Source organism: Haladaptatus salinisoli (assembly GCF_020614375.1).
In the GTDB taxonomy this organism is placed as follows: Archaea; Halobacteriota; Halobacteria; order Halobacteriales; family Haladaptataceae; genus Haladaptatus; species Haladaptatus salinisoli.
On the sequence record NZ_CP085327.1, the window covers coordinates 985,769 to 1,425,034 of the forward strand.

At 66.6% G+C, this 439,266-nt stretch carries 461 protein-coding genes, 7 tRNA genes and 3 pseudogenes (2 of these 471 only partly in view); 211 read left to right on the forward strand and 260 right to left on the reverse strand.

What is annotated here, in order from left to right:
* Window positions 1-1,165, forward strand: partial view of a hypothetical protein gene (locus tag LIX00_RS05455; protein ID WP_227355190.1) — the 3' portion only. The gene continues 626 nt to the left of window position 1, outside the view; only the last 1,165 of its 1,791 coding nucleotides appear in the window; its start codon lies beyond the left edge, outside the window; it ends in the stop codon at window positions 1,163-1,165.
* Between the two features lie 136 nt (window positions 1,166-1,301).
* Here LIX00_RS05455 and LIX00_RS25940 read toward each other — a convergent pair whose 3' ends face one another.
* The gene (locus LIX00_RS25940; RefSeq protein ID WP_255679353.1) at window positions 1,302-1,427 is read right to left on the reverse strand and encodes a hypothetical protein; all 126 of its coding nucleotides are present in this window, start codon (window positions 1,425-1,427) and stop codon (window positions 1,302-1,304) included.
* 45 nt (window positions 1,428-1,472) lie between these two features.
* Here LIX00_RS25940 and LIX00_RS05460 point away from each other — a divergent pair, with 45 nt between their 5' ends.
* Window positions 1,473-2,372, forward strand: a complete 900-nt coding sequence (locus LIX00_RS05460; RefSeq protein ID WP_227355191.1) for a hypothetical protein — start codon at window positions 1,473-1,475, stop codon at window positions 2,370-2,372.
* Window positions 2,373-2,757: 385 nt separating this feature from the next.
* Here LIX00_RS05460 and LIX00_RS05465 read toward each other — a convergent pair whose 3' ends face one another.
* Entirely contained in the window at window positions 2,758-2,919 is a 162-nt protein-coding gene (locus LIX00_RS05465; protein ID WP_227355192.1) for a hypothetical protein, read from the reverse strand.
* 563 nt (window positions 2,920-3,482) lie between these two features.
* On the opposite strand from LIX00_RS05465, the gene LIX00_RS05470 reads away from it, so the two are divergent.
* Window positions 3,483-3,959 carry a DUF7974 family protein gene (locus tag LIX00_RS05470; protein WP_227355193.1) on the forward strand — a complete coding sequence of 159 codons (477 nt, stop codon included), beginning with the start codon at window positions 3,483-3,485 and terminating at the stop codon, window positions 3,957-3,959.
* Here LIX00_RS05470 and LIX00_RS05475 read toward each other — a convergent pair.
* The 7 genes from LIX00_RS05475 to LIX00_RS05505 all read right to left on the reverse strand — a co-directional run bounded on the left by LIX00_RS05475 (window position 3,956) and on the right by LIX00_RS05505 (window position 11,606).
* On the reverse strand, window positions 3,956-5,251 hold the full coding sequence (locus LIX00_RS05475) for an ABC transporter ATP-binding protein (protein ID WP_368410735.1): 1,296 nt from the start codon (window positions 5,249-5,251) through the stop codon (window positions 3,956-3,958). The genes LIX00_RS05470 and LIX00_RS05475 overlap by 4 nt on opposite strands.
* Window positions 5,252-5,264: 13 nt before the next feature.
* A complete protein-coding gene (locus tag LIX00_RS05480; protein WP_227355194.1) occupies window positions 5,265-6,386 on the reverse strand; it encodes an ABC transporter ATP-binding protein in 1,122 nt (373 codons plus the stop codon).
* 1 nt (window position 6,387) lies between these two features.
* A complete protein-coding gene (locus tag LIX00_RS05485; protein ID WP_227355195.1) occupies window positions 6,388-7,377 on the reverse strand; it encodes an ABC transporter permease in 990 nt (329 codons plus the stop codon).
* Window positions 7,378-7,379: 2 nt separating this feature from the next.
* Window positions 7,380-8,378 (reverse strand): ABC transporter permease, encoded by a 999-nt coding sequence (locus tag LIX00_RS05490; RefSeq protein ID WP_227355196.1) that lies wholly within the window; start codon window positions 8,376-8,378, stop codon window positions 7,380-7,382.
* Between the two features lie 39 nt (window positions 8,379-8,417).
* On the reverse strand, window positions 8,418-10,004 hold the full coding sequence (locus LIX00_RS05495) for an ABC transporter substrate-binding protein (RefSeq protein ID WP_227355197.1): 1,587 nt from the start codon (window positions 10,002-10,004) through the stop codon (window positions 8,418-8,420).
* Between the two features lie 308 nt (window positions 10,005-10,312).
* Window positions 10,313-11,077, reverse strand: a complete 765-nt coding sequence (locus LIX00_RS05500; protein ID WP_227355198.1) for a hypothetical protein — start codon at window positions 11,075-11,077, stop codon at window positions 10,313-10,315.
* Window positions 11,078-11,222: 145 nt separating this feature from the next.
* Window positions 11,223-11,606 (reverse strand): DUF7344 domain-containing protein, encoded by a 384-nt coding sequence (locus LIX00_RS05505; RefSeq protein ID WP_227355199.1) that lies wholly within the window; start codon window positions 11,604-11,606, stop codon window positions 11,223-11,225.
* Between the two features lie 262 nt (window positions 11,607-11,868).
* Here LIX00_RS05505 and LIX00_RS05510 point away from each other — a divergent pair, with 262 nt between their 5' ends.
* Complete coding sequence (locus LIX00_RS05510) at window positions 11,869-13,071, forward strand: carboxylate--amine ligase (protein WP_227355200.1); 1,203 nt, start codon at window positions 11,869-11,871, stop codon at window positions 13,069-13,071.
* Between the two features lie 96 nt (window positions 13,072-13,167).
* Here the strand turns inward: LIX00_RS05510 and LIX00_RS05515 are convergent, their stop codons facing one another.
* From LIX00_RS05515 to LIX00_RS05525, 3 genes are all read right to left on the reverse strand, one after another.
* Window positions 13,168-13,782 carry a hypothetical protein gene (locus tag LIX00_RS05515; protein ID WP_227355201.1) on the reverse strand — a complete coding sequence of 205 codons (615 nt, stop codon included), beginning with the start codon at window positions 13,780-13,782 and terminating at the stop codon, window positions 13,168-13,170.
* 153 nt (window positions 13,783-13,935) lie between these two features.
* Window positions 13,936-15,081 (reverse strand): NAD(P)/FAD-dependent oxidoreductase, encoded by a 1,146-nt coding sequence (locus LIX00_RS05520; RefSeq protein WP_227355202.1) that lies wholly within the window; start codon window positions 15,079-15,081, stop codon window positions 13,936-13,938.
* 76 nt (window positions 15,082-15,157) lie between these two features.
* A complete protein-coding gene (locus LIX00_RS05525; RefSeq protein ID WP_227355203.1) occupies window positions 15,158-16,684 on the reverse strand; it encodes a flippase in 1,527 nt (508 codons plus the stop codon).
* Between the two features lie 312 nt (window positions 16,685-16,996).
* Here LIX00_RS05525 and LIX00_RS05530 point away from each other — a divergent pair, with 312 nt between their 5' ends.
* Both LIX00_RS05530 and LIX00_RS05535 read left to right on the forward strand, forming a co-directional pair.
* Window positions 16,997-18,247, forward strand: coding sequence for a hypothetical protein (locus LIX00_RS05530; RefSeq protein WP_227355204.1), 1,251 nt, complete (start codon window positions 16,997-16,999; stop codon window positions 18,245-18,247).
* Window positions 18,248-18,412: 165 nt separating this feature from the next.
* A complete protein-coding gene (locus LIX00_RS05535; RefSeq protein WP_227355205.1) occupies window positions 18,413-19,612 on the forward strand; it encodes a glycosyltransferase family 4 protein in 1,200 nt (399 codons plus the stop codon).
* A 5-nt stretch (window positions 19,613-19,617) separates the two neighbouring features.
* Here LIX00_RS05535 and LIX00_RS05540 read toward each other — a convergent pair whose 3' ends face one another.
* The 7 genes from LIX00_RS05540 to LIX00_RS05570 all read right to left on the reverse strand — a co-directional run bounded on the left by LIX00_RS05540 (window position 19,618) and on the right by LIX00_RS05570 (window position 26,196).
* Window positions 19,618-20,361 (reverse strand): TOBE domain-containing protein, encoded by a 744-nt coding sequence (locus tag LIX00_RS05540; RefSeq protein ID WP_227355206.1) that lies wholly within the window; start codon window positions 20,359-20,361, stop codon window positions 19,618-19,620.
* A gap of 28 nt (window positions 20,362-20,389) precedes the next feature.
* Complete coding sequence (locus LIX00_RS05545) at window positions 20,390-21,154, reverse strand: ABC transporter ATP-binding protein (RefSeq protein ID WP_227355207.1); 765 nt, start codon at window positions 21,152-21,154, stop codon at window positions 20,390-20,392.
* Window positions 21,151-21,867, reverse strand: a complete 717-nt coding sequence (locus LIX00_RS05550) for an ABC transporter permease (protein WP_227355208.1) — start codon at window positions 21,865-21,867, stop codon at window positions 21,151-21,153. The genes LIX00_RS05545 and LIX00_RS05550 overlap by 4 nt, the downstream gene beginning before the upstream one ends.
* 44 nt (window positions 21,868-21,911) lie before the next feature.
* Window positions 21,912-22,922: an ABC transporter substrate-binding protein gene (locus LIX00_RS05555; protein WP_227355209.1), complete on the reverse strand. Its 1,011-nt coding sequence runs from the start codon at window positions 22,920-22,922 to the stop codon at window positions 21,912-21,914.
* A gap of 262 nt (window positions 22,923-23,184) precedes the next feature.
* Window positions 23,185-24,066, reverse strand: coding sequence for an ABC transporter permease (locus LIX00_RS05560; RefSeq protein ID WP_227355210.1), 882 nt, complete (start codon window positions 24,064-24,066; stop codon window positions 23,185-23,187).
* A 1-nt stretch (window position 24,067) separates the two neighbouring features.
* Window positions 24,068-25,024, reverse strand: coding sequence for an ABC transporter permease (locus LIX00_RS05565; RefSeq protein ID WP_227355211.1), 957 nt, complete (start codon window positions 25,022-25,024; stop codon window positions 24,068-24,070).
* Between the two features lie 8 nt (window positions 25,025-25,032).
* Complete coding sequence (locus LIX00_RS05570; RefSeq protein WP_438267062.1) at window positions 25,033-26,196, reverse strand: ABC transporter substrate-binding protein; 1,164 nt, start codon at window positions 26,194-26,196, stop codon at window positions 25,033-25,035.
* A 136-nt stretch (window positions 26,197-26,332) separates the two neighbouring features.
* Here LIX00_RS05570 and LIX00_RS05575 point away from each other — a divergent pair, with 136 nt between their 5' ends.
* The 10 genes from LIX00_RS05575 to LIX00_RS05620 all read left to right on the forward strand — a co-directional run bounded on the left by LIX00_RS05575 (window position 26,333) and on the right by LIX00_RS05620 (window position 37,081).
* On the forward strand, window positions 26,333-27,400 hold the full coding sequence (locus LIX00_RS05575) for an ABC transporter ATP-binding protein (RefSeq protein ID WP_227355213.1): 1,068 nt from the start codon (window positions 26,333-26,335) through the stop codon (window positions 27,398-27,400).
* A 288-nt stretch (window positions 27,401-27,688) separates the two neighbouring features.
* Window positions 27,689-28,318: a twin-arginine translocation signal domain-containing protein gene (locus LIX00_RS05580; protein ID WP_227355214.1), complete on the forward strand. Its 630-nt coding sequence runs from the start codon at window positions 27,689-27,691 to the stop codon at window positions 28,316-28,318.
* Window positions 28,319-28,607: 289 nt separating this feature from the next.
* On the forward strand, window positions 28,608-29,828 hold the full coding sequence (locus tag LIX00_RS05585) for a LeuA family protein (RefSeq protein ID WP_227355215.1): 1,221 nt from the start codon (window positions 28,608-28,610) through the stop codon (window positions 29,826-29,828).
* Window positions 29,829-30,180: 352 nt separating this feature from the next.
* A complete protein-coding gene (ilvB, locus tag LIX00_RS05590; protein WP_227355216.1) occupies window positions 30,181-31,962 on the forward strand; it encodes a biosynthetic-type acetolactate synthase large subunit in 1,782 nt (593 codons plus the stop codon).
* A 107-nt stretch (window positions 31,963-32,069) separates the two neighbouring features.
* Window positions 32,070-32,732 carry an acetolactate synthase small subunit gene (gene ilvN / locus LIX00_RS05595; protein ID WP_368410736.1) on the forward strand — a complete coding sequence of 221 codons (663 nt, stop codon included), beginning with the start codon at window positions 32,070-32,072 and terminating at the stop codon, window positions 32,730-32,732.
* 4 nt (window positions 32,733-32,736) lie between these two features.
* Entirely contained in the window at window positions 32,737-33,783 is a 1,047-nt protein-coding gene (gene ilvC, locus LIX00_RS05600; RefSeq protein ID WP_227355218.1) for a ketol-acid reductoisomerase, read from the forward strand.
* Entirely contained in the window at window positions 33,776-34,078 is a 303-nt protein-coding gene (locus LIX00_RS05605; RefSeq protein ID WP_227355219.1) for a DUF7989 family protein, read from the forward strand. Before ilvC ends, LIX00_RS05605 begins: the two co-directional genes overlap by 8 nt.
* Window positions 34,075-35,496: a 3-isopropylmalate dehydratase large subunit gene (leuC, locus tag LIX00_RS05610; protein WP_227355220.1), complete on the forward strand. Its 1,422-nt coding sequence runs from the start codon at window positions 34,075-34,077 to the stop codon at window positions 35,494-35,496. Before LIX00_RS05605 ends, leuC begins: the two co-directional genes overlap by 4 nt.
* Complete coding sequence (gene leuD / locus LIX00_RS05615; protein ID WP_227355221.1) at window positions 35,493-36,104, forward strand: 3-isopropylmalate dehydratase small subunit; 612 nt, start codon at window positions 35,493-35,495, stop codon at window positions 36,102-36,104. Before leuC ends, leuD begins: the two co-directional genes overlap by 4 nt.
* A complete protein-coding gene (locus LIX00_RS05620) occupies window positions 36,101-37,081 on the forward strand; it encodes an isocitrate/isopropylmalate dehydrogenase family protein (protein ID WP_227355222.1) in 981 nt (326 codons plus the stop codon). The genes leuD and LIX00_RS05620 overlap by 4 nt, the downstream gene beginning before the upstream one ends.
* 32 nt (window positions 37,082-37,113) lie before the next feature.
* Here LIX00_RS05620 and LIX00_RS05625 read toward each other — a convergent pair whose 3' ends face one another.
* The 7 genes from LIX00_RS05625 to ilvD all read right to left on the reverse strand — a co-directional run bounded on the left by LIX00_RS05625 (window position 37,114) and on the right by ilvD (window position 44,342).
* On the reverse strand, window positions 37,114-37,308 hold the full coding sequence (locus LIX00_RS05625; protein WP_227355223.1) for a hypothetical protein: 195 nt from the start codon (window positions 37,306-37,308) through the stop codon (window positions 37,114-37,116).
* Window positions 37,305-37,757 (reverse strand): hypothetical protein, encoded by a 453-nt coding sequence (locus tag LIX00_RS05630; protein WP_227355224.1) that lies wholly within the window; start codon window positions 37,755-37,757, stop codon window positions 37,305-37,307. The genes LIX00_RS05625 and LIX00_RS05630 overlap by 4 nt, the downstream gene beginning before the upstream one ends.
* Before the next feature lie 101 nt (window positions 37,758-37,858).
* A complete protein-coding gene (locus LIX00_RS05635; protein ID WP_227355225.1) occupies window positions 37,859-38,638 on the reverse strand; it encodes an ABC transporter permease in 780 nt (259 codons plus the stop codon).
* A complete protein-coding gene (locus tag LIX00_RS05640; protein ID WP_227355226.1) occupies window positions 38,635-39,603 on the reverse strand; it encodes an ABC transporter ATP-binding protein in 969 nt (322 codons plus the stop codon). The genes LIX00_RS05635 and LIX00_RS05640 overlap by 4 nt, the downstream gene beginning before the upstream one ends.
* Window positions 39,604-39,649: 46 nt before the next feature.
* Window positions 39,650-40,966 (reverse strand): aspartate aminotransferase family protein, encoded by a 1,317-nt coding sequence (locus LIX00_RS05645; RefSeq protein WP_227355227.1) that lies wholly within the window; start codon window positions 40,964-40,966, stop codon window positions 39,650-39,652.
* A 22-nt stretch (window positions 40,967-40,988) separates the two neighbouring features.
* Entirely contained in the window at window positions 40,989-42,314 is a 1,326-nt protein-coding gene (locus LIX00_RS05650) for a dicarboxylate/amino acid:cation symporter (RefSeq protein WP_227355228.1), read from the reverse strand.
* A 318-nt stretch (window positions 42,315-42,632) separates the two neighbouring features.
* Entirely contained in the window at window positions 42,633-44,342 is a 1,710-nt protein-coding gene (gene ilvD / locus LIX00_RS05655) for a dihydroxy-acid dehydratase (RefSeq protein ID WP_227355229.1), read from the reverse strand.
* Window positions 44,343-44,481: 139 nt separating this feature from the next.
* Here ilvD and LIX00_RS05660 point away from each other — a divergent pair, with 139 nt between their 5' ends.
* The gene (locus tag LIX00_RS05660) at window positions 44,482-44,850 is read left to right on the forward strand and encodes a hypothetical protein (protein ID WP_227355230.1); all 369 of its coding nucleotides are present in this window, start codon (window positions 44,482-44,484) and stop codon (window positions 44,848-44,850) included.
* A 20-nt stretch (window positions 44,851-44,870) separates the two neighbouring features.
* Here the strand turns inward: LIX00_RS05660 and LIX00_RS05665 are convergent, their stop codons facing one another.
* Both LIX00_RS05665 and LIX00_RS05670 read right to left on the reverse strand, forming a co-directional pair.
* Window positions 44,871-45,143 (reverse strand): DUF8152 family protein, encoded by a 273-nt coding sequence (locus LIX00_RS05665; protein WP_497007342.1) that lies wholly within the window; start codon window positions 45,141-45,143, stop codon window positions 44,871-44,873.
* 37 nt (window positions 45,144-45,180) lie between these two features.
* Window positions 45,181-46,062, reverse strand: a complete 882-nt coding sequence (locus LIX00_RS05670) for a sulfurtransferase (RefSeq protein ID WP_227355232.1) — start codon at window positions 46,060-46,062, stop codon at window positions 45,181-45,183.
* A gap of 83 nt (window positions 46,063-46,145) precedes the next feature.
* On the opposite strand from LIX00_RS05670, the gene LIX00_RS05675 reads away from it, so the two are divergent.
* Window positions 46,146-46,430: a hypothetical protein gene (locus LIX00_RS05675; protein ID WP_227355233.1), complete on the forward strand. Its 285-nt coding sequence runs from the start codon at window positions 46,146-46,148 to the stop codon at window positions 46,428-46,430.
* Here the strand turns inward: LIX00_RS05675 and LIX00_RS05680 are convergent.
* The 3 genes from LIX00_RS05680 to LIX00_RS05690 all read right to left on the reverse strand — a co-directional run bounded on the left by LIX00_RS05680 (window position 46,414) and on the right by LIX00_RS05690 (window position 48,900).
* Window positions 46,414-47,808, reverse strand: coding sequence for an FAD-binding oxidoreductase (locus LIX00_RS05680; RefSeq protein ID WP_227355234.1), 1,395 nt, complete (start codon window positions 47,806-47,808; stop codon window positions 46,414-46,416). The two genes, LIX00_RS05675 and LIX00_RS05680, sit on opposite strands and share 17 nt — an antisense overlap.
* A gap of 136 nt (window positions 47,809-47,944) precedes the next feature.
* On the reverse strand, window positions 47,945-48,382 hold the full coding sequence (locus tag LIX00_RS05685; protein WP_227355235.1) for a hypothetical protein: 438 nt from the start codon (window positions 48,380-48,382) through the stop codon (window positions 47,945-47,947).
* 86 nt (window positions 48,383-48,468) lie between these two features.
* Window positions 48,469-48,900: a DUF7548 family protein gene (locus tag LIX00_RS05690; protein WP_227355236.1), complete on the reverse strand. Its 432-nt coding sequence runs from the start codon at window positions 48,898-48,900 to the stop codon at window positions 48,469-48,471.
* A gap of 161 nt (window positions 48,901-49,061) precedes the next feature.
* On the opposite strand from LIX00_RS05690, the gene LIX00_RS05695 reads away from it, so the two are divergent.
* Complete coding sequence (locus tag LIX00_RS05695) at window positions 49,062-50,867, forward strand: S9 family peptidase (RefSeq protein WP_227355237.1); 1,806 nt, start codon at window positions 49,062-49,064, stop codon at window positions 50,865-50,867.
* 34 nt (window positions 50,868-50,901) lie between these two features.
* On the opposite strand, the gene LIX00_RS05700 is transcribed toward LIX00_RS05695, so the two are convergent.
* A complete protein-coding gene (locus tag LIX00_RS05700; protein WP_227355238.1) occupies window positions 50,902-51,876 on the reverse strand; it encodes a WD40/YVTN/BNR-like repeat-containing protein in 975 nt (324 codons plus the stop codon).
* Window positions 51,877-51,955: 79 nt separating this feature from the next.
* Window positions 51,956-52,156, reverse strand: coding sequence for a 30S ribosomal protein S17e (locus tag LIX00_RS05705; protein ID WP_227355239.1), 201 nt, complete (start codon window positions 52,154-52,156; stop codon window positions 51,956-51,958).
* 39 nt (window positions 52,157-52,195) lie between these two features.
* On the opposite strand from LIX00_RS05705, the gene LIX00_RS05710 reads away from it, so the two are divergent.
* Window positions 52,196-52,612 carry a hypothetical protein gene (locus LIX00_RS05710; protein WP_227355240.1) on the forward strand — a complete coding sequence of 139 codons (417 nt, stop codon included), beginning with the start codon at window positions 52,196-52,198 and terminating at the stop codon, window positions 52,610-52,612.
* Between the two features lie 19 nt (window positions 52,613-52,631).
* On the opposite strand, the gene msrA is transcribed toward LIX00_RS05710, so the two are convergent.
* Window positions 52,632-53,165 carry a peptide-methionine (S)-S-oxide reductase MsrA gene (gene msrA, locus LIX00_RS05715; protein ID WP_227355241.1) on the reverse strand — a complete coding sequence of 178 codons (534 nt, stop codon included), beginning with the start codon at window positions 53,163-53,165 and terminating at the stop codon, window positions 52,632-52,634.
* Window positions 53,166-53,297: 132 nt separating this feature from the next.
* On the opposite strand from msrA, the gene LIX00_RS05720 reads away from it, so the two are divergent.
* A complete protein-coding gene (locus LIX00_RS05720) occupies window positions 53,298-53,747 on the forward strand; it encodes an ester cyclase (RefSeq protein ID WP_227355242.1) in 450 nt (149 codons plus the stop codon).
* A 24-nt stretch (window positions 53,748-53,771) separates the two neighbouring features.
* On the opposite strand, the gene LIX00_RS05725 is transcribed toward LIX00_RS05720, so the two are convergent.
* On the reverse strand, window positions 53,772-54,569 hold the full coding sequence (locus LIX00_RS05725) for an alpha/beta fold hydrolase (protein ID WP_227355243.1): 798 nt from the start codon (window positions 54,567-54,569) through the stop codon (window positions 53,772-53,774).
* Between the two features lie 90 nt (window positions 54,570-54,659).
* Window positions 54,660-55,877 carry a polysaccharide deacetylase family protein gene (locus tag LIX00_RS05730; protein WP_227355244.1) on the reverse strand — a complete coding sequence of 406 codons (1,218 nt, stop codon included), beginning with the start codon at window positions 55,875-55,877 and terminating at the stop codon, window positions 54,660-54,662.
* A gap of 234 nt (window positions 55,878-56,111) precedes the next feature.
* On the opposite strand from LIX00_RS05730, the gene LIX00_RS05735 reads away from it, so the two are divergent.
* On the forward strand, window positions 56,112-57,122 hold the full coding sequence (locus tag LIX00_RS05735; RefSeq protein ID WP_227355245.1) for a transcription initiation factor IIB: 1,011 nt from the start codon (window positions 56,112-56,114) through the stop codon (window positions 57,120-57,122).
* Here LIX00_RS05735 and LIX00_RS05740 read toward each other — a convergent pair whose 3' ends face one another.
* Window positions 57,123-58,580, reverse strand: a complete 1,458-nt coding sequence (locus LIX00_RS05740; protein ID WP_227355246.1) for an Hvo_1808 family surface protein — start codon at window positions 58,578-58,580, stop codon at window positions 57,123-57,125.
* 194 nt (window positions 58,581-58,774) lie between these two features.
* On the opposite strand from LIX00_RS05740, the gene LIX00_RS05745 reads away from it, so the two are divergent.
* From LIX00_RS05745 to LIX00_RS05770, 6 genes are all read left to right on the forward strand, one after another.
* Window positions 58,775-59,596 (forward strand): GNAT family N-acetyltransferase, encoded by an 822-nt coding sequence (locus tag LIX00_RS05745; RefSeq protein ID WP_227355247.1) that lies wholly within the window; start codon window positions 58,775-58,777, stop codon window positions 59,594-59,596.
* Between the two features lie 105 nt (window positions 59,597-59,701).
* On the forward strand, window positions 59,702-60,640 hold the full coding sequence (locus LIX00_RS05750) for a DUF4129 domain-containing protein (RefSeq protein ID WP_227355248.1): 939 nt from the start codon (window positions 59,702-59,704) through the stop codon (window positions 60,638-60,640).
* Window positions 60,637-61,206 carry a DUF7269 family protein gene (locus LIX00_RS05755; RefSeq protein ID WP_227355249.1) on the forward strand — a complete coding sequence of 190 codons (570 nt, stop codon included), beginning with the start codon at window positions 60,637-60,639 and terminating at the stop codon, window positions 61,204-61,206. Before LIX00_RS05750 ends, LIX00_RS05755 begins: the two co-directional genes overlap by 4 nt.
* On the forward strand, window positions 61,203-62,474 hold the full coding sequence (locus LIX00_RS05760; RefSeq protein WP_227355250.1) for a DUF58 domain-containing protein: 1,272 nt from the start codon (window positions 61,203-61,205) through the stop codon (window positions 62,472-62,474). The genes LIX00_RS05755 and LIX00_RS05760 overlap by 4 nt, the downstream gene beginning before the upstream one ends.
* On the forward strand, window positions 62,471-62,968 hold the full coding sequence (locus LIX00_RS05765) for a DUF7519 family protein (protein ID WP_227355251.1): 498 nt from the start codon (window positions 62,471-62,473) through the stop codon (window positions 62,966-62,968). Before LIX00_RS05760 ends, LIX00_RS05765 begins: the two co-directional genes overlap by 4 nt.
* Window positions 62,969-63,073: 105 nt before the next feature.
* Window positions 63,074-63,640, forward strand: coding sequence for a GNAT family N-acetyltransferase (locus LIX00_RS05770; protein ID WP_227355252.1), 567 nt, complete (start codon window positions 63,074-63,076; stop codon window positions 63,638-63,640).
* Window positions 63,641-63,678: 38 nt separating this feature from the next.
* On the opposite strand, the gene LIX00_RS05775 is transcribed toward LIX00_RS05770, so the two are convergent.
* Window positions 63,679-64,629, reverse strand: a complete 951-nt coding sequence (locus LIX00_RS05775) for an AAA family ATPase (RefSeq protein ID WP_227355253.1) — start codon at window positions 64,627-64,629, stop codon at window positions 63,679-63,681.
* A gap of 102 nt (window positions 64,630-64,731) precedes the next feature.
* Here LIX00_RS05775 and LIX00_RS05780 point away from each other — a divergent pair.
* Window positions 64,732-64,816 (forward strand) — tRNA-Ser (locus LIX00_RS05780).
* 234 nt (window positions 64,817-65,050) lie between these two features.
* Here the strand turns inward: LIX00_RS05780 and LIX00_RS05785 are convergent.
* Window positions 65,051-65,962 carry a glycosyltransferase family 2 protein gene (locus LIX00_RS05785; RefSeq protein ID WP_227355254.1) on the reverse strand — a complete coding sequence of 304 codons (912 nt, stop codon included), beginning with the start codon at window positions 65,960-65,962 and terminating at the stop codon, window positions 65,051-65,053.
* A gap of 60 nt (window positions 65,963-66,022) precedes the next feature.
* Window positions 66,023-66,730, reverse strand: a complete 708-nt coding sequence (locus LIX00_RS05790) for a class I SAM-dependent methyltransferase (protein WP_227355255.1) — start codon at window positions 66,728-66,730, stop codon at window positions 66,023-66,025.
* A 119-nt stretch (window positions 66,731-66,849) separates the two neighbouring features.
* On the opposite strand from LIX00_RS05790, the gene LIX00_RS05795 reads away from it, so the two are divergent.
* From LIX00_RS05795 to LIX00_RS05815, 5 genes are all read left to right on the forward strand, one after another.
* Complete coding sequence (locus LIX00_RS05795; RefSeq protein WP_227355256.1) at window positions 66,850-67,008, forward strand: hypothetical protein; 159 nt, start codon at window positions 66,850-66,852, stop codon at window positions 67,006-67,008.
* 236 nt (window positions 67,009-67,244) lie between these two features.
* Window positions 67,245-67,496 (forward strand): MarR family transcriptional regulator, encoded by a 252-nt coding sequence (locus LIX00_RS05800; RefSeq protein WP_227355257.1) that lies wholly within the window; start codon window positions 67,245-67,247, stop codon window positions 67,494-67,496.
* Window positions 67,497-67,590: 94 nt separating this feature from the next.
* Window positions 67,591-68,334: an MBL fold metallo-hydrolase gene (locus tag LIX00_RS05805; RefSeq protein ID WP_227355258.1), complete on the forward strand. Its 744-nt coding sequence runs from the start codon at window positions 67,591-67,593 to the stop codon at window positions 68,332-68,334.
* Window positions 68,335-68,362: 28 nt separating this feature from the next.
* Window positions 68,363-69,013 (forward strand): YkgJ family cysteine cluster protein, encoded by a 651-nt coding sequence (locus LIX00_RS05810; RefSeq protein ID WP_227355259.1) that lies wholly within the window; start codon window positions 68,363-68,365, stop codon window positions 69,011-69,013.
* A 181-nt stretch (window positions 69,014-69,194) separates the two neighbouring features.
* On the forward strand, window positions 69,195-69,623 hold the full coding sequence (locus tag LIX00_RS05815) for a TRAM domain-containing protein (RefSeq protein ID WP_227355260.1): 429 nt from the start codon (window positions 69,195-69,197) through the stop codon (window positions 69,621-69,623).
* A 322-nt stretch (window positions 69,624-69,945) separates the two neighbouring features.
* Here LIX00_RS05815 and LIX00_RS05820 read toward each other — a convergent pair whose 3' ends face one another.
* Window positions 69,946-71,673, reverse strand: coding sequence for a radical SAM protein (locus LIX00_RS05820; RefSeq protein WP_227355261.1), 1,728 nt, complete (start codon window positions 71,671-71,673; stop codon window positions 69,946-69,948).
* Between the two features lie 155 nt (window positions 71,674-71,828).
* Between LIX00_RS05820 and LIX00_RS05825 the strand changes: the two genes are divergently transcribed.
* Window positions 71,829-71,987 carry a DUF7559 family protein gene (locus LIX00_RS05825; RefSeq protein ID WP_227355262.1) on the forward strand — a complete coding sequence of 53 codons (159 nt, stop codon included), beginning with the start codon at window positions 71,829-71,831 and terminating at the stop codon, window positions 71,985-71,987.
* Window positions 71,984-72,361, forward strand: coding sequence for an Hsp20/alpha crystallin family protein (locus LIX00_RS05830; RefSeq protein WP_227355263.1), 378 nt, complete (start codon window positions 71,984-71,986; stop codon window positions 72,359-72,361). Before LIX00_RS05825 ends, LIX00_RS05830 begins: the two co-directional genes overlap by 4 nt.
* 21 nt (window positions 72,362-72,382) lie before the next feature.
* On the opposite strand, the gene LIX00_RS05835 is transcribed toward LIX00_RS05830, so the two are convergent.
* The 9 genes from LIX00_RS05835 to LIX00_RS05875 form a co-directional block, all read right to left on the reverse strand.
* Window positions 72,383-73,510 (reverse strand): NAD(P)/FAD-dependent oxidoreductase, encoded by a 1,128-nt coding sequence (locus tag LIX00_RS05835; RefSeq protein ID WP_227355264.1) that lies wholly within the window; start codon window positions 73,508-73,510, stop codon window positions 72,383-72,385.
* Complete coding sequence (locus tag LIX00_RS05840; protein ID WP_227355265.1) at window positions 73,507-74,271, reverse strand: creatininase family protein; 765 nt, start codon at window positions 74,269-74,271, stop codon at window positions 73,507-73,509. Before LIX00_RS05840 ends, LIX00_RS05835 begins: the two co-directional genes overlap by 4 nt.
* A gap of 84 nt (window positions 74,272-74,355) precedes the next feature.
* Complete coding sequence (locus LIX00_RS05845) at window positions 74,356-75,138, reverse strand: DUF7388 family protein (RefSeq protein WP_227355266.1); 783 nt, start codon at window positions 75,136-75,138, stop codon at window positions 74,356-74,358.
* 233 nt (window positions 75,139-75,371) lie between these two features.
* Window positions 75,372-75,968 carry an NUDIX hydrolase gene (locus tag LIX00_RS05850; protein ID WP_227355666.1) on the reverse strand — a complete coding sequence of 199 codons (597 nt, stop codon included), beginning with the start codon at window positions 75,966-75,968 and terminating at the stop codon, window positions 75,372-75,374.
* Window positions 75,969-75,992: 24 nt separating this feature from the next.
* Window positions 75,993-76,466, reverse strand: a complete 474-nt coding sequence (locus tag LIX00_RS05855; RefSeq protein WP_227355267.1) for a DUF7109 family protein — start codon at window positions 76,464-76,466, stop codon at window positions 75,993-75,995.
* 26 nt (window positions 76,467-76,492) lie between these two features.
* Window positions 76,493-77,590: a glycosyltransferase family protein gene (locus LIX00_RS05860; RefSeq protein ID WP_227355268.1), complete on the reverse strand. Its 1,098-nt coding sequence runs from the start codon at window positions 77,588-77,590 to the stop codon at window positions 76,493-76,495.
* Window positions 77,591-77,697: 107 nt separating this feature from the next.
* Window positions 77,698-78,264, reverse strand: a complete 567-nt coding sequence (gene gvpH, locus LIX00_RS05865) for a gas vesicle protein GvpH (protein ID WP_227355269.1) — start codon at window positions 78,262-78,264, stop codon at window positions 77,698-77,700.
* A gap of 137 nt (window positions 78,265-78,401) precedes the next feature.
* Complete coding sequence (locus LIX00_RS05870; RefSeq protein WP_227355667.1) at window positions 78,402-79,559, reverse strand: MFS transporter; 1,158 nt, start codon at window positions 79,557-79,559, stop codon at window positions 78,402-78,404.
* A 94-nt stretch (window positions 79,560-79,653) separates the two neighbouring features.
* Complete coding sequence (locus LIX00_RS05875; RefSeq protein ID WP_227355270.1) at window positions 79,654-81,021, reverse strand: polysaccharide deacetylase family protein; 1,368 nt, start codon at window positions 81,019-81,021, stop codon at window positions 79,654-79,656.
* A 150-nt stretch (window positions 81,022-81,171) separates the two neighbouring features.
* Here LIX00_RS05875 and LIX00_RS05880 point away from each other — a divergent pair, with 150 nt between their 5' ends.
* Window positions 81,172-81,339 (forward strand): HVO_0758 family zinc finger protein, encoded by a 168-nt coding sequence (locus LIX00_RS05880; protein WP_227355271.1) that lies wholly within the window; start codon window positions 81,172-81,174, stop codon window positions 81,337-81,339.
* 4 nt (window positions 81,340-81,343) lie between these two features.
* Here LIX00_RS05880 and LIX00_RS05885 read toward each other — a convergent pair whose 3' ends face one another.
* The 3 genes from LIX00_RS05885 to LIX00_RS05895 form a co-directional block, all read right to left on the reverse strand.
* Complete coding sequence (locus LIX00_RS05885; RefSeq protein ID WP_227355272.1) at window positions 81,344-82,432, reverse strand: aldo/keto reductase; 1,089 nt, start codon at window positions 82,430-82,432, stop codon at window positions 81,344-81,346.
* 46 nt (window positions 82,433-82,478) lie between these two features.
* The gene (gene sppA, locus LIX00_RS05890) at window positions 82,479-83,504 is read right to left on the reverse strand and encodes a signal peptide peptidase SppA (protein WP_227355273.1); all 1,026 of its coding nucleotides are present in this window, start codon (window positions 83,502-83,504) and stop codon (window positions 82,479-82,481) included.
* 62 nt (window positions 83,505-83,566) lie between these two features.
* Complete coding sequence (locus tag LIX00_RS05895; protein WP_227355274.1) at window positions 83,567-84,430, reverse strand: coiled-coil protein; 864 nt, start codon at window positions 84,428-84,430, stop codon at window positions 83,567-83,569.
* Between the two features lie 410 nt (window positions 84,431-84,840).
* Between LIX00_RS05895 and LIX00_RS05900 the strand changes: the two genes are divergently transcribed.
* From LIX00_RS05900 to LIX00_RS05915, 4 genes are all read left to right on the forward strand, one after another.
* Complete coding sequence (locus LIX00_RS05900; RefSeq protein ID WP_227355275.1) at window positions 84,841-84,993, forward strand: hypothetical protein; 153 nt, start codon at window positions 84,841-84,843, stop codon at window positions 84,991-84,993.
* Between the two features lie 72 nt (window positions 84,994-85,065).
* The gene (locus LIX00_RS05905; protein ID WP_227355668.1) at window positions 85,066-85,482 is read left to right on the forward strand and encodes a DUF371 domain-containing protein; all 417 of its coding nucleotides are present in this window, start codon (window positions 85,066-85,068) and stop codon (window positions 85,480-85,482) included.
* A 57-nt stretch (window positions 85,483-85,539) separates the two neighbouring features.
* Window positions 85,540-86,352, forward strand: coding sequence for a nucleotidyltransferase domain-containing protein (locus LIX00_RS05910; protein WP_227355276.1), 813 nt, complete (start codon window positions 85,540-85,542; stop codon window positions 86,350-86,352).
* 22 nt (window positions 86,353-86,374) lie between these two features.
* Window positions 86,375-87,178 carry an endonuclease III domain-containing protein gene (locus LIX00_RS05915; RefSeq protein WP_227355277.1) on the forward strand — a complete coding sequence of 268 codons (804 nt, stop codon included), beginning with the start codon at window positions 86,375-86,377 and terminating at the stop codon, window positions 87,176-87,178.
* Here LIX00_RS05915 and LIX00_RS05920 read toward each other — a convergent pair whose 3' ends face one another.
* Complete coding sequence (locus LIX00_RS05920; RefSeq protein ID WP_227355278.1) at window positions 87,179-88,570, reverse strand: NAD-dependent succinate-semialdehyde dehydrogenase; 1,392 nt, start codon at window positions 88,568-88,570, stop codon at window positions 87,179-87,181. It abuts the gene before it with no gap.
* A 216-nt stretch (window positions 88,571-88,786) separates the two neighbouring features.
* Here LIX00_RS05920 and LIX00_RS05925 point away from each other — a divergent pair, with 216 nt between their 5' ends.
* On the forward strand, window positions 88,787-90,001 hold the full coding sequence (locus LIX00_RS05925; protein WP_227355279.1) for a cation:proton antiporter: 1,215 nt from the start codon (window positions 88,787-88,789) through the stop codon (window positions 89,999-90,001).
* Window positions 90,002-90,026: 25 nt separating this feature from the next.
* Here the strand turns inward: LIX00_RS05925 and LIX00_RS05930 are convergent, their stop codons facing one another.
* The gene (locus LIX00_RS05930) at window positions 90,027-90,557 is read right to left on the reverse strand and encodes a DUF7097 family protein (RefSeq protein WP_227355280.1); all 531 of its coding nucleotides are present in this window, start codon (window positions 90,555-90,557) and stop codon (window positions 90,027-90,029) included.
* A gap of 61 nt (window positions 90,558-90,618) precedes the next feature.
* Between LIX00_RS05930 and LIX00_RS05935 the strand changes: the two genes are divergently transcribed.
* Window positions 90,619-90,966 (forward strand): DUF192 domain-containing protein, encoded by a 348-nt coding sequence (locus tag LIX00_RS05935; RefSeq protein ID WP_227355281.1) that lies wholly within the window; start codon window positions 90,619-90,621, stop codon window positions 90,964-90,966.
* Window positions 90,967-90,981: 15 nt separating this feature from the next.
* On the opposite strand, the gene LIX00_RS05940 is transcribed toward LIX00_RS05935, so the two are convergent.
* Complete coding sequence (locus LIX00_RS05940; RefSeq protein WP_227355282.1) at window positions 90,982-91,410, reverse strand: CopG family ribbon-helix-helix protein; 429 nt, start codon at window positions 91,408-91,410, stop codon at window positions 90,982-90,984.
* Window positions 91,411-91,449: 39 nt separating this feature from the next.
* Window positions 91,450-92,502, reverse strand: coding sequence for a S66 family peptidase (locus LIX00_RS05945; RefSeq protein WP_227355283.1), 1,053 nt, complete (start codon window positions 92,500-92,502; stop codon window positions 91,450-91,452).
* Window positions 92,503-92,656: 154 nt separating this feature from the next.
* Here LIX00_RS05945 and LIX00_RS05950 point away from each other — a divergent pair, with 154 nt between their 5' ends.
* Window positions 92,657-93,055 carry a hypothetical protein gene (locus LIX00_RS05950; RefSeq protein WP_227355284.1) on the forward strand — a complete coding sequence of 133 codons (399 nt, stop codon included), beginning with the start codon at window positions 92,657-92,659 and terminating at the stop codon, window positions 93,053-93,055.
* Window positions 93,056-93,080: 25 nt separating this feature from the next.
* Here LIX00_RS05950 and LIX00_RS05955 read toward each other — a convergent pair whose 3' ends face one another.
* Window positions 93,081-93,905 carry an amidohydrolase family protein gene (locus LIX00_RS05955; protein WP_227355285.1) on the reverse strand — a complete coding sequence of 275 codons (825 nt, stop codon included), beginning with the start codon at window positions 93,903-93,905 and terminating at the stop codon, window positions 93,081-93,083.
* Window positions 93,906-94,062: 157 nt separating this feature from the next.
* Between LIX00_RS05955 and thsA the strand changes: the two genes are divergently transcribed.
* The 4 genes from thsA (at window position 94,063) to LIX00_RS05975 (ending at window position 97,688) form a co-directional block, all read left to right on the forward strand.
* Window positions 94,063-95,625 carry a thermosome subunit alpha gene (gene thsA, locus LIX00_RS05960; RefSeq protein WP_227355669.1) on the forward strand — a complete coding sequence of 521 codons (1,563 nt, stop codon included), beginning with the start codon at window positions 94,063-94,065 and terminating at the stop codon, window positions 95,623-95,625.
* Window positions 95,626-95,703: 78 nt separating this feature from the next.
* Window positions 95,704-95,967, forward strand: a complete 264-nt coding sequence (locus LIX00_RS05965; RefSeq protein ID WP_227355286.1) for a DUF7520 family protein — start codon at window positions 95,704-95,706, stop codon at window positions 95,965-95,967.
* Between the two features lie 63 nt (window positions 95,968-96,030).
* Window positions 96,031-96,333, forward strand: coding sequence for a hypothetical protein (locus tag LIX00_RS05970; protein WP_227355287.1), 303 nt, complete (start codon window positions 96,031-96,033; stop codon window positions 96,331-96,333).
* A gap of 26 nt (window positions 96,334-96,359) precedes the next feature.
* The gene (locus LIX00_RS05975; protein WP_227355288.1) at window positions 96,360-97,688 is read left to right on the forward strand and encodes an APC family permease; all 1,329 of its coding nucleotides are present in this window, start codon (window positions 96,360-96,362) and stop codon (window positions 97,686-97,688) included.
* 17 nt (window positions 97,689-97,705) lie between these two features.
* On the opposite strand, the gene LIX00_RS05980 is transcribed toward LIX00_RS05975, so the two are convergent.
* Entirely contained in the window at window positions 97,706-98,455 is a 750-nt protein-coding gene (locus tag LIX00_RS05980) for an SAM hydrolase/SAM-dependent halogenase family protein (RefSeq protein WP_227355289.1), read from the reverse strand.
* A gap of 189 nt (window positions 98,456-98,644) precedes the next feature.
* Here LIX00_RS05980 and LIX00_RS05985 point away from each other — a divergent pair, with 189 nt between their 5' ends.
* Window positions 98,645-99,079, forward strand: a complete 435-nt coding sequence (locus LIX00_RS05985; RefSeq protein ID WP_227355290.1) for an NUDIX hydrolase — start codon at window positions 98,645-98,647, stop codon at window positions 99,077-99,079.
* Between the two features lie 10 nt (window positions 99,080-99,089).
* Here the strand turns inward: LIX00_RS05985 and LIX00_RS05990 are convergent, their stop codons facing one another.
* A complete protein-coding gene (locus LIX00_RS05990) occupies window positions 99,090-99,608 on the reverse strand; it encodes a nicotinamide-nucleotide adenylyltransferase (RefSeq protein ID WP_227355291.1) in 519 nt (172 codons plus the stop codon).
* A 164-nt stretch (window positions 99,609-99,772) separates the two neighbouring features.
* Between LIX00_RS05990 and lonB the strand changes: the two genes are divergently transcribed.
* Window positions 99,773-101,758 (forward strand): ATP-dependent protease LonB, encoded by a 1,986-nt coding sequence (gene lonB / locus LIX00_RS05995; protein WP_227355292.1) that lies wholly within the window; start codon window positions 99,773-99,775, stop codon window positions 101,756-101,758.
* 135 nt (window positions 101,759-101,893) lie between these two features.
* Window positions 101,894-102,736 carry a CPBP family intramembrane glutamic endopeptidase gene (locus LIX00_RS06000; protein WP_227355293.1) on the forward strand — a complete coding sequence of 281 codons (843 nt, stop codon included), beginning with the start codon at window positions 101,894-101,896 and terminating at the stop codon, window positions 102,734-102,736.
* Window positions 102,737-102,838: 102 nt separating this feature from the next.
* On the opposite strand, the gene LIX00_RS06005 is transcribed toward LIX00_RS06000, so the two are convergent.
* The 5 genes from LIX00_RS06005 to LIX00_RS06025 form a co-directional block, all read right to left on the reverse strand.
* Window positions 102,839-103,276: a transcription elongation factor Spt5 gene (locus LIX00_RS06005; RefSeq protein ID WP_227355294.1), complete on the reverse strand. Its 438-nt coding sequence runs from the start codon at window positions 103,274-103,276 to the stop codon at window positions 102,839-102,841.
* A gap of 8 nt (window positions 103,277-103,284) precedes the next feature.
* Complete coding sequence (locus LIX00_RS06010; protein ID WP_227355295.1) at window positions 103,285-103,452, reverse strand: protein translocase SEC61 complex subunit gamma; 168 nt, start codon at window positions 103,450-103,452, stop codon at window positions 103,285-103,287.
* 199 nt (window positions 103,453-103,651) lie between these two features.
* On the reverse strand, window positions 103,652-104,794 hold the full coding sequence (ftsZ, locus tag LIX00_RS06015; protein ID WP_227355296.1) for a cell division protein FtsZ: 1,143 nt from the start codon (window positions 104,792-104,794) through the stop codon (window positions 103,652-103,654).
* Window positions 104,795-104,871: 77 nt separating this feature from the next.
* On the reverse strand, window positions 104,872-106,194 hold the full coding sequence (locus LIX00_RS06020; protein WP_227355297.1) for a D-aminoacyl-tRNA deacylase: 1,323 nt from the start codon (window positions 106,192-106,194) through the stop codon (window positions 104,872-104,874).
* A gap of 43 nt (window positions 106,195-106,237) precedes the next feature.
* A complete protein-coding gene (locus tag LIX00_RS06025; protein WP_227355298.1) occupies window positions 106,238-107,527 on the reverse strand; it encodes a calcium:cation antiporter family protein in 1,290 nt (429 codons plus the stop codon).
* An 89-nt stretch (window positions 107,528-107,616) separates the two neighbouring features.
* On the opposite strand from LIX00_RS06025, the gene LIX00_RS06030 reads away from it, so the two are divergent.
* From LIX00_RS06030 to LIX00_RS06055, 6 genes are all read left to right on the forward strand, one after another.
* Complete coding sequence (locus LIX00_RS06030; RefSeq protein ID WP_227355299.1) at window positions 107,617-108,411, forward strand: shikimate dehydrogenase; 795 nt, start codon at window positions 107,617-107,619, stop codon at window positions 108,409-108,411.
* A 26-nt stretch (window positions 108,412-108,437) separates the two neighbouring features.
* Window positions 108,438-109,067 carry a helix-hairpin-helix domain-containing protein gene (locus tag LIX00_RS06035; RefSeq protein ID WP_227355300.1) on the forward strand — a complete coding sequence of 210 codons (630 nt, stop codon included), beginning with the start codon at window positions 108,438-108,440 and terminating at the stop codon, window positions 109,065-109,067.
* Entirely contained in the window at window positions 109,051-110,547 is a 1,497-nt protein-coding gene (locus LIX00_RS06040; protein ID WP_227355301.1) for an anthranilate synthase component I family protein, read from the forward strand. Before LIX00_RS06035 ends, LIX00_RS06040 begins: the two co-directional genes overlap by 17 nt.
* Window positions 110,548-110,791: 244 nt before the next feature.
* On the forward strand, window positions 110,792-111,367 hold the full coding sequence (locus tag LIX00_RS06045) for an anthranilate synthase component II (RefSeq protein WP_227355302.1): 576 nt from the start codon (window positions 110,792-110,794) through the stop codon (window positions 111,365-111,367).
* Window positions 111,352-112,203 (forward strand): aminotransferase class IV, encoded by an 852-nt coding sequence (locus LIX00_RS06050; protein WP_227355303.1) that lies wholly within the window; start codon window positions 111,352-111,354, stop codon window positions 112,201-112,203. Before LIX00_RS06045 ends, LIX00_RS06050 begins: the two co-directional genes overlap by 16 nt.
* Before the next feature lie 36 nt (window positions 112,204-112,239).
* Window positions 112,240-112,650 carry a Rieske (2Fe-2S) protein gene (locus tag LIX00_RS06055; RefSeq protein ID WP_227355304.1) on the forward strand — a complete coding sequence of 137 codons (411 nt, stop codon included), beginning with the start codon at window positions 112,240-112,242 and terminating at the stop codon, window positions 112,648-112,650.
* Between the two features lie 27 nt (window positions 112,651-112,677).
* On the opposite strand, the gene LIX00_RS06060 is transcribed toward LIX00_RS06055, so the two are convergent.
* Complete coding sequence (locus LIX00_RS06060; RefSeq protein ID WP_227355305.1) at window positions 112,678-112,971, reverse strand: transcriptional regulator; 294 nt, start codon at window positions 112,969-112,971, stop codon at window positions 112,678-112,680.
* 93 nt (window positions 112,972-113,064) lie between these two features.
* Between LIX00_RS06060 and LIX00_RS06065 the strand changes: the two genes are divergently transcribed.
* A complete protein-coding gene (locus LIX00_RS06065; protein ID WP_227355306.1) occupies window positions 113,065-115,086 on the forward strand; it encodes a bacterio-opsin activator domain-containing protein in 2,022 nt (673 codons plus the stop codon).
* A 197-nt stretch (window positions 115,087-115,283) separates the two neighbouring features.
* A complete protein-coding gene (locus LIX00_RS06070; protein WP_227355307.1) occupies window positions 115,284-116,261 on the forward strand; it encodes a nucleotidyltransferase family protein in 978 nt (325 codons plus the stop codon).
* 65 nt (window positions 116,262-116,326) lie between these two features.
* On the opposite strand, the gene LIX00_RS06075 is transcribed toward LIX00_RS06070, so the two are convergent.
* From LIX00_RS06075 to LIX00_RS06135, 13 genes are all read right to left on the reverse strand, one after another.
* The gene (locus LIX00_RS06075; protein ID WP_227355308.1) at window positions 116,327-117,031 is read right to left on the reverse strand and encodes a diphthine--ammonia ligase; all 705 of its coding nucleotides are present in this window, start codon (window positions 117,029-117,031) and stop codon (window positions 116,327-116,329) included.
* A gap of 38 nt (window positions 117,032-117,069) precedes the next feature.
* The gene (locus tag LIX00_RS06080; protein ID WP_227355309.1) at window positions 117,070-118,209 is read right to left on the reverse strand and encodes a DUF373 family protein; all 1,140 of its coding nucleotides are present in this window, start codon (window positions 118,207-118,209) and stop codon (window positions 117,070-117,072) included.
* Between the two features lie 68 nt (window positions 118,210-118,277).
* Window positions 118,278-119,459, reverse strand: coding sequence for a DHH family phosphoesterase (locus tag LIX00_RS06085; protein ID WP_227355310.1), 1,182 nt, complete (start codon window positions 119,457-119,459; stop codon window positions 118,278-118,280).
* A gap of 51 nt (window positions 119,460-119,510) precedes the next feature.
* A complete protein-coding gene (locus LIX00_RS06090; protein WP_227355311.1) occupies window positions 119,511-120,380 on the reverse strand; it encodes an SDR family oxidoreductase in 870 nt (289 codons plus the stop codon).
* A gap of 37 nt (window positions 120,381-120,417) precedes the next feature.
* The gene (locus LIX00_RS06095; protein WP_227355312.1) at window positions 120,418-120,849 is read right to left on the reverse strand and encodes a DUF5791 family protein; all 432 of its coding nucleotides are present in this window, start codon (window positions 120,847-120,849) and stop codon (window positions 120,418-120,420) included.
* Window positions 120,818-123,943 (reverse strand): DUF7286 family protein, encoded by a 3,126-nt coding sequence (locus LIX00_RS06100; protein WP_227355313.1) that lies wholly within the window; start codon window positions 123,941-123,943, stop codon window positions 120,818-120,820. Before LIX00_RS06100 ends, LIX00_RS06095 begins: the two co-directional genes overlap by 32 nt.
* Entirely contained in the window at window positions 123,940-124,773 is an 834-nt protein-coding gene (locus tag LIX00_RS06105) for a DUF7284 family protein (protein ID WP_227355314.1), read from the reverse strand. The genes LIX00_RS06100 and LIX00_RS06105 overlap by 4 nt, the downstream gene beginning before the upstream one ends.
* Complete coding sequence (locus tag LIX00_RS06110; RefSeq protein WP_227355315.1) at window positions 124,770-125,159, reverse strand: DUF7285 family protein; 390 nt, start codon at window positions 125,157-125,159, stop codon at window positions 124,770-124,772. The genes LIX00_RS06105 and LIX00_RS06110 overlap by 4 nt, the downstream gene beginning before the upstream one ends.
* Complete coding sequence (locus LIX00_RS06115) at window positions 125,137-125,607, reverse strand: DUF7283 family protein (protein ID WP_227355316.1); 471 nt, start codon at window positions 125,605-125,607, stop codon at window positions 125,137-125,139. The genes LIX00_RS06110 and LIX00_RS06115 overlap by 23 nt, the downstream gene beginning before the upstream one ends.
* Before the next feature lie 32 nt (window positions 125,608-125,639).
* Complete coding sequence (locus tag LIX00_RS06120; RefSeq protein ID WP_227355317.1) at window positions 125,640-127,349, reverse strand: type II secretion system protein; 1,710 nt, start codon at window positions 127,347-127,349, stop codon at window positions 125,640-125,642.
* Complete coding sequence (locus LIX00_RS06125; protein WP_227355318.1) at window positions 127,346-129,226, reverse strand: ATPase, T2SS/T4P/T4SS family; 1,881 nt, start codon at window positions 129,224-129,226, stop codon at window positions 127,346-127,348. Before LIX00_RS06125 ends, LIX00_RS06120 begins: the two co-directional genes overlap by 4 nt.
* Before the next feature lie 26 nt (window positions 129,227-129,252).
* Window positions 129,253-129,801, reverse strand: coding sequence for a DUF7311 family protein (locus LIX00_RS06130; protein ID WP_227355319.1), 549 nt, complete (start codon window positions 129,799-129,801; stop codon window positions 129,253-129,255).
* Entirely contained in the window at window positions 129,798-130,226 is a 429-nt protein-coding gene (locus LIX00_RS06135) for a DUF7310 family coiled-coil domain-containing protein (protein ID WP_227355320.1), read from the reverse strand. Before LIX00_RS06135 ends, LIX00_RS06130 begins: the two co-directional genes overlap by 4 nt.
* A gap of 86 nt (window positions 130,227-130,312) precedes the next feature.
* Here LIX00_RS06135 and LIX00_RS06140 point away from each other — a divergent pair, with 86 nt between their 5' ends.
* Window positions 130,313-131,389, forward strand: coding sequence for a tubulin/FtsZ family protein (locus LIX00_RS06140; protein WP_227355321.1), 1,077 nt, complete (start codon window positions 130,313-130,315; stop codon window positions 131,387-131,389).
* A gap of 15 nt (window positions 131,390-131,404) precedes the next feature.
* Here LIX00_RS06140 and LIX00_RS06145 read toward each other — a convergent pair whose 3' ends face one another.
* Window positions 131,405-132,571 (reverse strand): pyridoxal phosphate-dependent aminotransferase, encoded by a 1,167-nt coding sequence (locus tag LIX00_RS06145; protein ID WP_368410719.1) that lies wholly within the window; start codon window positions 132,569-132,571, stop codon window positions 131,405-131,407.
* A 125-nt stretch (window positions 132,572-132,696) separates the two neighbouring features.
* Between LIX00_RS06145 and LIX00_RS06150 the strand changes: the two genes are divergently transcribed.
* The 3 genes from LIX00_RS06150 to LIX00_RS06160 all read left to right on the forward strand — a co-directional run bounded on the left by LIX00_RS06150 (window position 132,697) and on the right by LIX00_RS06160 (window position 135,701).
* Complete coding sequence (locus LIX00_RS06150) at window positions 132,697-133,599, forward strand: 1,4-dihydroxy-2-naphthoyl-CoA synthase (protein WP_227355322.1); 903 nt, start codon at window positions 132,697-132,699, stop codon at window positions 133,597-133,599.
* Between the two features lie 352 nt (window positions 133,600-133,951).
* Complete coding sequence (locus LIX00_RS06155; RefSeq protein WP_227355323.1) at window positions 133,952-134,356, forward strand: hypothetical protein; 405 nt, start codon at window positions 133,952-133,954, stop codon at window positions 134,354-134,356.
* A 601-nt stretch (window positions 134,357-134,957) separates the two neighbouring features.
* Entirely contained in the window at window positions 134,958-135,701 is a 744-nt protein-coding gene (locus LIX00_RS06160) for a DNA-directed RNA polymerase subunit epsilon (RefSeq protein WP_227355324.1), read from the forward strand.
* Window positions 135,702-135,870: 169 nt separating this feature from the next.
* Here LIX00_RS06160 and LIX00_RS06165 read toward each other — a convergent pair whose 3' ends face one another.
* Entirely contained in the window at window positions 135,871-136,440 is a 570-nt protein-coding gene (locus tag LIX00_RS06165; RefSeq protein WP_227355325.1) for a DUF8048 family protein, read from the reverse strand.
* 195 nt (window positions 136,441-136,635) lie between these two features.
* Here LIX00_RS06165 and LIX00_RS06170 point away from each other — a divergent pair, with 195 nt between their 5' ends.
* From LIX00_RS06170 to LIX00_RS06190, 5 genes are all read left to right on the forward strand, one after another.
* On the forward strand, window positions 136,636-137,577 hold the full coding sequence (locus LIX00_RS06170) for a 1,4-dihydroxy-2-naphthoate polyprenyltransferase (RefSeq protein ID WP_227355326.1): 942 nt from the start codon (window positions 136,636-136,638) through the stop codon (window positions 137,575-137,577).
* Between the two features lie 10 nt (window positions 137,578-137,587).
* Entirely contained in the window at window positions 137,588-138,610 is a 1,023-nt protein-coding gene (locus tag LIX00_RS06175) for a mandelate racemase/muconate lactonizing enzyme family protein (RefSeq protein WP_227355327.1), read from the forward strand.
* Entirely contained in the window at window positions 138,607-140,112 is a 1,506-nt protein-coding gene (menE, locus tag LIX00_RS06180; protein ID WP_227355328.1) for an o-succinylbenzoate--CoA ligase, read from the forward strand. Before LIX00_RS06175 ends, menE begins: the two co-directional genes overlap by 4 nt.
* Window positions 140,113-140,247: 135 nt before the next feature.
* Window positions 140,248-140,949: an NRDE family protein gene (locus LIX00_RS06185; RefSeq protein ID WP_227355329.1), complete on the forward strand. Its 702-nt coding sequence runs from the start codon at window positions 140,248-140,250 to the stop codon at window positions 140,947-140,949.
* A gap of 26 nt (window positions 140,950-140,975) precedes the next feature.
* Window positions 140,976-141,326 carry a helix-turn-helix transcriptional regulator gene (locus LIX00_RS06190; protein WP_227355330.1) on the forward strand — a complete coding sequence of 117 codons (351 nt, stop codon included), beginning with the start codon at window positions 140,976-140,978 and terminating at the stop codon, window positions 141,324-141,326.
* Window positions 141,327-141,514: 188 nt separating this feature from the next.
* Here the strand turns inward: LIX00_RS06190 and LIX00_RS06195 are convergent, their stop codons facing one another.
* The 4 genes from LIX00_RS06195 to LIX00_RS06210 form a co-directional block, all read right to left on the reverse strand.
* Window positions 141,515-142,963: an arylsulfotransferase family protein gene (locus tag LIX00_RS06195; RefSeq protein WP_227355331.1), complete on the reverse strand. Its 1,449-nt coding sequence runs from the start codon at window positions 142,961-142,963 to the stop codon at window positions 141,515-141,517.
* A gap of 130 nt (window positions 142,964-143,093) precedes the next feature.
* Window positions 143,094-143,540, reverse strand: coding sequence for a hypothetical protein (locus LIX00_RS06200; RefSeq protein ID WP_227355332.1), 447 nt, complete (start codon window positions 143,538-143,540; stop codon window positions 143,094-143,096).
* A gap of 104 nt (window positions 143,541-143,644) precedes the next feature.
* Window positions 143,645-144,193, reverse strand: a complete 549-nt coding sequence (locus LIX00_RS06205) for a DUF8054 family protein (protein ID WP_227355333.1) — start codon at window positions 144,191-144,193, stop codon at window positions 143,645-143,647.
* On the reverse strand, window positions 144,190-144,963 hold the full coding sequence (locus LIX00_RS06210; protein ID WP_227355334.1) for a nucleotide-binding protein: 774 nt from the start codon (window positions 144,961-144,963) through the stop codon (window positions 144,190-144,192). Before LIX00_RS06210 ends, LIX00_RS06205 begins: the two co-directional genes overlap by 4 nt.
* A gap of 803 nt (window positions 144,964-145,766) precedes the next feature.
* On the opposite strand from LIX00_RS06210, the gene LIX00_RS06215 reads away from it, so the two are divergent.
* Window positions 145,767-145,904 (forward strand): DUF7503 family protein, encoded by a 138-nt coding sequence (locus tag LIX00_RS06215; RefSeq protein ID WP_227355335.1) that lies wholly within the window; start codon window positions 145,767-145,769, stop codon window positions 145,902-145,904.
* Here the strand turns inward: LIX00_RS06215 and LIX00_RS06220 are convergent, their stop codons facing one another.
* The 3 genes from LIX00_RS06220 to LIX00_RS06230 all read right to left on the reverse strand — a co-directional run bounded on the left by LIX00_RS06220 (window position 145,905) and on the right by LIX00_RS06230 (window position 149,940).
* Window positions 145,905-147,989 (reverse strand): hypothetical protein, encoded by a 2,085-nt coding sequence (locus LIX00_RS06220; protein ID WP_227355336.1) that lies wholly within the window; start codon window positions 147,987-147,989, stop codon window positions 145,905-145,907. It lies immediately after the preceding gene.
* An 18-nt stretch (window positions 147,990-148,007) separates the two neighbouring features.
* Window positions 148,008-148,691 carry a DUF7504 family protein gene (locus LIX00_RS06225; protein WP_227355337.1) on the reverse strand — a complete coding sequence of 228 codons (684 nt, stop codon included), beginning with the start codon at window positions 148,689-148,691 and terminating at the stop codon, window positions 148,008-148,010.
* Window positions 148,692-148,758: 67 nt separating this feature from the next.
* Window positions 148,759-149,940, reverse strand: coding sequence for a M24 family metallopeptidase (locus tag LIX00_RS06230; protein WP_227355338.1), 1,182 nt, complete (start codon window positions 149,938-149,940; stop codon window positions 148,759-148,761).
* 31 nt (window positions 149,941-149,971) lie between these two features.
* Here LIX00_RS06230 and LIX00_RS06235 point away from each other — a divergent pair, with 31 nt between their 5' ends.
* Together LIX00_RS06235 and LIX00_RS06240 are read left to right on the forward strand one after the other, a co-directional pair.
* Window positions 149,972-150,172 carry a hypothetical protein gene (locus tag LIX00_RS06235; RefSeq protein WP_227355339.1) on the forward strand — a complete coding sequence of 67 codons (201 nt, stop codon included), beginning with the start codon at window positions 149,972-149,974 and terminating at the stop codon, window positions 150,170-150,172.
* Window positions 150,166-152,028 (forward strand): SLC13 family permease, encoded by a 1,863-nt coding sequence (locus LIX00_RS06240; protein WP_368410720.1) that lies wholly within the window; start codon window positions 150,166-150,168, stop codon window positions 152,026-152,028. The genes LIX00_RS06235 and LIX00_RS06240 overlap by 7 nt, the downstream gene beginning before the upstream one ends.
* 371 nt (window positions 152,029-152,399) lie before the next feature.
* Here the strand turns inward: LIX00_RS06240 and LIX00_RS06245 are convergent.
* A tRNA-Tyr gene (locus tag LIX00_RS06245) sits at window positions 152,400-152,473 on the reverse strand.
* A 125-nt stretch (window positions 152,474-152,598) separates the two neighbouring features.
* On the opposite strand from LIX00_RS06245, the gene LIX00_RS06250 reads away from it, so the two are divergent.
* The 3 genes from LIX00_RS06250 (at window position 152,599) to ftsZ (LIX00_RS06260) (ending at window position 154,690) form a co-directional block, all read left to right on the forward strand.
* The gene (locus tag LIX00_RS06250) at window positions 152,599-153,135 is read left to right on the forward strand and encodes a double zinc ribbon domain-containing protein (protein WP_227355340.1); all 537 of its coding nucleotides are present in this window, start codon (window positions 152,599-152,601) and stop codon (window positions 153,133-153,135) included.
* A gap of 184 nt (window positions 153,136-153,319) precedes the next feature.
* The gene (gene cdrS / locus LIX00_RS06255) at window positions 153,320-153,499 is read left to right on the forward strand and encodes a transcriptional regulator CdrS (RefSeq protein WP_227355341.1); all 180 of its coding nucleotides are present in this window, start codon (window positions 153,320-153,322) and stop codon (window positions 153,497-153,499) included.
* Window positions 153,500-153,502: 3 nt separating this feature from the next.
* On the forward strand, window positions 153,503-154,690 hold the full coding sequence (ftsZ, locus tag LIX00_RS06260) for a cell division protein FtsZ (RefSeq protein ID WP_227355342.1): 1,188 nt from the start codon (window positions 153,503-153,505) through the stop codon (window positions 154,688-154,690).
* A 60-nt stretch (window positions 154,691-154,750) separates the two neighbouring features.
* Here ftsZ (LIX00_RS06260) and LIX00_RS06265 read toward each other — a convergent pair whose 3' ends face one another.
* The gene (locus tag LIX00_RS06265; protein WP_227355343.1) at window positions 154,751-155,932 is read right to left on the reverse strand and encodes an outer membrane protein assembly factor BamB family protein; all 1,182 of its coding nucleotides are present in this window, start codon (window positions 155,930-155,932) and stop codon (window positions 154,751-154,753) included.
* 82 nt (window positions 155,933-156,014) lie between these two features.
* Window positions 156,015-156,983 carry a tRNA 2-thiolation protein NcsA gene (ncsA, locus tag LIX00_RS06270; RefSeq protein ID WP_227355344.1) on the reverse strand — a complete coding sequence of 323 codons (969 nt, stop codon included), beginning with the start codon at window positions 156,981-156,983 and terminating at the stop codon, window positions 156,015-156,017.
* Between the two features lie 373 nt (window positions 156,984-157,356).
* Here ncsA and LIX00_RS06275 point away from each other — a divergent pair, with 373 nt between their 5' ends.
* Entirely contained in the window at window positions 157,357-159,453 is a 2,097-nt protein-coding gene (locus LIX00_RS06275) for an outer membrane protein assembly factor BamB family protein (RefSeq protein ID WP_227355345.1), read from the forward strand.
* 21 nt (window positions 159,454-159,474) lie between these two features.
* On the opposite strand, the gene LIX00_RS06280 is transcribed toward LIX00_RS06275, so the two are convergent.
* The gene (locus LIX00_RS06280; protein ID WP_227355346.1) at window positions 159,475-160,617 is read right to left on the reverse strand and encodes an MBL fold metallo-hydrolase; all 1,143 of its coding nucleotides are present in this window, start codon (window positions 160,615-160,617) and stop codon (window positions 159,475-159,477) included.
* A gap of 240 nt (window positions 160,618-160,857) precedes the next feature.
* Here LIX00_RS06280 and LIX00_RS06285 point away from each other — a divergent pair, with 240 nt between their 5' ends.
* The gene (locus LIX00_RS06285) at window positions 160,858-161,505 is read left to right on the forward strand and encodes a DUF7095 family protein (protein ID WP_227355347.1); all 648 of its coding nucleotides are present in this window, start codon (window positions 160,858-160,860) and stop codon (window positions 161,503-161,505) included.
* Window positions 161,506-161,681: 176 nt separating this feature from the next.
* Here LIX00_RS06285 and LIX00_RS06290 read toward each other — a convergent pair whose 3' ends face one another.
* Window positions 161,682-162,473, reverse strand: coding sequence for a class I SAM-dependent methyltransferase (locus LIX00_RS06290; protein ID WP_227355348.1), 792 nt, complete (start codon window positions 162,471-162,473; stop codon window positions 161,682-161,684).
* A gap of 108 nt (window positions 162,474-162,581) precedes the next feature.
* Here LIX00_RS06290 and LIX00_RS06295 point away from each other — a divergent pair, with 108 nt between their 5' ends.
* Window positions 162,582-163,262, forward strand: coding sequence for an AzlC family ABC transporter permease (locus LIX00_RS06295; RefSeq protein ID WP_227355349.1), 681 nt, complete (start codon window positions 162,582-162,584; stop codon window positions 163,260-163,262).
* On the forward strand, window positions 163,263-163,607 hold the full coding sequence (locus LIX00_RS06300; RefSeq protein WP_227355350.1) for an AzlD domain-containing protein: 345 nt from the start codon (window positions 163,263-163,265) through the stop codon (window positions 163,605-163,607).
* 91 nt (window positions 163,608-163,698) lie between these two features.
* On the opposite strand, the gene LIX00_RS06305 is transcribed toward LIX00_RS06300, so the two are convergent.
* On the reverse strand, window positions 163,699-163,875 hold the full coding sequence (locus LIX00_RS06305) for a hypothetical protein (RefSeq protein WP_227355351.1): 177 nt from the start codon (window positions 163,873-163,875) through the stop codon (window positions 163,699-163,701).
* Between the two features lie 52 nt (window positions 163,876-163,927).
* Window positions 163,928-164,767, reverse strand: a complete 840-nt coding sequence (locus LIX00_RS06310) for a deoxyribonuclease IV (protein ID WP_227355352.1) — start codon at window positions 164,765-164,767, stop codon at window positions 163,928-163,930.
* A 123-nt stretch (window positions 164,768-164,890) separates the two neighbouring features.
* Between LIX00_RS06310 and LIX00_RS06315 the strand changes: the two genes are divergently transcribed.
* Entirely contained in the window at window positions 164,891-165,358 is a 468-nt protein-coding gene (locus LIX00_RS06315; RefSeq protein WP_227355353.1) for a cupin domain-containing protein, read from the forward strand.
* On the opposite strand, the gene LIX00_RS06320 is transcribed toward LIX00_RS06315, so the two are convergent.
* The 9 genes from LIX00_RS06320 to LIX00_RS06360 all read right to left on the reverse strand — a co-directional run bounded on the left by LIX00_RS06320 (window position 165,348) and on the right by LIX00_RS06360 (window position 171,789).
* Entirely contained in the window at window positions 165,348-166,157 is an 810-nt protein-coding gene (locus LIX00_RS06320) for a lipoate--protein ligase family protein (protein ID WP_227355354.1), read from the reverse strand. The genes LIX00_RS06315 and LIX00_RS06320 overlap by 11 nt on opposite strands.
* A gap of 129 nt (window positions 166,158-166,286) precedes the next feature.
* The gene (locus LIX00_RS06325) at window positions 166,287-166,760 is read right to left on the reverse strand and encodes a YbhB/YbcL family Raf kinase inhibitor-like protein (protein WP_227355355.1); all 474 of its coding nucleotides are present in this window, start codon (window positions 166,758-166,760) and stop codon (window positions 166,287-166,289) included.
* A 110-nt stretch (window positions 166,761-166,870) separates the two neighbouring features.
* Window positions 166,871-168,154, reverse strand: a complete 1,284-nt coding sequence (locus tag LIX00_RS06330; RefSeq protein WP_227355356.1) for a TIGR00341 family protein — start codon at window positions 168,152-168,154, stop codon at window positions 166,871-166,873.
* A gap of 188 nt (window positions 168,155-168,342) precedes the next feature.
* The gene (locus LIX00_RS06335) at window positions 168,343-168,747 is read right to left on the reverse strand and encodes a hypothetical protein (RefSeq protein WP_227355357.1); all 405 of its coding nucleotides are present in this window, start codon (window positions 168,745-168,747) and stop codon (window positions 168,343-168,345) included.
* Between the two features lie 160 nt (window positions 168,748-168,907).
* Window positions 168,908-169,294, reverse strand: a complete 387-nt coding sequence (locus tag LIX00_RS06340) for a VOC family protein (RefSeq protein ID WP_368410738.1) — start codon at window positions 169,292-169,294, stop codon at window positions 168,908-168,910.
* A gap of 89 nt (window positions 169,295-169,383) precedes the next feature.
* Window positions 169,384-170,523, reverse strand: coding sequence for a pyridoxal phosphate-dependent aminotransferase (locus LIX00_RS06345; RefSeq protein ID WP_227355358.1), 1,140 nt, complete (start codon window positions 170,521-170,523; stop codon window positions 169,384-169,386).
* Complete coding sequence (locus LIX00_RS06350) at window positions 170,520-171,008, reverse strand: Lrp/AsnC family transcriptional regulator (RefSeq protein WP_227355359.1); 489 nt, start codon at window positions 171,006-171,008, stop codon at window positions 170,520-170,522. Before LIX00_RS06350 ends, LIX00_RS06345 begins: the two co-directional genes overlap by 4 nt.
* A gap of 379 nt (window positions 171,009-171,387) precedes the next feature.
* Complete coding sequence (locus LIX00_RS06355; RefSeq protein ID WP_227355360.1) at window positions 171,388-171,531, reverse strand: hypothetical protein; 144 nt, start codon at window positions 171,529-171,531, stop codon at window positions 171,388-171,390.
* Between the two features lie 9 nt (window positions 171,532-171,540).
* The gene (locus LIX00_RS06360) at window positions 171,541-171,789 is read right to left on the reverse strand and encodes a hypothetical protein (protein ID WP_227355361.1); all 249 of its coding nucleotides are present in this window, start codon (window positions 171,787-171,789) and stop codon (window positions 171,541-171,543) included.
* A 47-nt stretch (window positions 171,790-171,836) separates the two neighbouring features.
* On the opposite strand from LIX00_RS06360, the gene LIX00_RS06365 reads away from it, so the two are divergent.
* Complete coding sequence (locus tag LIX00_RS06365) at window positions 171,837-172,754, forward strand: serine/threonine-protein kinase RIO2 (RefSeq protein ID WP_227355362.1); 918 nt, start codon at window positions 171,837-171,839, stop codon at window positions 172,752-172,754.
* Here the strand turns inward: LIX00_RS06365 and LIX00_RS06370 are convergent.
* Window positions 172,737-172,883 carry a DUF1328 family protein gene (locus LIX00_RS06370; protein ID WP_368410739.1) on the reverse strand — a complete coding sequence of 49 codons (147 nt, stop codon included), beginning with the start codon at window positions 172,881-172,883 and terminating at the stop codon, window positions 172,737-172,739. The genes LIX00_RS06365 and LIX00_RS06370 overlap by 18 nt on opposite strands.
* Window positions 172,884-173,229: 346 nt before the next feature.
* On the opposite strand from LIX00_RS06370, the gene LIX00_RS06375 reads away from it, so the two are divergent.
* Window positions 173,230-173,820: a 50S ribosomal protein L15e gene (locus LIX00_RS06375; RefSeq protein WP_227355364.1), complete on the forward strand. Its 591-nt coding sequence runs from the start codon at window positions 173,230-173,232 to the stop codon at window positions 173,818-173,820.
* Window positions 173,821-174,562: 742 nt separating this feature from the next.
* On the opposite strand, the gene LIX00_RS26255 is transcribed toward LIX00_RS06375, so the two are convergent.
* Both LIX00_RS26255 and LIX00_RS26260 read right to left on the reverse strand, forming a co-directional pair.
* Window positions 174,563-175,954: an ATP-binding cassette domain-containing protein gene (locus tag LIX00_RS26255; RefSeq protein WP_438267069.1), complete on the reverse strand. Its 1,392-nt coding sequence runs from the start codon at window positions 175,952-175,954 to the stop codon at window positions 174,563-174,565.
* Between the two features lie 138 nt (window positions 175,955-176,092).
* Window positions 176,093-176,839 (reverse strand): annotated as a pseudogene (locus LIX00_RS26260) (P-loop NTPase family protein); the annotation flags it as partial.
* Between the two features lie 469 nt (window positions 176,840-177,308).
* On the opposite strand from LIX00_RS26260, the gene LIX00_RS06385 reads away from it, so the two are divergent.
* A complete protein-coding gene (locus LIX00_RS06385; RefSeq protein WP_227355366.1) occupies window positions 177,309-178,046 on the forward strand; it encodes a M23 family metallopeptidase in 738 nt (245 codons plus the stop codon).
* A gap of 79 nt (window positions 178,047-178,125) precedes the next feature.
* Here LIX00_RS06385 and LIX00_RS06390 read toward each other — a convergent pair whose 3' ends face one another.
* Window positions 178,126-178,281, reverse strand: a complete 156-nt coding sequence (locus tag LIX00_RS06390; RefSeq protein ID WP_227355367.1) for a hypothetical protein — start codon at window positions 178,279-178,281, stop codon at window positions 178,126-178,128.
* 62 nt (window positions 178,282-178,343) lie between these two features.
* Window positions 178,344-178,538, reverse strand: a pseudogene (locus LIX00_RS26265) (IS6 family transposase); the annotation flags it as partial.
* A gap of 253 nt (window positions 178,539-178,791) precedes the next feature.
* Here LIX00_RS26265 and LIX00_RS06400 point away from each other — a divergent pair.
* Window positions 178,792-179,010, forward strand: a complete 219-nt coding sequence (locus LIX00_RS06400; protein WP_227355368.1) for a DUF4177 domain-containing protein — start codon at window positions 178,792-178,794, stop codon at window positions 179,008-179,010.
* Between the two features lie 574 nt (window positions 179,011-179,584).
* Window positions 179,585-180,199 carry a TMEM175 family protein gene (locus LIX00_RS06405; RefSeq protein ID WP_227355369.1) on the forward strand — a complete coding sequence of 205 codons (615 nt, stop codon included), beginning with the start codon at window positions 179,585-179,587 and terminating at the stop codon, window positions 180,197-180,199.
* 50 nt (window positions 180,200-180,249) lie between these two features.
* On the opposite strand, the gene LIX00_RS06410 is transcribed toward LIX00_RS06405, so the two are convergent.
* Entirely contained in the window at window positions 180,250-181,266 is a 1,017-nt protein-coding gene (locus tag LIX00_RS06410; protein ID WP_227355370.1) for an NADP-dependent oxidoreductase, read from the reverse strand.
* A gap of 172 nt (window positions 181,267-181,438) precedes the next feature.
* On the opposite strand from LIX00_RS06410, the gene ubaA reads away from it, so the two are divergent.
* Both ubaA and LIX00_RS06420 read left to right on the forward strand, forming a co-directional pair.
* On the forward strand, window positions 181,439-182,257 hold the full coding sequence (ubaA, locus tag LIX00_RS06415; protein WP_227355371.1) for an SAMP-activating enzyme E1: 819 nt from the start codon (window positions 181,439-181,441) through the stop codon (window positions 182,255-182,257).
* 82 nt (window positions 182,258-182,339) lie between these two features.
* Window positions 182,340-183,449 (forward strand): hypothetical protein, encoded by a 1,110-nt coding sequence (locus LIX00_RS06420; protein WP_227355372.1) that lies wholly within the window; start codon window positions 182,340-182,342, stop codon window positions 183,447-183,449.
* A gap of 30 nt (window positions 183,450-183,479) precedes the next feature.
* On the opposite strand, the gene LIX00_RS06425 is transcribed toward LIX00_RS06420, so the two are convergent.
* The 4 genes from LIX00_RS06425 to LIX00_RS06440 form a co-directional block, all read right to left on the reverse strand.
* The gene (locus tag LIX00_RS06425) at window positions 183,480-183,992 is read right to left on the reverse strand and encodes a winged helix-turn-helix transcriptional regulator (RefSeq protein ID WP_227355373.1); all 513 of its coding nucleotides are present in this window, start codon (window positions 183,990-183,992) and stop codon (window positions 183,480-183,482) included.
* The gene (locus LIX00_RS06430; protein ID WP_227355374.1) at window positions 183,989-184,312 is read right to left on the reverse strand and encodes a DUF7471 family protein; all 324 of its coding nucleotides are present in this window, start codon (window positions 184,310-184,312) and stop codon (window positions 183,989-183,991) included. The genes LIX00_RS06425 and LIX00_RS06430 overlap by 4 nt, the downstream gene beginning before the upstream one ends.
* A gap of 284 nt (window positions 184,313-184,596) precedes the next feature.
* Entirely contained in the window at window positions 184,597-185,082 is a 486-nt protein-coding gene (locus tag LIX00_RS06435) for a hypothetical protein (RefSeq protein WP_227355375.1), read from the reverse strand.
* A gap of 143 nt (window positions 185,083-185,225) precedes the next feature.
* Window positions 185,226-186,026 carry an alpha/beta fold hydrolase gene (locus tag LIX00_RS06440; protein ID WP_227355376.1) on the reverse strand — a complete coding sequence of 267 codons (801 nt, stop codon included), beginning with the start codon at window positions 186,024-186,026 and terminating at the stop codon, window positions 185,226-185,228.
* 260 nt (window positions 186,027-186,286) lie between these two features.
* Here LIX00_RS06440 and LIX00_RS06445 point away from each other — a divergent pair, with 260 nt between their 5' ends.
* Entirely contained in the window at window positions 186,287-186,919 is a 633-nt protein-coding gene (locus LIX00_RS06445; protein ID WP_227355377.1) for a DsbA family oxidoreductase, read from the forward strand.
* 72 nt (window positions 186,920-186,991) lie between these two features.
* Here LIX00_RS06445 and LIX00_RS06450 read toward each other — a convergent pair whose 3' ends face one another.
* Window positions 186,992-188,062 (reverse strand): guanosine monophosphate reductase, encoded by a 1,071-nt coding sequence (locus LIX00_RS06450; protein ID WP_227355378.1) that lies wholly within the window; start codon window positions 188,060-188,062, stop codon window positions 186,992-186,994.
* 189 nt (window positions 188,063-188,251) lie between these two features.
* On the opposite strand from LIX00_RS06450, the gene mutS (LIX00_RS06455) reads away from it, so the two are divergent.
* The gene (mutS, locus tag LIX00_RS06455) at window positions 188,252-190,828 is read left to right on the forward strand and encodes a DNA mismatch repair protein MutS (protein ID WP_227355379.1); all 2,577 of its coding nucleotides are present in this window, start codon (window positions 188,252-188,254) and stop codon (window positions 190,826-190,828) included.
* Between the two features lie 107 nt (window positions 190,829-190,935).
* Here mutS (LIX00_RS06455) and LIX00_RS06460 read toward each other — a convergent pair whose 3' ends face one another.
* The 4 genes from LIX00_RS06460 to LIX00_RS06475 all read right to left on the reverse strand — a co-directional run bounded on the left by LIX00_RS06460 (window position 190,936) and on the right by LIX00_RS06475 (window position 193,083).
* Complete coding sequence (locus LIX00_RS06460; RefSeq protein WP_227355380.1) at window positions 190,936-191,082, reverse strand: hypothetical protein; 147 nt, start codon at window positions 191,080-191,082, stop codon at window positions 190,936-190,938.
* Window positions 191,083-191,107: 25 nt separating this feature from the next.
* Window positions 191,108-191,644, reverse strand: a complete 537-nt coding sequence (locus LIX00_RS06465; protein WP_227355381.1) for a metallophosphoesterase family protein — start codon at window positions 191,642-191,644, stop codon at window positions 191,108-191,110.
* A 150-nt stretch (window positions 191,645-191,794) separates the two neighbouring features.
* On the reverse strand, window positions 191,795-192,529 hold the full coding sequence (nucS, locus tag LIX00_RS06470) for an endonuclease NucS (RefSeq protein ID WP_438267063.1): 735 nt from the start codon (window positions 192,527-192,529) through the stop codon (window positions 191,795-191,797).
* A 41-nt stretch (window positions 192,530-192,570) separates the two neighbouring features.
* Window positions 192,571-193,083: a DUF6735 family protein gene (locus tag LIX00_RS06475; RefSeq protein WP_227355382.1), complete on the reverse strand. Its 513-nt coding sequence runs from the start codon at window positions 193,081-193,083 to the stop codon at window positions 192,571-192,573.
* Between the two features lie 168 nt (window positions 193,084-193,251).
* Here LIX00_RS06475 and LIX00_RS06480 point away from each other — a divergent pair, with 168 nt between their 5' ends.
* The gene (locus tag LIX00_RS06480) at window positions 193,252-195,060 is read left to right on the forward strand and encodes a glycoside hydrolase family 15 protein (RefSeq protein WP_227355383.1); all 1,809 of its coding nucleotides are present in this window, start codon (window positions 193,252-193,254) and stop codon (window positions 195,058-195,060) included.
* Here LIX00_RS06480 and LIX00_RS06485 read toward each other — a convergent pair.
* Window positions 195,057-195,821, reverse strand: coding sequence for an NAD-dependent epimerase/dehydratase family protein (locus LIX00_RS06485; RefSeq protein ID WP_227355384.1), 765 nt, complete (start codon window positions 195,819-195,821; stop codon window positions 195,057-195,059). The genes LIX00_RS06480 and LIX00_RS06485 overlap by 4 nt on opposite strands.
* A 108-nt stretch (window positions 195,822-195,929) precedes the next feature.
* Between LIX00_RS06485 and LIX00_RS06490 the strand changes: the two genes are divergently transcribed.
* Genes LIX00_RS06490 through LIX00_RS06505 form a run of 4 tightly spaced genes read left to right on the forward strand, consistent with a single transcriptional unit; the run spans window position 195,930 to window position 200,305 of the window.
* A complete protein-coding gene (locus LIX00_RS06490) occupies window positions 195,930-196,940 on the forward strand; it encodes an AIR synthase family protein (protein WP_227355385.1) in 1,011 nt (336 codons plus the stop codon).
* A 38-nt stretch (window positions 196,941-196,978) separates the two neighbouring features.
* Entirely contained in the window at window positions 196,979-197,992 is a 1,014-nt protein-coding gene (locus tag LIX00_RS06495; protein ID WP_227355386.1) for an AIR synthase family protein, read from the forward strand.
* Entirely contained in the window at window positions 197,989-199,365 is a 1,377-nt protein-coding gene (gene thiD / locus LIX00_RS06500) for a bifunctional hydroxymethylpyrimidine kinase/phosphomethylpyrimidine kinase (protein ID WP_227355387.1), read from the forward strand. Before LIX00_RS06495 ends, thiD begins: the two co-directional genes overlap by 4 nt.
* Window positions 199,355-200,305: an LLM class flavin-dependent oxidoreductase gene (locus LIX00_RS06505; RefSeq protein ID WP_227355388.1), complete on the forward strand. Its 951-nt coding sequence runs from the start codon at window positions 199,355-199,357 to the stop codon at window positions 200,303-200,305. Before thiD ends, LIX00_RS06505 begins: the two co-directional genes overlap by 11 nt.
* A 1-nt stretch (window position 200,306) precedes the next feature.
* Here LIX00_RS06505 and LIX00_RS06510 read toward each other — a convergent pair whose 3' ends face one another.
* From LIX00_RS06510 to LIX00_RS06520, 3 genes are all read right to left on the reverse strand, one after another.
* Entirely contained in the window at window positions 200,307-200,813 is a 507-nt protein-coding gene (locus LIX00_RS06510; RefSeq protein WP_227355389.1) for a hypothetical protein, read from the reverse strand.
* 109 nt (window positions 200,814-200,922) lie between these two features.
* Window positions 200,923-201,270, reverse strand: coding sequence for a four-helix bundle copper-binding protein (locus LIX00_RS06515; RefSeq protein WP_227355390.1), 348 nt, complete (start codon window positions 201,268-201,270; stop codon window positions 200,923-200,925).
* Between the two features lie 42 nt (window positions 201,271-201,312).
* Entirely contained in the window at window positions 201,313-202,551 is a 1,239-nt protein-coding gene (locus tag LIX00_RS06520) for an aryl-sulfate sulfotransferase (protein ID WP_227355391.1), read from the reverse strand.
* A gap of 133 nt (window positions 202,552-202,684) precedes the next feature.
* Between LIX00_RS06520 and LIX00_RS06525 the strand changes: the two genes are divergently transcribed.
* Window positions 202,685-202,984, forward strand: a complete 300-nt coding sequence (locus tag LIX00_RS06525) for a hypothetical protein (protein WP_227355392.1) — start codon at window positions 202,685-202,687, stop codon at window positions 202,982-202,984.
* Between the two features lie 115 nt (window positions 202,985-203,099).
* Entirely contained in the window at window positions 203,100-205,790 is a 2,691-nt protein-coding gene (gene mutS / locus LIX00_RS06530; protein WP_227355393.1) for a DNA mismatch repair protein MutS, read from the forward strand.
* Window positions 205,791-205,809: 19 nt separating this feature from the next.
* Here mutS (LIX00_RS06530) and LIX00_RS06535 read toward each other — a convergent pair whose 3' ends face one another.
* Window positions 205,810-206,379: a metal-dependent hydrolase gene (locus LIX00_RS06535; RefSeq protein WP_227355394.1), complete on the reverse strand. Its 570-nt coding sequence runs from the start codon at window positions 206,377-206,379 to the stop codon at window positions 205,810-205,812.
* A gap of 211 nt (window positions 206,380-206,590) precedes the next feature.
* Window positions 206,591-206,821 carry a hypothetical protein gene (locus LIX00_RS06540; protein ID WP_227355395.1) on the reverse strand — a complete coding sequence of 77 codons (231 nt, stop codon included), beginning with the start codon at window positions 206,819-206,821 and terminating at the stop codon, window positions 206,591-206,593.
* Between the two features lie 99 nt (window positions 206,822-206,920).
* On the opposite strand from LIX00_RS06540, the gene LIX00_RS06545 reads away from it, so the two are divergent.
* Both LIX00_RS06545 and LIX00_RS06550 read left to right on the forward strand, forming a co-directional pair.
* A complete protein-coding gene (locus LIX00_RS06545; RefSeq protein ID WP_227355396.1) occupies window positions 206,921-207,370 on the forward strand; it encodes a hypothetical protein in 450 nt (149 codons plus the stop codon).
* 65 nt (window positions 207,371-207,435) lie between these two features.
* Window positions 207,436-208,275, forward strand: a complete 840-nt coding sequence (locus tag LIX00_RS06550; protein WP_227355397.1) for an RNA ligase family protein — start codon at window positions 207,436-207,438, stop codon at window positions 208,273-208,275.
* A gap of 75 nt (window positions 208,276-208,350) precedes the next feature.
* On the opposite strand, the gene LIX00_RS06555 is transcribed toward LIX00_RS06550, so the two are convergent.
* Entirely contained in the window at window positions 208,351-211,767 is a 3,417-nt protein-coding gene (locus LIX00_RS06555) for a phosphodiester glycosidase family protein (RefSeq protein WP_227355398.1), read from the reverse strand.
* Window positions 211,768-211,960: 193 nt separating this feature from the next.
* Window positions 211,961-212,680, reverse strand: coding sequence for a fumarylacetoacetate hydrolase family protein (locus LIX00_RS06560; RefSeq protein WP_227355399.1), 720 nt, complete (start codon window positions 212,678-212,680; stop codon window positions 211,961-211,963).
* Between the two features lie 145 nt (window positions 212,681-212,825).
* On the opposite strand from LIX00_RS06560, the gene LIX00_RS06565 reads away from it, so the two are divergent.
* Window positions 212,826-214,253 (forward strand): carotenoid oxygenase family protein, encoded by a 1,428-nt coding sequence (locus LIX00_RS06565; protein ID WP_227355400.1) that lies wholly within the window; start codon window positions 212,826-212,828, stop codon window positions 214,251-214,253.
* A 29-nt stretch (window positions 214,254-214,282) separates the two neighbouring features.
* Here LIX00_RS06565 and LIX00_RS06570 read toward each other — a convergent pair whose 3' ends face one another.
* The 6 genes from LIX00_RS06570 to LIX00_RS06595 form a co-directional block, all read right to left on the reverse strand.
* A complete protein-coding gene (locus LIX00_RS06570; protein ID WP_227355401.1) occupies window positions 214,283-215,287 on the reverse strand; it encodes a 3-oxoacyl-ACP synthase in 1,005 nt (334 codons plus the stop codon).
* A complete protein-coding gene (locus tag LIX00_RS06575) occupies window positions 215,284-216,429 on the reverse strand; it encodes a branched-chain amino acid ABC transporter permease (protein WP_438267064.1) in 1,146 nt (381 codons plus the stop codon). The genes LIX00_RS06570 and LIX00_RS06575 overlap by 4 nt, the downstream gene beginning before the upstream one ends.
* Before the next feature lie 124 nt (window positions 216,430-216,553).
* Window positions 216,554-217,558, reverse strand: a complete 1,005-nt coding sequence (locus LIX00_RS06580) for a branched-chain amino acid ABC transporter permease (protein ID WP_227355402.1) — start codon at window positions 217,556-217,558, stop codon at window positions 216,554-216,556.
* Entirely contained in the window at window positions 217,555-218,253 is a 699-nt protein-coding gene (locus LIX00_RS06585; RefSeq protein ID WP_227355403.1) for an ABC transporter ATP-binding protein, read from the reverse strand. Before LIX00_RS06585 ends, LIX00_RS06580 begins: the two co-directional genes overlap by 4 nt.
* Window positions 218,250-219,020 (reverse strand): ABC transporter ATP-binding protein, encoded by a 771-nt coding sequence (locus tag LIX00_RS06590; RefSeq protein ID WP_227355404.1) that lies wholly within the window; start codon window positions 219,018-219,020, stop codon window positions 218,250-218,252. The genes LIX00_RS06585 and LIX00_RS06590 overlap by 4 nt, the downstream gene beginning before the upstream one ends.
* A 1-nt stretch (window position 219,021) precedes the next feature.
* Window positions 219,022-220,428: an ABC transporter substrate-binding protein gene (locus tag LIX00_RS06595; protein WP_227355405.1), complete on the reverse strand. Its 1,407-nt coding sequence runs from the start codon at window positions 220,426-220,428 to the stop codon at window positions 219,022-219,024.
* 123 nt (window positions 220,429-220,551) lie between these two features.
* Between LIX00_RS06595 and LIX00_RS06600 the strand changes: the two genes are divergently transcribed.
* A complete protein-coding gene (locus LIX00_RS06600) occupies window positions 220,552-221,403 on the forward strand; it encodes an SDR family NAD(P)-dependent oxidoreductase (protein ID WP_227355406.1) in 852 nt (283 codons plus the stop codon).
* A gap of 1 nt (window position 221,404) precedes the next feature.
* Here LIX00_RS06600 and LIX00_RS06605 read toward each other — a convergent pair whose 3' ends face one another.
* The 3 genes from LIX00_RS06605 to LIX00_RS06615 are packed head-to-tail and all read right to left on the reverse strand — an operon-like array spanning window position 221,405 to window position 224,540.
* Window positions 221,405-222,106 carry a helix-turn-helix domain-containing protein gene (locus LIX00_RS06605; protein ID WP_227355407.1) on the reverse strand — a complete coding sequence of 234 codons (702 nt, stop codon included), beginning with the start codon at window positions 222,104-222,106 and terminating at the stop codon, window positions 221,405-221,407.
* A 57-nt stretch (window positions 222,107-222,163) separates the two neighbouring features.
* A complete protein-coding gene (locus tag LIX00_RS06610) occupies window positions 222,164-223,744 on the reverse strand; it encodes an AMP-binding protein (protein WP_227355408.1) in 1,581 nt (526 codons plus the stop codon).
* The gene (locus LIX00_RS06615) at window positions 223,737-224,540 is read right to left on the reverse strand and encodes an alpha/beta fold hydrolase (RefSeq protein ID WP_227355409.1); all 804 of its coding nucleotides are present in this window, start codon (window positions 224,538-224,540) and stop codon (window positions 223,737-223,739) included. The genes LIX00_RS06610 and LIX00_RS06615 overlap by 8 nt, the downstream gene beginning before the upstream one ends.
* An 87-nt stretch (window positions 224,541-224,627) precedes the next feature.
* Between LIX00_RS06615 and LIX00_RS06620 the strand changes: the two genes are divergently transcribed.
* The 3 genes from LIX00_RS06620 (at window position 224,628) to LIX00_RS06630 (ending at window position 226,641) form a co-directional block, all read left to right on the forward strand.
* Entirely contained in the window at window positions 224,628-225,020 is a 393-nt protein-coding gene (locus LIX00_RS06620; protein WP_227355410.1) for a MaoC family dehydratase, read from the forward strand.
* 75 nt (window positions 225,021-225,095) lie between these two features.
* Window positions 225,096-225,764 (forward strand): helix-turn-helix domain-containing protein, encoded by a 669-nt coding sequence (locus LIX00_RS06625; RefSeq protein WP_227355411.1) that lies wholly within the window; start codon window positions 225,096-225,098, stop codon window positions 225,762-225,764.
* Window positions 225,765-225,948: 184 nt separating this feature from the next.
* Window positions 225,949-226,641: a helix-turn-helix domain-containing protein gene (locus LIX00_RS06630; protein ID WP_227355412.1), complete on the forward strand. Its 693-nt coding sequence runs from the start codon at window positions 225,949-225,951 to the stop codon at window positions 226,639-226,641.
* 38 nt (window positions 226,642-226,679) lie between these two features.
* Here the strand turns inward: LIX00_RS06630 and LIX00_RS06635 are convergent, their stop codons facing one another.
* From LIX00_RS06635 to LIX00_RS06650, 4 genes are all read right to left on the reverse strand, one after another.
* Window positions 226,680-227,024, reverse strand: coding sequence for a hypothetical protein (locus LIX00_RS06635; RefSeq protein ID WP_227355413.1), 345 nt, complete (start codon window positions 227,022-227,024; stop codon window positions 226,680-226,682).
* A gap of 113 nt (window positions 227,025-227,137) precedes the next feature.
* Window positions 227,138-227,425 (reverse strand): hypothetical protein, encoded by a 288-nt coding sequence (locus tag LIX00_RS06640; RefSeq protein ID WP_227355414.1) that lies wholly within the window; start codon window positions 227,423-227,425, stop codon window positions 227,138-227,140.
* Window positions 227,426-227,773: 348 nt separating this feature from the next.
* Entirely contained in the window at window positions 227,774-229,021 is a 1,248-nt protein-coding gene (gene rbcL, locus LIX00_RS06645; RefSeq protein ID WP_227355415.1) for a type III ribulose-bisphosphate carboxylase, read from the reverse strand.
* 90 nt (window positions 229,022-229,111) lie between these two features.
* The gene (locus tag LIX00_RS06650; protein ID WP_227355416.1) at window positions 229,112-229,282 is read right to left on the reverse strand and encodes a hypothetical protein; all 171 of its coding nucleotides are present in this window, start codon (window positions 229,280-229,282) and stop codon (window positions 229,112-229,114) included.
* Window positions 229,283-229,649: 367 nt separating this feature from the next.
* Here LIX00_RS06650 and LIX00_RS06655 point away from each other — a divergent pair, with 367 nt between their 5' ends.
* Entirely contained in the window at window positions 229,650-231,083 is a 1,434-nt protein-coding gene (locus LIX00_RS06655) for an alpha,alpha-trehalose-phosphate synthase (UDP-forming) (protein ID WP_438267065.1), read from the forward strand.
* Between the two features lie 83 nt (window positions 231,084-231,166).
* Here the strand turns inward: LIX00_RS06655 and rpl12p are convergent, their stop codons facing one another.
* Window positions 231,167-231,475 carry a 50S ribosomal protein P1 gene (gene rpl12p / locus LIX00_RS06660; protein WP_227355418.1) on the reverse strand — a complete coding sequence of 103 codons (309 nt, stop codon included), beginning with the start codon at window positions 231,473-231,475 and terminating at the stop codon, window positions 231,167-231,169.
* 90 nt (window positions 231,476-231,565) lie between these two features.
* Between rpl12p and LIX00_RS06665 the strand changes: the two genes are divergently transcribed.
* Window positions 231,566-232,513 carry an AIR synthase family protein gene (locus LIX00_RS06665; RefSeq protein WP_227355419.1) on the forward strand — a complete coding sequence of 316 codons (948 nt, stop codon included), beginning with the start codon at window positions 231,566-231,568 and terminating at the stop codon, window positions 232,511-232,513.
* 14 nt (window positions 232,514-232,527) lie between these two features.
* Here LIX00_RS06665 and LIX00_RS06670 read toward each other — a convergent pair whose 3' ends face one another.
* Complete coding sequence (locus tag LIX00_RS06670) at window positions 232,528-233,568, reverse strand: NAD(P)-dependent alcohol dehydrogenase (RefSeq protein WP_227355420.1); 1,041 nt, start codon at window positions 233,566-233,568, stop codon at window positions 232,528-232,530.
* A gap of 236 nt (window positions 233,569-233,804) precedes the next feature.
* On the opposite strand from LIX00_RS06670, the gene LIX00_RS06675 reads away from it, so the two are divergent.
* From LIX00_RS06675 to LIX00_RS06695, 5 genes are all read left to right on the forward strand, one after another.
* Window positions 233,805-234,869 carry a glucose 1-dehydrogenase gene (locus tag LIX00_RS06675; protein WP_227355421.1) on the forward strand — a complete coding sequence of 355 codons (1,065 nt, stop codon included), beginning with the start codon at window positions 233,805-233,807 and terminating at the stop codon, window positions 234,867-234,869.
* Window positions 234,866-235,492 carry a transcriptional regulator GfcR gene (gene gfcR, locus LIX00_RS06680; protein WP_227355422.1) on the forward strand — a complete coding sequence of 209 codons (627 nt, stop codon included), beginning with the start codon at window positions 234,866-234,868 and terminating at the stop codon, window positions 235,490-235,492. Before LIX00_RS06675 ends, gfcR begins: the two co-directional genes overlap by 4 nt.
* A gap of 41 nt (window positions 235,493-235,533) precedes the next feature.
* A complete protein-coding gene (locus LIX00_RS06685; protein ID WP_227355423.1) occupies window positions 235,534-235,878 on the forward strand; it encodes a glutaredoxin family protein in 345 nt (114 codons plus the stop codon).
* A gap of 104 nt (window positions 235,879-235,982) precedes the next feature.
* Window positions 235,983-236,558, forward strand: coding sequence for a DUF7110 family protein (locus LIX00_RS06690; protein ID WP_227355424.1), 576 nt, complete (start codon window positions 235,983-235,985; stop codon window positions 236,556-236,558).
* 254 nt (window positions 236,559-236,812) lie between these two features.
* Entirely contained in the window at window positions 236,813-237,784 is a 972-nt protein-coding gene (locus tag LIX00_RS06695; RefSeq protein WP_227355425.1) for a phosphoadenosine phosphosulfate reductase family protein, read from the forward strand.
* 480 nt (window positions 237,785-238,264) lie between these two features.
* Here the strand turns inward: LIX00_RS06695 and LIX00_RS06700 are convergent, their stop codons facing one another.
* Both LIX00_RS06700 and LIX00_RS06705 read right to left on the reverse strand, forming a co-directional pair.
* Window positions 238,265-238,450: a DUF7333 family protein gene (locus LIX00_RS06700; protein ID WP_227355426.1), complete on the reverse strand. Its 186-nt coding sequence runs from the start codon at window positions 238,448-238,450 to the stop codon at window positions 238,265-238,267.
* A gap of 31 nt (window positions 238,451-238,481) precedes the next feature.
* Window positions 238,482-239,225, reverse strand: coding sequence for a hypothetical protein (locus LIX00_RS06705; RefSeq protein ID WP_227355427.1), 744 nt, complete (start codon window positions 239,223-239,225; stop codon window positions 238,482-238,484).
* A gap of 450 nt (window positions 239,226-239,675) precedes the next feature.
* Between LIX00_RS06705 and LIX00_RS06710 the strand changes: the two genes are divergently transcribed.
* Complete coding sequence (locus tag LIX00_RS06710) at window positions 239,676-240,419, forward strand: M23 family metallopeptidase (protein ID WP_227355428.1); 744 nt, start codon at window positions 239,676-239,678, stop codon at window positions 240,417-240,419.
* Window positions 240,420-240,473: 54 nt separating this feature from the next.
* On the opposite strand, the gene mutL is transcribed toward LIX00_RS06710, so the two are convergent.
* Complete coding sequence (gene mutL / locus LIX00_RS06715; RefSeq protein ID WP_227355429.1) at window positions 240,474-242,615, reverse strand: DNA mismatch repair endonuclease MutL; 2,142 nt, start codon at window positions 242,613-242,615, stop codon at window positions 240,474-240,476.
* Between the two features lie 120 nt (window positions 242,616-242,735).
* Here mutL and LIX00_RS06720 point away from each other — a divergent pair, with 120 nt between their 5' ends.
* Together LIX00_RS06720 and LIX00_RS06725 are read left to right on the forward strand one after the other, a co-directional pair.
* Window positions 242,736-243,959, forward strand: a complete 1,224-nt coding sequence (locus LIX00_RS06720) for an HAD family hydrolase (RefSeq protein ID WP_227355430.1) — start codon at window positions 242,736-242,738, stop codon at window positions 243,957-243,959.
* Between the two features lie 51 nt (window positions 243,960-244,010).
* The gene (locus LIX00_RS06725; protein ID WP_227355431.1) at window positions 244,011-244,160 is read left to right on the forward strand and encodes a YHS domain-containing protein; all 150 of its coding nucleotides are present in this window, start codon (window positions 244,011-244,013) and stop codon (window positions 244,158-244,160) included.
* On the opposite strand, the gene LIX00_RS06730 is transcribed toward LIX00_RS06725, so the two are convergent.
* From LIX00_RS06730 to LIX00_RS06740, 3 genes are all read right to left on the reverse strand, one after another.
* Window positions 244,157-244,585, reverse strand: coding sequence for a hypothetical protein (locus LIX00_RS06730; RefSeq protein WP_227355432.1), 429 nt, complete (start codon window positions 244,583-244,585; stop codon window positions 244,157-244,159). The two genes, LIX00_RS06725 and LIX00_RS06730, sit on opposite strands and share 4 nt — an antisense overlap.
* Entirely contained in the window at window positions 244,548-244,784 is a 237-nt protein-coding gene (locus tag LIX00_RS06735) for a hypothetical protein (protein WP_227355433.1), read from the reverse strand. Before LIX00_RS06735 ends, LIX00_RS06730 begins: the two co-directional genes overlap by 38 nt.
* A 105-nt stretch (window positions 244,785-244,889) precedes the next feature.
* Entirely contained in the window at window positions 244,890-245,162 is a 273-nt protein-coding gene (locus LIX00_RS06740) for a MoaD/ThiS family protein (protein WP_227355434.1), read from the reverse strand.
* A gap of 98 nt (window positions 245,163-245,260) precedes the next feature.
* Between LIX00_RS06740 and LIX00_RS06745 the strand changes: the two genes are divergently transcribed.
* Window positions 245,261-246,175: a dihydrodipicolinate synthase family protein gene (locus LIX00_RS06745; RefSeq protein WP_227355435.1), complete on the forward strand. Its 915-nt coding sequence runs from the start codon at window positions 245,261-245,263 to the stop codon at window positions 246,173-246,175.
* 66 nt (window positions 246,176-246,241) lie between these two features.
* Complete coding sequence (locus tag LIX00_RS06750) at window positions 246,242-247,054, forward strand: NosD domain-containing protein (protein WP_227355436.1); 813 nt, start codon at window positions 246,242-246,244, stop codon at window positions 247,052-247,054.
* Here LIX00_RS06750 and LIX00_RS06755 read toward each other — a convergent pair.
* Window positions 247,038-248,141, reverse strand: coding sequence for a cellulase family glycosylhydrolase (locus LIX00_RS06755; RefSeq protein ID WP_227355437.1), 1,104 nt, complete (start codon window positions 248,139-248,141; stop codon window positions 247,038-247,040). The genes LIX00_RS06750 and LIX00_RS06755 overlap by 17 nt on opposite strands.
* A 238-nt stretch (window positions 248,142-248,379) precedes the next feature.
* Here LIX00_RS06755 and LIX00_RS06760 point away from each other — a divergent pair, with 238 nt between their 5' ends.
* The 5 genes from LIX00_RS06760 (at window position 248,380) to LIX00_RS06775 (ending at window position 253,640) form a co-directional block, all read left to right on the forward strand.
* Entirely contained in the window at window positions 248,380-249,843 is a 1,464-nt protein-coding gene (locus LIX00_RS06760) for a DsbA family protein (protein WP_227355438.1), read from the forward strand.
* Window positions 249,844-250,049: 206 nt separating this feature from the next.
* Entirely contained in the window at window positions 250,050-250,175 is a 126-nt protein-coding gene (locus LIX00_RS25945) for a hypothetical protein (protein ID WP_255679354.1), read from the forward strand.
* 79 nt (window positions 250,176-250,254) lie between these two features.
* Window positions 250,255-251,493 (forward strand): mandelate racemase/muconate lactonizing enzyme family protein, encoded by a 1,239-nt coding sequence (locus LIX00_RS06765; protein ID WP_227355439.1) that lies wholly within the window; start codon window positions 250,255-250,257, stop codon window positions 251,491-251,493.
* A 243-nt stretch (window positions 251,494-251,736) separates the two neighbouring features.
* Window positions 251,737-253,311 (forward strand): PQQ-like beta-propeller repeat protein, encoded by a 1,575-nt coding sequence (locus LIX00_RS06770; protein WP_227355440.1) that lies wholly within the window; start codon window positions 251,737-251,739, stop codon window positions 253,309-253,311.
* 56 nt (window positions 253,312-253,367) lie between these two features.
* Window positions 253,368-253,640: a hypothetical protein gene (locus tag LIX00_RS06775; RefSeq protein ID WP_227355441.1), complete on the forward strand. Its 273-nt coding sequence runs from the start codon at window positions 253,368-253,370 to the stop codon at window positions 253,638-253,640.
* Between the two features lie 149 nt (window positions 253,641-253,789).
* Here LIX00_RS06775 and LIX00_RS06780 read toward each other — a convergent pair whose 3' ends face one another.
* The gene (locus tag LIX00_RS06780; protein ID WP_227355442.1) at window positions 253,790-254,149 is read right to left on the reverse strand and encodes a hypothetical protein; all 360 of its coding nucleotides are present in this window, start codon (window positions 254,147-254,149) and stop codon (window positions 253,790-253,792) included.
* 68 nt (window positions 254,150-254,217) lie between these two features.
* On the reverse strand, window positions 254,218-254,829 hold the full coding sequence (locus LIX00_RS06785; RefSeq protein WP_227355443.1) for a ferritin family protein: 612 nt from the start codon (window positions 254,827-254,829) through the stop codon (window positions 254,218-254,220).
* 80 nt (window positions 254,830-254,909) lie between these two features.
* On the opposite strand from LIX00_RS06785, the gene LIX00_RS06790 reads away from it, so the two are divergent.
* Entirely contained in the window at window positions 254,910-256,130 is a 1,221-nt protein-coding gene (locus LIX00_RS06790) for an MBL fold metallo-hydrolase (protein ID WP_227355444.1), read from the forward strand.
* Here LIX00_RS06790 and LIX00_RS06795 read toward each other — a convergent pair.
* Together LIX00_RS06795 and LIX00_RS06800 are read right to left on the reverse strand one after the other, a co-directional pair.
* A complete protein-coding gene (locus tag LIX00_RS06795) occupies window positions 256,127-256,339 on the reverse strand; it encodes a hypothetical protein (RefSeq protein ID WP_227355445.1) in 213 nt (70 codons plus the stop codon). The two genes, LIX00_RS06790 and LIX00_RS06795, sit on opposite strands and share 4 nt — an antisense overlap.
* A gap of 39 nt (window positions 256,340-256,378) precedes the next feature.
* Window positions 256,379-257,149, reverse strand: a complete 771-nt coding sequence (locus LIX00_RS06800) for a YihY/virulence factor BrkB family protein (protein ID WP_227355446.1) — start codon at window positions 257,147-257,149, stop codon at window positions 256,379-256,381.
* Between the two features lie 191 nt (window positions 257,150-257,340).
* Here LIX00_RS06800 and LIX00_RS06805 point away from each other — a divergent pair, with 191 nt between their 5' ends.
* Window positions 257,341-257,925: a flavin reductase family protein gene (locus tag LIX00_RS06805; protein WP_227355447.1), complete on the forward strand. Its 585-nt coding sequence runs from the start codon at window positions 257,341-257,343 to the stop codon at window positions 257,923-257,925.
* Window positions 257,922-258,731 carry an AAC(3) family N-acetyltransferase gene (locus LIX00_RS06810; RefSeq protein WP_227355448.1) on the forward strand — a complete coding sequence of 270 codons (810 nt, stop codon included), beginning with the start codon at window positions 257,922-257,924 and terminating at the stop codon, window positions 258,729-258,731. The genes LIX00_RS06805 and LIX00_RS06810 overlap by 4 nt, the downstream gene beginning before the upstream one ends.
* Here LIX00_RS06810 and LIX00_RS06815 read toward each other — a convergent pair.
* Window positions 258,728-259,063, reverse strand: a complete 336-nt coding sequence (locus LIX00_RS06815; RefSeq protein ID WP_227355449.1) for a 2Fe-2S iron-sulfur cluster-binding protein — start codon at window positions 259,061-259,063, stop codon at window positions 258,728-258,730. The two genes, LIX00_RS06810 and LIX00_RS06815, sit on opposite strands and share 4 nt — an antisense overlap.
* 55 nt (window positions 259,064-259,118) lie before the next feature.
* Between LIX00_RS06815 and LIX00_RS06820 the strand changes: the two genes are divergently transcribed.
* Window positions 259,119-260,555, forward strand: a complete 1,437-nt coding sequence (locus LIX00_RS06820; protein ID WP_438267070.1) for a geranylgeranyl reductase family protein — start codon at window positions 259,119-259,121, stop codon at window positions 260,553-260,555.
* A gap of 43 nt (window positions 260,556-260,598) precedes the next feature.
* Here the strand turns inward: LIX00_RS06820 and LIX00_RS06825 are convergent, their stop codons facing one another.
* Together LIX00_RS06825 and LIX00_RS06830 are read right to left on the reverse strand one after the other, a co-directional pair.
* Window positions 260,599-260,916, reverse strand: coding sequence for a HalOD1 output domain-containing protein (locus LIX00_RS06825; protein WP_227355451.1), 318 nt, complete (start codon window positions 260,914-260,916; stop codon window positions 260,599-260,601).
* 414 nt (window positions 260,917-261,330) lie between these two features.
* Window positions 261,331-262,614 carry an amidohydrolase gene (locus LIX00_RS06830; protein ID WP_227355452.1) on the reverse strand — a complete coding sequence of 428 codons (1,284 nt, stop codon included), beginning with the start codon at window positions 262,612-262,614 and terminating at the stop codon, window positions 261,331-261,333.
* A 275-nt stretch (window positions 262,615-262,889) separates the two neighbouring features.
* On the opposite strand from LIX00_RS06830, the gene LIX00_RS06835 reads away from it, so the two are divergent.
* From LIX00_RS06835 to LIX00_RS06845, 3 genes are all read left to right on the forward strand, one after another.
* The gene (locus tag LIX00_RS06835) at window positions 262,890-264,407 is read left to right on the forward strand and encodes a Na+/H+ antiporter NhaC family protein (protein WP_227355675.1); all 1,518 of its coding nucleotides are present in this window, start codon (window positions 262,890-262,892) and stop codon (window positions 264,405-264,407) included.
* Window positions 264,404-264,670 (forward strand): DUF7513 family protein, encoded by a 267-nt coding sequence (locus LIX00_RS06840; protein ID WP_227355453.1) that lies wholly within the window; start codon window positions 264,404-264,406, stop codon window positions 264,668-264,670. Before LIX00_RS06835 ends, LIX00_RS06840 begins: the two co-directional genes overlap by 4 nt.
* Before the next feature lie 145 nt (window positions 264,671-264,815).
* Complete coding sequence (locus LIX00_RS06845; RefSeq protein ID WP_227355454.1) at window positions 264,816-265,277, forward strand: hypothetical protein; 462 nt, start codon at window positions 264,816-264,818, stop codon at window positions 265,275-265,277.
* Between the two features lie 76 nt (window positions 265,278-265,353).
* Here LIX00_RS06845 and LIX00_RS06850 read toward each other — a convergent pair whose 3' ends face one another.
* Window positions 265,354-265,686: an uS10/mL48 family ribosomal protein gene (locus LIX00_RS06850; protein WP_227355455.1), complete on the reverse strand. Its 333-nt coding sequence runs from the start codon at window positions 265,684-265,686 to the stop codon at window positions 265,354-265,356.
* 194 nt (window positions 265,687-265,880) lie between these two features.
* On the opposite strand from LIX00_RS06850, the gene LIX00_RS06855 reads away from it, so the two are divergent.
* A complete protein-coding gene (locus LIX00_RS06855; RefSeq protein WP_227355456.1) occupies window positions 265,881-266,309 on the forward strand; it encodes a bis(5'-nucleosyl)-tetraphosphatase in 429 nt (142 codons plus the stop codon).
* Between the two features lie 18 nt (window positions 266,310-266,327).
* Here LIX00_RS06855 and LIX00_RS06860 read toward each other — a convergent pair whose 3' ends face one another.
* Complete coding sequence (locus tag LIX00_RS06860) at window positions 266,328-266,993, reverse strand: DUF7827 domain-containing protein (protein WP_227355457.1); 666 nt, start codon at window positions 266,991-266,993, stop codon at window positions 266,328-266,330.
* 173 nt (window positions 266,994-267,166) lie between these two features.
* Here LIX00_RS06860 and LIX00_RS06865 point away from each other — a divergent pair, with 173 nt between their 5' ends.
* Window positions 267,167-268,189, forward strand: a complete 1,023-nt coding sequence (locus tag LIX00_RS06865) for a DUF5787 family protein (RefSeq protein WP_227355458.1) — start codon at window positions 267,167-267,169, stop codon at window positions 268,187-268,189.
* Between the two features lie 8 nt (window positions 268,190-268,197).
* On the opposite strand, the gene LIX00_RS06870 is transcribed toward LIX00_RS06865, so the two are convergent.
* Window positions 268,198-268,698: a DUF5797 family protein gene (locus LIX00_RS06870; RefSeq protein ID WP_227355459.1), complete on the reverse strand. Its 501-nt coding sequence runs from the start codon at window positions 268,696-268,698 to the stop codon at window positions 268,198-268,200.
* A 100-nt stretch (window positions 268,699-268,798) separates the two neighbouring features.
* On the opposite strand from LIX00_RS06870, the gene LIX00_RS06875 reads away from it, so the two are divergent.
* Window positions 268,799-269,575 carry an enoyl-CoA hydratase/isomerase family protein gene (locus LIX00_RS06875; protein ID WP_227355460.1) on the forward strand — a complete coding sequence of 259 codons (777 nt, stop codon included), beginning with the start codon at window positions 268,799-268,801 and terminating at the stop codon, window positions 269,573-269,575.
* On the opposite strand, the gene LIX00_RS06880 is transcribed toward LIX00_RS06875, so the two are convergent.
* Window positions 269,576-270,826: an MFS transporter gene (locus LIX00_RS06880; protein WP_227355461.1), complete on the reverse strand. Its 1,251-nt coding sequence runs from the start codon at window positions 270,824-270,826 to the stop codon at window positions 269,576-269,578.
* Window positions 270,827-270,913: 87 nt separating this feature from the next.
* Here LIX00_RS06880 and LIX00_RS06885 point away from each other — a divergent pair, with 87 nt between their 5' ends.
* Both LIX00_RS06885 and LIX00_RS06890 read left to right on the forward strand, forming a co-directional pair.
* Entirely contained in the window at window positions 270,914-271,171 is a 258-nt protein-coding gene (locus tag LIX00_RS06885) for a DUF5789 family protein (RefSeq protein ID WP_227355462.1), read from the forward strand.
* A gap of 45 nt (window positions 271,172-271,216) precedes the next feature.
* Window positions 271,217-271,528, forward strand: coding sequence for a transcription factor S (locus LIX00_RS06890; protein ID WP_227355463.1), 312 nt, complete (start codon window positions 271,217-271,219; stop codon window positions 271,526-271,528).
* 199 nt (window positions 271,529-271,727) lie between these two features.
* Here the strand turns inward: LIX00_RS06890 and LIX00_RS06895 are convergent, their stop codons facing one another.
* Genes LIX00_RS06895 through LIX00_RS06905 form a run of 3 tightly spaced genes read right to left on the reverse strand, consistent with a single transcriptional unit; the run spans window position 271,728 to window position 273,357 of the window.
* A complete protein-coding gene (locus LIX00_RS06895; RefSeq protein WP_227355464.1) occupies window positions 271,728-272,450 on the reverse strand; it encodes a methyltransferase domain-containing protein in 723 nt (240 codons plus the stop codon).
* Window positions 272,447-272,836, reverse strand: coding sequence for a nascent polypeptide-associated complex protein (locus LIX00_RS06900; protein ID WP_227355465.1), 390 nt, complete (start codon window positions 272,834-272,836; stop codon window positions 272,447-272,449). Before LIX00_RS06900 ends, LIX00_RS06895 begins: the two co-directional genes overlap by 4 nt.
* A gap of 50 nt (window positions 272,837-272,886) precedes the next feature.
* Window positions 272,887-273,357, reverse strand: coding sequence for a PUA domain-containing protein (locus LIX00_RS06905; protein ID WP_227355466.1), 471 nt, complete (start codon window positions 273,355-273,357; stop codon window positions 272,887-272,889).
* A gap of 149 nt (window positions 273,358-273,506) precedes the next feature.
* Here LIX00_RS06905 and LIX00_RS06910 point away from each other — a divergent pair, with 149 nt between their 5' ends.
* Window positions 273,507-273,683, forward strand: coding sequence for a hypothetical protein (locus LIX00_RS06910; protein ID WP_227355467.1), 177 nt, complete (start codon window positions 273,507-273,509; stop codon window positions 273,681-273,683).
* Here the strand turns inward: LIX00_RS06910 and LIX00_RS06915 are convergent.
* The 3 genes from LIX00_RS06915 to LIX00_RS06925 are packed head-to-tail and all read right to left on the reverse strand — an operon-like array spanning window position 273,680 to window position 275,247.
* Window positions 273,680-274,177 (reverse strand): LabA-like NYN domain-containing protein, encoded by a 498-nt coding sequence (locus tag LIX00_RS06915; protein WP_227355468.1) that lies wholly within the window; start codon window positions 274,175-274,177, stop codon window positions 273,680-273,682. The two genes, LIX00_RS06910 and LIX00_RS06915, sit on opposite strands and share 4 nt — an antisense overlap.
* A 49-nt stretch (window positions 274,178-274,226) precedes the next feature.
* The gene (locus tag LIX00_RS06920) at window positions 274,227-274,868 is read right to left on the reverse strand and encodes a metallophosphoesterase family protein (RefSeq protein WP_227355469.1); all 642 of its coding nucleotides are present in this window, start codon (window positions 274,866-274,868) and stop codon (window positions 274,227-274,229) included.
* Window positions 274,869-274,914: 46 nt separating this feature from the next.
* Window positions 274,915-275,247 carry a DUF8070 family membrane protein gene (locus LIX00_RS06925; protein ID WP_227355470.1) on the reverse strand — a complete coding sequence of 111 codons (333 nt, stop codon included), beginning with the start codon at window positions 275,245-275,247 and terminating at the stop codon, window positions 274,915-274,917.
* 276 nt (window positions 275,248-275,523) lie between these two features.
* Here LIX00_RS06925 and dapA point away from each other — a divergent pair, with 276 nt between their 5' ends.
* From dapA to LIX00_RS06955, 6 genes are read left to right on the forward strand one after another with little or no spacing between them, the layout of a single operon-like run.
* Complete coding sequence (gene dapA, locus LIX00_RS06930) at window positions 275,524-276,414, forward strand: 4-hydroxy-tetrahydrodipicolinate synthase (RefSeq protein WP_227355471.1); 891 nt, start codon at window positions 275,524-275,526, stop codon at window positions 276,412-276,414.
* The gene (gene dapB, locus LIX00_RS06935) at window positions 276,411-277,172 is read left to right on the forward strand and encodes a 4-hydroxy-tetrahydrodipicolinate reductase (RefSeq protein ID WP_227355472.1); all 762 of its coding nucleotides are present in this window, start codon (window positions 276,411-276,413) and stop codon (window positions 277,170-277,172) included. Before dapA ends, dapB begins: the two co-directional genes overlap by 4 nt.
* On the forward strand, window positions 277,169-277,993 hold the full coding sequence (locus LIX00_RS06940; protein ID WP_227355473.1) for a 2,3,4,5-tetrahydropyridine-2,6-dicarboxylate N-succinyltransferase: 825 nt from the start codon (window positions 277,169-277,171) through the stop codon (window positions 277,991-277,993). Before dapB ends, LIX00_RS06940 begins: the two co-directional genes overlap by 4 nt.
* Complete coding sequence (gene lysA, locus LIX00_RS06945) at window positions 277,990-279,231, forward strand: diaminopimelate decarboxylase (protein ID WP_227355474.1); 1,242 nt, start codon at window positions 277,990-277,992, stop codon at window positions 279,229-279,231. The genes LIX00_RS06940 and lysA overlap by 4 nt, the downstream gene beginning before the upstream one ends.
* Window positions 279,228-280,064 carry a diaminopimelate epimerase gene (dapF, locus tag LIX00_RS06950; protein WP_227355475.1) on the forward strand — a complete coding sequence of 279 codons (837 nt, stop codon included), beginning with the start codon at window positions 279,228-279,230 and terminating at the stop codon, window positions 280,062-280,064. The genes lysA and dapF overlap by 4 nt, the downstream gene beginning before the upstream one ends.
* Window positions 280,061-281,128, forward strand: a complete 1,068-nt coding sequence (locus LIX00_RS06955; RefSeq protein WP_227355476.1) for a M20/M25/M40 family metallo-hydrolase — start codon at window positions 280,061-280,063, stop codon at window positions 281,126-281,128. The genes dapF and LIX00_RS06955 overlap by 4 nt, the downstream gene beginning before the upstream one ends.
* On the opposite strand, the gene LIX00_RS06960 is transcribed toward LIX00_RS06955, so the two are convergent.
* Entirely contained in the window at window positions 281,129-281,470 is a 342-nt protein-coding gene (locus LIX00_RS06960) for a DUF5518 domain-containing protein (RefSeq protein WP_227355477.1), read from the reverse strand. It lies immediately after the preceding gene.
* Between the two features lie 115 nt (window positions 281,471-281,585).
* Window positions 281,586-282,965, reverse strand: a complete 1,380-nt coding sequence (gene purB, locus LIX00_RS06965) for an adenylosuccinate lyase (RefSeq protein ID WP_227355478.1) — start codon at window positions 282,963-282,965, stop codon at window positions 281,586-281,588.
* Window positions 282,966-283,132: 167 nt separating this feature from the next.
* Here purB and purH point away from each other — a divergent pair, with 167 nt between their 5' ends.
* Entirely contained in the window at window positions 283,133-284,749 is a 1,617-nt protein-coding gene (gene purH / locus LIX00_RS06970; RefSeq protein WP_227355479.1) for a bifunctional phosphoribosylaminoimidazolecarboxamide formyltransferase/IMP cyclohydrolase, read from the forward strand.
* A 105-nt stretch (window positions 284,750-284,854) separates the two neighbouring features.
* On the opposite strand, the gene LIX00_RS06975 is transcribed toward purH, so the two are convergent.
* Entirely contained in the window at window positions 284,855-285,754 is a 900-nt protein-coding gene (locus LIX00_RS06975) for an alpha/beta fold hydrolase (RefSeq protein WP_227355480.1), read from the reverse strand.
* A gap of 61 nt (window positions 285,755-285,815) precedes the next feature.
* Here LIX00_RS06975 and LIX00_RS06980 point away from each other — a divergent pair, with 61 nt between their 5' ends.
* From LIX00_RS06980 to LIX00_RS06990, 3 genes are all read left to right on the forward strand, one after another.
* Window positions 285,816-286,340 (forward strand): SHOCT domain-containing protein, encoded by a 525-nt coding sequence (locus LIX00_RS06980; protein WP_227355481.1) that lies wholly within the window; start codon window positions 285,816-285,818, stop codon window positions 286,338-286,340.
* A 68-nt stretch (window positions 286,341-286,408) separates the two neighbouring features.
* The gene (folP, locus tag LIX00_RS06985) at window positions 286,409-288,838 is read left to right on the forward strand and encodes a dihydropteroate synthase (RefSeq protein WP_227355482.1); all 2,430 of its coding nucleotides are present in this window, start codon (window positions 286,409-286,411) and stop codon (window positions 288,836-288,838) included.
* Window positions 288,839-288,868: 30 nt separating this feature from the next.
* Complete coding sequence (locus LIX00_RS06990) at window positions 288,869-290,887, forward strand: S9 family peptidase (protein ID WP_227355483.1); 2,019 nt, start codon at window positions 288,869-288,871, stop codon at window positions 290,885-290,887.
* Window positions 290,888-290,916: 29 nt separating this feature from the next.
* Here the strand turns inward: LIX00_RS06990 and LIX00_RS06995 are convergent, their stop codons facing one another.
* The 4 genes from LIX00_RS06995 to LIX00_RS07010 all read right to left on the reverse strand — a co-directional run bounded on the left by LIX00_RS06995 (window position 290,917) and on the right by LIX00_RS07010 (window position 294,231).
* Window positions 290,917-291,726 (reverse strand): ABC transporter permease, encoded by an 810-nt coding sequence (locus tag LIX00_RS06995; RefSeq protein ID WP_227355484.1) that lies wholly within the window; start codon window positions 291,724-291,726, stop codon window positions 290,917-290,919.
* Window positions 291,723-292,394 carry an ABC transporter ATP-binding protein gene (locus LIX00_RS07000; protein ID WP_227355485.1) on the reverse strand — a complete coding sequence of 224 codons (672 nt, stop codon included), beginning with the start codon at window positions 292,392-292,394 and terminating at the stop codon, window positions 291,723-291,725. The genes LIX00_RS06995 and LIX00_RS07000 overlap by 4 nt, the downstream gene beginning before the upstream one ends.
* A gap of 76 nt (window positions 292,395-292,470) precedes the next feature.
* Window positions 292,471-293,547 carry a glycosyltransferase gene (locus tag LIX00_RS07005; RefSeq protein WP_227355486.1) on the reverse strand — a complete coding sequence of 359 codons (1,077 nt, stop codon included), beginning with the start codon at window positions 293,545-293,547 and terminating at the stop codon, window positions 292,471-292,473.
* Between the two features lie 69 nt (window positions 293,548-293,616).
* Window positions 293,617-294,231, reverse strand: coding sequence for a DUF7344 domain-containing protein (locus LIX00_RS07010; protein WP_227355487.1), 615 nt, complete (start codon window positions 294,229-294,231; stop codon window positions 293,617-293,619).
* Between the two features lie 74 nt (window positions 294,232-294,305).
* Here LIX00_RS07010 and LIX00_RS07015 point away from each other — a divergent pair, with 74 nt between their 5' ends.
* Window positions 294,306-294,470 carry a hypothetical protein gene (locus LIX00_RS07015; protein WP_227355488.1) on the forward strand — a complete coding sequence of 55 codons (165 nt, stop codon included), beginning with the start codon at window positions 294,306-294,308 and terminating at the stop codon, window positions 294,468-294,470.
* A 102-nt stretch (window positions 294,471-294,572) separates the two neighbouring features.
* Here the strand turns inward: LIX00_RS07015 and LIX00_RS07020 are convergent, their stop codons facing one another.
* The gene (locus LIX00_RS07020) at window positions 294,573-294,764 is read right to left on the reverse strand and encodes a hypothetical protein (RefSeq protein WP_227355489.1); all 192 of its coding nucleotides are present in this window, start codon (window positions 294,762-294,764) and stop codon (window positions 294,573-294,575) included.
* A gap of 4 nt (window positions 294,765-294,768) precedes the next feature.
* Window positions 294,769-295,062 carry a HalOD1 output domain-containing protein gene (locus LIX00_RS07025; protein WP_227355490.1) on the reverse strand — a complete coding sequence of 98 codons (294 nt, stop codon included), beginning with the start codon at window positions 295,060-295,062 and terminating at the stop codon, window positions 294,769-294,771.
* Window positions 295,063-295,278: 216 nt separating this feature from the next.
* Between LIX00_RS07025 and LIX00_RS07030 the strand changes: the two genes are divergently transcribed.
* On the forward strand, window positions 295,279-297,081 hold the full coding sequence (locus LIX00_RS07030; protein WP_227355491.1) for a S9 family peptidase: 1,803 nt from the start codon (window positions 295,279-295,281) through the stop codon (window positions 297,079-297,081).
* 302 nt (window positions 297,082-297,383) lie between these two features.
* Here the strand turns inward: LIX00_RS07030 and LIX00_RS07035 are convergent, their stop codons facing one another.
* The gene (locus tag LIX00_RS07035) at window positions 297,384-297,878 is read right to left on the reverse strand and encodes a GNAT family N-acetyltransferase (RefSeq protein ID WP_227355492.1); all 495 of its coding nucleotides are present in this window, start codon (window positions 297,876-297,878) and stop codon (window positions 297,384-297,386) included.
* A gap of 131 nt (window positions 297,879-298,009) precedes the next feature.
* Here LIX00_RS07035 and LIX00_RS07040 point away from each other — a divergent pair, with 131 nt between their 5' ends.
* The 4 genes from LIX00_RS07040 to LIX00_RS07055 are packed head-to-tail and all read left to right on the forward strand — an operon-like array spanning window position 298,010 to window position 301,662.
* Window positions 298,010-298,957, forward strand: coding sequence for an ABC transporter ATP-binding protein (locus LIX00_RS07040; RefSeq protein ID WP_227355493.1), 948 nt, complete (start codon window positions 298,010-298,012; stop codon window positions 298,955-298,957).
* Complete coding sequence (locus LIX00_RS07045; protein ID WP_227355494.1) at window positions 298,954-299,787, forward strand: ABC transporter permease subunit; 834 nt, start codon at window positions 298,954-298,956, stop codon at window positions 299,785-299,787. Before LIX00_RS07040 ends, LIX00_RS07045 begins: the two co-directional genes overlap by 4 nt.
* Window positions 299,788-299,842: 55 nt before the next feature.
* The gene (locus LIX00_RS07050; protein ID WP_227355495.1) at window positions 299,843-300,778 is read left to right on the forward strand and encodes an ABC transporter ATP-binding protein; all 936 of its coding nucleotides are present in this window, start codon (window positions 299,843-299,845) and stop codon (window positions 300,776-300,778) included.
* Window positions 300,775-301,662, forward strand: a complete 888-nt coding sequence (locus LIX00_RS07055) for an ABC transporter permease (RefSeq protein WP_227355496.1) — start codon at window positions 300,775-300,777, stop codon at window positions 301,660-301,662. Before LIX00_RS07050 ends, LIX00_RS07055 begins: the two co-directional genes overlap by 4 nt.
* A 27-nt stretch (window positions 301,663-301,689) precedes the next feature.
* Here LIX00_RS07055 and LIX00_RS07060 read toward each other — a convergent pair whose 3' ends face one another.
* Both LIX00_RS07060 and LIX00_RS07065 read right to left on the reverse strand, forming a co-directional pair.
* Window positions 301,690-302,739: an NAD(P)-dependent glycerol-1-phosphate dehydrogenase gene (locus tag LIX00_RS07060; RefSeq protein ID WP_227355497.1), complete on the reverse strand. Its 1,050-nt coding sequence runs from the start codon at window positions 302,737-302,739 to the stop codon at window positions 301,690-301,692.
* A 289-nt stretch (window positions 302,740-303,028) separates the two neighbouring features.
* Complete coding sequence (locus tag LIX00_RS07065) at window positions 303,029-304,018, reverse strand: NAD-dependent epimerase/dehydratase family protein (protein WP_227355498.1); 990 nt, start codon at window positions 304,016-304,018, stop codon at window positions 303,029-303,031.
* A gap of 158 nt (window positions 304,019-304,176) precedes the next feature.
* On the opposite strand from LIX00_RS07065, the gene LIX00_RS07070 reads away from it, so the two are divergent.
* On the forward strand, window positions 304,177-304,911 hold the full coding sequence (locus LIX00_RS07070) for a GNAT family N-acetyltransferase (protein WP_227355499.1): 735 nt from the start codon (window positions 304,177-304,179) through the stop codon (window positions 304,909-304,911).
* Window positions 304,912-304,944: 33 nt separating this feature from the next.
* Here the strand turns inward: LIX00_RS07070 and gltB are convergent, their stop codons facing one another.
* From gltB to proS, 3 genes are all read right to left on the reverse strand, one after another.
* Complete coding sequence (gene gltB / locus LIX00_RS07075) at window positions 304,945-309,399, reverse strand: glutamate synthase large subunit (RefSeq protein WP_227355500.1); 4,455 nt, start codon at window positions 309,397-309,399, stop codon at window positions 304,945-304,947.
* Window positions 309,400-309,600: 201 nt separating this feature from the next.
* Window positions 309,601-310,101 (reverse strand): Lrp/AsnC family transcriptional regulator, encoded by a 501-nt coding sequence (locus tag LIX00_RS07080; protein ID WP_227355501.1) that lies wholly within the window; start codon window positions 310,099-310,101, stop codon window positions 309,601-309,603.
* A 333-nt stretch (window positions 310,102-310,434) separates the two neighbouring features.
* Window positions 310,435-311,892: a proline--tRNA ligase gene (proS, locus tag LIX00_RS07085; protein WP_227355502.1), complete on the reverse strand. Its 1,458-nt coding sequence runs from the start codon at window positions 311,890-311,892 to the stop codon at window positions 310,435-310,437.
* A gap of 136 nt (window positions 311,893-312,028) precedes the next feature.
* Between proS and LIX00_RS07090 the strand changes: the two genes are divergently transcribed.
* Together LIX00_RS07090 and mce are read left to right on the forward strand one after the other, a co-directional pair.
* Entirely contained in the window at window positions 312,029-313,711 is a 1,683-nt protein-coding gene (locus LIX00_RS07090) for an acyl-CoA mutase large subunit family protein (RefSeq protein WP_227355503.1), read from the forward strand.
* 59 nt (window positions 313,712-313,770) lie between these two features.
* On the forward strand, window positions 313,771-314,154 hold the full coding sequence (mce, locus tag LIX00_RS07095) for a methylmalonyl-CoA epimerase (RefSeq protein ID WP_227355504.1): 384 nt from the start codon (window positions 313,771-313,773) through the stop codon (window positions 314,152-314,154).
* Window positions 314,155-314,178: 24 nt separating this feature from the next.
* On the opposite strand, the gene LIX00_RS07100 is transcribed toward mce, so the two are convergent.
* Window positions 314,179-316,095, reverse strand: a complete 1,917-nt coding sequence (locus LIX00_RS07100) for a beta-CASP ribonuclease aCPSF1 (protein ID WP_227355505.1) — start codon at window positions 316,093-316,095, stop codon at window positions 314,179-314,181.
* A gap of 299 nt (window positions 316,096-316,394) precedes the next feature.
* Between LIX00_RS07100 and LIX00_RS07105 the strand changes: the two genes are divergently transcribed.
* Window positions 316,395-316,871, forward strand: a complete 477-nt coding sequence (locus LIX00_RS07105; RefSeq protein ID WP_227355506.1) for a DUF7984 family protein — start codon at window positions 316,395-316,397, stop codon at window positions 316,869-316,871.
* Between the two features lie 2 nt (window positions 316,872-316,873).
* On the opposite strand, the gene LIX00_RS07110 is transcribed toward LIX00_RS07105, so the two are convergent.
* Window positions 316,874-317,215, reverse strand: a complete 342-nt coding sequence (locus tag LIX00_RS07110; RefSeq protein ID WP_227355507.1) for a DUF7994 family protein — start codon at window positions 317,213-317,215, stop codon at window positions 316,874-316,876.
* A gap of 154 nt (window positions 317,216-317,369) precedes the next feature.
* Window positions 317,370-317,786: a DUF7994 family protein gene (locus LIX00_RS07115; RefSeq protein ID WP_227355508.1), complete on the reverse strand. Its 417-nt coding sequence runs from the start codon at window positions 317,784-317,786 to the stop codon at window positions 317,370-317,372.
* Window positions 317,787-317,896: 110 nt separating this feature from the next.
* Between LIX00_RS07115 and LIX00_RS07120 the strand changes: the two genes are divergently transcribed.
* On the forward strand, window positions 317,897-318,409 hold the full coding sequence (locus LIX00_RS07120) for an 8-oxo-dGTP diphosphatase (protein ID WP_227355509.1): 513 nt from the start codon (window positions 317,897-317,899) through the stop codon (window positions 318,407-318,409).
* Between the two features lie 25 nt (window positions 318,410-318,434).
* Here LIX00_RS07120 and LIX00_RS07125 read toward each other — a convergent pair whose 3' ends face one another.
* Window positions 318,435-319,034, reverse strand: a complete 600-nt coding sequence (locus LIX00_RS07125; protein ID WP_227355510.1) for a GNAT family N-acetyltransferase — start codon at window positions 319,032-319,034, stop codon at window positions 318,435-318,437.
* A 92-nt stretch (window positions 319,035-319,126) separates the two neighbouring features.
* Complete coding sequence (locus tag LIX00_RS07130; protein WP_227355511.1) at window positions 319,127-319,588, reverse strand: MGMT family protein; 462 nt, start codon at window positions 319,586-319,588, stop codon at window positions 319,127-319,129.
* A gap of 85 nt (window positions 319,589-319,673) precedes the next feature.
* Here LIX00_RS07130 and trpC point away from each other — a divergent pair, with 85 nt between their 5' ends.
* The 5 genes from trpC (at window position 319,674) to LIX00_RS07155 (ending at window position 324,567) form a co-directional block, all read left to right on the forward strand.
* Window positions 319,674-320,444 (forward strand): indole-3-glycerol phosphate synthase, encoded by a 771-nt coding sequence (trpC, locus tag LIX00_RS07135; RefSeq protein WP_227355512.1) that lies wholly within the window; start codon window positions 319,674-319,676, stop codon window positions 320,442-320,444.
* Complete coding sequence (trpB, locus tag LIX00_RS07140) at window positions 320,441-321,682, forward strand: tryptophan synthase subunit beta (protein ID WP_227355513.1); 1,242 nt, start codon at window positions 320,441-320,443, stop codon at window positions 321,680-321,682. The genes trpC and trpB overlap by 4 nt, the downstream gene beginning before the upstream one ends.
* Window positions 321,679-322,488: a tryptophan synthase subunit alpha gene (gene trpA / locus LIX00_RS07145; RefSeq protein ID WP_227355514.1), complete on the forward strand. Its 810-nt coding sequence runs from the start codon at window positions 321,679-321,681 to the stop codon at window positions 322,486-322,488. The genes trpB and trpA overlap by 4 nt, the downstream gene beginning before the upstream one ends.
* Before the next feature lie 27 nt (window positions 322,489-322,515).
* Window positions 322,516-323,310: a 2-amino-3,7-dideoxy-D-threo-hept-6-ulosonate synthase gene (locus LIX00_RS07150; RefSeq protein WP_227355515.1), complete on the forward strand. Its 795-nt coding sequence runs from the start codon at window positions 322,516-322,518 to the stop codon at window positions 323,308-323,310.
* An 87-nt stretch (window positions 323,311-323,397) separates the two neighbouring features.
* Window positions 323,398-324,567 carry a 3-dehydroquinate synthase II gene (locus tag LIX00_RS07155; protein ID WP_227355516.1) on the forward strand — a complete coding sequence of 390 codons (1,170 nt, stop codon included), beginning with the start codon at window positions 323,398-323,400 and terminating at the stop codon, window positions 324,565-324,567.
* A 25-nt stretch (window positions 324,568-324,592) separates the two neighbouring features.
* Here LIX00_RS07155 and LIX00_RS07160 read toward each other — a convergent pair whose 3' ends face one another.
* The 4 genes from LIX00_RS07160 to LIX00_RS07175 all read right to left on the reverse strand — a co-directional run bounded on the left by LIX00_RS07160 (window position 324,593) and on the right by LIX00_RS07175 (window position 327,896).
* Window positions 324,593-325,009, reverse strand: a complete 417-nt coding sequence (locus tag LIX00_RS07160) for a zinc ribbon domain-containing protein (protein ID WP_227355517.1) — start codon at window positions 325,007-325,009, stop codon at window positions 324,593-324,595.
* A gap of 112 nt (window positions 325,010-325,121) precedes the next feature.
* Window positions 325,122-325,793: a type I 3-dehydroquinate dehydratase gene (locus tag LIX00_RS07165; protein WP_227355518.1), complete on the reverse strand. Its 672-nt coding sequence runs from the start codon at window positions 325,791-325,793 to the stop codon at window positions 325,122-325,124.
* A gap of 47 nt (window positions 325,794-325,840) precedes the next feature.
* Window positions 325,841-326,869 (reverse strand): DNA-methyltransferase, encoded by a 1,029-nt coding sequence (locus LIX00_RS07170; RefSeq protein ID WP_227355519.1) that lies wholly within the window; start codon window positions 326,867-326,869, stop codon window positions 325,841-325,843.
* A gap of 64 nt (window positions 326,870-326,933) precedes the next feature.
* Window positions 326,934-327,896, reverse strand: coding sequence for a transcription initiation factor IIB (locus LIX00_RS07175; protein WP_227355520.1), 963 nt, complete (start codon window positions 327,894-327,896; stop codon window positions 326,934-326,936).
* 276 nt (window positions 327,897-328,172) lie between these two features.
* On the opposite strand from LIX00_RS07175, the gene LIX00_RS07180 reads away from it, so the two are divergent.
* Window positions 328,173-328,922 carry a cobalamin-binding protein gene (locus LIX00_RS07180; protein ID WP_227355521.1) on the forward strand — a complete coding sequence of 250 codons (750 nt, stop codon included), beginning with the start codon at window positions 328,173-328,175 and terminating at the stop codon, window positions 328,920-328,922.
* A gap of 35 nt (window positions 328,923-328,957) precedes the next feature.
* Window positions 328,958-329,488 (forward strand): inosine/xanthosine triphosphatase, encoded by a 531-nt coding sequence (yjjX, locus tag LIX00_RS07185; RefSeq protein ID WP_227355522.1) that lies wholly within the window; start codon window positions 328,958-328,960, stop codon window positions 329,486-329,488.
* A gap of 206 nt (window positions 329,489-329,694) precedes the next feature.
* Here the strand turns inward: yjjX and LIX00_RS07190 are convergent, their stop codons facing one another.
* A complete protein-coding gene (locus LIX00_RS07190; protein WP_227355523.1) occupies window positions 329,695-331,518 on the reverse strand; it encodes a flippase-like domain-containing protein in 1,824 nt (607 codons plus the stop codon).
* Between the two features lie 196 nt (window positions 331,519-331,714).
* On the opposite strand from LIX00_RS07190, the gene LIX00_RS07195 reads away from it, so the two are divergent.
* A complete protein-coding gene (locus LIX00_RS07195; RefSeq protein WP_227355524.1) occupies window positions 331,715-331,954 on the forward strand; it encodes a DUF7123 family protein in 240 nt (79 codons plus the stop codon).
* On the opposite strand, the gene LIX00_RS07200 is transcribed toward LIX00_RS07195, so the two are convergent.
* The 7 genes from LIX00_RS07200 to pyk form a co-directional block, all read right to left on the reverse strand.
* The gene (locus LIX00_RS07200) at window positions 331,951-332,814 is read right to left on the reverse strand and encodes a ferritin family protein (RefSeq protein WP_227355525.1); all 864 of its coding nucleotides are present in this window, start codon (window positions 332,812-332,814) and stop codon (window positions 331,951-331,953) included. The genes LIX00_RS07195 and LIX00_RS07200 overlap by 4 nt on opposite strands.
* Before the next feature lie 55 nt (window positions 332,815-332,869).
* Complete coding sequence (locus LIX00_RS07205; RefSeq protein ID WP_227355526.1) at window positions 332,870-333,484, reverse strand: winged helix-turn-helix transcriptional regulator; 615 nt, start codon at window positions 333,482-333,484, stop codon at window positions 332,870-332,872.
* 52 nt (window positions 333,485-333,536) lie between these two features.
* The gene (locus LIX00_RS07210; RefSeq protein ID WP_227355527.1) at window positions 333,537-334,034 is read right to left on the reverse strand and encodes a DUF6790 family protein; all 498 of its coding nucleotides are present in this window, start codon (window positions 334,032-334,034) and stop codon (window positions 333,537-333,539) included.
* 76 nt (window positions 334,035-334,110) lie between these two features.
* Window positions 334,111-335,262 (reverse strand): SPFH domain-containing protein, encoded by a 1,152-nt coding sequence (locus LIX00_RS07215; protein WP_227355528.1) that lies wholly within the window; start codon window positions 335,260-335,262, stop codon window positions 334,111-334,113.
* Window positions 335,263-335,342: 80 nt separating this feature from the next.
* Window positions 335,343-335,876: an NfeD family protein gene (locus LIX00_RS07220; protein ID WP_227355529.1), complete on the reverse strand. Its 534-nt coding sequence runs from the start codon at window positions 335,874-335,876 to the stop codon at window positions 335,343-335,345.
* Between the two features lie 38 nt (window positions 335,877-335,914).
* Window positions 335,915-336,094 (reverse strand): DUF7312 domain-containing protein, encoded by a 180-nt coding sequence (locus LIX00_RS07225; RefSeq protein ID WP_227355530.1) that lies wholly within the window; start codon window positions 336,092-336,094, stop codon window positions 335,915-335,917.
* A 32-nt stretch (window positions 336,095-336,126) separates the two neighbouring features.
* Window positions 336,127-337,875, reverse strand: coding sequence for a pyruvate kinase (pyk, locus tag LIX00_RS07230; protein WP_227355531.1), 1,749 nt, complete (start codon window positions 337,873-337,875; stop codon window positions 336,127-336,129).
* Between the two features lie 139 nt (window positions 337,876-338,014).
* Between pyk and LIX00_RS07235 the strand changes: the two genes are divergently transcribed.
* Window positions 338,015-338,299 (forward strand): GYD domain-containing protein, encoded by a 285-nt coding sequence (locus LIX00_RS07235; RefSeq protein WP_227355532.1) that lies wholly within the window; start codon window positions 338,015-338,017, stop codon window positions 338,297-338,299.
* On the opposite strand, the gene metG is transcribed toward LIX00_RS07235, so the two are convergent.
* Window positions 338,300-340,357 carry a methionine--tRNA ligase gene (gene metG / locus LIX00_RS07240; RefSeq protein ID WP_227355533.1) on the reverse strand — a complete coding sequence of 686 codons (2,058 nt, stop codon included), beginning with the start codon at window positions 340,355-340,357 and terminating at the stop codon, window positions 338,300-338,302.
* Window positions 340,358-340,669: 312 nt separating this feature from the next.
* On the reverse strand, window positions 340,670-341,245 hold the full coding sequence (locus LIX00_RS07245) for a YqaA family protein (protein ID WP_368410722.1): 576 nt from the start codon (window positions 341,243-341,245) through the stop codon (window positions 340,670-340,672).
* 108 nt (window positions 341,246-341,353) lie between these two features.
* Between LIX00_RS07245 and LIX00_RS07250 the strand changes: the two genes are divergently transcribed.
* Window positions 341,354-341,884, forward strand: coding sequence for an HVO_2922 family protein (locus LIX00_RS07250; RefSeq protein WP_227355534.1), 531 nt, complete (start codon window positions 341,354-341,356; stop codon window positions 341,882-341,884).
* On the opposite strand, the gene mfnA is transcribed toward LIX00_RS07250, so the two are convergent.
* The 3 genes from mfnA to ppsA form a co-directional block, all read right to left on the reverse strand.
* Window positions 341,879-342,931 (reverse strand): tyrosine decarboxylase MfnA, encoded by a 1,053-nt coding sequence (mfnA, locus tag LIX00_RS07255; RefSeq protein ID WP_227355535.1) that lies wholly within the window; start codon window positions 342,929-342,931, stop codon window positions 341,879-341,881. The two genes, LIX00_RS07250 and mfnA, sit on opposite strands and share 6 nt — an antisense overlap.
* A 38-nt stretch (window positions 342,932-342,969) precedes the next feature.
* On the reverse strand, window positions 342,970-343,242 hold the full coding sequence (locus tag LIX00_RS07260; protein WP_227355536.1) for a hypothetical protein: 273 nt from the start codon (window positions 343,240-343,242) through the stop codon (window positions 342,970-342,972).
* A gap of 74 nt (window positions 343,243-343,316) precedes the next feature.
* The gene (gene ppsA, locus LIX00_RS07265) at window positions 343,317-345,623 is read right to left on the reverse strand and encodes a pyruvate, water dikinase (protein ID WP_227355537.1); all 2,307 of its coding nucleotides are present in this window, start codon (window positions 345,621-345,623) and stop codon (window positions 343,317-343,319) included.
* A gap of 186 nt (window positions 345,624-345,809) precedes the next feature.
* Between ppsA and LIX00_RS07270 the strand changes: the two genes are divergently transcribed.
* On the forward strand, window positions 345,810-346,157 hold the full coding sequence (locus LIX00_RS07270; RefSeq protein ID WP_227355538.1) for a KTSC domain-containing protein: 348 nt from the start codon (window positions 345,810-345,812) through the stop codon (window positions 346,155-346,157).
* On the opposite strand, the gene LIX00_RS07275 is transcribed toward LIX00_RS07270, so the two are convergent.
* Window positions 346,154-347,053, reverse strand: a complete 900-nt coding sequence (locus LIX00_RS07275; protein ID WP_227355539.1) for a PhzF family phenazine biosynthesis protein — start codon at window positions 347,051-347,053, stop codon at window positions 346,154-346,156. The two genes, LIX00_RS07270 and LIX00_RS07275, sit on opposite strands and share 4 nt — an antisense overlap.
* Before the next feature lie 189 nt (window positions 347,054-347,242).
* Window positions 347,243-348,580 (reverse strand): chymotrypsin family serine protease, encoded by a 1,338-nt coding sequence (locus tag LIX00_RS07280; protein WP_227355540.1) that lies wholly within the window; start codon window positions 348,578-348,580, stop codon window positions 347,243-347,245.
* A 189-nt stretch (window positions 348,581-348,769) separates the two neighbouring features.
* Here LIX00_RS07280 and LIX00_RS07285 point away from each other — a divergent pair, with 189 nt between their 5' ends.
* Window positions 348,770-349,492, forward strand: coding sequence for a phosphoribosyltransferase (locus LIX00_RS07285; protein ID WP_227355541.1), 723 nt, complete (start codon window positions 348,770-348,772; stop codon window positions 349,490-349,492).
* An 11-nt stretch (window positions 349,493-349,503) separates the two neighbouring features.
* Window positions 349,504-350,103, forward strand: coding sequence for an HD domain-containing protein (locus LIX00_RS07290; protein WP_227355542.1), 600 nt, complete (start codon window positions 349,504-349,506; stop codon window positions 350,101-350,103).
* Here the strand turns inward: LIX00_RS07290 and LIX00_RS07295 are convergent, their stop codons facing one another.
* Window positions 350,104-351,516: an MATE family efflux transporter gene (locus LIX00_RS07295; protein WP_227355543.1), complete on the reverse strand. Its 1,413-nt coding sequence runs from the start codon at window positions 351,514-351,516 to the stop codon at window positions 350,104-350,106.
* Between the two features lie 107 nt (window positions 351,517-351,623).
* On the opposite strand from LIX00_RS07295, the gene mtnP reads away from it, so the two are divergent.
* Together mtnP and LIX00_RS07305 are read left to right on the forward strand one after the other, a co-directional pair.
* On the forward strand, window positions 351,624-352,472 hold the full coding sequence (gene mtnP, locus LIX00_RS07300) for an S-methyl-5'-thioadenosine phosphorylase (RefSeq protein WP_227355544.1): 849 nt from the start codon (window positions 351,624-351,626) through the stop codon (window positions 352,470-352,472).
* A gap of 113 nt (window positions 352,473-352,585) precedes the next feature.
* A complete protein-coding gene (locus LIX00_RS07305; RefSeq protein WP_227355545.1) occupies window positions 352,586-353,653 on the forward strand; it encodes a pyridoxal-phosphate-dependent aminotransferase family protein in 1,068 nt (355 codons plus the stop codon).
* 5 nt (window positions 353,654-353,658) lie between these two features.
* Here the strand turns inward: LIX00_RS07305 and LIX00_RS07310 are convergent.
* From LIX00_RS07310 to LIX00_RS07320, 3 genes and pseudogenes are all read right to left on the reverse strand, one after another.
* Window positions 353,659-354,459, reverse strand: a pseudogene (locus LIX00_RS07310) (segregation/condensation protein A); the annotation flags it as partial.
* Window positions 354,460-354,484: 25 nt separating this feature from the next.
* Complete coding sequence (gene smc, locus LIX00_RS07315) at window positions 354,485-358,063, reverse strand: chromosome segregation protein SMC (protein ID WP_227355547.1); 3,579 nt, start codon at window positions 358,061-358,063, stop codon at window positions 354,485-354,487.
* Window positions 358,064-358,087: 24 nt separating this feature from the next.
* Window positions 358,088-358,318, reverse strand: coding sequence for a DUF7518 family protein (locus LIX00_RS07320; RefSeq protein ID WP_227355548.1), 231 nt, complete (start codon window positions 358,316-358,318; stop codon window positions 358,088-358,090).
* Between the two features lie 31 nt (window positions 358,319-358,349).
* Here LIX00_RS07320 and LIX00_RS07325 point away from each other — a divergent pair, with 31 nt between their 5' ends.
* The 3 genes from LIX00_RS07325 to LIX00_RS07335 all read left to right on the forward strand — a co-directional run bounded on the left by LIX00_RS07325 (window position 358,350) and on the right by LIX00_RS07335 (window position 361,136).
* Window positions 358,350-358,679 (forward strand): histidine phosphatase family protein, encoded by a 330-nt coding sequence (locus LIX00_RS07325; RefSeq protein ID WP_227355549.1) that lies wholly within the window; start codon window positions 358,350-358,352, stop codon window positions 358,677-358,679.
* Window positions 358,680-358,704: 25 nt separating this feature from the next.
* Complete coding sequence (gatB, locus tag LIX00_RS07330; protein WP_227355550.1) at window positions 358,705-360,216, forward strand: Asp-tRNA(Asn)/Glu-tRNA(Gln) amidotransferase subunit GatB; 1,512 nt, start codon at window positions 358,705-358,707, stop codon at window positions 360,214-360,216.
* 209 nt (window positions 360,217-360,425) lie between these two features.
* Window positions 360,426-361,136 (forward strand): lytic transglycosylase domain-containing protein, encoded by a 711-nt coding sequence (locus LIX00_RS07335; protein ID WP_227355551.1) that lies wholly within the window; start codon window positions 360,426-360,428, stop codon window positions 361,134-361,136.
* Between the two features lie 43 nt (window positions 361,137-361,179).
* On the opposite strand, the gene LIX00_RS07340 is transcribed toward LIX00_RS07335, so the two are convergent.
* From LIX00_RS07340 to LIX00_RS07350, 3 genes are all read right to left on the reverse strand, one after another.
* Window positions 361,180-362,577, reverse strand: coding sequence for an MATE family efflux transporter (locus LIX00_RS07340; RefSeq protein ID WP_368410740.1), 1,398 nt, complete (start codon window positions 362,575-362,577; stop codon window positions 361,180-361,182).
* 140 nt (window positions 362,578-362,717) lie between these two features.
* Complete coding sequence (locus LIX00_RS07345; protein ID WP_227355553.1) at window positions 362,718-363,293, reverse strand: response regulator; 576 nt, start codon at window positions 363,291-363,293, stop codon at window positions 362,718-362,720.
* A gap of 80 nt (window positions 363,294-363,373) precedes the next feature.
* Window positions 363,374-365,590 (reverse strand): sensor histidine kinase, encoded by a 2,217-nt coding sequence (locus LIX00_RS07350; protein WP_227355554.1) that lies wholly within the window; start codon window positions 365,588-365,590, stop codon window positions 363,374-363,376.
* Window positions 365,591-365,787: 197 nt separating this feature from the next.
* Here LIX00_RS07350 and LIX00_RS07355 point away from each other — a divergent pair, with 197 nt between their 5' ends.
* From LIX00_RS07355 to LIX00_RS07400, 10 genes are all read left to right on the forward strand, one after another.
* The gene (locus LIX00_RS07355) at window positions 365,788-368,271 is read left to right on the forward strand and encodes a DNA topoisomerase I (protein WP_227355555.1); all 2,484 of its coding nucleotides are present in this window, start codon (window positions 365,788-365,790) and stop codon (window positions 368,269-368,271) included.
* A 281-nt stretch (window positions 368,272-368,552) separates the two neighbouring features.
* Window positions 368,553-369,275, forward strand: a complete 723-nt coding sequence (locus tag LIX00_RS07360; RefSeq protein WP_227355556.1) for a phosphoglycerol geranylgeranyltransferase — start codon at window positions 368,553-368,555, stop codon at window positions 369,273-369,275.
* 141 nt (window positions 369,276-369,416) lie between these two features.
* The gene (locus LIX00_RS07365; protein WP_227355557.1) at window positions 369,417-370,301 is read left to right on the forward strand and encodes an ABC transporter ATP-binding protein; all 885 of its coding nucleotides are present in this window, start codon (window positions 369,417-369,419) and stop codon (window positions 370,299-370,301) included.
* The gene (locus LIX00_RS07370) at window positions 370,294-371,097 is read left to right on the forward strand and encodes a DUF2705 family protein (protein WP_227355558.1); all 804 of its coding nucleotides are present in this window, start codon (window positions 370,294-370,296) and stop codon (window positions 371,095-371,097) included. Before LIX00_RS07365 ends, LIX00_RS07370 begins: the two co-directional genes overlap by 8 nt.
* Before the next feature lie 39 nt (window positions 371,098-371,136).
* Window positions 371,137-371,748, forward strand: coding sequence for a TetR/AcrR family transcriptional regulator (locus tag LIX00_RS07375; protein WP_227355559.1), 612 nt, complete (start codon window positions 371,137-371,139; stop codon window positions 371,746-371,748).
* A 55-nt stretch (window positions 371,749-371,803) separates the two neighbouring features.
* A complete protein-coding gene (aspS, locus tag LIX00_RS07380) occupies window positions 371,804-373,102 on the forward strand; it encodes an aspartate--tRNA(Asn) ligase (protein WP_227355560.1) in 1,299 nt (432 codons plus the stop codon).
* A gap of 138 nt (window positions 373,103-373,240) precedes the next feature.
* Window positions 373,241-374,071 (forward strand): pantoate kinase, encoded by an 831-nt coding sequence (locus tag LIX00_RS07385; RefSeq protein WP_227355561.1) that lies wholly within the window; start codon window positions 373,241-373,243, stop codon window positions 374,069-374,071.
* 44 nt (window positions 374,072-374,115) lie between these two features.
* A complete protein-coding gene (locus LIX00_RS07390; RefSeq protein WP_227355562.1) occupies window positions 374,116-374,859 on the forward strand; it encodes a 4-phosphopantoate--beta-alanine ligase in 744 nt (247 codons plus the stop codon).
* 82 nt (window positions 374,860-374,941) lie between these two features.
* Window positions 374,942-375,136, forward strand: coding sequence for a cold-shock protein (locus LIX00_RS07395; RefSeq protein ID WP_227355563.1), 195 nt, complete (start codon window positions 374,942-374,944; stop codon window positions 375,134-375,136).
* A 95-nt stretch (window positions 375,137-375,231) separates the two neighbouring features.
* On the forward strand, window positions 375,232-375,852 hold the full coding sequence (locus LIX00_RS07400) for a class I SAM-dependent methyltransferase (protein ID WP_227355564.1): 621 nt from the start codon (window positions 375,232-375,234) through the stop codon (window positions 375,850-375,852).
* Between the two features lie 19 nt (window positions 375,853-375,871).
* Here the strand turns inward: LIX00_RS07400 and LIX00_RS07405 are convergent, their stop codons facing one another.
* The 4 genes from LIX00_RS07405 to LIX00_RS07420 form a co-directional block, all read right to left on the reverse strand.
* The gene (locus tag LIX00_RS07405; RefSeq protein WP_227355565.1) at window positions 375,872-377,248 is read right to left on the reverse strand and encodes a geranylgeranyl reductase family protein; all 1,377 of its coding nucleotides are present in this window, start codon (window positions 377,246-377,248) and stop codon (window positions 375,872-375,874) included.
* Window positions 377,249-377,413: 165 nt separating this feature from the next.
* Window positions 377,414-378,193 carry a PHP domain-containing protein gene (locus LIX00_RS07410; protein ID WP_227355566.1) on the reverse strand — a complete coding sequence of 260 codons (780 nt, stop codon included), beginning with the start codon at window positions 378,191-378,193 and terminating at the stop codon, window positions 377,414-377,416.
* 180 nt (window positions 378,194-378,373) lie between these two features.
* Window positions 378,374-379,237 carry a 2-oxoacid:ferredoxin oxidoreductase subunit beta gene (locus LIX00_RS07415; protein ID WP_227355567.1) on the reverse strand — a complete coding sequence of 288 codons (864 nt, stop codon included), beginning with the start codon at window positions 379,235-379,237 and terminating at the stop codon, window positions 378,374-378,376.
* Window positions 379,234-380,988 (reverse strand): 2-oxoacid:acceptor oxidoreductase subunit alpha, encoded by a 1,755-nt coding sequence (locus LIX00_RS07420; protein ID WP_227355568.1) that lies wholly within the window; start codon window positions 380,986-380,988, stop codon window positions 379,234-379,236. The genes LIX00_RS07415 and LIX00_RS07420 overlap by 4 nt, the downstream gene beginning before the upstream one ends.
* Window positions 380,989-381,094: 106 nt before the next feature.
* Between LIX00_RS07420 and LIX00_RS07425 the strand changes: the two genes are divergently transcribed.
* The 3 genes from LIX00_RS07425 (at window position 381,095) to LIX00_RS07435 (ending at window position 383,173) form a co-directional block, all read left to right on the forward strand.
* A complete protein-coding gene (locus tag LIX00_RS07425; protein WP_227355569.1) occupies window positions 381,095-381,733 on the forward strand; it encodes an FAD-dependent oxidoreductase in 639 nt (212 codons plus the stop codon).
* A 52-nt stretch (window positions 381,734-381,785) separates the two neighbouring features.
* Complete coding sequence (locus LIX00_RS07430) at window positions 381,786-382,586, forward strand: DUF7093 family protein (RefSeq protein ID WP_227355570.1); 801 nt, start codon at window positions 381,786-381,788, stop codon at window positions 382,584-382,586.
* 194 nt (window positions 382,587-382,780) lie between these two features.
* The gene (locus LIX00_RS07435; RefSeq protein WP_227355571.1) at window positions 382,781-383,173 is read left to right on the forward strand and encodes a DUF5611 family protein; all 393 of its coding nucleotides are present in this window, start codon (window positions 382,781-382,783) and stop codon (window positions 383,171-383,173) included.
* Here the strand turns inward: LIX00_RS07435 and LIX00_RS07440 are convergent.
* Complete coding sequence (locus tag LIX00_RS07440) at window positions 383,170-383,529, reverse strand: cell division protein SepF (protein WP_227355572.1); 360 nt, start codon at window positions 383,527-383,529, stop codon at window positions 383,170-383,172. The genes LIX00_RS07435 and LIX00_RS07440 overlap by 4 nt on opposite strands.
* A gap of 111 nt (window positions 383,530-383,640) precedes the next feature.
* On the opposite strand from LIX00_RS07440, the gene LIX00_RS07445 reads away from it, so the two are divergent.
* From LIX00_RS07445 to LIX00_RS07465, 5 genes are read left to right on the forward strand one after another with little or no spacing between them, the layout of a single operon-like run.
* Window positions 383,641-384,345, forward strand: a complete 705-nt coding sequence (locus tag LIX00_RS07445; protein ID WP_227355573.1) for a DUF1028 domain-containing protein — start codon at window positions 383,641-383,643, stop codon at window positions 384,343-384,345.
* A gap of 57 nt (window positions 384,346-384,402) precedes the next feature.
* Window positions 384,403-384,882 (forward strand): RNA-binding protein, encoded by a 480-nt coding sequence (locus tag LIX00_RS07450; RefSeq protein WP_227355574.1) that lies wholly within the window; start codon window positions 384,403-384,405, stop codon window positions 384,880-384,882.
* 60 nt (window positions 384,883-384,942) lie between these two features.
* The gene (locus LIX00_RS07455; RefSeq protein WP_227355575.1) at window positions 384,943-385,245 is read left to right on the forward strand and encodes a DUF7562 family protein; all 303 of its coding nucleotides are present in this window, start codon (window positions 384,943-384,945) and stop codon (window positions 385,243-385,245) included.
* Between the two features lie 42 nt (window positions 385,246-385,287).
* Window positions 385,288-386,568, forward strand: a complete 1,281-nt coding sequence (locus tag LIX00_RS07460; RefSeq protein ID WP_227355576.1) for a ribonuclease catalytic domain-containing protein — start codon at window positions 385,288-385,290, stop codon at window positions 386,566-386,568.
* A gap of 17 nt (window positions 386,569-386,585) precedes the next feature.
* Window positions 386,586-387,206, forward strand: coding sequence for a uracil-DNA glycosylase (locus LIX00_RS07465; RefSeq protein ID WP_227355677.1), 621 nt, complete (start codon window positions 386,586-386,588; stop codon window positions 387,204-387,206).
* Here the strand turns inward: LIX00_RS07465 and LIX00_RS07470 are convergent, their stop codons facing one another.
* The 8 genes from LIX00_RS07470 to LIX00_RS07505 form a co-directional block, all read right to left on the reverse strand.
* A complete protein-coding gene (locus LIX00_RS07470) occupies window positions 387,207-387,512 on the reverse strand; it encodes a HalOD1 output domain-containing protein (RefSeq protein WP_227355577.1) in 306 nt (101 codons plus the stop codon).
* Between the two features lie 113 nt (window positions 387,513-387,625).
* Window positions 387,626-388,102 carry an Lrp/AsnC family transcriptional regulator gene (locus tag LIX00_RS07475; RefSeq protein ID WP_227355578.1) on the reverse strand — a complete coding sequence of 159 codons (477 nt, stop codon included), beginning with the start codon at window positions 388,100-388,102 and terminating at the stop codon, window positions 387,626-387,628.
* 611 nt (window positions 388,103-388,713) lie between these two features.
* Window positions 388,714-388,785, reverse strand: a tRNA-Ala gene (locus LIX00_RS07480).
* 8 nt (window positions 388,786-388,793) lie between these two features.
* Window positions 388,794-389,408 carry a rhomboid family intramembrane serine protease gene (locus tag LIX00_RS07485; protein ID WP_227355579.1) on the reverse strand — a complete coding sequence of 205 codons (615 nt, stop codon included), beginning with the start codon at window positions 389,406-389,408 and terminating at the stop codon, window positions 388,794-388,796.
* Between the two features lie 98 nt (window positions 389,409-389,506).
* Window positions 389,507-389,815, reverse strand: coding sequence for a 30S ribosomal protein S10 (gene rpsJ, locus LIX00_RS07490; RefSeq protein WP_227355580.1), 309 nt, complete (start codon window positions 389,813-389,815; stop codon window positions 389,507-389,509).
* Window positions 389,816-389,818: 3 nt separating this feature from the next.
* Window positions 389,819-391,084 carry a translation elongation factor EF-1 subunit alpha gene (gene tuf / locus LIX00_RS07495; protein WP_227355581.1) on the reverse strand — a complete coding sequence of 422 codons (1,266 nt, stop codon included), beginning with the start codon at window positions 391,082-391,084 and terminating at the stop codon, window positions 389,819-389,821.
* A 143-nt stretch (window positions 391,085-391,227) separates the two neighbouring features.
* On the reverse strand, window positions 391,228-392,178 hold the full coding sequence (locus LIX00_RS07500; RefSeq protein WP_227355582.1) for a homoserine dehydrogenase: 951 nt from the start codon (window positions 392,176-392,178) through the stop codon (window positions 391,228-391,230).
* Window positions 392,175-392,714 (reverse strand): amino acid-binding protein, encoded by a 540-nt coding sequence (locus LIX00_RS07505; protein ID WP_227355583.1) that lies wholly within the window; start codon window positions 392,712-392,714, stop codon window positions 392,175-392,177. The genes LIX00_RS07500 and LIX00_RS07505 overlap by 4 nt, the downstream gene beginning before the upstream one ends.
* Before the next feature lie 188 nt (window positions 392,715-392,902).
* Between LIX00_RS07505 and LIX00_RS07510 the strand changes: the two genes are divergently transcribed.
* Window positions 392,903-393,046: a hypothetical protein gene (locus LIX00_RS07510; protein WP_227355584.1), complete on the forward strand. Its 144-nt coding sequence runs from the start codon at window positions 392,903-392,905 to the stop codon at window positions 393,044-393,046.
* Between the two features lie 96 nt (window positions 393,047-393,142).
* Here LIX00_RS07510 and LIX00_RS07515 read toward each other — a convergent pair whose 3' ends face one another.
* Window positions 393,143-395,332, reverse strand: a complete 2,190-nt coding sequence (locus LIX00_RS07515; RefSeq protein ID WP_227355585.1) for an elongation factor EF-2 — start codon at window positions 395,330-395,332, stop codon at window positions 393,143-393,145.
* Window positions 395,333-395,551: 219 nt separating this feature from the next.
* On the opposite strand from LIX00_RS07515, the gene LIX00_RS07520 reads away from it, so the two are divergent.
* Window positions 395,552-396,313, forward strand: a complete 762-nt coding sequence (locus LIX00_RS07520) for a DUF5781 family protein (RefSeq protein WP_227355586.1) — start codon at window positions 395,552-395,554, stop codon at window positions 396,311-396,313.
* Between the two features lie 220 nt (window positions 396,314-396,533).
* Here LIX00_RS07520 and LIX00_RS07525 read toward each other — a convergent pair whose 3' ends face one another.
* The 9 genes from LIX00_RS07525 to LIX00_RS07565 all read right to left on the reverse strand — a co-directional run bounded on the left by LIX00_RS07525 (window position 396,534) and on the right by LIX00_RS07565 (window position 406,448).
* A complete protein-coding gene (locus tag LIX00_RS07525) occupies window positions 396,534-397,151 on the reverse strand; it encodes a 30S ribosomal protein S7 (protein WP_227355587.1) in 618 nt (205 codons plus the stop codon).
* 2 nt (window positions 397,152-397,153) lie between these two features.
* Window positions 397,154-397,582: a 30S ribosomal protein S12 gene (locus LIX00_RS07530; RefSeq protein WP_227355588.1), complete on the reverse strand. Its 429-nt coding sequence runs from the start codon at window positions 397,580-397,582 to the stop codon at window positions 397,154-397,156.
* 203 nt (window positions 397,583-397,785) lie between these two features.
* Window positions 397,786-397,965: a hypothetical protein gene (locus LIX00_RS07535; RefSeq protein ID WP_227355589.1), complete on the reverse strand. Its 180-nt coding sequence runs from the start codon at window positions 397,963-397,965 to the stop codon at window positions 397,786-397,788.
* A 328-nt stretch (window positions 397,966-398,293) separates the two neighbouring features.
* Window positions 398,294-398,731 carry a NusA-like transcription termination signal-binding factor gene (locus tag LIX00_RS07540; protein WP_227355590.1) on the reverse strand — a complete coding sequence of 146 codons (438 nt, stop codon included), beginning with the start codon at window positions 398,729-398,731 and terminating at the stop codon, window positions 398,294-398,296.
* Complete coding sequence (gene rpoA2, locus LIX00_RS07545) at window positions 398,731-399,912, reverse strand: DNA-directed RNA polymerase subunit A'' (RefSeq protein WP_227355591.1); 1,182 nt, start codon at window positions 399,910-399,912, stop codon at window positions 398,731-398,733. Before rpoA2 ends, LIX00_RS07540 begins: the two co-directional genes overlap by 1 nt.
* Window positions 399,905-402,835, reverse strand: a complete 2,931-nt coding sequence (locus LIX00_RS07550) for a DNA-directed RNA polymerase subunit A' (protein ID WP_227355592.1) — start codon at window positions 402,833-402,835, stop codon at window positions 399,905-399,907. The genes rpoA2 and LIX00_RS07550 overlap by 8 nt, the downstream gene beginning before the upstream one ends.
* A gap of 1 nt (window position 402,836) precedes the next feature.
* Window positions 402,837-404,663: a DNA-directed RNA polymerase subunit B gene (gene rpoB / locus LIX00_RS07555; protein WP_227355593.1), complete on the reverse strand. Its 1,827-nt coding sequence runs from the start codon at window positions 404,661-404,663 to the stop codon at window positions 402,837-402,839.
* 1 nt (window position 404,664) lies between these two features.
* Window positions 404,665-406,221, reverse strand: a complete 1,557-nt coding sequence (locus tag LIX00_RS07560) for a DNA-directed RNA polymerase subunit B'' (protein WP_227355594.1) — start codon at window positions 406,219-406,221, stop codon at window positions 404,665-404,667.
* Window positions 406,221-406,448: a DNA-directed RNA polymerase subunit H gene (locus tag LIX00_RS07565; RefSeq protein WP_227355595.1), complete on the reverse strand. Its 228-nt coding sequence runs from the start codon at window positions 406,446-406,448 to the stop codon at window positions 406,221-406,223. The genes LIX00_RS07560 and LIX00_RS07565 overlap by 1 nt, the downstream gene beginning before the upstream one ends.
* A gap of 271 nt (window positions 406,449-406,719) precedes the next feature.
* Here LIX00_RS07565 and LIX00_RS07570 point away from each other — a divergent pair.
* The 3 genes from LIX00_RS07570 (at window position 406,720) to LIX00_RS07580 (ending at window position 407,498) form a co-directional block, all read left to right on the forward strand.
* A tRNA-Asp gene (locus tag LIX00_RS07570) sits at window positions 406,720-406,792 on the forward strand.
* A 101-nt stretch (window positions 406,793-406,893) separates the two neighbouring features.
* Window positions 406,894-407,337: a group I intron-associated PD-(D/E)XK endonuclease gene (locus tag LIX00_RS26105; protein ID WP_227355596.1), complete on the forward strand. Its 444-nt coding sequence runs from the start codon at window positions 406,894-406,896 to the stop codon at window positions 407,335-407,337.
* A gap of 88 nt (window positions 407,338-407,425) precedes the next feature.
* Window positions 407,426-407,498: transfer RNA gene (locus LIX00_RS07580), tRNA-Asp, on the forward strand.
* A gap of 137 nt (window positions 407,499-407,635) precedes the next feature.
* On the opposite strand, the gene LIX00_RS07585 is transcribed toward LIX00_RS07580, so the two are convergent.
* Window positions 407,636-407,881, reverse strand: coding sequence for a hypothetical protein (locus LIX00_RS07585; protein ID WP_227355597.1), 246 nt, complete (start codon window positions 407,879-407,881; stop codon window positions 407,636-407,638).
* Between LIX00_RS07585 and LIX00_RS07590 the strand changes: the two genes are divergently transcribed.
* From LIX00_RS07590 to LIX00_RS07600, 3 genes are all read left to right on the forward strand, one after another.
* The gene (locus tag LIX00_RS07590; RefSeq protein WP_227355598.1) at window positions 407,882-408,151 is read left to right on the forward strand and encodes a hypothetical protein; all 270 of its coding nucleotides are present in this window, start codon (window positions 407,882-407,884) and stop codon (window positions 408,149-408,151) included.
* A 185-nt stretch (window positions 408,152-408,336) separates the two neighbouring features.
* Window positions 408,337-409,950 carry a COG1361 S-layer family protein gene (locus LIX00_RS07595; RefSeq protein ID WP_227355599.1) on the forward strand — a complete coding sequence of 538 codons (1,614 nt, stop codon included), beginning with the start codon at window positions 408,337-408,339 and terminating at the stop codon, window positions 409,948-409,950.
* Window positions 409,951-412,503 carry an efflux RND transporter permease subunit gene (locus tag LIX00_RS07600; RefSeq protein WP_227355600.1) on the forward strand — a complete coding sequence of 851 codons (2,553 nt, stop codon included), beginning with the start codon at window positions 409,951-409,953 and terminating at the stop codon, window positions 412,501-412,503.
* 4 nt (window positions 412,504-412,507) lie between these two features.
* On the opposite strand, the gene LIX00_RS07605 is transcribed toward LIX00_RS07600, so the two are convergent.
* From LIX00_RS07605 to LIX00_RS07615, 3 genes are all read right to left on the reverse strand, one after another.
* Window positions 412,508-412,861, reverse strand: a complete 354-nt coding sequence (locus tag LIX00_RS07605; RefSeq protein WP_227355601.1) for a fluoride efflux transporter FluC — start codon at window positions 412,859-412,861, stop codon at window positions 412,508-412,510.
* Window positions 412,858-413,244, reverse strand: a complete 387-nt coding sequence (crcB, locus tag LIX00_RS07610) for a fluoride efflux transporter CrcB (protein ID WP_227355602.1) — start codon at window positions 413,242-413,244, stop codon at window positions 412,858-412,860. Before crcB ends, LIX00_RS07605 begins: the two co-directional genes overlap by 4 nt.
* 94 nt (window positions 413,245-413,338) lie before the next feature.
* Complete coding sequence (locus tag LIX00_RS07615) at window positions 413,339-414,367, reverse strand: ATP-binding protein (protein WP_227355603.1); 1,029 nt, start codon at window positions 414,365-414,367, stop codon at window positions 413,339-413,341.
* Between the two features lie 77 nt (window positions 414,368-414,444).
* On the opposite strand from LIX00_RS07615, the gene LIX00_RS07620 reads away from it, so the two are divergent.
* Entirely contained in the window at window positions 414,445-414,894 is a 450-nt protein-coding gene (locus tag LIX00_RS07620) for an Ig-like domain-containing protein (protein WP_227355604.1), read from the forward strand.
* A gap of 27 nt (window positions 414,895-414,921) precedes the next feature.
* On the opposite strand, the gene LIX00_RS07625 is transcribed toward LIX00_RS07620, so the two are convergent.
* The 4 genes from LIX00_RS07625 to LIX00_RS07640 are packed head-to-tail and all read right to left on the reverse strand — an operon-like array spanning window position 414,922 to window position 417,954.
* A complete protein-coding gene (locus LIX00_RS07625) occupies window positions 414,922-415,683 on the reverse strand; it encodes a protein-L-isoaspartate O-methyltransferase family protein (protein ID WP_227355678.1) in 762 nt (253 codons plus the stop codon).
* Between the two features lie 26 nt (window positions 415,684-415,709).
* Window positions 415,710-416,621: a class I SAM-dependent methyltransferase gene (locus LIX00_RS07630; protein WP_227355605.1), complete on the reverse strand. Its 912-nt coding sequence runs from the start codon at window positions 416,619-416,621 to the stop codon at window positions 415,710-415,712.
* A 36-nt stretch (window positions 416,622-416,657) separates the two neighbouring features.
* Window positions 416,658-417,302 carry a protein-L-isoaspartate(D-aspartate) O-methyltransferase gene (locus tag LIX00_RS07635; RefSeq protein WP_227355606.1) on the reverse strand — a complete coding sequence of 215 codons (645 nt, stop codon included), beginning with the start codon at window positions 417,300-417,302 and terminating at the stop codon, window positions 416,658-416,660.
* Between the two features lies 1 nt (window position 417,303).
* Window positions 417,304-417,954, reverse strand: a complete 651-nt coding sequence (locus LIX00_RS07640) for an HVO_0476 family zinc finger protein (RefSeq protein WP_227355607.1) — start codon at window positions 417,952-417,954, stop codon at window positions 417,304-417,306.
* Between the two features lie 98 nt (window positions 417,955-418,052).
* On the opposite strand from LIX00_RS07640, the gene LIX00_RS07645 reads away from it, so the two are divergent.
* Complete coding sequence (locus LIX00_RS07645; protein WP_227355608.1) at window positions 418,053-418,421, forward strand: hypothetical protein; 369 nt, start codon at window positions 418,053-418,055, stop codon at window positions 418,419-418,421.
* Window positions 418,422-418,424: 3 nt separating this feature from the next.
* Here the strand turns inward: LIX00_RS07645 and LIX00_RS07650 are convergent, their stop codons facing one another.
* Together LIX00_RS07650 and LIX00_RS07655 are read right to left on the reverse strand one after the other, a co-directional pair.
* Complete coding sequence (locus LIX00_RS07650; protein ID WP_227355609.1) at window positions 418,425-418,757, reverse strand: CHY zinc finger protein; 333 nt, start codon at window positions 418,755-418,757, stop codon at window positions 418,425-418,427.
* 22 nt (window positions 418,758-418,779) lie between these two features.
* Window positions 418,780-419,724 (reverse strand): aminopeptidase, encoded by a 945-nt coding sequence (locus LIX00_RS07655; protein ID WP_227355610.1) that lies wholly within the window; start codon window positions 419,722-419,724, stop codon window positions 418,780-418,782.
* Window positions 419,725-419,845: 121 nt separating this feature from the next.
* On the opposite strand from LIX00_RS07655, the gene LIX00_RS07660 reads away from it, so the two are divergent.
* Window positions 419,846-420,859, forward strand: coding sequence for a type II glyceraldehyde-3-phosphate dehydrogenase (locus tag LIX00_RS07660; RefSeq protein WP_227355611.1), 1,014 nt, complete (start codon window positions 419,846-419,848; stop codon window positions 420,857-420,859).
* Between the two features lie 337 nt (window positions 420,860-421,196).
* Window positions 421,197-421,586, forward strand: a complete 390-nt coding sequence (locus LIX00_RS07665) for an Hsp20/alpha crystallin family protein (RefSeq protein WP_227355612.1) — start codon at window positions 421,197-421,199, stop codon at window positions 421,584-421,586.
* Here LIX00_RS07665 and LIX00_RS07670 read toward each other — a convergent pair.
* The 3 genes from LIX00_RS07670 to LIX00_RS07680 form a co-directional block, all read right to left on the reverse strand.
* The gene (locus LIX00_RS07670) at window positions 421,573-422,439 is read right to left on the reverse strand and encodes an ATP-grasp domain-containing protein (RefSeq protein WP_227355613.1); all 867 of its coding nucleotides are present in this window, start codon (window positions 422,437-422,439) and stop codon (window positions 421,573-421,575) included. The genes LIX00_RS07665 and LIX00_RS07670 overlap by 14 nt on opposite strands.
* 122 nt (window positions 422,440-422,561) lie before the next feature.
* Complete coding sequence (locus LIX00_RS07675) at window positions 422,562-423,092, reverse strand: 50S ribosomal protein L16 (protein WP_227355614.1); 531 nt, start codon at window positions 423,090-423,092, stop codon at window positions 422,562-422,564.
* A 61-nt stretch (window positions 423,093-423,153) separates the two neighbouring features.
* On the reverse strand, window positions 423,154-423,765 hold the full coding sequence (locus LIX00_RS07680) for a metal-dependent hydrolase (protein ID WP_227355615.1): 612 nt from the start codon (window positions 423,763-423,765) through the stop codon (window positions 423,154-423,156).
* 147 nt (window positions 423,766-423,912) lie between these two features.
* Between LIX00_RS07680 and LIX00_RS07685 the strand changes: the two genes are divergently transcribed.
* Window positions 423,913-424,536 carry a DUF2238 domain-containing protein gene (locus tag LIX00_RS07685; RefSeq protein ID WP_227355616.1) on the forward strand — a complete coding sequence of 208 codons (624 nt, stop codon included), beginning with the start codon at window positions 423,913-423,915 and terminating at the stop codon, window positions 424,534-424,536.
* Between the two features lies 1 nt (window position 424,537).
* On the opposite strand, the gene LIX00_RS07690 is transcribed toward LIX00_RS07685, so the two are convergent.
* From LIX00_RS07690 to LIX00_RS07710, 5 genes are all read right to left on the reverse strand, one after another.
* A complete protein-coding gene (locus tag LIX00_RS07690) occupies window positions 424,538-425,251 on the reverse strand; it encodes a DUF2270 domain-containing protein (RefSeq protein ID WP_227355617.1) in 714 nt (237 codons plus the stop codon).
* A gap of 217 nt (window positions 425,252-425,468) precedes the next feature.
* Complete coding sequence (locus LIX00_RS07695; RefSeq protein WP_227355618.1) at window positions 425,469-425,663, reverse strand: cold-shock protein; 195 nt, start codon at window positions 425,661-425,663, stop codon at window positions 425,469-425,471.
* 124 nt (window positions 425,664-425,787) lie between these two features.
* Window positions 425,788-426,171: a hypothetical protein gene (locus tag LIX00_RS07700; RefSeq protein ID WP_227355619.1), complete on the reverse strand. Its 384-nt coding sequence runs from the start codon at window positions 426,169-426,171 to the stop codon at window positions 425,788-425,790.
* 184 nt (window positions 426,172-426,355) lie between these two features.
* Window positions 426,356-426,529 (reverse strand): hypothetical protein, encoded by a 174-nt coding sequence (locus tag LIX00_RS07705; RefSeq protein ID WP_227355620.1) that lies wholly within the window; start codon window positions 426,527-426,529, stop codon window positions 426,356-426,358.
* 221 nt (window positions 426,530-426,750) lie between these two features.
* On the reverse strand, window positions 426,751-427,044 hold the full coding sequence (locus LIX00_RS07710) for a hypothetical protein (RefSeq protein ID WP_227355621.1): 294 nt from the start codon (window positions 427,042-427,044) through the stop codon (window positions 426,751-426,753).
* 272 nt (window positions 427,045-427,316) lie between these two features.
* Here LIX00_RS07710 and LIX00_RS07715 point away from each other — a divergent pair, with 272 nt between their 5' ends.
* Window positions 427,317-427,655, forward strand: coding sequence for an SH3 domain-containing protein (locus tag LIX00_RS07715; protein WP_227355622.1), 339 nt, complete (start codon window positions 427,317-427,319; stop codon window positions 427,653-427,655).
* A gap of 323 nt (window positions 427,656-427,978) precedes the next feature.
* On the opposite strand, the gene LIX00_RS07720 is transcribed toward LIX00_RS07715, so the two are convergent.
* Window positions 427,979-428,052, reverse strand: a tRNA-Phe gene (locus LIX00_RS07720).
* Between the two features lie 135 nt (window positions 428,053-428,187).
* On the opposite strand from LIX00_RS07720, the gene LIX00_RS26270 reads away from it, so the two are divergent.
* From LIX00_RS26270 to LIX00_RS07735, 4 genes are all read left to right on the forward strand, one after another.
* Window positions 428,188-428,298, forward strand: coding sequence for a zinc-ribbon domain-containing protein (locus tag LIX00_RS26270; protein ID WP_438267066.1), 111 nt, complete (start codon window positions 428,188-428,190; stop codon window positions 428,296-428,298).
* 92 nt (window positions 428,299-428,390) lie between these two features.
* Window positions 428,391-428,819, forward strand: coding sequence for a hypothetical protein (locus LIX00_RS07725; protein WP_227355623.1), 429 nt, complete (start codon window positions 428,391-428,393; stop codon window positions 428,817-428,819).
* A 1-nt stretch (window position 428,820) separates the two neighbouring features.
* The gene (locus LIX00_RS07730; protein ID WP_227355624.1) at window positions 428,821-429,777 is read left to right on the forward strand and encodes an alpha/beta fold hydrolase; all 957 of its coding nucleotides are present in this window, start codon (window positions 428,821-428,823) and stop codon (window positions 429,775-429,777) included.
* Window positions 429,778-429,882: 105 nt separating this feature from the next.
* A complete protein-coding gene (locus LIX00_RS07735; RefSeq protein WP_227355625.1) occupies window positions 429,883-430,020 on the forward strand; it encodes a DUF7331 family protein in 138 nt (45 codons plus the stop codon).
* Window positions 430,021-430,246: 226 nt separating this feature from the next.
* Here LIX00_RS07735 and LIX00_RS07740 read toward each other — a convergent pair whose 3' ends face one another.
* Complete coding sequence (locus tag LIX00_RS07740; RefSeq protein ID WP_227355626.1) at window positions 430,247-430,795, reverse strand: iron transporter; 549 nt, start codon at window positions 430,793-430,795, stop codon at window positions 430,247-430,249.
* Between the two features lie 376 nt (window positions 430,796-431,171).
* On the opposite strand from LIX00_RS07740, the gene LIX00_RS07745 reads away from it, so the two are divergent.
* The gene (locus LIX00_RS07745; protein WP_227355627.1) at window positions 431,172-432,218 is read left to right on the forward strand and encodes a hypothetical protein; all 1,047 of its coding nucleotides are present in this window, start codon (window positions 431,172-431,174) and stop codon (window positions 432,216-432,218) included.
* Window positions 432,219-432,509: 291 nt separating this feature from the next.
* Here the strand turns inward: LIX00_RS07745 and LIX00_RS07750 are convergent.
* Window positions 432,510-432,583, reverse strand: a tRNA-Val gene (locus LIX00_RS07750).
* A gap of 85 nt (window positions 432,584-432,668) precedes the next feature.
* Between LIX00_RS07750 and LIX00_RS07755 the strand changes: the two genes are divergently transcribed.
* The gene (locus tag LIX00_RS07755) at window positions 432,669-432,938 is read left to right on the forward strand and encodes a DUF7538 family protein (protein WP_227355628.1); all 270 of its coding nucleotides are present in this window, start codon (window positions 432,669-432,671) and stop codon (window positions 432,936-432,938) included.
* A gap of 103 nt (window positions 432,939-433,041) precedes the next feature.
* Complete coding sequence (locus LIX00_RS07760; RefSeq protein WP_227355629.1) at window positions 433,042-434,988, forward strand: ABC transporter ATP-binding protein; 1,947 nt, start codon at window positions 433,042-433,044, stop codon at window positions 434,986-434,988.
* A 180-nt stretch (window positions 434,989-435,168) separates the two neighbouring features.
* Here the strand turns inward: LIX00_RS07760 and otsB are convergent, their stop codons facing one another.
* The 3 genes from otsB to LIX00_RS07775 form a co-directional block, all read right to left on the reverse strand.
* Complete coding sequence (otsB, locus tag LIX00_RS07765; protein ID WP_227355630.1) at window positions 435,169-436,014, reverse strand: trehalose-phosphatase; 846 nt, start codon at window positions 436,012-436,014, stop codon at window positions 435,169-435,171.
* The gene (locus tag LIX00_RS07770; protein ID WP_227355631.1) at window positions 436,011-437,522 is read right to left on the reverse strand and encodes an alpha,alpha-trehalose-phosphate synthase (UDP-forming); all 1,512 of its coding nucleotides are present in this window, start codon (window positions 437,520-437,522) and stop codon (window positions 436,011-436,013) included. Before LIX00_RS07770 ends, otsB begins: the two co-directional genes overlap by 4 nt.
* A gap of 188 nt (window positions 437,523-437,710) precedes the next feature.
* A complete protein-coding gene (locus tag LIX00_RS07775; protein ID WP_227355632.1) occupies window positions 437,711-438,025 on the reverse strand; it encodes a DUF5789 family protein in 315 nt (104 codons plus the stop codon).
* Window positions 438,026-438,123: 98 nt separating this feature from the next.
* Between LIX00_RS07775 and LIX00_RS07780 the strand changes: the two genes are divergently transcribed.
* Window positions 438,124-438,861 carry a creatininase family protein gene (locus tag LIX00_RS07780; protein WP_227355633.1) on the forward strand — a complete coding sequence of 246 codons (738 nt, stop codon included), beginning with the start codon at window positions 438,124-438,126 and terminating at the stop codon, window positions 438,859-438,861.
* Window positions 438,862-438,885: 24 nt separating this feature from the next.
* Here LIX00_RS07780 and LIX00_RS07785 read toward each other — a convergent pair whose 3' ends face one another.
* Window positions 438,886-439,266 carry the 3' portion of a DUF5790 family protein gene (locus LIX00_RS07785; RefSeq protein WP_227355634.1) on the reverse strand. 126 nt of this gene lie beyond the right edge of the window, so only the last 381 of its 507 coding nucleotides appear in the window; the start codon falls outside the window, past its right edge — the gene reads right to left on this strand; the stop codon is at window positions 438,886-438,888.

Below are 439,266 nucleotides of genomic sequence, written 5' to 3' on the forward strand. Positions count from 1 at the left end.
CGACCGGAACGCGGAGCGGTTCGTCCTCGCCGCGACGCAGTACGAACCCGGCATCACCGAGAGCGGTGAAATCGTCGACCGGGAGGAACTGGAAGAGCGGGCCGAAGAAGGGGAAGAGGGCGACGCGGAACCCTTCCAACGACCCCCGCAGGGTTGGTGGTGTCTCGCCGTCTCCGACGGCAGCAACCCGAACGGGAAGTGGCACGTCTACCGGATTCCGCCGGTGAACAACGAGGGACTCGTCGATTATCCGACGCTCGGACTCGACCGAGACGCCGTCTACCTCTCGCAGAACTTCTTCGGCGAGCGGTTCGAGGTGACGATGGTGACCCTCGACAAGGCGGCCCTGTACGCCGGCGAGGCCGCGACGGGGTACCACTTCACCGCGATGGACAATCCCGAGGTCGAAAACGACGACTTCACGGTACAGCCCGCGCTCCAACCGTTCTCGGGCGGCAGCGACGGGACGTTCTACCTCCTGAACAGCGTCTTTCCGTCGCCGACCGCCGACGCGCTCACGCTCTGGGAGGTGACCGACCCGCTCGACGACCCGACGCTCGAGTGTTTCACCGTCGACGTGGAGAAGTTCGGCTACCCGCCGGCCGCGCGCCAACCGGACTCCGACGCGCTAATCGACACCCTCGGCACGCGGCTGATGAACCTCGACTACAACGACGGGTCGCTCTGGGCGGCCCACTCCATCCGGTACGACTGGAACGGCGACGGCGAGGCGGTCGCGGCCATCAAGTGGTACGAAATCGACGCGGACGCGCGGAAAGTCGTTCAGAGCGGCGTCTACGGCGAACCGGGCACGTCCTACTTCATCCCGACGGTCGGGTCGGACGGCGACAGCACGATCATCGCGCACAACGTGAGCGGCCCCGACACCTTCCCGCGGATGGAAGTGGCGGGGCGAACCGCGGAACACGCGCCCAACGAACTGGAGGACTCGGTCGTCGTACAGGACGGCGAGTCGCGGTACGACTACGGCGAGGGGTACGACGTGATGCGGTGGGGCGACTACAACGGCGTCTCGGTCGACCCGACCTCGGGGCGCTTCTGGACCGTGAGCCAGTACTCGCCCGACGTCGACGTCGACCCGGACGCCGAGGGGCGAGACCCGTACCACACGCGCATCGCCGAGGTGTCGTTCGACGGAGCCTGATCGGGAAACCGCAGGTTCGCCGGGCGAGCGTCTTCCCCTCGCGAACGTTCGGCGGACGGAGAGCGTCGGTGCTCTCGGGGTTCGGTCTCGGCGGTCTCGGCGAGCGAAAAAAATCGAGAACGACCGGCATCGGTGGTCACGCGTCCGGCGATGTCAGCGTCGAACCGTCGCCGCGGTTCAGGATGCGGTCGACCATGTCGCCGATGTCGGGCGCACCTTCGTCGTCCGATTCGTCCGTCGGGAAGTGTGGAACCGGAGCCATTGGTAACGCCTCCACTCGACGTTCGTACCTCACGAAAGTTAACGATTGCCCCGAATCGGCGTCGCGTCGAACGGGGCTCCGGCCTCGTGGCGTCGTTATCGTTCCCGCGGCGCGGTCACGCGCGAGACCGCGTTCGAACTCGCGACGCGTAATCTCGGTCCAGCCACGAGCGCTCCGCCGAGACAGACGAGCAGGACCGCCACCGAATCCCCGACCGTCCACTCGTTTCTCGGGGCGTCGTCGCGGACCGGCGGGCCGAACTTTCCCCCGCCCGCACTCGCGTGCGAACCGTTCGGCACCCTCGTCTCGGTCGACGACGTCCGTTCGGTTTTCGTCGCCGTGGGGGCCGTTTCCGTCGCGTCCGCACCGCCGCCCGCGCTGGTCCGCCGTGTCGATTCCGTCTCCGGTTCCGCCGACGCCGGCGTTCGGGCGGTGCTCGTCGCGTCCCGCGTCGGTCCGGACGTCGACGTGCTGGTCGTCGCCGTCGCCGGTTCGCCGGCCGTCGCGGAAGTCGCCGCGGACGTCCGCGTCGTCGTTGGCGGCGGCGTCGCGGTCGTCTCGGTGGTAGTCGACGTGGCGGTGGTGGTCGACGGCGGCGAAGTCGTCGTGGCGGTCGTCGCGCCGGTGGTCGTCGTACGAGTGACCGTCGTACTGGTGGCGGCCGAGGTACTGGTGGCGGTGGTCGCCGTCGCCGTCACCGTGGTCGTCGCCGTCGTCGTCACTGTCGTCGTGGTCTGCTCTCGGTCGCATTCGGGATACCGCGGGTTCTCGTACCTCTCGATGGAGACTCCGGTTTCGATGGTGAGGGCCGTAAGCGGTTTCCCCCGGTTCACGCCGGTGCCCCGAACGGTGTGCGTCCCCGGAGGGAGCACGCGCTGTTCCAGACCGTCGGGGAAGTGCAGGATGACGGTCGCACTGGAGTTCGTTTCGACGGTCGCTTGGTAGCACCGGAACGTGACGTTCGGTTCTTGCCCGTCGTCCGTCGTAATCGGCAACGGAGTTCGCGCATCGGCGGTACTGCTCGCGGACGGGGCGAGACTTCCGGCGACGAGGAGTCCTGCGACGAGCAAGCAGACTAGCGTTCGAGTCGGCGAGGGGAGCGCGCGGTGTGGAAACATGAGCCGCCGAGCGTCGATTTTCGGCAACAGTTAAAATCAGTTACGAATATTGAGATTTCATCTAAATGTACGACGGTAAAGACATACTTTTCCGAGAAAGATTGTTAATAATTCCGAGCGTCCCACATTTATTCCCGGCGGTGAGAGACGGTGTCGGCGGTAGGGAGGGCCGGACCCCGGTCGAATCCGGCAGCGGTCGCTGAGTACCGTTCTCACGCCGTCTCGCGGTAGGTTTGCAACCCGAGCGAGAGTAGAATCAATCCGAGGCCGAGCGCGCCGGTCGCTTTCAAGAGGGGTGAATCGTAGAGGTAGGGCAGGACGGGGACGCTCGACAGGACGACGGTAAACGCGACGAAAACGATACCGATGCTCATGAATCCACTCGCTTTAATCATCCTGAATTATGATTCACACGTAGGGGTATTGGTCGTTTCGCCCGCCGAGACGCGATAACGGGGCGAAAACGCCCGACGAGGTGGACCGCGCTCGCGGACTTTCGCGGCCGCGACGACTCCGATTCGGTTACCGGCCGTCGGAGGGGGGAGTTCGCACTCGACGCGACTACCCTCCTCGCTTCGAAGATTCGAACGAAGGCGGTGGGACACCGTTACCGTTCGTCCACCGAATCCTCTTCCGGTTCGTCGGAACTGTCGAACAGCGCGAGGTGGACGTAGGCCCACGCTTCCGCCCGTTTCGTTCTCGGTCCGGTCATTCTCGTACACCCTCCGTTTCGTCCGCGTCGGTTCGCCGGTTCGTTCGCCGAACTGGGCCGCCGAGCACCGATATTAGGCTAACCTAAATCACGCACCGGTAAAAAGATTCGGGCGCGGAACGCCGTCTCGCCGACGCCACCGCACCGATTCGCGTTCGCGTTTCGCCGGCGTCGAACCGCAAGAAACACCACGAATCGCGGCCTACCGGCGAGGAACGGCGAACCATGTCACCCACCGATTCGGACGACCCGATGGGGTTCGACCAGAACGTCGATTACCTCGGACGCGCGGTCAGAGCCGTCGTGCCGCAGTGGGTCGCGCGGCGGGGTATCGCGGTCACCGTGAGCACCGACCGAACGCGGTACGCGGTCGGCGACGAGATACGGATATCGGTCGAGTTCGAGAACCGATTTCCGTTTCCGGTGTCGGTCGAGACGCCGCGACGGCGACTCTGGGGCTGGGAGGTGGACGGCGAACTCGAGGCGAGCGACGAGTCCTACTACGTCCGCGACCGTCCGAACGCGTTCCACTTCCGAGCGCGGGAACGAAAGCGCGTTCGCGCGACGTGGGACGGGCGATTCGAACGAACCGACCGGTCGTCCCGGCGCGTCCCCGCCGAACCTGGCGAACACACGATAGCCGCCTACCTCGCCACCGAGGACGGGCGACCGCGGGACGAAACCACCGTCACGCTCCGCTAACCTTCCTTCTGGAGTCCGCCGACGACGTCGTCGCGGTGGCGGTGACACGCCGCGTCGTGGGGCGACGTGCCGTACTCCGTCGGCACCTCGTACTCGGGAATCAGTCGGGCGCAGACGCTCCGTTCGGCGAACGACTCGTCGAGCAGTTCGGCCGCTCGCTCCCAGTCGTCGCCCACGACGCGGTCTATCGCGTCGTCGACGATGCGACCCGCCTCCCCGCCCGGTTTCGCGTCGGCGAAGAATCGCGCTTCCACGTCGGCTCCGTCGGTCGGTTCGAACGACCGACGCTGGACTTCGCGCATGAACCGACGCGCGTTCGCCCACTCCTCCTGCGTGAACTCGTACTCGGGGGGTGCGATGAGTTTCGGACACCGCGTTCGGAAGCGACAGCCGGACGGCGGGTCGATGGGCGAGGGAACGTCGCCTTCGAGCACGCCGCGGGTTCCCTCCGCGCGCGGGTCGGGCACCGGAATCGACTCGAGGAGGGCCTCCGTGTAGGGGTGCTGCGGATTCTCGAACAGCTCCTCCTTGTCCGCGAGTTCGACCAGTTGGCCGAGGTACATCACCGCCACTCGGTCGCTGATGTGGCGGATGACGGAGAGGTCGTGGGCGATGAACAGGTAGGTCAGCCCGAACTCGTCCTGTAGCTCGCGCATGGTGTTCAACACCTGCGCCTGTATCGACACGTCCAGCGCCGTGACCGGTTCGTCGCAGACGATGAAATCCGGGTTCACGCTCAGGGCGCGGGCGAGGTTGACGCGCTGGCGCTGACCCCCCGAGAAGGCGTGGGGGTGGCGGTTGTAGTGTTGCGGGTCGAGGCCGACCTTCTCCAACAGCTCCCGCGCGCGCTCCTCGCGCTCGTCGGCGTCGTACAGCCCGTGGGCCTTCATCGGCTCCTCGACGATGGGGCCGATCTTCATCCGCGGGTCGAGCGACGACTGCGGGTCCTGAAATATCATCTGCATGTCCTTGCGCTGCGCTCGCAGCTCCTCGTCGCTCAACTCGGTGAGGTTTCTGCCCTTGAAGTAGACGGTGCCCGCGGTCGGTTCGAGGAGTCGGAGTATCGACCGCGCGAGCGTCGATTTCCCGCACCCGGACTCGCCGACCAGTCCGAGCGTCTCGCCCTTGCGTATCGTAAAGGAGACGTCTTCGACGGCGCGAACCCGCTGCTGTTCGCCGAACAACCCCGACAGGAACCCGCCGCCGTCGGCGAAGTGTTTCGTGAGCCCCTCCACTTCGAGGAGCGGTTCCCCGGTTTTCGCGTCGTCCGCCGCGGCCCGGTCGACGGACATCGGTTCGCTCACCTCAGTCACCTCCCCCCGAGCGGTTCACGACGTCGCCGGAGATGCCGGCCTTCGCGCGAACGTCGATGGGTTCGCTGACCCAGTAGCCGACGTCGAACTCGTCGTGTTTCAGGCAGGCGGCGCGGTGCGAGCGTTCGTCCGCGTCCGACACCTCGCGGCAGTCGGGGTGGACTTCCGTGCAGACCTCCCGGGCGTCCGGACAGCGCGTGTGGAACCGGCAGCCCCGCGGCGGGTCGATGGCTTCCGGCATCACGCCCCGAACCGGGGAGAGTTCCTCGACGGTTTGGTCCGGTCGCGGCATCGAGTCCAACAGCGCCTCCGTGTAGGGGTGTTTCGTGTCGTAGAAGAGGTCGTCGACCGCCGCCTGCTCGACGATTTCGCCGAGGTACATCACGTTGACGCGGTCGCAGAGCTCGGCGACGACGCCCATGTCGTGGGTGACCCAGATGAAGCTCGTGTCGTACTTCTCCTGTAGCTCGTCGACGAGCGCGAGTATCTGCCCTTCGACGGTCACGTCGAGCGCGGTCGTCGGCTCGTCCGCGATGATGAGGCTCGGCTCGCACGCGAGCGCCATGGCGATGAGCACGCGCTGGCGCATCCCGCCCGAGAACTGGTGCGGGTAGTTGTCGTAGCGCACTTCCGGTTCGGGAATGCCGACCTCGCGGAGCATGTGAATCGCCTCCGCTTTCGCCTCTCCCTTCGAGAGGTCGCGATTTATCTGGATGAACTCCCGGAGTTGGCTCCCGACGGTGAACACCGGGTTCAGACTCTCCATGGGGTCTTGGAAGATGATGGCGATCTCGTTGCCGCGAATTCGGCGGCGCATCTCCTCGTTCGAGAGCATCTCGTCTCGCTCCCGGAGTTCGCCGTCGGGCCCCTCCTCGAGGCCGAACAGCACGTCGTCCTTGTACCGAACTTCCCCGGCGACTATCTCGCCGGGGTGGTCGACGAGTCGGAGGATGCTCTGGGCCGCGACGCTCTTTCCGGCCCCCGATTCGCCGACGAGGCCGACGATTTCCCCTTCGTTCACGTCGAAGGAGATGCCGTCGACCGCGCGGACGACGCCCTCTTCGGTGAAAAACTGCGTCTTCAGGTCGTTTATCTGGAGTAGTGTGTCGGTCATGTTAGTTCTTGATTCGCGGGTCGAGCGCGTCTCGCAGGCCGTCGCCGAGCAGGTTGAAGCCCATCACCGTGACGAGGATGGCGATTCCCGGCCACAGGCTGAACCACGGGTCGGGGAGCATGTACCCCCGCGACTGGTTCAGCATCTGTCCCCACGACGGCGTCGGCGGTTGCGCGCCGAAGCCGAGGAAGGAGAGTCCGGCCACGATGAGGATGCTGATGCCGACCTGCAGCGTCGCCTGGACGAGGACGGGCGCGAAACTGTTCGGGATGACGTGTCTGAGGATGATGTTCCGGTCGCGGACGCCGGCGGCCCGGGCAGCTTCGATGTACTCCTCCTCGCGGACGCTGACCACGCGCGACCGAATCAGCCGGGCGAACACCGGGATCGTCGTGATGCCGACCCCGATCATCGCGTAGGTGATGTCGCGCCCGAACGCGGCCATGAACGCGATGACCAGCACGAGGAACGGAATCGCGTACAGCGTCTCGACGAGGCGCATCAGCGCGTCGTCCGTCCATCCGCCGTAGTAGCCCGCGACCGCACCGACGAGCGTTCCGCACACCAGTCCGAACCCGGTCGAGACGATGCCGACCTGCATCGCTATCCGCGACCCGTAGACCAGGCGGACGAGGATATCCCGCCCGCGGTGGTCGGTTCCGAGCGGATACTTCCACGTCCCGGTGCCGAACGTGTTCTCCATTCCGACCGGCGGCAGCAGGATTCTGGCGTTGGCCGGGTCGTTCACCGGATTGTACCAGAACCGGGACGCGATGGCGTAGTCGAACACCGTGGCGTCGACGTACGCGAACACCGCCATCGCGGTCATCGCGCTGATGATGTAGAGGCCGATTCGCGCCGTCGTATCGCGGCGGATCTGTTCGACGGCGTACCGCCAGCCGACGTTGGCCTCGACTCGGTCGCCGCCCTCGTATCGGTCGTTCGTCTGCGGTTCGCGGAGTTCGTCCGTCTGCGTTTCTGTCGTTCCCATCGTCAGTCCACCTCGTCGTAGGTCACGCGGGGGTCGATGTACGCGTACGAAAGGTCGGTGAGGATGACCCCGACGACGAACGTCAGGCCGAAGAAGATGGTCGTCCCCATGACCAGCGGATAGTCCTGGTTGTTGATCGCCGTGATGATGAGCCGCCCCATCCCGTTGATGTTGAACACCGTCTCGGTCAACACCGCCCCGCCGAGCGCCGACGTGAGTTGCAGCCCGACGACCGTGATGACGGGGAGCTGCGCGTTCCGAAACGCGTGCTTTCGAACGATTTTGCGCTCCGCGACGCCGTACGCCCGCGCCAGTTTCACGTACTCCTGCTGGAGCACCTCGAGCATCGACGACCGCTCGATGCGCATGATGGCGGCCATCTGGAGCGTTCCGAGCGAGAGCGTCGGCAGGAGGAGGTGTATCACCGTCAACCGCAACACGTCGAGCCGCGACGACGCCCCGTCGACCGAACTCGGAGCGGCCCACGGGAGGACGAGACCCGTCGCCGGGAGCACCTTCAGGTGGTACGCGAAGATGATGATCAGCATCAGCCCGATCCAGAACGACGGCGTGCTGACGCCGACGAGCGCGACGACCCGCGAGACGTGGTCCGTCGGTTGGTTGCGCCGTCTCGCGGAGACGATGCCGAGCGGGATGGCGGCGACGAGCGCGAACGCGAAACTGGAGAGCATGAGGAGGAGCGTCACCGGCAGCCGTTCCATTATCTTCGTCAGCACGGGCGTTCCGTAGTAGATGCTCTCACCGAGGTTCCCTTGCGCGACCGAGACGAGGTAGTTCACGTATCTCACCGGGAGCGGCTTGTTCAGCCCGTACTGAGCGCGTATCTTTTCGACCATCTCCGCGCTCGGCGACGGGCCGAGCATTATCTGAACGGGGTCGCCCGGTATCGCGTTCGTCAGCAGGAACGTTATCGTGACGATCCCGATCAGGACGGGGATGGCCTGCAGTAGTCGCCGTATCGTGTAGCGGAGGATTCCCATGAGTGTGTCTTCGAATCGTTCAGAACCGGGGTGGAGCGCTTACGTCGACCCGATGGACGCGTTGGTGTAGTCCGTCGAGAGGACGAAGCTCGAGACGGGGTGCGCCTTGAACCCGTTCACCTTATTTTTCATGCCGAAGCTGTTCTTCATGTTGTAGGCCGGGATGTGCGCCCGGTCTTGCAGTAGCTTCGTGATGGCGTTCGTGTACAGCTTCTTTCGCTCGGCGCGGTCGGCCGACCGTCGCGCGTTCACGATCTGCTTGTTCACCCCGTTGTAGAAGGTGCCGTCCGTCGTTCCGTGCGCCTCCTTCGTGAAGAAGTAGTAGGTGAACGCGTCCGGGTCGGGCGTCCCCGACCAACCCAGGGTGTACATGTTGTAGTCGCTCGGCTTCCCCGAGACGTACTTTTCGAGGAACGCGCCCCAGTCGAGCCGCTGAACGTTCGCGTTGTATCCCGCCTCCTTCAGTCCGTTAGCGACGGTGACGCCGAGCTGTTCGCGCTTGTCGTCCGGCGGGACGATGATGTTCGCGTTCCAGTTGTCCGGAACCTTGTCCGAGTCGTCGAGCATCGTCTTCGCCTTATCGACGTTCTTGTCGTGCGGGATCTGCTTCCACTTGTTCAGCGGCATCCCCCACTTCTCGGCGATCTGTTTCGGCAGCGGGCTGTACTGGCGGACCCCGCTCGGTTCGACGAAGTTCGAGACCGCCTGGTCCATGTCGAAGCAGTAGTCGATGGCCTCGCGCACCTTCGGGTCGGTCGTCGGGCCGTTTTTGCAGTTGAACGCGAGGTAGAAGTACCCCATCCCGATGACGGACGCGATGCTGGCGTCGCTCATGTTCTGCACCTGCTGCCAGAGCTTCGGCGGAATTTCCTCGATGACGTCGCTCTCGCCGGTCTGTAAGCTCGTCAACCGCGTCGTCGGCTCTTCGATGGGCGTGAACTCGACCTTCGCGAGGTTCGGCATCGGCTTCCCCCAGTAGTCGTCCCAGCGCGAGAGGCGGGCGAACTTCCCTTCCTGCCAGTCGTCGAACTTGAACGGGCCGGAGCCGACCGGTTTTTTCTTGTTGAACCTCTTTTTGTTCTTCTCCCGGACCTTCTTGGGAACGATGGACCACGTCAGAGAGTTCATGAACGGACCGTACGGATACTTCAAGTCGAACTTGACCGTCCGGTCGCCCGTCTTCGTGATCGAATCGATCATGTTCAGCTCCGCGGCGTTCTCCGTCTCCTCCTTCACCGGCGCTTCGAACGAGTACTTCACGTCCTCGGGCGTGACGGGGTCGCCGTTCTGGAACTTCGCGCCCTGCTGTATCTCCACGACGTACGTCTTGCCGTTGTTGCTGACCTTCGGCTTGCCGGTCGCCATGTGCGGAACGACGTTGATTCCGCTGTCGTACGTGTAGAGCCCCTCGAACACGCGGTCCGCCACCTGCGCCGAGGGAACGTCGTTGAGGACGATGGGGTCGAATTCGAGCGGGCTCTTCACCTGTGCGAGCTTCAGATTGCCGCCGGAGTTCGATTGTTGGCTACCCGTACAGCCGGCGAGGGCCGCGACGCCCGTCGCGCCGAGCCCTTGGAGGAGCCGTCGTCGCTTGATCGAGTCCGGGATGGGTTCTTTTTGGGTCATGGTTTCGGTATCGTGGTTAGTTCGTGTCTTCGTCGCCCGTTCGAAAGTTGTCGATTGTGAACAACTGTCGCGTCTTTTGACCGAACCAACCATTGTTATTCGGTGGCTGAAACGTCCCGTTCGAATCGGTAGACTCCCCCTACCGAGTTCGGATCTCGTTGAAAAACGACGAAAGGAACGGGGTTTCGTTTCCGTCGACCGCTCGGTTCGACGACAGCCGAGTTCGCGTTCGTTACGGCCGCTCGCCGCGCGGAGACGGAAGGCGGGCGGCACAACGAGTCGTCCGACTGTGTCCGCCGCGCGACGGCTCAGCGCGACTCCTCGTACGCCGAGCGAAGCGTCCACTCGCCGTCGGCGAAGAACGGCGATCCGGGGTGGCCCGCGGCCCGCCAGACCGCGTCGATGGGGTCGGCCAGTTCGGCTCGGACGTCGGCGTCGAAGTTTTGGAGGCTGACCGGAAACGGCGCGAGCACGTCCTCGCGTATCTCCCGCGGTTCGGCGGCGCCTCCCGAGTCGAGCGGACAGCCCTCGGTTCCGTAGGCGCTCAACGCGACGTGAATCGGTGCCGTCGCCCGGTGGTACGAGAGCACCCGGAGGTAGCGACGCACGCACGCCACCGCGTCGAGTTCGACCGTTCGACCGTCGAGGCGGGGCACCCCGGCGTCTGACGACGAACCGTCGAACGGGAGCGCCGAGACGGATTCGACGACCCCGTTCGAGAAGAGGTGGGCGTAGCCGGCGCACCGCTCGTCTCGGTCGCTCGCCGCGACGCGGGCCCCGAACCCGTCCGCCGTCCACGTTCCGCGCGCGTCGTCGCCGCCGAGCACCGGTAGCTGCGCGGGTCGGCTGGGGTTCGCCTCCGGCAACACCCCGCGTTCGGAGAGGTCGATGGCGTACCCGTCGTCGTAGACGCCCGTCGGGACGACGTGGAGGACGATGCCTCGCGGCTCGTCGAAGCCGAAGTACCCTCCGCCGGCGGCGACGGTTTCGAGTCGACGTTCGTGGAGCGCGGTCGCCTGCTCGTTCGACCCCCCGGCGTACTTCGCCGCCTTGACTGCGTCTCGGTAGCTCATCTACTATCGGTGAAGTGGGCGAACGCGGTTAAGTGAACTGGCGCGGGGTTCGCCCGCTCGCGTAGGGGACTCCGCCCGCGTCCGGCCCGCTGCGGCCGACGGGGTTACCGCTCTCCGGTTCGTCTGCCGTCCGTCGAAAGAGGGCTTAGCACCGCGCGACGAGCGCTTCGTACTGCTCCACCGCCGCGCTTCGCTCTCGGAGGGAGACCGCGTCCCGCTCTCGGTCGTACTCGACCAGGTCGGCGTCCTCCAGGCGAGGAACGTGCGAGTGATAGAGCGACGCGTACACCCGCTTCACGTCCTCGGAGGGGACGTCGGCGAGCGGCGCGTCCCGCTCTCGGGCGGCGATTTCGTCGGCGAGGTTCGCCAAGGATACCGGCGCCGAGGAGCCGCCGAGATGGGAGAGGAGGTGGCGCCGTCGCGAGTACGAGAGGGCGTCCAACAGCGCGTCGCAGACCGTCTCCTCGCTCTCCGTCGGAGCGGTTCCGTCCGCGGTCGGGGTCGGCTCGGTTGGTCTGTCGTTTGCCATGGTCGTACCTTTCAGCGAGGGGGCACGGAAGTCGTGCTTTTGCAGTAAGGCTGTTGAAAAGGGGGCGCATCGTCCGTTCGCGTCGGGGGACGCGGTCGCCGTCCGCCGGTCACCCCCTCGTCGCCCGGAGTCGGGATGGCCCGCCTCGTCGGGTTAAGAGGTTCCAACTCGCCGCGCGGGGGAAGTTACGCCGAGACGGACCGTCCTCCGTTTCGGTCGTAATCGGCCCATATTGATACGCTACCGCAGAGAAAGGCCTCGCATGGACACGGGGGAGGGGAACACGGTTCTCGTACCGGCGGTCGACGCGCCCAGCGCCGCGACCTGTTTGCGTTCGCTCGGCCGCCGCGGCGTCCGGACGGTCGCGTTTTCCGAACGGAAGAACGCCGCGGCGTTCGCGTCGCGTTACTGCGACGAGGCGGTCGCAATACCGTCTCCCGCGGAAGACCTGGAGGGATACAAGGACGCGCTCTTGATGCTCGCTGGAAGGGACGACGTTCGCACGGTCGTCCCGATGCGGGAGGAGAACATCTACGCGCTCTCCAAGTATCGAACGGAGTTCGGAGAGCACGTCGCGACGCCCTGGCCGACGTTCGATACGCTTCGGGACGTCCACGACCGAGTGCGCCTCGTCGCGGCCGCGGAGGAAGCCGGGGTGCCGGTGCCCGAGACGCAACTGCTCGACGAAGTCGACGATTGGAACCGCAAACTCATCGTCAAATCGCGGTACTCGATACTCTCGAACGACTACGTCGATTCGATTCCGTCGGGAGAAACCGCCAGAGGGGGCTCGACGCGGTACCTCCGACCCGGTCGGGAGCCCGACCGGGAAGCGATTCGGGAGGAGATGCGTCACGTGCCGATCGTTCAGGAGTACGTCCCGGGTTCCGAGTACGCGCTGTGGGCGCTCTACGACCGCGGCGAACCGGTTGCGACGTGTCAAAAACACCAGATTCGAGCGTTCAGTTACGCCGGCGGAACGAGCATCTTTCGGGAGACGGTTCGCCTCCCCGAACTCGAACGGGTGGGACGGGCGCTGCTCGACCGCCTCGACTGGCACGGATTCGCGTCGGTGCAGTTCAAGCGGGATTCGAACACGGGCGAGTTCAAACTCATGGAGATCAACCCGCGGGTGTGGGTGTCCGTCGCGTGCGCCGTCCGGGCCGGCGTGGACTTTCCGTACTACTACTGGCGACTCGCGGGGAACGAGCCGGTTCGTGTCGACGCCGAGTACGAGGAAGGCGTCGCGACGCACCGAATCGGGGGCGAGGCGATGTACCTCTACAGCGTCCTGCAGGAGGACGTCCCCTTCGTGGACCCGCCGCCGTTCCCCGCGGCGCTGCGGGACGTCGTCACGTCGTTCTACGCCCACCCGCGGTTCGATTACCTCGAACTGGACGACGCTCGGCCGTTCGCTCGCGACCTCCTCAACTGGGTCGGGAGACAGACCGGCGTTTCCCGGTAGTCGAGAAGCGAACGACGGGGTCCCCAAGAAACCCCTCCCGTACGCGGAGACGAACCGGGGAGCGCGGGAGTGCATTCCGCCCGCTCGTCCCGCCGCTCAGTCCAGTTTCGCGTCCAAAAAGCGGCTCGCCGCGAAGAGCGCGACGCTCCCCGCGAACGCGGTCAGCGCGACGGTCGCCACGCTCAGTCCGGTGCCCGAGGGGTCGAACGGTCCCTGCCCTCCGCCCGCCGAATACTGCTGGACGGTCTCGACGCCCGCATAGCCGAGCAGGAAGAACGCGAGCGTCACGGCGAGGAGGAGGGCACCCCCCACGAAGCCGTAAAAGGACGACATCTCCTCGACGCTGAGGAGCTGTCGCATCCGGCGTTCGCTCAGCGCCGACTCGCCCCGGAGCACCGCGACGGCGACCGAGACGTGTCCGACCGCCGCGCCGAGTTCGAGGACGAGGACGAGCGCGCCCGGCATCAGGACGGTCGGCGAGGCCGCCAAGGGGTCGCCGCCCGGAAAGAGCGCGACGACCGACGACGGATAGGCGAGCGTCAGCGGCGCGACGAGCGCCAGCGCGAGCAGGAGGGCGCTCTGCCACGCCAGTTTCGTCGGAATCGATTGGTCGAAGTGGCTGTGCCGGTGAACGCGGAGTCGCTCGTACGCCGAGCCGTTCAGTATCACGTCCGCGATGTCGTCGTCGATGTAGTCGGTCTGTCCCGTCACGTTGCACACCGTGTCCGTTTTCGCGCCGATATTCACCTCGAGGTTATACCGCTATCGATACGCCGAAGTGGCTTTTTTCGGGGGTATCGAGCGTCGCAAAGCGGGACGATTGAGGAGTCCCCCCGTCGAAGCGGGCGGAACCGGCGTCCGGTTCTAGCTCGAGAATCGTTCGACGCCGAACCGCTCCAGTTCCGTCGGTTCGTCCCCCTGTTCGCCCAGAACGGAGTCCGCGACGATCTTTCCGCTGTACGGCCCGAGTTGCAGTCCGGTCGCGCCGTGCCCGGTCGCCAGGTGGACGCCGTCGACGGTCGGAATCGGCCCCAACACGGGCAACCGGTCGGCGGACCGCGGTCGCAGGCCGACCCGGATATCCCGAATCTCGGCGTCCGCGAGGCCCGGGGCGACGCGGAGCGCCTCGTCCAGCACCTCGCGGACGCCGCCCGCCGTGGTTCGGGGCTCGAACCCGGAACCGGTCTCCCGCGTCGCGCCGACCGCGACGCGGCCGTCCGGCCACGGAACCATGTAGTGGCCGCGGAACCCGCCGACGATGGGCCACGCCTCGGTGTCGGCGTCGCGCAGGTCGAGGTGGAGTATCTGGCCGCGCTGGGGTTCGACCGGAATCGAGACGCCCAGCGACTCCTCGAACGCCCGCGACCACGCCCCGCCGGCGACGACCACGGCGTCGGCGTCGTACCGGTCGCCGGACGCGGTTCTCACGCCGGAAACGGAGCCGTCGTCGCGGTCGATGCGGGTGACGTCCTCCTCGGCGACGGCGAGCCCGCGGTTCCTCCCCGCCCGACGGAGCGCCGCCGTGAAGGTCCTCCCGTCCACCCGCGCGGCGTCGTCGTACGCGAGACAGCGGTCGGTCTCCGCCAGCGGAGGGAACCGCGCTCGCGCCTCGTCGGAGTCGAGTTCGGACACCGACCCCGGAGCGGGGTGCCCGTACGTCTCCCGCCGGTCGGCGATTCGCTCGAACTCGGCCTCGAACGCCGCCCGCTCGTCCTCGTCCACGGCGACCGAGAGCAGGCCGCAGCGCGCGTAGCCGGTTTCGCCGTCCTGTTCCTCGGTCAGTCGGTCGACCAGCGTCGGATAGTAGTTCGCGGCGTCGAGCGCGAACTCGAACCACGCGGTCGAGTCGGTGCGACTGCTCGTCGCCGGCGAGAGTATCCCCGCGCCGGCGTCGGTCGCCCGTCCGGCGTCGTGACGGTCGAGCAGGAGCGTCTCCGCGCCGCCGCGGGCGAGGTGGTACGCGGTCGACGCGCCGACGATGCCGCCCCCGACGACGATGGCGTCGTACATGCGTCGTGCTCCAACCGGCAGCGACTCGGAAGTATCGGTTTCGGCGAATCGTGCGGTTCCCGCGCTCGACCCGCCGTCACTCGCCGCGCGCTCGGAGGTACCGCTGCACGACCGGAATCTCGACGCCGACCGCCCCCTCGACGAACTCGATGAGGGTACCGTCCTCGGGTTGGAGACACCCCGACACCGCGACCACGACGAGCGTGAGCAGACCGGTCAGCACCAGGAAGGCGGGCAGCGTGAAGGCCGTCAGCGACACCCAGTTCGCGGCGGCGACGCAGACGGGAAAGAGGACGACCGGGAGGACGAGGTACGTCGTCTTCGTGTGCTTCGACAGCGGGCTGATGCCGCACTTCGTCCAGAGCATCGCGTTGAGCGCGACGTTGCGGACGACGTACGCCGCCGACGACGCGACCGCCGCGCCGACGAATCCGTACCGCGGTATCAGGACGACGTTCAGGACGAAGTTGAGCGCGAGGGTCAGGACGTCCACCCAGAGGATGACCGTCGTGTGACCGAGCGCGGCGAGCGTCGTCCGGTTGCGCCCCGCGGCGGCGCTGGTGAAAAATCCGATCGAGAGGACGGCGAGCGCCGCCCCGCCGCTCGCGTACTTCGAGCCGAAGAAGATGGAGAGCACGTCGCCGGGGAACACCGTGAACGCCAGAAACGCGGGGAACGTGAAGACGTATATCCACTTGGTCGTTATCTGGTAGATGCTCGTCACTTCCTCGCGCTCGCCCTCGGAGTCCAACCGCGAGGTCAGGGGCAGGTAGAGGTAGCCGAACGACGAGATGACCATCAGCAGGCTGTTCGCGAGGGGATACGCCGCGTTGTAGACGCCGACCTCGTCCGAGGTTCGAAAGTGGGCGAGCATGAGGGTGTCCATCCGCGTGAGGAGAATCGACAGCACCATCGTGACGATGAGCGGCGCCGAGTACGCGAGCAGTTCCCGGGAGTGCGTTCGTATCGGCCCCACGAGGCGGACGAGGCGGTTGGAGAGGAGGTAGACGACGACGAGCGTCCCGAGCGTCGCGACGAAGTAGGCGTAACCCACCGCGAGCAGGTCGAATCCGCCCGCGACGAGCGCCGTCAGGAGCACTATTCGCAGTCCGGGGTGGAGGAGGTCCTTGGAGTACAGTTTGTAGCGCGTGTTCTCCAGTCCCCGAAGCGCGCTGACGCCGACGGTCAGGCAGACGCTGACCGGGATGGTGAGAACGAACAGTCGGAGCAGGTCGCTCGACGCCTTCGTCTCGAAGAGCGCGCCGGTGATGCCGTCGACGTTGACGTACAGGACGAGCGAGACGGCGAGGCTGACGGCGAGGGAGGCGACCAATCCCACGAACCACACGCCGCGAACGTCGCGGTCGTCGTCGTACCGGGAGACGAATCGCGGAATTCCGTCGTTCAGGCCGACGAGCGAGACGGTGGTTCCGATGGTCATGATGGCGAAGCCGATGGTGACCTCGCCGTACATCTCGGTCGAGAACTGCTGTGCGATGATGATTCGCTCCGCCAGTCGGCCGACCGACGCGACGGCGACGCCGACGACGATGAGCACCGAACTGGAGAGGAGTTCCGACAGGTGATTCTTACTCGCGGCCATTCGTAACGGGGCGGGCGGTCTCGGTCGGACGAACCCGATGCTGGCGTCCCGAGCGTGTTCTCGTACTCACGGTGAGACCAGCGAGGCGTCTGAAGGACTTTGTTATACTGCTCGTACGATTGAGTAATCGCACCCATCCGCTTCGATTACCGTCCGAAGCTCCGGAAATCACCGGTTTATCGCATCCGCTCGAACGTCACGAAATAACATTATTGACGGAGGGTCGTCGTATTCACGATACCGCGAGATCGGTTGAGCGAACCGGACGCACATCGTAAGAATATTAATAGAGCAATCTGCATTGAAGACCGCATGGCACGCAATCGCAGTAAGGCACGCGAAAAACGTACGTACGGCGACTCGTTCGACCGTCGTTCGTATCTGAAACTGACGGGTTCGACCGCCCTTTCGCTCATCGGTGCGGGGGCGCTCTCCGGCGCCGCATCGGCGGCGGAGTACGAGACGATCACGATTTCCTCCGGCGAACAGCGGCAGTTCGACGTCGGAAGCGGCGAAACGTTCGAGAACAAACTCATCGACCTCAGCGCGAGCGGGGCGGACGTTCAGATCGTCGCGAGCGGTTCCGACTGGACGATTCGCAACGTCGGATTCAAAGGAACGGCGGACATGAGCGGTCCGCACTCGCCGGGGAAGAACCTCGGCGGGTATCCGAACCTCATCACCGCGTCGGGGACGGGCACCATCGAGCACGTCTACCTCGGCGACGGCGTCGCGGGCGACATGGTTCGAAAGGGCGCCATCGGCGTCTCCAGTTCCCACTCGGGTCACATCGACCTCACGGAGGTCACGATGAACGGTTGGACCGGCAACGCGATTTACGCGGGCGGCGCGGCGAAATCGGGCGGCGGGTCGCTGGCGTTCGACCGCTGTCTCCTGAAGAACAACAACATCAGCCACCTCCGCATCGCGACCGACGGCACGACCGTGAAAAACACGGTCATCTACAACACGAACGACGTTCCGCTCCACCCCATCAACGGCGGCGTCGTGAACTCCCGCGGCGTGTACGACGGCTACGGAACGGAGGACAACGTCATCGAGTTCGAGAACTGTCACATCGACTGCACCGACTCGAACACGAACGGGGGCGCGTCCGCGCTGGCCGCGACGAAGACGACGTTCCGCGTTCGAGATTCGCAGATCAGGGGCCAACTCATCGGCAACGTCGAAACGACGAACGTCGGCGAGAATCCGAAGCACGAACCGCCGAAGGGCGCGCCGACGACCGCCGAGCAAGCGGCGAGCGGAGCGAAATCGACCGGCGGTCGGTCCGGCAACTCGGGTCGTTCCGGTAACGGCGGTTCCTCGGGCGGAACCCGCTCCGAGCGCTCCGCGAAGGGTTCCGGCTCCGACGCCGATTCGAAAGACGCCGGAAACGGTACCGGCGCTTCCTCGCGGAACGCGCCGTCGAGCGACGACGCGGTGAAAGAACAGCGAATTTCCGCGTCCCCCGGGTTCGCCGATAGATACTGCGTCGACTACGGCGGACGCACGTACTGCTTCGACTTCGGGGACCTCTCGACGCTCCTGAAGCGCATCTGAAGGCCGGTCGGTGGCGTTCGGCTCCCACCGCCAACCGTTTTTATCGTCGAACGGGTCCGTTCGCGCCCGTTCAGGGCGTCCGTACCGAATCGAAGCGTTCGCCCTCCCCGTTCATAACAAAGTTATTTCGCACGCTCGTATTCGAGAATGAACGGTGGAACTCGATTGCACCGACACGTCGGGGACCGGCAGGAAACGGGGAGGAAAGACGACGGCGCGACCGAGCGGGGAATCGCCCGAAACGAACGGCTGACCGTCGGGATGTACTTCACGAAAGCCGGAACGCGGGACGCGGGCGGCGTCGTGATGTACGTCCAGCAGCTGTTGGACGCGCTGGCGGACCACCAACCGGCGTACCTCTACACCGAATCCGGCGAGCTGACGCCGAAGATGCGAGACACGAAGGCGGAGGTCGTCCAGATGGATACCGAACTCGAACCCGTGGAAAGACTCTTCGAGGGCCTTCCGGCGATGGACTCCCCGTCGGTGGTGAACGAAAAACTCCTTCCGCTGTTCGGTGCGCTCCGCGACGGCACGATTCGCCACATGAACGAGCACGTCGACGTTCTCGTGACGCACGACTTTCTGGACGACCTCGTCCTCTCGAATCTCCTCGACGTCCCCGTGGTTCGCGTGTTTCACGGCTTCGAACGGGCAGGCGTCGGAATGCGGGTGCGCGAACTGCTCTCGACCGGTCGCTCGGTGGTCAACTCGGAGCAGACCCGGCGGGAGTTCGTCGACCATCTGGGGTACGAACCCGACGGTATCGTCTACCCCGGCGTCGATATCGACCGATTCCATCCCGCGGCGAAACCCGCGTTCGAGCGCGACGAGTGGACGATGCTGTTCGTCGGTCGGTTCGTCGAGGCGAAAGGAATCTTCGACCTCGTCGACGCGGTCGCCGAGCTATCCGACGACGCGCACCTCCGTATCGTCGGTCGCGGCGACACCGACGCGCTCGCGAAGCGAGTCCGAGCCCGCGGCGTCGAGTCGAGGATAACGATCGAAGGGCCGGTTCCGCACGACGAGTTACCGGGCTATTACGCCGCCGCGGACGCGCTGTGTCTGCCGTCTCAGTACGAGAGTTTCGGGATGGTCAACGTGGAGGCGATGGCCTGCGGCACGCCCGTCGTCACCACGAATCTGGAGGGTATCACGGAGTACGCCGTCGACCGCGAGACGGCCCTACTCGTCCCGCCGAACTCGCCGAGCGAACTCGCCGACGCGCTAGAAACGCTGCGTTCGTCGCCCGAGCTCCGCGCGCGACTCGAAGCGAACGGGAGGGACGTGGCGAGACGCTACTCGTGGGAGTCGGCGTCGAGAAGCCTCGTGGAAACGTGTCTCGAAGTCGTCGAAGCGACGTGACGCGGCTACTCGGGTGACGAACGCGGAACCGCCCGCGTCGCGGTCGCCTTGAACGACGCGACGACCTCCGCGCCCGGTTCCAGGCCCAGCCGCTCGACGCTCGTGGTCGTGACCAGCGCGAGAAACGGAGCGCCGGTTCCGACGTCGACCGCGACGCGAGCTATCTTCTCGCCGCGATCGACCCCTCGAATCTCGCCGACGAACTGGTTCCTGGCGCTCGTCTCGTCGCCCCGCGGCGCCGACTCCGGGCTGTGGAGGGTTATCACGTCCGAGCGAAGGCACACCTCGACCGCGTCGGAATCGGGCGGGACGAGCGCCCGAACGACCCCCGCGTCGGTCCGCACGAGGCCGAACTCGCCGTCCCGTTCGACGACCGTTCCGTCGAGCACCGTCTCGTCGACCTCCGCGAGGCCGGACGACTCCGCGGCGAGCCTGCGGAAGCGCTGGAGCAGGCTTCGGGCGTTCTCGGTCAGCGTGCTCCCGCCGCCGCTCGCCCCGCCGCGTTCGCGTTCCACGAGCGCCCCGAAGCCGCCCTCCAGTTCCACGACGCGTCGCTGCGCGTGGGCGTACGACCGTCCGAGCGCTGTCGCCGCCGCGTTGAGCGACCCGGCGTCGTCGATGGTTCGGAGCAAGCGCGCGTCCTGTGCGCCGAAACTCACGCCTCCGGCGACGAGTTGCGCGTCGAACGCCGCCCGCGGCGAGTCGTCCTCCGTTCTCCCGTCCTCCGTCGTCTCGGTGTCGTCGGTCATCGTCGCGTCGTCCTCTCGTTGGTCCCCATCAGTACATCAATTCCCCCGCCACGAACTTTCGCGTTCGGTCGTCCTCCGGCGTCTCGAACACCTGCTCCGGCGGGCCGGTTTCGATTATCGTCCCGTCGAGCAGGACGGCGACGCGGTCGGAGATGCGCTCCGCCTGGTGCATGTCGTGGGTCGCCACGACGACGCCAACCCCCTGCTCGGCGGCGTCGGCGACGGCGTCCTCGATGAGCGCCGTGTTCCGCGGGTCGAGGTTCGACGACGGTTCGTCCAGCAGGAGGACGGCGGGGTCGGTGGCGAGCGCCCGCGCGAACGCGACGCGCTGGGCTTCGCCGCCGGAGAGCGAGAGGGCGTTCTGGTCGTCCTTGCCGACGAGGTCGACGGTTTCGAGCACCTCGGTCGGGGCAGCGGCGTCCCGACGACCGACCAGCCGCGCCGCCGCCGAGCGGAGGCGCTCCGACCACGGTCGCCTGACGCGAAGCCCGTAGGTCACGTTCCGCTCGACCGGCGCGTTGAACAGCGACGGCTCCTGAAACACCATGCTGACGCGGCGGCGGACCGCCAGACGGTCGTCGTCGGGGAGCTCCCACACGTCCTCGCCGCGCCACCGGACGGCGCCGGCCTCGGGCGAGCGAAAGAGCGCGAGGAGGCGTAAGAGGGTCGTCTTCCCGGTTCCCGAGGGGCCGACGACCGTGACGACCTCGCCCGGTCCGACCGAGAGCGACACGTCGGAGAGGACGCGCTCGCCGTCGAACCCGTGCGAGACGCTCGCGGCGGCGAGCGTCATCGGCGCACCTCCCCGCGTCCGCGACTCCTACTGCGGACCCACGACCCGAGGACGTTCACGCAGAGGACGAGCACCAACAGCATCGCGCCGAGCACCAGCCCCGCCTCGTAACGGCCCTGCCGCGCTTCGACCGTGATGGCGGTCGTGAGGGTTCGCGTGTAGGAGGTCTTCGCGCCGGTCGTATCGGTCAGGACGATGTTCCCGCCGACGATGAGGATGGAACCGACCTCGCTGATGGCCCGCCCGTAGCCGGCGAGGACGGCGGTGACGATGCCGTACCGCGCCTCCTTGACGACGAGGAGGCCGACGTCGCCGTCGGTGCCGCCGAGCGTGAACGCCGCGTCGCGCACGTCGCGCCCGACCGATTCGACGGCCGAGAGGCTGATGCTCGTGACGACGGGCGTCGCCAGCACGAACTGCGAGGCGATCATCGCGGTCGGCGTGAAGACCAGCCCCAACTCGCCGAGCGGTCCCTGATTCGACAGGAGGAGGAGGACGAGCAATCCGACCACGACGCTCGGAAACCCCATCCCGGTGTTGATGACCGCCGTCACGCCGCGCTTCCCGGGAAACTCCGTGAAGCCGATGGCGAGCGCGACCGGCACGCTCACCAGCGTGGAGAGCGCCACGGCGGTCGTGCTCACGTACAGCGAGACGAGGGCGACGCTCACGAAGTACTGCCAGTCGGCACCCGAAGCGAATTCCTGTAGCATGGTGGCGATTCGATGGCTGACGACGGCGGTTCGGCGCGCCGAGGTCAGTAGTTCGCGGGCACCTCCCGTTCGACCCAGTAGAGGAACTGCTTATCCTCGCGCGAGAGCGATTTTGCCTGCTTCGCGGAGTAGCCCTGCGGGACGTACTGGCCGAAGTTCGGTTGCTTCGACAGCGCGTTCGGGAAGAACAGTTGCGACCCGTTCGCGGTGTAGTTTTCGATGAGCTTCTGTCCCTTCGGACTGGTCAGGAACCCCGCGTAGGCCATCGCGGCCCGGTAGTTGACGTTGCCGTGTTTCGCGGGGTTGACCGGGATGACGCCGTAGGGGTTCTTGAGGATGACCGGCCCGCCCTTCAGCGGTCCTTGGACGTGGATGACGAGGTCGAGTTCGTCCTTCATCGAGAGGTAGGTGCCGCGGTCGGCGAGGGTGTAGGCGTTCGACTGGTTCGCCTGCGTCAGGGTGTCGCCCATCCCCTTGCCGATTTCGCGGTACCACTTCCCGCTCGGCTGGACGCCCGCTTCCTGCCAGATGCTCCGTTCTTTCTTGTGGGTCCCCGAGTCGTCGCCGCGCGAGAGGAACGTCGCCTCCTTCGTAGCGATGGTGGAGAACGCCTTCGTCGCGCTCTCCGTGCCGTTGATACCGGCGGGGTCGTCCTTCGGTCCGACGATGACGAAGTCGTTGAACATCACGTCACGGCGGTTGACGCCGTGGCCGTCCTGGAGGAACGTATCCTCGGCGCCGCGCGCGTGGACGAGGATGACGTCGGCGTCCCCGTCGCGGGCGGTTCGGATGCTCGCGCCCGTCCCCTTCGAGATGGTCTTGACGGTGACCCCGAACGCCTGCTCGAACTTCGGGTTGAGTTCGCCCAGCAGTCCCGTGTCGTAGGTGCTGGTCGTCGTGGCGAGAACGAGTTCGCCGTCCCCTATCTTCCCGCCGCCGGAGTCGTCCTTCCCTTTCGTTCCGTTCCGCGCGCCGAGCGAACCGGTACAGCCCGCGAGTCCGGCAAGGGCACCGACGCCCGCCGCACGCACGAACCGTCGCCGTTGTATCGACATGGGAACAACGTTGCGCGAGGGGGTGATAAGGATTGTGCAACTGACGTAACCGGAACGCGTTACGACGATTCGCCGACGTATCACCGAGGCGCGAGCGAGCGGACCGGGACGGCCGCAGCGACCGGCGGTTTCGGCGGAGCCGCCGCGCGTCGAACGCGCTCACCGCCGTCGGATTCGAACCGATTCCGATTACCGCGGACGCGTACCGTCCGCGAACGACCGCGGACGGTCGAAAACGAGGGGGAGTCGGAGAGACGCAGACCTACGGCTCTTCTTCCGTTCCCGCGACGTAGCCGGCGACGTTGCCCACGTTCATGGCGACCGCCAGGACCACGGCGATGAGGAAGACGATGAACGACGAGATGGCGTTCATCTTCGGCGCGGTTCCGTACTTTATCATCGAGTACATCGACACCGTCAGCACGTCCAGCGTCCCGCTCACGAAGTGCGCGCGGATGAAGTCCTCGAACGAGCGAATCCACGCGAACAGGAAGCCGGCACCGATGGCGGGCGCGACGATGGGGAGCGTGACGTCCCGAAACGTCGTGAGCGGGTCGGCCCCCAAATCGCGGGCCGCCTCCTCCAACGACCGGTCGAAGGTGTAGAGGCGCGCCGTCACCATCAGCACGACGAACGGGAAGCCGTAGATGCTGTGGGTGAGAATCAGCGTGAGGGGGCCGGTGGTGATGCCGAGAATCGTCTGGAAGTAGATGAGGAGAGCGATGCCCAACACGACGCCGGGAATCACCATCGGGAGGATGCCGAACGTTCGATAGGCTTCCTTCAGCGGGAAGTCGTAGCGAACCAGCGCGAAACTCGCCAGAACGCCGAGCACCGTCGCGATAGTCGCCGAGAACGTCGCCACCTGGATGCTGTTGAAGAGCGACATCATCAGCCCCGCGTCGGCGAACGTCGCGCTGTAATGCGCGAGCGTGAACCCGCGGAAGGGGAAGAACGTGCTGGCGTTGACCGCGAACGAGAGGAACATCATCGCGAACAGCGGAATCCACAGGAACACCAACAGGAGGACAACGACGGCGTACAGCCCGCGCCGCAGCAGTCGCTGTTTGGCGCCGTGGTCGAGCAGCGTCGACCCGGTCGTCTCCTCGGTTCGGTCGGTCGTGGTTCCGGTTTCGGTCGCCATCTCAGACACCCCCCAGTTCCTCGATGCTGACGTACCGGAACGCGAGTGCGAACGCGACGACGATGGAGACCACGATGAACATCGAGGCCGCGCTTCCGTAGTCTATCGCGTACTGCCCGGTGATTCGATTCTCGATGAGCTGGCCGATCATCAACACCTTCCCCTGACCGAGGAATCGCGGCGTGACGAACGCGCCCAGCGCCGGGACGAACACGAACAGTCCGCCGCTGATGATGCCCGGGAGGGTCAGCGGGAGGATGACGTCCCGCAGCGTCTCGGTTCGCGATGCCCCCAAATCGCGGGCCGCTTCGATGAGCGAGAAGTCGATACCCTCCATGCTCGCGTACAGCGACAGCAGCATGTACGGGAAGTAGGCGTGCGTGAGCCCGATGACGATGGCCGGGACGCCGTAGTTGAAGACGGACACCGGTCCGCTCGCGAGGCCGATCTTCATCAGCGTCCGGTTGATGACGCCGCTCGGACCGAACATGAGATACCAGGAGTACGCCCGGACGAGGTACATCGTGAAGAACGGAAGCAACACGAAGAAGATGACTACCTTGAACGTCCGACCGTCTCGCCGGGCGAGGAAGTACGCGAGCGGAAACGCCATCACCAAACAGAGCACCGTCGTCGCCGCCGCGACGACGTACGAGAGGATGAGGGCGTCGAAGAACGGCGTCTCCCAGAACGGTCCGGAGCCGGCGAACAGTTCCGAGTAGTTGTTCGCCGTGGGCTGCCAGACGATTTGGAAGGCGTCGTTGACGCTCATGAAACTGACGACGACCATGAACGTCAGCGGTGCCATCAGCAACAACAACAGCCAGACGAGACTCGGCCCGAGCTCGACGCCGAGTTTTCGCCTGCGCGAGGCGAACGCTCGGATGAGTCCGCGCCGGAAGCGCGAGGCGAACGTTCGGATAAACCCGCGTCGGGAACCGGAAGTATCGGAAGACATTCTGTTCGTTAGGCCGTCTTAACTTCGTCCCACGCGTTCTGCCACGCGGTCTCGTTCTCGACGGCTTTGAACGGGATGAAGCTCTCGAGCCGAGAGGGTTTGATGGAGCCGTACATGTCGTTTTGCTCCTTCGAGAGGTGCTGTTGCGTCTTCGGATTGCAACTCGGGGAGTACCCGACCTTCGCCAGTTGCGCGCCGAGTTTCGGCGCGATGAACTCGTTCACGACCTTCCAGGCGAGTTCCTTGTTCTTCGACTTCTTCGAGACGACGGCGGACTCGAACCACGCGAGCGACCCCTCCTTCGGTGCCGCCATCTTCGGCCAGTCGGTGCCGTTCGCCCACATCTCGACGATTTCGTTCCGGCCGGATTGGCCGACGATGAAGTTCCCCTGTTTGAACGATTTGATGTACGACGGGTCGGCCGCGATGTACCCGTGTACGTTCGGTTTCTGCTTGATGAGCGTGTCTTTCACCTTCTTTATCTGCTTCTCGGAGAGGGTGACCTTGCTCCCCTCGAAGGCCTTTTCGTACCCGAGGTAGAGCGCCGTCGCGCTCATCGCCTTGAAGTGATTGTCGTACATGACGACCTTCTGCTTCAGGTTCGTCCCCTTGTACTCGTCGCTGAACAGCACTTCGTAGCTCTGGTCGTGACTCTCCGGAATCTTCCGGGAGTCGTAGGAGTAGCCGTACCACCCGAATCGGATGGGGACGCCGTACGTCTCGCCGTCCTTCGTGAACTGATTCTTACTGAACTGTCGGAACTTGTCGTAGACGTCCTTCTGGTTCTTCACGACGTCGCTCGGCACCGAGTCCACGAGTCCGGCGTCCATCATCTTCGGCACGTAGTTGTTGTTGGGGACGGCGATGTCGAACTGTTTGTCCTTACCGGAGTTCCAGCCGGTGAACATGTCCGACGAGGACGTCGATTTCGTGAACTTGACCGTCACGTCCAGCCGATTCTCTATCTCCTTTTTCAGGTCGGCGTACTCCTCCCACGTGAGGATGCGAATCGTGTTCCCGCCGCCGCCACCGCTACCGCCGAGCAGACATCCCGAGAGGCCCGTGAGACCGATCGCACCTGCGGTTCCCGCCGCCTTCAGGAACGTCCGACGGTTCCTGAAACCGCGATTCTTCGTCCCAGCACTACGCTTGCCTTTGTCATCCATACCCATAACGGAGCAACCCTCCGCCGTATCATTAAATCTTCGGTAGAAAACAGCAAAATACTCGAAAGGAACTAATTATAAGCGCGTCATTTATTTAATTCCTCCCAGTAGCTTTATACTGTGCGATGGTCAACCACGACCCATGGCAGGCGCTGACGACGCCCTCATCCAGCTTCGGGGCGTTCGCAAGGAATACGACGAGGTAACGGCGGTCGAGGACGTCGATTTCACCATCCGAAGGGGGGAGTTCTTTTCGCTCGTCGGACCGTCCGGTTGCGGAAAGACGACGACGCTGCGCATGATAAGCGGATTCGAGACGCCGACGGCGGGGACCGTCTCCCTCGACGGGGTGAACATGGCCGGCGTCCCGCCGAACGAGCGGGACACGAACCTCGTCTTCCAGCACCTCTCGCTGTTCCCGCACATGACCGTCGGCGAGAACGTGGCGTACGGGCTGAAGAAGGCGGGCGTCGATTCGGCGACCCGAGAGCAAAAGGTAGAGGAGTACCTCGAACTCGTCGATTTGGAGGGGTTCGAGGGCCGCAATCCGAACGAACTCTCGGGCGGCCAGCAACAGCGCGTCGCCCTCGCCCGGGCGCTCGTCAACGAACCGAGCGTCCTCCTGTTCGACGAACCCCTGTCGAGCCTCGACCGAAAACTGCGCAAGCAGATGCAGGTGGAACTCCGGAAGATCCACGAGAAGACCGAGGGGTCGTTCTTCTACGTCACGCACGACCAGGAGGTCGCGATGACCCTCTCCGACCGGATGGCCGTGATGAACGACGGCCGCATCGAGCAGGTCGGGACGCCCGAGGAGATATACCGCGAACCCGCGAGCGCCTTCGTCGCGGACTTCATCGGCGACACCAACCTGTTCGAGGGACGCGCGCGAACCGAGAACGGGACGACGACGGTGGAGATCGGCGACGGAACCGTCTCGTTCCCGCTCGAAAAGCGCGTGAACGACGGGCCGGTGACCGTCTCGGTTCGCCCGGAGGACTTCTCGCTCGCCAGCAACGGCGGCACCCTCCGAGGCGTCGTCACCGAACGCTACTTCCAGGGCGACCAGACGAACTACATCGTCGAGCCGGATTCCGCCGCCGTCTCCGACGTGCGAATCGTTACGCAGGGACGCGACACGCCGATATCGCGGGGCGACCGCGCCTCGTTCGATATCCAGCGGGGAGCGCCGGTCGTCTTCGAGCGATAGGACGCGAAGAGGGCGCGGAATACCCCGCGGCGAGCGGTAGCCGCCCTCGAGACCGCTCCGCGACGAAGTGGAACGCCGTGGTTAACGCGCGAAACGTCCACTACTCCGGTCGACTGCTCGGCTAACCTTCGATTACGGGACGGGTGACTCGGCGCGCCGGTTCCAAAAGTCGATTACGAACGAGGCGGCGAACGCAATCGACCGTTACGCGCGGAGCGGGGCGAAAAACGGTCACCCCGTCTTTTTGGGACGCGACCGGAAGGAACTGACCGTCCTCGGAGGGACACGATGCCTACGGATGAGAACCAGCGAGCAGACGAGCAAGACGCATCGACACGACGAACGTTCCTCAAGACGGGTGCCCTCGCGTCGGTCGGCACCGCGCTCGCCCTCGGAAGCGGTGCCGCGAGCGCCGAGACGGGAACGAACGCGGCGGCGCTCCAGGAGCAAGCGAAGGGACTGATATTCCAGAACTCGTTCCGGCCGGGAGCCCGGTTCGTGTTCACCTCGGGCGTCGTCGAGTGGGTGCCGAACGTGCCGGAGGTACAGGACAACGTCTGGACGAATTACCAGACGCGCATGATCCGGTATCTGAACACGAACGAACAGGTGCCGTTTTTCGTCGCGCGGGACGCGAACATCGGCCAGTTCAACGAGAATCTCGGCTTCGTCACCGACCAGCAGGATGCACAGCAGCCGAACGTCTACGAGATGGACCGGGAGTTCACCGTCTTCGGCGACTCCGGGTTCCTCGTGACGGCCAACTTTAGCACGATCCCCGAGAACGAGGAGACCAGCGTCCTCGAAAACGACGATTGGTGGCAGCAACAACAGGGCGGCGGTGGCGGTACGCAGACGACCGGCGGCGGTAACCAAACCGGCGGCAATCAGACGGGCGGCAACCAGTCCGGCGGCTAAGTCGGCGGACGGTACCCGACCCGTTTTTTCGTGCGACGACCTCGCGCGGACGGCTTCGCAACCGCGGGCGCGGAAAATATCGCCGCGGTTCGGCTTCGAAGGTGTCCCGTAGCGGTCCGCCGACGCGACGACGCCGCCCGCCGTACGGGGTTCCTTAAACAATCTAATGACACACCGCACCGACGATGGCGAGCGATTTCCCGAATTCACGGGGCGAGTCGTCGTTCTCGTCCGCTGAAACGACCTGTCTGAGCGCAACGCTTAAATACGAGTTCGGCGCTGGAAACGAGTGCAATGTCACACCACGACACCTCCTCCGAGAGGGGGGATCGAGTTCTTCGAGGGCACGTTAGCCCACACCGACGAGATTGAGACAGTTCGAATTTTCGACACGACGCTCCGCGACGGCGAGCAGACGCCACGAACATCGTTCTCGTTCGACGAGAAGCGCGAGATAGCGGCGACGCTGGACGAGATGGGAACCCACGTCATCGAGGCCGGGTTCCCCGCCAACGGCGACGCCGAGTTCGAGGCCGTCAGCGACATCGCCGACTCGACGCGGGCGACCACCTGCGCGTTAGCTCGCGTCGTGGACGGGGACGTGGAGACCGCGCTCGACACGGGCGCGGAGATGGTCCACGTCTTCGCCTCGACCAGCGACGTGCAGATAGAGGATTCGATGCACGCCACGCGGGACGAGGTAAAATCGCGGGCGGTGACGGCGGTCGAGCGGGTCGCCGAGGCGGGCGCGATTCCGATGTTCTCGCCGATGGACGCGACCCGAACCGACCCCGAGTACATGGGCGAGGTCGTCGAAGCCGTCACCGACGCGGGCGCGGAGTGGATAAACGTCCCCGACACCTGCGGGGTGGCCACGCCCGGTCGCTTCGCCGACCTGATAGCCCGAATCCGCGAGCACACCGACGCTCGCATCGACGTGCACACGCACGACGACTTCGGGATGGCGACCGCGAACGCGATGGCCGGCCTCGAAGCGGGCGCGGAGCAGGTGCAGGTGAGCGTAAACGGAATCGGCGAGCGCGCCGGGAACGCCGCCTTCGAGGAGGTCGTCATGGCCGCCGAGAGCGTCTACGGCGTCGACACCGGCATCGACACGCCGCGGATAGCCACCGTCTCCGAACTGATCGAGCGCTGCAGCGACGTGAGCGTCCCCGTCAACAAGCCGGTCGTGGGCGCGAACGCGTTCGCCCACGAGAGCGGCATCCACGCCGCGGGCGTCATCGAGAACAGCGACACGTTCGAGACGGGCGTGATGACGCCGGAGATGGTCGGCGCGAACCGGGAGTTCGTCCTCGGCAAGCACACCGGCACCCACGCCGTCCGCAAGCACCTGCGACAGGACGGGTTCGACCCCACCGACTCGGAAGTCCGGCAGATCACCCGCCGCGTCAAAGACCGGGGTGCCGAGAAAGAGCGCGTCACCGTGAGCGACGTTCGACGCTACGCCCGCGAACTGGGCGTCGATTCTCGGGAGGAGGCGACGGCCTGACCATGTCCTCCCGCGTTCGCGCGACACCCCGTGAGCAACTGCCACGGGACGAGCTATCGCGAGGCAAGTATTGCCCGCCGCGTAAGGGCTATTTCCGTCGGGGTGGGAAACGTACAACCAGAGATGCGACGGTCGCGCACGACTCCGAGTCCGCAGGCGTCGAGCGACGTCGCCGCCGAGCGCGTACTCATTATTGTAGGGGCATAGCCGCCCCTCACCATCCCTTCTCCCCGACCCCGACCGAATCGCCACCGAACAGCACAGAGCACGCGCAGAAACCGATGTCAACGACACGAACGACAGCCAGCACGTATCGACCGACGAACGACCGACGAACGGGGGTGGGCGAACCGTGAGCGAACCGGTCGTCGACGCCGTCTCTCGGGAGGCGGACGGGAGCGACGGAACCGACGGAGAGGCGACCGAGGCGGAGGCGACGACGGGCGCGAGCTCGGTCGTCGCCGCGCTCGAAGCGGTCGGCGTCGAAGCGATGTTCGGCGTCCAGGGCGGAGCCATCATGCCCGTCTACGACGCGCTGTTCGACTCGGACATCCGCCACGTCACGATGGCCCACGAGCAGGGCGCGGCCCACGCCGCGGACGCCTACGGCGTCGTCAAGGGCGAACCGGGCGTCTGCCTCGCCACCTCCGGACCGGGGGCGACGAACCTCGTCACCGGCATCGCGGACGCCAACATGGATTCGGACGCGATGGTCGCGCTGACGGGGCAGGTTCCCTCGACCATGGTCGGCTCGGACGCATTCCAGGAGACCGACACGACCGGCGTCACGGCCCCCATCACGAAGCACAACTACTTCGCGAGCGACCCGGACACGGTCGGCGACGTCGTCGGCGAGGCGTTCGCCCTCGCCGACGAGGGGCGGCCGGGTCCGACGCTCGTCGACCTACCGAAGGACACCACGATGGGCGAGACCGACCGCGAACCCGGACCCGCCGAGACGCCGTCGACCTACTCGCCGCGGGAGGAAGCCGACTCCGAGGCGGTCGCGGCCGCGGCCGACGCCATCGGGCGCGCGGAGAAGCCGCTGCTCCTGTTCGGCGGGGGCGTCGTCAAGGGCGACGCCTGCGAGGAGGCGCGGCGCTTCGCCGTCGAGCACGGCGTCCCGGTCGTGACGACGATGCCCGCCATCGGCTCGATGCCCGAGGACCACGACCTCTGCCTGTCGTGGGCGGGCATGCACGGCACCGGCTACGCCAACATGGCCATCACCCACTGCGACGTGCTGGTGGCCGTCGGCTGTCGGTTCGACGACCGGCTGACCGGCGGCGTCGACACCTTCGCGCCCGAAGCGGAGGTCGTCCACGTCGACATCGACCCCGCGGAGATATCGAAGAACGTCCACGCCGACTACCCGCTGGTCGGCGACGCCGGAACGGTCGTCGACCAACTCCACACGGCGATGTCGAGTTCGCCGGAGGGTCCGGGCGACCGCTGGCAGGAGTGGCGCGAGCAGTGCCGGGCGTGGAAGGAGGAGTACCCGCTGGCCTACGCGACGCCCGAGGACGAACCGCTCAAGCCGCAGTTCGTCGTCGAGGCGCTGGACGAGGCGACGCCGGACGACACCATCGTCACGACCGGCGTCGGCCAGCACCAGATGTGGGCCGCGCAGTTCTGGACGTTCCGCAGCCCCCGGAGGTGGGTCTCCTCGCACGGTCTCGGCACGATGGGCTACGGCCTCCCCGCCGCCATCGGCGCGCGCCTCGCCGCGGACGACGACCAACAGGTGGTCTGCGTCGACGGCGACGGCTCGTTCCTGATGACGATGCAGGAGCTGTCGGTGGCGGTTCGGGAGAACATGGACATCACGGTCGCCGTGCTCAACAACGAGTACATCGGGATGGTTCGCCAGTGGCAGGACGCCTTCTTCGAGGGCCGACGGATGGCCGCCGACTACGACTGGTGTCCGCAGTTCGACAAGCTGGCCGAGGCGTTCGGCGCGCGGGGCTACCGGGTCGACACCTACGACGAGGTGCCCGACGCCATCGAGTCGGCGCTGGCCTACGACGGTCCGGCGGTCATCGACTTCCACATCGACCCCGCCGAGAACGTCTACCCGATGGTCGCCAGCGGCGGCGCGAACGGGAAGTTCGCCCTCTCGGAGGAGCAGCTATGAGCGGCGAGGACGCGGTCGAGGGTTCGGACGACTCCCGGTCGGACTTCTCGGTGGAAGACCGGCCGGAGTCGGCCGCGGAAGCCGAGTCGGACGTTCCGTCGTCCGGGATGCCCGGCCCCGCGCCGGAGGAGCGACCCCATCCCGACGGTCGCCGCAACGAGCAGGGCATCCGGGTCGACCCCGAGGCGGAGGCCGAACCGCGGTACCGCACCGCGGTCGTCTCGGCGCTCGTCGAGCACGAACCGGGCGTCCTCTCGCGCGTCTCCGGGCTGTTCTCCCGGCGGCGGTTCAACATCGAGAGCCTGACGGTCGGCCCGACGACGGTCGAGGGCCACGCCCGCATCACGCTCGTGGTCGAGGAGACCGACCCCGGAATCGACCAGGTGAAAAAACAGCTGGCGAAGTTGAAGCCCGTCATCCAGGTGGGCGAACTGGACGACGACGCCGTGCGGGCCGAGTTGGTGCTCCTGAAGGTGCGCGGCGACGAGCCGGACAAGGTTCACGCCATCACGCAGATGTACGAGGGACGGACGCTGGACGCCGGGCCGCGAACCATCACGGTGGAGATCACCGGCGACCAGCAGAAGATAGACGACGCGGTCGACGCCTTCCGACAGTTCGGCATCATCGAAATCGCCCGAACCGGCCAGACCGCGCTCGCACGCGGCGACACGCCGACCACGCCCGGCGAGGAGCCGGGACACTCCACCGAACCGGCGGAGCGAGACGGCGAGGAACAGCGCGAGAAGACCGACGCGAAAGGTGACTGAAACCATGACAGACGAACCAGACACGACGATATACTACGACGACGACGCGGACGAGGAACGACTCGCGAACACGACGGTCGCCGTACTGGGGTACGGCAGCCAGGGCCACGCCCACGCCCAGAACCTCGCGGACAGCGGGGTGGACGTGGTCGTCGGCCTCCGCGAGGATTCGTCCTCGCGCGACGCGGCCGAGGCCGACGGCCTGCGCGTGGCGACGCCGAAGGAGGCGGCGAGCGAGGCGAGCATCGTCTCGGTGCTCGTGCCGGACACCGTCCAGCCCGCGGTGTACGACGACGTCGAACCCGAACTCGAACCGGGCGACACCCTCCAGTTCGCCCACGGCTTCAACATCCACTACGGGCAGATAGAGCCGCCGGAGGACGTGGACGTGACGATGGTCGCGCCCAAGTCGCCCGGCCACCTCGTCCGCCGGAACTACGAGGCCGACGAAGGAACGCCGGGGCTGCTCGCCGTCTACCGGGACGCCAGCGGCGAGGCGAAAGCCGAGGCGCTGGCCTACGCGAAAGCCATCGGCTGCACCCGGGCGGGCGTGGTGGAGACCACCTTCCGCGAGGAGACCGAGACCGACCTGTTCGGCGAGCAGGCCGTGCTCTGCGGCGGCATCACCGAACTCATCAAGGCGGGCTACGAGACGCTCGTGGACGCGGGCTACTCCCCGGAGATGGCTTACTTCGAGTGTCTGAACGAGATGAAGCTCATCGTCGACCTGATGTACGAGGGCGGCCTCGGCGAGATGTGGGACTCGGTCTCCGACACCGCCGAGTACGGCGGTCTCACCCGCGGCGAGGTCGTCGTGGACGACCACGCCCGCGAGAACATGGAGCGGGTGCTCGAAGCGGTGCAGAACGGCGACTTCGCCCGCGAGTGGATTCTGGAGAATCAGGCCGGACGCCCGGGCTACCGCCAGCGCCGTCAGGCCGAGAAGAGCCACGACATCGAGGAAGTGGGCGAGAAGCTCCGAGACCTGTTCGCGTGGGCCGAGGCGTCCGAGTCGTCGGAGGAGAAAGCGGAGGTGCCCGCCGATGACTGAGCAATCGGACGGCGGACGGTCGATGCGGGACATCAGCCACACCCACCCCTACGCCGACGAGGGCGCGATGACGCGCGTGTTCGACCGCGGCCCGGTCGCCGCGGACGGCGGAAAGGTAGCCGAGTCCGGCGACCGACGGGAGACGGCGGACGACGACGCGGACGTCGAGGAAGACGGCGAAACCATGGCCGACGTGGAACACACCCCGCCGGAGGGCGCGGGCGACGCGGACGGCGTGTTCGAACGCGGCTACGAAAAGCGGGCGGAGACGGAGGAACGGGTAGAGCAGCGATGAGCGAGGGAACGCTGTACGACAAGGTGTGGGAGAACCACAAGGTCGCCGACCTGCCGACCGGACAGACCCAGTTGTTCGTCGGTCTGCACCTCGTCCACGAGGTGACGAGCCCGCAGGCGTTCGGCATGCTCCGGGAGCGCGACATGGAGGTCGCCTACCCCGACCGCACCCACGCGACGGTCGACCACATCGTCCCGACCGCCGACCAGTCGCGGCCCTACGACGACGACTCGGCGGAGAAGATGATGGCCGAACTGGAGACGAACGTCCGCGAGTCGGGCATCGAGTTCTCGAAACCCGAGACGGGCGACCAGGGCATCGTCCACGTCATCGGCCCGGAGCAGGGTCTCACGCAACCCGGAACGACCGTCGTCTGCGGCGACAGCCACACCGCCACGCACGGCGCGTTCGGCGCGCTGGCGTTCGGCATCGGCACGAGCCAGATCCGGGACGTGCTGGCGACCGGCACCGTGGCGATGGAGAAACAGGACGTGCGCCAGATTCGCGTGACGGGCGATCTTGGGGAGGGCGTGACCGCGAAGGACGTCGTCCTCGAAATCATCCGCCGACTGGGAACCGACGGCGGCGTCGGCTACGTCTACGAGTACGCGGGCGAGGCCGTCGAAAATCTCGACATGGAGGGGCGGATGAGCATCTGCAACATGTCCATCGAGGGCGGCGCTCGCGCGGGCTACGTCAACCCCGACGAGACGACCTTCGAGTACCTGCGCGACACCGACGCCTTCCGCGACGACCCCGAGGAGTTCGAACGCCTGAAACCCTACTGGGAGTCCGTGCGGTCGGACGAGGACGCCGCCTACGACGACGTGGTGGAGATAGACGGCTCGGCGCTCGAACCGATGGTGACGTGGGGCACGACGCCCGGGCAGGGCGTCGGCGTCACGGAGCCGATTCCGGAGCCGGACGACCTGCCCGAGGAGAAGCGGGAGACGGCCCGCCGAGCGCAGGAGCACATGCGCGTCGAACCCGGCGAGACGATGGAGGGGTACGACGTCGACGTGGCGTTCCTCGGCTCCTGCACGAACGCTCGCCTCCCCGACCTCCGTAAAGCCGCGAACGTCGTCCGGGGGCGCGACGTCCACGACGACGTGCGGGCGATGGTCGTCCCCGGGAGCCAGCGCGTGAAAGCCGCCGCGGAGCGGGAGGGGCTGGACGAGGTCTTCCGCGAGGCGGGCTTCGACTGGCGCGACGCGGGCTGTTCGATGTGCCTCGGCATGAACGCCGACCAGTTGGCGGGCGACGAAGCCTGCGCGTCCTCCTCGAACCGCAACTTCGTCGGGCGACAGGGCAGTCCGGAGGGCCGAACCGTCCTGATGAGTCCCGAGATGGTCGCCGCCGCCGCGGTTCGCGGCGAGGTGACCGACGTGCGCGAACTGTCGGAGGTGGCGACGGCATGAGCGAAGACGGCGTGAAGCGGGTCGAACGCGCGTCCGGAACCGGCATCGCGGTTCGGGGCAACGACATCGACACCGACCAGATAATCCCGGCCCGGTTCATGAAGGTCGTCACCTTCGACGGACTGGGCCAGTTCGCGTTCTTCGACCAGCGATTCGACGAGGACGACGAGCAGAAAGAACACCCCTTCAACGACGACGACCACCGGGGGGCGTCCGTGCTGGTCGTCAACGCCAACTTCGGCTGCGGCTCCTCGCGCGAACACGCGCCGCAGGCGCTCGCGCGCTGGGGCATCGACGCCGTCGTCGGCGAGAGCTTCGCCGAGATATTCGCGGGCAACTGCCTCGCGCTCGGGATTCCGACCGTCACCGCGGAGAGCGAGGAAATCGCCGACCTCCAGAACCACGTCGAATCGAACCCGGACGACGAAATCGAGGTGGACGTGGCGGACGAGGCGGTGCGCTACGGCGACCGCGAGATCGAGGCGAACGTGGACGACGCCCAGCGGAAGGCGCTGGTGGAGGGCATCTGGGACACGACCGCCCTCATGAAATCGAACGAACGGGCCATCGAGGAGACGGCCCGGAGCCTCCCCTACGTCGACACATGACCGAGCGAATCGCGGTCGTCCCCGGCGACGGAATCGGACGAGAGGTGGTCCCCGCCGCCCGCCGCGTCCTCGAGGCCGCGGGGCCGGAGTTCGAGTTCGTCACGGCCGACGCCGGCGACGCGGTGAAAGCCGAGACCGGCGACGCGCTCCCGGACGAGACGCGCGACGTCGTCGCCGGCGCGGACGCCGCCCTGTTCGGCGCGGCGGGCGAGACGGCGGCGGAGGTCATCCTCCCGCTCCGCCGGGCGGTTGACTCGTTCGTCAACGTCCGGCCCGCGCGAGCCTACCCCGGCACCGACGCGCTCCGGCCGGAGACCGACCTCGTCTTCCTCCGCGAGAACACGGAGGGCGTCTACGCGGGCCACGAGTCGCGGCTCAGCGACGACGTTTCGACCTTGACCCGCGTCGTCACCGAATCCGCCACCGAGCGACTCGCCGAGTTCGCCTGCGAGTACGTCGCCGAGCGCGACGAAGACGGGTTCACCGTCGCCCACAAGGCGAACGTGATGCGCGAGACGGACGGGCTGTTCCGCGACACGGTGGCCCGCGTGGCCGACGAGCGCGGCGTGACCCACGACGAGGCCCTGATGGACGCGCTGGCGACCCACCTCTGCCTGCACCCAGAAGAGTACGACGTGGTCGTCTGCCCGAACCTCGCCGGCGACGTGCTCTCCGACCTCGCCGCCGGCCTCGTCGGCGGTCTGGGACTCCTCCCCTCCGCGAACGTCGGCCCGGAGCGCGCCCTGTTCGAACCCGTCCACGGCACCGCCCCGGACATCGCGGGCGAGGGGGTGGCGAACCCCTGTGCGACCCTGTTCTCCGCCGCGATGCTGCTGGAGTACCTCGGCTACGACGACGAGGGGCGGGCGGTTCGCGGGGCGACGGAAGGGGTGCTGGAGGACGGCCCGCGGACGCCCGACCTCGGCGGCGACGCGGGAACCGAAGAGGTCACCGAGGCCGTTCTCGGGCGGTTGTAATTCGGGCGACCGGAGCGGATCACTTTTCTCGATTACGGAGCAAACGCGCCGGAGAGGGCCGTGAACGCGCCGAGCGCGGCCAAAAAGAGGAAGCAGAACTGCGCGAGAACCACCCGCCGGTTCGCCGGTTCGACCTCGTCCACCGGCGTCGTGCTGCCGATGGCGTCCAGTTGTTCGCCGAACCGCGAGAGGTGGTACGCGTCCCGACCGGACGCGAACTCGCTCACGCTACCTCGAACCACTCGCCCCGACGGGCGTCGGTGTATCCGCGCAGATCGTCGGCCCGCCAGAACATCGCGAAATCCTGCGGACTCGGAATCGCGGTCGCGAACCACCCGACGGTCGCCAGTTGCAGCGACGCGCTCCCGAGCGTCGTCGGGTCGGGAACCGCGCCGAGCGCCACGAGCGAGAACGGGGTCAGCATGAGAACCGGACTCAACGCCGCCAGTCGAATCCCCCGTACCGACGTCTTCTCGGGAATCTCCGAGAGCGTCACGCGAGCCACCGCGCCGCCGAGCGGATCGACGCCGGTCGTGCGATTCGGAAGGTACTCCATCCGACACGAAACGCCTATCGCCCGGAGAAATCCGGCGTGTAACGTCTCGTGAACGCAGACGCCGACCGCGATACTGCCGAGCAAGCAACCGAGCGCCGCCGCACCCGTTATCGCGTTCATCGATACGGACGACTCCCGGCGAGCGAACAAGGGAATTCGTCTTCAGTGAGACAGCTATGAAAAGATCGGAGGGGGTTCGCGGTACGCCGAACTCCTATCGGTCAGTCCATCAGTCCGTAGCCGCGTCGGAAGAGGTAGGTGTCGAGGAGCATGAACGCTAGCGTCAGCCCCGACAGCACCGCGAGCGAGACGTTGGGGTTCACCTCGGAGACGCCGAGGAATCCGTACCGGATGCCGTTCACCATGTAGACCATCGGATTGAGCAGGGTGAGATTGCGGAAGATTTCCGAATCCAGGCTGTCCAGCGTGTAGAAGACGCCGCCGAAGAAGACGAGCGGGCGGACGAGGAACTGGTTCATCATCGTCAGGTTGTCCCAGTCGTCGGCCCAGAGACCGCCGACCACGCCGACGCTCGAAAAGAGGAGCGTGATGACCAGCGCGAACGCTACGAGGTAGAACGGTCGGGCGACGCCGACCGGCGTGAAGAACGCGCCGACGACGGCGATGAGGATGCCGACGAGCAGGCCGCGCGTCGCGCCAGCGACGATGTAGGCCACGACCATCCGCGAGTACGACATCGGCGACGTGAGCGCCTCCTCGATGTAGCGGTTCCAGCGCCCGTGGAAGATGGAAAACGAGGAGTTCTCGAAGGCGTTCGAGATGGCCCCGAGGACGACCAGACCGGGGAGGATGAAGACGATGTAATCGACGGTTACGCCGTCGAACTTCATCTTCCCCACGCGGCTACCAAGAACGACTCCGAACACCGAGAAGTACAGCACGTTCGTCACGAGCGGCGGGACGAACGTGTTCCGCGGCCTGCGAAGAAATCGCAGTATCTCGCGGCGGGTGAGCGTGACGAAGCCGGTGAGATCGGTCACGTCCGCCCCCCGTTCGCGACCGCGGACACCCGTTCTTCACCGTCGTCCTCGCGCGTCATCGCCACGAACACCTCTTCGAGCGAGGTGCGCGAGATGTCGAAGTTCACTATCTCGAAGCCCTTCCGGTCGAGTTCGCGCACGAGTTCCGGCGCGAGGAGGCCGCCCTCCCGCGCCGTGATTACGAGGTCGTCGCCCGACAGTTCCACGTCCTCGATTCGGTCGCGGCCGGTCGAGAGGTGCGGGGCGGACTCGGGCGGATTCCGCAGCGTGACCGTGATGTTGTCCGGCCCGCGACCCATCAACTCCTCCGGACTCGCCACCTCGACTATCTCCCCCGAATCGAGGATGGCGACCTCGTCGCAGAGGCGCTCCGCTTCCTCGATGTAGTGGGTCGTGAGCAGGATGGTCGTCCCGCCCTCGTTCAGGTCGGTGATGAGTTCCCAGAGGTCGTGGCGGAGTTGGACGTCCACGCCCGCGGTCGGTTCGTCGAGGATGAGCAGGTCGGGGTCGGTGATGAGCGCCCGCGCCAGCATGAACCGGCGCTTCATCCCGCCGGAGAGCCAGTCGAAGCGCGTGTCGCGCTTGTCGTAGATGCCGACCTGCTTCAACACCTCGTCGGCCCGCTCTCTCGCCTCCTCCTTCGGAATGCCGTGGTAGCCCGCCTTGTGCTCCAGCACCTCCCGAACGGGGAAGAATCGGTCGACGTTGAACTCCTGCGGCGCGAGACCGATGCGGTTTCTCGCCTCGCGGTAGTCGTCCTCCACGTCCGCGCCGAACACCTCCGCCGTCCCGCCGGACTTCCTCACGAGGCCGACGAGGATGTTGATGAACGTCGTCTTCCCCGCGCCGTTCGGACCGAGCAGTCCGAAAAACGACCCTCGCGGAACGTCGAGCGAGACGCCGTCGAGCGCTCGCACCTCCCCGTACTCCTTCTCCAGATTCCGAATCCGTATCGCAGAACTCATTCGAAGTCCCGTAACGGACGGGAGCGGTTAAGCCTGCTGAACCCGGTTAAAGGGACCCCAATACGGCGACCGCGTCGTCCAGATACGATTCCGCGTGTTCCTCGCCGTGCGCGAACGAGAGGTGGTGTCGCTTGTAAGGGTTCGGCGTGAAGAAGTGCCCGCGCTCTCGCATTCCGGCCGCGAACTCGCGGAACTTCGCTTCGTCCAGTCCGAGCACGTCCTCGTAGCTCCGCGGCTGGCCGGTGACGCCGAACTGCACGCTGAAGATGCTCCGGTGGCCGACGACCCGCCCCTCGATACCGCGGTCGGAGAGCAGGTCCCCGAGTCCGGCGCGATACGCCTCGCCGAGGTCGGTAACGCGGTCTTGCACGTTCGCGTCCACGAGGGTGTCGACGGTCTCGCGCGCCGCGGCCAACCCCGGAAGGTTGCCCGAGTACGTCCCGCTGATGACGACGCCGGTTTCGTTGTCCCCGCCCGCCTGCGAGAGCAGGTCTTCCCGACCGCCCACCGCCGCGACCGGGTAGCCGTTGCCGAGCGCTTTCGCCACGCAGGTCAGGTCGGGCGTGACGCCGAACTCCCCCTGCGCGCCGCGGGTCGAGTGACGAAAGCCGGTGATGACCTCGTCGAAGATGAGCGGCACGTCGGCGTCGCGGGTCGCCTCGCGCAGGGTTTCGAGGAACTCCTCCTCCGGGAGGAGACACCCGACCGAGTGCGGGATCGGTTCGAGGATGACGCCCGCGAGGTCGTCGCCGTGTTCTCGAACCGTCTCGGCGACCGCTTCGGGATCGTTGAACGGGGCGACGAGGGTGTTCTCGACGGCCGCCGAGAGCATGCCGTCCGATTCCGGATACCGCTCGCCGAGGCGTTCCTCGGGCGGGTAGACGCTCACGTCGACGTAGTCGTGCCAGCCGTGATAGCAGCCCTCGAATTTCAGTATCTTCTCGTTGCCGGTGTGCGCGCGAGCGAGGCGGATCGCGTGGTAGGTCGCTTCGCTCCCGCTGTTGCAGAAGTTGACCCGCTCGACGCTCGGCAGGAGGTCGACCAGTCGCTCGGCCACCTCGACTTCGAGCGGTGTCGTCCCCGCGCCGTACAGAACGCCGCCGTCGATGGCTCTTCGGACCGCCTCGTCGACGGCGTCGTGGGCGTGGCCGAGGATGATCGGCCCGAATCCGAGGTGGTAATCGGTGTACTCGTCGCCGTCGACGGTCGTGAGGGTCGCCCCGTCGGCGCTCTCGAAGGCGACGTCGCCGGTGTCGTAGGCCTGCGCCCGGAGACCGGTCTGCGCGCCGCCCGGAATCACGGCGCGGGCGCGTTCCACAATTTCGCGGCTCCGCATCGCGTCGCTGGTTGGTTCGGATGTCATGAGTATCGAATCGGAAAGGGGGTCAGTCGTCGGTCGTCGGGGTGCTCGCCACGCCGCCGGCATCTGCCGGGGCGTCGACCCACACGCCGGTGGTGAAGTCGATAGCGTCGTTCCACTTCGCCACGAGCGTCGTCACCGCGAGGTCGCCCGTGACGTTGTTCATGGTGCGTAGCCGGTCGAGCAGGGGGTCGACGCCGGCGACCATGGCGATGGCCGAGAGCGGCAGACCGATCTGCGTGAACACGACGGACATCATGATGAGGCTCGCGCCGGGCACGCCCGCCGTCCCGACGCTGGCGAGCAGGGCCGTGAGGAGGACGCTCAACTGCTCGGCGAGCGTGAGCGACTTACCGACCACGTTGGCGGTGAAGATGGCGGCGATGCCGAGGTACATCGCGGTTCCGTCCATGTTGATCGTCGCGCCGAGCGGGAGCGAGAAGCTGTAGACCCCCTCGTCGACGCCGAGGTTCTCGTCCGCGTTCGACATCGTAACCGGGAGCGTCCCGCTGGACGAACGGATGCTCAGCGCGGTCATCATGGCGTCCTTCCCGCCGCGCAGGAAGTCGACGGGCGATTTCCTCACCAGTCCGACCATGATGATGAGCAGGTAGACGACGGAGATGTGGATGCCGATGGCGATGGCTAGCGACGCACAGAGCTTCAAGAGCGAGACGATGGCCCCGATGCCGGTCTGGCCGAACAGGGCGGCCATCAGGGCGAACACGCCGATGACGCCGTACTCCATCACGCCCCAGACGACCTTGAACATCACTTCCGCGCCCACCTCGACGGCGTCGAAGATGGCCGAGACGCCGTCGGCGAGTTTCGATCCCGGTTCGGCCTCGTCCTGTACGACGGTCAGTCCGATACCGAAGACGAGCGAGAAGAAGATGACGCCGAGCATCTTCCCCTCCGCCATCGCGTGGACGGGATTCTCGGGGACGATTCCGAGGAGAACGTCGCCGAGCGGCGGGGCTTTTTCAGCGTTGACGTTCGCGTTCTTCGCCAGTTCGATGCCGACGCCGGGGTCGATGAGGTTGCTGATTCCGAGTCCGATGGCGATAGCGACCATCGTCGTGAGGAGGTACAACGCGACGACCTCGGCGCCGATCTTCCCCAGGTTCTTCGGCGAGAGGTTCCGGGCGGCCATGATGAGGGTGAAGACGACGATCGGAACGATGACCATCTTGAGGAGCCTGACGAACAGGTCGCCGAGCGGTTGGAGGGACGTTGCCGGTTTTCCGACGACGATTCCGACGAGAGAGCCGAGGACGAACGCGACTGCAATGCGATAGATGATCGGCACCGACCGATATCGCCGCCACAGTCGCTGTGCGCTATACGACATACACTAACACTGTGTTTAAAAACTATTCAAAAACTGTTTCGGTTTTTCGTGAGAAGAACCCATATTCTACAGTATTTTTGCTTCCGTTTCCAATTTTATGTATTTACGTTGTGTCGTATTTTACGGGGGCGGGCGGCCGATTTCGTCCCGTCCGTCCAGTCACGAAGGACGATTCGAGTCGTCGACGGTCGTCGGCCCCGTCGGTCGTCGGTCTCCTCGCACCGGCCGTCGTCCTCGTCCGCATATAAATGGCGAATCGGATTTCGCCGGCGTCGTCTCGGGCGCGCACCCGGCGAGCCCGCCAGCCGACGAAAACGGTCACTCCCGCTTCGCGCCGGGATTCGTCACCGCGCCGTTCGCGGCCGACCCGAACGCGGACCCGTACTTGGCGAGCACGCCCGCGGAGTACTGCGGTTCGTCGGGTTCCCAGTCGTCCAAGCGCGAGGCGAGTTCCTCGTCCGGGAGCGCGACCGAGAGTTCCCGGTTCTCGATGTCCACCGTCACCTCGTCGCCGTCCTCCAGCGTCGCGATGGGGCCGCCGTCGCGCGCCTCGGGCGCGACGTGTCCGACCATCGGCCCGCGGGTCGCGCCCGAGAAGCGCCCGTCGGTGACGAGCGCCACGTCGTCCTCGTGGCCCTGTCCGACCACCGCCGCGGTGACGCCGAGCATCTCGCGCATGCCGGGGCCGCCGCGGGGACCCTCGTTACGGATGACGAGCACGTCCCCCGATTCGATGTCGCCTTCCTGCACGTACTTCATCGCGTCCTCCTCGTTCTCGAAGACGCGCGCCGGGCCGGAGTGGTGGAATTTGTCGTCCTTCGTGACCTTCAACACCGCCCCGTCCGGGGCGAGGTTCCCCGTCAGAATCTTTATCGCGCCCTCGTCGCTGAAGGGGTCGTCCACGGGCCGGATGAAATCGGCGTCCGCCTCGCCGGTGACGCCGAGTTCGTCGAGTTCGTCCGCGAGCGTGCGGCCCGTCACCGTCATCGCGTCGCCGTGGACGAGTCCGGCGTCGAGCAGGCGGCGGAGGACGACCGGCACGCCGCCCTCGTCGTGGAGGTCCTTCATCACCCTCGTCCCGCCGGGTTGGAGGTTGGCTATCTTGGGCGTCCGGCGCGAAATCTCGTCGAAGTCCTCGATGGCGAGGTCGACGTCGGCCTCCGCCGCGAGCGCGAGCAGGTGGAGGACGGCGTTGGTCGACCCGCCCATCGCCACCTGCACCGCGATGGCGTTCTCGAACGACTCCCGGGAGAGGATGTCGGAGGGTTTGCGGTCGTTCTCGATCGCGTCGAGGACGAGTTCGCCCGCCCGCTCCGCGACTTCGTACCGCTCCTCGGACTCGGCGGGTGGACTCGCGGAACCGAGGGGCGCGAGGCCGAGGGCTTCGCTGATGGAGGCCATCGTGTTCGCGGTGAACATCCCGCCGCAGGACCCCGCGCCGGGGCAGGCGTGGCGTTCGAGTTCGTCCAACTCCTCCTCGGTCATGTCGCCGTGGGCCACCGCACCGACGCCCTCGAAGACGTTCTGCACCGTTACCTCCCGTCCGTCGTGCTCGCCCGGCAGAATCGACCCTCCGTACAGGAAGACGGTCGGCAGGTCGGTGCGGATGGCCGCCATCATCATCCCCGGGAGGTTCTTGTCGCACCCCGCGACCGTGACGAGGGCGTCCACGCGCTCGCCGAACGCGACGAGTTCGACGCTGTCGGCGATGACCTCGCGGGAGATGAGGCTGGCTTTCATCCCCTCGGTACCCATCGAGATGGCGTCCGAGATGGTGATGGTGCCGAACTCGACGGGCATCCCGCCCGCGGCGTCGACCCCCTCGACGGCCGATTCGGCCACGTCGTCGAGGTGGACGTTACAGGGCGTGACGTCGGCGGCGGGGTTGGCGACCCCGACCATCGGGGAGGAGAGGTCGTCGTCGTCGAACCCCATCGCCCGGAACATCGCCCGGTGCGGGGCGCGTTCCGGCCCCTCGGTGACTTCGCGGCTTCGCAACCCTTCGGCTTTCTCGCCAGTGTCGCTCATGACTCTGGGTAAGGGTGACGCGGGGGTTAAAGGCTCCCGAAGCGACAGACCTTGCTGTCGAATCGGTCGGGACGGGGTCAGGACGGAGTCGGTTCGCTCGCACGGAAAGCATTTCACACCTGACGAGTGAGAGTCGTCCATGTCCTCCAACCCGACGCGCCGAATCCTGCTCGCGGGCGTCGGCGCGCTCGTCGGAAGTTCCTCCGGTTGTCTCGGTCGGGCGTTCTCGTCCGAACCGGTTCCGGCGGACGAGTACGAACGGACGGTCTCCCTGAGGGAAGTCGATTCCGTGCCGGATTCCTACGGTGCCGAGTTCGAAATCGAGGTCGCGCACGCCGAAATCACCGCCGAGCGCTCGGCGGTTCTGCGAACCCGAGTCACGAGCGCGAGCGACGAAAAACCCCGACTCGCGGAGGCTGTTTTCCGGTCGGCGAATACCGGTTCGAGAGCCGATTCGAACCGTCGTGGATGGACGAGGGGTTCGGTTGGGGATTTTCGCTCGACGTGACCGACTGAGGAACGTCTTCCTCAGTCCAGTTCCGACAGAATCTCGGTCGTCAACTCGCGCGCCCGCTCGACGTGCTCGTCCGCCTCCGAATCGCCGGTTCCATCGACGTGCGAGAGCAGTTCGTCGGCCTGCGAGACGCGCTTTTCCACGACCCGTTCGGATGCTCCCCTCGCGTCCGCGATAACCGCTTGGGCTTCGCCGAGGTACTGGCTCTCCCTCGTGGCCACCGGCAAGGAAGCGGTCGCTTCGAGGTGGGCGTGCAGGTCGGCGACGAGTTCGTGTACGTCTGTGATGGTCGCCCGTTCGCGCCGGCGGGAAAAGTGAGTGTCGCTACTCGCCTCGTTCGATGGGTGCGCGCACGGCGTTCCCCCACTCGGTCCACGAGCCGTCGTAGTTGCGCACGTCCTCGAAGCCGAGCAGTTCGTGGAGCGCGAACCACTCGATGGAGGAGCGTTCGCCGACCCGGCAGTAGGTGATGACCGACTCGTCGCCGTCCACGTCGTACTCGGCGTAGAGGTCGCGCAGTTCGTCGGCCGACTTGAACCGGCCGTCGTCGGCGAGCACCTTCGCGACCGGCACGTTGCTCGCGCCGGGGATGTGGCCGCCGCGCTGTGCGGTCTCTTTCAGCCCTTCGGGCGCGATGATTTCCCCTTTGAACTCCTCGGGCGACCGAACGTCCACCAGCGGGAGCCCCGACTCCATCGCCTTATCCACGTCGTCCTTGTACGCTCGAATCCCCTCGAACGGCCCCTTGGCGCGGTACTCCACCGAGGGGTGGTCGGGCACGTCGTCGGTCAGGGGGTAGTCGTTCTCGACCCAGTAGTCCTTCCCGCCGTTCAGCACGCGGGCGTCCTCGTGGCCGTAGTATTTGAACTCCCAGTAGGCGAACAGCGCGAACCAGTTCGGAATCCAGCCGTCCCCGTAGAAGACGACGGTCGAATCCTCGCCGATGCCGTGGTCGCCGACGACCCGCTCGAAGTCCTCCTTCTTGAGGATGTCGCGCTCCGTCTCGTCCGAGAGGTCTTCGTCCCACTGCAGGCCGATGGCCCCCGGAACGTGCCCTTGGTCGTAGCGCGACGGGAAATCCTCGTCGGGCGATTCGGGACTGTTCACCTCCACGAGACGGTACTCCGGGTCGTCGCTCTCGAACTCCTCGATGTGCTCTTCCACCCAGTCCGCCGAAACCAGAACGTCGTTTTCGTACTCGGGCATCGGAGCGTGGACGACGCCGAGGAGCAAAACGTTCCCGGCCGCGAGCCGGCAACTCTAATCGCGTGGCTCGCGTGGGTCGTCGCATGGCTCTCGACACGATTCGCGAATCCGTTGCGACGCTCCACGAATCGCGGGAGGCGATTCGAGACGGTCGAATCGCCGTCGCCGAGGCCGAGCGGGAACTCCGGTTTCGATACGCGGAGCTCCGGCGGCGAGTCGACGGCGGCAGGCGGGCCGTCGAACTGCTCCGGACCGACGGCCCGGACGCCGACTTAGAGCGCCTCCTGCTGGCGCTCGACGGTCGTCCAGACCGGCCCGGTCGCATCTATCGAGCCGACCGCCCCGACCGAGTCAGTCCGCCGCGCTGACGGGGGACGATCGCCCGAACACGCCGTCGGGGTCGTACAGCCGCTTCACCATCGTCAACCGCTCCTCGTTCGCGGCGAACGAGGAGCGGATCGCTTCATCCTCCTCGAGCATCGAGAAGTTGACGTAGGTCGCGCCCGTCGAGTACCGTTCCGTGGCGTCCCAGAACTCCTGTACCCACTCGACGTTCGCCTCGTCGTCCGCCGGGTCCTCCCACGTCCCGTCGATGCTGAGCAGCACCGACGCGTCCCGGTCGCCGAAGGCGGTTTCGTCGGCCCCGACGCGGGCTATCGCCCCGCCGAGCGACCGAATCGGGACGACCGACCGCGGCGACGGTCGGTCGCGGCAGAAGTCGAGTATCGTCCCGATCTCCTCGTCGCCGAAGTCGCCGAGGTAGTGCGATTTCCAGTAGTAGCGGTCGCCGTCCGGGAACATCGGGTCGAGCATCGACTGCACCTGCAGGTAAGTCGTCGGACCGCTCAGGTCGAGCAGCGGCGTCCCGAACTCGCGGAGCGGTCGCATCGCTTCGGCCCCCTCCTCGACCGACCCGACGTACATCCCGAGCACGCCGACGAAGGGCGTCCCGTGGAGTTCCTCGGGGAACATCGGGTGCTCCGGAACGCTCCAGACGGACACGTCCGCGGTTATCTCGTCGGGCGCGTCGGCCATGAACTCGTCCCACTTTCGGAACACCTCCTCCCCGTCGTCGAGGGGGTAGAGCGCGCCGATGAAGAACACCTCCGGGCCGAGCGGGTGGCACTCGTACTCGAAGGCGGTGACCACGCCGACCCCGCCGCCCCCGCCTCGGAGCGCCCAGAGCAGGTCCTCGTTTTCCTCCTCGCTCGCCCTGACGAACTCCCCCTCGCCGGTCACCACGTCCGCCGCGACGAGGGCGTCGCAGGTGAGCCCCCACTTGCGCCGCGTCCAGCCGTATCCTCCGCCGAGGGTGAGGCCGGCGATGCCCGTCTCGGAGACGACGCCGCCCGGAACGACGAGACCGAAGGCTTGCGTCTCCCAGTCCACGTCGCCCCACGTCGCGCCGCCTTGCGCCCTGACCCGGCGCTCCTCCGGATCGACGAGGACGCTCCGCATCCCCGAGAGGTCGATGACGACGCCCCCGTCGCACGTCGCGGTTCCGGCGACGTTGTGCCCGCCGCCGCGAACCGCGACCGGAACGTCGCGCTCGCGGGCGAAGTTCACGGCGGCTTTCACGTCGGCGACGCCGGAGCAGACGGCGATGACCGCCGGACGCGCGTCCCGCATCCCGTTCCATATCCGGCGCGCCCCCTCGTATCCGGAGTCGCCGGGTCGCAGCAGTTCCCCCCGAAATCCGTCTTCGAGGACCCGCACCTCGTCGGTTAGAAGGTCTTTCGTGCCCATCGTTCTTCCCCGGTTCTGTGTTAGCACGCCACGAGCAAAGCCGTATATCGCGTAGCGTCTGGCACGAGCGTCGAGGGAAATTACGGGGCGGTTCGTCGTCCGCGGTCGCCCGGTTCGGATTTCGCTCGGGCGACCGTTACCGCCGTCCCATCGCGTCCCGGTAGAGGGCGGCGGGGTCGGCCAGGTGATGCTCCGTACAGCGCCTCGCCAACTCGTCCTCGTCGCCCAGAACCGCCGCATCCTCGGGCGTCCACGTCTCGTGGACGTCCGCGAAGTAGTCGGCCTCGTCGGCTTCGTCGGGGTCGTCGGAGGCCGCGTAGAACTTGGTGTGGACGTGGATTTCGTCGGGGCGCTCGACGCGCTCGTCGTTCGAGTCGGGGTCGTCCGGGTAGACCACGTCGTTGTGGTAGGGGAGCGCGTCGTACTGCCGACGGACGGTCAGTCGTCCCTCGGGGCCGTCGACGGTCGCTGTCGCCCGCATGGCGAACTCGTGTTCGCTGCTCTCGACGCGCTCCGCGTCGCTCTCGACCACGTCGATACCGCCGGACGGGTCGCCGTCGGTAGCCGGCACCATCGTCGTCCAAGAGGTTCGCCGGTCGCAAATGGGTGTCGGCCCGAGCGCCGCTCGGGGTCGACCAAGGCACGACCGGGTTCCCTCGTCTACGCCTCGACCGCTCGCGTTCGGGTCGCGCGCCGAACCGACCGCGCGTACCAGAGGCCGGCGAGCGGAACGAGCAGCGTCAGACCGACGAGGAGCCACCGGTGGTACGCGAACTCGTCGGCGGTCGAGAGCTCCATCGCGACGTGCGGCGACAGGGTGACCGCCCACCAGACGGTGATGAGAAACGCGTAGCCGCCGAGGACGACGATGACGGCCGCGAGTACCGTCCGGTCGACGCGTCCGGCGTAGCCGAGGACGAGCGCGAGGAGGACGAGAAGCGTGAGCACGCCCGCGAACCGCACCCCGGCGAGCGGCGCGCGGTAGTAGACGGCGACGCTCTCGGGGTTCGTCACGAGGTACGGTATCGCGAGCGCGCCGAGAACCGCGAGGCAGACCGCGGCGCAGACGGCCGCTGCGTCTCGGTGTCGCATGCGCGCACTCACGGCGTCGGTTTCCATAAACGCGCGGGCGGCCGAGCGAGTGGACGCGGCGGGTCGGCGACGAACCGATCGAGGCCGACGAACGTGATTCCGAGATTACAGAAGCGTCGTTCGGGAAACACTTATTAGTTGATATATTTCACCTTGAGTCGATGACAGAGGAATTCTCCCTCGAAGACCTCGCCAGTCTCCCCGAGTTTCACCACCCCGCCGCCTCGCCCGACGGCGAGCGAGTCGCGGTCTACTACGACGGGACCGGTCGCAACGAACTCCACGTCGTCGACGTGGCGACGGGCGAGATGCGGCGGGTGAGCGACGGGGAGGTGCCCCGAAACGCCCGCTGGCCCTTCATGTGGGCGCCCGACGGCGAGCGCATCTACTTCCACAACGACGACGCGGGCGACGAACAGAACGACGTCTGGGAACTCGACCTCGACGGGAACGCCTCGCCCGTCGTCGAGGATTCGGGTCAGTGCATCCTCTTCGACGTCCACGGCGACCGACTCCTCTACGGCAGCAGCGCGGGCGGGCAGATGAACCTCTACCGCTACGACCGCGAGACGGGGACGAGCGACCGACTCACCGAGTACGAGTTGGGGGTTCACTTCGCGTCGTTCAGCCCCGACGGCGACCGAATCGCGTACGGAACCAACGAGTCGGACGACTTGAAAAACAGCGACGTGTACGTGGCCGACGCCGACGGGTCGAACCCTCGAAACCTCGAAATCGGCGTCGACGGAAGCGAATCGCGCTTCGCCGACTGGTCGGCCGACGGAACCGAACTGCTCGTCTCGGACGACACCGAAGACAAGACGCGCTGCGGCGTCTACGACCTCGAAACCGACGAGATAGAGTGGTTCGGAGCGGGCGAGCGCGTCGAAAATCCCGTCGCCTTCCTTCCGGACGAACGCGGCTTCCTCGCGCTCCTGACGCGCCGCGCCGCTGTCGTCCCCCTCGTCTACGATGTCGAGGGGAACGCGACCGAACTCGACCTCCCCGTCGGCGTCGCGTCGTTCCCCCGGTACGGCGACGCCGCCCTGCTCGGCGACGGACGGGTGCTCGTGGAGCAGACGACGCCGACGCAGCGACCCGCGCTGCTCGTCCACGACGTCGGGTCCGGCGAGACGCGGACGCTCATCGAACCGGAGTACGGCGACGTCGACCCGGACTCGTTCGCGGACGCGGAGTACGTCACCTTCGAATCGCACGACGGGCTCGAAATCGGCGGCCTGCTGTACGACTCGGGCGAGCGACCCTCTCCGGCGGTCGTGAAGGTCCACGGCGGCCCGGCGTCGCACGACCTCCGGCGGTTCGACCAGCGCGCGCAGTTCCTGACGAACCGAGGGTACAGCGTCCTCGAAATCAACTACCGCGGTTCGCTCGGCCGGGGGCGCGAGTTCAAGAACAGCCTCGTCGGCGACTGGGGCGGCGCGGAACAGGACGACATCGCCGAGGGCGTCCGCTGGCTCCGCGAGCGGGAGCGGATAGACGAGGAGCGAATCGTCGTCTACGGCGGTTCCTACGGCGGTTACAGCGCCTACTGGCAGATGGTTCGGTATCCGGAGCTGTACGCGGCGGGCATCGCGTGGGTCGGCGTCACCGACCTCCACGACATGTACGAGAACACGATGCCCCACTTCCGGACCGGACTCATGGAGAAGTACTTGGGCGACCCCGAGGAGAACCACGACCTCTACCGGGAGCGCAGTCCCGTCGAGTACGCCGAGAATTTGGACAAGCCCCTCCTGATGGTGCACGGCGTCAACGACCGCCGGGTGCCCGTCTCGCAGGCTAGGCTGTTCCGCGACGCGCTTGACGACGTCGGGTTCGAGGAAGGCGCTGACTACGAGTACGAGGAGCTCGGCGCGGAGGGCCACGGGAGCACCGACATCGATCAGAAGATTCGCTCGTTCGAACTCCTCGACGACTTCCTCGACCGGCGGGTCGCGGCGCAGTAAATCGCCGGCGTCCCGTTCGACCGACGCACCCGGCCTACGGGAGCACCGCCAACCCGCGCGCCGTCTCTCGTTCGAACTCCGCGGGCCACTCCGCGTCGAGTTCGTCCCACGTCGTTCCCGCGTCCTCGGTGCGGTAGAGTCCGCGGTTGTTGACGGCGTACAGCTCGCCCCCGGCGGTTCCGGATTCGAACACCGTCCGCGTGACGCCCTCGCCGGTCGGCAGTCCGTCGAGTCGTTCCCACGGTTCGCCGTCCCGTTTGCGGTAGACGTACGATTCGGCGGCGCTAGCGTTGTGCGCGGTTCGAGGGCCGCTGGCGCTCGAGAGGAGGACGGTGTCCGGGTCGTCCGGCGCGAGGGCGACGCTCCAGCAGTAGCGGTGGTCGAGGCCGTCCTGCGGGTACTCCCACGTCTCGCCGCCGTCGTCGGACTCGGCGTAGCCGTCGCCCGCGGCGGACCAGACGCGGTCCGCCGCGTCGGGGTGGGTCGTCAGCGAGTGGTTGTCCCGACGGGCGCTCGAAACCCGGTCCTCCCACGTCTCGCCCGCGTCGTGCGTCTGCACGAGCGCGCCGGCCTCGATGCCGACGTAGAGGTGTTCCGGGTCGTGAGGGTCGGGTTCGACCCACCGGACGTGGTGGGTGTGCGGGCGCGGCGGGAACGACCACTGGGGCTCGGAGGGCAGGTCGGTCAGCCCCTCGCGTCGCTCCCACGAATCGCCGCCGTCGGTGCTCCGGTAGACCGCGCTCGGCTCCGTCCCGACCCACGCCGTCTCCGGGTCGTCCGGATCGACGGCGAGCGACATCACCGACTCCCGAATCGTCTCCTCGCCGACCGGGTGGAACGTCTCGCCCCCGTCCTCGCTCCGGAAGAGGCCGGCGTCGAACGTCCCGCAGAAGACGCGGTCCGCCGTCGCGGCGACGCACTCCAGGTCGTGATCGTCCAGTCGTACCCCCTTCGTCCCCGTCTCGTCGGCGACGAGGAGTCCGCTCCGCATCGCGGCGTACAGTTCCATACTCGCGACTACGCGCTCCAGACGCCTGAATCTATCCGGAAGTAACAATAGTTTTATATAACGGGCGCTCGCCGAGCCGTCACAGGTAGCGCTCTTCCTCCCCTTGCCCCCGTTTTCTCGTGATGTATCCGGCGATTCGGTTGCGAACGTCCTTCGACGTGACGTTCGTCAACTTCTCGACGCTCTCTTTATTCTGGTCGAAGTCGTCGGTGAACGCTTCGGGGTAGCGCTCCAGCAGGATGTTCCCCACTTTCTTCACGTACGCGGGACGGACTGGCATCGGTACCGGTACTGAACACGGCGGTCGGTAAAACGATTGATGACGCTCGACCCCGTCGACGTCGATTTAACCGGCGGTCGCCTCTGTGGAGGAATGGAACGATCGAACTCGGCGGCGGGCGCGGCGCTCGCCGACCGCCCTCGACTGACCCTCGTCGCGGGCGCGCTGGTGGTCGGTGCGGGCTACCGCCGCCGCTCGCTCGCGGCGAGCCTCGTCCTCGGAGCGTCGCCCCTCCTCGCCGATATGACGGCCTATCTGGTTCGAGACGCGCTCGCCGGCGCGCCCCTCTCGCCGGGGCGCGTGCTCTTTCTGTACTCGCGGACGCCCTACGCGCTGGTCGGTGCCGGCGCGTTGTACCTACTCGGGTACGGTTCGTCCCGGATTCGGCGCGGTTCCGAAACGGACCGGACCGCGACCGCTTCGACGGAAAAACGGCTGAGGGAAGACGGCTCATAATCGCTCCACCGCCGTCTCGTTATTCTCGAATTTTCTTGGCGAACTTCTCGCGCACCTTCCGAATCTTCGGTTGGGCGTTCACCGTGCAGTAGGCGTCGTTCGGGTTCTTCTCGAAGTAGTTCTGGTGGTACTCCTCGGCCTCGTAGAACGCCTCCAGCGGTTCCACCTCCGTCACGATGGGGCCGTCGAACGCCTCCGCCGCTTCGAGTTCGTCGATGAACCGCTCGGCGGTCTCCTTCTGCTCGTCGTCGTGGTAGAACACGGCGGAGCGGTACTGCGACCCCACGTCCGGCCCCTGTCGGTTCAGCGTCGTCGGGTCGTGGATGGTGAAGAACACCTGTAGCAGTTCGTCGTAGCCGACCCGCTCGGGGTCGTAGGTCACCTGCACGACCTCCGCGTGGCCCGTCCCGCCGGAGCAGACCTCCTCGTAACTCGGGTACTCGACCGACCCGCCCGCGTACCCCGACGTGACCGATTCTACGCCCTCTAACTCCTCGAACGCGGGTTCGAGACACCAGAAACATCCGCCTGCGAGCGTCGCTCGTTTCGTCATAGGAGGTCGTAGGAGGTCGAGGCGTTAAGGTGCACCGATGGCGGCCGACGCTACCGGCGGTCGGCCGGGACGCGACGGAGCGGCCGGGATAGGGGCGCAAAGGTGAATCCGCCGCGCGGCGTAGGTGTCACCATGTCCACGCGGGAAGAGCGGAACAAAGCGGTCGTTCGTCGGTACGCCGACGAGGTGTGGGGGGAGGGGAACGTCGACGCCATGGACGAGTTACTGACGCCCGAGCAGGTGTACCACGACCCGACGTTCTCCGGCGCGGAGCACGTCGACGAGTTCAAGGAGTTCATCCGCGGCTACCGCGCCGCGTTCCCCGACCTCCGGTACGACGTCGAGGGAATCGTCGCCGAGGACGATTACGTCGCCTTCTGGGGTCGGGTGCGCGGAACCCAGGAGGGCGAGTTCCTCGGCGTCCCGCCGACCGGGAACCGCATCGACATCATGGGAATCGGCGTCGTGCGACTCGAAGACGGGAAGATAGCCGAGCGATGGGCGAACTTCGACGTGTACGGGATGATGAAACAGCTCGACGCCGACCCGACCGTGGTCGACCGCAGCGACGAGGCGGAGTAGCGATTCGGGCGAACGCGAGCCGGGCTACACCCGCCGGAGGAACGTTCGTACCTCGGCGTAGGCGTCGTCGTACTCGTCCTCCAGCACGTAGTGGCCGGCGTCGCGGACGTGCACCAACCGTCCGTCGGGCAGCAGGTCGGCGGCGTCCAGGTCTCGAACCCGCCGCTCGACGTCGCCGTCGGAGCGCAGCACGAGCGTCGGACAGGGGATTCCGGGGAAGACGTCGACGATCGGGGAGGGGTAGCCCTCGCGCGCGATTTCGGCCACTCGGGGACTGCACTCCAGGGATGCGGTCGCGAGGCGTCGGGCCTGCTCCGGATCCCGCTCCTCGTAGTGTTCCGCGACCACTTCCTCCACCGATTTTCCGTCCACCCCTTCGAGCCGCTCGCGGACGATGGCCGCCAGTTCGTCGGGCGCGAGGTCGGGCGTCTCGTGCATCCCCGTGGGGTCCTCGAGCACCAGCGCGCGAGGGAGGCCGGGGCGTTCGGCGGCCGTCCAGGCCGCGGTCGCGCCGCCCATCGAGTGCCCGAACAACACCGGATTCTCGAGTTCCAACCCGCGCACCACGCCGGCGAGGTCGGCGACCCGGTTTTCGACGTCGTAGCCCGTCGCCGGGGCGTCCGAGCGACCGTGTCCGCGGGCGTCGTAGGCAACCACGTCGTAGTCGTCGGCGAGGTCCTCGGCGAGCGGCACCCACCGCCGGCCGCCGTCGTAGAATCCGTGGGCCATCACTATCAGCGGCCCGTCGCCGATTCGGTAGTACCGTAGGTCGACCCCGTTCGCGCGGACGGTGTCCGCGCTCCACTCGTCGGAGAGATTCATCGGAGTTTCCACTTCGGAGAACGGTCGTTTAAACTGTTCGTCCGGTCGAGGGTTCGAACCGCACGGAGAGACGCGACGAAGCCGCCCGAATCACAGTTCCAGAAAGTCCGAGGCGGTGACGACCTTCACGTCCCGTTCTTTCACGTACCGCAACAGCTCCTCGAACTCGCCTTCCCCGATATCGCCTCCCGTCCCGACCTCGTGGAACAGGGGAACGACGTACTGGCCGTACTCGGCGGCGTAGTCCACGAACTCCTTCACCACCGCCACGTCCTTGCCGTACACCCGCGAGACGATGGCGTCCTCGCGCACGAACGGCATCCCGTTCGGACAGCCGCCGAAGCTGAAGACGGTGTCGTAGTACCGCCGGGCGAGGTCGAACGTCTCCGAGCCGACGAGGTTCTTTGGGACGAGCAGGTGGCGCGCCCCGTCGTCGAACCCCCGCGATTCGAGGTAGCCCCGTGCCTCCTTGAGGAGGGCTCTCTGTTCGTCCGCGGAGTACTCCGGGAGGAAGCGCGCGCCGACGTTGGGATGGGCCGAGATATCCCACCCGCCCTCCGCCATCGCCGACAGTTGGTCTTCGGTCAGCCGATCGTCGTCCCCGACGCTCCCGGGGATGACGCCCTCGACGCCCGCGAATCCGTACCGCTCCATCAGTTCGAACGCGCGGTAGTGGCTGGCGTAGCTGTCGTCGAAGGTGAACGTCACGTAACCTCCGTCCGCGCCAGCGACCGTCCGGAGGTCGTCAACGAGGAACTCCACGGGCGTCTCGGCGTTCGGGTCGAGCGGCCGCCCGACGACGCGGAGTTTCCGTACGCGCGAGAGGTCCGCCCCGGCCGTCCGGCCGGTGACGCCGAAGTTGACGCGCATCCACCGGTTCCTCGGGCCGAGCACGGTTCGCTTGAGGACCACCTTTCGCTCGTCGTCGGGCGCGAGGAGTTCGACGGCGACCTTCGCCCGTTCGTGGGAGGTGAACTTGACCGCCATCGAGAAGTTCGTCCCGCGGAGGTCGGCGCTCGAGAGCGACTTGACGATGTGCCCCTCCTTCGTCTCCTCGCTTCCGGTCACGCGGGCGCACCGCGACCCCTCGTAGGCGTCGGTCGATTTCGAGAGCGACCCCCGTCGTTCGACCGCCTGCCAGTGGCCGAGGGACTCGAAATCGTCGGCGACCGCCACGCTCGGCGCTCCGGAGCCGCTCACCTTTCCGGCATCGTCGCTCTTCGCCGCCTCCATAGAAAGCGACGAGCACCCCGCGAGTCCGGCCGCGCCGGTCGCGGCGAGGAACGCTCGTCGCGTCTGTCGCATCATCGCTGGCGGGTTGGAAGAACCGGCCGTATATTCTTATGCAGAGTTTAATGTGAGCAGACACGTTCGGGATTCAACCGAGGTTTCCAGTCGTGACGAGGGAGCGTCATTACGCTCCGACGAACGGTGGCACGCCTCCCGCGAAGCATTTAAGTACTTCCGGACCTAACTATAGGTTAGTAAGCCGACTCCCAGCCGACGGTATCTCACTTCTGAGAGCCGGTTTTCATCCTCATCATGACGAGTACGACAGTTCACCAGAGAGACCGAACAGTATCGAACACCGAACGAGAACGAGAGCGAGAGAGCGCCGAACGAGACGTCTGTCCCGAGTGCGGCGGTCGCCTCGTCGCCGACGACGAACACGCCGAGACGACCTGCGCGAAGTGCGGTCTCGTCGTCGAAGCGGACGCCATCGACCGCGGGCCGGAGTGGCGCGCCTTCGACGCGGCCGAACGCGACTCGAAATCGCGGGTCGGCGCGCCGACGACGAAGATGATGCACGACAAGGGGTTGTCGAGCAGCATCGGCTGGCAGGACAGGGACGCCTACGGGAACTCGCTGGGGTCGCGCCAGCGCGAGAAGATGCAGCGACTCCGCACGTGGGACGAACGCTTCCGCACGCGCAACAGCAAGGAGCGCAATCTCAAGCAGGCGCTGGGCGAGATCGAGCGGATGGCCTCGGCCCTCGGCCTCCCCAAGAACGTCCGCGAGACCGCCAGCGTCATCTACCGCCGGGCATTGAAAGAGGACCTGCTGCCGGGACGCTCCATCGAGGGCGTGGCGACCGCCTCGCTCTACGCGGCCGCCCGCCAGACCGGCGTCCCCCGAAGTCTGGACGAGGTGGCGAGCGTCAGCCGCATCGACGAGATGGAGTTCAAGCGCACCTACCGCTACATCGTGCGCGAACTCGGCCTCGAAGTGAAACCCGCCGACCCCGCGCAGTACCTCAACCGGTTCGAGAGCGAAGTCGAACTCGGCGCGGAGACGAAGCGCCGCGCGCACGAACTGCTCGCGACCGCACAGGAGCTGGGCGTCACCAGCGGGAAGTCGCCCATCGGCCTCGCCGCCGCCGCGCTGTACGCCGCCGCGCTGCTCGAAGGCGAGGATTTGACGCAGGACGCGGTGAGCGATATCAGCGGCGTGAGCACGGTCACCATCCGTAACCGCTACCACGACCTGCTGGCCGCCGCCGACGAGACGCAGGCGCTCCCGTCGAACGTCTCCATCGACGGAGTCACGGCGTAATCATCGATTTTCGCGCAACGACGAAGACCGACGAGCGTCGGCCCCGGAACTGGGTCGGATCTCACCCAGATCGGCGATCGTCGGTCCGTTCACTATCGTCACGGTTCGCCCGTCGCGGACGATTCGGAAGGCGTCGGCGAACCCGCCGCCTTCGATGACCCACGTTCCGGGGGCGACGCGCGTCGCGTTCTGACCGCGGAGGAGGTCGCGGTACGCCCGCGCGAACTCGGTCGCGTCCGCCGACGAATCCCACTTCGTCCGCCAGACGTAGCCTCGCTCGTCGCCCTTGTGGTAGGGCCAGAGTCGGTCGTTCGCCCACCCGTCCGAGGGTTCGCTGGTGTAGTTGAAAACGTCGAACTCGCCGGCCTCGGGGTCTTCGAACTCCCGCCACCGGATGACCGGGTTGTCGTAGACCCGGCCCTGATACCAGAACATCGCGTATATTCCGGCTTCCCCGACCGTCTCCGACCCGTTTTCTCCCTTTTCGCCGTAGAGTCGCCACCCGTTTCTCGCTCGTCCGTCGAGCCGGAGCGACGCGGGCGGGGCGTTTCGCGTCTCCGGGTCGATGACCTGCTCGGACGACTTCGGCGGATTCCCGTACTCTCGCTCGACCGCGTCCCAGCCGTCCGATTCGACGATCGAGGCGACGTACGCGGGGCCGTCGGAGTACGGTTGAATCGTCGCCACCTGCATGGCGAGGTTGTAGGGGGGGAGCGGGCCGCCGCCGTAGGGCGTCCGCCGCGGTTCCGGGCCGGGCGTCTCGACGCACTCCCACTCCGCACCGCAGCGCTGCACGTACCGTTTTTCGACGTACGACGCTTCGCCCTCGGTCAGCCCTTGGAGGCCTCGCTGTCCGTCCATCGTCTGGGCTTCGAACTGCGAGGTGTTCAGGTCGCCCCGCTGGTCCTGGAGCGCGTGCGTGAGTTCGTGAATCAGCGTCGCGTTATCCACCACGAGTTCACCGTCGGAGATGACGAATATCTCGTCCTCGCCCGGTAGGTAGAATCCGGCGATGCGCTCCTGCGAGAGCCGCGTCCGTTCGCGGACGGCGTCGGTCGGTTCGTCGGTGACGAACATCGCTTCCCATATCTGGTTCTCCCACGCCCGCTGTGCGGGCGTGGACTGCGCTCGCAACTGGCTCCGAACGATTCGGCTGAATCGTTCGCGCGGGAGCGATTCGACCGTCACGTTCCGGGCGAACTCCTCCTCGCGGATGAACTCCACGCGCGCCATCGCCCGACCCACGTACGCCCGGAGTTCGGCGTCCGTCAGCCCGTCGCTCTGGTCGACGGCGATGCTCTCGTTGTGCCAGTAGCCGTTCTCCCAACCGAGCACGTCCGAGTCCGGGTCGGGCGGCGGACCGACGTTTCCGCGCTCGCCGGCCGCGCTATCGGTCACGCAGACCGCCGGTGCGACGCAAACGAGCAGAACGACGACGACTACCCCCACACCTCGCATACAGGCGACACGGACGCCGGGAGCATAACGGTTCGCCGTTGGTTACCGCGCCGCGTCGCTCGAATTTGCTCGGACCCGGACGGAGGTTTTATCCCGGACGGCGGGCCGAACGACGAGAGCGCGGTACCGCGCCGCGAACCGGACTCCGAACGAAACCGAGTAGTATCGGAGCATCCGTCACCGGATTTATCGACGTGGCGGGCGAAGGCTACGCCATGGAACTCCGCGAACCCACTTCGGACGACACGGAGCGAATGCGCGAAGTCGCACAGAGCGCGATGACGACCTCCTACGCGCTCAGCCCGCAGCAGATCGAGACGATAGCCGAGGAGCAGTTCGGCGAGGAACGGCTGACGCGGACGTTCGACGACTCGGACGCCGTCGTCCTCGTCGCGGAGAGCGACGAGTGGGACACCGTCGTCGGCTTCGTCGTCGGCGAGCGCGACGGGTCGGAGGGCGAGGTGCGGTGGCTGATGGTCGACCCCGAGCACCGCGGCGCGGGGGTCGGCACCCAGTTGTTCGAGGCCGCCGTCGAATCGCTTCGGGAGAACGCGGAGCACGTCTCGGCGACGACCCTCGAAGCGAACACGGAGGGCCACGACTTCTTCGAGCAGTTCGGCTTAGAGCGGACGGACGAGCGGCGGGTCGATATCGGCGACGAGTCGCTCGTGGAGTACGTCTACGTCGAGTCGGAGGCTGCCGACGAAGCGCCGACCGAAGCGGCCGAGGAGGGGGACGACCTTCCGAACGCGGAGACGCGCGACGGGGTGACGACCGCGACGACCGAGGACGGCGAGGAGGTGTACGTCGACCGCGACGAGGTGGAGTCGGGAACCGATGGACCCTTCTACGCCGCCTACACCGACGAGGAACACACCGAGCAGTTCGGCTACTACTGTAGCAACTGCGGCTCGTTGGACACGACGATGGACAACGTGGAGCGCATCGAGTGCGCCGAGTGCGGTAACACCCACGCCTCGCGCTCGAACGAGGAGTACGACGAGTCGTACCTCTAGGGCGAACGACGGCGGGAGAGGGACGCGCCCCTCCGCTCGGCCGAGGCCGACTCCTTCCTGAGAGAAGACAGAAAAACTAAGTTTTCAATCCCGCTACTCGGTAGCGTGGATACAGACACCGCCCGTCCCGTCGTCATCGCGCTCCTCTGCGTCCTCGCCATCTCCCTCGCCGCCGCGACGCTGAACTCGGCCGTGACCGAGGACGGCTCCGGCGGCACCGGGTTCGGCTCCGGTTCCGGCGGCACCGGATTCGGCGAGGAAAACCGGTCGTCCCCGTCCGGGGGACGCGGAGCGGCCCTGTCAGTGCCGATAGAACTCCCCTGTTACCCCGTTCTCGCGAGCGGCCCCGCGATACTCGCTATCGCGGGCGCGTTTCTCCTCCTCGTCGGCGTCGCCTACCGACGGAAAGGGCTCCTCGGCGCTTTCGCCATCGTCGGCCCCGTCGGCGTTCCGATACTGCTGGTTCACGCCCTGTTGACCGCGTGCACCGTCTCGGCTCCCCGCGGGTCGAAGGGCCGCTTACTCCCCTTCAACCGGAGCAACTTCTCGCTCCCGGGGGGCGGTTCCGGCGGCCTCGGCGACGGCGCGTCGACCGTGATGACGCCCTCGCTCGCGCTGTTCGTCGTCCTCGGAATCGCGCTCGTCGGGGCGGTCGTCCTCCTCGTGAAGAGCTCCGGCGGTAGCGAACCCGACACGCCGGCGAGCGAGGAGACGCCCGGCGAGGAGGACGTCGCCGCAGTCGGGCGGGCGGCGGGCGAGGCGGCGGACCGCATCGAGTCCGAGGCGAGCGTCGAGAACGAGGTGTACCGCGCGTGGCGCGAGATGACCCGCCACCTCGACGTGCGCGCCCCCGAATCGAGCACGCCCGGCGAGTTCGCCGCGGCGGCGGTCGACGCCGGAATGGGCCGGGAGGACGTGTCCGAACTGACGGCCGTCTTCGAGGAAGTCCGGTACGGCGGCGAGGACGCGACCGGCGACCGCGAGCGACGGGCCGTGTCCGCGCTCCGCCGAATCGAACGCCGCTACGCGGAGGACGAGCGATGAAGGACCGACCGATCCTCACGGCGGCCGGCATCCTCGCCGTCGGCTGGGGACTCGCGGTCGCGTTCGCGCCGGAGCTCGCGGCGGTGGTGCCGACCGGGGATGTGTTCCTGAATCTCGTCGGGGTGTTGGCGCTCGTCCAAGGGCTCCGCGTCGTCCAGAGCAGACGCCGCCGCGACGTGGAAGGCGCGGCGACGGGCGACCCGGAGACGAACGTGACGCATCCGACGCCGGGCCAGGAGTTCGACGAGCGCCTGCGAACCGTCCACTCCGGGTCGCGGTCGCAGCGCTTCCGGTCGCAGAAACGGCTCAGGCAGCACCTCGAACGGTCGCTCCTCGAGGCCATCGTCCAGCGCGAAGGCTGCTCGGAGGACGACGCGAAGGCGCGGGTAGAGACCGGCGACTGGACGGACGACCCGTACGCCGCCGCGTTCCTCGGCGGCCCGTCCGCGCCTCGCCGCTCGTGGGGCGAGTGGCTTCGGCAGTCGTTCGGCGGCGAGACGACCTTCCAGCGGCGAGCGCGCCGAACCGCCGACGCCGTCACCGGCTACGTGGAGGACGACCGATGACCGTCCGCGAGACGAACCGCTGGCACGGCGTGAGCGCGGTCGCGCTCCTCGCCGCGGCGGTCGGCGTGTTCGTCGGCAGTCCCGTCACGCTCCTCGTGGGCGTGGTCGGCGTCGCGTTCGCGGCCTACGCGAGAACCGCGACGCCCCCGACGACCGACCTCGAACTGACGCGCACCGTGAGCGACGCGACCCCGGAACCGGGGGACGAGATTCGGGTCGAGGTGGCGGTCGAGAACGTCGGAGACGCGACCGTCCCCGACCTCCGCGTCATCGACGGCGTGCCCGAGGCGCTGGAGGTGACCTCCGGGTCGCCCCGACTCGGAACCGCGCTCCGTCCCGGCAAGCGGGCGGCGTTCGCCTACCGCGTCGAGGCGGTTCGCGGCGAACACGCCTTCGAACCGGCGCAGGTGCTCGCCCGCGACTTCAGCGGGGCCGTCGAGCGCGAGTTCGAGCTAGCTGACGAGACGGCGATAACGTGCACGCCCCGGCTCGCGGCGACGGCGGAGTCGGTTCCGCTCAGGGAACAGACGATTCGCCACACCGGGCGGGTGGCGACGCGCGAAGGCGGAACGGGCGTCGAGTTCCACGCCACCCGCGAGTACCGCCCCGGCGACCCACTCTCGCGCATCGACTGGAACCGAAAGGCGCGGACGGGCGAACTGACGACGGTCGAGTTCCGCGAGGAGCAGACCGCCACCGTCGTTCTGCTCGTGGACACGCGAGCGAAGGCGTATCTCGCGACCGACGTCGACGACCCCGGCGCGGTCGAGCACGCGGTCCGCGCCGCCGGCGACGCGTTCAGCGCCCTGCTCGACAACGGCGACCGCGTCGGAATCGCCGCGTTCGGCCCCGAAGAGGCGTGGCTGTCGCCCGGCACGGGAACGTACCACCGGGCGGAAGCGCGGGAACTCCTCTCGCACGCGGACGCCTTCGCGCTCGAACCGCCGACCGGGACGTTCTACTCGACGCTGCGGATGCGGTGGCTCCTTCGGCGGCTTCCGACGGACGCGCAGGTGGTGTTCTTCTCGCCGCTCTGCGACCGCTTCGCGCCGGAAGTGGCTCGGCGGATCGACGCCGGCGGCCACGCCGTGACCGTCATCAGCCCCGACCCGACCGGCGACGCGACCCCCGGACAGCGACTCGCTCGGGCGGAGCGACTCCGCCGACTCCAGTCGCTCCGGGCCGGCGGACTGCGGGTCGTCGACTGGGACGCCGACGAGTCGCTCGGCGTGGCGCTGGCCCGTGCGAACCGGAGGTGGCTCCGATGAGCGAGATAGACCGCTCGCCCGCCCGTGCGAGCCAACTGCTCGCCGTCATCGCGGGCTCCGTCGCGCTCGGCGCGAGCGCGTTCGTCGGCGGAAGCGGCGCGCTCGCCGGGTTGCTCGGGTTGGCGCTCGTCGCCCTCGGCGTCGTCCGAGGGTCGCGCCGCGGGGTGACCGTCGGGAGTTTCGCCCTCCTGTGCGGCGTGCTCGCGGGCGGACTCGTCTCGGCCCCCGCCGAACTCCTGATTCCCGGGGCGATGGCGACGGTGCTCGCGTGGGACTTCGGCGAGCAGGCCATCAACGTCGGCGAGCAACTGGGCCGCGAGGCGGACACCCAGCGCCTCGAACTCACCCACGCCGCCGCGAGCACCGTGGTCGCGGTCTCGGCGGGCGGCGTGGGCTACGGGATGTACCTGCTCGGAAGCGGCGGGCAACCGATGACCGCGCTGGTGTCCCTGCTCATCGCGGCGCTGGCGCTCACGTCGGCGCTCCGGGCGTGAATCGTCTTTTCCGAAGACGCTTTCGACGAGGGGATTTCGACGGAGACGACCCTACTCGTCCGAGGTTGCAGAAGACGTATGACGGGTGTCGCCGACACGGAATTCATGCCCGGAGCATACGCACAGAGCGGCGAGCGCATCACACTCCGGACGGTCGAACGGGAGGATATTTCGTTCGTCCAGCGCGCGCTGACGAACCCCGAACTCCGCTATCCGATCGGCAACCCGGTTATGAATCGGGAGCGACTCGAGGAACACGTCGAGGACGACGATTCCGACCGGTTCCTCGTCTGTCTGGAGGAGGGAGCGGCGAGTCCGGGGCAACCCGACGAGGCCGACGCCGACGTGACGCGCATCGGCGGAGTGACCGTCACGGACGCCGATTGGAAACGCCCGGAACTCGGCTACTGGCTCGTCCCGGAGGTGCACGGCCGAGGCTACGGCAAGGAGGCCGTCTCGCTGGTCATCGAGTACGTCTTTCGAACGTACGACACCCCCGCCGTGGGCGCGGAAGCCTTCGATTTCAACGACGCCTCCCGCGGCCTGCTGGAGTCGCTCGGGTTCGCCGAGGAGGGCCGCCGCCGGAAGTACATGTTCGTCGACGGCGAGCACCGCGACATGGTTCAGTACGGACTCCTCCGTCGGGAGTGGCGCGAGCGGGAACGAGAATAGTCGTTGCGGCGGGCGATTCGAGCGCGTTCGGTTCTATCTCACTCCACCGTCGGCACGGGCACGCCGTCCAGCACGGCCTCGATTATCTCGTCTTTCCGGACGTTGTTCACCTTCGCGTCCGGGGTGAGGACGACGCGGTGGGTGAGCACGGGGTAGGCGACGCGCTTCACGTCGTCGGGGGTGACGAACTCCCGACCCTGCATGGCGGCGCGGGCGCGGGAGGCCTCGAAGAGGCGCTGGGTTCCGCGAGGGGAGACGCCGACCTCGACCCGGCGGTCGTCGCGCGTCTCGCGGGCGACGGCGGCCATGTACTCCAGCAGGTCCTCCTCGACGCGCACCGACTCGGGGACGGACTGGAGGTCGGTGACCGACCGGTTGTCGAGGACGCTCTCGATGCTGGGGCTCTGGCTGTGGCGGTCGGCCCGGCGGCGCAGGAGTTCGATTTCGCCGTCCATGTCGGGGTAGCCGAGGCTCGTCTTGACGGCGAAGCGGTCGACCTGCGCCTCGGGGAGCGGGAACGTCCCCTCCTGCTCGACGGGGTTCTGCGTGGCGATGACGAAGAACGGGTCGGGGAGTTCGCGGGTGTCGCCGTCCACCGTCACCTGCTGTTCTTCCATGGCTTCGAGGAGAGCGGCCTGCGTCTTCGGCGGCGCGCGGTTGATCTCGTCCGCGAGGACGACGTTGGCGAAGATGGGGCCCTCGTTGAACTCGAACTGGCGGTCCTGCTCGTTGAAGACGTGGGTGCCGGTCACGTCCGCCGGGAGCAGGTCGGGCGTGAACTGCACGCGGCTGAACGAGAGGCCGAGCGCGGAGGCGAAACTCCGCGCCGTGAGGGTCTTTCCGGTTCCGGGCACGTCCTCCAGCAGAACGTGGCCCTGGGCCATGACGCCGAGGAGGACCGTTTCGAGGAACTCGCGGTCGGCGATGACGGCGGTACCGACCGCGTCGAGGACGGATTCGCTCTTCGCGTTCGCGTCTGTAACGTCCATGATATCTTTCCCAACGGCCATCAATTTTAATTTGATGGTCGGAGGGATTTCGGTTCCGCGAATCGAAACCCATAAAACGAACAGCGGGGTAGGTTTGGGTGAGCCGAGATAGCCTAGCCCGGCCAAGGCGGCAGATTCGAAATCTGCTGTCCTCACGGACACGGGAGTTCAAATCTCCCTCTCGGCGTTTCTCTCGGAACAATCCGGCGAGCACCGCGTAGCGCGTGCTCGCCCGAGTCGAGTGAGAAAACGCACGAGGAGATTTCGAACGACGGAAGAGGCAGTCTCGCCCTCGGCGAGGAAGCTTCTTCGGGTGGTTCAAATCTCCCTCTCGGCGTCATTCTCCGAGCGTAAAACGACCAGTCGAAACTTCGCGAGCCACGGTGAGCGACCGTCGAGACCCCGCCGTCCCGACGTTCCGTTACGCTTCGTCGCGCCAGTCGTAGCGCTCCACGGCGCGGTCGGCCCGCGACGAGAGCCCGGCGGGGTTTCGAGCGTCGCTCCGGTCGCGGACGCGGGCGAGGGCACCGTCCTTGGTGCCGACGGCGATGCCCTTACAGACGCGCTTTCCGCAACTCGCCCAGAAGGAGGGTTCGGCGTCGCCCGACGCGACCTCCCGACCGGTCTTGCGGGCGTCGGTGGCGGCGTCGCGGAGCGTCCGCCGGAAGACGGTCAGGCGCGGCCCGTAGTTTTTGACCATGCGGTAGGCGAGCGACCGATACTTCACGTCCCACTCGCGCTCGATTCCGTCGTCGGCCGACTCGTCGTGGCGCACGCTCGCCGTCGGTTTCCACGCGACCGTTCGCCCCAGTCCTGCGAGCCGATGGGCGCAGTCGCGCGCGCCGCCGGTTCGGAGGTTCTCGTCGAACCCGTCCACCGCCTCAACGGCGTCGCGGGTGAACGCGACGTTCTGGCCCGCGAAGTAGGTCACGTCCCGCCCTGCGATCGCCCGCGTCTCGACCGTCTGGGTCGTCACGCCCGCCCGCACCGGTCGGTGAATCGGTCCGGTCACCACGTCGCTGTCCGCCGTCACGGCCTCCTCGACGCCGTCGTACCACGACGCCTCGACCGTCACGTCCTGTCCGACGAGCGCGATCACGTCGCCGGTCGCTTCCGCGATACCGGCGTTCCGCGCGACGTTGAGGTTTCGGTCGGATATCTCGACCAGCGTGCTCACGTCGTCGCGGTCGCACACCATCCCGGTCGTCCCGTCCGCGGAGGGTCCGTTGACCACGACCACCTCGGCGTCGGGCGCGTGACGAGCGAGCGCGTCGAGGCAGTCGCTCAGTGGTTCGCGACCGTTCAGCGTCGGAACCACCACGGACAGGTTCATACCCGCTTTTCAGATACCGAGTACGTAAAAGCGGTTCGGCACGCGCCCCCCTCGCCGGAATCACTCGACGCGGGTGTTCCAGTAGGAGACGGACGCGAGCGGGTCGCCGAGGATCGTCTCGCCGATGGCGGTGTCCATGTCTCTGATGGGCTCAGCGACCGCGTCCGGAATCTTGCGATAGAAGCCGTAGGGGAGTATCCAGTCGTGTTCGGCGTCGACCAGCGCGAGACCGGTGTCGGCCAGCAGTTTCTCCACGTCGTCCAGCGAGTAGAGCCGCGAGCCCATGGGGAGGAGCCAGTTGTAGATGCTCCGCGTGCTCGGCCCGGCGAACGTGTCGAAGAAGACCTGCTCGTTGGAGACGCGGCACATCTCGCTCAAGAACGACACCGGCGCGTCGGCGAGGTGGAAAAACCGCATGGCGAACACGGTGTCGAAGTGGTCGTCGGGAAACGGGAGTCGGGCCGCGTCGCCGCGCATGAACTCCAAGTGGTCCGCGACGCCCGCGTTCCGCGCCTTGTGGCGTCCCTGCTGGAGCATGGCCGACGAGATGTCCAGACCGACGATGTCGGCCCCGCGTTCGGCGAGCATGACCGTGAACCGGCCGGTTCCGCAGGCGATTTCGAGGACGCGCTTACCGTCGACCCGCCCGACGGCGTCGAGGACGGCTTGCTTTTCGCGCCGGTCGATAAGCCGTCCGCCGCGGGAAAATCGCTTCTCTTCGTATTCCTCGGCCACCTCGGTCGCTTGGTACCACTCCTGCCCCTTCACACTTCTCTCACAATGGTGTACTTCCCCCGGTGCATAAAACGATACTGAAAGCGGTTAAGCGGCCGGGCGAGGGCGAACGACTTTGGGTATCGCTGGCATACGGAGTGTCGGGGTTTTCGATGCCAACGTGCAATCACTGCGGCGGCGAGTTCAGCGCGGACGACCTCGTCCGCCACGAGTACGAGAGAACGGTCATCGTCCACTGTCCCGACTGCGGCTACGTCCTCGGGACGTACAACCGCCACAGCGAGCCGCCGAAAACCGACCGACGAGTGTAGCCGTTCGCCGCGACGCGGACCGAATTCGGACGGCGCACGGCCGCTCCTCGCCGAGGTTCGGGTACTCCTCTCGACCGCTTCGCCGCGAACCGGAGCGTGACGAGCGACCGAACGGCGGAGCAGTCCGCCCGACGTGTCGAACCGCTCCGGAGCAATATAATCACGATTAAGGTGTTGGTATTGTATAGACACGCATATAGCCAAGTTTTACCATCTCACCGCGGTCGTGTGGTAGTATGAGCACGACCGCAAGCAGACCGGCGGGCGAATTCCGCGAACGACTCAGGGAGCTTCCTCCCAGCGCCAAGCTCGTCGCGAAGGTGTTAGAGACCGGCGAACCGTTGACCCAGGGCCAACTCGCGGAAGAGTCGCTCCTCCCCGACCGAACCGTCCGATACGCCCTGACCCGCCTCGAAGACCAGGACCTCGTCGTCTCGCGCCACAGTTTCCGCGACGCGCGAAAGCAGGTCTACCTCCTCAACGACTGAGCGCCCGTTTTCCGTATCGTCTTTCTCCCGAAGCCCCTCCGCAAGTGACGACGGTGGCGTGAGTCCTTTCCCGGTGGGGTTCCTCACCTCGCGCATGAACCCCATCCCCGTCCCGACCGACACGCTCTCCCCGCACGGAGCGACGAACGCCTACGTCGTCGAAAACGTCCTCGTCGACCCCGCGGGAAGGACGGACGAACTCGACCGCGCGGTCGACGACGTCGACCACGTCGTCGTCACTCACGCCCACCCGGACCACGTCGGCGGGGTCGCACACTACGCCGACGCCTGCGACGCGACCGTCTGGGGGCGGGCGGGGCGCGAAAACCGCCTCGAGGCCCTCACCGGAATCACCCCCGACCGAACCGTCCGCGAGGGAACCGCGGTCGGCCCGCTGACCGTCGTCGAGACGCCCGGGCACGCCCCGGACCACGTGGCACTCGCCGTCGGAGACGAGATGCTCTCCGGCGACCTGGTCGTCGCGGAGGGGAGCGTCGTCGTCGCCGCCGGGGAGGGCGACCTGCGCGCGTACCTGACCTCGCTCCGGCGGCTGTACGCCCGAAATCCGAGCGCCCTCTATCCGGGGCACGGGCCGGTCATCGACGACCCGCGGGCGACGATTCGGCGAGTCATCGACCACCGTCTCGCCCGCGAGGAGCAGGTGCGCGCCGCGGTGCGCGGCGGCGCGCGCACCGTCGCCGAGGTGACGGACGCGGCGTACGACAAGGATATCTCCGCCGTCAGGGAGTTCGCCGAGCGAACCGTCGCCGCCCACCTGGAAAAGCTGGCGGTCGAGGGGGACGTGACGTGGGACGGCGAGCGCGCCGCGCCGCAATGATTTTCCCCGACGACGCGAACTAGCGTCCGTGCAGAGTCTCGAAGCCGAACTGGAGCGCGCGAAAGCACTCGACGCGTCCGCCCTCGCGGACGCCATCGAGGACATCGGATTCGAGTGTACGCGCTGCGGGGCCTGTTGCAAGAGCGAATCGGACGACCCCCACACCGCGACCGTCTTTCCGGGGGAGGTGCGCGAACTGCAGGCCGAGACGGGGTACGACTTCCGCGACGTGGCGCGGCCCATGCCCTACGGTCTGACCGACGGAACGGGCCAAACGTTCGAGTGGGCGCTCCAGACCGACGACTGCGGAGATTGCCGATTCTACGAGGAGGACGACGGAGAGGGCGCGTGTTCGGTGCACCCCGACCGCCCGCTCATCTGCCGGACGTACCCCTTCAGCGTCGCGCTCGGCGGGACGAGCCAACCGATGGGCGAGGCGGTGGACGAGTCCGGCGTCGTCCGCGCCCACGAGTGCGAGGGCCTCGGGCGCGACATCGACCGCGAAGACGCGGAGGACCTCGCGGACGCGCTGAAAACCCGCGCCGTCCGCGAACTGGAGGAGGCCATCGGGGTGCGCGACAACTACGAGTACGCGAACTCCGAGGAGGGCGATATCGTCGTCTACGACTCCGAAGGCGCGAAGAGCCCCGACGGAACCGAGTACGAGAGGGGAGAGTAGCGAGCGAGCGGGCCGACGACCGACCGGAGGGAAGGAAAGTGCTTTTGATCGACCTATTGCCAGGGAGACCGCCAGAAGCAGCGCCAGTCGCGCTGCTTCTGGCACTCGACCGCGGCAAACGGTCGTGTTCGATAATTCTTTAATGGTTGACTACTTGGTATCATTTGGAGGTCTACGACCCTTGGAAATCTCTGACAAGCTCCTGTGTCTGTTCAGCGCTGATGTTACTATGAAAGACGACGAGTACGTCGTCACCGTCCCACGACGCGAAATCGACACGGGGTCGGTCGAATCGGGAGAAACCTACCGCGTCGCGCTCATCTCGCGCGAAACGGAGACCGAATCGGAAGAAAGCCAGACGACCGCCACGAACGAGAGCACGACCAGCACCGGCACGGTTTCGTCGGAACCGCAGCCACCCGTCGAAGCCGGCGAAATCCGCTACGTCGAAGTGGAGGATATCGGAAAGCAGGGCGACGGTATCGCGCGCGTCGAACGGGGCTACGTCATCATCGTCCCCGGCGCGGAGATCGGCGAGCGCGTGAAGGTCGAGATCACGGAAGTGAAATCGAACTTCGCCGTCGGCGAAATCATCGAAGAGGAGTTCTAAAACCACCTTTGCTGCGGTCGCAGGCGGAAGCGACGGTAACCGTCGCTTCCGCTGGCTCCCCGGCAAAATTTGGACCGAAAGCCTGCGTCACCCCCGTTCGGGGTTCCTCGGCCCGGAGAATCGAGATTTTCCGGAGAGGACGCTAGCGACTAGCGGTTGCGTCATCGGCGGATTCGGACGGTTGTGTCGATCGCCGACTTCCGGCGGTTACGCCGCCTGCCGCGTCTGACGGTTGCATCGCTGACCTATCGCTCCCTCACGTCGAAAGCTCGCTTCGCTCCCCTTCGACGCTCGGTCGCTGTGAAAATGAAAACCGCGCTCGTCAGTCCGCGTTTCTGGAGACCGGCGCTCCGGCGAACTCGCTCAGATCCACGTCCACCGTCTCGGCGAGTTCGTCCGGCGTCTCGTAAGGACGGTTCACGATGACGTTCCCGGCGCGTTGTTTTCCCAGACCCGGAATCGCGGTGAGTTCGTCCATCGTCGCGCTGTTCACGTCGAGGGGGTAGGGAACCCCGGTGACGGAGCGATAGCCGTGGTCGACGACCGCCACGTCGATGGTTCGACCGAGTTCGCGCTCCCCCGGAATCCCGACGAGCAGGGGGTAGGTGCCGAGCTGTCGCCCGAACGTTCGTCCGCCCTCGTGGTATTCGAGGTGGACGTTCGGCAGGACGGTTCCCGACGGAGCCACGCGCCTGAGCATCGGGTTGTCTATCTCCTCGCGCACTTCGCGCTTGTACCGCTTGAACAGCTTCTTGTGGTCGTGGGCGATGTCCGCGCCGACCTCGCTCATCTCGGTGCCGGAGAACGCCATCACCTGCCGGATGTTCACCCGGCGGAGCATCAAGCCCTCGTCGTACACGCGTCGGAGGAACGCCCGGTTGTGGTCGAACGTCTCCCGGCGTTCCCCTTTCAATCCGTGGAGGAGGTTGATGCCGGGCAGGAGCTTCGGCAGCCGGTTTTCGGCGTCGGAACCGAAGGTGGGTGCCGACTCGGGGGACTCGCCGGGTCGCCAGCCGGCCTCCTCGTTGACTATCTTCACGGCCTCGAAGCACTCCTCCGCGGTGACGTTCAGGTTGTTCTCCTCCTGCACGACGGGGTCCGCCGATTCGAGGCCGAACGCGGCGGTGTCGCCGGGCGTGTTGTGCTCGGCGATGACGCGAATCCCTTCCCGCGACAACTCGGGCCACTCGACCACGGTGATGGGGTTCATGTTGTCGAGGTGGAGCGTCCCGAGGTCGGGCGCCGCCTCGCGGATGCCCCCGTACAGGTCGCGCAGGGCGTCGGGGTTCGGCTTCTCGCCGTCGCCGCCGTAGGCGAGGATGTCGGCCTGTCGCCCCAGCCGAAAGTGCCGGGCACCCCGGTCGTAGAGCCCCGCGACCTCCGCCACGACCGACTGAGGTTCGCGGAACGACGGATTCCCGTACAGCGGTTCCGTGCAGAACGAACAGCGGTACGGACAGCCCCGCGAGGTCTCCATCTCGCAGATGAGGTAGTCGGGGTGGTTCGGGTGCTGTTCGACCACGAACGCGCCCGTCTCGGCCCAGCGGTCTATCTCCGCGTTGCTGCGCATCCGGTCGCCGAAACCCTCCAGTCCGCTCGCCGCGAGGTCGAAGGCCGCCGCTTCCACGTCGCCTTTCGCCACGAAGTCGAAATCGAGGTCGTCGCGCGCCGTCTCGGTTCCGCCGGCGTTCTCCTCACCGACGCCGAACTTGACGGGGCCGCCCATCAGGCTCGTCCCGTCGGCGGTCCACGCCAACTTCCGCACCTCCTCGGGTTCGGCGGGCGTCCCGCCGACGTACTTGCCGGGGACGGTCATCCCGCCGATGTAGACGAACAGGTCGGCGTCGGCCACGTCGCCCCACTTCGCGTTGTCCTCGCGCAGTTCGTCGATGGTGTGGTACGTGATTCGCTCCTCGGGCACCCCCGCGTCCACGAGCGCCCCGGCGGTGTACCGCGGGTACGTCGAGATGTACGGCGGCACGCCGAAGTGCGCCGGTTCGTCGACGTAGCCGTCCACGAGCGTCACGTCGAGGGTCGCGGGGTCGGTCATGTCCTCTCGTACCCGCTCGACGGGTAAAACGGTGACTACACTCCCTCGGCGACGGGAGCGACGAAAGCGATACCCCACGAACGATACCTCCGCGCGAAAATCGAACTAGAGCCGAAGTCCGCGCGTTTATTTTCGTCCGGAACGTACCGCCGCACATGCCCGCGACGCTCGAAGTGAAATGTACGGACGGCGATTGCGAACTCGACATGTTCGAGATGCACTACACCTACGACATGCCCGACGACGTGGGCGTGAACGACTTCCAGTGTCCGTACTGCGCCGGAACCGACTGTCTCGAAGCCATCGAACTATGACGCTCCGAAACCTCGGCCGCTCGACCGTGACGGCGGTCGCGGAGCGCGTCGGTCGCGCCGCGAGCAAGGTGCAAGAGAAGCGACCCATCCCGTCCGACCTGCTCGAAAGCGAGGACGCCTACCTCGTCGTCTTCGACGCGGCGGGCGCGACCGGGAGCGACGTTCAGGTTCGGTTCGCCGACGGTGCGGTGCTCGTCCGCATCGACCGCTTCCGCGACTTCCACGAGGGCTTCGAGATGGTGTTCCCCGGCCGAGGAATGTCGCTCGACGGGCGCGTCGAACTCCCGGCGGACGCCGAGGTGGACGCGAAGCGCTCGACGGCGACGCTGACCGACTCGGGGACGCTCGAAGTGTACGTGCCGAAATCGAAGTAGCGACGACCGACGCGACGAGGACTACTCCACGGCCATCCCTTCTACGATATCGAACTCCTCGTCGCCGGAGAAGCGCGTCGGGTCGAACGCCGGAATCCCGCCCTCGCCGAGCACGTCCTCCGCTATCGCTTCGCCGAGCGCCGGCGCGCGCATGAACCCGTGGCCCTGCCACCCCGCCGCGACGTAGAGCCCCGACCGGAGTTTGCCGAGGAGCGGGTCGTAGTCGGGCGTGGCGTTGCAGAGCCCGGCCCACGCGCGCTCGACGGTCGGTCCGGAGTCGGCGTCCGGCCCGAAATCGAGGCGGTGCGCGAGGCGCGCTTCCATCGCCTCGCGGAACGCCGCGTCGCCTTCCCGCGTCCACTCGTCCGGGTCGCTCTCGACTTCCTCCGTGCCGTCGCCCGCCAGCAGGCCCTCGGGGTGCGGGCGCAGGTAGTACCCTTCGGTGGCGTCGTACACCATCGGCACGTCGCCCCCGAACTCGCAGGTGAGCGCCTGCACCCGGTAGGGTTTGAGCGCGACGGGGATTCCGGCGTCCGCGAGCACGCGCTTCGTGTGCGCGCCCGCCGCGACGACCACCGCGTCGAACGCCTCCTCGCCGTCCTCGGTGAGCACGCGGGGCGGGTCGGTTCGAACGCGCGCCTCGACGCCGGTTCGAATCTCGACGCCCTCGCGCGCCGCCGCCTCGGCCATCGCCCGGGCGTAGCTTCCGGGGTCGGTTCGTCCAGCGTTCCGGGCCACCGCTGCGACGGCCACGTCGGCCGTGTTCAGCGCCGGATAGCGGTCGGCCAAGTCCGCGGCGTCGACGAGCGACACGTCCCGACCCTGCTCTCGCATCCGCGGCACCTGCTCGCGGATGGCCGCCGCGCGCTTCTCGTCGCCGTCCCGGGCGAACCAGACGTAGGGCGTCTCCTCGAACTCGAAGCCCCCCGTGCCGGAGAACTCGCGGAACCGCTCGATGGCTCGGTCGCCGACGCGCGCGTCCTCGGGCGCGGCGAACGCGTCGTACAGCACGCCCGCGGCCCGACTCGTGCTCGCGTCCGGGTTCGGAATCTCGTCCCTCTCGAACAGCACCGCGTCCGCGCCGCGCGCCGCGAGGTCGCGGGCCGCCGTCAGACCGACCGCGCCGCCCCCGACGACCGCGACGGTCATCGGTGTTCCTGCGGCCAGAGGTCGGCCACGTTCTGTTCGGCGAGCCACTCGACCAGCGCGCCGAGTTGTTCGCCGGACGCCGAGAGCAATCGGTCGCCCGCCTCGCGCGAGCCCTCGGTCGGGCGGCCGACGACGCCGCTGTCGGAGAAATCGATGGTGTCGAAGCCGACGTTCGCGCCGTGAACGTCGTGGCCCCACGCGCCGCCCGCGCCCGCTTCCGCCTCCGCGAGCGCGGCCTCGCGCACGAGGTCGTTCGCGACGGCGAGCATCATGCTCGTCTCTATCTCGTCGGCGTGGGTGATGCCGGTCCCGAACTCGTCTTCGAGCACGTCGTCGATGCCGCTCCACCAGTTCCACGGGACGGCGAAGGCGACCTCCTCGCGTCGGAGGCGGCGCGCGACGCGCTGGAGCGCGCCGCTGTTACCGCCGTGACCGTTCACGACGACGACCCGCTTCACGCCGTGGCTGGCGACGCTGGCGACGACGTCCGCGACGTAGTCCTCGAACGTCGTCGGGTCGGTCCAGAGCGTTCCGTCGAACTGCCGGTGGTGTTCGCTCACTCCGACCGGAATCGTCGGGAGGCGGACGACGCCTCCGCGGTCGTCGACGCTGCGCACGACCGCTTCGGCCGCCATGAAGTCGGTTCCTAACGGCAGGGCCGGTCCGTGCTGTTCGACGCTTCCGGTCGGCAACAGTGCGACCTTCGCGTCGGCGAGAACGTCCGCCGCCGTCGTGGTCGTGTGTTCGTGGAGTAGACTCACGGACGGGGGGTCGCGTTCGCGCTATTTCAAACCGAGTGTCGCGGCGAACGCGAGAACGAGAACGAGAACGAGAACGGCCGACGGTCAGCCGAGGAACGATTCGACGCCCCGTGCGGGGTAGCCGACCACCCAGTCCGCGCCGGCGTCTTTCAACTCCGCGACCCGTTCGCCGACCTCCGCCGCCGTGCCGACGAGCGCGAAGTCGCGGCTCGCCGCCGAGAGCACCTCGCGGGCGCGTCCCGCCGCGCGAGCGTCGGGCTGAGCGGTCTCGGGGAGCGCCCGAGCGACGGGTTTGCGCCGGGCGACGTACGCGCCGACGGCGTCGAGAACGGCGTCCTCGTCGTCGGTCAGGACGGTCGGCGCGTACACCGCGACGGTGGCGTCGAACCCGGCGGCCCGGAGCGCCCGCAGGTCGCGGGCGGTCGAGCGCGTGAGGAGTTCGAACTGCGCCGCGCCGGTCGCGGTGGCGACTCGTTCGACGCCCTCCGTCCCGACCCACGCGTCGGGTTCGCGGTCGAGCGCCGCCCCGAACCGGGGTGCGACGGCCCGCCGCCGCTCGTCCTCGGTGAGGTAGGCGGGGTGGCCGGCGACGAGCACCGTCTTCACCCCCTCGGGCAGTCGGTCGTAGAGCGAGTCGTCGCCGAGGGGGTCGAAGCCGTCGGCCCGGACCGGCACCGTCAGGCGAACGTCCTTCTCGACCGCCAACTCGGCCAGCGTCTCGGTGTCGGGGAGGTGCTCTCGCCCCTCGTAGTCGATGGTGACGGCGTCGAAGGGCAACTCCAGCGCGCGGCGCACGTCGCACTCCGCGGGCTTCAGCGCGGCGGCGTCGAGCCCCGTGCGAGCGACGGCGTGGTTACTGGTCAGCATCTGCGTTCGACCCCCGTACTTAGAACTAGTCGTCTACTGTACTCGCGGAACGCGATCCATCGTCTGTGCGACCATGTGCCTTCCCGTAGTTCGGTTGCGGGCAAAAGGCTGTCGGCGACGGCAACGAGTGCGACGGAGGAGTAGTCGTTCGCGAACACCGGTAGTGAGATTCGAGTACGGCCGCGCCGATACGGTTCTGGACCGAAGTAGAAACGCGAACGCCGAACTCGCTCTCACCCCAAGTCGGGGTCGGTGTCGACGTACCGGTCTATCCGCTCGGGCGCGCGCCAGTCGGTGGTCAACTCCAGCAACTGCACCAGAATGCGTCCGGTCGCGCCCCAGACGGTGTAGCCGTCGACGTGGAAGAAGTGGATGACGATGTCGCCGTAGTGGGGGTGGTCGCGCCGCTCGTTCTCGTAGTTCGCCGGGTCGATGAGTCCGGCCACGGGGAGGACGGCGATCTCGGCCACCTCGCGCTCGTCGGGGTCGTACTCCCGGTCGGGGATCCGGACGACGAATGGCGTGACGGCGTAGTTGGTTATCGTCCGTATGTCGTCGAGCCGACCGACGGATTCGACCTCGTCGGGCCGGAGGCCGATCTCCTCGTAGCCCTCCCGGAGGGCGGTCTCCCAGAGGTCGTCGTCGCTCGGCTCCCGACCCCCGCCGGGGAAGCTCATCTGGCCGGGGTGCTCGCCGAGGTGGTCGGCCCGCTTCGTGAACAGGAGGTGGTGTCCGTCCTCGCGGGCGACGACCGGCACGAGCACGGCGGCGTCGCGCTTCTCGTCCGTGACCGACCGCGGTTCGTGGTCGGCCACCCGACCGAGGTTCATGCCCATGGATTGCTCCGTTCGCCCTTAATTCGCCCGGTCGCCGGTCGCTTCGTCCAGCCGAGAGCGCACGTCGTCCGCCTCGACCGGCGACCACGCTTCGAGGTCGTAGCTCACGTCGATGAGGTAGCTCGCGCGCTCCTCGTCGGTCCCGTCGACCGTTTCGGCCTCCGCCGCGAGACGTTCCTTGACGCGCTCGCCGAGCCCCTCCCGGTCGACGCTCCGCCCGGGCACGTCCATGATGTGCGGCAGGTCCTCGCCGTTCTCGGGCAGCGCGGGGAACGCGACCGGACCGGGGACGAGCACCCGCTCCCCGTCGGCGTCGGCTTCGACGAGGTAGTAGTCCGTCACGGCGTCCTCGATGACGGCCTCGAACGCCGACTCGTCCACCTCCTTGCCCTGCTTGAACGCCAGTTCCGCGAGCGCCTCGGCCAGTTCGTCGCGCGTGAGCGCCCCGAACAGGTCCACCACTCCGGCGAGTTCGTCCTTCGTCTTGCTCATTATCGGGAAGCGTCGGGCAACCGATATCAGTGTTGGCGTTCGCGCAGGGTCGGGGACGCCGCAGCCCGAACCTCCGCGGGGTCGATGGGGGCGTCCGTCCACGCCGGAAGCACCGCGTCGCCGCCCGGCGGTTCGATGGCCTCGGCGTACGTCTCGACCTGTTCGCGCTCCGCGGTCACGTCGTACCGCAGTCCGTTGAACGCGGCGTCGGCGGCGTACCGGCGGACGAACTCCCGCGCGGTCGCCCGGTAGCGTTCGGGGAGCGTCCCGTAGGCCGGTTCGACGCCGTGAGTTTCGCACACCCGGAACAGCGCGCGGCCGACCCCCTCGCTCATCGCCGAGAGGCCGCCCGGCCCGGAGACGGTTCGGTGGTCGTGTTCGTACCGGCCGAGGTCGACCTGCGCGCTCCCGTCGAACCCGACGCGTTCGAACGCGCCGCCGAGCGTTCCGACTTCCAGCCCCCAGTCGCGCTCGACTCGCAGGGACGCGGCGAGGTCGGCGGTCACCGCGAACTCGCCCGCGAGCGCGTACCGGAAGGCGTCGAGGTACTCGAGGACGCGCGCGTCGTGCGCCTCCCGGAGCGCGCGGACGAGCGGCGCGTAAAAGAGCCGGAAGAGGCGACCGTACAGTCGCTCGCCCTCGACGCGGGCGTAGTACCCCTTGGCGAACGAGAATCCGAACCCCAGCGGCGCGAGCAGTCGCGGGACGACCCCCGCGTCGTAGGTCTTCGCGTCGGCGTCGTGGCAGACAACGAACTCCGACTCCGCGGCCGCGACGCCGAGCGCGAGCCACACGTCGCGGCCCTTGCCGGCGTCGCCGTTCAGGTCGTGTTGCTCCAGCAGGCGCACGACGCGGGGGCTGTTGCACCAGAGCACCGTGAGCGGGAGGTCGAACTCCGAGAGCCAGCGGTGGACGTCCCCCACGCGGTCGGTCGGCGCGCGGAGCGGGACGACCACGCGGCCCGGGGCGACCGCTTCGAGTTCCGAGAGGACGCGCCCGGCGGTTCGCGACCGATGCTCGCGCTCGGTCATCGGCACGACGACCGCGGCGCGGTCGGTCGGGGCGTCGGGAACCCGCCCCGTCAGGTCGTGAAGCGTCGTCACCCGCTCCTGCACGTACTCCATTGGTGGGGTTTGGAAGAGGGGGATGAAAAAGGGCGTGAAGTCGGCAGAAGGGGACCATACTCGCTCTCCGTTCTCGACGGAGGCGTTCGGATGCGGAGCGCCGGACGTTACGTTTCGACCGAGCCGCCCGCGTCGCCGGGCGGACGGAGACGAACCTCGAGGACGGCGTTGTTGAACCGCGCCTTGTCCACCGCGGCGCGGTTCCACGGAAGCGACACTCGCCGGACGACCGCTCCGCGCACCGCGATGACGAACTCGTTGGAATCCCTGGCGAGTCCGACCGAGAGGTCGTCCTCGGAGACGCCGGGCAAGTCGGCGACGACGGTCACCTCGTCGTCCGCACGATGGGCGGTGACGTAATACGAATCGACATCGGATTCGTGCCGCGTCTCGTCGGTCTCCGCCCGCGCTCGTTCTCTGTGCGCCCGTATCGGCTTCGACCACCGAGGCGTCGGTTCTCCGTCCGTTCGGCGCTGGCGGTCGCCGTCTCGTCCCTCGTCCGGTTCGGGCGGCGGGTTCGAAGCGCCCGCGTCGACGAGTCCTTTCAACACGTCCGTCACCGGTCGGAGTCCGATTCCGAGCCGAACGCCCGAACCTCGACGCATCGAATCGTCGTCGGCGACCGGGTCCGACGGTTCGTCCTCGTCGCGTTCGTCTGAGTTTGATGGTGGCATCGCGCACTCCTTCGGGGGCTACCCCGCGCGTATGGTAATCGTAGGCACGGGAGGTAATTAAACATGCGTTCACGTGCCAGGAAACTGACCGTTGAAAGATAGAACGGGCGACGAAACGAACCGTCGGCGACGCAGATTCATCCCGTTCTTCCCTCTCGACCCGTGGCCGCCTCGGTCGGAAGGCGGTCCACGTGGTGGAGCGCGAGGAGCACCGAGAGGATGGCGAGCAGACCGAACGCGAACGTCCGGAACACGGCGTCGAAGGCGAATCCGGCGTCCGTCAGCGCGCCGACGACCGAACTCCCCGCCGCCTGAAAGACCATCATGATGCCGCTGTAGAGGGCGTACGCGCTGGCGCGGTTCTCGTCCGGGAGCGAGTCCAGCAGGTACGTGTCGAGCGCGGGGAAGATGCTGTGGACAACGTAGCCGAGCACTATCGACACCGCGACGAACGCGAGAACTCCGCTGGCCGCGGTCACTGCCAGCAGACAGGCGATGAACGCGCCGAGGATGGTGAGCATGAGCGGGACGTGGGGCAGTCTGTCCGCGAGTCGCCCGGTGAGCCAGAACGCCGGGACGCCCGCCGCGAAGGTCACGGTGAGCATGAGGTTCGCCGTTCCGGGGGCGAGACCTTCCGCGCGGAGGTACGTCGGATAGAAGTTGAACAGGCCGTTCCAGACGAACCCCGTCGCGCCGATGATGGCGACGCCGCTCAGGATGATGGGCCACTGGCGGCGAAACGCCGTCCAGAGGTCGCGGTCGGCCGCCCCCGCCTCGGGGAGGTTCGCTCGCCGCGCGACGACGACGAAGACGACCGTCGTGAGCGCGGCGACCACCGCCACCAAGCCGATGACGCCTCGCCACCCGACCGTCGCCAGCACCGCGCCGACGAACAGCGGGGCGGCGACCGCCGCGAGTTGGCTGGCCGTGCCGTGGATGCCGAGCGCCCGCCCGACGCGGTCGGGGTAGAGTTCGCTCACGAGCGGATTCGCGGCGATGAAGTACGCGCCGCTGGCGACGCCCATCAGGAACGCGCCCGCGCCGAGCATCGGGACGGAGTCCGCGAGCGCGGTGAAGGCGGCCGCGCTGGTCAGCACGACGCCCGTACCGAGGACGACGCGGTGGCGCGGAACGCGGGTGAGCAGGTAGCCGGTCGGGATTCGCGGGAGAGCACTCCCCAGCCAGACCATCGTGGCGACGAGACCGACCGTGGCGTCGCCGACGTGAAACGCGTCCTTGAGCGGTTCGAGGAGGGGCGCGAACACCACGCGGGCGAAGTTGACCAGAAAGACCATCGAGCTGAGCGACGCGAAGAGGCGTCCACGGGACACGCCCGAGCGTTTCGAGAGCGAGCAGTCAAAGCTTCCGAAACGGGCAAAGAAGACGGTATTACGTGCGGCTCGTTCGCATCTCCCAGAGGTCGGAGAAGGTGATGACTTCGACGCCCGGCGTATCGTCGATGTACGAGAGGAGTTTCTCGTACTCGGAGACGGACATCGTGTTGTCGTTTTCGAAATCGTGGAAGTTCAGGATGCCGCAGTTGCGGTAGGCGGCCGCGCGGTCGACGACGTTCCGGGCGATGCTGAGGTCGTGACCGATGGTTCGCGGGAGGACGAGGGGGTCGAAGCCGTACACGCCGGTCGTGTTGACGTTGCCCGACTGGTTCATCCCGCCCATGTAGTGGTACTTACCGATAACGTCCAACGCCGTCCTGTCGAAGTTGTTCCCGGGATAGACGATGAAGTCCGCGCCCTCGAACTCGTTGTCGATGAGCCACTGCTTGTTCCGTTTCAGGATGCCGTCGAGCTTCGACGCGGATATCCGGGAGAACGGATTGTCGACGCTCCCGTGAGCGACCACTTCGTCGCCCGCCGCCTGTCGTTCCTGCAACGTCTCGATGGACATGAACAGGTCGTACTGCACGTCGTCGGGGTGCGGCGGCTGGGTCAGGACGGCGGGGAAGTCGTAGCGGTCGTGGACGGGCGCTGCGTGGTCGTAGTAGCTTCGCTTCCCGTCGTCCCAACTGAGCACGACGTACCCCGTCTCCGGTTTGGGGTGGAATCGAACGTCGTCGACCCACGCCTCGACGTCGGCGGCGGTCGCGTTGGTGACCTGCAACAGAATCCGGTCGATGCTGGTGAGGTCGGGCGCTTCGTCGCTGACCTCGAAGACGCCGGGGCAGATTCGGAACCACCCGACGTCCGGCGTTCGATAGGTGATATCCCGAAGCTCCAGCGCGGCGTGGTTGTCGTTCGAATCGACCAGATAGATGTAGAACCCGATCTTCTCCGGCGTGGTGGTTCGAATCGTCGCCGAGACGTCCCGGTCGGTGAAATCCATCGGCTCGGTCAGTTCGCGTTCGAGGATGACGTGGTGGCCGTCTCGCCCGACCAATCGAAGGCTCTGTCGGCCCGTTCGTTTTATCGTCGAGTCCGGCGTCATCGTCCCCTCCAGCGCGCGCCAAAACGAGGGGTTCTCGAAGGCGTCGAAGCTCGTCCCCGGAGAGCCGTACCGCTCCCGGCTGTCGTACTCGGTCAGGAGGGACGGCGTCGTCGTGGTCGTCGTTTCCTCGGTAGAAGTGCGCGACGGCGGCCGAGCGGTCGTGGTCGTCTCGGTCGTCGTGGTCGTCGTGATTGCCGTCTCCGGCGTACCGTCCAGACACCCCGCGAGCAGCCCGGTCGCGCAGAGACCGGCCGACGCGAGGAGTCCGCGGCGGGACGTTCGGGAGAGCGGGCGACCGTCGGAGCGTCGTGTCATAGTATCTGGGATTACCGATTGGATAAATGTCTTGTGTATTAATATATTCAGATGACAATTAGTATCATGCTAGATAGCTCGCGGAGGTCGGCGCGGTATCGAGTCGGTTCGGCGATGACTTTTTGTTACATGCGAGTGTATGACAGGGCGATGAAATCAGTCCGGAGTGGTCTACGAAAGGGAGAGGTCGAGAAGGACACTTACGGGCGGTTGTCGTGCTCGACGTGCGGGGAATCGCTCAAGACGCACAACGACCCCGAGGAAGTGTTCTCGGTGCGGTCGTGCCCGGAGTGCGGCGGCGAGTGGAAGGTGCTGTAGTTCGTCACTCGAAGACCGCGTCGAACGCGTTCGCGCCCATCGGGTCAAAGCGGCCGGCGTCGAGATTCTCTCGGACGTGATTCGGGTCGCTCGCGCCGACCAGCGAGCAGGTCACGCCGGGCGCGCTCCGAGCAAAGTTGATGGCGCGCTGGGCGGTCGTGTCGCCGTCGAGTCGCGCCGCCACGTCCTCGGGGAGTTCCTCGGCGAGGCTCCCCTGCGCGATGCTCGCGCTGGTCATCACGTTCAGGCCCGCCTCCTGCGCGAACCAGAGCGCGCTCTGTTCGCCCTCCGGACCGTCCTGCGATTCGACGGTGAAGGCGTCGGCCATGACGACGTTGAAGGGGAGTTGCACCACGCGGAAGTGGGTCGCCGTGTTCTCCGCCGCCTTGGCGGCCTTCCTGGCGCGCGAGACGACTTCCCGGAGCGAGAGGTAGTCGTCGTGGCCCTTCGGCACCCGGAAGGCCGTCCACGTCGCCACGCCGTAGTGTCGAATGTCGCCGTCGGCGGCGCGTTCCTCGAGTCGGGTGAAGGCGGCTTCGAGTCGGTCGTAAACCTCCTCGCGCGACTTTTCGTGCAGTTGCGTCTCGGGGTTGTGGACGTAGTAGCAGTCGACGGCGTCCAGTCCGAGGTTGTCGAGCGACCGGTCGAGTTGGTCGTCGAGGTACTCCGGCGCGATGCAGTGGCTCCCGCGCACGAGGTCGTCGCGGTCGACGATGCCGGTGTCGACGTACTCCTCCTTGACGAACGCGCCCGGGTCCGCCGGTCGCTCGCCGTCGAAGGGGACGAACCCGCCCTTCGTGGCGACGAAGACGGCGTCGCGGTCGACGTCGGCGTCTTCGATCGCTCGACCGACCGCGCGCTCGCTTCGCTGACAGCGGTAGTTGATGGCCGTGTCCACCACGTTGATACCGCCTTCGAGCGCCGCCTCTACGGCGTCGCGGTACGCCGCGTCGACCTCGTCGGTCGGGTCGCCGAGGTAGGTTCCGAGGCCGATGCTGGAGACCGCGCAGTCGCCGAGTCGGCGGAAGTAGGTGCGCCCGAACTCGTCGCCGTGCGCCGTGCGATACTCGTGGGTGCCCGATTCGGTCGCCATGGTCGTGATACTCCGCGCCGCGGTAAAAGCGCGGGGAGTCCTCCGTCTATCGAACGCGAAACTCGAACCCGCGCACGGCGTCCCCGTCGTCCCCGAACGCGCTCGCCACGCCCGCGCCGAGCGAGTACGCGACGCCCTGCGCGCCCAGACTCAATCGCTCGCGCAGGGCGCGGCGCGGTTCGAACTCCCGTACCGACACCTCGGGCACGCCCAGTCGCTCGGCGATTCGATCCTCCACGTCCTCGCGCGTGCCGAGTTCGTCCACGAGGCCGAGTTCGCGCGCGTCGTCGCCGAGGTAGACGCGGGCTTCCGTCTCGCGCACCGTGGCGGGGTCGATGTCGCGCCCCGCCGCCACGCGCTCGACGAAATCCTCGTAGAAGCCGTCGATGATGCCCTGCAGGTAGTCGCGTTCGTCGTCGCCCATCTCCTTCAGGGAGACGCCCGCGTCCTTGTACTTGCCCGCCGCGAGCCGCTCGTAGGCGAGACCGAGTTTGTCGGCCAAGTCGACGGCGTTCACCCGCGAGCCGATGACGCCGATGCTCCCGACGAGGCTGGCGTCCCGCGCGAACAGTTCGTCGCATCCGCTGGCGATCCAGTAGCCGCCGCTCGCGCACACGTCGGTCGCGTACGCGACGGTCGGTCCGTCGAATCGCTGCGCGGCGAGGCGGATGTCGTCGCTCGGGACGACCTCGCCGCCGGGGGTGTTCAGCCGGAGCAACAGCGCCTTCGCGTTCGAGTCGTCGTCCGCCCGCTCTATCTGTTCGACGATGTCGTCGGCCGGCGTACCGACCGAGGAGGGAACCGGCCCGCGTCCGCTCCTGCTTATCGGCCCTTCCACGGCGACCTCGGCCACGTCGTAGTCCGGATAGCGTCGGGCGGCGATCCGGGCGGCGAGTCGCGCGCCGAACAGGCCGACGACGAGCACGAGCGCGACGCCGAGCAGGTCCTCGAGCGAGTCGGGGACGAGGACGAACAGCCACCACGCGACCGCCACGGTGAGCAGTACGGCGACGAGCACGAACGTTCTGCGCGCGGCGCTGCTACCGCTGTCGGATGCGTCTCCGCTTGCCATACTCACGACTGCGCGGTCGACGCCGTTAAACGTTCGCTAAAAGGGAGACGGTAGAATCGAGCTTACAGCAGCCCCGTCTTCTGGAGCTTCATCAGGTCTTCCGTGTCGAGGGTCTCGCCTTCCTTGAACTGCTGGTAGATCTCCTCGGCTTCCTTCTTGGCCTCTTCGCGTTCCTTGGCCTTCTCGGACTTGCGCTCTTTCTCCTCTTTCTTGTCGAGTTCGCGCAGGCGCTTCTGGACGCGCACGAAGTCCTCGTGGTGCTGGTCGGCGGCTTCCTGCGCCTCCACGAAGCTCTCGTGCATCTCGTCGGCGTCGTCGCGGATGTCGTCGGCCTCGCGGTAGGCCTCGATCATGTTGTTGTGGTGCTGCTGGGCCTTGTCGGCGAGTTCCGTCACCTTCTCGTGGTGCTCGCTCGCCTCGGCGCGAACTTCCTCGGCCTCTTCGACGAGGTTTTCCAGGTCGTCACTCTGGTCCAGTTTCTCCTTGCGCTGTTGGTACTCGTCGCGCTTGGCCTCGATCTTCTCGATGAGTTCGCGCTCGTCCTCGGTGGAGAGCACTTCGGTCTGCTGTTTGAACTCGAGCTCCTCGATCTCCTTTTTGAGCTGCTCTAAGTCCTTTCCCTCGTCCAGTTCGAGGTCCGACTTGCGCTGCTCGACGCGCTCGAACAGTTCGTTCGCCTCGGCGTTGAGCTCGTTGCGCTTTTTCTTGTGCTCCTGAACCTGCTCGTTCAGTTCGTCGCGCTTCTCGCGGTGTTCCTGCGCCTCGTCCACCTTCTCGCGCGTCTTCGCGTTGAGTTCGTCCCGGTTGGACGCGCGCTTGCTCGCTTTCTGATTCAGCTCGTTTCGTCGGTCGCGGAGCTGTCCTGCGAGTTTAATGAGTTCACCTTTCGACTTGTTCTGAAGTTCCTCTTCCGTTACGCTTACCATGCTTAGTTATACCTCGGTTCCTTCCGCTCCGGCGCACGCGAGCGTCGCAACTCTCGTCTTCGAATACCAACCAGCCGGTTACAATATTCCCGTTTCATTGGTTGACGCGCGGTTCTACCGTGACGCCGGAAGCGTTCAGGTATTACCAAATATTCGGCATAGCTATTTAAACCTTGTGCCATCGAAACCTGTGGAAACGCTTAGCACGCGCCCCGAAACCCGTGGAAACGCTTAGCATACCTCGTTCAGGGGGGTATATAAATAGCTTCGTGGCTATCGCAAGCCGTTATCGTCGCCCGTCGGAGGTGACGGAAGTTCGAAGCGCCGCCGCGACCACCTTCCCGCTGCCACTTTCACTTTCACTCCGGGGACGGGTCGGTTTAACGTGGTCGGCGCACCGACGGGAACGTATGATAGAGACCCTGCGATGCGCGTGTGAAGCGGACGGCTGCGAGCACGAACTTCGGGAGTCGAACCTGATGCTCGTCATGGAAACCCCCGGAGGAACGCGGCGCGCGTACGAGTGCGACTGCGGCGCGGTGACCGTCACCGTCACGAAGTAGCCGCCTGAATCGGTACCGGCGAGCGCCGACGCGAGTAGCCGTCCTGAAGTGGGTCGGCGCGAAAGGGAGGACATGGAGGAGACGATTCGCGCACGCGGGCACGAGAACGTCACCGCCCGACACGCGAGCACGTTCGAGGTGACGACGGACGATTACCTCACGCCCGCAGGCGACTGCATCCTCGCCGTCGAGGCCGACCGCGCGCCCGCCGACTTCGCCCCGGAGTTCGCGGACGCCTGCCGCGACCCCGACGCGACGATCTCGGTTACCTTCGAAGCGGGCGGACACGAACAGACCGTCACCGGACGGGGGCACTCCGACCTCACCTTCGAGAGCGACCGAAGCGCGGTCGGCAGGACGAGCGACTACGTGGACGACCGAACCGTCCTGACCGGCGCCGAGTTCGCCGCCGACGGCTTCGACCGGGGACTCGTCGCCGCGCTGAGCGAAGGTGCGGAGGCCGTCGTGACGATTCGAGTCGAGGCGTAGACTCGTCGAACCGGGACGAGACGGGAGCGAGAGGCGAACCGGAACGGGAGAACGTACATGGAACCCGACACCGAGCGAATCGAGCGGGTGGTCGAGACGGCGGTTAGACGCGACGACGAGAGGAATCGCCCCGCGTTCTACGCCGTCGCCGGGAGTCACATCTACGGATTTCCGAGCGCGGGCGGCGACGTCGACGTGCGGGGATTCCACCTCGCGGACGGCGAGCGGTACGCGCTCCTCGACGAACCCGCCGATCAGGTCGTCGTGAACCAAGGAGCGGTCACGCCGGGATTCGAGGAGTACGCGGACGTCGACCTCGTCAGCTACGAACTCAAGAAGTTCGGTTCGCTGCTCTACGACGCGAACTTCAACGCGCTGGAGGTCGTCTTCGACGGCATCGAGGTGGTGAACGAGGTGCCGTCCGAACTCGACGCGCTCAAGCGACTGGTCGAAGGCGAGTTGCCGCTCGACGTGCCGCGAACGTACCACGGGATGGCGAAGACGAACTACCGGAAGCGGTTGGACCCGAACCGGGAGTCGTACGCTCCGACCGCGAAGAACTACCTCTACGCGCTCCGGGGACTGCTCGGTGCGCGGTACGTCCTCGATCGGCGCGCGATAACCGCCGACGTCCGCGAGCTTTCGACGCATGCTCTCGGCGACGCCGAGTTGGTCGACGAACTCGTCGCGGCCAAGCGAAGCGACGAGTCGGCTTTCGTGGACGATTCGCTCGCCGAGCGGGCCGACGAGCACATCGCGCGCCTGTTCGACGATATCGACCCACCGCGTCGCGTCGACAAGGGGGCATACCGGGAGAAGCTGAACGACTGGATGCGCGAGGTGCGCGCCGACCACCGACGGATTCTATAGCCCGACGCCGCAATCGGTTCCCATGAGCGACGACCCGGAACCCGCCGAGAACATCAGCGGCGGCGCGGAGGGCGGCGGCGTCGCCGCCGAGTTCGAACCCGCCGACGCCGAGACGCGCGCCGAGGAGGTCGTCGACCGACTCGGCGAGTTGTACTGGCGGAAGACCTACGGCGGCCAGGACGCCTTCACCTGCCTCGTTCGCACCGTCCTCAGCCAGAACACGAGCGACGTGGCCAGCCAACCGGCCCACGACGCGCTGATGGAGCGGCACGGCGACGGCGACTTGGCGGAGAACCTCGCCCGCGCGGAGCGCGCCGAACTCGCCGATACGATCCGCTCGGCGGGCCTCTACAACCAGAAAGCGAACGTGCTCGTCGAAGCGGGGGAACGCGTCGTCGCCGAGTACGGCGGGGCCGAGGGGTTCGACCGGTTCGTCACCGAGGGCGAACCGAGCGACGTGCGAAGCGCCCTGCTCGAGATGGACGGCGTCGGCCCGAAGACGGCCGACTGCGTCCTCCTCTTCTCCGGCGGACGGGCCGGCGTCTTCCCGGTCGACACCCACGTCCACCGGATTTATCGTCGGCTCGGTGTCGCGCCGCCGGACGCCGACCACGAGGAGGTGCGGGCGGTGCTGGAGCGCGAGGTTCCGGCGGCGAAGTGCGGGTTCGGACACACGGCCTCCATCCAGTTCGGCCGGGAGTTCTGTTCCGCCCGGACGCCCGCCTGTCTCGACGGGCCGGAGGCGTGTCCGCTGTCCGACCTCTGCGAGCGGGTGGGCGTGGACGTGGAATCGGGAGACGTCGTCGATCCGGCGGACGCCGACTAGCTACTCGACCTTCCCCTCTCTCCCCGACACGTCCGTCACCCACACCGTCTTCTGGTTCGTGAACTCCCGAATCCCCTGTCGGGAGAGTTCGCGTCCGTACCCCGAGTCCTTCACGCCGCCGAAGGGGAGTCTGGGGTCGGATTTGACGAGTTCGTTGACGAACACCATCCCGGCGTCTATCTCGGGGACGAGGCGCTTCGCCTCCGCTTCGTCCTTCGTCCAGATGCTCGCGCCGAGACCGAACTTCGTGTCGTTGGCGCGGTCGACGGCCTCCTCGGTGTCGGAGACCCGGAAGACGGACGCGACCGGGCCGAACATCTCGTCGTACCCGGCGGGGCTGTCGTCCGGCACGTCGGTGAGGACGGTGGGCGGGTAGTAGGCCCCCTCGCGGTCGAGGGGTTCGCCGCCGAGTTCGACGGTCGCGCCCGCGTCCACCGTCTCCTCGACCTGCTCGTGGAGGCCCTCCATCAGGTCCTCGCGGGCCTGCGGGCCGACGTCGGTGTCCTCGTCCATCGGGTCGCCGACGGTCATCGACTCCATCTCCTCGGTGAACCGCTCCATGAACTCGTCGTACACGTCGTCGTGGACGACGAACCGCTTCGCCGCGATGCAGGACTGACCGTTGTTGATACACCGGGCCTGCGCGCCGGTCGTCGCCGCGTCCTCGATGTCCGCGCCGGGGAGGACGATGAACGGGTCGCTCCCCCCGAGTTCGAGGACGGTCTTCTTCAAGTTGCTCCCGGCCGTCTCGCCGACCGAGCGGCCCGCTCGGTCGCTCCCCGTCAGCGTCACCGCTTCGATCCGCTCGTCCTCGATCACGTCCGCTATCTCGTCCGACCCGACGAGCAGGGCGGTGAACGCCCCCTCGGGGTAGCCCGCCTCCTCGAACACCTCCTGGATGGCCACGGCGCACTGCGGGACGTTCGAGGCGTGTTTGAGCAGGCCGACGTTGCCCGCCGTGAGGTTCGGCGCGGCGAACCGGAACACCTGCCAGAAGGGGAAGTTCCACGGCATCACCGCCAGCACCGGCCCGAGCGGTTCGTAGGAGACGTAGCTCTCCACGTCGGGTTCGGTGCCGACGCGCTCGTCCTGCAGGAACTCGCCCGCGCGCTCGGCGTAGTAGTCGCAGACCCACGCGCACTTCTCGACCTCGGACTTCGCGCTGTCGATGGGTTTCCCCATCTCCTTCGTCATCAGTTCGGCGTACTCCCGTTCGTTCTCGCGCAGAACTTCGCCCGCCTTCGAGAGGAGTCGCTGACGCTCCTCGATGGGCCGCCTGTGCCACTCCTCGTACGTTTCGCGTGCGCGCTGAAGTTTCTCGTCCACCGTCCCCTCGTCGTCCCCGTCCACCGTCTCCAGCACCTCGCCCGTCGCGGGGTTGAGACTCTCCATGTTCGGTTCGACGCCGCGCTAGGGCATGTACCCTCCGGCGGAACGGTCGGAATAGGTTCAGATGCGTCGACGCCCGCGTCGTTTTCCCCTTCCTCGCGACGCGGACAAGGGCTCGTTGACGAGCATACGCGCCGCATACTTATGGCCGTCTGAAACGACAACGAGCACGGTATGGGGCACGACAAGGGGACGGCTACCGGGGTGTGGTTGTCGTAGATGGCCTCGCTCGAATTGTTCCTCGTCATCGGGGCGAGCCTACTGCTCTCGCTGGTCCTGAGCGAAGTAATCGAACGGCTCGGCGAGCCGGGATTCCTCGGAGAAATCGTCGCCGGTATCTTGCTCGGCCCGTCGGTGTTGATGCTCATCGGCACGAATCAGAACAATCCGTTCCTCCTCATCGCGACCATCGGCGGACTCCTGTTGTTCTTCGACGCGGGATACCAACAGATCAGTTTAGACCAACTGCTCGCCGCGTTTCGACCGGTTCTGATAATCGGACTCTCGGGCGTGATACTCCCCTTCGTGGTCGGCTACGGAATCGGAACGTGGTTCGGCTTCAAGCTCGAAGCGAGCTTGTACCTCGGTCTCATCCTCTCCGTGACGTCCGTCTCCATCGTCGTTCGGACGCTGCTCTCGCTCGACAAACTCGACACGCAGTACGGTCGGTGGATTCTCGGCGCGTCGGCGGTCGACGACGTCATCGGCCTACTCGGCATCTCGATTCTCCCGTTGTTCTTCGTCGGGGGCGGGACGGGGGCCACGCTCTCCGCGCTCGGACTGGCCGCGCTCTTCTTCGTCGTCGTGGCCGTCTTCTATCGGTTCCTCCTCGGTCCGATAGCGAACCTGCTCGCGAAGTCCGACGTCGACGAAGCGGACTTCATCGCGATTTTGGGCCTCCTCTTCGTCTTCGGCTACGCGTCCGACGCGGTGAACCTCTCGTACTTCATCGGGGCGCTCGCCATCGGACTGATCGTCTCGACGAACGAGCGACTCGAGGGGAAAGACCTCCAGTCGAACGTGTACGGTATCGCCTACGGGGTGTTCATCCCGCTCTACTTCGTCGCCATCGGAGCGCGGATGAACTTAGGAGACTTGACGCTCAACTCGTTCATCGTCGTCTTCGCGGTACTCGGTCTCCTCTCCAACTTCGTCGCGGGCTACGTCGGAAACCTCCTCGCCGGGGGACCCCGGGAACACTCGCTGATCTTCGGCTTCGCACTGCTGCCGCGTTCGGAGTCGGGCATCGCCATCGTCGCGCTCGGCGTCTCGCAAAAAATCGTCGGGAATCAAATCTTCGTCGCGTATCTGGTCGTCTTCATCGTTTCGGTGCTGCTGACGCCGTCGCTGTTGAAGCGGGCGGTCGACCGCGCCGAGTCGAAGAAAGTGAGCCAGTCGGAGGCGGGGCAGAAACGGCCCGACACGAGCGGCTGAGCGACCCGCTACAGGCGACGACGGATTACTCCGTCGAGTCGTCGTACCGCTCTGCGGCGGTCTCGAACGCGGTTTCGACCTGCTCCCTGCTCCGACGGCCTTCCGCCTCGGCGATGGCCTCCGGGTCGGGGTTCACGTCGTCGTCGATGCGCGCCCACGACTTGTGGACCTTCGCGTGGCACCACCGACAGAGGTAGACCGTTATCTCGTGGCTCAGCGTCTCCCCCTCGCTCGCGTACGAGAGGTGGTGTTCTTCGAGCAGCGGCCGCTCGTCTGAGTGGGCCATCCGACGCTCTTCGAGGCCGCATCGGATGCACCGGCGGTCGCGGTTGCGACACCGGAAGTGCGGACAGTCGCTCCAGTTCCAGTCGCCGTCGGGGTCGGCGACCGGACACGCGAACTCGTCCTCCCGGCGTTCGCGGGCGAACTCGGGGTCGTGTTGCGGGTGTTCGAAGGCGTACCGACACAATCCCTCGTCGGTCAGGTGGTCGCAGAGTCCGGCGTGGTCGTAGGGGTCGTCCACGCCGACCGCGGTTCCCGACGGGGTCTTCTCCATGCTCTGTTCGTGGGGACGCTATCGCACAAAAGCTTTGTCTCCGCCGCGAGCAGTTGGCGGCGTGCGCGTCGTACACGAATCCGACGGAGCGTCGAGGACGCTGGCGACGAACGTCGAGACGGCCGACTCGTTCCTCTCGCAGGCGCGGGGGCTGATGTTTCGGCGGTCGGTTCCCGACGACTACGCCCTCGCCTTTCGGTTCGACGGCGTCGCCGCGCGCGACGTCCACATGGTGTTCGTCCCGTTTCCGCTCGACGTGGTGTGGACGCGGGGCGGAGAAGTCCGGCGAGTCGAACGCCTGCGTCCGTGGCTCGGGCGAGCGAAAGCGGAAGCTGACGTGATGTTCGAACTCCCCGCCGGAACTGCGAAGGGCGTGTCCAGCGGCGATTCGGTTCGGCTGGCCGACTGACCCCCTCGAAACCGCTCAGTCCGTCTCCGCGACGGGGTTGAACGCGTCGACCGGCGTGACGGAGTAGTCGACGGTGAGCGTGTCCCTCGTGGCGCGAATCTTGCCGACGAAGGTCGATATCTCGTCGAGCGTCCCCTCGATGACGAACAGCTCCATGCAGTAGTGGTCGCCGACGTGGTTGTGGAAGTTCGACTCGACGAGCCCCTCGTGCTCGTGGCGCAGTTGCATCATCCGCTCTTCGACGTTCGTGGTCTCGTAATCGAAGAGGACGGTGACGATACCCATCAGCTTGCGGTCTTCGAGTCGGCGGTCCTCGAACTCGCCGAGGAGGTTTCGACTGGCCTCGCGGACGACCTCGCTTCGACCGGTGTAGCCGTGTTCGTCGGCGAACTGGTCGATTCGGTCGAGCAGTTCGTCCGGCATCGAGACGCTGACGACGGTCATGTATTAACGCAGGCCCCGTTCGCTATTAGAACCTTGTTATCAGTACGAGAACTCGATGCGCTCCCGTCCGGGGTCGACCGTCGCTTCGCCGCCGACCGGGACCGGGGCGACCGGCGCGGTGTGGCCGAAGTCGAGGTCGAAGACGACCGGCGCGTCGGGATTGTACTCGGAGACGAGGTCGGCGATCGCCTCGCGCTGGCGCTCGCGGTAGGCCTCGCGTTCCTCCGGCGGGCGCTCGACCTCGTGTGAGCGCGCCTTCGCTCGCCCGACGAGCACCGCCGAGAAGCGCGAGAGGAGGCCGCGCTCGCCCATCCCCAGCAACGTCCAGCGAACGTCGAACTCGCTCGGCAGTTCCTCGGAGGTTTCGAGCAGGAGCACCGTCCCGTCGAGTTCGTCGGGGTCGGGCAGGTAGCGGTTCACCGACAACTGGAGGTCGACGACTTCCAGACTGCCGCCCCACGTCCGGCCCGTGACTCGCTCGCTCCCGCCGCGCCACCGCCAACCTGGATTGGGTTCCATCTCGCGGTGCCGGTCGAGATTCTCCGGGTCCTCCCAGTCCAGGTCCTCGTCGGTGAACCGCTCGGCGGGGCGCAGTTCGCCGAACGACTCCTCGAACATCGCCCGGCGCAGGTGCTCCGCGGTGTAGTCGTGCATCGACCCCTGCACGGCGAACTCGGTGAAGAGGGTGCCGCCGTAGAAGGAGACGATTCCCTCGTTCCAGAGCACCGTCTGGAGGTTCGTGTTGTCGCTCGTCCCGTAGAACCGCGTCGGGTTCTCGCGGAGTACGTCGGCGTCGAGATGGGGGAGGATTCGCACCTGGTCGGCCCCGCCGATGACGGCGACGACGCCCCCGATTTCGGGGTCCGCGAAGGCGTCCATCACGTCCTCCGCCCGCGCCTCGGGGTGGGCGTACAGCCACTCCGGAGATCTGGTCGCGGTCGGGAACTCGACCGGTTCCAGTCCGAACTCCCGGACGCGTTCGAGTCCCAACTCGTAGACGTGCGGGAACAGCGCGGCGTGGCTCGTTCCCGGCGCGACGACGGCGACCTTGTCTCCCGGTTCGAGCGCCGGCGGAACGACGAACTCGCTCATTCGCTGATAGGTTCGGCGGAGCGTTTCAAGTAGTTTTCCCGTACCGTTCCGTCGGCGGCTGCCGGTCGACCAAGCCGATGCGCCTCCGGCAACGTCACCCTTCTTCGGGCTTAACCGTGCCATAACAAAGTCGGACTCGGTCGTGGACGGATGTATGTCGAACCGCTCCGCCGAGGGGTACGGGGCGGCGGTCGAGTGGCCGTCGTTCGCGCCGGACCGAGCGTGGTTGTTGGCGGCGCTCGTCGCCGGAAAGACGCTCGACGCCGTGAGCACCGTCACCGTCCTCCACCTCCGAGACGACGTGTTCGAGTCCGTGTGGCTCACGCGAAAACTCATGCAGGAGTTCGGGATGGTCGGCGGGTCGCTCATCACGCTCCTCCTCGCCGTGGTCGGCGTCGCGCTCCTCGCCGAAAGCGGTCTCCTCGTCGAGCGTCTGCTCCCCGACTCGTGGGTGCCGGACGGGTACCCGGCGGCGTTCCGGACGACCACGTACCTCGCGGCGGGCGCGTGGTACGGATTCCTGGGCGTGCACAACTTCCTGTTGCTGTTCTGACCGTCCGAAATCCGCCGGTCTTCTCTCAGTCGTCGCTGTCCGACGCGAGCGCCGCCACCACCCGCGACGGGTTCTTCGAGAACACCTTCCGCATGGCGTCCTCCGGCACGTCGAGGGTCAACACCTCCATCACCGCGACGTTCGGGTGGGCGTTCGGAGCGCCGCTGCCGAACAGCACGCGGTCGGGGTGTTCCATGACGGCGCGCTCCAGTTGCTCGCGGTAGCGCACGAAACTCGTATCTAAATAGCAGTCGTCGTAGGAATCGAGCGTGTCGATGGCCTCGTCCATCAGGTCGCGGTTCAACGGGTAGCCGCCGAAGTGCGAGAGGACGACGGGGAACGACCGGTCGAGCAGGGTTTCCGCCGCCGCACCGGGCGGGAATCCCTCGCCCGCGTGGACGATGAGCGGGAGGCCGACGTCCTCCAATTGGTCGAGCACGTCGTCGTCCGGCAGGCCGTCGCAGGTGGGGTCTATCTTGAAGCCGTGGAACCGGTCGTCGTAGGCGTACTGTTCGATGTCGTCCGGCGCGGTGTGCCAGTCCTTTCGGCTCGCGCCGAAGTTCCGCAGTCGCGCCGTCGCGCCCCCCGTCGGGTCGCGCGGCCCGTTGATGCGAGCGAACGCGACGAACGGGCGCTCGACGCTCCGCCGGGCGACGGCGTTGTTCGCCCGCAGGTAGCTCTCGCCCTCGCGCGGGCCGGGGAAGACGACGGCGGCGACGACGCCCGCTTGATGCATCTCGCGCTCCAACTTCTCGGGCGAGATGGCCCGCCCCCGCGCCGTGACGGGTTCTTCCACGGGAAGTTGAGCGTGTACGTCCACGACGCGAAAGCGGTGCTCCAGTTCCAGCATCGCACCATCTTTCGGAGATAATCCGGTTTGAATCTATCGGTCGGGAGGCCGACGAGCGCGGGGTTCCGTCGCGTCCTGCGAACTTAGTAGAAACATTTATATAGAATATCAATCATTCGTTATACTGATGTCAGAATCAGGCTTCGGACAGCGACGCATGGGCGGACGACCGATGTTCATCCTCAGCGAGGGGACGCAGCGAACGCACGGTCGAGACGCTCAGTCCTCCAACATCACGGCAGGGAAGGCGGTGAGCGAGGCCGTACGCACCACGCTCGGCCCGCGAGGAATGGACAAGATGCTCGTCTCCGACTCCGGCGACGTGGTCATCACGAACGACGGGGCGACCATCCTCGACTCGATGGACATCGAGCACCCGGCGGCCCAGATGATCGTCGAGGTCGCCCAGACGCAGGAAGACGAGATCGGCGACGGGACGACCACCGCCTCGGTGCTCGCCGGCGAACTCCTCGCCAAGGCCGAGAACCTCCTCGAACAGGACGTCCACCCGACGACCATCGTGGAGGGCTACGCCCGCGCCCGCGACATCGCGCTGCAGGCGATCAACGAACTCGCGCTCGACGCCGACATCGACGACGAACTCCTGCGACAGGTCGCCGAATCGAGCATGACCGGCAAAGGAACCGGCGACGTGGCGACCGAGCGACTCGCGGAAGTCGTCGTCGGGGCCATCCGCCACGTCGAGGGCGACGACCGCGTCGAACGCGACGACGTGCGCGTCCACACGCAGGTCGGGTCGAGTTCCAGCGCGACGGAACTCATCGAGGGCATCGTCACCGACGCCGAACCCGCGAACAAGAACATGCCGCGCTCGGTCGAGGACGCGACCATCCTCGCCACCGACGGTAACTTCGGCGTCCGCGAGACGGACATCGACGCCGAGTACTCCGTCGACAACGTCGACCAGCTCACCGCCGCGATGGACGCGGAAGACCGTCAGCTCCGCGACCTCGCCGACGCCATCGCCGACGCGGGCGTCGACGTCGTCTTCTCGCACTCCTCCATCGACGACCGAACCGCCTCGTACCTCGCCGACCACGGCATCCTCGCCTTCGAGGACGTGGACGACGACCTGACGACCGCCATCGCGCAAGCGACGGGCGGCAAACGCACGGGCAAGCCGGACGACATCGACGACGACGAACTCGGCCACGCGGACCGCATCCGCGTCGAGAAGTACGGCGACGAGGACCTCGCGTTCGTCGAGGGCGGCGCGGCGGCCAAGTCCGTCACCGTCTTCGTCCGCGGCGGCACGGAACACGTCGTCGACGAACTGGAGCGCGCGCTGACCGACGCCCTCGACGTGGTCGCCTCCGCCGTCGACACCGGCAACGTCGTCCCCGGGGCCGGCGCGACCGAAATCAACATCGCGGGGCGCGTCCGCGACGACGCCGCGGGCATCGAGGGCCGCCAACAACTCGCCGTCGAAGCCTTCGCCGACGCGGTCGAGGTGCTCCCGCGCACCCTCGCGGAGAACACCGGCATGGACCCCATCGACGCGCTGGTCGACCTCCGCGCGGGCAACGACGACGCGCCGGGACGCGCCGGCATCATCTCCTCCGGCGAGACCGGCGAAATCGCGGACCCCGTCGAAGCCGGCGTCATCGATCCCGCCGCCGTCAAGCGCGAGGCCGTCGAGAGCGCCACCGAAGCCGCGACGATGATCGCGCGCATCGACGACGTCATCGCCGCGGAGTAAGCGCCTTCGACTCGACCGTTCTCCGTTTTCGCGCCCCGAGTAGCAAACCCTAACCCTCCGGAACGTCAACTCCGGACGATGAACGACCGTATCGTCTCCGGACGCCCCATCTTCCTCGCCACCGCCGCGGTCGTCGTCCTCGTCGCGGGCGGCATCGGATTCGTCGTCGGTACGACCGGACAGAACCGCGGGACGACGATGGACCTGTTCGGCGTCCCGCTGTTCGAGATGTCCCCGGCGGTGATGGCCGTCTTCGGCATGGCAGTGACGACCGGCGTGTTGGTCCTCCTGTTCGGACTGGTCTCGTACGCGTCGCGGTTCGACAGCGAACGGACGGCGTGAGCGAAGCGGAACGCCGCGCTCGCATCGGAGCGTTGAAGCCGCCGCGTTTTGAACCCGATTTCCATGACGGACCGCCGTAAGGGTGCCCGCACCGCCCTCGGAAGTCGGCGGGGGCGAACTCCCACCCGCGACGCGCTCGCAGTCGCCGCGACCGTCCTGCTGGCGAACACGCCGACGCAGTTTGCATTTTACGTCGTGCTCGACACGTCCGATTCCGCGAGCGCGGGGCTTCTCCGGCACGCCGCGACCACCATGAGCGGTGCGCTCGTTTTCGCCGTGCTCTGGACGGGCATCGTCTTCTTCGCGTTCGGACCCGCGCTGGCGGGTGCGCGGCGGAACCGGCAGCCGGTTCGGCGAGAACAGTAAAACCGACGGGGACGAAAGGGGGGCGTATGGGAGAGGGAACGCTCGGTCTCGGGGAGTCGGTGTCGTTCGCGCTCGGGGGAATCATCGGCGGCGGAATCTTCGCGGTGCTGGGCGTCGTCGCCAAGGTCGCTGGGCCGACCGCGTGGCTCGCGTACTTCGCCGCCGGTATCGTCGCGATGTGCACCGGCTACTCCTACGTCAAACTGAACCAGTTGAGCGACTCGCGGGGCGGGTCGGTGACGTTCATCGAGGAGTTCGTCGGTCGGCCGACGCTGGCCGGGATGGTCGGTTGGGCGCTCGTCGTCGGCTACATCGGCACGATGGCGATGTACGGGTTCGCCTTCGGCGCGTACTTCGGCCGGGTGTTCGGCCTATCCACGATTCCGGTGCTCGGGTTGCCGACTCGCCCCGTCGTGTCCGCGCTCGTCGTCGTCGGGTTCGTCGGCCTCAACGTCCTCGGCGCGCGCGAGTCGGGCGTGGCCGAGGACGTGCTCGTCGCGCTCAAGGTCGGAATCGTGGTGCTGTTCGGCGTCGTCGGCATCTGGTTCGCCTACTCGCACGGCCAGTTGAAACTCGGCGTCTCGGAGGCGGTGCGCCACCCCGTCGGACCGTTCGTCGCCGCCGCCGTCTCGTTCGTCTCCTTCGAGGGGTGGCAACTGCTCATGTACGACCAGGACAGCATCGAAAATCCGGTCGAGAACATCACGAAGGCGGTCTACGTCTCGATTCCCGTCGCGACGCTCATCTACGTGGCCGTCGCGCTCGTGACCATCAGCCTCGTGAGTCAGGGACAGGTCGCCAAACATCCGGACGTCGCGCTCGCCATCGCGGCCCGGCGGTTCGCGGGGCAAATCGGCTACCTCGCCATCGGCGTCGCGGCGCTGTTCTCGACCGCGAGCGCCATCAACGCGACCATGTTCAGCACCGCGCTCTTCTCCAAGGGAATGCTCGCCGACGGCCTCCTGCCGGACGAGATAGGGGACGCCTCCGCCGAGGGGCCGCCGACGCGAACGCTGCTCGTCATCGGCCTGTTCACGGTAGCGTTCACGGTGTACGGCAGCCTCGAAGCGATAACCGAGTTCGCGTCCCTGTCGTTCATCGTGGTGTTCGGCGCGATGAGCTACCTCGCGTTCCGAGAACGCGACAGCGAGGAGATCAGCGCCGCGGTTCCCGCGGTCGGTCTGGTCGGAAGCGCCGCCTTCCTCCCGCTGTTGATCTGGCACCTCTACACCGCCCAGCGCGACATACTCGTGCTGGTCGTCGGTATCGCCGTCGTCGTGCTGTTGCTCGAACTCCTCTACTTCGAGCGGAAGTCGGTGCTGGAAGGCGTCAGCGACGTTAAGAAACGGATGTAGCCGGTCGGCGCTCGCGCCTATCGTTTTTCCAATCGAATCTCGTCGCCGACCGAGACGCCGAACGCCTCGTCGCCCCGACCGCGGTTCACCGCGAGTTCGACGTTTCCGTGGCTGCCGACGGTCACGAGACGCCGGCCGGGTTCGACGTGCGCGTACGACGGGGCGACCGGTGCGGACGCGCCGTTGACCTCGAGTTCCTCCGCGTCGTCCACGAACTCGCCGGGGACGTTCGTGACGGCGTTCCCGAAGTCGTCCACGACGAGGAGTTCGCCCGTCGCCTCGCGCTCGCCGACCGTCGGTTCCGGAAACCGCAGGTCCTCGAACCCGTCCGCCGGCGCGATGTCGGACAGGGTTTCGAGCGAACCGACGCCTTCCTCGTGGATTCGCGCGGCGGCGGGCGCGAACACGTCCCGCCCGTGGAACGTCGAACTGTCCGCGTCCTCGTACTCGATTCGGAAGACCTCCGGGTCGCCGAGTTCGCGGGCGACCGGAAGCAAGACGCCGTTGTCCGGCCCGACGAGGGCGTGGTCGCCCGCTCGAACCGCGAGGGCCGCGCGGTCGGTGCCGACGCCGGGGTCGACCACGACGAGGTGGACGGCGGGCGGGAAGTAGGGGAGCACCTCGCGCAGCCAAAACGCGGTCGTTCGAACGTCCTGCCGGGGGAAATCGTGCGCGACGTCGACGAGCCGGGCGTCGCTGCGCCGGAGGATGACGCCTTTCATCGCCGCCGGGTACGGCGCGCCGAAGTCCGACGAGAGGGTTATCATGGGACGACGTAGGAACGCGGGCGTAAAAACGGCGGCGTCGGCAGCCTTACGTCGTCGTGCCGAAAGGAGCGACCGTGGTACGGACGTTGGAAACGGCGCGTCCCGTCTACTGTCCGGGGTGCGGCGACGAGTTGGGGGCGCGAACGCGGGACGGACGGACGGACGTTCCCGCACTGCGACCGGTGCGAGTTGACGACGTATCGCAACCCGGTTCCGATGGCCGGGACGGCCGTCGTGGACGACGACGGCGTCCCGTTGATTCGACGGGGGCGCGGGGCGGACGTCGGAGCGTGGGCCCTTCCGGGCGGCCACGTCGAGGCCGACGAACCGCCCGCCGTCGCCGCCGCCCGCGAGCTCGAGGAGGAGACCAACGCGACGGTCGCCCCCGACGACCTCTCGCTGCTCGGGACGGGGTTTCTGACGTTCGAGAGCGGGGCGACGATGGTGTCGATAAATTACGCGGTTTCGGCCGCGGCGACGGGCGGAGACGTTCGGGCGGGCGACGACGCCGCGGCCGCGCGCTTCTGGTCCCGGGCGGAGATCGTCTCCGAGCCGTCCGACTCGACGTTCCTTCGGGCGTCCGGGGCGGAGCAGGTACTGGCGGCGATTGACGACTTCGGATGAGTCGGTCGCGTCACCCGCCGTTCGCGTCCGTCTGGCTGACGCGCTGGATGCGCTGGATGCCGCCGATTTCGTCGATGACCTCCGCGACCGACTCCGGGACGAGCCTCCGCCAGTCGCCGCCGTCTATCATCCGGTCGCGAACTTCGGTGCCTTCGAGCACGTCGCGGTTGAACATCGGCGATTGGCGCACCTCGACGCCGGCCTCCGTGAACAGCTGGATGACGAGGGGGTTGTTCGAGTACGCCACGTCGAAGTCCGGACTCATGCTCTGGACGTGGCTCACCCACACGGAGTTCCTGTCCAAGTCCTCGATGGGGACCGCGTAGGTGACGAGGTCGAAGTCGCTCGTCGACTTCGTTATCATCATGATGCGCTCGCCCGCCGTGAAGGGGTCGTGCCGGGTGTGGGAGTCGCCCGCGCTCCCGATTCCGAGGACGAGTTCGTCCACTTCTTCGGCGATGTTTTCGACGACGCTGTGGTGGCCGTTGTGGTAGGGTTGGAAGCGCCCGATGTAGAACCCGCGAGTCATGGTCGAACCGACGGGGAACGTTTTTATAAGGATGACGAGTCCCGGTCGAAGCGCAACGGCGGACTTACGCCGTGACACGCGGACGGGAGAAGGGGCACGCGCAGTCGGAGGGAGAAAGTATATCAGTTCGCCTGCCCTGTTTTCGATTACACTGACCGAATTCTATGAGTAACGACACCGAAGCACCACCACCGGAGCAGGAAACCGAGCGAGAGGTCGATAGCCTCGGTAGCGAAGTGGACGTCGACGGCGACGTCGCCGAAGACGACCTGCTCGGTGGACTAGAGATAGAAAGCACGGAAGAGGTCGAGATACCGGACCGACTGGTCGATCAGGTCATCGGTCAAGACCACGCCCGTGACGTGGTGATGAAGGCGGCGAAGCAGCGCCGCCACGTGATGATGATCGGCACGCCCGGTACCGGGAAGTCGATGCTGGCGAAGGCGATGAGCCAACTCCTCCCGAAGGAGGACCTGCAGGACGTGCTCGTCTACCACAACCCCGACGACGGGAACGAGCCGAAAGTCAGGACGGTTCCCGCCGGGAAGGGCGAGCAGATAATCGAAGCTCACAAGGAGGAAGCGCGCAAGCGCAACCAGATGCGCTCGTTCCTGATGTGGGTCATCATCGCCATCGTGGTGGGGTACGCCCTGCTCATCGCCGGGCGACCGCTACTCGGCATCCTCGCGGCGGGCGTCATCTACCTCGCGTTCCGCTACGGTTCCCGCGGTAGCGATGCGATGATTCCGAACCTGCTGGTCAACAACAGCGACGTGACCAGCGCGCCGTTCGAGGACGCGACGGGCGCCCACGCCGGCGCGCTGCTGGGCGACGTGCGCCACGACCCCTTCCAGTCGGGCGGCATGGAGACGCCCAGCCACGACCGCGTGGAGCCGGGGGCCATCCACAAAGCCAACAAGGGCGTGCTGTTCGTCGACGAGATAAACACGCTCGACATCCGCAGCCAGCAGAAGCTGATGACCGCCATTCAGGAAGGCGAGTTCGGCATCACCGGTCAGTCCGAGCGGTCCTCGGGCGCGATGGTGCAGACCGAACCCGTCCCGACCGACTTCATCATGGTCGCGGCGGGGAACCTGGACGCGATGGAGAACATGCACCCCGCGCTCCGCTCGCGCATCAAGGGGTACGGGTACGAGGTGTACATGGACGACACCATCGAGGACACGCCCGAGATGCGGCGCAAGTACTCGCGGTTCGTCGCGCAGGAAGTCGAGAAGGACGGCCGTCTCCCGCACTTCGACGCGGACGCCGTCGAGGAGGTCATCCTCGAAGCCCAGCGCCGCGCCGGGCGGAAGGACCACCTCACGCTCAAACTGCGCGACCTCGGCGGACTCGTCCGCGTGGCCGGCGACATCGCCCGCGCGGAGGACGCGGACCACACGACCCGCGACCACGTGCTGCAGGCGAAGCGCCGCTCGCGCTCCATCGAGCAGCAGATCGCCGACGACTACATCGAGCGCCGCAAGGACTACGAACTCACCGTCTCCGACGGCGAGGTCATCGGGCGCGTCAACGGTCTCGCGGTCATGGGCGAGGACAGCGGCATCATGCTCCCCGTGATGGCAGAAGTGACGCCGTCGCAGGGGCCGGGTAACGTCATCGCCACCGGCCAACTCAAGGAGATGGCCGAGGAGTCCGTGAAGAACGTCTCGGCCATCATCAAGAAGTTCAGCGACGAGGACATCAGCGAGAAGGACGTGCACATCCAGTTCGTGCAGGCCGGCCAGCAGGGCGTGGACGGCGACTCGGCGTCCATCACGGTCGCCACCGCCGTCATCAGCGCGCTGGAGGACGCGCCCGTGCAACAGGACGTGGCGATGACCGGTTCGCTGTCGGTGCGCGGCGACGTGCTCCCCGTCGGCGGGGTGACCCACAAGATAGAGGCCGCCGCGAAGGCCGGCATCGAGACGGTCATCATCCCGAAGTCCAACGAACAGGACGTGATGATAGAAGAGGAGTACGAGGAGATGGTCGAAATCATCCCCGTCTCGCACATCAGCGAAGTCCTCGAGGTCGCCCTCGCCGGCGAACCCGAGAAGGACAGCCTCATCGACCGACTAAAGAACATCACCGGAAGCGCCCTCGAGCACGAAATCGGCGGCACCTCCGGTCGTCCCAGTCCGCAGTAAGACCCCCAAGACGCCTTCGTTTTCCGTCGTTTTTCGCGCCGAAGAGGGTCGGGCAACGACTGCGCCGAAGAGTCACCCCGACGCCGAAAGCGGAGTAGACAACTTTTCACCGCACGGCGTCGAACTCGCGTTCGAATGCCCGCGCCGAACTGGAACGCCTTCGCCGCCGTCGCGCTCCTCGTCCTCGCCATCCTGATAGCCTTGGCGCGAGCGTCGCAGGCGATGCTGGCCGACCCGCCGGAGGGTGACGGTATCGACCGTCCCGAGGACGCCCCGCGTCCCGACGAATCCGTCGAATCGGCGACCGACGCGGACGCGGCCGAACCGGGGGCGGTGCGCGCGGACGGACCTGAAGTCGCCGGCCGCGCCGCCGAACGGGCGACCCCCGCCGTCGAACCGGCCGAGAAGCTCACGCCGGGGAGGCTCCTCCTCAACGTCGCGCTGAGTCAGGGACTGTTCGGCGCGGTGCTGGTCGGGGCGGCGGTGCTCGCCGCGATTCCGCCCGCCGCGCTCGGCGTCGGGTCGCCGACCCTCCGGGAGTTCGGTCTCGGCGTCGCGCTCGGCGCGGCGCTGTTCGCGGCGAACGAACTCGGCCAGCGGGGGGCGGACGCGCTGGGCATCGACTACGAGGACGGCCTGCGCGAGATGCTCACGCCGGACACGCCCGGCGGGTGGCTCCTCCTACTCGGCGTCGTCCTCCCCGTCATCGCCGGGTTCGAGGAGTTCCTCTTTCGCGCGGCGCTCGTCGGCGCGCTGACCGCGGGGTACGGCGTCTCGCCGTGGCTCCTCGCGCTCGGGTCGACGGTCGCGTTCGCGGTGGGCCACGGCGCGCAAGGGGCGGGCGGTATCCTCGTGACGGGGGCGCTCGGCGGCGTCCTCGCCGTCGCGTTCGTCCTCTCCGGGAGCCTGCTGGTCGTGGTCGTCGCCCACTACCTCGTCAACGCGCTGGAGTTCGTCGTTCACGCCGGGCGGGAGTGAGACCCGCACGAGAATCGGAATAGCGACCGCTCTCCGCCGTCGGCTCACCCTCCGAGAAGCGGTGGTTCCTCGCTACTCGCGATTCCACCGGTCGTTCCGATGCTACCGTTCTTCCGAGTCCAACACGCGGATCTGGTCGCCCCGCACCGTCACCGGAATCGGAACCGTCGCTTCGTACAGTTCGACCGTCACCTGGTCTTTGCCCTCGTCGATGCGCTGCACCTGCGCCTTCTCGCCCTTGAACGGGCCGGCGATGAGTTCCACGATGTCCCCCTCCGCGATGCCCTCCACGTCCGGCGTCGGCGAGAGGAAGTGTTCGACTTCGGAGATGCTGCTCATGCCGGGCACCATGCTTCGAGCGTGCGGAATCTCCTCCAGCACGCGCCTGATGACCGCGTCGTCGTCCGCCTCGACCATCACGTAACTCGTCAACGAGTCGGGGGCGAGGACGGCGTGAATCTCCTCCTCTTCGCGGTTTACGATCATGTCCGCGACGGTGCGTTCCTGACTTGCCGTGGTCTTTACTGCGTAGATTCCCATTGTTTCACCTACGCCGGAAAGACGCTCATGATCGCGTAGATGACGAAGCCGAGCAGCCCGACGAGCAGGATGCCCGCGCCAGCGATCTTCGATATCTTCGAGAATTCGTCCCACGAGGGCGTACTCGCCAGTTTGAGCACGCGCACGTACGACGCGAGGTCGAGTTTGACGTCCATTGTTAGTTGTGCTTAGCCATCGGGCTTTTTCTATCTTTCCAAGGTAACCCAGCGGACGCTCGGAGGAACGTCGATGGTCGGAGCTATCGAAGGTGCGTCCGGTGCGAATCCGCACGTCGGCAGAAACGACGTGAAGGTGAGAGACGGGCGGTGGTCGCCGACGAACCGTCCGAGACGGTCGCGAGGTTCCGGGCCGCGACTATTCGACGTAGTCGATGTCTTCCATCCGGCTCTTGGCTTTCGCCTGTTCGGCCTCGTTGCGGCCGTAAATCTGGGGCGACTGCACGCCCGTGACGACTATCATCGTGCGCATCGTGCCCTCCAAACTCTCGTCGATGGAGGTTCCCCAGATGATGCGGGCGTCGGGGTCGATGCGGTCGTATATCTGCTCGACCACGCCTTCCGCCTCCTCGATGGACATGTCGTTGCCGCCCGTGACGTTGACCAGCGCGGACTTCGCGCCGCTGATGTCCACGTCGAGCAGGGGCGAGCGCAGGGCGCTCTTCACGGAGTCCTGCGCTTTCGAGTCGGAGTCGCTCTCGCCGAGACCGATCATCGCCACGCCGCCTTTCTCCATGACGGTGCGAACGTCGGCGAAGTCGAGGTTGACGAGCCCCGGCTTGGTGATGAGTTCCGTGATACCTTTCACGGAGCGCATGAGCACCTCGTCTGCCACCTTGAACGCCTGCTTGACGGGGAGTTTACCCACGGAGTCGAGCAGTCGGTCGTTCGGGACGACGATGACCGTGTCGCTCACGTCGCGCAGTCGTTCGAGTCCGGCCTCCGCGTTGGTGCGCCGGACTTCGCCCTCCGCCGTGAAGGGCGTCGTGACGATGGCGATGGTGAGCGCGCCGGCCTCGCGGGCGGCCTTGGCGACGACCGGGGCGCTCCCAGTTCCCGTGCCGCCGCCGAGTCCGGCGGTGACGAACACCATGTCCGACCCTTGGATCGCGTCGTAGATTTCCTCCTGGCTTTCGAGGGCGGCCTCCTCGCCGACCTGCGGGAGCGACCCCGCGCCGCGCCCGTTGGTCTTCTGTTCGCCCATCAGTATCTTCGTATCCGCCTCTATCTCCACGAGGTGCTGAACGTCGGTGTTCGCCGCGACGAGCGACGCGCCGTGGATGCCCTCCTCGGCCATCCGGTTCACCGTGTTTCCGCCGCCGCCGCCGCAACCGACGACGGTGATGTTGGTCTGTAGGTCTTTGAGTACGTCCTGAAGCTCCTCGTCGGTCATCGTGCCCGACGGAGATGCCTTCTTGGTGGCACCACCCATCTGGTTCTGCTCGGGGGGCTGTTGCTCCCCTTCCGCCTCCTCAATGGCGTCTTCGACAATTGAATCCATCCTTGAGACTTGAATTACGAACGCAGATTAATTATCTTTCCCCTCTAGATGGCATACGTCTGACGACAGGTCAGAATTCACACTCGATAGCGCCGGACGCGTTCCGTCCGCACCGCGTCCGGCGGAATCGTCTCGTCGTTCACGGTCACCGCGACCCCGGACGAGAGTTTTCCGAACTCGGGCCCCTCGGGAACGCCCAGTTGGCGGGCTTTCTCCGGGTCGAAGGCGCTCTCCCGCACCACGACCTCCTCCGCGGCGCGTTCCACGTCGTCGTACTTCTCACCGAGCAACCCCGCCAGTTCGTCCACGACGGCGTCGTAATCGCTCGGGCCGCGGACCGCCGCGTTCCCGGCCGCCAGCGTGCCGCCTTCCTCCGTCTCGAACGCGAGGGTGCGCTCGGCGACGAGTCCGCGCACCCGTTCGCGGTCGATGCCCGCGGCGGCGGCGAGCAGGTCGTCCGGAAGCTCGACGACCTCGAACTCCTCCGAGGCGCCGGCGAGGTCGCCGAACCGAAGCCCCGACTCGACCGGCGAGAGGTCGGTTTCCAGTCGCTCGACGAGCGGGAGGGGGACGCCGGACGTCTCCCGAACCCACGTCTCGCTCACGGTTCGATAGCCGAGGTCGGCGACGACCGATTCGAGTTCGGGGTAGTCGCCCTCGCGGACGGCGTACTCGGCGTCGCTCCGCTCGAACGCTCGCCGAATCGTCGCTCGATTCTCCGCGGGCGACCCCATCGCCTCCAAGTTCCAGTCCGACGCGACGTGTCCGACCGCCCAGTCCGTCTCGCGGACGATGCGCTCGAATCGCGGGGCGTAGTGGCCGCCGCCGAAGCCGACGAACTGTCGCTCTCGGGTCGGTTCGACCCCCCGGAGGTCGAGGATGGCGCGAGCGACGGCGCGGGCGGCATCGGAATCGCGCCACTGTTCCTCGTCGCTTCCCAGTTCCGCGAACATCGAGGGAACGCCGACGCCGCTCGGGCCGTGGTGGGTGCACTCCGCGCCCACGTCGTACCCGGGGGGCGCGTGCTCGTCGAACGCCCGGAGCAGACGGGCGTGCGCGTTGGGACACGCCCGAGCCAGTTCGCCGTCCTCGCCGCCGAACTGCGCCGGGCCGAAGTTCCCCGTGAAGTGCGCGGTGAGCAACGGCCCGGTGTCTCCGGAGTGCCGGGAGGCGAAAACGAGCATATCGGGGTCGGCGAAGGCGTCCGCCGCGTCCTCGATGTCGAGGTGGAGTGCGTCGAACTCCCGGAGTTCGAACCCGTCGGTGCGGTAGTATCGACCCCCGCCCTCGGCGTCGGGACGGGTTTCGTCTTCGCGTGCTGTCCACTCCGTTTCGGCGAGCAGTTGCTCGCCGATGTGTTCGGAGGCGTGGTCGGCGCGGCTGACGACGACGGCTATCACGACTTCGACTCCGCGCTAATCCGGAAAAAGGGCGTCGATGGCGTTAGACCTGCTCCGCCACGGTTCGCTCGGTCCCCTTGACGCGCTGGTAGACGCGACCGACGAGGAGTTGGAGCTGTTCCCGCCGCATCGCGAGGAGCGCGAGGCCGAGAACGATGTAGATGGCGCTGAACCCGATGAGCGCTTCGTAGTGGTGGAACTCCGGGTACAACTGAACGACGAACAACAGGAGCAAGGCGAGCGCCTCGCGGATGCTGATGTTGAAGTTGACGAGGATGGCGAGCGCGAAGAAGCTCTGCGCGGCGGTGAGCCAGATTTCGCCGACCTGCTTCTGCCCGAGGTGGAGCGTTCCGAGGTGTCCCAGCGAGATGCTGTAGACGATGCCGAGCGTGCCGATGAGCAGCGTCCACTGGTTCAGCTTCGAGGAGATGAGCGCGTTGAACGCCGCCGTCGAGCGCGCCTTGTTGACGAGGTAGGCGACGACGATGAGTTCGGGACTCTCGCTGGCGAGCGGTGCGACCCACTGAATCATCAGGAACGGCGGAACGCCGATATGTTTCCCGTACTCCTCCAAGCCGTGCGCGAACGGCTCGACGGCGGTGAAGATGACCAGTCCGGAGAAGACGAACATGCCGAGGTAGACGGGAACCCGGATGTTTTTCTTGAACGACTGGAAGTAGGCGGGGATGCCGACCTGCTCCTCGTCGGTGTGGGGCGCGTTCAGCGTGAAGATGATGTACGTGAAGTACAGGCCGACGAGGAACACCGTGTCCGCCAGCCCGATACCGCCGCCGAACGGGACGAAGAAGGCGTACAGCGTGGCGATGAAGAGAAACAGGATTTCCGTGGAGATGTCGCGGTCGAGCCGAACCCGGTCGGCGAGGAATCCGCTTCGGTACTCGACCGCGGGGTCGTTCGTGGAGCGCGCTTTGTAGATGGCGAACAGCGCGATGGCGGACCAACCGAGTCCGATGAGGATGCGGTTCGCTCCGGTCATGTTCGCCACGGCGTACCCGGCGGCCTCCTTCGACGCGGCCGAAGCGGGGTTGATGCCCGCCTCCCACGCGTACAGCGCGTCGACCGCGTACTCCGGGGCGACGGCGAGGACGGCGAGGATGGCGAGCGCAAACGCGCGCGGAACGTCCTCCTCCGCCGTTTCGGCGGCCCACGCGAGGAGGAACGACGCGCCGAGGACGGAGATTCCGGTGATCGCTATCGTTCCGAGCGTCGAGGGGGCGTGTTTGTGTCCGGTCGCCCACAGAACCATCCACGGCGCTGTCAGAAGTACCGAAAACAGAACTGCAACGAGGGGGTGTCGTAATCGGTTAGACATGTCTCTTCTCACCTGTAGCGTACTCGTATAAGTAGGTTTTGCGTTATCGGACGGAAGGGATTAATCGTCCGAGGGAATAGCTAGCATCTATGGACGTGTACGGGCTGCTCGGCAACCCGGTCGGCCACTCGCTGTCGCCGCCGATGCACGAGGCGGCCTACGACGAACTCGGACTGGACGCGCGCTACGTCACCTTCGAACCCGAGGCGATCGGCCCGGCGGTCGAGGGGGCGCGGGCGCTCGGCGTTCGGGGACTGAACGTCACGATCCCGTTCAAGGAGGACGTTCTCGCGCACGTCGAACCCGACGCGCTCGCGGAGCGAATCGGCGCGGTGAACACCGTCGACTTCTCGACGCCGACGCCCACCGGCCACAACACCGACGGCGAGGGCGCGCGGCGGGCGTTCGCACGCCACGACGTCCCCCTCAACGGGCGGTCGGCGGTCGTCGTCGGGGCCGGCGGGGCGGCCCGCGCCATCGCCTTCGCGCTGGCCGACGACGGGGCGGCGGTCGAGATAGCGAACCGAACCGTCCCGCGCGCCGAGTCGCTGGCCGCGGACGTGCCGGGCGCGAGCGCGCACGGACTCGACTCCCTGCCCGAACTCCTCCCGGACGCGGACGTGTTGGTCAACGCCACGAGCGTCGGGATGGAAGAGGACGTTTCCCCGGTACCCGCCGACGCGCTCCACGGCGACCTCGCGGTGATGGACGCGGTGTACCGCCCGCTGGAAACGCGACTGCTCCGCGAGGCCGGCGCGCGAGGGGCGACGACCATCGACGGGGCGTGGATGCTCCTTTTTCAAGGGGTCGCGGCGTTCGAACTCTGGACCGGTCGGAACGCTCCCGTGGAACGGATGAACGCCGTCCTGCGAAGACGCCTTTAAGTGAAGGGGCTCTGTACTGTCTCACAATGGGGCTTATCACACGGCTGAAATCGTTGCTCGGTCTCGGCGAGGAACGGTCGCAGACGCGCCGAAGCGACTCGGGCGTGACGATAGAGCGCGAACCGACCGAGGCGAGCGAGCAACCGGACGCGACGAACGAGAAAGCAGTGAAGCAGACCGACGAGTCCCCCGCGGAAGACGCGAGCGTCTCGACGGAGGACGTCGTGGACGAGGGCGAACCGACGGACCACATCGAAGAGGCCGAACCGGACACCGCCGCCGAACCGTCGGAGGCCACCGGGCCGGAACCCGAGGCCGGGCAACCGGCGCAGACGGAGGCGACCGAACCCGAACCGGGGCCGGAAGAAGTCGACGAGGACTCCGACGAGGCGGTCGAAGGGGAAGACGAAACCGAGGCGGCGACCGAGGAAGACGAAGCGCTCGAAGAAGAGACGGAATCCGAGGAGACCGCCGAAGCGGGGCGTCCCCTCGAAGACGTGAAGGGAATCGGCCCGGCGTACGCCGAGCGACTGCGGAACGCGGGCGTCGAAGACTCGGCGGCGCTGGCGACCGCGGACGCCGAGGAACTCGCGGAGGCGACCGACCTATCGCCGAAGCGGGTCGAGGGCTGGATAGAGCGTGCGAAATCGATGTGAGGAACCGGCGGTCGTCACACCGCGGGCGTCGTATCGCGGGACGGCTCACGACGCGCCGCCGGGGGCGCGGGTTCCCGTCGAAGCGCGGGTCGAAGTCGACGACCCCTTCCTCGCGTATCGGCGAGCGCGGGACGGCCCCGGCGGGTTCTACCTCGCCACGACCGGCGGACAGTCCGGTTGGGGGTACTTCGGCGTCGAACCGACGGCGCGACTGCGAGCGTACCCCGGCGCGGAGTCGCTCACGGACGCGCCGGGGCCGAGTCTCGGCGCGCTGGCCGGGGCGTTGGACGACGAGCGACTGGTGCGCGGGGAGTGCGACGTGCCGTACCCCTGCGGCCTGTTCGGCTGGCTCTCGTACGACCTCGCGCGGGAACTCGAAACGCTACCGGGGTCGGCCGACGACGACCGAGGATTGCCGCGACTTCAGTTCGGATTGTACGACCGGGTCGCGGCGTGGCGGGCGCGAACCGATTCGGGGAGCGTCACGCTCCGAGTGACCGCGTGCCCGCGGCTCGATGACGCCGACGTCGACGCGACGTACGACGCCGCGTGCGAGCGAGCGCTGGCTCTCGCGCGGGCGGCCGCGCGCGGGGACGAGGAAGTCGGCGGCGCGCCGACCGACGAACGAGGGTCGTTCGCGAGCGCGTGCGGAGCCGAGGCGTTCGCGGAGCGCGTTCGGGCGGTCAAGCGCCACATCCGGGACGGCGAGACGTTCCAGGCGAACGTCTCCCAGCGACTCGAAGCGCCCGCGAGCGTCCACCCGGTCGAGGCGTTCGACGCCCTGCGGCGGATGAACCCCGCGCCCTATTCCGCGCTGCTGGAGTTTCCGGGCGTCGACCTCGTGAGCGCCAGTCCCGAACTCCTGCTCGACGTCGACGGCGACCGCGTCGTCACCGAACCCATCGCTGGAACCCGACCGCGCGGGGGGACTCCGGAGGAGGACGCGGAACTCGAAGCCGACCTGCTGGCCGACGAGAAGGAGCGCGCCGAGCACGCGATGCTGGTCGACCTCGAACGAAACGACCTCGGAAAGGTAAGCGAGTACGGGAGCGTCGACGTCGCCGAGTACCGCCGCGTCGACCGCTACTCCGAGGTGATGCACCTCGTCTCCGAGGTCGCGGCGCGCCGTCGCCCCGATGCGGGTCTGACGGACGCCGTCGCGGCGGTGTTCCCCGGCGGCACCATCACGGGCGCGCCGAAACCCCGGACGATGGAGATAATCGACGAACTGGAGGCGACCCGCCGGGGACCGTACACCGGGAGCATCGGCGTTTTCGGGTTCGACGACCGGTCGACCCTGAACATCACCATCCGGACGCTGGTTCGCCACCGCGACGAGTACCACCTGCGCGTCGGGGCGGGCGTCGTCCACGATTCGGTGCCCGAGCGCGAGTACGAGGAGACGCTGGCGAAGGGGAAGGCGTTAGTGCGGGCCATCGACGAGGCGCTCGATCGGGAAGCCGGATTCTCTGCGGAGTAGGAGTCCGGCGTCTCTTCGTATCGTCCGCCTCGATTCGTACCGGAGTGTACTCCCACGAGTGCGTTCCGAGACGCCGCCCCCTTATCGTCGGCTTCCGCTCGAAGAGAGCGACCGGGGACGTTCGAAGACGCCGTCGTTGCGGAAACTCGACGAACGTCCCGAAGGACGACCAGCACCTTTTACCTGTGACACTTCCAACGTCGACCAACGATTCGACGCGACCCAGAAAGGCAGTCACGCGAAAATGATACTCGTCATCGACAACTACGACTCGTTCGCCTACAACCTCGTCCAGTACATCGGCGAGTTCGCCGACGAGGTCGTCGTCCGGCGCAACGACGCCGTCGACGTCGCCGGCATCCGCGACCTCGACCCGGACGGAATCGTCGTCTCGCCCGGCCCCGGAACGCCCGCCGACGCGGGGGTCTCGATTCCCGTGTTCGCGGAGACGACCTACCCCGCGCTGGGGGTCTGTCTGGGCCACCAGGCGCTCTGCGCGGCCCACGGCGCGCCGGTCGTCCGCGCGCCCGAGGTCGTCCACGGGAAACCGTCGACGGTGAGCCACGACGGGCGAGGTATCTTCGACGGCCTCCCGGAGGAGTTCGAGGTCGGGCGCTACCACTCGCTGGCGGTGGAGCGACGCGACATCCCCGACGCGCTGGTCGAGACGGCTCGGACCGCCGACGAGCGCCGGACCGTGATGGGGGTCCGGCACGTCGAGCGCCCCCACGTCGGCGTGCAGTTCCACCCCGAGAGCATCCTCACCGGCGAGGGAAAACGCCTCGTTCGGAACTTCTGTGAACGATGCTGTACCACGTAAACGGCGACCTCGTCCCCGCCGACGAAGCGACGGTGAGCGTGCGCGACCGGGGATTCATGTACGGCGACGCCGCGTTCGAGACCCTGCGCGCGTACGGCGGCGACGCGTTCGAATGGGACGCCCACGCCGACCGCCTGCGGGCGACCTGCGACGCGCTCTCGCTCGACCACGGCCTCGGCGACGACGATCTGCGGGGGCGCGTCCGCGAGACCCTCGACGCCAACGACCTGCGGGAGGCCTACGTCAAACTCTCGATTTCGAGGGGCGTGCAACCGGGGAAGCTCACCCCCGGCCCCGTCGAGGAACCGACCGTCGTCGTCGTCGTCGCCGAACTGCCGCGCGGCGGCGTCGACGGCGAACCGGTGTGGGACGCCCCGGCGACCGCCGAAACGGTCGAAACCCGGCGCGCGCCGGACGCCGCGCTCCCCGCGCACGCGAAGACCCACAACTACCTGAACGGTATCCTCGCGCGACTCGAAACCGACGCCGACGAGGCCGTCCTGCTCGATTCGCGGGGGAAACTCGCGGAAGGCGCGACGAGCAACCTGTTTTTCGTCCGCGACGGGGCGCTCCACACCCCGTCGCTCGAGGGACCGGTTCTCCCCGGCGTCACGCGCCGGGTCGTCCTCGAACTCGCTGACGGCGCCGGGATTCCGACCGAGACGGGGCGCTACGACCTCACGGCGGTTCGCCGGGGTGACGAGGCCTTCCTGACGAACACGACGTGGGAGGTTCGACCGCTCGCCCGACTGGACGGCGTCGAGTTCGGGGTCGGCCCCGTCACCCGCGAACTCGCCGACGCGTTCGACGCGCTGGTCGAGTCGCGCCACTATTGAAAAGCCTCAAACGTCCGCGTCGGCTACCCCCGGCCGATGGAGGAAGACAGCCGAATCGCCGCCGTTTCGGAGGTTCCGGACGACTCGACCCTGCTGTTCACGGTTCGGAGCGGGTTCGACGAGGAGGAAGCCATCCTCGTCGAACGGGACGGCGAGATACGGGCGTGGCGGAACTACTGCCAGCACTGGACGGACGTTCGCCTCGACAAGGGCGAGGGTGCGACGGTGCGCGACGGGGAACTCGTCTGCGGAAAACACGGCGCGCTGTTCGAGGCCGACTCGGGGCTCTGCACCTACGGACCCTGCGAGGGTGCCGTGCTCGAAGCGATCGACGTCGCGGTCGAGGACGGGGCGGTGTACCTCACCGACCCCGACTACGAGTTCGTCCAGCGCGGGTCGTCGATCGAGTACGACCTCTCCTCGAACCGGTCGCTCGGTTTCGACTAGCGACGGGGTAGCGAGAGCGCGACACGATCACTCCTCTCGAATCGTAAACGCGGGTTCCTCGACGGCTTCGCTCTTGCACTCCGGACACCGCGAGGGGCGGTTGGCGGGGTCGTCGAAGTCGTCGAACCCGCAGTTCCGACACTCCGGCGGGGCGACGAGCAACCGCTCGCCGCCCGACTCGACCGACCGCGCGATGTGTTTGACGTGGCGAATCGCCGCGCCGGCGGTGACGTCGAACTCCGCCGCGATGGCGCTCGGCGTGGCGGATTCGGACCGGAGAAACGCGGCGATTCGCTCGCGCGTCGTTTCGTCGTCGCGCATGTTACGGGCTTCGGGGCACTCGTTCAAATTTCTACCGCGACGAAAGTGACAACGTAAACCGTTTTCCCGTCGGAGTGCGTGCGCTACGCTACGATGGGGGACCGACCGCTCCAGACGCACGACGCCGCGAACGAAAGCTCCCCGGACGAACCCGCCACGTCGAGCGATCGGACCGTCCTCTTCGTCGAACACGAGACCGACATCGCGGAGCGGTTCGACCGCGAACACGACGACATGACCGTCTGGATCGAATCGTCCGCGGCGGACTGTCTCTCCCGTCTCGAAGCCGAAGCGATAGACTGCATCGTCAGCAACTACGACCTGCCCGACGACGACGGTCTCGACCTGCTCGAATCGGTGCGCGACGAGCACCCGAACCTCCCGTTCGTGCTGTTCACCGGCGCGGGCGACGAGCGAGTCGCCAGCGAGGCCGTCGCGGCGGGCGTGAGCGACTATCTCCCCCGGGACGCCGTCGACGGAGCGGACGACCTCCGCGAGCGAATCGAGAGCGCCGTCGACAGGCACCTCGCCGGTCGCGGCGAGAGCCGCATCAGCGCGCTGATGACCGCGTTTCCGGACGTCGCCTTCCTCCTCGACGACGAGGGGCGCTACCGGGAATTGCTGGTCGGCCCGAACACCGAGAGCCTCGCCGCCGCCGCCCCGCCGGACCTCGTCGGGCGGCGACTCCACGACGTGTTTTCCGAGGAGACGGCGGAGCGGTTCCTCACCCACATTCACCGAACGCTGGAGACGGGCGGCGTTCGGACGATGGAGTACCCGCTGGAGGTCGCGAAGGGGACGCGCTGGTTCGAAGCGCGGACGACGCCGCTGGGAACCTGCATCGACGGACGAGACGCCGTCGTCTGGGTCGCTCGCGACGTGACGGAGCGCCGGGAGCGCGAGCGCACGCTGGCGCGGCAACACGACGAGCTGGAGATGCTGAACAAGATACACCGGCTGATTCAGGAGGTCATCCACGAACTCGTCCGCGCCGCGACCCGCGACGATATCGAGCAGTTGGCGTGCAAGCGGATGGTCGAGTCGGGGCTGTACGAACTCGCGTGGATCGACGAGAGCGAGGTTAGCCGGGACGGCATCGCGCCGCGAACCCGCGCCGGCGGTATCGACGGTTATCTCGACACGCTCGTCTCGCTCGGAGGGGACGTCGGCGACGACCCCGCCACGAGGGCGATGCGGAACGACGAACTGCAGGTCATTCGGGACGTTCGGGAGACCGACCTGCTCCCGCGGGCGGTTCGAGAGGAGGCGGTCGACCGGGGAATCGAATCGGGTATCTCCATCCCGCTCTCGTACGGAAACACGATGTACGGGTCGCTCTCGCTCGTCTCGACGCGGACGGGCGTGCTGAGCGAGCGGGCGCAGGCCGCCCTCGAAATCCTCGGGGACACCATCGGGTTCGCCATCAACGCCGCGAAGAACAAGAAGCTCCTGCTGTCGGACACCTCCGTCGAACTCGAGTTTCGGGTGACCGACTCCCGAGAGGTGTTTCTGTCCGTCTCCCGTCGGCTCGGCTGCACGTGTCACTTACACGGTCTCGTCCCCGCCTCGGAAGGACAGCTGCTGCACTACGTGCGAATCGAGGGCGCGCCGCCGCAACGCGTCGAGGAAATGGTCTCCGATTCGGAACACGTCACCGAGTGCCGACTCATCGACACCGACGATACGGGGTTCGTGCTCGAAACCGTGATGACCGAATCGACGGTCAAGCGACTGGTCGAGGCCGGTGCCGCCGTCCAGTCCGCCACCGCGGATGGAGGCGAGGTGTCCCTCGTCGCGGAAGTGCCGCACGACGCGGACGTTCGGAGGGTCGTGGACACGTTCCAGGCGACCTACCCGAAGTCGGAACTCGTCGGAAAGCGCACGGTAGATCGGCCCACGCAGACCGCCCAGGAGTTCAGACAGACGCTCACCGACCGCCTCACCGATAGACAGGAGACGGCGCTTCGGGCCGCCTACTTCGCCGGGTACTACGACTGGCCGCGGGGAAGCACGGCGGAGGAGATCGCGGGGTCGCTCGACATCGCGTCGCCGACGCTCCACTACCACCTTCGGAAGGCGCAGTACGAACTGCTCGCGGCGTTCTTCGACGAGTAGCGCACCGCGGCGCGAGGGCGAACCCGAGCGCGAAACGCGGCAGACGGATGCGCGAGACGAACGCGAAGCGAGCGTCGGCGGAAAACGGCGTTCGGCTCGGCGCGCGAGTGCCGAAATGTCGGGGAAGGGTACCGGTTCGAGCGGGTCCGCCTGCGGAGATGAAAAAGGACTTACGGGCCGGGCGTGACGATGCGGCTATGAAAGCCGTCGTCCTCGCGGGCGGATACGCGACGCGCCTGTGGCCGATCACGAAACACCGGCCAAAAATGTTCCTGCCGATCGGGAAGACCACGGTCATCGACCGCATCTTCGCCGACCTCGAAGCCGACGACCGCATCGATACCGTCTACGTCAGCACCAACGAACGCTTCGCCGAGGACTTCGAAACCCACCTCGCCGAGAGCCGATTCGAGAAACCGCAGTTGAGCGTGGAGGACACGTCGGAAGAAGACGAGAAGTTCGGCGTCGTCGGGGCGCTCGCCCAACTCGTCGAGCGCGAAGGGGTCGACGACGACCTCGTCGTCATCGCCGGCGACAACCTCATCAGCTTCGACGTCGCCGACTTCGTCGACTTCTTCGAAGCCAAGGACGCACCGACCCTCGCCGCCTACGACGTGGGGAGCCGAGAGTTGGCCAAGTCCTACGGATTGGTGGAACTCGACGGCGACCGCGTCGTCGACTTCCAGGAGAAGCCCGCCGACCCGAAATCCACGCTCGTCTCCATCGCCTGCTACGCCTTCACTCGCGAGAACCTCCCCCTGCTCGAGACGTACCTCGAAGACGGCAACAACCCGGACGAACCGGGCTGGTTCGTCCAGTGGTTACAGGCCCGAGAATCGGTGTACGCCTACACGTTCGAGGAGGCGTGGTTCGACATCGGCACGCCCGAGAGCTACCTCGACGCCGTCGCCTGGTACCTCGACGGCGAATCCTACATCGCCGAGTCGGCCGCGCTGGATGACGTGACCGTCGGCGAGAACGTCCACGTGATGGACGGCGCGGAACTCGCCAACGCCAGCCTCAACAACGCCATCATCTTCTCGGACGCGACGGTGCGGGACTGCGACGTGCGCGACTCCATCATCGACGAGGAGACGCACATCGAGAACATGGACCTGGCCGGCGCGCTCATCGGCGCGCACACGCAGATTACGAACGGACGGGACGAGCAGTAACGGTCGCCGCCCGATTTTCGAACCGACTCGGTCTCCACGAGCGATAACGTTCGCGGCGACGATTCTCACCCCAACCGAGCGTCGGTAATCCGTACCCGGCCGCGCGTTCCGTCCCACTCCGTCTCGTACGTCAATTCGATGGGACGGGCCATGTGCGGCGCGTCCGTCACCAACGTCTCGAATTCGCCGCCCTCTCCCAGGATGTGAACGCCGTACTCCTCGTTGAGTCGCTCCAGGTCGGCCAGCGCGTCGGCGTCCAGCGTCCGACCGAGCCACGATTCGTCCAGTCCGCGGGCCGCCACCTGCACGATTCGAATCTCGAACCCGGCGTCCAGCATCTCGCGGGCGAGTTCGCGGGGGTCGCGCCGCCAGAGAGGGGCGAACAGTTCGACGCCGAGTCGGTCGCAGAGCGCCCGAATCCTGCTCGTCTGGAACTCGCTTTCGACCGCGCCCGCCGTGACGCCCGCGAGGTCGACGTCGAGGTTGCGAAGGGCGGTCTCGAGCGTCTCGACCTCCTTGTCGCCCTGTTCGCCGGCGTCCTCGGCCGACTCGGCGTCGAAGTCGCCCCGAACCTCGACGAGCGGGATGCCGATGCTCTCGGCGGCGAGCGCCGCGAGGTCTGTCGCCGGAACGTGGTACATGTACGAGTCGCCCGCCGGGTGGACGGTGAGCAGTCGCTCGACGTTCAGACCGTCTTCGAGCGCCCGGTAGAGCGCCCACGAGGAGTCCTTCCCGCCGGAGAAGAGGCTGACCCACGCCTGCTGGTTCATGAACTCGGGTTGCGGTTCGGGGGATAAATGCGCCCCGATTACTCCACCAGTTCCTCTTCCAGCGTCGTCCCGCTCACGTAGGATGCCACGCGAACCCCGAGCAGGCTGACGAAGACGCCGAGGAGGACGTACACCGCCAGCCGCGTTCCGGGGTCTACCGTGAACTGGTCGACGGTGGTCTGCCCGACCGAAATCTCCGGCACCGTGACGGGAGGAATTTCCTCGGCCTGCTGGAGGAAGTACGCCGAGAAGCCGCGGACGACGAGCCCCACCGCGAGCACGCCGAACGGGAGGTTCAGGTAGGAGTTGCGGAGGCGATCGTTGCGGATGGCTTCGTCCAGCAGTCGACCGACGCTCGCGGTGAGCGCGGCCACCGCGAGCCACGGGACGCTCTCGAAGGTGAACGCCATCGCGGGGATGAGCACGCCGTCGGAAGCGTCCATCGGCGCGGCTCGGTACGCCCCGGTGAAGACGCCGATGAGCGACAGCCCCGCTCCGACGACGTAGGTGACGATGGACACCCGACCGGAGTACAGCGCGTCGCGGGCCTGGGCGGGAAGGTCGCGGAGGTAATCGCCGATAGCGAGTCCCTTGTAGAGCGTGAAGAGCCCGATGACGGCGGTGATGGCCGCCGCGGCCAGCGCCGGGCCGGACAGCATGAGCAGAACGGGAAAGGCGATGAGCGCGATACCGGTCGGGACGAGCACGGTCTGTCGGAGTTCCTCGTCCGCGAGGAACTGTTTCAGCAGGTAGTAGGTGGATTCGATGTCGCGGGCCTGCCGGACGACCACGCGGTCGACCGCGTCGACGCGGACGCGACTCTCGACGATGGGGACGAGGCGCTCGTCCTCCGCGCTGTCGATGACGACGATGGCCGAGTCGGGGTCGAGCTCCGCCACGAGTTCGTCCGTCTGCGCGGCCACCGCGCGGTCCGCGCCCACCCGCGTCTCGGCGGTGCCGGAGATGACCGCCACCGTCGTCTCCTCGTCCTCGTCCCGCAGGTCGCGGGCGACGCGGAGGGCTTCGAGCAGACAGTTGACGCTCGAGTCCTCCGGGTCTTCGAGCCCCACGTCGGTGGCGAGCGACCGAACCGCCTCCCACCCGGCGACGGGCATCTCCAGTCCCGTCTTACGCCCGATGTCGTTGTTTCGGTCGACGCACACCACCAGCGTACTCATTCGGTATCCCAATCCAGACGGTCGGGGGATAAAAATCTCTCTTTGGTGTAACTATCCGTCGCGTCTCGTCAGACGTTGCCGTTCAGCGCGTCGAAGATTCCGTCGGTGAACTCCCGGTCGGTCCACAGACTGTTCTCCATCCCGCCCGCGACGACCGCCGATTCGACGGGAACCTGGCCGCCGCCCATGCGCGCGTGGCCGCCCGCGTCGGCCCCCGGAATGTCGGCCACCGCGGTCTGGAGCGCTTTGCCCATGTGAACCCGGTCGTCGCGCGATCGTCCCGAGATGTGGAGCGTGTCGTCGCGCCGCCCGTAGACGACGACTGCGGTGACCCCCTCGAGTTGCATGAGTTCGTCCGCCGCCTGCGGGATGGCGTCCGCGTTCGTGAGTTCGCCGACGTTGCAGACCGCGAACGAGCCGCGAACCTCGCGTTCCGTGATGGCCCGCGATTTGACTTCGAGCACTTCGGCGCTCACCTGCGGATTCGCGATTCGGTCGAGACGGTGTTCGTCGACGCCCCGGTAGAGGTACGCGCTCGACGCGAAATCGGCCTCGATACAGCCGTTCGTGAGGTGTTTCGTATCCGATTGGATGCCGTACAGGAGTCCGGTGGCGATGTCGGAAGGGAGGACGAACTCGTCTTCGTCCGCGGCGTCGTCCGGACCGACCGGCGTCGCGCGCAGTTCGGCGAAGTACTCCGCGACGATGGTCGAACACGAACCGTAGTTCGTCCGCTTGTCGGTGAACACTTCGCCCGACCCGTTTCCGGGGTGGTGGTCGATGACCGCGTACGGTTCGATTCGTTCCGCGCCGTCGAATCCGCGGGGCGTGTTGTGGTCGACGAGAACGATGGTAGAAACAGCGAGGTCGGTGACGTGGTCGACGCGTTCGAGTTCGAGGTCGAGGATGGTTCGGAACGCGCGGTTTTCCTGGTGGCGAATCTGCCCGGAATACTGAATCGTCGTCTCCGTATCGACCGTCTCGGCGAGATACGCGACCGCGATCGCGCAGGCCATCGCGTCGGGGTCGGGGTTCGGATGCATCAGGACGACGAGTTCGTCCCGTTTCGCCAGCGCCCGTTTGAGTCTGGCACCCATCGGCCGCCGAATCCAGCGCACGACCAGCCAGAGCGACACCGCGAGCACGACGGCCCCGAGCGCGCCGCCGACGATGAGCAGCGGATTTTCGGAGCCGTAGACCTCGGCCGCCCGGAACAGTCCCCGAACCGACTGGTCGGCCAGAAACTCCATACTCCGTGGTCGATACCCGACGACAAGAACTTTTCCCAACGGTTACAGTTGTCAGACGCTTGTGGGCTCTCCGTACGACGAAACGGCGTCGCGATACCCGTCCCGAAACGTCGGATATCGGAGTTCGTAACCCGTCTTCCGGAGTTTTTCGTTCGAACACCGCTTGCCCGCTCGCGTCCGTTCGGAGGTCGGTTCCGTCTCCGCCTCTCGCTCCGTCGATGGACGTTCGACGCCGCACCGCTCGGCGAGCCAACCGGCGAGCGTCGGCTTCCGGACCGGTTCGTCGTCGGCGACGAGGAGGGTGTCGTTTCGCGCCACCCCCTCGTCCAGCACGTATCGAACCGCACCCGCCGCGTCGTCCCGGTGTATCAGGTTCAGGTACCGCTCGCCCACCGGCCCGTCCAGATATCGCTCCAGCCGGTAGCGGTCGGGGCCGTACAGCCCCGCGAATCGGGTGATCGTCCAGTTCCCGGGGCTCGCATCGCGGGCGATTCGTTCGGCTTCGGCGAGAATCTCCTGTCGCTCGGTCGTCGGCTCCAGCGGCGTGGATTCGTCCACCCACGCCCCGCCGCGGTCGCCGTACACGCCCGTGCTCGACGTGTAGACGGTTCGTTCGGGCGGCGAGTCGCGCCCGGCGAAGTGTTCGAGCGTCGTCCGAAGCCCGTCGACGTAGGCGGCGCGCGCGGCGTCCGAATCGCGGCCGTCCGCGCTCGCGGCGTAGACGACGGCGACCGCGTCGGGAACCGCGGCGAGGGAATCCGCGTCGGTCGCGTCGGCCCGCACGCCGGTGAGTCCCGCGTTCTCGACGGCCCGCACCCCGTCGGCTGACCGCCGGACGCCGACCGCGTCGTGGCCCGCCCGAACCAACTGCCGACCGAGTTCGAGACCGACGTAGCCGCAGCCGATGATGGCGACGTTCATACGCTTCGTTCGGTCGGAGCGCGGAAAACTCCGCCGCCTATCGGTCGTTTCGCTCGGCGATGTAGTGGTGGACGAGCGCGTACTCTTCGAGCGTCATCGGCGCTCGCCCCTCGATCTTCTGCTGGATGGCTTTCGGGCCGAGGTCGCTGTCGATGTCGGACGCGAGCGTGTCCACGTCGAGCACGCCGGTCGTCATCCCCATCAGCAGGTGGTCGCGGACTTCGAGGAGGATCGCGTCCTTCGATGGGGCGTCGTCGTCGGTGGCGAGCACGGCGGCGGCGTCTTCCAGCGTTATCTCGGGGGAGTCGCCGTCCGCGAGCGACGTCACCGTCTCGCGGTCGAGTTCCGTCTCCGCCGCCACCTCGTCGATCCCGACCGACGCGACCGTCTCCGCGAGTTCGTCGACGTACTGCGCGCGCAGTTCCTCCGGCGTCGTCTCACCGGGATCGTCTATCTCGTCGTAGAGCATGTTCGCCACGACGGGCGCGCGAGCCAAATGGGTTGTCACTCCGGTTCGTCCACCCCGGCGAGCGTTCGTCGGCGTCGCCGTTCACGTCGCCAACGCCCGTCTTCCCCGGCGGCACGGCGACGACGACGGTCGTCCACGTGTCGAACGCGACCGGCGTCGTTCGACCGAGCGTCTCCGCCGCTCCGTCGCCGTCGACGTCCATCCGAACGGTCCGGTTCCGCCGGGTGTACGCGACGGACGCGCCGGGAGACGTCGGGGGGCCTTGGCGCGCCCGAACCGTAAACCGGGCGTACGTTCCCGACACGTCCACCCGCCACACGTTGACCGTCGCGTACCAGTAGCCGGGCACCGGAGCAACCGGCATTCCGGCCGCGAGGTTCGACATCGTCTCGTTGACCCACCGTTTCTGCGCGAGTTCGACGCCGTTCTCCACGCCCCGCTTCACGGCCTTTTTCAACTCGTACGCGACGATTTGCTCGACGTTCTTCACCGCGGGCGCGACCACCGATTGTTTCACTCCGCTAGCCTCCCTGCGCGCCGTTTCGACCGCAGCCCGAACGCGGAGCGCCACCCTGTCGCGGCGCATCCGATTCCACCGACCCGATTTTCGGCTCTCGATGACCAGCGCGATGCGTCGCGCCGCGGAGCCGTTCGAGACCGCGAGCGCGCGCGCCGTCGTCGTGTTCCAGTGCGCTAGTCCGCGTCTAACGGCGGCACGTCGCTCGGAACGAGCGAGTCCCGTCGCGCCGAGTTCGCGCAGTAACCCCCGCTCTATCCCGTCGAGCGAACGCGCGAGCGAACGCTGAAGCGCGTCGCGCCGCTTTCGTAGCGATTCGTTCGCGGTGGCGGCGAGCGTTCGGTTTGCGGCTTCGAGCGCTCGTGCGCTGGTTCGAACGCCGACGCGCGTCGCGTCGCGTGCACCCGGAAGCAGTGCGACGATACCGTCCCGCACGTCCGCGGACGGGACGGTGAACACGTTGATGTTTCTCGCCGCCATCGGATGAACGCGCTCCCCTTTCGGCACCGTGGAGACGTGACGATGCTCGACCGCGGTGAGCGTGAGGTACGGCGGTGCGCCATCGACGCTGATGTTCGTTCGCCCCCCGGGACCGCTCGCGGGAAGTCGACTCGTCGTCGACGTCTCGACTCGCTCGCGGGCCGCGAGTATTCGTCGGATTCGTTCGAGCGGAACGCCGGTCGCGTCTCGAACCGCCTTCCCGAGTCCCTTCCGAGTTCGTCGGACGCGCTCCGCCCTGTCGTCGAGCCGTTCGAGAACCGAGTCGACGTACGCCGCTCGAACCGCGTATCGCGCTCGCTCGGCCGCGCCGTCGTAGGCCGCGGGTGCACCGACGAAGTCGCTCCGTCGCACCCGAAGTTTCCGAGCGAGTTCCGTCGCCGGATTCACCCTCCCCGTGGCGACGTCGCCGCGGGAAACCGTCACCGAGAGGTTTCGAATTCGGCTTCGAAGCGCGCGAACGTCCCGGTACGTACGCGAACGCAGTCCGCCGGGAAAGCGACCCCGAATCGTCTGCGGGCGAGTGTCTAGCGTTTCGTCGACGGCGCGCAGTGCGAGTTCGTCCGCCCCGCCGCGCTCGTGAACGAGTCGTTGGACCGCCGCCTTACCGACGTCCGCGAGATTCGGCCCGCTCTCCGGACCGCTCGGCTCGTGTGCCGTGGGGAGCGGGCGGGGCGGAGCGTACTCGGTCGTCACGTGGTCGCCCGCGACGCCGAGCGAAACGACGAACTCGTCCGTCCAGCGGCGAGTCGTGCGCGTCGTTCGATTCCCCAGTTTCCATCGGCGGACGACCGTGTGGGTTCGAACGACTCGCCTAGCGTCGGTCCAGAGGAGATGCCATCCTTCGGGAGTTCCGGGAGGCCTCCCGTCGGCGGAATCGACCGATGACCGCGACTCCGCGTGTCGTTCGACGAGCGTCCAGTTCGCGCCCGGCGGGCGGGGTTCGGGACGCGATTCGTCGCGAACCGTTCGGACGGTCGCCGCCGGTCGGACGGTGACCCGGTACGCGGACGCGACGGCGGCGTCGAACTCGCTCTTCTCGTCGCTCTCGCCGTCGCCGATAAGGTCGAGCAGCGCTCTGTCCGCCGACTCGTTCACGCCGACGACGGTTTCGTTCCCCGGCGCGTGCGTCGAGGACGGTGCGGAGATGTCCGCCGGTTCGTCACGAAGCGGCCCCGCCGTGTTCAGGATGGTGTCCGCCCAGAGTTTCCCGCGTTCGGTCGTCGGCACCAGGAGGTCGGTCAAGCCGACGCGGGCCGTCGCACGCCGGAGTGCTCGCCGGGCGGCGGGATCGCTCCGACCGAACGCGCTTCGCTGTTCGCGGAGGATCGCTCCGTTCGTCATCAGTTCGACGTGCCGGTTCCCGACGACGTTCCCGATCGGTGCGCCGCCGTACTGGGCGTAGCCTCGCGCCCACGCCACGGCGTAGAGGCGAGCGGTGAGCCGGCGTCCGAGACCGGGTTCGAGCGGCCCGCGGGCGAGTCGGCGTTCGAACCGTCGGACTCGCTCGTGAAGCGCGAGCACGGGGGTCGCCACGACGAGCGTCACGTTGCGGGAGGTTCGTGCGACGACCGACCCGTCTCGGGACGCCCGCAAGGAAACGTTCTCGATACGGACTCGGAGTCCCGCATCGGTCGCGTTGCCGACCGGTTCGACGTGCACTCGTCGTTTCGCTCGGCGGAGCGCGCTGGCGTTCGGGGTCGGGGCGAGGCGAGCGCTCGCGCGGACGTCGCCGACGCGAACCGATACGGCCCGTAGGCTGGTACGCGCGGTGAGATAAATTCTGAGCCGAAGATAGTCGCGAAACGGCTCCGAGCCGTCGATGACGCTCCCGGCGGTCGTGTTAGCCGGCCGGACGAGCGGTTGAGCCGCCGCGTCGCGCCCCGCCCGCTGAACGGCGTCCCGAAGCGCGGTCTGCGCGCCCGCGGTGACGTGGCTCATTGCGCGATCGACGCTCCCGTTCGTCCGCGACGGAGGGCGCGACGCCAACGTTCCCGCCAGCGTCGCGCTTCCAACCAGTAACAGGACCCCGACGAGGGCGAACGGAACCCGACCTCGGGTGTCGTCCGCCAGTCTCATCCGGACCACGTCCTGACGACGAGTTCGACTCGGCCGGCCGACACCGACCGTGCGGCGGCACGGGGCGTCTCGTACGTCGCGCGGAGTTCGTCTTCGATAGCTAACGTCGTTGCGCGCACGAGTTCCCCCCTCGTTTGCACGCCATCGTCTCCGAACTGCGTCGAGCCGCCGTCGTACAGCCACAGGAACCGCCGGAATCGAGCGGCGACTATCGTAGCCACCCGATTCCTATCGTCGAGTGCCAACTCCGTCGCGCGCGGCGGCGCGAGCCCGGAGACGGCTCCGGCGGCCACGACGCGGGCGACGCCGCGATACCCCCGCCGTCGCGCGGCATCGACCGCCTCCTCGCGAACCGTCGGCAGCCCGCTCGGAACGGAAACGACGGCCGCGTGCACGGTCGACTTCGGGGGCGGCGACCCTCCGACGACGAACCGGCCGCGAAGGTGCGCGTTCCGATACGGTTCCCAGCGAGCGACCACCTGCACGTTGGTCGAGTCGGAGAGCCGTCCCCGAACGCGGCGGGCGACCGCCCGTTCGAAATCGTCGCTCGTCCGCGCGAGTTCGACGTCGCGCACGGTCGCGTTGGCGACCGCGGCGTCCGCCAGTAGCCCCGCGAGGGTGTCGTGGGTCGTCCGTCGAAGCGACCGCGATTCGGAGGGAATCGTGTAGTTCACCCGTGCGGTGCTGGTGGCGAGTACGTCCGCCGTCGATTCGGCGGTTCTCGCGTCCGGCGCGTCCCTCGACGGTTCCGCGCCCGCGAGGACGAACGCGCTGGCGCTCACCAGCAGGAGACAGAGCGTCGCGTCGAGGACGGTGCTGATGGCTCTCATCGCCACACCTCCACGCGCAAACGGCCCGGACGAACGTCCCCGGGCGCGAAGCGGACGCTCACGACCGTCGCCGCGGAGTCGGCGTCCGGGGGTGCCGGCGGTCCCGCGTGCCACGCCCTCGATTCCGTCGTGAGCGTGAGATTCAGCCGGTATCCGACCGGTTTCGTTTCCAGTCCGTCCGCCAGTCGGGACGGGGAGAGGACGCCGTTCGAACCGACCGCATCGCGGACTTCCGAGAGCGTCGCCGGCGCGATCTCGCGCTCCGATTCCGGCATCGCGTCGGACAGCAAACCGGAGTAGGTCACGAGTCCGACGGCGACGGCGAACACCGCCACGATGGCCGCGAGCGGTTCGGTCTGCGCCCTACCCCGAGACCAGCGTCGCATCGACTCCCTCCCACGAGACGCAGCGAATTCGGAGCGTGTTTTCCGCGCGTTTCCACCTCGATCGAGTCTCGCGCGCGTCCGCCACCGCCGCGCGAAGTTCGGCGGGAGAATCGAACACCGTTTTCGGCGGCGTTCCGTCCAGCACGCGCCGGAGTCGTGCGAAGCCTTCGACCGGTGCGACCGGCCCGTACGCGAAGGTCGCGTGGGCGGCTCCGCCGTCTCCGCGCAGTCCCAATCGATGCGAACCGAGTTTGATCTGCCGCGCCGAGAGCGGGTGTTCGGCGGTCGCGGCGTACTCACAGCCGGCGACCGAGTCTACCGTGTCGGCGACGCTGGCGGCGTCGGGGGGCGGTGCGGTCGGCAACTCGGCGGCGACGCCGAACGCGACGAGGCTCGCCGCCGTCACTCCGAGCCAAACGTACCACGCGTCGACAGGTGCGTCGAACATGCCCCGGATTCGTCCCGTTCTCCCACTTAAACCTACGTCAGCGTCCCGGCGAGGGCGAACGACAGCAGGTAGACGCCGGTCGCGGCGAGCGTCGACCGGCCGACTCGATAGCCGACCAGCGTTCGGTCGAGGCCGCGTTCGAGTCCCACCCCCAGCGTCGTGACGATGGCCGAGAGGAACAGGACGTACGCGCCGACCGCGAGGCCCAGAACGTCCGCCGGGAACTCACCGCCGAACGACGTTCGCCCCGCCATCCCGCCGGCGAGCGCGACGGTCGCCCCCGACACGAGCGGGCCGAACATCGCGGCGGTGTGTCGGAGCGTCCCGGTCACCTGCGAGAGTTCGTGTCGCGCTTCGCGTTCGACCCGCTGGAGGTCGTCGACGTGGTCGGCCATGGCCAGCACCGCGGAACCGGCGGGCCGCCCTTCCCGCGCGGCGAGCGCGAGGAGCGCGACGGCGCTTCGAGTGCGCGGACTGGGAACGTCCGAAAGCGCCCCGTACTCCCCGAGGAACGATTCTCGGACGCTCACCCGAAGCCGTCGCTGGACGCGGGCCGCCCGCTCGAACACCGCTCCCGTCTCCCCGGGGACTTCGTCCGCGGCGGCGGCGACGGCGGCCTCCACCGCCGTCCCCTCGTTCACCCGCCGACCGACGAGGTAGAGGGCGTCCGTCACGTTCGCTTCGACCGCTCGGACGCGGTTTCGAATCCGCACGGTCCCTCGCGTGACCCCGACGAGAACGGTGCCGACTGTACATCCGGCGAACGCGACCCAGCGCGTCCACCGAGGGAAGAGCGCACCCGAAACGAACAGGGCGAGGCAGCCGGCGAGGAGACCGGCGACGACCACCGGCCAGCGCCGGTTCGGCACGTCCGGGTGCGCGGCGGTCACCTCGGGCGGCGGAAACGCGACCGGACGGCGGACGAGCAACCACGCGCTCGCGGCGAGGAGCGCCGCGGGTAGCAAAAAGTCGTAGACGGCGATTATCAGAGCGGGCGACGCCGGCACGCCCGCCGCCCGCGCCGCCGGAAGCACCGCGACCAGCGCGAGCGGGAGCAGGACGCCGAAGGCGTACACGGCGGTCGCCGGTTCTCGAATCCGGACGACGAACTCGGCCATGCGCTCGCGCGTTCCGTCGAGCACCGCGGTCAGCGCGCGGTCAAGCGTCCGGTCGCGCTCGGCGGCCGGCGCTTCGCCCGCCGCCGAGACCAACGACATCGCCCGATGGAGCGCCGGGTTCCACGCCTCCCACTCCGCCGCGAACGTCGTCAGTCCGGAAGACGGCGAACCGACCGCGCGTCGAACGTGGTCGTCGAGACTCGCCGCGAGCGGACCGTCCCCGGTTCGCGCCGCGAAGGTCGCGGCGGCCTCAGGGGTCGGCTCGATTCGCATCCGGAGCGCGGCTCTGGCAACGAGCGCCGGGGCGTCGCCCAGCGCGCGCGTTCGTTCGGCCGCGGCGAGCGCGACCGGCGCACGACGAACCGCCGGCGGGGCGGCGAGTGCGAGCGCGACCAGCGCGCCGACTATCGGGAGCCGTATCGACGCCGGGACGAGCGCCGCGGCGACGACGGAGACGCCGAGGACGATCACCGCCGCGCCGTTTCCCGCGCGAACGACGACCGTACTTTCCTCGTCGACGCCGAGAAAACCGAGCGCGCGGTCGACGTCGTCATCCGGTGGGACCTCCCGCGGATAGAGGGCCGCGAGCCGACGGAGTAGGGCCGTCGGGCGTGAGAGCGTCACGTCGAGTCACCCGTCATCTCCGTCGTCGTGACCGCGAAATCGGGGTTCGCTCGTTCGACGCGCGCTTCGACGTCGTCCGTTCGTTCGGCGAGCGCCGCCCGAACGTCGGCGTAGGTCTCCGCAGCGTCCGCGAGCGACGCCACGAGCGCGCTGTTTCCGCGGTCGATTCGACCGGTCGGCGCGAGGTCGCCGCCGTCGAGCTCGTACAACGGTTCGAATCGAACCGCCTCCCCGTCGCCGACGACCTCCTCGATGCACTTCACCCGTCGCTTGCGGGTCTCGTCCGCCTCGTACGGTTCGAGCGTGACGACGAACTCCGTGGCGGCGAACGACGACGGCGGGACGCCGAGGTCGGTGACGACGCGTTCGTACACCGCCCCGCCCCCGTCGCCGTGGATGGTTCCGAGGACGGTGCTCCCGCTGGCTCCGACCCGCATCGCCTCGTAGAGAACGCTCGCTTCCTCCCCGCGAACCTCGCCGACGACGAGCGCACCTTCGCCCAGTCGGAGCGCCGTCCTGAGCGCGTCGGCCGGTCGGAGGCCGGGTTCGTCGTCGGTCGCGGTCGTCCGGAGGGCTTGTACGTCTCGGCCGTCTTCCTGTAAGGATTCGACCGGCAGTTCGGGCGTGTCTTCGAGAACGACGGTTCGCGTCTTCGCCGGAAGTTCACGGAGCAGCGCGCCGAGGAGGGTCGTCTTCCCCGCGCCGCGAGTTCCCGCGACGAGTCCGGCGGCGGCGCGTTCGACGGCGAGGGAGAGGACGGCGGCTGCGTCCGCCGGAAGCGTTCCGTTTCCGACCAGCGCCGGAATCGTCCACGTCTCCTCCGACCGAGCGCGGAACGCGAACCCGAGACCGTCGCTGACGGGGTCTGTCACGCCCGCGACGCGAACGGCAGTGTCGTTCACGTTCGCGACGGCGTCGAGCGTCGGACTCGCGCGGGAGAACGCGCGACCGCTCGTCAGTCGAAATCGGGAGGCGAGCGACGCCGCGCCCTCGGTCGTGAGACGGACGTTCGTCCGCATCTGCTCGCCGTTCGCTCGCACGCACAGCGGGTTCTCCGTGACGGGAGCGGTCGCGAACGCGTCGGAGACGGCGGGGTCGGCGAAGAGATCGGTGAGAACGCCGTACCCTCGCGTGTGCTTTTCGAGAACCGCCGCGAGCGCTTCGACGGGGTCGTCCTCGCCCGCGACCGTTCTGACCGCCCGTCCGGACGCTCGTTCCCCGCCGGACACGCCGCCGCTCGCGAGGAGTTCGGCGGCCCGGTCGAGGGTTTCCAGGGCGTCCTCGTCGAAGGCGGACTCCCGCGGTTCGAGGTGGTACGTTCGGCGGGCGCGGTCGGTGTCGTAGTGTCGAACCGTCGCCCCGGTCGAAAGCTCGTACCGGTCGTCCAATCGGGCGTTCGGCGGCGGTCGAACCGAGACGCGCGAACGGGCGATGGTCGGGGCGACGAACGGACGGAACGAGGAGTACGACTCGAACCGGCGAATTCCCTCGGCGAGTCCCGTCTCCGCGGCGACGTTCGCGACCGCCCCCGCTCGCCCCGCCGCGTCGATTCCCGCCCGAATCGGATCGCGTCGCGCGCGGGCGGCGAGGCCGTCGTCGTAGAACGCGACTCGGTCGGCGAACCGACCGGCGGCCACGAGGAACGCCGCTTCGTCGCCCTCGTAGGCGCGCTCGACTCCGTTCGCCCGCGTCAACGCGCGGTCGGCCTCGCGGTCCGCGAGCGCGTCGACGACGGTGGCTCGACAGGGCGGACGTTCGGCGAGGTCGCCGCGGCCCGGGCAGTCGCTCGCGTCGACGACCAGCGCGTCGCCGTCGAACGACGCCTCGCACCGACAGTCGCGGTCGCCGGACTCCGTTTTCGACAGTGGGTTCCACATGGGCCGCCGTGGTCGCGTCTTCGGCCTTAAAGTTCAGCCGCCCGGACGACGACGACGATACGCTTTCCGCGGTGTTCGACCGGCACGAGCGCGACTCTCGCCCGCTCGCCGCGGACGACGAGCGGCGTTCCGTCGGGCGCGAGTCGCCAACCGCCGTCAGCGTCGTCCGGTGCGGACGCGGCGACTCGGAGGTCGAACGGGACGTGCCGAACGCGGGTCGAACCGCCTTCGACCCGGTAGGCGAACACGTCGCCGTAGTCGTCCTTCGCTTGGGGGGTGTCGCGGGGGCCGTGGGGCTCGCGGGTTTCGGGAACGCCGCCGATGGCGACGTACTCGATTCCGGCGGTCGTCGCGGACGCACGGGGGAGCGAGAGCGCGACGACGCTACGAGCGCCGGGGTCGCCGAGCGGAACCGCGCTCTCGTCTTCGAGGTCGAACAGCGCGCGCGAGACGCTCGCCAGTTCCCCCTCGGCGCGGTACTCCGCGCGGGTCGTTCGTGCGTCGTCGATCGCGGGATAGGAGACGCTACAGACGGCGACCGCGAGCATCACGGCGAGGACGGTGCGGACGCTCACAGCACCTCCCTGATGCGGGCGGCGAAGGAGTCATTGGAGTCGTCGGAGTCGTCCGGCTCCGGTCGCTCGCGGTCGGACCCCGCCCGTCGGTCCGTTTTCGGTTCCGTTTCCGATTCGATCCTTCGGGGGACGGACTTCGGCGGGCGGACGTCGCGCCGATTCGTCTCCGCTTTCGCGAGCGCGGCGTCCGCGCGCCGCTCGACCTCGGCGTTGACGGCGCGGATGTTACCCACGTAGCCCCGAAGAGCTTGCACGGCGGAATCGAGCTCATCCAGTCGGGTTTCGAGGTCGTCCACGCGCGCGGCGACGTCGGTCGCCGTCCGGCGGAGTTCCGCCTCGTCGCTTCGGTCGGGACGTTCGTCTCGGTCGGTGAGAGCGCGTTCGACGGCGCGGAGGCGTTCGTCGAGTGTTTCGCGGTCGGACATCGCCGGGGTTGGTTCCCCCTTCGTATTTAAAATTGGAGGAATTTCGTGACAGAAAATTCATTACGAGTGGATGGGTGGACTGGTGCATGAAAGTCGTCCTGATTGGTGTCGGTCAAGCCGGCGGTAAACTCACGCAGCGACTCGTCGAGTTCGACGCGCGGATGGAGTTCGGTGCCGTCCGCGGCGCACTGGCGATCAACTCCGCGAAAGCCGACCTGCAATCGCTCGACCTCGATACCGTGCTCGTCGGCCAAGACCGAGTGAAGGGCCACGGCGTCGGCGGGGACAACGAACTCGGCGCGGAAGTGATGCGGAGCGATTCGGGCGAGGTGATGAACGCCTTGGACGGTCGCATCACCGCCGAGGCGGACGCTATCTTCGTCGTCGCGGGCCTCGGCGGCGGCACCGGAAGCGGCGGTGCGCCGGTCATCGTCGACGAACTCCAGCGAATCTACGAGATCCCCGTCTACGCGCTCGGCGTCCTCCCCGGGCGCGGCGAGGGGTCGATGTATCAGGCCAACGCTGGGCGGTCGCTGAAGACCGTCGTCCGCGAGGCGGACGCGACCCTCCTCATCGACAACGACGCGTGGCACGAGACGGGCCAGAGCGTCGGCGAGGCGTTCGAATCCATCAACCGACAGATCGCCCAGCGCGTGGGGCTCCTCCTCGCGTCGGGCGAGGCGGTCGAGGGCGTCGGCGAGAGCGTGGTCGATTCGAGCGAGGTCATCAACACGCTTCGGTCCGGCGGTATCGCCGCGCTCGGATACGCCAGTTCGGAGGCCGGCGAGGAGAGCGGCGAGAACATCAACGCCGTGACGAGCAACACCCGACAGGCCATCCTGAGCAACCTGAGTATGCCGAACGCGACGGACGCGGACTCCGCCCTCGTCGTCGTGGCCGGCGACCCCGACCGGATTCCGCGGAAGGGCGTCGAGCGGGCGCGGAGCTGGGTCGAAAAGGAGACCGGGAGCCTGCAGGTTCGCGGCGGGGACTTCCCGATGGAGAGCGACCGACTCGCGTCGCTGATTCTGCTCGGCGGCGTCGAGCGTTCCCCTCGGATGGCGGAGTTCATGGAGCGCGCGAAGGCGGCGAACGAGCAGGAAGAGCGGAAGGGAGACCCCGCCGAACTCTTCCAGAACGACCGGCTCGAAAACCTGTTCTGACCGCGACGGTCCGTTCTATCGGTCGCGCTCGTCTCGAACCATCCGCTCGATGCGGTCGAGGCCGAGTTCGATGCGCTCCGCGCTGTTGGCGAAGCTCAGCCGCAGGTACCCCTCTCCGGCGTCGCCGAACCCGGCGCCGGGCGCCGCGACGACGCCGTACTCGGAGAGCAGTCGCTCGGCCACGTCGACGCTGGTTCCGTCGAGCGCGCTCACGTCGAGGAACGCGTAGAACGCGCCCTCCGGGCGCGGACAGGAGACGTTCGGGATCGACTCGACGCGCTTCACGAGGCGGTCGCGGCGGTCGCGGAACGCGGCTCGCATCTCCCGAACCGGCTCCTGCGTTCCGGTCAGGGCCGCGAGCGCGGCGTGTTGGCCGACGCTCGACGGGCAGGCGGTCGTACTCTCCCCGAGGTTCGTCGCGGCTTCGACCACGTCGCTCGGGCCGACGAGCCACCCGATTCGCCACCCCGTCATCGCGTACGTCTTGGAACAGGAATCGACCGTCAACAGTCCATCGTAATCCGCGTACGACGCGACGCGCCGGTGGTCGCCGCCGTACGTCAGGCGCGCGTACACCTCGTCGGCGATGACGTAGGCGCCGCGGTCGGCCGCGGCTTCCACGACCGCCCGGACGGCGTCCTCGTCGTAGACCCGTCCGGTCGGGTTCGACGGCGTCGTCAACACCACCGCGGCGGTGTCGCGGGTCAGTTCCTCGACGACGCGGTCGGGCGCGAGGTCGAACCCATCGTCGGCCGGCAGGGGTACCTCGACCGGTTCGGCACCCGCGAGCCTCGCTTGATTCCTGTAGTTGGGCCACGCCGGCGTGGGTATCAGCACCTCGTCGCCCGGTCCCGCGACGGCGGCGAGGGCGAGCGACAGCGCCTCCATCGCGCCGTTCGTGACCGAAACCTCCGTTTTCGGGTTCGGGGAAACGCCGGTCTCGCGCTCGGTTCGGTCGGCGATGGCCCTGCGAAGCTCCGGAATTCCGGCGCCGGAGGTGTAGTGGGTCGCGCCGTCTCGGGCGGCCCGCGCGGCCGCGTCGATGACGTGTTCGGGCGTGTCGAAGTCCGGTTCGCCGACCTCCAGCCTGACGAGGTCGCCGCCGTGGGCCTCCGCGAGTTCGAACATTACGCGAATCCGCGAGCGTTCGAACGCGGCCGCCCGCGCGGAAATCTTGGTCATGGTACCAACCCTCGACCCTTCGGCGCAAGTAGTTTCGCAGTCCCCCCGTAGTTTGCCGGGTCGGACGCGCCCGGTCCGGAAGGCGGACGGGAACCTATTAGGTCGCTCCGTCTTCAGTTCCGAGCATGGTATCCGAACTCTTCGACGGGGAACGCTGGGAGGAAGTTTCGGAGTTCGACTTCCGGGACATCACGTACCATCGGGCGACCGACCAGGGGACGGTTCGAATCGCCTTCGACCGCCCCGAGGTTCGCAACGCCTTCCGACCGGGGACGGTGGACGAACTCTACCGCGCGCTCGACCACGCCAAGCGCCAGACCGACGTTGGCTGCGTCATCCTCACCGGTAACGGCCCGTCGCCGAAAGACGAGGGGTGGGCGTTCTGCTCCGGCGGCGACCAGCGCGTTCGCGGCGAGTCGGGGTACGAGTACCGAGGCGAGGACGAGGAGCGCGAGGCGCAGCGCGCCTCGAAGGCCGGGCGCTTGCACATCCTCGAAGTCCAGCGACTCATCCGCCACATCCCCAAGCCGGTCATCTGCGCGGTGCCGGGGTGGGCCGTGGGCGGCGGGCACAGCCTCCACGTCGTCTGCGACATGACGCTCGCCTCGGAGGAGCACGCGAAGTTCCTGCAGACCGACCCCGACGTGGCGAGTTTCGACGGCGGGTTCGGGTCGGCCTACCTCGCCAAGCAGGTCGGCCAGAAGAAAGCCCGCGAGGTGTTCTTCGTCGGGAAGACCTACTCCGCGGCGGAGGCCGAGGAGATGGGCATGGTCAACGAATCCGTGCCCCACGGGGAGTTGGAGGAGGTCGCGCTGGAGTGGGCCGCGGAGGTCAACTCGAAGAGTCCGACCGCGATTCGAATGTTGAAGTACGCCTTCAACATGGCCGACGACGGACTGGTCGGCCAGCAGGTGTTCGCGGGCGAGGCGACCCGCCTCGCCTACATGACCGACGAAGCGCAGGAGGGTCGGGACGCCTTCGTGGAGAAGCGCGACCCGGACTTCTCGGAGTACCCCTGGCACTACTAACGCACCTTTTTCCGTCGTTCGAAAGAGCGAACCTCTTTCGTGATGACGAAATCTTCGATTTTCGGACCACGGTCGAATGCCGAGGCGAGTGCCACGTGGCACTCGCCTCGGTCGCCCCCTTGGAAAAAGTCGCACCAACACCACTGCGGCCCTCCCGATGGTCGGGCCTTGGCCCGCTCGCTCGTCGCTTCGCTTCTCGCTCGCGGTGAGTCGCTTCACCGCCATCACCGACACCGCTCGTACCGGCCGGTCCTTCGGGAATCGCGGATGCCGAAGGACCGCGACGGATGGGACGGTCGCTCGTTTTAGTTTACGGAACAGTCACGTTCGGGGTTCGCGTCGTGGAAAGTGAATGAGCGAATCGCTGAGTCGAAACGAACACTCAAACCAGCTACGGGCGGGAATCGCGGCGCTGGCGATCACCGTCGGACTCGTCGTCGCGGTCGTCCCGTTCTGGAAGTTGTTCGCGTTCACCGAGTTCCCGTTCGACATCCCCGGATCGTTCTACTTCCTCGGAATCATCCTCGTCTTCCAATTCGTTCGGAGCGTCGGGATGGACGACTGGAAGCGACGCGGAGCCGCCCTCGCGTCGGTCGTCGGTCTCGTCGTGATGATCATCGGACTCGGACCGTCGGGATACTGTGCGACATCGAGCCCGCCACAGTGCGGCACGAACTTCGATATTCGCCCGACTGTCCTCTTCTTGGGTCTGCTCCTGACGACCGCGATGCTCTACTTCGACATTCGACGGCGGTAGTACGACGAATGACTTGCGCGTTCGTCGGTGCGTTTCGGCCGCAGTCGGCGTTCCCTCGACGATTCGAGCACGAATCGTGACCGGCCGATTCGGAGTTGCACTGAAACGTACTGGCTGAAGCGACGGCATCGTCCGTCGACAGTTTCCCCGGCGCGTCCGACCCCGCTTTAAGTGATTCTCGCGATAAGGGAGAGATATGGAGGAAGCGAGGTTCGTTCTGGCGTACTCAATTTCTGGCAAGCAGCGGCTATCTCCGCCCGTCTCTCGTGTCGCTGTTTTCGCGGTTGAACGGTATTTTCGCGGTTGCAACGGTACCGCGCGTAGCGACTGCACTCGAGCGGACGTGGTCGTTCGTGGCGGCCGTACTCCGAGGCTCGCTTTCGCTTTAAGTAGTTCTCGTGACAAGGTAGAGATACGGACGGAGTGAGGCTGGTTCTGACGGTCGTCGACTTTTCGTGAGCACCGCGTGTCGATAGCGCGGGTGCTGGTGTCGATGGAGTGCCGGTGGACTGATAGTGTCGACAACGTGCGATGGCACTCGCCCAGAGTGGACCTGCCTCGAACCTACCTTTCAACTACCTCGACCGAGTAATGGGGAGCGATGCGTCGAGACGGCGACTCGCGAGCGGCCAGTTGGCAGTGGCGGTCCGGAGCGACCGCCGAGCCGGACGACCCGCGAAACCGAGCGCTCAGCCGACTTCCGGGCGACGGTGCGGTACGGCGGGCCGACCTCCAGCGCGACGAGTCGGTCCGTCGCTGGGGGCCGGTGACGCCGAGCGCGACGCTCATCGGACGCGCGGAGTCGCCAGAGTCGGACGTGAGCGAGAGCCTTCGTCGACTCCACGAGGAGCGCCACTCGGCGATGGCGGGTCACAGCAGCCGGATGCACCACCTCGACAAACTGCGGGTCAGCCACGCGCTCTGCAACGACCTCGCGCTGACCCCGTGGCAACGCGACTGCGTTATCGGTATCATGGCGGAACTCGACCTCACCGCCTTCGGAAGCCAGCGGGCCATTCCGAAGGTCGCGCTGGTCGTCATCCGCCACGTCGTCGACCGGGAGCGCGAGCACTACCTCGGACTGCACGACCGCGATTGGATCGGTCGGCTGCCCCCCGAACGATTGGACGACCTCTACGACCAGTTCGACTCGCTCACGGACGACGAGCGGTTCGGCGAACTCGCGGAGAAACACGGGCTCGACGTCACGAGCCTCAACCGACTCCGGCGGGTGCTCAAAGAGCAGCTAGAAGAACGGGAAATCGAGTTCGCCGTCCACGGCCGAAACCCCCACCGCGACCCGAACCTCCCGAGCCTCACGAGTCGGGGGGAGAGGCGGGATTGAGGGTCGCGGCGCGGAGAGGAATCTCGGCGGAGAGAGCGTCCCGACGGCGGAAAGAGAAGAAAGGAACCCGAAGTAACCTTCCTCGTATCTACCCGTTATCGCGAGAACCACTTAAACGAATGCGGGAGGGCCGACGGGCGTCGCTTCGAACTCCATCGAAGCGCTCACCTCACTCGCCGACGAGGCCGAGGAGGCGTCTCGCCTCGTCTATCTTTCGGTCGATTCGATGGCAGTGGGACTTGACCGTCCCGACCTCCATTCCGAGTCTGTCACCGATCTCCTCCTGCGTCTCGCCCCGCATTCGCAACACCTGCACTTCGGACTGGCGAGGGGAGAGACCCGCGCGCGTCAACCCCGACAGGACGTGTGCCGGCATAACGAGCGCATCGCGTTCGGCGAGCGCCCGTTCATCGGCGCCGAGTCTCCTCGCGTAGTCGGCGTGAGCGCTCCTCGCGGCCGCGCCGACGGCGTCCGAGAGACCGAGGCGCTCCGCCATCCGAGTCCACGTCCCGGAATCGACGTCTATGACTTCGACGAGTCCCCCGTTCGCGACGAGCGGGGCCGACCGTTCGCCGTTCCCGCCGACGTAGTGTTCGTGGATGGCGTCGGCACCGTCCACGAGGTCGTCGTGGATCGTCGCCAGCGCTTCGCTCAGCTCGGTCGCGCTGACGGCGTGGCTGTCGGCTGCCTCACCGACGATATCCGTCGAAATCGGTGCGCCTTCGGCGAGTCGCGTCATCGTGCTCGTCCCATCGAGCCCGCCGCGGTTATAGTTTACCTTTTTCGTAAACCCTCCGGATCGCGCTCCGCCGGGGACTTCCGGCGTCGATTCGGTCTTGCCGATGCGGGCGACTTTCATCCTTCATTCCGGACGGTGGTTCCCCCCTGCCGAAACCGCAGACGCTATGCCCCTCACGTCAAAACTACTGCAGTAATGACCGAAACGGCGACGGAGATCTCCCGCACGGAGGCGTGGCTGATGGCGGCCCGACCGCACACCCTGCCCGCCGCCGCCGCGCCCGTCATCGTCGGCGTCGGCCTCGCCGTTCACGAGGGGCTGTTCGCCCCGCTCCCCGCGCTCGCCGCCTTCGTCGGCGCGGCGCTCATCCAGGTCGGCACCAACTTCGCCAACGACTACTACGACGCCGTGAAGGGCGTCGACACCGACGAACGGACGGGGTTCACCCGCGTCACCCAGTCCGGACTCATCCCGCCCGACGAGGTCAAGCGCGCGATGTACTCCACGTTCCTGCTCGCCGTCCTCGTCGGCGTCTACCTCGTCTACGTCGGCGGTCTGCCGATTCTCGTCGTCGGTCTCGTCAGCGTCGCCAGCGGCATCGCCTACGCGGGCGGACCGTACCCCCTCGGCTCGCACGGACTGGGCGACCTGTTCGTGTTCGTCTTCTTCGGCGTCGTCGCGGTGATGGGAACGTTCTACGTGCAGGCCGCGGCGCTGCTCGCCGCGCCCCTCTCGCTCGGCGTCCCCGCCGGAACCGTCACGCAGCAGGCGTTCCTCGCCAGCCTCCCCGTCGCGGCCATCTCGACGAACATCCTCGTCGTGAACAACGTCCGCGACCTGGAGACCGACCGCGAGGCCGGCAAACGGACGCTCGCGGTGCTCGTCGGCTACCGGGCGAGTCGAGCGGAGTACGTCGGTATGCTGGCGCTCTCGTACCTCGTTCCGGCGTACTTCTGGGCGAGCGGCGCGTTCGGTGCGGTCGTCCTCCTCCCGCTGCTCACGGTACCCTACGCCGCGACGGTCGCCGGAACCGTGCTCACGGAGACCTCCGGCGAGGCGCTCAATCCGGCCCTCGAACGGACCGGCAAACTGCTGGCCGTCCACTCGCTCCTGTTCGCCCTCGGGATGGTGCTCTGAGAACCGAACCATGCGAATCGAAACGAGAGAATTTTCGCTTCCGCTCGAATCGCCGCTCGACACGGCGCGCGGGAAGATAGAGCGACGCGAGGGCGTGCTCGTCCGAATCGAAGACGGGGACGGGGTCGGAATCGGCGAGGCGACGCCCCTGCCGGGGTGGACCGAATCGCTCCCCGCCTGTCAGGCGGCGCTCGCCGACGTGGACGACCCGGACGCCGCGCTGACCGACCTCGAATCGACGCCCGCGGCCCGCCACGCGCTCGCGCTCGCGCTGGCCGACCTTCGGGCGAAGCGCGCCGGCGAACCCCTCTACCGACGCCTCGGCGGGCCGGAGAGCGTCGAGGCCGTCCCCGCCAACGCGACCGTCGGCGACCGCCCGGCGTCCGACACGGCGGCGGCGGTGAGCGAAGCGGTCGCGGCGGGGTTCGAGTGCGTGAAGGTCAAGGTCGGCGCGCGCTCGGTCACCGACGACGTGGTTCGACTGCGGGCGGTTCGCGACGAGGTCGGCTCCGACGTGGAACTCCGCGCGGACGCGAACGGCGCGTGGTCGCGCGCGCAGGCGCGCGAAGCGTTCCACAAACTCGACCCCCTCAGGGTAGCCTACGTCGAACAACCCCTCCCGCCGGACGACCTGGACGGACTGGCCGACCTCCGCAATCGGTCGGTCGGCGTCGCGGCCGACGAGTCGATCGCCGAAACCTCCGTCGACGACGTGCTCGGTGCCGGAGCCGCGGACGTGCTCGTCTGCAAACCGATGGTGCTCGGCGGCCCGGACAGGGCGGTCGAAGCGGCGAGACGCGCCCGCGACGCCGGCGCGACCCCGGTCGTGACGACGACCGTCGACGGGGTCGTCGCCCGGACGGCGGCGATACACGTCGCGGCGGCCCTCCCCGACCGCCCGGCCTGCGGCCTCGCCACAGGAGCGTTGCTGGCCCGCGACCTCGGCCCCGACCGCACGCGAATCGTCGACGGGGCGGTGAGCGTCCCGCAGGAACCGGGCAACGGCGTCGCCGATACGTGGGGGAAGCTATGAGAGGGGCGAAGACGGACGGAACGGAGACGAAAGATTGGCTGGCGCACCGGGCGGGAATCTCGCCGGACGCGACCGCCGTCGTCGAAGCCGAAGACGGAACCGAGCGGACGTACGCCGAACTCGATTCGGCGGTCGAGGAGACGGCCGGACGGCTCGCCGGGCTAGGCCTCCGCGCGGGCGACCACCTCGGCGTCCTGATGGAGACCCGGATGGCGGCGGTCCGACTCGTCCACGCCGCGATGCGACTCGGCTGCGTGCTGGTCCCGCTGAACGTTCGACTCGCCGCGCCCGAACTCCGGCGGCAGGTCGCGGCGACCGACCCGTCGGCGCTCGTTTGCGAAACCGACACCGAGTCGGTCGCCCGAGACGTCGCCGGGGACGTACCCGTGGTCTCGGTCGACCCCTCCGACGGGGCGACGCTCGCCGAGTGTAAGCGAGCGACCTTCGACCCGGCGGCGTGGGCGCGCGACGACCCGCAGGTGATGCTGTTCACGTCGGGGACGACCGGGAATCCGAAGGCCGTCGTCCTCACGACGGGGAACCTGCTTTCGAGCGCCGTCGCCTCCGCGTTCCGGTTGGGCGTTCTCCCCGACGACCGCTGGCACCTCTGCCTCTCGACGTACCACATGGGCGGTCTCGCGCCGCTCCTGCGTTCGACGCTGTACGGAACGACGGTCGTCGTACAGGAGGGGTTCGACCCCGAGAAAACGCTGTCGCACCTCCGGGAGCACGGGGCGACCGGCGTCTCGCTCGTGCCGACGATGCTCCGCCGACTGTTGGAGGAGGGCGACCTCCCCGACTCGCTGCGGTTCGTCCTCCTCGGCGGCGCGCCCGCACGGGACGACCTCGTCGAGGAGTGCGAAGCGCGGGGCGTGCCGGTCTGCCCGACCTACGGGATGACCGAGACCGCCTCGCAGATCGCCACCGCCCGCCCCGAGGAGGCGTTCTCCCGCGTCGGCACGGTCGGACGACCGCTGCTGTTCACGGAGGTGACGGTCGTGGACGGGGACGACGACCCCGTTCCGGCGGGCGAACCGGGCGAACTCGTCGTCTCCGGGCCGACCGTGATGGCGGGTTACTACGGCAATCCGAGCGCGACCGAGGAGGCGTTCGGGGAGTACGGTCTGCGCACGGGAGACGTGGGCTACCGCGACGAAGGCGGCCGAATCTGGGTGCTGAATCGGCGTTCCGACCGCATCGTCACGGGCGGCGAGAACGTCGATCCCGGCGAGGTCGTCGAGGTGCTGCTGGAACACCCCGAAATCCGCGAGGCCGCGGTCGCGGGCGTCGCGGACGACGAGTGGGGAGAGCGGGTCGGCGCGCTGGTGGTTCCGGAGGCCGACGGGGAGGTGACGCTCGAATCGATTCGCGCCTTCTGCGACGGGCGACTCGCCGGCTACAAACGACCGCGCCTGCTCGAAACCGCCGAGGAACTGCCCCGAACCGCGTCGGGGACGGTCGACCGCGAGGCGGTCCGCGAGCGACTCCGCCACGACTCCTGAACCCGCGGACCGACGGAGCGGGAGAGGCAGACCCCGTCTTCCGCGTCCACGTCGACTCGCTGTCGGCGGGGGACGCGTAAGCGGCGGCGACGACCGGCGACGAATCTTTTATTCGGTGCCCTCCTACCGTACCACGTGTGTACACTCATCGTCGCGTGGCGGGTGTTCGACGGCGCGCCGGTCGTCGCCGCCGCGAACCGGGACGAAGCCCCCTCGCGCCCGTCGCGTCCGCCCGGAATTCTCGACCGCGACCCGACCGTCGTCGCGCCGCAGGACGAGGAGGCGGGAGGGACGTGGATCGGCTACAACGAGCACGGGTTGTTCGTCGGGGTGACGAACCGCCGGAGCGATATCGAGGGTGAACGCTCGCGCGGGTTGTTGGTTCGTGATACGCTGGCCCGCGAATCCGCGGCGGACGCCCTCCGATTCGTCCACGACGAACTCGCGGAGCGGCGGTTCGCGGGGTTCAACCTGTTCATCGCGGACGCGGAGGAAGCGACCCTGCTGGAGTGGGACGGCATCCTCGAAACGACGCACCTGGATCCGGGAATCCACGTCGTCGTCAACGAGGGGTTGAACGACGCCGCGCCGAAGGCCGAGCGCATCCGGGCCGAGGCCCATCCCGAACCGAGCGAGGACGTGTCGCTCCCCGAGTGGCGCGACCGGGTGAAAGCGGTGCTCCGCGACCACGACGTCGGCGCGTGCGTCCACGGCGACGGGTACGGAACTCGCTCGTCGTCCATCGTCACCGTCGACGCCGACGGCGACGGAAGGTACGAGTTCGCCGACGGACCGCCCTGCGAGACGCCGTACGAGGACGCGGAAAGTCACCTTTAAACGCCCGCCCATCCCAGTATGGGAACATGAGCACGGCAACGTCCGAGGAAGACCTCACCGAGGACGAGTACGCGGGACTCGAACTCGTCCGCGAGACGGGCGGTATCCACCAGAGCGACTTCTGGAAGCAACTCGACGTTTCGTCGCGGAAGGGGAGTCGAATCATCGAGTCGCTGGTGGAAAAGGAACTCGTCCAGCGACAGGAGACCGTCTACGACGGCCACAACACCTACTTCGTCACGCCCGCCGCGAGGGACCTCGACTTCTCGTTGCTGATGGCGGGCGACATGCTCTCGCCGTTCATCGGGGAGGAGGAGATCGACCCCGAGAGCGACGCTTTCTCGCAGTGGATAATGAACCTCGCCTACGAGGAGTAGCGCACGACGCGCCTTTTCGCGCGAACGCCGAGCAGAACGCCGGTCAGTGGCGACGCCGACCGACTCGTTTTCCGTCGTTGCGACGCGAACCAGCGACCCGCCGAATCCGACGCGTCCTCACTCGTCGGGACGCGCCGAGGGGCGCGGCGGAAAACCGATTCCGCGCCCGGCGGGTCGCTAGCGGCGGTTCAGTCCTCCTTCGAGGACTTCTCGCGGAGGCGTTCCGTCGGCGATCCGAAGCGTCGTAGGACGAACCAGCGCATCTCCGCGCCGGCCCACATGAGCGCGACGACGAGTCCGATGACGATGGCGAACAGCTCCGGAACGCCGAGCCAGACCGGCGTGATGTACATCAGGCCGTTCAGGTACTTTCCGGGGATGAACGACTTCACCGTGATCCAGAATCGGTCGCCCAGCGTCCCCGTCCTCGTCGCCAATCCGGCGCTCTTGGCGCTCTCGCCGCCCGTGCTCTCGTCGCCCGTTCCGAGGCGTTCGGCCTCGTACGGGAAGGCGATGTTAACGCTCCAGACGATATCCCCCTTCTCGTTCACCTCGAAGACCCGGTTCCCGTTCGAGTCGGCGATGAGGGTGTGTTCGTTCGGGAGACGGTCCGCGTCGCGGGGCCACTGCATCCGCGCGTCGCGCCACGTCCACGTGCGCGTCCACTCGCCGTTCTCGCGCTGGTACTCGACCACGCGGTTGTTCTCGCTGTCGGCGACGATGGCCGCAGGGCCGCCGTTCGACGAGTTGATGAAGTCGGGGTTGTGCTGCTCGTAGAGGATGTTGTAGTTGTTCTCCTCGCCGAGCGTCCAGTTCCTGACGAGTCCGTCGCGGGTCAGGAACACGACGCGGTCGTGGTTACGCGCGCTGACCATCAACCGCCCGTCTTCGAGCACTTCGACGTCGTTGATGTGGCTCCAGTCCTTGGGATACGGACCGCCGGTCTTCGACGTCGAGAACGCGTCGCTGGCGTTCCACGTCCAGACTATCTCGTCGGTCTTCGTGTTCGCGATGAAGGCGCGGTCGAGGTAGATGTCCGCCACGGCGACGTGCGTTTCGTTGATGCGGTCGACGTCGTGGTAGCGGGACGCCTCCTTGCCCGGCGTTCGCTGCGACCACACCCGCGTCACCTCGCCGGTCGTGAGGTTGACGCGCTCGAATCCGTTTCGCGTGCACGCTCCGATGTCGCCGTGCACCTCGAAGTACTCGTTCCACGTCTCGTTGTCGACGGCGTACGCGCTGTGATTCCACGTCGTGGGACACTCCTCCGGGTCGAGGTGATCCGCGTATGAGTACTCGACGGTCGCCCGAGTGCCGGGGACGGGGTCGACGTCCCAGTAACGCGTGTGCGAGTCGTTGTAGTAGAGGACGCTTCCGTCGGGATTGAACGCGACCAGTTCGGCGCGCGCCCGCGGTCCCTCGCTCTGCTGGCCGCGCCACGAGTTCGAGTCCGTGGCGACGACCGTGATGTTGTCGCGCGGCGGGGCGATCGGTTCGCGCGTCGTCACCCCGTCCGCGCCGAGGTGTTGTTCGAACGTCGTATCGGATTTCGCGGTTGCGTACCCGTATCCGACCGGAAGAACGGAGAGTATCAGTAGCACCGCAAACGCGGCGCGAAGACGAGACCTCGAAACCATACGACACACTTCACTAGCGGGAGGTTAATCTTTCCGGCACGGTATCAGACGGATGCATGACATCGACTATCACGGACGAGCGTCCCTCGGCCGTGCTCGGGGCGTTCCCCGAAGCGTCGCCGACCGAACGTTACTCGCGGCCGACGACACGCTCCAGTCGTTCGAGCAGTTCCTCGTCCGAACGTGGCGAGTCGTCCGACGCGTTACCATCGCCCCCGTCGGCGGAATCGCCCCGGCGAGAACGTTCTCCGCTCGCGACGGCGCGCAGTTCGTCTTCGAGGGCGCGTCCGAGCAGGCGACCGAACTCGCGGCCGAGGAGCGAACCGATTCGCGCTCCGAGGCTCCCGCCCGAACGACGCTCCGCCGACCGCGATTCGGTCTCGCCGCCCCGCGAGCCCGAGCGCGTCGATAGACTCAGTTCCACTTCGTCCAAACCGACGGACAGGTCGTCTACGTCCGCCGTCACGCCGGAGAGGTCGAGGGACAACCCGCCGAGTCCGAGACGGAACCGACGACCGCTTCCGCCGCCTTCGTCGTCCGTCGCCCTCCCTTCGTTCGCGTTCTCTCCCTCACTCATGTCGAGTCACGTCGGACGCTACCGACCGTAATCGCCACGCCGTCGTTACTACTGTAGCTTTCGCCCCCGAACGGTCGGGAGGCGAAAATCGCGGAAGAGGCGGCTCAGCCGCGCAACTGGTCGTCCAGTCCCCACTTCTCGGCCCGGCGTTCCGCCTCCTCCCGCGCCTGTTCCTGTATGGCGGCGATTTTCTCGTCGTCGTCGAGAAACGCCTCCAGCGCGCTGGGCGGAGCGGAGCGGTCGCCGGACGCCGACCGCTCCGCCGGTGCGCGCGAGCGCGTCCGCTCGGCCAGTTCCGGGTCTCCCGCCAATCGCTCGGCGGGCATCCCCGGGGGAACCCGTCGCTCGTCAGCTTCGTGAACCGCGGCGAGTTCGTCCGAGGGCAGTCGCCGGAGGTCGACGCTGTAGGGGCCGGGCACCGCGAGGTCGGCCAGCGCCTCCGGGCCGCCGCGATCGGTTCCGGTGTGGTACGCGAGCACCGGCACGCCCGCCTCGAAGGTCAGCACGCCCCGACCGTCCGCGTCGAGGAGGAGCGCGTCCTGCGGTTCGAACACGGCGTAGCCGGTCAGTTCGCGCTCCGCGGCGGCGACGAGCGCGGCCGCCGGGTCGCTGACGACGCGGGAACGAACGAGTTCGCCACGCGGGAGCCTCATGGCGAGTCGGGGATGACCGCGCTCCGAAAGCGCTCGGCGACGTCCGCCGATTCGCCCGTCCGAACGTCGAGCGCGGCGGCGGCCTCGCGGTAGGCGCGCGCCGCCGCGCTCTCGGGTGCGTACGCGAGGAGGGGTTCGCCCGCCCGTCGCGCGGCGCGCGCCGCGTCGTCGTCGGGAACCGCGGCGAGCGTCGGGCCGCCGAAGTACCGTTCGCTCTTGTCCGCGACCGCCGCCACGTTCTCGTCCTCGTGAACCTTGTTGAACAGCACGCCCGCCGTCTCCGTGCCGTACGACCGCGCGTACTCTTGGACTTTCAAGCCGTCGCTGAGGGAGGGAATCGTCGGCTGTAGCACGACGACGACTCGGTCGGCGAGGACGACGGGGAGGACGGCGCTCTTGCTTCCGAGCGCCGCGGGCGAGTCGAGCAAGAGCACGTCCGTCTCGGCCGCGAGGTCGGCGACCACGTCCTGCAGACGGTCGGGATCGGCGCGCTCGAACGCGGACAGGCTCGTTCCGCAGGGGACGACCCGCATCCCGAAGCGTTCGTAGACGGCGTCCTCGACCTCCGCGCCGCACTCGTCGACGAGGAGGTCGTGAAGCGTGGTTTCCGCGTCGGTCAGTCCGGCGTGGAAGAGCAGATTCGCCATCCCCGTGTCGGCGTCCACGACCGTCACGTCGTACTCCTCGGACAGCGCCATCCCGAGCGAAAGCGTGCTCGTGGTCTTCCCGGTGCCACCTTTGCCGCTCGCAATCGCAAACGCCTCGACCATCGTCTTAGACTCCGGTCGTCATCGGTTAAAAATTCGTGCCCTTCGACCGCGAAAGAGACGGTGACCGTCGACCGGGTGGGACGGACGCGCACGAAAGGGAGACCGCCCTCGGCCATCGAGAGGTGCGACGACGCGGACGGTGCGCCGTAACGCACCGTCCGCACACCGGTCGAGCGGCGGCGACCGGTCCGAGGGTCGAAGGTTCGAATCGACCGTCCGCGCGCTTCCCTCCGATCCGTCTGCGATTCTCGCCGTACGAGAGTTCGATAGTATATAAATCGCGTATTTAATCCGTCAGCGTCGAGACGAAATTCGATATCGTTTTCAAGCGGCAGTACGGTAGCACATCGCATGGGGTCCCCGAAAAGGGACCCGACGGCCCCACCGCTCGCGCGCGTGCCGACCCATCCGGCGCGCGGAGTTAGCCGGCGTTCTCGCGGACAACCTCGGCGAGAACTTTGGCCCGACCGAACTCGTCAACCGCGCCGGAAACGCGGCGAGTACGTGGGCGGCTCGCCGCGACGACCGCCTCGAACCGGCCGAAAAGACCGAGGCGTGGGGTGCGCATCCGGGGCACACGCTCGCTTCGACGGCCTACGCCCTACCGCTTCGGCGATCGTCCGAGGACCGGAACGCGATTCTCCACGAACCGAGCGACCTACTGTCGGACGTCATCGGCGGCGTTCCCCGATGAGAGCACGCGACGCCGGTTAATGATTTTGTTCGACTGTTTGCTATAATTGTTATTAGTTATGTATTATTTAAAAAATTATAATTCGTGAGAGACTCATCTTTCATTCGCGATGGCACAGGAGAACACGCCGGGCGACTACTTGGCAAAGCACCCACGAGTGATCGGCGCGCTGTTCGCGCTCAGCGTCGCGCTGATGCACGCAGGAAACGTCCTCGCAAACGCGGGCGGGTCGGAGGGCGGACCGTAATCAACCGTCGATATCCCACGCGGACAACTCGTCGCTCCAGTACAACCCGTCTTCCACTTCGACGGGCATCGTCTCGGATTCGAGACTCGAATCGAACGCTTGGGCGGAGAGTCGGACGGTGGTCAGCGGTGCCGAAGAGAGGTATCTGGTGTTCGACGAGTCGGCGTGAAACACGTTCATCGTCCCCATCCCGTACAGGTCGTTCGGATAGGCGTTCACTTCGACGTCGAACCGACCGTCGTCCAGCGGTTCGACGCGAAGGTGGAGCGGCACTCCGCTCTCGCTCTGTACGAGCGTCACGCCGCCGTCCCCGAGAACGATGTACTGGTAGCCGTGCACCGCGTGCCGCTGTGCGATAGCCAGTCCCGCTCGGAGGGAAAAGCCGCAGTTCAGGAGGCGGGCCAGAATCTGGCCGAGTTCGGTCGCCATCGGGTTGCCGACCGGCGAGAGCGTGGCGACGCCGCCGTGGCTCCCTTTTTTGACGAGTTCGTGACCCTGTTCGTACGACGCGCAGGCGTTCAGGAGGAACGCCTTCACGCGAACGTCGTCGAGCGACCGCGCGTCGAGCGAGCCGTCGGCGCACAGGAACCCGTCCCCGTCGACGTGACCGATGTAGTGGAGGAAGTCGGCCGTCTCGCCGAGCAGTTCCGCGAACTCGTCGCGCGTGAGGTCGTAGTGGGCGGTGACTTCGAACCGGAGCAGGTCGCGAACGCCGTAGAGGTCCCGCACCACGTCCTCGTCTTGCATCCTTTCGTCGTTGCAGACGACGTGGATGTCGATGGTGTCGGACGAGGGCTGGCGGTCGACGCGCCGTCGAAGCGCGCGCACGTCGAGTTTGTTGACCTCCAGCGGGTAGCCCATTCCGGCCCACGCCTGCTCGATGACGTTCGGAATCGAATCGACTTGAAACACGTCGCGGTCGTCCACGGCGTCCCAGCCATCCGATCCGCGCGCCAACGCGCCCGACGGCGGCGCGCGGAAGAACTCGGTCTGGGCGTCCGACATCGGCGACACCGATTGCGGGTTCGGACGCTCCGGGATTCGAACGAGCGCGAGGTCTCTGGCGAGGTACGGCGCGTACTCGACGTTTTCGACCGTCGGCGTAACGTCGACGCCGAGTCGCCAGTTCGGCACGTACGGTTCGAGCGTCTCGAACGGTACCGAGAGGTAGCGTTCGAGGCGTTCCGGCATCGGCGCGTCGTACAGGTCGGCGAAATCGAGATCGACCAGCGGTTCGACCCGTTGGCGCTCGTGGAGGTCGACCCGATAGTAGCCCTCGGTTCGAACGAGACAGTCGAGGAAGAACGTCTGCCGGAACGCGCGGTTGACCGTCGCCTCGTAGCCGCCGGGGCCGTCGAGCGAGCGTTCGAAGCCGTCGGCGACGAGGCGGGGATCGGTGCCGGGGACGAGTTTCGCTCCGAGATAGTACGCGAGCGACGCCGCCGGATAGACGTGTTCGCGGTCGGGCGGCACGACGAGTTCGACGCCCGTCTCCGGACGCTCGATGCGGGCGGGAGCGGAGAACGACTCTCCCAGTTTCACGAGCGGGGGGTGGCCGCGCAGCGTTGGAAACGACCGCTCGGGGCTGGTGGTCTTCAGCGCCGACCCGAACAGCGATATCGCGCGCATCGCGTCCTCGACGTCGTCGGTGACGGTTATCGTTCCCGCCGGGCGTTCGTGGTAGGAGCGCGCCCCGACGCGAACCGTCGTCTCCTCGCCGAAACGGAACACGATGTCGGCGTCCGTGTGTTCGACCCGAGAGGCGCTCTCGACGGCGAGGTACAGTTTCATCGGGGCGGTACTCAGTTCGACGAGGTACGAATCGGCGTCGAGGGTTCGGTCGCGCCCGTCGGAGGTTTCGGCGACCATCGTCCCGTCCCGCCGCCGTATCGTGAGCGGAGCGAGCTTCGGTATCTCGAGCGCCGTCGTCTCGATGGCGACGGCGGCGTCGACGGGAAAGTAAAACGAGGTGGTTTCGACGGGCGTCGGGCGGACCGGTTCGGGCGTAAACAGCGCGAATCGGACGTTCTCGATGGGGTCGTAGATGTCGAGTCCGGCGCGGTCGGGATGCCGCCGAAGTTCCATAGCAGGTTACCGTTTCGATTACGACAACTCCACCCAGTAAGTCGTTTCGCCGAGCGCGGGAACGTGCCACCGCTGTTCGGCCCGTCCGGGTCGCTTCCGGAGTTCGATTCGCGCGTCGAACAGCGGCGAGAGATCGTCCACGAGCGAGTCGTCGTCCGGCAGGCGAAGGTGGTAGTGGGCCATGCCGGAACTCCCCCGGACGACGGCGGTGAGACCGCGGAGGAACTGTTCGAGCGTGACGAGGTCGTCGCCGCCGGAGAGCGCCTCCACGGAGTCGACGCCGAGACGGAGTTCGGCGGGGTCGAATCCCCCGACTTCGACGTCGTAGCGTCCGATAGCGGAGATAACCTCGGTTCGGAGCGTCTCTCGGTCGAACTCCGACGCGGCGGTAATTCCGGAGGCCGCCGTGGCTCGCCGGTCGACTCGCCGGTCGATGACGCGGGCGTTCGGGTCGTCCGACGGGACCGGGAGATGCGCGTCGGCGTCGAGCGCGGTCGGGTCGGTGAGCGCGAGAACGCGCGTTCGTCGCCCTTCGCCGAACAGCGTTCGACTGAACTCGGCGCTCGTCTCCCTGGGCACGTCGCCGGTGACGAGCAGATTGCTCCCCCGGGATTTCAGCCCGGCGAGCCACTCGGTGAACGTCACGTCCGAATCGTTCGAACCCTCGCCCGACCCGGTCCGAAATTCGAGGCGAGAAGCCATTGATAAGGGGAACGTTTCGGCGTAAAATAAGAGTTAGGGGTCCGCTCGTCGTCCTGTCAGCGGCGAACTACCACGTGATTACGTTCGATTCGAGGTCGCGGGGATAGTAGGTCAGCGTCTCCGTCCCCTCTTCAGTGACGGCGACGGTGTCCGAGTGGCGATACCCGTACGTGTCCGTGTAGAGTCCGGGTTCGATGGTGTAAACGTGGCCGGGCTCCATCTCGGCGTCGCCGTCGTCGACGTGTTCTCCCCAGCCGCGGTCGATGTAGGGCGGTTCGTGCCCGCCCATTCCGATGTTGTGGCCGACGTGGTGCTGCGCGAGGTCGGTGACGCCCTGCTCTTCGAAGTAGTCCCACACCTGTCGGTCGACGTACGACAGGGGAACGCCCGGCCCCAGCGCGTCGATGGCGATGGTCTGAGCTTCGAGCATCAACTCGAAGTAGTGTTCTTGCTCGTCCGTCGGGTCGCCGACGAACATCGTCCGCTCAAGTTCGGAGTGGTACCCGTCGACGTTGGCGGACGCTCCCGTAATGAGCACGTCGCCCTCCTCTATTCGGCGGTTCGCGGTGTGTCCGTGGGGGAGCGCGGTCTGCGGGCCGGTGATGTAACCCGCGCGCACGGGACCGTCCCCGCGCGTGCGAGTGGCGTACCGCTCGCCGAGCGCGTCGAGCATGGCGCGGGAGGCGTCCATCGACGCTCGCTGGCTGACCGTGGCCGGGTGCGCACCGGGTTCCGTGTAGTCCGCGAGGTACCGGTGGGCGATGTTCCCCCACCTCGCGGATTCGCGGATGAGCGCGACTTCGGCGTCCGACTTCGCCCAGCGCATCCGACCCACCCAGTCCTGCGATTGAACCTCCACGAACTCCGAGAGGGGCGGACCGTCGTAGCCCATCGTCCCCGGCGCGCCGTCGGCGTCCGCCGCGACCGTCCGCGCGTCGAGACCGGAGAGCATCTCGGCGGCGACTTCGAGCGGCTTGCCGCCCGGGTAGTCGAAGTAGTGGTGCACCGCGTCGATGCGCGGGTTGGATTGGACGCGCTCGACTTCGAGTCGAGGCACCGTTATCTCGATTCGGTCGTCGGTCACGGCGAGAACGACCGGCCGTTCGGTCTGGATGTGGTCGAAGCCGGTGAGGTACTCGATGCTCGTCGCGCCGAACCAGACGCCCGCGTCGACACCCGCGTCGGCGATCTTCTCGCGCACGTCGGCGAGGCGGCCTTCGAACTCAGAATCAGGAACGCGTGTCGGCATACCCCGAAGTTGACCCGACGTATCAAAAGTATTGACCTGCCAGCAAGACGGCCTCGGCGACGGACTCGACCGGGGAATCTCCGCGGCGAGCGTCGCCGGTTTCGGCACCCGAGGGTCGGTCGCGAACGCGAGGGCGGACGGCGGGGGAGAATCGACGCGGTACGACGCGACTACGACAGTTTCACACCTCATTCTTTACTTCGTGGGCGTCGCGGTTCGTACTGGATGGTGACAGCCGCCCTCCTTCCCGTCCAGACCGGCCCGCCGATTCCGGAGCTGACGCTCGAGATGGTCGTCGTGTTCGCCATCGCAGTGGCGGCGTTCGTCATGTTCGCCGCGGAGATCCTCCCGCCGGACATCACCGCCATCGTCGTGATGGTCGTCCTCATCGTCCTCGGGCCGGTCACCGGCATCTCGCCCGAGGAGGGTATCTCGGGGTTCTCGAACGACGCGACGATCACGGTGTTGGCGATGCTCGTCTTGAGTTCGGGCATCAGTCGAACCGGGGCGGTGCAGGAGCTCGGGGAGCGGATGGCGTCGTTCGCGGGCACCGACGAGCGCAAACAACTCGGTGCGACGCTCGCGTTCGCGGGCATCCCGTCCGGCGTCCTCAACAACACGCCCATCGTCGCCATGCTCATACCCGTCGTCTCCGACGTCGCAAATCGGGGACGAACCTCGCCGTCCAAACTGCTCATCCCGCTGTCCTACGCCTCGATGGTCGGCGGGATGCTCACGCTCATCGGGACCTCGACCAACCTCATCGCGAGCAGCGTCACAGCGCGACTCGCCGAGGAGTACCCCTCGCTCCACCGATTTTCGATGTTCGAGTTCACGCAACTCGGCGTCATCGTCTTCGTCGTCGGCACGGCGTACCTCATGACTATCGGACGCCGACTCATTCCGGAGCGAATCAGCCCCGAGGAGGACATCCTCGAGGATTACGAGATGTCGCCGTACCTGACCGAGGTCGTCGTGGACTCGGATTCGGCGTTCGTCGGTCGAACGGTCGACGAGACGCTGGCGGAGATCGATCTCGACGTGGACATCGTCCAGTTGGTGAGGGAGGAAGGAACGTTCATGGAACCGCTCGCGGGGAAGATCATTCACCCGGGGGACGTGCTCGTCGTTCGCGCCGACTTCAGCACGCTCCGCGAACTGATAATAACCGAGGGGTTGTCTCTGGTCGCCTTCTCGCAGGTGACCGAGGAGGAACTGGCCGCCGACCGAGCGGAACAGGACCTCGTCGAACTCGTCGTCCCGTCGTGGTCGTCGCTCGTCACGGAGACGCTGGAGAGTTCGACCTTCCGCGAACGCTACGACGCGAACGTCCTCGCGATTCGGCGCGGTGCGGAGCTACTCCGCGAGCGAATGCAGCAGACGCAGATTCGCCGCGGTGACACGCTGTTGGTGCAGGCGAAGAAGGACAGCATCAACCGGCTGGCGACGAACCGCGATTTCATCGTCGCGCAGGTGCCGAGCGAACCCGACTACCGGCGGTCGAAGATACCCGTCGCCGTCGCCATCATTCTCGGCGTCGTCGGACTGGCCGCGCTGGGTCTCTTCGACATCCTCACCACCGCGCTGGCGGGCGTCGTCGCCATGATACTGACGGGAATCGTGAAGCCGAACGAACTGTACGACTCGGTCGAGTGGGACGTCATCTTCCTGCTCGCGGGACTCATCCCGCTCGGCATCGCGTTCGAGCGAACGGGCGCGGCGGACCTCGTCGGCGCGCTCGTCGCGACGAGCGCGGAGTACCTCCCCGTAATCGGCGTGCTCTGGTTGTTTTACATCATCACGACGCTCGTGACCGCGGTCGTCAGCAACAGCGCGAGCGTCATCCTCATGCTTCCCGTCGCGGTCGAGACGGCGAGCCGCGTCGGCGGCAATCCGTTTGCGTTCGTCCTCGCGGTGACGTTCGCCTCCAGCGCCGACTTCATGACGCCCATCGGTTACCAGACGAACCTCCTCGTTTACGGGCCGGGCGGGTACAAGTTCACCGACTACTTCCGCGTCGGCGCGCCGCTACAACTGCTCCTGTCGGTGGCGACGGTGCTCGGAATCGCCCTCTTCTGGGGAGTGTGAGGGCCGTATTACATCGTCTCCCATCCGATATTTTACGTTTTAGACGCTCGAGCACGGTCGGGGTAGAGGGCGTTATACGGGCGTTTACGCGGCTTCGTCGATGTCGAAGGTCGCGCGAGGGGAGTTACTATCAGCATCCGTTCAAAAACGGCGGCGGAGCCGGTGCTCTCACGACCTCGTTCGGATCGGGGTCGGTCGGGGGCGCCGACGGCCGCCGAAATCGACCATCGGCGGAATCCTCGGCGCGTTCGTCGGCCGGTTCGGCGTCACCCTCGGCGTAATACGGACGACCGGTCACCTTCCGCGACCGCGGCACCGTGGACGAAATCGCGTCGGAGAGACGCTTCTGCTCGGGTCGTTCGCGGAAAAAGTCCGCCCTCCCCGATTTGAACGGGGGACAAGTCGATCTACAGTCGACTGCTCTACCAGTCTGAGCTAAGGGCGGGCACTCACACCTATCCCGCTGTCGGACTTAAGAATTATTATTCGGGGGCGCGCAGAAGGAGGACAGAAAGGTTCAAGTATGGTAGGATGTGTGTATCGGAACACGTACATAACCGGGTGGCCAATATGAGCAAGATAACGTTTCGGGCGGACGACGACCTCGTCGAGCGGATAGAATCGCTCGACGCCTCGAAGAGCGAGGTGATGCGGGAGGCGCTCCGCGAGTATCTGGACGGCCACGGCGACTCCACAGGCCGCGCCGAGGGAAGTCTCGACGCGGCCCTCGACGAGCGCGTGGACGCGCTCATCGACCGACGACTCGGCGGCGCGCGCGGAGGCGACCGCGCGCAGGACATCAACGTCAACGTCACCGTCGAAGGAGCGGGCGAAGTTCGAGGGCGCGAGTCGGAGTCGAAAGGAACCGCGACGCCGAACGAAGCGGAATCCGCGCGTCGGACGACCGCCGACACCCATCAGGGATCGAACACGTGCGGGCAGTGCGGCGAGACGCTGGACACCGGACACGTCTACTGTCCGAACTGTGGGGAGAAGGCGACCCACCGCGTCTTCTGCGACTGCGGCGACGAGATTCGATCGGACTGGGCGTTCTGCCCGGGCTGCGGACGTAGGACGCCTTCGGCGGACGTTTTGGACTCGTCGTAAAACGATTGTTTTACGCCCGCCGTAAGTTATATATACTGTGGCTTTGTGGATACTTCTACGTAAGACGATTGTCTTACGCCAGCAACTACCCGGTCGAAATATGGCGTCTCGGCCACCACGACGGCGTAAGACGGACGATATCGTTCGCCGCGTGTCGTCTTACCGATACAAGGGGAATCCACCAATGGAGCGCGTGACACTACGAATCCCAAAACAGCAAATCGAAGAAGTCGAACAGATGGTCGAAACCGGCGAGTTCCCGAACCGGAGCGAAGCGATCCGAGCCGCCGTCCGCGATATGCTCAACGAGCACGACGGCGCGGGAACTGAGACCACGAACAAGCGCACGTGGGCGAAGGTGTGAACGATGCAGGATATCGTTCAAGAAGCGCTGGAGAACGCAGAATCCGAGCAGCGCGAGATGGACGCCGCGACGACGGGCGACGAGTTCGGTGACCCCCGAATCGTCATCGTCGGCTGCGGCGGCGCGGGGAACAACACCATCAATCGCCTGTACAACATCGGCGTCGATGGCGCGGACACGGTCGCCATCAACACGGACAAACAACATCTGAAGATGATCGAGGCCGACACGAAGATTCTCGTCGGGAAATCCTTGACGTCCGGTCTCGGCGCGGGCGGCGACCCGCAGATGGGAGAGCGCGCCACGGAGATGGCGCAGGGAACCGTCAAAGAAGTGCTCGGCGACGCCGACCTCGTCTTCGTGACCGCGGGCATGGGCGGCGGAACGGGCACCGGTGCGGCACCGGTCGTCTCGAAGATCGCCAAAGACCAGGGCGCTATCGTCGTGGGCATGGTCTCGACGCCGTTCAACGTCGAGCGCGCACGGACCGTGAAGGCGGAGGAGGGCCTCGAGAACCTCCGCAACGAGGCCGACTCCATCATCGTCCTCGACAACAACCGTCTCCTCGACTACGTCCCGAATCTACCCATCGGCAAGGCGTTCTCGGTGATGGACCAGATCATCGCCGAGACGGTGAAGGGCATCTCGGAGACCATCACCCAGCCCAGTCTCATCAACCTCGACTACGCCGACATGACGTCTATCATGAACCAGGGCGGCGTTGCGGTGATGCTCGTCGGCGAGACGCAGGACAAAAACAAAACCGAGGAAGTGGTGCGCGACGCGATGAATCACCCGCTCCTCGACGTGGATTACCGCGGAGCGTCGGGCGGTCTCGTCCACATCACGGGCGGTCCCGACCTCACGCTGAAAGAGGCGGAGGGCATCGCGGCCAACATCACCGAACGCCTGGAAGCGAGCGCCAACGTCATCTGGGGGGCGCGCATTCAGGAGAACTACAAGAGCAAGGTTCGCGTCATGGCGATCATGACCGGCGTCCAGAGCGCGCAGGTGCTCGGCCCGACGACGCAGAAGCAGGCCGACCGCTCGCGCGAGAAGATGCGCGACGTGAGCGCGCAATCGTACGACGCCAGCGACAACGTCGACAGCGTCAGCGGCACCTTCGGCACGCAGAGCGACGGCGGCCGCGACGAGGTAGAGCAGAACAACGGTCTCGACGTCATCCGGTAGACGGTCGAAACTCGCCGTCTTACACTCTCTCGTTTTCTGCGACCGAACGACCGAACGACATCATTCTAACGCGAGGAGATCCCATCTCCGTCTCCCGGTCTGTGCCACGACGTAGAGAACGCCGTCGTTCAACACCGGACCGGGGCCGACGCGACCGTAAAACGATTTCTCGAACCGTTTCGCCGGTCCGGTTCCCGGCACCCGCACCGAGGGGGTCGGGTCGAACGCGTACAGTTTGTCGCCGCCGACGAACAGGGTGTCGCGACCCAGCGCCGGGGCGGTCCACCGCCAGTCGCCGACGTCGTGTTTCCACACCCGCTCGCCGTCCTCGGGGTCGACGGCGTACAATCCCCGCGCTCCGGCCGCGTAGAGGTGCTTTTCGACCGCCAATCCACCGCTCGCTACTCCCGTCTCTACCTTCCAGTCGACGTTCAGACGCGGTTGGGTTTCGAGCGTGATTCCGTACGTCGTCCCGTCGAGACAGTTGACGTAGACGCCGTCGGTGTCCGCGGTCGGCGGAGTCTGCGGTTTCGAGGGGAGGTTCCATTCACCCGCGCCGGTGCCGTCCGGGGCGAGCAGATAGAGCTTCCCGGCCTCCGTGGCGAGCGCGACGTAATACCCGATGTAAATCGGCGACGAGCCGAGAATATCGCCGAACAGCCGGCGCGACCACTCGACCTCGCCGGTAAGCGAACTAACCCGGTGGACGGTTTCTCCCACGGGAACGTAGAGCCACCGCGAGTCGTACATCGATGGCGTTCGAACGGAGGCGTTCTCGCCGAACGCCCGTTCCCACTTCGTCTCGCCGGTTTTCGAATCGAGGGCGAGCAATCGGTTGCGAACGCCGACGTACACGATATCGTCGCGGACGAGCGGCGTCGCGTACACGTGCGCTTTCGACCACAGCTTCGAGCCGTCCGCCGCGTCGTACACTCGTAGTTCCTCGGGGGTCGGCTGATACACGCGTCCGTCCACGACGAGCGGTTCGTAGTACGCTGTCTGCGGAACCTCGACCCTCCACTTTTCGGTGACGCCGTCCACCGGAGCCTTTCCGTCGCCGACTCCGCGCGTGTTACTGGCGTTACAGCCGAAACTCGACCACTCACCGTCGGCTCCGTAGATGTGCCTGTCGGGGTTCGTCGATTGCGTCGAACCCGGTTTCGGCGGCTCGTCCGCCACCGTCGTACAGCCGGCGAGCGCCGTGGCGGCACCGAGCGCGAGAAACCGTCGTCTGGAGGGCATGCCTACGGAGTCGTAATTGCGGATAATAAGTTTTCTCGACCGCGTGAAAGATACCCGACGGGGCGCGTCGAAACGGCGGAAACTACACCGCGTGTATCGCGTCCACGAGCGCGCACTTCCGACACACGTCGCGGGTCGTGGACGCGCCGCACCGCTCGCACTCGCCGAGTTGGCGCTTCCCCTCGCCGGGGCCGAACTCGTCCGCGGCGAGTTGGGCGAGTTCCTCGTATCCGGCCATGATGGAGTGGCGCGTTCCGGGGTGGTTCTCTTCGAGCGAGAGCATCAACCGCTGTATCTCCCCCCGGTACGCTTCGCTGGAGTGGGGACACTCGGTGATGTGAGCGGGCAGATTTTCGAGGTGAGCGTACAGCGCGACCTCCTTTTCGGGCACGTCCCGAAGGGGTTTCGCGCGCGGGACGAACGCCTCTTGGTCGCTCCGCTCGTCGAAGCTCCCCAGACTCGCGTCGAAGTGTTTGGCTATCTGAGCGACGTCGCCCTCGAGGAAGTTCATCAGCGCGGTTTCCGCTTCGTCGTCGAGGTTGTGGCCGGTGAGCAGTTTGTCCGCGCCGTACTCCTCGGCGTACTTCGAGAGCAGGTCGCGTCGAAACACGCCGCAGTAGGCGCACGCGGCCATGTTTTCGGGGTCTTTCTCGACCACGTCGTCCATCCGCACGTCGAACTCCTCCTCGTAGGTGACGACTTCGTGGCGGATGTCCAGGTCGTCCGTGAGTTCGAGGCACGCGTCCAGACTCTCATCGCGGTAGCCTTCGATTCCCTCGTGGATGGTCAACGCGACTATCTCGACGCGGGGGTCCTCGGCGAACGTGTCGTGGAGAATCTGCGTGAGGACGACGCTGTCCTTCCCCCCGGAGAGACCGACGAGCCACGTCTGGGGGTCGTCGGGCGTGGCGGACGCCGGGAGCAGGTTATCGTCGCGGATGCGCCTCCGGACGCGTTTTTCGACCGACCGACAGAAGTGATCGTCGCAGAGGTGAAGCCCCGAGTACGCAGCGTGCATGACCGCCTCTCGGTCGCACTTGTCGCAGTCCATTACCCGTCGCTTACGTCGCAGGCCGTTTCATCGTTTCGTTCCGCGATAAATCACGTATCGCTATAATAAATCGAAGGACAGTCACGAACGCGTTCGAATCGAGGCCTTGAATCGTGCCCCTCCGCGGTCGTCTTCGTTCGAGCTCGGACGATAGCGGGACGAAGGTGTATCCATATCGACAATTTTAGGCCGGTTCCGAGCCGGAGTTCGTCCCGACGGACTTCGGCTACCGCGGCGGCAATAAGCGGCGGTTAACGACCGGTAGCGGGCCCGAGACGGGGGGTAAGGGGTACCATCGGATCGGCCGGGGGCGGGCGGTACGATCGGCTTAACGAACTAATAATAATCGTACCGGTAGCCGTGAGTTGCGTTCATGGGTAGCCCCTCCAACGAGACGAGACGAACGTTCCTCAAACTGACCGGTATCGCCATCGGAGCGACCGGCGTGACGGGGACTGCGACGTCCGACGCCAGCGACCCTCCGCATCGCAATTGGTCCACGTTCCAGCACGACGCCGGAAACACGGGGTACAGCCCGGTCGGCGGCGATTCGGGTTCCGATACGTGGGTGGACTGGAGCGTACAGTTGAGCGACAGACGGCTGTACGCTCCCGTCGTCGCGGACGGAACCGTCTACGTCTCCGACGCTTCCGGCGTGTTGACGGCGTTCGACGCGGAAACCCGCGAAACCCGGTGGACGGCCGAACTCCGAGGACAGGAGTACGCTCCGACGGTCGTCGGGGACACCGTCTACGTGTCGGGAGCCGACGTGTTCGCCCTCTCGACCGCGGACGGAAGCGAGCGCTGGCGTTTCGAGGTGGACGGTGCCGAGACGTCGCCGATAACGGTCGCGGACGGCACCCTCTTTTTCAAGACGAGCGACGTAAACGGGCAGGGTACCTGCTGGGCGGTAGACGCCGAGACGGGGGACGAGCGCTGGCACGTCGGCGTTCCGTCCGGAAAGGAAGGGTCGACTCCGAGCGCGGAGAACGTCCCCCCGGCGGTCGCGGACGGCGTCGCGTACTTCGCCGACAACGAGACGGTGTACGCGTTGGACGCGAGGAACGGAACCCCGCAGTGGCGGGCGGACGCCGACGGGTTCATCGAACACGGTCCGACGGTCGCCGACGGCACCGTCTACGTCTGCGGGGAGAGCGTGTTCGCCCTCTCCGCGAGCGACGGACGGACGAAGTGGAACGCCGCCGTCGGAGAGTCGCCGAATCTCACCCGGTCGCCGGCGGTCACCGACGAGTCCGTCGTCGTCGCTGACGGGCGTCGAGCGCGCGTCTGGGCGCTCGCCCGCGAGGACGGGACGACCCGGTGGACGTTCGACGGAGGAGCGGGAACCGCCGGAACGCCAACCATCGCCGAAGCCGTTTACGTCCCGATATCGGGCGACGACGACGGAGTGGTCGCGCTCGACCCGGCGACCGGCGACCGGCGCTGGCGGGTACCGATCCGCGACCTCGGCGGTTCGTGGCTCCCGTCCGCCGTCGGCGATGCGCTCTACGTCACCGACCGCGAGGGATTCCTCTACGCGCTGGCCGACCCCGACTGGTTGGACTGGCGGGCGGAAGCGACGGGGTCGTTGGCGGTCGGCGAGAACGTCTACGCGTCGGACGGCACGCTGGTCGCGCTCGAAGCGCGGACGGGGGCGGAACGGTGGACGGTGGACGGTGGAGCGTCGCAGACGGTCGGAAACGGAGCGGTCGTCGGGACGGACGAATCGGCGGTGGTCGCCTACGAACCGGACGGAACCGAACGCTGGCGAGCGGAGTGCGACGAAGACGTTACCACCGACCCGGTGGTCGAAGGCGGGCGCGTGTTCGTCGGCGGCGACGGGTGGGTCAGCGCGTTCAACCTCAATACAGGCGGGCGGTTCTGGACGTACCGCGGCAACTGCGACGGCCTCGGAACGGTCGACGACCTCGCCGCGCACGGCGGTCGGGCGTTCGCGGTCGTCGACAGCCGAGTCGTGGCGCTCGGTTCCCACGGTGCGATGTGGTCGGCCGGGGGTGACGTTCGGACCGTCGCCGTCGACGACGGGGTGTACGTCGGAACCGCTAAAAACGAGGTCGTCGCCTACGATTTCGGCGGAAACGAACGGTGGCGAGCGGCGCTCGACCGCGGGGAGACCGTGTCGAGCCTCGTCGCCGACGGTGGCGTGTACGCGGTGACGACGAGCGCCACGAGCACCGGAACCGGTCGCCGAGAGTGGCTCGTTTCGCTCGACGACGGCGAGGTGACGTGGACGTTCCATCCGAAGTTCCTCCCGTTCGGCACGCTCTGCGCGCCGGTCGTCGCGGACGGAACGGTCTACGTCGGCGCGAGCGACCGTCGAGTGTACGCCCTCTCTGCGGACGACGGGACGGAACGCCGACGATTCGAGACGGGCGGCGAAGTCGAGAGCGTCGCCGTCGGCCGGCGGGTGTACGCCTCGAGCGACGCGGTGTACGCGTTTCGCGAGTGAAACGCCCGAACCGACCCGGAATCAGGCGGAGCAGTTGTTCGGGCCGAGTTCGAGTTCGGTCGCCGCCGCGTCGTCCTCCGGTTCGTCCGCCCCGCGGTTGATGGCGATGACCGTCTCGTAGTTCGGCGGTTTGTCGGGGGTGTTCTCGGAGAGGCGCGAGACGAACTCCTCCTCGTTCAGTTGGAGCACGTCGAGTTCGCGTCGGAGGTCGCCGATCGCGGACTGGACGGGGTCGCCGGGACTGCCGTGAGCGAAGCGCCCGTCCTCGGTGACGGTGACGTGCCCCGGGAGGACGACGACGTCGTCCGGGTCGCTCATGAGCACCTTGTGGAGGGAGTCGTACTGCATTTCGGCCCCCGTCGCCGCGTCCGCTTCGCCGAACTGGAGTTCGGTGCGCCCGATGGAGTCCACGAACAGGGTGTCCCCCGTCAATACCGCCTCGTCGTTCACGAGGTAGCTGACGATTTCGGAGGTGTGGCCCGGCGTGGGAACGGCCTTGATGTCGGCGCCGCCGACCGAAACCACCTCGTTTCGAGCGAGCGCGTCGTACTCGTATTCGACGCCGCGCTCTCCGGCGCGTTCGCTCAGGTGGTAGGGAACGCCGAGTTCGTCGGCGAGTTTTCGCCCGCCGGAGATGTGGTCCGCGTGAACGTGCGTGTCGAAAACGCGCGTAATCTCGTAACCGCTCGCCGCCGCCGCATCGCGCCACTCGTCCGTGTGACGGCTCACGTCGATAGCCGCCGCCTCCCCGTCGCTTCCGACGATGTACCCGAGACAGCCTTTGGCGCGGCGCTGGATTTGGACGATATCCGAATCGCCGTCGGTCTCGATCGGGACGCGTTCGTACACTCGGCTCCACGCTTCCATGCCGCCTTCGACGACTTTCACGTCCTCGAAGCCCCGCTCTCGAAGTTCGTCGGCGAAATGACCCGACGAGATTCCTTTCGCGCAGACCGTTAGAATCTCGTCGACTCCGTCGAGCATCGACCGAATCTCCTCCGCGCCCTCCTCCGAGAGCGATTCGTCCGCCTCGAACGGGAAGTTCCGCGCCCCTTCGATGTGCCACGACTCGAAGCTCTCTTCCGGTCGCGTGTCGAGGAGCGCGAAGTCCTCCCCGGCGTCCTGTTTGTCCGCCAACTCCTCGGGAGTCATCTCCGTGACCATGGACGTCGGTTGGACACCGACGTCCATAATCGCGTTGGATATTGGGATGGCAGTACAATACTACCGGGAGGTGCGTCGTGCCCCGGTGTCGAGCGCCAGAGAGTAAACCGTCCTCCGCGCCGGAGGTACCTCCGCTCCACGGGCGTCGGCCGCTTCGACGCGAGTTCCGATTTTCGCGACGCTGAGTCGGCGTTCCAGCGCACTTATCCGCGCCAAACGCGAACCACGACCAGAACACCGATGGAGCGAAGCGTGGCAATCGAACGAATCGAGGGGATAGTCGAGACGGTGGAGAACGAGACCATGCCCGTCCCCGTCCGCGAAATCTGGGTGTACGGCGACGTGGCGCTCGGACTGGATCCCATCGACCGACTCGACGTGTACGTGACGAAGGACATCCTGCTTCGGGATGACGACGCCGACCGCGAAGCCGAGTTCGTGGACTCCCTCGGCGTCAAAGGCGTCGGGAAGACGGTTCGTGCGGAATGGGCCGACGAAAACCCCGATCTGCTCCGCGCGAACGACAACGGCTACGCCGCCCCGGAGAAGTGTCTCGCGGCGCACCTCCTGCCCGCTGACGAACCCGTCCACCTCGAAGTCTGCAATTCGAGTTTCGAGGACAACGTTACGCAACGACTCGAGGGTGCCATCTCGCGCGACGCCTACGAACAGATCCTCGACCCGCGCGGCGTCTGTCTCTGGGTGGACGGCCAACGGAGCGAAGAAGCGTTCCGGAAGTTGCGCGCCAGCGAGTTCGCCTTCCCGACGCTCCCCGACGCGCTGGAGATGCTCGGCCTGGACGGGGAGAAGACGGTCGAGGCCGCCGAAGCGGTCGAGTCCTATCGCCGGCGGCAGGAAGGAACGACGGTTCGCGGCGACGTGGTGTAGGGGCGAACGGGCGGCACGCTGCACGCGCGGGGGTGTGCCGCACGAACGCCTCGGCCGCCCGCGCGGTGAGTCTCACGTCACGCCGGGTTTGGCCGCGTTTCGGTATTTAAATTCTCGTGAGGGAGGACCCGTCTCGCCCGTACACGCTCGATAGTTTGCGCGGTAGCGATTTTCAGTTACACTCGGCCCGCGGTGACGTAGAACGGAACGACCTCCGCCCGTCGGTACTCACCCTCCTGCATCTGGTTAACGACGGTGCGGCCCATCTCGCGCCAGTCGGCGCGCAGTCGTTCGTACTCGTCCGGCGCGAGCGGGCCGACCAACGTCTCGCGTCTGTCCGTCAGCGCACCCGCGGTCGCTTTTCGCTTCGCGGCTTCGAGGTCGCGCGTCGAGTACGGCGGTTCGACCGTCTTCGCGTGGTGGTGCGTCCGAGTCGACACGTCGTCGAGTCCGGCGGCGCGGAACGCCTCCCGCGTTCCGTCGCCGCCGAGCGCGACGTTCGTGTTCGCGCCCGCGACGTACGCCGCCCTCGCGCGTCGGGAGAGGTCGCTCTCCGCGGAGACCGTCGATTCGACGGCCACCGACGAGTTATCGGGTTCGACGGCCGCAACGAGGTCGGACGAGACTCGGGCGAACTCCCGCACCGCTCGCTCCGGGTCGGGGAGGTTGATGAGGAGGGCCTGACAGACGACGAGGTCGAAGCTGTCGTCGGGGAAGGGGAGTCGGTGGGCGTCGCCCGCGACGACCGGGACGGACTCCCCCGCGACGGTCAACAGGTCGCGGTCGGCGTCGACGCCGACGACTTCGCCCGGCGTCTCATCCGCGAGGACGCGGGCGAGTTCTCCCGTACCACAGCCGACGTCCAGCACGCGCCGGCGGGAGCCGAGTTCGAGGTCGCGGAGCGCCTCGCGGGACTCCCACAGCCCCTCTCGCGTCCGTCGGAGGTAGTCTTCGGAGAACTCGCGCATGGGCAGTTGGCCTCCTTTCGAGCGTCGGCGGGAAAAGCGGGACGGTTTCCGGTGAAGGCTCGCCGCGATACCAAGGTTGATACCCGAAAGCGAACCTACGGGAAGACAGTGTCGTCACCACGCGCAGACTTTCTCTCCGGAGTCCGTGTATCCCTCCCGATAACGCTCGGAATCGTCCCGTTCGGGACCGTCGCGGGCGTCGCGGCGGTCAGCGTCGGCATCCCCGCGGTGCACGCGCTCGCGATGTCGGTCGTCATCTTCGCCGGGGCGTCGCAACTCGCCGCCGTGGAGCTGATCGGTAAGAGCGCGCCCGCCGCGGTGATAGTGCTCACGGTCCTCATCATCAACCTCCGGATGATGATGTACAGCGCGTCCATCGCGCCCCACTTCGAACGCCTGTCGACGAGGTGGAAGGCGGCGCTTTCGTACCTGCTCACCGACCAGGCCTACGCCGTCTCGCTGGTGGAGTTCGAGAGCGACGAGACCACGAATCGGCGGTGGTACTACCTCGGCGTGGCGGCGCCCCTCTGGGTGACGTGGCAGGCCGCGACCGTCGCCGGAATCCTCCTCGGAGCCAACGTTCCCGCGGGTTGGCACCTCGATTTCGCCATCCCGCTGGTCTTCCTCGCGGTGCTGGTTCCGGCCGTCACCGACCGCCCGACCGTCGTCGCGGCGCTCGTCGGCGGAACGACGGCCGTCGCCGCCGACGGACTCCCGTTCGACCTCGGACTCGTCGTCGCCGCGATCGTCGGCATCGCCGCCGGACTGCTGGTCGAGGAGGTGGCCTGAGTGCCCCAGACCGATTTCGGCGGGGGCACGCTGTGGCTCATCATCCTCGCGGCGGGCGTCGGAACGTACCTCATCCGACTGTCGTTCATCGCGCTGTTCGGACTGTTCGACGAGGTGCCGGAGCGCGTCGAGCGGGCGCTTCGATTCGTCCCCGCGGCGGTGCTCTCGGCGCTCGTCGCTCCGCAACTGCTCTACGCGGACGGTGGCGTCTCGCTCTCGCCGGACAACGCCCGCCTGTTCGCGGGCGCGCTGGCGGCGCTGGTCGCGTGGCGAACCGAGGACATCCTGGCGACGCTGGCCGTCGGAATGGGCGCGATGTGGCTGTTGAGTTTCGCGCTGGCGTGAACCGTCGGCGGCGTTAGATTTCGTCGAAGAACTTCCTCGATGCTGTCGATACGGCGATACGTTTTCGGGAAATTCCCCGCAACGAACTCCCTCACCGGGCTCGCAGCACCGTCAGCGCGATCGCGACGAGGGCGCCGGCGATTCCCAGCGCCGTGACGATCGAACTCCCGGAGGAGTCGAACCGCCAGCCGAAGACGACGTAGCCGACGAGACCGACGACGAAGGCCAGCAGACCGACGAGTTGGAGGGGTCGCGATTGAAAACGCATACCGATACTTGCCGCCGAGACGATAAAAATATTAGGAGGATGCCGAAGCCGCTCAGCAGTCGCCGTTCTCGCGGATTTCCTTCACGCGGGCGATGTTCCACTCGAATCCCTTCCCGTCTTCGTGCGGCGTTTCGAGGACGAGGGGGATGTCTTCGAGGTCGGGGTGATTGATGAGCGCGTCCATCCCCTCCTCGCCGATGCGACCCTCGCCGATGTGGGCGTGTTCGTCCTTGTTCGTCCCGCACTCGTGTTTCGAATCGTTCAGGTGGATGCACCGGAGGTGCTCCAGTCCGACCACGTCGTCGAACTCCGCCACGGCCCCCTCGACGCCCTCGCGGGTGGAGAGGTCGTAACCCGCCGCGAACGCGTGGGCCGTGTCGAGGCAGACGTCGAGGTCCTGCTCCGACCGGGAGAGCACCTCCTTCAGGTGCTCGAAGTCGCCGCCGAGTTTCGTCCCGCTTCCGGCGTCGCTCTCGATGAGGACGGTGACGCCGTCGGGAACGTCCAGTTCGTCCAGCGCGCTAGCGGCGTTGTCGAGGCCGCCGTCGACGCCCGCGCCGGTGTGCGCGCCGAGGTGGACGTTCACGTACTCGACGCCGAGTTTGGCCGCCGCGTCCACCTCCTTTTGCATACTGTCGATGGATTTCGCGCGGAGGTCGTCCTTCGGCGTACAGAGGTTGACGAGATACGACGAGTGGATGACCCACGGGCCGTCGAGGTGCGTCGCGGTCCCGTCGCGGAACGACGCCGCTTCCTCGTCGCCGATGTTCGGGTCCTGCCACACCTGCGGGGAGTGCGTGAATATCTGTCCGCAGTTGCCGCCGACGTCCAACTGGCGCTCCACGGCGTTGTCAACGCCGCCCGCAACGGAAACGTGTGCTCCGACTCGCATGTACGCTGACTAATAATCCGGGGGTCAAATGCACTTCGACTAGCGGTCGCCGGGGCGAAACCGGAACCGGTCGAGTCGGGGAAAATCGATGGAACCATCGACGAGCCGACGCGACGCTCTTCGATGCGGAAGGTAGCCGTCGAGGCGGTCGATTCGTTCGTCAGCGCCGCGGACGTGTTTCGACCCCTCTCCGCCGCCCTCGGAACCGAACGCGTCGCCGTCAACTACTACGAACTCGCCCCCGGCGATAGCTTCGGCTTCTGCTATCACCGCCACCACGAGCAAGAGGAGGTGTTCTACGTCCAGTCCGGTACGGCGACGTTCGAGACCGAATCCGGACTCGCGACCGTCGACGCCGGGGAACTCGTGCGGTTCGCGCCGGGCGAGTTTCAGCGCGGAACGAACCGGGGGCCGGAGCGCGTCGTCGCGCTGGCGCTCGGCGCGCCGCGCGTCGAGGACGAGCGGGTCGACCTCCGGCGCGACTGTCCCGAGTGCGGGGAGCGAACCGGGGCGAAACTCGCGCGGGAGGACGAGGTAATCGTCGCCGAGTGCGCCGACTGCGGGGCCGAGACGGGGCGGTTCACGCGGTAGGGTCGGTGCGCCGCCTCGTCCACTCGTCGCTCCCGAACTTCTCGCGCGCGTGCTCTCGCGCGCGGGACAGTTCGTCGTCCGTCCACGCTCCCTCGTCGGCGTCCCCCCAGTCGCGGAGCGCCTCCTCGACCGCGGCGACGGCTTCCTCGCGGTCGATTCCGGCCTCCTCTCGGACGGTCGTCACGCGCTCGCGGAACTCCTCGGGCGTCGTCCGCGGGTCGGCGAACGTGGCGAGGTGGCGCTCCGCGTCGAGCGCGAACTTCAGCGAACCGTGCTGGATGACGGCGTCCTTCCGCCGATACTGGGCGTTTCCGCTGATCTTCCGACCGTTCGCCACCACGTCGTGGGCGGGGTGCAGTTCCCGGAGGTAGCACGCCGGTTGGTGGATGGCGGGGAGCTTTTCGTCGGAGAACGCCGCGTCGATTCCCATGCGCTCGAAGGCGTCGAAGACGGGTTCGCAGAGCAGTTCGTACGTCTCCATCAGATTCCCGGGGAGTTCGGCGGCGGGGGCGACGATGGAGTAGGAGATGTCGCCGACGTTGTCGTGGTAGATGCCGCCGCCGCCGGTCGGTCGTCGGGTGACCGTGATGCCCTCGCGCTCGCAGAACTCCCAGTCCACCGTCTCGGAGTCCTGTCGGTAGCCGAGCGACAGCGTGCTCGGTTCCCAGCGATACACGCGGAGGGTGCGCGGTCCCCCTTCGGCGGCGGTCTCCGCCGCGATCTCGTCCAGCGCCATGTTCGGCGGCCCGTCCCGCGACTCCTCCCGAATCAGCCGCCACTCCTCGTCCGCGAGCGTCATGTGCGGAGAATGGAGGAGGCGGGTAATGTGGGTTGCGGACGGCGCTTCGCCGAGCGGTCGGTCTCCGGCGCGTCCGACGGTCCCTCGGAACGGGGCGGCGTCGGCGATGCAGACGCCCGCTCCCTCGGTTCAGCGCTCGAACGTCCCCGTAAACTGCGCTTCGGCGATTCGGACGTCTTCGAGCGCGTCGTCCAGTTCGCGGCGGGGGAGACCCGGTTCGAGATCCAGCGTCTCCTCGACGGCGACGAGTCGGAACCGGTACTCGTGCGTGCCGTGTCCCTCCGGCGGACAGGGGCCGCGGTAGCCCACCTCGCCGAAGTCGTTCCGCCCTTGGCGCGCGCCGTCGAGCGTGCCGACCGTCTCGGTCTGCGGAACGTCCTCGTGAATTTCGACCGTGTTCGGCGGCAGGTTCCAGACGAGCCAGTGGGCGAACGTCGTGTCCGGCGCGTCCGGATCGTCCACGATGACGGCGAGCGATTCGGCCTCGTCGGGGACGTCGGCGACGGTCAGCTCCGGCGAGACGTCCTCCCCTTCGCAGGTGAACTTCTCGGGTATCGATTCGCCGTGGGTGAACGCCGACGTTCGAATCGAGAGGTCGGTCATGTGCGGCGATTCGACGGCGATATTAATAGACGTGGCGGCGAGTTCGAGGGCAGTCGTTCACCGCGATGGTCGGGCACGGGCGGCGTTCTCCGACGGAATCGCGCGGTGGATCAGCCCGTCGTCTGGCCGGGAACGAAGACGACGTCGACGGCGACGTCTCGTCCGGTCTCTCGCGTCAGTCGATCGTCTACTCGTCGCGCGACGTCGGGCGGTATCCGTTCGTTCGGTCGATGTTCCGCGACGACGACTACCTCGGCGGGCCTATCGAGAAGCACGTCGTCCACGTCGTAGTCGACGCGAACCGACTCGACTTTCATCTCACCGAACAGTCCGTCGTCGAACATCGCTTCGACCTCGGTTTTCGTGCTTTGCTCGACGTTACCGACTTCGAAGGACGCCCACGTGACGGCACCGAGGACGACCGACAACAGGGCGATACCGAGGAGGATGACACCGATGCGGACGCGGACTATCCGGCGAGCTTGCTCCGCGTTTTCGCCTCTTTCGGGGCGGTATCCGGCGACCCAGAACAGGATCAACGCCGAGAGGTTGATGGCGAGCAGGTTCACGAGAACGAGCACGCCAGCAGCGATGGTGACGTCGGGGTACCCCCACGCCAACCCGAGACCCGAAGTCGCGGCGGGCGGGATGAGCGCCACCGCGATGGCGACGCCAACCAGTGCCGACCCTGCCCCCCGCATGATGCTCACGGCACCGGCGATACCCGAACCCAGTGCCAGAAAGAGGGAGAGAAAATTCGGCGTCGTCCGCTCGAGAACCTGCGGAATCGTCCGTATGTCGACGGGCGGGAGGAGGACGGTATCTTTCAAGAGCAGTCCGAAGACGGCGGCCGTGGCGATCGCCGCGAGGAGACCGGTTACCTGAAGTGTTACACCTCTGGACGTCATGTCGGAGTTCGCGAGAACCGCCCCGACGCTGGCGGAGATTGCCGGTCCCATCAGCGGCGCGATGACCATCGCACCGATAATGGTCGCCGCCGAATCGAGTAACAGACCGGTCGTCGCGATGAGCGTGCTCACGGTGAGAAAGATGAAGAACGTCGAGGCCGCGGGCGCGAGGTCTTCCGATCGAGCGACGAGTTCGTCCCGCGAGATTCGATAGCCGCCGTATCGCTCCTTCAAGCCGCCGAGTTTCTCGGAGACGACCGTTTCCGTCGACATGACGATGGTGTAGGAGTCTTCCTTGATGCCCGCCGCGTACAACCGGTCGAGCACGGGTTCGACGCCGGCTTCGGGAACTGGAAAGGAGACCAGCGCTTCGAAGTCGCCACGACCCGTCTCCTCCCAGACCGCGTAATCGATCCCCTCGTCGTCGAGCGCGGAGAGCACGTCCGACCGATCCCCCTCCGGAATAAGCACCTGAACGAGACGCATGCAACGGTTACGCGTCCATCGAGTATAATAGATATGAAATTACAACGGCCCTATAATTTCGAGTTTGGGATTACGGTCGACCGCTACGGTTCGTCGATCTGCGAGCGCGGCCCGAGAGGTTCGAACTCGCCGCGCCCGAGTGATGCGAAGTCGCTCGTTTCGCGGTCGGTCGCTTTCGACGCCGTCCCCTATTCGCGCTCCCAGAGGACGGCCTCCCCCGCGTCGAGGGTCGACGTTTCGAGGTCGAACTCGCCGGTCGGCAGGTCGTGTTCGTCGTACTCCCAGTCGTCGGTGCTCGCGACCCACGTCAGGGTGAACAGTCGATTTTCCCGCGGGTAGTAGACGGTGACGCGCTCTTCGAGGATGGTGACGGCCGCCGCGTCCAGCGAATCGTCGGCCGGGGGGACCTCGGCGTTGGAGATGGGAATCTCGCCGACGAGCGCGTCGCCGTCGACGGCCGAGTCGCGGGTCGTCGACTGCGGGTTGACGACCGGCACAGCGACCTCCAGCACCTCGTGTTCGTCGTCACCGTTCCGCGGCTCCCATCTGCGGCGTCGGAGTTCGACGCCGCGGTCTGGCGTTTCCTCTCTCATGTCCGTGGTTCGGCCTCGACGGCCTCCGAGACGCTGACGGTGTCACCGTGTTCGACTCGTTCCATAGCAACGAGAAACTGCGAGACATCCGCGGAAAAGCGTTGTTGCCGACTCGGCTCGCGCCGACGAGAAACCGCTCCAAGCGGGTCGCCACCGCTCGTCACTCGGGGAGTTCGGCGAGCACGATCCGGTTACCGTACGGGTCTTCGAAGTGGACGTGAACGCCGCTCTGGCTCGATTCCGGTTCGCCGAGGAACTCGACGCCTCGCGTCCGAAGCGTTTCGTACGTTTCCCGACAGTCGTCCGCGTAGAAGACGAACGTCGGTTCACGTCCCGTCTGGTTTCCGACCAACGCCCGTTCCTCGTCGCCGACCGCCTCCATCAACCAGATGCCGACCGACGACGTCTCGGGGAGTCCGACGTGAACCGCGCGGAACCCGTCTTCGAGTTCGTCGTACAGCACGTCGAATCCGAGCGTCCCCGAGTAGAATTCTATCGCATCGTCGTAGTCCTCGACGAGGAGCGTCGTCCGTCCGATTTCCGTTATCCTCGATCTCCGTCACTCCTCGAGCGGGGATAACCGTTCACCGCCGGGTGAACGTGAACGCATCCTCGGTCGCGGAGCGCCTCGCCCGGTCACCGCCGTCGGACGAACGCCTCGATGCGGTCCATCGCCTCGCGGAGGTCGGCCATCCCGGTCGCGTAGGAGACGCGCAGGTGGCCCGCACCGCCCGCGCCGAAAACGCTCCCCGGCACGACCGCGACGCCTTCCTCCCGGAGGAGGTCCTCGGCGAACGCCTCGTCGTCGCCGCCGCAGGAGGGGAAGGCGTAGAACGCGCCGCTCGCCTCGAAGCAGTCGAGTCCCATCTCGTCGAACCGCGAGAGCACGAATCGCCGCCGCCGGTTGTACTCGTCGCGCATCTCCGCGACGCTCTCCCCGCAACCGCGGAGCGCCTCCAGCGCGGCGTACTGGGCGGTCACCGGGGCCGAGAGCATCGAGTACTGGTGAATTCGGTTCATCGCGTCGATGGCTTCCTTCGGGCCGAGCGCGTACCCCAGTCGAAGCCCCGTCATCGCGTACGCCTTCGAGAATCCGTTGAACACGACCGTTCGCTCGCGCATCCCCGGGAGGCTGGCGATGGAGGTGTGGTCGCCGTCGTAGGTGAGCGCGGCGTAAATCTCGTCCGAGAGGACGAACAGGTCGTTGTCGCGGACGAAATCGGCGACCTCCCCGAGTTCGTCGCGGGTCATCGTCGCGCCCGTCGGGTTGTTGGGATAGCAGAGCACCAGCGCCTCGGCGTCCGCCGCGCCCGCGCCTTCGAGCGCCTCGTACGTGAGCGCGAAGTCGTCGGCGGCACGGGTCGGCACGCGAACGGGTTCCCCGCCCGAGAAGACGATGCCGGGGACGTAGGAGATGTACGACGGTTGGTGAACCGCCACGCGGTCGTCGGGGTCGACCAGCGCCCGCATCGAGAGGTCGACGGCCTCGCTCGCGCCCGCCGTCACCAGAATCTCCTCCTCCGGTTCGTAATCGAGGTCGTACCGCCGGACGTGATTCGCTATCGCTTCGCGCAGGTCGCGTCGCCCGCGATTGGCGGTGTACGACGTTCGCCCGCGTTCCAGCGAGTCGATGGCGGCGGTGCGGGCGGCCCACGGCGCGGAGAAGTCCGGTTCGCCGACGCCGAGCGAGATGATGTCGTCTCGCTCCTCCGCGAGTTCGAAGAAGCGCCGTATTCCGGACGGCGGCACTCGGTCGACCCTGTCGGCTGGCTTCATGGCGAGACGGAGAGGCGGTCGTCCTCGTCGCGGTCGTCGAACTCGATGCCGCGCTTCTTGTACGTCTCCATGACGAAGTGGGTCACCGTCTGCGTCACCTCCGGAATCGGCGCGATCTGTTCGGAGACGAAGTTGGAAACGTCGTGCATCGACTCGCCCTCGACGTCGACCGCGAAGTCGTAATCACCGCTGACGAGACGCAGCGACGCTACTTCCGGAAACTTGGCGATTCGTCGCGCGATCTCCTCGTACCCCGTTTCGCGGTCGAGTTCGACGTTGAGTTCGACCTCCGCCTCCACGTGCTCTTCCGGTAGCCGATTCCAGTCGACGACGGCGTGATAGCCGCGGACGACTCCCTCCGATTCGAGTTCCGCGACGAGCGATTCGACCTCCGACTCCGACAGGCCCGTCTGTCGCGCGAGGTCGGGGGTGCTCTCGCGGGCGTTCGACAACAGGACGTTCAGCAGTTCCCGTTTCGCGTCCATGCGTTCCTCTTTCGGGGCCGGGCACAAGAATCTGGCCGCACCTGCCAATCCTGCGCGAAGACGATGTTGGCGGAGCGACGAACGGCGGTCGGATATCGCCGCACCGCCGGATTCCATATCGCGGCATGGAATTTATCGTACGATTCGTCCGCGCTATCTCCGAACAGCGAACGACGAGCCGAAAAGCGCGCCGTTCGCCCGCGAGCCCCCGATTTGCGGTCGAAGTCGTCCGCCGATTTTGGCGTCGATGTCGGCGTTCGCGCATCGCGTCCGGTGAACCGCGGCGACGTCGAAAGCTCGAAGCGGACGTGACGCGTGGAGTTTACGGGCGAAAATCGCTTGTCTCAGCTCGGTCGTGGTGTTGAAAAACGTCCGGGCGCTAAGCCGCCTCGGGTGATACGATGAGTTGGCGAGACTTCGTCTTCCTCGCCGGAAACGTGTTCTCGCTCGTCGTGCTCGTCCCGATCCACCGCGACGAGATGGCGACCATCCCGCTCGGAACCGCCCTCCCGTCGGCCGTCATCGGACCGATTTACGAAACGGCCTTCGCCACCCTGGGGGTGACGCTCTCGGCGTTCGGGGCGATCCTCGCGGGGGTCGTGCGGAGCGCCATCGCGCTCCTCCGGTCGCCGAATCCGCTCGGCGGCTCCCCGGAGAAGACGCCGGGAGTGCACCCCTCGCCTCGGTCGCCCGAGACGCCCGACGGAGTACCGCCGCATCGCGAGACGGGAGACGCCGAGAAGCGGGGGAGAAATCGAAGCAGCGGTATCGCTATCGTCACGGTCCGGGTCGCAAATGCCTTACGCCGCGGACAGCTAGTTGCGCGTGATGGTTCGGAACGTCGCGCCGGAGATGGCCGAGCTCGAGCCGGAGGATTTCTATCTCCTCTCCGGCGTCGAGCAGGGGATGCGCTTCAGCGAGTGGGTGCAAAAGGAGAAGATTCCGAAGTTCTCGCGACTGACGGCCGAGGAGGTGGACTACCGAATCGACCGCTGTATCGACCGGGAGCTGCTGGAGCGCAAGACCATCCAGTACGAGGGGTACACCCTCACCTTCGAGGGGTACGACGCGCTGGCGCTTCGGGCGTTCGCCGAACGCGATACGATTCAGGGCGTCGGCTCGCCGCTCGGGGTCGGAAAGGAGAGCGACGTGTACGAGGTGCAGTCGTTCCGCCCGCTCGCGCTGAAGTACCACCGCGAGGGGTACACCAACTTCCGCGAGGTGATGAAAGAGCGCGACTACACGTCCGAACACGAGCACGTCTCGTGGCTCTACACGGCGCGGAAGGCCGCCGAACGCGAACACGGCGCGCTCGAAGCGCTGTATCCCGACGTGAGCGTCCCCCGACCGATAGACCACAATCGCCACGCCATCGTGATGGAGAAGGTCGACGGCGTGGAACTCGCCCGCGCGAAGTTCGAGGACGAACAGGTCGTGCCGGTGTTAAATCTCGTGCTCCGCGAGGTGAGCGAGGCCTACGAGCGCGGATACGTCCACGCGGACATGAGCGAGTACAACGTGTTCGTCAACAGCGAGGGCGTCACGGTCTTCGACTGGCCGCAGGCCGTCCCCACCGACCACCAGAACGCGGCGGAGTTCCTAGAGCGCGACGTGCGCAACGTGGTGAGCTACTTCCGCCGGAAGTACCCCCGTCTCGTCGGCGACGTGGACGTACCGAGCGTCGCGCGGGCCATCGCGGACGGACGGTTCGAGTCGGTGCGCGACCACTCAGAGGACGAACGATAGCACCGCCAGCACGAGGAAGATGAGAACCAGCCACTTGGCGACGTCCATCGACAGCCCCGCGACGCCGCCCGCGCCCATCGCTCCGGCGATTATCGCGAGGACGAAGAACGCGACCGCGAGTTCGAGGATGGCCATCAGCGAGTCACCCCGTCGGTTTCGTATCGGGTTACGAAGTGCATAGCTGAACTACAGCGTCGAACGACTTTTCACCGTGGCATGTCATAGCAAGGAGGTTATCAGAGTCGCGTCTTCGCGGTGAGCGCTCATCCCGCCGAGAAATCGCCGAGTTCGGCCGGAGCGAAGACGAAGCCCTTAAACCCGTGAACCGGGAAATCCCGGGTAACTCGCTGGACGACGGGCACCAGCGGGCACCTGCGAACGCAGGCCGGAATGTGGCGTGCGCGGTTCGTCGAACCGCGCGAAGGCGGTCTTCCGCCGAACGCGCTGAACCACTCGACGCCCGTGGTGATAGACCATGGCAAAAAGCTTCTACTCACACATCCGAGAAGCGTGGAAAGACCCGGACGACGGCAAACTCGCCGAACTCCAGTGGCGACGAAAACAGGACTGGCGCAAGCAGGGCGCTATCGAGCGAATCGAGCACCCGACCCGACTCGACCGCGCCCGCGAACTCGGCTACAAGGCCAAGCAGGGCGTCGTCGTCGTGCGCGCCAGCGTCCGCAAGGGCGGTGCGCGCAAGCAGCGGTTCAAGGCCGGCCGCCGTTCCAAGCGACAGGGCGTCAACCGCCTCGGGCGGCGCAAGAACATCCAGCGCATCGCCGAGGAGCGCGTCAGCAAGAAGTATCCGAACCTCCGCGTCCTCAACTCCTACTGGGTCGGCGAAGACGGGAGCCAGAAGTGGCACGAGGTCATCCTCGTGGACCCCGAACACCCCGCCATCCAGAACGACGACGATCTGAACTGGATCTGCGACGACGTGCACCGCGGCCGCGCCCAGCGCGGTCTCACGAGCGCGGGTCAGAGCAATCGCGGCCTGCAACAGCGCGGCAAGGGGACAGAACACACCCGCCCCAGCAACTCGAAAGGCAAAGGCCGCGGTAAGTAACGCGCCGTTTTCCTCCTCGACTCGTTTTCGACGACTCGCGCAGAGTTAGCCGCGCTTCGAGTCCTTACGCCTCGTCCCGAGAGCCACCGCTCTCGTCGGAGTCCTCCCGAGCGAGTGAATCGGCGGCGTCGACGGCGAAACCGCGAGCGGGCACCGACCGTTTCGGACGCGATACACTCCGTGCAACTACACGAAATCCCCGACCTGATGTTGGGTGATTTCACGAGGCGAGGGGAAACACTGCTCTTGCCAAGACATTATAACACTAGTTAACTTCCTGAAAATGTGTCTGGTCAGGAGATCCTCGCTGTTACCTTGCGGATCCGGGTGGAGAAATTGAATAATCGCGGTTAGATCGTAGTGTAGCCACTCAAGGAGAAAAGCGAACCCGGAGAAGAAATGGGTTAGTCGGGGGGATCAAGGCCGACGTAATCCTACTCTTGGACTCATGTACGTTCGTGCCTCCTATTTAGTGTGTGTACGCGGGTACGCGCCCACGTACACGACCGAGTAAGCGGTCAAATACCCCGTAGTTTACAATTCCCGCTGCTGGTGGATCGTCAGACGTCACCGTTATAACCACGACCAGTCCGCAGGTAGCAGTCGTTTGGTTCCGACATTGATGGGGTCGGTAGTAGCACAGACTTCCGGTTTTTTCCTCAGTGGGTCTTGGCAGATCCAAAGGCGAAAACTAGGATACGAGCAGGCTGGTCGAACGACGAAACGACCCTACGAGATTGACTTATTTCAATACCTTTCGCAGATACTCCGCTGTGAACGATTGCTCTTCGTCGAGGAGTTGTTCTGGTGTTCCTTCGAAGATGACCTCTCCTCCGCGTTTGCCACCTTCGGGACCGAGGTCTATGACCCAATCGGCGTTCTTCACGACATCTAAGTTGTGTTCAATCACGAGGACAGTGTTTCCTTCATCTACTAGCCGGTTCAGAACCGATAGTAACTGCTCTAAATCAGCCATGTGAAGTCCAGTCGTTGGTTCGTCCAGTACGTAGACGCTTCCCGTTTTATGCAGTTCACCCGCTAGTTTGATACGTTGGCATTCGCCTCCTGACAATGTTGGAAGCGATCTCCCTAGTGAGAGATAGCTCAGTCCGACATCGTCAAGGGCTTCGAGAGTCCCCTGAATCGTCGTGCTCTCAAAGAACTCCAGCGCTTCGCTCACGGTCATTTCGAGAACATCGGCGATGGATTGGCCGCGCACGGTGTATCGAAGCACCTCGTCCTTGTATCGCCGCCCTTCACACGCCTCACAGGTCGATTCGACTGTATCCATGAGGGCTAAGTCAGTCTCGACGACTCCCAGCCCATCACATTCGGGACAAGCTCCGTCCGAATTGAAACTGAAGAGGGACTCGTCTGTCCCAGTCGCCGCCGCGAAACGTTCCCGAATCTCACCCATCATTCCAGTATATGTTGCGACCACTGACCGCGTAGTGGTGCTAACCGCCGTTTGATCCACACTAACGGCGTCCGGATGCTCCTCTAAGAAGAGGTCAAGGAGGGTACTTTTTCCCGCACCAGCTACCCCAGTAACAGCGGTGAGAACACCTTCCGGGACATCGACAGTAATATCACGTAGGTTATGCCGTGACGCGTTTGATATCGTCAGTTGCCCAGTTGGTTCGCGGAACGTCGATTTAACCGGCGTTCTCTGGTTCAGATGCCGTCCTGTGAGTGTATCTGCTTCGTAGAGACCATCCACGTCACCTTGGTAGACGATTTCCCCACCATTCTCACCGGCTTCTGGACCGATGTCGACGATATGATCGGCGATGTCGATGACGTATGGGTCGTGTTCGACGACCAGAACCGTGTTCCCGTCGTCTCGTAGCTCTTTAAGCAACTCGTTGATTCCGTGAACGTCGCGGGGATGGAGCCCAATCGTCGGCTCGTCAAAGATATAGGTCAAATCGGTGAGACTGCTATTGAGGAACTTCACCATCTTGACCCGCTGGGATTCGCCACCAGAAAGTGTCTGAGTTTCCCGGTCAAGCGTGATATATTCAAGACCGACCGTTTGGAGATGCTGGAGCCGCTCCAAGATCTCGGCAACCACCTTTTCGGACCCAGGCTCTTCGATCTTGGAGACGACGTCCATGAGTTTATCAACATCCATCGCGGCGAGTTCAGCGATATTGTGTCCGTTAATCTCGCTGCTGCGAGCCCTTTCATTGAGGCGGGTTCCGTTGCACGCAGGGCAGACACCTTCTGATGTGACTCGCTCGATAGCTTCGTGGGTCTGTTCGCTCAGCGAACTCGTGTCTCGATTGATGTAGCGACGGACGAATGTGTCGATGAGCCCCTCGTAACTGACATCGACGGTCTTTCCGTTTGCAGTCGATTCGAACGTCGTCTCGCCGTGGAGAAGCAGTTCCAATTCCTCGCCGGTGTAGTTTGCTAATGGCTTGTCCCCGTCGAAGAGGCCCGCATCGATGTACCGTTGCCATTGTTGACTCAGCAGAGAGAATCGAATGGCACCTTCATCGAGGGACTTCGATGTGTCGAGAAACTTGTCGAGGTCGGGAGTCACCGTTTTTCCGAGGCCGTCACACTCCGGGCACATGCCGGTGGGAACGTCCCCCGACGGTAGGACGTTAAATGAGAAGGCGTAAGTTGGTCCGATGTCCGGCTCACCGAATCGTGAGTAGAGGACTCTGAGGAGGTCGAAAATATCGGTAAACGTTCCGACTGTAGACCGTGAGTTCGCCTGAATCGGTTTCTGCTCGACGACCACGGCTGTGGAGAGGTTCTCGATTGAATCCACCTCCGGATATCCGTACTTTGCCAAGCCGTACTGAGTGAATGTAGAGAACAGTTCGTTGAGCTGGCGCTGTGACTCCGCCGCGATGGTATCGAACACCAATGAAGACTTGCCAGCTCCAGAGACTCCCGTGAAGACAGTGACCTTCCGTTTCGGTATCTTGAGCGATACGTCTCGAAGATTGTTCTCCCGGACTCCTGTTAACTCGATGTGATTATTCCGAGCTCCGTTTCGCTCCATACCACCCCTTCAACGTCGAACCAGATAATGTTTGTCATTAATCATGTTACAGGCGTACCATGGTGGGTGAATAACACGGTATTCGCTGATTACAGGCTCTGTAGTGTAGGAATACAAATCCTGAAAATAAGGGTAAAAATTCTTATAGTTCGGTGATCTGTAGGTCACGCCCGATAGCGTGAGAGGAGATCTGAGGTCGCCGGTAGATCGACGAACCCGGTGTGTTCGTCCCAACCACGTTCAAATCATCGAGAATCATCAGGAACTGATGAAATGAGCGGTAGCTATTGAGCTCGTCCCCGACCGCCGCGAGCGTCGAGCGTTTCCCGACGCGAGTAACCGCGTTCCTTCGGAGGAGCGTCGAAGTCGCCGAACCGGTTTCGCCGGGGAGCGAACGAGGTGCTAATTTATACCTTTCTAGAATAAAAATTTAAATCCTTGGCATCCCCATTATAATCTGAGATTTACGATGACGAACCAAACGAGCAGGCGGCAGTTGCTAAAGGCATCGGGCGCGGCAATCGTCGGAGGCGTCGGTCTGGCCGCGACGAGCGGGACCGCGTCCGCTCGCTACGTCGGACAGCCGATTTACACGACCGAGAACACGTGGGTTCGGACGGGTCCCGGAACGGAGAACGGCGTCCGAGCGACGGCCGACAAGTACACCGGCGGCCGCATCGTCGACGGACCGGTAGACGAGGACGGGTTCAGGTGGTGGCGGTGCCAGATGAACGGCGACGGCGACAACGGTCGGGTCGCCGGCTGGATACCGAACCGAAACTTCGATCCGGCGGACATCACCTACCCGTCCCTCGGGTACATCTCCTCCGACTACTACGACGACCGCGGCGGGCGCTACCACAGCGCCGTGGACATCGCCAACGACTACGGCACGCCGGTCAAGGCCGCGCTGAACGGCACGGCCTACAGAGCGTACGAGGAGGGCGGTTGCGGGAACTACGTCTACATCGACCACGAGGACGGTTACCGGACGCTCTACTGTCACCTGCAGGGATTCAGCGTCTCCCACGGCGAGTACGTCGAACAAAACCAGCAGGTCGGAACGATGGGCAGTTCGGGCCACTCCTCGGGCCCGCACGTCCACTTCGAAGTCAACCGAAACGGGAGCGAGGTGTACGTCTCCGGCACCGCGGGCGAGGAGGTACACTCGGAGTCGGGCGTCGCGAAGAACTACGCCGACCTGTAGCCGAGACGACCGCGGCGTTTCACCCGCTCGCCGTCCCGCGCCCCGTCCGCCGAAGTCGAACCGCGACCACCGCGCGGGGTCAGTCGTCCGACTTCAGTTCCAGTTCGACCTCCGCGTCTCCCCCGAGTTGGATTTCCAACTCGAACGGCCCCCACTCGAACTCGAACTCGGCCAGTTTCGCGTCTATCTTCCACTCCATTTCGTTCACGACTTCCTCCCCCACCTGTAGTTTCATGCTGACCGACAGGGGTACGACAGCGACACGGAAAATTCTTCGTGCTGTCGGGAGGGTCGTGTTTAGTTCGTCTCATTGAACCAGCGAGCGAACGTTTGGAGCCAGTTTTCAGCGGTTTCAGGGAAAACGTGGCTGAAGCAGTTCGAGAACGAAGACGTTCGGCGTTTCAATTCGCGGAAGATGCGCCCGGTGCCGTTCCGATTTCCGTGTCGTTCAGGATGAAATCGAAGCCCAGTTTGGAGGTGTTGAGCGCCATCGCGAGCAACGAGACGGTATTCGACAGCGAGAGCCCCGCTAGATGGAATTGAACCACCGAGTTTCATCGCTGGTTCGAGGGTCCGTTCTCGCTCCGCAAACTCCACGCCGATCCGGTTACTACACCCGACGAGGCGGCTGATTTCCGCCATAGACCAGCAAGAGATCACACTGCCTCACTTTTCACGCTTAACTAAACACGACCGTCACGGGTCGCCACAACGGTTATGAGTCGCCCCTTCGTCCCTCGGCTCGATGAGCAGTCTCACTGACCGCTTCGGCGGCGAGTCGTCTCGGAGCGGCGAGTACGAGTACAAAGTCGTCCCCGCGCCCTCCAGCCTCCTCTGGTTCCGGATCAAGCACGATGAGACCGAGCAGCTACTGAACGAACTCGCTCACGACGGGTGGGACCTCGACGAGGCCGTCGTCAACTGGTGGGGCGGTGCGGATCTGATCCTCCGCCGGGAACGCTGACCCGGGCGTCGCGCTTAACCCGTCGTGCGACGCCGTGTCGCGCTCCGAAACGACGCGAACCGGTTACCGTTGGATGTCCTTCCCGTAACTGGGACATTCCGCGCTCGCTTCCCCTCCGAGCAACTCAGATGCCGTTCCCGTCCAGTCGCAGTGGGGGCAGAGAACCGTGTCCGAGTGAGACGTTCCCTTGGAACGGGCGGTGGCTCGACGGGAAAGTCCTGTGGCGGAGCGGCGGGCAGTGTTTAGTTAAGCGCTCACCGGACAAAGACTGGCGACAACCGGCCAACCAAGCACTCTCGGGTGGGAATTCGGAAGGGGTCGCGGGGGCTTCCGTAAACCTCCGAATCAGCCCTCCTACCGCCCTCTCTCCTAACGAAACACTACCGCCGGGAGACGACCGCGGACGGGACCGGCGGGCACCGAAGTACGGAAACGGCGGCGGAGGGCACCTCGGAAAGGGGCGCTTCGCCGTCGGGACGACGTCGTTCGCGCCCCGGACGTGGGATACCGCCGCCGAGCGTCGAACCCGGACCCTGCACAATCGATATCAACGGGGAGATAGTTATCTAAACCGATGGGGGACTCGGGGGCGTCGGAGCGGCGGCGACTGGAGGGACTGGCTCGACTGGCGGGATTCAGCGACGGCGTCTTCGCCATCGCCATCACGCTGCTGATTCTGAACATCGAACTGCCCGATTCGACCGCATCGGCGGCGGTCGGCGTGCACCGAGTGCTCCGGGAGTGGCCGGACTTCCTGAGCTACGTCATCAGTTTTCTCGTCATCGGGAACTACTGGATCGTCCACCACAACATCTTCCAGGACGTCAGGCGGTACGACCGGGGACTCCTCTGGTTGAACATCGTCTATCTCATGTTCATCGCGTTCATCCCCTTTTCGACCTCGCTGATCGGCGACTTTCCGGGCGGCTTCCCCGTGATGGTTTACGCGGGAACGCTCACGCTGACGGGCGTCGTCCTCACCATCCTGTGGCGGTACGCGTGGTCGAACGACTTACTCGACGACGCGGTCGACGAGGAACGGATGCGCGACGTCACCTTCGGCATTCTCATCCCGTCCGCCGTTTTCGCCGGGTCCGTTCTGATAGCCGTCGTGAGCGCGCGGTGGGCGATGTACTCGTGGTTTCTCCTGTTTTTCGCCGACTCGATCCAAAAGCGATTGTTCGGATAGGCTGAACGGCGAACCGCCGGCGTCTCGGAGGCGGTCGCCCGAACCGACCGTCACTCCCCGCGCTCGCCGACTTTCACCAACTGCTTGCCGATGTTTTCGCCCTCGAACAGCCCCAAGAAGGCGTCCGGAGCGTTCTCCAAGCCCTCGGTCACGGTCTCCCGATACGCGAGTTCGCCCGACGAGACCCACTCGGCCAACCGCCGCGTCGCCTCCCCGAACCGGGGCGAGAAATCGCCGACGAGGAAGCCCTGCACCCGCGCTCGCTTCTCGATGAGTTTGCCGAGTTTGCGCGGGCCGGTCGGAACCGACTCCTCGTTGTAGAGCGCGATCTGCCCGCACACCGCGACCCGCGCGTCCACGTTCAGCCTCGAGAAGACGGCGTCGGTTATCTCGCCGCCGACGTTGTCGAAGTAAGCGTCCACGCCGTCGGGCGCGGCCTCGTCCAGCGCGGCCCCGTAGTCGTCCGTCGACTGATAGTTGATTCCGACGTCGAAGCCGCACTCGTCTTCGAGGAACGCGACCTTCTCGTCCGACCCGGCGAAGCCGACGGCGCGCGCTCCCGAGAGCTTCGCTATCTGGCCCGCCACCGAGCCGACCGCGCCCGCCGCCCCGGAGACGACGACGGTGTCGCCGGCCTTCGGTTCGACCACCTCGCGCGTCCCGAAGTAGGCGGTCCTGCCGGGCATTCCGAGGACGCCCAGCGCGGTCGAAACCGGTGCGAGGTCGGGGTTCACGGACCGGAGGGAGCCGCCGGGGGCGGTGGTGTACTCCGCCCATCGGAGGTTTCCGGTGACCACGTCGCCCTCCTCGAAGCCCGCGCCGTTGGACTCGACGACTTCGCCGACAACGCCACCCTGAAGCGGTTCGCCGACCTCCCACGGTTCGGCGTAGGACTCCCCGGCGCGCATCCGTCCGCGCATGTACGGGTCGACCGAGAGGTACAGCGTTCGGACGAGCGCCTCGCCCGGTCCCGGCTCCGGGACGTTCTCCTCGACCAGTTCGAACGTGTCGCGGTCGGGCGTTCCCTCGGGCCGCTTCGACAACAGGAACTTTCGATTGGTCGCCATGCGCGGACGTACAGACCCCTCGGACAAGGGTACTTCGGCAGGAGTCGCGTTTGCCGATAGCGCGGCGAGAAGACCGCCGCGGCCGCCACGAGCGGGGACCGTCGCCGACGAACCGCCGGTGAATCGGGACTCGAACCGCGGATTTATAGCCCGATACGCCCAATCCCGAGCTATGAGCGGCCTCTCGCTCGACGCGACACAGCTCGACCGCTACTCACGGCACATCATCATGGACGAAGTGGGCCCGGAGGGCCAGAAGGCGCTCCTCGATTCCGCCGTCCTCGTCGTCGGCGCGGGCGGTCTCGGCGCGCCCGCCATCGAGTACCTCGCGGCGGCGGGCGTCGGAACCCTCGGCGTCGCGGACGACGACGCGGTGGAGCGAAACAACCTCCAGCGACAGGTCATCCACGGCGACGACGACATCGGGCGACCGAAGGTCGAGAGCGCGGCGGAGTTCGTCGCGGAACTGAACCCCGACGTGAGCGTCGAGACGCACGACCAGCGGGTCGAACCGGAGAACGCGGAGGGACTCGTCGCGGACTACGATTTCGTCGTGGACGCGAGCGACAACTTCCGGACGCGCTACCTCGTCAACGACGTGTGTACGCTCACGGGGACGCCATTCTCCCACGGCGCGATATACAAGTTCGAAGGACAGGTGACGACGTTCACGACCGACGGACCGTGCTATCGGTGCCTGTTCCCCGAAGCGCCGCCGGAGGGGATGGTCGCCGACTGCGCGACGACGGGCGTCCTCGGCGTGCTCCCCGGCACGGTCGGCTGCATTCAGGCCACCGAGACGGTGAAGTACCTCGTCGGAATCGGCGAGGTGCTGGACGGCCGGATGCTGTTCTACGACGCGATGGACATGAGCTTCGAGGAAGTCGAATTCCGGCGGAACCCCGACTGTCCGGTGTGCGGCGAGAACCCCATCGACTCCATCGACGCGGTGGAGTACGCGGAAGAGTCCTGTGCGGTGCGGGCGGACTGACGGAGCGACGCGGGCGGTCGGATCGCGTTCGAGACGAACGAATCCAGTGCATACATGGCGCCCCGAACGGCTAGGGTCGGGCATGGAATCGAACGCGGGGGCGTGGAGCAGTCGGCTACTCGTCTCGCTGGCGGCGATCGGGACGCTTCCGGTCGTCTCCGCCCACGGCGGCGGTCACGCACCACCGTATCCGCAGCGGCTCGCGCTGGTCGTTCTGTTCGCGGGCGTCGCGGTCGTCGGGGGAAGCGTCCTCCTCGGACGCACCGCGCTGGAACGCCGACGAACGCTCGCGCTCTGGGGCGTCTTCGCGGGGCTGTTCGTCGCCGCCGCGGGCGCGGTCGGGCTGGTGCAGTTGTCGCCGGTTCAGACGATTCGGGCGTCGCGGGCACCGCTCGGCAGGGAATGGTACCGGCCGCTGACGCTGGCCGCCGGGACGGTAATCGCGGTCGGGAGCTTCGTCGCCGGCCGACTGAAGTGGCCGGAGCGCCCCCGCTACGCCGGACTCGGGATGGCGCTCGGCGCGTGGGTCGCCTACCCCGCCGCGATGGGCGCGTTCGGCGCGCGAACGCATCCGCTGGGCTATCTGCTCGTCCTCGGCCTCCCGCTGGGCGTCGGCTACCTCCTCTGGCGCGACGCTCGCGAACCGCTCTCGTGGGTCGTCCGCGACCGTCCCGCCCGGTGGTTCGGCGTCGGGACGGGCGTGCTCGCCGGACTCTTCTTCGCCTTCTCGATGGGGATGCTCACCTTCGTCCCGGAGCACGGCGTCGGCGTGCCGGACGGCGCGTTCGTCGTGACGGTTCCGGTCGCCAACCCGCTCGTCTACTGGACGGCTGTGGAGTTCAACTTCCCGCAGGTTCCGTTCGCCGGCGTGTTCTCGCTCGGAATGCTGCTCCAAATCGGACTCGTCGCCACGCTCGTCGGCCTGAACGGCGCGGTCATCGCCTACCAGTGGCGGGGCGGGGCGAGACCCGGCACGACGGAGGTCACCTCGGGCACGGCGGCCGTCGCGGCTCCCAACGCCTGCTGTTGCTGCGGCCCCATCATCTCGGAACTCGCCGTGGTGTCGGTCGGGCCGTCCGCGGCGGCGCCGCTCTACTGGCTCTTCGTCGACCTCTCCTCGCCGGTCGGGGCGCTCTTTTTCGTCGCCAGCGTCGCCCTGCTGGCCGGGAATCTGGCGTGGTTCGGCGTGTAAAACGGGTAGTCCATTCCGAGCGACTCCACGCTACTCGGCCAGGAGGTCGTCCACGAGTCGCGTGAACCGATCGACCATGCGCTCCGGGAACGACGGCGTGACGGCGGCCAGCAGCCGAGCGGTCTCCTCGGGGCGGGTCGGGGCGAGCGTCACCCGATTTCTCGCGTCCCGCCGTTTCTCGACGAGGTCCTGTTCCACCAGGTGTCCGACGTGCCACTCGAGCGTGCTCCGGGCGATATCGATGTCGTCCGCGAGCGTCGCCGGTCGGGCGGTTCCGCGTTCCAACAGGGAGACGAGCACGTCGCGGGCGGTTTCGCGTCTGAGCAGGGCGAGCGCCGACCGCTCCCACTCGTCGTACTCCGGCGGGTAGTAGTGCGTCTTTCCGTACAGGTGCTCGCTGGCGAGTCGGTTCTCGGCGAGCAGATCCCGGAGGTGGTACTGCACTTGCCCGGGCGCGAGTTCCGACCGCCGGACGAGGTCGTTGAAGTGAACGCCGGGACGGGATTCGACCTGCCGTGCGATCCGCGTTCGCGTCTCGGTCATCGCGTTTCCACCGTCCTCGTGTAGTACACCGCCCCGACCAGCAGGGCGACGACGACGACGTCCAGCGTGTGCTCCGCGAGGTGGTGCGTGCTCATGGCGAGGTAGTCGGCGGTCGTCAGTCCGCCGACGAGCGCCCGCCCCGCCAGCGCCGCGAACGCCAGCGTCACCAGCAGGTAGGGGAGCGTTCGTCGACGCCGAAACGCGACCAGCGCGAGCGCGAGGACGAGCGCCGACCCCACCGCCGTCAGCGCGATGACGGTCGGAAGGAGCAGGTCGCTGCCGGACGCGACCGCGTGAAGCGGCTGTGACGCGGCGGTCATCTGCTCCGAGGTTGGTGCTCCACGTACCTGAGACGTTCGGTTTCCGACTCTCCGCGGATCAGTTAACTGAATCTCCGAGCGGAACTCCAGCGGTAACAGGAAAGTAGAATCCGAGTCCTCGTTGAACCGCTCAGCGGCTGATAAAAACCGCGTGCTGAATACGGAGGATGCGTTCAGGAGCCGAATATCGTTCCGGCACGTCGACGAAAAGAGCCGTCAGGTCGGTGTGCGTGTACAACAGGTCGCCTATCGGGCTACGCTCACGGTCATCTCGGTGACGTCGTTCAGTCGTCAGCGGGGGCAGCACCGGTCACATCGTTCCCCGTGGCGAGTGCGTTACCGCGTATGCGGGGCAGACCGACCGAGATGGCGTAGAGGAGGACGACGGCGACGCCGGCCCCGACGAATACAAATGCGAGTCCCTCCGCGGGGGAGGTATCCCACCCGGGGATGCCAAGCTCGTCCCAGACCTGTTCGACGAAATAGACGAGATAGGCGGCGAGAAACCAGACGCCTGCTGGGAGCGCCACTCTCACGTTCTCCCGCAGGATTCCCGCAAAGTCGTCGGGCTGAGGAGTTGGCTGGTGCGTCCGTGCCAGCGCGACGCCGCGTACGACGGTGTAGAGGAGTGCCATTATGACGCCGGCGCGGAGCAACCCGGTGGCGATGGTGGGCCGAACGACCGACGAGAGAACAACCCAGAACAGCAAGACGACCGTGACGGGCGCACTCTCTCGGAGCAGACGGCGGGTATCGAGCGGGGAAGCCATAGTTACTGTACCGGTATAACCTGTAAGTATCTTCTGATATCAGGAATTATTCCGTGTATCTTAGCCCGGTCATCGTGTGTTCACTTGCTCGATACGCGACACCGAGATCGTCGCGTGACGGTGTCCGTTGGATAGTCCGCCGGTTATCGGATCGAGCCGAGAAACTCGCCGAGGACTCGATTGAAACGCTCGGGTTCCTCAACGGTTATACAGTGCCCGCTCCGTTCGAAGAGTTCGAATCGAGCGTCTTGAATCAATTCAGCCGCGTATTTGACATTGGCGACGCCCCGCCATTTCTCATCCGCCCCGGCACAGACGAGGGTTGGGACATCGATATCGGGAAGCACGTCCCGGTAATCACACAGCAGATCGAGGAGCATCGCGCCCTGAATCGAAGGTGGAGTTCGGGTTCCCTCGTCGAACATCATGTTCCGTAATTCCCTCGACGGTGGCTCTTTCAGCAGTGCCTCTATCGACTCGTCGGTGAGCTCCAGCGGGTTCGTTTGCATCCTCCCGAGGGTCTCCCGCGTTCCGTCCACGGTGTACGTCCCGAATTCGTAATCCTCCTGCTGGTACGTCGAGGGTTCCATATCGACATCGACCAGAGCGCGTATCCTCTCGGTGCCGAACTGATCGACGTACTCCCACGAGACGAGAGCGCCCATCGACCACCCGACGACCGCGACGTCCGTTAGCTCCAACTGTTCGAGAAAGGCTCGAACGTCGCGGGCGTATTGCGAGAGCGTGTGACCTCGCTCCGTCTTCTCCGATCTCCCGTGCCCTCGAAAATCGAGCGCCACCGTGTGAAACTCCTCGCTGAGGCCGGTCAACTGGGGTTCGAAATACCTGAGGCCGGCGAACGCGCCGTGGAGAAATAGGATCGTCGGTCCGTTACCTCGCTCCTCGTAGTACAGATCGGCTCCGTTGCATTGGACGACCGACATAACCCCTCAGTCACCGCCTACAGGTAAGTAAACTCGGGGTACTGTCGACCCGCGGACGATACAGCATCGGTGACCGATATGCGCCCTATTTTCGGCACGTCCTTTCGAACCTATCGCTGGTCGAGAATTTCAACGGAGTCAATCCGATACTAGAGGACGGTTCCGGTGACACGACGGACGGAATACCCGCGACGCGCTCGATACCGGAATACCTCGCTCCGGGTGACGGACTTTTGCCACTCCGACCGTAAGGGAGGAGTATGAGCGCAACCACGGAAGACACCGTGACGGTCTTCTCGGACTACGTCTGCCCGTTCTGTTACCTCGGGCGTCGCTCGCTGCAGCGGTACCGGGAATCGAGGGACGAGGAACTCGCCATCGATTGGCATCCCTTCGACCTCCGCTCGGGGAAGCGCGGTCCCGACGGCGAGATAAACCACGACGTAGACGACGGGAAGGACGAGGCTTACTACGAACAGGCGCGGGAGAACGTCCGGCGCCTGCAGGAGCGGTACGACGTGGAGATGGAACAGGAGATAGCAACCGACGTCGATTCGCTACCCGCACAGATCGCGTCCTACTACGTGAAACAGCGCTACGACGACGGGACGTGGCTCGCGTTCGACGAAGCCGTCTTCGAGGCGCTGTGGCAGGAGGGCGAGGACATCGGGGACGAAGAGACGTTGGTTGAGATCGCGGAAGCCTCCGGTATCGACGGCGACGAGATTCGGTCCGCCCTCGACGACGAGACGCTCCGCGCGGAGGTCGAAGAGAAGTTCGCGGAGGCGCAGCGACGCGGGGTGACGGGTGTCCCCACCTTCGCCTACGACGGCCACGCGGCGCGCGGTGCGGTTCCGCCGGAACAGTTGAAGCGACTCGTCGAAGGCGTCTGACGGCAGCGTCGTACAGCCCTTCGGCGGGTGGACGAGCGCTCGCCGAAAACGCGGTCTACCGCCCGAAACGGTTCACCGCAGCGGAGCCAACGCCGACTCGTCTTCTTCCTCGACGTTCGCGAAGACCGAGTGGGCACCCTCCCGCTCGCGGGCGCCCGGCGCGACGCGGACGAACTCGGCGTTCTCGCGGGCCGCCTCGATGTCGTGGCCGCCGCAGTAGCTCAGCCCCGACCGGATACCCGCGAGGAAGGTTGCGACCTCGGCGGCGAGCGACCCCGTGTACTCGGTCAGCCCCGCAATACCCTCGTCCGCGTCGGGCGTGAGATCCTTGTCGGTGCGGTTCTCGTTCGCGGCGGTGGAGGCCATCCCCCGCGAGCGTTTAAACCGGCGACCGTCGACGGTGACCGTCTCGCCGGGCGCTTCGTCGGTGCCGGCGAAGAAACTGCCGAGCATCACGGTGTCGGCCCCGGCCATCAGCGCCTTCACCGCGTCGCCGGAGGTCCGGATGCCCCCGTCCGCGACCACGGTGATGCCGAGGTCGCGGGCCTTCTCCGCGCAGTCGTTCACGGCGGTCAACTGCGGGACGCCCGCCCCGGCGACCCGGCGGGTCGTGCAGTGAGAACCGGGGCCGACGCCGACCTTCGCGCAGTCCGCCCCGGCCGAGTGGAGGTCGGAGACGGCCTCGGGCGTGACGACGTTTCCGGCGACGAGTTCGGCGTCGGGGAACTCCCAGTCGATGCGCGAGACGGCGTCCAGACAGCGTTCCATGTGACCGTGCGCGACGTCGACCATCACGCAGTCCGCGCCCGCTTCGAGGACTGCTTCGGTTCGGTCGATGAACTCCTCGTCGATGCCGACCGCGGCGCCGACGCGCCCGTCGGCTTCTTTCACCGCGCGGACTTGCTCGGCCTGTTCGTCGACGCTCATGAAACGGTGAATCGTGCCGAGACCGCCCAACTTCGAGAGTTCGGTTGCGAGATTCGCCTCGGTGACGGTGTCCATCGGCGCGCTCAGAAGCGGCGCATCGAGGTTGAGGTCGGGCGTGAGCTTCGTCGCGAGCGAGACGTCGCTCCGGCTATCGACCGGAGAGCGTTGCGGAACCAGCAGCACGTCGTCGTACGAGAGACCGGTCCTGATATCCATCGGTAACCCTCCCTTCCGAGTGACCGACGCTACTTAACTTCACTGAAAACGTCCGCCTTCTCCGGTCCCGCTATCCCCCGGCTTCCGGTCCGACCGCCTCGGTCACCCGAGCGCGTCGAACGCCCGACCGCCCGCGGTCGCCGACTCGATTCCGGACGCTTATTGCCGCGCGAGCACTGGGTTTCTCGCATGGACGCGGCGCTAGGGGCACCCGAGAAGATGGCCGAACACAGCGAGGAGCTGACGCCGATGATGCGGCAGTACTTCGAGCTGTGTCGGCAGTACGAGGACTCGCTGGTGCTGTTTCAAGTGGGCGATTTCTACGAGACGTTCTGCGAAGCGGCCGAGCGAACCTCCCGTTTACTCGAAATCACGCTCACGAAGCGCGAGGACAGCACCGGAACCTACCCGATGGCGGGCATCCCCGTCGACAACGTCGAATCGTACATCGAGCCGCTCCTCGACGCGGGCTACCGCGTCGCCGTGGCGGACCAGGTCGAAGACCCCGCGGACGCGTCCGGCGTGGTCGAGCGCGCCGTCACGCGAGTCGTCACGCCGGGCACGCTCACCGAGGACGAACTGCTCCACACCGACGACAACAACTTCGTCGCCTGTCTCGCCCGCGGCGACGGCTACGGACTGGCCGTGCTCGACGTCTCGACCGGCGACTTCTACGCGACCACGGTCGGGACGGAGGGGGCGGTCCGCGACGAGGTGGATCGCTTCGCGCCGAGGGAGGCGATCGTCGCGCCCGACGCACCCGAGTCGCCGTTCGACGCCGACTGCATGGTCACCGGGTACGACGAGTCGGCCTTCGACGTCGAGAACGCGGGCGCCCTCGTCGCGGACTACTTCGGTCCGCCGGAGCGCCTCCTCGCCACCGACGCCGAGGTTCGAGCCTGCGGCGCGCTCCTCGCGTACGCCGAGTACGTCCGCGGCGGCGAGGAGGGGCACCTCGACTATCTCAACCACCTCACCCGCTACGATCCCCGGTCGTACATGCTGTTGGACGCCGTCGCTCTCACGAGCCTCGAACTGTTCGAACCGCGGGCCGTCCACGGACAGGAGGACGCCACGCTCGTCGGCGTGTTGGACGAGACCGCCTGCGCGCTCGGCGGGAGAAAGCTGAAGGACTGGCTCCGCAGACCGCTGCTCGAACGCGACCGGATCGAAGCGCGACTCGACGCCGTCGAGGAGTGGACGACGCGCGTCCAGGCGCGCGAGGAGGTACACGACCTCCTGCGGGACGTGTACGACATCGAACGACTCATCTCCCGCGTCTCCCGCGGTCGGGCGAACGCCCGCGACCTGCGCTCGTTGAAGGAGACGCTCGACGTCGTGCCGCACGTCGCGGAAGCGATGGCTGACGTGGAATCGGAGAAGCTGACCTCCCTCCGCGGGAATCTGGACGAGATGGCCGACGTGCGCGACCGAATCGGGCGCGCCGTCTGCGACGAACCGCCCATCGAGGTCACCGAGGGCGGCGTCATCAAGTCGGGCTACGACGACGAGCTCGACGAACTCCGCGAGACCGAGCGGTCGGGGAAAGCGTGGATAGACGACCTCGAAGCGGAGGAGCGCGAGCGAACCGGAATCGGGTCGCTCAAAGTCGGCTACAATCAGGTCCACGGCTACTACATCGAGGTGACCGACCCGAACCTCGATAAGGTGCCCGAGGACTACACCCGCAGACAGACGCTCAAGAACTCCGAGCGATTCTACACGCCGGAACTCAAGGAGCGCGAGGACGAAATCGTTCGGGCCGAACAGCGCGCCGACGACCTCGAGTACGAACTGTTCCGCGAGGTGCGCGAGGCGGTCGCCGAGGAGTCGGAGCGGGTGCAGGCGCTCGCGGACACGCTGGCCGAACTCGACGTGCTCGTCGCGCTGGCGGAGGTCGCCGCGAAACACGGCTACTCGCGGCCCGAAATCGGCGGCGAGGGAATCGACGTTCGGAACGGCCGGCATCCGGTGGTCGAACGAACCGAAACGTCGTTCGTGCCGAACGACACCCGCCTCGACCGCGACGCGCTCGCCGTCATCACCGGCCCGAACATGGCCGGGAAGTCGACGTACATGCGGCAGGTGGCGCTCATCACCCTGCTCGCGCAGGTCGGCAGCTTCGTCCCCGCAGACGAGGCGAGAATCGAGTTGGTCGACCGCATCTTCACCCGCGTCGGCGCGAGCGACGACATCGCGGGCGGGCGGTCGACGTTCATGGTCGAGATGACCGAACTCTCGGATATCCTCCGGAACGCGACGGAGCGGTCGCTCGTCCTGCTGGACGAAGTGGGACGCGGCACGAGCACGACCGACGGGTTCGCCATCGCGCGGGCGGTGACGGAGTACGTCCACGACGAACTCGGCGCGAAGACCCTGTTCGCCACCCACCACCACGAACTCACCGGCGTCGCGGACGAGTTGCCGAACGCCGTCAACCTCCACTTCGGCGCGACGGAACACGACGGCGAGGTCGTCTTCGAGCACAGCGTCGAACCGGGTGCGACGACGGCGTCCTACGGCGTCGAAGTCGCGCAGGTCGCGGGCGTTCCGGAGCCGGTCATCCGACGGTCGAAGGAACTGCTCGAAGCGGAGCGCGACGGAGACGAAGCCGAGCGGGTCGAAGGTAAAGACGAAGCCCGCTCGCCGCCCTCCGACGCGGCGACGGAGGGCGCGCTCGCCGAACTGAAGCGCACGAGCGTCGCCGACACGACGCCGCTGGAGGCGCTCCAACTGCTCGACCGTTTGAAACGCCAGTTGGAGTGACCCGTCAGGCGAATCGTTCCGCCAACCTGAGCGCGATCACCGTCGGGACGAGGGCGGCGAGAACGACCGCGAAATCGACGAGAACCACCGCGCCGTACCCGAGGGATTCAGCGGGTTCGGCGGAATCGCTCCCGTGCGTACGCCGGCGTACATCGGCGCATCGCCGAGATCGAACGGGGAGACGCCGCGGCGACCGGAAGCGCGACGTGGGGAAGGGCGAGGAGTTCGTTCCACGATTCGCTTCGGTTGGCCATGGAATCCAGTTACGGTCGCGCTCTTTCACGCCTCGTGGAGGGTCACGCTCGGGTCGCTATCGACGACCTCCACGGTCATCATCGTCGCACCCTCGGCCCGCCCGACCCCCGTCGCCGACCCCGGATTCAACAACCGAACGCCGTCGTGAACCGTGTCCTCGACTTCGTGGGTGTGGCCGCCGACGCCGACCATCGGTTCGTCGGCCCTCGCCCGGGTCGCGTCGGCGACGGCGTCCAACCAATCGTCGCGGTTCATGACCACCCCTTCCGAACTGGACACCGCCCGCTCGACGACGTTGACGATGCCGTGCACGACGACGAACGTCACGCCGCCGACCTCGACCGACGCCACCGCCGGGAGGTCGATGTCGTTCGGATCCGCGTTTCCGTAGACGGCGGTCAAATCCGAGGCGAGCGCTCGCACGTCGTCGAGCGCGTCTCTCGACCCGAAGTCTCCGGCGTGGATGACGTGATCGGCGTTCCGAATCCGCCGACGGAAATCGTCCGGAATCCGTCGCTCTTGGCCGGGGATGTGCGTGTCGGAGAGGACTGCGACTTCCATGGGACAACATGTTATTCGATTGATTAGTAGCTTTCGAACGCCGACTCCTCCGGACGAGGGAACCGTCTCCCCCGCCGACCAACAGAGCGGAGCCTTCCGTCCGCTCTCAGCGTCGCCACTGGCCGCGCGCTTACGGCGACTCGACGGGTTCTACGGTTCGAGCGAGACGAACTCCAAACCGCTTTCCGCGAGCATGTTCCGGGCGCGTTCGGTCACCGACGGGGCGATCAGCACGCCGCGTATCTTCGCTCCCGCGTGGAGGTCTCGCTGAAGCGCGTCCACGTATCGGCGGAGTTGGCCGACCGCGTCCGGCCCGACGCGCCTGCGCTTGAGTTCGACGACCATCGTGGTCCCGGCGGCGTCCTTTCCGTAGATGTCGACGGCTCCGGCGGCGGTCTCGCGCTCGGTCGCCAGCGGCGTGAACCCCTCCTCCACGAGGTCGGGGTCGTCCAAGATGCGCCGACGGAGGTCCTCTTCGGTCCCGGCGAGCGAGAGTTCCTTCGCGTCGGCCACGTCGAACGCCGACGCCTGTATCACGCGCTCGAAGTGGACCTTCAGCGACTCCTCCGGGTTCGGCCGGCGACTCGTGACGAGCAGTCGCTCGTCGTTCAGTTCGGGGTCGAACGTCCCGCCCGGCGGTTGCCAGTTGACCGGTTTCTGTCCCTCCTCGGTGTGGACGAGCGCGGTTCCGTCGGGTTTGAGCACGAGGAGTCGGTCGCCCGACCCGAGATAGCTCTCGGCCCGTCCGTCGTACTCCACGGTACAGCGACCGAACAGGGTCACGAGGTCGCCCCGTTCGAGCGCAGCTTCGACGTGTACCAGCGCCTCGCGGTGCGTCGGTGTCAGGAGCGTGGCGGGTTCTCCCCTACCGTCCGTCTGCGTCACTACCGTTTGGTAGACGGCGGTCGGATAAAAACCGACCGCCGTCAGACCGTCGAAATCACCTCCCGGTAGTCGCCCGCCCACTCGGCGACGCGGGCGTCGAGGTAGTCGGTCGCTTCGCGTTCGTCGACGGCACCGCGGCGAACCACGTCCCGAACCACCGCCCGCGTGGCGCGGAACCACCGGCGCACGTGCGCCGCGTCTCGGTCGTCGCGGATGGCGACCAGCGCGCCGACGTCGGTATCGATGTCTCCGTCGCCGTCCGCCGTCGAACCGAACCAGAGCGGGAGGTACGCGGCGACGACCCACGCGAGCGAGACGACGTAGAACGCCTCGAACTGCCGGTAATCGAAGGTCACGGCGTCCTCGATCGAGAGCTCGGTCGCCTCCGGGACGGGTTCGACGGCGGGCGTCCATCGGTCGCCGACGTCGTCGGCGAAGGGCGTCTCCGGCGCGATTCGGTGGCGGAGCGCGAAGGACGTGGCTCCCCAGTGCGCGTAGTGCCGGTCGTAGCGTCCGTCCGGTCGCTCGTAGGCGACGAGTGCTCGGTGTCCCACGGGTAGGCCGGAGTGGTTCCGGTTTCGGATATAAACCTTCGCGCCGGTCGCGGATATCGACGCGCGACGCGTTCCACGAGACGAACGCCCGTAACACTGAACCGGGCGATTCCACAATAATTTAATCGTGCGCTTCGACGGAGCGACTCCGACAAGAACATCTCCAGCATGACCCGCTATCTGCCGCTAAAACGATACGGTATCGTCGGAAACCTCGAAACCAGCGCGCTCGTGAGCGACGAGGGGAGCGTCGACTGGCTCCCGTTCCCGCACGTCGAGTCGCCGAGCGTCTTCGCCAAAATTCTCGACGCCGAGGACGGCGGGCGATTTCAACTGTGCCCGTCGAAACCGTTCGACTCCGGGCAGTCGTACCTCGTTCGGACGAACGTCCTCCGAACCTCGTTCGAGACCGATTCCGGCACGGTCAACGTGCTCGATTTCATGCCGGTTTGGGAGGACGGGCGAGAACGGGCGCTCTACCGAAAGGTGGACGGCGTCGAGGGGAGCGTCGACCTCGAACTCGCGTTCAGACCGCGATTCGACTACGCCCGGGCGGAGACGGACGTTCGAGCGACCGACGACGGCGTCCGCGCCGCCGGGGACGGTACGCGACTCCACCTCGCGGGCGACGCCTCGTTCGAGGTGGACGGAGCTACCGCGCACGCGACCTGCACGGTCTCCGAGAACGAGACGCGCTGGTTCGTGCTCCGCCACGGCGAAGCGCCCGACGCGACCGACGAGGAGCGCGAGCGAACGCTGAACGAAACCGTCGACTACTGGCGGGAGTGGTCGCACGACTGTCCGAGCGGGTGCATCTTCGACGGAACGGACCACCACCTGGCCGTGCGCTCCGGGTTGGTGCTCAAACTCCTGACGCACCACGAGACCGGGGCCATCTGCGCCGCCCCGACCGCGTCGCTTCCGGAGGACGTGGGCGGCGTCCGCAACTGGGACTACCGGTACAACTGGATTCGGGACGCCGCGTTCACCATTCAGGCGCTGGGGAACCTCGGTCACCTCGACGAAGCGGAGGCGTACGTCGAGTGGTTCCTCGACCTCTGTCGGGACGTGCCGCCGGAGGAGATGCAACCGCTGTACGGGCTCCACGGGGACCCGAACCTCGAAGAGGAGGTTCTCGAAGGACTCTCGGGCTATCGCGGCTCGGACCCCGTCCGCATCGGCAACGCGGCGAAAGACCAGCGACAACTCGACGTGTTCGGCGAGCTCCTCTTGGCGGTGTACGAGACGAGCGACGGCAGCAGCTTCGACGGGGACGACTGGGGCGCGATTCGTCGAATCGTCGAGTACGTCTGCGACGTTTGGGACGAACCGGATTCGGGAATTTGGGAAGTTCGCGGCGGACCGCGCCACTTCGTCCACTCGAAGGTGATGTGCTGGGTCGCGGTCGACCGAGGTTTGAAGATGGCCGACGAGTGGATGCTCGACGCGCCGCGCGCGCGCTGGCGGGACGTTCGCGCCGAGATACGCGAGTCGGTGCTCGAACACGGGTACGACGACGAACTCGGTAGCTTCACGCAGTCGTACGACGGAACGGCGCTGGACGCGACGGGACTGCTCATCCCACTCGTCGGCTTCCTCCCGTTCGAGGACGAGCGCGTGCAGGGAACCGTCGACGCCGTCCGCGACCGCCTCGAAACCGACGGCCTCGTCCATCGGTACGACGGGAAGGACGGGCTGCCGGGCGACGAGGGCGCGTTCGTCTTCTGTTCGTTCTGGCTGGTGTCCGTGCTGGCGCTGTCGGGGCGCGTCGAGGAAGCGCGCGAGGTGTACGACGCGGTTCGGTCGCACGCGAGCCCGCTCGGACTGCTCGCGGAGGAAATCGACCCGAAGACCGAGCGACAACTCGGGAACTTCCCGCAGGCGTTCAGCCACGTCGGACTCGTCAACGCGTCGGTGTATCTGAAGATGATGGAGGAGGAAGAAGCCGAAGCGGAAGCGGAGCAGGTCGGCGCTTAGTCGAGAACCTCGGAGGCGTTGTCCCGCGGTCGGTAGCCGAGCGCCCGTTCGGTCTCGAGAATCGAGAGGAACCGGTCGTCGTTGCGCGAGACGGCGTGGACGGTGACGACTCGCTCGGGAAGCGACGCGGTCGACGCGGCCCGAATCACGTCCCGGCAGTCGCGGGGGCTGAGCCACATCGCGCGAGCGAATCTGGCGTGTTCAGGCGACTCGTCCTGCTCCTCGCGGAGGGCGTCTTCCGAGAGGAGCCAGCCGATTCGGAGGTTGACGACCTCGATTCCGTGGCGGTCGGCGTAGTAATTGCCGAGCGCCTCACCGGTCACCTTGCTCACGCCGTAGTAGGAGTCCGGGCGCGGCGGGTCGTCCGGGTAGACGGGGTGGGCGTCCCCGGTGACCATCGTCTCGGTCTCCGCCGGGTCGTCGGCGTTGTACATCCCCATCGCGTGGTTCGAGGATGCGAAGACGACGCGGTCGATTCCGCGCTCGCGGGCGGCCTCGTAGACGTTTCGCGTCCCCTCGACGTTCACGTCCACGGTGCTCCGCCAGTCGGCCTCCGGCGACGGGTTCGCCGCGAGGTGGACGACCACGTCGTGCCCCGAGAGCGCGTCGGAGAGGGCGTCGTAGTCGGTCACGTCGCACACTTCGCCGTCGATGTCCTCGTGCTCGCTGTGCGTGACGGGCGTCACGTCGTAGCCTTCGAGGGCGGCGAGCGACTGGCGTCCGACGTTGCCCGCCGCGCCGGTCACGGCGATTCTCGTCATGTCGGGGAAGTGGGCAGCCGGCGACGTATAAGTCCCGGCCGTCCGGGGTGGCCGACTCCCGCTCGGCGGAACCACCACCGATTTGTGCCACCGGGAGATAGCCCGAGTATGACCGACCTCGGGAAGGTAGACCGCGACTTCTTCGACGAGCACATCTATCCCCGCCTCGGGGCGGAGCGCGACGACGTGACGCTCGGACCCCGGCACGGCGTCGATTTCGGCGTTATCGAGGTCGGCGGGCGGGTCGTCGCCGTCGCCACCGATCCGCTCTCGCTCCTCCCCGAACTCGGCTTCGAGCGCGCCGCGTGGTTCGCCTTTCACGTCGTGATGAGCGACGTGGCGGTGAGCGGTTTGCGTCCCACCCACCTCGCGGTGGACTTCAACCTCCCGCCGGAAATCGCGGACGAGGAATTCGCCACCGTCTGGGAGACGTTCGACCGGGAGGCCCGGGAGTTGGGCGTCAGCGTCGTCACCGGTCACACCGCCCGATACTCGGGGTGTCGCTATCCGTGGGTCGGCGGCGCGACGACGCTCGCGGTGGGCGACCGCGAGAACCTCGTGCGGCCCGACGGGGCGCGGCCCGGCGACCGCGTCCTCGTCACCAAAGGGCCGGGGGTCGAGGCCGCGGGCTTTCTCGTCACGCTGTTCGAGGAGCACGTCGAACTCCCGGAAGACACCGTCGAGAGCGCCAAGGACAGATTTTACGACATGAGTCCGGTCCGGGACGCGCTCGTCGCGGCGGAGGCCGGGGCGGTCACCGCGATGCACGACGCCACGGAGTGCGGGATCCACGGCGCGCTGGTCGAGATGGCGCGGGCCGCGGGGGTTCGGTTCGACGTGTCGCACGACGACGCGCCCGTCCTGCCGGGGGTGCTCGAAGCGTGCGAGTTCTTCGACATCGACCCGTGGGAATCGACGACCGAGGGAACCCTCCTGCTGACCGTCGCGCCCGAGGACGCGGACGACGTGCTCGCGGCGCTGACCGACGCCGGGATTCCGGCGGCCGAAATGGGTACGGTGCGCGAGGGCGATGGTGTGTACGTCGATAGGAGCCGAATCGAACATCCCGACGTCGACCCCTCGTGGCAGGTGTTCGCCGAGTACGCAGACCGGGAGTGAACACCACTGGTAAGTACTACCGGGTAATAAACCCGCACATGAGCAACCTCGGCAAAGTAGACAGAGCGTTCTTCGAGGAGTACATCTACCCCCACCTCGGGGCGGAGCGCGACGACGTGACGCTCGGGCCGCAACACGGCGTCGATTTCGGGGTGTTCGAAGTCGGCGAGAAGGCGGTCGTGACGGCGACGGACCCCGTCTTCGTCATGCCTTCGCTCGGCTTCGAGCGCGCCGCGTGGTTCGCCTTCCACATCCTGATGAGCGACGTGGCGGTGAGCGGTTTGCGCCCCACGCACCTCGCGGTGGACTTCAACCTCCCGCCGGAGATCACGGACGAGGAGTTCGAGACCGTCTGGACGACGTTCGACCGGGAGGCCCGGGAGTTGGGCGTCAGCATCGTCACCGGTCACACCGCCCGATACGCCGGTTGCAACTATCCGATGGTCGGCGGCGCGAACGCGATGGCCGTCGGCGACCCCGAGGACGTCGTCCGCCCCGACGGGGCGCTGCCCGGCGACCGCGTCCTCGTCACGAAGGGGCCCGCGGTGGAGGCCATCGGTCTGCTCTCCATCCAGTTCGAGGAACTGCTCGAACTGCCCGACGAGACGGTCGAAGAGGCGAAAGACCGGTTCTACGACATGAGTCCGGTGCAGGACGCGCTCGTCGCGGCGGAGGCCGGGGCGGTCACCGCGATGCACGACGCGACCGAAGGGGGCGTTCACGGCGCGCTGGTCGAGATGGCCCGCGCGGGCGGCGTCCGCCTCGACGTCTCCCGCGACCCGATTCCGATTCTGCCGGGCGTGCTGGAAGCCTGCGAGTTCTTCGACATCGACCCGTGGTCGTCCATCAGCGAGGGGACGCTCCTGCTCTCGGTCGCGCCCGATGACGCCGACGACGTGCTCGCCGCGCTGGCCGACGCCGACGTTCCCGCCGCGGACATCGGGGAGGTGAGCGAGGGCGATGGCGTCACCGTCGACGGGGAGCGAATCGAACATCCCGACGTCGATCCCTTCTGGGGAACGTTCGAGGAGTTCATGGGGCGGTTGGAATGACCCGCGAACCGGGGCCCGTCGAACCGCCCGTCGCGCTGACCATCGCCGGAAGCGACTCCGGCGGCGGGGCGGGGATTCAGGCCGACCTGAAGACGATGGAGGCCCACGGCGCGTTCGGAACGAGCGTCATCACCAGCGTCACGTCCCAGAACACGCGCGGCGTCGAACGGGCGTTCACGCTCCCGGTCGAGGAGATCGAGGCGCAGTGTTCCGCCGTCCTCTCGGACTTCGACGTTCGGGCGGTCAAGACCGGCATGCTCGCGGAGGCACCGGTCGTGCGAAGCGTCGCGGAGCGAGTCGAATCCCTCGACGCGCCGGTCGTCGTCGACCCCGTGATGGTCGCCGCGTCGGGCGACCGACTGCTCGACTCGGCGGGCGAGGAAGCCTACGAGTCGCTGCTCGAGCGCGCGGCACTCGTGACGCCCAACGCCGACGAAGCCGAGGTGTTGACCGGCGTGCTGCCGGAAGACGACGACAGCGCGCGGGAAGCGGCCGACGCGCTGCTCGACCTCGGCGCCGACGCCGCGCTGGTGAAGGGCGGCCACGTCCCCGGCGCGACGGTCCGTGACGTGCTGGTGACCGACGAGGACATCGAAATCTTCGAACACGACCGGGTCGAGACGGACGCGACGCACGGGTCGGGGTGCACCTTGGCGAGCGCGATAGCCGCCCGACTGGCCCACGGCGACGACCTTCGCGACGCGGTCGCCGCCGCCACCGGGTTCATGGAGCGCGCGGTGCGCTACCCGCTCGACGTCGGCGAGGGGCCGGGGTCCGTCCACCACCTCGCCGCGCTCCGGGAGCGGGCGGACCGCCACCCCACCGCGGAGGCGGTCGAGGGAATCGTCCGGTCGTTCGTCGAGCGAGACGTGAGCGACCTCGTACCCGAGGTCGGGATGAACGTCGTCGGCGCGACGCGCTACGCCGAGCGGGTCGGCGAAACCGCCGCGGTCGAGGGCCGAATCACCAGGACCATGTCGGGCGTGAACCCGAACCGCGGCGTTCGCTTCGGCGCGTCGAGCCACGTCGCCCGGTTCCTGCTGGCGGCGCGCGAATTCGACCCCGACCTGCGGTTCGCCGTCAACTGCCGATTCGACGACGACGTGGAGCGCGCGCTCTCGACGCTCAACGGCGAGATAGCGGAGTTCGACCGCGGCGCGGAGCCCGAGGGCGTGAAGGCGCGGGAGGGGAGCACGATGCAGTGGGGCGCGCGAACGGCGTTCGAGTCGGCCGGCGAGACGCCCGTGGCGATAATCGACCGCGGCGAGGTCGGGAAGGAAGCCATCGTGAAACTGCTGGCGGAAGACGACGAGACGCTACAGCGCCGGACGCTCGCGGTGCTCTCGGCGTTGGGGGGTCAGGATGGAAGCTGACGTCGGCGTCATCCTCCCGCAGTACGGTCGCGACTACGACGCCATCCGCGACGCGGCGACCGACGCCGAGCGGTACGGCTACGACGGCGTCTGGCTCGAAGACCACCTCCAGTCGTGGATCGGCGACCCGGAGCGGGACGCCTACGAGTGCTGGACGACGCTGTCGGCGCTCGCGGAGGCGACCGAACGCATTCGAATCGGATCGCTCGTCACCTGTCAGGCGTACCGCCACCCGTCCCTGTTGGCGAAGATGGCCGCGAGCGTCGACCGCGCGAGCGGCGGTCGCCTCGACCTCGGCCTCGGCGCGGGGTGGTACGAGGCGGAGTTCGAGCGGTTCGGCTACGAGTTCCGCGAACCGCCGGCCGAGCGAATCCGGCGGCTGCGGGAGACGGTCGAGGTGCTGCGCGGGCTCTGGACGAACGAGACGTACACCCACCGCGGGGAGCACTTCGACCTCGACGGGGCGTTCTGTCGGCCGGAACCGGTCCAAGAGCCGCACCCGCCCGTCTGGATCGGCGGCGGCGGCGAGCGGTTCACGCTCCGGTACGCGGCCGAACTCGCGGACGGGTGGAACTACGGCACCCTCGACCCGGACGGGTTCGCGGAGAAACTCGCGGTGCTCCGAGACCACTGCGAAACCGAGGAGCGGTACCGGAATATCACGAAGTCCGCGGAGCTGTTCGCGTTCGTCGCCGACGACCGCGAGGCGGCCGAGCGAAAGCGCGAGGGGTTCGCCGACCGGTTCCTTCCCGACGAGCCGAGCGAGCCCCGGGAACTCTTCCTCGCGGGATACCTCGACACGGCGCTGGTCGGGACGCCCGAGGACGTCCGCGCGCAGTTGGAGCGCTACGAGGACGTCGGCATCGAGTCGTTCATGCTGAGCGTCCCCGACGCCCCCGAGGACGATAGTCTGGCCCTGCTGGCGGAGGCGGTGACCTGACTCAGTCGTCCAGCCAGTTGTAACAGCGAAACGTCTCGCGGTCGGTCGTCAGCATCTCGACGGGGACGAACCCCTTTCCGCCGCGCGCGCCGACCTTCGGCTTCTCCGGGTCGTCCGCGACGAACATCGGTTTCGCTCGCAGTTCGAACGTCACCTCGAGGTCGCCGATTCCGTCCTCGCCGGGGTCGAACGACATCCGCACGCCGGACGCGCCGACGCCGAACGTGACGTAGCCCTCCGGCGATTCGACCGCGACGTCGTGGCTCGCCATCCCGCCGGCGAGGTCGGAGAGCCAGTCGGCCATCCCCTCGCGGTCGAGGTCGGCTCCGAGGTCGAACGACCCGTCGGCGGCGATGTCGCCCTCCTCGAAGACGAACTCCGGATACCGGAGGTTTTCGAGCGGGAGGACGTGGTCGTGCGCATCGTGGTCGCCGTCACCTTCGCCGCGTTCCTCGCGGTCGTCTTCCCCGGTTTCGCGGTCGGCGCACGCTTCGCACTCGTCGGTCATAGTTCGGAGACGCGACCGGAACGACATTACTGTTCTGAGAAACGGTCGGGCTTCGAACCGCGCATCGACCGCGAAGCGGAGAATCGGCGATTCGACCGGTGCGACCGGTTTACGACGCGATCATGGTGCGACAGCTCTCGGCGCACTCTTCGAGCACGTCGGCGCAGACCTGACAGTGCTCGGCGTCGTGGCGCGAACACTCCTCCGCGCACTCCTCGCACGCGCCCGCGCAGGCCTCCGCGAGCTCCTCGCTGTAGTTCGAGTTCCGGACCATGAACCGGGCGTGGAGGGTGGCGAGGTCGGCCACGTCCCGACAGAGCCGGAGACACTTGGCCATCTCCTCGCCTTCGCCGGCGCACTCGTCCGCGCACCACTCGCAGGCTTGCGCCGCCTCGAAACAGTTGTCTACGCAGTCGGCCATCTCGTCGGACAGGTGGTCTATCTCTCGGAGTGCCATACTCGAAGGAACGACCCGTTCGTGGGAGGGAACTGTGGTTGCTCACTCAGCCCCTTTTTCCGCTCCGGTGACGAACAGCGCGAGTCCGACGAGGAACGTCAGCGACGCGACGGAGCCGACCGCGAGGTGCCACCCCGCCAGCCAGTAGGGGAGTTCGACGACGTGCCGGGCGCTGGCGAGCAGGTAGCCGAAGACGGGGAGTTTCGTCGGCCGCTCGCCGAAGTCGCCGCCCGAGTCGTAGGGCGCTCCGGCGGGATACTCGCCGGGGACGCGGTCGGCCTCGTACGGAACCGTGGGGACGCGGGCGCTCCAGACCATCGCCCCGGACTCGTTGAGTTCCACGACGCGGTTGTTCCGACTGTCGGTGACGAGCGTGTTTCCGTTCGGCAGGCGGTCGGCGTCGCGGGGCCAGTCGAACGCGATGCCGCCCGCGCCGCGCGCCTGCCACGCGACCCGCCACTCGCCGCCCTCCCGGTGGAGTTCCACCACCCTGTCGTTCTCGGAGTCGGCGACGAGGACGGCGTCCTCGGAGAGCCACTGCGGATTGTGTTGCCTGTTGAGCACCGTGGGGTCGCGGTTCTCGTTTATCACCTCGACCACGCCCTTGCCGCGCTCCACGACGACCAGTTGGTTCGCGTTCCGAACGCTGACGAGGTAGCGCCCGTCGCCGATTCGGTCCACGTCGTTGATGTGGAGCCAGTCGGTCCTCGTCGGGTCGGGCGGCGCGTCGTAGAACTCGCTCGCGTTCCACTGCCACGCGACGCTCCCGTTCCGCGCGACCGTGAACACGCGCTCCCTGTCCATGTCCGCGACCAGCAGTTCACCGTTGGGGAGGAACTCGGCGTCGTGAACCTCGCTGTCCTGGCTCGTTCGAACGGGAAACGACCGCTCGAAGACGACGTGCGGTTCGGGCGTCGGGTCGACGATTCGAACGCCGGTCCGCGCGCAGGGAGCGTCGTACCGGCCGCAGTCGCTGTAGCCGTCCGCGGCGAACGCGGCGAGGACGGAGCCGTTCGGAAGCCGGGACACGTCGTGATAGCTGGTGGCGTTTCCGTAGTCCCAGCGCTCCCGTCCGTCGGCGTCGAGCACGGCGATGCGGCCCTTGGTCGTCGTGGACTGGACGCCGACGACGGTTTCGGCGTCGGCGTCGCGCAGGGAGGTGTTCGAAATCGGCGGGGCGACGGCGGCGCTGACGACGAGAACGAGCGCGAAGCCGACGACGGCGAACCCCATCAACCGAACGCCGAGTTCGCGCCGCGACCGAGGAACCACGGAAACCACGTACCGGCGGGAAACGTCGGCGGGGAGCAAAACGGTGGCGGCCGCGGGGTCGAACGCGCGATTCCGCGCGTCGCTCCGACGCGGATTTCCCGAAAAGTAACATTTTTGACCGACCCGTCGTCATTCGGAGAGAGTGCTCAAAGGACTGCAGCAGGAACTCGCGCTCGTCGCCCGAGCGGTCGAACTCCTCCAACTGGTCGAAGCGGAAGAACCGCTCGGCACCCGACACGCCTCCACGCTCACCGACTACCCCAAGCACCGAGTCAGGCGGTCGTTCCAGCGACTCGAAGCGGCGGGGCTGTTGCGACCGACCGACGACGGCGCGGTTACGACCGACCGGGCCGAGGAATTCCTCGCCCGGTTCGACGACGACATCGACTCGCTGAAGGCGGCCGTCGAGGAACTCGCCGCGGTCGTGGACGACCGACGATAGCGACCGATTTCGTCCGAGCGGGACGCGACCGCCGCCGCGGAATCCACACCGTTTTATCCGCGCTCGAACTTCCTCCGTACATGATTTCGGTTGCCCGTCTCCGGGGGTGTCCGCCGTGAGCGAGGGCGGCATCGTCGGGGAGTTCCTCTCGCTGAAGGCCGAGACGGACGCGGACGTGCTGACGATGCAGGTCGGGGACTTCTACGAGTTCTTCGCCGACGACGCCGAACTCGTCGGCGACGTGCTCGACCTGAACGTCTCGCAGAAGTCGAGCCACGGCAGCAGCTATCCGATGGCCGGCGTCCCGCTCTCCGAGCTGACGCCGTACCTGAAACAACTGGTCGAGCGGGGCTATCGGGTCGCCGTCGCCGACCAGCACGAGACCGAGAACGGCCACGCCCGCGAGATATCGCGTGTCGTGACGCCCGGCACGCTCCTCGAAACCGCGTCCGCCGACGCCCGGTACCTCGCGGGCGTCGTCCGCGTCGATGACGGCTACGGACTGGCCTTCGCGGACGTGACGACGGGGCGATTTCTGGTCACCGCCGTCTTCGGCCCGAACGCCGACGACCGGGCGCTGACGGAGCTGTATCGGTTCGACCCGGCGGAGGTGTTGCCCGGCCCGGAGGTTCGCAACGACGATTCGTTCCTCGAACGGGTGCGCTCGCGCACCGACGCCTCCCTGTCCGTGCACGACGCGAACGCCTTCGCGCCGGGGAGGGCGACCCACCGAACGCGCGAGCAGTTCGGGAAGGAGACGCTGGCGAGCCTCGGGTTGGACTCGGACGAGGGGGCCGAGGTCCGCGCGGCGGGGGCGGTGCTCTCCTACGTCGAGGAGACGGGTGCGGGCGTCCTCGGGTCGATGACGCGCCTCCAATCGTACCGCGCCGACGACCACGTCGAACTCGACGCGACGACCCAGCGGAACCTCGAACTCACCGAGACGATGCACGGCGACCGGAAGGGGTCGCTGTTCGACACCGTGGACCACACGAGGACGAGCGCGGGTCGCCGCCTGCTGAAGGAGTGGCTCCAGCGCCCCCGGCGGTCGCTCGACCTGCTCCGCGAACGCCAGTCGAACGTCGCCGCCTTCGCGGAGTCGGCCTTGGCCCGCGAGGAGATCCGGGACGCGCTGTCCGAGGCGTACGACCTCGAACGACTGGCGAGCAAGGCGGCCTCCGGGAGCGCGGACGCCCACGACCTGCTCCGCGTTCGGGACAGCCTCGCCGTCCTCCCGAGGGTCGCCGACGCCATCGAGAACGCGCCCTCGCTGGCGAGTTCGCCCCTCGCCGACCTCGCGGCGCGACCCGACAGGGAGCGGGCGGCCGCCCTGTGCGGAGAGTTGGCCGACGCGCTGGCGGACGACCCGCCGAACACCGTCACGCAGGGGGGCCTGTTCCAACGGGGCTACGACGAGGAACTGGACGGGATAATCGACGAACACGAGTCGAATCTGGAGTGGTTCGACGCGCTCGCGGGGCGCGAGAAGTCCCGAACCGGCATCGCGCACCTGCAGGTCGACCGCAACAAGACGGACGGCTACTACCTGCAGGTCGGGAAGTCGGAGACGGGCAAGGTCCCCGACGAGTACGAGGCCATCAAGACGCTGAAGAACTCCGAGCGGTACGTCACCGAGGAACTCCGGGAGCGAGAGCGCGAGATACTGCGCCTCGAAGAGCGCCGGGGGGAGGTGGAGTACGACCTGTTCCGGCGACTCCGGGCGCGCGTGGCCGACCGCGCGGAACTCCTGCAGGACGTGGGGCGGACGCTGGCGGAACTCGACGTGCTGGCGAGTCTGGCGGTGCACGCCGTCGAGAACGGGTGGGTGCGCCCGGAACTCGCCGAGTCGGGGCTGGACGTCCGGCAGGGACGACACCCCGTGGTGGAGCAGACGACCGAGTTCGTCCCGAACGACGTGCGGATGGACGACGACCGCGAGTTCCTCATCGTCACCGGGCCGAACATGTCGGGGAAGTCGACGTACATGCGGCAGGTGGCGCTCATCACCCTGCTCGCGCAGGTCGGCAGCTTCGTCCCGGCGCGCGAGGCGCGCGTGGGGCTGGTCGACGGCATCTTCACCCGCGTCGGCGCGCTGGACGAGTTGGCGCAGGGACGCTCGACGTTCATGGTCGAGATGCAGGAGTTGAGCAACATCCTCCACTCCGCGACCGAGGACTCGCTCGTCATCCTGGACGAGGTCGGCCGCGGCACCGCGACCTACGACGGCATCTCCATCGCGTGGGCGGCGACGGAGTACCTGCACAACGAGGTTCGGGCGAAGACGCTCTTCGCCACCCACTACCACGAACTCACGACCCTCGCCGACCACCTCCCCCGAGTCGAGAACGTCCACGTCGCCGTCGACGGCGAACCGCCGTCCGCCGGTCGGAATCGGAGCTCCGACGCCGCCGACGAACGGGGCGGCGACGTGACCTTCCTCCGAACCGTTCGGGAGGGACCGACCGACCGCTCCTACGGCATCCACGTCGCCGACCTCGCGGGCGTTCCCGTCCCCGTGGTCGAACGGTCGCGCGACGTGCTTGACAAGTTGCGGAAGGAGAAGGCCATCGAGGCGAAGGGCGGCGGGTCGAGCGACCCCGTGCAGGCCGTCTTCGACCTCGGGAGCGGCGAACTTCGGCGAACCGACGACGCGGGTGCCGGCGCGTCCGCCGACTCCGCGCCGGCGCTCGACCCGGAGACCGAATCCGTGCTCGACGAACTCGCCGGGACGGAGGTCGCGGACGTCTCGCCGATAGAGCTGATGTCGAAGGTACAGGAGTGGCAAAAGCGCCTCGACGGCGCGTGAGTCGGCGGGAGAGGTGCCGTCACTCGCCGGCGATGGCGCGTCGAAGTTCGCCGACCCCCGGCGCTCCGTCGACGAGCCAGAGGAGGAACGCGAACAGGTACGGGGCGGAGTAGACGCCGAGGAAGACCAACTGCTGTTTCGCCGTCAGCGAGTGCGCGAACGCGCCGAGCACGTCGAAGATCCGGCCGAACAGCGTCGTCTCGTGGTCGTACGGCGGGAGCGTCACGACGGGCCAGAGGACGCGGTCGAGCGGCGCGACGTCCTGTTTCGGAATCGCCAGGAGCATGTCGCCGAGCAGGTGGGACCAGTAACCCACCGCGAACGCGGCGCCGACGGTCGACCGCCCGCGCCGCGCCGCGACGAGCAGGACGAGCAGTCCGACCGGAATCGCCACGAACAGCGAGTGGCCGACGGAGTAGCCCTGCGGGAAGAGGTGCAGCCCCCACGAGAGCGGTTTGTCGACCAAGTCCGGCAGTTGGGTTCCGAACAGCACCGCGACGACCGCGGCGGCCGTCGGTGGCTTCCGCGTCGCGAGGCGGTGTCCGAGCGAGTACAGGACGTAGCCGAACGCGGCGTGACCCCACGGCATCACGGTCGCATCACCGCCCGACGAGCGCCGACGCGAGGGGCGGGAGACGGGAGGAACGCGGGTCGTTCGACGACGCGAAGAGCGCTCATTACCGTACCGTAGCGAACCGACGAACAAAACCCCACTGTTCGCAGACGGTCGCGCCGCTCCGGCGAGGGGACGGTGCGGTCGCACCGTCCCCTCGCGGGGACGACCCTTCGACGGGGTCGCCTCACTCCGACGAGTCTCGCTCCGAGTACCACATTCGTTTTCGCCGGTCGTCGTCCTCGTCGACGGCCTCCTCCAACTCCGCCACCCGTCGCTGGAGGTCGTCGATTTCCGCGCCGAGCGAGCGAATCGTTCCGCCGAGGAGTCCGATGATTTCCCGCGTTTCGGAATCGAGACCGTCGACCGCTTGCATTTCGTTCAGTCGCTGTAACAGGTCTTCTCGGTCGTCGGGCATCGAGTCGTCGTCGGTGGCGCTCCACGCTAATTCTTTTGCCCGGCGTCTGCCTTCCGTCTGACGGACTTTGAAGGCACCCCGCCACCTATCCGCGGACGAATGCTGCGACGCACTCGCCGCCGTCGAGAGTCGCTCGCACGCTGTTACGACTCGACGATAGTATCGCCGCCGCCGCGAGTGGGCGTCGACGATCTGAAGGCGACCGTCACCGCGCGTTCTCCGATCCACTTCGAACGCGGGGATATGCGACGGGACTACGGCCGGACGAGGGCGCTGCTCACCGCCGCCGCGGTCGTCGGTTCGCTCGCGCTGAGCGTCCGGGTGCTGCTGACGGGACTGTTCGTCGTGTTCGTCAGCACCGACCTCCTCCTCGTCGGTCTCTTCAACGCGTGCGTGACGGTTCTCGTCGGCCGATGGGTACTCGTGAGCGGCACCGCCCCGCGGACGCTGCCCCGCCGCGCCCGGCGGTTGGTCCGGAACCGGCGCGTTCCCCCGCGGATTCGCCGTCTTCGGCCGAAACGGTCGTCGGCTAGCGTCGACCGACTGTGACGACGCGGGACGCCGAACCGGAGCGCTCTCCAACCGTTAAGAGGACGGGGCGACGATAGGCGCAGGTGAAGACGTTTCCACCGAGTCCGCGAGTCGAGGATGCGCCGCCCGAACTGTTCGAGAGCGGACACCTCTGGATTCAGGAACTGATCGACGGGGCGAGCGTTCGCTTTCGGTTGCGGGAGTCGGGCGCGATTCGATTCGGCGACCGAAGGCGAACGTACGACGCCGACGAGATACCGCCCGCTTACCGGCACGCCGCCCGACGCGTCCGCGAGAACCTCGACCGGTCGGCGCTGCGAACCGCCGTCGACGGCGTCGAGGCTATCGTCTTCCTCGGGGTGGCGACCCACCGACGCGACATCGACTACGACTGGGAGCGCACGCCCTCGTTTCTGGGCGTCGACGTCTGGTCGGCGGTCGACGAGCGATTCCTCCCGCCGGACGCCGTCGAGGGGATATTCCGCCGACTCGGTCTCGCGCCGGTGAACGCGTTCGAAAAGGAGGTGCGGGCGGTCGACTTCGACCCGGACGCCTACGAGGTTCCGCGGTCGAACTGGTACGACGGGCCGGCGAAGGGCGTCGTCCTCCGGAACAAGACGGGGAGCCGCGCCGAACTGGTGCACCCCGACTTCGAAGCGACCGACGACGCGCCCCTGGTCGACGCGCCCGCGGAGGAGTTGGCCCGGCGATACGCGACCGACAGCCGCTTCGAACGAATCGCGAGCGAACTCGAACGCGAGGGCCGACCGGCGACCGTCGACGCTCTGCGCGACGGGGTCTTCGAGTCCATCGCCCGAGAGGAGCGCGGCCGACCGTTCCGCGACGACCGCGGCGTCGACGTTCGGGCGTTTCGCTCGGAGCTAGCGTCCCTCGCGCAGCGGTTCGCGGCCGACCGCGGCTGACGAGGCTGACGACTCGTCGGCGGGACCGCGAGGGCGGACGGTCGTCGGGAGCGCCCCGACCGAACCGGTCTCCGTTCAGTCGCGCACCGTGACCGTCGTCTCCCCGGACACGCCGTTCGACGCGACGCGGAGGGTCACCGTTCCGGGTCGGAGCCCGGTCAACTCGCCCGTCGCGGGGTCGAACGCCGCGACGTAGTCGTCCGCTCCGCCGGCCTCACCGGCCCCGCCGTTTTCCTCGCGTCCGTCTTCGCGTTCAGGGCCTCCCCCGTCGCGGACGAGCAGGTTCGAACTTCCGCTCCACCGGACGGTCGCGGGGTACTCGAGCGGGAACGAGGGACCGCCGACCTGGAGGCCCGTCGCCGAAACCGTCGCCGCCTCGTCGACGGACACCGAGGACGGCGCGTCTAACTCCACGCCGTCGAGCAGGGGTCGGACCTCCGCGCGGAGCCAGTCGGTTCGCTCGGCCGGTTCGTCGCTCGGCGCCGGGGTCGGGTCGACGCCGAACAGCGTCCACTCGCGGAAGCCGCCCTCATCGGCCGGACCGTAGGGGTCTTTCCCGGTCGTTCCGACGACCGCGTACGGGACGCCCTCGACGCGGCTCACGTCCACGGTTCCGGCGTGTCCGGCGACGTACGCGGCTCCCTTGCCGTCGGAGCGCTCGCGGAAGGCGGTCAGCCACTCCTCCATCAGTTCGGCCTCCATGCGATCGCCGAGTCGGCTGTTGTCGGTCGGGAGGGGGTCGCGCGGGGGGTGGTGGGCCACCACGACGACGTTCTCCACCGCGTCGTCCTCGGCGGCCTCGTCGAGGCCGCGCCGGAGGTCTCGCAACTGCCGGAACTCCGCGGTTCGGAACGAACCGGTGGAGGAGTTCAGCAGGAAAAAGCGCGTCCCCTCGCGGTCGAACGAGTACCGCGTCTCGTCGAACGCGGCCCTGAAGTTCGAGAGGTCGTCCGGGCCGACGCGCTCGTGGTTGCCCGGGATGTAGTAGACGGGCAGCGCGTCGCCGACCTCCTCGCGGAGGATTCGCCGGGCGAACTCGAAGTCCCGAGGGTAGCCCGTGTCCACGAAGTCGCCCGCGATGACGAGGAACTCGGGATCGGCCGCCACGATTTCCCGGAGGGTTCGCCGCGCCAATTTCACGGTGAGACCGTCCGGGTCGTCGGCGACGAACTGGCTGTCGGCCATCACCGCGAACGTCCAGCGGTCGTCGTCGAGCGCGTCGTTCTCGACGACGAGGGGGTCGCGGCGGGTCGGTCGTTCGGGTACCGAAACCGGCGGGGTCACCTTCACCGTCAGGTCGTCGAACGCCAGACTGCCCGCGTACTGCTGGTCGGACGACGCCTCTACCGGGTAGAAGTGCGAGAACCGAAGGGGGTACTCGACGCCCGCCGGAACGGTCGCTTCGAGGTGTTTCCACCCCGTCCAATCGACGCTGTAGGTGAAATCGAGGCGGTGTGCGACCCCGGCCGCGTCGGTGACGACGCCCCGCAACCACGCGCCATTCCCGTCGCCCTTGACCCAGAGTCCGATGCGCTGCGGTTCGCCGGGGAGGTCGATCTTCGACTCGGCCCTGGCGTACACCGCCCGCGTGGCGGTCGTCGTGGTGAAATCGTAGTCGAGTTTCAGTCCCTTCCCGGAGCGTCCCTCGACGAACGACATCGACCCCTCGACTTCGCTCGGATAGCGCATGAACCACCACGCCGACGGGTCCTCGAAGCCGGAGACCCGTTCGGTCGTCAGCCCGACCGCCACGGGGAGGTACGCCTCCTCGCCGAGCACGGAGGCGGTCACGAGCGTCGAACCGCTCTCCCCGGTCGACGCGACGCGGAACGTCCCCTCGTCGGTCGGTTCGACCGTCACGAGCGACTCGTCGTAGTCGAGCGACACGTCCCGCGGCTCCACCGGGGCCGCGTACCCGCGGGCGTCGAACCCGAGCACCGCGAACGTCGCCGAATCCCCGGGCGCGAGTCCGAGTCGCTCGGCGTCGGTCTCGACCCGCCGCAGTTCGTCGAGGACGCGGAGTCGGGTCGTCCCCGCCGCACCCCGCCGACGGACGACGACCTCGCCGGCGCCCGACTTCCGAGCGGCGAACCGCCCGTCGTCGTCGAACCGGCCGAGTTTCGCGGGGACCGCCCGCCAGCGTCGAGGCGTCGCGTCGACCGGGGCGTACGTCTCGTCGTGCCCGTTCGCCTCGAACCGCCTCGAGAGCCCCGGGAAGACGCGGCGGGTGTTCTCGCCGTCGAGCGAGGGGGTCACGCGGAAGCCGTCGAGGGTGCCGCTGCCGGCAGCGGTCGTCAGCCCCAGCCCGTTCGAGACCGGACGTTCCGAACCGTCGGAGGGGTCGTTCCGCACGCGGACGCCCGCCTCGCCCGGTTCGCGCGCGACGACGGTCGAGGAGCCGCCGCCGTCGAGGTTGAGCGCGTCGCTCGCGCCGAACTCCCGCATGGCCTCGCCGAGTTCGCGGAGGGTCGCGCCGCGGCTGTCGCGCTGGCGACCGTCGACGACGAGCAGGTACAGCGTCGTTCCGTCCGCGGAGACGCCCGCGGCGGTTCGCGGTTCGAGTCGGTCGTCGTCGAGGCCGGCGAGGAGTTCGCCGTCGCGGAGCAGCCGCGTTCCGCCGCCCACCGCCGCTCGGAGGGGCGAGTCGGCGTCGGTCCTCGGAGCGTAATTGATCGAGACGGGATCCCCCTTCGAGAGCGCCGACAGCGCGTCCGCACCCGCGCCGCGGCCGACGAGCGCGGACGCTCCCCCCGGAATCGCGCCGTCGCCGACCGGGGACGGTTCCGACGCGACGACGCCGTCGCGGACGAGCACCTCGACCGTCCCCGGGCGGGCGGCGTCGCCCCAGAGCGGCGTGTAGAGGCCGACGCCGTCCGCCGGAATCGACGGCTGGTTCAGCGCCGCCAACCGGAGGGTTCCGTCCGGCAGTCCGACGCGACCGTCGAGCGCGACGCGCGCGATGCGGGCGAGACCGTCGCGGCCGACGGCGACCGCGTTCTCCCGACCGGGCGCGGGCGACGACCGAAGTCGGCCGGCACCGACTTCGGCCCCGACCGGCGCGTCGGTGTTTCCGATGTCGAAGAAGTCGCCGTTGACGCCCGCGACGACGTCCTCCGCTTCGGCGAGGTTCGACACCGTCTCCCTGCTCGTGACGCCCGGCGAGAGGAGCGTCGCGTCGTTCGACCCCTCGTCGAGCGCCGCCGCGAGGAGGTCGCATTCGAGCCACCCGCGTTCGGTGAGGCGGGTGAACGATCGGAGTTCGACGCCGGGGGCGACGGGCGTCGAATCCCGCTCGACGACGATGGCGTCGTCCGCGACCGCCGAGAGCGTCGCGTCCCCTATCTCGCCGAGGTCGCTCGTGAACCGGTCCGCGTCCGACGCGCCCGCGATTCCGGACGTCGCCGCCGCGCTCAGGGAAATCGTGGCGCCGAGGCCCTTGAGGTAGTCCCGTCTCGATTCCGATACCGGCTTTCGATCAGTTTTTCGAGGCATCTCGGTATGGTATACCCTCACACCAACTTAATATTATCTTTCTAACGTGTTCGTTGATCACTTTGGTTCGAGAACTGAACCCTCTGCGACGTTCTCACGCCGGGTAAACCGTACCGCCTCGGAGAAGGAAGTTCCGCGCAGAGGGATCGCAATCCGTCGCCGACTCACTCGACGACACCCGCGACGAGGCGGGTCAGTCCGCGTCGGCTATCGCGTTCCGGAGGGTGCCGACGTCCTCGTACCATATTTCGACCTCCTCGCCGGGTTGGACGAGGCCGGGGTTGGCGGGGCTGCCGAACGAGACGACGTCGCCCGGTCGGAACGTGTACCGCTCCGAGAGGAACGCGACGACCTCGCGCGGGGAGAACAGCATCTCCGAGGTGTTCGCCTCCTGTCTGCGCTCGCCGCCGACGTGGGTCGTCATGTCGAGGTCGTCGGGATCCGCGTCCGTCTCTATCCACGGTCCGAGGGGTCCCGACCCGTCGAACGCCTTTCGGGCGGTTCGTCCGTCCTGGTCGAGCGCGTCGAGGTCGTTCAGTATCGTGTACCCCCGGACGGCGTCGTCCACCTCGTCGACGGCGAGGTTCGAACACCGGTCGTCGATGACCGCGGCGAGTTCGCCGGCGTAGGTCAGTTCGCTCGTCCACGAGGGGTACGGTATCGCCGCCCCGTGGGGGCGCACCGAGACGGGGGGTTTGATGAACCAGTCGGGGCGCTCCGGTCGTTCGTACCCCATCTGGTCGTTCGTGGTCGCGTAGTTCCGCCCGACGCAGTACAGCGCCGACGGTTCGCACGGGGCGAGCAGTTCGGCGTCCTCGCCGACGGCGTAGGACGCCCCGTCGACGGTCACCGCTCCGTCCTCGTACTCGCCGGTCAACACGCCGTCCGCGGTGCGGATTCGTGCCAGACGCATGCGTCGAAGCACTCGGAGGAGCCGTCTATCTCTTTCGATGCCGCCACCGCGACCCCCGCTCCGGTCGGCGTCCGAGACGGCGTCGGGCGAGACGGCGTCCGGCCCGGCAGTTTTTGTACCGTCCGCCCGATTGGGCGTTCGACCGATGCCGGCGTACAGTCCCGGGTTTCGCTCCCTCGACGCCGAACGCGACGGACTCGAACTCGCGGTCGAAGGCGAGATACCGGCGTGGCTCTCGGGGTCGCTCGTCCGCAACGGCCCCGCGATGTTCGAGGTCGGGGGCCGCCGCGTCGAGCACTGGTTCGACGGGCTGGCGATGCTCCACAAGTTCCGCTTCGCCGACGGCGACGTCGTCTACAGCAATCGGTTCCTGCGAACCGACGCCTACCGGAAGGCGGTCGAGGAGGGGACGCTGTCGAACCAGTTCGCGACGTCCGGCGGCTATCTGGAGCGACTCCGCTCGTTCGTCGGGAAGCCGACGGACAACGCGAACGTGAACGTCGCCAGACTCGACGGCGAGTACGTGGCGCTGACCGAGACGCCGCGGCGCGTTCGGTTCGACCCGGAGACGCTGTCCGCCCGGGGCGACCTCGCCTACGAGGACGACCTCGCGGGCCACCACGTCACCGCCCACCTCCAGCACGACCGGGAGGCGGGCGAGACGGTCGGCTACATGACCGAGTTCGGCCGCCGGAACCGGTACCACGTCTACGGCGTTCCCGACGACCGACCCGAGCGCGTCCCCCTCGCGTCCGTCGAGGTGGACCGACCGGCGTACCTCCACAGCTTCGCGCTCACGCCCCGGCACGTCGTGCTCGTCGAACCGCCGTACGTCGTGAATCCGCTTCGATTCCTCCTGCCCGGCGGCGGCGGGTTCGTCGACCACTTCGAGTGGCGACCGGAGCGTGGCACCCGGTTCCTCGTGTTCGACCGGTCGTCGGGCGAGCGAGTCGCCGAACCGAGAACGAACCCGTTTTTCTTCTTCCACACCGTCAACGCGTTCGAATCGGACGACGGGGTCGTCGTCGACCTCGTCGCGTACGACGACGCCGCCATCGTGGACGACCTCTTCATGGCCGCGGTCGAGGGAGGGTCGGGCGCGTCGCGGGACGCCGAACCCTTCCCGAACGCGGCCGAAGGGGTGCTGGCGCGATTTCGGGTTCCGCTCGACGGCGGCGAAGTCGAGCGACGGACGACGTACCGCGGACTCGAACTGCCGCGCGTCGCCCCGGCGGCGCGCACGCGCCCCTATCGGTACGCCTACGGGCAGGCGACGGGGCGTCGAGGGGGGAACGGACTGGCGAAAGTCGACGTCGAGACGGGGGAGTCGCGGGAGTGGTGGGGGGAGGCGAAGTACGCCGGCGAGCCGATCTTCGTGCCCGACCCCGAGACGGAGGGGACGTCCGACGAGGACCGCGGCGTCGTCCTCGCGCCCGTCCTCGACGTCGAGACCGAGCGATCGATGCTGCTGGTCCTCGACGGCGAAACGTTCGCCGAGCGCGGGCGGGCGCACGTTCCGCACCACATCCCGTTCGGATTCCACGGCGAGTTCTTCCCCGAGGTGACGTCGTAGAATCGGCCGGTTCCGGCGACGGGTCGCGGTCAGCCGCGCCAGTCGAGCACCGTCGCCGCCCACGTGTAGCCGGTTCCGGCGGCGAGGAAACAGACCACGTCGCCGGGTTCGACCAGCCCCTCCCGAAGTCCGGCGTCCAGCGCGAGCGCCTGGTCGACGCTCTGGACGTGGCCGAACTCGTCCAGATAGTAACTGCGCGCGCCGAGTTTCGAACGGAGCAGTTCGTGGAACGACCGCTTCGTGTGGGTGAGCGCGACGAAGTCGAGGTCGTCGCGTCCGTAGCCGGACCGTTCGAGGGCGTCGTCCGCGACCGAGAGGAAGTTCGAGAGGCTGGCGTCCGCCAGTCGCTCTTTCATCCCCTCCGGGTCGGGCACGTCGAGCGCGTGAAGCCCCGCGTCGACCGTGGCGCGACTCGGCGGGTTGCGCGACCCGCCCGCGGGCATCACCACGTCCTCCGAGAAACCGCCGTCGGTCACGGCCGCGCTCTCGCGGACGGTCGCCAGCGGGTCGTCCGGGTCGGCCTCCAGCACCATCGCGCACGCTCCGCTGCCGAAGTTGAACATGAACGACGAGTCCTCGTTCGCGTAGTCCACGAGGTCCTCCTCGCGGCTCGCCGAGACGAGCAGGATTCGTTCGGGGCGGTCGGCGACGAGCGTCGCCTTGGCCTGGCGGAGCGCGACGGGCGCGCCGGCGCAGAGCGCGTAGCTCTCGCTGGCGAACGCGCCGTCGGTCCCGAGCCGCTCCGCGACGTTCGCGGCGGCGCTCCAGACGACGTAGTCCTTGTACTCGCTCCCGTGATAGAGCACGGCGTCCAGTTCGGTCGCCTCGATTCCGGCGTCGGCGAGCGCGTCCTCGGCGGCAGCGACGCACATGTCCGTGACGTGGTCCTCCTCCGGGTGACAGACGCGCTTCTCCCGGACGCCCATCTTCTCCACGACGACCGCCTCGGGGACGCCGCTTCGTCGGGCTATCTCCTCGCCCGAGACGGTCTCGTCGGGGAGGTAGAGTCCGTATCCCGCGAGTCCGACCGTCACCGGTACCTCCGGAGACGCGCGGGGAGTTCTTTCGCCACGCGACCGCCGAGTCGGTCCCGGAGCGTGCCGAGCAGCCCGTTCGGGACGAACAGGACGAACAGCACGAACAGGGCCCCGACGTAGAGGCTGGCGTGGCCGTTCAGGAACGTCTCGATGGCCTGCTGGACGGTCATTCCGTTGAATATCTCGGTGCTCATCGTGCCCTCGCCGAGGTGGGTTCGAAGGTAGGGGAGGAGACCCCCTCCCTCGCCCGATTTCGAGAGGAACTCCCGAACCGTCTCGTCGAACAGGTGGCCGAAAAGCGGGCCGGCGAGCGTGCCGAATCCGCCGATGATGGACGCCAGCAGGGCGTCGCCCGCCACGAGGAAGTGGAACGACTCGTCGGGCGAGACGGTTCGTTGGTAGCCCGCCAACAGCCCGCCCGCGATGCCGGCGAAGAAGGCGCTGATGGCGAACGCGCCGAGTTTGTAGCGGAAGGTGTCGTACCCGACCGCGACGGCGCGCTCCTCGTTCTCGCGGATGGCTACCATCACCCGACCGAAGGGCGAGTGGATGATTCGCTGCATGGCGAAGTAGCAGACCAGCACGACGAGGCCGACCATGTAGTAGGACACCTCGGTCCGGCCGAGGTGGACGAAACCCACCGACACCTCGTCGCCGGTCAGCGATCCGATCGCCAGATTCAGCGCGTCCACGCCCGGCACCCCGACGTCGAGTCCCGACGACCCGCCGAGAAAGACGCCGTCGCGGGGGTTCGACCCGACGTAGTCCCAGCCGCGGACGAACACGTACAGCACCTGCGCGAAGCCGAGGGTTATCATGGCGAAGTAGACGCCCGCGAGTCGGAACGAGACGACGCCGATGGCCAGCGCGAGCAGGGCGGCGACGAGCGCACCCAACGGGAGCGACACCATGAAGGGCGTCGTCTCGGGGACGAGCGGGATCTTCCCGTTCGTCACGAGGACGACGAAGTACGCGCCGGTCCCGAAGAACGCGGCGTGGCCGAACGAGAGGTACCCCGTGTAGCCGCTCACGAAGTCGAACGACATGGCGAACAGGCCGAAGTAGAGCACCACGATCATCGTCTCGACCTGCGGGAGAACGGTCACCGCCTCCGTCCCGAACGGCGAGTTCTGCAACACCGTGTAGAGGCCGGGGTAGGCCGCGAGGAAGGCGATGACCGCGAGGTGAACCGCGTGGTCGCGGGCGTACTCCGCGACCCACGAGTCCGCCGTCTCCGCCGCGACCGACGACTCGGTTTCGGTGCTAATGGCCGCCCACCTCCTCGACGCCGAACAGTCCCCGGGGCCGCAGGACGAGCACGACCACGAGAATGAGGAAGACGGTCATCTCCGGCAGGCCCGCGAAGTCGATGGCGTTGACGAACCACCACGACATCGCGGCGTCCACCAGGCCGACGAGGAGCGCGGCGACCACGGTTCCCCGGAAGGTTCCGAGACCGCCGACGATGACGACCACGAACGCGGGAAGCAGCGTCTCCGACGCGACGGGGACGCTCGCGCCCCACTTCGGGTCCCACATCAGCAACACGCCGGCGACGCCCGCCAGTCCGGTGCCGAGCGCGAAGACGACGGTGAACACCCGGCGAACGTCGATGCCGAGCGCCTGCGTCATCTCGGCGTCCTCGCTCCCGGCGCGGATGACGAGACCGTACCGCGTTCGGGTGAGGAACGCCCAGATGCCGGCGACCGTCAGCACGCCGAACGCGATTTCGAACAGCGCGAGACCGCTCGCCGATATCGGCCCGATGCCGACCCGGGTCGTCAGGAACGCCGGTTTCGTGCCGAACGCGGCCTGCCAGTCGCTCTGCGGTTGCAGGCCGTAGAACAGGACGACGATTCGGGCGAGTTCGTCCAGCACGAGCGTCAGCCCGAACGTGAGCAGTATCTGGTATATCGGCGGGCGGTCGTACAGTCGGCGGATGAGGCCGACCTCGACCGCGGTGCCGAGCGCTGCCAACGCGGCGAACGCGACGACCACGGCGACGAAGAACGCCGCGAGTTGGGTGACCGCCCCGGACGCCGCGAGCGCGACGACGAGCAGGCCGCCGAGGTAGGCCCCGAGCATCGTCAGCGAACCGTGGGCGAAGTTCAGCACGCCCATCAGGCCGAAGATGAGCGTCAGCCCGCTCGCTATCATCACGTACAGCGCGGCCTTGGCGAGTCCGTCGACGACCACCGACGCGAGGGTCGAGGGGCGGACGAACTCCCCCAGTGCGGCCCCGAGTCCGGCGAGAACGACGCCCGTCATGCGGACAGATACCTCCGGAGGCGGTCGTCGTCCGCCGAGACGCCGTCCGCGTTCCCCTCGTCGACGACGCGACCGTTGTCGAGGACGTAGAACCGGTCCGCGAGGTCGAACGCCAGCGGGAGGTTCTGCTCGACCAGCAGGAGCGTCGTGTCGGCGGCCGCCTCGGACAGCGCCTCGGCGACCGCCTCGACGGCGAGCGGGGCGAGTCCCTCGCTCGGTTCGTCCACCAGCAGTATCTCGTTCTCGCCGACGAGGCCGCGGGCCAGCGCGAGCATCTGCTGTTGCCCGCCGCTCAGGTTCCCGGCGTCGCGCGAGCGGTGCTCCCGCAGGTCGGGAAACGTCTCGAAGGCGAGTTCGAGGGCGGCGGCCTCGTCGTTTCCGTCGGGCACCGCGACGCGGACGTTCTCCTCGACCGATAGCTGGGTGAAGACGCGGCGCTCCTCGGGAATCCAGCCGACGCCCATCGCCGCGACCTCGTGGGTTCGTTTGCCGACCAGTTCCGTCCCGCGGAACCGAACGCTCCCGGTTCTGGGCGGCGTCAGTTGGAGGACGGTTCGGAGCGTCGTCGTCTTGCCGACGCCGTTCCGCCCGACGAGGGCGACCACCTCGCCCGACTCGATCTCCATCGAGACGCCCTCCAGCACGTGGCTCTCGCCGTAGTACGTGTGGACGTCTTCGACGGCGAGGAGGCTCACGCGACGCCCTCCCGCCCGGACTCGTAGCCGCCGAGGTAGGCGCTCTGAACGTCGGGGTCGTCGCGCACGTCGTCCGGCGACCCGTCGGCGATGACGGACCCCTGATTCAACACGACGATGCGGTCGCTGACGCGCATCACGATGTCCGTGTTGTGCTCGACGAGCAGGACGGCGTGGTCGCTCGCCACGTCCTCGATGAGGTCGATTATCCCGCCGACGCTCTCCGAGGAGACGCCCGCGTTCGGTTCGTCCAGCAGGAGCACGTCGGGGTCGCCCGCGAGCGCGATGGCGACCTCCAACTGGCGCAACTCGCCGTGGCTGAGATTCTGCGCCGTCGTCTCCGCGTACCGCGCGAGTTCGACGCGCTCCAGAATCGCGCGGGCCTCCTCGACGTGCGCCTCGAACGCGCCCGCGTTTCGCCAGAAGTTCGCCGACCCGTCGCCGTGGGCCTGCACCGCGACGCGGACGTTTTCGAGGACGGTGCTCGTCGGAAAGACGTTCGTTATCTGGTAGGAGCGGTGGAGACCGAGACCGGCGGTTTCGTGCGGCGGCGTCGCCGTCACGTCGCGCCACTCGCCGCCGGTTCGAAGCTCGATGGTTCCCTCCGTCGGGGAGAGCACGCCGGTCAGGAGGTTGAAGAACGTCGTCTTTCCCGCGCCGTTCAGACCGATGAGCGAACAGAGTTCGTCCTCGCCGAGCGAAAAATCGACGTCGTCGACGGCGACCAGTCCGCCGAATCGTTTCGTTAGCCCCGTGGTTCGGAGCATGCTAGAGCGAGCACGACATCCCGTCGGTTCCCTTCGGAATCGTCGCCTGTTTGCCCTCGATGGTGGCGAGGGGTTCGCCGGGCATGACGGCGGCGTTCCAGTTGTCCGACCACTCGTCGGTCGTCGGGATGGGGGTGGCGACGGTCATCGACGACCGAGCCTGGTTGTTGTACCGCTGGAAGACGTAGCCGCCCTCGCCCTTCGGGGTGTCCCTGACGGTCATGCCGCGCATCGCTTCGGCGACGTCGGTTCCCTTCGTGGAACCGCTCTCTCGGACGCCCTGGACGATGGCCGACGCCGCCGTGAACGTCCCCGAGGTGAACAGGTCGGGGACGACGCCGTAGGCCTTCGTGTAGTCGTCCACGAACTTCGAGTTGATCTCGTTGTCGTACTGGTTCCAGTGGTATCGGGTCGTGAACGGGCCGAGTTTGGCCGAGCGTATCTTCTCCTTCGTGAGCGGTTTCCCGAGCACCTTCTCCATCGTCTGGCCGACGATCCGGTTCGTTATCTGGGTGGCGAAGCCGCCGAAGACGCGGAAGTCGTAGTCGCCGGAAAGGAACTCGGTGAAGAGGTTCGGGAGCGTGGCGACGGTGAATCCGCCGACGATACCCTGTGCGCCCGCCTGTTGGGCGTTGTCGAGCAGCCCCTTCCACTCGGGGTGACCCTGCGGGACGAACTTCTTCCCGACTATCTCCACGCCCTCGTCTTCGAGGACCTGTTCGTAGTTGTTGACGACGGCCTTGCCGAAACTGTAGTCCGCCCCGAACAGGTACACCTTCTTCACGTCCGTCCGCTTCGCGACGTACTTCCCGCCGCTCCGGGCGTCCATCGCGGTGTTCTCGCTCGCCCTGAAGACGAGTTCGCCGCACGTCTCGCCGTTCGCGGTGATGTCGGCGGACGCCGCCGGCCCCGCGACGTAGGGGACGCCCGCCGTCTTCGCCACCGTGTTGATGACGCGGGTCGCCGCCGAGGACGACGCGCAGCCGAAGAGGACGTCCACGTTCTGATCCTTCACGAGGTTCGTCGCCAGTTGCTGGGCCTTCTGGGCCGAAAAGCCGGTGTCGCGGACGTACAGTTCGAAGTCCACGTCGCCGACCGAGACGGTCGTCTTCCCGCTCTTCACGCCCGTCTTCGGCGTCGCGTTCGCCTTGTACGCGAGGCCGGAGAGGAACCCCCAGAGGCTCTGTTGTCCGTAGTACTTCAGGTCGCCGGAGATGGGCTGTAAGACGCCGACCTTGACCGCGCCGGAGACGTTCTTCGTCGTCGTCCGATTCGTCATACCGCCGGTTCCTCCGTTGGTTGTCGTGTCGTCGCCATCGTTGTTTCCGGTACACCCTGCTAGTCCGGCCACCCCGATAGTACCCGCCGAAACGAGCACGTCCCGCCGCCGGAGTCCATGGTTTGCCATGACGTGTGTAATCGGTACCAGAAACGGCAAATACTGCTGGGTTAACATGTGAACGGACGCCGCGACCCCGCGGTTCACATATCAACCCGCCAATTTTCCACCGTTCCGGCCGCCTACGAGAACGTGACAGACGACCGCGTAACACCGCCCGACTTCGACCCCGAGGAGGTACTGCACCCCGACGACGACCGCTTCGACCCGGAGAACGTCGCCATCGTGACGGGCGCGGCGTCCGGCATCGGGCGGGCGACCGCGCTCGCGCTCGCCGCGAACGACCTCACGGTCCTCGGCTGCGACGTGGACGACGACGGACTCGACGCGACGGTCGCCCGGGCCGACGAACTGGGTCTCGCGGGGCGCGTCGAGACGGTCGCCGCGAATCTCACCGAGTCGGCGCACGTCGACCGAGTCGTCGCCCGCGCGGCGGACGCGGGGGCGGTGACGTTCCTCGCCAACGTCGCCGGACTGCAACACATCGACCCCATCGACGAGTTTCCGACCGAGCGGTTCGACCTGCTCCACGACGTGATGGTGCGCGCGCCGTTTCTGCTGGCGAAAGCCTGCCTCCCGCACATGCGCGCGAGCGACGGCGGGTGCATCGGCAACATGGCCTCGGTGCACGGCCGCTACGTCACCGCCGACAAGGTCGCCTACAACGTCTCGAAGTTCGGGATTCGCGGCCTCACCCAGTCCATCGCGGCCGAGGGGGAGGGCGCGGTTCGCGCGTTCTCGGTCAGCACCGGGTACGTGAAGACGCCGCTCGTGACCGAGCAGATTCCGGACACCGCCGAGCAGCGCGGCATCTCCGTGGACGAAGTCGTCGAAGACGTGATGCTCGGTCAGTCGCGCACGAAGGAGATGATGACGCCGCTGGACGTGGCGAACCTGTTCGTCTTCGGCTTCTCGAAGCACGCCCGGCACCTGAACGGCGGCGACCTGCTGTTCGACGGCGGGATGACGCTGACCTATGGCTGAGTCAGTCGAGCAGTTCCAGCGCCTCCACGACGCGCTCTATCATCTTCCGCTGGCCGCGGCGCAGGTTCTTGGAGACGGCGGGCTTCGAGACGCCGAACTCGTCGGCCAGCGTGCCGAGGGTCGCCGAGCGCGGACTCTGGAAGTAGCCGTCCTTGACGGCGTGTTCCAGCGTTTCGCGCTCCACGTCCGAGAGGTCGCGGCAGCCCTCGATGAGCGCCATCGCGGCGCCCGCGTTCTGCACGAAGTTCCGGAGGTCCGGCAGGTCGGGGTTCTCCCGCGAGACGACGTCGAACTCGTTCTTCCACTCGAGTTGGGAGAGGGCGTCGTCGGCGACGTCCTCGTGGTCGAACCCGACGTGCCAGAGTTCGCGGCCGCCCTCGATGTAGAACGGTCCAGTGATGTAGCCGTCGTGGTCGCGGATGGCTCGCATCGCCTCCGTCTGGCCGATGGTCGTCCGGATGTGCGCGACGTTGTCCCGCTTCGAGAGCAGGGTGCAATCGCGCATGTTGTCGTGGTCGCGGAGCGCCCGCAACCCCTGTTCGAGTTCGTTCCGGTCGTCGCCCTCCACGACGAGACGAGTCTCCAGCGTCTCGGCCGCCCGGTCGAAGTCCCAGTGAACCGCCGAGTACGCCACCTCGTAGTCGTCCGACGTATCGATGAACGGGCAGTCGTACTGCTCCATGTCCATCGTGATATCTATCATGCTCGTTATCCTTGCTAGCGGTGAACATACGTAAGTCAGGATAAAATACTTTCCCTCCTACTCACCGAACGTAGATTTTACCGCCTCGCGGTCGATCTTCGACGGACCGCTCGTCGGCATCTCGTCCACGAACGCGAGGCGTCGAGGGCGCTTGAACCGGGCGAGTCGCCCGTCGAGGAAGGATTCGAGTTCCGGGAGCGTGAGCGACTCGTCGCCTTCCACCACCGCCTTGCCGACGTGCCCCCACTTCTCGTCGGGGACGCCGACGACGACGACCTCCTCGACTTTCGGGTGGTCGGCGACGGCGTCCTCAACCTCGGCGGGGTAGACGTTCTCGCCGCCGCTGACGAACAGGTTCTTCTTGCGCCCCTCGATGTAGAGGTAGCCGTCGTCGTCAACGCGCGCCAAATCGCCCGTCGAAACCCAGTTCCCGAACGTCTCCTCGCTCTCGTCCGGACTCCGCCAGTACCGGTCGGCGGCGTGCGGCGAGGCCAGTTCGAGTTCGCCGACGTCGCCCGGCGGGAGGGGGTCGCCCGAGTCGTCGACGACCCGGGCGTCCACGTGCATCGCGGGAACGCCGACGCTATCGGCTTTCTCCCGGGGCCAGCCGTCCGGCATGGTGAAGTTGTTCGGCCCGCACTCGGTGAGACCGTACCCCTGCGAGAGGTCGACGCCGCGCTCCCACCACGCTTCCATGACCGAGCGGCGGCACGGGCCGCCCCCGCTCTTGGCGAATCGCAAGGTCGAGAGGTCGGCGTCGTCCCAGCGGTCGTGCCGGCACATCATCCGCAGGACGGCGGGCACCGCGACGAGCACGGTGACGCCCTCCGACTCGACGAGGCGGAGCACCGATTCGGGGTCGAACTCGCGGGCGACGATCACCCGCGCGCCGAGGTGGAAGAGCGGAACCGTGAGGACGTTCCAGCCGCCGGTGTGAAACATCGGGAACACCATGGGCGTCGCGTCCTCGGGGCGCAGACCCCACGCGGTGATGGTGTTGAACGAGTTCCACAGTATCGAGCCGTGCGTGACGACCGTCTCCTTCGGCACACCCGTCGAACCCCCGGTGTGGAGAAGGAGGTGCGGGTCGGCCATCGACGCGGCCGCCGTCTCGACGGGCGAGTCGTCGGCCGGGAGCGCGTCGTCCCACGACGGCCACTCGGCGCGGTCTTCCGCCGCGCCGTCCTCCCCCGCGCCGCTCGTCCCGCCGGTCGAGAGCGAGTACACCGAACAGTCGAACTCGCGCGAGTCGTGCGAGAGCGCCGCGGCCGCCAGGTCGGCGAACGGTTCCTCGACGACGAGCGAGGCGGGGTCGACCTCGTTCAGCAACTCGACCAGTTCGGGGGCGGCGAGGCGGTGCGAGAGCGGCGCGAGCACGCCGCCCGTCTTCCCCGCGGCGAAGAACAGGTCGACCAACTCCGGGCGGTTGCGCGAGACCGCGGCGACCCGCCCGCCGTCGCGGACGCCCTCGTCGCGGAGCAGGCGGGCGGCGCGGTTCGCGCGCCGGTCGAGTTCGCGGTAGGTGTATCGCTCGCCCGTCGTCGCGTCGACGAGGCCGACCCGCTCGGGGGAGAGTCGGGCGCGCCTCTCGCTCCACGCGCCGACCCAGTCGTACGGTCGCCCGGGGTGCTCAGGCATCGTTCAGGAACTCCGCGATTCGGTCGTTGACGGCGTCGGCTCGCTCGATGAAAAAGAGGTGCGAGCCTCCGTCGAACAGTTCGAGTTCGGCGTCGGGCAGTCGGTCGCGGAGTACGCGGGCGTTCTCGACGGGCAGGACGCGGTCGTCGGTGCCGTGGGCGACCAGCACCGGAACGTCGATTTCGTCCAGTCGGTCGCTCGCGTCGAAGTTCGCCACGCCCGCCGCCTGCGCTCTCCGGGCGTCGTCCGACGCGTCGCCGGCGAGTCGCCGGTCCACGATGTCGGCGAGCAGGTCGTCGTTCGCCTCGGCGAACTCGTCGGTGAGGGCCGGGGCCATCTTGTACCGAATCGCCTCGCGCTCGTCGTACCCCTCGGGAACGTCGAACATCCGCGCCCGCGTCTCCGGGGGCGTCGGCGCGGCGTCGTCGCCGCCCGGCGACGTGCACAACAGCACGAGCGACTTCGCCCGGTCGTACTCGACGGCGTACCGCTGAGCTATCATCCCGCCCATGCTCGCCCCGACGACGTGCGCCGAGTCGACGCCGAGGTCGGCGAGGACGCTCTCGAGGTCGTTCGCCATCTCCGCGACGGAGTACGGACCGTCCGGCGCGTCGGAGTCCCCCGTCCCGCGGTTGTCCCAGACGACGGCGCGGTACTCCGCTTCGAAGCGCGCTCGCTGCCAGCGCCACATCCACCGGCCGTAGCCGAGCCCTTCGACGAAGACGACCGGGTCGGCGTCCGGCGGCCCGCTCTCCTCGTAGTAGAGCGAGACGCCGCCGTTGTCAGCAAATGGCATGGGTAAAGCGACGCGAGAGCGCGTAATCAACCCCTTGTTTCACATGTTAACCCGGCGATTCATCCGGACGAACGCCGTGGTTCGCGTATGCCAATCGCATCCGTCGGCGATTCGACAGAGAGCGCGCTCGAAGCGACGCAGGAACGCATCGACCGGTTCGCGGCCCTGACCGGCGACGACAACCCGCTGCACGTCGACGCCGACTACGCGGAAGACGGACTCTTCGGCGGGCGCGTGGCGCACGGCGCGCTCACGGCGAGCGTCGTCAGCGCGGCGCTCGTACGCCTCGACGGCGACATCGTCTACCTCTCGCAGAACCTCTCGTTCGAGAACCCGGTTCGACCCGGCGAGACGGTCACCGCGACCGCCACCGTGGTCGAGGATCTCGGCGACGACAGACTCGGAATCGAGGTCGACGCGGAGACGGACAGATCGGTGCTCTCCGGGGAGGCGGTCGTTCTCTCGCTTCCGCACGAGTAGCGACGCGTTCGTCTCGGCTGGGCGCGATGAAGCGGCAAGAACTGATAAAGAGTTCCAGACGGAATCGAGGGGTGTATGGCCGTCATCGGAGATTTCACCGTTCCGGCGGAGTCGTTCGCGCTCGACGCGGCGTTGGCCGACGCGCCGGATATGATAGTCCGGGCCGACCGCCTCGCCTCGCACAGCACCGAGGGCGTGCTCCCGTTTCTCTGGGCGACGAAGGGCGACTTCGAGACCTTCCGAGAAGCGTTGCGGAACGATTCGACGGTTAAGAGCGCGACCGTCGCCGCGGAGCGAAGCGGGAGCGTCCTGTACCAACTCAAGTGGAATCAGAACTTCGTCGACCTCATCAACGAGATGATAGACCAGCACGCGGCCATCGTCGAGGCCGACGCCCGCGCCGGAAGCTGGCGTCTGAAACTGCGGTTCACGGAGGAGGGGGAGGTTTCGTCGTTCCAGCGACACTTCTCTGATACGGGCGTCACGTTCGAGGTTAACCAGTTGTACCGCCCGGACGCGCCGCGACAGCGGGAGTACGACCTCACTCCGGAGCAGCGCGATACGCTGGTGACGGCGCTCGACAAGGGGTACTTCGAGATACCGCGCGACATCTCGATCGAGGAACTGGCCGACGAGTTCGGCATCTCGGCGAACGCCATCTCCCAGCGGATACGTCGGGGCTCCGCCAACCTCGTTCGGAACACGCTGACGATCACCGCGGACCGAGAGCGCGACGAGGAGTGAACCGTCTCGGGACCGACCCGCCTGTCCCTCGTCCCGCCGCCCGCCAGTTCGGTACGGTACCGCCTACTTATAAAAGACGTTAATTGTGCGCCCGCGGCCTCTTGCGCGGACGGTGAGCAAGAACGGACGTGGAAAGCGCCTTACGAGAACCGCACGCGAACGCCGATGTCGTTCACTGCCGATCATGACGGAAACGCGGGATAACGGGACCGTCGTCGAAGCCGAGATTCCCATCGACGAGTTCGCACTCGGCGAGACGCTGTCGGCCCTCGACGGCGTTCGGTGCGAGGTCGAACGCGTCGTCGCCCACGACGACGGTCAGGTGATGCCGTTCGTGTGGATGAGCAGCGCCGACGCCGACCGCGCGAGAATCGAAACGCTCCTCAGCGACGACCCGAGCGTCAGCGAGACGGAGTTGCTGATAGACCTCTCCGACCGCTGGCTCTACCGGATGCAGTGGGTCGGACAGATCGAGACGCTCGTCGGTATCCTCACGAAAGAGAGCGCGATTCTCGCCGTGACGGGCAGCGAGGAGGGGTGGAGCCTCCGAACCCTGTTTCCCGACCGCCAGACGCTATCGAGAACCTACGAGCGGTTCAAGGAGAACGGACTGACGCTGGAGATTCGGAACATCTATCGGCTCGAAGACGGGCAGCAGGGGCGCTTGGAGCTGACGGACGAACAGCAGGAGGCGCTCATACTCGCGTACGAACGCGGCTACTACGATATTCCGCGAGAGACGACCGCCGCCGCTCTCGCCGACGAGTTGGGCATCACCCACCAGGCGCTCTCGGAACGGCTACGGCGGGGCCACGAAAATCTCGTCGGAACCGCGCTCGTCAACGAGAGCGGCGTCGGTGAGTTGGTCAGAAAATAGCGCCCCTCGGACGGCGTCGACCCGTCGACGGAATCGGACTACAGCGCCCAATCGACGAGCCACGCGACGACGCCGACGCTGATGAGGAGTATCCCGAACGCCGAAGTCGCCGGTTCGGGGATGACGAACAGAACGACGCCGGCGATGAGGAGCAGCGATATCAGCCCCTCGTCCCACCAACTACCGCCGTCGTCTTCGGTCGCGTCCGAGGTGCTCGTCTCGCTCGCGGGTGCGGTTCCCTCGTCCACGGTCTCGCCGCCCACGTTCTCGCGGGACAGCGGCGACAGCCCGTACGGGAACGCGGAGCCGGTGAACGGGAAGAACGAATCGGCGCGGTCGTCCGCCTCGTACGTCTCGTCGGTAGTCGAGTCGTTGTCCCTCACGCTCTAATTTTACTTTGCGAGCGGGTTATGGGTTGGGGCCAACGGATCGACCACGCGGGGTCGCCGAACGATTCGCGGGAGCCACCCGCCGGACCGAAAACGAGACGCGCGAACTACCGGACGATGTCGATGCCGTCGGCCTCCCCGACGACCGTCCAGTCGTCGTCGCCGAGGTCGAAGCGGCGAACCTCCGGCGTCGTCCACTCGCCGTCGACGCACTCCGCGCTGACCTCGCACCGCCGAATCTCCTCGTGTTCGGGTTCTATCTCCAGTCGGAATCGGTCGTCCGGCGCGTAATCGATCGGGCTCGCGGGGCCTTCGAACGCCGTCCCGTCCGCGAGTTCGATTCTGACCCGGTTGCCCAAGTCGACGACTTCCAGCGTCTCGGTGAACGATCCCATGGTGATTATTCGCATCGCTCGAACGGGAGTAAACGTTGTGGCTCTCTTTCGCGGGAGTCGACCGAAAAAGTTACCGCCGTGATGGGTTGCGCGGAATTCCCGAGACGACGAGGGTACTCCCGCCTACCGAACGCGGTCGAACACGGTGTTCTGACACCGACCGCACTGCCGTCGGTTCCGCCAGTATTTCTTTCCGCACGCGCTGCACTTCCAGTTCGGCGTGAGAATGTCGGGTTTCAGGGCGTCCAAGTTCATACGTTTCATAGGTTCTCAGAGAATAAACGCCTCACGCTCCCGGTGAAAGCGCGACGGTCGGCGACCTCGCTGCGAGTTCGTCGCCGAACCCCGTTACCGCGGCGTCTCGGTGCCCCACTTCTCCAACGCGGTGGCGAGTTCGGGGTGGTCTTCGGCGTAGGCTTCGAGCGAGGTACCCTCCACCGAGGCGTCCACCGCCTGCCGGAGCGCCGCCGCGCCCGCCCGCGTTCCGTCGGGATGGCCGTGGACGCCGCCGCCGGCTTGGACGCAGATGTTCGTCCCCACGCGGTCGATGAGTTCCGGGACGAGTCCGGGGTGCAGACCGCCCGAGGCGACCGGAAGCACGTCGTTCAGCCCGTGCAGGTCGGAGTACAGCCACTCGTTGATGCCGACGGTGTCCTCGTTTTCGAGTTTGCCGAGGTCCGCGGTGCCGGTGTGGAGTTGGTCGGCGCCGCAGACGCGGGCGATCTGCGCCAGCACGCGCATCGAGACGCCGTGCGTTTCGACGCGGTCGAACGCGGCGTGCATGGCGCGGTGGGCGTGGATGGCGAGGCCGAGTTCCTCGCACCGCTCGCGGACGGTCTGGACCGCGGCCCAACCCGTGGTGATGACGTCGACCATCACGTACTCGCAGCCCTGCTCGGCCACCATGTCGGCGCGTTCGAGCATGGTGTTCGCGTCCGCGGTGATGTTGACGAGGTAGCTCTTCTTCTCGCCCGTCTCGTCCTGCGCGTCGTCGCGCCGGGCTAGACTCTGGGTGAGGCGGTCTTCGAAGCGGTTGAACGACTGGTCGGTCAGGTTCTCGTCGTCCTTCAGGAGGTCGATACCGCCTAGCCACGCCTCGTAGCCGATTTGGGCGTGCTGGTCGGTCGAGAGGCCGACCTTCGGCTTCGGGACGGTCGCGGTGATGGGTCGGTCGCCCGCGTCGAAGATGTCGTTTCGCACCGACGAACCGAACTGCGGGCCGGGGAAGGAGGTCGTGAGCGGTTCGGGCCACTCGCAGTCGACCAGGCGGATGCGGTCGACCGCCTTCATGCCCATGATGTTGCCCGCGATGCAGGAGAGCACCTGCGCCATGTTGCCGTCCTCGAACAGTTCGTCGGGGTAGGCGACTTTCACCTGGTTGCCGTCGATGTCGAAGGTGGTGGCGCTGAGGTCGGTGATTCCCCCTTCGACCTGCAGTTCCGCCCACGTGCCGTTCGAGCTCTCGCTGGCGACGCGCGACGCGGCCTCCTCCATGTTCATGTCCTCCGCGGGTTCGACGTGGAAGGTGCAGACCAACTCCGATGCGGCGGGGTCGTAGTCGAGGTCCAGGAAGTCCTCGTAGGTTATCCCGGGCATAACCCGTTTCTTCGTCGTCATCGGTTAAAAAACCGACCGTCGATTTCGGTTCGTGCGGACGGTTGCCCTGCGACCGAACGTCGTCCCCTGCTACCAGAGGGTTCGTCCGGCGTCGTCGACGCGTCCGACCCACAGCAGGTGCGTGTAGGGGACGAACGCGAGGAACTCGCGGTCCTCGTCGAACAGTTTGACGCCGAACTCGCCGCCCTCGTAGTCGGTGCACGATATCTGCTCGCCGTCGGAGATCTGCGCTTTGTACATGTGAGCGAAGACGGGTTTCAGCGGGTAAAAACTACTCCCGTCAGGGCTTTGGTCTCGCCCGCCGTATCGTTCCGCGATTCGAACCGGGGAGTTCGGAGGGAGCCGGCGACTCGCGCCTCGGTCGGCGGCGACCGGTCGTTCGCTCGACCGGCGACGTTCGAACGACGGTCGTTCAGTCCGGCGATTCTCCCGCGCCGAACATCCTCTCGCCATAAAAGAACTTGCGAGTGCAACCCATGCTGTGAATGGGCTGTCGAACCCACTAACAAAAGAGCGAACTAAACCAATGGACAAATCCATAGGAGCGACTCCAAAATCGAACGGATCCACGTCGACGAAAACGTTCGAGAATCGCGAGCTGGTTCTCGTGTCGAACCGGGAACCCTACGTCCACGAGTACGACGACGGGGAGATTCAGGTCGTCAAACCGGAAGGGGGTCTCACGTCGGCGCTCGACCCGATGATGGCGAGCACCGGCGGTACGTGGGTGGCGTGGGGGAGCGGCGACGCGGACGACGAGGCGAGCGACGGAAACGGTTGCGTTCGCGTGCCGCCCGAATCGCAGTCCTACGAACTGAAACGGGTGTTCCTCACCGACGAACAGGTGACGAACTACTACTACGGCTACAGCAACAAGGTTCTGTGGCCCCTGTGTCACTCGGACACCGCCAAGATGGAAACGAGCGCCCAGTTCTGGCGGCACTACCGTGAGACCAACCGGCAGTTCGCCGAGGCGATTCGAGAGCAGGGAGACCCGTCGAACGCGGTCATCTGGTTTCAGGACTACCACTTCGCGCTCGCGCCGCGGTACGTGCGCGAGGCGTCGCCCGACGCGTTCTGTATGCAGTTCTGGCACATCCCGTGGCCCTCGTGGGACGTGTTCCAGAGCTGTCCGCAGTACGAGGAACTGCTCGACGGGTTGCTGGCCAACGACCTGCTCGGCTTCCACCTCGACCAGTACTGTCAGAACTTCCTCGACTGCGTCTCCCACGCGCTCGACGCCGAGGTGGACCGGGAGAACGGTCGCATCCGCTACGACGGGCGAACGATTCGCGTCGCGGCGTTCCCGCTCAGCATCGACGCGGAAGAACGAACCGCCCTCGCGCGGTCCGCCGAGGCGGACGAGCAGTGGGACTCGCTGCGCGAGTCGTACCCCCTACCCGAGGACGGGCAACTCGTCGTCGGCGTCGACAGGCTCGACTACACGAAGGGAATCGAGCAGCGGTTAGACGCCCTCGAACACCTCTGGGAGTGGTACCCGGAGCACCGCGAGCAACTCACGTACGTGCAGAAAGCCAGCGAGAGCCGGAGTCGGATCGAGGAGTACCAGCAGGTGCAGACGAACGTCAAACAGAAGATAGCGCGGATCAACGACCGGTTCGGAACGGAGGACTGGCAGCCTATCGTCTACGTCGACGACTACCTTCCGCTGTCGGCGCTGGCCGCGCTGTACCGCGAGGCGGACGTCTGTCTCGTGAGTTCGCTCCGCGACGGGATGAACCTCGTGGCGAAGGAGTACGTCGCCTCGCAGGTGGACGAGCCGGGCGTGTTGGTTCTCAGCGAACTCGTCGGCGCGCACGAGGAACTCGGCGAATCGGCGCTGACGGTGCACCCGAACGACACCGAAGCGTTCGCCGCCACCATCCAGCGGGCGCTGGCGATGGAACCGTCCGAGCGCTCCTCCCGGATGGCGACGATGCGGCGACAGGTCGAAGCGAACGACATCGACGCGTGGAAGCGGAACGTGCTCCGGCAGGCGAACGAGATACTGGAACGCGAAGACGAGGCCGCGACGGCGTGAGAGCGGCGCGAATAGCTTTTAGAAGTCTCTTCGCTCGCGTCGAGTAGGAGCCTCCGTTCGGCTCGGAAAAACGGTCCCGGCGCTCAGCCGAACAGTTGGCCGAGTCCCTCGCCGGTCGTGTCCTCTTCGTCCTCGTCCTCTTCTTCCGCTTCGGCTTCTTCCTCCTCCGCCTCGACCGGTGCGGCTTCCGCCTCCGCGGGTGCGCCCGCGGGCGCGGCGACCGGTTGAGCGAGCGTCTCGTCGATGTCGACGTCCTCCAGCGCGGCGACCAGCGCCGTCACGCGAGTCTCCTCGATATCCACGCCCGCAGCGTCGAGGACGGCGGTCAGGTTCTCTTCCGTCACGTCTGCACCCGCCTCGTGCAGGACGAGTGCGGCGTAGATGTACTCCATGCTCCACCCCCGTTCGCCCTTGGCCACCGATCGCCAAATCGGCTTCGGCGCGGCGAAACGCACATTGGGCCGCCCTGAGAACGTCGGGTCATGATCGGAAAACTCGACCCCGAGGACCTCGCGACGGTCGTCTCGCGCACGGGCGCGCGAGACGACGACGTGCTCGTCGGCCCGACGTACGGCGAGGACGCCGCCGCGATTCGGGTGGGCGACCGAACCCTGGTCGTCAGCTCAGACCCGCTCTCGCTGGCCCGCGAGCGACTCGGAACCCTCGCCGTGAGCGTCGCCTGCAACGACGTGGCCGCCTCAGGGGCCGACCCGCGCTGGCTGACGAACGTCGTCTTCCTCCCGGACGACGATTCGGAAACGCTGGACGCGGTGACCGAACAGATAGACGACGCGGCGACCGACCTCGGCGTGGCAATCGTCGGCGGCCACTCCGAGTACGCGCCCGACCTCTCGCGTCCGACGGTCTCGATGACCTGCATGGGGCTGACCGACGAGTTCGTCCCGACGGGCGGCGCGGAGCCGGGCGACCGACTCCTGCTGACGAAGGGGGCCGGAATCGAGGGCACGGCCATCCTCGCCACCGACTTCCGCGACGAGGTCGGCGCGGCGGCGGAACGGGGCGAGTCGTTCTTCGGGGAGATAAGCGTCGTCGAGGACGCTCGAATCCTCAGGGGGTACGCGACCGCCATGCACGACCCGACCGAGGGCGGCGTCGTGACCGGCTTACTGGAGATGGCCGAGGCCGCGGGGGTTCGGCTGGACGTCGCGCGGGACGACGTTCCGGTTCGGGACGCCACGCGGGCGCTCTGCGAGACGATGGGCGTCGACCCCCTCCGAATCTTCGGCTCGGGGGCGCTCCTCGCGGCGGTTCCGGAGGGCTCGGTGGACGAGGCGCTCGGCGAACTTCGCGACGCCGGAATCGCGGGCGCGGAAATCGGGCGGGTCGGCGAGGGCGACGGCGAACTCGTCCTTGACGGCGAGGTCGTCACGGAACCGCCGCGCGACGACCTGTACGACCTCTGGGAGTAGCGACGGCGCTCCGGTTACGGCGTGATGACGGCTCGTCCCTCGATTTCGCCGTGTTCCAACATCTCAGCCACGTCGTTTATCTCGTCCAGTTCGTACCGCGAGGTGCGCAGTTCCACGTCGCCTCTGTCCACCAGCGACACGAGTTCCTGGAGTTCGGGGTAGGTGCCGACGAGCGTCCCCCGGTAGTCGAAATCGCCGTTGACGAGCGCCTGCGCCGGTTCGTGGACGTGGCCGCCGTAGCCGACGACGTGGTGGTCGCCGCCCGCCGCGAGCAGGGTCGGCGCGTAGTCCAACGTCTCGTCCGCGCCCACGAAGTCGAGGATCTGCTTCACGCCCGAACCGTCGGTGAGGGCGTCCACCTCGTCCGCCAGTTCCTCCTCGCGCGAGTTCACGGTGTGGTGCGCGCCGAGGTCGTGGGCGAGTTTCAGGGCCTCGTCTTTCACGTCCACGGCCGTGATCTCGGCCGCGGTCATCGCTCGCAGGGCCTGGAGGCCGATGTGTCCGAGACCGCCGACGCCGACGACGACGGCGTGCTCGCCGGGGTTCAGTTCCCGGGCCGCCTTCTTCGCCGCGTGGTAGGCCGTGATTCCGGCGTCGGCGTGGGGCGCGATTTCGGTCGTGTCGACGCCCTCCGGGAGCGGAACGACGGCGCGCTCGTTCGTCAGGAGGTACTCCGCGAAACCGCCGTCGGTCGAGAGGCCGGGAAAGACGAGGTTATCGCAGTGCATATCTTGCCCGCGGCGACAGCCCCGACAGACGCCGCAGGTCATCGCGGGGTGGCAGAGGACGGGGTCGCCCTCCGAGACGACCGTCACGTCCTCTCCCGTCTCGGCCACGGTGCCGGCGTTCTCGTGGCCCAGCGTCATCGGGAGCGACTGGTTCATCTGCTCTTCCCACATCCCCTCGATGACGTGGTTGTCGGTCTGGCACCAGCCCGCGCCTTCGATTTCGACGACGACGTGGTCGCCTTCGGTCGCTTCGGGTCGGTCCACGTCGTCGACGGCGAGGGCGTCGTCCATCTGATCGGTGTACTCGTGGAGTCGTGCGGCGCGCATGTGGCGAACCACGGGACGGAGGACAACAGGTGTTGTGGCGATAGGGGCGCGCCGGTCGGAGCGGGGGAGCGTCGATATCGAATCGAAACGCGGGTGGGCCGAGCGGCGGTGCGGCGCGCCAGACAGGCGTTCGAGTTCGAACGTGAGTGCAAGACCCGGCCGTCGGCCTCCCGCGATTGAAGGATTTACTCGGGAAAGAATAAATGTTTTGAGCGAGCGTCGACAAAGGGTGGAGCATGGACGCAATCGCGCTGAAGCGCGGGGCCGACGCCCCCGAAATTCTGGAGAAGCCGCGCCCGGAACCCGACTCCGGCGAGGCGCTGGTTCGGACGCTCGCCGTCGGCGTGGACGGCACCGACCACGAGGTCATCGCCGGACGCCACGGGAACTTCCCGCCGGGAGAAGACCACCTCGTCCTCGGGCACGAGGCGGTCGGCGTCGTCGAAGACCCGAACGGAACCGCCTTCGAGGCCGGGGACGTGGTCGTTCCGACCGTGCGCCGACCGCTCGCGGACGGCGCGACCGAGTTCTTCGAGCGCGGCGAACCCGACATGGCCCCGGCGGACGAAGTGGCCGAGCGCGGCATCTCGGGCGCACACGGCTTCATGAGCCAGTACTTCACCAGCCCCGCCGAGTTTCTAGTTCCGATCCCCGACGGCCTCGCCGAGTGGGGCTTTCTGGTCGAACCGATAAGCATCTCCGAGAAGGCCGTCGAGACGGCCCGCGCTTCGCGGTCGGCGTTCGAGTGGCGACCCGAGAGCGCGCTGGTGCTCGGCAACGGAAGCCTCGGTCTGCTCACGCTGGCGACGCTCGGCGATTCGTTCGAGCGAACGTACTGCCTCGGGCGGCGCGACCGGCCCGACGCGACCATCGACATCGTCGAGGAACTGGGCGCGACGTACGTCGACTCGCGCGAGACGCCCGTCCCCGAGATTCCGGACGCCCACGAGCCGATGGACTTCGTCTACGAGGCGACCGGCTACGCCCCGCACGCCTTCGAGACGGTGTCGGCGCTCGCGCCCAACGGCGTCGCCGCGCTGCTCGGTGTTCCGGAGTCGTGGACGTTCGAGGTCGACGGTGGCCGTCTCCACCGCGAACTCGTGATGGGGAACAAGGCGCTCGTCGGCAGCGTCAACTCCAACTACCGGCACTTCGAGGCGGCGGTCGAGACGCTTTCCGGACTCCCCGATTGGCTGAAAGACGACCTCGTCACCGGCGTCCACGACCTGTCAAACTTCGCGGACGCCTTTGCGGACGACGAAACGACAATAAAGACGGCGGTAAAATTCCACAACCAATGAAGAACGTAGACGACCTCATCGAGAGCGCGGCCGAACTCGCGGAGCGCGGCCTCTCGAAGGGCGAAATCGCGGACGAACTGAACGTGTCGCGCGAGACCGCCAGTTGGCTGGTCGAGCGCAGCGGGAGCGCCCCGACCCCCGAACCGAAGGGCGGCCCGCAGGACATCCACGTCGATTGGAGCGCCGTCGGGCGCGACAGCGCCCGACTCTCCTACGTCGGCGCGGCGATGGCCGACATGCTGTCGAAACACGGCGAGGAGGTCGACCTGACCATCGGCATCGAGAAAGCGGGCGCGCCGCTGGCGACGGTGGTGGCGCGCGAACTCGACACCGACCTCGGCACGTACGCCCCGCGAAAGCACCAGTGGGAGGAGGGCGACATCGACGAGTACGGCGGCAGTTTCTCGCGCAACTTCGCCCAGATTCGCGACCGCGAGTGTTACGTCGTGGACGACACCATCACCAGCGGAACGACGATGGGCGAGACCATCGACGCCATCGAGGACCAGGGCGGCGAACCGGTCGCCTGCATCGTCCTCGCCGACAAGCAGGGATTCGAGGAACTGAAGGGCGTCCCCGTCTACTCGCTCGTGCAGGTCATCGGCGTCGGCAGCGAGGAGTGACAGTCGCAACTTCTTTGCGGCGTCGGTTCTTACGCAAGCGTATGACGTTCACACCCGGCGAACAACTCTCCGCCGAGGAAGTAGCGGAACGAGTCGATTCGGCCGTCGAGGACGAGGAAGTCGTCCTGTTCATGAAAGGAACGTCGATGATGCCGCAGTGCGGGTACTCCCGGCGCGCGCTCGAACTCATCGGCAAACACCGCGACGAGTTCGAGACGGTCGACGTGCTCGACAACTTGGACGCCTACCGCGAGGCGCTCTCGCGCCACAGCGGCTGGGAGACGATTCCCCAGACGTTCGTCGGCGGCGAGTTCGTCGGCGGAAGCGACGTTTTAGCCGAGATGGAAGAGCGCGACGAACTGGGAGAGACGCTCCGAACCGAATAGGGTCGTTTCGACGGTTGAATCCGCAACCGAAAGAGTAGACCCTATATGTTCGGGGCGCGTATAGGTAACCGACAGCCGCCGGGAGACGGAACCACCGACCACAAATGAGCCAGGTATACCGACTGCATTCGACGCTCGAACTGCCGCTTGAGACCGTCTACGACTACTTCGAAAGCGACCCTCAGCTGCCGGAGAAGATAGACAGCGTCGACATCACTCGCCGCAACAACACGCTCATCATCAGCGCGGTGTCGACGGACGAAAGCATCAGCAAGTACACGCCGACCGCCCAGTTGAAAGCGAGCGTCTCGGAGACGCGCGTCTTCACGGAAGAGGAGGAGGCGCGGCGCAACGCCCCGCGATGGGGCGAGGAGTACGACGAAGACGAGGAGGAACCCACGGGCGAACTCATCGAGATGGCCGCGTTCAAGGGCGACCGCGAGACCGTCCTCCAGAACAGCGCGGTCCAGTATCCGATGTTCCAAGTGCTCTGCGCGCTCGCCCGCAAAGCGGAGAAGGGGACGCTCACCGCGATCGCCGAGGTCGACGGCGACCTGGAGGCGACCCGCATCGTCGACGGGGACGACCGACCCGCCTCCATCGAGGTCGTGGAGGGACCGCGAAAGGAGAGTTCCTCGTCCAGCGGCGTGAACTGGCGCGACAACAAATTCATCTCTTAACGCGACCCGGGATCGGTCGCAGACTGCGGAGACTCGACCCGCGCTCTTACGTCGCTCGCTAGTTTTCGGCGCGTCACCACTGTTCGACTCGCGGCGCGCCCGCTCTTAGAACGTCGTTCACGGACCGTAACTGCAGGTCACCGCCGACGAGTAACGCTACCGCGGCGACTCGCGCGTCGTCTCGCCTACCGTCACGATTCTCCACGCCGAGCCGAAAAGCACTTTACTCCCCTAATTATATCTAATTACGAGTCATGCCGGACGAATTCCCAGACTATCTCGACGTGGACTACACCGACGGCGAAGGCGAGAATCCCGAGGATTACCCTTCGCTCGAAGATAAGATCGAGAAGGCTATCGACGTGACGCGGCGGGGTCTCGAGCAGTACGAGAACCCCGTCGTCATGTGGACCGGCGGGAAGGACTCCACGCTCACGCTCTACTTCATCAAGGAGGTCGCGGAGCGGCACGACCTCGACGTTCCGCCCGCGGTGTTCATCGACCACTACCAGCACTTCCAGGAGATTCACGACTTCGTGGATCGCTGGGCCGACGAGTGGGACTTGGACGTCATCTACGCCCGTAACGAGGACGTCGGCGGGTACGTGGACGAACACGACCTCGAACCGGGCGACGACATTCCCGTCTCCGAACTGTCGGAGCACAACCAGCACCACGTGCGCGATCTCCTCGAGTACGAGGAGGACACGTTCCCGTTCCTGCTCGACACCTACGTCGGCAACCACCTGCTGAAGACGGTCGCGCTGAACGACGCGCTCGAGGAGTACGACGTGGACGGCGTCATCTCCGGCGTCCGCTGGGACGAACAGGAGGCCCGCGCCGACGAGACGTTCTTCAGCCCGCGCCACGACCCCGACATCTACCCGCCCCACGACCGCATCCAACCCATCCTCCAGTTCGACGAGGCCGCCGTCTGGGACGCCTTCTGGCACTTCGTCGTGCCCGACACCGTCGAGGACTACCCCGACGAGGGCTACGTCCCGCAGGGGTACGACGACCTGCCGAACGGACTCTCGCAGCAGGATACCCCCGTCTCGCCCAAGTACTTCGAAGGGTTCCGCTCGCTCGGCAGCGAGGTCAGCACCGAGAAGAGCGACGAGGACCCCGCGTGGCTGCAGGACATGGAGAACACGACCGAGCGCGCGGGCCGCGCCCAGGACAAAGAGGACCTGATGGAGCGCCTGCGCGACCTCGGGTACATGTGAGCACGAGCTTTTCCCGCGGTCGGGAACCGAAACCGGCGTCACTGTGACGCCGGTTTCGGCCAACTTTCCTGAGAAAAGCTCGACCAAAAGCACCGTCAGAGCAATGCTCTGACGAGTCGTTCGTTGCGTCGCTCGCGAAAACACTCCTCCTTCATTTTACGCGGACGACTCGCACCGTGAGTCCGCCGAACTCCATTTAGTCGTCGGCCCGCTCGCTCGTCGCTACGCTCCTCACCTGCGGAGAGTGAGCCGGCTCTGGCGGCTGTGTCGTCCGCTGGGAGGTGGAGAGTGTGAAATCGCCCAGGTCTGGCGGTTGCGTCACCTGCTGGTTCAGGTTGTCGGTGAAAATTCGCGGAGTTTCTGGCGGTTGGTCGGGCCGCCTATCGCTCCCTCGTTTCGCTCGGTCGCCGTTCGACAGGTAGTGTTATCGGTGACGGATTTAAAACGAATCACATCCTCGCGGTCGGTCGCGGCGAGTGACTACCGCGACGCCCGGTGTTCGCCGTGTTTCACGCCGAGCGCCAGCACGAGGACGCCGAACACGACCAGTCCGCCGCTGACCATCATCGATATCGTCTGTGGCATGCCGCTCGTCAACGTCCCGCCGAGTACTATCGCCAGGAGGACGAGGAACGCGACCGCCGTCGTGACTTCGTCGAACTTCATACGTGAGCGTTAACCGACGCGATAAAAAGGCTTACTCCGATTTCGGGCGCATGAGATTCGCCAGCGTCACTAAGAACCCGAGGAGCCAACCGATCGGAACCGCGATGCCGAACCACATGCCGACGTACGCGAGTCCCTCGAGGTCGAACCGCGCCCGGAGGAACTCGTCGATTCCGCGGTAGGTGAGCACGTTGTCGAGCAACCACACCGCCAGCGTCTCGCTGTTCGGGAAGACGACGTTCGAGAGCGTCGGCGAGTACAGCGCCGCGACCACGGGCGGCAGGAACAGCGCCGTCATGCCGAACGGGTAGGCGAACAGCACCGTCGTTATCCGACCGCCGTGCTTGCTGGTGAGGTACGCCAACGCCGCGGCGACGGTGGCGACGCCCCCCGCCGCGGTGACGGCGAGGAACCCTTCCGTCGAGAAGCGCATCCGCGCCAGCGCCGCGAGACCGCCCCACACGACCACCGAGAGCAGGACGACGCCCAGTATCCCGAGGCTCGCCGCCGTCCGGTCGATGCGACTCGTGTAGTAGCGCGCCGCGAACCCGAACAGGACGAACGGGTAGAGCAGCGCGACGGTCAGCGCGCCGACCGCGCTCCACCCGCGGTAGGCCGCCTTCCCCGTCGCGCTCTGCGGGGTCCACTTTCCGAGCACCGAGTGCGATTGCTGTCGCTGTCGCGGAAAAAACAGCGCCATCCACCCGACGTGCAGTTGCTGTATGTCGTATCGTATCGCGCCGATGAGTCCGCCCCGACTCGTTCCGCGTGCCATACTGCTGATTGATTCGACACGCCGATATGAATGTTCCCCTTGATGAGCGGCAGGTTTGAAAGTTAGCAGCTACGGACGCGCAGGCTTCGAACCGCGACGTGTCAGATTACCGTCTTTACCGTCGACGTCTCCCTTCTGTTACCTTCCGAACCGACTCGCTTCTCGCCGACGGTCGCCGCCCGTCACGCCGGAGACGACCGCCCCGACGGACGCCGATGAATACGGAGACGGGACATTAATTCACTCGCATTTTCATTTATAGTAAGTTATTTAGAGTTTGGTTACATTGTTCATGTCGAGGACGAATACCGAGGAGTCCTCCCGCGGTGGCTCGCCTCGAACGTGTACCGGCTGTCGATACAGTGGGTTTCGGGAACCCTCGCGCGTCGAAGGGACCATCGCGGCGAACGCGACCGACAGAACGCGACGAAACTCGGATGGTCAACAACCATGACGCGCAAATTGAATCGACGAACGTTCGGTAAAGCACTCGGAACGGCGGCGGCGGGGCTGGCCGTTCCAGCAGCACTCAGCGGTTCGGCCAGCGCCTTCAGCGACGGAGAGCGAGTCGAAGCGACGACCAACCTGAACACGCGGGAGCAGCCGGGGACGGAGTCGCCCGTCGTCGCCACGGTCTCGCCGGGCGAGGTCGGCGAGATCATGAACGGGCCGACGACCGAGGACGGCTACACCTGGTGGGGCGTCCACTGGCTCGACCGCAACGTCTGGGGCTGGTCCGTGGAACGATATCTCGCTTCCACCGGGAGCGCGGAGACCGACATCGTCTGGCCGATGAACGGCTACATCACGTCGCCGTACGGGCCGCGCGGCAGCGGCTACCACTACGGCGTGGACATCGGTCACAACGGCGAAATCGGTACGCCCATCTACGCGGCGCGGGCCGGAACCGCCTACACCGCCTACGACTCCGGCGGTTACGGGAACTACGTCTACATCGTCCACGAAAACGGCTACGAGACGGAGTACGGCCACGTCAACAGCTTCGCCGTCTCGGACGGTCAGAGCGTCAGCCGAGGCCAGCACATCGCCGGAATGGGCGACTCCGGAAACTCGACGGGGCCGCACCTCCACTTCGGCATCGAGCAGAACAACGACCCCAAGCCGATTCCCGGCAGCGACGGGCAGACCGTCAGCGCCGGCGGTGCGATTCAGAGGGATTACAGCGGGCTGTAGTTCGGCGAACGTCCGACACGGATTATTTTCCGCGCGGAGTCGACGCCGAGACAGTCACTCCGATCGCCGCCCGGCGTGGCCCGGATAATCGCGCTCGAACCGGTCTTCTATCTCGTCTCCGTCGAACTCGACGACGACGGGTCGCCCGTGCGGGCAGGCGTAGGGATTCTCGCAGTCGTCCAGCGCCGAGAGCAGTCGCACCACGTCGCCCTCCCGAAGCGACGTGTTTCCGGTGACCGAGGGGTAACACGCCAGATCGGAGATGAGCGCGTCGGCCACCGCCTCCGCCGAATTCCCGTCGCGTTCGTCCGGGTCGGCCGAGACGAACTCGCTCAACACGTCCCGGAGGAGGTCGGGCGAGAGCGTCTCGCTCAGCACGGCGGGCACCGTCGTCACCTCGACCGTGCGTTCTCCGGCGCGCGCGGCGTGGAATCCCAACCGCGCCAGCGCCTCCCGATACTCGTCGAACAGCGCCGTCTCCGCCGCCGTCAGTTCGAGTTCGACCGGCGCGGCGAGCACCTGCGTCGTGGTGTCGCCCGCGAACCGCTCGCGGAGTCGTTCGTAGTTCACGCGCTCGTCCGCGGCGTGCTGGTCGACGAGCACCAACCCGTCCGGGGTCTCGGCGACGACGTAGGTGTCGTGTAGCTGTCCGAGGACGCGCATCCGCGGCAGGCTGTCGAACTCCGCGCGCTCCTCGCCGGACGACCCCGCGAGCGTTCCCGCCTCCGTCGGCGCTCGGAACTTGCGATCGGGTTCGGAGCGCGAATCCGCGGTCCCCCGCGCCGGCGGTGAATCGCGCGCGGACGTCTGGCAGGAATTCTCGTCGGGCGCGGTGGACGTTCGGTTCGTCCGGCCCCGTTCGCTCGCGGCGTCGCCGTCGGTCGGCCTCCGGGGGCCGGTCGACGCGGTGTCGGTCGCGTCGGTCGCGCCGTCGGGAGCGGGGCGAGGCGACGCCGAACCGCCCGCGCGTCGTTTCGATTCGGTCGACCGGTTCCGCGCGCTGGGCGTCTCGGCCGGTTCGGTCCGCGGGGCGTGCGACGTCTCCCGCTCGGCGCTCGACTCGTCGGGTGCCGATTCGTCGCTATCCGGCTCGTCGCCGTCCGTTCCCGCGTCGAACCGCGACTGCACCCCCTCGGGAACCACGTCGGCTTCGGCGGGCGCGGAGCGACCGCGGGGTGCCGACGACCTGACGAGGCCTTCCTCCAGCAGGGAGTCTTCCACCGCGTCGCGGACGCTCCGGCGGACGCTTCCCTCGTCGGAAAACCTGACCTCCCACTTTCGCGGGTGGATGTTGACGTCGACCGAATCGCCCGGCACGTCGAGAAAGAGGACGGCGAAGGGGTAGCGGTCGGGCGCGAGCTGATTTCCGTAGGCCGAGAGCACGGCCTCGCGGACGACCGCGGAGCGGACGTACCGGCCGTTGACGTATGTGGCGACGTACTCGCGGGTGCTCCGGGTCGTCTCGGGGTGGCTGACGTACCCCGAGACGTCCACCTCCGCCGACCCGTCGACCGAAATCATCGCGGTGGCGACCTCCCGCCCGTACACCGAGAGGATCGTCGACCGGAGGTCCCCCCGTCCGGTCGTGGAGAACACCTCGCGCCCGTCGTGTTCCAGCGAGAACGCCACGTCGGGGTTCGCCAGCGCGTACTGCGTGACGACGCGATTGACGCGCGAGAACTCGGTCGCGTCGGTCTTCAGGTACTTCCCTCTCGCCGGGGTGTTGAAGAACAGCTCCGCGACCTCGACCGTCGTACCCTCCGGACAGCCCGCCGGCCCGACGCGCTCCACGTCGCCGCCGACGAGTCGGAGTTCGGTGCCGCGCTCCCCACCTCGAGATTTCGTCCGGATGGTCATTCGGGACACCGCGCCGATGGTGTAGAGCGCCTCGCCCCGGAACCCGAGCGTGGCGACGCCCGATTCGAGGTCGTCGATATCCCGAATCTTGCTCGTCGTGTGCTCTTCGACCGCGACCCGCACGTCCGCCTCGCTCATCCCCGCGCCGTCGTCGGTGACGACGATTCGCTCCGTTCCGCCGCCGTCGACGCGCACCGAGATGCGCGATGCGTCCGCGTCGAGGCTGTTTTCCACCAGTTCCTTCACCACGGAGGCCGGTCGCTCGACCACCTCCCCCGCCGCGATTCGCTGGACGGTCGTCTCGGAGAGCGGGCGAATGGTCGTCTCGCCGTCGGTCATCCCTCGAATCGTTTCGGCCCGGCGTCTTCAAGGTTCGCGTGTCCCTCCCGGCCTCGGTCGCGGACGCCGCGGTCGGACTCCCTCCCCGAGCTTTATCCCGGAAAACGACCCACGTCCACTATGGAACGCTACGACGCCCTCTATCGGCTCTACGACGAGTTCGACGCGAAGACCCTCAGAGCGTACCAGGATTTCGTGGACCTGTTCCCGCCGGTCGATTCGCGGGTGGCGCTGGAACACTGGCAGTCAGCCAGCGAGGAACTCGACGCGAAGAAAGACGAGATTCGCGGCGCGTTCGACGCGGGCGAGACCTACGCCGACATCGCGGCGCACGCCACGCGCGACCAGGCGTTCACGGCGCTCGACCTCTACTCGAAGTACGGGCGCGCGGTGAACGCGCTGGTGCTGGACGTGGACGAGACGCTGCGCTCCGCGGGCGGGACGGACAACGAGATACCCCGCGAGACGCTCCACCTGCTCACCGAATTCCACGAGAAGGGCGTCCCCATCGTCGTCTGCACGGGCCAGACCCTGGAGAACGTCAAGGGGTTCGCGATTCAGGGTCTCGGCAACGAAATCGTCCACTCCGGGGACCTGAGCATCGTCTACGAGGCGGGGACGGGCGTGTTCACGCCCGGTCACGGCGCGGACACGAAGCGCCTGCTGTACGAGGAGTTGGACGACGAGATTCGGGCGGTCTTCGACGCGATTCGCTCGCGGGTGCTCTCGGCCTCCCCCGACGAACTCCGGCGGTGCACCCACCTGCAGGGCAACGAGTTCAACGTCACGATGAAGCCGAACTTCGAGACGGGGAGTTCGCGGGCGGTGGAGGTCGTCGACGACGCGCTGGTCTACCTGCTCGACCTGCTCGGGGAGACGGTGGCCGAGGACGGACGCGACTGGGCGCGGGCCTACTACGCCGACAGCGACCCCGAGATTCGCGGCGTGCTCGAAGCGCAGGGCGAGACGTCCGAGCGCGACGCGGCGGCGATTCCGGAGGACGTGCGGGACACCTTCGAACGAATCGACGTGGCCTACTACGAGGGCGACGCCGCGGAAATCGGGAGTCGGGAGTTGAACAAGGTCGTCGGCGTGGAGGCCGCGCTGGAGGTGCTCGGCGTGGACGACCCCTTCACGCTGGTGATGGGCGACAGCAAGAGCGACCTCCGCGTGATGCGGTGGGCGGCGGAGAACGACCGGGGAATCGCCGCCGCGCCCGAACACGCCTCCCGCGACGCGCTGGACCACGTCGTCCGCACCGACGAACTCGTCTTCGACCGCGGGAAGGCGGGCGACGTGCTCAGGGCGGTGTACGCGCTGAACCGGCTGGCCCGCCTCGGGTAGCCTGCCCTCGCAGGCAGAGTACCCTTTCGTCCCGACCCCGAAATCGCATCCATGCAAGAATGTCCAGTCTGCGGCACGAACCTCTACGCGAATCGAGAGACGGAGTTCGTCACCCGCCACATCGGACAGCAGTACCGCTTCTGCTCGGCGGAGCACCGCGAGGAGTTCGAGAACGCGCCGGGCGAGTACGTCGGCGCTTAACCGTACCGGTAGACGAAACCGGCGACCGAGAGCGGGACGGTGGCGAGCCAGAGGAGTACGCGCAGAGCGAGGCGTCCGAGCGACGAGAGCGGGTCCGATATCCACGAGTCCTGCACGACGTAGTATCGTCCGTCGTCGCGGACGATGCGGTGCACCGCGTCGATTTCGCTGGACGATACCGCGCGGCCGCCCTCGACTGCGTTCCGTATCGCTTCGTCGTACCGCGTGACCGAGGGAGTCGGAGAGTACGCGATATCCGAGAGGACCTTCGTTCGAGATACTTTTTGCGACGAGACGAACACCGTCCCGTTCCGGCTCTCGGCGGTCGGCTCGAAGTACCCGTCGGGGGTGGCGGTGTACTGGTAGTCCGCGTACAGTTCCCGGTTTTTAGCGTCGAGTGCGATAGGGTCGTTTCTCGCTCGCATCTCGACTCCGCAGGTGCGAGACGCCTCGAAGAAGCACCGACGGACGGACGGACGGATGCGCAGCGATGTACCGATGCGCGTTCGACTCGTTCAGCTCCACGGCCCGGTACTCGTACCGCGGTTCGTCGGCGCGAGGAAACAGCCAGAGTGCGTTGGCGGCGAACGCGAAACAGAGGAGGCCTTTCAGTCGTCGGTTCACGGAGACGCCTCTCGTCGGAGGGACACACCGCAACACCGCCAGAAAGTGATATATAATTTACGTTCGGGTGAACGGAAAGAACCGAGAGGAGACGACGAGCGCGATTTAAGCGTTCGGTTGGACGCGCACCGTGTCGCCCGCTTCGACGGGGCTGCGGGCCGAGAGGGGTTCGGCCTCGCGCTCCGATTCGCGGAGGATGCGGGTGTCCGAACGGATGCCGAGTCCGTCGGCGATTCCGGCGCTAACCTGCGGTCCGTACTTCTCGCCGAGTTGATTCACCACGTCTTCGACGGTCGCCTCCTCGGGAACCGCGACGCGGGCGTCGCGGGTACCGGTTCGCGCCACAAGCGGGCCGGAGAGTTTAACTGTGACGTTCATACGCGTACGTAGGAGCCCCGGGATTAAAAGTTTACTCACTACCGAAAAAGAACTCTCGGAGCAAAACTCCTTATTGGCTCGGGCGACGATGTTCCGCCATGGCACACGCACCCGAGCCGGGGTCGGACGACCCGCTCTCGCTGCACGGAATCATCCCGCCCACCATCACCGCGTTCCACGAGGACGAGTCGGTCGACTACGAGTCGACGGCGGCGCACGCGGAGTTCGTCGTGGATGGCGGCGCGCGCGGCGTGTTCCCCCTTGGAACCAACGGGGAGTTTCCGCTCCTGACGGGCGAGGAACGTCGCGGCGTCGTCGAGGCGGTCGTCGACGCCGTGGACGAGGTTCCGGTCATCGCGGGCGTCGGCGCGCCGAGCACGCACGAGACCGTGGCCCACGCCGAACACGCCGAATCGGTCGGCGCTGACGGCGTCGTCGTCGTCACGCCGTACTACTACCCGCTGGACCACGACGCCGCACTCTCCCACTATCGGCGCGTCTGCGATGCGGTCGACCTGCCGGTGTACGTCTACCACATCCCGAGCAAGACCGGGAACTCGCTGTCGCTCGACACCCTCGCCGAACTCGCCGCCGTCCCGAACATCGCGGGCGTCAAGGATTCGAGCAAGGACGTGCCGTGGCTCGCGCAGGCTATCGACGCGCACCCCGAACTCACGTTCCTCGCCGGCTCCGACTCGCTGCTGTTCGCCGGACTCGAAGTCGGCTGTACGGGCATGGTCAGCGCGGTCGCGAACGCCTTCCCGGAACTGGTCGTCGACCTCTACGACGCCTACGACGCCGGCGACGAGGACCGCGCACGAGAGCTTCAGAGCGAGGTGTTCGCGGTTCGAGACGCCTTCAAGGGCGGGTCGTACATGGCCGGCGTGAAGACGGCGCTCGACCTGCGGGACGTGGGTTTCTCGCCCGGCCCGCTCCGGAGCCCCCTCCGGAAGATGAACGACGCCGATCGGGCGTCGCTGGAGTCCGACCTCCGCGCGCTCGACCTGCTCTAGTCGGCTCCCCGATACTATCGTTCGTCGGGGATAGCCTATAACAAGAAGGACGGTGTGGATGGAAGCATGAAGCCTTCTGCCGTTCTCGCGGTCGGACTCGCTCTCGTCTGCGTCCTCGGCGGCGTCACCGCCGCCGTCGGCCCGCAATCCGGTGCGCCCACTTCCGCCGTCGACTCCTGTACGACGATATCGAAATCCGGCCACTACGTCCTCGGAAGCGACGTCCACAACGGAAAGACCCGCATCTCGACCGGCTGCGTCGTCATCCGGGCGGACGACGTCGTGCTCGACGGACGCGGGCACACGCTCGACGGGTTCGGCGTCAGCGACACGAGCGGTATACTCGTCGAGAACGCCTCGGACGTGACGGTTCGGAACGTCCGCGTGAAAGACTGGAACCGCGGCGTCGCGGTCAGAAACGCCTCGGACGTGACGATTCGGGGCGTGAAAGCCACGAACAACGCCATCGGCATCGACGTCGAGAACTCGAACGCGCGGCTGGTCGGTAACACCGTCACCGGCGACCTTCACGGGGTCGCGCTCGCCGACCCGTGGGACGACGAACTCCGGAACAACGTCATCCACCGGAATCACGGCGTCGACGTTCACGCGCCGCTCACTGTCGTCGACGTGTTCGGCGTCCGCCTCACGCTCGGCCCGCCGCTCGACCCCGACCGCGACGGGCGCTACGAGGACCTGACAGGGAACGGCGAGACGGGAGTCTGGGACGCGGTGGCGTTCCCGGTCGTCGTGGTGACGGACGCGGTCGGTATCGGCGAAGTGCCGACGGAACAGCGGAACGCGCTCGATTTCGACGGCGACGGGGGCCTCGACCACGGCGACGTGCTGGCCTACGCCGGGCTCAGGAGCGTCGTTTGACCGACTTCGCCCACGCCGGCCACCGCTGACGCTCGGTTCCGTCGAAGTCCGCGTCGCCCGACATCGACTTGATGCCGCTGGCGTCGTCCGCGCTCCAGACCGCGCCGTCCTCGTGGAAGACCCCGTTGATGACGCCGCGTCGGCGCTGCGTGAGCGAGTACGCGGGTTGGAGCATGAGCGACCAGAAGAAGTTCCCGACGCCGGACTCCCGGATGACCGGGGCGAGCGAGGCGTAGTTCGGGGTCGCCTGCTCCCGCGAGATATCCCCATTTCCCCAGCCGAAGCTGGCGACGCGCTGCCACTCCGTCAACCAGACGGGCATGCTGACGCTCCGCTGGAGGTCGGTCGCCTGCCGGAGCAGATTGCGGTAGATGTCCGGCGTGTTCGGGAAGTTGTAGTGGAACTGCACCACGTCGATTCCCCAGTCGAAGTAATCGGCGGCGTTCGCCAAACTCGTCGAGCCGACAGTCAGCGGAACGCTCCCACGGTGCTCGCGGATGACGCCGAACATCTCGCGTGCGAACCGCTTCTTCCACGGTACCCACCCCGGTTCGTTCATCACCTCGACGGCGAGCAGTCGCTCGTCGTCGCCGTAGTGCTCCATCACCCACCGCGAGAACCGCCGCGGCTCGTCCCACCGGTCGGGGTTTTTCATCACCTCCTCGCTCGGCGAGTAGACGCCGGTGGCCGTCCACGGATCGGTGTTGTGGAGGTTCCTCGGCGTCGGCTTCCGCCCGACGCCCTCGAAGATGCCCAACAGGACGCGAATCCCGTGCGAGTCCGCCGTCGAGAGGAAGTGGTCGATGGACTTCCGCAACCCTTCGGGGTCTTCTAGCCACGCCTCGTAACTGAGCCACGTTCGGAGGGCGTTCAGGTTCAGTCGGGAGGCGAAGCCCATGTCGCGCTCCGTGACGCCCGGTTCGTAGGTGTGCCACATCTGGAAGAAGTTGAACGCGCGGGCCGGAATGTACATCGCGCCGCGAACGTCCACCGGCGGATCGGCGGCGAGCGTCGTACACCCGGCGAGCGGAACGGCGGACGCGATACCAGCCGCGAGAAATCCTCGTCTCGTACACCGACGACTCATACGAGACCCGACGACGCCGACCAACCTCAAAGTGATGGTACGTTCGCCGACAAAATGATAAAACATCACATAAGTTTATAGTTGATTTCACTCGTCGTGTGAGAACGGTGAAATCAACAGTTCGCAACGGTATGCAACGCATTAGGCCGCGTCTAGTAACACTAAACGATTCACCCGTTTTATATTAAACACTCTTCTGGCAGGAAACGTGACGCGAAAGACGACACGACGACAGTTCATGCAACTCTCCGGCGGTGCGGCCTTTTTCGGCTTTGCAGGCGCTGCGAGCGCGAACCGCACGACGAGCGACCCCGTCTCCGGTGCGCCGGTACCCGACGATCCCGGCCAGTACACCTACGCGACGATGGGCGAGGGAAGCAACCCGACCGCGACGCTGTACGGGAACTTCAAGTGCCCGTACACCAAGGATTTCGTCCTCAACAACTTGGAAGACGTGATTCGGGAGTTCGTCGAACCCGGACGCCTCGACATCCGCTACCGGGCGTTGGCCTACGAACCCCCGGGTGAGTCCTCGCACGGCTCCTCGTACTACTACATCTCCAGCAGCGACCCGCGCATCTCGGAGTGCGCGATGGGCGCGTGGAACGCCGAGCCGAACGAGTACTGGGCGTTCTTCCGCGACATGTTCGAGAATCGGGTGTCCGGCGACGTAACCTACGACGATATGCGCGCCCGCATGCGACAGTCCGACCTCGAAGAACGCGACACCGCCATCTCGCGGGCGAAAGACGGGCGCTACGAAGACCCCGTCTACCAGACGCGCTACGCCGCCGGCGACCACGGCGTCGAGTTCACGCCGACGTTCGAACTGAACGGGGAGACGACGCCTCCGCACCACGACACGCAGGATATCCTGAACTGGATCGAGAACCGCCTGCCGGGGGCCGGTACGAGCAGCGCCCCCGTCGGCGAGTCCGGTTCCGCGACCGTCGGTCAGGGCGGGGACGACTGGTCGCGCGTCGGCCTCTCGGGGTCGTACGACTCGCCGACCGCCATCGCCACGTCGTTGTCCTACAACGGTAACCACCCGACTCACGTCCGACTTCGAAACGTCGGAAGCGACCGCTTCGACGCGGCGCTCGAAGAGTGGGACTACAAGGACGGCTGGCACACGCAGGAGACGTTCGGATATGCGGTGCTCGAATCGGGGACGCACTCGCTCGACGGCGTGAGCGCCGAAGCGGGGCGAGTGACGACCGACCACACCTTCCGTTCCCTCGAATTCGGCGCGAACTTCTCCGCGACGCCGGTCGTCTTCAGTCAGCCGCAGTCCTACCGCGGTTCCCACGCGGTCGTGACGCGCCACCGCAACGTCTCGACGAGCGGGATGAGCGTTCGGCTCCAAGAGCAGGAGAGTTACGGCGCGCACACGACCGAATCGGTCGGCTACCTCGCGGTCGAGGAAGGACGCGGGACGCTCGGCGGTGCGGCCTTCGAAGCGGGCCGGACGCCGGAGTCGGTCACCCACGGATGGCACCGAATCTCCTTCGACGGGTCGTACTCGAACCCGCGGTTCGTCGCCGACGTCCAGACGTACAAGGGCTGGAACACGTCGGCGGTTCGCTACCGCAACCTCTCCTCGTCGGGCGTCGAAGTGCGCATCGAGGAGGAACGGAGCGACGACGACGAGGTCACCCACCGCGGCGAGTCCGTCGGCTACCTCGTGTTCGACGGGGCGTAGCCGCCGCTCCGACGGCCGATCCGCGGACGTTTCGTCCGGACCGAGACGCTTTAGACACCGCTTAATCGCCGTCAGAAGCGGTGATTCCCCGAGAGCGCGTGATCGGAAACCCGTCGGCGAACGGACGGGAACGGTTCCCCTATCCGACCGTGCGACGAGTTAACTGGTCAATAGTAAGGACGACGGATACCGAAGGGGTAATCGAGATGCCTGACCAGCAGACCGAATTCAGGGTCGTCGGCTACTACCGCCGAGGTCGGTACGAACTCCGGGCTGAAGACTCCGTCCACGCGTGGATCAGCGCGGAGAACCCGGTGGACGTTCTCCAGTAGGGGGAGACTCGACGAGCGCGCTCCAGTAAGAGCAGTCGATACCAGACGAACTTTTACTACGGGCCAAGTACCCGGACGCATGGTACGCGACTACGCGACGTTGCACGACCCCAACGCGGAGTACACGATGCGCGACCTCTCGACCGAGTCGATGGACCTCACGGCCGATCGAAGCGGTGCGCGCGACATCGAGATAACCGACGTGCAGACGACGATGGTCGAGGGTAACTTCCCGTGGACGCTCGTGCGGGTCTACACCGACGCCGGCGTGGTCGGCACGGGCGAAGCCTACTGGGGCGCGGGCGTGCCCGAACTCATCGCTCGGATGAAACCCTTCCTCGTCGGCGAAAATCCGCTGGACATCGACCGCCTGTTCGAGCACCTCGTCCAGAAGATGTCGGGCGAAGGTTCCATCCAGGGCGTCACCGTGACGGCCATCTCGGGCATCGACGTCGCCCTCCACGACCTCGCGGGGAAGGTGCTCGACGTGCCCGCATACCAACTGCTCGGGGGGAAGTACCGCGACGAGGTCCGGGTGTACTGCGACTGCCACACCGCGGAGGAGGCGGACCCGCAAGCCTGCGCCGACGAGGCCGAGCGCGTGGTCTCCGAACTGGGCTACGACGCCCTGAAGTTCGACCTCGACGTTCCCTCGGGCCACGAGAAGGACCGCGCGAACCGCCACCTCCGGAATCCGGAGATAGAGCACAAAGCGAGCATCGTGGAGGCGGTGACCGAGCGCGTCGGCGACCGCGCCGACGTGGCGTTCGACTGCCACTGGACGTTCTCGGCCGGCAGCGCGAGGCGACTGGCGGACCGACTCGAGGAGTACGACATCTGGTGGCTTGAAGACCCGGTTCCGCCGGAGAACCACGACGTTCAGCGCGAGGTGACGATGAACACCTCGACGCCCATCGCGGCGGGCGAGAACGTCTACCGCAAGCACGGCCAGCGCAGACTCATCGAACAGCAGGCCGTGGACATCATCGCGCCCGACATGCCCAAGGTCGGCGGGATGCGCGAGACGCGAAAGATAGCCGACCTCGCGGACACCTACTACATTCCGGTCGCGATGCACAACGTCTCCTCGCCAGTCGCGACGATGGGGAGCGCCCACGTCGGCACCGCCATCCCGAACTCGCTGGCGGTCGAGTACCACTCCTACCAGCTCGGCTGGTGGGAGGACCTCGTGGAGGAGACCGTCATCGAGGACGGCTACATCGAGGTTCCCGAGAGGCCGGGGCTCGGCGTCACGCTCGATATGGACGTCGTCTCTGAGCACATGGTCGCGGGCGAGGAGTTGTTCGACGAGGAGTGAGCCTCGTCGAGGAACCGACTCGGCACTGACAATAGAAAGCCCGAGTACGGGTATTCAGGCGGTAAATTGCCGAACTCCGACAGGCTGCGAAAACGACTACGAACGCCGGTCGTTCGGTGAGAGGCGCGTTTTCATCCCTCGCCGTCAATCGGCGGATACATTGGTAGACGGTTAGGTCCCGAAAGAAATTTTAAGAAAGATTGGGCGCAAAACTTATTCGGTGGCGATTCCTCCAAATCTGCCATGAGCCGGACACATCGGCGGGAGTTCCTCAAAGCCGTCGGAGTCCTCGGCGCGACAGCCACGCTCGGCGCGGAGTTCGCACACAGCGCGACGGGTGCCGACGAGTCAAGCGGTTCGTGGCCGACCGTTCGCGGAAACGCGGGACGAACCGGGGCGACCGCCGATAGCGGTCCGGGGCCGAACGTGACCACCGATTGGTCGTTCGATATGGGCGGCGGGATGTACACCGTCGAACCGGTCGTCGGCGACGGAACGCTGTTTCTGGCCGTGGCGACTTCGCACACCCCCTCGACCAGCGAGGGGTACGTCGCCGCCTACGACCCGGCGACGGGCGACGAGCTGTGGAAACGGGACGACGTTTCCCGCCCGGGGACGCCCACCGTCGACGGTGGAACCGTTTACTTCGACACGTACGGTTCCGAGGACGCCGACGCAACCGGCTTCTTCGCGCTCGATGGCGCGACCGGCGAGACGAAGTGGCACAGAGATGCGTCGTTCGGGGTGGGCAGCCCACTGGTCGCGGCCGGTCGGTTGTACTGTACGGTGTCGGGAGACGCCTGCGAACTCGACCCCGAAACCGGCGACGTCGTCTGGAAGACCGCCGATACCGGCGGTGACGCGTGCTTTGCCGATGGAGCGCTCTTCTACGGCGACGGCGTCGCGCTGAGCGCCGACGACGGATCGCTTCTCTGGGACGTGTCCGGAGACGACGACGAACTACGGACGGTCGCGGAGGGGTTGGTGTACGGCACCGTCAACGGGAGCGACGCGCCGAACGTCGTCCGGGCGCGGTCCGCTGCGGACGGAACGGTTCGGTGGTCGTACTCGCTCGAAACCGAGGACTATTGGCGGGGCGACAGACTCGCGGTCGCCGGCGGACGCGTCTTCCTTCGCTACGAAAACACGATACGGGCGCTCGACGCCGAAACCGGCGAGGAGGCGTGGACGTACGAGGCGGACGCGGAACTCGCCGGTGGCCTGACGGTCGGCGGTGACACCCTCTACGCCGGCGGCCGGACGAACCCCGAGTCCGATGCCGGCGATGCGGTCGTCGTCGCCGTAAATGCGGCGTCCGGCGAACGCGAGTGGCGATACGCCTTCGGTGGCTGGGAGTTCGACGAGTACGGCCCCGCCGCCAACACGCCCGTCGTCGCGGACGGGAGGGTGTTTACCGCGACCTACCCGATGGGCTCGACCCTCGATTGGACGTACACCGAGCACGGCGACTTCCACGTCCTCCGCTCGGCCGACGGACAGGTCGAAGAAACGACTGAGACGAGCGACACGACCACCGAAGAGACGACTACGGAGACGACGAAGACGACCGCAAGGACGACGAGCGGAACGAAGACGAGCGCGGAGGCGACCGAAACCACGACAGGATCGACGACCGCTACGGCGCAACTATCGGGAACGAGCGAAATGACCACGTCCGGTTCGGCGGGCAACGTGGGAACGACCACGACCGCCGCGACCGCCACGGACGGGCAGCCAGGGTTCGGCATCCTCGCGGCGGTCGGCGGACTCGCGGGCGTCAGTGCGTACCTCCGCGGTCGCCTCGGGAAAAACGACTGATTTCCGCTCCCGTCGGAGGGCGTAGATTCATACTCGCGACCGACCTCTCGAACGTCATGATCGACGTCGGCGACCACTACCGGCCGATCGATCACGCGAGTGAACCTTGCGTGTACCGCGTCGTGGGAGCGACCGACGAGGTGACGCTGTTGCGAGTCACCGACGGCAACGGCCGACGCGTCAACACCGGAGAGATACGTCGTATCGCGCCGTCCGCCCTCGACGCGGAGTTCGAACGCGCGGAGAATCCGGACGCCGGTTTTACGCCGGTTGCGAGCGTGCGAAACGCGCTTTCCGGCCTCTACTGGAGCGTCCGGAAGTACCTGTAAGCGAAAGCTCGATCCGTCCCCCGTTCTCGGTCTGCCGAGTCCTCGTCAACCCCGCGAAGCCGCGATCGGATCTAACGTACAGACTCGCGGGAGACGAGAGGAAAACCGGATGCACGACGGGAGAGCGTACGACGGGAGCGGTGAACCGGCTACTCCCTCGCGTCGAGGAGGCGGAGGCGCTCCTCGACGCCGTCCGCAACTTCCACGTCGTATTCGACTTCGCCCGCCCGGTCCATCTGCGCGTTGGCGATGGTCGACTCGGGCGCGACGCGAACGACGGTGCCGACCCGGCTGTCGTCGATAACGCGTTTCACCTTCGCTATCTCCGCTTTTGTCTCCTGGGACACCGGTTCGTACTCGGTCACATCGTTGACGACGGCGAACTCGGGGTCGAGCTTTTCGAGTCCGGAAATCACTTTGCTCGACGCTCGCGTCGCTTCGTCTTCGGAAATCTCCCCGGAGCGGGTGATGTAGATTCTGTTTCGGGTCGTATCGGTTCGAACGTTCAACATCGACCGCGAATACGCAGTTTATGAAATTTTATAGACACGCACGGCTTCGGCGCCCCCTTTCGGCGTCAGCAGATGGGCTTCGGGTCGAGCCCCATCCCGGTCAGCGTACCGGCGTAGTCGTCGTAGGCGATTCGGACGGTTTCCTCGGCCACGTCGTGCGCTCGCTCCCAGTCCGCCTCGCTCTCGCACCGGTCGGCGAGCATCGAAACGCCGTCGGAGACGTTCTCCCGCGTGTCCTCGCGCAGGTCGCGGAACAGGTTCGCCCGGCGTTCGTCCCCCCGATTGACGAAGAAGTTCACGACCTGCAGCAGCGTTCTGTCGGCGACGAGCGAGCGCCCGACGAGACCGCCCGCCCGCGATACGTCGTCGTCCAGTTCGCGGAGGAAGGCGTGCATCGGGTCGGGGTCGGACGGTTCGAACGCGTCCAGTTCGGCGACGACGCGCTCGTGGTGGTCCCGCTCCCGTTCGGCCAGTCGCTCGAACGGCTCTGGGGTTGCCTCCGCCCACGCGGAGAACGTCTCGGCGGCGGTGCGTTCGCTTCGCGCCGCCGCGGTGAGCACCACCTCGGGTTCGAGGTCGGCTCCCGTGAGCGCGACGAGCAGTTGCTGGGAACCGAGGCGGTCGAGTTCGGTCGCTTTCGCGTTCCGCACCGAGTCGGCGAAGTCGTCCGCGTTCATACCGACCGGACGGCGAGGCGAGACAAAACGTTTTAGCGACGGGGGCGACAGCTTTTGCCTTCGAGTCGCGTATTCGACGTATGGCCGACGCCCTCTCCCCCGCGGAACTGTACGACCGACTCCGGCGCGGCGAACCGCTCACGCTGCTCGACGTTCGCAACCGCGACGAGTTCGAGACGTGGCGCATCGACGCGCCGGAGACGGTGCAGACGCCGTACGCGGAGTTCCTGAGCGCGAAGGTGCGCGACGGCGTGCCCCAACTCGCCGAGTCGCTCGACCTGGAAGAACCGGTCGTCGCGGTGTGTCCCCGCGGAGAAGCGAGCGACCGCGTCGCCGACCTACTCCGCGACGCCGGGGTCGACGCGGTGAACCTGGAGGGCGGGATGAACGGTTGGGCGCGGGTGTACGTCGCCCGCGAAATCGAGGGGAGCGACGAGACGGTGGTTCAGTACGAACGCCCCTCCAGCGGCTGTCTGTCGTACCTCGTCGTCTCCGGCGACGAAGCCGCCGTCGTCGACCCGCTGCGGGCGTTCGCCGACCGCTACGTCGAGGACGCTCGGGAGCGCGGCGCGGAACTCCGCTACGCCGTCGATACGCACGTCCACGCCGACCACGTCAGCGGAATCCGCGAGGTCGCCGAGGCGAGCGAGGCGGAACCGGTGCTGCCGAGCGGGGCGCGAGAGCGCGGACTCGCGTTCGACGCGAAACCGGTCGAAGACGGCGACGAACTTCGGGTCGGAGAGACCGCGCTGACCGCCGTGCACGCGCCCGGTCACACCAGCGAGATGACGGTGTACCGACTCGGGAACACGCTGTTCAGCGCCGACACGCTGTTCTTGGACGGGGTGGGGCGACCCGACCTCGAACGCGAGGCGCGGCGCGCCTCGGAACGAGCGGACGAGGGAGACGGGGCTCCGCAGGAGTCGTCGAGCGGCGAACCCGCGAGCGCCGACCCGGCGACCGGTTCCGCGGGCGCGTCCGAACTCGCGGGCGACCTCTACGGGACGCTCCACGAGCGATTGCTCGCGCTTCCGGAGACGACGATCGTCGCGCCGGGACACGTCCACGTCAGGACGCCGCGGGCCGACGACGGCACGTTCACCGCGCGATTGGCGACCGTGCGCGAGTCGGTTCCCCTGCTCGAACTCGACCGCGAGCGGTTCGTGGAGCGCGTCGCGGGCGACCTCCCGCCCCGGCCCGCCAACTACGAGGAGATCGTGGCGGTGAACCTCGGACGGCGGGAGGTCGAAGAAGAGACGGCGTTCGAACTGGAACTCGGACCGAACAACTGCGCGGTTTAGGCGCGGTCGGTGTCCTCTTCGACGTCGACGTGCCGCCCGTCGGCGCGGTCCTCGTCGCCGTCCTCGTCCTCGTCCGGGATGCCCTCCGCGTCGGACTGCTGAAGCTCCGCCGAGTCCATCTCCTCGTCAACCCGTTCGAGTTCCTCTTCGACCTCGCGTTCGTGCTCCGCTGCCATCTCGCTCGCTCGGTCGTGGTCGTCCTCGGCCATGGTCGGCGATACGGCCGTCCCGTACTTTGGTGTGGTGGCTCACCGGCCGGCGACCACGACGTTTATCACGGCACCGACCAGCAGGAGGATTCCGGCGAAGTAGAGCCACGTGAGGAAGACGATTATCGTCCCGACGATGCCGCCGAGACCGTACTTGCTCGAACTGCTCATGAACAACTGGAAGCCGAACTGGAGAACCAACCAACCGACCGCGGCGAAGAGCGTTCCGGGAAGCGCCTCGCGGAGCGTCACGTCGATGGGGGGAAGCACGTAGTACAGCGGGAGGAAGACGAAGACGAGTCCCAACAGGAGGACGAAACTGGCGGCGACGTCGAGGAAAGGAATCCACGCGAGGAGCGGCGTCCCGAGGACGGCACCGATGGCGACCATCAGCGCGACGCCGAAAACCACCGCGACGAGGGTCGCGAGCCCCTTCTTCACCTGTTCGACGATGCCCACGTCCGGGGACGTTTCGTACACCTCCTCGAACGCGATGACGAGACCGCGGAACAGCTTCAGGCTGCTCCACAACAGGACGACGACGCCCACGACCGACGCGCCGGTGCCGGAGGTGTTCTGCAACGTCCGCTCGAGGAGCGTCTGGCCCTCTTGGGAGAGGAATCGTCCCGCTTGGGTGACGAGCGCGTTGGCGAACGCCTGTCCGCCCACGAGCGTCCCGATGGCTATCGCGAGCAGGACGAGCGGGAACAGCGAGACGAAGGCGTAGTACGCGAAACTCGCCGCGAGAAACGTGACGTTTCGCTTCTGGACGACGTCGACCACCGAGCGCGCCGTCGCGGTGACGCTCATGGGAAGTAGTCACTGCCCGCCGTAATGTTTCGTTCGGCCGTCCCGGCGTCGATGTGTAGCGATGGTTGCGCGAACGTAAGGACGAACCGTGGGCTGGATCGGGCGAGTCGGACGAGTCGACGAGCAAGCGCGACTCCGGCGGAACCGACCGCACCCGGAACTTGTTTGCCGGTTCGTGGAAACGCACCGGTATGGAACTCGATCCGACGGAGGTGCCGTCGCTCTACCGGACGCTGGCGGGGGCGGTCGTCCCCCGCCCCATCGCGTGGGTGAGCACCCGGAGTCCCGACGGGGTGGACAACCTCGCGCCGTACAGCTTCTTCAACGTGGTGAGCGTCGCGCCGCCGGTCGTGATGTTCGCGCCGGTCGACGGCGAGAACGGGCTGAAAGACACCCCCGCCAATATTCGGGAGACGGGGGAGTTCGTCGTCAACGTCGTCACCGAACCGCTGGCGGAGGCGATGAACGAGACGAGCGCGACGCTCCCCAGCGGTGAGAGCGAGTTCGACCGCGCCGGACTCGACCGCGCGGAATCGACCGCGGTGGACGCGCCGCGGGTCGCCGACTCGCCGGTCGCGTTCGAGTGTTCGCTGTACGAGATGATCTCCGTCGGCGCGTCGACGATGGTGCTCGGCGAGGTCGAATGGGTGCACGTCGCGGACGAGGTGACGACCGGCGGAAAGCTCGACGTGGGGAAGATAGACGCCGTGGGACGCCTCTCCGGTAGCGGCTACGTCCGGACGACCGACCGGTTCTCGATGGAGCGACCGCCGTGAGCGAAGGCGAGGCCATCGAGGAGTCCGACGAACCCGTCACCGCCGACCGAATCGAAGCCGGCCTCCGCGCCCTCGGCCTCGCGGCGGGCGACGCCGTGCTCGTCCACTCGTCGCTCTCGTCGCTCGGGTGGGTGTGCGGCGGCGCGCCGGCGGTCGTGGACGCCCTCCTGAACGTCGTCACCGACGACGGGACCGTGGTGATGCCGACCCACACGGGGTACTCCGACCCGGCGGACTGGGAGAATCCGCCCGTACCCGACGACTGGCTGGACGAAATCCGGGCGACGATGCCGCCGTACCGCCCCGAGGTGACGCCGACGCGGGGGATGGGCGCGATTCCGGAGTGCTTCCGAAGCTACCCCGGCGTCGCTCGGAGTCGGCACCCGCACTACTCCTTCGCGGCGCGGGGCGCGGACGCGGAGCGGATCGTCGCCGACCACGAGTACGATTTCGGCCTCGGCGAGTCGTCGCCGCTCGCGCGACTGTACGACCTCGGCGGGAGCGTGCTCCTGCTGGGCGCGGGCCACGACAGCAACACGTCGCTCCACCTCGCGGAACACCGCGGCCGGTACGAGACGGAGGTCGTCACCGGCGGCGCGCCGGTGCTCGTGGACGGCGCGCGCGAGTGGGTGACGCTCGAAGCGATAGACTACGACGATAGCGATTTCGGAGCGGCGGGCGAGGCGTTCGAACGCGAACGACCCGAGGCGGTCGCTCGCGGGCGCGTCGGGCGCGCCGATTCGGCCGTCGTGAATCAGCGAGAACTGGTGGACTTCGCCGGCGAGTGGTTCGGTCGAACCCGCTAGTCGTCGTCCGCCGCCGCGGCGTCCGCGTCCATCGCTTCGACGTCGGTCTCGATGCTCGGCGGGTACTTGCCTCGGTCGAGTTTCAGGTCGCTCTGCGGGCGAGCCATGCAGGTGAGCGCGTACTCCTCGGCCTCCGCCTCGGTCAGACCGCGGGCGGCGGGTTGGGTGACCTCGCCCTCGACGATTTCGGCCGAGCAGGCGAGGCACATGCCGACGCGACAGGAGTACTCCTGGGCGATTCCCTCCTCGATGCATCGCCCGAGGATTGTCTGTTTGTCGGAGACCTTGATGGTCTCGCCGGTCCCGACGAATTCGACGGTGTATTCTGTCATGTTCCGTGGCTACGAAAGACCCGGACAAAACTCTTTATGCACGCCCTCGGGCGTTCTGAGTCGTTTTTCATGGGACACAATAGGGGATAAAGAGTTTTCTCGCTTCCCTCTCGTATCGAAACGCATGACGAAACAGTACGACACGGTCGTCGTCGGCGCGGGAACCGCAGGATGTTACGCCGCGGCGACCATCGCCCGCGAGGGGTACGACGTGGTCGTCGTCGAGCGGAAGAACGAGGAAGAGGCGGGACACATCGCCTGCGGAGACGCGCTGAAGGGGGCGGACGCCTTCCCCGAGGCCATCCCGAAGGAGAAGATTCAGCCCGCGTTCACGAACACCGACGTCGACCACGGCCGGTTCGAGATCCCGCAGGAGGACACCGTCCTCGAAATACCCGTCCCGGGCGAACTCGCGGTCATCGACCGCTGGGAGTACGGACGACGCATCATCGACGGCGCGAAGGAGGCCGGGGCCGAGTTCCACTACGACACCGTCGTTCAGGACGTGACGCAGGACGACGACGGCCGCGTCGCGGGCGTTCGGGCGAAACGCGACGGCGAGGTGGAGGAGTACGAGTCCGAACTCCTGATCGACGCCGCCGGGTCCCTCTCGATTCTCCAGGATAAGGCGGACTTCTCGGACTCGACGTTCGACACGAACGTCACCTACTCGCAGTTCTGTTCGGCCTACCGCGAAGTCGTCCACGTCGAAGAACCCGTCGAGTGGGACGACGCGCTCGTCTTCAAGCCGACCTCCCGCGCGGCGGGCTACCTCTGGTACTTCCCGCGGACGAGCACGGAGATAAACGCGGGCCTCGGTTTCCAGATGAACGAGGAGCCGATGACGCTGGTCGAGGACCTGAAACGAGACCTGCGAAACCGTCCCGAGTTCCACGGCGCGACCGTCGAAGACAAACTCGGCGCGGCCCTGCCGACCCGACGACCCTACGACTCCGCCGTCGCGCCCGGATACATGGCGGTGGGCGACGCCGCGGGGCACGTCAACCCGACGACGGGCGGCGGCATCGCGGGCGCGGCCTACGCGGGCAAGTACGCGGGCGAGCAAGTCATCGAAGCGTTGGAGGCGGGCGACGTGAGCGAGCACGCGCTCTGGCGGTACAACCGGCGCGTCATGGACCACTTCGGCTCGCGCTACGCCGGGTTGGACGTCTACAACATCTTCACGACCGCCGTGGACGTGGACGACCTGATGGGGATGCTCGGTGCGCTCCCGACCGAGAAGCTCTCGGAGGCGCTCTACTCGGGAAGCGCGAACATCGGCTGGCGGCTCAAACTCCAGACCGCCATCGACGCCCGCGACCACTGGCGGCTCATCTACGACCTCTACAAGACGAAGAAGGTGGCCGACGAGATAATCGACCACTACGATCACTATCCGACCGACCCGCGAGGGTTGCCGGCGTGGCAGGAGGTTCGGGACGACCTGATGGACGAAGTGTACGCGACGACCGGCGCCGCGCCGAAGTACTGAACGTCGAGGCGACGTCGATATCGAGTCTTCCGCCGATTACCGCTCAGGTACGCTCTCTGACGACGACCTCGCCGTAGCTGTGGACGGTCACCTCGTAGTCGAGGATGGTGAACACGACTTCGCCTCCCATCCGGGGCGAACCGTCGTGTTTGTCGCCGAAGAGGTTGTCCAACGCGTCGGGGTCGATGGCGTCGTAGAGCGGCATCCCGACCTCCGCCGGGTCGTCTCCCGCCACCTCGGCGAGCGCCATGACCACGGCCGTACTGAGGGGTTCTTCGTCCGCGTAAGAGACGTACTGGTTCTGCTGACCGCTGCTCGCGACGACATCACTGGTATCGCTGTCGTTGATGTTCCCGTTCATAAGTATCAAACCTGTTAAGCTCCTCGTTACTGCTTCGGTCTATGCAGAGCGATGGCGTAGGTGCTTATAAAAATTGCCGTTTCCATTTGAAAAGGTTGGGAATCCTGATCCTATGCGACCCGGTCGTCGGTCGAGACCGTAATCACCGCCGTACCCGCGGAAGAAGTACGTCAGCGCCGAGACCGTCGTAACGCCCGGCGTTTTCGCGCCGGCCGGCACCGCCGGTGGCGCACCGCCCCCGCCGCCAGCGGTCGTGGCTCCGCCCGCAGCGACTTCGAGTGACGCGACGATCCCCGCGGTCTCGTGCGGGATGCGGAAGTACCGATACGACCCCTCGACTCGGAAGCGTGCTAGGTCCGTTCGTCGCCGCCGATTTCGCCGAAATCGATCGGCCGTTCTCGAACTCGAGAGCGGTCAGGGACGCCGGCGAGCGATCTCCCGAATCGAATCGGAGAGCAGGTCGACCGCGACGGGGAGGCTGTCTTCGTCCACGTCGAACGTCGCGGTGTGGTGACCGCCGGGGTGGTCGGTGCCGACGCCGACGTAGGCCGCGAGGCCGCCGTTTTGCTGCACCTCCCGCATGAGGTACGTCGCGTCCTCGCTTCCGCCGAGCGTATCGCGGCGAACCGGGTCGTCCACGCCGCGCGTCTCGCCCGCGACGCCGTGGACGATTTCGACCAGTCCCTCGTCGCTCTCGGCGCTCGGGGCCTCGCCCTCCGTGCTCCGTTCGACCGTACAGCCGTGCATCTCCGCCGCGCTTTCGAGGACGCGCTCGGCGCGCGCTTTCATGTAGTCTTTGAGTTCGGTCGTCTCCCCGCGCACCTCGCCCTCGATGAAGGCGTGCTCGGGGACGATGTTCGTGGCCGTGCCGCCGCCGACCAGTCCGGCGTTGACGCGCGTCGCCCCGTCGCTGTTGCGCGGGATGGCGTAGAGGTTCTGGATGGCGGTCGCCATCGCCTGAACCGCGTTCTCGCCCTCCTCGGGCTTACCGCCCGCGTGTGCCGGAACCCCTTCGAACTCCGCGCGGAAGTGGCTCACGGCGAGGAAGCCGTCGATACCCGCGACGACCTCGCCCGTCGGGTGGTCGAGACCGATGTGAACCGCGAGCAGGTAGTCCACGTCGTCCAGGTGGCCGCTCTTCGCCATCGGCTTTCCGCCGGCGACCATCTCCTCGCCGGGCTGGAAGAGCACCTTCAGCGTCCCCTCGAAGTCGCCGTCCTTGATGGCCTCGATGACGCCGAGACCGATGGTCGCGTGCGCGTCGTGCCCGCAGGCGTGCATCGCGTCCGCGTGCTCGGAGCGGAAGCCCTCCGCGGCCGGAGCGTGGTCCTCGTCGGTCGACTCCTCGCGGAGGAGGCCGTCGATGTCGACGCGGAGGGCGACCGTCGGCCCTTCGCCCCGGTTGAGGACCGCGACCGCGCCCGTGTACCCGCCTTCGAGTCGTTCGAGGATGTCCTCGCGCGCGCCGGCCTCGCGCGCCTGCTCGTACCAGCGCGCGAGTTCGTCCTCGTCGGGGACGGCCATGCGCTCGTCGTCGGCGAGCACCTCCGGGCCGACGTAGAGTTCGTCCACGCCGATGGTTTCGAGTTCGTCCACGATGCGACAGGTGGTGTAGAACTCGCGCCACGCCGGTTCCGGGTGGCGGTGGAGTTCGCGACGGAGTTCGACCAGTCGGTCTCGCCGAGTCTGCTGGCTCATATCGAGGGGAACGAAGGGCGCGACCTTAAGTCCTCGAAAGCGGGCACGGGTTGCACGTTTCGGATAGCGGGTCGAGTTCGCATCGCCGAACGACCAGTCTTGGAAATGCAGAATCGAACCGATCGAACGTTCTCGTTTTTCGGACTTATCAGTCGAAACGAGCCATGATTTATAACATAAGAACAGCATGGCACAAACTGATAGAGGTGAGCTAGATGGGTGCCGCAGACGACAGGCGCGACGAACCGGTCGATGAAGAAGTGGAAGAAGAACTAATGCAAGCGGAGCAGGCGCGGAGCGAACCCCAGATACAGTTCTACGGCGGGAAGTGGATGAGTACGCTTCCCATCGGGCTGTTCATCGTCTGGGCGATCTTCCAGAGCGGATTCCTCGGCGTCGGCGATACGACGGGACTCGTCATCGGGATGCTCGTCTCGCTTATCGTCGGGATGCTGTTCGCCAAGGGCGACTGGAAGACCTACGCGAATACGATCTTCGAGGGGATGACCCAGCGCGTCGCGGCCACGGCCATCGTCGCGTGGCTGTGGGCGGGCATGTTCGCGCAGGTGCTCCAGGACGGTGGCTTCGTGCAGGGACTCGTCTGGGCCGCCGAGGCGCTAAGCGTGGGTGCCGCGCTGTTCCCGGCGGCCACGTTCATCCTCGCCGCGCTGCTGGCGACGGGCATCGGCACCGGCTACGGGACGACAATCGCGTTCACGGGACTGTTCTTCCCGGCGGGCGTCGCTATCGGCGCGAGCCCGGTGTTAATGTTCGGTGCGATACTCTCCGGCGCGGTGTTCGGCGACAACCTTGCGCCGGTCAGCGACACGACCATCGTGAGCGCGGTAACGCAGAACTCGGACATCGGCGGCGTCGTCGCCTCCCGGTTCAAGTACGCCATCTTCGCGGCGATACTGGCGCTCGTCGGGTATGTCGTCGCGGGGTCGATGATGCAGGGAACACCCGTCTCGGCCGAGGGCGTTTTGCAGGGGAATCCCGTCGGCCTCGTCCACCTCCTCTCCATGCTCATCGTCATCGTGACGGCGATAGCGGGCCGCCACATCGTCGAGGCCATCTCGTGGGGGCTCATCTTCGCGGTCATCGTCAACGTCGCCCTCGGGCTCGCGTCGATCGGCAAGCTACTGATCTTCTACGCGCCGAGAAACGGTCCGTTCGCCCAGCAGTTGGAGTTCTTGCCGATCGTGCAGGTCGTCGCGCCGGACGCGGAAAACGCCGGCACCGTCGGCGGGAGCCTCTACGCCGGAGCGGAGGGCTTCTTCGCGCTCATCGTGCTGACCCTGCTCATCGTCGCGGGCGCGCAGATAATGATCCGAGGCGGCGGTTTCGCGGCGCTCCAAGATTGGCTGCTGAACAGCGTCGCCACGAGCGTCCGCCGCGCGGAGACGACGATGGTGCTCGGCACGGCGATGGTCAACGCGATGATCACCATCAACACCGCCGCCGAGATCGCCATCGCGCCGTACATCGCCCGTATCGGCCAGCGATTCAACGTCAACGGCTACCGCCGCGCGAACATCCTCGACGCCAACACCTCCGCGATGGGGTACATCTTCCCGTGGGGCGGCGGCGTGTTGGTCGGCTACGCCACGATGATCGGCCTCGTGGAGCGGTTCGACTGGTTCACGCAGTCGATGCTCGTCAATCCCGCCCAAGTCTGGCCGTTCGTCTTCCACGGCTGGTTCCTGTTCGGCGTGTTCTTACTCTCCGCGCTCACCGGGTTCGGTCTGGAGTACGTTTCCGACCGCCGCGCCGAGGAGGTGGCTCGGGTATGAGCATCCTAGAAAAGTACACCAAAGGGTGGACGTTCCGAACGAATAAACCCGAGTTCGACGCGGGCGAGGAGATAGACGCCTTCATCACGGGGTACGAGAACGGGCACGCGGTCGCCCGCGTCGGCGATACGATACTCCGCGTTGACGACGTTCCCGCCGACGCGATCGACACCCGCGTGCTGCTCCGCGTCGAGGAGTTCGACACGAACGACCACACCGGCCGGGCGACGTTCATCGAGTCGATAGACGGCGGAACGTTCTGACGCCGGTCGGAGGCGACTCCTTTCGTGAGACGCCCGCTCCTCGCCGCCGAGAGGGTTACCGACCCGTAACCCGATAACCGGCGGCTCAAGTGGTTTTTTATCGTCCGTCGTGGATTCTTCTCGGACGGGGAGGGGTGAAGAGGGAATGAACACCGAGAACTACAACGGAGAGCCAACGAACGCGCGACCGAACCACTCGCGCCGCGACTTCGTGAAGAGGGGCGCACTCGCGGCGGGGTTCGCGCTGGGAGTAACGGCGACCGAAAACGCCGCGGCACAAGACCGGATCGAGGCGTTGGTGTACACCGACGACTACATCGCACGAACGCCGTTTCGCGTCGTCGCCGAACTGCCTATTTCCATCACGATTCAACTGCTGAGCCTACCGAACGGGAACAACGTCCCGGAGATATCCCAACCGGACGATTACAACGGGTACACCATCAGGTACAGTTTCGGCGACGGAAACGTCGTGGACGCCAGCTACGTGTTCACGACGGGAACGCTCCGAGAGGGCATCTCGTATCGCTTCGCGCCGGAGGCGAACTTCCTCAACGGCCGACTCAATCTGCTGAGTACGACCGTCAGCCGAGTCGATGGGCAGTAACGACCGTGAGAACTTTTTTGGCCGGATGTGCAGCGCCAACCTCGTGACCCGTACGGTAGAAGAGAAGACGAAGCGACTACGCCGTACCCATGCCTTGGATCTGTTCGAGTTCCACTTCGACGCGGATGCCGGGCGGGAACTCCATGTCGGCGATGCGTCGAGTCGCCTCGTTGTGGCCGATTATCTCCATTTTTCGCGTGTACACCGTGTACTCCCAACTTCGGAACTGTCGCCCTTCGTCCCCTGAGAGCGTCTTGTACTGCGGAACTCGGATCCGCTCCGGCGGGTCGGAGTGGGGTCCTCGCAGTTCGGCACCCTTTCGCTCGACCATCGATCGGATATCCGACACTACCCTGTCGAGCACGGGTCGGTTGCCGCTCTGGAGGAGTATTTTCGTGATAAACGTCATGGTTGGCTCTGTAGGTTGTATACCGTCCCCCTACGTAAAACGTCTGCTTCTGATTTCCGCACGGTATGTTTCTCTCGTTTTCAATACTCAATAATAGATTGTATCGAAGAATACAATCCAAAAACCGGAATGCGTCGGATAACGACCGTCTAGGTCCGACATTCCTTTAATGGCGAACCTCATAGATGAACGCAATGGCAGTCGAAGCTACGAGCGCGGGTGCTATCCTCTTCCGGGATACCCGCGGTCGAAGGGAGTACCTCCTCCTCAAGAGCCGCCCGGGGGACTGGGAGTTCCCCAAGGGCGGCGTGGAGGGGAACGAAGAGCTACAGCAAACGGCGATACGGGAGATAAAGGAGGAGGCGGGAATCGACGATTTCCGCCTTCTCGACGGCTTCCGGGACGATTACAGTTACGTCTTCGAGGCCAACGGGAAGACGATTCACAAGACCGTCCACCTGTTCATCGCGAAGTCCTACGAGGCGAGCGCGGAACTCTCGAACGAACACCGCGACCTGCAGTGGCGCGACTACGAACAAGCCATCAACACGATTACGCAGGACGGTCCGCGGGACATCCTCCGCGATGCGCACGAGTTCCTCGACGGCAACGACGACATCTGAAAAATCGTTTTCGAGCCGTTATCGCCGCCGCGCCAGCAGCGCGACGCCCGCGAGGGCGACCAGCGCGACGCCGAGACCGAAGCCGGGTTGTCCGTCGCTCTGGGTCGTCGTGGTCGCGTCCCCGGGCGTCGTGGTCGTCGTCGTTTCGTCGCTCGAACCGTCGTCGGTCGTGGTCGTGCCGTCGGACGTTCCGTCGCCTTGGACGTTGAGACCGCCGTGGGCGATGGCGGAGACGTTCTCGCCGGTTCCGTTGTAGACGGTGATGCCGTACATCCCGCCACCGAGATTACCGTCGAGTTTCGTCTCGTTCTTGACGGTGAGACTGTCGGCGTCGGCTTTCATCGACAGCGCCGCGCCGTCGCCGCTTCCCGCCTTCGAGGTGTCGAAGAACAGGACGATCCGTCCGTCGCCGTTACCGTCGGTGACGGTGGCGTTCAGTTTGCAGGTCGCTTGGCCGCCGCCGATCCGGACGGTGACGCCGTCGAGACCGCTGAGACTGAGGTTTATCGGGGCAGTTCCACCGCGCTTCACGTCGTAGATGGAGTCGTTGAAGGCGACGGTATCGTTGCTATCGCCCGCTTCTTGGAAGAGCAGGGGGGACTGTACGGCGGGATTGGGTGCTGTGTTCGCGGCGCTTCCGGCGGAACCCGCGACCGCAGTTCCGGCGAGGAGCGAAACGACCACCAGCGATACTAGGACACGTCGTCCGTTCGTGGTTATCGGGGTTGCCAAAGCGGTGGGACCGCGTTCGTTCGTCTCAAGACGGAGTAATCTGATATTTCGATTCTGTATATAAATGTTTTCTGTCGGTAAGTTTCAGTCGAATCGCTTACCCGTCCGCGGTGCGACGAACGCGTATGGCCGAACCGGAATTCACCTTCGAACTGCGCGTCTGCCGCTGGGCCGAGCGTCACTGGCCGCCCGAAGGCCGCGAGCGCGCCGCGCTCGTCGCCCGACAACTCGGCACGAAGCGCAGGCGATGGGACACTGTGGTCGTCGAGGTGGACGCGGACGCGCTCGCCAGACGCGCCCGATTCGGTCGCCGTCGGTTGGATAGCGACCTGCTTCACGTGGTGCGCCACGCGCCGGACGAGTGGGCGTGGTACCGAGACGCCCTCCCCGACCCCGGCTATCCGTGGCGCTACGTCCGCGAGACGATTCACGAGGCGGACGACCGCGGTATCCTGGACGTTCGGAGGCGAGGACGACGCCTCGAAATCCGGCGGCGACACGAGTATCCGGAGTGGGTTCGACGCGTCGTCGCCGTCGAAAACAAACCCGACTTGGACGCCAGCGCCGCCCACGACCTGCGACCGCAGTTGGAGCGGGACGTCGCCCTCGTGCTGGCCGACGAGGTGTGGGTCGCCACGCGCGCGACGGGCGACCGAGTCGAACCCGCGCTGCTCGAATCGATACCCGTCGAGGCCGGAATCCTGACCTTCGACGGTGACGACGCCGAAGTGGCGTGGTTCCCTCGAACGCTCGACGCGAACGCCCCGGGAACGCGGATTCTGGAGCGTCCGAAGGGCGGGACGTACGACCAGTCCGCGGCGCGGTTCGAGTACGTCTCGCCCGAGGCGAAGCGCGAGAAGCGACTCGAAATCGCCGAGCGCGCCTACGAGCGCGGTTGGCGGTCGTACGCTCGTACGATGCGCCCGGACTGTCGGTACTACGAACTGCGGCACGAAAACGAGACGATGCTGCCGTACTGCGCGGCGAAGGAGCGTCACCAGACCGCGGCGGAGTGTTCCGGGCGGTGTTCGAAGTTCGAACCCGAACCGCCGGCGTGGCGACAGAAGGGGTGGCCCATCGAGGGCGGGCCGGGAAAGGCGATTCGGCGACTGCTCGAATCGCGCAGGGAGCGAAGCCGACCGGGCTAGCCGGGACGTCAGCCGGACTCTTCGACCGAGATGTCCTCGCGCGGCGCGGCGAGTTTGAACGTCGGGACGGTGCGGTAGACGACCTCCACGACGCCCTTTCGTTTCAAGCTCTGGAGCGCCGAGCGCACGTCCTCGACGTCGGGGTCGACGCCGAACTCCTCGCGGAGTTCGTTGAGAACCGAGACGACGCTCTCGGAGCGGTCGTCCGAATCGGCGAGCACGTCGAACACCTGTCGCTGGAGCGTCGGCACGCGGACGACGCTCGGAACGTCGCCCTCCTCGTCGGCGACCATGCCGGGTTCCACGTCGACGAGGTCGTTCGCCTCCGTCGTCGCGCAGATGTAGCTGTTCTCGTCGCGGTAGTAGTACTCTTTCAGCTCGTTCTCCAGATACTGGTGGACCTCGCTCCCGCTCTCCAGCCCCCAGCGTTCCTGCAGTTCGCTGTTCTTCGTGGGTTGGAGTTCGACTAAGTCGGCGAGCCGTTCCCGGGCCTCCTCGGACAGCGTCATCGTCCGGTGGGTATGGCGGGGTGTTATTTGCCAGTTCCGGAGCGGGACGGCGGTACCTCGCGTCGCAACGATTAACCGACCGCCGAGAGACACCCCACGCATGTCCGAGTGGAACACGGTACGACTCGAACTCGAAGACGACGTAGCGACGCTCACGGTCGACCGGCCCGACCGACTCAACGCGCTGAACGTGGAGACGCTGCACGCGCTCCGCGAGGCCATCGCCGAAGCCGAGGCGGAGGACGCCCGCGCGCTGGTGCTCACGGGCGCAGGCGAGACGGCGTTCATCGCCGGTGCCGACATCGGTCACATGCGAGACCTCTCCACCGCCGAGGCGCAGGAGTACGCGGAGTTGGGCCACGAGGTCGCCGACGCGCTGGAGTCGTTCCCCGCGCCCGTCATCGCGGCCATCAACGGCTACGCCTTCGGCGGCGGCTGTGAGTTCGCGCTGGCCTGCGACCTGCGGGTGGCGAGCGAGAACGCCGTCCTCGGTCAGACCGAAATCGACCTCGGCATCATCCCCGGCTGGGGCGGTACGCAGCGACTCTCGCGCATCGTCGGCGACGAACGCGCGCGCCGACTCGTCTTCTTCGGCGAACGAGTGGACGCGCAGGACGCTCACGAGATGGGACTGGTCGGCGAAGTCGTCGCCCACGACAATCTCGAAGAGCGGGTTTCGCGGATGGCGAGCGACCTCGCCGAGCGTCCGGCGTTCGCCATGCGGGCCGCCAAGGAGGCGCTGAATCAGGTGCACGAGGAGCCCCAATCGGCGGGGCTGACGTACGAGCGCCGACTGTGGAGTTCGCTGTTCGGCACGCACGACCAGCGCGAGGGGATGGCGGCGTTCCTCGAAGAGCGCGACGCGGAGTTCGAGTAATCAGTCCTGCGGCGTCGGGCGCGCGTCGGCGCTCGGCGCGACGGTCTCCTCGACCTGCGTGTAGACGAGCAGCGCCCCGAGCGCCGCCAGCACCGCGCCCACCTCGAACGGAATCGCGAATCCGAACCCGACGAGGAATCCCGACGCGAGCGGCCCGATGGCCGTTCCCAGTCCGAACGACATCGTCAGGATGGAGAGCTGCGTCCCCGACTGGCCCTCGCGCGCGAGGTCGCCGGCGAGCGCGAGCGCGGGCGCGAACACCAGCGCGCCCGAGACGCCCTGTACGAGTCGGGCGACGAGCATCTGGACCGAGGTGTTCACGAACCCTTGGACCAGCGTCGACGGGACGAGGATGGCGAGTCCGGCGACGATGAACGGTCGTCGTCCCCACCGGTCGCTCGCCCTGCCGATCGGGGTCTGGAGGACGACCTGTACGAGGACGAACGCCGCGAACTGGAGGCCGAACCACGTCTTCCCCTGGTCGAGGCGTTCGTTTATCATCGGTTCGATGGTCGCCAGCAGGGCGATGCTGATCGCCAGAAACAGCGTCGCCAACCCGAGCGTGAAGACGGAGTCCAGGCCGCCGTGTCGCCCGCGCACCGCGAGGTCGAAGTCCTCCCCCGCGCTCGCCTTGGTGCGCTCGGGGTCGCTCACCAGCAGGGTGACGAGCAGGTAGCTGACGAGCGCGCCGACCGCCGCGAAGTAGAAGGCGGCGTCGAAGCCGGTCAACTGGACGCCGGCGATGCGGTAGGGGCCGCCGTCCACGACCGACCCCGCCGCGATGGGACCGAGACCGAAACCCAGCAGTCTGAAGGTGTTGAACACGCCCATGTTCCCGCCGCGCGTGTCGGTCGTCGCGAGTTCGTTGACCAGCGCGATGGTGCAGGGAATCGTGAAGGCGACGCCGACCCCTTGGAGCGCGCGGATGACGACGAGGGAGACGTAGCTCCCGGCGAAGGCGTAGGCGACGTTCGTGACAGTCAGGATGGCGAGGCCGAACAGGATGAACACCTTGCGCTTGCCGGTTCGGTCGGAGACGCGCCCCGCGAACGGCTGCGTGAAGCTGTTGAGAAAGCCGAACAGCGAGAGGACGATACCCGTCACCATCGCCTCCGCGAGGCCGAACGTGTCGCCGGAAATCGCGCCGCTCGCGATGTACACCGGGAGGACGACGATGAGAAAGGAGTTTCCGACCGCGTCCGCCATGCGCGCCAACGCTAGCGCGAGCACCCGTCTGTCGATACTGAACATTCGATTCGAAGTACCTTTCCCGCGTTCAAGACGATTGTGATGGCGGCCGAGATAACAGCTAATACCGCGACCGTCGTCCGTGCTATCATGGCACGAGAGGTCAAACTCAATCACGTGGAGTCCGTCCTTCGAGAGCTGTCCTACCCGATTTCGCGCGAGGACGCGGCCGAACGGTTTGACGACGTCACGCTCGTGCTCGCCGAGGGGGAGAAGAACCTCGGCGAGCACGTCTCCCAGATGAGCGACGCCGAGTTCGAGTCGGCGGACGACCTGGAAAACGAGGTGTTCAACAATCTGCCGCGGCGGGCGGTCGGCGAACCGTACCAGTCGGAAGGCGAGGGCTGAGAAGCAGGCCCTTTAAATGGGCGCGTCGGCTAACCGAGGACAACGATGGAGTTCTGTGACGAGTGCGGTTCGATGATGAAAGCCGACGACGGTCTCTGGGTCTGCGGCAGCTGCGGCTACGAGAAACCGAGAGGCGACGCCGCCGAGTACGTCATCACCGAAGACCAAGAGGCCAGCGAGATAATCGAAAGCGGCGGCGAGAGCAGCGGCCTCCCGACGACCAGCGCGCAGTGTCCCAACTGCGACAACGACGAAGCGTACTGGTACATGCAACAGATTCGCTCGGCCGACGAGAGCGAGACTCGGTTTTTCGTCTGCACCGAGTGCGAGCACAAGTGGCGCGAAGACGACCACTAAGACACGATCTTCTTCTGCGGTCGGATGCCGAGTCGCCCAGCGGCGAGCGACTCGGCTCGTCTCCCTGAAAAAGCTCGACCAAAAGCGCCGGAAGACGTTCCCGCTCGCTTCGCTGCGCGGGGTGAACTTCCGAGCCTTCGTTCGCGTTGCTCACGAAGACGCTCCTCGCTATCGGTGAGATTGTCGGAGAAACGAGGCGCTACGCCTTCCGCGCGAACGTCAGATAGCCCGTGTGCCCGACGCCGGTGGTCGTCGGTCGCGTTCCGCGCTCGTCGAAGTCCATCTCGCGCTGGATGGTCTCCATCGTCCGGAGGTCGTCCAAGTTCGCCTCGCGCGCCGCCTCCGCGACCTCGCGGGCGGTCTCCACGAACGGGGAGTAGACGCCGAGCGACCCGCCGTCGACGAGCAGATCGGGTGCGCGCGCGACGACCGCCGCCGCGTCCGGCGTGTCGAGCGTGAGCACGTCGAACCCGCCGAGGTCGTCGAGACGCTCGGTCACGTCGCCGGTTCGAACGTCCACCGCGTCGGCCACGTCGGCCATCGCCACGTTCTCGCGGGCGACTTCGGCGAACTCCGCCTTGCGCTCGAACGTCACGACCTCCGCGCCGATTCGACCGAGGTAGCCCGCCAGCACGCCGGTTCCGGTGCCGGCGTCGAGCACGCGGTCGCCCGCGGCGACGCCCGTCTCGCCGACTATCAACCCCACGTCGCGCGGGAGCATCGGCGCGCCGGTTCGCTCGAAGTGGTGAAAGAGGTCCGGCCCGCGGAGTCGGCGAACCGTGAACTCCTCGTCCAAGTGGGTGGTGAGGACGTCCCCGGGTCGCACGTCCTCCGGCACGGTCAAGACTCCGAGGTCGGTCTGCAGTTCCTCGCCGGGGTCGCGCAGGTACTCTCGGTCGCCGTGGACGAGAAGTATCGTCACTCCAGTCGCTCGACCGCCGCCGCGAGGTCGCCGTCGGTCGCCTCCAGCGCCTCGCGGGCTTCGTCCTCGCTCGCGCCCGTGCGCTGGGCGACGATCTCCACGTCGGCGTCCGGTACCGCGCTCGTAGACGCTTCGCCCCCCTCGTCGGCGGACGCGCCGGCACCGCCGGACGCCTCGCGCGTCTCGGCGTCGCCGACTATCTGGTAGGTCTGCTGTCCGCGGGCGTCCATCCGCGTGACCTCCGGGTCGCTGAAGACGAGTTCCTCGCCGTCGCTCGTGCGGATTATTACTTCCTCGGCATCGACGTCGTCGACGTCGATGCCCATCTGTTTCATCATCTGCTGCATCTTGCGTGGATTGAGTCCACCGCCGCCTCCTCCGAACATACGCGAATCGTCGGAGCGTAGGGGCAAAAACGTGACGCAAACGCGGCGGATTACTCGTCCGCGCCGTCGCGCACCTTCACCGCCATCCCGGTGTCGAAGTCCAGCATCGCGTCGGCGTCGAGTTCGGCGCGGCCGACGGCGAGCAGGTCGCCGTCCTCGTGCGTCACCAGCACTTCGTCGCCGGCGCGAACGTCGGGGTCGACCGCCGCGACGAACTTGGCGAAGACGTTCTTGCCGTCGCGGACGAACGGTTCGCTCTCGTCGCCGACGACGACGCGACCCGCCGGCGCGTCGAGGGCGTCCGCGATGCGACGTCCGCCCGCGAGGCCGAGCGTGAACCGCCCGTCGGTGGCGTAGGTGACGAGCCGCGACCCGCCGGCGTGAACCTGCTGCGGTCGTCCCGACGACGACCGCCGGATTTCGAGGTCGTCGTCCGGCGGGAACAGGGCGGAGCCGACGCCGGCTCCGAACTGGTAGTCGGCGGTCACGCGAAGCGCGGACAGGTCCTCGGCGTCGGTCATCGGTTCGGTTTCGAAGCGGGCGGGTGAAAGCCCTTCGCATCCGCCCTCCCCCACCTTTGGTACGTATTGACATACCTTTGCCATCGAGTAGCATGGGGCCGGCTATCGATTTGAGAGCGATTTATTAGTCGGGAAACCCAAGAGCGCGTATGAACTCGAAAGAGCTGCTCGGAATCGTGCTCCTCATCGTGGGAACCGTCCTCATCATCGGCGTCTCCACGATGACCGGCTCGCTCGTGACGAACGTCCTCGCGGGCCTCTCGACGCTGGCGCTCGCCGGCGGCGCGCTGATGTACGGAACCGCCGAAGACGGTCGGCCGGTCTAGAGGAGGAACGTGTCGGCCCGCTCGCTGAGGTCGATGAAGGCGTCGGCGGCGTCGACGAGTTCTTCGGCGGACGATTCTTCGAACCCCATCACTTCCACGCGCACGCCCTCGTGACGGAGGTGCGTGGCGAGCCGGGCGAAATCGCCGTCGCCCGTGCAGAGCACGACGGTGTCCACCTTCGGCGCGAGCGTGATGGCGTCGAGGCACATCCCCACGTCCCAGTCGGCCTTCTTCGACCCGTCGCCGAACGTCTTCAGGGCCTTTATCTTCGTCTCGAAACCGATCTCGGTGAGCGCGTCGAAAAAGCGGTCCTCGTCGGGGCTGTCGGCCTGGATGACGTAGGCGATGGCGCGCGTCACCCGCCGGTTCTGCGCCGCCTTGGAGAGCAGGGACGAGTAGTCGATGTTTCGGCTGTAGACGCTTTGGGCGGAGTGGTAGAGATTTTGCGCGTCGGCGAGTACCGTGACGCGCTGGTCCGGATGAATCTCGGTCATACGTTGGTGTGATAACTACTGGCATAAAGAGGTTCCTGCTCTGCACTCGTCACCCATCTGGTGTTTCGAACCACGTGAGCGAGAGGGAGTCGGGGTCGAGCGTGTAATATCGCTCCCACGTTGGCGCCAAACTGACGACGCGAGTATTCTCGAGCGTCGCCTCCGCGTGCTGGTGGTGGTGGCCGACGAGGCAGAGTTCGGGGTCGAGCACCGAGAGCAGGTCGTCGACGTGCGAACAGCCCACGTCGTAGTCCTCCGCGACCGGAAGACCGTGGGGCGCTTCGTGGGTCAGCAGCACGTCGACGGACTGCAGCGCCATCGCGCGTTCCACGTCCTCGCGGGTGAAGTGACGGCGGCGCTCCGCGACGAGGTTCGCGCGCGGACGATCGTACTGCGTCGGCGCGTAGTTCCCCGACAGTCCGGCGACGCGAACCCCGTCTACGTCGACCGCCGTGCTCGCCAGCAGATTGGCGTTTCGAACCTCCGAGTTCGATACCAGTCCGTTGCGCAGCGCCGCGATGGTGTCGAAGTCCTCGTTGTTGCCCGCGACGAACCACGTCGGCTTCGGGAGGTCGTAGTACATCAGGTCGCCGAGTTGGAGCGCGACGTCGGCATCCGATGCTCGGTAGGCCGCGAAGAGGGCGCGCCGGTTGTCGGGGTCGTCCGCGTGGGCGTCTCCGAGGACGAGCATCGGTGGGACGTATTTCGGACAACGTGATAAGACCGCCGAATTTCGGTCACCCGCGGAGAACGAGCGCGAGCGCGGAGAACGACAGGAGACCGACGCCGTAGAAGAGAAGTTTGACGTCGTTGTCCATCCGCTTCGGCGTCGAATCCGCCGGGTCGACGATGCCGCTTCGGAACCCCGTCGCCTGGTGGTTCGTCATCGCCGCGCCCATCCGGACGGTGCCGGTGCCGCCGAGCGCGAGCAGTACGGCGACCAGTCCGAGGCCGAACAGGGAGACGAGCGCGAGGCCCGACCGCGTGACGACCGAGACGGCGGCGACGGTCGCCCCGGCGTAGCAGAGCGCGTAGCGCGCGCCGCACCGGGCGACGAGGTTCCAGTTCATCACCGAACGGACGGTTGTCAGGTATTTGAATATAGGGAGGGAGGGGCGTCGCAGCGTCTGCCGTCGGCGCAAGGCATAAGTCCTCGGGGAACAGCCATTGTTCCATATGCCATGTGCTGTGACGCTCGCTGCTCGCTTCTTCGGGCGGGAGAGCGGCAGCACGGTCGGAAAACGCACAAAACGCGCGGCGTAACAGGTTCGCGGCGGGCGTGGCGACCCCGTTTCGAGCCATCCTCGTTCTGTACCGCGCGACGACCGATTTCCGACACGAAACCGATGACAGACACAGATTCACCGTTCCGCGGGGTCTACCCCGCGATGACCACGCCCTTCGCGGGCGAGCGTATCGACTTCGACCAACTTCGCAGCGACGCCCGACGCCTCGAACGCGCCGGGGTTCACGGACTCGTCCCCGTCGGCTCGACCGGCGAGAGCGCGACCCTGACCCACGACGAACACGTCGAGGTGATATCGGCGGTCGCGGACGCGGTGGACGTGCCGGTTATCGCCGGCGCGGGAAGCAACGCGACCCACGAAGCGCTCGAACTCTCGCAGCGCGCCGCGGACGCCGGCGCTGACGGACTCCTCCTCCTCTCGCCGTACTACAACAAGCCCGAACCGGAGGGGATGGAGCGACACTACCGCGCCATCGCCGACGGGGTCGACCTCCCGCAGATCGTCTACAACGTCCCGTCGCGGACGGGCCGCAACGTCGACGTGGAGACGACCGTCTCGCTGGCCGAGCACGACAATATCGTCGGTTACAAGGCCGCGAGCGGCGACCTCGGCCAGATCGGCGAGGTAATCGAGCGGACGCGAGACGAGGAGTTCGCGGTGCTGTCGGGCGACGACGCGCTCACGCTCCCGATGCTCGCCGTCGGCGCGACCGGCACCATCAGCGTCTCGGCGAACGTCGAACCCGAACGCACCTGCGAACTGGTCGAATCGGCGCTCGCCGGCGACTACGAGCGAGCGCGGGAACTGCACCGCGAACTCGGCCCGCTCTTCCGCGCGCTGTTCGCGGAGACGAACCCGATCCCGGTGAAGGCCGCGATGGAGATTCGCGGCTACGGCCCGGGCGAACTCCGGCTTCCGCTCTCGCCGCTCTCCTCGGAACACTACGAGGAACTCGCGGCGGTACTCGACTCGCTGGAGGAGTCCGGATGAGACGGGTCGTCGTCACGGGCGCGACGGGGCGGATGGGTCGCACCGTCATCGAGGCGGCGGCGGAGCGGGACGACGCGGAGGTCGTCGCCGGCGTGAGCCGCGACCCGCCCGCGGAGATCGCCGGGGTTCCGACGAGACCGGCGCAGGAGTTCGGGGCGGTGCTACGGGAGTACGACCCCGACGCGCTCGTGGACTTCTCCGCCCCGTCGAGCAGCCAGAATTACGTCGCGGTCTGCGGGGAGGCGGGCGTCGCCTGCGTCGTCGGGACGACCGGTTTCGACGAGCAGGGCGAGTCGGTTCTCCGAAGCGTGAGCGACCACGTCCCCGTCCTCAAGGCGAGCAACTTCTCGCGGGGCGTCCAGGCGCTCCTCCGGGCGGTCGAGGGCGCGGTCGCCGACCTTCCCGGCTACGACGTGGAACTAACCGAGACGCACCACAACGGGAAGCGGGACGCGCCGAGCGGTACGGCGAAGACGCTCCTCGATCGAATCGCGTCCGCGGGCGGGCCCGGAGAGCGGGTTCACGGGCGCGAGGGGGACGCCGCGCGCGAACCGGGAGAAGTCGGCGTCCACGCGCGCAGGGCGGGCGGAATCAGGGGCGAACACGAGGTGCTGCTGGCGAACGAGAACGAGGAACTGCGCCTCGTCCACCGCGCCCGGAGCAGGGCGGTGTTCGCCGACGGCGCGCTCGACGCGGCGGCGTGGGTGGCCGGAAAGGAGCCGGGATGGTACGATTTCAGCGAGGTGATCGCCGAATGAGAAACGAGATACGAGAGCTGTGGCACCGATACGAGTCGAACGAACTGAACGCGGCGAACGCCGGAGCCGACGAACGCGCGACCCTGAACGCCTTCTTGGACGCGCTGGAGTCGGGCGAGGTACGCGCCGCCGAGAAGCGCGGCGGAAGCTGGGAGACGAACGAGTGGGTGAAGCGGGGAATCCTGCTGAACTTCGGCCTCCGGGACATCGAGGGGCGCGAGTACGGCGACGTGACCTACCACGACGTGCTCTCGCTCAGGCGGACCGACGACCTCCCCGGCAGAGGTACCCGAAACACCCCCGACGGAACCGTCCTCCGCCGGGGGGCGCACGTCGGGTCTAACTGCATCCTGATGAGTCCGAGCTTCGTCAACGTCGGCGCGTACGTCGGCGACGGGACGCTGGTGGACTCCTGCGACACGGTCGGTTCCTGCGCGCAGATCGGCGAAAACGTCAAACTCGGCGCGAACGCCCTCGTCGGCGGCGTCCTCGAACCGGTCGAGAGCACGCCCGTCGTCGTCGAGGACGACGTGTCGCTCGGCGCGGGCTGTCGGGTCACCTCCGGCTTCGTCGTCGGCGAGGGGAGCATCGTCGGGGAGAACACCCTGCTCACGCCGCGGATTCCCGTCTACGACCTCGTGGACGAGGAGATTCTATACGGGCACCTCCCGCCGAACCGACGGGCGTTCACCCGGTTCGTGGAGTCCGGACTCGGCGACCACGACCTGTTCGACGGCGGGGCGTACAAGCCCGCGGTGGTCGCCCTCGACGTGGAGGCCGACACGCTCGCGCAGGTGGAGCGGGAGGAGGCCCTGCGATGAGCGCGACGACCGACGACCCGCCGGTACGCCGCCTCGCCGACTGGTCGTCCGACCGACTCGCCGCGCTCGCCGACGAGCACGGGACGCCCCTGTACGTCACCGACCTCGACCGCGTGCGCGAGAACTACCGGCGGTTCGCGGGCGCGTTCCCGGACGCCGAGGTGCACTACGCAGCAAAGGCGAACACCTCGCGGGCCGTCCTCCGAACGCTCGAAGCCGAGGGGTCGAGCGTCGAGTGCGCGTCCGCGGGCGAGACCGAGCGCGCGTTCGCCGCCGGCTTCGGGGGGGAGCGCGTCCACTACACCGCCGTCAACCCGCCGGCCGAGGACCTCGACGGGGCGGTCGAACTCGCCGATGAACACCCCGAACTGACGATCACGGTCGGGGCGAGGGACACCGTCGACCGACTCGCGGAGCGCGGCTACGACGGGCGGCTCTGCCTCCGCGTCAACCCCGGCGTCGGCGCCGGACACCACGAGAAGGTTCGAACCGGCGCGGACGCCAAGTTCGGCGTCCCCTACGACCGCGCCGCGACCCTGCTCGAAGACGCCGCGGGCGATTTCGACGTGGTCGGCGTCCACGCCCACGCCGGGAGCGGCATCTCGGGCGACGACCTCGGCAACCACCGCGAACTCGTCTCGCGGATGGGCGAACTCGTCCGAAGCCTCGACTTCCCGCTCGAGTTCGTCGACGTGGGCGGCGGCTTCGGCGTTCCCTACGGCCCCGACGAACCGCCGCTCGACCTCGACGCGGTCGCGGCCGCGACCCGCGAGGCGCTCGGCGACGTGGACGCGACGCTCGTCGTGGAACCGGGTCGCTACCTCGTCGCCGACGCCGGCGTCCTCCTGACCCGCGTGAACACGGTCAAGGAGACCCCGGAGACGACCGTCGTCGGCGTCGACGCCGGGATGACGACGCTCGCGCGCCCCGCGCTCTACGACGCCTACCACCGCGTCAGGAACGTCTCCGGCGACGGCCCCGAGGTCGAGGCGACCGTCGCCGGCCCCATCTGCGAGAGTTCGGACACCTTCGGCGAACACGCGATGGCCGAACCCCGGCGCGGCGACCTGCTGGCGGTCGGCAACGCGGGCGCGTACGGCTACGAGATGGCGAGCCAGTACAACTCGCGGCCCCGCCCCGCGGTCGTCGTCGTGGACGGCGACCGCGAGGGCGTCGCCGACCGCCGCGAGACGCTGGCCGACGTGACCGCGACCGAACGGGAGGTGGCGTGGCGATGAACTTCTCGTTCGAGAAGTACCACGGCACCGGGAACGATTTCGTCGTCGTCGACGCGGACATCTGCATCCCGAACCGGGCCGCGTTCGCCCGCGAAGCCTGCGACAGGGCCGAGGGAATCGGCGCGGACGGCGTGCTCTTTCTGGCGCTCGAACCGGACTACCGACCGCCGCGGGTCGTCATGACGCTCGTCCAACCCGACGGAAGCACGGCGGAGATGTGCGGTAACGGGGCGCGGTGCGCCGCGGTCTGGGCCGCCGAGCGAGCCGGCGCGGACGAGGTGATGATAGACACGCTGGCCGGGACGCGCTACGCGAGGGTGCGCGACGGCGGCGCGACCGTCGAGATGGGGCCGCCGCGATTCGCACCCGACGACGTTCCGGTCGCACGGGACGAACCGCTCGTCGGGGAGCGGGTGGGCGACCACGAGGTGACCGCGGTGAACACGGGCGTTCCGCACGCCGTCGCCTTCGTGGACGACGTGGACGCGGTGGACGTCGACCGGGTCGCGCCCGAGATTCGTCGCGCCGACGCGTTCCCCGAGGGCGCGAACGTCACCTTCGCGTCGCGCCGACCGGGCGGGTTCGACCAGCGGACCTTCGAACGCGGCGTGGAAGGCGAAACCCGGTCCTGCGGAACCGGCGCGGTCGCCATCGCCGCCGTCGCCCGGCGACTCGGCCTCGCCGACGACGAACGGGTGTCGGTGTCGCCGCCGGGCGGCGAACTCGACGTGACGGTCGGCGACGGAACCGCGTTCCTCTCCGGGCCGGTCGAACGCGAGTTCGAGGGGGACGTGAGCGTGTCCGCGATGGGCCGACTCGACCTGGAAGCATGACCGAGTTCGACCCCATCTCGTTCCTCGAACGGGCCGTCGGGACGGAGTCGCACGAGTCGGTCGACGAGATGCGAACCCTGCTCGTCGAAACGCTCGACTCGGCGGGCGCGGAACCCCGCGTCGACGACGCCGGGAACGTTCTCGCGGAGCGCGGCGACGCGGACGGCGGCCCGCGCGTCGTGCTGAACACCCACGTCGACACCGTGCCGCCGCACGTCCCCTTCTCGCGCGACGGCGACGTGATTCGAGGGCGGGGCTCCTGCGACGCGAAGGGGCCGCTCGCCGCGCTCCTCGCCGCCTTCCTCGCTGTCGAACCCGCCCGAGGGAGCGTGACGCTCGCCGTGACGCCCGACGAGGAAACTAACTCGACGGGCGCGGCGGCGCTCGACGTGGACGCGGACGCCGTGGTCGTCGGCGAACCGACCGGACTCGACGTGTGCAACGCGGCCCGCGGACGGTTTCAGGCCACCGTGACGCTCCGGGGGGAGAACGCTCACGCCGCGAATCCGGAGGACGGCGTCAACGCGGTCGGCGCGCTGTCGCCCGCCTTGGAGGCGCTGAGCACCTTCGACTCCGGCGACGAACACCCCGAACTCGGCGCGCCGACGCTCACGCCGACGACGGTCGAGGGCGGGACGGCGACGAACCAAGTTCCGGCCGAGTGCTTGTTCGTCGTGGACAGGCGGAGCGTTCCGCCGGAGGGCGCGGAGGAGTTCCGGGCCGCGCTCGAATCCCACCTCCGGGAGGCCGCACCTCCGGAGGTCGACGCGACGGTCGCGCTCGCGGAGCGCGACACGCCGTTTCTCGAAGCGTTCGAGACGCCGGCCGATTCTCGGTTGGTGCGGACGCTCCGGGACGCCGGCGGCGGCGAGGTGCGACCGTTCGGCGCGGCGACGGAAGCCTCCTACTTCGCGCGAGTCGCGCCGACCGTCGTGTTCGGGCCGGGCGTGCTTGCAGACGACGAGGGTGCGGTGGCGCACGGCCCGCGCGAGTACGTGCGCACGGACGAAGTCGAGACGGCGGCCGACGCCGTGACCGAAACGTTGCGAAAACTGCTCGCGTAGTCAGTACTCGGCCGCCAGATACGCGCCGACGTAGCCACCGAGGGCGCTCAGACCCATCGTGTAGAGCAACGCGAGCACACCTAAAACGAGGGCGAAGACCAGGAATCCACCCGGAGCGCCACCGAAAAAGAAGAGGCTAACGAACAGGAAGCCGACGAAAATCATCGGAACGGTCGCTATCGCGCCCGAAATCGCACCGATTCGGACGCCCGTGTCGGTGGTGGCGTCGTCGAGGTAGGCCGCGACGGCACCGCCGAGAACGGGGGAGAACGGGAGGAAAGCGGTGACGATGGTTACGACGGCTCCGATAACCGCGTGGACGAGGGCGTTGTCGTTTCCCATGCTCCGGATAGGTTTCCGACGATGAAATAATCGTCGGAGAGGATGATTCATGGAACGGGCGTCGGTAACTCGACCGGCTTACCGGGTTTTCTGCGGTCGAAGTCGACCCGCGAGGTCAGTCGAGTTCGTCCACCAGTTCGTCGGCCAAACCGGTGTACTCCGCGGGGGTGAGGGCGCGCAGTTCCTCGCGCACGTCCTCGTCCACGTCGAGGTCGTCGAAGAGGTCGCGGAAGTCGTCGAGCGTAACGCGCTTGCCGCGGGTCAGGTCCTTGACGCGCTCGTAGGCGTCCTCGTGGCCCTCCCGTCGCAGGATGGTTTGTACCGCCTCGCCGATTATCTCGGGCGTCGCTTCGAGTTCCTCGCGCATGACCGCCTCGTTCGGGACGACCTTGCCGAGTCCGTCCCGAGCCTTCGCGTAGCCGAGCAGGCAGTAGGCGAGCGCCGCGCCGACGTTTCGCTTGACTGTCGAGTCGGAGAGGTCGCGCTGGAGGCGCGAGGTGGTGACGTAGTCGCCGAGGAACGCGAGGTCGGAGTTGGCCTTCGAGAGGTTCCCCTCGCTGTTCTCGAAGTCGATGGGGTTCACCTTGTGCGGCATGGTCGAACTCCCCGTCTCGCTCGCCGTCGCCTCCTGACCGAGGTAGCGGTCGCTGACGTAGAGCCACGCGTCGCGGTCGAGGTCGAGCAGGACGTTGTTCGCGCCCCGGAGCGCGTCGAACAACTCGGCGAGGTCGTCGCAGGGGTTGACCTGCGTGGCGAGCGCGGTGTGTTCGAGTCCGAGGCCGGTCACGAACTCGCGGGAGAACGCCCGCCAGTCCACGTCGGGGTAGGCCGCGACGTGGGCGGCGTAGGTGCCGCTGGCTCCGGCGAGTTTACCGGAGAGGGACCCCGCGGCCCGCTCGATACGGCCGACGACCCGACCGAGGCGGGCGGCGTAGACCGCCATCTCCTTGCCGAACGTGGTCGGCGTCGCCGGTTGGCCGTGGGTTCGGGCGAGCATCGGCACGTCGCGGTACTCGCGGGCCATCCCGGCGAGGTCGTCGCGGACGGCGGCGAGTTCCGGGAGCAGGACCTCCCCCACCGCGGGCTTGACCAGCAGTCGGTGCGCGAGATTGTTCACGTCCTCGCTCGTCAGCGCGAAGTGGACCCACGAGGAGAGGTCGTCGAGGCGGTCGGGAAGCGAGTGACGGACGAAGTACTCGACGGCCTTCACGTCGTGGTTCGTCGCGGGGTGGCCGGCGTAGCCCTCGGTTTCGAGCGCCTTGACGACGGCGGCGGCGTCCTCGTCGAATGCCTCGTAAAGGTCGCGCAGCGCGTCGCGGTCGTCGGACGAAATCTCGAACGGCGTCGCGTCGAGGTCGGCCAGCGCCACGAGGTACTCCACTTCGACTCGCACGCGGGCGCGCATGAGCGCGGCCTCGCTCGCGTACTCGCGGAGGGGCGCGGTGCGACCGGCGTAGCGCCCGTCCAGCGGCGAGACGGCGTACAGGGAATCCATACGTGTGCCTGCCGGGCCGTTCGGCAAAAGCGTGTCGGTACGGTGACGCACGGACGTGCATATAAAACGCGTAGATTGGAGATATTAGACCGTAGATGGGCACGAATTTGCATACATCTCGGCGCTCGACCGCAACTACTTTCCCCGCCCCGCCCGGTCTTCCGACCATGACACGGATTGCGGGCATGGCCGGGAACCGCGGTCGAAACCTCCTGAACGTCGACGACCTCGCGCCGGGCGGGGCCGAGTTGGCGGTCGTGTTGACGAACGACGCGAACGCGCCGGCGCTGGAGAAGGCGGCGGAGCGCGGGATTCCGACCGAGGTGGTCGAACTGGGCGACGACGAATCGCGGCGGGACCACGAGGAGAGGGTGCTCGACGCGCTCTCGGGGTACGACTTCGACCTCGTCTGCCTCGACGGGTACATGCGAATCCTCACGGGCGAATTTCTGGACGAGGTGCCCGCGACGCTGAACGTCCACCCGTCCCTGCTCCCGTCGTTCCCCGGCGCGGACGCGTGGGGCGACGCCCTCGACGCCGGCGTGAGCGTGACCGGCTGTACGGTGCACGTCGTTACGGACGCGACGGACGAGGCGGGCGAAGTGGACCCCGAAAGGGTGGACAGCGGGCCGATAGTCACGCAGGAACCGATTCCCGTTTACGAGGACGACACGAAGGAGACCCTGAAAGAGCGCGTGCTCTACCGGGGCGAGTTCAAAGCCTACCCACGCGCGGTGCGGTGGTTCGCCGAGGGGAAGGTCGAGGTCGATTACGATGCGAACCGCGTTCTCGTCGAGGGCGACGAGGACGGCGCGCTCCCGACGCGCCGGGTCGAAACCGCGGACCGCGCGGCCGACCTCCGGTACGGCGAGAACCCCCATCAGGACGCCGCGCTCTACGCCGACGCCGCCTGCGAGGAGGCGAGCGTCGTCCGCGCGGCGCAGTTGAACGAGGGCGCGAAGGCGCTGTCGTACAACAACTACAACGACGCCGACGCCGCGCTGAACCTCGTCAAGGAGTTCGACCGCCCGGCGTGCGGGGTCATCAAGCACACCAACCCCGCCGGCTGTGCGACCGCCGACTCGCTCGCCGAGGCCTACGACCGCGCGCTCTCGACCGACGCGAAGAGCGCGTTCGGCGGCATCGTCGCCCTCAACGGGGAGTGCGACGGGGCGACCGCCGAGCGCATCGCGGACTCGTTCAAGGAGGTCGTCGTCGCGCCCGGATACACCGACGACGCGCTCTCGACCCTCCGCGAGAAGGAGAACCTCCGAGTCCTGGCCGTGGGCGAACTCGGCGAGGTCACCGAAACCCACACCGAAAAGGACCTCGTCGGCGGTCGTCTCGTGCAGGAGCGCGACCTGCAGGCCCCGACCCGCGACGACCTCGAAGTCGTCACCGAGCGCGAACCGACCGAGGAACAACTCGACTCGCTGCTCTTCGCGTGGCGAACCGTCAAGCACGTCAAGTCGAACGCCATTCTCTTCGCGACGGGCACCGAGACGGTCGGCGTCGGCGCGGGGCAGGTCAGCCGCGTGGACGCGGTCGAGATAGCGAAGACGAAAGCCGAGCGCGACGCCGAGGGCAAGGACGCCGACGGCGCGGTGATGGCCAGCGACGCCTTCTTCCCCTTCCCGGACGCTATCGAGGCGGCCGCCGAGGCCGGAATCGAGGCGGTCGTCCAGCCCGGCGGGTCGGTCAACGACGACGACGTCATCGAGGCCGCCGACGAGCACGGGATGGCGATGGTGTTCACGGGGAGTCGGTGCTTTAGGCACGACTGAAGCCGGCGAGTTGCAGCGCCCGAAGGGCGACCGTTCCGCGCGGTTTCCGCCGCGACCGAGCGAAGGAGCGTTCCTCGACAGAAAGCTTATCGCCCGAACGGCCGACTATCTCCCATGAATTTGCGAGCGGAACACGGCGTCTATCTGGCGGTCTGGCTCGTCGTCGTGGCCTTCCTCGCGATGTTCTTCTACATGGGGCCGTTCGGCTGGATCATCGGGATACTCGTCCTCCTCGCAGTCCTCGAACTGTCCGACCTGAGCGGCTTCTTTCGGGGGGCGCCGTCGGAGCCGAAGCGCAGCTGTCCCGAGTGCGGCGCTCGAAACCCCGCCGACCGAACCGACTGCCACTACTGCGGCGAAGAGCTGACCGACGCGGCGTAGCGACGCCATCGCCGCCTCGCCGACTCGTCTCCTACCGTTTCCCGACGAACTCCGCCACCGCCCGGAGAACTCGTCGGATTCTTCCGGCGTGATGCAGCGTCCGCTCTCCTCGAACAGTTCGAACTCGGCGTTCGGGACGCGGTCCGCGACGTCTTTCACGGCGGCGACGGTTCGCCACTTCTCGTCCGCGCCGGCGCGGACGAGCGTCGGAACGTCGATGTCGGGGAGCGCGTCGCGGTAGTCGCGCGCCGCGTAATCGAGGAGGATCGCGCTCGCTATCGGCGGCGGAGTGCGGGAGAGTTCGTCGAGCGCGAGGGTTCTCGTCTCGTCCGACGGCGGTTCCTTGAACGCCGCCCCGACGAGTCGTTCGATGAACGCCGGACGGTCGGTCTGCACCGGTTCGAGGGTGCCGGCGAGGCGTTCCAAATCGCCGCTCCGGTAGTCCAGCGCGACCGTCCGGAAGTCGTCCGAGAGGTCCGCCACCTGCGGCGCGAAGAATCGAATCCCGATCGTCACCCCCGGCAGGAACACTATCGGCGTTCCCTCCCCCGCCTCCGCGAAGTAGAGTTCCGCCCCGTCGCACCGTTCGGAGGCCGTCGCGACCCGGTCGACGCGCGGGGGCAAAATCGTCGCGGCCGAGCGGACCGGACACGATTAAAGTACGCTCGCTCCCAACACCCGGACGATGGGACTGCTCGGTGACTCCAAAATCAAGGCCCTGTTCGCGGGACTGGTGCTCTCGCTCGTCCTGCTCGTCGGCATCGCCGCGCTCGGACTGCTCGCGGCGCTCTCGGCGCTCGGCAACCCCGGGGCCGCCGGCACGCCGATGCTGCTCGTCGCCCTCGACGCCGCCGCGCCGTACATCGTGGCGTTCCTGCTGGACGGTCTGGTCGCGGGACTGCTGTTCGTCGCGCTGACGGTCGCCGCGGCCCGGCGCGTGTCGATGCCGCGGGACGACCGACTCGCGCGACTCGTCCGACGGGCCGAGCGACTGCACCCCAAAGCCGATTCGCTCGGCCTGTCGAAGCGGGTCGAGCCGACGAGCGAGGACCGGATGGACGAGTTGAAACGAAAGTACGTGGAGGACGAGATTACCGAAGCCGAGTTCGAGCGCCGGATGAAGCGGCTGATGGACGGATCGATGGACGGATCCGACGACCAGCGAGCGCGGCGAGAGCGCGGGCGGGCGGAGCGCGAATTCGAGCGATAACGCCGAACCCGCTCCGTCCGGCGTCTGAGTTCGACAATCTAAAGCGCCCGGCATCTGTCGTCACAGGTATGGACTACCACGAGGCGGCGAACTTTCTTTTCGACCTGCGGCGGTTCCGCCCGAAGCCGGGAACGGAGTCCACCGCGGACCTCCTCGCGCACCTCGGCGACCCCCACGACGGCGTCCGGTTCGTACAGGTAGCCGGGTCGAACGGGAAGGGAAGCACGGCTCGAATGACCGAGCAGGCGCTCCGCGAAGCGGGACTGTCCGTCGGACTCTACACGTCGCCGCACTTCGACGACGTGCGCGAGCGCGTCACGGTCGACGGGCGGAAGATACCGAAGTCCGCGGTGGCCGAGTTCGTGGACTCGGTGTACGACTACGCGACCGACCGGGCGGCGGACGGCGACTCCCCGACGTTCTTCGAGGGGATGACCGCGATGGCGCTCTGGTACTTCGGGCGCGAGGACGTGGACGTGGCCGTCCTCGAGGTCGGTATCGGCGGGCGCTACGACGCGACGAGCGTGGTCGACCCGATCGCCGCGGCGGTGACCAGCGTGACGCTCGAGCACACCGGCATCATCGGCGAGACGATAGAGGAGATCGCCCGCGACAAGGCGCACGTCGCGCCCGCCGACGCGCCGTTGGTCACCGGAACGTCGGGCGACGCCCTCGACGCGGTCCGGGAGCAGGCCGGAGACGTCGTCGTGGTGGGCGACTCGGGCGACGTGCGGGCCGCCTACGAGGGGCGGACGAACCACACGGAGGCCGCGATTACGCTGTCGGGTGCCGACTGGGAGGTCGAGACGGCCATCCCGCTGCTCGGCGAGTACCAGGCCCGGAACGCGGGGATCGCGGCGACGCTCGCCCGGCAGGTCGCCGACGTGGACGAAGCCGCGCTCGCGCGCGGCCTCCGGAAGGGGTTCTGGCCGGGGCGGTTCGAAGTGATGGGAACCGACCCCGTCGTGGTGCTCGACGGGGCGCACAACCCCGGCGCGTGCGAGGCGCTCGCGGACACGCTCGGCGAGTTCGACTACGACGAGTTCCACCTCGTCTTCGGCGCGATGCACGACAAGGACGTGCGGGGCATGGCCGACGCGCTCCCGACGCCGAACCGCGTCGTCGCGTGCCACCCGAACGTCGACCGGGCGGAGGACGAGGAGGTCGTCGCGCGGGTGTTCGAGGAGCGCGCCGACGACGTCGAGCGCATCGGGTCGGTCGAGAGCGCGGTCTCCGACGCCCTCGCCGAGGCGGGCCCGAACGACCTCGTGCTCGTCACCGGGTCGCTGTTCGCGGTGGCCGAGGCGCGGTCGCGGTGGACGCGCGACGAGATTCCGAAGCGAATCGGGGATCTGGACGAGGCGCGAAAGGCGCTGGAAGGGGCGGACGTCGCTCCTCCCGGCGTCTGGCGGATGCGCGGAGAGGCCGTCCACCGGGTGCTGAAGACGCGGGTGCAGACCAGGCAGGCCCGGTACGTCAAAGAGGAGATGCTCAGCCTCGGCGGCGAGTGCGCCCGGTCGGGGCTGAGCGACCGGGACGACGAGAATATCGACGTGCTGCTGATGGGGACCCTGGCGCAGTTCGAGCGCCTCGCCGACGAACTCGAGGGGGGTCCCTACGGCCTGTCGGAGTTCGCGGACGAACTCCGGAACGCCCTCGGCATCCGGCGGACGCGGGACGGGCGGGGCTACCCGTGGGAAGGGCGGACGGCGGTGATGGGCATCCTCAACGTCACGCCGGACAGCTTCCACGACGGCGGGGAGTACGAGGCCCGCGAGGACGCCGTCGAGCGCGCGACCGAGATGGTCGAGGCGGGCGCGGATATCGTCGATATCGGCGGCGAGAGCACGCGCCCCGGCGCGGACGAAGTTCCGGTGGAGACGGAGATAGAGCGCGTCGTCCCGGTCGTAGAGGAGATTCGCGACCTCGACGCGATGCTCTCGGTGGACACGCGGAAGGCGGCGGTCGCCCGCGCCGCGCTCGAAGCGGGCGCGGACATCGTCAACGACGTGTCGGGACTCGAAGACCCCGAGATGCGCTTCGTCGCCGCCGAGTACGACGCCCCGCTCGTGGTGATGCACAGCCTCGACGCGCCCGTGGTTCCGGGGCGGTCGGTCGAGTACGACGACGTGGTCGAGGACGTCATCGCGGAGTTGGAAGAGCGCGTCCTGCTCGCGGAGAAGGCGGGCCTCGACAGAAGTCGGATAATCGTCGACCCCGGACTCGGCTTCGCGAAGACGCCCGCCGAGAGCTTCGCGTTGCTCGGCAGGACGGGCGAGTTGCGCGCGCTCGGCTGTCCCGTCCTCGTCGGCCACTCGCACAAGTCGATGTTCGCCTCGGTGAGCGGGGACGACCGAACCGCCGCGACGGTCGCCGGGACGACCATCGCCGCGGAGCGGGGGGCTGACATCGTCCGCGTCCACGACGTCGAGGAGAACGTCGCCGCGGTTCGGGCGGTGGCGGCGGCCGAAGCGCCCCAAGAGTTCGACGAACCATAAGCTGATATGTGCCCGCCGTGACCGGCGGGCATGGACGTTCGACCGCTCGAACTGGACGACCTCTACGACGTTCGGCGCGTTTCCGACTGCTCGCTTTCCCCGGACGGCGACCGCGTCGCCTTCGTCGTGACGGAAGCGGACGAGGACGCCGACGAGAACCATCGGTCGCTGTTCGTCGTTCCGACGGACGGCGGCGACGACCCGCATCGACTCACGCGCCTCCCCGGCGTCGGATCGCCGAAGTGGTCGCCGGACGGCTCGAAACTCGGATTCGTCGCGAGCCGCGAGCGCGACGTATCGCTCCGGGCCGGACGCGAAGGCGACGCGCCCGACGGCGATGAGCCGAAATCGCAGGTGTGGGCGTTCGACCTCGACCGCGGCGGCGACGCCCGCCAGGTCACCGACCGCGAGGAGGGCGTCCGCGAGTTCGACTGGGGACCGGACGGCGATCGCATCGTCGTCTCGGCGCGCGACCCGACCGAGGAGCAGCGGGAGTATCTGGACGCCCGCCGGGAGGAGGACGCGCCGGTTGAAACCGAGCGCCTGCAGCACAAGGCCGACGGACAGGGATGGCTCGACGACGTGGCGACCTACCTGTTCGTGGTCGACGTGGAAACCCGGGAGGAACGCCGACTGGACGACGCCTACGGCGGCGGGGCGCGCGAACCGATGACCGGCCTGCAACCGGCGTGGGGGCCGGAGCGAATCGCGTTCGTCTCCAATCGCACCGAGCGCCCGGACGATTCGAGCGCGATGGACGCGTACACCATCGCGCCCGACGGGAGCGACCTTCGCCGGGTGACCGACGGGGAACTGATGTGTTCGCAACTCCGCTGGAGTCCGGACGGTCGGAAGCTGTCGTTCGTCGGAAGCGAGTCGACGAACTGGTACGTGCCGAGTCAGGTGTTCGTCGCCGACGTCGAGGGGTATCGCTCCGTCTCCGCGTCGCTCGACCGAACCGTGTCGCGGGGCGGCGCGCCGACGTGGACGGACGACGAGACGCTCCTCTGTTCGGTCGGCGACGGCGGGCGGACGCGACTCGTTCGGCTCGACGCCGCCCGCGACGCGCCGGAGCGCGCGTTCGACCGACAGGGCGAGTACCGGACGATACGGTCGTTCGACGCCGCGGGATCGACCGTCGCGCTCTGTCTCACCAGCCCGGACGAACCCGCCGACGTGTACGCCGTGCCCCTCGAAAGCATCGACGAGGGGGACGAACCGACGCGACTCACGTCGATGAACGCCGACCTCGTCGACGCCGTCGAGACGCCGCGGTGCGAGCGCGTCACCTTCGAGAACGGCGACGGCGACACCGTGGAAGCCATCGCGTACCTGCCGTCGGAGTTCGACCCCGACGATCCCGACCCGCGCCCGCTCATCGCCGCGATACACGGCGGACCGATGGCTTACGACGCGCCGGGGTTCGGCTTCGACGACTGCTACTGGACGGGCGAGGGGTACGTCGTCCTCCGGGTCAACTACCGGGGGAGCACGTCGTACGGACGGGATTTCAGCGAGGTCATCCGCGGCGAGTGGGGACCGCGCGAGAGCGACGACGTCATCTCGGGCGTCGAGTGGGCCGTCCGTCGCGGCTGGGCGGACGAAGACCGGCTCTTCGTCACCGGCCTCTCGCAGGGCGGCGTCAACACCGTCCACATCATCGCGCGGACCGATACGTTCGCGGCCGCCGCCCCCGAACACGGCATCTATGACTTCTACTCGCTGTTCGGGACGGGCGACTTACACCACTGGTACGAAAACGACGTCGGCCTACCGTGGGAGGAACTCGCCGCCTACCGCGCCATGTCGAGCATCACCGAAGTCGGGGAGATAGACACCCCGACGCTCGTGACCGCCGGGGAGAACGATTGGCGCTGTCCGCCAGCGCAGGCGGAGCAGCTCTACGTCAGCCTGAAAAAACGGGGCGTTCCGTCGAAGCTCGTCGTCTATCCGAACGAACACCACGACATCGGCGCGCCGGAACGCACCCGACACCGCCTGCGGACGCTCACCGACTGGTTCGAGCGCCACGACCCCGCTCGCGACTGATCGGCGTCGTCGGGGGCCCGCTCGACGCCTCACCCGGCTTCCGCTTCCTCGCCGCGGAACGGTTTCAGTTGCTCCGCCTCCGTGAACGCGTACCGCCCCACCAACAGCGTGCTGGCCATGCTGGTCAGTCCGCCCGCCGCGAACAACATCGCCATGATGACGAACTGGTATTCGGCCGCGTAGATGGGGTTCGCGCCCGCGAGAATCATCCCCGACATCATGCCGGGGATGTACACCAGTCCGAGACTCTTCAGCGAATCCACCATCGGGATGAGCGAGGCGCGCACGCTCGTCGTCACGTAATCGGAGATCACCTTCCCCGGGGGTGCGCCCAGCGCGAGGACGGCCTCGATCTCCGAACGGTTGGACTCCACCTCGCCCTTGAACCGATCGAGCGCCAGCGAGTTCGTCTTCATCGCGTTGGCGATGACCATCCCGCCCACCGGAATCAGGTTCCTGACGGTCGCCTCGATAGCCCCCGCGGCGACCATCGCGACGATGACGAGGCCGGCACCGAACGCGATTCCGAGGAGCGAAACGCGGAGAACGCCGGGAACGCCCTCGCCGCGATCCTTCGAGATCCAGGCGGCGATTCCGATCATCGCGACGAGCACGAGACCGCTCCACGCGAGGTCGACCGAAAAGAGGATCCCGATGACCGACCCCATCGCGACGACCTGGACGAATCCCCGGACGAACGCCCGCCCGAGTTCCGTTTCGAGGTCGAGGTTTCGCAGATAGGAGACGCCGAGGACGACGGCCGCCAGCGCGGACGCGACGGCGATCTGAACGAGTCCCTTCGCCACCGCCGGATCCCTGAACTGGTCGAGAAACGTCACGCTAGCACCTCCGAGACGCGACCGACGGACGTCAGTCCGCCGTCTTCGAGCAGCGCCACGCGGTCGGCGAGACGGCGCGCTTGCGACGTGTCGTGGGTCACGAGAACCGTCGCGAGTCCGGTCTCGGCGATGAGTTCTTCGAGGAGCGTTTCGACCCGCGACTCCGACGCCGAATCGAGGCTGGCGGTCGGTTCGTCGAGCAGGAGCACTTCGGGATCGTTGAAAACCGTCCGGGCGACGGCGACCCGCTGGGTCTCGCCGCCGGAGAGATCCTCGACGTTCCGCTCCGCGTATCCCCCGAGATCCATCCGCTTCAGGAGGTCTTCGACGGCGTCGTCCGCGAACGGTTCGTCGCGCAGACGGGGGCCGACCGTCACGTTCTCGAAGACCGTCCCGTCGCGAAGGGCGGGCCGTTGCGGGACGTACCCGACCGCGCGGCGAAGCTCCCGCGGGGGGAGGGTGCGGTAGTCCTCTCCGTCGAGGAACACGGTTCCCTCCGTCGGTTCGTCGAGCCGATTCAGCAGTCGGAGCAGCGACGATTTCCCCGCGCCCGAGGAGCCGAGGATCGCGAGAACCTCCCCGTCGGCGACGCCGAAGGAGACGGCGTCGACTATTCGAACCCCGTCGACGATGCGGGTGAGGTCTTCGGCTTCGAGTTTCGCGTCCATGGTGTGTCGTGCCTTCGTCCGGAAGGTTCTTTAGATGCGCTCCTACGTTCGGTCGGGAGTCGGCGACCGGCGAATCTCAGAAGAAGCCGAACGAGTCCCGAACGTCCCGATAGCAGTCGAGATACCGCTCCAGCACGGACCGGTGGTCGTACCGCGCGAACTCCTCGTTCTCCGTCATCTGCGGGAGGTCGGCGGCCGACCGGAGCGCGTCGGTGAGTTCCTGCTCGCTCGTCGTCCGGAACGTTCGCTCCTCGCGTTCGACCAGTTCGTGGGCGCTCGATTCGACGTGGTACTCCACGACCCCCGCACAGCCGCAGGCCAGCGCGCGCAGGAGGTCGGTGGGGAACGCCTCCCGTCGGGCGGTCTGGACGTAGACGTGCGCGCCGCGGAACACGGGAATGCGTTTTTCGACGGGTTGGGTCCCCGTGAACTCCACCCGGTCGTCGATGCGGAGGTCGGCGGCCTGTCGCTCGTATCGGTCGCGCTCGGGCCCGTCTCCGACGACGACCGCGTGCCAGCCCTTGTCCCGGAGTTCGGCCAGCGCGAGCAGGAGGCTCTCCAGATTGGCGTCCTCGTCGAGGCGGCGCGAGTAGACGATGTCGGCCCCCTCGACCACCCGCGCGTCTCGGACGGCGTCCACGTCGATGCCGTTCGGAATCACGCGCACGTCGTCGGCGCTCGCGCCCAGTTCCCGGACGCGCGTCTTCACGGTCTCCGAGGGCGCGATGACCTCGTCCGGCACGCGCGCGGCCATCCGGAGGCTCTTCGAGGCGGTCACCGCGGCCGCGGGCGGCGGTTCGTACCAGTCCACGACGAGGGGTGCGCGCGCGAGTTTGCTCGCCGTCTTCGCCGCCAGCACGTGTTTCGGCACCGCCGCGGCGTGGATAACGTCCGGTTTCGCGCGGCGGAGCGCGCCGGGGAGCGAGAGCGCGAACCGTCCCGACGGGACTTCGCCGGGCGGTTCGGTCGTCACCGCGCGGTACGTCACGCCCTCCCGTTCGAACGTCTCGTGGTCGCCGTCCCACCACGGGGCGCAGAAGACGAGCGCGTCGTGGCCGCGACCGGCGAGGAGTTCCGCGGTGCGCCGAAGCCGGCGCGTTGCTCCCGTCTCTTCGTGTTGAGCCGTCTCCTCCGCGACGAACGCGACGCGCATACGCACCGCCACGAAACGCGAAAGTAAAAGTCTTCTTTCATACGGTTCGCGCCGCGAACGGCCGCCCCGTCACTGGAACCATCGACTGTCGCCGAACCCCAGCGCGAGGTCGGGCGTCGAATCCTGAAACCGTCGCTGCCAGCAGCGGTGGTCGTAGAAGTGCGTCATCGCGGTCATCCCGAACAGACCGAGGACGAACACCGCGAGCTGGAACCCGGAGAACGGAACGAGGTTCAGCCATCCGAGGGCGACCAACAGCCCGCCGACCCCCGAGAGGGCGAGATACAGCTCGTGCCACGGAATCGTCGTTTGCGAGTCCGTGGCGAGGTACAGTTCGAAATCCTCCGCGCCGTCGGTGAACGACACCTCCTTCGATTCGCGGTCGTACGAGACGATGCCGATGCTCTCCAACTTCGGGAGGTGCGTCTGATACAGCGCGCTGTACACCGATTTGCGTTGTTCCGGCGTGACGTCCTCGACGTCCGTGTTGTTCTCCCACGCCGCGATTTGTTCGGCGAGTTCCCCCAGTTCGACGGGTTGGCGCTCCCTGTTGACGTGGTACAGTACGTACCGACGGCGCAGGTTCTTCACCGCGTCGTACACCTCCTGCTCCGAAAACGAACGCGGCCGTGTCTGTTCGGACGACGGCGTCCGGTCGTGTGTCTCTTGCGTTGTCGTGTTCATTCCTCCACCCCGGTTACCGTCCGCACGCCGAGAAGCCGCTTAAACCGACGACTCCGTTCAGTTCGTATCGACCGATGTCGCCGTCGCGTGAACGGTCGTCCGGCCACGCAAATCCGAAATTGAACCGTTTTTCCGAGGACACGATACCCTCGGCCTTCGCCGCCGCCGGTCCGTCCGGCGTCCCGTCGGTCGTCGCGCTCTCGCGGGGGAATCCCGAACCGGACGAACTCGTCCCGTAGCGAACGGACCCGTCGTCATCCGGCGAAAGAGGAGACGGAGCGCGCGCTCGTTAGGTGTCGGATACCCAACGGTAACGAGAGCTAGAGGGACGAACGAGAACGTTATCGGCCGGATTCCTCGGACGCTTTTCGGAGATACGTGATCTCGACCATCACGTCCGGACCGTCGTCGAGCGAGCGACGGAACGTCCACGAACGGTCGAATCCGATACCGTTTCGGGCGCTCACCTCGACGAGTTCGGCGAGACGCTTCTCGAACTCGTCCAACGAGAGCAGTTCCGGTTCGCCGGTCACGGACCTAGCACCCGGCGTCATCGGAGGGGAGTCGCCGATTGCCGTCGAACACCTGCACCGTCCCGGTGGTATCGACGCGCACCGTACAGCCGTGAAACGGGAACTGTACCTTCCCGATACCGGCCATCCCGTCCGTGTCGAACGAGTGGATGAGGGCTTCGAGCGCGTCGCAATCGACCGTCTCCTGAAGCGGCGGCATCTCTTCCATCGGCGTATCGGTCACGCGGGATATCGCCTCGCTGATGGTGATGACGATACTGTCCGCCTGCTCCCTGTCGAACGAGAACTGATGTATCAACTCCGAATCAGTGTTCAAATCATGAGATGTAACTTCAATAGTATATCACTCCTCGTGGTTCAAATCAAGGTATCGGTTCTTCAAAGTCTGTGGCTTCGCATCTCCATTCTTTAAATGATGTGAGAGGTAATCAATCATACCTTTTTCGGCGCGGCGAAACGTCGCTCGCTACCGCTTGCCAAAGCACTTTCACGTCCGAATCGAAACGGGAGCACGATGGCGTACGATTTCGAGCGGTACCTGAACGTCCGAAGCGCGTCCGGCGGCTCGTTCGGCCCGGACGGCGAGCGGCTGAGTTTTCTGCTGGACGCGACGGGCGTTCCGCAGGTGTGGCGACTGGACGAACCGGGTGCGTGGCCCGATCAACTCACGTTCTACGGCGAGCGAGTCACCTTCGCGTCGTGGTCGCCCGAACGGGACGAACTCGTCTTCGGGATGGACGAGGGCGGCAACGAGCGCCAGCAGCTCTTCAGGCTCGACGGCGACGGCGAGACCATCACGCCCCTCACGGGGACGCCGGACGCGAAGCACCGCTGGGGCGGGTGGAACTCGGACGGGTCGCGGTTCGCGTTCGCGTCCAACCGTCGGGACCGAGCCGTCTTCGACGTGTACGTCCAGGGGCGCGACGGGACCGGGAACGACGCCGAACTGGTGCACGAGGGGGACGGCTGGCTCTCGGTCGCCGGGTGGAGTCCCGACGACGACCGCCTCGCGGTGGTCGAATCGCACTCCTCGTTCGACCAGGACCTCCACGTCCTCGATATCGAATCGGGGGACGCCGAACACCTCACCCCGCACGAGGGGAACGTTCGATACCGGAGCGTCAACTGGGGCCCCGACGGCGAAGCCCTCTACCTCGTCACGGACGAGGGGAGCGACACGACCTACCTCGCGCGTCTCGACCTCGGTTCGGGCGACGTCGAAGTCGTCGAGGAGGGCGGCGACTGGAACGTCGACGGCGTCGCGCTCGACGAGGATTCGGGGCGGCTCGTCTACTCGCGCAACGAGGACGGCTACACCGAACTCACGGTCGGCGAGTTGACCGGCGAGACGACCATCCGCGAGTTCCCGACGCCGAACCTCCCGCGCGGCGTCGCGGGCGGCGTGAGCTTCGACCCCGACGCGGAGCGGTTCGCCATCACCGTCACCGGGAGCGCGACCAATACGAACGTCTACGTGGTCGAAGTCGAGACGGGCGACGCCGAACGCTGGACGGACGCCTCGACCGCCGGAATCCCGCCCGAGACGTTCGTCCGCCCGAAACTCGTCCACTTCGAGAGTTTCGACGACCGGCGGCTACCGGCGTTCTTCTCGGTGCCTGCGGACGCGACGCCGGGCGAGACGCCCGTCATCGTGGACATCCACGGCGGACCGGAGTCCCAGCGCAGGCCGTCGTTCAGCCCGACCAAACAGTACTTCCTGAACCGCGGCTACGCCGTCTTCGAACCGAACGTCCGCGGGTCGTCCGGCTACGGCAAGGCGTACGCCCACCTGGACGACGTGGAAAAGCGGATGGACTCGGTCGCCGACGTCGAGGCGGGCGTGAAGTGGCTCCGCGACCAGCGCGTCGTCGACCCCGACCGAATCGTCGCCATGGGCGGTTCCTACGGCGGATTTATGGTGCTCGCGGCGCTGACCGAGTATCCCGACCTCTGGGCCGCCGGGGTGGACATCGTCGGCATCGCCAACTTCGTCACCTTCTTGGAGAACACGGGCGACTGGCGGCGCGAATTGCGGGAGGCCGAGTACGGGTCGCTCGAAGACGACCGGGAGTTCCTCGAATCGGTCAGTCCCGTCAACAACATCCGAAACATCGAGGCCCCCCTGCTCGTCCTCCACGGCGAGAACGACCCCCGCGTCCCGGTCGGTGAGGCGGAGCAGATAGCCGACGAGGCCGCCGCGCAGGGCGTCCCGGTCGAGAAGCAGGTCTTCCCGGACGAGGGCCACGGCTTCTCGAAGTTGGAGAACCGCATCGAGGCGTACACGACGATAGCCGAGTTCCTGGACGAACACGTCTGAGACGGGGTGTTCGCCGCCGTTCTCGACGGCCGAGGTTTATGACGTCGTGTTCTCGCCCGTTTTCGTATTAGTAATTCCATGCGTTTTCTCGTCCTCGTCGATCCGTGACTTCTGCCGCTCGTCGGCGCGTCGGCGATGTCGAACGCGCTCGTCGAACTCACGGAGTCGAACCTCTATCCGCGGAACGTCGGTCGGGCGAACGAACTGCTCTCGACCCACCCGTCCGTCTTGCGTCGATTCGGCTGAATTCGGCCCGGTACCGCGGCGACTGGCGATGACTGACGACGACCGACGACGGCGAACTACAGCGCCTTCTCGTACACGCACTCGCGGACGCCGAACCCCTCCGCCTCGCGTTCCTCGACGCGCTCGAACCCGCGGGAGTCGTAGAACGCGACGCCGACTTCGTTGTCGGCGAAGACGCTCAATCGGAGTCGTTCGACGCCCCTGTCGCGCAGGCGTCGTTCCGCGCGCTCCAGCAATCGGGTGCCGAGACCGGTTCCCCACTCGCTCGGGACGACGTAGATGCGGACGAGCAGCGCGACGTTCGCCTCGTCCGGAATCGGCGCGACGTGAACGAAGCCGACGATTTCGGCGCGTTCGGCGACGAGGAAGTCGTGGTCGGGGTCGGCCGCGCTCTCGCGGAGACCGTCGGGGTCGTACCACTCGTCGACGGTTTCGTCCACGGCGTTCGCCCCGAGGATGTCGTCGTACGCGGCGTGCCACGACTCGCGGGCGACTCGGCGGACGGTCGCCGCGTCCGCGGGGTTCGCGGCGCGGATGGTAGCGTCGGCCATACGACCGAACGGACGACCACCGTAAAAAGCGTTGCTGAGGTGCGACGGCGGGGGTTCGGGTCGCCCGCGGGCCCTCGTCCGAACTTGTCAAAGAGCAGAAAACACATATAGGTGGCGAGTAAATTCCGGGCATGGCCGCCATCCAAACGAAGTCCCTGACCAAGCGATTCGGCGACGTGGTCGCGGTTCGCGACCTGACCTTCACCGTCGAGGAGGGCGAGGTGTTCGGTTTCCTCGGCCCGAACGGCGCGGGCAAGTCCACGACAATCAATATGCTGTTGGATTTCATGCGCCCGAGCGGGGGAACGGCGACGGTTCTCGGCCGCGACGCGCAGCGGGAGTCGCGACTCATCCGCGACCGCATCGGCATCCTCCCGGAGGGGTACGACCTCTACGGTCGGTTGTCCGGATTGGAACACCTCGAATTCGCCATCGACGCGAAGGACGCGGACGACGACCCGGCGGCGCTGATAGACCGGGTCGGCCTCTCGGCGGAGGACGCCGACCGAAAGGTCGGCGGTTACTCCAAGGGGATGACCCAACGCCTCGCGCTGGCGTCCGCGTTGGTCGGCGACCCCGACCTCCTCATCCTCGACGAACCCTCCTCCGGCCTCGACCCGCACGGGATGGCCGAGATGCGCGAAATCATCCGCGGCGAGGCCGAGCGGGGAACCGCCGTGTTCTTCTCCAGTCACATCCTCTCGGAGGTCGAGGCGGTTTGCGACCGCGTCGGCATCATGAACGAGGGTGAACTGGTCGCCGAGAACACGGTCGAGGGACTCCGCGAGGTGGCCGGCGCGGGGTCGCAGTTGCTCCTCGACGTCGAGCGCGTCCCGAGCGGTCTCGACCTGACGAGCATCGCCGGGGTCTCCGGCGTCGCGGTCGAGGATTCGACGCTTCGGGTGTCGTTCACCGACCCGGGGGCGAAGGCGCGAGTCGTCAAGCGCGTCGACGCCGCGGCGAGCATAACCGACATCGAGTCGGAGGAGGCGTCGCTCGAAGAGCTGTTTGCCTCTTACACGACGGACGACGAACCGGCGGACGGAGCGACCGAAGCCCCCCCGGAGGTGTCGGCATGAGTTGGCGCTCGGTGGCGAAGAAGGATTTCGTCGACTCCCGACGTTCGAAGGGCCTGTGGGCGCTCGTCTCCCTGTACGTGGTGGTGTTGGCGCTCAGCGTCTACGTCGCCCCGTCGCACGTCACCATGACGAACGTCCTTCGGCTCGTCTCCATGGTCGGAATCTTCATCGTCCCCATCAGCGCGCTCGTCATCGCGTACCTCTCCATCGCCGGGGAACGCGAGTCGGGGAGCATCAAGTACCTGCTGGGGCTTCCGAACACGCGCCTCGACCTCGTCGTCGGGAAGTTCGTCGGCCGCTCCCTCGTCGTCACCGTCGGGTTAGTTCTCGCGTTCGGCGTCGCCGGTGCGCTGGGCGTGGCGCTGCTCGACTCCGTCGATTTCGTGGTGTTCGCGCAGTTCTTCCTGCTGCTGTCGTTCTTCACGGTGACGTACATCGGCATCGCGGTCGGTCTCTCGGCGGCCTGCGCGTCGCGGTCGCGCGCGATGGCGAGTTCGGTCGGCGTGTTCTTCGTCTTCAACGTGCTCTGGACGATACCGCAGATATCGCCGTCGGCGGCGCTCCGGTTCGTCGCCGAGGACACGCTCGGACTGCGCATCGGCCCGCAGCTATACGAGTTCGTCTACCTCGTCAGCCCGCCGTACGCCTTCCAACGCGCCGCCGGACTCGTCTTCACGGAAGACCCCATCTACTACTTCCGCACGCTCGGACGGGACGCGACCGTCCCGTTCTATCTCGAAGAGTGGTTCATGCTGGTCGTGCTCGGCGCGTGGCTGGTCGTCCCCCTCGCGCTCGGCTACCTGTCGTTCGAGCGCGCCGACCTCGGGTGAGCGTGCTGTAGTTTGTCAGCGTAATTTTAAATGGACGAAGCGTCAATCGGAGGCTATGGCCGCCATCCAAACGAAGTCCCTGACCAAGCGATTCGGCGACGTGGTCGCGGTTCGCGACCTCGACCTGACCGTCGAGGAGGGAGAAATCTTCGGTTTCCTCGGCCCGAACGGGTCGGGCAAATCGACGACCATCAACGTGTTGTTGGACTACGTCCGACCGACCTCCGGCAGCGCGACCGTGCTCGGCTACGACGCGCAGGCGGAAACGCAAGCGATCCACGAGCGCATCGGCATCCTTCCCGACGCGTTCGACCTCTACGAACGCCTCTCCGGGCGCAAGCACATCCAGTTCGCCATCGACTCGAAGGGCACCGACGAGGACGCGGACGACATCTTGGAGCGGGTCGGCCTCTCGGCGGAGGACGCCGCCCGCCCCGCGGGCGACTACTCCAAGGGGATGCGCCAGCGAGTCACCCTCGGGATGGCGCTCGTCGGCGATCCCGACCTCCTCATCCTCGACGAACCCTCCTCCGGCCTCGACCCGCACGGCGTCCGCGAGATGCGCGAAATCATCCGCGCGGAGGCGGACCGCGGCACCGCCGTGTTCTTCTCCAGCCACATCCTCTCGCAGGTCGAGGCGGTTTGCGACCGCGTCGGCATCATGAACAAGGGTAAACTCGTCACCGTGGACACCATCGAAGGACTGCGAGAGGCGACCGGTTCGAGCGCGACGATGGAACTCACCGTCGATTCCGTGCCCGACGTGTCGCTCACCGACATCGGCGGGGTGACGAACGTCGCGGTCGACGGCGACAAACTCTCCGTGTCGTACACGGACTCGAGCGCGAAGGCGAAGGTCATCAACCGCGTCGAGGAGGCCGGGGCGACCGTCACCGACATCACGACGAAGGAGTCCTCGCTCGAGGACCTCTTCGAAACCTACACCACCCAAGCGGACAGTCAGCGGTTCGAATCGGAGGTGGAAGCATGAGTTTGGCGGTCGTCGCGCGCAAGGACTTCGAGGACGCGGCGCGCTCGAAGATGCTCTGGGCTATCACCGCCCTGTTCGTGCTGACGACGGCGGGCGGGATGTACGCGCTCAACTTCCTGTTCGACGAGCAGTCTGCGACCGGAGCCGTCCAGTGGCTGAGCGCCCCCGCGAGTCTCGTCGTTCCGCTCGCCGCTATCGTCGTCGGCTATCTCGCCATCGCGGGCGAACGCGAGTCCGGCAGCATCAAGATTCTGCTCGGCCTCCCGCACACGCGGCGAGACGTGGTTCTCGGGAAACTCGTCGGTCGAACCGGCGTCGTCGCGGTGGCGACGGTCGTCGCGTTCGCCGTGGGTGCCGTCGTTTTGTTGGTGCAGTACGGGTCGCTCCCGCTGGTCGAGTTCGCGCTGCTCGGCCTGCTCACGTTCTTCTTCGCCATGGTGTTCGTGGGCATCGCCATCGGCTTCTCGGCGTTCACGAAGACGCGTTCCCGGGCGATGGCCGGCGCCATCGGCATCTTCTTCCTCTTCCAGTTCCTCTGGAGCTTCGTCCCGGTCGCCATCTACTACCTGCTCGAGGGGAGCATCCCGAACCCCTTCGCTGAGCCGCTTCCCGCGTGGTACTTCCTGCTCCAACTGCTCAACCCGTCGAACGCCTACGGCGCCGCGTCGGGGCTGTTCATCGACTCCGCCGGAACCCAGTCCGTCGTCGTCGGACCAAGCGGCGAGACGACCACGGGGGCCGCGCCGTCGCTGGCCGACCTCGTGCAGGGTGGAACCGTCCCGTTCTACCTCGACGAGTGGTTCTCGCTCGTCATCCTCGCCGCGTGGCTGGTCGTGCCGGTCGCGATCGGTTACTGGCGGTTCCGCGACGCCGACCTGAGCTAACGTCCCGCGACTCCTTTTTCGTCGAGTTCAGATGACGCCGGTCCGCTCCGCCGCCTCGACGGCCGCTGCTTCGTTCATCCCGTTGCCGAGAATCGTATAACGGTCGCGTATCTCGTGGGCCGTCGTGAGCGCTTCGACGACGGTTTCGGCGTCGACGCCGAGTTCGTCCGCCGTGGTCGGCGCGCCGAGGGTCGCCAGCGCGTCGCGGATGCCGCGCCAGTCGCCGCCGTGGAGGTACTCCGCGATGATGGAGCCGACGCCGACCTGATGGCCGTGGAGCGCCGCGCCGGGCGCGATCCGGTCGAGTTTGTGCGAAAAGAGGTGTTCCGCGCCGCTGGCCGGGCGCGACGACCCGGCGATGCTCATGGCGACGCCGGAGGAGACGAGCGCCTTGGTGACCACCCACGCCGACTCTTCGAGGCCGGGCTTGATGGAGCCGGCGTTGTCCACCAGCATCTCGGCGGTCATCTCCGAGAGCGCGGCGGCGTACTCGGAGAACTCGACGTTCTGCAGTCGGTTGGCGAGCCGCCAGTCCTTGACGGCGGTGTAGTTGCTGATGATGTCGGCGCAGCCGGCGGTGGTGAGCCGCCACGGCGCGTCGGCGAGTATCTCCGTGTCGGCGACCACCGCGAGCGGCGGTTCCGCGGCGACGCTGTGTCTGGTGTCCTTCTCCGGAACCGACCCCCGACCGCTGACGATGCCGTCGTGGCTCGCCGCGGTCGGAATCGAGACGAAGCCCCGCCCCAGTTCGTCGCTCGCCATCTTGGCGATGTCGATGGCCTTCCCGCCGCCGACGCCGACGAGGTAGCCCGCGTCCACCTCGCCGGCCGCGTCCATCACTCGTTGGACGGCGGCGAAGCTCGCTTCCTCGACGATGACCGTCTCGACGTCGATTCCAGCGTCCTCGAACTGCGCCACGACGCGCTCGCCCGCCACCTCGTTGGGCGTCGGACTCGTCACGAGGAGGGGGACGCCGTGGAGGTGTAGTTCGGAGATGGCGTCCACCGTCTCCGAGAGCACCCCGTGGCCCACCACCACGTTTCGCGGAAGGCGTATCCACGTCCGTTTCTCGAACATACCCCTCACTCGTTTGGGGACTGTGAAACCAGTTCCGCTCCCGAGACGGTCGGGCGTTCCGCGACGAACGAGTCTCCGACGCGACGCCTTCGAGGGGCCCGTTCGCGTCGAGCGAGTTCCCGCAGTGGAGATAGCGACAGCACCGAACTGTCGATACAATTTTGTGAGTGAACTGTTCACTTTCGCTATGGTCTCCCGCTGGTATCAACTCGGATTGTTGCTCGGCATCGGCGGAGTGCTGCCGTCGGAACAACCGTCGACGTGAGAGGGTCGCGTTTCCGTCGACGCCTCAAATCGTCTCCAGCACGCCCAGCACTCGCTCCTCCTTCTCGCGTCCGGGGTCGTGCTCGCTCCCGTCGCGGTCGCTCTCCAGGTGCTCCTCGACGGTTCGGGCCATCGCCTCCTCGACGGGAGTCGACTCCCATCCGAGCGACGCCAGTTCGTTCGTATCGAGGACGTGCGGGTAGTCGCGGTAGAGGATGTAGTCGTCCACCGAGAGACCCGCCGTGGAGAGTTCGCGGTCGCTGGCGTGGACGAGTTCGACGGAGGTGTCGAGCGCGTCCGCTATCAGTTCGAGCATCTCGTCCATCGTGACGAGTCGGCGGTCGCCGACGTTGTACGCCTCGCCCGGTTCGCCGCGCTCGGCGACGATTCGCAGGGCGCTCGCCACGTCCTCGACGTAGGCGCGGTGCCAGAGGTTCTGGCCGTCGCCGGGGACGAGCAGGCGGTCGTAGCGGTTCGCGCGGTCGAGCCAGAAATCGAGGCGCTCGGTGTAGTCGTGGGGACCGTAGACGATGCAGGGGCGAACGCTCGTCGCGTTCACGCCGCGCTCCGCCGCCTCGAAGACGGCGCGGTCGCCCTCCGCCTTCCGCGGCCCGTAGGAGTCCGCCGAATCGTCCGCCGCCTGTTCGGGCGTGCAGTCGCAGAGCTCCGTCTCGCCCTCGCGCTTGGGAATCTCCTCGCTCGCGTAGGCGCTCCCGCTGGAGATGTAGACGTAGCCGTCCACGTCCGCGAAGATTTCCGTCGCGGCGCGAACGTCGCGCGGGTGGTAGGCCACGCAGTCCGCGACGACGTCCGGGTCGACCGCCTCCGCGGCCCGTTCGAGGGCCGCGTCGTTCGTCCGGTCGCCCTCGAAGTGGTCGACGCCCTCGGTCTCCGCGAAGGGGTTATCGTGGTTGCCGCGGTTGAAAATCGTCACGTCGTAGCCGTTGTCGAGCAGGTCCGTCACGAGGTGGCGACCGATGAACCGCGTCCCCCCGATGACGAGTGCGGAGTCCATACCGGGACACGCGCGTGCTTCGGCAAAACGCTACCGAAGGCGGAAAGGACCGAGAGACGGCGGATGGACGATGGGGACGGTGGCCGAGGGGACGACGGACGGAAGCGGAGGACGGCGGCCGGTACAATGTTTAACTTCCACGCGGGAGTAACCTACATATGCAGGTACGCGAAGCACGAACCGAAGACATATCCGGTATTCGAGACGTAGCGTCACGGTCGCTCGCGTCGACGTACAGTCACTTTTTGGACGAGGACGTCATCGACCACGCCGTCGAGGAGTGGTTCTCCGACGAGAGCCTCGAATCCGAGTTCAAGAGCCGCGGGATGCTGTTTCTCGTCGCGCTCGAAGGGGGCGACGTGGTCGGTTTCACGCAGAGCGACATGCTCCCGGACGTTCCGGAGGGCAACATCCTCTGGTTGCACGTCGACCCCGACCATCGGGGCGGAGGCATCGGAACGTCGCTCCTCGGGCGGACGCAGGAGGTTCTCACGGATAGAGGCGTCAAGACGCTTTCGGGACTGGTGCTCGCCGACAACGAGGAGGGCAACGAGTTCTATCGGCAACACGGTTTCGAGAAGGTGAGCGAGCGGACGACCGATATCGGCGGTCAGACCTACACGGAGAACGTCTACGCGGAAACCGACAAGACGGTGCTGGAGCCCCGAGAGGTCGAGGGGCGAACCCTCTACATCAACCGCGCGGAGAGCAGTCGCGGCTCGAAAGCCCCGTTTTTCGTCGTGTTCACCGACGAGGCGGCCGAGAACCGCTACGGGTACTTCTGCTCGAACTGCGAGTCGTTCGACAACTCGATGGACAGCATGGAGCGAATCGAGTGCAACGAGTGCGGAAACAAGCGTAAGGCGACGCGGTGGGACGCGGCGTACCTCTGAACGGTCGGCGTCGTCCCGGTCGTCCGCCCGTCCTCAATCGTCTGAGACGACCTCGTACCCCGACGCCCGTCCGCCCGCCGAAACCGAACTGGGCGGCGAGGTGCGAACGTCCTCTTGGCCCTCCACGATGGCCCGCCGGTAGGCGTCGGGCATGACCTTTACGAACCGTTCTTTCGCCGCCTCCCAGTTCTCCAGCAGCGCCCGCGCCCTCTCGCTCCCGGTGCCGGCGGCGTGGTTCTCGACCAAGCGCCGGAGCACCGCCTCGTCGCGGTCGTCCAGTTCGTCCGAGAGCGACACGGTTCCGTCGTTGACGCTCTCCTCGAACGCCCCGTCGTCGAGGACGTAGGCCACCCCGCCGGTCATTCCGGCGGCGAAGTTCTCGCCGGTGTCGCCCAACACGACCACGACGCCGCCGGTCATGTACTCGCAGCCGTGGTCGCCGACGCCCTCGACGACCGCCTTCGCGCCGCTGTTGCGGACGCCGAATCGCTCGCCCGCGACGCCGTTGACGTAGGCCTCGCCCGCCGTCGCGCCGTAGAGCGCGACGTTACCGACGAGGACGTCGTTGGCGTCGTAGCCCCCGTCGTCGGGCGTCCGCACGACGATTCGACCGCCGGAGAGACCCTTTCCGACGTAGTCGTTCGCGGCCCCGGTTAGGAACAGGTCGACGCCCGACTGGCAGAACGCGCCGAAGCTCTGGCCCGCGGTGCCCTCGAACCGACAGGAGACGGTTCCGTCGGGAAGTCCCGACGCGCCGTGTTTCGCCGAGATGCGCCCCGAGAGCAGCGCGCCGACGGCCCGGTCGCGGTTCGAAATCGACCGTTCGAGTTCGACCGCCCGCCCGTCGTCGAGGGCGGGGCGGGCGTCGGCGAGCAAGTCGCGGTCGAAGTGCTCGTCCAGTTCATGGTCCTGCTCCCGCGTCTTGGTTCGCCCGCCGGAGGCGTCGGGCGCGGCGAGCACCGCCGAGAGGTCGAGGTGTCGGGCCTTCGGGTGGGTCGTCTCGCGCTGGCGGAGCACGTCCGCGCGCCCGACCATCTCCTCGACCGTCTCGAACCCGAGTTCGGCCATGTACTCGCGGAGTTCCCGCGCGATGAACGTCATGTAGTTCACGACGTGGTCGGGTTCGCCGGGGAAGCGCGCCCTGAGATCCTCGTCCTGCGTGGCGATGCCGACCGGACAGGTGTTCTCGTGACACTGGCGGGCCATCACGCAGCCGCTGGTGACGAGGCTCGCCGTACCGAAGACGTACTCCTCCGCGCCGAGCAGGGCGGCGACGGCCACGTCACGCCCGGTCTTCAGACCGCCGTCGACGCTCACCCGGATGCGCGAGCGAAGCCCGGTCCGCCGGAGCATCTGGTTCGCCTCGGCGAGGCCGAGTTCCCACGGGAGTCCGGCGTTCTTGATGGACGTGCGGGGACTCGCGCCGGTTCCGCCGGAGTGGCCCGAGACGTGGACGACGTCCGCGTCGGCCTTGGCGACGCCGGCCGCGATGGTCCCGATGCCCGCCTCCGAGACGAGCTTCACGTTGATATCGACCCCGTCGCTCGCCGCCTTCAGGTCGTAGACGAGCTGTTTCAGGTCCTCGATGCTGTAGATGTCGTGTTGCGGCGGCGGCGAGATGAGGCCGACGCCGGGCGTGGCGTGGCGGACGTGGGCGATCGTCTCGTTCACCTTCCCGCCGGGAAGGTGACCGCCTTCGCCGGGTTTCGACCCCTGCGCCATCTTTATCTGGAGTTCGTCCGCCGCCTGGAGGTACCTGCTCGTGACGCCGAACCGCCCGCTGGCGACCTGCTTCACCGAGCACTCGCGCTCGGTGTCGAACCGCTCGGGCGGCGAACCGCCCTCGCCGGTGTTGGCCTTGCCGCCGATTCGGTTCATGGCGATGGCGTTGTTCTCGTGGGCCTCGGGCGACAGCGAACCGAGGCTCATCGCCGCCGTCGAGAATCGTTTCACGATGTCCTCGACCGGTTCGACCTCCTCGACGGGGATCGACTCGCGCCCCTCGGTGTCGAACTCGAGGAGCCCACGCAGGGTCTGAAGTCGCTCCTGCTGATCGTTTATCGCGGCGGCGAACTCCCGATACTCCTCGTCGCTCCCCTGTCTGACCGCGCGCTGAAGCGCGCCGACCGTCTTCGGGTTCCACTGGTGGTGGATGCCGTTCGAGCGGTGCTCGAACTCGCCCCGTCGGTCGAGGTCCGATTCGTCCTCGAACGCCGCCTCGTGGCGCGCGAGCGCGTCCTCCTCTATCTCCTCGATGCCGATGCCCTCGGTTCGGTTTTCGGTGCCTTCGAAGTACTCCGCGACGAACTCGCCGTCGAGGCCGACCGCCTCGAACACCTGCGCGCCGCGGTAGCTCTCGACCGTCGAGATGCCCATCTTCGCCGTCGTCTTCAGCAGACCCGCCTCCAGCGCGGAGACGTAGGCCTCGATGGCCTCCGCTTCGTCCGCGCCGTCCGGCCCCGCGACGAGGTCGGCGATGGTTCGGTACGCGAGGTAGGGGTTGACCGCGCCCGCGCCGTAGCCGACGAGCGTTGCGAGGTGGTGGACGGTCCGGGGGTCGCCGGACTCGACCACGAGACCGGTTCTGGTTCGAAGCCCCTCGCGGACGAGGTGGTGGTGCACCGCCCCGGTCGCCAGCAGGGACGGAATCGGAACGCGGTCGTCGCTCGTCCGGCGGTCGGAGAGGACGACGATTTCGGCCCCCGCTTCGACCGCGGTTCGAACCTCGCGTCGGACTCGTTCGACCGCGTCCCGGAGGTCGGTGTCGGGGTCGAACGTGACGTCCACGACCTCGGTCGGGAGGCCCGCCTCCTTCACCGCGGCCAGTTCCGGGTCGGTCAGCACCGGCGAGTCGAGGACGAGTTGTCGGGCGTGGGCCGGCGACTCCGAGAGGAGGTTGCGCTGCCGACCGAGCCGAGTTTCGAGGCTCGTCACCAGTTCCTCGCGGATGTAATCGAGCGGCGGGTTCGTCACCTGCGCGAACAGCTGTTTGAAGTAGGAAAACAGCGGGCGGTCGAACTCCGAGAGCACGGAGAGGGGCGTGTCGTCGCCCATCGACCCGACCGGGTCCTTGCCGTCGTTCGCCATCGGTTCGAGGAGTTCGGTCAGTTCGTCGTGGGTGTACCCCCAGACCGCCTGCCGGGCGCGGAGCGACCCCGGTCGCTCGTCGGGGGTCGGGTCGGCGACATCGGGCAGGTGTAGCTGCTCTCGCTCCACCCACTCGGCGTACCGCTCGTCGGTCAGGTCGTCGAACACCTCCTCGTCGGAGACGACCCCTCCCGCTTCGGGGTCGGCGAGAAAGAGCTGTCCGGGCCGGAGACGGCCCCGCTCGACTATCTCCTCGTCGGGCGTGTCGAGCGCCCCGGCCTCGCTCGCCATCACCAGTCGGTCGTCTTCCGTCAGGTCGTACCGGCAGGGCCGGAGACCGTTTCTGTCGAGCACCGCACCGACGCGCTCGCCGTCGGTCGCGGCGACGAGCGCGGGACCGTCCCACGGTTCGACCAGCGAGGCGTGGAAGTCGTACCACGCCCGTCGGTCGCCGTCGGTGCGCTCGCGCCACGCCTCCGGCACGAGCATCCGAAGGGCGTGGGGCAGGTCGCGGCCGTCCTGCAGGAGGAGTTCGAGGACGTTGTCGACGACGGCGGTGTCGCTCTGGTCGGCGTGCGTGACGGGCGTGATACGGTCGATGTCCTCGCCGAGGCGCTCGCTTTCGAGGTCGGTCTGGCGCGCCGCCATCCAGTTGACGTTCCCTCGGATGGTGTTTATCTCGCCGTTGTGGACGACGCGCCGGTAGGGGTGCGCGAGGTGCCACGCGCCGAGCGTGTTCGTCGAGAAGCGGGCGTGAACCATGGCGAGCGAGGACTCGAACCGCTCGTCCGCGAGGTCGGGGTAGTACCGCGGGAGTTGCTCGCCCGTTAGCAGTCCCTTGTAGACCAGCGTCTTCCGGTCGAGCGAACAGACGTAGAGTTCCTCGTCGCGCGCCTCGACTTCCTTCTCCAGGACGCGCCGCGCGACGTACAGGCTTCGGTCGAACGCGTCGGTCGACTGTCCCGCCGACGGCCGGACGAAACACTGGACGACCGCGGGTTCCGAATCGAGCGCCGTCTCGCCGAGGTCGTCGTTGTCGGTCGGAACCGCGCGCCAGTGGAACACCGTCAGCCCCTCGGCTTCGAGGACTTCCTCGACGGTTCGTCGCAGTCGGCGGCGAGCGTCGTCGGCGCGGGGGAGGAACAGCTGACCGACGGCGTACGTCTCCGGAAGTTCGCGGTCGAGTTCCGCCGCGAAAAAGGAGTCCGGTCGTTGGACGAGGATGCCGGCACCGTCCCCGGTATTCGGTTCCGCGCCCGTGGTTCCGCGGTGTTCGAGGTTGGCGAGCAGCGAGACGCCGTCCGATACTATCCCGTGGCTGGCGTCGGCATCGAGGTCCATGACGATGCCGACGCCGCAGTTCGACCGCTGGTCGGTCGGGTCGGCGAGTCCGTGAGTCATTGTCATCCTGCATGGCCAGACGGTATAAGAGACTACTCCTGAAGGACTAAATGAATGCTATTGTCAATACTATCACCTTATATAGTGGTCAAACGGTGAAATATCCCGGAAATAAACGACAAGACCGAGAACTAGTCGATTGGTTCGTGCCTAACTGACCGATAAGCTCCGCAATTAGCGGTCGATCGTCAAATCTCTCCATTACTCCCGTTCGATGAGCGCCTGCAGGTCGTCTTCGTCGTAGTTGACGAGAAGCCGCGATTCATCCTTGAACGTTCGCAACACGATCTGCGTCGAGGAGTGTTCGATGCCGTCGGTGTGGATGATGTTGTCGATGTACTCCTGCAGGTGGTCGTGGTCGCGTAGGTGGGCGATGACGGTGAACGACTTATCGCCGAGCATGAAGTAGACGGTCTGCACCCCCGAGATGCCGCACAGATTCTCGCCGATATCCTCGTAGTCCGGGCCGTACTCGCTCCGAATCTCCGTGATGGCGGTGAGTTCGAGTCCGAGTTCGCGAGCGTCGAGTTTCGAGACGGTGCCCGACAGGATACCCTGTTTGCGGTACTTGTCGAGTCGATAATACACCGTCGAAGTGCTGATTCCGAGTTCGTCGCTCACTTCGTCCACGTCGATGTCACCTTCTCTGTCGAGCCATCGAAGGATTTTGAAGTCCTTTTCGTCTAGATTAACGTCTGCCATGTCTAAGCGGTCGTAGTCGGGTTTCTAAAACTTTGCTAAGAATTACCGGGTTGTATGAATCGTGTTCCTACGGATTACAATACGTGTCGGCCGGGACGATTGTCCCAACTTCCCTCAAGATATCGTGCGAAAAATCCACTCAAACCGCTATATAATTTTCTTTTCCAACCTTCCCCGGAAACCACCCATCGATTATCCTTCCCGAACTGGTGAGAATCGTGGTTCGTCCTTCAACACCGATCGCAGAAACGCGCGGCGTCGCACGACCCGTCGAAGGACTTTCGAAACCGCGCGGGCGTTCAACCGCGGTGCGGGACGAAGAACGACGGAGGCTCAGTAGGTCTTGGCGAAGTACGCCGTCTCCTCGCTCTCGTCGCCGCAGACGGCGCACTCGTCGCCGACGGGTTCTTCGTCCCTGTCGAGGGGCACCATGACTATCTCCGCCGCGATCTGGTCCTTGATCTCGGCTTCGCACGCTTCGTCGCCGCACCACGCCGTCTTCACGTAGCCGCCGTGCTGACCGATGGTGCCGAGGATGTCGGCGCGGGAGTCGGCTTCGCGGATGTTCGCTTCGAGGTTCTCCTCGGCCGATTCGTACAGTTTGTCGTACACCGCGTCGAGGTGGTCTTCCACCGCTTCGGCGATACCGACGCGACTCTCTGCGACCGATTCGCCGTCGGGTCGGTGGACGACCGTCACCTCGTCGTCTTGGACCTCGTTCGGGCCGATTTCGAAGCGGACGGGGACGCCTTTGAGCTCCCACTCGTTGAACTTGAAACCGGGGTTGCGCTCGTCGCGGTCGTCCAGTTCGACGCGAACGCCGGCGTCTTCGAGGTCGTCCGCGACGTTGGCCGCGTAGGAGAGCACCTCCTCGCGGTTCTCCTCCTGCCAGATGGGGACGATGACGACCTGCTCGGGCGCGAGGGCTGGCGGGCAGACGAATCCCTGTTCGTCGCTGTGGGTCATGATGAGCGCCCCGAGCGCGCGCCACGACAGCCCCCACGAGGTCGTGTGGGCCACGCGCTCGTCCTCGTTCTCGTCGGTGAACAGGAGGTCGTAGGCCTCCGCGAAGCCCTGTCCTAGGTAGTGGCTCGTCGCGCTCTGGACGGATTTGCCGTCCGGCATCATCGCTTCCACCGTCGTCGTGGTGTCCGCGCCGGGGAACTTGTCGTGTTCGGGCTTGCGGCCGCGCATGACCGGGATGGCGAGCACCTCCTCGAAGAGGCGCGCGTACTGCTCGAGGCGGGTCATCGTCTCGTCCCACGCCTCCTCCTCGGTCGCGTGGGCGGTGTGGCCCTCCTGCCAGAGGAACTCCTTGGTGCGGAAGAAGGGTTTCGTGTCGGTGGCCTCCCAGCGGATGACGCTACACCACTGGTTGAGTCGGAGCGGGAGGTCGCGGTGGCTTCGCACCCACTGACTCATGAACGGCGTGATGATGCTCTCGCTGGTGGGACGGAACGCGAGGCGCTCTTCGAGTTCTTCGTGGCCGCCGTGGGTGACCCACGCCACCTCGGGGTCGAACCCCTCGACGATGTCGCTCTCGCGTTCGAGGTAGCTCTCGGGGATGAGCGCGGGGAAGTAGGCGTTTCGCGACCCCGTCTCCTTGAACCACGAATCGAGGTGGTCCTGCACGCCCTCCCAGAGGGCGTACCCCCGGGGCCGGGTGACGATGAACCCGCCCATGGGGGCGTAGTCCGCGAGACCCGCCTTCAGTACCACTTCGGCGTACCAGTCCCCGGTTTCGTACTGTTTGCTTTTGGTTATCCCGAGTTCCTGTTCGTTGTCGCTCATTACATCTATCCAGTCCGGATGCGCTCTTAAATCCCCTGAAGTGACCGACCCGGAGGGACGGTGCGAATCGAGGAGTCGGTCGGCGGGGGCGGCCGTCTCTCAACTCTTAAGACTCAGCCCCGCAACAGTCCAAACAATGTTCGACGCGGACGACCTCGAAGAGATCCGCCGGGGGAAAGACGACTGGGAGGACGAGACGCTCGGACCCACGTTGGAGCGCTTCGGCGAACGAAAGGAGGAGTTCACGACCGACACGGACGGACAGACGGTCGAGCGACTCTACACGCCGAACGACGTGGCCGAGACGGACTACGAGGACGACCTCGGCTTCCCCGGCGAGGAACCCTACACCCGCGGCGTCTACCCGACGATGTACCGCGGGCGACTGTGGACGATGCGACAGTACGCCGGCTTCGGCACGGCCGAGGAGACGAACGAACGCTACCACTACCTCATCGACAACGGGCAGACCGGGCTCTCGGTCGCGTTCGACCTGCCGACGCAGATGGGGTACACCTCCGACGACGAGATGTCGGCCGGCGAAGTCGGCAAGTCGGGGGTCGCCATCGACTCTCTGGCGGACATGGAGACGCTCTTCGACGGCATCCCGCTGGACGAGGTGAGCACGTCGATGACCATCAACGCGCCGGCCTCGGTGCTGCTGGCGATGTACATCGCGGTCGGCGACGAGCAGGGAGTCCCCCGAGAACAGCTCCGGGGCACCATCCAGAACGACCTGTTGAAGGAGTACATCGCCCGAAACACGTACATCTACCCGCCGGAACCGTCGATGCGTATCATCACCGACATCTTCGAGTTCTGCGCCGAGGAGACGCCGAAGTTCAACACCATCTCCATCTCGGGCTACCACGTCCGCGAGGCGGGCGCGACCGCTGCGCAGGAACTCGCCTTCACGCTCGGCAACGGAATCGAGTACGTCGAAGCCGCCCTCGACGCGGGACTGGACGTGGACGAGTTCGCCCCGCAGCTCTCTTTCTTCTTCAACGCGCACAACGACATCCTCGAAGAGGTCGCCAAGTTCCGCGCCGCCCGGCGGATGTGGGCGACCATCATGGAGGAGCGGTTCGGCGCGGAGAGCCCGAAATCGAAGCAGCTCAAGTTCCACACGCAGACCGCGGGTTCCACCCTGACCGCCCAGCAGATAGAGAACAACGTCGTCCGCGTCGCGTATCAGGCGCTCGCCGCCGTCCTCGGCGGCACGCAGAGCCTCCACACGAACGGGAAAGACGAGGCGCTGGCGCTCCCGACCGAACAGAGCGTGCGAACCGCGCTCCGAACTCAACAGATTCTCGCCCACGAGAGCGGTGCCGCCGACACCATCGACCCCCTCGCCGGAAGCTACTACGTCGAAGCCCTCACGGACGACCTCGAAGAAGAAGCGTTCGACATCATCGACACCGTGGACGAGAAGGGCGGGATGCTCTCGGCCATCGAGAGCCAGTGGGTGCAGCGCCGGATTCAGGACGTCGCGTTCGACCGCCAGCAGGAGGTCGAGGCGGGCGAGCGCATCATCGTCGGCGTCAACGAGTTCGAGGTAGACGAGGAGCCGGAGATGGACATCCAGGAGGTCACCGAGGAGGACGAACGCCGACAGATAGACCGCCTGAACGAGGTCCGGGAGGAGCGCGACGAGGAAGCGGTCGAGGCGACGCTGGCCGCACTCAGCGAGGCGGCGGAGGGCGACGACAACCTCATGCCGTACATCGTCGACGCGGTGAAAGCCTACGCCACGGTCGGCGAAGTCTGCGACGTGCTCCGCGACGCGTTCGGGGAGTACCAGCCCGGGACGGCGGTGTGACGCTCGAACCGACGAGGGCGTTTCACCGACGTTATATCGACCGACGACGAGTTGCAAACATGCGAATCGACCACATGGGCGTCGCCACCGAGAACGCCGACGAACTGGCCGAGCGGTACGGCGCGCTCTTCGGCGCACCCGTCGCCCACGAGGAGGAGTTCGACGGCCTGAAGGTCGTCTTCCTCGACTTCGAGGGGAGCTACTTCGAACTGCTCGAACCGACCGAGGAGGGAACCGTCTCGCGCTATCTCGACCGTCGCGGGCCGGGCATCCACCACGTCGCGCTTCGAACCGAGGATATCGAGAGCGCGCTGAAGACGGCCCGCGAGCACGGCGTCGAACTCATCGACGAGGAGCCGCGACCCGGCGCGTGGGGTCACGACGTCGCGTTTCTCCACCCGAAATCGACGGGCGGCGTGCTCGTGGAGTACGTCGAGCACTGACGAAAACGACCGCGGACGAGCGGATTATTTGAACCGGAACGTCTCCAGGTTCTTCGGCGCGAACGTGCGGATGTTGTACTCGTGGTAGAGCGACGAGGAGAGGTCCTGCGTCGAACTCTCGTCGCCGTGGACGCAGAGCACCTTCTCGGGGCGGGGGTTCATCGTCTTCACGAAGTTCATCAGCCCCTGTCTGTCGGCGTGGCCGGAGAAGCCGTCCACCGTCTCGACGTCCATCTTCAGGCTGAGGGTATTGCTTCGGCTGCCGCGTCCGTTGAGCGGAATCTCGTCCCAACCGCTCTGGATGCGACGCCCGAGCGTCCCCTGCGCCTGGTAGCCGACGAACACCATCGTGTTGTCGGGGTCGCCGCCGAGGTGTTCGAGCCACGACATGATCGGACCGCCGGTGACCATCCCGGAGGTCGAGAGGATGATACACTGGTCGCCGTCGGCGACGTCCTGTCGTTCGTCCTCGCCGCCGTCGATGTGGTTGAACTGCGGGGCGAGGAACGGGTTCTCGTCCTCGTGGAAGATGCGGTCGCGGAGGTCGTCGCGCAGGTACTCGGGGTAGGTCGTGTGGATGGCCGTCGCCTCCCATATCATCCCGTCCAGGTGGACGGGCATGGTCGGGATGTCGCCCTTCCGCATCGCCTCCTCGATGACGAGCATCATCTCCTGGGAGCGCCCCACCGCGAACGCGGGGATGACGACCTTGCCGCCCTTCTCGTACGTCTCGTTGATTATCCGCTTGAGATTGCGTTCGGAGTCCTCCTGGTCGGTCTGGTAGTCGTTGCGACCGCCGTAGGTCGATTCGAGCACCAGCGTCTCGACGCGGGGGAAGTCGTTGACCGCGCCGTTGAACAGGCGCGTGTCGGTGTAGTGGATGTCGCCCGAGAACGCCACGTTGTACAGGCCGTCGCCGATGTGGAAGTGCGTCACCGCGGAGCCGAGGATGTGACCCGCGTTGTGGAACGTGAGCTTCACGTCCGGCGCGACGTCGGTCACGTCGCCGTACTCCAGCGGGATGGTGTGTTTGATGGCTTCCCGAACCATCTCGCTCTCGTACGGCGGGACGCGGCCCTCCTTCGCGGCCACGTCGAGGTAGTCGAGTTGGAGGAGTCCCATCAGGTCGCGGGTGGGCTCGGTCGTGTATATCGGGCCGTCGTAACCGTACTTGAACAGGAGCGGGATGAGCGCGCTGTGGTCCAGGTGAGCGTGCGTGAGCACCACCGCGTCGATGGTGCTCGCGCCAGCCCCCAGCGCCTCCTCGACCTGCAGGTACGGCACGTCGTCGGACCCCGGTTTGTCGCCGCAGTCGATGAGGATGCGGGTCTCCGGCGTCGAGAGGATGAAGCTCGCCCGCCCGACCTCCCGACAGCAGCCGAGGGTCGTGATGCGAACCCACTCCTCGTTGCTCATCTCCTCGCGGTGTATCTGTCTGCCGACCTTCTCCAGGACGTCCCGGCGGTCTTCGCGCTCCTGTTTCAGGAAGTTCCTGACGTTCGACACCGTGGAGGACTCGATGGGCGGCGTGCGAACGACCTCCGGCGTCCAGCCTACTTCCTGCGTTATCTGTCGGAGCGTGCTTCCGTGCTTGCCGATGACCATTCCCGGCTTCTCGGCTTCGATGACGACTTCCCCGGTGTCCACGTGGAAGTCGAGGTCGGTCACGCCCGCTTCGTCGGGGATGACCTCGAGGATGTCCTCCCGGGCGCTCTCGGGTCGGGAGAGCACGTCCGGGTCGGGACGAACCGTGATTCGCTTCCGAAGCTGGCTCGCCAGCTTTCGGATGAGGTCGCCGTTGCGCGCGAACTTCTTGGGGTCGCGCGTGTAGACGACGAGTTCGGGTCCTTCGTACTTCACGTCCGACACCGAAATGTCGCTCGGCAGTTCGCTCGTGATCGTTGCTTTGAGGTCTTCGAGTTGTTGCTCTACTTTACTCATGGTGAAAACAGTCTGCTTCGTCCGTTGCGAGACGGGGTGCTGTCGTTCCGACGTGTCGGGCGGCGCCGTAGACGGTGAGTTCGACCACCGTGACCACTACGACTCGTCCAGCACAACATAGATTGTCTCGATTTTTCTGCGGGATTGTGTGATTGCGCGGTCGCGCGTACTGTAGTCCTGGTCTCCGAAAGCCAACCGTTCAAGGTAGACGCAGGAAAACCCGCTTATCACCCAGTAAACGGTGCGATTATAAAAGCCTTCTCAAAAATGCTAAATCCCCGCTCGTCGACGCCTTCCCCATGCAGCTATCCCCGTCCGCGGTGGCCGACGAACGCGAATGGGTCCGGAACCGAACCGAGGCGGTGACGCTCATCAACCGCGTCCGAGCGGACCTCGGCGAGGCGTTCGGTACGGACGTGGCAAGCGTCTCCGAATCGGCGTACCGCGACGAGGTCGACGCCGTCTTCGCGGACGGCGACCTCGCGGTGAACGTCGCGGCGCTGGTCGCCGTCCTCCGCGACCTGGACGTGGACGACGACTACCCGGGCTTCGTCGTGGACGAACTGCTCGGCCGGGAACTCGCCGGGATGATCGCCGGCACCCAACCCCTGCGCTTGCTCGGCGAGGCGACCTTCCACTACGCGGACGTGATGCACCACGCCGACGACGAGGCGGCGGGACTGGACGACCTCGACGCCGCGCTCGCCGCCGGGTTTCAGACGCGACTACCGGGGTGGTCGTGGACGGAGAGCGAGAGTCCGTTTTCGGTGGAGTGAGACTACGGATCGACGCCGAAGCCGAAATAGCGTCCTCCGCACACGATGTCGAATCCGATAACCCCGAGCGAGAGCGTGCCGACGACCGCGAGAGCGACTTGCCAGAGTTCGTTCGAACCGACGAGAGTGGCTGCCAAGACCGACCACGCGAGACAGACGAAACCGATTTCGGACGGTCGGTGCCCCTCGACGTTCCACGGAAGGTCGATGGTCGAGAACACGAGGAGCAGGCCGCCGAGAACGCCGAGCGATAGCCGGACCAGCGCGGCCGCCTCTCTCGGTGCGCCGCCCGTCAAAAGGAGGCCGAGGTTGAGGAACAGAACCAGAACTCCGAGCCAACGCACTCCTCGCGGCCCTATCCCTCCGGTGGGCGCGCTGATGGTCGGCGCTTCATGCGATCTTGTCGATGGTCTGCGGTAAAAACTCTCGCGTTTTACACGTCTTCGTCCGCACCGACGACGAGAAAGTCGGAGTAGAGGTACCGACGTCGACCGGAGTTCAGGCGTCGGCGTCGTCGATGTCGAAGTGACGCCCGCCGCGGGCGATGTCGAATCCCATGAAGCCGAACAAAGCGGCCGTGGCGAGCGATACGGCCAGCCACCAGAGTTCGTCTTCGGCGGCGAGGTTGGTGAGCAGGTACGACGCCGCGAAACAGAGGTAGCCCAGTCCGGCCAGTCTGTACCACTCGATTCGCCACGGGAGGTCGACGGTCGAGAGGACGAAGAGGAGACCGCTGAGCGCGCCCAGGGCGAACCGGACGAACGCCAATTCGTGCGCCAGCGCGTCGCCCCCGGAGCCGACGAGAAATTCCAGATACAAGAGGAGGAGAAACAGCCCGAGCCACCGGAACCAGCGCCGTTTCACGCCTCCCGTGGGGGCTCTAACGCTCGGCGCTCTGACGTTCGGCGCTTTCATGTCGTTCCGTTGGCGAACCGAGCGTAAATGTCTTGTCTCGCGAGGGATCGAACGAGGGTTTTCCTCCAACTTCCGGAACACTGATAGAAGCGCGGCGACTGTCGACGGACGTGCAACCCGCGACGCTCTGCTATCCCGTTCGGAACGAGCGCGTCCTGCTCATCCGCAAGAAGCGCGGCCTCGGCGCGGGGAAGTTCGTCGGCCCCGGCGGGAAAGTCGAGGACGGCGAGACGCCGCGCGAGGCGGCGGTTCGGGAGGTCGAAGAGGAGATCCGCGTGTCGGTGACCGACCCGACCAAGGTCGGCGAGTTCGAGTTCGTCTTCGGTGTTCGCGAGAGTGCCGCTCTCGGAAACTCGTTAGAACTCCGTTCTGACGGTGACGACACGCGGATGTTCGTCCACGTCTTCCGCGCCGAGGAGTTCGCCGGAACGCCCGAGGAAACGGCGGAGGCCGTCCCTCGATGGTTCGACTTCGAGGACGTGCCCTACGACGAGATGTGGGAGGACGACCGCCTCTGGATGCCCCACCTCTTCTCGGGCGAGACGTTCGCCGGACGGTTTCGGTTCGACGCCGAGGGAGAGACGCTGGTGGAACACGACCTGACCGTCGGCGTGGAGTTCTGAGGCGAGCGTTCGACGCCGCGCCCGCCTACCGCCGCCCGGTGTCGTACTTGTAGGTCGCGCTCTCGGGGTCGATGCCGAACTCCTCCGCCATCGAGTCGGTGTCCGTCTCCTCCGAACCGCCGGTCTCCCGGGGTCGGGCGTTCTTGAATCGCTCGCGCAGGCGGTCGGGCATCTCGAACGCCTCGACCGCGAGCACCATCGGCACCGCGTCGGGTTCGATGCGTTCTCGCTTGGTCTCGAGGCGGTCGCGCAGTTTGTCGGGCAACTCGTCGACGTCGATGACCTCGAAGCCGAACTGTCCGAGGAAGTCGGGCACGCCGACGAGGGCGTACACCTCCTCGAAGCCCTCGTCGCTCGCCTTGTCGATGAGGCGCTCGACGACGTGCGCGCCGACGCCCTGCCCGCGCCACGCTTCCACGACGCCGATGCTCGTCAGTTCGCAGATGTCGGGCGCGTCCTCCGGTTTGTGGATGCGGATTCGACCGAATCCGGCCTTCTCGTTCGACGTTTCGTCGATGGCGACGACGTAGTCCCGGGAACGGAAGGCGGTCTCGTCGAGCCCCATCGCCTCGATGTTGTCGAGTAGCCAGACCTCCTCTCTGTTTTTCGCGTCCCGGACGTACATGGTGAGAGATTCGCTGGCAGGGCGTAAAAAGGTGTGGCGATTCGGGACTCCGAGGGGACGACGCCGACCGTGGTGGGGTGATTGGACGCCGACTACAACTGCTCAAGCGACCGCAACTTCTGCTCCACGTCCGGCGGCGCGGCGCTCGGTCCGTCGCGCACCCGGTGGTCGGGAATCAGAATCGGCGCGGGGTTCTCGTCCAGCGCGGTTCGCACGAGTTGCAGGTCAGCCTCCTCCGTGTGGTCCAAACCGGACGTCATCCGGGTCAGCGTCTCCACGTTCACCTGCTCGCCGTAAGGCACCGCCCTGACCGCTTCGAGGACGCGCCGTCGGTCGGTCGGGAGCGTCAGCGCGACCTGCACGTCCTCGAAGTTGTCCTCCACGCCCTCCAGGTACGCGGCGATTCGGTCGAGAACGGGGTGGTCCGCTTCGGCGTCCTCGTCGGCCTCGCGGGGGAAGGTCACGCGCAGAACGCGCCCGCTCGCCACCCCAATCTGTACGGACCGCTCCAGATACGGCGACTCCCGCGCGTAGATTCCGGCGTTCTCGTCCATGGCGGGGGAAACGCCCCTCGGAAACTTCAAGATTCGTCCCCCGGACGCAAGTCTTATGTATAAACTAGTCCATTGATGTACGATAATGAACGCAGAAGGTGAACTCGCGCCCGCGGTCGAATCCATCCTTCGCGCCGCGCGGTCGCGCGGGACGCCCGACGCGCGGGACGGACGCGTCTCCATGGACGAGCGTTCGGTGCGCTCGTTCGCGGACGCGCTCGCTCGCGCGGAGGCGGACGGACGGGTTCCGCTCGTCGCGGAGGTGAAACCGACCAGTCCGACGACGGACGGAAGCAGGACCGACGACCCGGTCGAACTGGCCCGGAAGATGGTCGACGGCGGCGCGGCGGCGCTGTCGGTGCTCACCGAACCGGAGCACTTCGGCGGGTCGCCCGAGAGCCTGCGTCGAGTTCGGGAGGCGGTGGACGTGCCGGTCCTCCGGAAGGATTTCGTCCTACGGGAGGAGCAACTGGACGCGGTGGAAGCGGACGTCGTCCTCCTCATCGTGCGGTTCGTGGACGACCTCGGCGGACTGCTCGCCGCCGCCCGCGAGCGCGGCTTTCAGGTGCTCGTGGAGGTGCACACCCGCGACGAACTGGCCGAGGCCCTCGACGCGGGGGCGGAGATCGTCGGCGTGAACAACCGCGACCTCGCCAATCTCGACGTGGACCTCGACACCTTCGAGTCGGTCGCGCCCGCCGCGCCCGACGACGTGACGCTCGTCGCGGAGAGCGGAATCTCGACCCCCGAGGACGCCCGCCGGATGCGAGCGGCGGGGGCGGACGGCCTCCTCGTCGGGAGCGCCGTCATGGACGGGGACGTGACCGAGAACGCGCGGAGGTTGGTCGAGGCATGAGCGAGACGGAGCGGAAAACCGAGACCAAGTTCGGCGAGTACGGCGGCCAGTACGTCCCCGAGGTGCTGATGCCCGCCATCGAGGAGCTGCAGTCGGCCTACGAGCGCTACGTCCGGGAGAACGAGGACGGGTTCGTGGACGAGTTCCGCCGCCACCTCCGCGACTTCGGCGGGCGACCGACCCCGCTCCAGCGCGCCGACGCGCTGAGCGAGCGGTACGACCGCGACGTCTACCTGAAACGGGAGGACCTGCTCCACGGCGGGGCGCACAAGCTGAACAACGCGCTCGGGCAGGTGCTGCTGGCGAAGTACATGGGCAAAGACCGAATCGTCGCCGAGACGGGCGCGGGTCAGCACGGCACCGCGACGGCGATGGCCGCCGCCTACCTCGACGTCGACTGCGAGGTGTACATGGGCCGCACCGACATCAACCGCCAGCGCCCGAACGTCTTCCGGATGCGAACCCACGACGCCGAGGTGAACCCCGTCGACGCGGGTTCGGGAACGCTGAAGGAGGCCATCAACGAGACGATGCGCGACTGGGCGGCGAACGTCGAGGACACCCACTACGTCATCGGGAGCGTCGTCGGCCCGCACCCCTTCCCGCGGATGGTGCGCGACTTCCAGTCGGTCATCGGCGAGGAAGCCCGCGAGCAGATTCGAGAACGGGCGGGCAGACTGCCGGACGCCGTCCTCGCCTGCGCGGGCGGCGGGTCGAACACGATGGGCGCGTTCCACCGCTTCGTCGGCGACGAGGACGTGGCCCTCTACGCCGTCGAAGCGGGCGGTTCCGGCCTGACGGTGGACGAAGCCGAGGGCGTCGCTCCCCACTCCGCGTCGCTCGCCGCGGGCGAGGACGGCGTCCTCCACGGGGCCCGGACGAAGCTGCTCCAGAGCCGCGACGGCCAGATTCTCGAATCCCACAGCGTGAGCGCCGGACTCGACTACTCCGGCGTCGGCCCGGAGCTCGCCCACCTCGTCGAGACGGGGCGCGTGACGCCCGCGAGCGTCGGCGACGACGCGGCGCTCGAAGCGTTCCACCGCCTCTCGAAACTGGAGGGAATCATCCCCGCGCTGGAGTCGAGCCACGCGGTCGCGTACCTCGAAGAGGCCGAGGAGTTGGGCGACCTCGTCGTCGTCACCGTCTCCGGCCGGGGCGACAAGGACCTCGACACGGTCATCGAGGAGAGCGAGAAGCGCGGCATCGAGAGCGCGCCGGAGATGGGGGTCTTCGAGTGAACCTCGAATCGGCCTTTTCGGACGACCCGGCCCTGATTCCGTACGTCGTGGCGGGCGACCCCGACCCGGAGGCGACGAAGGAGTACGTTCGGGCGCTGGCGCGGGGCGGGGCGGACGTTATCGAACTCGGCCTCCCGTTCTCGGAACCCATCGCCGACGGGCCGACGATCCAGAACGCCATCCGGCGCGCGCTCGACGCCGGGATGACGCCCGACCGCTACCTCGAACTCGTCGCCGACCTCGACGTGGACGTACCCCTCGTCTGCATGACCTACTACAATCTCCTCTACCGGTTCGGAGACGGGGCCGGGGTCGAGTCGTTCGTCGAGGCGGGCGCGGACGCCGGACTGTCGGGTCTCATCGTCCCGGACCTCCCGGTCGAGGAGAGCGGGCCGCTCCGGGCGGCCTGCGACGAGCACGGACTCGACCTCGTGTTCATCGTCGCGCCGACGACCACGGACGAGCGCAGGGAGCGCATCCTGTCGCGCGCGTCGGGGTTCGTCTACGTGCAGGCGCGACTGGGAACGACGGGCGCGCAGGCGGACGTGAGCGGTGCGACCCACGAGAGCCTCTCGCGCCTCGCGGACGACGACCTGCCGAAGGCGGTCGGCTTCGGCGTGAGCGAGGGCGAACACGCCCGCGAAATCGTGGCGGCGGGCGCGGACGGCGTCGTCGTCGGGAGCGCCCTCGTGGATATCGTCGCGTCGGGCGAGAACGTCGCTGACCGCCTCGAAGCGAAAGCCGCGGAACTCAAATCCGGGGCGCGAGAAGGGAGGCACGAAGTACCGGAACCGGAACGCACTTGAAAACCGCTTGCCACACTTTCACATACTATGAACACAGGAACTGCGGCACGACTCGACCGCATCGGGCGCGACGGACGCTACGTCGTCGTCCCGATGGACCACGGAATCACGCTCGGAGCGGTACGCGGACTGAAGAACATCGAAACGACCATCGACGCGGTCACCCGGGGGGGTGCCGACGCCGTTCTCACGCAGAAGGGCGTCGCGCCGCGCGTCCACCCGAACAAGAACGGCGCGGGCTACGTCGTCCACCTGAACGCGTCGACGACCATCGGTCCGGACTCGAACGACAAACGAACGACCGGCACCGTCGAGGACGCCATCCGCGCCGGCGCGGACGCCGTCTCGTTTCACATCAACGTCGGGAGCAACCACGAACCGGAGCAGATGAGCGAACTCGCGCGGGTCTGTTCCGAGGCCGACCGATTCGGTCTCCCGGTGCTCGCCATGTCCTACGCGCGGGGGCCGGGCGTCGACGAGCACGACGCCGAGAGCCTCGGCCACGCGGTTCGACTCGCAGAGGAGGTCGGCGCGGACGTGGTGAAGACGGCGTACAGCGGCGACGCCGAGAGCTTCGAACGCGTCGTGGAATCGACGCGCCTCCCCGTCATCATCGCCGGCGGCACGCCCGAGAGCGACCGGACGACGCTCGCCGCGGTTCGCGGCGCGATGGACGCGGGCGCGGCGGGCGTCTCCATCGGGCGGTCGGTCTTCCAGCACGACGACCCGGCGGCCATCGCGCGGGCAGTGGCGGGCGTGGTGCACGACGACCTCTCCGCGGATGACGCGCTCGACGGGGCCGGACTCGCGGTGGAGGTTTGAGGTCGGCGCGGGGCGAAGCGACCGACGGCGCTCGAAGGAGTCGCCGTATCCGCCACGTTGAAGCCACCCCGATTCGACCGTGGAACTATGACACGCTCCGTGTGGTTGAAAGCCGACTCGGCGGTCGGCGACTGGGACGACCGACGCAGACGAATCACGACCGGACTGGAAGCAGGCGTCGACTGGGTGCTCGTGGACGAACACGACGTAGAGCGCGTCCGCGAACTCGGCGAGGTGAACGTCGCGGCGTTCCGCTCCGACGGCGACGTTCACGTGATGGACGTCGAGGCGGACGACGGCCCCGAGGTCGACGCGCGCATCGTCGGCAAGGACGGCGAGGGCGACGGGACGGTCGACCTCCCGTCCGACCTCTCCGGTTCCGCCGACCTCTCGACGCTCCGGCGGGACGGCGAAGCCGAGGGAGCCTACGTCCGAATACTGAGCGAGAAGTACGAAGCGTTCGCCGAGGCGGCGGCCGAGGAGGCGGCCTACACCGTCATCGTCGGTGAGGACTGGACCATCATCCCGCTCGAGAACCTCATCGCGCGAATCGGCGAGGAGACGGAACTGGTCGCGGGCGTCTCGAACGCCGAGGAGGCCCGAGCCGCGTTCGAGACGCTGGAACTCGGCGCCGACGCGGTGTTGCTGGACAGCGACGACCCCGACGAAATTCGCGCGACGATCGACGTTCGAGACGCCGCCGAGCGCGAGAAACTCGACCTCGAGTGGGCCGAGGTGCGAACCATCGAACGGACGGGGAGCGCCGACCGCGTCTGCGTCGACTCCGGGTCGCTGCTGGAACACGACGAGGGCATGCTCGTCGGGTCGATGTCGCGGGGGCTCTTTTTCGTCCACGCGGAGACCGCCGAATCGCCCTACGTCGCATCCCGGCCGTTTCGCGTGAACGCCGGGGCGGTTCACGCCTACGTCCGGACGCCCGACGGCGGGACGAAGTACCTCGCGGAACTGCAGAGCGGCGACGAGGTGCAGGTCGCCGATCTCGACGGGAACACGCGCGAGGCGGTGGTCGGACGGGTGAAGATAGAGAAGCGCCCGATGTTCCGACTCGAGGTCGAGACGGCGGACGGAGACCGCGTGGAGACGCTCCTCCAGAACGCGGAGACCATCAAGGTCGCGACGCGAGACGGGCGAAAAGCGGTGACCGACCTCGCGGAGGGCGACGAGGTGAAACTCCTCCTCGAAGGCGGCGCTCGGCACTTCGGCGAGCGCGTCGAGGAGAGCATCATCGAACAGTAGTTCGCCGGCGGTCGGTCTCTATTTCTCACTGTGCGGTCGCGTCGCGTTCGAGCGGGGCGGTACACCACTGGCAGAAATCGAGGTCTTCGTCCACTTCTCGGCCGCAGTTCGGACACTGCGTGCCGCGTCCGCCCGTGACGGCGGCGGCCCGGTTGCCGCGGAGGGCGGCCCAGTACGCGTCGAGGATGTTGCACAGTTGGACGACGAGAATCGGGAGGACGATGCTCGTCTTGAGGCCTTGCACGGCCTGTACGTAGGCCGACCAGCCCCCGGTTTCGACGCTCTGGAACGTTTGCTCCGGGATGAACACCATCGCCGTCGTCAGGGCGAAGCCGAACCAGAGAAGCGCGCGAAGCCACTGGCGCAGGTAGGCGTGGCCGAGTCCGGGGTAGACCAGCGCGAGCAGGGCCGCGAGCCACGGGCGCTTTCGGTTCCGCGTCACTAGCCGGGGATTGACGTTGAGTCGTTTTAAACCCTTCCGATACGTTTTCGACGAAACGACGACCCCAGTCCGCACGAAAACCGTACGCCGTGCCGGTTTCGCCCGCCGTTCGTCACCCGCCTAAATCGCGGACGAGGCGCGAGAGGGTCGTCAAATCGTACTGCCCCGGCGCGGTCGCGTCGGCCGAATCGAGGGGCGCGTAGCCGATTTTCGAGCCGTAGAGCGGCGCGACCGCCCGCGAGTGTTTGCCGACTTCGCCCATCGCCACGGTCGCCACGCGTCGCCCGCGCTCCGTCAGGTCGTCCGTGACCGCAAGCAGGTCGAGCACGTCGGAGCGGGTTCGGGCGGTGACCGCGAGCTTTCCCACGTCGGCGCGGTCGGTGGCGTCTTCCAGCAGTTCGCGCAGTTTCTCACGAGGGGGCGTCGTATCGAAGTCGTGCACCGAGGCGACGACCGCGGCGTCGTTCGCGCGGGCGCGCTCCGCGACCGCCGCGCCGCGCTCCCTGAACAGGCTCTCCAGTTCGACGTCGATTGCGACGACGGCGTCGCGCTCCGCCGCGGCGGCGAGGGCGTCCAGTCGCTCGTCGCCGGTCGCTTCGCCGCCCTCCCACGCCGCCCGGTTCGTGGCGAGAACCGGCAGGTCGCCGTCGTAAGCCGAGAGCGAGTCGAGCGGGTCGTCCGCCAGGTCCATCCGAAACTCAACGAGGTCGGCGTGGTCGCGGGCGCGGGGTTCCGCCCCGAGGTCGGCGGTGCTGGCCGCGAGGGCGAACGTGTCGAACTCCATGGCGGACGGTCGGCCCGCCCGAACAAAAGGTTACTCGAACGAACCGACTACTCGCGGTACGGTTCGTGGGTGGCGACGAACCGAGTGCCGTCGCGGGTCACGTCGGTCACCTCGTAGAATCGGATGTCGCGCTCCTGCGCCGTCTTGACCGGGAAGTCGTAGTGGCGGGAGTCGTACTTCAGCGTCCCGTCGTGCTCGCGGACGAACTCGCGGTGTTCGTCGAGTCGCGTACCGACGACGTCGCGCGAGAGTTCGGGCACCGACTCGACGCGCTCCTCGAAGACGCTCGTGAACTCTTCTTCCAGTTCGTAGCCCACCGAGTGGCGGCCGGCGACCATCGCCGCGAGCGAGGTGGTTCCGGTCCCCCAGAACGGGTCGAGGACGGTGTCGCCGTAGACCGAGAACATCGAGACGAGCCGGTAGGGAAGTTCGAACGGGAACGCCGCCGAACGCTCGCGCAGGTCGCCGTGGTCGAGTTCCTGTATCTCGCCGCGAACCTCGACCCAGAGGTCGGAGAACCACTCGTTGCGCTCCTCCCAGAAGTACGCCGACTCGTAGCGCCGGTCCGACCCCGGTTCGAGGTCGCGCGGGTCGCCGTTCCGGAAGACGAGCAGGTACTCGTGTTCGAGCGCGGTGTATGCGTTCGGCGGGAGCATCCCCGACCCCATGAACTTCGTCAGGCGGTTCGAGGGCTTGCGCCAGAGGATGTCCGGGAGGGGACGCAGGCCGCAGTCCCGCAGTCGGCCGAGCACCCGCGAGTGGTTCGGGAACAGCTGAAAGGTTCCGTCCACCTTCCGGGTCGCGTCGCCGACGTTTATCACCGCGATGCCGCCGGGCTTCAGCACGCGGACGAGCTCGGCCCAGACGGAAGCGAGTTCGTCGTGCATCAGCTCGAAGGCGGCGTCGCCGTCCTCGCGTTCCAGCGCCGATTCGATCTCGGGGTTCGACGCGGCGAACAGGTCGTCCCACATCTCTATCATGGGGTACGGCGGCGATGTGACGACGAGGTCTATCGAATCGTCCGGAAGCGAACTCCGACTCGCGTCGCCGACGTGAATCTCGTGCTCGGTTTCCATTGCGGTTGCTATCTGAACGTATCTGCGCACCGCAAAAACCTCTTTTCAAACCGGTCCGAGAAGATTACAGCGCGATCGTTCCTTCCTCGGCTTCGAGCAGTTCGTGGTAGCGGTTGCGGATGGTGACCTCGCTGATGTCGGCGACGTCGCTCACCTCGGCCTGCGTCGTCTTCTCGTTGGTGAGGAGGGCGGCGGCGTAGACGGCGGCGGCGGCGAGGCCGACCGGCGACTTCCCGCTGTGGACGCCCTGCTCTTTCGCGTTCCGCAGGAGTTCGCGGGCGCGGTGCTCGGACTCGTCCGAGAGGTCGAGACCGGACGCGAACCGCGGGACGTAGCTTTCGGGGTCGGCGGGTTTCACTTCGAGGCTGAGTTCGCGCACGACGTAGCGGTAGGTGCGCGCCACTTCGCTCTTATCGACGCGGCTCACGTCCGTTATCTCGTCCAGGCTGCGCGGGACGCCTGCCTGTCGGGCGGCGGCGTAGACGCAGGAAGTCGAGACGCCCTCGATGGAGCGTCCCGGCAGCAGGTCTTCGTTCAGCGCCCGGCGGTAGATGACGCTGGCCATCTCGCGGACGTTGTCCGGTAGCCCGAGGGCCGAGGCCATCCGGTCGATCTCGCCCAGCGCCTGCTTGAGGTTGCGCTCCTTCGAATCGCGCGTGCGGAACCGCTCGTTCCACTTTCGGAGTCGCTGCATCTTCTCGCGCTGGCGCGACCCCAACGAGTTCCCGTAGGCGTCCTTGTTCCGCCAGTCGATGTTGGTCGAGAGCCCCTTGTCGTGCATCGTGTTCGTCGTCGGCGCGCCGACGCGGGACTTCTCGTTCTTCTCCTTCGCGTCGAAGGCGCGCCACTCCGGCCCGCGGTCGACGTTGTCCTCTTCGACGACCAGTCCGCAGTCCTGACAGACGGTCTCGCCGTGGCCCGAGTCCGCGATGAGCTTACCGCTACACTCGGGACAGCTCTGTCCTCCGGTTCGTTCTTCCTCTACTTCCGTTTCCTCGGTTCTCGTTCGGATTGACGTATTTGGCATGGTGAGTACCCCCAGTGTGGGAGAGCGTCGGCTACCGGGCAGGGAAAACCTGTAAAACCCGGATTCCGCGTAGTCTTAACGTGCCGTTATGACGAAAAGTACTTAAAGGCTTCGTTTTTGGCTCCGTTTGGGTTCGTGAAACAGTCTCACGGGCCGTGAAATCGCCGTCCCGCGTCGAGCGAACGAAATGTTTAAGCACCCATTTCCGGCCGGTAAGGAGGCGTTTACCCCGCCCAGAACGAATCGTTTACTCCTCCTCGGACGAACGTGGTACCGATGGCTCCGAATCGCGTCGTCTCGCTCGCCCCGAGCGCGACCGAAATCCTCCGTGCGCTCGGGGCGAGCGACCGGCTGGCGGGCGTCACGCACCACTGCCCGGCCGACGCGCCGGCCGTCGGCGGCTGGCTGAACCCCGACTTCGAGGCTGTGGAGGCGCGCGACCCGGATCTCGTGCTCACCGTCGACCCGCTACAGGCGGACGTGCGCGACGAACTTCGAGAGCGCGGACACCGCGTCGTCCACGTCGAACCGGGAACGCTCGACGAGGTGGTCGAGTCGTTCGGCGCGCTCGGACGCGCGGTCGGGAAGCCGCGGGCGGGTCGCGACCTCGTGCGGCGAGCGCGGAACCGAATCCGACGCGTCCGCCGACTGGTCGCGGGACGCGACCGGCCCGTCGTCTACTGCGAGGAGTGGTCCGACCCGCCGACCGCCGCCGGAAACTGGGTTCCCGACGCGGTCGAAGTCGCCGGCGGTCGGTACCCGTTCCGCGCGCCGGGCGAGCGGTCGCGGGAGGTCGGACGGGGGACGGTCGAGGACGCCGAACCGGAACACGTCTTCCTCCACGTCTGCGGCCGCGGCGAACGAAGCGACCCCCGGGCCGTGACCGAACGCGACTGGGAGATACCCGCGCTCGAACGCGACGCGGTTCACGTGTTGGACGACTCCGCGCTGAACCAGCCGAGTCCGCGATTGTTGGACGGAATCGAGACGATGGCCGCGACGCTCCACCCCGACGCGACGGAGTAGCAACAGCCAAGTCCGGTCGGAAACTGGAGGCGGACATGCGAGTCGGCGTAGGCAGTCGAAATCCCGTGAAGGTCGCCGCCGTCGAAGCCGTCTTCGACGCCCGCGAGGCGCGGGTCGAACCGGTCGTCATCGAGTCGGTCGCGGTCGAGTCGGGCGTCGCCGAACAACCGGTGGGCGAGCGCGAGACGCTCGCGGGCGCGGAGAACCGCGCCCGCCGCGCCGCCGTCGGACGCGACCTCGGCGTCGGACTCGAAGGCGGCGTGAGCGACGTTCCCGACGCGGACGGCCTCTACCTCACCATGTGGGCCGCCGTGACGGACGGGGAGACGACGGGGCGCGGGAGCGGCCCGCGCCTGCAACTCCCCGAATCGGTCGCCCGCCGGATCCGAGACGGGGAGGAACTCGGTCCCGTCATGGACGACGCGCTCGGCGAGTCGGACGTGGCGAAAAAGCAGGGTGCGGCGGGGGCGCTCACCGACGGCATCATCGACCGGCAGGAAGCGCTGGAACACGCGGTCGCCGGTGCGCTCGCCCCGTTCGTCACCGACTTCTACGACCGAGGGTGATTCGCGGAGCGACACGCTGATACGTTCCGTTGGTGCGTCGGCGGATGCGCGTCGCCGAACGGGAGGGCTGCGACCTCGTCGTCGGAGCGACTCGGTTCGCCAGCACTAGCCAAAACAACGTGGAACGACAGGGTCTGAAACTCGCGTACACGAAATCGGTATGGATGTGAGCCCGTTCGGGCCGCCGCGAGACGGAGAGAGCCGGGTTAGTCGTCCAGCGACGCCGGGTCGGACTCCACCGACACTTCCCTCCCTTCCTCGACCGCCTGCGTGAGCGAGACGTTGAGCGAGAACATCGAACCGACGCCGCCGACGAGGGTGACGATGTTCTTCACCGCGTGGTCCAAGATGGCCGCGCCGAACGCCACCGGCCACGAAACGGGCGTCAGGCCGGCGACGAAGACGGTGAACGCCGCCTCGTACAGGCCGACGCCGCCGGGGGAGAGCGGGAGCACCTTGGCGAGGTTCCCGACGCTCACCGCGAAGAAGCCGACGGCGACCAGCGTCACGGGATCGAGCGCGACGCCCTCGAAGGCCATCAGCACGAGGATGGCCGTCAGCACGTCGAGCGTCCAGATGGCGAGGCTGCTCGCTCCGACGCGGGCGAACGCGCTTCGGTCGCTCGCCACGGTCTGCACGTCGCCCGTGAACCGTTCGATGACGCCGGCCACGTGGTCGGCGTAGGAGTCGGAACTCACCTTCGTCACGGCCGCGCGGACGAGGTTCCGGTCGGAGCGCGCGCTGGCGACGATGACCGCGACCGCCGCGAACGCAGCGCCGCCGACGCCCGCCGCGACGTACACCGCCGTGCGCGCCGCTTGCTTGTTCTCCGCGCCCGTAATCGCCGGCACGATTTCGGCGGCCTGCCCCGTCACGGTCAACCCGAGCAGGACGGTTCCGGCCATGACCGTGATTGTGAGCAGGTCGAAGACGCGCTCCACGGCGAGCGACGCGAATCCCGAGGGGTACGGTATCCCGCGACGCGCCTTCACGACGTACGCGCGCACCGCGTCACCGGCGCGAGCGGGGAACACGAGGTTCCCCGTCTGGCTGATGAATATCGCCCCGGTGAGGAAGCCGACCTGCTCCGTGAAGCCGAGTTCTTCGAGGATATCCCGGTAGCGGACGCCGCGAAGGGGCCACGAGACGATGTAGATGAGCGCCGCGACGCCGACGAGCGCGGGGTTCGCCCGCGCCATCTGGTTGAGCACTTCCGCCATGGGAAGGTATCGACCCATCAGCAGGACGGCGATGACGGTCATCAGAACGCCCACCGCGATGGACACCCGGCGGGTGATGCGCGGCTGGACGGAGAACTCCCACCAGCACCGGCCTATCTGACTACCCATGCCGAACACGTCGCGCACGAGGTCGACTTTCGTGTCGCCTTTCGGCGTCCAATCGACCGCGAACTCCTTGATGCGGTACCCCTTGCGCTGTGCGCGCACGAGCACCTCCGTGTCCCAGAACCAGTGGTTGTCCTCGACTCCGTCCAACACGGCGAACAGCGCATCGCGGTCGAACGCCTTGAACCCGCACTGGTGGTCGCGCAGGTCGGAACGGAGGAAAAAGCGCGTCAGACCGTTGAAGCCGCGACTGGCGAAGTCGCGCTTCGCCGGTCGGTCGGCCACGTTTTCGGGCATCCACCGCGAACCGGTGGCGAAGTCGTACTCGCCGGAGCGAACGCTCTCGACGAGTTCTTCCAGATGCCGCATGTCCGTCGCCAGATCGGTATCGAAGTAGACCAGCGTCCCACCGTTCGCGGCTTCGAACGCGTGATTCAGCGCTCCCCCGCGCCCCAGTCGTTCGTCGCTGTGGAAGTGGCGGACTCGGTCGTCCCTTTCGGCCATCTGATCCGCGATTTCCGGCGTTCGGTCGTCACAGCCGTCCTCGGCGACGATCACCTCGAAGCTATCGGACGGCAGGAATGATTCTAACGTGTCGAGGGTCGTCTCGACGGTGTTCTCGATGGTCGCCTCCTCGTTGTACGCGGGGAGGACGACGCTCACCTCTACGGAACCACCGCTCATTAGTAAAATCCCACTTCGCCACGCCGTAAGTAGCTTCTGGGCCAATCGGTGTCACGAGGCGGACGTTAACCAACCGTACCAACCCGCCCCGCGGAGCAGGTTAATTTCACCCTCATTGACGAGGAAATCACGAGACGGAGAGGTGTTAACCACTCGTACCAAATTCACTAAGAGAGTATCCGTTCTCTGTAGAGACATGAGCACGACGACTGCTGGCACGGCCGCACTCACCGACAAGCAACAGCGCATCCTCCGCTACCTCCGCGAGAACGGCGAGACGAAGACGTACTTCAAATCCCGACTCATCGGAAGCGACCTCGGACTCACGGCGAAGGAGGTCGGGACGAACATGACCGCCATCGCCGACGGCGATTTCGACGTGGACGTCGAGAAGTGGGGCTACTCCTCGTCGACCACGTGGAAGGTCGAAGCTTAATCGATACTCGTCAACTCCTCGACCGCGGGAATTTCCTCGCTCTCGGTCGTTATCTGGTTCATCCGCTGGCCGTGTTTTTCGGTCGCGTAACCGACCAGTTCGGTCGGAGACGGCCCCGGCCCGTCCTCGTCGCGGTCCGGAATGGTCGCCTGCACGAGCGGGAGGAGTTCGTCGATGGTCGCCCGCAGGTCGTCGACATCGATCGCGCCCGACGCGACCAGTTCCTTCAGTTTCGACATTCCGAAGCCGACGTGGCGACCCTCGTCGCCGCGAATCTTCGTCAACCCCTCGATCAGTCCGGGTAACGCGGGAATCTCGGGGTGGCTCTCGTCGTCGTAAGAGCGAGTTAAACCGTAGTACCCCGTCTGGGCGAGGATGCCCTCGATGGTGAGGTGGTAGTGACAGTACGCCACCGCCCGGTTCTCGGGCGTGTCGTCGTCCAGCAATCGGTTCATCGCGGCTTCGTTGCGTTCGAACAGTTCGACGTACTCCTCGTTGAACCACCGGTCTTCCGTCGGCGAGGACCGTTCCTGTCCCCGACGCTCCTCCTCGGCGTTGACGACCTCGTTCCAGTAGCGGTCGAAGAAGTCCGCGTGCTTCGCCTCCTCGTACAACTGCGTCGTAACGAACAACTGATCTTCCACGTCGTCCAGCGCGACGGCGAGCGGCGCGAGATCCTCCGTGACGGCCCGTTCGCCCGCGCCGAAGCGGGCGAGCGTCCGCTTGAGGCCGAAGAAGACGTCGTCTAGGTCGGCGACGGCGGCGAGGTCGGCGGCGAGGTCGATGTCGTGAGGGTCCCAATGTCGTTCGACGGCGTTTCGATAGTACCGAAACGAGCGGGCGGCGTGGTCTAGTTGCATCGGTTCGACGTTGGAACTCAAAGAAAATCAGTTTACGCCCCGTATGGACGGCGGTTTACGGGTCGAACGAGATGAGACCCGCCGCCTCGCCGGCGAACGTCTCGGCGTTCGCGTCGAACGAGTCGGCGTACCGAACGAGCAGGGTGATGAGCGTCTCCGGGCGACGGACGGCGTAGCCGTCCTCCCGCGAGAGCAGCCCCTTCTCCTCCAGGTCGGCGGCGTACTTGCTCACCGTCGGACGGGAGACGTCGAGCGCGGCCGCGAGGTCGCCGCCGGTCGCCGCCGGGTTGCGGAGCAGTTCGATGAGCATCCCGCGGGCGGTGTCGCGGCGGAGGTAGCCGAGCGCAACCTGTTCGAACGCGGAGAACTTCCCGGCGGGGAAGAATCGTCGGTAGTCGCCGTCCCGGTGGCTCTCGACGACGCCCAGCTCGACGAGTTGGCGGAGGTGGTGTTGCGTCTCGCCGGTCCCGAGTTGGAGGTCGTCGCGCACCTTCGAGAAGTGAGCACCCGGCGTAGTGGAGACGTAGCCCGCGATAGCGTCGCGGGCCTCGCTACGCTCACCCGAGGGGTTCGCGTCGGCGAGTTTCGTCAGCGGCGTCGCCGCCCCGAGAACCGCGAAACGGCGGAGGGTGGCGCGCTTATTTTCATCCACGTTACCGCGTTCAACCATCTGTACAGGTATACAACTGGGGGACGTAAAATAGCTTCGTTTGGGCGGACAATTACAACCGAGTGGTGACGAGCAACGCCAGAAGCACGACCGGAATCACCACGTCGGTCAGCAGAATCGCGCCCGCGTTTCCCGGCGCTCGGTTATCGGTGGTTCGTATCTCTCGGAGGTGAACGGCCGCGGCTCCGAGCATGAACACCGAAATCCCCACGACGGTCGCCGTCCAAAATCCGTCGCGAAGCCAAAAACAGAGCACCCCGAGCGTACCGAACGCGAGGTTGGCGAACGCGACCTCCTCCTGGAACGGATTGCCCACGGGCCAACCGATGTAGGCCGCGATGTCGTCCGACCGAAAGTAGTGGCCGAGAAACGCCCAGATACCCTGTACCCCCACGGTCACCACCAGAAACCAGCGGAGGAACGTCTCCGCGAACGGGTATCCCCACGCGCCGACCTGAATCGCCCCGGCGATGAGAGCGACGAGAGGGAAGACGAGGGGTTGTAACCGCCCGACGGTAGTCGTTTCCGCGTCGACGCGTGCGTTCGCCATAGACCGACCGTACGACGAGGGAGGACGTAACTGTAGCCGCTGAGGACGTGGCGTCCGAAAAGGGGAAACGGCTCGCTTACTCGACTTCCGTCTCCATCTCCGATTCGTCCATCTCGGCGTCCATCTCCTCGATGACCTCGTCGGCGCTCTTGATGTTCGCGGGGTCTTCGCCCTCCTTTATCGCCTGCGCTTCCTTCTCCATCGCCTCGACGTCCATCTCGGCGTCCTGGTCTATCTGGCCGAGGATCTCGTCGATGTCGTCGAGTCCGAGCAGTTCGCGGGTCTCCTCGTCGAACTCGAGGCTCTCTAAGTCCTGCTTGCCGTCGACGGCCACGTCGCTTCCGGTCAGGTGCTTGCCGTACCGACCGACCAGCGAGGAGAGCTCCTGCGGCAGGACGAAGGTGGTGGACTCGCCCTGTCCGATGGTTTCGAGCGTCTCCATCCCCTTCTCGATGATGGCGCGTTCGCCCATCGATTCGGCGGACTTCGCGCGGAGGACGGTCGAGACCGCGTCACCCTGCGCCTCCAGAATCTGGCTCTGCTTTTCACCCTGCGCGCGGATGATGTTGGACTGCTTGTCACCTTCCGCCGTCTCGATGGCGCTCCGGCGTTCACCCTGCGCTTCGAGGATCATGGCGCGGCGCTTGCGCTCCGCGCTGGTCTGCTGTTCCATCGCCTGTTGGACGTCCTTCGAGGGGTTGACCTCGCGGACTTCGACGCTCTCGACGCGGATTCCCCACTCGTCCGTGGGTTCGTCCAGTTCGCGTCGGATCTTGGCGTTTATCTCTTGGCGCTTGTTCAGCGTGTCGTCCAGTTCCATGTCGCCGAGCACGGCGCGGAGGGTCGTCTGGGCGAGGTTCGAGACGGCGCGCTTGTAGTCTTCGACCTCGAGGAACGCCTTCTTCGCGTCCATCACCTTGATGTAGACGACGGCGTCGGCGGTCACGGGCGAGTTGTCGCGCGTGATGGCTTCCTGCCGCGGCACGTCGAGCGTCTGGGTTCGCATGTCGAAGCGATGGGTGTTGCTCACGAACGGCGGGACGAAGTTGATACCCGGTTCGAGCAGTTTGCGGTACTCGCCGAACACGGTCAGCGCCCGCTTTTCGGTCGCGTCCACGATTTCGACCGCCGACCAGACGGTGACGATAGCGAGGACGAGGAACAACAGCGCGATTATCATCAGCCCGCCGCCGAGGGGGGCCGTTTGGAGAGGTACTGGGGGCAGCATACGTCCGGTTGTTGGGAGAGATACTTGTTAAGTATTCTGCTAATGTTCGTCGTACATGTCGGTACAAAACGAGGTTCGCGTCAGAACTCTTCCGTCTCGCGCTCGTTCTTGGCTCGCTCGCGCGCGAGTTCGCGGTCGATGCTGTCCTCGATGTGGCCGAGCGGTTCGACGGTGACGACGTTTCCGCCGCCGGGGTCGATGACCATCACCTCGGTACCCTCCGGAATCTCGCCGTCCATCGAGCGCGCGGCGAAGTACGGGTTGAAGCCGCCGTCGTCCAGTTTCACCTGTCCTTCCGACGGGGTGACGCGTTCGGTCACCCGACCGGTCGTCCCCTTCAGCGAGTCGGAGTCCTTGGTCCGACCCGTCCCCTTTCCGCCGTAGAGGTCGAGTTCGCGGTACGCGTACAGCGAGACGGCCCCGAAGCCTAGCACGAGCGCCGCGAGCACGAACGGCTGTGCGAGCGGCGGAAACGCGACGGCTATCAGGCCCGCGAGCAAGAGCGCGACGCCGAGGACGATGAAGTGAGCGCCGGGGATGAGCGCCTCGGCGAGCGTGAGCCCCGCACCCGCGAGGACGAGCAAGAGCGGGAGCGAATCGAGGGGCGATGCCATGTCGTGGTCTTGGTGTCGAACGATTAAGGGTTTGTGGGTTACGCCAAGCCGAGCAGACGGAGGAAGATGAAGACGGTCGTGAAGACGCCGAGCAGGACGAAGAGCACGTTTTCGGCCGACGGCGACCCCGGTTCGAGGGTCTCGTCCTCCGGCGAAAGTTCCCCGTTTGGAGCGTCGTCGTCACCGACTTCGTCCGTGTCGAACTTCCAATCGGACATACGACGTGGTACGGCGCGCGGCGACAAAAGGTCTACGAGCGGTCGCGCGAACGAACGTCGCCCTCGTAGACGACGCCGCGCTCGGCGTCCAGCGTCACGGTATCGCCGTCGTCCACTTCCGGGCCGAGCGGCGCGCCGCTGACCATCGGAATGTCGAGTTCGCGGGCGATCAGCGCCGGATATCCGGTCATCCCGGGACGGGCGTCGACGATGCCCGCGAGGCGCGACGTGTCGCCGGTGAACTCCCCGTCGAACTCCGGTTCGAGCACGAGAACGGTTCCCTCCGGAACGTCGGAGAGATCGCCCGTCGTACTGCGCGTAACTGGTCCGGCGGTCTGACCTCGCACGACGCTCCGCCCAGTGGCGATGGTCTGGGCGGCGACGTGGACTTTGAGCATGTTCGCCGTGTCGGAGCCCTCGAGTTCGCTCATCATCCCCGTGAGCACGACCACGGTGTCCCCGCTCTCCGCGACGTCCGCGTCGAGGGCGGCCTGCACGCCGTCCTCGATGATGGTCTCGACGCTCCGACCGAGGTCGGTGTACTGGGCGTTGACGCCCCACGAGAGCGTGAGTTTGCGTCGGACGCGGTCGTTCGGCGTCGTCGCCACGACCGGGACGCCGGGGCGGAACTTCGCCACCTTCAACGCGGTGTAGCCGGACTCGCTGGCCGCGACGACCGCGCTCGCGCCGATGTCGCGGGCGAGGTAGCGGGCCGACCGCGCCAGCGCGTCGGTTCGGGTGTCGTCGCCCGCCGGGACGCGCTGTTCTAGCGTCTCGGCGTACTCCTCGCTCTCCTCGACCTCGCGGACGATGCGGTCCATCGTCTCGACGACGCGGACGGGGTGGTCGCCGATCGCGGTCTCGCCGGAGAGCATCACGGCGTCGGTTCCGTCGAGCACCGCGTTCGCCACGTCGGAGGCTTCCGCGCGGGTCGGCCTGCGCGAGTGAACCATCGAATCGAGCATCTCCGTCGCGGTGATGACGGGGACGCCCTCCCGCTGGCAGGTGCGGATGATGCGTTTTTGAATCATCGGCACGTCCTCCATCGGGCACTCGACGCCGAGATCGCCGCGCGCGACCATCACGCCGTAGGCCGCGTCGATTATGGCGGGGAGGTTCTCGACAGCGCCGCGACGCTCTATCTTGGCGATGATGGGGATGTCCGCGCCGGCCTCTTCGAGCACCTTGCTCACCTCGTACACGTCGTCCGCGTCGCGGACGAAGCTCGCGGCGACGAAATCGACCCCCTTCTCGGCCGCGAGTTCGAGGTCGCCGCGGTCTTTCTCGGTGACGGTGTCCAGACCGAGTTCGACGCCGGGGACGTTGACGCCCTTCCGACCGCCGAGTTGGCCGCCGCTGACGACGCGGGCGACGACGGCGTCGTCCTCTTCTCGCTCGACCCTCGTCTCGATTCGGCCGTCGTCCAAGAGGACGGCGTCGCCCGATTCGGCGGCGGTGATGCCGAACGACAGGCCGACCTCCTCCGGCGTCGCCTCGTCGCCCTCCACGAACCGGACGGTCGAACCGGTTTCGAGCGCGATGGGCTCGTCGACCGCCGCGGTTCGAACCTCGGGGCCTTGGAGGTCGAGCATCGCGGCCAGCGGATTCTCGGTCGCTTCGTCCGCTCGGCGAATCGTCTCGACGAGTTCGGCTCTATCGTCGCGCGACCCGTGGCTGGCGTTGACCCGGGCGACCGTCATCCCGGCGTCCGCCAACTCTCGAACCCGACTCTGCGAGGCGGACGCGGGTCCGAGGGTGCAGACGATCTTCGCGTTTCTCATGGCCGTAGATTGGGACGGTCGTGCAAAAAAACCTCGCAGTTAACTCGCGGACGAGTTCACAGCCGGCGAAAGCGGAAGGGGGAGGAGGTGTGCAAACTAGCCACAACCGATATTTATGTCCCCTCCAAAACCGGAAAATATGTCCAAGTACGCGTCGCTCGTCAACGTCGAACAGAACTATCAGAACGTCCAGGAGCTCGCGTCTATCTGGGGCGACGTTCGGACGGAACTGGAACAGCACGACGCGACGTTGGAAGAGACGTACGCGATTTTAGGGGAGTACGATTTCCTCCTCATCATCGACGCCGAGAGCCGCGACACGGCCTATCAGGCGTCGCTGTGCATCGAGCGCTACGGGCTCGACATGCAGACGATGGAGATTATCCCGATGGCGGAGTTCGCGAGCCTCGTCGAGGACCTCTGATTACTGTATCTTCGTCCCCGGCTCGGCGTCGCCGTAGGTCGTCAGCAGGTCGGCCTGCTCGCCCGCCGCCAGCAACATCCCGTTGCTCTCGACGCCGAACAGTTCGGCTTTTTCGAGGTTCGCCACCACGACGATCTTCGTTCCCGGAAGGTCGTCCACGTCGTGAAGCTGTTTCAGCCCCGCGACGATCTGGCGCGTTTCGACGCCGATGTCGACTTCGAGGCGGACGAGGGCGTCGGCGCCCTCTATCGGCTCCGCGGTCTCGATGCGCCCGACCCGGAGGTCGAGGTCCTGGAACTCGTCGAAGCTGATTCGATCGTCGGAGACGGGTTGGAAGTCGTCGGTCGCGCTCTCGTCTTCCGCTTCCTCGTCGTCCGACGCAGCCGCTTCGGTGCGCTCCCGAAGCTTCTCGTTCAGTTCCTCGACGCGCTCGTCTTCTATCTTCCCGAACAGTTCGTCCGGTTCGCCGAAATCCTCCGGCGGTTCGGCCAGCGCGACGTCGATGCCGGCGTCGTGAACGGAACCGTCCTCGCCGAGTTGCGACCAGAGGTCGTCGGCCTTTCCGGACAGGATCGGGGACGATAGCACCGCGATGGCCTTCGCGATCTGCACGCAGTCGCGGATGACCTGCGCCGCCCGCTCGGGGTCTTCGTCGGTCAGCTTCCACGGTTCGTTGCGTTGGATGTACTCGTTACCGTACCGGGCGAGTTCGACCGCGGCGTTCCCGACGTTCCTGATGGAGTAGTCGTTGACCGCCTCGCCGAAGTCGTCTATCGCGCTCTCGATTCGATGCTCGACCTCCTCCGAGAGGGGGGTATCGGGCGTCCCCTCGTAGTTCCGGTAGGCGAACAGCAACGAACGGTAGAGGAAGTTGCCGACCGTTCCGACGAGTTCGCCGTTGACGCGCTCCTGGAACTTCTCCCACGAGAAATCGACGTCCTGCTGAAAGCCGCCGTTGGTGGCGAGGTAGTACCGCAGGAGGTCGGGGTGGAGTCCCTCGTCGAGATACTCCTCGGCCCAAACCGCGCGATTTCGACTTTTCGAGAACCCCTTCCCGTTGAGCGTCATGAATCCGCTGGCCATGACGGCGCGCGGTTCGTTGTAGCCGACGCCGCGGAGCATGGCCGGCCAGAAGACGGTGTGGTGCTGGATGATGTCGCGTCCGATGATGTGGACGATATCGCCCGATTCCTTCCACGCTTCTTCCCAGTCGTACGTCTCCTCGCCGACGCGCTCGGTGTACTGCTTGGTCGAGGAGACGTACTCGATGGGTGCGTCCACCCAGACGTAGAGCACGAGGTCTTCCGCTCCCTCTCCGGGGTACTCGATACCCCAATCCATATCGCGGGTGATACACCAGTCTCGAAGTTCGCCCTCGATCCACTCCCGGGGCTGGTTCCGCGCGTTGTCGGTTCCTTCGAGGCGGTCGATGAACCCCTGCAGGTACTCCTGGAAGTCCGACACGCGGAAGAACTTGTGCGTCTGTTCGCGGTACTCCGCCGGGTTCCCGGTGATGGTGCTCCGCGGGTCTTCGATCTCGCCGGGTTCGAGGTGGCGACCGCAGCCCTCGTCGCACTCGTCGCCGCGGGCTTTCGCGCCGCAGTAGGGACAGGTTCCCTCGACGTATCGGTCGGGAAGCGACTGCTCCTCGGCCGGGTCGTAGGCGACCATGATGTCTTTCTCGTAGATGTGGCCCTCCTCGTCGAGGGTGCGCACGAACTCCTTCGTCAGCGCGACGTTCGTCTCGTCGTCGGTGTGGCCGTAGTTGTCGAACTCGACGTCGAACCTCGGAAACAGCTCCCTGTGCTCTTCGTAGTACCGGAGGGCGACCTCGTCGGGGGAGACGCCCTCCCGTTCGGCGAGCACCGTCACGGGAGTCCCGTGCATGTCCGACCCGGAGACGAACGCGGTCTGCTGTCCGAGCGTTTCGAGGGCGCGCGCGAACACGTCGCCGCTGACGTACGTTCGCAGGTGACCGATGTGCAAGTCCCCGTTCGCGTAGGGGAGTCCGCAGGTCACCACCGCGGGATTGTCCGTGGGGTAGTCGTCGTGGCTCATACTAGCATCTCCTTCGGTGCGGGTGTAAAACCCGCCGGTTTCGCTGTCTCGTCATGTGGGTTTCGCGTGATCGGTCGGTGGGTACAGCGGTTGCTCGCGAGCGATACTCGAACCGCCGGGTTTCACCCCCGGAGAACCGACCGCCGTTCGGCCCAGAAGGATTCACCCGGCGCTATCGCTGGCTACGCATAGGCGAGGCGACGGGGTGGGCCGTCCGACGCATGGTGTCGGATAGGTTCGTGACAGTATATAAACTCTTGGCCGCGAACGGGGACTCTTCGAATCGCCCCGGCGACGCTCCGAACGTCGGCGTCACGGAACGGACAGCGCGATGACGCCGGCGCTGATCCCCAAGGTCAGCAGCAGTCGGCCGACGCTCCCCGCGAAGGTGGCCGCCGCGAACTTCAGGTAATCCTCCTCCAGAATCGAGAACGCGTATATCGAAATCGTGTCCGGAAAAAACGGAACGCAGAGCGCCAGCGCCAGTCCGACGTACCCCCACTTTCGGGCGAGTTCGACCGTCTTCCGCTCCGACCGCTCGACCACGTCGAACCGCGAGCGCCGGAGCGCTCTGATGACCGGACCGGACTGTTTCGCTTCCTGTCCGATGTGAAACGCGAACACGCTTCCGGCGGCCTTGCCGAGTCCGCTGACGACGACGATGAGGGTGTACTGCGCCACGTCGCCGACGCCGAGGTTGAGCGGCGCGAGCAACACGACCTCGCTGGGAAGCGGGAGGATGAAGGAGATGAGAAACGAGTAGACGGCGATGAGTATCAGGCCGGCCCACCCCGTCGCACCCTTGACCGCTTCCTCCAACCAACCGAACGACCCGAACGAGACCGCGTTCACGACGGAATCGACGAGCAAGGCGAGAATCCCTGACACGAGAGTCCTTCGGTGGCCGACCGATGTAAACTTTAACATCGGTGAAACTGTCTGCGGAAATTAGCGTTGGCGAACAGACTCATACGGAGTCGGTACGAACGAACCGGCGTGAACTCGGACAGCGAATATCGCGTCGCCATTCACCCGAACCTCCGGGCGAAGGTGACCTACGACGCCGACGACGGAGCGCTCCGTCTCACCGTCGACTACCGACGGGACGGCGAGTGGGACGAACCCGCCGGCGGTCTCGAACTCCGAGGACGGCGCATCAGCATGACCTCCGACGGCGAATCGCTCTTCGATCGAGACGTTTCGATTGAGTCGCTCGAACGCTACGGGTCGACGCTGGCCCGATTCGCCCGTAGACTCACCGACGCGACCGGGGCCGCGGAGCCCGAGTCGTGGCCCGTCTCGGTGACGCAGAACGACGGGAGCGTCGTCGAAGCGCTGCGCCCGCCCGCGCAGGCGTCCTTCGAGGTGTACGAGGACAAGAGCGGCGATTGGCGCTGGCGGCTGGTCCACCGGAACGGGAACGTCATCGCCGACGGCGGCGGCGGATACTCATCGAAGCAGGCGGCGAAAAAGGGCGTCAGAAGCGTCAAACGCAACGCGCTCGGGGCACCCGTCGAGGAGCTATAGCGCGTCGAGGTCGGCGGCGAACTCCTCCAGCATCGAACGGGTGACGTGGGGCATGCAGACGATTCTGAGTTCGCCCGACCCCGTCGGCGAGACGCGCCACCCTCTCGCCTGCAGTTCCTCGACCGTCTCCCGCGGCACGTCGGCCGCGACCAGCGGCAACACGGGGTCGACCACGTCGTAGCCGCTCGATTCGAACGCCTCGGCGATCCACTCGGCGTTGGCTTGGGAGCGCTCGTACTGCTCGCGGTAGCCGTCAGGCCAGAGCGCGTCCATCGCGGCGCGGGCGCTGGCGACGCCCGCGCCGCTCCGCGTTCCCGTGAGGGTCGCCTGCGAGGTCGATTCGAGGTACGGCGTCTCGACCGCGAGCGCGTCCAGCACCCGTTTCTCCCGAGCCAGAAACCCGCCCGCCGGAACCGCCGCCTGCCCCATCTTGTGCGGGTCGATGGTCATCGTGTCCACCGGCGCGTGCCCGAAGTGCCACTCGCGGTCGGTGAACGGGAGCACGAACCCGCCCCACGCCGCGTCGACGTGGAACAGCGCCCCGGCGTCGCGGGCGATTTCGCCGAGCGCCGGTATCGGGTCGACGCGCCCGTACTCGGTCGTCCCCGCGATACCGACGACGACGACGGTGTCGTCGTCGACCAGTTCCGCCACCGCCTCCGGGTCGGCGCGGCGGTCGGCGTCGACCGCCGCGAGTCGCAGTTCGACGCCGAGCACTTCGGCGGCCTTCTGGAAGCTGAAGTGGGCGCTCTCGGGCGCGACGACGTTCGGTTCGTCCGTCTCCGCGAGGTTGCGCGCCGCACGAACCGCCTGAACGTTCGCCTCCGTTCCGCCGCTGGCGACGTAGCCGTGGGGGCTCTCCAGACCGGTTATCTCGCCCAACAACTCGACCGCGTCGTCTTCGAGCGCGGAGACCGTGGGGTACGTCGTCGGGTCGCCCGGGTTCGACGCCAAAAATCGCTCGGCGGCGTCGCGGGCCGCCGGGTGGGGTTCGGTACACATCGACGAGAGCACCCGGCGGAACGACTGCGGCGCGGCCACCTGCATACCCTCAGATTCGACGCGTCGGGTTTATTCGTTCCGTTCTACGACGAATCGCCGGAGCTCTCGGCGTGACCGACGCTGAAACCCATCGAGAGGACGGCGTTCCCGTTCGGGTCGAGAACGGTTATCGAGCACTCGCCGTCGATGCGTTCCGCGGGCGCGTCGGTCGGTTCGACGGTCGTTCGCGTCGTGACGGTGGTTGCGGGAATCCTTCCGTCCGTCGTGGTCGATGCGGTGCCCGTCGAGAGGAACCCGATGCAATCGGCGAGGAGGAGCATCGCTACGAGGAGGGCGGCACGAAGTCGGGGGTGCATTTCTACCCGAATTGGGTCCGTTACTATATATAATATCACTGACCGTCGGGAACCGGTCGGTAAAAAAACCTAGCTCAGCGCACCGAATCGAGCATCAGTTTCTGCTCGACGCGCTTCACCTCGTGTTGCACGTCGCGCACCGCGTCGATGTTCGCCGAGATGGACGAGACGCCGCGGTTGACGAGGAAGCGAACCATCTCCGGTTTCGACCCCGCCTGTCCGCAGATGCTCGTGTTGATGTCGTGCTCGCGACAGCAGTCGATGGTCTGGCCGATGAGTTCGAGCACGGCGGGGTGGAGTTCGTCGAACCGTCCGGCGACGTTCTCGTTGTTGCGGTCGACCGCGAGCGTGTACTGGGTGAGGTCGTTCGTCCCGAAACTGGCGAACTTGATGCCCGCCTCGGCCATCTCCTCTATCTGGAGCGCGCTCGCCGGCGTCTCTATCATCACGCCCCACGAGCGCTTGTCGGGGTCGATGCCCGTCTCGGAGAGCAGGCGACGAGCGCGGTACACGTCCTCCGCGTCGTTGACGAGCGGGAACATTATCTCGACGTTGTCGTAGCCCATCCCGTACAGTTCGCTGAAGGCGTCGAGTTCGTGCTGGAACACGTCCTGCTTGTCGAGGCTGCGGCGGATGCCGCGCCAGCCGAGCATCGGATTGTGCTCGTCCGGTTCGTTCTCGCCGCCCTGTAGTTGCCGGAACTCGTCGGTCGGCGCGTCGAGCGTGCGCACGCGCACGGACCGGGGGTAGAACTCCTCCGCGACGCCGCGAATCCCCTCCACGATTTCGTCCACGTAGGCGTCCACCCCGTGGTCCTCGATGTACCGCTCGGGCGTCTTGTTGGTCGAGAGAATCATGTGCTCCATCCGGAGCAGGCCGACGCCGTCGGCACCCGTGGCGGCGGCGCGCTCGGCCGCCTCCGGGATGGAGACGTTCACTTTGACCTCCGTCGCCGTCATCGGTTTGACGGGGGTCTTCGGGCGGGCCTCCTCGATGGGTTCGCGCTCCCGTTCGCGCTCGGTTTTACCCTCCCGGATGGTACCCTTATCGCCGTCCAGCGTGATGATCTGGTCGTCTTCCAGCGAGTCGGTCGCGTTGCCACAGCCGACGACCGCCGGGACGCCGAGTTCGCGCGAGACGATGGCGGCGTGGCTGGTCATCCCGCCCTCGTCCGTGACGATGCCCGCGGCGCGCTTCATCGCGGGAACCATGTCGGGAGTCGTCATCTCGGTGACGATAACGTCTCCTTCCTCGACCTTGTCGAGTTGGTCGAGTTTCGTCACTATCCGCACCGCGCCGCTGGCGATGCCCGGACTCGCACCCAGACCGCTCACGACGACCTCCTGTTTTTCGGCGCTCGTCGCCTCGACCGCACCGCTCCCGTCGGCGACGCCCTCGGCCGTGCTGGCCTCGGAGTCGGACTCGATGTCGCCGCCATCGTCGATGGTCGTGATGGGGCGCGACTGGAGCATGAAAACCTCGCCGTCGAGGATGGCCCACTCCACGTCCTGCGGGGTTCCGTAGTGGTCTTCGACCTCCTCGCCGAGTTCCACGAGTCGGTCGATGTCGTCCTCGGTGAGGACCCGGGCGTTTCGTTTCTCCTCGGGGACGTCCCTCTCGACGGTCTCTCCCGTCTCGGAGTCTTTCTCGTGCATCACCTTCTTGTCGGCGATGGTGACGTCCACCGTCTCCCCGGAGGCCCGGTCGACGACGTAGTTGTCCGGGGAAACGGACCCCGATACGACCGCCTCGCCGAGTCCCCACGCGGACTCGATGATGATCTTCTTCTCCCCGGTCGACGGGTGGCTGGTGAACATGACGCCGCTCTTCTCCGCGTCGACCATGCGCTGAACGACGACCGCGATGTCCACCTTCTCGTGGTCGAAGTTCTTCTCCTGCCGGTAGTAGATAGCTCGCTGCGTGAAGAGCGACGCCCAGCACTGTTTCACGCGCTCGACGAGGTCGTCGCGGGTGATGTTGAGAAAGGTCTCCTGTTGGCCCGCGAACGAGGCGTCGGGGAGGTCCTCCGCCGTCGCGGACGAGCGAACCGCGACGAACGCCTTCCCGTCGTCCAGGTCGTCGTAAGCGCCGAGGATTCCGTCTCGAATATCGTCGGGAATCTCGGTTCCGAGGATGAGTTCCTCCGCCCGCGACTCGGCTTCTGCCAGTGCCGCAGAATCCTCGGTATCGACGTCGACGGCCTCGAACAGTTCGTCGGCGATGCCGGTATCCTCGATGAACCGCCGATAGCTCTCGGCGGTCACGACGAATCCCGGCGGGACGGGGAGGTCCGCGCCCGTGAGTTCACCGAGCGACGCACCCTTGCCACCGACCAGTTCGAGGTCGTCTGCACTGATATCTTCCAGCCAGAGTACAACCATGTGCGTATGGGTGGGAACAAGCAGACACATAAAGAATGTTCCGACCAAAACTACCGGGATAATTAACTCGCGGGCGAGTACAACCGTAAATCGTTAGCCGGCGACTTCGCGGAACCGACGCGCGGAGTCGGACAAACCGCTCGGAGGGCCGATGCTTTGAGGCGGGACGCCGCCGTTCATCCGACGATGAAAGCGCACATCGAAGGGGGCGAACCGGTCGAATGCGACGAGTTCGAGGAGGCGCAGCGGGGAATCGTGCTCAGAGACCGGGAGCAGGGCGTGGTGGGGTACGTGCCGTACGAGAAGTTGGAGTACGTGACGCGGACGCGAACGCCGGTGACCTCGTCCAACCTGGCGAGCGTCGGCTACGACCCGAGCGAGGAGGCGCTGGAAATCGAGTTCCACAGCGGCGGCGTCTATCGGTACCGGAACGTCCCGCAGTCGGTGTACCAGGAACTGCTCAGCGCCGGGTCGCACGGCTCGTATTTCCACGAGAACGTCAGGGACGAGTACGACTACCGGCGGATACGCTAGAGTTCGACGATGCCGTCGTCCTCCGCCTCGGGGACGACCAACCGACCGTCCAACACGGTGGTCGCCCGTCCGCCGACCCGCACCTCGTCGTCCACGCGCACGCGAACGCTACCGGGTCTGTCCACGAAGTGACCCTGCTCGAAGCGCATCTCGTCCGGGGGCTCGTCGAAGGCGTCCGACTCCCGAAGGTACGCGCCGACCGCCCCGCTGGCGGTTCCGGTTACGGGGTCCTCGGGGACGCCCGCGAGCGGCGCGAACATCCGCCCGTGGAGCGTCGAGTCGGCGTCGACGGCGTCGAAGGTGAAGGCGTAGACGCCGACCGCGTCGACCTCCCCGCAGAGGGCCTCGACGGCCGCCGCGTCCGGTTCCGCGCCGCCGACGTGTTCGAGGAAGTTGACGGGCACGACGAGGAAGGGGAGGCCCGTGGAGGCCACCGCGAGCGGGAGGTCGGCCCCCACGTCGCGGAGCGCCGCCGGGTCGACGCCGAGCGCCTCCCCAACCCGGTCGTAGTCCAGTTCGACGCGCTCGATATCGGGGTCGTCCTGCGTCATCCAGACCGTTCCGTCGTCCGCCACGTCGATGTCGAGCACGCCGACGTTCGTTTCGAGGGTGTGCGCGCCCGGTTCGACCGCGCCGTCTTCGAGCAGGTGGACGTGCGACGCGACGGTGGCGTGGCCGCAGAGGTCCACCTCCGTCGTCGGCGTGAAGTAGCGCACGCGGCGGTCGGCCTCCTCGCTCGCCCGGAGGAAGGCCGTCTCGCTCGCGGCGAGTTCGCGGGCGATGGCCTGCATCTGGTCGTCGGTCAACTCGTCGGCCTCCGGCACGACGCCCGCCGCGTTTCCGGTCAGCGGCTCGTCGGTGAAGGCGTCCACCAGGAGGGTACGGACGGTTTGCATGCTCGGGATTTCGTTCGGGGAGGGGTTTAATTCTCGGTTCCACGTCGGGGGTAGACGAAGATTCGGTCTATCGTTTTCGTCGCGTCGAACGATCGGACGCAGTAAAACGCACCGAGAGGAGCTATCCGAACGTCTCCCGAACGGGACTCGGCTATCACCCGCGAGACGAAATATCCGCCCGAACGCCGCCTACGCCGAGTCGACGTACCCGCCTTCGACGCGAACCTCGAACGAGTCGCCGGGCGACTCCGGCACGGTGAGCGTCACCGCCACGTCTCGGCGGTACTTCCCGCCGCGGGCGTGCTTCTCGGTCAGCTCGAAGGTGGTGCGCGTCCCCTGCACTTCCAACCATCCGGTTCCCGGCGCGGTGCCGGACACCGCCGCGGTGGCGTCGACCGCCGCGCCGGGGGAGGGCGACCCCCGAACCGAGAACGACTCCAGCGAGAGCTCCGGGCTGTTCATCGAGACGGTGACGGTCGTGTCGAACGTCTCGCGGTAGGTCGGCGACGTGTCGCCGCCCTTCCCCCCGCCGTCTCCGCCACCACCGACTCCCCCTCCACCGCCTCCGGGTTCCTCGGTCAGCAGTTCGACCCCCAACTCCGATTCGACGTTGCCTATCTTGTTGAAGATGGTCTGTCGCTTCGACCCGGCGAAGAGCAGGCCGACGAGTTCGCCGGACGAATCGTGAAAGACGGGCGACCCGCTGTCGCCGCCCTTCGACATCGCGCCCGCGATGATTTGGTCGCGGAGCGTCAGGGTTCCGGCCTCGCCGAAGTTCACGCGAACGCTCGCACCGACGGCCCTCACTTGGCTCTGCGTGACGCCGGTCGTTCGCCCCGTCTTCGTGACTGTCTCCCCCTTGAGCGAGCGGTACCCCTCGCGTCGGACGCCCGTGGGCCACGAGTCGTCCAGTTCGTGGTACTCCGGCGACTCCCGTTCGGGGTCGGCGGACCGCGCCGCCACGTCCACCAGCGAGCCGTCCTCGACGGTGACGTACCCCCGAAGTTCGCCGGTCTTGTCGTCGGGAAGGCCGCCGCCGTCGCGGGGAGAGGGCTGGACGATGGGTTCGCCGAGTTGAGCTTTATTGACGCGAGCGTAGACGTGGTTGTTCGAGAGGCGCACGAGGTCGCCGTTCGAGACGGCGTCGCTCCAGTTCGCCTTCGACGCGTCGGTCACGCGAGCGGGGTACGGACCCGCGGTCGCGGCGGTCGACTTCGCGTTTATCTCGCTGACGCCCCCGACGACCGGTCGGTGGCGGTCTTTTCGGTCCTTATCGGCCTCCGGGATCGGTTCCACGAGCGAGAGGGCGTCGAACCCCTCGCGCTCGTCGCCGTACCCCGCGTCTTCGACCTTGAGTTCGACGTCGGCGTCGGCGACGCGCTTTTCCACGTTGTCCTCGTCGGCGAGTTCGCTCTCGGGGAGTTTCTGGGAGACGAACACCGTGAGCGTGTTCGTCTCCTCCTCGTACTCGACGCCGAGCACGTTCTTGCAGTCGAGGAGGTCTTCGAAGTCTTGGGTGTGAGTCATGGCTCTTTGGGGGGTCGTTTCACGACCTTGTACTATGATATTAACTCTCGACGGTAATAGTGCTATGGGTTCGCACGCGAGAACGACCCGCGGCGACGGCACCCGCGACGGCGGTGATAGCGAACCGTCTCAAGCGCGACGCCCACCTGTAAACCGTTAAGTGGCACGGCGCGCGACTCTCGATTTGGTATGAGCGACCTCCCGGACGATTTCAAATGCACGATAACCAACTGGGACTACATCTACGGCCTCTGTCGGGACGTGAGCGACCAGGTGAAAGACTCGGAGTACGAGCCGGACGTCGTCGTCGCGCTGGCACGAGGGGGCTGGTTCGCCGGGCGCTGCATCTGCGATTTCCTCGGACTGGACGACCTCACGAGCCTCAAGATGGAACACTACGTCGGCACGGCCCAGAAGTCGGGCGAACCCGAGATTCGTTACCCGATGCCCGAAGGGAGCGTCGAGGACAAGGACGTGCTCATCATCGACGACATCGCTGACACCGGCGGTTCCATCGAGCGCGCCTACGAGTACGTGACCGACCGCGAGGCCGGGGAGGTCAGGACGGGGACGCTCCAACTGCTCCAGACCAGCGAGTTCGAACCCGATTACATCGGCGAGCGCCTCGAGGAGTGGGCGTGGATCGTCTACCCGTGGAACTTCATCGAGGACATGATAGACATCACCGGCAGCACGATGGACAGGGCCGACGTCGAGGTGTTCTCGAAGGACGACATCCGCCACTACCTGAACGAGTACCACGACATAGAGCGCATCCAAATGGAAATCGCACAACCCGACCGACTGGACGAAGTGCTCGCCGAGATGGAGCGCCGGGGCGAGCTCGCGCGCGAGGAGTCGGGCGAAGACGGGGGCTGGCGGCTGCTCGAAGACGCGAGCGGCGCGCAGTAACGGACCGAGAGATGGAGACCATCGACGCTCTCGCCGAGGCGTTCGCGCTGAAAGACGAGCGCAGAACCGGCTGGCAACTTCGGAACGTCTCCGACCCGGAATCGGTCGCCGACCACGCGTGGGGCGTCGCACTGCTCTGCTTGCAGTACGGCGACGAGGCGGGCGTCGACGTCGACAGGGCGCTCGGGATGGCGGTCGTCCACGATCTCGCGGAGGCGAAGACCGGCGACATCGCCACGCGGGCGGCCGAGGCCGACCAGCGCGTTTCCGCCGACGAGAAGCGTCGAAACGAACTGGAGGCGATGGACGAACTCGCCGAACCGCTCGACGGCCACGTGCGCGAACTCTGGGAGGAGTACGAGGCCCGCGAAACCCCGGAGGCGAAGTTCGTCAAGGATATGGACCTGGTGGAGATGTGCTTGCAGGCGCTCGTTTACGAGCGCGAGCGACGATACGACGGGGAGAGCGAGCACTTCGAGGAGTACGAAAATTTGGACGAGTTCTTCGCGACGGCGGAGCCGCGTCTCCGAACCGACGTCGGACGACGACTGTTCGAAGCGATCGAAACGCGGTACGAAGCCGCCCGCGACGGAACCGATTCCCCCGGGTGATCAGTCCGCGAGCGTCGGGTCGCTCTCCGAAACCACCGTCCGCTTCCACGTGCCCCGGAGGAACCACGCGACCGCGGCGATAGCGCCCACGATGTCGCCGAGCGCGACGGCCACCCAGATTCCGGTCGGTCCCCAGCCCTCGACGAAGACGAGGTAGTAGGTCGCGGGGACGCGGGCGACCCACAGCGTCACCATCGAGAACGCCATCGCCGTCTTCGTGTTGCCCGCGCCGCGGAACGCGCCGAGGACGACCTGCAGGACGCCCATGAAGACGAACATTACGGCCATGATTCTGAGATAGTCGCTCCCGTGCTCGATTGTTTCGGCGACCCGCGGCGTGTCGGCGCTGAGGAAGACCGACACGAGCGGTTCGGGGAACAGCGCGGCGACGAGCGACACCGCGAGCATCACGCCCGCGACCAGCGCGACGGCCAGCCGAACCGCGCGCTCCGCCCTGTCCGGTCGCTCGGCCCCGAGGTTCTGTCCGACCATCGTGTTCGTCGCCTGTCCGAGTCCCATCGCGGGCAGGAAGACCAGCGACGAGAGGCGGTTGCCGAGACCGTAGGCCGTGACGACCGCGGGCGGGAACGTCGCCACCATCCCGGTGAGCACGACCATCGCCAGCGAACTCGTGGACTGCTCGGCGGCGGTCGGCACGCCGAGCCGGACGATTTCGCGGATTCGAGCGAAGTCGGGCTTGAGGTGGCGCACTCGCACTTCCGGGCCGGCGTCGGTGCCGAAGATGATGTACAGTCCCAGGGCCGTGGCGACCGCCCGCGAGAGCACCGTGGCTATCGCGGCACCCTCGATACCCATTCCCTCCATCGGCCCCCAGCCGAAGATGAACAGGGGGTCGAGTACGACGTTCACGACGACGCTGACGGCCATGATGCGCATCGGCGTCCGGGTATTGCCGTAGCCGCGCATCAGGGAGACGAAGACGAAGAAGCCGAAGAGGAACGGCGAGCCGAGGAAGAACACCCGCATGTAATCGGCGGCCATCGGAACGACGAGCAGGGCGGTCCGCTCGTCGGCGGGGAGGAGACCGAGCATCGGGTCGACGAGCAGAAAGCCGACGAGACCGATGCCGACCGCGACGACCGAGACGAACGAGAGCGTCTGCCCGGCCACCGCGCTCGCCTCGTCCTCGCTCCCCGCGCCGACGTGCTGCGCGACGAGGATGCTCCCGGCGGCGGTGAATCCCCCGCCGACGGAGATGAGAAAGAAGATGAGCGGGAACGCCAGCGAGAGCGCGCCGACCGCGTCCGAGGAGAGCGCGCCGAGCCAGAACGTGTCGGCGACGTTGTACGCGACCTGAAGGAGTTGGATGACGACGATGGGCCACGCGAGCCGCACCATCGGGCCGACCAGCGACCCGTCGGTGAGTTCGCTGCCGTGACGGGGAGAGGACATGGAGCGTTACGACCCGTCGCCGGTACTTCAACTCTCGTATGATGTGATATCACTCGGCACGAATCGAACCCGAGTCGTTTAGGTGACCGCCGGACGCAGTGCCCGCCATGATCGGCTTCATCGGCGGAAGCGGAATCTACGACGCACTGCCGCTCGAGAACACCCGCAAAGAGCGCGTGACGACCCCGTTCGGCGACCCGAGCGCGCCCGTCACCGTCGGCGAACTGGCCGGAAAGGAAGTGGCGTTCATGCCGCGTCACGGGCCGAACCACCGACACACGCCCACCGAGGCACCGTACCGGGCGAACATCCACGCGCTGAAACAGCTCGGCGTGGATCGGATTCTCGCCAGCAACGCGGTCGGCAGCCTCCGCGATGAGCTACCGCCGCAGACGCTCGTGATTCCCGACCAGATATTCGACCGGACGAAACACCGGACGCCGACGTTCTTCGGCGACGGGATGGTCGTCCACATGCCCTTCGCGGAACCCTACTGCCCGCACATGGTCTCGCACCTCTCGGACGCAGGAGAGGCGGCGACCGACGCGAACCGCGAGTCGGGCGGCACCTACGTCTGCATCGAGGGACCTCAGTACTCGACGCGCGCCGAGAGCGAGTTCTACCGCGCGCAGGGGTTCGAGATAATCGGGATGACCGCGATTCCGGAGGCGAAACTCGCCCGCGAAGCCGAGATGTGTTACGCCACGGTGGCGGGCGTCACCGACTACGACGTGTGGAAGGAAGACAACGAGGTTACCCTGCAAGAAGTGCTCGAAAACGCCGCGGAGAACGAGGACGCGATCAAGGACGTGGTCGAGCACGCCATCCGGACGATGCCCGACGAACGCGACTGCGACTGCGGGCGCGCGCTGGAAGGCACCATCAACACGCCGACCGAGGCGATTTCGGACGAGACGCGGGAGCGCGTCGAACTGCTGGTCGGCGAGTACCTCTAACTCGGTTCCGGTTCCCGCTCCCGTTCGGGGGACGTTTCGGGGGTCGTCGGCGTCGACGACTCGGAAGCGGTCGGCGGGACACGATTTAACTTGGGCCGCGAGAGCTACCTACCATGGACGAAACGCTCACGATGACGCCGGGCCCGACCGCGGTTCCCGACGACGTGCGGGAGGCGATGGCCCGCCCCGCCGTGAACCCGGACGTCGACCCGGAGTTCGCGTCGTACTACGAAACCCTGTTGGACAAACTGGCGACCGTCTACGACACCGACGACGACGTGGTCGTCCTCGGCGGCGAAGGAATCCTCGGCCTCGAAGCCGCCGTCGATTCGCTCGTCGCGCCGGGCGAGCGCGTGCTCTGCCTCGCCAACGGAGTGTACGGCGACGGCTTCTCGGACTTCGTGGAGATGGCCGGCGGCGAAGCGGTCACCCACGGCGTCGAGTACACCGAGGGATTCGACGCGGACGAAATCGCGTCGCTGGTCGAGGAAGAGGAGTTCGCCGCCGCGACGATGGTGCACTGCGAGACGCCGACCGGCCTGCTTAACGACTTCGGCGAGGTCCTGGCGACCCTGCGGGACGCGGGCGTCCTGACCGTCGTCGACGCCGTCTCGTCGCTCGGCGGGACGCCGGTTCCCGTCGAGCGCATCGACGTCTGTCTCGGAGCCTCCCAGAAGTGTTTCAGCTCCCCGCCCGGCCTGACGACGCTGTCGGTGAGCGACGCGGCGTGGGAGAAGGTCGAGGCGACCGAGCAGGACTCCTTTTACACCAGCCTCGAACCGTGGCGGGAACCGGACTTCTCCTTTCTCCCCTACACCCACCTCGTCTCGAACCTCTACGCGCTGGAGGCGTCGCTCGACCGGATTCTGGACGAGGGGCTTGAGTCGGTCTTCGACCGCCACCGGCGCGCGGCGGAGCGTTGCCGCGAGCGGGGCCGCGAACTAGGACTGGAACCGTTCCCGGGTTCCGAGTCGCTCTGCTCGCCGACCGTCACGGCGCTCGAACTCGATGGGCGGGCGACGGAGGTCCAGCGGCGACTCCACGACGAACAGGACGTTCTCGTCGCCACCGGACTCGGCGAGATGGCCGACGATATCCTGCGCGTCGGTCACATGGGGTACAACGCGCGGGAATCGCGCGTCGAGAAGACGATGGACGCGCTGGAGCGGGTGCTGGAGTAGCCGGACTAGTCCGCGAGCAGTTCCGCCGGTTCCTCCTCTTTCTCCGCGCCGCGGGCGTCCTGTACCCAGAGGTCGCCGAACAGATCGTCTTGTTCGAGCGTGATGGCGCTGCGGTGCGCGAGAAACAGCAGCGCGAGGTAGGTTTCGACCCGCGTCGGGCCGACGCCGTCGATCTCGGCGTACAGCACTTCCGTTCGCCCCGCCTCGTACTGGGCGACGAGCGCGGCCTGCACGTCGTCGATGACCGCCTCGATGTCCTCGTCGTGGGTCGTGCCGGTCACCTCCGACTCGGTCGGTTCGTCGTCGAACCGCATGTCGTCGCCCGCGTGGTAATCCAAGGTCTGCGTCCCCCGGCGGAACCCCTTCGGCGAGTCGCTGGTGTCGTAGGTGCGGGACTCCTTCCACCACGACCCGCGCTCTCGCTCGCGCAGGTCGCGGACGAGTTCGTCCAGCGTCTCCGGGTTGCCGCGGGCGTGCTTTCGGTCCAGTCGGCGCTCCATCTCGTCCTCCAGCGACGCCACGGGGTCGAAACCGCCCGCGTCGTCCATCGCCATCGGGGCTTCCCACGGTTCGAGTTCCTCTTCCTCGGGCTCGTCGTCCGCGAGGAGCGCGTCGCTCTTCATCCGCAGGAGGACGCTGGCGTAGAAGAGCGCCCGCCCCGACGTTCGGAGGTCGGCCTCGTCCAGTCGCGCGAGGAACTTGTCCGTCACCTCCACGATGTCGATGTCCCACGGTTCTATCTCGCCCTCCTCCGCGAGTTGGACGAGCAGTTCGACCGGTTCGACCTCGTCGTCGTCGGTCTCGTCGGGTCGATTCTCGGGGGCGAGTCCGTCAATCATCGGCGGGCACCTCCTGTTCGCCGTCCAGTCGAATGCCCGTCACGCTGCTCACGTTGTCGCCCTGCATCGTCACGCCGATGGCGCGCTCCGAGCGGTCGAGCATGGCCGAGCGGTGCGAGACGACGACGAACTGCGCGTCGCCCGCGAGTTCGTCCACCATCTCCCCGACCCGTTCGGCGTTCACCGCGTCGAGGAAGGCGTCCACCTCGTCGAGCGCGTAGAACGGCGCGGGGTTGTACCGCTGGATGGCGAAGATGAACGCGAGCGCGGTCAGCGACTTTTCGCCGCCGCTCATCGCGTCGAGGCGCTGCACCGGCTTGTCGCCGGGTTGGGCTTTCATCGTCAGGCCGCCGTCGAAGGGGTCGTCCTCGTTTTCGAGGAACAGTTCGCCCGACCCCGCGGAGAGGCGCGTGAAGATGTCCTGGAAGTGGTCGTCGATGGCGTCGAAGGCGTCCATGAACGTCGCTTTCTTCTGGGATTCGTAGGAGTCGATGCGCTCTCGGATACCGTCGCGTTCCTCCACCAGCGTCGTCTTGCGCTCTTTCAGGTCGGCGAGGTCGCTCTCGACGTCGTCGTACTCGTCGATGGCGAGCATGTTGACGGGTTCGAGCGCCTCCATCCGGCGTTCGAGGCGGTCGATGTTCTCTCGCACCTCGTCGTGGTCGGGCACCTCCTCTGGGTCGTAGTCGCCGACCTCCTCGCGGAGTTCGGCCACGTCGGCTTCGAGGCGATTCGCGCTCCGTCGGAGGCTCTCGAGCCGATTCTCGACCGCTTCGACCTGCTGTTGCTGGTCGTCGCGCTTCGACTTCGCGTCCTGCAGTTCCTCTTTGAGGTCGCTCCGCTCCGCTTTGAGTTCCGCGAGTTCGTCTTCGAGTTCCTCGACCGCCTCGCGCTTTTCTTCGAGGGTCTCCTCGCGGTTCTCGATGTCCGCTTCCAGCTCCTCGATGAGTTCTTCCTGCTCCGCCTTGCGGTTCTGCGCGGATTCGATGTCGTCGTGGAGGTCGTCGATGGCGTCCTCCGCGTACTGCTTTTCGAGTTGCAGTTCGTTCAGCCGACCGTCCAACTCGTCCATCCGGTCTTCGAGGGCGTCTATCTCCTCGTTCACGTCGTCCGCCCTGCTCGACAGTTCCGGGATCTTCGAATCGGCGAGTTCGGCTTCGAGTTCCGCGACGGCGTCCTCGATGTCCGCGATGGTCTCCTCGTGCGCCGCGATGTCGGATTCGAGTGCCTGCATCTCGTCGTCGACCGACTCGCGCTCGGCCTGTAGCTCCTCGATGTCCTCCTTGAGCGAGTCGATCTCGCTCTCGACGGATTCGAGTTCGTCCTCCTTGCGCTCGATGTCGTTCTCGATGGAGCGCACCTGGTCCGCCGCGTCGCTCTGGCGGTCGCGGGCGTCGTCCAGTCGCCCTTCGACGTCGCGGATGGATTCGCGAACCGACCGGCGTTCGTCCTCCAACTCGTTGATCTGTCGGGCGACGCGTTCCAGTTGACCCTTGCCGGACGCCGAGAAGGAGTAGCGCGACCCGCTGGTCGAACCGCCGGTCATCGCGCCGCTCTTCTCGACCAGTTCGCCCGACAGCGTCACGAGGCGGAAATCGCCCATCAGTTCGCGGGCCGTCTCCATGTCCTCGACGACGAGGGTGTCGCCGACGATGTAGGAGAACACCGCCGAGTACCGCGAATCGAAGTCGATGAGGTTGTACGCGAAGTCGACCACGCCCGGCAGGTTCGGCGCGGACGGGAGGCCGCGGTCGCGCATCTTCGTGATGGGCAGGAAGGTAGCGCGTCCGGCGTTTCGGCGCTTCAGGTACTCGATACACCGCTGGCCGACGTTGTCGTCGTCGACCACGACGTGCGCCATCCGCCCGCCCGCCGCCGTCTCGCAGGCGGTCGCGTACTGCTGGCCGACGCTGCCTATCTGCGCGACGGTGCCGTGGACGCCGTCCATCTCCGCGTTCAGGACGGTCGAAACCGCGCGCCCGTAGGAGGAATCGCCGCTCTCCTGCGCCCGAGCGTCGAGTTCCGCGTACTCCTGCTGTTTCGCCTGCAGGCGGTCTTCGACCGAATCGAGGTCGGACTGGAGTTCGCGCTTCTCCGATTTCAGGTCGGCGACCACGTCCTCTATCTGCTCGGCGTTCCGCTCCGCTTTGAGCAGTTCGTCCGCGAGGTCCTGCAGTTCGGTTTCCAGTTCGGGGATCCGCTCGCGGGCCGAATCGAGTTCCGCCTGCTTCTCGTTCACCGAGTTCGAGCGCCGCCGGGCCTCGTCGAGCAGGCGGTCTTTCTCCCGCTGGCGCTCGTTCTTCGCGCTCTTTTCCTCCTCCAGCGCCGCCTTCTTCTCGGCGAGGTCGGCTTTCACCTCGTCGTACTCGGTGTCGACGCTCTCTATCTCCTCCTCTATCTCCGCGAGTTCGGCCTCCTTCGTGCCGATGTCACCCTTGACCGAGGCCTTCTCGATTTTGATGTCGCGGATGTCGCCGTCCAACTCGTCGACCGTCTCCTGCTTGCGGTCGATTTCGACGAACGCCTGTCGCCTGCGGTTTTCGGCGTCCTGAATCTTCTCTTTCGCCGTCCCGATGCGATCTTCGAGGCGGGCGATTTCGCCTTTCACCTCCTCGATATCGCTCTTGATGGCGAGCTGTTCGTCCTCGCCCTTGCGCTCGATTTCGGTGTTGAGCTCCTCCAACTGGTCTTCGAGGCGGACGACGCGACCCTGGCGCTCGTCCAACTCGCGCTGGAGGGAGACGAGTTCCTCCTTGCGGGAGTCGATGTCGTCCCGGGTCGCCGTCAAGTCCGCCCGCTTCTCCTCGAGTTCGGCCGCCTTCAGGTAGCCCTCGTACTCCTCTTTCTCGTCTCGGAGCCCCTGATATTCGAGCGCCGTCTCGCGCTCGTCCCGGAGTTGGTCGAGTCGGTCCTCTTTCTCCTCGATGCGGAGTTCGGCCTCCTCGACGCGGTCTTTGACGACTTCCAGTTCTTCCAGCGCGTCCTCTTTCTTCGCGTCGAACTCAGCGACGCCCGCGATTTCGTCGATTATCTCGCGTCGCTCGTAGGGCGTCATGTTGATGATGCCGGTCACGTCGCCCTGCATGACGACGTTGTAGCCCTCCGGCGTCACGCCCGCCTGCGCGAGCAGGTCCTGGATGTCGGAGAGGTTGACCGAGCGACCGTTCAGGTAGTAGTAGGAGTAGTAGTTGTCCTCGGTCTCCTTCACCCGGCGCTTGATGGTTATCTCGTCCGCGTCGCCGACGTTGTCCGTCCCGGCGGCGTTGACGATCTGCGACCGGTCTAACGTGCCGTCGGAGTTGTCGAGCACGACTTCGACGGAGGCTTCGAGCGGGCCGTTTCGCTCGGGTTCGCCCTCGTCGTAGCCGGGGTTGTAGATGAGGTCGGTCAACTTCTCGGCGCGGATGCCCCGCGTTCGAGCGAGGCCGAGCGCGAAGAGGACGCTGTCGATGATGTTGCTCTTTCCGGAGCCGTTCGGACCGGTGACGACGGTGAAATCCTCGTAGAAGGGGATTTCGGTCTTTCTACCGAAGCTCTTGAACTTGTCGAGGACGAGCGATTTGATGTGCATGAGTTGCTCGTGGGGAGGGCGGACCTACGCCACGATGATGTCGTCGCTGAGGTCGGATTCACCCTCGTCGTCTTCTATTTCTTCCTTGGACTCGTCGGTTTTAGCCTCTTCGGCCTGAGTCGATTCCCGCTCGGCCTCCAACTCTCGCAGTCGCTGATTCGCGTCCACGAGTTCCTCCGTCAGGCCGCGAATCGTCGCCTCTAATTCTTCCACCCGCGATTCGAGCGACTCGATTCGGTCGCGCTGGCTCGTCATATCACGTATGCGTCACGGTTTCCTCATAAAGGTGCGTCAGACGCTCGGCAGACGCGCGCCGAAACGACGCCGCCCGCGTCGCCGATCTGCTCGCCGAATCGGGCACCGACGCCGTCGTCTCCCGTACGCTCGCGCGGTCGAGACGGTTCGCCCGGTCGCCGACCGTCACGGACTGGGAGTGACCGTCGAGGGTGACTTCCGCGAGCGTCGGTTGACCGACGGCCCGGTCGAGACCGTCGGCGAGACGTTCGAGAGCGCCATCGCCGGCGTCTGGGAGGACTGGACGTTCGCGTGGGCGAACGGCGAGTCGAGCCTCGCGGCGCAGGAGCGCGGCGTTCGGGCCGTCTCCGTAGGCTTTTAACGCGTACCGCCCCAATCGACGAACAATGACCGCTCAGGCTGTCCAGGAGGACGAACTCGTTACCGTCATCGGCCTCGAGATTCACGTCCAACTGGAGACGGACACGAAGATATTCTGCGGCTGTTCGACGAAGCAAGACGACGCGGAGCCGAACACCTACACCTGCCCGGTCTGCCTCGGGCTTCCGGGGTCGCTCCCGGTGCTGAACGAGGCCGCCGTCGAGTACGCCGTCAAGGTCGGGAAGGCCATCGACGCCGACATCCCCGAGGAGACGCGCTTCCACCGGAAGAACTACTTCTACCCCGACCTGCCGAAGGGGTTCCAGATAACGCAGTACGACGCCCCCATCTGCCAGGACGGGAAGTTGGAGTTCCGCCACGAGGGCGAGACGCGAACCGTCGGCATCCACCGCGCTCACCTCGAAGAGGACCCCGGCAGCCTCCGCCACGTCCGCGACGGGAGCGGCGACATCGAAACCCGCACCGTCGGCATCGACCGCGCGGATTACACGCTCGTCAACTACAACCGCGCCGGGACGCCCCTGATGGAGATCGTCACGGAACCCGACTTCCGCGAACCCGGCGAGGCGGTCTCCTTCCTCGAAAAACTCGAGGAGGTGCTGGAGTACCTCGGCGTCTTCGACTCGACGCGGGACGGCAGTCTGCGCGTGGACGCGAACCTCTCCATCGTCCCCGCCGAGGACATCGCCGACGACGGCACCATCTCCGAGGACGCGGACGCGAACCGAACCGAGGTGAAGAACATCTCCAGTCACAAGGGCGCGGAGAGCGCGCTCGCCTACGAGGAGAGCCGCCAGCGCAACCTCATCAGGCGGGGGAAGGCGGTCGAACAGGAGACCCGTCACTTCAACGAGACGCACGGTTCGACCGTCTCGATGCGCTCGAAGGAGGCGGAGAAGGACTACCGCTACTTCGCCGAGGCGGACATCCCGCCGCTGCGGGTGAGCGACTGGAAGGAGAAGCTGGCGATTCCGGAACTGCCGGACGCCCGCCGCGAACGCTTCCGCGAGGAGTACGGACTGAGCGCGGAGGCCGCGAGCAAACTCACGTCGAGCAAGCAGGTCGCGGACTTCTACGAGGACGTGGCCGAGAAGTTCGACCCCGACCTCGCCGCGACGTGGGTCGCCGACAACCTGCTCGGCGAACTCAACTACCGCGACATGGAGATCACCGACGTGGAGGGCCGACTGGACGAGTTCACGGCCCTCATCCGCCTCGTCGCCGAGGACGAGATTACGGTCAAGAACGCCGAAGAAATCGTCCTCCGCGAGATGCTGGACGAGGGCGACGACCCCGAAACCGTCATCGAGCGAGAGGGACTCGGCAAGGCCGACGCGGGCGAAGTCGAGCGGGCGGTCGAGGAGGCCATCGACGAGAACCCGGACACGGTCGAGGACTATCACGCAGGGGAGGGCGGCGCCATCAACTTCCTCGTCGGGCAGGTCATGCAGAAGACCGGCGGGAGCGCGGACCCCGGTTCGGTGAACGGGATGCTCCGAGAGCGACTGGACGAGTAGTCGGAATCGATGGAGCGGGCGGGTACCCGACCCGCGCGAAGCGGTGCTCCGTTTTCGGCCTCGCACTCGGAAGCGAGTTCTCGTCCGTCCGACGGGCAACCAGCTTGCCCGCTCCGCGACATATTCTACCCACGTATATAGTCGATTAATTTATTAATTATTCCATCAGCAAATTATATCGCGTCGTGGATGATCGTAACAAACGCATCATGCCATCACGACGCGATATGCTCAAGAAGCTCGGCGCGGCGGGAACGGCGGCGGTCGCGGTCTCGGGGCTGTCGGGCTCCGCCGCCGCCGAACCCGGTTCCATCCCGTCGCACTACCTCGCGGAGTACCGCGACACGGGTGCCAACTGGGGAATCGACTGGACGTACCTCGCGGGAATCGGCTGGATAGAGACCCACCACGGCCAGTACGAGGCCGGCTGCGATACGTCGTCCGCGGGGGCGAGAGGACCGATGCAGTTCATGCCCTCGACGTGGGACTACTACGGTCTCGACGGCGACGGCGACGGGTACGCGAACATCTGCGACTATCAGGACGCGATTCCGTCCGCCGCCTACTACCTGACCGACAACGGCGCGCCCGAGGACTGGGACGGCGCGCTGTACGCCTACAACCACAGTTGGTCCTACGTCAGCGACGTGAAGAACGCCGCGGCGTACTACCGCGACGTTTACGGAAGCGGCGGCGGTGGCGGGTTCGTCGACGGCGACCGGGTGACGCCGACCGTCAACCTGAACACGCGGGAGCAGCCGGGGACGGAGTCGCCCGTCGTCGCCACGGTCTCGCCGGGCGAGGTCGGCGAGATCATGAACGGGCCGACGACCGAGGACGGCTACACCTGGTGGGGCGTCCACTGGCTCGACCGCAACGTCTGGGGCTGGTCCGTCGAACGCTACCTCACCTACGCGTAAGCGCCCGACGGACTCCACGACCGACGAATCGCTTATCGTCGAATCAGTCCGCCGTCGCCGGTTTACGCTCGTCTTCCAGCACGCCTCGTCGCCAGCGACCGAGGCTGAACCAGAGCGCGCCCACGACGAACGACCCGACGGCCGAGAGCGACCACGACCACCAGAGGCCGCCGACGCCCCACGCCAGTCCCGAGACGACGACCGGCCCGAGCGACAGGGTCCACTGGTAGGCGAGCAGGAGCGCGACGGGGATGCGGAGCACCCAGCGCGAGAGGAACGAGAGCGACATCGCGACGCCGGTGTCGCCCGCGCCGCGGAAGCCGCCCTGAATCACCATCAGCCCGCCGAAGAAGGCCAGAAACGGGCCGATGACGTAGAGGAAGTCGACGCCTTCTTCGACCACCGCCGGGTCGTTCGTGAACACCCGCATCCCCACGGCGGGGAACGCGACCATCAACCCGCCGGCGGCGAAGAGCACGCCCAGCGTGCCGGCGGTCGCCTTCCACGTCACTTCGGCGGCCCTGTCGGGCGTCTCCGCGCCGAGGTTCTGGCCGACGCCCGTCGCGGCGGCCTGACCGACCGCGCCCGAGACGGTCCACGAGACGGACATCAGCCTGACGCCGATACCGTATGCGGCGGTGGGGACCGGCCCGAATCGGGCGACCAGCGCGGCCATCGCCACGGCGGCGAAACTCCGGGCCGCGCCGTCGACGGTCGCCGGGGAACCGACGGTGACGAGTTTCTTCAACACCGGCCAGTCCGGGCGCAGGTCGTCGAGCCGAAGTCGGATGCCCCAGTCACCGCGAAGGAGCACGTAGACGCCGACGATGGCCGCGAACACGCGAGCGACGAGCGTGGCGACCGCCGCGCCGCGAGTGCCCATCTCGGGGAACGGACCGTAACCGAGGATGAGAAACGGGTCGAGAACGACGTTCATCCCCGCCGAGAGCACCATCAGCCACATCGCGGTTTTGGTGTCGCCCGCGCCGCGGAGGACGGCGCGGAAGACGAAGAAGAGGAACGTGAACGGGATGGAAAAGAAGAGCACCTCGATGTACCGGAGCGCCTCGCGGAACACCGCACCCTCCGCGCCGACGAGCGAGAGCAGGGGGTATCGAAAGGCGTAACCGAGCGACGCGAGGACGACGCCGACGAGGACGGTGAGCAGCGTCGTCTGCGCGACGACGTTGTCCGCGGCCCGGTCGTCGCCGGCGCCGACGTGCTGCGAGACGAGCGCGACCGACGACGCGGTGAGCCCCATCGCCAGCGAGACGAACAGCCACGACGTCGGGAACATGAGCGAGACCGCGGCGACCGCGGCGGTGCTGACCTGCCCGACCCAGAACATATCCGCGAGGTTGTAGAACGTCTGGAGGAGGTTGCCGACGACCAGCGGCCACGCGAGGCTCATCAGCTTCGGCGTGATGGCTCCGTCGGTCATATCGACGCGACTCTCGGCTCGTCGGGACACGTATCTATCGCCACATTGGTCGACCGATTCTTAAACGCACGTGTTCCGTCCCCTCCCTGCCGGATTTCCGACCGAGGCGGACGCTCGGCGGTGGGCGGCGAAGCGTCGGTTCACTGCCGAAACTCGCGGAGAACGTGCTGAAACTCGCGGTGGTCGCCGAGGTCGACGGACTCGTCGAGGGTTCGGCGGACGGTCTCGATTTCGGATTCGAGCGCGACGAACTCCTCGCTCTCACGGAGTTCGTCGTGAGGACGTTCGGCCACCAGGTTCGCGTGAGTCGCGACGAGGGAGTAGTAGCGCGTCAGCCGGTCCGCGTACTCCGCCCGAGCGTGGAGCGCCGTCACCGTCTCTCGAAGCGTCTCGCCGTCCACGGGTTTCGTGACGTACTCGTCGAACTCCATGTCGATGATGTCGTAGTCGGGTGCCACCGCCGTCGTCATGGCGACCCGACAGTCGTGTCCGCGGTCGCGAATCGTTTCGAGAACGGTTTCGCCGCCCGCGCCCGGCATCTTTCGGTCGAGCAGCACCACGTCGATGCGCTCCGAAAGCCGGTCGAGCGTCGTGACCGCTTCGCGTCCGTCGTTGGCTGTGTACGTCCGGAACTCGGAGAGCCACGCTTCGTACAAATCGGTGACTTCGGACTCGTCGTCCACTATCAGTACGCCAACGTCTCCTGATTCGGTCATCGTGCCAGTACCTCGGTGCGGAGATGGGTAACAGCGCCAGTAATATCTTTCCCTCCACACATACGACATCTAGAATTTCTCTACGCGCGTTCGATACCGGGAGAAACCGCCGGGAACGTGAGCACCGCGACGGTGCCTCGGGGGTCCGCGTCTTCGAACCGGACGGTTCCGCCGAACTGCTCCATCATCACGTGAACGAAGTAGAGACCGAATCCGACGGACCCCGACGTTTCGGACGTGACGTTACGGTCGAACACCTGCGACTTCATCTCGTCGGGGATGCCGGGACCGTCGTCCTCGATTTCGACGCGTACGTCGCCGCCCGAGCGACGCGCCCGTATCGCGAGCGAGGGGAAGTCCGCGTCGTTGTGCTCGATGGCGTTCAGTAGGACGTTCTCCAACACTTCGCCGAGCAGTTCGTTCGCGGAGACGCGCAGGCCGTCCTCGATGTCCGTTCGGACGCTGACGTCCGGGTACGTGTTTCGAATCTTCGTCGCCTTCTTCGACAGCGTCTCGGACAGGGAGCGGGTCGTCAGCGACACCGACTCGGAGTTCGTCACGGTCTCGCTGACGGTCCGCACCTTCTGCGTCAACTGTCCGATATCCTCGCTCCAATCGCGGACGGTTTCGAGGAGCGGTTCCCCCGATTCGTCCACGTGTTCGTCGAGGAGTCCGAGATTCCCGTTGATGACGGTTATCCCGTTCAGGATGTCGTGGCGGAGGACGCCGTTGAAGAACTCTATCTGCTCGGTTCGCTCCTCGACCATCGCCTGACTCTCGCGCAGTTCGGCCTCTCGCCGCGCCCGGTCGAGCGCCGTCTCGGTCGTGGTCGCCAGAACGGTGGCGAATCGCCGGTCGTCGTCGGTGAACGCGCGCTTCTCCACGTCGCTTCCGACGCCGAGAACGCCGTGTTCGCCCAGCGGGAGCAACAGCACGCATCCGACCGGGAAGTCGGCGTACCGGAGTTCCGAAAGCTCCGCCGAGGTTTCGTGGACGGCGGGAGCGCCGGTCTCGAACGCCTCCCAGACGGGACCGTCGTCGCGGGGCAGAACCATCGAACCGTCGGTTCTGCGCGCGATGGTCCCCGTCAAGGCGACCGACCGGAGCGCGGTTCCGTCGTCGTTCGGAAAGAGGACGCCGGAATGGGGATGGTCGAGCACGTCGTCCGCGGTTTCGACGGCGATTTCGGCGATCTCTTCGCGGCGTTCCGCGTCCATGAACCGGCGACTCGCGGATTGAAGCGCGCGGAGCGTCCTTTCTCGGCGCTTCTGAACGGTTATCTCCCGAAGGACGAGAATTTCGGCGCGGTGGATGCCGTGGTGGTCGCGTATCGCGGTTCGCTGCGGGTCGTACACCGGATTCTCCGGCACGGCACCGCCGTCCGCTCGAACGGGAGCGGGCGAAAACGGTTCGTCCGCGGACACCGCGTCGAGCAGCCCCGGAACGACGGCTTCGAGGTCGCGGCCGACGACGTCCGACGACTCGAACAGCGCCTCCGCCGCCGCGTTGTACTCGAGGATTCGACGGTCGTCGACGACGATGACCGGGTCGTCCATCTCGTCCAGCACGACCTCCGCGGCGAGGGGAGCGACGTCGAGAAAATCGTACCGGAAGAGCGCGAGACCGACGAGGACGCCGCCCCCGGCGAAGGAGACCGGCGTCAGGGTGAGCACGTAGCGCGGGACGACGAAGGTGAAAAAGACGGCACCGGCGAGCGGGAACAGTCCCGCGAAGACGATGGCCGCCGTCTGTTTTCGATAGAGGCGGTCGACGCGCATGAGGAACGCGAGGAGGAACGCGAACCCGGTCGCGACGACCACGAACAGGTAGGCGAGGTGGAAGTAGAACGACGGCGGGTGGGCCACTGACACGACGGTCAGACCGCCCATCGACGCCACGCGGGCGCTCTCGTTCGTGAATCCGTATCCGGGGGTGGCGAGTTCGAAGAGGCTGTAGACGACGGGCTCGGCCCAGATGAGCGGAACCGTCCTCGCGGTCAACCAGTCGTCCCGGCCGACGTACTCGAGCGCGAAGGTGAGCCAGAGGAACGGGACGACGGTCACGCACACGCCGACGAGCGTCACCCAGAGGACGGCGCGAGGGCGCGTCGAACTCGTAAAGAGGAGAAGCGAGAAGAGACACCAGCCCGCGATGGCGACCGTCAGCGACGAGAACGACTTCGCACCGGGCACGTCCCGGTTCGACCACGCGTACCGTGCGAGCGCGAACCCGACGCCGCACCCGACCGCGGTTCCCGCGAGCACGACACCGGCGGGGAACGTGATGGTTTCGAACATGTCAGAATAGTTCTCGGTACGACGAGATGCGATATAGCCGTTTCTTCCATTATCAGGCCAGATAATCGGAAGACGGCGGGGGCGAACGGCGGGAGCCGAACCCCGTCGTTCGCACGCGATTTTCGCTGGCGAAACGTTTACCAGCACGATGACCGTAGCCGAGGGCGATGACCGACACGAACCGGGGTGATGGGTGAGTGGAACTCATCATCACCGAGAAGGACAACGCTGCGCGCCGGATCGCCGACATTCTCTCCGGCGGCAGCGCCGACGCCGACCGACGGAACGGCGTCAACGTCTACAAGTGGGGCGGCAAGCGATGCATCGGCCTGTCGGGTCACGTCGTCGGAGTGGACTTCCCCCCCGAGTACAACGACTGGCGCGACGTGGAACCGGTCGAACTCATCGACGCCGACATCGAGAAACAACCGACCAAGGAGAACATCGTCCGCACGCTGCGGTTGCTCGCCCGCGACGCGAACCGCGTGACGATAGCGACGGACTACGACCGCGAGGGCGAACTCATCGGAAAGGAGGCGTGGGAACTCGTCCGCGAGGTGAACGAGGACGTGCCGGTTCACCGGGTGCGGTTCTCCTCGATCACCGAGAACGAGGTCGCCTCCGCCTTCGAGAACCCCGACGAACTCGACTTCGACCTCGCGGCGGCGGGCGAGGCGCGCCAGATAATCGACCTCATCTGGGGCGCGGCGCTGACTCGCTTCCTCTCGCTCTCGGCGAGACAGCTCGGTAACGACTTCATCAGCGTCGGGCGGGTGCAGAGCCCGACGCTCAAGCTCATCGTCGACCGCGAGCGCGAGATTCAGGCGTTCGACCCCGAGGACTACTGGGAGCTGTTCGCCGACCTCCGGAAGGCCGGCGAGGAGTTCGAAGCCCAGTACTTCTACCGCGACGAGGACGGCAACGAGGCCGAGCGCGTCTGGGACGAAGAAACGGCGAAGAAGGCGTACGAGACGCTCGAAGAGGCGACGCGGGCGACCGTCGAGCGCGTCTCGCGGCGCACGCGAACCGACGACCCGCCCGCGCCGTTCAACACGACGCAGTTCATCCGCGCGGCGGGCAGCCTCGGCTACTCCGCCCAGCGCGCGATGAGCATCGCGGAGGACCTCTACACCGCCGGCTACATCACCTATCCGCGCACCGACAACACGGTGTATCCGGACGACCTGGACCCCGAGGAGCTGCTCGACACCTTCGTCGGGAACTACCACTTCGGCGAGGACGCCGAGCACCTGCTGGAGCGGGACGACATCGAGCCGACGGAGGGCGACGAGGAGACGACCGACCACCCCCCGATTCACCCGACGGAGGATATCCCGACGAAGGGCGAGTTGGGCGACGACGAGTGGGATGTGTACGAACTCGTCGTCCGGCGCTTCTTCGCCACGGTCGCCGATAGCGCGAAGTGGGAGCACCTGAAGGTGGTCGCCGCGGTGTCCGACCTCTCGCTCAAGGCGAACGGGAAGCGACTGCTCGAATCGGGCTACCACGCGGTCTACCCGTACTTCAACACCAGCGAGAACTACGTGCCGAACGTCGAGGAGGGCGAGACGCTCGACGTGACCGACACGCGGATCGAGGAGAAACAGACCCAACCGCCCCGTCGGTACGGCCAGTCGCGGCTCATCGAGACCATGGAGAAGATGGGCATCGGAACGAAGAGCACGCGCCACAACACCATCCAGAAGCTCTACGACCGGGGGTACCTCGAAAGCGACCCGCCGCGACCGACGCGGCTCGCGCAGGCGGTCGTGGAGGCCGCGGAGGACTACGCCGACCTCGTGGTGAGCGAGACGATGACCCGCCGACTCGAGGAGGACATGACCGCAATCGCCGAGGGCGACGCCGAGTTGGACGACGTGGCCGACTCCTCGCGCGAGATTCTGGCCGAGGTGTTCGACGACCTGGAGGAGTCGCGCGAGGAAATCGGCAAACACCTCCAGCAGTCGCTGAAGGAGGACAAGACGCTCGGTCCGTGTCCCGACTGCGGCGAGAGTCTGCTCGTCCGCCAGAGCAGGCGGGGGTCGTACTTCGTCGGCTGCGACGGCTACCCCGACTGCACGTACACCCTCCCCCTGCCGAACAAGGGGAAGCCGCTCCTGCTGGACGAGACGTGCGAGGAACACGGCCTGCGCGAGGTGAAGATGCTCGCCGGACGGAGCACCTTCGTCCACGGCTGCCCCCTGTGCAAGGCGGAAGAGGCAGAGGAAGAAGAGGACCGCGTCATCGGCGACTGTCCGGAGTGCGGCGAGGAACACGGCGGGGAGTTGGCGATAAAGCGCCTCCAGACCGGTTCGCGGCTGGTCGGCTGCACGCGCTACCCCGACTGCGACTACTCGCTTCCCCTCCCGCGCCGGGGCGACATCGAAGTGACGGACGAGCGCTGCGAGGAGCACGGCCTGCCGGAACTCGTCGTCCACGGCGGCGACGAACCGTGGGAACTCGGCTGTCCCATCTGCAACTACCGGGAGTTCAAGGAGCGCGAGTCCAAGAGCGGCCTCGAAGCCATCGAGGGAATCGGCTCGAAGACGGCCGAGAAACTCGCCGAGGCCGGCATCCAGAACGTAGACGACCTGAAGAGCGCGGAGGTCGAGACCGTCGCGGAGCGGGTCAGCGGCGTGAGCGAAGACCGGTTGCGGAGTTGGCAGGCGAAAGCGGACTGAGCCACTCGTCCCGTCCGATTCTCGTCGTTCGTTTCTGAAATCGGCTGTCCGACCTGCCGCCGCGCTGGAGCAGGCGATGCGACCGCCGGAGGCCAGCAGTTCGCCGCGAACGAGGAGGAAAGCGACGAGGGCCGACGACCGTGCGGAACGCGGTGAGGTGAGGGAGGAGTGCCTTTGGTCGAGCGTTTACGACGTCGCGCGGGCGCTGCCCCCCGACCGTCGTAAAAGGTCGTGGTGGTCGTTTCGAAGCTGTTTTAGCCCGCAATTCTGAAAAGGGGCCTATGACTGCGCCGTGGGACGACTGGAGCCACATCACCAAAATCGACCCGGACAAGACCCTCGCGGGCGACGACACCTTCGCCGACGTGTGTTCGACGGGGACGGACGCCCTCGAGATCGGGGGGACGCTGGGGATGACCGAGGAGAAGATGACGCGAGTCATCGATGCGTGCGCCGAGTACGACGTGCCGCTGTATCAGGAACCGAGCAATCCCGCGGTCGTCGTGGAGAACGAGGCGCTCGACGGCTACCTCGTCCCGACCGTGCTGAACACGCGCGACGTCGCGTGGATCGCCGGCCTCCACAAGGAGTGGGTGCGCATCACGGATATCGACTGGTCGAAGACGTTCACCGAGGGGTATATCATCCTCAATCCGGATTCCAGCGTCGCCCAGTACACCGAGGCCAACTGCGACCAGACCGCCGACGACGTCGCGGCCTACGCCGAACTGGCGGAGCGCGCGCTCGGCCAGCGGATAATCTACGTCGAGTACTCCGGCATGTTCGGCGACACCGAGGTCGTCGCGGCGGCGCAGGACGCGCTGGACGAGGCGACGCTGTTCTACGGCGGCGGCATCCACGACTACGACTCCGCGCACACGATGGCCCAGCACGCGGACGTCGTCGTCGTCGGTAACCTCGTCCACGACGAGGGCGTGGACGCCGTCCGCGAGACGGTCGAAGCGGCGAACGAAGCGAAGAAGACGCGCGCCGAATCGGCGTAGGGCCACTTTTTACGCGGATTTTCGGTCGGTAGCGACGCGGAGACGCTTCTTCGACGAACGGTCGCTGTCGATTTCGCGCTTCGAAAATGTATGAACGATACGTTCATGTATTCATAGCACCGAGATACACGGTGAGAGACCATGTCGACGATCGAGACGCGAAACCTGACGAAGTTCTACGGCGAGACGCGGGGTATCGAAGACCTGAACCTCGCCGTCGAGGAGGGCGAGGTGTTCGGCTTCCTCGGCCCGAACGGGGCCGGGAAGACGACGACGATTCGAACCCTGCTCGGATTCATCGCGCCCACGGCGGGAGGGGCGACGGTGCTCGGACGCGACGTGCGTGACGAGCGGGCGCTCATCGAAGCCAAGCGCCGCGTCGGCTACCTGCCGAGCGACCCCGGCTTCGACGAGGAGACGACCGGCGCGCGGTTCCTCGACTATCAGGCGTCGCTGAAGGGCGACGCCCGACGCGGCGAACTGCTCGACCTGTTCGACGCGCCGACCGACCGGAAGATCGGCGCGCTCTCGCGCGGGAACAAGCAGAAACTCGCCATCGTGCAGGCGTTCATGCACGACCCCGACCTCGTGATCATGGACGAACCGACCTCGGGGCTCGACCCGCTGATGCAGGAACGCTTCTACGACTTCATCCAAGCCGAGCGGGAGCGGGGGAAGACGATATTCTTCTCCAGCCACATCCTGAGCGAGGTTCGGAAGGTGTGCGACCGCGTCGGCATCATCCGAGACGGACGACTCGTCACGACCGAGGACGTGGAGACGCTGCTCGACCGGAGCGGCAAGCGCGTCCGAGTGAACGTCGAAGAGTCGGTCGACCCGGCCGATTTCGACATCGCGGGCGTCCACGACCTCTCGCTGGACGGGGAGGTGCGATTCACCTTCACGGGCGAGTACGACGCGCTCATCGACCACCTCTCGGCGTTCCACATCGTCGATCTGGACGTGGAGGAAGCGCCGCTGGACGAGGTGTTCATGCGGTTCTACGGGGGCGAGGCGCATGCTTGAAATCGTGCGCTACGAGGCCTCCCGGCGGTACAAGAGCGCGGTCGTCCTCTCCGTGCTGCTCGCCCTGCTGTCGGTGTTGATGGTCGCCCTGTTCCCGTCCATCGAATCGTCCGGCGCGGACATCGACGCCTACTGGGAGAGCCTGCCGCCCGCGATGAAGGCGGCGTTCGGCGCGTCCGGCGGCGGCTTCTCGCTGACCACGATAGAGGGGTTCCTCGCGGTCGAAATCTACCAGTTCTTCTGGCTCCTGCTGCTCGGCATCTACGTCGCCTACGTGGCCGGGAGCCTCATCGCGGGCGACGTGGAGCGCGACCGACTGGACGTCCTGCTTGCCGCACCCGTCTCGCGCTCGACGGTGCTGGTCGAGAAGTTCGTCTCGCTGCTGCCGACGATACTCGTCCTCAACGTCGTCGTCGGAGCGGTCGTGTACGGGAGCATCGTCGCGGTCGGCGAATCGGCGTCGATGGTCGACGTGGCGATGGTTCACCTGCTGTCGATACCGTACCTGCTCGCGTGCGGAGCCATCGGACTGCTCCTCTCGGTGCTGTTCGACCGTGCCGACATCGCCCAGCGCGGCGGTCTCGGCGCGGTGTTCGCCCTATTCCTGCTCGACTCCGTCAGCGAATCGGCGGGCGTCGATTGGCTCGGCGCGATAAGCCCGACGCGCTACTACGACCCCACGGCCATCCTCGTCTCCGGGGAGTACGACTGGGCGGGGGCCGCCGTGCTGCTCGGAGCGACCGTCGCGCTGGTGCTCGTGAGCCGCGCCGTGTTCCGACGGAAGGATATCGCGTGAGGGACGAAAGATGAGGGTGGACGAGACGGAGGATACCGCATGAGGGGCTTCGACGAGGAAGAGCGAGAGCGCATCCGGGAGGAGTTGATGGCGGCGGGCCGCGACCTGTTCGCGCGGTACGGGCCGCGAAAGACGACCATCGCCGACCTCACCGACGCGGTCGGTATCGCCAACGGAACGTTCTACCGCTTTTTCGACTCGAAGGAGGAGCTGTACTTCGAGGTCGTCCAGCGGGAGGGCCACGAACTCGCGGACGAACTCGTCGCGAACTCGCTGGCGGCGGAAGACGACCCCGAGCGAGCGATTCGGCGGTTCCTCCGCCTGCTGGTCGAGACGATGGAGGAGAACGAACTGTTCCAGCAGTTGCTCGAGGGCGACGAACTCGCGCGGATGATGCGAACGATGGACGGCCTCTCGGACGAAGAACTCGAAGCGCGGCGGGCGGCCTCGTTCGCGTACGTGCTCCCGTACGTCGAACGGTGGCAGGAAGCGGGGAAGATTCGCGACGGGGACCCCTACGCCATCGTGGGGGCGATGGGCGTCGTGAAGTTCCTCCCCCTGTACCGCGAGCAGTTCGGGGAGTACTACCCCGCCGTCCGCGACACGCTCATCGAAACCGTCGCGGCGGGGCTGACGCGGCCGCCGGAGTGAGCCACGGCGGCCGGAAACGAACGCGTTTAAGACCGCCCCGGAAGAACTGCGCCGTATGCAGAACCGTACCTACACCGCGGACGCCGAACCCGGCGACAGCGTCACGGTCGCCGGCTGGGTGCACGAAATCCGCGACCTCGGCGGTATCGCATTCCTCATCGTCCGCGACACGACCGGGAAGATTCAGGTCAAGTTCGAGAAGGACGAGATGGACGACGACCTCGTGGAGACGGGACTGGGCGTCAACCGCGAGAGCGTCGTGAAGATATCGGGTGACGTGGAAGAGGAGCCGCGCGCGCCGACCGACGTTGAAATCGTTCCGACGGAAGTCGAAGTCATCGCGCCCGCAGAGCCGGAACTTCCGCTCGACCCCAGCGGAAAGGTGGACGCCGACCTCTCGACGCGCCTCGACAACCGGACGCTCGACGCGCGAAAGGAGGACGTGGAGGCGGCGTTCAAAATCCGCGCCGAGGTGCTTCGCTCCGTGCGCGAGCAGTTCCGCGAACTGGGCTGCACCGAGATAAACACGCCGAAGATAGTGGCGACGGGAACGGAGGGCGGAACCGAACTGTTCCCCATCACCTACTTCGGGCGCGAGGCGTTCATGAACCAGTCGCCGCAGTTGTTCAAGCAGTTGATGGTCGGCTCCGGTCTCGAGCGCGTCTTCGAAATCGGTCCCATCTTCCGCGCCGAGGAGCACAACACCCCGCGCCACCTGAACGAGGCGACGAGCATCGACTTCGAGAGCGCCTTTTTCGACCACACCGAGGCGATGGACGCCTGCGAATCGGTCGTCAAAGCCGCCTACGAGGGCGTCGCCGAGAACTGTAGCGACGAACTCGACGCGCTCGGCGTCGACTTCGAAGTCCCGGAGGGCGATTTCCCGCGACTCACCTACGAGGAGGCCATCGAGCGGATCAACGCCACCGGCGAACTGGACGAGATGCTGGTCTGGGGCGACGACCTCCCGACCGAGGGCGAGAAGGCGCTCGGCGAGGACGTGGGCAGCCACTACTTCATCACCGACTGGCCCAGCGAGATAAAACCGTTCTACATCAAAGACCACGACGACGACGAGGAGCTCTCGACGGGCTTCGACATGATGCACCCGCGGATGGAACTCGTCTCGGGCGGCCAGCGCGAACACCGCTTCGACCGCCTCGTCGAAGGCTTCGAACAGCAGGGTCTCGACCCCGAGGCGTTCGACTACTACACGAAGATGTTCAAGTACGGCATGCCTCCCCACGCCGGTTGGGGCCTCGGCGGCGAGCGTCTGGTCATGACGATGCTCGGACTCGACAACATCCGCGAAGCGGTGTTGTTCCCGCGAGACCGACAGCGGCTCTCGCCGTAGTCGGCGAGCGGGAGCAGGGAGTGGAGCGAACTCGCCGCGACTGCCATCCACAGCAACCGTTCTTCGACAGTCGAGCGCGACGCCGAGTAACGGCGTCGAATTTTAAGGGTTATACGCCGTCGCTCGAAAGGACCGCCTATGAGTGACGAGGCAGGTCGCGCGTTCGTCCCCGGACACATCACGGGATTCTTCAGCATCCACGAAGCCGACGACAGCGAGCGGGCCGGGTCTCGGGGCGCGGGCGTGACGCTCTCGGAGGGGGTGACCGTCGCGGTCGAACCCGCCGAGGAGACGAGCATCGAACTGAACGGCGAGTCGTTCGTCGAATCCGGGCGGCGGGTGCTCGATGCGCTCGGCGTGACGGCCCGGGTGACGGCGGCGACCGACCTCCCGCTCGGGGCGGGATTCGGCGTCTCGGGGGCGCTGGCGCTCGGAACGGCGCTCGCCGCGAACGAGCGGTTCGACTGCGGGCGTTCGGAGAACGAACTCGTTACCGTCGCGCACGTCGCGGAGGTCGAGGCGGGCACCGGCCTCGGCGACGTGGTCGCGCAGGCGCGCGGCGGGATTCCGGTCCGACTCGAACCGGGCGCGCCCGAGTACAACCGCCTCGACGGCGTCCCGAAACGAGCGCGCATCGAGTACCGTTCGCTCGGCGAACTCTCGACCGCGGAGGTGCTCTCGGGGAGCACGGAGCGGATATCGAAGGCGGGCGTCGAAGCCCTCGTGGCGCTCGTGAACGAACCCACGCTCGACACGTTCATGAGCGAATCGCGGAGGTTCGCCGAGAAGACTGGACTGCTCACCGACGAAGTCCGCGACGTTATCGAGGACGTACACGACGCCGGCGGGCGGGCGTCGATGGCGATGCTCGGCCGGACGGTGTTCGCGCTCGACGACGGCCTCAGCGACGCGGGGTACGACGCGCGCGCCTGCCGAACGCACCACGCCGGGGCGACGCTGCTCGACTGACGCGAAACCGTACCGATTTTTACCACTTCTTCCCAAGGACGACCATGACCGACGAAGGGGAGATTCCCGAAGACCATCCCCGCTACCAGTCGCTGCTCACGCGCCACCGAATCGAGGACGGCGTCGAAAGGGGCGTCACGAGCAAGCAGGGCCTCATCGCCGAGGGGCGGGGCGAGGCGTTCGATTACCTGCTCGGCGAGGAGACGATTCGGAGCGCGGACGAGGCCGAGCGGGCGGCGGCGGCCCAACTGCTGCTCGCGGAGCACGCCGTCCTCTCCGTCAACGGGAACGTCGCGGCGCTCGTACCCGACGAAATCGTGGCGCTCGCCGAGGCGACCGGCGCGGACATCGAGGTCAACCTGTTCAACCGCACGAACGAGCGTATGCGGGCCATCGCCGACCACCTGCGCGAGCACGGGGCCGAGGAGGTGAAGGGACTCGACGCGGACGCTCGGATTCCGGGATTGGAGCACGAGCGGGGGAAGGTGGACGAAGACGGCATCTACGCCGCCGACGTGGTACTCGTCCCCTTGGAGGACGGCGACCGGGCCGAGGCGCTCGCCGCGATGGGAAAGACCGAAATCGTCATCGACCTCAATCCGCTCTCGCGCTCGCCGCGAACCGCCGCGATACCCATCGTCGACAACATCGTGCGGGCCGTGCCGAACGTGACGGCGCACGCGCGTGAACTGGCGGACGCGCCGAGTGAGGAACTGGAAGCCATCGTCGCGGAGTTCGATCGGGAAGAGGCGCTTCGAGACGCCGAGAACGCGATCCGAGACATCTAGCGCTCGCCGGACGCGACGACCGATTCATCCGCCAACAAGTATATTCGACCGGGGGCGCTGAAGGACGGTGGAGCTAGTTACAATGGCAACCGGCACGGTAGACTTCTTCAACGACAGCGGACGGTACGGTTTCATCGACACCGAGGACGCGGACGAGGACGTGTTCTTCCACATGGAAGACGTCGGCGGTCCCGACTTGGAGGAGGGCCAAGAAGTGGAGTTCGACATCGAACAGGCCGACAAAGGACCGCGAGCGAAGAATCTCACTCGGCTGTAGGGATCGAACCGTTCCTCGGTTCGATCTCTCCGCGAACGCTTCGGGTCTCGAATGAGTCCGCCGGGTCTTTACGGACGGACGGAGAGTAGATACTCGTGGACACCGACGAAGTTCTTCGACGATGGGCGAAACGGTCGGGAGCGTACTCTCCGGACTACTACGCCTACTACGGCCCGAACGAGGCGAGCGAGTCGGTACGCGCCCGTCTCGACTCGCTCGCCGGTTCCAACCCGACGGTCCTGGAACTCGGGTGCAGTTCGGGCCGCCACCTCTCTCACCTCCGCGACCACGGCTACGAGGACCTGTACGGCATCGACATCAACGACGAAGCGCTCGACGTGATGGAGGACGCCTACCCGGACCTCGCCGCCCGCGGCACGTTCTACATCGACGCCATCGAAAACGTCGTCGCGGATTTCGACGACGGGCGCTTCGACGTCGTGTACTCGGTGGAGACGCTCCAGCACCTCCACCCCGACAACGAGTGGGTGTTCGAGGAACTGTCCCGAATCACGGACGACCTGCTCGTCACGGTGGAAAACGAGGGGGAGGAGGGTCGCCGGTCGGCCGAACCGACGGTGAACTACGTCGACGACGACTTCCCGCTGTACTATCGGAACTGGAATCGCGTCTTCTCGGAGCGGGGCTTCGTCGAGGTCGATTCCGAACCGGTCGAGCGGAACACGCTTCGAGCGTTCCGACCGACGCGGGAGTAATCGTCGCGTTCGACGGCAGCTAGTACTTCGGCTCCGCGCCGGTGATGCTGTAGATGTCGTCCATGATGCCGTCACGCTGTTCCTGCCACGTTTCGAGTCCGGCGGGCGAGGTCGGGTAGTCCTCGTAGTGGTTCTTGAGTTCGCCCGCCTTCTTCTGGACGCGCGACATCTCCCAGAGCAGGTCCCAGTGGCCGAACGTCTTGAACAGCGTCTTGATTTTCAGCCCCAGCCCCATCGAGGTCGTCCCCTTCGACCCGAGCGCGTCAACGAGTTGTTGGCTGGGGAGCGCCGTGATGAGACCGGTGAGTTCCTCCACGTCGTGCGCGCCGCCGAAGATGTTGTACACGTCCATCGCGGCGAACTTCTTGCCGAAGTCGGTCATCACCTCGTGGTTGTACCCCCAGAAGCGCTCCTCGCTCGGATCGTCCTCGGTGACGGCTTCCACGGCGCGTCGAGCGGCCCACGCGCCGGACTTCGCCGCGCCCGGAATCCCGCCGCCCGTCGTCGGGTTGACGTGCCCCGCGGCGTCGCCCACCGCCACGAACCCGGGCGCGACGGCGGAGTCGTAGGGTCGTCGGGTCGGCAGGGCCGCGCCGAGTTTGTCCTTCACCTTCGCGCCCGCGAACTCCGCGCGGTTTCGCAGGTCGCGCTTGAGTATCTCCACGAGTTCCATCGGCTCCTTGTTCATCTGGAAACCGAGCCCCGCGTTTATCTCCGTGCCCGAGCGGGGGAAGTACCAGAGGTAGCCCAGTTCCTCGGTCGGCTTGAAGACGATGGCGTCGTCCCACTCGACGGGGTCTTTCACCTCCACGATTTCGCGGTAGGCCGAACAGAACTGCGAGTAGTTGACGTTCGTGTCGAACGTGGTCTCGCGCAGGTCGGCCTTGTCCTGGAGAATCGAGAGCGCCCCGGCGGCGTCGACGACGACCGTCGACTCGTAGGCGAGCGGCGTTCCCTTCCGCGTCGCGCGGACGCCCGTGATTCGACCGTCGCTGTCCTGAATCACGTTCTGGACGACGGTGTCGTAGTGAATGTTCGCGCCCGCGCGCCGGGCCTCGTCGAGGATGACCTCGCCGTAGCGCTTCCGGTCGAGCACCGAGCCGTTGATGTCGCCGAACGGGATGTCGATGCTCTCGCCCGAGAGGGGGTTCTCGAACACCGCGCGTCGGATGTTCTGGTTGCTAAAGGACTCCTCGCGCAGTCGCTCGCGGTCGATAACGTCCGGGAAGGTGCTCTTGCCCTTGATAGCGTCGCCGCAGGCGATGTGGCCCGCCTCCTCGGGGGACTTCCGCTCCAGCAGGACGACATCCACGCCCTCGCCGGCGGCCGTCGCCGCAGCGAACGCTCCGGCGGTACCGCCTCCGACGACGACGATGTCGTATGTTTCCGCAGTCATCTCTATACGGTGTTACTGGTCATATCATAAAAAACAGACGCAAACGCCCCCGAGGGCCGGATTTTTCGTCGGAGGGGGGAGGTCAGAAACCGCCGTTTTCCGTTCCTCGTTCGGTTCGGTCCCGGACGAAACGCGCCGTTTCCGTCTTCGTCGGGGAGCGACGGATTACGAACGAAACTCGGGCGGGGCGACCGGTTCGAGGTCGCGGTCCGCGAGGAGTTCGGCGAGGAACTCGGCTCGTCGGCCGATTTCGTCGGGACGGTGCGAGTCGGTTCCGACGGCGACCGGGATATCGTACTCGCGCAGGACGTCGAGGAACCCGGAATCGGGGTGGACGACGCCCGCGTCCGTCAGGGCGCGACCGGCGTTGATTTCCGGAATCGTCCGGGAGTCGGCGAGCGCCCGCGCGGTGCGGCGGTAGTGTTCTCGGGTGGCGCGGCCGCGGAGCGCTTCCGTGCGCTCCACGAGGTCGACGTGCGCGGCGACCTCGAACAACTCCGATTCGACGAGCGCCACGAGCTTCTCGAAGTACCGGTCGACGATGGCGTCGAGTTCGTCGGCCGTCTTCCCGGAGAAGTTCGATTCGACCTGGACGTTCGCGTCGTCGATCCAGTGGACGCTCCCGAGGGCGTAGTCGAACTCGCCCTCCTCGAGGAAGTTCCGAATCCGGGTCTCGTCGCGGGGTTCGTAATCGACCTCGACCGCGTCGTGTATCTCGACGGCGGCGTCCTCGCGAAGCCGCCGGATGGCGCGGCGGCGGCGCTCGTAGGTGACGTCGAGGTTGAACCCCTGCAGTGCGCGCGTGTCCGCCATGACGTCGCGTGGCGAGACGTTACAGTGGTCCGCGAACCCGACGCCAGTGAACTCCGTTTCCTCGGCGGCGCGAACCATCGCGCTGAGGAACGTCCCGTCGGAGTAGTTCGAGTGGATGTGGCAGTCTTGCACGGTACGAGAGGGGGAGTCTGACGGGTAAATAGTTGGGGGAGAGCGGCGTTCGACCGGGAGGTACGTCGCCTTCGACGACGGTTACGACCCGAAACGCGGCGCTTCCGGCGGGAGGGGACGGTCGGGTCGCACCCGCCGCTGGTCGGAAGCCGCGTCGGTCGAAAAAGCGAAACCGCGCCGTCAGTAGAACTCGCGCACCAGGTCCATCGCGCCTTCGGGCGCGCCGTCGGGAATCTCGGCCATGTTCCCCTCGATGCCGTGGAGTTCGTGGTACGGGACGCTGTCTTCGTCCTGGTAGATGATGCCCTGGTACTCCTTGCTCGCGTCGAGAATCTTGTCCTTGGCCGCGTCGTAGTCGGCCGGGTCGTGGTCCTCGTCCGCGAGGTCGACGATGGAGTCGCGCCAGTAGTCGTAGGTGTCGACGTCGTTGAACGTCACGCAGGGCGAGAAGACGTTCACGAAGCCGAAGCCGTCGTGCTCGATGGCCTTCTGGACGATTTCTGCGTGGCGCTGGGCGTCGGTCGAGAACGACTGCGCGATGAACGTTCCGCCCGCCGACAGCGCGAGCGCGAGGGGGTTCACCGGGGGCTGTTTCGGTCCCTCCGGCGTCGTGCTCGTCTCGAAGTCCTCGCGGCTGGTCGGCGAGGCCTGTCCCTTGGTCAACCCGTAGATGCGGTTGTCCATGACGATGTAGCTCATGTCCACGTTCCGGCGAACCGCGTGGATGAAGTGGCCCACGCCGATGGAGTAGCCGTCGCCGTCGCCGCCCGCGACCATCACTTCCAGATCGGGGTTGGCGAGTTTGACGCCGGTGCCGACCGGGAGCGCGCGCCCGTGAACGCCGTGGATGGCGTACGAGTGCATGAACGTCCCGATCTTACCGGAGCAGCCGATACCCGCCACGATGAACGTGTCGTCGGGGCTGTTGCCGGTTTCGGCGAGTGCTTTCATCATCCCGTTCATCGTCCCGAAGTCCCCGCACCCGGGACACCACGTCGGTTGCTTGTCCGACTTGAAGTCGGTGAATCTCACGTCCGAGCTCATGCTTTTACCTCCTGACCGAGTTTCGCTTTGATTTCGTCCGCCAGTTCGTCCGCCTTGAACCGCACGCCGTTGTACTTGTTTATCCGCTCGACACGGGTAAGGGCGTCGTGTTCGATGAGGTCGGCGAACTGCCCCGTGGCGTTACACTCGACCACGATGACCTCGTCCGCGGCCTCGATGTCCCCGGTGAGGTCGGGGCGCGGGAAGATGTAGGGCACCGAGAGGAATCGGACGCTCACGCCCTCCTCCTCGAGGTAGCCGTTGGCTTCGCGCAGCGCGCCCTCGTTCGACCCCCACGTGATGACGAGCGTGTCGGCGTCCGGGTCGCCGAACTCGCGGACGTCCCAGTCCTCTTCTTCCTTCGCCGTCTCGACCTTGCGGTTTCGCTTGTCCACCTGTTCGACGCGAATCTCGGTGTCCTCGGTTCGGCGACCGAGCGCGTTGTGTTCGAGGCCGGTGGACATGTGTGCGCCGCCCTTCGTGCCGGGGAACGCCCGGGGGCTGACGCCGTCCGCCGTCGGGAAGTGCGGCTGGAAGCGACCCTGCTCGTCGGTCCACGCCTCGATGTCGTTCTCGTCCACGATGTTCCCGCGCTCTATCTCCACGGCGTCCATGTCGAACTCCTCCGGCGAGAACGTCTGTTCGGTGACCGCCATGGCGAGGTCGGAGAGCAGGAAGACGGGGGTCTGGTACTTCTCGGCCAGGTTGAACGCCTCGACCGTCTTGTGAAAACACTCTGCGACGGTCGTCGGCGCGACGACGAACCGCGGAATCTCGCCGTGGCCGCCGTACAGCGTCATGTTCAGGTCGCCCTGCTCCTGTTTGGTCGGCATCCCGGTCGAGGGACCGGAGCGCATCACGTCGCAGATGACCAGCGGCGTCTCGCTCTGCGCGACGAGACCGAACGTCTCGGTCATCAGGTCGATACCCGGACCGGAGGTCGCCGTCATCGCGCGTGCGCCCGAGCGGGCCGCACCGAGCGCCATGTTGATGGCCGACAGTTCGTCCTCGGCCTGCATCACGGTGCCGCCGAAGTGTTCGATTCTGCCCGTCAGATACTCCATCACGTTGGTCGCGGGCGTGATGGGGTAGCCGGAGTAGAACCGGCAACCGGCGGCGATCGCGCCCATCCCGATGGCCTCGTCGCCGTTGAGCAAAACGTAGTCCTCGTCCGTCGTCTCGATGTCGTAGGCGAAGTCGTGGTCGTACTCCTCCTGGACGTGCTCCTGCCCCAGGCGCGCCGCCTGTTTGTTGTTCTCGACGATGGACTCGCCTTTGTCTCCGAACTTCTTGTCGAGCGCGCTGTCGAGGTTCTCTATCGGGAAGTTCGCCACCTCGCAGGCCGCGCCGAGCGCGACGATGTTCTGCATGATGGCTCCGCCCGCGTCCTCCGCGAGACGCTTGAGCGGAACGGACAGCCCGAGCATCTCTTCGGGGATGTCCACGTCCTCCATCTCGGTGCGTTCCCCGTCGTAGATGATGACGCTGTCCTCGTGAAGTTCGTCGAGGTTCTCGTCGATGGTTCGCTGGGTCAGCGCAACGAGGATATCCAGTCGGTCGACGACGCTCTCGACTCGGTCGGTAGACGACCGGATCTTGTACGCGGTGTACCCACCCCGAATGCGGGAGGCGAAGTCCTTCGACGTGAAGACGTGTCGCCCCGCGCGGGAAAGGGCCGTTGCGAAGATTTTCCCGGTCGAATCGATTCCATCGCCGGCTTCCCCGCCGATGGCCCAGTTCAGGTCTTGCATCGTTGCTAAGCTAACCGGTGACAAATCAAAAGCCTTCTGAAGCAGGTTCGGCAGGCGGGTGAAAAAGACAAGAAGGGATTTGTGCCGGACGACCAAAGGGGCCACCATGGAAAGCACCGAAGTCGTCGTTCGGTCGGTACGAACCGTCGGTCCGGACACGGTCGCACTGATTCTGGAATCGCCGCCGGAGTTCGACGCCCGCCCGGGGCAGTTCCTCCAAGTCGCGGGCGAGGTCGACGGCGAAGAGGTGGCTCGCCACTACACGCTCTCGTCGCCGGGCACCGACGACACCTTCGAGATGACGGTCGGCGTCGACCCCGACGGCGACCTCAGCCCGTGGCTCGCCGAACGCGAGCAGGGCGACACGCTCGAAGTGACGGGACCGTTCGGGCGCTCGTACTACGAGGACGAATCCAGCGTCGTCGTCCTCGCTGGCGGACCGGGCGTCGGCCCGGCGGTCGGAATCGCGGAGCGCGCGGTGGCGGACGGCGGCGAGGCGGTCGTCGTCTACCGGGACGACGAACCGGCGCACGAAGACCGGTTGCGAGGACTCGAAGCCGCGGGCGCGACGGTGTTCGTGACCGACGAACCGCTGGCCGACAGCGACGACGTGCGCGACCTGCTGTCCGACGCGGAAGGGCAGGTGTTCGTCTACGGGTTCGCCGACTTCCTCGACGACGCGAGCGACGCGCTGGCGGCGGCCGGGCACGACCCGGACGACGCGAAGGTCGAGAACTTCGGATAGCGCCGCGAAAAGCAGTACTCTTTTATCATCCCGTGAAAATAACCCACACTCAATGGGTCTCAGGTGTTCGCTGCTGGGGCACGATTACGGCGAGTCCGAAATCGAGCGCGAGCGAGAAGAACAAGGCAACGAAGTGGTGGTGTCGGTTCGGGAGTTCCAAGAGTGTGCGCGCTGCGGCGACCAGCAGGTCGTCAGCGAGAACAAGGAAGTGACCGCACTCGAGGACCCCGAACCGACGCCCGAACCGATAGAGAGTCGAGAACCGGCCGAACCGGAACCGACGCCCGAACCGGCCGAGGTGCGGGAACCGGAGCCGATCGGATTCAACGACGACGACTTCGAACCGCCGGAGAGCGCGGAGGAGGACGACGGCATCATCCTCGAAGACGAGGAGGACGACGAATCCGGCGGGCGCGAGCGCGGGGAGTGGCCCGACCCGGAGGAGACGAACGTGGACGACTCCGGCCGCGCGCCGACCGAGTGGCCGGACACCGGACTCGAAGACGAGGGATTCAGCGCCGAACCGGGCGACGGCGGTCGCGCCGACGTGAGCTTCGGCGGAAGTCTCACCCCGGAGAGCGCGCCCGAGGCGAGCGACGAGACGGAGTACGTCGAAGCGGAGTCCCGCGAGGAGACGGGGTTCGTCAGAACGACGCGACCGGAACCGCAGACCGACACGGGGTTCACCCGGGCGCGCGAAGCGCCCAGCCCCGACCAGGCCTCCGAATCGAATCCGGACGCCGAACTCGTCTGTCCCGAGTGCGGCCACGTCGACGACGCGTCGGGGTCGTCGCTCCGCGCGGGCGACATCTGTCCCGAGTGTCGCCGCGGGTATCTCAGCGAACGGGACTGACTCCTCGAAGCGTTCGACTCGCGCGGCGTTCGACGCGCCGGGGTGGGAGTTCGACCGCCGGGGGACCTCTCTCGATTTTCGACCGGGGAGCGTCGTCCCCGCTCCCCTTTTAAAGAAGGAGGCGTTCCGCTTGCAGCACCCCGAACGTGACGCGAAAAGAGTAAACATCCACCCCTCTAATCTGGTGCCAACGCATGAAGGAGTACAAGATGCGACGCGGAGAGCACCTCGAAGACCGCATGCCAGACCTGAAAGCGAGTATCGAGGAGTACTTCGGGCCGGTATCGGGCACGGAAGAGTTCAACGGACACGAACTCTACGTGGTCGAGGAGCCCGACAACCCGGTGTTCGAGAAGGTCATCGCGGGTGCCGCGTCGTACAGCGGAAAGAAGGACAAACTCGCCGTCCACTTCGAAGAGCGCCCCGCCGAAGACGTCATCGCGGAAGGGAACGCCGACGCCGCAGCGGACGCCGTCAGCAAGAAAAACGAGTTCCTCCTCGAAGCGACCGGGCGCGACGCCAAAGCCCGCCGCGACTCGTTGAAGCGCACCGTCGAAGACAAAGCCGACACGCCGGACAACGTTTAGTTACGTCCGAGTTTCTGCCGACTGATGTTGACGCCCGACGGCGTCACGATGAGTTGGTCGTCACCCTTCTGGACGATGTCGCCGTCGACCTCGCGGGCGACCTGCTGGAGTTCGTCGGTGATTCGCTCGACGGTCGTGTCCTCGGTGCGGAGGCGGGTGATGTCGGCGACGACGAGGTCTCCGTCGTACACCGCGTCCTTGATGGCGATAACGTCCTGCTGGCCGCCGATTTCCGCGATGTGGATGCTCATTCCCGCTTCGTCCGAGGCCGTCTCGAAATCGTCCAGGTCGAGTTCGACGTAATCCCCGACGCTTCCGGACGGCCCATCGCCGAGAATTTTGTTCATGAAACCCATAGGAAGATGGGGTCGTCGAACGAGTATAGTTCTTACGTCAGACGGTCGAAATTCGAATGCGCTTCGCCGCGAAACGGACTTTTTTGACGGTACACCCCCATGCTCCGACGCGTGACGTTCAGTATCTGCGTCAGGGAGGAGTACGTCGACGAAGACGGGAACGACCAGCATCGGTTCGGCGTCGCCGTCACGACGCGACTCGCGGCGGTCGGGACGCTGTGTCCGTTCGCCAGCGAGAACGGCGCGGTCGCCACGCAGAGCCTCGTCAACGTCGAACTCGGACGAAAGGGCGTCGAGTATCTGGACGACGGGCTCTCGGTGGACGACGCCCTGCGGGCGCTCCTCAACGCGGACGACGGGGCCGAGCAGCGCCAACTGCACGGCGTGGACGCCGACGGAACTTTCGCGTTCTCCGGCGAGGAGTGCAACGGCTGGTACGGGCACGTCGAAAGGGAGAACTACACCGTCGCGGGGAACCTGTTGGTCGGCGAGTCCGTCGTCGACGCGACCGCCGCCGCGTACGAAAACGCCGACCGCGACGCCCCGCTCGCGGAACGGCTCGTCGACGCCTTGGCCGCGGGGCAGGCGGAGGGCGGCGATAGGCGGGAGGAACTCCACGTCCAGAGCGCCGCCCTGTTGGTCGAGACGACGGAGGACCGCGAGATGGAACCGTACTACGACGACCTCCGGGTCGACGCGAGCCAGACGCCTATCGAAGACCTCCGGGCGACCTACGAACTCGCCCGCGAGGGGTTCGAGATGGCCGTCGAGCGCTACGGCGAGGAGGCCGACGGCGACGACGACGGAGCCGACTGACGAGTCCTTTCGACCGAAACGGATGGGTTTATGGCCGAAAGCGACACACCTGCGGGTATGGAAGTCAAGTCTCGTCACCACCTCCGAAGCGACGAGGTCAGGGAGATAGAGGACGCGCTCGCGGACTCGCTCGGCGTCGAACTGGACGCGGACACCTACGAACTCGTCGAGTTGGACGGAAGCGAGTTCGACCTCGTGCTGATCGACGGCGACCCCGTCGTCGTGTACGTGGACGACCGACCGTTCCTCACGGTGCGGGGCGCGAACGCGCATCCTCCGACGAGTCACCTCGTCACGGTGGACGCGGGAGCCGTGTCGTTCGTCAGCGACGGGGCCGACGTGATGCGCCCCGGCATCGTCGAAGCCGACGACGACATCGAACCGGGCGACCTCGTCGCCATCGCGGAGGAGACCCACGGCAAGGTGCTCGCCATCGGTCGCGCGAAGACGACCGGCGACGACATGGTCGGCGACTCCGGAAAGGTGGTCGAGTCGGTTCACCACGTCGGCGACGACCTCTACCAGTTCGCGGTGTAGTCACCCCCGTCGCTCCCCGCCGGGGAAAGGGCGAAGTGGGAGGGCGTCGAAGGGGGAAGTATGTGGGGTTCCCGGCGGAACCGGGAGAGAAAGTCAGTAGTCTGCATCGCGTGTGGCGACGCCGTCAACCGCTCTGCGGCCCGCGAGTACGACAAGGAGGGCAACCGCTGGGAGCGGAACGGGAAGTCGTTCGAACACCTCTGCAAGGCGTGTCACCGCGACCTCTGTCACCAACCGCGCGACGAACTGGAGACCATCCTCGTGGAGATCGACGCGGGAGGTGTCGAGCAGGGCGAATTTTTCACCCGGTACGAAACCGCCGTCCGCGACCGCTACGGACCGCTGGAAGAGCGAGAAGGCTGACCAGTCGATACGACTAACTTGCCGACTCCCCTACCGACGGCCATGACCAGCGACGCACAGGCCGAGGCCGGAACCGCCGAGGGGCAGGGACCGGTCGAAATCTCGCCGGAACTCGCCCAGCGACTCGACGAGAAGCGTGAACAGCTGTTCGAGAAGTTCGAGATCCGGGACGAGTTCCCGCAGGCCGTGATGACCGAGGCCGAGAGGCGAACCGAGGACATCCAACAGGAGATTCAGGACGAGGTCGACGAGCGCGAAGATCTGCGCGACATGACGACGTGGACGACCGACCCCGTCGACGCGCAGGACTTCGACGACGCCATCTCCGTCGAGGAGCGCGACGACGAGTACGTCCTCTGGGTTCACATCGCCGACGTGACCCACTACGTCCACCCCGAGTCGAACATGTGGGAGGAAGCCGTAAAGCGGGGGAACACGGTGTATCTGCCCGCCTACACGATACACATGCTCCCGCCGATGCTGGCCGAGACGGTCTGCTCTCTGGTGCCGAACGAGGACCGCCTCGCCCACACCGTCGAGATGCACCTGGACAAGGAGAACCTCTCCTACGAGACCATCGACATCTACAAGTCCGTCATCCGGAGCGACGAGCGACTCACCTACTCGCAGGCGGAGAACCGCATCGACGACGAGGGCGCGCCGCTCCACGAGGAGTGCAAACTCTCCTTCGAACTCGCCGACCGGATGCACGAACAGCGCAAGGAAGACGGCAGCCTCGTCCTCAATCCGCGGCGCGACCGCGCGCACACCATCATCGAGGAGTCGATGCTGAAGGCGAACAAGGCGGTCACGCACGAACTGATGTGGGGACGGGGCGTCGAAGCGATGTACCGCGTCCATCCGCAACCGACGCCGGACGAGTGGAGCGAGGCACTACAGGAGATACAGGATTTGGACGGCGTCTCGATTCCGGGGAGCACGTGGGACGACCCGCGGAAGGCGGTCAACGCCACGCTCGAAGAAGCGCCGCCGCGCCAACTCGACAAGATTCAGTGGGCCGTGATGAAGGTGATGCCGCGCGCCCGGTACATGAGCGATCCGTTCGGCGGTCATCACGCCCTGAACTTCGAGATTTACGGCCACTTCACCAGTCCGATTCGGCGGCTCTCCGACCTCATCAACCACTGGATCGTCTACACGAACGACGTGCCGGAGGACCTCGTTGCGCTCTGCGACCGCGCCAGCGACAAGCAGGCGGACGCCGAGGCCTGCGAGCGCGAGTACAAACAGTTCTTGGAGGAAGTCGGCCTCGACCCGAACGCGGTCAACAACCGTGGCGTCGAAGTGGTCGAGGAGGAGTGAAAGCGCTGACCGGGCGAATGCCGGACTTTCCAGATCCCGACTCGCGGAACGTCCTCGAACCGGACTGCTCGCGCTGTCCCGAACTCGCCGCGTGTCGGAACCGCATCTCGTGGGGGAACGGCCCGTCGAACGCGGACGTGGTGGTCGTCGGCGAAGCGCCCGCCGCAGGGAATCCCGACGCGGAGCGGTGGCGAGGCGGCAACTGGACGGGGATGGCGTATACGTCCCGCCACTCGGGACGGAAGGTCCGCGCGCTGTTCGACGAACTTGGGTACGACGCTTACTTCACCAACGCCGTGAAGTGTTTTCCGGAAGGCGACGACGGGACGAACCGGGAACCTCGGCGCGAGGAACTCGACCGGTGTTTCGCCCACTTGCGGACGGAGATAGAGGGAGTGCGTCCCGCCGTCGTCGTTTCGACGGGAAAACACGCCACGGAGGCCGTCCTCGACTTCGAGTCGATTCCGCTCGACGGATTTCTCGACCGGGTGCTCTCGCCCGTCGAGTGCGAGCGACTCGGCGTGACGCTTCTTCCGCTCTTACACCCGTCGTACGAGAACGTCTGGAGGGGACGGCTCGGCTACGACCGGGAAGAGTACGTCGCCGCTATCGATGCCGAACTCGCGGCGATCGTGTGATCACTCGTCCGCGGGTTTCTTCTCCGACGCCCCCGAAGGAGCGGCGGTGTCGTCGACTACGTACACCCAACCGTCGCTCCGGTACGTGACGCGGTAGCCGCGATAGGTAAAGACCGCTTTACCGTCGCTTCGCGGTTTCCCGTTCGTTCGCGGGCGAAAGAGCGCGTCGAGCGCGTCCGGGTCGATAACGTCGTACAGCTGCTGCCCGATATCGTCGGGCGACGCCCCCTCGTGCTCTGCAATCGCGTTGACGACGGCGATACACGGGGATTCGCCGTCTCGCAGACAGTAGGAAGTGCGTTCCATTACGGTATCGACCCAATGGATTCGACAATTGATAAACATACCGGATAAATATGGCCGAATCAGACTCTAAACCTAGTATTTTCCGGATTTCGAACGAATTTTTACAAGGGGGGTTACTCGTCGGTCGCCTCGTCTCCGAAGTGGTCGAACGGTTGGACGTGTTCGTCCTTCACCAACATCTCGTTCACCACGTCTAACCCGACATCGTCGAGCGACCGTCCGACGGCGACCACGTCGTTTCGGTTTCTCGCCACCGCCTCGACGTGGATGTTTTCGACGCCCGCCATGATCTCCTTGACGCTCACCACGCCGTTCGTTTCGAGCACCCGTTCCGCGAGTTCCTCGCGCTCCGGAATCGGCGCGGTACAGACGAAGAGAACGCGAAGCGGAAAGGCCGCCTCGTGGTAATCGATCTGCGGATGGTACCCTTTGACGATCCCCTCGTCTTCCAGCCGCTGAAGTCGATTTCCGACCGTGCTGGCGGAGACGCCCACCGCCTCGCCCATCTCGGTCGTCGTCGTGTTGCGAGCGTCGTGCTGAAGCAGGTGAAGGATGCCGCGGTCAATCTCGTCGAGTGAATTCTGGCTCATGGCTCTGTATCGAAGCTACGGTTCTCGGTGCGGTTCGTCCGAAAAAGTCGGCAGTCGTCCGAGACGACAAACTTTCGTGGGAGGCGTGGCCGAAACGCGGCGAGAGGCCAGCTCACCACCAGAGCCTCCGGCGACGTCGAACACTGCCGGGTCTGTCACACCCGGGCTCCGGGCGTACTTGGTCAAAACACTGCTACCCCCTTCATTATATTCCGAATAATGGAGCCGAGCACGGGTAAAACTGTGTGAAACGGTGGTCTTTGTCGATCGGGTCGGTTTGGTCGGGTTCGGGCCGTAGGGGGTGCGAGGCGGGTTTTCGGTCGCTGAAACGGTGGTGGTTGGGGAGGTGTAGCGGTGGGATTCGGGTCGGTGGGGGGGTTCGAAAGGGGACGGCGCACTCCTTCGCCGAGAAATAGACCGCCGGGATTCGAACGACGCCAAGGCGTTCCTGCTCGCTTCGCTGCGCGGGCATGCGACTCGTCTAATTAAAATCCCGCTCGTCAATCCTCGCTACGCTCGGATGGACTCGCCGGGACTGAGCGAACGGCGGTTCGTTCGCGAAGGTCGGCGAGTCCGCTGACTGGAGCGGAGTGAAACGAAGCGGAAGGAAGTGGACTCGCCGGGATTTGAACCCGGGGCCTCTTCCTTGCGAAGGAAGCGATCTGCCACTGATCTACGAGCCCTCGGTCTATCATACCGGACGGTCGTTATTTGTAGCTTGTGTTTCGGTGCGGAGGATGCGAAAGCGTCCCGCGATCAGTCCGACGGCGAAGCCGGTGAAGTGGGCGAGGAGCGCCACGCCGGGGGCGGCGGTCGTCGCGGTCGCGAGGAAGGCGAGGACGAACAGCGCCGCGAGCTGCGCCCGGCGGGAGAGGCGGAGGCGACCGAGCACCGCGTCGGCGACCGGATTGCCCGCGAGCAGGTAGCCGAACAGGCCGAACACCGCGCCGCTGGCGCCGAGGACGCCCGGAACGGTCGGCGAGAACAGTCCCGTCACCCAGATCTGCGCCACCCCGGCCAGCATCCCGACCGCCAGGAAGTAGGCGTGGAATCGAAGGGTCGTCGTCACGCGCTCGACCAACAGTCCGGCGAACAGCAGGGCGACGGCGTTCGAGACGAGGTGCGGGACGTTGTGGTGGGCGTAGACGCTCAGCGGGAGCGCCCACGGGTGCACCACCACGGGCGGAGCCAGAACGAACAGGCTCGTCGCGAGGAACGGACTGACGAATCGCAGCGCCGACCGGAGGGCGAACACGACGAGGAAGACGGCGAGCGTCTGTATCGTCGGGGAACGCGAGAGTCGCATACTCCCTACTGCTCGCCGGAGCTACAAAAATCGACCCGACGCCGTCGCTGGTCGGTGCGAGAAAACGGATAGATTAGTGACGGAAGATATCGCCCGTCTCAGTCTTCGAGAACGATTTCGATGCTCACGTCGTTCGGAACCTGGATGCGCATCAGCTGTCGAAGCGCACGTTCGTCCGCGTCGAGGTCGATGAGGCGCTTGTGGACGCGCATCTCCCAGTGCTCCCACGTCGCGGTGCCCTCTCCGTCGGGCGACTTGCGGGTGGGAATCTCCAGCGTCTTCGTCGGGAGCGGAATCGGACCGCTCAGGGAGACGCCGGTCTTCTCGGCGATCTCGCGGACGTCGTCGCAGATGTCGTCTAAGTCGCCGGGGTTGGCTCCTGCGAGTCGGACTCGTGCTTGCTGCATCGTTTACTTCTCGTTGACTTCGAGGACCTGACCGGCCGCGACGGTCTGTCCCATGTCGCGAATAGCGAAGGATCCGAGTTCCGGAATCTCGCCCGCCGGCTCGATGCTGAGCGGCTTCTGCGGTCGGACCGTGACCTTCGCTGCGTCGCCGGACTTGATGAAGTCCGGGTTCTCCTCGGAGACCTCACCGGTGGACGGGTTGATCTTCGCGTCGATGGATTCGATGGTGCAGGCGACCTGCGCGGTGTGGGCGTGGAAGACCGGCGTGTAACCCGCGGTGATGACGCTCGGGTGCTGCATCACGACGATGCGGGCGGTGAACGTGTCCGCGACCTTCGGCGGGTCGTCCGCCGGACCGCAGACGTCACCGCGGCGGATGTCGTCCTTACCGATGCCGCGCACGTTGAATCCGACGTTGTCGCCGGGTTCCGCCTTCGGCACCTCTTCGTGGTGCATCTCGATGGTCTTGACCTCGCCACCGACGTCGCTCGGCTGGAACGAGACGTTGTCGCCCGTGTTCAGGGTTCCCGTCTCGATACGTCCGACCGGCACCGTGCCGATGCCGGAGATGGTGTAGACGTCCTGGATGGGCAGGCGGAGGTCCGCGTCCGTCGGCGGTTCCGGCGCTTCGAGGTTGTTGAGGGCCTCGAGCAGCGTCGGGCCGTCGTACCACGGCGTGTTGTCCGAGTTCTCGGAGACGTTGTCGCCCTCGAACGCCGAGGTGGGAACGAACGTCGCGTCGTCGGACTTGAAGTTAACCTGCTTCAGGAGCTTCGAGACCTGCTCTTTCACGTCGTTGTACTTGCCCTCGTCGTAGTCGACGACGTCCATCTTGTTGACCGCGATGATGAGCTCGTTGATGCCCAGAGTCTTCGAGAGGAAGACGTGCTCCTGGGTCTGGGGCGCGACACCGTCGTCGGCGGCGACGACGAGCACGGCGTTGTCGGCCTGCGATGCGCCCGTGATCATGTTCTTCACGAAGTCGCGGTGGCCCGGACAGTCGACGATGGTGAAGTAGTACTCGTCGGTGTCGAACTCCTGGTGGGCGATGTCGATGGTGACGCCGCGTTCTCGCTCTTCCGCGAGGTTGTCCATCACGTAGGCGAACTCGAAGCCGCCCTTGCCCTTCTCTTCCGCTTCTTCGCGGTGCTGTTCGATGACGTGCTCGGGTACGCTCCCCGTCTCGAAGAGGAGTCGTCCGACCATCGTGCTCTTCCCGTGGTCGACGTGGCCGATGACGGCCAAGTTCTGGTGTGGTTTGTCGCTCATTGGTATCTCACGCGCAGATGCGCTCTGTCGGATTTATTTGGCAGAAGCGGTTAAAACCATTTCGATACGTCATGCAGGCTATCTCGCCGCCGTCTGGCGGTTAGTGGGAACACGTGGCACGGTGGTGCGCGACCGGCGGCGGATTACTCCTCGCGCTCCAATCGGGTCGCGTCCGACAGCACCGCGGTCGCCGTCTCGGGACCGCCCGCGCCGCGCCCGCTGATGTTGAGTCGTCCGGCGTGTTCCGTCTCGAACTGGACGATGTTCCGCGTGCCGGATACGGCGAGCGTGCCGTGTTCGGGGACGAGGCGCGGGCCGACCCTGACCCCGTCTCGCGCGACTTCGCCGACGAGCCGAATCGTTCGGCCGTCCTCGGCGGCCAGTTCGAGCGCGCTCCCCGGGAGGTCGCGGATACCGGCGACCTCGGCGTCGGCGAGTGTGTACTCGCCGTCGAAGAGGACGTTGGCGAGGATGACGCACTTCAGTGCGGCGTCCGTCCCGTCCACGTCGAACGACGGGTCGGCCTCCGCCACGCCGAGGTCCTGTGCCTCCGCGAGCACGTGCTCGTAGCTCAACCCCTCCGCGGCCATCCGCGAGAGGACGAAGTTCGCGGTGCCGTTCAGCACGCCGCGAACCGCGGTGACGTTCTTCGCTCCGACGTCCGTGATGGTCGAGAGGACGGGTATCGCGCCGCCCACGGTCGCTTCGAACTGCACGCGACCCTCGCTCTCCCGTTCGAGCGCCCGCAACTCTCCGTAGCGTTCGGCGACCGGCCCCTTGTTCGCCAACACGACGTGTCGGTCGGCGCGGAGCGCCTCGCGCGCGTGGTCGAACCCCGGTTGCGCGTCGCCGAGCGTCGTCGGGGTCGCCTCGACCAGCGCGTCGTACTCGCTTTCGAGCGCGGCGTCCGCGTCGAGCGACCCGACGCGACCCTCGTCGCTCTTGCGGGCGAGGGCGGATTCGATGTCGATTCCCGAGGCGTCGACGACCGCGCTTTTCGAATCGGCGAGCGCCGTCACCGTGTGGCCGTACTCGCCGGCGAGTTCGGCGACCGAGCGGCCGACTGCGCCGGCACCGAGCACCGCGAGCCTCATACGCCGCCCTCCCCGTCGGTCAGCGGTTCGATGACCGTCAGCCCCTTCTCGTCGGCGATGGCGTTCACGGTGTCGATTACGTGACCCGTCTCCGCCGAGTCCGTGGCGAGTCGAAGTCGCGCGCTGGACACGTCGCCCGTCCCCTCCGGAGCCGAGAGCGAGACGTCGACGACCGACGACCGCGCCTCGGTCGTGATTCGCGAGAGCGTATCGGAGATGTCGGTGTCGATGATGTGGCCGGTGAGGATGACGGTTATCTCCTCGTCGTACCGCTCGGCTCCGGCGCGGACGACGTTCACGCTCCCCTCGCGGAGCGCGGAGACGATGGCGTCGAATCGGTCGGGGGGACACTCCAGGTCCACCTCGACCGGAATGTGGCCGCGCGGGGTGAGCGAACCGCGCTCGTGGAAGACGCTGAGCAGGTTTCCACCGGATTCGGCGATGGGTTCGAGGGCGCGGAGCAGTTCACCCGGTTCGTCGGCCAGTTCCAGCCGAACCGTGTACGCCTGCACCCGTCCGTCGCCGTGGTCGGTCATGGTAGCGGGATTCGAGCGCGGGCGACAATAAAGCTTCAGTCGGTTACAAAATTCTCCGTTCCGGGGGTACAACGCGGCGCAACGGAAGCGCAACGGTCCGCAACGCGAGTTAGCCGGACCTTACACGGGGCGTTAACGAGCGCGTAGTAATACCGTTGGAGACGGAACCGAGAATCCGGGTGATAGAGATGCGATTCACCGATGCGGTCGGCGCGGGAAGTGACGGTGCGGAAACGAATCACGTCTGCGCGTTCTGCCAGACGGCCTTCGACAGCCGAGAGGAGGTCTGTCCGATGTGCGACGCCAGAATCGTCCATCGTGGGGAACGATAAGTTCGCGGCGTCCCGTCGGTAGTATCGAAACGGAGCGACTCGTCGAGGTACTTTTAGCGGAAGAAACGAGAAAATCGCAGAGAAGAGCGACGTCGCTTAGAAGTAGTCCACGGCCTGCGGCAGTTCCAGCTTCATGCCCTTGCGTTCGCGGATCTCCATGATCTTCTCCCGTTGGAGATTGTCGGCCATGACCTGGAAGCCCGCGTTCTCGGTGTTCCACGAGGCGCGGCCCTCGGTCGCGGAGCGGATGTCGCTGGCGAATCCGATCATCTCGTCGACCGGCGCGATGCCCTCGACGACCATGAGGTCGCCCTCCTGGTACATGTCGTCCACGCGACCGCGGCGACCCTGAATCTCGCCGGACGCCGCGCCCATGTGCTCGTTCGGCACGTCGATGCGGACGTTCTGAATCGGTTCGAGGAGCTTGACGTGCCCGTGGATGAGCGCGCTGTGAACCGCCCGACGGACCGCGGGGATGACCTGCGCCGGACCGCGGTGGATGGTGTCCTCGTGGAGGCGAGCGTCGTTGAGACGGATGAGCGTCCCCTGCACCGGTTCGGCCGCGAGCGGACCGTCGTCGAGCGCCTCTTCCAGCCCTTCGATGACGAGCTCCATCGTCTCGTTCAGGTGCTGGATACCCTTCGTGTCGTCGACGAGGATGTTCGTCCCGTGGATGTGCTCGACGTTCTGGCTGGTGTCCTTGTCCATGCCGGCTTCCTGCAGGGCCTCGCGGCGCTCCTGCTCGGGCATGTCCATCGACACGTCGCCGAGTCGCACCTTCTCGACGATTTCGTCGTTGAGCGGTTCGACCGTCAGATAGAACCGGTTGTGACGGTTCGGCGAGATTCCCTCGACGGTCTCAGTAGCGCCCTGCACCTGCTCGCGGTAGACGACGATGGGTTCACCGGTCGTCACCGGGATACCCTGGTTTCGCTCGATGCGCTGCGTGATGACTTCGAGGTGGAGTTCACCCTGTCCGCTGATGAGGTGTTCGCCGGTGTCCTCGTTGATGGTGATCTGGATGGTCGGGTCTTCCTTGGACACCTGACGCAGCGTCTCGATGAGCTTCGGCAGGTCGTCCATGTTCTTCGCCTCGACCGACTTCGTGATGACGGGTTCTGAGATGTGCTCGATGGACTCGAACGGCGTCATCTCGACGGAAGAGACCGTCGAACCGGCGATGGCGTCCTTCAGGCCGGTGACCGACGCGATGTTCCCCGCTGGGACGCGCTCCACGTCCTCGCGCTCGCCGCCCATGAAGATACCGACGTTCTGGATTCGGTTCTTGCCCGCCGTCCCGGAGACGTACAGCTCTTGGCCCTTTTCGAGGGTGCCGGAGAACAGCCGGCCCGTGGCGATCTCGCCCGCGTGCGGGTCCATGCCGATGTCCGTGACCATGAAGACGACTTCGCCGTCCTTGTTCACGAGGCGCATGTCCTCCGCGAGCTGGGTGCTGTCGTCGCCGCGCCAGACGGTCGGAATTCGCTCGGGCTGTGCCTGGAGCGGGTTCGGGAAGTGCTCGGCGACCATGTCGAGCACGACGTCGGAGAGGGGGGACTCCTCGCGGAGTTTCGCGATGCCTTCCTCGCCCTCTCGGTTCAGCTCGATGATGTCGCCGAAGTCGATGCCGGTCTGCTGCATCGACGGGAGGCTCACCGCCCAGTTGTACAGCGCGGAGCCGAACGCGACGGTGCCGTCCTCGACGGACACCTTCCAGCCTTCGTTGTACTTCTCCTCGTCCATCCCGCGGACGAGTTCGTTCACCTCGCGGATGACCTTCTGGAGACGCTCTTGCATCTCCTGCGGCCCTTCCTGCAGCTCGTTGATGAGGCGGTCGACCTTGTTGATGAACAGGGTCGGCTTGACGCCCTCGCGGAGCGCCTGACGCAGAACCGTCTCCGTCTGGGGCATCGTCCCCTCGACGGCGTCGACCACCACGAGCGCGCCGTCGACGGCCCGCATCGCGCGGGTCACGTCCCCGCCGAAGTCCACGTGGCCGGGGGTGTCGATGAGGTTGATGAGGTAGTCGGTGTCCTCGTACTTGTGCGTCATCGAGACGTTCGCGGCGTCGATGGTGATACCGCGTTCCTGCTCGTCCTCTTCCGTGTCCATCGCGCGCTGGTGACCGGCGGTCTCGGAGGAAATCATCCCGGCACCGGCGAGGAGGTTGTCCGTAAGTGTCGTTTTACCGTGGTCGATGTGTGCGGCGATGGCGATGTTCCGGATCTGCTCCGGCTTGTCCATGAGCCGTTCACACTGTTCGACGATCTTCTTTCGTCTGCCCATATATGGGTATCCCTACCTGTACGAGGTTGAAAAGCGTAGTGTTTTGCCCGCCAGCGAACGGCCGAGAAACGCCGCGTTTCCCTGCGAGTCGGTCACATAGAGCACGAGAACGCTCGGTCGGTCGGCGGCCGCGACACCACTCGACCGACCCGTAGCGACCCCATATAAATCGCTCCAACCGGCAATCTAATAGCCGTCCAACCCGTGACAACATCACGCATGGATATCCGCGTGCAAGGTGCCGCACCGACGACCCCGTTTCTCAGCGCCTCCGACCTCTTCGAAACCGAGCACGACTTGGAACGGCCCGTTCACGTGCGCGTGCGCTCCGATCCGGACGAGCGCACGTGGACCGCCCACCCCGGCGACTACCACGTCCTCAACATCTCCGAGCAGGCCGCGACCAGCGCGATGGCCCGCGAACTCGCGCTCCACGAGTACTCGCACATGGCCCGCCACGAGCAGGCGCACCCCTCGCACACGCAGTCGACCGCCGAGGCGCTGTTCCTCGCGTTCTCCGGGCGGTCGGTCGAGCGGCGAAAGCTCACGCACTGCTACCAGATCGCCAACCACATGAAGGACATCTACGCCGACGATATCACGCTGCGCGTCGGCCCGACCGACAAACTGGTCGCCTTCCTCGAATCCGAACTCGCCGCGGCGGTCGCGGATCGACCGGCCTTCCCCCGCGGGCGGCGTACCACCGCCACCGCCGACCCCGAGATGACCGCCGTCAACGCCGCCTTCGCCCTCGCGCTGGTCGAGCGCCACGACCTCGTGGGACGCGACCACCGGCTCTACGACCTCGCCCGCGCCGCGGCCCGCGACGCGCCGACGGTGGACGTGCAGGGGTTCAAGTATCGGTTCCTCTCGCTGACCGACGACCCCGACGAGAGCGAGTACCGGAAGGAGTTGGTCGGCGCGACGCGCGAGTACGTCCTTGGAGGTTCGAACTCGACTGACGGGCAAGCGGCGGACTAGCAGTCTCCGGACGATTTCTGGCGTTCTCTTCGAGGAAAGCTAGCGACTGCGGTAATTCACTCGACACAACCAGCGCGATAGAGAGCGTTCGAGAAAGTCCCCTCAACGAAATGTACTGCGAGAACCCGCCAACCAGATTGCTATCGCGCACGTTACCACCGAATCGATCGCTCTTCGGGAAATCGAAAAGCGAGAAAATCGAAGCGAGAGAACGGATTCGTTAGCGTGCCGCGGCGGCGACGCGCTCTTTCTCTTCTTTCTGGTTGATAGCGTAGGTCTGTACGTCGTAGTTCGCCGCGCCGATAATTTGGGAGGCCAGCGCGTCCTCGGCGTCCGTGGGGGACTTGAACGAGGCGCTGTGGGCACCCTCGGCGATGAACTTGAGCGACTGGTCGACGCGGCGCTGCGGCGCGACGTCGACCGCCTTCGGGACGGAGATGCCGCCGTACTTCAGGCGAACCGTCTCCTCGCGGGGAGCGGCGTTCTCGACCGCGCGGACGAGCACCTGTATCGGGTTCTCCTCGGTGCGGTCGTGGATGATGTCGAACGCGGCGCGGACGATCTTCATCGTCTGCTGTTTCTTGCCCGTGTTCTCCTCCGTCTGCATGAGGCGGTTGATGAGGCGCTCGACGATGCTGACCTCGCTCTTCTGGAACTGCTTTCCGGCGTGGCGACCCATCGTGTGCGCGACGGGAGTAACCGAGATGTACCGCTCCGTGCTCGGGTCGCGGAACTCTATCTCCGTCACGTCCCACGTGCCGAACAGCTTCGCCGCCGCGCCTTCGCCCTCCGTGCCGACGTGCGAGTCGGGTTCCGGTTGTTCTTCGTCTGCCGACATGGTTATCGCACCGGTTTCTCCGCGTTTCCGCGAACCAGTTCCTGCAGGCTCACGCCGTTGACCTTCTCCACTTTGTAGTTGACGGCGGAGAGGTCGCCCATCGCGCGACCCTTCGCGCCGCCGATGCCGGCGATGGTGACCTCGTCGTGTTCGTCGATGAACGAAATAGCGCCGTCGCCGGGCAGGAACGCCGTGACCTGCTTTCCGTTCTTGATGAGCTGGACGCGGACGCACTTTCGAATCGCGGAGTTGGGCTGTTTCGCCTCGACGCCCACCTTCTCCAGCACGATACCTCGACCCTGCGGCGCGCCTTCGAGGGGGTCGGATTTCTCCCCGAGACCGCGCTCGCGTCGGGCGTAGTCGGAGTCGGACCACCGATGGTTCTGGCGGTCTTTCTTCAGTTTTCGAGCCGCATACTTGCCGTTCGCCATATGGTGTGAACTATCCGATGGAGCTACTTAAGCGTCCCCTTTTGTTTTCGGCGAAACGCCCGCAGGTCGCTCGAAAGGGGTCGATAAAGCGATTTGAGAGCGTTGCAGTGATTCTAAGCCGAGCCAACGGATTCGTTCGTCGGATCCCGTCCGTGCTCGTTCGAATCGTTCGGCGTCGCGCCGAGCTGTAGCGCGGCGGGTCGTCACTCCCGCGTCAGGGCCGCGATTTCGACGAACCGTCCGACCGCGTCCGTGAGCCAGCCCAGCAGGATGAACAGCCACGCGACGGAGAGGGCGACGCCGACCGCGACCGCGGCGAACTCGACCGCCGCGAACTGCTGCCCGAGCGCGTTCACGACGGCGCGAACAACCACCGTTTCCACGGCGGTAGGGGCCGCTCCTCGGCGGTCGTTATCGCCGCGACGGCCATCGCAACGGCGTAGCTCAGAACCACCGCGCCGACGGCGAACGCGACCGCTCGCGGAAGGACGTTCGTCGCGAACCGACCGCTCCCGGTACCCGTCGCGTCCCGGATGACGAATCAGAGAAGCGGGGAGAGCGCGGCGGCAAACGGAACGCCATCCTTCGGCGGGGGCGAACGAGGGAGGCGAGAGACATAGCTATCGGTCGAGTTCGACGGCGTACAGCTCTTGTTGGAAAGCAGTAACGTCGGTTCGACGCCGAGAAAACGCGCCGAAAGTCGACCGCGGACTACGTCAACTGGATGTCGTCCACGTCGAAGTGACGGTCGACGATCAGTTTGGCCGTCTCGATGTTGCGTCCGCCCGCCCCGATGGCGACGCCGGTGTCCTCCTGTGCCACTTCGACGTAGGCCACGATATCGTCGTTCTCGCTGATGGTGACGTGGCGCACCTCGGCGGGAGCCAGCGCGTTGGCGACGAATCCGGCCGCCGTGTCCGCGTCCTCGATCAGTTCCACGTCCGCGTCGAGTCGGTCCTGGACGCCCCGAACGTGCTTTCCGCCCGGGCCGATAGCGCGACCCATGTCGCCCGGCTTGACGACGAAGACGACGCGCTTTTCGTCGCCGCCGTCACCGTCCAGCACGACGCAGTCGCGGGCGGTCGCCCCCGTCTCGTCCTCGAAGAGGGCGATGTACTGGCGAGCCGTGTCGGAGAGGGTGACGGTCATCAGTCGGAGGGTTCGGCGCCGCGACTCACCGAACCCATGCGGAGGTTCACGTCGCCCGTGCCGAGTTTGATGGGCTTGCCGACGATGACGTTCTCGATGACGCCGTTCAGATCGTCGATTTCGCCGTGGATGGCGGCGTCGAGCAGGTGGTTCACCGTCACCTCGAACGCCGCGCGCGCGAGGACGGACTCCTTACTGCCGGAGATGCCGTGGCGACCGATGGACTCGATGGTGCCGCGGTTGGTCATGATGTCCGAGACGAGCATCAGGTGGCGGACGTTCACGTCGTCCAGCCCCTGCTCTTCCAGCGTGTCCATCGTCTCCTCGATGATGGCCTCGCGGGCCGCCTCGACGCCGAGGTTGCGGTATATCTCGTGGATGTTGTTCGAAGTGGTGCGCGAGGCGTCGACGCCCTCGATTTCGATGACGTCGCCGAACGCCGACCCCTCGGTGTAGAGGACGAACTCCTCGCCGTCGTCGGTCTGTTCCTTCCGGATGACGACGCGCGTGATGTCCTCGATACCCTTGAAGACGATTTCGCGGAGTTCCTCGACCAACTGCAGGAGTTTGCGGTAGCTGGGCTGGTCGGGACCGAACTCGATGACGGTGTCCTGTTGGGTCGTCTCCACGCCGAGGCTGTCCTCGATGATGCTCGCGACTTCCTCGGGCGTTATCATCCGTTCTTCGAGGGTGTCCTCGTTCAGGTTGATGGAGACGATCATGTCGGCGACGTTGGTCGAGATGTCGCCGAGGGCGAGGATCTTCGTCGCCTCGATCTGCCAGACGACCTCGTGAGCGCGCTCGCGGTCGTCGGCGTACTCCTCGTCCAAGTGCACCGTCATCATCGGCGTGTCCGGCGTCTTGCGGGCGTCCACGAGTTCGATGAGGCGCGGCAGCCCCTGGGTCACGTCGATCTCCGCCACGCCCGCGTAGTGGAACGTGTTCATCGTCATCTGCGTCCCCGGTTCGCCGATGGACTGGGCGCTCACCGTCCCGACCGGGTCGAGGGGGTCGACCCGCGTGTTCAGGTACCGAGTCTCGACCGCGCGAGCAATCTCGTCGACCTGTTCGACGGTAACCCCGTCGCGCGATTCGATGGTCTCGTACACTTCGTCCTTGAGTCGTCGCGGGAGGTCGGTGTCCTCCACGACGGCTTCCATGTCGTCGGTGATTTCAGTCATCGGATTCCACCTGCCGTGCGTCCGCGTGTTCGGAGAGGTTCGTCGGCGGGCGCTTCTCGCCGAGGAACTCCCGTTTGCGGTTCTCGCTGTCGAACTCCTCGTCTATGATGCGGTCCGCGATGTCCTCGACGTCGATGGGGTTCTCCTCGTCGGAGGACACCCGAACCGGCGAGGTGCCGTCCTCGCCGAACTCGAACTGGACGATGGTGTCGCTGGTGTCGCGCACCGTCCCGTCGTACTGCGTTTCGAGTTCGGACAGCGCGTTGATGAGGCGGCGCTGGAGGTAGCCGGACTTGGACGTGCGAACCGCCGTGTCCACCAGACCTTCGCGGCCGCCCATCGCGTGGAAGAAGAACTCCAGCGGGGTCAGGCCGCCGGTGTAGGAGTGCTCCACGAAGCCGTGGGCGTCCGCGGAGAGGTCGTTCTCCTGGTAGTGGCTGAGCGTGCGGTCCTCGTAACCGCGGTTGATTCGCTCGCCGCGAACCGCCTGCTGGCCGACGCAGCCGGCCATCTGGGTCAGGTTGAGCAGCGAGCCGCGAGCGCCGGACTCGGCCATGATGACCGCCGGATTGTCGCCGGCGAAGTGGTCCTCCGCGATGTCGCCGGCGGAGTCGCGCGCGTTGCTGAGCGTCTGCATTATCTTCATCTCCAGCGTCTCGTCCACGGTGCGGCCGGGCAGGGATTCGAGTTCGCCGTTCTCGTACGTCGTGATGAGGTCTTCGACGCGATCGTATGCGTTCTCGATGGTCTCGTCGATCTGCTCTTGGGCCGCCGTCGGAATCGTCTCGTCGTCGATACCGATGGAGAACCCGAAGTGCATGATGGCGCGCATCGCCAGCGTCGCGACTTCGTTGATGAAGTGGCGCGCGCGGGTCTCGCCGTACACCTTACAGATGGTGTCGACGATCTCCCCGCCGAACGCGCCGACCGCGTCCTCGTCGATGGTGCCGGAGACGAGTTGGCCGTTCTCGATGACGACGGTGTCGCCGGCCGAGCTCGTGAACTCCAGTTCCAGTCCGTCGGGCAGGAGTTCCGAGAACAGCGTCCGACCCGTCCAGTACGGCGTTCCGTCCTCCTGCTCGCCGTCTGCTTCGGGCAGTTCGTCGATACGAGTCGCGCGGAGCAGGTCCAGCGCCTGCGTCTCGTTGAACTGCGGGTTCTCGTGGGTCAGGAGGTAGGTTCCCGAGATGTGGTCCTGAATCGCGCCGATGATGTTCTCGCCGAAGCGCGGGGAGAGGATCTGTTCCTGCACGCGCATGAGCACGCGAGCCTCCGCGCGGGCCTCCTCGTTCTGGAGGGCGTGCATGTTCATCTCGTCCCCGTCGAAGTCGGCGTTGTACGGCGGACAGACAACGGTGTTCAGGCGGAACGTCTTGTACGGCATCACGACCACCTCGTGGGCCATGATGGACATCCGGTGGAGCGAGGGCTGGCGGTTGAAGATGACGATGTCGCCGTCGATGAGGTGGCGGTTGACCTCCCAGCCGGGTTCGACCTTCTCCGAGAGCTCCTCGCAGTTCTTCTCGGTGACCTTCAGCCGTCGCCCGTCGGGGCGCTTGACGTAGTTCGCGCCGGGGTGTCCTTCGGGCCCGTTGCGGACGTACCGCTGGGCTTCCTCGATGTTCCTCGGGGTGACGTTCATCGTCTGGGTCATCTCGCGGGCGACGCGCCGCGGGACTCCGACTTCGTTCAGCGAGAGCGTCGGGTCGGGCGAGATGACGGTGCGCGCCGAGAAGTTCACGCGCTTCCCGGACAGCGAACCGCGGAACCGACCTTCCTTCCCCTTCAGCCGCTGGCTGAGCGTCTTGAGCGGACGCCCGGAGCGGTGGCGGGCGGGCGGCGTGCCCGAAATCTCGTTGTCCATGAACGTCGTGACGTGGTACTGGAGCAGTTCCCACAGGTCTTCGATGATGAGTTGCGGCGCGCCGGCCTCGCGGTTCTCCATGAACCGCTGGTTGATGCGGATGATGTCCACCAGCTTGTGGGTCAGGTCGTCCTCCGACCGCTGGCCGTTGTCCAGCGTGATGGAGGGACGGGCCGTCACCGGCGGCACCGGGAGGACGGTCAGAATCATCCACTCGGGGCGCGAGCGGTCGGCGTCGATGCCGAGCACGCGCACGTCCTCGTCCGGGATGTCCTCGAACCAGTCGCGGATGTCCGAGGGCATCAGCTTGTTCATGTCCTCGGTCGTGAGGTCGATGTCGAGCGCCTTTTCGAGGGCCTTGCGATCTTCCTCGCGCGGGCGGAACTCGCCCGACATTATCTGGTTGATGCGCGAGAGGTCGATGCCCGTCTGCTCGGCGAGATCCGGCGGCGAGACTGGTTCTCGCTCCTCGTCTTCCTCACCGTCTTCGGTGCGACCCTGCATCGCGGTGGCGATGCGTTCGCTGTACTCGCTCGTGAGCACCTGCTGGACTTCGTAGTAGGTCGTCGGCTTCTCGTGGTTGATGTCGTACTGCACCTCGCCGCAGTGCGGACAGCGGTCTTTCTTCCGCGCCTCCCGGATGGCGGCCTTCGTCACGTCGTTGACGTCGTTGCCGAGTTCCTTCGTCCGGGTGAGCATGGCCCGGTACTTCTCCTTTTCGTCCTCGGTCAGGAGAAGCCGCGAGCAGTTCCGGCAGGTGCCCCGAAGCAGGCGGCGGATGAGCTTCGTGAAGCCGACGTGGATGACCGGCGCGGCGAGTTCGATGTGACCGAAGTGGCCGTTACACGACCCGGAGTGTTGCCCGCAGGTCTTACACTCCAGACCGGGGTCGATGACGCCCAGTCGGGGGTCCATCAGCCCCATGTCGATGGGGAAACCGTCGTCGTCGTACGTGTCGGCGGTGATTATCTTCGTCGCCGACATTTCTCGATACTCCTCGGGGTCCATCAGCCCGAAGCTGATGGAGCCGATCTCCTTGGGAGTTTGATTCGTTGCCATGTTAGACTGCGTCCTCCAGTTCGAGTCGCGGCGCGATTCCGAGCGCCTTCATCTCGTCGAGCAGGAGCTTGAACGCGTAGCTCATCTCGATCTCGTGGATGTCCGTCTCCTCCTCGCAGTTCGGGCAGTACACGCGGTTCTGGTCGATGTTCTCGACCGCGCTCATCCCGCACTGACCGCAGACGTAGATCCATTCGCGGTCGGACGAGTCGAGGAGTCGTTCTTTGAGCGCCAGCGCCGCACCGTGCCCGATGAGCACCTCGCGCTCCATCTCCCCGACGCGCAGGCCGCCCTCGCGGGCGCGACCTTCGGTCGGCTGGCGCGTGAGCACCTGCACCGGGCCGCGCGAGCGGGCGTGGAGCTTGTTCGACACCATGTGGTAGAGCTTGTGGTACAGGATGGTGCCGACGAATATCTCGGCCTCGATCTTCTCGCCCGTGATGCCGGAGTACATTATCTCCTTGCCGGACGACTTGTAGCCGCGCTCCTCGAGCGCCGAGCGGAGTTCCTCCTGGTCCTCGCCGGTGAACGCCGTCCCGTCGACGCGCCGCCCCTCCAGCGCGCCGACCTTGCCGCCGATCATCTCCAGCACGTGGCCGACCGTCATGCGCGACGGGAGCGCGTGCGGGTTGACGATGAGGTCGGGGACGACGCCCTCCTGCGTGAAGGGCATGTCCTCCTGCGGCGCGATGTGGCCGACGACGCCCTTCTGGCCGTGTCTCGACGCGAACTTGTCGCCGAGTTCCGGGATTCGCTCGTCGCGCACCGACACCTTCGAGAGCTTCGAACCGTCCTCGCCCTCCATCAGCGTGACGGTGTCCACGACGCCGGATTCGCCCGAACGCATCGTCACGCTCGTCTCGCGGCGCTTCTGGGGCGACAGCCCGCCCATGTCGTCCGGCTCCTCGAGGAATCGCGGCGGACTCGTCTTACCGAGCAGGACGCTGTTCTCGTCCACCCGCGTCTCGGGATTGACCAGTCCGTCCTCGTCGAGGTGGGTGTACGCGTCCTCGCCCCGAGCGCCGCGCACGTCGTCGCTCGGAATCTCGAAGCGGTCTTCCTGGCCGCCGGGGTAGCGTCGTTCCTCGCCCTCGTAGGTGCGGAAGAAGTGCGACCGGGCGAGCGCGCGGTCGACCGATCCGCCGTTCAGCACGAGCGCGTCCTCGATGTTGAACCCCTCGTAGCTCATCACGGCGACGGTGAAGTTCTGCGCCGCGGGGCGGTCGTCGTAGCCGATCTGCTCGGTCGTCTGTGTCTTCACCATCGACAGCTGCGGGTAGTGGAAGAGGTGCTGGCGCGTGTCCGGGCGGATGCGGTAGTTCGCCGCCGGGAGACCGAGCGACTGCTTCATCATTCCCGCACCCATCGTGATGCGCGGGCTGGCGTTGTGCTCGGGGTACGGAATCATCCCGGCACCGATGCCGAAGATGAGTTGCGGGTCGATTTCGAGGTGGGTGTGGTCGCCGTTGAGGTCTTCCTCGTCGACGGCGACGTAGATGTCCTCTTCCTCCTCGGCGTCGATGAACTCGATCTTGCCGCGCTCGACGAGTTCCTCGAACGAGAAGTCGCCCTGCTTGAGCGCCTCGAGTTCGTCGTCGGTGATGAGCGTCTCGCCGTCCTCGATGACGAGCAGCGGTCGACGGGCGCGTCCCGCGTCGGCGTTGATGATGACCTCTCGGGTGCGGTCTTTGACCGAGACGTTCACCATCTCGCTGACGTCGCCGCGTCGGCGCGCCTCTCGTACTTGGTCTGCGAGCTGTTCGGGGTCGGGGTGCGTCCCGACCAGACTGCCGTTTACGTACACTTTCGCTTCTCGTCCCTGACTCATGTTAGTCTGCGCTCCCTTCGATGCTCTCGATTCCGGGGATGCCCTCGACCCCCATCGACGACAGCTCCTGTTTGAGTTCCTGTTCGTCCTCGACGTTCTGGCTGAGCTCCATCGCCTGCGCGAAGTTCTTCACCAGTCCACAGTTCGGCCCCTCCGGCGTTTCGGAGGGACAGATGCGACCCCACTGGGTCGCGTGCAGGTCGCGCGCCTCGAAGTGCGGCTGACTCCGCGAGAGCGGACTCCGCAGGCGGCGGAGGTGCGACAGGACGCCCATGAAGTCGGTTCGGTCGACCAACTGCGACACGCCGGAGCGACCGCCGACCCAGTTCCCGGTCGCGATGGGGTGTTCGAGGCGCTCGGTGAGCACGTCGGAGCGGACGACGGTGTTCACCGACAGTTGTCGGTTGCGCATGTTCGCGCGTTCGAGCTGGTACTTCACGTCCCGCGCCAGCTTGTTCAACGCCGTGCGGAACAGGTCTTTCATCAGGTTGCCGGACACCTTCAGGCGCTTGTTGGCGTAGTGGTCCTTGTCGTCCGCCTCTCGTCGACCCAGCGCGAGTTCGAAACACGCCTCTGCCATCCGGGCGAGGTAGTACGCCTTGTTGATTCGCACTTCCTCCTCGTCGACGCCCTCCTCGTGGAGGTGCGGTAGGAGGTAGCGGTCGATGACGTAGTTCGCGCGTTTCAACTGGTAGTTCTTGCCCTGTCCCGAGGCGACCCGCTTTCCGAGCGCCTCGATGGCCTCCTCCTGCGTCTGCACCTCGGCGGCCTCCAGATTTTCGAGCATGAACTTCACGATTTCCGGGTCGTCGGAGACGCGGTGGACGATCTCCTCGTCGGACTCCAGCCCCAGCGCCCGAACGAGCGTGACGAAGTTGACGCTCCCCGAGACCGAGGGGAACGACACTTCGAGCAGGCCGTCGCGGGTTCGCTCGACCAACACCAGCGCGCGGTAACCCCGGCGCTGGCTGAACGTCTTCGCCACCTGAATCTCGTCGCCGTACTTCGTGTCGTACTCGGCGAGAATCTTGTTCGGCGCGAGGTCCTCCGAGGTCATCAGGACCCGCTCGGAGCCGTTGACGATGAAGTACCCGCCGGGGTCGGCCGGGTCTTCGCCGATCTCGACCAGGTCGTCGGCGTCGAAGTTCGCGATGTTACACTTCTCGGAGCCGACCATTATCGGCATCCGACCGACCTTCGTCTCGGTCGAATCGACGACCCGCTTGTCGTCGCCTTCGCCTTTCACGATGGTCATCTCCATGAAGACGGGTGCGGCGTAGGTGATGTTGCGGAGGCGGGCCTCCTGCGGGTAGAGGAGCTCTTCGCTCCCGTCCGCCTCGCGTACGCGCGGCGTGACGACCCTGATGTCGCCGAGTTCGACGTACACCGGTTCCTCGCCCTCTTTGTCCCCGATGTCGGTGTCGATGGTCTCCTTCTCGGTCACCACTTCCTGCATACCGCGATTCAGGAAGGAGTTGAACGAGCGGTAGTGATGTTCTGCGAGCCGTTCTTTCGAGAAATACTCCTTCGATAGTGCGCGTCGGTCTTGCCTTTGCATTATTCCACCACGAGTCGATAAACGACCGCTCGGTCGGTCGTTCGTGAGTCACGGACGATCTTGATCACGTTGCCGACCTCGGCGTCGTCCGGCAGCGCGGGGTCCGCCCGCTTTATCTTTGGTAAGTCGGTGCGTTTGATGTCGTACTCCTCGAGCACTCCCTCCAGTTCGCCCTCGTCGACGACGGAGTGCTCGGGAACCAGCTTGTGTTTGCTTACGTCTACCATGTGTGCGCGATTTTCTGGCCAGCGGGAGAAATGGCTATCACGAGATACTACAGGGTATTACTGGCGGCACTCATTTAAGGCTTGCTAACTAGAGCGCACACGCCCGGCTATCGCACCCCGCATCCGTGCGGGCAGTTCTCTAACACAAGTATCTACTTCGTTCTGGTATAAATGGTTTGGGCCGACGTGTCGACGCTCGGTACGAATCCGCACGCCTCCTTCGTTTGGAAAGCCTTAAGCCTACAAGCCAGAAAGGAGAGAGTGCGTCCAAGCCCGGGTGGTGTAGTGGCCCATCATACGACCCTGTCACGGTCGTGACGCGGGTTCAAATCCCGCCTCGGGCGTTCTTCTGAACTTACGAGCAGATCAATTGTGGCGAGTGAGTTTCGTAGTGAGGCCCATGTTCAAATAGAAAAACGAACCACGGGTAGTCTGTACTCTAGCGATGAACACGTCGAGAAAAGGTGACGAAACGGAAGCGGTGGTTCTGAGCAGACTCGTGGAAGTCGGCCTGTCGGTCTCAGTTCCGTTCGGAGATGGCGAGAGATACGACCTCGTAGTCGATGACGGGAGCCAACTATATCGAGAGCAATGCAAAACCGGAAGCCGGGTGAACGGCGCAATTCGTTTCAATCTCTACATCTCCACCGTGAGTTCGGAGGGACGTGTCGATTCGGATTACGCCGCGGACGAGATCGACGGTTATGCAGTGTACTCGCGGAGAATGGATGAAGTCTACTGGATACCCATCGAAGAGACTAGAAACGGAGAAATGCGATCGGAGTGGACGAGTCGCAACCGAAGGCACCGACATCGAAAATTAACTGGGCTGACCAGTACAGGATTGCGACGATGTTTGGTTGATTTTTGGTGCTTGGAAAGTACGTAGTGATTCAAACTGCGTTATTCCCTCCCACAAGCTGACGAAATCGACACCCCTTAATAAGGGCGCGGAGTAGGTGGAGTTGCGTTCTCAAGCCCGGGTGGTGTAGTGGCCCATCATACGACCCTGTCACGGTCGTGACGCGGGTTCAAATCCCGCCTCGGGCGTTCTTCCGAACTCACGAGCGAGGCGTCTGCGCCGAGCGAACGCCAAACCGGTGTCGACTGCGAGCGTCCGACTCCGGTGCGACGGAGCGTGAATCGGAGCGTACTCGATGGTGGAATTTTTACACGTGTGCGCGGAATCACCGCGCGACCCCGAAACTCTGCTCGGCCGTGAGGACGTCCCCACCGCCGACCTGCATCGTGAATTCGACCGCTAGAAGTACGAAGCGCTCGAACGGCGGTGCGAAACCATCGACGGCGTCGTCGCGATTGGCGTCGTCGAGGACGGTGCGGTTCTCCGACAAGGGCCGAAATGGACGACGCTTGGCGGGAGCGTCCTCCCCGACGGGGGCTGGGTCGAAGCCGCGATAAACACCTTCGACCACGTGACCGGCGTCGAGATCGAAATCGAGGAGCCGGTGCTCTTCGAGCGAGTTCGCTTCTCCGCGGAGGGCGACGTCGAGTCGGATTTCTCGGCACCGGGGGTTCACTTCCGCGCGTCGTTCGCCGAGGGCGAACGCGCGTTTCGGGAGGAACCGACGGTCGCCGACGACGACGCCGAGCAGTTCGAGGAGGTGGAGTTCGCGTGGTTCGAAGAGATGCCCGAAGATGCGCACCCGAACCACGAGGAGCACGTCCGACTGTTCTTCGAGTAATCTCCGCGACTGCGACGCCGACGAACGCTCCGAGCGTTGACGCGCGCTCGTCCGGTTACCGTCGACCGAGCGGACGGCATCTACGTTTCGGCCAAACCTATACGAATCACCGTCGCGTGACGGGACTGGGGGAGAGAAATGACGCAACTCGTAGAGGGTGGGGAGACTCTCGCGGAACTCGACGCATGAATCGGGGGGCGCTCGTTCGAGTCGCCGTGGCGCTCCTGCTCGTCTCGCAGGGCGGAGCGTCCGTCGTCGCGGAACGCGGGTCGTCCGCCCAGCGGACGACGACCGCGGGAACGACGACTGCACAGACCACGACCGACCAAACGGCCGGCGAGTTCGAACTCGTCTCGGTCTCCTCGAACGTCCCGATAAACGGAACCGGCACGCTCGCGCTCACGTTCGAGAACACCGGGGAGGACGTCACCGACGCCAGTATCGCCGTGCAGTCGCCGAACGAGAGCGTTCGGTTCGGACGCACGCAGGACGCCCGTCGGTTCGTGGGCGACTGGTCGGCCGGCGAGCGCCGAACCGTCGAGTTCAGGCTTCGCGCGGAGGAGTTCGCCGAGAGTCGGAGCTACCCGTTTCAGGCGTTCGTCTCGTACGCCGGCGAAGGCGGGTCGCGGGAGCGCGCCGGGCCGTTCGCGTTCGACGTGACGCCCGCCGAGACGATTCGATTGGAGCGGTTCGAAGTGACGGCCATCTCCTCGAACGTGCAGGCGGGCGACACGGGGACGATTACCCTGACGCTCGAAAACACGGGACGGGACGTGAGCGACGCCATCGTCACCCTGCGCTCGGCGAACGACCAGGTTCGACTCGGACGGTCGGGTAACGCGAGCCAGTTCGTCGAGGAGTGGCCGACCGGCGAGGACGTGAGCTTCGAGTACCGGGCGACGGCGGGCAACGACACCGCCGTCGGGAGCTATCCCTTCTTCGTCTCGGTTTCGTATCGGGAGGACGGAAGTCGAACCCGAACCCCGTCCCAGGTCGTCGGCGTCATCCCCGCGCCGGAGCAGTCGTTCTCGCTCGGCGACCTGAACAGCACCCTGCGCGTCGGCGACGAGGGGTCGGTCACGGGAACCGTCACGAACGAGGGGCCGCAGATCGCGCCAAACGCGGTGCTCGTCCTCGCGTCGCAGGGGGAGAACGTCTATCCGAAGGAGACGGAGTACGCGCTCGGCACCCTCGAACGCGGCGAATCGGTCCCCTTCGAGTACCGAATCGACGTGAGCGACGGCGCGACTCGCGGGCCGCGCCAGCTATCGCTCGTCGTCCGATACCAGAACCAGGACGGGGACCCGCGGCGGAGCGAACCGCTGGAGGCCCGAGTGCGCGTCGCCCCGCAGCGGGACGAGTTCGCGGTCAGGCCGAGCGGAGCGTCGGTCGAAGCCGGGTCGAGTTCGACGGTTTCGCTCGTCGTCACGAACCGCGACGACAGGACGCTCCGAAACGTCGACGCGCGGGCGTTCGTCGACAGCCCGCTGACCGTCGAGGACGACCAGGCGTTCGTGCCGCGACTCGAACCGAACGAATCGGCGACGATACGGTTCGCGGTCGGCGCGAACGGCGGGACGCTGGCGGGAACGTACCCGATGTCGCTCGATTTCCAGTACGAGACCCCCGACGGCGACGAAGAGCTCTCCGACACGTACGAGGTTCCGATTCGAGTCGCCGAGCCGGAGGGGGACGGACTGCTCCCGTTTTCGACCGGTTCCGGATTCGCCCTACCGCTCGTCGTCATCGGCGTTCTCCTCGGTATCGCCGGCGTCGGCGCGGTTCGGAGGTGGCGGTGAGTGGTCCGGTACCAAGCGGTCATCGACCGGCTCGACGAGTGGATAGTCGGGCGGTCGCGGGCGGTTCTGCTCGTCTTTCTCGTCCTGACCGCCGGGTTCGGCGTCGGGGCGACCCGCGTTTCGACCGAGGCCGGGACGAGTCAGTTCACCGAGGACACACCGGCCCAGGAGGCGTTCGACGCCGTTGAACGCGAGTTCACGCCGCCCTTCGCGGCGGAGAACGGGAGCACCCAGCTCATCCAGACGGGGCGAAACGTGCTGTCGAAGCCCGAACTGCTGGCGATGTTGGAAGCCCAGCATCGACTGGAGCAGCGCGAGGAACTGCGCGTCGGTTCCACGGTGAGCGCGGCGGCCATCGTCGCGCGAACGCTCGACCCGAACGCGACGACGCTCGAAGCGCAGATTCGCGCGCTGGAACGGGCGACGCCGACCGAAATCGAAATCGCGGTGAGACGGGCGGCGACGAATCCCGAGTTCAGGACGCTGCTGAGCGACGACTTCAACCCTCGCGCGGCCTCGGCGTCGGCGACCGTCGGAATCGTCGAGCACCGGATTCCGCGCGGCATCCCCGATCAAGCGGGCGCTGAAGCGAGCGGGGAGGACCCGCTGGCGGAGATTCAGAGTCGCGCGCAGTCGGTCGTCGGAACCGTCGACAGCGACATCCGGGTCTTCGGAAGCGGTATCGTCACCTCCGAGCTATCGAGCGTCGTCTTCGATTCGCTCGTCATCGTCGTCCCCGCCGCCGCGGTGCTCATCCTCGTCTTTCTGGTGTTCGCCTATCGCGACCCCGTCGATCTCCTGCTCGGGGTCGCCTCGCTGGTGATGACCGTCGTCTGGACGCTGGGGTTCATGGGCATCGTCGGAATCCCGTTCACGCAACTGCTCGTCGCCGTGCCGCCGCTGTTGCTCGCGGTCGGCATCGACTACGGAATCCACGTGATAAATCGGTACCGCGAGGAGCGCATCGAGGACGGGGCGAGCGAGGGGGGCGTCGGACGCGCGATGCGACGAGCGACCGACCAACTGCTCGTCGCGTTCTTCGTCGTAACCGGGACGACCGTGCTCGGGTTCGCGTCGAACGTCACGAGCCGCCTCCAGCCGATACGGGAGTTCGGCGTCGTCGCCGCGGTCGGCATCGTGTTCACGCTGCTCATCTTCGGTATCTTCCTCCCCGCAGCGAAGGTCGCGGCCGACCGACTCCGCGCTCGGCTCGGCGTTCCGGCGTTCGGCGACCGTCCGCTCGGGGAGGAGGGGTCGCTGCTGGGGCGGACGCTGCAGGGCAGCGTCGCGCTCGCCCGCCGGAGCGCCGGGTCGGTGCTCGTCGTCGCGTTCGTCCTGACGGTCGCCTCGGGGTACTACGCGACGGGCATCGACACGTCGTTCTCGAACGAGGATTTCCTCCCGCCCGAGGAGACGCCGGCGTACCTCGAATCGCTCCCCGAACCGCTCGCGCCCGAAACCTACACCGTCACGCGAACCATCGAATTCCTGGACGAGAACTTCGCCACCGCGGAGGACGACGCGGTGACCGTCTTCGTCGAAGGGCCGCTGGAGGAAGACTACGCGCTCGAATCGTTCCAGCAGGCCAACCGAAATCCGCCGGCGTCGTTCGTCGCGGACGAGAGGCGGGCGAGCGCGGAGAGCATCGTCACCGTCATCCAAGAGTACGGCGAGCAATCGGAGGCGTTCCGCCGCCTCGTCGAGCGGAACGATATCGACGGCGACGGCGTCCCCGACGACGACCTCGAAACGGTCTACGACCGACTGCTCTCCTCGCCGGCACGCGGGCAAGCGTTGCAGTACATCTCGGACGACCGGCGAAGCGCGCAGGTCGTGTACGCGACGAAGAGCGGCGCGTCGCAGGAAGCCATCACGCGCGACGCCCGCGCCGTCGCCGAGCGGTACCGCTTCGACGCGACCGCGACGGGCGAAATCGTCGTCTTCCAGTCCATCGCGGCGCTCATCTTCGCGTCGGCGGTCCGCAGTCTCGCCGTGGCGCTGATCGCGACTGCGGTCTTTCTCGCGGTCGTCTATCGCGTCCTCGCCGGGCGCGCGGCGTTCGGCGTCGTTAATCTCGTCCCGATAATCGTCTCGGTCGCGCTGCTCGCCGGGACGATGCGGTTGCTCGGGATACCGTTCAACGCGCTCACCGCGACCGTCCTCGCCATCGCCCTCGGTCTGGGCATCGATTACTCCGCCCACGTCGTCCAGCGGTTCACCGACGAGTACGACGCACGCGGTGAACACGAGGAGCGTGGGGTGCGTGAGGAACGCGAAGAGCACGCCGAGCGCGACGGGGAGACGGAGGTCTTCGACGCCCTCTCCAGAACCGTGCGCGGAACCGGCGGCGCGCTGACCGGAAGCATGCTCACGACCGTCGCCGGAACCGGAATCCTCGTCCTCGCCATCACCCCCGTCCTCGGGCAGTTCGGTCTCGTGACGGCGCTCAGCATCTTCTACTCGTATCTCACCGCGCTCCTCGTGACGCCCGCCGTTATCGTCGCGTGGGCGACCCTTTCCCGGAGCGCGTCCGCAAGGCGGGATCGGACGTGACTCGTCATCCCGAAAGCAGGGTCGCCGCGGTGCCGCCGAGCGCGACCGCAACCAGCGCGCCGACCAGGTTCACCGTCGCGTTGCCGACCGCCCGGCGGCGTTCCCCCCGCTCGTACAGGCGAACCGTCTCGAAGGCGAAACTGGAGAACGTGGTGAACGCGCCGCAGAATCCCGTTCCGAACAGGGTCACCATCGCGGAGTTCTCGGTCAACCCGGCGGTCAGCGCGCCGAGCACGAAACTCCCGACGACGTTGACCGCGAGCGTGTCCCGGCGCTCGCCGGGGAGCGCTCGCCCGACGAGGTGGCGACTCAACGCGCCGAGCATCCCGCCGACGCCGACGAGGAAGGCCGGATTCACGGGACGACACCCCCGACGACCCGGCGACCGAGGAGGACAGCGAGGATGCCGAGTACGTAGTTCGCGGCCACGTTCGCCGCGGCGAGCGGCGGCGAGAGCCCCGCCGTCTGTACCGCGAAGGTGCTGTAGGTCGTGAACGACGAGAGGAATCCGGTTCCGACGAGCAACCGCGTTTCCGGCGCGAGCAGGTCCGTCAGGCGGGCCTCGTAGAGGAGCACGCCGAGCGCGAAGCTCCCGGCGACGTTCACCGCGAGCGTCCCCCACGGAAAGCCGCCGGGGAGGGCGGCGCTCGTCGCGGAACGAAGGACCGCGCCGGCGAACCCGCCGACAGCGACGAGGAGGAGCGGTTCGACCCGTTCGAGTTTCTGCGTGGCCTGCGACATCGTTTCTCCGGGGGCCTCTCGGCCCGGTAGGCGGTTCTCGACCGAGTCGGCGGGCGAGACCCGTCGCTCGTGTTCGATGCGGTTCGCACCGACCCTATCCCTTTCGAAGTTCGCTCGCGCTCGGACTCCCCCCGCCGTGCGCCACCCGTCGCTCTCGGATTCGAACCGCGTGGACGCTCTCGGTCGCGTCGTCCACGACGAGCGCCGCGCCCGGCGTCTCCGGCATCCGGTCGGCGAACGACCCTCGCATGTACGCCGGTCGGGCGCGAGCGAGGGCGTCGCGGTCGGGCCGCGAGGTCAACCGATGCGCGAGGAGCACGTCCGACTGCGAAATCGCCACCTCGGGGAGCGCGGCGGGACGCTGCGTCGCCGCGACCAAACTGACGCCGGGGCGGCGGCCGCGCGTCACGATGGTCCGAAGCGCCGGTTCGGCGACCCCGTCGAAGAAGGCGTGCGCCTCGTCCACGACCAGCCACGGAAGCGTCCGTATCGATTCGGCGATTCGGGCGCGGTAGAGGTCGTCCGCGACCGCCCGAACTACGGCGTTCATCGGCGCCGCGTCGTAGCCGGAGCAGTCGAGCACAATTCCCGACGCGGCCGCGCAGTCGACCGCGGTGAGTCCGTCGGACGAGAACACGCCCCACGACTCCGCCAGCGCGAGGTGATTCCGCGCTGCCCGTCGAGTCGCCGGGTTCGCGTCCGCGTCCGCAACGTACGCGACCATCTCCGCGAGCGTCTCGGCTTCTATCGCGGCCCGCCAGACCAGCGATCCGGTCGGACTCTCGCGGTCGAGACCGAGCAGGTCGCACCACGCGCGCGACGTGAGCGCGCTCGCAGCGATCTGCGGACTTTCGACGACCTCGAAACCGGTCTCGTCGGCGAAGGTGACGAAAGCGCCCATGGGGTCGGCGACCACCGGCGTAACGCCCTCCGCCGCCGCGAGTTCCTCCGCCAGCACGCCGAGCGTGTACGATTTTCCGTAGCCGCGTTTTCCGACGACGAGCGCGACGTGCGGACCGTCGAGGTCGACGTCGACGCGCGCGCCGGGGCTTCCGTCGCGCGCCCGATACGTGCCGAGGTTGCCCGCCGCGCCGGAGTCGCCTGTGCGTCCGAGTACCGTCATGCGGCGTCTTGGTTTCGGAATCGGATTTGAATCTTCGCGCAAAGGTTTAAATCCCAGAGGAGGAGCAGTTCGGGGCCATGTCCGCGTATCAACGGTTTCGGTCGGACGACCGCGCCATCGAAGGACTGCCGATTCGACTCGTCATCGCGCTCGTCGTCGGCGTCGCCAGCCTGGGCGTCATGATGAACATGCTGTCGGGACTCAACGGACTAGCGGTAAGCGAACTCGACGCGAAGCCCCAACCCGAAGTCATCGAACCGGGTCGGCAGACGGTCGAGGTACGGGTCATCGATTCGGACGGGAAACCGGTCGCCGACGCGACGGTCGTCGTGAAAGGCGATTCCGCGACGCTGGAGGACATCGGGACGGCGACCACGGGCGCGGACGGACGGGCGAGCCTCTCGATAGCTCCCGGACTGGGGCCGAATCAGGACGACGGCACGCTCGACGTGGATATCAAACCGCCCGCTGGAAGCGAGTTCGCCGACAATCGGGAGAACACGCGGATACTGGTCGTCTCCGGTTGACGTCCGGTTCTTCCGCGCTCGCCCGGCCTACCCGTACCCGTCCCAGTCGATCCACTCGTGTTCCCAACCGCGCCGCGTCTGCGCGTGGCGCTCCGCGAACTCGCGGTCTTCCCGAGCCGTCCGGTTCCGTTCGAGCGAGTCGGACTGCTCGCCGTCGACGAGCAGCGGCGCGAAGGCGACGCTGCCGAACCGCTCGGTCGGTTCGGCGGCCCCGCTCGCCGACCGTTCGATGGCGACCAATCGCTGGTTGCCGCTGCCGAGGGGGATGACCAATCGCCCTTCGGGCGCGAGTTGGTCGACGAGCGTCCGCGGCGGGTCGATAGCCGCGGCTTCGACGAGAATGCGGTCGAACGGCGCGTACTCCGGTAGCCCGTCGGCCCCGTCGCGGCAATCGACGAACACGCCCCCGTAGCCCGCGGCGGCGAGGTTCTGTCGCGCTTCGTAGACGATTCTCCGGGTGATGTCGACGGCGTGGACGTTACGTTCGCCGACCATCTCCGCCAACACCGCGGCGGTGTAGCCGACGCCCGCACCGACGACGAGGACGGAATCGTCCTCGCCCACGTCGAGCGCTTCCAGCAGCCGAGCCGCGGTGCTCGGGGCCAGTATCCGCGTTCCCCGGTGGTCGAACGACTGGTCCGAGTAGGCGCCCTGCTCGGCGTCGATCGGGACGAACTCGTGACGTGGCACCGTTCGGAGCGCGAGACCGACCCGTTCGCTTCGAACGACCCCCTTGGTCTCGTGCTCCAAACTGGCGACCATGTCGTCGCGCAACACCGCCGGTTCCATGAACTGGCGTTGGGTTCGGACGTTCTTCAATTGCGCGGCCTTCGCCCGACGACGGCTTGTTGATTCGTCCCCGGAACGTCGCGGATTTCGAACCCCTCGAAGCCGGCGTCCTCGAACCAGTCCGAAAACTGCTCGGCGGTGTACGCGTCGCCGTTTTCGGTCTGCGCGAGCATGTGCGCCCCCATCAGCGCCGCGCCGTCGGCCCGGCCTCGGATTCGGTCGACGAAAACCGCCGCGCCGCCGGGGTCGAGCGCGGCGAAGGCGTTACGGAGGAGAGCACGATTTTCGTCGGGGCCGAGCGAGTGCGCGACCCGAGAGCAGAACGCGACGTCGAAGCCCGTCGGGAGGTCGTCGGTGATATCTCCGGCGACGAGTTCGACGGGCTCTCGTTCGAGAAATCGCCGGTCGATGTCGACGACCGCGGGTCGGTCGACGAGCGTCACTTCGAACCCGCGACGGACGAACTCCTTGGCGAAAGCGCCGGGACCGCCGCCGATATCGAGGACGCGCTCGGCGTCGGGGCGTTCGTGAACCGCCTCGGTGACGCACGCTCGAACCGTCGTCTCGTCCACGGCCGCCATCGCCCCGGCGAAGTTCGTCGTCCACTCGTCCGGCGTCGCGGGCGGCGAGCCGGTTCGCATGGTCTCCGGGAGCGCCAGCCACCGGTCGAGGCAGTCGAGTCGGTGGGGGACGCTGCCGATGGAGCGCACGTCCGCCTTGGCGAAGAGTCCGAGCGCCCGGTTCGTGGGTTCGTACTCGTCGCCGACGCGTTCGAGAAATCCTAATTCGGCCATCGCTTCGAGCGTGATCCTCGCCGCGCGCCGGGTGACCCCCGTTTCGTCGGCGACCTCGTCGGGCGTGCCCGCGTCGAACGCGACGGCGTCGACGATGCCGGTCTCGCGGGCGGCCCACAGCAAGCAGAGTTCGCGGTAGTCCATACCGACCGCTCGGGCGCGAGCCGAAAAAAGCTACGCTCACTGCATCGGAACGAACCGCACCGCGCCGCGTCGGTCGCGGTCGAGCGCGCCGTCTTCGCGCTTCCGTGCGAGAACGAGGCGCTGCGTCGCGGTCCCGAGCGGCGCGAGCAGGCGACCGCCGGGGCGGACTTGTTCGACGACGGCGGTCGGGAAGTCGGGGGCGGCGCAGGTCAGGTAGGCGGCGTCGAACGGTGCGCGCTCGGGCCAGCCGTCGTGTCCGTCGCCGACGCGGATCGAAATTTCGTCGTAGCCGAGGTCGTCGAGTCGCTCTCGGGTCTCCGCCGCCAGCGACTCGTGGTACTCGACGCTGGCGACGTTCTCCGGGCCGACGATTTCGGCGGTGACGGCGGCGTGATACCCGCATCCGGTGCCGATTTCGAGCACCCGCTCGCCCGGCGAGAGGTCGAGCAGCTCGGTCATGATGGCGACCATGTGCGGGGCGCTGATGGTCTGGTCTTCGCCGATGGGGAGCGGGCGGTCGGCGTACGCCTCGCGGCGCTTGTTCTCGGGGACGAACTCGTGGCGGGGGACGGCCCGGAGCGCGTCTAGCGTCGCCTCGTCCTCGATGCGGTCGCGGTCGGCGAGGCGACGGACGAGGGCGGTTCGTTCGTCCTCGAAGTCGTCGCGTCCGCGTCCGAACATGCTACCACGCCGACCACGCGGTCGAACTCTCGTCCTCGGCGTAGATTCGCTTCGCGTCCTTGGCGAGGACGGTGTCGCCGTCGTGGTCGAGTCGGTCGAAGTCGTAGCCGGTCGCGTCGTCCGTGACGAGGATGCCGTCGACGGTGAACTCCTCGTCGGCGAGTTCCTCCGTCTCGCCGACGACGAACTCGTAGTCGCCCGGAACGTTCACCGTGACGCTCCGCGAGTTATCCCTGCGCCCGTCGTTCGGGTGGACGGTGACGTTGACCGCGACGTTGTCCACGGCGCGCGTCCATATGGTCTCCACGTCCTCCGCGACCGACTCCTCGACGCGGCGATTCTCGCCCTGTTCGAGGCTCGTGATTCGGACGACGAAGATGGCCTCCTCGGTTTCGAGGACGAACTCCTCGCCGACCGCCAGCGTCTCCGCCACCGGGACGTCCGCCGTCGCGCTGAACGACTCGCCGCCCTGCGAGACGACGACGTCTATCTCCTCGGTCTTCGCTTCCGCTAGCTTCGTCTTGTGGACGTGGCCGCACTCGGTGCAGCGAACCGTCGCTTGTCCGCCCGATTTGAGCACCTCGTGGACGGTCTCCAACTCGGGGGAACACGACGGGCAGGGGACTGCCACGCGCTCCGAAGTTTCGCTCATATCGTCGTAGTATGGACTGCGGGCGTAAAAGTGCGCGGAGTTGGGAGGAGCCGCGACAACAGAAGGCTCATGCCGAACTGGGAACGTCGTCGGTTCGAATGAGACGGCGAGAATTCGTCGGGAAGATAGGCGTCGGGATGCTGACGTTCGGCGTAGCGGGTTGCGGCGCGTTGGTCGGACGGGAGAACGAATCCCCGATACCGCTGTTCGTCACGAATTACGACGGGGCGAGGCGTACAGTCACCGCGATTTGGCGCGACGACGAGGGTGAGAGGGGTCGAGAGACGGTGACGGTTCCCCCCGAAAACAGGGTTCGAATCGCCGAAATCGAACCGAGTAACGGCGTTATCGTCGAAACGCCCAGCGGATTTCGAAAGGGAGGTGGTCCATTCTGGGGCGCAGCATCCGCAGAGATATACGTCAGCGGCGAGCGCGCAGTCGAAATACTCCCCTTGAAAACCGACTGAGCGTCAGCCCTCGAAGTACAACTCGTAGTGGTCGGCGCAGCCGGGATTGAACTCCGCGTCGCACTCGGGACACCGCGAGTCGCAGGCGAGGTACGCGGGTATCGTCAGTCGCGCGCCGCAGACGCCGCACAGCACCGCCTCCGCGTCCCGTTCGTCCTCGGCCCACGCCTCGCGGGGGTGGTCGGCCACCGCGTCGTGACACCGGAAACAGGGGTAGAACTCGTCGCAGCAGGGGAACCGAATCGCGATCACGTCCCGCTCCGTGTCGTAGTGCGAACAGCGCGTTTCAGGGTCTACGTCGACGCCGCGAACGTCGATTCCGTGGACGAGTGTCATTCGAGAAGGTCGAATTTCGTCGTTAAGGCTGTGGCAGTTCGACTTCCTCGCCGTCCGCGTAGACGGTCGGGTCTCGGATGATGCCGTCCAAGTGGAGCGGGGCGTCCGTGTCGCCGCCGATTCCCGCGTCGTCGCCGATGGCGATGTGGACGGTGCCGCCCGCCTTCTCGTCCAGTAGAACGGAGCCGACGAGTTCGGTGACCGCGACGTTCGTGCCGATGCCGAGTTCGGCGAGGTTGTACGCGTCCCGTCCGACCTCTTCAGCGGCGGTTTCGACCTGCTCGCGGATGTCGTCGTCGCCGATATCGGTGACGTAGCCGTCTTCGACCTCGAATTCGAGGGTTCGCCCGCCTTCGAGTAGACCGTGAGGGCGCATCGTTCCGTCCACGACGTAGCGACCGTTCGCGTTCTCGGGGCTGACGAACACTTCTCCCGCGGGGAGGTTGGTGAAGTCGCCGGGGTCGTGACAGAGACCGGTGTCGTCGAACCACTCGCGGTCGCCGGGTTCGAAGGTGATGTCGGTTCCTTTCTCGGTGGTAACGCGGATTTCGTCCGCGCCCTCGACCTGTTCGAGCACGTCCCGGCAGTGCTCGTCGATGGTCTCGTAGTCGGCGGCCAGGCCGGTAACCATCACTTCCTCCGTGATGCCGGGGAGGGTCGCGACCCGGGCGCCCGCCTCGTTCGCCTCGCCGCGCGCCCGGGTGTGGCTGAGGCTCTTGGTCGTCGGGGCGAGCACCACGTCCGCTCCGGCCATCGCGGCGGCGACGGGGGCGGGAGGTTCCTCGCCGTGCTGGTTGCCGACGGGGTATCGCGCGATGAGCACGTCGTCGGTCACCTCGCGGGCGGCGTCGTACAGCGCCTCGCCGATGTCCCACCGCTTCTCGTCGGTGACGACCGCGCAGGATTCGTCCGGTCGGAGCGCCATGCACTGTTCGACGGCGGTTCGCGCCGCGTCGTCCAAACTCATGGTTTGGGGGTTGCAGTCGGCGGGGTTAGGTGTTCCCTTTCGCGACTTACTCGCGGTCGAGTTGTTTTCCGTCGAAACGGCTCGAAACCGTTTTGGTCGCGGACGTTGGAGCCAAACGTACATGCTACAGGTCGGCATTAACGGGTACGGGACGATCGGGAAGCGAGTCGCTGACGCCGTCCGCGCGCAGCCGGACATGGAGGTCGTCGGCGTCGCGAAGACCCGGCCCAACTTCGAAGCCGAGGGGGCCGTCGAGAACGGGTATTCGCTCTACGCCGCCGTCGAGGAACGGGCGGAGCGGTTCGACGACGCGGGGATCGAACTCGCCGGAATGGTGGACGAGATGGTCGAGCGGGCGGACGTGGTCGTGGACGCCTGTCCCTCGGGAATCGGCGCGGAGAACAAGTCGCTGTACGACGAGTACGACACGCCCGCGCTGTATCAGGGCGGCGAATCCGCCGACGTGGGCGACGTGAGCTTCAACGCCCGCGCCAACTTCGAGGACGCGGCGGGCGCGCGGCACGTCCGCGTCGTCTCCTGCAACACGACCGGGCTCTCGCGGCTCATCGCGCCGCTCCGCGAGGAGTACGGGGTCGAGAAGGTTCGGGCGACGCTCGTCCGGCGCGGCGGCGACCCGGCCCAAACGGGCCGCGGTCCCATCAACGACATCCTACCGAACCCGATCTCGCTGCCGTCGCACCACGGACCGGACGTGAAAACCATCTTCCCCGACCTCGCCATCGACACGCTCGGGCTGAAGGTTCCGGCGACGCTGATGCACATGCACAGCGTCAACGTCTCGCTGGAAACCGAACCGGACGCCGAGGAGGTGCGCGAACTGCTCGAAAACGAGTCGCGCCTGTTCGTCGTCCCCGAGCGCATGAACGTCGACGGCGCGGGGAAACTCAAGGAGTTCGCCATGGACAGAGGTCGGCCGCGGGGCGACCTCTGGGAGAACTGCATCTGGGGCGAGTCCGTCTCGATGGAGGACAACGACCTCTACCTCTTCCAGGCCATCCACCAGGAGAGCGACGTGGTTCCCGAAAACGTCGACGCGATTCGCGCCGTGACGAACGCGGCGGACGCCCGCGAAAGCGTCGAGACGACGAACGACGCGCTCGGAATCGGCTTCTGAATCGGGTCGTTCGTTTCGGCCTATTCTACGGACCGTCTCGCACGAGTCGCTCGATCGAATCCAACGGGCGGACGACACGGACTCCGCGTCTCCCGGTTCGAAGTTCCCGTATCCGACGGTGCACGCCCCCGTCCGGAGAGAAATCACGAAAAGGGTGACGCGACTGCGGTCCGAGATAGCTCCCAGCGCAACGACGACGCCTCGTCACTCCGTCAGCGCGCCTCCCGTTGGTCTCAAACACCAATCACTTTCCGGTTGGATCGATTTTCTCCGATTCGAAACGGGATATTCGGAGGCCGTCCAAAACCTTTTCCCCGGCAAGGGCTTAGTATCGAGCATGCGACGAGACGACCGCGACGACCCCTTCGACGACCTCTTCCGCGAAATTGAGCGCATGATGAACGATATGATGGGCGGGAACGTCGACATGCAGGTCGATACAGGCACGTCGGGGTTCGGTACTGAGACCCACATCGACATCCACGAGGACGACGAGACGGTTCGCGTCATCGCCGACCTCCCCGGCGTCGAGAAGAGCGACATCAACCTCAAGTGCGACGGCGAGATGCTGACCATCAGCGCCGTCAGCGACCACCGCGAGTACGACGAGCGCATCTCGCTTCCGGCGCGCGTCGACGAACGCTCCGCGAAAGCGACCTACAACAACGGCGTCCTCGAGGTCACGCTGGAGAAGACGGACGAGTCGGCGAATATCAACGTCGAGTAGCTCGGACGAGTTCGGCGAGACGGTCGTAGAACCCGTCTTCGTACTTCGTCTCCGCGTCGACGGTCGGCCGGGCGTTCGTTTCGTTCACCACGACCCGGTCGCCGGCGTCGAGCAGGTCGACGCCGAGGAAGGGAATCTCCAACACCTCCGCGGTTCGTTCCGCGAGTTTCCTGTGTTCTCTCGGAAGGGTTCTTCCGCGCGCCTCCGCGCCCCGATGGACGTTGTGCTTCCACCGACCGTCGGCGAGCGCGTCGTCCGGCAGTCGGCGTTCGACCGCGCCGACGTACTCGCCGGCCACGACCATCGCGCGGTAGTCGGTCGCGTTCGGGAGGTACTCCTGCACGAGGAACGATTTGTCGCCCGTGGCGCGGTAGTCGTGGACGAGGTTCAGATAGTCGACGACGCCGAGGAAGGAATCGAGGTCGTCGACTTTGGCGATACCCGTCCCGCGCGTGGTCGAGTTGGGCTTCACCACGACCGGGGGATCGAACCGGGCGAAGACCTCTCGGAGGTCGCTTTCCTCGACCGGATTCGAGACGACGACCGTCTTCGGGACCGGAAGCCCCGCCCGCCCGAGACGGGCGACGACGCCCCCCTTGTTGCGCGAGGTGAGCACCGCCTCCCGGTCGTTCACCCACGGCACCGAGAGCAGGGCGTCCACCACGCCGCCCTCCATCGACCGCGAGGGGTAGACGAAGCCGACGTCGAACTCGTCGGGGTCCCACGGCGGGTCCGCGAGGTCGAAGGTTCGGGCCTCGCTCGGGGCGTGGCGCGCCCGAATTCCGCGCTCCGCGAGGGGGTCGCGCATACGCGCGAACGACTCCTGTTTGTACGCCACCGCGAGGTTCAGCATCGGACGGGTAGTTCCGCGGCAGTCCGTAAAAAGGTGCGTAGTCGAGGGGTGCGGTTCCGCCGTCCCGTCGTTCGCGTCGCCGTCGCTCCGCGAGGTTCGCCGACGGAAAGAACGAGTTCGTTTTAGCTGACCAACTTCTCCTGACCGCGCTCGACGACGATTTTGCACGGCGGAGAAATCTTGTTGTACGCGCGGCGGAGGGCGTCTTTCACGGCGTCCGCGTCGTCGACCGAACACCACGCGGTGAACACGCGCTCGCCCGCCTGAATCCGCGCGGCGGTGCCGACCGGTTTCCCGAACGCCTGTCGCATCCCGTCGGAGACGCGGTCCGCGCCCGCACCCGTCGCCTGCTTGTTCTCGCGCAGGACGTGGTGGGGGAACTTGCGGAGAATCATCTTGTAGTTCTCCTGTCCGAGGTTTTTGAGCAGGAAGCGGTTGGCGGAGAGGCGGGAGGCCTCCAGCGCGCCGTGGCGAATCTGGCACTCCTCTTCGACGACGAGCGATATCTGGACGGGGTAGTCGTCCTCGTCGCTCTCCACGTTCCCCATCTTGTACTGTGCGATCTTCGAACCCGGGATACCCGTGATGTACTCGCGTCGCGTGTACGGGGGCTTGCTGATGGCCCGGTACATCGAGGCAGGTTTGTCGGACATGGTTACTACTGATGTCTGATGGTCAGGCCGCGAATAAACCCTTCGAAGCGCGTTCGACCTTCTACACGAGGTCTCGGACGAATCGGTCGGGGATGTAGGCCAACATCGAGGTGGGTATGCGGTCGACCAGCCACTCCGCCGCGAACACGAGGCGCTTGCGGAACAGGGAGTAGACGCCCGAGATCAACACCGCGACGACCACGAGCGTCTGAACCGCCCCCTCGTGGAGGACGAGGCTCGGGAGCGCGAGGAAGACCCCGAGCGCGAAGTCCTCCGGCGCGCCGTCGTACCGGATCCACCGCCGGGGACGAATCCACCGCCCGCGGTAGTGGTCGTACACCGCCCGGTTCGATTCGCCGAGCCACGGCTTCAACTCCAACCCGCCGCCGAAGGCGTCCGACGCGGAGTGAATCGCCGCGGAGAGGAAAAAGACCCCGAGTGCGACCGTCAGCGCGGTCGGCGCGAGCGCCGCGACCGCGAGCGCCGCCGCCGCCGCCAGCGAGTAGTAGACGGGAAAGTGGAGCGTCTTCCGGTGGCCGGAGTAGAGGTCGAAATCGGGGAACAGACCGCCGACAAGCCCCGCCGAAACCGCGACGGGGGCGAACTCCGGTGCGACGAACAGCGCCGCACTCCCGACGAGCACGCCGAGGAGAGCGTGCGTTGTTGCCATCATCGTATCCACCGTAGGCGAGATTCACGTAAACGCTTGTCGGAGCGTACGGGAGTGAACGTCCGAGGGTGCAGGAACGCCCGCGAGAGTACCGCCGAGGTGCGCCGCGAGGGTGACCGTTTACTCCGTTCGGCCCGTACGTTCGACGCGATGGGGACGACCGACGACCGCTCGCGGCACCTGGTGCGAGGGATGCAACTCGCCATCGCGAGCGTCGTCGTCGTCGGCCTCGCGACCCGGAACGTCGGCGTGTTGGTGAACGGCGTCTTGGCGCTCGGCGTGACCGTCCTCCCCGGTGTGTTAAATCGCGACTACCGCCTCGCGCTCGACCCCCGCATGACCCTGTGGATCACCGCCGCCGTCTTCTTCCACGCGGTCGGGATGCTCGGACTCTACGACGTGGTCTGGTGGTGGGACCACCTGACGCACACGCTCTCCGCCACGCTCGTCGCGGGCGTCGGCTACGCGACGGCGCGGGCGTTGGACGAACACTCCGACGCGGTTCACTTTCCGCCGCGGTTCATGTTCGTCTACGTCCTCCTGTTCACGCTCGCGTTCGGCGTCGTCTGGGAGGTGCTGGAGTTCGCCGCGCGGGGGTTCGCCGAGGTCGCGGGAATCGACCCGGTGCTCATCCAGTACGGACTCCGGGACACGGTCGTCGACCTCATCTTCGACGCCGCCGGGGCCGCGCTCGTCGCGCTGTTCGGAACCGGCGCGCTCTCCGGCACGATAGAGGTGCTCGTCGCGCGATTGGCGAGGAGCGAATCCGAGTGACTCACTCCTCCGGAGCGTCCCACCCCGTCACGTCGCTCGACAGAATCTCGCCGTTGATGTTCCACGTCCGCGGTCGGTACGCGACGGCGAGGACGCCGACGTAGAAGGCGGCCACGAGCCCCGTGACGACGAAACCGGGCAGCCAGGCGATGGCCGCGCTTCCGGGCCACCCCGACGCGGACTCGTACGCGGTCAGGTGAAACACCCAGGCCGCGAGCAGGACGAGAAGCAGGGGGGCGTACACTCGACGCAGACGGTGGGCCAGCGCCTCCTCCATCGACACCTTCATCTTCGGCATGCGGTAGTCCCGACTCAGTTTCCGTCGCCACCGATCGTCCACCACGCCGGCGGAGTCGTCCAGCGCCAGCGCGAACACGTTCTGCTGGAGCATGCGAACCCGAGACCGCCACATGTCGTAGGCGCGATAGCGCCGCGCCTCGATGAGCAGGAAGATGCTCACCATTATGACGGCGAGCAGGACGATGTAGTGGGGGTTCCCTCGACTCGAAAACGCCCACGTCAGGATGGCCGCCATGAGCGTTATCGCCCAGTTGCTCGTCCGGTCGAGTCGCTCGCGCCAGAACTTCATCCGGTGAATTTCGCCGCGGTAGAGGTGTGCGAGGGCCGAACTCGGACCCATGCTCTCCTCGAACAGTCCCGCGCCGATCTCCGCGTCGGAAGTCGCCGTTCTTTCGGGGTTTGGCTGGCCAGTCATGGTTACATCGGGCGTTTCGCCCCGCGATTCGCGTTGATAGTTTTGCCCGGAAGCGTGAAAACCGGTGCGGCTCGAAAGGGAGCGCCGCCGTCGAGAGGGGAAAACCACCGTCGGCGGGAAAATCGGGGACGAGAAGCCGACGGCTACGCTCTTCGAATCGGTTCTAAGTAAAATTGGATTCGTTTCCGCTACCCAAGCAGCGAGTAGTTCGGACTACTTACAGGCGGGTGACGTTCGTCGCGCGCGGACCTTTCGGTGCCTGCTCGATGTCGAACTCGATCTCCTGCCCCTCTTCGAGATCTTCGCCGCCAACGTCCTCCATGTGGAAGAAAACGTCCTCGTCCGCGTCCTCGGTGTCGATAAAGCCGTAACCGCCAGTGTCGTTGAAGAAATCAACTTTTCCTTTCGCCATTGCTTCTAAACAAAATAGCGGGGCACGCATAAGGCTTCCGAGACGGACGTTGACACGCGGGTCACGGGTAGCGACCGCCGGCACGGCCGAAAAAGTCCACCGGGCGCGAGTCGACGGTCGCTCGTCACTCGCTCGAGTCGTCCCGCTCGGAGCGCTCTATCGGATAGCGCCCGCCGTCGGCGAGTTCTTCGAGCGTCGAGTCGGCGACCGATTCGACCTCCGCGAGAAGTCCGTCCTCGAATTCGGCGACGAGTTGGTACGTCAACTTCCCGTCGGCGGTGACGCCGGCCGGAAGGATTTCCTCTTCGAGGCGGTCGGCGAGTTCGTCGTGATCGCCTCGCAGGCGCGATTCGGCCTCGTCGACGTGCTCCATCGCGCGGCCGACCGAGTGGTGGAACTCGATGAGCGCGCCGTGGGCGCGGTGAAACGTTTCGAGCGCCCGCTCGACCTCTTCGACGGCCGCGCGTTCGTCGTCGGATAGCTCCGCGATAGCGTCGCGTTCTCCCATGTACCGTCGTCTCTCGTCGCGTCAGTTAGCGGTGTCGGGCGACGCGCTCGGCGACGAAAATCGTTTACGAGTGTTCGTCGCCCACCGACCGAAATGGAGGACGAATCGGTGGGCGACGCTCTCCGCGTCCTACGAAAGCGTCTCACCGACGAGCGCGTGCGCCGTCGGGACGCTTCCGGAGGGGCTACCCGTCCTCGTCTTCGTCCTCGTCGTCTTCCTCGGGGGAGTCCGCCTCCCCCTCGCGGAGTTCCGTCTGTTCTTCGGCGTCGGCCTTTTCGGTTCCCGCACCGTACTGAGTATCCTCGTCTCGCTCGTCGTTCTCCTCTTCGTCGTGGGACTCCGAGTTCTGATCGGTCATCGTGTTTCCTCCCATCGAGGGTACGAGCGCGAGAGGGATAGGTTTGGTGAGCGATCCGCTCGCCGCGTTCACCGCGCTCGATCCGTCGTTCGAGTGACGCCTTGTCGAATAGTTCCGCCGTTCGGGCTCCCCGAGCTCAGCCGTGCTGTAGCGGTAAAAATCTCTGCGAACGCCCGGCGCGTCGGTCGACGGATCGTCCGCGACCGACGCGCGGACGGCGCTCACGCTTCGCTTTCGAAGACGTTCATCGGCTTCTCCCAGTTGACGACCTGCGCCATCGCGAACGTGTGCGTCGTGATGCCGTCGTCGATGAGGATGACCTCGCCCTCGAAGTCGAACGTCGCGGTTCCCTGCCGGACTTCCACGTACTCGTCAGAGTCGGCCCACTTCGCGTGCACCTCGCCGTGTTCCAACACGTCCTGCATCATGCGAACGATCGTCGGGTGTGCTTTTGCGGCCGACTCGTCGAAGTCGCCGGTCACCTTCAGTTCGTCGCGGGCGCGGTCTATCTCCATGGGTATCGGTACGACATGCAAGCTAAAAAAGTTTGAGCGAATCGGCGGCGTGAATGAATCTTCGTTCATCACGGGACGCGACGGTTCACTTTGCGCTGCGGTCGAATCGACATCCCCGAATTTCTACGTACTCCCCCTTAGGCTCGAACCAGTGAACTTTACGCCGATTCTCCGTCTTCGGCCGCATCTGAGTCCGCAGGCACTTCGACCGCTACCAGAACCATCGGATACCGTATATTTTTCGCGAGGGCCAACGAAAACCACCGACACAGATGAATCGCCGTCGAGTCGCCGAAGCGTACGAATCGGCGTATCCGGAACCGATCCGCGTGAGCGAAGGGGATGAACTGACAATCGAAGAACGCGCGACGAAGTGGGAGGGTTGGCTGTGGTGCATCGACACGACCGGACGAGAGGGATGGATACCGGACGCGTACGTCGAGCGACGAGATGGGCGGTGGATCGGTCTCGAGGATTACGTGGCGAGAGAACTCACCGTCGAACTCGGTGACACGCTCGCGTCTCACGTCACCGTCGCCGGTTGGGAGTGGTGTGAGAAGCCGACCGGCGAGACCGGGTGGGTACCGTCGGAGAACCTGCGTTCGATTTAGTTTTTCAAGCGGAAACTCAGCGGCTAAAATCGATGGGGTGTCGCCTCCCGGATTACGAACTACGCCCGGAAACGCGCAGCGAAGCGAGCATTTCCGGTCTCGTTTGAATCACTGTCGGGAGCACTTTCGCTGCTCCCTTCGGTCGCAGGAAAATGCCATCTCCCGGATTTGACGTGCTGGGTCGCGACCGCTCAGTCAACTCGGGCGATTCTTGAGCAACAAGCCATGTCCGAGTTAGAACCCATCGAACCGGCGAAAGCGAAAGAATTGTTCATCGCACGACGGCGCGGTTGTATTCAACTATGAATCGTATTGAAACAGGATGCCGCCTCCCGGATTTGAACCGGGGACAGCTCGATCTTCAGTCGAGTGCTCTCCCAGTCTGAGCTAAGGCGGCGCACTCGGTAGGAAGCGCATGGGACAAAAAAGGATTTCGAAATGCGCCGGACGGCGCGCGGGCGGCCGGGCGACGCGCACGCCCCGACTGCCGCCGGACGCAAGCCATTTACCGGTCGTCGTGGTATCCCCTCTCATGGGAGACCCGGCCTGCTACCTGGACTTCTGCCCCGAGTGCGACGCGCAGGTGACGACGGTGGACGACGAGTGTCCCGACTGCGGGGCGGCGCTGGACGACCGCGAGTAGTTCGACCCGGCGCTCCTTTCGACGCCGACACCCCCGATTGATTATGCTATTTTTTATCACGGTCGGCGTCGCGCGTTCGTCGGGGGGGAACGATGAACGACACAGGCCTCGCCAGCCACGAGTGGTGGGAGCGTTACAAAGAGATAGTGAACGACGACCGCGAGATGGAGGTCCGGGGGCACGACAAGTTCGACGATAACTTCTACGTCGAAATCGGCGACGACCGGTTTCTCGTCGAGATGGACGGCGGGAAAGTGCGGGAGGTGGTTCCGAACCCGACGCTGAACGACCGCTGGGCGTTCGGCGTCGAAGGCGACCGCGAGGCGTGGGAGGAGTTCGTTCAGGAGACGCCGCCGCCGTTCAACCACGAGATAATCGCCTCGCACTACCGCACCGCGGTCAGGAACGAGGAGGGTCACCTCAAGATGACGGGGGACAACAAGCGAATCTTCCAGAACCTGCGACCGTTCCAGCGCGCGCTCGACCTGATGCGCGTCGCGCACAACGACGGGGGGAGCTAACGTGGTCGAACCCGGAACCGTCGAGCCCATCACGGGCAAGTACGTTCACGCGGAGGTGGGCGGGGTGGACCACCGAATCTACTTCGAAGAGAACGGCCCCGAGGACGGCATCCCGCTGCTGTGCCAGCACACGGCGGGCAACAACTGTCAGGAGTGGCGACACCTCCTCGCCGACGAGGAGATAACGGAGAACTTCCGCGTCATCGCCCACGACCTCCCGTTCCACGGGAAGTCGGTGCCGCCGACCACCCAACCGTGGTGGGAGGAGGACTACAAGATGACCGCGGAGCGGTTCACCGAAACGCTCGTCGCGCTCGCCGACGCGCTCGAACTCGAGGAGCCGATTTACATGGGATCGTCGATGGGCGGGAACATCGCGCTCGAACTGGCCGACTGGTACCCGGATCGATTCCGCGCGCTCGTCGGGTTGGAGTGCGGCGCACACAGTCCGGGCTTCTACATCGACTGGCTCGACCACCCGCACGTCAACACCACGGAGGTGAACGCCTACTCCTGCTGGGGACTGATGGCACCGCAGAGTCCGGAAGGAACGCGTCGAGAGACGATGTACCTCTACGAGCAGGGCGCGACGGGCGTGTTCAAGGGCGACCTGTACTACTACTCGGTCGACCACGACTACCGGGATAAGCTGGACCGGGTCAAAGCCGACGAGTGCCCGCTGTACGTCGTCAACGGGGAGTACGACTACCTCACCACGCCCGAAGACGGGCGGGAAACGGCCGAAGGCGTCGGCGACGGTGCGGTCGCCGTCGAGATGGCCGAAATCGGTCACTTCCCGATGAGCGAACACCCCGAGTTGTTCAACGCCTACCTGAAGGAGATTCTCGCCGACATAACGGGCGAGCGGGACGAGGCGTTGCCGGAGCGACTGACGCCGGACGACGTGGGTATCGAGCTCAGTCCGCCAGCACCCGCGCGAGAGCGGTCGACGGACTAACGCAAGTTTCACCCGCCACGGTGCCCTCGGCGGTACGGAAAGCGGCGAAAAGCCGCAGAGGGACAAAGCTTATTTCAACACGGTCCCGCCCTCCGGACGTACCCGATGGTGCAAGAGAACACAGAGCAACGTGGCGACTGCCTGGAACGCGAGATCGACGGCGGCGTCGAACTGTACGACCCGGAGAACGAAGACGCGTGGATATGGTCTGACGTCGGCGTCGAACTCGTACGACAGGCGTAGCGACGACCGACTCCGCCCGGGTCGAGCGTATCCCGCCCTTCGAAGCACCGTTCTGAGAGCCGCGACGTTTCGCCGGCAACCCGCCTATCGTCAGCCGTGAAGGCGACACCGTCGACGCCGAGGGGCGACCGACGACGCCGGATCTGAATTCGACGCCGACGTTCGGTTCTACACCGCCGCACGAGTCGACGCCGACGTCCGATTCCGTCGAGGGGGTGCGACCCGCCTACTCGCGCCCCGTCTCGATATGGACGTCCTCGAAGGTCACTTCGACCGGTTCGGTGTATCGGTCGCCGTTCTTCTGGTCGTGGCGCGGGAACTCGGGGGGTTCGACCTCGATAGTGATGGTGTACGTCCCCTCGTCCGGAAGTTCGAGGTTCCGACCGTAGTGATAGAGACCGGGATGCCAGACGAACGGGATTCGCTCCGGTCCGACCGTGTTCCCTTCGCCGTCCTCGAGCGTCGCCCGGACGGACACCCCGGGGAGGAATCGGCCGTCGTCGACGCTGGCGACCAGCACTTCGAGGTGGCAGTTCTCGTTCTCCGCGGGTTCCTCCCACTCGAACTGGCCGTCGCGCATCCGATACATCCCCTCGGCTTCTTCCTGAGCGAAGCCGACGATGTAGTCGCCGGCTTCGGTTTTGTCCCCCGTCTCGGCGACCTCCGTAATCATGTACTCGGCCGCTTCCAAGTACACGTCGCCCGCGTTGCGTGCGAGTTCGAGTTGGCGCTCGTCGACTTCATCGCTGGGTTGAAGTTCGTTTTCGCTACTCATTGTTCTTCCCTCGAAAGTGGTCGAGACAGATGGCTATAAAAACCCGGGACGGTTTCGCATACTTCTCCCGAACGGAACGGAAACCGAGCGGTCCGAGAAATCGCCGACGAACCGACGGGCGGGGCGAACGTCCGGTTCGAAACGTCGACGGTCGCTCGCTTCCCCGAATTGGGCGTCGACACTCCGACGGACTCGGATTAGAGCGTCGGTCCTCTGGTGTCAAAATGAATTCGCGCCGTCGATTAAATCACTGTCTTCGTCAAGACAAAGTATTTACCCAGGTCCCGAGTTCGAAACGGTACTCAAGCCCTCGAAACCGCCGGTGTACCGCTGAACCGGAGAGAACCCGTCAGAGAGCTCGTCGTACCCGTTCACAATGTATAAATTACCGTTCGAGCGTGAAACATTCACGTTCTCGACCCTCGCCGTCCCCGTGTTTCTCCTCGTCGGAATCTACGGGACCGCAGATCGATACGTCCGAATTCTGGCCGGCACCCAGCAACCGCACGTTGACGTGCGGTGCTGTTGGCGTCCGCTCGCGGAGGCGGTGCTCGCCGGACAGCCGATCTACGTTCGACCGGCGGTCGATAACAAGCCGCCGTTGTTCGAACTTCTCAACGTCGCCGTCGCCGCCACGGGACGGTATCTGCTGGTGTTCTTCCTCCTGGTCGGCCTCGCGAACGCGCTCTCTGCCATCCTCCTCTGGCGAATCTGCGCGCGGCGAGGCGCCTCCCACGTCGGATTGGTCGCGAGCCTACTATTCCTGGTGAGCGTCCCCGCCGCCGGGGGTATCGTGGTGAACGTGCGCTCGTTCGCGGTGGCTGGAATACTGCTCTCGTGGTACGTTCGAAACCCGACGGGTCGCGGGGCCGCCGTCGCGGTTGCGGCCCTCTTCTCCCAGCACGCGGTCTTCGCCATCCCGGCGCTCGTGTACGACCGCGTCCGCGAACTCGACCGTCGGTCGGGGGTTCGGTGGACGACCGCGTTCGCACTCGGCGGTTCGAGCGTGGTCGCCGCGACGTTCGCGTTCGTCTACGTGGTCTGGGGTTCACAGTCGTTCTACGGGGCCGTCTACTGGACGGTCGGAGTCGCGGGGAAGTACGCGACCAACCCGGTCGTTCCGTCGCTCGTCGGAGACACGGACAGGTGGCTGAGTGCCCTCTACCGGGAAGGAATGAAACACCTCATCCTGCTCGTGCCCGCGGCGATCGCCGTGCAACTGGCGCTGACCGACCGCGGTCGCGAGCGACTGATTCCGTCGTCGAACGCGCCGCTGGTGGTGACGACGACGCTGCTCGCGCTCTCGATGACGGTTCCGCTGTTCGTTCGCGCCTACCGGGCGTACTGGCTCTACCCGCTTCCCTTCCTCGCCCTGCTGGCGAGCCTCGGCTACCAGCGGTTGTTCACCGTCGGCGAGTCGTGAGTTCGTCGGCGAAGAGAGGCGAAAATTCAGTGGGTTCGGGCGGATTCGAACCTCGGTCGTTCTGCCCCGCGCCACTCCCTGCTTCGAATCCTCGAAAAACCATTCGACGGCGCTGGCTCCTCGCTGCGCTCGTCGAGTTGCGCCGTCAGAAGTGGTTTCGGGCGGATTCGAACCACGCCAAGACGTTCCTACTCGCCTCACTTCGTTCGACTGCGTGGGCGTGCGACTTGTCTAATTCGATCGCCCTCACGAACGAATTTACTCGTCACGTTCGTTCCTCGCAAAATCCGATGGGTTCGGGCGGATTCGAACCACCGATCTCGGCCTTGTAAGGGCCGCGTCATAACCAACTAGACCACGAACCCGCGTCCGGGGAAAATCACTCCGCAGGAATAACTGTTACTTTCTCGGTTTCGAAACGACTACCACCCCTGCTAGCAATCCGCGGGTATGGACGACTCGCTCTCCGCGCTCGGCGAGCAAGACGGCTGGAAGGCGGACGAGTTCGCCGCCCGGGTCCACTACCGCGGCGCGGACGACCGCTACAGCATCGAGTACTACCATCCCAGCCGGTGCGTGCTCTACTGGAAGGTCAAAGGCGACGGGGAGGTGGCCGTCCCGGTCGGGCGCAACACGGTCCCCGCGCCCCTGCGCGACCGCGTGCGACAGGATTTGGCCGAGGCGGGTATCGACCCCGAAATCGAGAGCCGAGAGCTCTGAAGTGCGCTTCCGCGGCGTGCCGGAGCGAGTGAATTTTTTCTGTGAAGCCGTGTTTCGGTTCGTAGGAAACTCTTATCAATCCCGTGTCCCTTGAGTGAGAATAATGAGCATACGCGCAGACGAAGACGACCCGTTCGAGGAACAACGGGAGAACGCCGAGAATCCCATGCGACGGCTGTTCCTCGAATACGGGGGCGAGAACCGATTCGCCTTCGTCGTCGGGGTCGTGTCGAGTATCTTCGCTCGGGTGCTTAATCTCCTCCCGCCCATCATTCTCGGCGTCGCTATCGACTCGCTTTTCAAGGGTGAAATTCCCTACGCGGAAGCCCTCGGTGACCAACTCCCGCTCGTCTCCGCGAGCGCGGTGGCCGGGTTCGTTCCCTCCGCCCAGAGCGGCCAGTTTTGGTTCTCCGTCGTCGTCATCGCCCTCGCGTTCGGTTTCGGCGCGGCGTTTCACTGGAGTCGAAACTGGGGGTGGAACTCGTTCGCCCAGAACATCCAGCACTCGATTCGCACCGACACGTACGACAAGATGCAGCGATTGGACATGGAGTTCTTTTCGGACAAACAGACCGGGGAAATGATGTCCATCCTCTCGAACGACGTGAACCGCCTCGAACGGTTCCTCAACGACGGGATGAACTCCGCGTTCCGTCTGGGCGTGATGGTCGTCGCCATCGCGACCATCCTCATCACCATCAATTGGCAACTCGCCCTCGTCGCGCTCGTGCCGGTGCCGCTCATCGCGCTGTTCACCTACAAGTTCGTCCAAATCATCCAGCCGAAGTACGCCGACGTGCGCTCGTCGGTCGGGAAGGTGAACTCCCGGCTGGAGAACAACCTGGGCGGCATTCAAGTCATCAAGACGAGCAACACGGAGTCCTTCGAGTCCGACCGCGTGGACGACGTGTCGAACGAGTACTTCGGCGCGAACTGGGACGCCATCATCACGCGCATCAAGTTCTTCCCGTCGCTCCAGATTCTGTCGGGCCTCGGATTCGCCCTGACGTTCATCGTCGGCGGTCTGTGGGTGTTCAATGGTCGGGGTCCGTGGTTCTTCACCGGCAAACTCAAAACCGGGGAGTTCGTCACGTTCATGCTCCTCACCCAGCGATTCATCTGGCCGATGGCGCAGTTCGGGTCCATCATCAACATGTACCAGCGCGCCTACGCCTCCAGCGCCCGCATCTTCGGCCTGATGGACGAGCCGAGCCGAATCAGGGAGGAACCCGACGCGGAGGACCTCGCGGTCGGCGAGGGCGAGGTCGTCTACGACGACGTGACGTTCGGCTACGACGAGGAGACCATCGTCGAGGATATCTCGTTCGAGGTCGAGGGCGGCGACACGCTCGCGCTGGTCGGCCCGACCGGCGCGGGCAAATCCACCGTCCTCAAACTCCTCCTCCGGATGTACGACGTGGACGAGGGCGCCATCCGCATCGACGGCACCGACCTCCGCGACGTGAGCCTGCCGAGCATCCGACAGGCCGTCGGCTACGTCAGCCAGAACACCTTCCTCTTCTACGGGACGGTGAAGGAGAACATCGAGTACGGGACGTTCGACGCCACGGACAGGGAAATAGAGGAGGCCGCGAAGGCGGCCGAGGCCCACGAGTTCATCACGAACCTGCCCGAGGGCTACGAGACGAAGGTCGGCGAGCGCGGGGTGAAGCTCTCGGGCGGCCAGCGCCAGCGCGTCTCCATCGCGCGCGCCATCCTCAAAGACCCGGAGATTCTCATCCTCGACGAAGCGACCAGCGACGTCGACACCGAGACGGAGATGCTCATCCAGCGCAGTCTCGACCGCCTCACCGAGGACCGCACGACGTTCGCCATCGCCCACCGCCTCTCGACCATCAAGGACGCGGACAAAATCGTCGTCCTCGAAGACGGAAAGATAGTGGAGCGCGGACCGCACCACGAACTCCTCGAAGACGGCGGCCTCTACGCCCACCTCTGGGGCGTGCAAGCCGGCGAAATCGACGAACTTCCGGAGGAGTTCGTCGAACGCGCAACCCGCAGAACCGCGCGGACGGACGCCGACGACTGAGGCGACGTCAGCGTCGTCCGCGGCGGAGTCGTCCGTCGAGTCGTCGCGCGCTCGGTCGGTGTCGTCGGTTGCCATTGGCTCTCGCCAGCACGGTACTCGAAAGCGGGGGATAAACGGACGCGACCGTTCAGTCCGTTCGCCGCCGCGCATCCGGGTTTCGAACCGGTAGCGCGGAGTTTCTCAGAGGGGTGCTACGGGGCGTTCCTCCGACTCCGTCCCGAGGAACGCGACGCCGTACTCCGCCAACCACTCGATGATCGAACGGACCGCGGTCGGGTCGGCGACGCGGTAGCCCGCGATGGTCGGCGGTTCGTGCCCGACTTTCAGGGCGAGCCCCGACTCCGGTAGCACGTCGAACGCGTCCTCGTCGGTTCGGTCGTCGCCGACGTAGAGCGGAAGCCACGTCTCGTCGTCGGGGACGTGGTGGTCGTACAGCCAGCGAATCGCCCGCCCCTTGTGCCAGTCCACGTCGGGACGCAGTTCCAGCACTCGCTTGCCCGCCGTGACGCGAACGTCGTCCGACCCTCGCGCCGCCTCCCGAACCGTCCGCTCGACCGCGGGGATCTCGTCGTCGTCGACGAGTCGGAAGTGCACCGACGCGGTGACGCCCTTGTCTTCGACGAACGCGCCGTCCACGGCGGAGAGTCGCGCTTCGAGTTCGTCGCAGAGGGCCTCGATGTCGTCCCTGGCGTCCGCGGCGGCGGGGTGGGTGCGTCGCTCGTCGCCGGCGTGCAGTTCCAGTCCGTGGTTACCGGCGTACGAGACGCCGTCGATGCCGACGCGGTCTCGGAGGTCTTCGCGTCCGCGACCGCTGACGATACCGACGCGCACGTCGGGAGCGTCGCGGAGGGCTTCGAGCGCGGTTCGGGTCTCCGGCGGGAGCGTCGCCTCTTCGGGCCGGTCCTCGATGGGTGCGAGCGACCCGTCGAAATCGAACATGGCTAGCAGTCCGTCGGCGTTCAACAGTCGATTCACCAGCGCGTAGAGGTGTTCGTCGAGGGGGTCGGGTGTCTCGGTACTGGTCATTGCTCGTATCGTTTTCGTTGCTGCGATCTGGCGGCGACGTCGCGTCCGCGCCGAATCGCCTCCACCGTTCTGAACTGCGCGGTCATCCACGCGTACACGTCGTTCGAGCGCACCTCCCGTTCGAGGTCGCGCACGCGGCGCGCTCGCTCGGATTCGGGGAGCGAGAGCGCGCGTTCGATGGCGTCCGCGAATCCCGGCGTGTCGCGCGGGTGCACCGACACCGCCTCGTCGCCCAGTTCCTCGTTCGCGCCCGCCAACTCGCTGAGCACGAGCACGCCGGGGTCGTCCACCTGCGACGCGACGAACTCCTTCACGACGAGGTTCATCCCGTCGCGGAGCGGGCTGACGATGGCGAGGTCGGCCTCGCGGTACAGCGCCGCGAGACCCTCCGGCGGGAGGAACTCGTTCAGGTAGACGACGGGCGTCCACTCGTCGGTTCCGAAGCGGTCGTTGAGTCGCTCGATTTCGGCCTCGACTTCCGCCTGTAGCTCCCGGTACTCGGGAATCCGGCTCCGGCTTTCGCTCGCCTTCTGGACGTAGGTGAAGCGTTCGCGCCACTCCGGGCGCGTCTCCCAGAACTCCTCCAGCGCCGCCAGTCGCTCGGGGATGCCTTTGGTGTAGTCGAGACGCTCGACGCCGACCGCGAGCGTCTCGCCGAGGTCGTGACGCTCGCGGAACTCGCGCCAGAACGCGGTCGCGTCCTCCGAATCGGCGAGTTCCCGCCGGCGGTCGGCGTCGATGCCGAGCGGGAACGAGCGGACGAACGTTCGCCGCCCGTCGTAGACGACGCTCCGGGTCGCGCGGTCGACCATCGTATCGGGTATCATCGCCGCACAGTCGAGAAAGTTCTGGCAGTAGCGGTGGGTGTGGAAGCCGAGCAGGTCGTTCGCCAGCAGCCCGTCGAGCAGTTCCTCGTACTGCGGGCACGTCTGGAAGGCGTCCCACGAGGGCCACGGGATGTGCCAGAACTGCATGCAGAACGCGTCCCGCTCCTCGCGCACCATGCGCGGGGCCAGCGCGAGGTGGTAATCCTGGAACCAGACCAGCGACTCGTCGTCAGTCTCCTCGACGACGGCGTCGGCGAACGCGCGGTTCGCCGACCGGTACTGCTTCCAGAAGTCGGGGTCGGTGTTCATCTTCGCCGGGTCGACGTGGCAGATGGGCCAGAGCACCTGGTTGCTGTAGCCGTAGTAGTAGCCGTCGACCTGTTCGTCGGAGAGCCCGACGCGCCGCAGGTCGTAGGCGGGCGACTCCGGCGGGACGCCGACCCGTCCGCGCTCGTCGGTCACCTCGTCGTCGGCGTCGCCGCTCGCCCACGCCACCCACGTTCCGCCGGCGGACTGGACGATCGGGTCGAGCGCTGACGTGAGCCCGCCCGCGGGACGTTGCACGGCGATGTCGTTTCCGTCGTACTCGTGGCTGTACGGTTGGCGGTTCGAGACGACGACCAGTTCGCGGTCTTCGAGCAGCGTCGAAACCGTCTCCGCTGTGGGCGGTTCACCCGTCATAACGTCGGCAGGCCGCGGAAGTGACCTGCACGTCTGTACTCACCTCTCATCGGGTACGTCGGTGGTTGCCGACAGCGAGGAATAAGGCAGTCGTCCGTTCAACTCCGTTCGACCGAACGAACGGAGTTAACGGCGGCGTACCGCCGCCGTAATCGGTCGGTACCGAGGGAAACGGTCCGTTTCCCTCCTCAGAAGGATTCTTGGTCGGGGTCTTGGCCCTCGCTCTGTTCCGCCCCCGCGCCGCGGTCGGAGTACCGCTGGCGACCGACCGCGCCGCTGTCCACCATGTTCAGAATCGCCTGTCGAGCGCCGTCCGGACCTTCGAAGGTGTCGTTCAGCGGGCCGAGAACCTCTTCGAGCGTCTCGGAACCGTTCTCGTACTCGATCTCGTAGTCGCCGTACTCCTCGACGAGTTCGTCCGTGCTCGCGGGGTAGTCGTGGTTGTCGAGTTTGTCGCCCAGTTCGCCGAGTTCCACGCCCATTTCGCGGTCTTCGTCGGCCATGTCGGAAGGGAAGGCCGTGACCGAGTAAGACCTTCTGGCTAGTTCGCCGGAGGGGTCGGTCCGTCGGCTACAAGGTGGTGCCCGCGCACGTGGTTCGTATGCACCTCGCTGACGCGACGTGGACCGAGGCGGACGCGGTGGAGACGAACCTCGCGCTCCTCCCCGTCGGAAGCACCGAACAGCACGGGCCGCACGCTCCCCTCGGAACCGACCGACTGAACGCGGAGGTGGTCGCGGACGCGGCCGCCGAGGCGTACGACGGCGACGTGGTAGTCGCGCCGCCCGTCGCGGTCGGCGTGAGCGAAGAGCACCGCCAGTTCGCGGGGACGCTGTGGGTCTCGGAGGGGACCTTCCGGCGGTACGTCCGCGAGACGGTCGCCAGCCTCGCCCACCACGGCTGGGACCGGGTCGTACTCGTCAACGGTCACGGCGGCAACGTCGCCGCGCTCCGGGAAGTGGCGGGGCGAATCACGCGCCACGACGCCTCCTACGCGGTCCCGTTCACGTGGTTCGAGGCGGTCGGCGACCACCGGAGCGACATGGGCCACGCGGGGGCCTTGGAAACCGCGCTCCTGCGACGCGTCCGCCCGGAACTCGTCCGGGAAGACCGAATCGACGAGGCCCGCGAGGGCGCGAGCGACGGCTGGGGCGACTGGGTGTCGTACACCAACCTCGCGTTCGACAGCGCGGAGTTCACGGAGAACGGCGTGGTCGGCGACCCGCGAGAAGGAGACGAGGAGCGGGGCGAAGAACTGCTGGAACTGGCGACGCAATCGCTGGTAAAACTGCTCGAAGCGGTGGCGGCGCGGGACGTGGAGCGCCCAGACTACCGTTGAACACCCGCGTCCGTCGGTTCGCGGTTACTCCGCTTCGACCTCTTCCGCTCCGTCGTCGTCCGCGGCGTCCGCTTCCGCTTCGCCGCCGTCCGCTTCGGCCTCCTCGGCGTCCTCCGCGTCCTCCGCGTCGTCCTCCTCGTCCGCGGCGTGCAGGTCTTCGAGCGCGCCTTTCAGGCTAGGGATGGTGCTCGCCAGTTCGCCGACCTGCTCGCGGGCGGCCTCGATGTCGTCGATGGCCGAATCGAGCGTCTCTATCTCCGCTTCGAGGTCGTCCGCGTCCTCGAAGGCGTCGGCGCGTTCGCCCATCGCGTACCACTTCTTCGCGTCGTGGAGGTGCTCCGCGGCGTCGCCGATGTCGAGCGCGGAGCGAAGCGCGTTGAGGGCACCCAGCGTGTTGTCGGCGTC

Bases quoted from the DNA above. Each gene is read 5' to 3' on its own strand.
- LIX00_RS06590 (WP_227355404.1), bottom strand. From the start codon at position 219,020: ATGCTCCGAACCACGGGGCTAACGAAACGATTCGGCGGACTGGTCGCC.
- LIX00_RS06515 (WP_227355390.1), bottom strand. From the start codon at position 201,270: ATGGCACTCCGAGAGATAGACCACCTGTCCGACGAGATGGCCGACTGC.
- LIX00_RS07695 (WP_227355618.1), bottom strand. From the start codon at position 425,663: ATGGCGAAAGGAAAAGTTGATTTCTTCAACGACACTGGCGGTTACGGC.
- LIX00_RS06745 (WP_227355435.1), top strand. From the start codon at position 245,261: ATGGCACACGCACCCGAGCCGGGGTCGGACGACCCGCTCTCGCTGCAC.
- LIX00_RS06535 (WP_227355394.1), bottom strand. From the start codon at position 206,379: ATGCCGTGGGGTCACGCCGCGTTCGGCTACGTCCTGTACTCGCTCGGA.
- LIX00_RS05835 (WP_227355264.1), bottom strand. From the start codon at position 73,510: ATGACCGTCGCGGTCGTCGGGGGCGGCGCGGTCGGTCTGACGGCGGCC.
- LIX00_RS05500 (WP_227355198.1), bottom strand. From the start codon at position 11,077: ATGAGCTACCGAGACGCAGTCAAGGCGGCGAAGTACGCCGGGGGGTCG.
- LIX00_RS06915 (WP_227355468.1), bottom strand. From the start codon at position 274,177: ATGACCGAGATTCATCCGGACCAGCGCGTCACGGTACTCGCCGACGCG.
- LIX00_RS05905 (WP_227355668.1), top strand. From the start codon at position 85,066: ATGGAGGAGACGATTCGCGCACGCGGGCACGAGAACGTCACCGCCCGA.
- LIX00_RS07345 (WP_227355553.1), bottom strand. From the start codon at position 363,293: ATGACCGAATCAGGAGACGTTGGCGTACTGATAGTGGACGACGAGTCC.
- LIX00_RS06885 (WP_227355462.1), top strand. From the start codon at position 270,914: ATGGCACGAGAGGTCAAACTCAATCACGTGGAGTCCGTCCTTCGAGAG.
- folP (WP_227355482.1), top strand. From the start codon at position 286,409: ATGGACTACCACGAGGCGGCGAACTTTCTTTTCGACCTGCGGCGGTTC.
- LIX00_RS07760 (WP_227355629.1), top strand. From the start codon at position 433,042: ATGAGCATACGCGCAGACGAAGACGACCCGTTCGAGGAACAACGGGAG.
- LIX00_RS05775 (WP_227355253.1), bottom strand. From the start codon at position 64,629: ATGGACGTTACAGACGCGAACGCGAAGAGCGAATCCGTCCTCGACGCG.
- LIX00_RS07105 (WP_227355506.1), top strand. From the start codon at position 316,395: ATGCAGCTATCCCCGTCCGCGGTGGCCGACGAACGCGAATGGGTCCGG.
- LIX00_RS07090 (WP_227355503.1), top strand. From the start codon at position 312,029: ATGTTCGACGCGGACGACCTCGAAGAGATCCGCCGGGGGAAAGACGAC.
- LIX00_RS06170 (WP_227355326.1), top strand. From the start codon at position 136,636: ATGACCGAAACGGCGACGGAGATCTCCCGCACGGAGGCGTGGCTGATG.
- LIX00_RS05620 (WP_227355222.1), top strand. From the start codon at position 36,101: ATGACCGAGCGAATCGCGGTCGTCCCCGGCGACGGAATCGGACGAGAG.
- LIX00_RS05785 (WP_227355254.1), bottom strand. From the start codon at position 65,962: ATGAACCTGTCCGTGGTGGTTCCGACGCTGAACGGTCGCGAACCACTG.
- LIX00_RS05805 (WP_227355258.1), top strand. From the start codon at position 67,591: ATGAACCCCATCCCCGTCCCGACCGACACGCTCTCCCCGCACGGAGCG.
- LIX00_RS06000 (WP_227355293.1), top strand. From the start codon at position 101,894: ATGCCCGCGCCGAACTGGAACGCCTTCGCCGCCGTCGCGCTCCTCGTC.
- LIX00_RS05630 (WP_227355224.1), bottom strand. From the start codon at position 37,757: ATGAACGCGATAACGGGTGCGGCGGCGCTCGGTTGCTTGCTCGGCAGT.
- leuC (WP_227355220.1), top strand. From the start codon at position 34,075: ATGAGCGAGGGAACGCTGTACGACAAGGTGTGGGAGAACCACAAGGTC.
- LIX00_RS07010 (WP_227355487.1), bottom strand. From the start codon at position 294,231: ATGAACACGACAACGCAAGAGACACACGACCGGACGCCGTCGTCCGAA.
- LIX00_RS06060 (WP_227355305.1), bottom strand. From the start codon at position 112,971: ATGCGCGACGACGAAACGACGCGCGAGCGAATCGCCGCGTTTCTCCGG.
- LIX00_RS06905 (WP_227355466.1), bottom strand. From the start codon at position 273,357: ATGACCGACGCCGAGGACCTGTCCGCGCTTCGCGTGACCGCCGACTAC.
- LIX00_RS07405 (WP_227355565.1), bottom strand. From the start codon at position 377,248: ATGACTGCGGAAACATACGACATCGTCGTCGTCGGAGGCGGTACCGCC.
- LIX00_RS05880 (WP_227355271.1), top strand. From the start codon at position 81,172: ATGAAATCAGTCCGGAGTGGTCTACGAAAGGGAGAGGTCGAGAAGGAC.
- LIX00_RS06035 (WP_227355300.1), top strand. From the start codon at position 108,438: ATGGGGCTTATCACACGGCTGAAATCGTTGCTCGGTCTCGGCGAGGAA.
- LIX00_RS06315 (WP_227355353.1), top strand. From the start codon at position 164,891: ATGCGGAAGGTAGCCGTCGAGGCGGTCGATTCGTTCGTCAGCGCCGCG.
- LIX00_RS05925 (WP_227355279.1), top strand. From the start codon at position 88,787: ATGGCCTCGCTCGAATTGTTCCTCGTCATCGGGGCGAGCCTACTGCTC.
- LIX00_RS06190 (WP_227355330.1), top strand. From the start codon at position 140,976: ATGAGCACGGCAACGTCCGAGGAAGACCTCACCGAGGACGAGTACGCG.
- LIX00_RS07320 (WP_227355548.1), bottom strand. From the start codon at position 358,318: ATGACGAGCCAGCGCGACCGAATCGAGTCGCTCGAATCGCGGGTGGAA.
- LIX00_RS06760 (WP_227355438.1), top strand. From the start codon at position 248,380: ATGCAACTCTCCGGCGGTGCGGCCTTTTTCGGCTTTGCAGGCGCTGCG.
- LIX00_RS07385 (WP_227355561.1), top strand. From the start codon at position 373,241: ATGAGTGACGAGGCAGGTCGCGCGTTCGTCCCCGGACACATCACGGGA.
- LIX00_RS07235 (WP_227355532.1), top strand. From the start codon at position 338,015: ATGTCCAAGTACGCGTCGCTCGTCAACGTCGAACAGAACTATCAGAAC.
- LIX00_RS06665 (WP_227355419.1), top strand. From the start codon at position 231,566: ATGATCGGAAAACTCGACCCCGAGGACCTCGCGACGGTCGTCTCGCGC.
- LIX00_RS07215 (WP_227355528.1), bottom strand. From the start codon at position 335,262: ATGCTGCCCCCAGTACCTCTCCAAACGGCCCCCCTCGGCGGCGGGCTG.
- ilvD (WP_227355229.1), bottom strand. From the start codon at position 44,342: ATGAGCGACACTGGCGAGAAAGCCGAAGGGTTGCGAAGCCGCGAAGTC.
- LIX00_RS06835 (WP_227355675.1), top strand. From the start codon at position 262,890: ATGCAAGCGGAGCAGGCGCGGAGCGAACCCCAGATACAGTTCTACGGC.
- LIX00_RS05770 (WP_227355252.1), top strand. From the start codon at position 63,074: ATGCCCGGAGCATACGCACAGAGCGGCGAGCGCATCACACTCCGGACG.
- LIX00_RS05730 (WP_227355244.1), bottom strand. From the start codon at position 55,877: ATGATGCGACAGACGCGACGAGCGTTCCTCGCCGCGACCGGCGCGGCC.
- LIX00_RS07295 (WP_227355543.1), bottom strand. From the start codon at position 351,516: ATGTCCTCTCCCCGTCACGGCAGCGAACTCACCGACGGGTCGCTGGTC.
- LIX00_RS05875 (WP_227355270.1), bottom strand. From the start codon at position 81,021: ATGACACGACGCTCCGACGGTCGCCCGCTCTCCCGAACGTCCCGCCGC.
- LIX00_RS05800 (WP_227355257.1), top strand. From the start codon at position 67,245: ATGAGCACGACCGCAAGCAGACCGGCGGGCGAATTCCGCGAACGACTC.
- purB (WP_227355478.1), bottom strand. From the start codon at position 282,965: ATGGATTCCCTGTACGCCGTCTCGCCGCTGGACGGGCGCTACGCCGGT.
- LIX00_RS06280 (WP_227355346.1), bottom strand. From the start codon at position 160,617: ATGGTCACGGAGATGACTCCCGAGGAGTTGGCGGACAAACAGGACGCC.
- LIX00_RS05475 (WP_368410735.1), bottom strand. From the start codon at position 5,251: ATGTCCGTCGACCGGGCCGCGGCGGACGACGCGAAAACCGGGGAACCG.
- LIX00_RS06920 (WP_227355469.1), bottom strand. From the start codon at position 274,868: ATGCTCGTCCTCGGAGACGCCCACGCGGACGACCCCGACAACCGGCGC.
- LIX00_RS07180 (WP_227355521.1), top strand. From the start codon at position 328,173: ATGGCTCCGAATCGCGTCGTCTCGCTCGCCCCGAGCGCGACCGAAATC.
- LIX00_RS07640 (WP_227355607.1), bottom strand. From the start codon at position 417,954: ATGAGCGAAACTTCGGAGCGCGTGGCAGTCCCCTGCCCGTCGTGTTCC.
- LIX00_RS07625 (WP_227355678.1), bottom strand. From the start codon at position 415,683: ATGGAACCGGCGGTGTTGCGCGACGACATGGTCGCCAGTTTGGAGCAC.
- LIX00_RS06795 (WP_227355445.1), bottom strand. From the start codon at position 256,339: ATGGCCGAGGACGACCACGACCGAGCGAGCGAGATGGCAGCGGAGCAC.
- rbcL (WP_227355415.1), bottom strand. From the start codon at position 229,021: ATGCCCGGGATAACCTACGAGGACTTCCTGGACCTCGACTACGACCCC.
- LIX00_RS05915 (WP_227355277.1), top strand. From the start codon at position 86,375: ATGAGCGACGACCCGGAACCCGCCGAGAACATCAGCGGCGGCGCGGAG.
- LIX00_RS06805 (WP_227355447.1), top strand. From the start codon at position 257,341: ATGGAACTCGATCCGACGGAGGTGCCGTCGCTCTACCGGACGCTGGCG.
- LIX00_RS07520 (WP_227355586.1), top strand. From the start codon at position 395,552: ATGGATATCCGCGTGCAAGGTGCCGCACCGACGACCCCGTTTCTCAGC.
- LIX00_RS07690 (WP_227355617.1), bottom strand. From the start codon at position 425,251: ATGACTGGCCAGCCAAACCCCGAAAGAACGGCGACTTCCGACGCGGAG.
- LIX00_RS07360 (WP_227355556.1), top strand. From the start codon at position 368,553: ATGACTGCGCCGTGGGACGACTGGAGCCACATCACCAAAATCGACCCG.
- LIX00_RS06900 (WP_227355465.1), bottom strand. From the start codon at position 272,836: ATGTTCGGAGGAGGCGGCGGTGGACTCAATCCACGCAAGATGCAGCAG.
- LIX00_RS06865 (WP_227355458.1), top strand. From the start codon at position 267,167: ATGGCCGAACCGGAATTCACCTTCGAACTGCGCGTCTGCCGCTGGGCC.
- LIX00_RS07055 (WP_227355496.1), top strand. From the start codon at position 300,775: ATGAGTTTGGCGGTCGTCGCGCGCAAGGACTTCGAGGACGCGGCGCGC.
- LIX00_RS06160 (WP_227355324.1), top strand. From the start codon at position 134,958: ATGCGTCGAGACGGCGACTCGCGAGCGGCCAGTTGGCAGTGGCGGTCC.
- LIX00_RS06540 (WP_227355395.1), bottom strand. From the start codon at position 206,821: ATGCCCGACGACCGAGAAGACCTGTTACAGCGACTGAACGAAATGCAA.
- LIX00_RS07510 (WP_227355584.1), top strand. From the start codon at position 392,903: ATGCGATTCACCGATGCGGTCGGCGCGGGAAGTGACGGTGCGGAAACG.
- pyk (WP_227355531.1), bottom strand. From the start codon at position 337,875: ATGAGAAACGCGAAGATCGTCTGCACCCTCGGACCCGCGTCCGCCTCG.
- LIX00_RS06230 (WP_227355338.1), bottom strand. From the start codon at position 149,940: ATGCCGACACGCGTTCCTGATTCTGAGTTCGAAGGCCGCCTCGCCGAC.
- proS (WP_227355502.1), bottom strand. From the start codon at position 311,892: ATGAGCGACAACGAACAGGAACTCGGGATAACCAAAAGCAAACAGTAC.
- LIX00_RS06425 (WP_227355373.1), bottom strand. From the start codon at position 183,992: ATGACCGAGACGCGAACGCGGATCGCACGGCAGGTCGAATCCCGTCCC.
- rpl12p (WP_227355418.1), bottom strand. From the start codon at position 231,475: ATGGAGTACATCTACGCCGCACTCGTCCTGCACGAGGCGGGTGCAGAC.
- LIX00_RS07065 (WP_227355498.1), bottom strand. From the start codon at position 304,018: ATGGACTCCGCACTCGTCATCGGGGGGACGCGGTTCATCGGTCGCCAC.
- LIX00_RS06375 (WP_227355364.1), top strand. From the start codon at position 173,230: ATGGCAAAAAGCTTCTACTCACACATCCGAGAAGCGTGGAAAGACCCG.
- leuD (WP_227355221.1), top strand. From the start codon at position 35,493: ATGAGCGAAGACGGCGTGAAGCGGGTCGAACGCGCGTCCGGAACCGGC.
- LIX00_RS06175 (WP_227355327.1), top strand. From the start codon at position 137,588: ATGCGAATCGAAACGAGAGAATTTTCGCTTCCGCTCGAATCGCCGCTC.
- LIX00_RS06135 (WP_227355320.1), bottom strand. From the start codon at position 130,226: ATGTCCGACCGCGAAACACTCGACGAACGCCTCCGCGCCGTCGAACGC.
- LIX00_RS06325 (WP_227355355.1), bottom strand. From the start codon at position 166,760: ATGACCGACCTCTCGATTCGAACGTCGGCGTTCACCCACGGCGAATCG.
- LIX00_RS07335 (WP_227355551.1), top strand. From the start codon at position 360,426: ATGCCATCACGACGCGATATGCTCAAGAAGCTCGGCGCGGCGGGAACG.
- LIX00_RS07415 (WP_227355567.1), bottom strand. From the start codon at position 379,237: ATGAGCTCGGACGTGAGATTCACCGACTTCAAGTCGGACAAGCAACCG.
- LIX00_RS05650 (WP_227355228.1), bottom strand. From the start codon at position 42,314: ATGTCGTATAGCGCACAGCGACTGTGGCGGCGATATCGGTCGGTGCCG.
- LIX00_RS05830 (WP_227355263.1), top strand. From the start codon at position 71,984: ATGACGCTCCGAAACCTCGGCCGCTCGACCGTGACGGCGGTCGCGGAG.
- LIX00_RS06690 (WP_227355424.1), top strand. From the start codon at position 235,983: ATGAGCCAGGTATACCGACTGCATTCGACGCTCGAACTGCCGCTTGAG.
- LIX00_RS07150 (WP_227355515.1), top strand. From the start codon at position 322,516: ATGAACACAGGAACTGCGGCACGACTCGACCGCATCGGGCGCGACGGA.
- LIX00_RS05470 (WP_227355193.1), top strand. From the start codon at position 3,483: ATGTCACCCACCGATTCGGACGACCCGATGGGGTTCGACCAGAACGTC.
- LIX00_RS07755 (WP_227355628.1), top strand. From the start codon at position 432,669: ATGGACGACTCGCTCTCCGCGCTCGGCGAGCAAGACGGCTGGAAGGCG.
- LIX00_RS05495 (WP_227355197.1), bottom strand. From the start codon at position 10,004: ATGACCCAAAAAGAACCCATCCCGGACTCGATCAAGCGACGACGGCTC.
- LIX00_RS05545 (WP_227355207.1), bottom strand. From the start codon at position 21,154: ATGACGCTCGCCGCCGCGAGCGTCTCGCACGGGTTCGACGGCGAGCGC.
- LIX00_RS07370 (WP_227355558.1), top strand. From the start codon at position 370,294: ATGCTTGAAATCGTGCGCTACGAGGCCTCCCGGCGGTACAAGAGCGCG.
- LIX00_RS06055 (WP_227355304.1), top strand. From the start codon at position 112,240: ATGGAGGAAGACAGCCGAATCGCCGCCGTTTCGGAGGTTCCGGACGAC.
- menE (WP_227355328.1), top strand. From the start codon at position 138,607: ATGAGAGGGGCGAAGACGGACGGAACGGAGACGAAAGATTGGCTGGCG.
- LIX00_RS06385 (WP_227355366.1), top strand. From the start codon at position 177,309: ATGACGAACCAAACGAGCAGGCGGCAGTTGCTAAAGGCATCGGGCGCG.
- gfcR (WP_227355422.1), top strand. From the start codon at position 234,866: ATGAAGAACGTAGACGACCTCATCGAGAGCGCGGCCGAACTCGCGGAG.
- LIX00_RS07200 (WP_227355525.1), bottom strand. From the start codon at position 332,814: ATGCAACTAGACCACGCCGCCCGCTCGTTTCGGTACTATCGAAACGCC.
- LIX00_RS06215 (WP_227355335.1), top strand. From the start codon at position 145,767: ATGGCACAGGAGAACACGCCGGGCGACTACTTGGCAAAGCACCCACGA.
- LIX00_RS07430 (WP_227355570.1), top strand. From the start codon at position 381,786: ATGGGTCTCAGGTGTTCGCTGCTGGGGCACGATTACGGCGAGTCCGAA.
- LIX00_RS06925 (WP_227355470.1), bottom strand. From the start codon at position 275,247: ATGAACTGGAACCTCGTCGCCCGGTGCGGCGCGCGCTACGCGCTCTGC.
- LIX00_RS07070 (WP_227355499.1), top strand. From the start codon at position 304,177: ATGCAGGTACGCGAAGCACGAACCGAAGACATATCCGGTATTCGAGAC.
- LIX00_RS06080 (WP_227355309.1), bottom strand. From the start codon at position 118,209: ATGAGTACGCTGGTGGTGTGCGTCGACCGAAACAACGACATCGGGCGT.
- LIX00_RS06825 (WP_227355451.1), bottom strand. From the start codon at position 260,916: ATGAACGGGAACATCAACGACAGCGATACCAGTGATGTCGTCGCGAGC.
- LIX00_RS06305 (WP_227355351.1), bottom strand. From the start codon at position 163,875: ATGCGTTTTCAATCGCGACCCCTCCAACTCGTCGGTCTGCTGGCCTTC.
- LIX00_RS05480 (WP_227355194.1), bottom strand. From the start codon at position 6,386: ATGACCGACACACTACTCCAGATAAACGACCTGAAGACGCAGTTTTTC.
- LIX00_RS06725 (WP_227355431.1), top strand. From the start codon at position 244,011: ATGCAAGAATGTCCAGTCTGCGGCACGAACCTCTACGCGAATCGAGAG.
- LIX00_RS05685 (WP_227355235.1), bottom strand. From the start codon at position 48,382: ATGGTGCCGGCTACCGACGGCGACCCGTCCGGCGGTATCGACGTGGTC.
- LIX00_RS06630 (WP_227355412.1), top strand. From the start codon at position 225,949: ATGACGGAAACGCGGGATAACGGGACCGTCGTCGAAGCCGAGATTCCC.
- LIX00_RS05505 (WP_227355199.1), bottom strand. From the start codon at position 11,606: ATGGCAAACGACAGACCAACCGAGCCGACCCCGACCGCGGACGGAACC.
- LIX00_RS06940 (WP_227355473.1), top strand. From the start codon at position 277,169: ATGAGAAACGAGATACGAGAGCTGTGGCACCGATACGAGTCGAACGAA.
- LIX00_RS06880 (WP_227355461.1), bottom strand. From the start codon at position 270,826: ATGTTCAGTATCGACAGACGGGTGCTCGCGCTAGCGTTGGCGCGCATG.
- LIX00_RS07455 (WP_227355575.1), top strand. From the start codon at position 384,943: ATGTGGGGTTCCCGGCGGAACCGGGAGAGAAAGTCAGTAGTCTGCATC.
- LIX00_RS05555 (WP_227355209.1), bottom strand. From the start codon at position 22,922: ATGTCGATACAACGGCGACGGTTCGTGCGTGCGGCGGGCGTCGGTGCC.
- LIX00_RS06075 (WP_227355308.1), bottom strand. From the start codon at position 117,031: ATGAACCAGCAGGCGTGGGTCAGCCTCTTCTCCGGCGGGAAGGACTCC.
- LIX00_RS26270 (WP_438267066.1), top strand. From the start codon at position 428,188: ATGGGAGACCCGGCCTGCTACCTGGACTTCTGCCCCGAGTGCGACGCG.
- LIX00_RS07375 (WP_227355559.1), top strand. From the start codon at position 371,137: ATGAGGGGCTTCGACGAGGAAGAGCGAGAGCGCATCCGGGAGGAGTTG.
- LIX00_RS07305 (WP_227355545.1), top strand. From the start codon at position 352,586: ATGGACGAAACGCTCACGATGACGCCGGGCCCGACCGCGGTTCCCGAC.
- LIX00_RS05755 (WP_227355249.1), top strand. From the start codon at position 60,637: ATGAAGGACCGACCGATCCTCACGGCGGCCGGCATCCTCGCCGTCGGC.
- LIX00_RS06085 (WP_227355310.1), bottom strand. From the start codon at position 119,459: ATGGAGTTTCTGGCCGACCAGTCGGTTCGGGGACTGTTCCGGGCGGCC.
- LIX00_RS06265 (WP_227355343.1), bottom strand. From the start codon at position 155,932: ATGCCCTCCAGACGACGGTTTCTCGCGCTCGGTGCCGCCACGGCGCTC.
- LIX00_RS05540 (WP_227355206.1), bottom strand. From the start codon at position 20,361: ATGACCGACGACACCGAGACGACGGAGGACGGGAGAACGGAGGACGAC.
- LIX00_RS05760 (WP_227355250.1), top strand. From the start codon at position 61,203: ATGACCGTCCGCGAGACGAACCGCTGGCACGGCGTGAGCGCGGTCGCG.
- LIX00_RS06405 (WP_227355369.1), top strand. From the start codon at position 179,585: ATGGGGGACTCGGGGGCGTCGGAGCGGCGGCGACTGGAGGGACTGGCT.
- LIX00_RS07015 (WP_227355488.1), top strand. From the start codon at position 294,306: ATGTCGCCGTCGCGTGAACGGTCGTCCGGCCACGCAAATCCGAAATTG.
- LIX00_RS07485 (WP_227355579.1), bottom strand. From the start codon at position 389,408: ATGCGACTCTCGCGTTCCCCGACGATACAGACGCTCGCCGTCTTCCTC.
- LIX00_RS05680 (WP_227355234.1), bottom strand. From the start codon at position 47,808: ATGGGCACGAAAGACCTTCTAACCGACGAGGTGCGGGTCCTCGAAGAC.
- LIX00_RS05690 (WP_227355236.1), bottom strand. From the start codon at position 48,900: ATGCGACACCGAGACGCAGCGGCCGTCTGCGCCGCGGTCTGCCTCGCG.
- LIX00_RS07205 (WP_227355526.1), bottom strand. From the start codon at position 333,484: ATGGTTGAACGCGGTAACGTGGATGAAAATAAGCGCGCCACCCTCCGC.
- LIX00_RS05900 (WP_227355275.1), top strand. From the start codon at position 84,841: ATGATAGAGACCCTGCGATGCGCGTGTGAAGCGGACGGCTGCGAGCAC.
- crcB (WP_227355602.1), bottom strand. From the start codon at position 413,244: ATGTCGCAGGCCACGCAGAAACTCGAACGGGTCGAACCGCTCCTCCTC.
- LIX00_RS07775 (WP_227355632.1), bottom strand. From the start codon at position 438,025: ATGGCCGACGAAGACCGCGAAATGGGCGTGGAACTCGGCGAACTGGGC.
- LIX00_RS06685 (WP_227355423.1), top strand. From the start codon at position 235,534: ATGACGTTCACACCCGGCGAACAACTCTCCGCCGAGGAAGTAGCGGAA.
- LIX00_RS06240 (WP_368410720.1), top strand. From the start codon at position 150,166: ATGGTGACAGCCGCCCTCCTTCCCGTCCAGACCGGCCCGCCGATTCCG.
- mfnA (WP_227355535.1), bottom strand. From the start codon at position 342,931: ATGCAGGTGGCCGCGCCGCAGTCGTTCCGCCGGGTGCTCTCGTCGATG.
- LIX00_RS26255 (WP_438267069.1), bottom strand. From the start codon at position 175,954: ATGGATGTTGATAAACTCATGGACGTCGTCTCCAAGATCGAAGAGCCT.
- LIX00_RS06620 (WP_227355410.1), top strand. From the start codon at position 224,628: ATGCCAATCGCATCCGTCGGCGATTCGACAGAGAGCGCGCTCGAAGCG.
- LIX00_RS06845 (WP_227355454.1), top strand. From the start codon at position 264,816: ATGAACACCGAGAACTACAACGGAGAGCCAACGAACGCGCGACCGAAC.
- LIX00_RS06720 (WP_227355430.1), top strand. From the start codon at position 242,736: ATGGAACGCTACGACGCCCTCTATCGGCTCTACGACGAGTTCGACGCG.
- LIX00_RS07550 (WP_227355592.1), bottom strand. From the start codon at position 402,835: ATGGCAACGAATCAAACTCCCAAGGAGATCGGCTCCATCAGCTTCGGG.
- ftsZ (WP_227355342.1), top strand. From the start codon at position 153,503: ATGCAGGATATCGTTCAAGAAGCGCTGGAGAACGCAGAATCCGAGCAG.
- LIX00_RS06790 (WP_227355444.1), top strand. From the start codon at position 254,910: ATGGCCGACGCCCTCTCCCCCGCGGAACTGTACGACCGACTCCGGCGC.
- sppA (WP_227355273.1), bottom strand. From the start codon at position 83,504: ATGGCAAGCGGAGACGCATCCGACAGCGGTAGCAGCGCCGCGCGCAGA.
- LIX00_RS05950 (WP_227355284.1), top strand. From the start codon at position 92,657: ATGTCGAACCGCTCCGCCGAGGGGTACGGGGCGGCGGTCGAGTGGCCG.
- mtnP (WP_227355544.1), top strand. From the start codon at position 351,624: ATGATCGGCTTCATCGGCGGAAGCGGAATCTACGACGCACTGCCGCTC.
- ilvC (WP_227355218.1), top strand. From the start codon at position 32,737: ATGACAGACGAACCAGACACGACGATATACTACGACGACGACGCGGAC.
- LIX00_RS06350 (WP_227355359.1), bottom strand. From the start codon at position 171,008: ATGGACGCGAAACGGGAACTGCTGAACGTCCTGTTGTCGAACGCCCGC.
- LIX00_RS06485 (WP_227355384.1), bottom strand. From the start codon at position 195,821: ATGACGAGAATCGCCGTGACCGGCGCGGCGGGCAACGTCGGACGCCAG.
- LIX00_RS07440 (WP_227355572.1), bottom strand. From the start codon at position 383,529: ATGGGTTTCATGAACAAAATTCTCGGCGATGGGCCGTCCGGAAGCGTC.
- LIX00_RS06785 (WP_227355443.1), bottom strand. From the start codon at position 254,829: ATGAACGCGGACGACTTCGCCGACTCGGTGCGGAACGCGAAAGCGACC.
- LIX00_RS06980 (WP_227355481.1), top strand. From the start codon at position 285,816: ATGGGACTGCTCGGTGACTCCAAAATCAAGGCCCTGTTCGCGGGACTG.
- LIX00_RS07515 (WP_227355585.1), bottom strand. From the start codon at position 395,332: ATGGGCAGACGAAAGAAGATCGTCGAACAGTGTGAACGGCTCATGGAC.
- LIX00_RS06410 (WP_227355370.1), bottom strand. From the start codon at position 181,266: ATGGCGACCAATCGAAAGTTCCTGTTGTCGAAGCGGCCCGAGGGAACG.
- LIX00_RS07655 (WP_227355610.1), bottom strand. From the start codon at position 419,724: ATGAGTTTGGACGACGCGGCGCGAACCGCCGTCGAACAGTGCATGGCG.
- LIX00_RS06460 (WP_227355380.1), bottom strand. From the start codon at position 191,082: ATGGCCAACCGAAGCGAATCGTGGAACGAACTCCTCGCCCTTCCCCAC.
- LIX00_RS06125 (WP_227355318.1), bottom strand. From the start codon at position 129,226: ATGTGGAACCCACTGTCGAAAACGGAGTCCGGCGACCGCGACTGTCGG.
- LIX00_RS06165 (WP_227355325.1), bottom strand. From the start codon at position 136,440: ATGACGCGACTCGCCGAAGGCGCACCGATTTCGACGGATATCGTCGGT.
- gatB (WP_227355550.1), top strand. From the start codon at position 358,705: ATGACCGCTCAGGCTGTCCAGGAGGACGAACTCGTTACCGTCATCGGC.
- LIX00_RS05920 (WP_227355278.1), bottom strand. From the start codon at position 88,570: ATGGAGAGTCTCAACCCCGCGACGGGCGAGGTGCTGGAGACGGTGGAC.
- LIX00_RS26105 (WP_227355596.1), top strand. From the start codon at position 406,894: ATGAACACGTCGAGAAAAGGTGACGAAACGGAAGCGGTGGTTCTGAGC.
- LIX00_RS06445 (WP_227355377.1), top strand. From the start codon at position 186,287: ATGAGCGCAACCACGGAAGACACCGTGACGGTCTTCTCGGACTACGTC.
- LIX00_RS07620 (WP_227355604.1), top strand. From the start codon at position 414,445: ATGTCCGCGTATCAACGGTTTCGGTCGGACGACCGCGCCATCGAAGGA.
- LIX00_RS05605 (WP_227355219.1), top strand. From the start codon at position 33,776: ATGACTGAGCAATCGGACGGCGGACGGTCGATGCGGGACATCAGCCAC.
- LIX00_RS07005 (WP_227355486.1), bottom strand. From the start codon at position 293,547: ATGCGCGTCGCGTTCGTCGCGGAGGAGACGGCTCAACACGAAGAGACG.
- LIX00_RS06285 (WP_227355347.1), top strand. From the start codon at position 160,858: ATGGAGCGAAGCGTGGCAATCGAACGAATCGAGGGGATAGTCGAGACG.
- LIX00_RS06140 (WP_227355321.1), top strand. From the start codon at position 130,313: ATGAAAGTCGTCCTGATTGGTGTCGGTCAAGCCGGCGGTAAACTCACG.
- LIX00_RS06755 (WP_227355437.1), bottom strand. From the start codon at position 248,141: ATGAGTCGTCGGTGTACGAGACGAGGATTTCTCGCGGCTGGTATCGCG.
- LIX00_RS06480 (WP_227355383.1), top strand. From the start codon at position 193,252: ATGACCCGCTATCTGCCGCTAAAACGATACGGTATCGTCGGAAACCTC.
- LIX00_RS06855 (WP_227355456.1), top strand. From the start codon at position 265,881: ATGGCAGTCGAAGCTACGAGCGCGGGTGCTATCCTCTTCCGGGATACC.
- LIX00_RS05645 (WP_227355227.1), bottom strand. From the start codon at position 40,966: ATGACATCCGAACCAACCAGCGACGCGATGCGGAGCCGCGAAATTGTG.
- LIX00_RS07780 (WP_227355633.1), top strand. From the start codon at position 438,124: ATGCACCTCGCTGACGCGACGTGGACCGAGGCGGACGCGGTGGAGACG.
- LIX00_RS06115 (WP_227355316.1), bottom strand. From the start codon at position 125,607: ATGTTCGACGCACCTGTCGACGCGTGGTACGTTTGGCTCGGAGTGACG.
- LIX00_RS07675 (WP_227355614.1), bottom strand. From the start codon at position 423,092: ATGTCCGACAAACCTGCCTCGATGTACCGGGCCATCAGCAAGCCCCCG.
- LIX00_RS07560 (WP_227355594.1), bottom strand. From the start codon at position 406,221: ATGCAAAGGCAAGACCGACGCGCACTATCGAAGGAGTATTTCTCGAAA.
- LIX00_RS05675 (WP_227355233.1), top strand. From the start codon at position 46,146: ATGGCTCTCGACACGATTCGCGAATCCGTTGCGACGCTCCACGAATCG.
- LIX00_RS07040 (WP_227355493.1), top strand. From the start codon at position 298,010: ATGGCCGCCATCCAAACGAAGTCCCTGACCAAGCGATTCGGCGACGTG.
- LIX00_RS06850 (WP_227355455.1), bottom strand. From the start codon at position 265,686: ATGACGTTTATCACGAAAATACTCCTCCAGAGCGGCAACCGACCCGTG.
- LIX00_RS06390 (WP_227355367.1), bottom strand. From the start codon at position 178,281: ATGAAACTACAGGTGGGGGAGGAAGTCGTGAACGAAATGGAGTGGAAG.
- msrA (WP_227355241.1), bottom strand. From the start codon at position 53,165: ATGACGAAACGAGCGACGCTCGCAGGCGGATGTTTCTGGTGTCTCGAA.
- LIX00_RS07270 (WP_227355538.1), top strand. From the start codon at position 345,810: ATGAAAGCGCACATCGAAGGGGGCGAACCGGTCGAATGCGACGAGTTC.
- LIX00_RS06565 (WP_227355400.1), top strand. From the start codon at position 212,826: ATGCCGGCGTACAGTCCCGGGTTTCGCTCCCTCGACGCCGAACGCGAC.
- LIX00_RS06025 (WP_227355298.1), bottom strand. From the start codon at position 107,527: ATGTCTAACCGATTACGACACCCCCTCGTTGCAGTTCTGTTTTCGGTA.
- LIX00_RS05870 (WP_227355667.1), bottom strand. From the start codon at position 79,559: ATGGTCTTTCTGGTCAACTTCGCCCGCGTGGTGTTCGCGCCCCTCCTC.
- LIX00_RS05860 (WP_227355268.1), bottom strand. From the start codon at position 77,590: ATGGAGTACGTGCAGGAGCGGGTGACGACGCTTCACGACCTGACGGGG.
- LIX00_RS06070 (WP_227355307.1), top strand. From the start codon at position 115,284: ATGAAAGCCGTCGTCCTCGCGGGCGGATACGCGACGCGCCTGTGGCCG.
- LIX00_RS06450 (WP_227355378.1), bottom strand. From the start codon at position 188,062: ATGGATATCAGGACCGGTCTCTCGTACGACGACGTGCTGCTGGTTCCG.
- LIX00_RS05975 (WP_227355288.1), top strand. From the start codon at position 96,360: ATGGGAGAGGGAACGCTCGGTCTCGGGGAGTCGGTGTCGTTCGCGCTC.
- LIX00_RS06430 (WP_227355374.1), bottom strand. From the start codon at position 184,312: ATGACCGCCGCGTCACAGCCGCTTCACGCGGTCGCGTCCGGCAGCGAC.
- LIX00_RS06355 (WP_227355360.1), bottom strand. From the start codon at position 171,531: ATGACGGCCGACGGGAGGGCGGTTCCGAGCGGGATGGTCGCCATCTCG.
- LIX00_RS07705 (WP_227355620.1), bottom strand. From the start codon at position 426,529: ATGACCGATCAGAACTCGGAGTCCCACGACGAAGAGGAGAACGACGAG.
- LIX00_RS06420 (WP_227355372.1), top strand. From the start codon at position 182,340: ATGGAATCGAACGCGGGGGCGTGGAGCAGTCGGCTACTCGTCTCGCTG.
- LIX00_RS06750 (WP_227355436.1), top strand. From the start codon at position 246,242: ATGAAGCCTTCTGCCGTTCTCGCGGTCGGACTCGCTCTCGTCTGCGTC.
- LIX00_RS07525 (WP_227355587.1), bottom strand. From the start codon at position 397,151: ATGTCGGCAGACGAAGAACAACCGGAACCCGACTCGCACGTCGGCACG.
- LIX00_RS06200 (WP_227355332.1), bottom strand. From the start codon at position 143,540: ATGAGTGAGGGAGAGAACGCGAACGAAGGGAGGGCGACGGACGACGAA.
- LIX00_RS05990 (WP_227355291.1), bottom strand. From the start codon at position 99,608: ATGACTCGCGGGTTCTACATCGGGCGCTTCCAACCCTACCACAACGGC.
- gvpH (WP_227355269.1), bottom strand. From the start codon at position 78,264: ATGCCACCATCAAACTCAGACGAACGCGACGAGGACGAACCGTCGGAC.
- LIX00_RS05980 (WP_227355289.1), bottom strand. From the start codon at position 98,455: ATGATAACCCTCTCGTCGGACTTCGGCGCGCCGTACCCGGCGGCGATG.
- LIX00_RS06955 (WP_227355476.1), top strand. From the start codon at position 280,061: ATGACCGAGTTCGACCCCATCTCGTTCCTCGAACGGGCCGTCGGGACG.
- LIX00_RS07080 (WP_227355501.1), bottom strand. From the start codon at position 310,101: ATGGCAGACGTTAATCTAGACGAAAAGGACTTCAAAATCCTTCGATGG.
- LIX00_RS07045 (WP_227355494.1), top strand. From the start codon at position 298,954: ATGAGTTGGCGCTCGGTGGCGAAGAAGGATTTCGTCGACTCCCGACGT.
- LIX00_RS07035 (WP_227355492.1), bottom strand. From the start codon at position 297,878: ATGGCCGACGCTACCATCCGCGCCGCGAACCCCGCGGACGCGGCGACC.
- thiD (WP_227355387.1), top strand. From the start codon at position 197,989: ATGACCCGCGAACCGGGGCCCGTCGAACCGCCCGTCGCGCTGACCATC.
- LIX00_RS06815 (WP_227355449.1), bottom strand. From the start codon at position 259,063: ATGACAGAATACACCGTCGAATTCGTCGGGACCGGCGAGACCATCAAG.
- LIX00_RS05825 (WP_227355262.1), top strand. From the start codon at position 71,829: ATGCCCGCGACGCTCGAAGTGAAATGTACGGACGGCGATTGCGAACTC.
- LIX00_RS07220 (WP_227355529.1), bottom strand. From the start codon at position 335,876: ATGGCATCGCCCCTCGATTCGCTCCCGCTCTTGCTCGTCCTCGCGGGT.
- LIX00_RS06335 (WP_227355357.1), bottom strand. From the start codon at position 168,747: ATGAGAGAGGAAACGCCAGACCGCGGCGTCGAACTCCGACGCCGCAGA.
- LIX00_RS06710 (WP_227355428.1), top strand. From the start codon at position 239,676: ATGACGCGCAAATTGAATCGACGAACGTTCGGTAAAGCACTCGGAACG.
- mutL (WP_227355429.1), bottom strand. From the start codon at position 242,615: ATGACCGACGGCGAGACGACCATTCGCCCGCTCTCCGAGACGACCGTC.
- LIX00_RS07660 (WP_227355611.1), top strand. From the start codon at position 419,846: ATGCTACAGGTCGGCATTAACGGGTACGGGACGATCGGGAAGCGAGTC.
- LIX00_RS06275 (WP_227355345.1), top strand. From the start codon at position 157,357: ATGGGTAGCCCCTCCAACGAGACGAGACGAACGTTCCTCAAACTGACC.
- LIX00_RS06155 (WP_227355323.1), top strand. From the start codon at position 133,952: ATGAGCGAATCGCTGAGTCGAAACGAACACTCAAACCAGCTACGGGCG.
- thsA (WP_227355669.1), top strand. From the start codon at position 94,063: ATGGGCGGACGACCGATGTTCATCCTCAGCGAGGGGACGCAGCGAACG.
- LIX00_RS07595 (WP_227355599.1), top strand. From the start codon at position 408,337: ATGAATCGGGGGGCGCTCGTTCGAGTCGCCGTGGCGCTCCTGCTCGTC.
- LIX00_RS05735 (WP_227355245.1), top strand. From the start codon at position 56,112: ATGACGAGTACGACAGTTCACCAGAGAGACCGAACAGTATCGAACACC.
- LIX00_RS05580 (WP_227355214.1), top strand. From the start codon at position 27,689: ATGCCTACGGATGAGAACCAGCGAGCAGACGAGCAAGACGCATCGACA.
- LIX00_RS07210 (WP_227355527.1), bottom strand. From the start codon at position 334,034: ATGGCGAACGCACGCGTCGACGCGGAAACGACTACCGTCGGGCGGTTA.
- LIX00_RS06145 (WP_368410719.1), bottom strand. From the start codon at position 132,571: ATGACCAAGATTTCCGCGCGGGCGGCCGCGTTCGAACGCTCGCGGATT.
- LIX00_RS25940 (WP_255679353.1), bottom strand. From the start codon at position 1,427: ATGGCTCCGGTTCCACACTTCCCGACGGACGAATCGGACGACGAAGGT.
- LIX00_RS06870 (WP_227355459.1), bottom strand. From the start codon at position 268,698: ATGACGCTGTCCGAGGAGGCCCGGGAACGGCTCGCCGACTTAGTCGAA.
- LIX00_RS07665 (WP_227355612.1), top strand. From the start codon at position 421,197: ATGCGACGAGACGACCGCGACGACCCCTTCGACGACCTCTTCCGCGAA.
- LIX00_RS07470 (WP_227355577.1), bottom strand. From the start codon at position 387,512: ATGGAACGCACTTCCTACTGTCTGCGAGACGGCGAATCCCCGTGTATC.
- LIX00_RS06625 (WP_227355411.1), top strand. From the start codon at position 225,096: ATGGCCGTCATCGGAGATTTCACCGTTCCGGCGGAGTCGTTCGCGCTC.
- LIX00_RS05930 (WP_227355280.1), bottom strand. From the start codon at position 90,557: ATGGAGAAGACCCCGTCGGGAACCGCGGTCGGCGTGGACGACCCCTAC.
- LIX00_RS06345 (WP_227355358.1), bottom strand. From the start codon at position 170,523: ATGAAGCCAGCCGACAGGGTCGACCGAGTGCCGCCGTCCGGAATACGG.
- ppsA (WP_227355537.1), bottom strand. From the start codon at position 345,623: ATGGTTGTACTCTGGCTGGAAGATATCAGTGCAGACGACCTCGAACTG.
- LIX00_RS06495 (WP_227355386.1), top strand. From the start codon at position 196,979: ATGAGCAACCTCGGCAAAGTAGACAGAGCGTTCTTCGAGGAGTACATC.
- smc (WP_227355547.1), bottom strand. From the start codon at position 358,063: ATGCACATCAAATCGCTCGTCCTCGACAAGTTCAAGAGCTTCGGTAGA.
- LIX00_RS07530 (WP_227355588.1), bottom strand. From the start codon at position 397,582: ATGGCGAACGGCAAGTATGCGGCTCGAAAACTGAAGAAAGACCGCCAG.
- LIX00_RS07435 (WP_227355571.1), top strand. From the start codon at position 382,781: ATGAAGGAGTACAAGATGCGACGCGGAGAGCACCTCGAAGACCGCATG.
- LIX00_RS07500 (WP_227355582.1), bottom strand. From the start codon at position 392,178: ATGAGGCTCGCGGTGCTCGGTGCCGGCGCAGTCGGCCGCTCGGTCGCC.
- LIX00_RS06890 (WP_227355463.1), top strand. From the start codon at position 271,217: ATGGAGTTCTGTGACGAGTGCGGTTCGATGATGAAAGCCGACGACGGT.
- LIX00_RS05565 (WP_227355211.1), bottom strand. From the start codon at position 25,024: ATGTCTTCCGATACTTCCGGTTCCCGACGCGGGTTTATCCGAACGTTC.
- purH (WP_227355479.1), top strand. From the start codon at position 283,133: ATGACACGGATTGCGGGCATGGCCGGGAACCGCGGTCGAAACCTCCTG.
- LIX00_RS06400 (WP_227355368.1), top strand. From the start codon at position 178,792: ATGAGCAGTCTCACTGACCGCTTCGGCGGCGAGTCGTCTCGGAGCGGC.
- LIX00_RS05885 (WP_227355272.1), bottom strand. From the start codon at position 82,432: ATGGCGACCGAATCGGGCACCCACGAGTATCGCACGGCGCACGGCGAC.
- LIX00_RS06990 (WP_227355483.1), top strand. From the start codon at position 288,869: ATGGACGTTCGACCGCTCGAACTGGACGACCTCTACGACGTTCGGCGC.
- LIX00_RS07540 (WP_227355590.1), bottom strand. From the start codon at position 398,731: ATGACCGTCACCCTCTCCGACACGGCTCGCCAGTACATCGCCCTCTTC.
- LIX00_RS06740 (WP_227355434.1), bottom strand. From the start codon at position 245,162: ATGAACGTCACAGTTAAACTCTCCGGCCCGCTTGTGGCGCGAACCGGT.
- LIX00_RS07770 (WP_227355631.1), bottom strand. From the start codon at position 437,522: ATGACGGGTGAACCGCCCACAGCGGAGACGGTTTCGACGCTGCTCGAA.
- LIX00_RS07225 (WP_227355530.1), bottom strand. From the start codon at position 336,094: ATGTCCGATTGGAAGTTCGACACGGACGAAGTCGGTGACGACGACGCT.
- LIX00_RS05710 (WP_227355240.1), top strand. From the start codon at position 52,196: ATGACGCTCGACCCCGTCGACGTCGATTTAACCGGCGGTCGCCTCTGT.
- otsB (WP_227355630.1), bottom strand. From the start codon at position 436,014: ATGACCAGTACCGAGACACCCGACCCCCTCGACGAACACCTCTACGCG.
- LIX00_RS06220 (WP_227355336.1), bottom strand. From the start codon at position 147,989: ATGGAACTTCGGCGGCATCCCGACCGCGCCGGACTCGACATCTACGAC.
- cdrS (WP_227355341.1), top strand. From the start codon at position 153,320: ATGGAGCGCGTGACACTACGAATCCCAAAACAGCAAATCGAAGAAGTC.
- LIX00_RS06560 (WP_227355399.1), bottom strand. From the start codon at position 212,680: ATGCGTCTGGCACGAATCCGCACCGCGGACGGCGTGTTGACCGGCGAG.
- LIX00_RS05795 (WP_227355256.1), top strand. From the start codon at position 66,850: ATGCCAACGTGCAATCACTGCGGCGGCGAGTTCAGCGCGGACGACCTC.
- LIX00_RS05720 (WP_227355242.1), top strand. From the start codon at position 53,298: ATGTCCACGCGGGAAGAGCGGAACAAAGCGGTCGTTCGTCGGTACGCC.
- LIX00_RS06595 (WP_227355405.1), bottom strand. From the start codon at position 220,428: ATGGCAAACCATGGACTCCGGCGGCGGGACGTGCTCGTTTCGGCGGGT.
- LIX00_RS07635 (WP_227355606.1), bottom strand. From the start codon at position 417,302: ATGTTCGGACGCGGACGCGACGACTTCGAGGACGAACGAACCGCCCTC.
- LIX00_RS07170 (WP_227355519.1), bottom strand. From the start codon at position 326,869: ATGGAAACCGAGCACGAGATTCACGTCGGCGACGCGAGTCGGAGTTCG.
- ncsA (WP_227355344.1), bottom strand. From the start codon at position 156,983: ATGGACTGCGACAAGTGCGACCGAGAGGCGGTCATGCACGCTGCGTAC.
- LIX00_RS06505 (WP_227355388.1), top strand. From the start codon at position 199,355: ATGGAAGCTGACGTCGGCGTCATCCTCCCGCAGTACGGTCGCGACTAC.
- LIX00_RS05465 (WP_227355192.1), bottom strand. From the start codon at position 2,919: ATGAGCATCGGTATCGTTTTCGTCGCGTTTACCGTCGTCCTGTCGAGC.
- LIX00_RS07735 (WP_227355625.1), top strand. From the start codon at position 429,883: ATGGTGCAAGAGAACACAGAGCAACGTGGCGACTGCCTGGAACGCGAG.
- LIX00_RS06195 (WP_227355331.1), bottom strand. From the start codon at position 142,963: ATGGTTTCGAGGTCTCGTCTTCGCGCCGCGTTTGCGGTGCTACTGATA.
- LIX00_RS05910 (WP_227355276.1), top strand. From the start codon at position 85,540: ATGGAACCCGACACCGAGCGAATCGAGCGGGTGGTCGAGACGGCGGTT.
- LIX00_RS06615 (WP_227355409.1), bottom strand. From the start codon at position 224,540: ATGCCATTTGCTGACAACGGCGGCGTCTCGCTCTACTACGAGGAGAGC.
- LIX00_RS06110 (WP_227355315.1), bottom strand. From the start codon at position 125,159: ATGCGACGCTGGTCTCGGGGTAGGGCGCAGACCGAACCGCTCGCGGCC.
- LIX00_RS06640 (WP_227355414.1), bottom strand. From the start codon at position 227,425: ATGGGATCGTTCACCGAGACGCTGGAAGTCGTCGACTTGGGCAACCGG.
- LIX00_RS05970 (WP_227355287.1), top strand. From the start codon at position 96,031: ATGACGGACCGCCGTAAGGGTGCCCGCACCGCCCTCGGAAGTCGGCGG.
- LIX00_RS25945 (WP_255679354.1), top strand. From the start codon at position 250,050: ATGCCTGACCAGCAGACCGAATTCAGGGTCGTCGGCTACTACCGCCGA.
- LIX00_RS06310 (WP_227355352.1), bottom strand. From the start codon at position 164,767: ATGCGAGTCGGAGCACACGTTTCCGTTGCGGGCGGCGTTGACAACGCC.
- LIX00_RS06770 (WP_227355440.1), top strand. From the start codon at position 251,737: ATGAGCCGGACACATCGGCGGGAGTTCCTCAAAGCCGTCGGAGTCCTC.
- LIX00_RS06365 (WP_227355362.1), top strand. From the start codon at position 171,837: ATGGTTCGGAACGTCGCGCCGGAGATGGCCGAGCTCGAGCCGGAGGAT.
- LIX00_RS06205 (WP_227355333.1), bottom strand. From the start codon at position 144,193: ATGAGGCTCCCGCGTGGCGAACTCGTTCGTTCCCGCGTCGTCAGCGAC.
- rpsJ (WP_227355580.1), bottom strand. From the start codon at position 389,815: ATGCAGCAAGCACGAGTCCGACTCGCAGGAGCCAACCCCGGCGACTTA.
- LIX00_RS07000 (WP_227355485.1), bottom strand. From the start codon at position 292,394: ATGGACGCGAAACTCGAAGCCGAAGACCTCACCCGCATCGTCGACGGG.
- LIX00_RS06030 (WP_227355299.1), top strand. From the start codon at position 107,617: ATGGACGTGTACGGGCTGCTCGGCAACCCGGTCGGCCACTCGCTGTCG.
- lysA (WP_227355474.1), top strand. From the start codon at position 277,990: ATGAGCGCGACGACCGACGACCCGCCGGTACGCCGCCTCGCCGACTGG.
- LIX00_RS06830 (WP_227355452.1), bottom strand. From the start codon at position 262,614: ATGAGCCAGCAGACTCGGCGAGACCGACTGGTCGAACTCCGTCGCGAA.
- LIX00_RS07175 (WP_227355520.1), bottom strand. From the start codon at position 327,896: ATGCCAAATACGTCAATCCGAACGAGAACCGAGGAAACGGAAGTAGAG.
- LIX00_RS07725 (WP_227355623.1), top strand. From the start codon at position 428,391: ATGAACGACACAGGCCTCGCCAGCCACGAGTGGTGGGAGCGTTACAAA.
- LIX00_RS05485 (WP_227355195.1), bottom strand. From the start codon at position 7,377: ATGGGAACGACAGAAACGCAGACGGACGAACTCCGCGAACCGCAGACG.
- LIX00_RS05560 (WP_227355210.1), bottom strand. From the start codon at position 24,066: ATGGCGACCGAAACCGGAACCACGACCGACCGAACCGAGGAGACGACC.
- LIX00_RS07740 (WP_227355626.1), bottom strand. From the start codon at position 430,795: ATGAGTAGCGAAAACGAACTTCAACCCAGCGATGAAGTCGACGAGCGC.
- LIX00_RS05520 (WP_227355202.1), bottom strand. From the start codon at position 15,081: ATGTACGACGCCATCGTCGTCGGGGGCGGCATCGTCGGCGCGTCGACC.
- LIX00_RS06045 (WP_227355302.1), top strand. From the start codon at position 110,792: ATGATACTCGTCATCGACAACTACGACTCGTTCGCCTACAACCTCGTC.
- LIX00_RS06225 (WP_227355337.1), bottom strand. From the start codon at position 148,691: ATGGCTTCTCGCCTCGAATTTCGGACCGGGTCGGGCGAGGGTTCGAAC.
- LIX00_RS06800 (WP_227355446.1), bottom strand. From the start codon at position 257,149: ATGAGCGTCACCGCGACGGCGCGCTCGGTGGTCGACGTCGTCCAGAAG.
- LIX00_RS06700 (WP_227355426.1), bottom strand. From the start codon at position 238,450: ATGAAGTTCGACGAAGTCACGACGGCGGTCGCGTTCCTCGTCCTCCTG.
- dapB (WP_227355472.1), top strand. From the start codon at position 276,411: ATGAGACGGGTCGTCGTCACGGGCGCGACGGGGCGGATGGGTCGCACC.
- LIX00_RS05955 (WP_227355285.1), bottom strand. From the start codon at position 93,905: ATGCTGGAACTGGAGCACCGCTTTCGCGTCGTGGACGTACACGCTCAA.
- rpoA2 (WP_227355591.1), bottom strand. From the start codon at position 399,912: ATGACTGAAATCACCGACGACATGGAAGCCGTCGTGGAGGACACCGAC.
- LIX00_RS05965 (WP_227355286.1), top strand. From the start codon at position 95,704: ATGAACGACCGTATCGTCTCCGGACGCCCCATCTTCCTCGCCACCGCC.
- LIX00_RS07130 (WP_227355511.1), bottom strand. From the start codon at position 319,588: ATGGACGAGAACGCCGGAATCTACGCGCGGGAGTCGCCGTATCTGGAG.
- LIX00_RS05510 (WP_227355200.1), top strand. From the start codon at position 11,869: ATGGACACGGGGGAGGGGAACACGGTTCTCGTACCGGCGGTCGACGCG.
- LIX00_RS07700 (WP_227355619.1), bottom strand. From the start codon at position 426,171: ATGGGAGAACGCGACGCTATCGCGGAGCTATCCGACGACGAACGCGCG.
- LIX00_RS06150 (WP_227355322.1), top strand. From the start codon at position 132,697: ATGGTATCCGAACTCTTCGACGGGGAACGCTGGGAGGAAGTTTCGGAG.
- mce (WP_227355504.1), top strand. From the start codon at position 313,771: ATGCGAATCGACCACATGGGCGTCGCCACCGAGAACGCCGACGAACTG.
- LIX00_RS07670 (WP_227355613.1), bottom strand. From the start codon at position 422,439: ATGCTGAACCTCGCGGTGGCGTACAAACAGGAGTCGTTCGCGCGTATG.
- aspS (WP_227355560.1), top strand. From the start codon at position 371,804: ATGCAGAACCGTACCTACACCGCGGACGCCGAACCCGGCGACAGCGTC.
- LIX00_RS07350 (WP_227355554.1), bottom strand. From the start codon at position 365,590: ATGTTCGAAACCATCACGTTCCCCGCCGGTGTCGTGCTCGCGGGAACC.
- LIX00_RS06555 (WP_227355398.1), bottom strand. From the start codon at position 211,767: ATGCCTCGAAAAACTGATCGAAAGCCGGTATCGGAATCGAGACGGGAC.
- LIX00_RS06490 (WP_227355385.1), top strand. From the start codon at position 195,930: ATGACCGACCTCGGGAAGGTAGACCGCGACTTCTTCGACGAGCACATC.
- ftsZ (WP_227355296.1), bottom strand. From the start codon at position 104,794: ATGGATTCAATTGTCGAAGACGCCATTGAGGAGGCGGAAGGGGAGCAA.
- LIX00_RS05530 (WP_227355204.1), top strand. From the start codon at position 16,997: ATGGCACGCAATCGCAGTAAGGCACGCGAAAAACGTACGTACGGCGAC.
- trpC (WP_227355512.1), top strand. From the start codon at position 319,674: ATGAACGCAGAAGGTGAACTCGCGCCCGCGGTCGAATCCATCCTTCGC.
- LIX00_RS05695 (WP_227355237.1), top strand. From the start codon at position 49,062: ATGACAGAGGAATTCTCCCTCGAAGACCTCGCCAGTCTCCCCGAGTTT.
- LIX00_RS05525 (WP_227355203.1), bottom strand. From the start codon at position 16,684: ATGGCCGCGAGTAAGAATCACCTGTCGGAACTCCTCTCCAGTTCGGTG.
- LIX00_RS07030 (WP_227355491.1), top strand. From the start codon at position 295,279: ATGGCGTACGATTTCGAGCGGTACCTGAACGTCCGAAGCGCGTCCGGC.
- LIX00_RS06510 (WP_227355389.1), bottom strand. From the start codon at position 200,813: ATGACCGACGAGTGCGAAGCGTGCGCCGACCGCGAAACCGGGGAAGAC.
- ubaA (WP_227355371.1), top strand. From the start codon at position 181,439: ATGAGCGGCCTCTCGCTCGACGCGACACAGCTCGACCGCTACTCACGG.
- LIX00_RS05660 (WP_227355230.1), top strand. From the start codon at position 44,482: ATGTCCTCCAACCCGACGCGCCGAATCCTGCTCGCGGGCGTCGGCGCG.
- LIX00_RS05895 (WP_227355274.1), bottom strand. From the start codon at position 84,430: ATGGTAAGCGTAACGGAAGAGGAACTTCAGAACAAGTCGAAAGGTGAA.
- gltB (WP_227355500.1), bottom strand. From the start codon at position 309,399: ATGACTCACGGACTCGCCGACCCGACCGACCAGCGGTCGAACTGCGGC.
- LIX00_RS06670 (WP_227355420.1), bottom strand. From the start codon at position 233,568: ATGCGCGCCGCACGACTCCACGAGTACACCGATCAGATGGACGACGCC.
- LIX00_RS06250 (WP_227355340.1), top strand. From the start codon at position 152,599: ATGAGCAAGATAACGTTTCGGGCGGACGACGACCTCGTCGAGCGGATA.
- ilvN (WP_368410736.1), top strand. From the start codon at position 32,070: ATGCCCGGCCCCGCGCCGGAGGAGCGACCCCATCCCGACGGTCGCCGC.
- LIX00_RS07165 (WP_227355518.1), bottom strand. From the start codon at position 325,793: ATGGAGTTCGACACGTTCGCCCTCGCGGCCAGCACCGCCGACCTCGGG.
- LIX00_RS06290 (WP_227355348.1), bottom strand. From the start codon at position 162,473: ATGCGCGAGTTCTCCGAAGACTACCTCCGACGGACGCGAGAGGGGCTG.
- LIX00_RS07125 (WP_227355510.1), bottom strand. From the start codon at position 319,034: ATGTACGTCCGGGACGCGAAAAACAGAGAGGAGGTCTGGCTACTCGAC.
- LIX00_RS07685 (WP_227355616.1), top strand. From the start codon at position 423,913: ATGGGGACGACCGACGACCGCTCGCGGCACCTGGTGCGAGGGATGCAA.
- LIX00_RS06465 (WP_227355381.1), bottom strand. From the start codon at position 191,644: ATGGAAGTCGCAGTCCTCTCCGACACGCACATCCCCGGCCAAGAGCGA.
- LIX00_RS06695 (WP_227355425.1), top strand. From the start codon at position 236,813: ATGCCGGACGAATTCCCAGACTATCTCGACGTGGACTACACCGACGGC.
- LIX00_RS06100 (WP_227355313.1), bottom strand. From the start codon at position 123,943: ATGAGACTGGCGGACGACACCCGAGGTCGGGTTCCGTTCGCCCTCGTC.
- LIX00_RS07465 (WP_227355677.1), top strand. From the start codon at position 386,586: ATGCCGGACTTTCCAGATCCCGACTCGCGGAACGTCCTCGAACCGGAC.
- LIX00_RS06435 (WP_227355375.1), bottom strand. From the start codon at position 185,082: ATGGCTTCCCCGCTCGATACCCGCCGTCTGCTCCGAGAGAGTGCGCCC.
- LIX00_RS06440 (WP_227355376.1), bottom strand. From the start codon at position 186,026: ATGTCGGTCGTCCAATGCAACGGAGCCGATCTGTACTACGAGGAGCGA.
- LIX00_RS05550 (WP_227355208.1), bottom strand. From the start codon at position 21,867: ATGCTACAGGAATTCGCTTCGGGTGCCGACTGGCAGTACTTCGTGAGC.
- LIX00_RS05640 (WP_227355226.1), bottom strand. From the start codon at position 39,603: ATGAGTTCTGCGATACGGATTCGGAATCTGGAGAAGGAGTACGGGGAG.
- LIX00_RS07195 (WP_227355524.1), top strand. From the start codon at position 331,715: ATGAGCACGACGACTGCTGGCACGGCCGCACTCACCGACAAGCAACAG.
- LIX00_RS06675 (WP_227355421.1), top strand. From the start codon at position 233,805: ATGGACGCAATCGCGCTGAAGCGCGGGGCCGACGCCCCCGAAATTCTG.
- dapA (WP_227355471.1), top strand. From the start codon at position 275,524: ATGACAGACACAGATTCACCGTTCCGCGGGGTCTACCCCGCGATGACC.
- LIX00_RS06765 (WP_227355439.1), top strand. From the start codon at position 250,255: ATGGTACGCGACTACGCGACGTTGCACGACCCCAACGCGGAGTACACG.
- LIX00_RS07505 (WP_227355583.1), bottom strand. From the start codon at position 392,714: ATGACCGACCACGGCGACGGACGGGTGCAGGCGTACACGGTTCGGCTG.
- LIX00_RS07155 (WP_227355516.1), top strand. From the start codon at position 323,398: ATGACACGCTCCGTGTGGTTGAAAGCCGACTCGGCGGTCGGCGACTGG.
- LIX00_RS05670 (WP_227355232.1), bottom strand. From the start codon at position 46,062: ATGCCCGAGTACGAAAACGACGTTCTGGTTTCGGCGGACTGGGTGGAA.
- LIX00_RS07680 (WP_227355615.1), bottom strand. From the start codon at position 423,765: ATGATGGCAACAACGCACGCTCTCCTCGGCGTGCTCGTCGGGAGTGCG.
- LIX00_RS05570 (WP_438267062.1), bottom strand. From the start codon at position 26,196: ATGGGTATGGATGACAAAGGCAAGCGTAGTGCTGGGACGAAGAATCGC.
- LIX00_RS05740 (WP_227355246.1), bottom strand. From the start codon at position 58,580: ATGCGAGGTGTGGGGGTAGTCGTCGTCGTTCTGCTCGTTTGCGTCGCA.
- LIX00_RS07285 (WP_227355541.1), top strand. From the start codon at position 348,770: ATGAGCGACCTCCCGGACGATTTCAAATGCACGATAACCAACTGGGAC.
- mutS (WP_227355379.1), top strand. From the start codon at position 188,252: ATGGACGCGGCGCTAGGGGCACCCGAGAAGATGGCCGAACACAGCGAG.
- LIX00_RS06705 (WP_227355427.1), bottom strand. From the start codon at position 239,225: ATGGCACGCGGAACGAGTCGGGGCGGACTCATCGGCGCGATACGATAC.
- LIX00_RS07710 (WP_227355621.1), bottom strand. From the start codon at position 427,044: ATGGAGATAGACCGCGCCCGCGACGAACTGAAGGTGACCGGCGACTTC.
- LIX00_RS06095 (WP_227355312.1), bottom strand. From the start codon at position 120,849: ATGCTCTACGACGAGATAGACGATCCCGGTGAGACGACGCCGGAGGAA.
- LIX00_RS07715 (WP_227355622.1), top strand. From the start codon at position 427,317: ATGAATCGCCGTCGAGTCGCCGAAGCGTACGAATCGGCGTATCCGGAA.
- LIX00_RS05700 (WP_227355238.1), bottom strand. From the start codon at position 51,876: ATGGAACTGTACGCCGCGATGCGGAGCGGACTCCTCGTCGCCGACGAG.
- LIX00_RS07290 (WP_227355542.1), top strand. From the start codon at position 349,504: ATGGAGACCATCGACGCTCTCGCCGAGGCGTTCGCGCTGAAAGACGAG.
- LIX00_RS06840 (WP_227355453.1), top strand. From the start codon at position 264,404: ATGAGCATCCTAGAAAAGTACACCAAAGGGTGGACGTTCCGAACGAAT.
- LIX00_RS07190 (WP_227355523.1), bottom strand. From the start codon at position 331,518: ATGAGCGGTGGTTCCGTAGAGGTGAGCGTCGTCCTCCCCGCGTACAAC.
- rpoB (WP_227355593.1), bottom strand. From the start codon at position 404,663: ATGAGTCAGGGACGAGAAGCGAAAGTGTACGTAAACGGCAGTCTGGTC.
- LIX00_RS05845 (WP_227355266.1), bottom strand. From the start codon at position 75,138: ATGCTGACCAGTAACCACGCCGTCGCTCGCACGGGGCTCGACGCCGCC.
- LIX00_RS07475 (WP_227355578.1), bottom strand. From the start codon at position 388,102: ATGAGCCAGAATTCACTCGACGAGATTGACCGCGGCATCCTTCACCTG.
- LIX00_RS07100 (WP_227355505.1), bottom strand. From the start codon at position 316,095: ATGAGTAAAGTAGAGCAACAACTCGAAGACCTCAAAGCAACGATCACG.
- LIX00_RS05820 (WP_227355261.1), bottom strand. From the start codon at position 71,673: ATGACCGACCCCGCGACCCTCGACGTGACGCTCGTGGACGGCTACGTC.
- LIX00_RS07340 (WP_368410740.1), bottom strand. From the start codon at position 362,577: ATGACCGACGGAGCCATCACGCCGAAGCTGATGAGCCTCGCGTGGCCG.
- LIX00_RS07365 (WP_227355557.1), top strand. From the start codon at position 369,417: ATGTCGACGATCGAGACGCGAAACCTGACGAAGTTCTACGGCGAGACG.
- LIX00_RS07425 (WP_227355569.1), top strand. From the start codon at position 381,095: ATGGAAAGCACCGAAGTCGTCGTTCGGTCGGTACGAACCGTCGGTCCG.
- LIX00_RS05725 (WP_227355243.1), bottom strand. From the start codon at position 54,569: ATGAATCTCTCCGACGAGTGGAGCGCGGACACCGTCCGCGCGAACGGG.
- LIX00_RS05765 (WP_227355251.1), top strand. From the start codon at position 62,471: ATGAGCGAGATAGACCGCTCGCCCGCCCGTGCGAGCCAACTGCTCGCC.
- LIX00_RS06320 (WP_227355354.1), bottom strand. From the start codon at position 166,157: ATGACGCTCGCGGACGAGGAGTGGCGGCTGATTCGGGAGGAGTCGCGG.
- LIX00_RS05490 (WP_227355196.1), bottom strand. From the start codon at position 8,378: ATGGGAATCCTCCGCTACACGATACGGCGACTACTGCAGGCCATCCCC.
- LIX00_RS07630 (WP_227355605.1), bottom strand. From the start codon at position 416,621: ATGGACTACCGCGAACTCTGCTTGCTGTGGGCCGCCCGCGAGACCGGC.
- LIX00_RS06580 (WP_227355402.1), bottom strand. From the start codon at position 217,558: ATGACGGGCGTCGTTCTCGCCGGACTCGGGGCCGCACTGGGGGAGTTC.
- LIX00_RS06005 (WP_227355294.1), bottom strand. From the start codon at position 103,276: ATGGGAATCTACGCAGTAAAGACCACGGCAAGTCAGGAACGCACCGTC.
- LIX00_RS06610 (WP_227355408.1), bottom strand. From the start codon at position 223,744: ATGCCTGAGCACCCCGGGCGACCGTACGACTGGGTCGGCGCGTGGAGC.
- metG (WP_227355533.1), bottom strand. From the start codon at position 340,357: ATGAGCCACGACGACTACCCCACGGACAATCCCGCGGTGGTGACCTGC.
- LIX00_RS06910 (WP_227355467.1), top strand. From the start codon at position 273,507: ATGAACTCGAAAGAGCTGCTCGGAATCGTGCTCCTCATCGTGGGAACC.
- LIX00_RS07565 (WP_227355595.1), bottom strand. From the start codon at position 406,448: ATGGTAGACGTAAGCAAACACAAGCTGGTTCCCGAGCACTCCGTCGTC.
- LIX00_RS07420 (WP_227355568.1), bottom strand. From the start codon at position 380,988: ATGCAAGACCTGAACTGGGCCATCGGCGGGGAAGCCGGCGATGGAATC.
- LIX00_RS07450 (WP_227355574.1), top strand. From the start codon at position 384,403: ATGGAAGTCAAGTCTCGTCACCACCTCCGAAGCGACGAGGTCAGGGAG.
- LIX00_RS07460 (WP_227355576.1), top strand. From the start codon at position 385,288: ATGACCAGCGACGCACAGGCCGAGGCCGGAACCGCCGAGGGGCAGGGA.
- LIX00_RS06730 (WP_227355432.1), bottom strand. From the start codon at position 244,585: ATGCGAGCGAGAAACGACCCTATCGCACTCGACGCTAAAAACCGGGAA.
- LIX00_RS06960 (WP_227355477.1), bottom strand. From the start codon at position 281,470: ATGGGAAACGACAACGCCCTCGTCCACGCGGTTATCGGAGCCGTCGTA.
- LIX00_RS07650 (WP_227355609.1), bottom strand. From the start codon at position 418,757: ATGACACTCGTCCACGGAATCGACGTTCGCGGCGTCGACGTAGACCCT.
- LIX00_RS05940 (WP_227355282.1), bottom strand. From the start codon at position 91,410: ATGACCGTCGTCAGCGTCTCGATGCCGGACGAACTGCTCGACCGAATC.
- LIX00_RS06065 (WP_227355306.1), top strand. From the start codon at position 113,065: ATGGGGGACCGACCGCTCCAGACGCACGACGCCGCGAACGAAAGCTCC.
- LIX00_RS06330 (WP_227355356.1), bottom strand. From the start codon at position 168,154: ATGCGTCTCGTTCAGGTGCTTATTCCGGAGGGGGATCGGTCGGACGTG.
- LIX00_RS05575 (WP_227355213.1), top strand. From the start codon at position 26,333: ATGGCAGGCGCTGACGACGCCCTCATCCAGCTTCGGGGCGTTCGCAAG.
- trpB (WP_227355513.1), top strand. From the start codon at position 320,441: ATGAGCGAGACGGAGCGGAAAACCGAGACCAAGTTCGGCGAGTACGGC.
- LIX00_RS05945 (WP_227355283.1), bottom strand. From the start codon at position 92,502: ATGAGCGAGTTCGTCGTTCCGCCGGCGCTCGAACCGGGAGACAAGGTC.
- LIX00_RS06605 (WP_227355407.1), bottom strand. From the start codon at position 222,106: ATGATAGATATCACGATGGACATGGAGCAGTACGACTGCCCGTTCATC.
- LIX00_RS06010 (WP_227355295.1), bottom strand. From the start codon at position 103,452: ATGGACGTCAAACTCGACCTCGCGTCGTACGTGCGCGTGCTCAAACTG.
- LIX00_RS06210 (WP_227355334.1), bottom strand. From the start codon at position 144,963: ATGGTCGAGGCGTTTGCGATTGCGAGCGGCAAAGGTGGCACCGGGAAG.
- yjjX (WP_227355522.1), top strand. From the start codon at position 328,958: ATGCGAGTCGGCGTAGGCAGTCGAAATCCCGTGAAGGTCGCCGCCGTC.
- LIX00_RS06050 (WP_227355303.1), top strand. From the start codon at position 111,352: ATGCTGTACCACGTAAACGGCGACCTCGTCCCCGCCGACGAAGCGACG.
- LIX00_RS06650 (WP_227355416.1), bottom strand. From the start codon at position 229,282: ATGTACAAAGCGCAGATCTCCGACGGCGAGCAGATATCGTGCACCGAC.
- LIX00_RS06545 (WP_227355396.1), top strand. From the start codon at position 206,921: ATGCTGCGACGCACTCGCCGCCGTCGAGAGTCGCTCGCACGCTGTTAC.
- LIX00_RS06875 (WP_227355460.1), top strand. From the start codon at position 268,799: ATGTCCGAGTGGAACACGGTACGACTCGAACTCGAAGACGACGTAGCG.
- LIX00_RS07060 (WP_227355497.1), bottom strand. From the start codon at position 302,739: ATGTTCGAGAAACGGACGTGGATACGCCTTCCGCGAAACGTGGTGGTG.
- dapF (WP_227355475.1), top strand. From the start codon at position 279,228: ATGAACTTCTCGTTCGAGAAGTACCACGGCACCGGGAACGATTTCGTC.
- LIX00_RS05855 (WP_227355267.1), bottom strand. From the start codon at position 76,466: ATGAGCAAGACGAAGGACGAACTCGCCGGAGTGGTGGACCTGTTCGGG.
- LIX00_RS07115 (WP_227355508.1), bottom strand. From the start codon at position 317,786: ATGAAAGCGCCGAACGTCAGAGCGCCGAGCGTTAGAGCCCCCACGGGA.
- LIX00_RS07745 (WP_227355627.1), top strand. From the start codon at position 431,172: ATGTATAAATTACCGTTCGAGCGTGAAACATTCACGTTCTCGACCCTC.
- LIX00_RS07260 (WP_227355536.1), bottom strand. From the start codon at position 343,242: ATGCACCCCCGACTTCGTGCCGCCCTCCTCGTAGCGATGCTCCTCCTC.
- LIX00_RS06775 (WP_227355441.1), top strand. From the start codon at position 253,368: ATGATCGACGTCGGCGACCACTACCGGCCGATCGATCACGCGAGTGAA.
- LIX00_RS07645 (WP_227355608.1), top strand. From the start codon at position 418,053: ATGAGACGGCGAGAATTCGTCGGGAAGATAGGCGTCGGGATGCTGACG.
- LIX00_RS07275 (WP_227355539.1), bottom strand. From the start codon at position 347,053: ATGCAAACCGTCCGTACCCTCCTGGTGGACGCCTTCACCGACGAGCCG.
- tuf (WP_227355581.1), bottom strand. From the start codon at position 391,084: ATGAGCGACAAACCACACCAGAACTTGGCCGTCATCGGCCACGTCGAC.
- LIX00_RS07390 (WP_227355562.1), top strand. From the start codon at position 374,116: ATGACCGACGAAGGGGAGATTCCCGAAGACCATCCCCGCTACCAGTCG.
- LIX00_RS05705 (WP_227355239.1), bottom strand. From the start codon at position 52,156: ATGCCAGTCCGTCCCGCGTACGTGAAGAAAGTGGGGAACATCCTGCTG.
- LIX00_RS06105 (WP_227355314.1), bottom strand. From the start codon at position 124,773: ATGAGAGCCATCAGCACCGTCCTCGACGCGACGCTCTGTCTCCTGCTG.
- lonB (WP_227355292.1), top strand. From the start codon at position 99,773: ATGAGTAACGACACCGAAGCACCACCACCGGAGCAGGAAACCGAGCGA.
- LIX00_RS07050 (WP_227355495.1), top strand. From the start codon at position 299,843: ATGGCCGCCATCCAAACGAAGTCCCTGACCAAGCGATTCGGCGACGTG.
- LIX00_RS07395 (WP_227355563.1), top strand. From the start codon at position 374,942: ATGGCAACCGGCACGGTAGACTTCTTCAACGACAGCGGACGGTACGGT.
- LIX00_RS07280 (WP_227355540.1), bottom strand. From the start codon at position 348,580: ATGACTCACACCCAAGACTTCGAAGACCTCCTCGACTGCAAGAACGTG.
- LIX00_RS05850 (WP_227355666.1), bottom strand. From the start codon at position 75,968: ATGAACCTCGGTCGGGTGGCCGACCACGAACCGCGGTCGGTCACGGAC.
- LIX00_RS06090 (WP_227355311.1), bottom strand. From the start codon at position 120,380: ATGAACGTCGCCATCATCGGCTGCGGCTACGTCGGTCTCGAACTCGGT.
- LIX00_RS07615 (WP_227355603.1), bottom strand. From the start codon at position 414,367: ATGACGGTACTCGGACGCACAGGCGACTCCGGCGCGGCGGGCAACCTC.